We start from the raw sequence: 439,599 nt of genomic DNA, 5'->3' as shown, positions 1-439,599 counted from the left end.
GACCTCGCCCATGCTGACCCGTACGCTGCGCCGGTACAGGGGATCGGCGCAGGACGGCGACAGCAGCACCGCGTCGATGCCGAGCGCCGCGGCCCCCCTGAAGACCGCACCCAGATTGGTGTGGTTGTTGACGTCCTCCAGGACGACCACCCGCCGGGCGGCGGCGAGCACCTCGGCGGCGGTCGGCAGCGGCTTGCGCCGGAACGACGCCAGCACCCCCCGGTGCACGTGGAAGCCGGTGGCCCGTTGCAGCACGTCCGGGGTGGCCGCGTAGACGGGGGCGTCGCCGGTGTCCAGGTCGGCGAGCTGGTCGACCCGCTTGGCGTCCACCAGGTACGACCGCGCCGGGTAGCCGGCCCGCAGCGCCCGGCGCAGCACCAGCTCGCCCTCGGCGATGAACAGGCCGTGCGGCGGCTCCCAGCGGGTGCGCAGCTCGACGTCGGTCAGCGCGCGGTAGTCGGCGATCCGCTCGTCGTCGGGGTCGGTGATCTGGTGGATGGGCACCGCACGATTCTGCCGGACGCGCCGGCATCGTCCTCGGACCCGTCCCACCCGGACCAGTCGGCGGAGTTTTGTCCGGATAAGAAGGGGAATGGCGGCCGGAGCGACGGACCGACGGAAGGACCAGCAGGTGAACGCAGACCGCACCGGCGCACCGGCCGGGATCGCGCATCCGGACGGTTGGCGCGTCGACCTGGGCGCCCTGCCCCGCGACGCCACCGTCGCCGACCACATCGTGCACCGGCTGGCCGGCTGGGGCGTCCGCCGCTACTTCGGCTACCCCGGCGACGGCATCAACGGGCTGACCTCGGCCCTGCAACGCACCGGGGAGCGGGCGCAGTTCGTGCAGGTCCGCCACGAGGAGACCGCCGGCTTCGCGGCCTCGGCGCACGTCAAGTACGGCGGCGGGCCGCTGGGCTGCGCGGTGGTGACCAGCGGCCCCGGCGCGATCCACCTGCTCAACGGCCTCTACGACGCCAAGCTCGACCACCAGCCGGTGGTCGCGCTGATCGGCCACACCGCGCTGACGGCCGAGGGCGGCGGCTACTACCAGGAGGTCGACCTGCTCGCCCTCTACAAGGACGTCGCCGCCGCCTTCCTGGCCCAGCTCGACCACCCCAGCCAGGTACGCCACCTCGTCGACCGGGCCTGCCGCACGGCGCTGGCCCGCCGCACGGTCACCGCGCTGGTGCTGCCGTCGGACATCCAGGACGCGCCGGCCGTCCCCGAGCCGCCGCACGCCCACGGCTACTACCACACGAGCGACGTGCCGAGCACCGGCCCGACGGTGCCGCCCGAGGCCGACCTGCGCCGGGCCGCCGACGTGCTGCGCGGCGGCGAACGGGTGGCCATGCTGGTCGGGCAGGGCGCGCTCGACGCGGTCGAGGAGGTCCGCGCGGTCGCCGACCGGCTCGGCGCGGGGGTGGCGACCGCGCTGCTCGGCTTCGCCGCGGTGGACCACCGGGAACCCTGGGTGACGGGGGCGATCGGGCTGCTCGGCACCCGGCCGAGCTGGCGGCTGATGAACGACTGCGACCGGCTGCTGATCGTGGGCAGCAACATGCCGTACTCGGAGTTCTACCCGCCGCAGGGCCGGGCCCGGGCGGTGCAGATCGACCGGGACGGCACCCAGCTGGGGCTGCGGTACCCGACCGAGGTGAACCTGACCGGCGACGCCGGCCCCACCCTGCGGGCACTGCTGCGCGAGCTCGGTCCGGGGCCGGGGCCGACCCGGTGGCGGGCGACCATCGCCGAGGAGACCGCGGCGTGGCGGCGTACCCAGCGGGAGCTGGCGGGGCAGGCCGCCGACCCGGTCAACCCGCAGTTGCTCTTCGCCTCCCTCAGCGACCGGCTGCCCGACGACGTGATGCTCGCGGTCGACTGCGGCACCACCACCGCCTGGTACGCCCGCCACGTCCAGGTCCGCCCCGGCATGCTGGCCAGCCTCTCCGGCACCCTGCTGTCGATGGGCGGCGCGATGCCGTACGCCCTGGCGGCCAAGTTCGCCCACCCGGAGCGCCCGCTGGTGGCCCTGATCGGCGACGGCGCGATGCAGATGAACGGGGTCAACGAGCTGATCACGGTGGCGAAGTACTGGCGGAGCTGGGCCGACCCGCGGTTCGTGGTGCTGGTGCTCAACAACCGGGACCTGGCCTTCGTCAGCTGGGAGCAGCGCACCAGCGAGGGGACGCCGATGTTCCCGGACAGCCAGCAACTGCCCGACATCGGCTACCACCGGTGGGCGGAGGTGCTGGGGCTGCGCGGCGAGCTGGTCGACGCGCCGGACCAGGTGCCGGGCGTCTGGGAGCGGGCGCTGGCCGCCGACCGCCCGGTGGTGGTCAACGCGCTGGTCGACCCCGCCGAGCTGATGCTGCCGCCGCACTTCACCGCCGACCAGGCGCGCAGGACCGCCGCGGCGGTCCTGCGCGGCGACACCGACTGGGCCGGCATCCTCCGGCGGGGCCTGCCCGCCGCGGTCGCCACCCTCCGGCCGGGACACGGCCGGGGCTGACCGGGGCGATCCGCCCCCGCCGTCGTCAACCGGCCCGGTGGTACCGCAGCAGCACGGACCGGCCGTCGAAGGCCCGCGACTCCACCAGGCGCAGGTTCAGCCGCTCGGTCGCCGAGAAGACCGGCTTGCCGCCGCCGAGCACCACCGGGTGGACGAAGATCTGGTACTCGTCGATCAGGCCGAGGTCGGTCAGCGCGGCGGCGGCGTCGGCGCCGCCGTTGAGCAGCAGGTCGCCGCCCGGCTGCTCCTTGAGCGCGGTGACCTCCTTGGCGAGGTCGTCGCCGCCGACCACCTGGGCGCCGTGGTCGGCCTCGCTGAGCGTGCGCGAGACCACCACCTTCGGCGTCCGCCGCCAGATGGGCACGAAGGCGAGGTCGTGCGGGTGGTCGGAGATCGACTCCGCCTGCGGCCAGTAGGCGGCCATGAACTCCCACACCCTGCGGCCGTACATGAACGCGCCGGCCCGGTCGCACTGCTCCAGCGAGTACGCGGACAGCTCCGGGCCCATGTCCGGCCAGTCGAACTCGCCGTTCGGCCCCTCGATGAACCCGTCGAGCGACTGGTGCACCCCGTAGACGATCTTCCGCATCGCTGTTCCTCCTGGCGTCGGACGCCCGTGGTGGGCGTTCTCGCCAGGTGGTCGGAGCGGCGTCGCCCGATCCGACAGCCCCGGACGAATCTCTCCAGGATTTTTTTCGGCGGGCCGGAGCCGTCCGCCCGCCGGGCGGTGGTCCCATGGTTGGGGCAGCTCGACAGGACGTTCCGGGTCCCTACCGAGGCGGACGGCAGCCGACGTCCACGCCGGCGTGCGGCGCCGCCGTCAGCCGCGGCGCACGCGGCGGGCGGTCAGCCGCGGCCCTGGAGCCAGCGCCGCAGGTCGGAGAGGCGCTGCTCGTCCGAGGACCGCCGCTCGTCGGTGGGCTGCCGTTCCTCGGCCGGACGGCGCTCCACGGGGCGGCGCGGGTCGCCGACCAACTCCTGGCTGGGGGCCGCGAAGGCCTTCTCCGGCTGCCCGTCGACGGCGGTGGCGATGACCCGGGCGACCGCGTCGATCACCTCGGCCTGCACCGCGGCGCCCACCGAGTCGGTCGGGTCGTCGGGGTTGGCGGCGATGCCGGCGACCGCCACCTGCGGGGTGAAACCGACGAAGGTCTCCGTCGCGTTCCGCTCCGAGCTGCCGGTCTTGCCGGCGACCGGGCGACCGTCGAGGATCCGGTTCACCGAGGTGGCCGTGCCGCCGTTGCACTGACCGAACGCGGACTGCTGGCCCACCGGGCAGCGCGCCGCGTCGGTGGCGGCCCGGGCCACGTCGGCGTCGAGCACCCGGCGGCAGGACGGGTCGCCGACCGGCACCCGCTCGCCGTCGGGGGTGGTCACCGAGACCACCGGCAGCGGCGCGCAGTACGTCCCCTCGGCGGCCACGGTGGCGTACGCGTTGGCCAGGTCGAGCGGGGTGGTGGCGGCCACGCCCAGGGTGAACGAGCCCCAGTTGGCGGCGTCGTCCTCGGCGAAGGCGGCGTCGGCGTCGGCCCGGAAGGTGATGCCGAGGCGCTGCGCCATCTCCACCACCTTCTCCTGCCCGACCTGCTCGGCCAGCCAGACGAAGTACGTGTTCACGGAGCGGCCGAAGCCGTCCCACATCATCCGGTAGCCGTCCATCCACTCCGGGTTGGCGTTGGCCGGGCACCACCGGCCCTCGCAGCTCCCCTCGCCCTCGGCCGCGTACCGGGTGGGCAGCCGGCTCGGCGCGTCGAAGCCGGTCGAGAGGGGCTTGCCGGCCTCGAGCGCGGCGAGCATGGTGAACATCTTGAACGTCGAGCCGGCCTGGTAGCCGTCGACGCTGTCGCCGCCGGAGATCAGCGGGTTGACGGTGTTCGGGTGGTTGGCCTGCCCGTCCGGGTTCGCGTCGAGGCTGTAGTGCCGGTTGACGGCCATGGCGAGCACCCGGCCGGTGCCCGGCTCGACGGCGGCGATGGGCAGGGCGCGTTTGTTGTCGTACCCGTAGACGCTGGTGGCCTGCTTCTGCGCGGTGGCCTGGACCTGCGGGTCCAGCGAGGTCACCACGGTGTAGCCGCCCCGGCGCAGCGCCTGCTCGCGCTCCTCGACGGTCTCGCCGAGCGCGGGCTGCGTGAGCCACCACTGCCGCAGGTAGTCGCAGAAGAAGCCCCAGTCGTCGTGGCCCTGGGCGACGGCGGTGCAGCCGTTGGGCTGCGCGGTGGGCTTGAGGGCGAGCTTCTCGGCCTTGGCCTGCGCGGCCTGGTCGGCGGTGATCGCCCCGGTCTCGACCATCGCGTCCAGCACGTAGCCGCGGCGCTCCAGCGCGGCGTCCGCGTCGCCGTCGATCGGGCTGTACGCCTCCGGCGACTGCACCAGGCCGGCGAGCAGGGCCGCCTCGCCGAGGGTGAGGTCCGCCGGGGCCTTGGCGAAGTAGCGCTGGCTGGCCGCCGCGATGCCGTACGCCCCGGAGCCGAAGTACGCGATGTTCAGGTAGCGGTTGAGAATCTCGTCCTTGCTCAGGCGCTGTTCCAGCGCCGTGGCGTACCGGATCTCCTGGAGCTTGCGCCCGACGGTCTGCTCGGTGGCCGCGGCGCGCTCCTCGGCGGTGCGGCCCGGGTCGGTCTTGAGCACGTTGCGGACGTACTGCATGGTCAGCGTCGAGCCGCCCTGCGCGGCGCCGCTGGAGACGTTCGCCACCACCGCCCGGAGCAGGCCGCGCAGGTCGGCGCCGCCGTGGTCGTAGAACCGCCGGTCCTCGGCCGCCACGATCGCCTGCCGCATCACCGGGGCGATCTCGTCCAGCGGCACGTCGGTGCGGTTGACGTCGTAGAACGTGGTGATCAGCGTCTTGCCGTCGTTGGCGTAGAGGTAGGAGCGTTGTGGCGTGGCCGGCGTGCGCAGCGCCTCCGGCAGCGCGGCGTACGACCCCAGCGCCGCCTTGGCGCCGAACCCGAGCAGCAGGTTGCCCGGCAGCGCGGCGACCGCCAGGACGAGGCCGGCGAGCACGCCGGCGAGCAGCACGGTGAACAGCCGCGACAGCGGCGAGCGGGGTGGGGCCATGGTCCCCAGGATTGCCGTGAAAGCCGCCAACCGACCACCTCCGCGGTCCTCTTGTCAGCAACTTCACCGCCCGCTGCCAGCGACTTCCCATCCCAGTGGCCCCGGCGTCCCCCGCCGCCCCATCCGCCCCGCCGACCAGGGGCGGCGGGGCGGGAGCGTGCTCAGCCGGCGGCCAGCGGGCCGTTGGGGCCCGGGCCGGTCGGGGCGGCGGCGGTGGCGAGGCTGGCGCTGGCGGCGTCGCGGACGATGTCCCGGGGCACCAGGCGCCCGGAGCGGTAGCCGATGCCGATGCCGGCGATCAGCACGAAGATCGCGCCGAAGGTCTGCAGCGAGCCGATCAGCGCGCCGCCGAGGCCCAGCAGCGGGGCGGCGATCATCAGCATGGTGCCGTCGCCGATGCTGAACGCCCCGGACCGGGCCACCGACCAGCCGGTCAGCAGCCAGCCGAGGGTGTAGCAGGTGGCCCCGACGAGCACGAGCGCGCGGGCGGTGGTGCTGAAGACCGGGGTCTGCTCCGCCAGGCCCGCGAAGGGCAGCATGAGCACCGTGCCGGCGATGGAGACCAGCAGGCCGGCGACGGCGACCCGGCGGCTGCGCGTCGCGGCCAGCAGCCCGGTCAGCGCCAGCAGGGCGAGCAGCCCGAGCCAGATCGACGCCACCCAGCCCACCAGGTAGAGCGGGCGGCCGTCGGCCGGGTAAGGGTCGTTGCCCACCCCGCCGTCGCTGCCCATCGCGACGACGCCGTGGAGCACGGCGTACGCGGGGAGCAGCCACACCGCGGCCCGGGCGAACCGGCGCAGCGACCAGGCCCAGCTGGCGTTGGTGGCCGGCCCGGCCGGCGTCGGCTCCCCGACGAACGGCAGCACCCCGAACCCCCCGCCGGTACGCCGACTGCCGAGCGGCCCGGTGGGGTCGTGCGCGCCCGGGACCGGGGCCGAGGACCACACCCGCTTCGCCGGATCCTTCATGCGTCACCTCGCTCGTCCGCGAGCGGTGCGGGACGCGCCGGGGCGCCCCGATGCCTGGTCACCGCCCGTCCTAGGACCGATGGTGGCAGGCGCCGGAGCGCCCCATGAGCATTTCTCGCATTTCCGCGCGGGCTCGTGGGCCCGCGCCGCTCGGGCTCGTGGGCCCGCGGCGCTCGGGCTCGTCGGCCCGCGGCGCTCGGGCTCGTCGGCCCGCGGCGCTCAGCCCCGTTCGCGCTGGTCGGCCGGGTCGTTGAGCAGGCTCGCCGGCGAGACCGGCTCCGGCGCCGGCAACCCCTGCGGCTTGCCGCCGGTGGCCTGCGCCTCGGCGACGCGCACCTCGTCGTGGATCTGCTGGGCGGCGGCCGCCGCGGCCTGCGCGGCCTCGGCCGCCTCGCGCTCGACCTCGCTCGCGCCGTCGGCCGCCTCCGGCGCCGGCTCGTCGCCGACCATCCGGCTCAGCCCGCCGAGCGCGCCGCCCATCCCCTCGAGGGCCTTGGTCAGCTCGGCCGGCACGATCCAGACCTTGTTCGCGGTGCCGTTGGCGATCTGCGGCAGGGCCTGGAGGTACTGGTAGGCGAGCACCTTCTGGCTCGGGTTGGCCTGGTGGATCGCGTCGAACACCGTCCGGATCGCCTTCGCCTGGCCCTCGGCCTGGAGGATGCGGGCCTGCCGGTCACCGTCGGCGCGCAGCACCGCGGCCTGCTTCTCGCCCTCGGCGGTGAGGATCTGCGACTGCTTGTGCCCCTCGGCGTTCAGGATCGCCGCCCGGCGGTCCCGCTCGGCGCGCATCTGCTTCTCCATCGAGTCCCGGATGCTCGGCGGCGGCTCGATGGCCTTGATCTCCACCCGCGTGACCTTGATGCCCCACCGGCCGGTGGTCTCGTCCAGCACGCCGGAGAGGTGCCGGTTGATCTCCTCGCGGCTGGTCAGCGCCCGCTCCAGGTCCAGCGAGCCGATGACGTTGCGCAGCGTGGTCACGGTGAGCTGCTCGATGGCCTGGAGGAAGTTCGAGATCTCGTACGTGGCGCGGACCGAGTCGACGACCTTGAAGTAGAGCACCGTGTCGATCGAGACCACCAGGTTGTCGGAGGTGATCACCGGCTGCGGCGGGAAGCTGACCACCTGCTCGCGCATGTCGACCTTGGTGCGGACGGCGTCGATGAACGGGACCAGGAGGTTCAGCCCCGGGTTCAGCGTGCGCTTGTACCGGCCCAGCCGCTCGACCACGTCCTGACGCTGCTGCGGCACGATCCGCACCGCCTTGGCCAGGGTGATCACCCCGATCAGCGCCACGGCCATCAACAGGACCGGGATCACGAGTTCCATGTAGTCACCTTTTCGCTTCGGGTAGCTCGTCGAAGGGGGAAACGTCGTCCCGCCAGACCAGGGCCGTGGCGCCCCGGACCTGGATCACCTGCACCCGCTCACCGGGGGCGAAGACCTGGCTGGCGTCGTAGGAGCGGGCCTGCCACAACTCACCGTCGATCTTGACCATGCCCTGCCCGGCGTCGACCCGCTCCAGCACCAGCGCCGCGCTGCCCTCGATCGCCTCCACGCCGAAGGCCTGTTCGCCGCTCTCCAGCGCGGAGCGCCGGTGCCGGCGCAGCGTCGGCCGCAGGCCCAGCACCGTCAGCGCCGACACCACGGCGAAGACGATCGCCTGCACCCCCACCGGCGCGCCGAGCGCCGCGGCTCCGGCGGCGGCGAAGGCCCCGGCCGCGAACATGATCAGGAAGAGCGTCGTCGTGAAGATCTCGGCGACCGCCAGCACCACACCCAGCACGATCCACAGCACGGCGTCCACCCCACGATCGTGACACGCCAATGCACGCGCGGCCCACCCGCGAAGATCAGTAAGCTCGGCGGCACGCCAGCGGCCCGCACACCGGGCCCCGACGCCAGGAGAGCCCGTGTCCCTGCTGCCCGACACCGTCCGCCACGTCGACACGCTCGTCGCCGAGGCACAGTCCGCCGGCCGTACGCCGTCGCTGGTGATCGGCGTGGTGCGGGACGGCGCGCTGGCGCACCTCGCCACCGCCGGCGAGCACCCGCGCCCCGACGGCGACCTGCAGTACCGGCTCGGGTCGATCAGCAAGACCATGACCGCGACCCTGGTCATGCAGGAGCGCGACGCCGGCCGGCTGGCCCTGGACGACCCGCTGGAGAAGCACCTGCCCGGCACCGCCGTCGGCGCGCTCACGCTGCGGCAACTGCTCGGCCACGCCAGCGGCCTGCAGCGCGAGCCGGAGGGGCGGTGGTGGGAGCGCGCCGAGGGCGTCGACCTGGACACCCTGGTGGCCGGGGTGACCGCCGAGAAGATCGCCTACCCCGCGCACCGGTCCTACCACTACTCCAACCTGGCGTACGGGCTGCTCGGCGGGGTGCTGGAGCGGATCACCGGCACGCCGTGGGCCGAGCTGCTCCGCCAGCGCGTCCTGGCGCCGCTCGGCATGCGCCGCACGACGTACGCGGCGACCGAGCCGTTCGCCCGCGGCTACGTGGTGCACCCGTGGCACGACACGCTGCGGGAGGAGCCGCGTACCGACACCGGGGCGATGGCCCCGGCCGGGCAGCTCTGGTCGACCGCCGAGGACCTGGCCCGGTGGGCGGCCTTCCTGGCCGACCCGGCGCCGGAGGTGCTGGCGGCGGAGACGCTGACCGAGATGTGCGCCCCGGTGGTGATCAGCGACCTCGACTCGTGGACCGGCGGGCACGGCCTGGGGCTGGAGCTCTACCGGCAGGGCGAGCGGGTGTACGTGGGGCACGGCGGCTCGATGCCCGGCTACGTGGCCGCCCTGACCGTGCACCGCCCGTCCCGAACGGCCGTGATCGGCTTCGCCAACTCGTACGGCTTCCGCACCGGCGGGATCGGCGGGCTCGCGCAGCGGATCCTCACCGCCGTGCTGGACGCCGAGCCGGCGCTGCCGCGGCCCTGGCAGCCGAACGCCGCCGCCCCGCCGGCCGGGACCGCCGAGATCACCGGCCGCTGGTGGTGGATGGGGGTGCCCCTCGACCTGGCCTGGGACGCCGCCACGGGTGGCCTGGTCGCGCACGTGCGCGGGGAGCGGGCCAGCACGTTCGCCCCGGAGGGACCGGACCGCTGGCGGGGCCGCTCCGGCCCGGAGAACGGCGAGATCCTCTCCGTGCTGCGCGACGAGGCGGGGCGGGCGGTGGCGCTGGACATCGCCACCTTCCTCTTCACCCGCACCCCCGACCAGGAGCCCTGACCGGGCCGCCGCGTCACCCGGACCCGCCGACGAGACCGGTCAGGCGGGCTCGGTGACGAAGTCGATGAGGCGTTCCATCGCGTTGATCAGCGGGGTCTCCACGTCGGCGAAGCTGTCCACCCGGGACAGGATGTGCCGCCACATGTCGGCCGGCTCGGCGACGCCCAGCGCGGCGCAGACCCCCTCCTTCCACGGCTGCCCCGGCGGCACCACCGGCCACGCCCGGATGCCGAGCGCCGCCGGCTTGACCGCCTGCCACACGTCGACGTACGGGTGACCGGTGACCAGCACGTGCGGGGAGGTCACCTTCGCCACGATCCGGCTCTCCTTGGAGCCGGGGACCAGGTGGTCGACCAGCACGCCGAGGCGGCGGCCCGGGCCGGGGGCGAACGCGCGCACCTCGGCGTCGAGGGCGTCGATGCCGTCGAGCGGCTCCACCACCACGCCCTCGATACGCAGGTCGTCGCCCCAGATCCGCTCGACCAGGGCCGCGTCGTGGACGCCCTCCACCCAGATCCGGCTGGCCTTGGCCACCTGGGCGCGGACCCCGTCCACGGCGATCGAGCCGGAGGCGGTGCGCCGGCGGGCCGCCGGCACGGGGGCGCGGGTCGGCCGGCGCAGCGTCACCGGCTCCCCGTCGAGCAGGAACGCCGCCGGCAGCAGCGGGAAGTTGCGCCGCCGGCCGTGCCGGTCCTCCAGCACCACCGCGCCCGACTCGAAGCCGACCACCGCGCCGCAGAAGCCGGAGTCGGCGTCCTCGACCACGAGGTCCGGTTCGGCGTCCACCTCGGGGGTGACCTTCCGTCGCCGCCAGTCCCCCGCCAGCACGTCGTCCGCATACCGCCGCCCCATGGAGATCACGCTAATCGCCCGCACCCGCACCCGCACCCGACACGCCGCGACAGCCCGGCGCGCCGGGCCGTGCCGTCGCGGCGCCCCGCACGAGCCGCACCGCCCGACGTTCCGCCCACCACCAATGCATGATCGACATGGCGGGGGACGGGCGGAGCGGCAGTCGAGACAGGGGCGGCGATGACCACGTACCCTTTTCGGCATGTCCACCCCCGCAGCGGGCACGGCCACTCTCGCGCCGCGCCGGTCCAGCCGGTTCGTTGCCTGGGTACGCGCGTGGCGCGCCGGGCTGGTGCCCTTCGACGAGGTCGCCGACGCCATCGCCGGCGACGAGGAGCATCTGGTCGCGGACGCGCCCGGCACCTGGACCGACGTCCCGCTGCCGCAGGCCCTGCCCACCCTGGCGAAGCTCTCGCCGGACGAGATCCGCCTGGTGCTGCCCGCACCGGGCGATCCGCGCGGGCTGCCCGGCCCGGGCGACTTCGCCGGGGCGGCGCTGCTGGCCGGCGAGGCGGTGATCGCCGGCAGCCTCGGCCTGATCCCGCACGTGCGCACGCACACGTCCGGCTCCGGCGACACCTTCGAGACGGTGCTCTGGCGGGTCTACCCGCTGCCGGCCGACGCCCCGGCCGCGTCGCTCGCGCTGCCCGGGGCGGCCGAGGCCGAGGCGGAACTGGCGGCGGCGCTGCACCACACCACCGCCGCGCTGACCCGGCTGGACGTCGCCCAGTGGCGACCCGAGCTGGCCGGGGCGCTGGAGGAGCTGCGCCGACCCAACGGCGCCACCGACCTGCCGCCCGGGTTCGACCCGCGGGCCCGACGGCTCTTCGCCAGGGCCGCCGTGCTCGACCGGGTGCTCGCCCTGGCCGGGCACGCCGCGCCCGGTGGCGCGATCAACAACTACGAGGCCCAGCAGCGCGACGCCGCGCTGCGCCCGCTGACCACCGCCTGCCGGCAGGCCCTGGTCGCCGCCTGCAACGCCCCGCTGCGCCCCTGACGGCGCGCGGGCGTACCGCTGCGGGCGGGTGGCCGGCGTCGGGCGCACGGCGGTCGGGCCGCGCGCCCGCGCGTCAGAGCTCGTCGATCAGGTCGGCCACCGAGTTGACGATCCGCGACGGGCGGTACGGGTAGCGCTCCGCCTCGGCGCGGCTGCTGATCCCGGTCAGCACCAGGATCGTCTCCAGGCCGGCCTCCAGCCCGCAGAGGATGTCGGTGTCCATCCGGTCGCCGATCATGGCGGTCGTCTCGGAGTGTGCGTTGATCGTGTTCAGCGCCGAGCGCATCATCATCGGGTTGGGTTTGCCGACGAAGTACGGCTCCACCCCCGTCGCCTTCGAGATCATCGCGGCGACGGAACCGGCGGCCGGCAGCGCTCCCTCCACCGACGGCCCGGTCACGTCGGGGTTCGTGCAGATGAACCGGGCCCCGTCGTTGATCAGCCGGACGGCCTTGGTGATCGCCTCGAAGCTGTAGGTGCGGGTCTCCCCCAGCACCACGTAGTCCGGCGCGTAGTCGGTCAGCACGTAGCCCACCGCGTGCAGCGCCGTGGTCAGCCCGGCCTCCCCGATCACGTACGCGGTGCCGCCCGGCCGCTGGTCGGCCAGGAACTGGGCGGTGGCCAGCGCGGACGACCAGATGGCGTGCTCGGGCACGTCGAGGCCCATCCGGCTCAGCCGCGCCTGCAGGTCCCGCGGCGTGTAGATCGAGTTGTTCGTGAGCACCAGGAACGGCTTGCCCGAGGCGCGCAGCCGGGAGACGAACTCCGGCGCGCCGGGCACGGGCTGGCCCTCGTGCACCAGCACGCCGTCCATGTCGGTCAGCCAGCTCTCCACCGGCTTGCGATCCTGCATCGTCACTCGTTCCAGGGGTGTGGGAGGCGCCGGCGGGCCGGCGCGGCGGTCAGGGGTCGGGATCTCGGGGGTCGGATCGGCGGCGGTCACGAGCCGGGCCGCCCCGGGGTCGGGGCGACGGGGCGGCGCGCGGGCACGCAGCACACCGTGGGGCAGGTGTCCCACATCGGCAGCTCGCCGAGACGGCGGCGCAGCTTCACCCCGTCCGGCTCGGTCCGCTCCCGGACCAGCTCGCGGACCATCGCCACGAACCGCGGGTCCGTGCCCGGGGTGGCGGCCCGGGCGAAGTCCAGGCCGAGCCGCTTGGCCGTCTGGCGCGCCTCGGTGTCCAGGTCCCACACCACCTCCAGGTGGTCGGAGACGAACCCGATCGGGCTGACCACCACGCCGGTGGTGCCGGCCTCGGCCAGCGTGGCCAGGTGGTCGTTGACGTCGGGCTCCAGCCACGGCACCTGCGGCGGGCCGGAGCGGCTCTGCCAGACCAGGTCCCAGGGCAGGTCCGGGGCGGCCGCCGCGTGCACCAGCCGGGCCGCCTCGGCGAGCTGTGCCTCGTACCGGCCGCCGTGGGGGCCGGCGGTGGCGGCCATCGAGTTCGGGATGGAGTGGGCGGTGAACACCAGCCGGGTGCTGTCCCGCTTCGCCGGGTCGAGCTGCGCCAGCGCGGCCCGTACCGCGTCGACGTGCGGCTCGACGAACCCGGGGTGGTCCCAGAACTGGCGGATCTTGTCGATCAGCGGGGCGTCCGGGCCGACCGCCGCCCGGGCGGCCGCGATGTCGTCCTGGTACTGCCGGCAGGAGGAGTAGCCGCCGAGCGCGCTGGTCACGAACGCCAGCGCGTGCCGGACGCCGTCGTCGCGCATCCGCGCCACCGTGTCGGCGAGCATCGGGTCCCAGTTCCGGTTGCCCCAGTAGACGGGCAGGTCGACGCCGTGGGCGGCGAAGTCCTCCCGGATCGCCGCGAGCAGCTCACGGCACTGCTGGTTGATCGGGGACACGCCGCCGAAGTGCTGGTAGTGCTCGGCGACCTCCGCCAGCCGTTCCGGCGGCACGCCCCGCCCCCGGGTCACGTTCTGCAGGAACGGCATCACGTCCTCGGGCCGCTCCGGCCCGCCGAAGGACACCAGGACCACCGCGTCGTACGCCATGGGGCCATTCTTCCCGGTCGGCGCTTCCCGCCGGGCGAGGCCCCCTCGCCCCGGGTGTGAGGAAGGGCCCCCTGCTATAAGGGGGCCCTTCCTCACACCTCAGGCGCCGATGGCGTGGTAGCCGCCGTCGACGTGGACGATCTCGCCGGTGGTGGCCGGGAACCAGTCGGACAGCAGCGCCAGGCAGGCCCGGGCGGCCGGCTCCTGGTCGGTGAGGCTCCAGCCCAGCGGCGCGCGCTCGGTCCAGGCGTCCTCGAACTGCTCGAAGCCGGGGATCGACTTGGCGGCGATGGTGCGCAGCGGGCCGGCGGCCACCAGGTTGCTGCGGATGCCCTGCTTGCCCAGGTGCAGCGCCAGGTAGCGGGAGGCCGACTCCAGCCCCGCCTTGGCCACGCCCATCCAGTCGTAGACGGGCCACGCCTTCGTCGCGTCGAAGGTCAGGCCGACCACCGCGCCGCCGGCGGACATCAGCGGCAGCGCCGCCATGGCCAGCGACTTGTAGGAGTACGTGGAGACCTGCAGCGCGGTCGCCACGTCCTCCCACGGCGCGTCGAGGAAGCCGCCGCCGAGGCAGCTCTGCGGGGCGAAGCCGATCGAGTGCACCACCCCGTCCAGGCCGTCGACGTGCTCGCGCACCCGGTCGGCGAGCCCCGCGAGGTGCTCGGCGTTGGTCACGTCCAGCTCGATAACCGGCGCCGGCTCGGGCAGCCGCTTGGCGATCCGCTCGACCAGGGACAGCCGGCCGAAGCCGGTGAGCACGACCTGCGCCCCGTTCTCCTGGGCGAGCTTCGCCACCGAGAAGGCGATCGAGGCGTCGGTGATGACGCCGGTGACGAGCAGCCGCTTACCGGCGAGCAGTCCGGACATGCAGGGATTCCTCCGTAGTTTCTCAGTGACCGCTGTCAGTGGCCCATGCCGAGGCCGCCGTCGACGGGGATGACGGCGCCGGAGATGTAGCCCGCGGCGTCCCCGGCCAGCCAGGTGACCGCGCCGGCGACCTCGTCCGGCTGCGCGAAGCGGCCGGCGGGGATGACCCTGCGGTACTCGGTCTTGCGGTCCTCGGGCAGCGCCGCGGTCATGTCGGTCTCGACGTAGCCGGGCGCGACCACGTTGGCGGTGATGTTGCGGCTGCCCAGCTCGCGGGTGATGGAGCGGGCCACGCCCATCAGCCCGGCCTTGCTCGCCGCGTAGTTGACCTGGCCGGGGCCGCCGTAGAGGCCGACGACCGAGGAGATGAAGATCATGCGGCCCCACTTCGCGCGGAGCATCTTGGTCGAGGCGCGCTTGGCGCACCGGAACGCGCCGGTCAGGTTGGTGTCCAGCACGCGGGTGAACTGGTCCTCGGACATGCGCATCAGCAGCGTGTCGTCGGTGATGCCGGCGTTGGCGACCAGCACCTCGACCGGCCCCAGCTCGGCCTCGATGGCGGTGAAGGCCGCGTCGACCGAGTCGGAGTCGGTGACGTCGCAGCGGACCCCGAACAGCCCCTCGGGGGCGTCGCCGCTGCGGTGGGTCACCGCCACCCGGTCGCCCTGCTTGGCGAAGGCCTGCGCGATCGCCAGGCCGATCCCCCGGTTGCCGCCGGTCACCAGGACGGTACGGGCCACGGGTCCCCCTCTGCTCAGTGATCTCCCGGTCGGTCGGAGCCTAGGCGTTACCGGCAGGTAAGCGCTAACTGTGGGCACGTCAGGCCGGGTCACGACGCACGGATCGCGCCCGCGTCGCCCCGGACCGGCCGGGGGCGGCCCGCCCGGTGGGCCCCGTACGCGGACCACGGGCCGACGCTCGACGCTCCGCGCGAGGGGCGGCGGCGACGGCGGCCCGAGCCGGACGGGCGGTCGACCGCAGCCGATGGGCCGAGTACGGGAAGGGACGCCGTCGGGTGTACGATCATCGGCGTTTGCGGGCCGGTCGCGGCCCGCGTTCCGGGCCCCGCCGACCGCAGGAGGTGATCGCTGTGCGAGATAGCGATCCTCCCAGTCGTGGCCGGGCCGTCCGTCAGCCCCGCTGAGCCACGACTCAGCAGGTGAGCTGACCCAGCTCCGCTCCCCGCACCCGCCCGGTCCCCGGCCCCACGCCGGCCGATCGCGCCGTGCCGCCCGCCGGGAGCCGCCCGGTCACGACTTCTGTGTGCGCGTCCTGATCCACCCCTGCGGTCCCGCCCCGCCCGCGGACCGTCCAGTCGCCACCCGGAGCCGTCCATGAGCCGCTACGTCGCCCCGCTGGGCTTCACCCTCGCCGCCGTCTGGGTGGCCGTCATCTTCGTCCTCGCCGGCCACTGACACCCGCCGCCGGCAGTGGTCGTCCGCGCCGGCGGTCGGCACCGGACGCCCGTCCTCGTCCGCGCCGGCACGACCGCCCGGTGCCGCTACCCGTCGACCTCGGCGGCGCCGGCGAAGCCCTCGTCCGCGCCGGCGGCGGGCGTCGACCGCCCGCCGCCAGCGGTCCCGGGCGTCAGAGCATGCGGGAGGACCAGAGCAGGCTGAGCGCGCCGGCGCACAGCGCCAGCAGCAGGGCCACGCCCGCGTACCACTGGGTGACCTCGCGCGGCTCCGTCCGGAACCCGATCGAGCTGCCCATGTCCTGGTAGACCTGCTTCAACTCGGTCACCGAGGCCGCCTCGTAGAAGTAGCCCTCCGTGGCCTCGGCCAGGTCGGCCAGGGCCAGCCGGTCCACCGGCACCCGCTGCAACTGCCCGCCGATGTCCACCTGCCCCGAGTCGGTGCCGAAGGCGATCGTGGAGACCGGCACGTTGGCGGCCTGCGCCGCCGAGGCCGCCTCCTCCACCGACCGCCCCGAGGTGCGGTAACCGTCGGAGAGCAGCACGATGCGGGCCGGCGGGATCCCCGCCGCGCCGTCGGCCGGCACCGACCGGATCGCCTCCAGGCAGGTGAAGACCGCCTCCCCGGTCGCCGTCGCCTCGGCCAGCACCAGCCCGTCGATCGCGCTGGTCACCGCCTCCCGGTCCTTGGTCGGCGGCACCAGCACGTTCGCCGCCTTGGCGAACGAGACCAGCCCCAGGTTGTAGCTCTCCGGCAGCTCGCCGACGAACTGCTTGGCCGCCTCCTGCGCCGCCTCCAGCCGGTTCGGCGCCACGTCGTCGGCCTGCATGGACAGCGACACGTCGATGGCCAGCATCACGGTGGCCCGCTCCAGCGGCTCCCGCGTGTCGACCGCCGGCCGCGCCAGCGCGGTCGCCAGCACCAGCAGGCAGAGCAGGAACGCGGTCGCCGGCACGTGCCGCCGCCAGCCCAGCCCCTTCGGCGCCAGGGTGCGCAGCAGGTCCACGTTGGTGAACCGCATCGCGTACGCCCGGCGGTTGCGCTGCCGCCAGACGTAGAGCCCGGCGAGGGCCAGCACCGGCAGCACGGCCAGCAGCCACCACGGTTGCAGAAAACGGATCATCGTGTCGTCCCCCTGGTGCGGGCGTGCCGCTGCGCGGCCACGAAGCGCACCATGTCGAGCAGCCAGTCTCGGTCCGTACGCAGCCGCAGGTGGGCCGCGCCCGCGCCGCGCAGCGCGGCGGCGATGCCCGCCCGCTGGGCGGCCGCCGCCTCGGCGTAGCGGTGCCGCAGCAGCGGGTCGGCGGTCTGCACCTCGTGCAGCCCGCCGGTCTCCGGGTCGACCACCGGCAGCACCCCGACGTCGGGCAGCTCCAGCTCCCTGGGGTCGACCACCTCGATCGCCAGCACGTCGTGCCGCACGCGCAGTTTGCGCAGCGGCCGGGCCCAACGGTCGGTCGGGGCGAGGAAGTCGGAGATGACCACCGCCACCCCCCGCCGCCGGGGCGGCCGGTTGAGCATGTCGACCAGCGTGCCCAGGTCGCTGCGCCCCGGACGGATCTCGGTGCCGGCGATCGCCCGCAGCAACGCCTGGGCCTCCTTGCGGCCGGAGCGGGCGGGCACCCGGGTGAACACGTCCGGACCGGGGACCGGCGGCGCGCTCCGCCACCGGCGCGCCGGGGCGCTCGTGCCGCCACCGCTGCCGATCACGGCGCCGATCCGGTTGCCGCCGCGCACGGTCAGGTGGGTCAGCGCCGCCGCGGCCGCCACCACGACGTCGCGCTTGAGCCACCGGCCCGTGCCGAAGTCCAGGCTGGCCGAAAGATCCACCGCCAGCCACGTCTCCAGTTCCCGGTCGGCCACCGTACGCCGGACGTGCGGCATCGTGGTGCGGGCGGTGACGGGCCAGTCCATCCGGCGTACGTCGTCGCCGGGGCGGTACTCGCGGGACTCCCCCGCCTCGCTGCCCGGGCCCGGCAGCAGGCCGGCGTAGTCGCCCTGGAGCAGGCCGTCGAGTTTGCGGGTGACCAGCAGTTGCAGCCGGGACAGGATGGCTTCGCTGCGGTCCGAGGGGACGTCGGCGGGCCGACGGACGGGTGAGGTCACGGCCGCTGCCCGGGCCAACCCGCGCCCGGCGGTGCGGCGGTCGGCGTCGGTGTGGCCTGCTGACGGGGCGCGACCGAGGGCAGCGGGATCGTGGACATCACCCGGTGCACGACGTGGTCGGCGGGCACGTCGTCGGCGAGCGCGTCGTAGCTGAGCACCAGCCGGTGGCGCAGGATGTCCGGCGCGATGTCCTGCACGTCCTGCGGCAGGGCGTAGTCCCGGCCCCGCAGCAGCGCCAGCGCGCGGGTCGCCCGGACCAGGCCGAGCGAGGCGCGCGGGCTGGCGCCGTACTGGATGAGCTGGGCGACGTCCGGCATGCCGTGCTCCGCCGGGGCACGCGTGGCCAGCACCAGCCGGACCGCGTAGTCGACCAGGGCGTTGTGCACGAAGACCTGGTCCGCCTTGTGCTGGAGGGCGACCAGGTCGGCGGTGGTGAACACCGGCGCCGGCTCGGGCGGGGCGACCCCCATCCGGTAGACGATCTCCCGTTCCTCGGCGTCGGTCGGGTAGCCGACGAGGATCTTCATCAGGAAGCGGTCCCGCTGCGCCTCGGGCAGCGGATAGACCCCCTCCTGCTCGATCGGGTTCTGCGTCGCCATCACCAGGAACGGGTTGGGCACCCGGTGCGTCTCGCCGCCGATCGAGACCTGCCGCTCGCTCATCACCTCCAGCAGCGCCGACTGCACCTTGGCCGGCGCCCGGTTGATCTCGTCGGCGAGCAGGAAGTTGACGAAGACCGGGCCCAGCTCGACGTCGAACTTCTCGCTCGACTGCCGGTAGATGCGGGTGCCCATGATGTCGGCCGGCACCAGGTCCGGGGTGAACTGCACCCGGGCGAAGGAGCCGCCGACGACCCTGGCGAGCGTCTCCACGGCGAGCGTCTTGGCCACCCCGGGGACGCCCTCCAGCAGGCAGTGGCCCCGGGCGAGCAGCGCGACGAACATCCGCTCCACCATCCGGTCCTGCCCGACGATCACCCGCTTGATCTCGAACAGCGCCCGCTCCAGCAGGGTCGCGTCCTCGGCCGGCGTGGTCACCGGCGCGGGTGTCTGCGGGCCCGTCCCGTTGGGCGTCGGGGCGTCGGGCGTGGTCGGCTGGGCCACCGGTCCTCCACAGCGTGATCGGTTGTCGTGCGGCGTGGTGCGTATCAAGACTCGCATGCCCGGCTGAGTGCCGAGGTGGGGAGAACCCGATTATCGCCGCGCCGTCCCGGGACGCCGGATCGCCGGCCCCGCCACACCGTCCCACGTCGCGGAATCGCCGTTCACGGGTGGACAGGGACGGCCCCGGCGTGTGTACGATTCACCCCGTCGCCGGGCGGCTCCCCCCGTGGCCGCCCGGCGCTCAATCTTCGGCCCTCCCGCCGCCCTAGACTGGGCGGGATGAGCGATCCCCTCCCCGCCGACGAGCCGCTGATCTGTTCGTCCCGCGGCTGCCGTGTCCCCGCCCGGTGGGCGCTGCGGTGGAACAATCCCCGGCTGCACGACACCGACCGGCGCAAGACCTGGCTGGCCTGCGCCGACCACCGCTCCTCCCTCGGCGACTTTCTCGACGCCCGCGGGTTCCTGCGGGAGGTCGTACCGGTGGTCGGATCGCCTACGCTCGAAGGGTGAGCGCGCACAACGGATCTCCTCGGTGAACGGTGACGGATTCGCCGGCCCGCCGCCGGCACCGCCCCGCCCGCCGGCGGGCCCCCTGGAGCCGTGGCCGGACACCGTCCGCTGGCAGCCGATCTCGCCCGACCTGATCTGGGTGGAGCTGCTCCGGCTCGCGATGGTGCTGGTCGTCGTCCTGCTCGGGCTGGGCGTCGGCTGGGCGTTCAGCGGGGCCTGGCCGTTCGGCGCGGCGGGCGGTGTCGTGCTGCTGCTGGGCGCCCTGCGGGTCGTGGCCATCGTCCGGGCCGTACGGGCCTGGGGGTACGCCGAACGGGAGGACGACCTGCTGGTCCGGCACGGCCTGCTGGTGCGGCGGCTCTCCATCGTGCCGTACTCGCGGATGCAGTTCGTGGACGTCAGCGCCGGGCCGCTGGAGCGGGCGTTCAACCTGGCCACCGTCCAGCTGCACACGGCCGCGGCGGCCAGCGACGCCCGGGTGCCGGGGCTGCGCCCGGCGGAGGCGTCCCGGCTGCGCGACCGGCTCACCGCGCTCGGCGAGGACCGGGCGGAGGGCCTGTGAGCGACCCGGCCGGCCGCGCGACGGACCGGACCGAGCCGCCCGGGATGGAGCCCGGCCTCCGCCCGGCGACGATGCCGCCCGCCGCCCAGGGCCCTCCCGCGGCACCCGGACCGGCGCCGTACGGCCCGCACCCGCCCTCCGGCCCCGCGCCGGACATCCCGCACGAACTCGCGGGCCCCACGGGCAGGCCGGGCACGGCGCCCGACGCCCCGCCGCCCGGCCCGGCGGCACCTCCTCCGGTCGTCCCGGCCGTGCCGGGGGGTGCGGCGCCGGAGCACGCCGAGCCCCGGCAGCGGCTGCACCCGCTCAGCCCCGCGCTGCACGGGGCCAAGTCGCTGTTCGTGGTGATCGCCGGCCTGTCCTGGTCGACCCTCTCCCGGGTCGGCTTCGGCTGGTTCGCCCTCATGGCGGTCGTGCTGGCGCTGGGCGCCACCGTGCTGGCGGTCGTCAGCTGGTACTACACCGGCTACCACGTGGTCGGCCGCGAACTTCGGGTGCACGAGGGGCTCATCTGGCGGCGCACCCGGGCGATCCCGCTGGAGCGGCTCCAGGCCGTCGAGGTGGTCCGCCCGCTGCTCGCCCAGCTCACCGGCCTGGCCGAGCTGCGGCTGGAGGTGGTCGGCGGCGGCAAGACCGAGGCGCCGCTGGCATACCTGAGCGTCGCCGACGCGACCGCCCTGCGTCGGCGGCTGCTCACCCTGGCCAAGCGGGCGGCGGCCGGCGGGACCGCGCCGGCGCCGGCCGGTACGGCGGCGGCCCCGGCGGAGACGCCCGCGCCGCCCGGCCGGCCGCTGCACACCGTCGCGAACAGGGACCTGCTGGTCAGCCAACTACTGACCCCGCAGGCGTTCATGATCCCGTTCGGCGTGGCGTTCGTGGTCGCGCAGTTCCTCTCCGAGGAGTCGTGGTCGTTCATCGCGGTGGCGAGCACCCTGACCGCCATGGCCGGCGTGCTGCTGCAACCGGTGCGCCGGGTGCTCGACGAGTGGAACTTCCGGCTCGCCCGGGACGAGGGCACGCTGCGCATCCGCAACGGGCTGCTGGAGACCCGCGCCCAGACCGTCCCGCTGGACCGGGTGCAGACCGTCGGGGTGACCTGGCCGCTGCTGTGGCGGGTCAAGGGCTGGCTCCGGCTGCGCCTCGAGGTGGCCGGCTACTCCGCCGGCGAGAGCGACGACCGCAACCGGCCGGACCGCCTGCTCCCCGTTGGCGACCTGCCGACCGGCGAGGCGATCGTGGCCGAGGTGATGCCCGGGGTGCGCCTGAGCACGCTGCCGTTGACCCCGCCGCCGACGCGGGCCCGCTGGCTCAACCCGCTGAGCCGGCGCGTGCTCGGCGCCGGCCTCGACGCCCGGGTCTTCGCGGTGCGGTCCGGCCTGCTCACGCGGCAGGTGGCGCTCGTGCCGTACGCCCGGATCCAGAGCGTGCGGGTGGTGCAGGGGCCGGCGCAGCGGCGGCTGCGGCTGGCGACGGTGCACGCCGACACGGCCGGCGGCGCCGGCGCGGCCGCGCGGGACCGGGACCTGGCCGAGGCGTGGGCCCTGGCGGCGGAGCTGACGGCCCGGGCGCGCGCCGCCCGGCGGGCCGGCTGACCGCTTCCCGCATCGGCGCTCAGCCACCCGGCCGACCCGCTGACCGGGTCGCGGCCCGGCGGCCTACGCGGCCCGAGGTCACCCGCCCGGCCGACCGGCACGCACGGGTCGCGGCCCGGCGGCTGCGCGGCCCGTGGTCGCCCGGCCGACCGGCACGCGCAGATCGCGACCGCCGCGGGGCGGGCGCTCAGCGCGTCGCCGACACCGCCGGCGGCTCGGCGGAGGCTGGCGGCTCGGTCGGCTCGGTCGGCTCGGGGGCGGCCTCCGCCCCGGCCTGGCGGGCCCGGCGGGCCGCCCACCAGCGTTCCGCCAGGCCGACCACCAGGAAGGTCATCCCGACGTACGCCCAGCCGACCAGCACGTCGATGACGTAGTGCTCGCCGCTGTAGACCAGGGTGAAGGTCATCGCCAGCGGGTACGCCAGCAGCAGCGGCCACCAGCGGCGGCGGGTCTGCCGGAGGAAGAACAGCACCACGAACAGGGCGAACGCGGTGTGCAGCGACGGCATGGCGGCCACCGGGTTGGAGGCGATCTGCCCGGCGTTGAGCAGGTTGCCGGCGCCGTGCATGCCGAACGCCTTCCAGCCCCGCGTGGAGATCCGCGCGACCTCCTCCAGCAGCCCGTTCTGCGCCGCCCACCAGGGCGGGGCCGCCGGGTAGAGGAAGTAGGTGACCAGGCCGGTGGCGCACAGGAAGCCCCAGCGACGCATGAACGCCGCCCAGCGCCCCCGGTCGCGCAGCCAGAGCACCGCCGCGGCGGCCAGCGCCACCACGAAGTGCGAGAAGTAGACCCAGCTCACCAGGACGTCCCACCAGTGCACCTCGGGCCGGTAGAGGTGCTGCTGGAGCCAGACCGTCGGCACCTCGCCGCCGGTCGCCCAGCCGAACATGACCCGGTCGGCGACGATCAGCTCGTACGCGTGCGGCGTCGCGCCGTTGTCGGCGAAGCCCCGGGAGAGGTTGTAGACGGCGAGCAGCAGCACCACCGGCACCCAGTCGCGGGCGAAGCGCAGGTGGCTGCGCCACGGCCGGCTGCTGTTCCAGGCGACCGTCGCCGCCCAGATCCAGAGGAACGCGTACGCCGGGTCGGTCGGCAGGCCGATGCCGAGCCAGCCGGCGACGAAGGCGACCCCCCACACGGTCATCGCGACCACGCGACGGCGTCCGCCGTCGGGCGAGGCGGGCGGGCCGGTCCGGGCGGGGGGCTGGGGGTCGGTCGCGACAGACATCGCGGTCAAGGTTAACGGCGGGGGCGGCATCCACCGACGCCGACCACCCGCGGCGTCGTCAGGGGCGCGACGCCGGCCGACGGTGGTGCGCGGCGCGCGGACCTTCGACCGGCGCTCCCCTCGGACCCGGTGCGCCGTCGGGGCGGCACGGAGGCCCGCCGGCCGCGGCCCGCCTCGTCTAGGCTTTGGCCATGCAGGAGCAGCCGGAGCCGGCCCTGACGCCGGGCCTGACCGCCCGGGTGGAGCTGACGGTCACCGACACCGACACCGCCCAGGCGGTGGGCTCCGGGGACGTGCCGGTGCTGGGCACGCCCCGGGTGCTCGCCCTCGCCGAGGCGGCCACGGTGGCGGCCACCGCCGCCCGGATGCCCAGCGGCTCGACGACGGTCGGCACCCGCGTGGAGCTCGACCACCGCGCGGCCACGCCGGTGGGGCGGACGGTGGTGGCGCAGGCCCGGCTGGCCGCGGTCGAGGGGCGGCGGCTGCACTTCGAGGTGAGCGTGCGCGACGGCGACGAGACGGTCGCCGAGGGCCGGGTGGAGCGGGTGCTGGTCGACCGGCAGCGCTTCGTGGACCGCGCGGCCGGGTCGTCGTGACCGGCCGCTTCGTGCGGGTCGCCGACGGGGTGCACGTGCTGCGCGAGCCGCTGCTGCACGTCAACGTCACGCTGGTCGTCGGCGACGGCGCCGCGCTGCTGGTCGACACGCTCTCCACCGCGGGGCAGGCCGCCGAGCTGGCCGCCGCCGCCCGGGCGGTCACCCCCCACCCGTGGACGGTGGTGAACACCCACCACCACTTCGACCACTGCTTCGGCAACGCCACGCTCGCCGCCGACCCACCCCGCCCGGTGTACGCGCACGAGGTGGCCGCCGAGGCGATGCGCGAGGAGGCGGACCGGCTGCGCCGGGAGGCGTACGCGGAGATGCGCGACGAGCACCCCGCGCTGGCCGAGGAGCTGGCCGGCACCGCGCTGCTGGCGCCGACGCACACCGTCCACGGCGAGACCGTGCTCGACGTGGGTGGCCGGCGGGTGGTGCTGCGCCACCCCGGTCGCGGGCACACCGCCGGTGACCTGGTGGTGCACGTGCCGGACGCCGACGTGCTGGTCGCCGGTGACCTGGTGGAGCAGAGCGGGCCGCCCGCCTTCGAGGAGTCCTACCCGTTGCAGTGGCCGGACACGGTGGCCGAGTTGCTCCGGATGACCACCCCGACCACCGTCGTCGTGCCGGGGCACGGCGACCCGGTGGACGCCGCGTTCGTCCGCGCGCAGCACGAGCAGCTCGTCGAGCTGGCCTGGCTCATCCGCGCCGGGCACACCGGCAGCGCCCCGCCCGAGCGCGTCGCGGCCGAGGCGCCCTTCGGCGCCCGGCCCGCCCTGCACGCCGCCCGCCGCGGCTACGCCGAACTCGACGGCACCGCCTGACGCGACCTTCCCGGGCCAGATCCGGCCGGCGGGCCCGGTCAGCGGGCGGGCCAGGTCCGGCCGGCGGGCCGGTCAGCGGGCGAACCGGTCGAGGACCTCGGCGCGGGTGGGCATGGCGGTCGCGCCCCCGGGCGACTCGCAGACCAGGCCGGCGACCCGCAGCGCGAAGGCCACCCGCTCGTGCCAGTCCGCCGGGGCGGCGGGCTCGCCGCCGACCAGCAGGTCCGCGACGAGCGCGCCCATCACCGCGTCACCGGCGCCGGTGGCGTCCACCGCGTCGACCTTCGGGGCGGGCACGCGTACCGGATCGGCACCGGCCGCGGCGACCACCGCGCCGGCGGCGCCCAGGGTGACCACGGCGGTCCCGGCGCCCAGCTCCCGCAGGTACGCCGCCACCCCCTCCTCCGGCTCGCCGGGGTAGAGCAGCTTGGCGTCGGCGGCGCTCAGCTTGACCAGGTGGGCGCCGGCGGCGAACTCGGCCACCACCTCCCGCAGCCCGGCCAGCGCCGCCGGCCCGTCGAGCAGCCGGTGGCGCACGTTGGGGTCGAAGACCCGCAGCCCGGAGGCCAGCGCCCAGGCCCGGCGCGCCGCGGCCAGCACCGGCGGCTGGAGCAGCACGATCGAGCCGCAGTAGAGCACGTCGGCGCCCGCGAGCAGGTCGGCGTCCAGGTCGTCGGGGCCGAGCAGGCCGTAGGAGGGCGGCTGGCCGTAGAACCGGAAGTCGGGCTCCGGGCCGGCGAAGGTGGCCACCGCCAGCGCGGTCGGGACGGGGACGGTGACCGCGCCGGCCAGGCCCACGCCGACGCCGCTCAGGAAGTCGCGGATCCGCCCGGCCAGGACGTCGTCGCCGAGCGACCCGACGAACTGCACCGCGCCGCCGAGCCGGGCGACGGCGACGGCCACGTTGAGCGGCCCACCGCCGATGGCCTGCCGGTAGACCGGCGCCCCGTCGCACTCGGTGTCGAGCAGGTCGACCAGTGCCTCGCCGAGCACCACCGCGTATCCCATCTCCGGCCTCCGTCCGCACCCGCGCCGACCGCGTTTCGTCGCACCAGGCTGGCACAGTACGCGCCATTACGAGCGCGGAAGCCACCGTATTGGCCTACTGGACGGCGTGCGAGGCGAGGGGCTGGGACAGGTTCGGTGGCCTGCTCGCCGAGCGCGACTGACCTTCAACCCGGCCACCGCACCACCGGCAGCAACCCCTCCCCGGCACCGGGTCGGCCCCTCGGAAACGATCAAGAGGTTTGCGTCCTCCGGGAGCACTTCCGGGGACGCAAACCTCTTGATCGACGGGGCGACCCTGGGCCGGGTCGCCCGAGGCGGCCGGGGTCAGCGGACCATGGAGCCGACCACGGGCTTGGTGAGCAGGGCGGACTGGTTGCGCTGGATGCCCGGGTCGAGGGTCTTGGCGACGAAGATCGCGTGCCAGACGCAGAAGATCAGCACCGTCCACACCTTGCGGGAGTGGTCGGCCTCCTCCCGCTTGTGCTCCTCCAGCAGCCGCATCGCGTACGACAGGTCGATCAGCTCGCCCGCGCCGGAGTTGGACAGCACCCAGCGGGCCCACTCGTACATCTCGCCGCGCAGCCAGACCCGGGTGGGGGTCGGGAAGCCGAGCTTCTTGCGGTTGACGATGGCCGGCGGCACCACGCCCTGGAGGGCCTGGCGCATCGCGTACTTGGTGGCGTCGGAGCGCGGCGGCAGCTTGAGGTCGACCGGGATCCGCGACGCCACGTCGAAGACCTCCCGGTCCAGGAACGGCACCCGCACCTCCAGCGAGTGGGCCATCGAGATCCGGTCGGCCTTGACGAGGATGTCGCCGCGCAGCCAGGTGTAGAGGTCGACGTACTGCATCTTGGTCACGTCGTCGAGCTCGGTGCACTCGGCGTAGATGGGCGCGGTGACGTCGGTGTAGCGGACCGACGGGTCGTAGCGGCGCAGCAGGTGCTGCTTCTCCTCCTCGGTGAACATCCGGGCGTTGCCGTAGTAGCGCTGCTCGATCGGCGTGGTGCCGCGCTCCAGGAAGCTCTTGCCCTTGACGCCCTGCGGGATCGCCTTGGAGACGGCCCGCAGCCCCTTCTGCACCCCGCCGGGCAGCCCGTTGACCGAACTCAACGACAGCGGCTCGCGGTAGATGGTGTAGCCGCCGAAGAACTCGTCGGCGCCCTCGCCGGAGAGCACCACCGTGACGTGCTCGGCGGCCTTCTTGGCCACGAAGTAGAGAGGCACCAGCGCCGGGTCGGCCACCGGGTCGTCCAGGTGCCAGACGATCTTCGGCAGCGCCTCGATCATGTCCTGCGGCCCGATCTTCGTCGGGATGGTGGTCACGTCGAGGTGCCGGGCCGACTCCTGGGCGACGTCGATCTCCGAATAGCCCGGGACGTCGTAGCCGACGGTGAAGGTGAGGATGTTCGGGTTGAACTCGCGGGCCAGGGCCACCACGGCGGTCGAGTCGATGCCGCTGGAGAGGAACGAGCCGACCGGCACGTCGGAGCGCATGTGCATCCGGACGCTCTCCCGCAGCGTCTCCCGGATCTCGTGGTAGAGCCGCTGCTCGTCGTCGACCGGGGTGGGCCGGAACACCGGCCGGTACCATCGCCGCACGTCGATCCGCCCGCCCGGGGTCCAGGTGAGGTACTCGCCCGAGCCGATCCGGTTGATCCCCTTGTGCAGGGTGCCGGGCTCGGGCACGTACTGCAGCGTCAGGTAGTGGCTGAGGTTCGCCGTGTCGATGCCGGCGTCGCCCTGGTAGTTGGAGTGCGCGAAGGGCAGCAGCGCCTTCTTCTCGGAGGCGAGGTAGAGGCCGTCGGCGGTCTCCAGGTAGTGCATCGGCTTGATGCCGAAGTAGTCCCGGCCGCCGAACGCGCGCCGCTCCTGCCGGTCCCAGATGACGAAGGCGAACATGCCCCGCAGCCGGGTGAGCACCTGCTCGCCCCAGTAGTGGTAACCGGCGACGATCACCTCGCCGTCACCGGCGGTGGCGAACTGGGCGCCGAAGTTCCGGATCAGCTCCTCGCGCAGCTCGATGTAGTTGTAGATCTCGCCGTTGAACGTGAGCAGGTAGCGCCCGCCCGCGTAGGGCAACGGCTCGTGGCTGGAGGCCACGTCGATGATCGCCAGCCGCTTGTGCGCGAACACCCCGTCCGCGTACCGGCCGGAGGCGTCGCCGACCACCTCGACACCGGTCTCGTCCGGTCCGCGGTGGTGCAGGCATTCCAACGCCCCGGCGATGTTGTCGCGGTGGGCGGCGGCGTCGCCGCGCGCGCTGAAGAAGGCCAGGAGTCCGCACATGGTGGTCATCTTTCCACGCGTCCCGAGCGGGCGTCGCGGCACCGCAGGCTCTGTCGCGCTCCAGGCGGGCGGGTCGGCGGTGGTGGGGCAGGCCGGCGCACGGGCCGACCTGCGGCCTCGGCCGCCCGCGGGGCGTGGGGCGTACCGGGACGGCCGGGCCGGCACGGCGCGGGGTACCGTCAGGACCAGCAACGACGCGGAGGGAGCGGAGCATGACCGAGGAACGCACCGACAACAAGCCGGCGGACGGCACCGAGTCCCACGACCCGGAGTTCCCGGAGGCGTTCCTGACGTTCATGCGGCAGGGCTGGCGCGACACCACGCTGCCGATCGGCCCGCGGCCGGAGGTGCCGAACTACGCCAAGCGCCGCGCCGCGCTCTCGGCGGCCTTCCCCGGCGAGACCCTGGTCATCCCGACCGGCGGCGAGAAGGTACGCGCCAACGACACCGCCTACCCGTTCCGGCCGGGCAGCGACTTCGTCTACCTGACGGGCGACCACGATCCGGACAGCGTGCTCGTGCTGCGGCCGAACGGGTCCGGCCACGACGCGACGCTGTACATGCGCCCCCGGTCGTCCCGGCAGAACGACGAGTTCTTCCGCAGCCGGCACGGCGAGCTGTGGGTCGGCCGGCGGCACACGCTGACGGAGAAGTCGACCGAGCTGGGCCTGCCGACCGCCGACCTGACCGAGCTGGACGCGGCGCTGGCCGACCTGGCGCCGGGTCGTACCCGGGTGCTGCGCGGCTTCGACGCGCGGGTGGACGCGGCCGTGCGCCCGTACGACGGCCCCCGCGCGGAGGGTCAGCCGGCGCGCGACTGGGAGCTGGCGGTCACGATCGCGGAGCACAAGCTGGTCAAGGACGAGTGGGAGATCGCCCAGCTCCAGGACGCGATCGACGCCACTGTGCGGGGCTTCGAGGACGTGGCCCGGGTGCTGCCGGCGGACCGGGGCGTCTCCGAGCGCCTGTTGGAGGGGGTCTTCGCCCTGCGCGCCCGGCACGACGGCAACGACGTCGGCTACGGCTCGATCGTCGGCGCCGGGGAGCACGCGACGATCCTGCACTGGGTGCACAACAACGGCACCACCCGCCCGGGTGAGCTGCTGCTGATGGACATGGGCGTGGAGAACCGCAACCTCTACACGGCCGACGTGACGCGGGTGCTGCCGGTCAACGGCCGGTTCACCCCGCTGCAGCGCCAGGTCTACGACGTCGTGCACACCGCGCAGCAGGCCGGCATCGACGTGATCAAGCCGGGGGTGCGGTTCCGCGACGTGCACCTGACCTGCATGCGGGCCCTCACCGAGGGGCTGGCCGACCTGGGCCTGCTGCCGGTGAGCGTGGACGAGGCGATGGACGAGAAGTCGACGATCTACCGGCGCTGGACGCTGCACGGTTTCGGCCACATGCTCGGCATCGACGTGCACGACTGCTCCGACGCCCGCAAGGAGAAGTACCGGGACGGCGTCCTGGGCGAGGGCTACGTGCTCACCGTCGAGCCGGGGCTCTACTTCCAGCCGGAGGACGAACTGGTTCCCGAGGAGCTGCGCGGCATCGGCGTGCGGATCGAGGACGACATCCTGGTCACCGCCACCGGCGCGGTGAACCTCTCCGCCGGGCTGCCGCGCCGGGCCGACGAGGTGGAGACCTGGCTGGCCGAGCAGCGCGAGGCGGGGCCGCGCCTGCCGGGCTGATCCGAGCGTACGACCACACGACGGGCCCCGCCCGCCGGCACGCGACGTCCGACGTCGTGGTTCCGGAGGCGGGGCCCGTCGGTCTTTGCCCTGCTCAGAGCCCATGTCGCCCGGCCACCCGGTTGCCCCCGTTCCTGCCGGATCCACGGCGAATGTGGGCCTTTTTCGGATACGTCCCTGTCACGAGGATCCTTCTCATACGGTGGTCGTCGGAGGCTGCAGCCCCGTTTGCGGCTGGCCGCTCCGCCAGGGCAGCCCGGTCGTCCGGGACCGCTGTTTCGGCTGAACACCGGGAAGCACCACCACACAGAGAGGGCTCCTCCGCGCCGCCCGAGCGGTCCGGAGGAGCCCTCGGCATCCGCCCACGCCCTCCGTGACCGTTCCGCGCGGATCAAAGCGGTCTGCGTCGACTACGTACCGTAGCCAGGCGGTACACCTACCGGTGCCGCTGCGGCTGATCGACCCGCCCGGGCCGTCCGCACCGCGGACAAGGGACCCGTACCGAATGTGGGGTTCTTTCGGATATGCCTTCGAGGTGAGGAACATTCTCATACTGTCTGGTTCGGGAGCTACAACCGATTTGTAGCAGGGGACGCTCGCCTGTGGCGCCGCGACCCTGTCTGGTACGAGGAGAGGGCAGAGAGCTCCGATGTCCAACTACCTATCGAACAACGACTCCGAGCGGCCGGCGGCGCAGAAGCGTCGCCGCAAGCTCTGGCTCGCCAGCGGTGTGGCCGGGTTGACCGGCGTGGTCAGCATTGCCGCCGTGGGTGTGGCCACCGGCGCCGGCGCCGTCGGCGCGGACGCCCTGAACTGGTCCACCGCTCAGGTCTCCAAGGACGGCGACCAGGGCCGCGAGGGCGAGGAGCGCCGCGAGGGCAAGGAGGACCGGGACCGGCACGACAAGGACCGGGACCACAAGGACCGTGGGAAGGAGGTGCCCTGCGACTCCGACAAGCTGATCCAGGCGATCATTTCCGCCAACAACAACCACGGCGGCGAGTTCAATCTCGCCAAGAACTGCACCTACAAGCTGACCCGGTCGGACAAGCACGGCAACGGCCTGCCGGTGATCAAGGAGAAGATCACGCTCAAGGGTCACGACACCAAGATCGAACGGGACGCCACCGCCGAGCAGTTCCGGATCTTCAACGTCGGCAGCGGCGGCGACCTGACGCTCAAGGGCCTGACCATCAAGAACGGCCAGACCGTGGAGCGCAAGAAGGAGCCGGGGTTGACGCCGGAGGCGGTGTGGTCGCGCTACGCCAACTCCGTCGAGGCGACCGCCGCGGCCCAGGCCGGCAAGCCGTACCTCCAGCTGCTCCAGGCCGCGCCGAAGGGCGCAGCGGCGGCGAACGCCAACCCGGGGCCCGGCACCAACGCCGCCGCGGAGACGCACAAGAAGGATGGCACGCACGACGGGGCCGGCATCCTGGTGCGGCCCGGCGGCAAGGCCCACCTCGAGAAGACGCACGTCGTGGGCAACCAGTCGGGCGGCAACGGTGGCGGCATCGCCAACTACGGCAAGACCAGCCTGCGCCACACGACCGTCGAGGACAACACCGCCTTCTTCTTCGGCGGTGGCATCTTCAACGCCGGGCTGCTCAGGGTCGAAGAGTCCAAGGTGACGCACAACCAGGCCATCATCGGCGGCGGCGGCATCGCCAACGGCGCTCCGGGCCTGCTGCGGCGCCACGACATCGACGGCGGCACCGTCTGGGTCCACAAGAGCGAGATCAGCCGCAACGAGACGCTCGGCTTCGGCGGCGGCCTGCTCGACGTCGGGGGCGACACCAGCGTCAGCTACTCCAAGATCACCGACAACTTCGCCGGGGTCGCGGGGGGCGGTGTCGCGGCGGCTGAGAGCCGGGTCGACCTGGAGCACGTCCTGGTCGCCAAGAACACCACCGTCGGCGTGGGCGGGGGCCTCGCGTTCGCCTTCGGCACCCACGCCACGGTCGAGAAGAGCGAGATCAAGGAGAACGTCGCCGGGTTCTTCGGTGGCGGCCTGTTCAACCTGTTGAGCGAGGCCACGTTCCGCGACAGCGAGATCGTCGGGAACCGGGCCGTCGGGCCGATCGGCATCGGCGGTGGCATCTTCAACGTGCTCGGCAAGGTCAACCTGCACGACACCAAGGTGGCGAACAACTTCTCCACGCTGAAGCCGGGCGGGGTGTTCAACTTCCTCGGCAAGGTCAACGTGGACGACAAGTCCGCCATCACGGGCAACAAGCCGACGAACTGCAAGGGCAGCCCGTCGCCGGTGGAGAACTGCTTCGGCTGATCACCTTCCGGGTCACGTGCGGCCGGCGCCACCGGCACCGGCCGCACGGATCGGGCGAACAGGAACCGGCCCCCTCCCGCACCGCGGGAGGGGGCCGGTTCGCGTCGCGCGTCAGCTCTGCACGAACACCGCCACGCTGCGGGCCGGCACGGTGAACGTGCCGCTCGCCCGGTCGAACGAGGCCGTGCGGAGCGCCTCGTCCGCCGAGGTCCGCAGCACCGGGTGCAGCGCCACGTCCGCCCCACGCAGCCCGGTCAGCTGCTGCTTCGCCGTCTCGGGGGTGGCGTTGAAGACCACCGTGACCGACTTCCAGCGCCCGTCGAGGCCGCGGCCGTCCAGCGTCATCGTGAGCACACCGGGCGTCTCGGCCGTGCCGGAGAGCGGGAAGGCGACCCGCTTCTGCACCTGCTCCGCCGTGGTCAGGCCGAAGACCGGCGAGGAGGCGCGGATCTTCAGCAGCTCGGCGTACCGGGCGTCGGTCATGGTGATCGCCGCGCAGTCCGGGACCAGGGCCGGATCGGCCAGCAGCGGCTTGGCGTACGACCACTTGTCCTGGTTGTCCTGCGCGGGCGGCAGGCCGGCGCCGAACCCGTTGCCCTGGGCGCAGTCCCAGCGGATCTGGTTGAACCAGTCACCGGAGTTGTAGGAGTTGCGGTCCAGCGACTTCGAGCGCAGCCGCTCGGTGCCGGTGGTGACGAACCCGGTGCCCTGCCCCATCACCACGGTGCTCAGCGCCAGCACCTGCATCCGGGCCCGGTCCGCCGCCGGGGTGTCCTGCGGCAGCTTGTACGCCAGCGCGTCGTACAGGATCTCGTTGTCGTGCGCGTCGACGTAGGTGACCGCCTCCCCCGGCGCGGCGGTGTAACCGGCGGGCGAGCCGTTGTAGTTGACCTGGGCGCCGGTGACCTGCCGGCCGGCGGAGTCGGTGAACCGGTAGCCGCGCAGGTTGCCGGTGAGCCCCACCTTGATCAGGTCGTGCTGGTGCAGCAGGCGGGCCTTCTGCTCGGCCGCGGACCCGTTCACCGGATCACCGTTGGGGTCGGTGAACAGGCCGGAGGCGAAGCCCTGCACCCGCGGGTTGGCGTCGAACGGCCCGCCGCCGCGCACCGCGTCGCGGAGCCGGTCGTTGAAGGTGCCGATCCCGGTGCCGGCCATGTTGGCCTGGGTGGCCTGCTCGAACCGGGCGTCGCCGGCGACCTCGCCGAAGTCCCAGCCCTCGCCGTAGAGCAGGATCTTCTTCCCGTCCACGCCGTCGCGGGCCACGGTCAGCTCGTCGAGCGCCTCGCGCACGGCCAGGATGTTCGCCTTCGGGTGGTGGCCCATCAGGTCGAAGCGGAAGCCGTCCACCTTGTACGCCCTGGCCCAGGTGACCAGCGAGTCCACCACGAGCTTGCCCATCATGGCGTGCTCGGGCGCGGTGTTGGCGCAGCAGGTCGAGTTGGCGACGCTGCCGTCCTCCAGGAGCCGGTGGTAGTAGCCGGGCACGACCTGGTCCAGCACCGACTTCGGGTCGGCGCCCGCCGCCGAGGTGTGGTTGTAGACGACGTCCATCACCACGCGCAGCCCGGCGCCGTTGACCCCGGCCACCATCTGCCGGAACTCGGTGGTGCGCCTCGCCCCGGCCGGGTCGACGGCGTAGCCGCCCTCCGGCACGGTGTAGTGCAGCGGGTCGTACCCCCAGTTGTAGCCGTCGGTGTCGGCCACGGCCGCGACGCACTTCTGCTGTTCCTCGGAGTCCGGCGGCAGCGCGGCCAGGTCGCAGGCGGGCTGGCGCTGGTCGGCGCGGCGCTCGGGGATGGTCGCGAAGTCGAACGCGGGCAGCAGGTGCAGGTGCGTCACCCCGGCGTCGCCGAGCGCCTTGAGGTGCGTCATGCCGGCGGTACGCGGGTCGGTGAAGGCGAGGTAGGTGCCCCGCCGCTCGGCCGGCACGGTGGTGTCGGCGACGGAGAAGTCCCGTACGGACAGCTCGGAGATCTGCACCTTCGTCGACGGCACGGCCGCCGGCTTGCGCAGGGTCGCCCAGCCGGCCGGCGCGAGCGCCGGGTCGGCCAGGTCCACGATCTGGCTGTGCGTGGAGTTCGGCGCCAGCGCCAGCGAGTACGGGTCGGTCACCGCGGCGGTGGCCATCTGCTGCGTCGCGGGCTGCCACGCCTGCACCTGGTAGCGGTAGTACTTGCCATACCAGTCCCGGCCGCCGCGCACCGACCAGACGCCGGTGCGGTCGTCGCGGCGCATCGCCACCGCCTTCGGCTGCCCGGTCGGCGAGTCGAAGAGCTGGAGCGACACCTGCCGCGCCGTCGGCGCCCACACCGCGAGCGTCGGCACCCTGCCGGCGAAGGTCGGCCCGAGCTTCGCGTCGGTGGCCCTCGCGTAGACGTCGTCGAGCACGCCGGGGATCTGCACGCCGGTCGCGGCGAGCAGGGTGCCCTCCGCGTCCCGCTCGGTCACCAGGAGCTGCCCGCGCAGGGCCGCGGGGACCTTGGCCAGGTCCCGCCGGTCCAGGGTGAAGCTCCGGTACGCCCACAGGTGCGGGAAGGCCGCGCGCTGGGCCTCGGTGAGCCCGTTGCGCTGCGCCGCCAGCGGCAGCGTGGTGTACGTGCCGGCCAGCTCGCCGTCGGCGACGGTGACCCCGCCGGCCGGGGCGGTGACCAGGGCGTACGTCCTGCCGTCGGTGGGCCCGGTCTGCCAGGCGACGGTCGAGCGGTCGATCCAGTGCGCCTTCTGCTTGGTGATGTCGACGTCCCTGGCGGCGCCGGACGCGGTGGACGGCAGCAGCCGCCCGGGCGTGCCGGCGAGCAGCCACACCTCGCGGCCGGCGGTGGCGAAGTCGAGCCGCTGGTCCTCCGGCAGGTCCTTCTCGTCGCCCCTGTGAATGATGTAGCTCAGGCCGGTGGCCCCGGCTGCGAGGGGCACCCGGAACACCGCGCCGAAGGCGTCGACGCTGGTGGGTGCCATCGGCTTGGCCCAGTCGGTCGGGTTGGCGGCGCCGTCCCAGAGGTGCAGGCCCCAGCCGTCGTAGTTGCCGTCGGCGCGGCGGTAGTGGATGACGGCGGTGCCGTCCTCGACGGGCGGGTCGGGTTCGCCGGTGGCGGCCTGCCGGGTCGGGTAGATCGTCGGGTCGCCCTGCTTGAGCCAGATCTCGCCGGTCTGCGTCACGTCGATGGTGCGGTCCTGGCCGACGTCCTTGTCGCCGGACTTGTCGACCACCAGGAAGCCGACCGACTTCGCGCCCGGCTTCAGCTTCACCCAGGCGAACCGGCCGTAGGAGTCCTCGCCGGCGAACGGCTGTCCCTTGGGCCACTCCGTGGCGTACGCGGGGTCGATGTCGCCCCAGGCGTACAGGCCCCAGTCGTCGTAGCCGCCGGCCGGGCGCTGGTAGTGCACCACCGCCCAGTCCCGCGAGGCGGACTGGGCCGGGGTGCCGACGGTGGCCGTGGAGCGGGCCGCCGCGGTCCGCCCCTTGCCGTCGCGCACGACGGCCTTGTACTCGACGGCCGTGCCGCCGGCCAGCCCGGTCAGGTCGTGGTGGACGGTGTACGGGGCCCGGTCGGCGCTGCCGAGCAGGGTCCACTTCCCGCCGGCCACGCGGGCGGCGACGGTGACGGTGGCCAGCGGGTCGCCGGTGACCTGGGCGGTGACGGCGGCCTTCGCGGCGACGGGCTCGCCGGGCGCCGGGGCGGTGATCGTGATCTGCGGCGCGGCGTCGGGCAGCGCGATCGGCGCGCCGGCGCGGTGCACCACCGCCGACAGCGGCGGCACGGTCAGGGTGAGCTTGCCGTCGGCGGCGGCGACCGGGGCGGCCGAGGCGCCGTAGACGCCGGTGAAGGTGGCGCCGGCCGACCAGGTGTCCACGGTGACGGTCTGCGCGGTCGCGGCGTTGTTCACCGCGACGACGTACTCGGTGCGCTGCTTCGGGTCGATCCGGGAGAAGGCGAAGACGCCGGGGCCGTCGGCGGCGTACCGGGTCACCTGGACGCCGTCGCGCAGGGCCGGGTGCGCCTGGCGCAGCGCACCCAGCTCGGCGATGGCCCGGTAGAGCGGGTGCGTCGGGTCGAACTGGTCGACCGCGTGCGTCCGGTCGGTGCCGAGCAGGTCGTCGTCGAGGTAGTCCGGCGTGCGGGAGGCGAACATGTCCTGCCGGGCGTCCTTGTCGCCGCCGGGGCCGGTGAAGCCCTGTTCGTCGCCGGAGTAGACCACCGGCTGGCCGCGGGTGAGGAACATCAGCTCGTGGGCGAGCCGGTCGCGGCGCAGGTGGGTGGCCGGGTCGGTGCCGCCGCCCGCGATGAACGAGCCGATCCGGCCCATGTCGTGGTTGCCGAGGAAGGTGGTCAGCCGGCGCGCGTCGGTGTCGCGGGAGCGGTAGAGGTCGTCGCGGGCGTACACGTCGGCGAGCGCCTTGGCGGAGCCGTCGCCGGCGGTGTAGCCGCGCGCCGCGTCCTGGAAGGCGAAATCGAGGGTGGCCGGCAGGCCGCCGCGCCGCACGTACGTCGAGGTGATCTCCGGGTCGGCGCTGTAGACCTCGCCGAACATGAAGAAGTCCGGCTTGCCCGCGCGGTCCGCGGCGCGCTCGATGCCCTGGCTGAACTGCGGCCAGAAGTCGAGGTTGGCGTGCTTGACGGTGTCCAGCCGGAAGCCGTCGACGCCGGTGGACTCCACCCACTCGGAGTAGACCTTCGTGAGCCCGCGCACCACCTCGGGACGCTCGGTCCACAGGTCATCGAGACCGAAGAAGTCGCCGTACTCGCTGTTCTCCCCGGCGAAGGTGGAGTCGCCCCGGTTGTGGTACATCGTCGGGTCGTTCAGCCACGCCGGGACCTTGACCTTCGCGTCGGCCGGGGTGTCGAACGTCGGGGTGTACGGGAACGACGTGGTGTCGACCTTCGGGAAGTCCCGGCTGCCGTCGGCGTAGTTGCGATCCTCGAAGGCCCGCCCCTGCGCGTCGGTGTAGGGGGAGGTCGCCTTGTCCACGTAGGTGTACTTGTCCTCGGCGTACTTGATGACGTCGGCGGTGTGGTTGACGATGACGTCGAGGTAGACCTTGATCCCGCGCTGGTGGGCGAGCCTCACCAGCCGCTTCAGGTCGTCCTTCGTGCCGAAGTGCGGGTCGACCTGGGTGAAGTCGGTGATCCAGTAACCGTGGTAGCCGGCCGAGACGTCGGACCCGGTGCCCTGCACGGGACGGTTCTTGAAGATCGGGGCGAGCCAGATGGCCGTCGTGCCCAGCCCCTCGATGTAGTCGAGCCGGTCCATGACGCCCTTGAGGTCGCCGCCGTGGTAGAAGCCCTTGTCCTCGGGGTCCAGACCGGTGGAGAGCCGGTCCCCGGTCAGGCCGCCGGCGTCGTTGCGCCGGTCGCCGTTGGCGAACCGGTCCGGCAGGACGAAGTAGAACTGCTCGGCACGGGCCTGGTTGCCGCCGGCCTCCAGCAGCGCCTGGGCCGAGGGCTCGGCGCGCCACTGGGTGGCGCCGGCCGCGGCGAGGGGGCCGGTGCCGTCGGTGGCGTCCGCGGCGTCGGCGCCGAGCTGGTGTACGGCGACCGGGGTGCCCACGAGGGTGAGGGTGAGCAGGGAGACGAGGGCGAGCAGGGCCTTGCGCGGTATCGGCGGGGGTTTCATCGACGGCCTTCCTCTGGTCGCTGATTGGCCCGCACGCTAGCTCTTGCCGAAACATTCTGCAATACCTTGCAAACAGAGTCGCAACAAAGCAGTGGGCTTGCAAAAGCAGGGCCCGGCGCGAGCGCCGGGCCCTGCGAACGTGATGGCCTACAGCCCGCGGCAGGCGACGCCGTCGACGGTGCAGCTCTCCGGGCGGCTGTCCGCACGCTCGACGTAGAACCGCAGTGCCACCGACGCTCCCCCGGGCAGGTCCTGGCCGCTGCGGTAGGTGAAGCCGTCGTCGGTCCGGGTGGCCGTCCCCTGTGGCCCGTCCTCCAGCCACACGTTGGCCAGCCGCCCGCCCGGAAAGGCCAGCCGGGCCGTCCACGCCCGGCCTTCCGGGGAGGCGTTGCTGACCAGCACCTCCCCGACGAACCCGCCGCGGAACTCGTCCACCACCCGGTACCGCCCGCTCACCGGCGGTGCGGTCGGCGGCGGCAGCACCAGCACCGCGTCGTCGTCCCCGCCAGGGGTCGGGGACGGCGTGCGGCTGGACCGTGCCGGCGTGGGCCGGTCCGGAGTGGACCGGCTGGTGGCATGGGCGGACGGAGTGGGTGACGGCCGCCGCGACGGCGACGTGGCCGTGGCCGTTGCCGGGACGCTCGGCGAGGGTCGCGGATCGGGCAGGGCAAGGGTCGGCTCGGGCGGCTCGGGCTGCGCGTCGTACGCGGGGCCGCGCCCCCGGTAGGCGCCGAGCGCGACGACCAACAGCACCACCATCACCCCGACGCCGACGGACACGACGATCCAGGGCGAGGACGCGATGACGGCCGTGCCGTAGGACTTGCTCGATGCTCGGCGCATGCCGGACATGCCCTCCTCCAGCGGTGTCCGGGGAAGCGTAGCGGCCGGCGGCAAGAAGGTGGGGGCCGGAACGTGCCGGCGGACGGGACGGGTCAGGCGGTGCGCAGGACCGTGCAGATGACCGGACCGTCGTCGGTGGCGCGCAGCAGGTAGCGGTAGCGCTCGCCCGGGACCGCCCGGCCCTGGCTGTCCAGGAACTCCCACTCGACGGCCACCATCGTCAGCAGCGCCGACATCGGCTGCACGTCCTCGATGGCCGCGTGCGCGGCGACCAGCTCGCGTTCCTGGTAGTCGGGGGCGGCGCCCACGAAGGACAGTGCCACCGCCGCCGGGGAGGTGAACGAGAAGCTGTACGTGTCGGCGACCACCAGCCCCGGCAGGGCGTAACAGCCGGCGATGGCGGGCAGGTCGCCGCTGGTCAGCGCCACGCCGTACCGGTCGAAGAAGTCGGTCAGCGTGTCGAGATCGGTGGAAGCTCTCACGGGGACAGCAATTGCCTGTCGGCCACCGGGCCAAACCTCAGCGCGGCGGGATGCGTACCTCGATCTCGACGCCGAGCCGGGCGTCGCCGGCCAGGCCGAGGTCGTCGCCGCTCCAGAACCGGCCCGGGTCGTACCAGTTCGGACGCCGTCCGGCGGGGAGCAGCCCCATCGCCTCGTAGGTCACCGCGACGACCTCCGCGCAGTACGCCGTCTCCAGCGCGCGGTCGCGCACCGACGCCCCGGAGCGGTCCCGACCCCGCCCGGGCAGCGCCGGCATCCGCATCGTCGGCACCCGGCCACGCACCCAGCGCCAGGCGAGCTGGGCGGTGGACGGGAACGGCGTGCCGTCGAGCCGGGCGACGGTGCGCAGCACCGCGTTCTCCATCTCCGCGTCGGCCGGCGGGTCGAGCTGGCGCAGCCAGGCGCGCTGGCCGTACCGGTTGGCCCAGACGCAGACCGCGTCCCGCAGGTCGTGCAGCTGCACGCCGCGCTGGTGGGTGCCGGACCACATGTCGGGCAGCGACCTGCCCAGCTCCGCGTGCCACATCAGGGGCGGCATGTCGTCCAGCACCACCGCCATGCCGACGTGGTTGACCGGGCTGTTGGTGGTCAACTGGATGGCCCGGTCCGGCACGCTTCGGCCCCGGAACACCCACACGTCGCCGGTGCGGGTCAGCTCCACTGCCTCGTCCAGGCTGATGCTCATGGGGGTCTACCCTAGGCCGATGCGGCAACGGATGCGGTGGTGGAAGGTGCTCGGGCTCGCGGGTCTCGCCGGCGTCGCGGCGTCCGGCGTGGTGATCGCGCGGGCGGAACGGCGACGCCGGGCGTACACCCCGGAGGAGATCCGGGCCCGGCTGCGCGACCGGCACGCGGCGGCGACGGCGCCCACCGACGACGCGCGCTGACGCCAGCGCGGTCAGTCCTCGTCGTGGTGGTTGCGATCCCAGCGACCGCCGACCGGCCGGCCGTTGTTGCGGATGCGGTTGTTCACCACCATCGCGTCGGTCATCGGCCAGTCGATCCGACGGCTACGGGCGGAAACGCGTCACCGGTTCACCCGTTCGTCGGGCGAGGAGGGCCCGGCTCCGCGCCACCACCGGCCGTCACGCCGCTGCGGCGCACCGCCTCCGCCACCGCCTCCGGGGTACGACCCACGAGCGCGCTCCCGTCGTCGAGCAGCAGCAGGGGCCGCTGGATCAGCTCCGGGGCGGCGACCATCGCGTCGATCCAGCGCGACTCGGATGCCTCGTCCCGCGGCCAGTCGGCCATGCCCAGGGCGACCGCGGCGGGCTCCTGCGTCCGGCAGACGTCCCAGGGGCGCGCGCCGAGCCTGCGCAGCACCTCGGTCAGCTCCGCCGCGCTCGGCGGCCGGTCCAGGTACGGGCGCACCCCGTACCCCACACCGGCCTCGTCCAGCGCGGACCGGGCGGCGGCGCACTTCGAGCAGGACGGGTTGTTCCAGATCTCCATGCCGTCATGGTCGCAGCCGTCCCGTTTCCGGCCCGCGGCGGCCAGGTGGGGGGCGCGTCCGGCCGCCCGCGTGCGTATGTGCCACACCCCGTTCGACCTGCGCCTCGGCTCGGTCAATGAGCCACATCTGGTCCCCTGTCGAGCTGATGTCGTAAACGAATCACGGCAACATCGACCCTCGGGCCGGCCGGCGCGTCTCCGGAGTCCCGGCATCACCGCGGGTCTGGACAGTCGGACGATGTCGCGAACGACTCAGCTCGACAGCGGCAACGTGGATCGTCTCCCGGCCCGCACCCGCACCCCGGTCAGGCCCGGACGGCCGCACGATGTCGCAAACGATCCGGATGATGTCGCAAACGATTCAGCTCGACAGGGCGCCCGGATGATTCCCCGACCCCCGGCCGCTGGATACGTGGTGCTGGACAGCAGGTGAGGGCATCTATGGGGCGGGTGTCCGGTTCGTCGGGTGTGCATGCCCTGACCTGAGGTTCGTGTCCGATTTATGGTTAATTGCGGTGGCGGGGGTCACCGCCCGGCGGGCATGGGCCGGGGGCACGGGGCGTTGTATACGTCGTGAGCGCGTGACCCCCGGGCCGTCTCGACAGCTCGGGACGACGGTCGGAATGCCGGCCGGGCCCCGCGTCGTTACATCCCCCCGGGACGCGCCCCCAAGCGCGGGCGCACCCCTTCTGGTCTTCGACCTTTCCTTATCCGTGGCCACCCACCCCCCTTTTTCGGTGTGCCGCGTACCCCCGATCGAGAGGTGCATACGATCATGCGTACCGATCTGATCCGTAAGACCGCCCTGACCGCTGCCGGCCTCGCCTTCACCGGCGGCGCCATCGCCGGCCCCGTCACCGCCACGTACGCGGCCCCCGTCGACAGCAAGCCCGCCACCGTCACCCAGGACCGTGACCGTAAGGGCGGACAGAAGGAACTCGACGTCGCCTACGAGGCCCAGCCGAACTTCTACTACTGCGGCCCCGCCGCCACCCGCAACGCCCTGAGCGTGCAGGGCAAGGACATCAACGTCGACGCCATGGCCAAGCAGATGGGCACCACCGAGGCCGGCACCGACTCCATCAACGACATCACCCCCGTCCTGAACAAGGAAACCGGCAAGAACGCCTACCACAGCGTCGAGATCAGCCAGGCCAGGGCCGACGACAAGCAGACCACCAAGCTGCGCACCGACGTCGTCAAGGCCGTCGACGACGGCCGCGCCCCGGTGGCCAACATCGCCGGCACCGCCACCGACACCGACGGCGGCGTCCACTCCTTCGAGGGCGGGCACTACATCAGCGTCGTCGGCTACCGCGACAACGGCGAGACGGTGAAGATCGCCGACTCCGCCGACCCGGCCCAGGCCTCCTACTGGATCACCACCGAGGCCCTCGCCGACTGGATCGCCACCCGCGGCTACGCCGCCTGATCCAGGCAACACACAACCGAACACCAACGACAAGGGCCGGCCCCCAAACGGGGGCCGGCCCTGTCGTCATGCCCGCAGCCGCACGCGACGCAGCGTCCCAGGCGGCCGGCTCGCCGGGCAGGCCAGGCCCGCGCCGAGTTCAGTCGAGCGGGGCGAGGAACTCCAGGCGGTTGCCGTGCACGTCGTGGGAGTGGAACCGGCGCATCCCGGGCAGCTCGTCGTCGCCCCAGGTGATCGGGTAGCCGGCGGCGGCCAGCCGGTCGGCGAGCGCGTCGAGGTCGGGCCGGAGCAGGCCGGGATGGGCCTTGCGGGCGGGGCGGAAGTCGCCCTCGACACCCAGGTGCAGTTCGGCGCCGTGCCCGGTGAACCAGCAGCCACCACGGGCCGCCAGCGCCGGGGGCTTGGGCCGCTCCGTCATGCCGAGCACCCCCACGTAGAAGGCGCGGGACGCGTCCTCGGAGCCGCGTGGGCAGGCGAGCTGGACGTGATGGATCATGGTGGTACCTCCTCGTCCCGAACGATGGCACGAGGTTGCGGAGTTAGCAAGACGGACGTACGGTTTTGTTGACGACGAGAATCGGCGGTAAGTGTCCCCTAACCACGGCGGCACCCCGACCGGTGCGACAGACTGCTCAGGACTACTCACGGTCGCTGGTGTGAAGGAGTACGACGTGGCGAGCCTCGACACCTTCGGTGCGAAGACCCAGCTACGCGTCGGAGACGCGAGCTACGAGATTTTCAAGATCAGCAAGGTGGAGGGCCACGAGCGGCTCCCCTACAGCCTGAAGATCCTCCTGGAGAACCTGCTCCGGACCGAGGACGGCGCGAACATCACCGCCGACCACATCCGGCAGCTCGGCGGCTGGGACCCCACCGCCGACCCGAGCGTGGAGATCCAGTTCACCCCGGCGCGGGTGCTCATGCAGGACTTCACCGGCGTGCCCTGCGTGGTCGACCTGGCCACCATGCGCGAGGCCGTCCGCGACCTCGGCGGCGACGCCACCAAGGTCAACCCGCTCGCCCCGGCCGAGCTGGTCATCGACCACTCGGTCATCGCCGACCTGTTCGGCCGCGAGGACGCCTTCCAGCGCAACGTCGAGCTGGAGTACGAGCGCAACAAGGAGCGCTACCAGTTCCTGCGCTGGGGCCAGACCGCGTTCAACGAGTTCAAGGTCGTCCCGCCGGGCACCGGCATCGTGCACCAGGTCAACATCGAGTACCTGGCCCGTACGATCATGGAGCGCAACGGCCAGGCGTACCCGGACACCGTGGTCGGCACCGACTCGCACACCACGATGGTCAACGGCCTGGGCGTGCTCGGCTGGGGCGTCGGCGGCATCGAGGCCGAGGCCGCCATGCTCGGCCAGCCGGTCAGCATGCTGATCCCGCGCGTGGTGGGCTTCAAGCTCTCCGGCGAGATGCCGGCCGGCACCACCGCCACCGACCTGGTGCTCACCATCACCGAGATGCTGCGCAAGCACGGCGTGGTGGGCAAGTTCGTCGAGTTCTACGGCCCGGGCGTGAGCGCCGTGCCGCTGGCCAACCGGGCCACCATCGGCAACATGTCGCCGGAGTACGGCTCCACCGTGGCGATCTTCCCGATCGACGGCGAGACCGTCCGCTACCTGGAGCTGACCGGCCGCGACCCGCAGCAGGTCGCGCTGGTCGAGGCGTACGCCAAGGAGCAGGGCCTCTGGCACGACCCGGACGCCGAGCCGGAGTACTCGGAGCGCCTGGAGCTCGACCTGAGCACCATCGAGCCGTCCCTGGCCGGTCCGAAGCGCCCGCAGGACCGGGTGCCGCTGGGCAGCGCCAAGACGCTGTTCCGCTCGGCGCTGACCGACTACGTGGCCGCCGACGAGACCGGCGGCGACCGGAGCCGCGCCGCCGGCGTACCGCAGCAGGAGAAGCCGTTCGGGGTCGTGGGCCACGCCGACGAGGCGAGCGCCGAGTCCTTCCCGGCCAGCGACTCCCCCGCCAACGGGGTCAGCGACCCGGCCGACGCCCCGCGCGACCTGGAGACGGCCGCGGTCGGCGCGGGCGGGCGTGCCAGCAACCCGATCCGGGTCACGGGCGCCGACGGCACCGAGTTCGAGCTGGACCACGGCGCCGTGGTGATCGCCGCGATCACCTCCTGCACCAACACCTCCAACCCGCAGGTCATGATCGGTGCGGCGCTGCTGGCCCGCAACGCGGTGGAGAAGGGCCTGACCCGCAAGCCGTGGGTGAAGACCACCCTGGCCCCGGGCTCCAAGGTCGTCATGGACTACTACGAGCGGGCCGGCCTCACGCCCTACCTGGAGAAGCTCGGCTTCCACCTGGTCGGCTACGGCTGCACCACCTGCATCGGCAACTCCGGCCCGCTGCCGGAGGAGATCTCCGCCGCCGTCAACGAGGCCGACCTGGCCGTCGTCTCGGTGCTGTCCGGCAACCGGAACTTCGAGGGCCGGATCAACCCGGACGTGAAGATGAACTACCTGGCGTCCCCGCCGCTGGTGGTCGCGTACGCGCTGGCCGGCACGATGGACATCGACCTGGCCAACGAGCCGATCGGCGAGGACAGCCAGGGCAACCCGGTGTTCCTGCGCGACATCTGGCCGAACACCGCCGAGATCCAGGACGTCATCGCCTCGGCGATCGGCGCCACCGGCTTCAGCGCGGCGTACGCGGACGTGTTCGCCGGCGACGAGCGCTGGCAGTCGCTGCCCACCCCGACCGGCGACACCTTCGCCTGGGCGGGTGAGTCCACCTACGTCCGCAAGCCCCCGTACTTCGAGGGCATGGAGCGGGAGCCGAAGGCGGTCGTCGACATCACCGGCGCCCGGGTGCTGGCCAAGCTGGGCGACTCGGTGACCACCGACCACATCTCCCCGGCCGGTTCCATCAAGGCCGACTCCCCCGCCGGCAAGTACCTCGCCGAGCACGGCGTGCCGCGGCACGAGTTCAACTCGTACGGCTCCCGCCGGGGCAACCACGAGGTGATGATCCGGGGCACCTTCGCCAACATCCGGCTGCGCAACCAGCTGGTCCCCGGTGTCGAGGGCGGCTTCACGGTCAACCACCTGACCGGCGAGCAGACCTCGATCTACGACGCCTCGGTGGCCTACCAGGAGGCGGGCGTCCCGCTGGTCGTCCTGGCCGGCAAGGAGTACGGCTCCGGCTCGTCGCGGGACTGGGCGGCCAAGGGCACGATGCTGCTCGGCGTCAAGGCGGTCATCGCCGAGTCGTACGAGCGGATCCACCGCTCCAACCTCATCGGCATGGGCGTGCTCCCGCTGCAGTTCCCGGCCGGCGAGACCGCCGAGTCGCTGGGCCTGACCGGCACGGAGACGTTCACCATCACCGGGGTGACCGCGCTGAACGACGGGACGACCCCGCGCACGGTCAAGGTCGGCACCGACACCGGCGTCGAGTTCGACGCGGTGGTCCGGATCGACACCCCGGGTGAGGCGGACTACTACCGGCACGGCGGCATCCTGCAGTACGTGCTGCGCCGCATGATCGCCGGCTGACGCATCGAAAAGGGCCCCTCCCGCGCTCCGCGCGGGAGGGGCCCTTTCGCGTACCGGCTCGGCGCGGCCCCGGGCGAGGCGGCGCCGCGGCTCACCTGCCCGCGCGCCGACCCCGCGATGCGGTCACTCGGCCCGGCGGCGGGCGTCCCGGGTCTTCATGGCGTGCTCCAGCAGCGTGATGAGCACCTCCTTGCTCGACTCGCGCTTCCGGGCGTCGCAGAGCAGCACCGGCACCCCGGGGTCGAGGTTCAGCGCCGACTGCACCTCGTCCAGGCGGTACTGCCGGGCGCCCTCGAAGCAGTTCACCGCCACCACGAACGGCGTGCCGCGCCCCTCGAAGTAGTCGATGGAGGGGAAGCAGTCCGCCAGCCGCCGGGTGTCCGCGAGCACCACCGCGCCGATCGCGCCGAGCGCCAGCTCGTCCCAGACGAACCAGAAGCGGTCCTGTCCGGGGGTGCCGAAGAGGTAGAGCACCAGGTCGTCGCTGATGGTGATGCGACCGAAGTCCATCGCCACCGTGGTGGTCGTCTTGCTCTCCACCCCGGAGAGGTCGTCGATGCCGACCCCGGTCTCGGTCAGCACCTCCTCCGTGCGCAGCGGGCGCGTCTCGCTGACCGCGCCGACCATGGTGGTCTTGCCCACCCCGAAACCACCCGCGACAAGGATCTTGATCGCGGTGGGCAGTGGCGGCGCTCCCGCCGGCCGCTCAGAGTGCCCGTAGTCCATTGATTACCGCCTCGAAAACGCTGTTGTCGGGAAGGCCGGCCGTGGTGCGCGGCTCGCGCACCTGCACCAGGCTGCGGGCCACCAGGTCGCCGAGCAGGACCCGGATGGTGCCCACCGGCAGGTCCATGTGGGCGGCGATCTCGGCGACGGACTGGATCCGCTGGCAGAGCCCGACGATCGCCAGGTGCTCCGGACCCAGTCCGACCTCCGGGGTCACGTCCGCGCGGGTCGCCGTCACCAGCGAGATCAGGTCGAACGTGCCGGTGACCGGCCGGGCCCGGCCACGGGTCACCGCGTAGGGGCGCACCACCGGGCCGGCGTGGTCGTCGACCCACTGGTGCTCGGCGGACTCCCCCTGCACCGTCATCGCGGTTACTTCTCGTCGGCCGGTTGCTCGGTCCGCGACGGCGACGCGACGTACTTGCCGACACGGGTAACCAGCATCGCCATCTCGTAGGCGATCAGGCCGACGTCGGCGTCCTCGCTGGCGAGGACGGCCAGGCAGGCGTTGCGTCCGGCCGCCGTGACGAACAGGAACGACGACTGCATCTCGATGATGGTCTGCTGCACCTGCCCGCCGCCGAAGCGCTTGCCCGCGCCCCGGGCCAGGCTCTGGATGCCGGCCGCCATCGCGGCCAGGTGCTCTCCGTCGTCCCGGCTGAGCCCTCGCGAGGCGGCCATCAACAGGCCGTCCGTCGAGAGCGCGACCGCGTGGTCGGCCTGCTTCACCCGGCCGACCAGATCATCCAGCAACCACGTCAGGTCGGCACTCGAAGCCGTCTTCTGCGCCACTCGTCGTCCTCTTCTCCCCCGGCTGTTGTCGCCGTGCTCGTGTGGGCTGACCGCCACGCCGCGGGGTCACCCCGCAGTGCGGGCGGCGCCGGTCAGGTCGCCTGCTGATCGCCGACGTCGGGTCCCTCGCCGGCCCCGGCTTCCTCGCCTGTCTCGGGCCGGCCGCCGCCGGCCCCGCCGAGCAGCCGGGCGGCGTCCGTACGGCCGCGCCGGGTGCCGCTCTGGTAGGAACTCATCATCCGGCGCACCTGCTCCGGCGGGCGTACCGTGTCCTCGTCGTCGTCCCCGGCGGCGGGCTCGTCGCGCAGTTCCGGCGCGAGGCTGGCCTGCCGGACCCGGACCGGCAGCCCGGACTCGGTACGCACCTGCTCGGGGCAGGGCACCCGCGCGGGGCCGGCGGCCGCCGTGCTCCCGGCGCGCGCCTCCGCCGCTTCGGCCGTCGAGACGGTCTCGGCGGGGGTGGCGGCCTCCGCCGGCGCCGGCGTCTGCGGGGCGGCCACGGCCGGCCGGGCGGCGGTCACCGGCAGGCCGGTCGGGAAGGTCGGGCCGTCCAGGGCCGACAGCATCGACGCGCCCCGGGCCCGGGTGGGCAGCCGCTCCTCCGTCGGGGCGGTGGTCGACAGGCTCCGGCCACGCGCCCGGGTGGGCAGGGTGTCCCCGGCGGAGTGTCCGGCGGCGGCCCCGGCGTCGGGGGCCGGCCGCGGCCGCGGCGGGGCCGACGGCTCGGCAACCGCCGCCGGCACCGTGGCGGGCTGCTCGGTGGCGGGAGCGGACACGCCCGTCACCGGCGCGGCGGCCGGCGCCCCGGCCGGGAAGCCGCCGGAGGCGCTCGGGTCGGCGTCGTCGGCGGTGACCAGATCGGCCGGGATCAGCACGACCGCGGTGGTGCCGCCGTACGCCGACTCCTTGAGCTGCACGCGCACGCCGTGCCGCTCGGTCAGCCGGCTCACCACGTAGAGCCCCAGGCGGGAGGCGTTGGCCAGGTTCAGCTCGGACTGGTCGACGATCCGGTGGTTCGCGGCGGCCAGGTCCTCCTCGCTCATGCCCAGACCGCGGTCCTCGATCTCGATGGCGAAGCCGTTGGCCACCATCTGCCCGCGCACCTCGACCGTGGTGTGCGGCGGGGAGAACGACAGCCCGTTCTCGATCAGCTCGGCGAGCAGGTGGATGACGTCACCGACCGCCCGCCCGGTCAGCGAGACCGGGCCGAGGGGCAGCACGTTGACCCGGGTGTAGTCCTCGACCTCGGCGACCGCGCCCCGGACCACGTCGACCATCGGCACGTTGCGCCGCCACGCCCGGCCCGGGGTGGAGCCGGAGAGCAGGATCAGGTTCTCCGCGTTACGCCGCATCCGGGTGGCCAGGTGGTCGACCCGGAACAGGTCCTCCAGCTCCTCGGCGTCGTGCTCGCGACGCTCCATCGCGTCGAGCAGGGTGAGCTGGCGGTGCACCAGCGCCTGGGTGCGCCGGGCCAGGCTGAGGAAGACGTCCCGGACGTTGCGGCGCAGCTCGGCCTGCTCGACGGCGGTGCGGATGGCGGTCTCCTGCACGGCGTTGAACGCCTTGCCCACCTGGCCGATCTCGTCGTCGCCGAACTCCAGCGGGGGCGCCTCCTTGGCGACGTCGACCTCCTCGCCGTGGCCGAGCCGCTCGACCACGCCGGGCAGCCGCTCGTTGGCGAGCCCGAACGCCGCCTCACGCAGCCGCTCCAGCTGCCGCACCAGGGCCCGGGCGGTGGTGACCGACATGACGATGGAGGCGATGACGGCGAGCAGGCCCAGGCCGGCGGCCAGCACCAGCCGGAGGATGACGCCGGCGGCGATCGGCGTGGACCGGTCCACGAGCGCGTCACCGGCCTCGATGATGAACCGCTGCTGCTCCTCGGCCACGACGTCCGCCGCCGCGCGCCACTGGGCCGCCGTGACAGTCGGCGGACCCGACGTCCGTCCCGCGAGGACCACCCGGTCCTCCAGGGCGCGGAACGACGTGTACGCCTCGCCGCCGAGCAGCGCCTCGTACCGTGCCCGGTCGGCGTCGGCCAGGTCGGCCCGGGTCTGGCTGTCGAGGAAGCGCTGGGCGCCGACGGTGCGGGCGAAGGCGGCGGACTCCTCCGGAGTCATCCGGCCGGCGGCGAGCGCCCCGGTGACCAGCGCGTCCTCCTGGGACATGAGTTCCCGGACCCGGACGATCTGGATCAGCGCCCCGGTCTCCTTCGCGAACTGCTCGTCGTCCAGGTTGCCCAACGACCCGTACACCTGCAGCGTCGAGTCGATGAGCCTGGTGTACGCCTCGGCGGCGGCCGCCCGGTCCACCTGGCGGGTGCGGATCGACTCGCGCACGCTGCCCAACTGGTCCAACTCGGCGACGACCGCGTCGATCTGCCGCCTGGTGTCGTCGCTCGCCGCCAGGTCGACGCGCCAGCCGCGGACGGACTCCCGGAAGTCGTCAGCGACGGCCTGGGTCCGCTGCCACTGTGCCTCGAGCTGGGTCCGCTCGGCCTCGCCCGCCCCGCCGAGGAACGCCGAGGAGGCCCGGCGCTCCGCCTGCAACTCCAGCACGAGCGGCTCACTCGGCTGGGCGACCCGGCTGTCGAGCGTCTGCACCCAGATGAGGTTGACGCCCTCCCGCAGCGTCACCCAGGCGGCGAAAGCCCACAGCGCAACGAGCGAGGCCAACATAGCCACGACTTTCCGGCGCAGATTCGAGCTGCGGGATTCCATGTGAAACCATCCCTGGCGGGGAGCCTGATTCGTCCGATCGGCGGTAGCGCATGTCGCTTCGACCGACCCGGCGCACGGTAGCAGTGTCACGACGATCGCTCAAGCGTTGCTGATCATGACGCTGCGCAGTGTACCGTGGCCCACTGCGACGGTCAGCATCCTATATGGACGTCCGGCCGTGCCAGGTGTCGCGCCGCCAGCACGGCGGCCCGCACGATCAGCACCGGATGGTAGAGATCCTTGTCGTGCCACAGTGGAGCGGCGTGCCCGGTGACGTCGTCGTGGTCGTCGAGGAAGGCCAGCGCACGCCGCACGGCGGCGCCGACACCCGGCCGCGGCGGCCGGCCGGTGCCGAGCAGCACCTGCACCGCGTACGCGGTCTCTTCCGGGGTGCCGTCCCACAGCCCCCACGAGCCGTCGGCCCGCTGGGTGTCCCGCACCCAGTCGACCGCCCGGTCGAGCGCCGCGGCGGCGGCCCCGGGCGCGTACCCGGCCAGGGCGGCGGCGACCGCCGACGTGGCGTAGTACGGCGAGGCGTGCCAGCGGTCCGTCCACCGGCCGTCGGGGAGCTGGCTGTCGATCAGCCAGCCGGCCACCCGGCGCGCCACGTCGGCGTGCGGTCGCCCCGGTTGGTGGCGGGCGTGCCAGCCCAGCGCCTCCAGCACGTGCGCGTTCGTCGTGACCGACGCGCCGTCCTCGCCCCGCCAGGTGCAGAAGTGCGCCCCGGTGTCGTACGCCAACAGGCTGTCGGGGGCGACCGGGCGGCCGAGGCGGGCCAGCGCGAAGAGGGTGGCGGCGGTGGTGTCGGCGTCCGTCGGGAGCCCCGGCGAGGTCGCCGCTCCGCCCGGGCCGACCACGGCGGCCAGGTCTGCGACCATCGGGCCGGGGACGTCCAGGGCCGCGCCAACCCGGGCGAGGCTGCTGAGCACCCACGCCCGCTCGAACACGGCGATGGGCGTCGTGCACGGGACGGGGCCGCCCCCCGGCCCGACGGCGTTCGTCAGGTAGCCCAGCGCCGCCCGGTCCGCCCCGGGGCGGGAGGGGTCGCCCAGCCAGGCGGCGGTGGCGGCGGGCGAGGCGCCCACGGCGCCCAGGATCGGCCGGACGGGCAGGTTCACCCGCGTCCGCTCGTCCAGCACCTCGAAGGCGTGCAGGAGCTTCTCCGGCACAGGCCGGCCGGCGGCGAGCAGCCGGCCGACCGCCTCGGACCGGTGCCGCGTCATGCCGTGCGGCATCGGCAGCGGCGACGCGTGCGCCCACCGCGACGGCTCGGCGCCGCCGGTCGGGCGCAGCAGCGCGTCGATCCGGTCGAGCAGGGCGGGCACGATCAGGTCCACGCCCGGCATGTCCGGCACCGGCTCGTCGGCGGCCAGCAGCCGCCGCAGCGCCCCGACGCCGCGGTCCAGCACGGACGGCGGCAGGTGCTCCGCCTCGCCCCGCTCGGCGCGCCCCACGCCGGGCAGGGACCTCAGCAGCGCCTCCACCGCGCTCAGGGTCGGCACCAGGCCGTACGCGCCGGGCGCCCCCCACGCGCCGTCGGCCCGCTGGGCGGCCACCAGGTAGCGCAGGCGCCCGGCGTGCCCCGGCAGCCAGGGCGCGTCGCTGACCAGCCGCGCCGTCTCGTACACCGAGGGCGAGACCGTGCCGGCGGGGTTGGCGGCCATCGCCGCGACGAGCGCCTGGCCGGCGGCGGCGAGCCCCGGCCCGCCGACCCCCGCCACGGCGACCGGGGCCGCCGTCACGACATGCCCCAGAAGTCGGCCAGCCGGTAGAAGCCGCTGCTGAAGCCGACCTGCCGGGCCAGGTAGTCCGCCTGCCTGGGGCAGGTCGACCGGAGCGGGGCGAGCATCCGCCGGCAGTTGTCCACCAGGGCGGCGAGCCGCTGCTCCACCTCGGCGCGGTCGTCGACCAGCAGGAGGGCGTTGAGGTCGCCCCAGCGCAGGTCCCGCTCGTACGTGCCGAGGTCGTTGGCGAGGCGCAGGGCGCGCTGCACCTCGTCGCTGACCACGACCAGGTCTTCGAGCCGGGCGAGCGTGGCCTCGTCCCCGGTGTGGATCCAGTGCGCGACGTTGACGATCGTGCAGGCGAGGTTGTCGGCGTTGGCGAGGTACGCGTCGAGGCTCGGCAGGGCCGCCCGGTCGCCAGAGCGCCAGGCTGCCCTCCACTCCCACTCCCGGGCCATCGCCCCCACCGTCGAGCCCAGGCGGTCCCGCCACAGCGGACGGTGCGCGGCGAAGGCCGGTGTCGTCGCGAGTTCGTCCTGGAGCGCGGCCAGGTAGGCACCGAGGTGGTCGTCGGCGACGGGCGGCTCGCCGGCGGCCACCGAGACGCAGCGGCCGACGAGCCGGTCGACCTCGTCCCGGGACTGCGCCCGGTGGTCGATCAGCCAGTCGAGGGCGAAGCCCCACAGCACGGTCCGGTTGGCGACCCGCAGCTGCTGCGGCGTGCACCACGGGGCACCGAACGCGATGGCCAGCGAGATGTTGGCGAACAGCATGGCGTCGAACGGCTCGGCGGGGAACAGCTCGGGGTGCGCGGCAGCCAACGCCTGGAGGTCGCGTTGCCCGCGGACGGCCATGCCGCAGATCCGCCCCTGTTCCCGCGCGTCGCGCAGCTCGTCCCGCCCGCCGCCTGCCGGCTCCGGTCCGGTCCGGGTGCCGTCGTGCGCGGTCGTCAGCGCGGGGCTCATGCCGGCCTCTGCTCGCGAACCGGGGTCAGCGCCATGACCACCGGCCTGCCGGGACGCAGGGCCGCCGCCAGCTGCTTGGGCGGCATCCCGGGCTCGCGCAGCCGGAAGCGGTAGCGGCTGAGGATCGTGGCCACCACGAGCGGAGCCTCCAGGTTGAACAGGTGATTGCCGAGGCACTGGTGCGGGCCACCGCCGAACGGGAAGTACGCGTACCGGTGGCTGCGGCGCGGCTGGTCGGCGCGGAACCGGTCGGGGTCGAAGGTGTCCGGGCGGTCCCAGTACCGGGCCAGCCGCTGGGTGATGTAGGAGCTGACGACGACGATGCTGCCGGCGGGGATGCGGGTGCCGCCGACGACGTCGTCCGCCGACGCCGCGCGCGGCAGCAGCCAGCCCGCGGGATACATCCGCAGCAGCTCGTCCACGACCGACCGGGTGTACGTGAGGGCGGCCAGCTGCTCCCGGCTGATCACCCGGTCGGTGCCCACCACCTCGTCCAGCTCCGCGTAGAGCCGTTCGGCGATCGCGGGGTGGGCGTCCAGGATCGGCCACAGCCAGGTCAGCACGGCGTAGGTGGTCTCGGTCGCGGTGGCGAACGAGGCCACCACGTCGTCGCGGACCCGCCGTTCGTCGAGCGGGCGGCCGTCGGCGTCCCGCGCGCGGGTCAGGGCGGCGAGCAGGTCGTCGCTGTCCCGCGGGTGGGCGAGCTCGGCCCGCACCAGCGGCAGCATGATGTCGTCGACGACACCGGTCGCGCGGCGCAGGGCGCGGTCCCCCGGCACCGGCACGGCGTCGGGCACGAAGGGCAGGAGCAGCCGTGCCCCCAGCGCGGTCACGATGGTGTCCTGGGCGGCGACGATCCGCAGCTGGTCGGCGAGGCTGACCCGGTCGGCGAAGAAGACGCTGCTGATCGCCTGGCAGATGATCCGGCCCAGCTCCGCGCCGGCGTCCAGCCACCGGCCGGTGCGGGCCGGCTCCTCGAGCCCGTCCACCGCCTCGCTGACCGCGCGGCTCATGGTGTCCACGAGGGAGTCGATGCGCTTGGCCGTGAAGTGCGGCTGCATCCGCCCGCGACTGGCCTGCCACTCGGGGCCGTCGGACATGATGCCCTCGCCGGTGAACCGCCGCACCGGCCGCCAGAGCATGCTCCGCCCGCCGCGGGTGTAGTTGGCCGCGTTGTCCCGCAGGATGTGCTGCACGTGGGCCGGCTCGGTCACCAGGTACGGGCGGATGGTCCCGACGTTGAGCCGGATGACCTCGCCCTCCGCGGCGTCCGCCAGCGCGACGAGTTCGCCCAGCGGGTCGCGCAGCAGGCCCGGCAGCATCTTCCACAGTGGCACGGTCCGCGCCGCCCGCCCGTGCGGCCCGGCAGAATTCTGGTCAGCCATGACACCCCTGCACCCGCGACTCCTCCCGCTCACCGTCACGCTCCGTGGTGACAGACCGTCCGCCGGACGGCTGCCTTGCGTCACAATTCGGAGAGCATGCCATCACCCGTTCGGACCCGCCAGAGCCGTACGAGAATTTTGCTCATGGGAATGCTGATCCAGAAAGGAATTCGTGTCGGGTGTCACTCCTGGAGCGTGCGCAGGTAACGCCACTCGGCGGCCACCGGGCGGTAGCCGAACCACTCGTTCACGGCGCGCATGGCGTCGTTGCCGGCGTCGTTGACGGTGAACGCCCGCCGGTAGCCGGCCGACCGGGCCGACCGCATGGACACGTGCTTGACCAGCCGGGCCAGGCCCCGGCCCCGCCATTCGGCGCGGGTACCGGTCATGCCCGACAGGTAACGCTCGCCGCCGTCGGTCAGCGCGACGCTGAACGCCACCACCACCCCGTCCACCATGGCCACCCTGGTGAGATCCCGGTCCAGGTCCGGCCGGTCCCAGTACGCGGCCCGCCAGTCGGCGTAGCTGATCTCGTCCATCCCCACGTCGCCCGGCTCGTCGGCGGCGGCGGCCAGGTCCGCCTCGTAGAGCGGGCGCGGATCGGGCAGGTCGGCGGCCGTGGTCAGCCGCACCCCGGGCGGCGGCGCGGGCGGCGCCGGCAAGGTCGCCGCCAGGTCCAGGCAGAGGATCAGGTTGCGCCGACCGGGCCGGTAGCCACGCCGCTCGGCGAAGGAGACGGCCGCGGGCTCGTCGGCCACCCGCGCGTACGCCCGGCGCACGCCGAGCCCGGCGAGCCGCTCCTCGGCGGCGGCGAGCAGCGCCGACCCGACGCCCCGCCCCCGCCGCTCGGGGTGCACGACCAGGTTGACGAAGCCGAGCCCCGGTTCGGCGCTCTCGTGCAGCAGCCCCGTGCGGGCGACGCCGGCGATGCCGCCGTCCGCCTCGGCGACCAGCATCCCGAAGCGCTCCGCCGGCTTGCCGGTCGCCTGCCAGGCGAGCAGTTCGGGGGTGACGACGAGGTGGGGCCGGGCGGCGCGGAGCAGGCCGACCACCGGCGCCGCGTCGCGCGGCACTGCCGCTCGGACGGAGAGGATCATGGATGGGCAACCTACCGCACCGGCCGGCGCCGCGGGGGCGAGCGGCGGTGGAATCCGGGCGCGCCCGCACGGCCTGTGCCAGGCTCAGTGCATGGACGACGAGACCATCCTGAACCGGATCTCCGAGCTGGTCGACGAGGAGCACCGGCTGCGCGCCGACGCGCAGGCCAACGAGTCGGGCACCGACGACGACGCCCGCAACCGGCTGCGCGAGCTGGAGGAGTCCCTCGACCAGTGCTGGGACCTGCTGCGCCGGCGGCGGGCCGCCCGGCAGGCCCACGGCGACCCGGACGCCCAGGGGATGCGCCCCAAGCCCGAGGTCGAGCGCTACCTGCAGTGACCCGCGCCCCGGGCGGCCGGCGCCGGCCGCCCGGGGCATCCGGTCAGCGGATTCCCGCCTCCCCCAGCAGCAGCGCGGTCAGCGCCGCCGGGTCGGCATCCTCCGTCGGCAGCCCCCGGGCCGCGAACCAGGTCGCCACCACCCGGACGTCGCGGGCCAGGAACTCCGGCCCCTGCGGGTTGGCCACCACGTCGACCACCTGCGGCAGGTCGATCAGCACCAGCCGTCCCGCGTGCACCAGCAGGTTGTACGGCGACAGGTCGCCGTGCGCGAGGCCGGCGCGGGCGAGCACCACCAGGGCGTCGACCATCTGCTCCCACAGGTCGCGCAGCTCACCGGCCTCGGGCCGCAGCTGGGCCAGCCGGGGCGCGGCCGTCCCCTCGGCCGGGTCCCCGAGGAACTCCAGCATCAGCTCCGTGCCGCGCAGTTGCACCGGGTAGGGGACGGAGATCGTGCCGTACCGGGCGCCGATCTCCCAGAGCCGGGCCAGCGCGGCGAACTCGGCCGCCGCCCACTGCCCGGCGATCATCTGCCGGCCGAACGCGGTCCGCCCGGCCATCGCCCGGTTCTCCCGGGAACGGCGGACCCGGCGCCCCTCCAGATAGCCGGCGTCGCGGTGGAAGAGCCGGTGCTGGGCGTCCCGGTAGCGCTTGACGGCCAGCAGGCAGGACCGATCGGTGCCGGGCACGGCCCGGCGCACCAGGTGGACGTCCGCCTCCTTGCCGGTCTTGAGCACACCGAGCTCGGTGTCCTTCGCGGCCAGCTCGGTGACCAGCCAGTCCGGGTGGGGCTGCGGGCCGTGCACGGCGTCGTCCCAGGAGGACCAGCGCTCCCCCGTGTCGGGGTCCGGCTCGGCGTCGGGGTCGGCGGGGGCGGGCTCGGCGGCCCGGCCACGCTTCAGGAAGAGCGGTTCGTCGTCGTCGAAGCGGCGCTTGCCGCGGTTACGGCGCTCGCGCGCCGGAAAGTCGTGATCGCGCACTGCAGTGGTGATCCCTTACTCGAGGCTGATGGAGGCAGGTGGATGCGACCTGCGAAGACGGCCATGACCGACCCCCTCTCCTCGACCGGGCGCACGCCCGGGTGCACGATGCGCCGACCATGCTCACGGCCCGGCCTCGCCCGGTCAACCGAATTACCCGAGCCGCCCCGACCGCGCCGAGTCGCCCCCGATATCCGCGCCCAGGGAACGGCCGGGGACGGCACGGCCGGCCGCTCAGCCGCCGCGATGTCCCGGCCGGCCGCTCAGCCGCGATGTTTCGGCCGGCCGCTCAGCCGGCGAGGACCACCGCGACGGCGGCGATCAGGCCGTCCACGGTGCGGGTCGGCGCGAACCGGCTGTCGGCCCAGGTGCGTCCCCGGTGCAGCCAGACGCTGGGCAGGCCGACAGCGGCAGCGCCGCCGATGTCCGCCTCCGGGCCGTCGCCGACCACCCAGGCGCCGCGCAGGGGCAGCCGTACGCGCCGGGCGGCCAACGCGAAGAACCTGGGGTTGGGCTTGCTGACCCCCGCCTCCTCCGAGATCACCCAGTCGGCGACGAACCGGTCCAGCCCCGTACGCCGGATCTTGGCCTCCTCCTGCCGTACCGCGCCGTTGCTGACCACCACGGGCGTCCAGCCAGCGTCGTCGGCGATCCGCAGCGCGCAGGCGACCAGCGGATCGAGCCGGGTGTTGGCGACGACGCCGTCGTGCAACTCCTCGACCAGGTCGATGGACGGGGTCCGCAGCCCGTACCGGTCCCGGACCGCGTCGGCGACGTCCCACCGGTCGGTCAGCCCGTCGGCATCGATGGAGAGCAGCCAGTCGATGTCGGTGGGCGGTGCGCCGACACCGTCCAGGAAACGTTCCGCCCAGGCGCGGAAGGGGCCGGCCCGGTCGAGCAGCGTGTCGTCCAGGTCCAGCAGGAGCAGCGGCACTCGGGCACCCTACGGGACTCCCGCGCCCCGCCGACAGGCCCGAACGGCGGTGCGACCTCCGTCAGGCCGACAGCGACGAACGGTCGCGCCCCTGGTCGGGAAGGCGGTCGAGCAGCATGGAGTGGGCCGCGCGGGTGGCCGCGAGGGCCTCCGGTGCCAGCGCGACGACCAGCACGGCTTCGCCGGTGTCCGCACCCCGCGCCAGCGGCCGGCCCTCCGGGTCGTAGACCGCGGCCCCCCCGTTGAACCGCCACGGCTCCGCGCCGTCGACGGCGTTGGCGAACACCACGTACATCGTGTTGTCCAACGCGCGGGCGGCGTAGTAGAGGTCGCGACGGTGCTCGGAGCCGGCCAGGTAGCCGCTCGGGCACAGGTAGCCGTGCGCCCCGTCGGCCGCGGCGGCCCGGCCGTGCTCGGGGAAGCAGCCGTCGTAGCAGATGCCGATCCCGAACCGCCAGTCATCGACGAGCAGGGTGGCGCCCCGGTCGCCGGGGCTGAACAGCTCGCGTTCGCCGCTCCAGAGCTGCTGCTTGTCGTATCCGACGCGGACCACGCCGGCCCGGTCGACCACCAGGGCGGAGATGGTCCGCCGCCCGTCCGGTTGCCGGACCGCCGCGCCGACCACCACGGCGGCGCCGCCGTCGCGGGCGGCCTCGCGCAGCGGGTCCAGCCGAGGGTCGTCGACGCTCGCCGTGGCGTCGGCCGCGACGTCGGTGCCGGCCGGGTCGGCCGCGAGCGTCGGCAGGTGGTACGCGGGCAGGAAGAGCTCGGGCAGCACGGTCACCCGGGCGCCCCGCTCCGTCGCCCGGCGCACCAGCCGGGCGGCGCTCGCCGCGTTGCCGGCCACGTCGCCGGGGACGGGCTCGGCCTGCACGGCAGCGACGGTCAGCGGGGCGGCGGGGACCGCGACGGCGGCGGGGAGTGGCGTCACGCGCCGATCCTAACGGGCACGCAGGGGCCCGATGATCAATCACCCGACGCAACCAAGCCGTACGTACGGTTTGCGTGACGGGGGGTGACCTGACACGATCGACCCGTGCCCAGAGTAAGTCAGGACCAGCTCGACGCGCGCCGACAGGAGATCCTCGCCGCCGCGCGGGCGTGTTTCGCGCGGCACGGCTACGAGGGCGCCACCGTGCGTCGACTCGAGGAAGCCACCCGGCTGTCCCGAGGCGCGATCTTCCACCACTTCCGCGACAAGGACTCGCTCTTCCTCGCGGTCGCCGAGGACGACGCCGCCGCCATGGTGGAGACGGTGGCCCGCAACGGCCTGGTCCAGGTGATGCGCGACCTGCTGGCCGGCGCGGTCTCCCCCGACACCACCGGCTGGCTCGGCAGCCAGTTGGAGGTCTCCCGGCGGCTGCGGACCGACCCGGCGTTCGCCAAGCGGTGGGCGGAACGATCGGCGGCGGTCGCCGAGGCGACCCGCGAGCGGCTGGCTCGCCAGCGGGAGGCGGGCGTGCTCCGCGAGGACGTGCCGATCGACGTGCTGGCCCAGTTCCTCGAACTGGCCTACGACGGCCTGGTGCTGCACCTGGCGATGGGGCGCCCCGCCGGCGACCTGGGCCCGGTGCTGGACCTGGTCGAGGAGGCGGTCCGCCGCCGCTGACCGACGCCCCCGGGCACGGCGCTGGCGCGGGGCGCTTCCCGGGGCGTCCGACGCCCGCGCGTCGCCTCTTCGCGGCGTCCGGAGCCCCCGCCTGTTTCCGTATCGGTCCGGTAACTGGCCCCCCGCTGTCGGTCCGGCGTGGCGGGACTGCTCCACAATGAGGCCGCGATCCCCTCGCTCGACAGGAGCAGCACATGACTGTTCTCGCCGCACCGGGTGACACCTGGGGCATCTCCGGGCCCGTCTTCCTCCGCGTCTACCTCCTCGCCGCCGTCGTGGTCGTCGTCGGTGCCGTCGTCCACCGCGTCCGCGTCCTCGCCGGACCGGCGGCCGGCGACGTCGGGCAGCTCGGCCCACAACAGATCGCCTACCTCAACGGTGGGGAGCAACTGGCGATCTGGGCCGCCCTCGGCGGGCTGCGGGGCAGCGGAGAGATCGGCGTACGGCCGGACCGGCGGCTGACCACCAACGGCCCCCTGCCGGCCGGGACCACGCCGCTGGACCAGGCGATCCACCTCGCCGCCCGCCGGCACGCCACCACCCGCGAGCTGCGCCGCGACGATTGGGTACGCCGGGCGCTCGACCAGCTCCGGGCCGGCCTGGAGCAGCGCGGGCTCGCGCTCACGCAGGCGCGCCGGACGGCGCTGCGCCAGTGGGCGTTCCTGCTCATCCTCCTGCTGGCGGTCGGCATCTTCCGGATCTTCGCGGGCCTGTCGAACGACCGTCCGGTGGGTTGGCTCGTGCTGAGCCAGATCCCGCTGATCGTGGCGGCCGTCCTGCTGCACCGGGTGCCCTGGCGGACCCGCGCCGCCACCCGGGCGCTGCGCGGCCTGCGGCAGCAGCACACCTACCTCGCGCCCGCGTCCGCCCCCGCCTACGCCACGTACGGCGCGGCGGGCGCCGCGATGGGGGTCGCGCTGTTCGGCACCGCGTCGCTGTGGGCGATGGACCCCAGCTTCGCCGAGCAGGCCGAGATCCAGCGGCAGGCGGCCAGCGGCGGCGGGGGCGGGGGCAGCTCCTCCGGCTGCGGCGGCGGCAGCTCCTGCGGCGGCGGCGGGGGCGGGGGCGGGGGCGGCTGCGGCGGCGGGTGCGGGGGATGACCGGCCCGCGCGGGGTCGGCATCGGCTGGCGGCCGGAGATCGCCGGTTTCGTCGCCGACCTGCCCGGGCTGCGCTTCGTCGAGGTGGTCGCGGAGGGCGTCACCGCGACCGGGCCGCTGCCCGCCGGGCTCGCCGCGCTGCGCGAACGCGGCGTCACCGTCGTGCCGCACGGCGTGCGGCTCTCCCTCGGCGGCGCGGAGCCGGTCGACCCCGCCCGGGTCGCCCACCTGGCCGCGGTGGCGGAACTGGTCGAGGCGCCGCTGGTCAGCGAGCACATCGCGTTCGTCCGGGCCGGCGGCGTCGAGGCCGGCCACCTGCTGCCGCTGCCCCGCAGCCGGGAGGCGGTCGACGCGGTCTGCGCCAACGTCTCCCGCGCGCAGGCCGAGCTGCCGGTGCCGATCGCGCTGGAGCCCATCGCCGCCCTGTTCGACTGGCCCGACGACGAGCTGGACGAGGCCGACTTCCTGACCGAGATCCTGGACCGCACCGGCGCGTTGCTGCTGCTGGACGTCGCCAACGTGTACGCCAACGCCCGCAACCGGGGCGCGGACCCGGTCGCGCTGCTCGACCGGCTGCCGCTGGACCGGATCTCCTACCTGCACGTGGCGGGCGGCGCCGACCATGGCGGCTTCTACCACGACACCCACACCGACCCGGTCCCCCCGGCGGTGCTCGACCTGCTGCGCGAGCTGTGCGCCCGGCACCAGCCGCCGGCGCTGCTGCTGGAGCGCGACGGGCACTACCCGCCCGCGGCCACGCTCCGCGCCGAGCTGGACGCCCTCGCCGCCGCCTCCGGATTCCCGGCCGTGACGTGAGCGGCGACCTGGCCGCCCGGCAGGCGGAACTGGTGGCGGCGCTGGTGGCCGGCGGCCCGCCCCCGCCCGGCTTCGACCCGGCCGCGCTCGCCGCCGCCCGGGCCGCGCTGCTGCGCAAGCGGGCCGGGGACGTGGCCCGGCACTGGCCGCTGCTCGCCGCCGGCCTCGGCACGGACTGGCCAGCGACCTTCGCCCGGTGGGCGGCGGGGCGGCCGACCGCGGGTTCCCTGCGCGACGGCTGGGACCTGGCCCGCGACCTGCGCGACCGGGGCTCGCTGCCGCCGCTGGGCGCGGAGGAGCTGGCCGCCCGGGAGGCCACCGACCGCTACGACGGGCACAGGCCGCCGCGGCCCCGCCGCCTGCCGGGGTGGGGCCGCGCCGGTGGCGCCGTCGCGGTCCAGCTCGCCGGTCGGGTACGCCTGCTGCGCCCCGCGCGCCGCTGACCCGGCCACCGCCCCCGGCTGGCGCATCGGCTGGGGTACGGCAGGATCGACGGCATGGATCTCGGACTGACCGATCGGGTGTACGTACTGACCGGCGCCTCCCGCGGCCTGGGCTACGCGACCGCGGAGTGCCTCGTCGCCGACGGCGCCCGCGTGGTGCTCTCCGCCCGGGACGCCGACGCGGTGGCCGCCGCCGCGCAGCGCCTCGGCGGGCCGGAGCGGGCCGTCGGGCTGACCGCCGACCTGGCCGATCCGGAGACACCGGAGCGGCTGGTGGCGGCGGCCCGCGAGCACTTCGGCCGCCTCGACGGGGCGCTGGTCTCGGTGGGCGGGCCGCCGCCGGGCAGCGCCGCGTCGGTCACCGACGAGCAGTGGCGCCGCTCCTTCGAGACGGTCTTCCTGGGCACCGTCCGCACGGTGCGTACGGTCGCCACGGCCCTCGGCGAGGGCGACGGCGGCGCGATCGGACTGGTCCTGTCGACCTCGGCGCGTTCGCCGGTGCCCGGCCTGGGCATCTCCAACGGCCTGCGGCCCGGCCTGGTCGGGATGGCCAAGGACGTCGCCGACGAGTACGGGCCCCGGGGCGTACGGATGGTCGGGCTGCTGCCCGGGCGGATCATGACCGACCGTAACGTCCAGCTGTTCGCCGCCACGGGCGACCCCGAGCGGGCCCGCGCGGAGGCCGAGGCGGGCATCCCGCTGCGCCGCATCGGCGCGCCGGCGGAGTTCGGCCGGGTGGCCGCGTTCGTGCTCTCCCCCGCCGCGAGCTACCTCACCGGGGTCACCGTGCCGGTCGACGGTGGCGCGCTGCGGAGCCTGTAGTGGCCCCGCCCGCTGCCAGGCGTTACCCGCGGCCCACCCGGGAGGAACTCGCCGCCGCGGCGGACCGCACCGTCCCCGACCTCATCGCGCCCGGGCTGGACGTGCTCTTCGTCGGCATCAACCCGGGCCTGTGGTCGGCCGCGACCGGGTGGCACTTCGCACGGCCCGGCAACCGGTTCTGGCCGGCGCTGCACCGGGGCGGGTTCACGCCCCGGCCGCTGCACCCCAGCGAGCAGGACGAGCTGCCCGGCCTCGGGCTGGGCATCACCAACATGGTCGCGCGGGCCAGCGCCCGGGCCGACGAGCTGACCGCCGCCGAGCTGGTGGAGGGGGCGGAGATCCTCACCGGCAAGGTCGAGCGGTACCGCCCCCGGTGGGTCGCCGTGGTCGGGGTGACCGCGTACCGGATCGGGTTCGCCCGGCCGAAGGCGGCGTTCGGCCCGCAGCCGGAGCCGCTCGCCGGCGCCCGGCTCTGGGTGCTGCCCAACCCCAGCGGCCTGAACGCGCACTTCACCCCCGAGACCCTCGGCGCCGCGTTCGGCGAGCTGCGGGCGGCGGTCGTCGCCACCCGGTGAGGCGTCAGTTGGCCGCGGCCGGCGGCAACGCCTCGTCGGCGAGGTAGGACCGCAGCGGCAGGCTCACCGGCTCGGGGCCGGTCGCGTCCGCGTACGGGGTGGGCGAGTCGGCGACCGCGAACTGGGTGCGGTAGAGCTCGGCGTAGAGGCCACCCACGGCGACCAGCTCCTCGTGCCGGCCCCGCTCGACGATCCGACCGTCGTCGAGGACCAGGATCTGGTCGGCATCGCGGACGGTGGAGAGCCGGTGCGCGATCACCAGCGCCGTACGCCCGGTCAGCGCCACCGACAGCGCCCGCTGCACCGCCGCCTCGCTCTCCGAGTCGAGGTGCGCGGTCGCCTCGTCGAGGATCACGATCGACGGGGCCTTGAGCAGCAGCCGGGCGATGGCGATGCGCTGCTTCTCGCCGCCCGAGAACCGGTAGCCGCGCTCGCCGACGGTGGTGTCCAGCCCGTCCGGCAGGGACCGCACCAGGTCGGCGACCTGCGCGCCGGCCAGGGCCGCCCAGATCTCGTCGTCGGTGGCGTCCGGCTTGGCGTAGCGGAGGTTCTCGGCGATGGTCTCGTGGAACAGGTGCGAGTCCTGGGTGACCACGCCGATCTCGTCGCGCAGCGAGTCGAAGGTGGCGTCGCGGACGTCGACCCCGCCGACCAGCACCTGCCCGTCGGTGACGTCGTAGACCCGGGAGATCAGCATGGACAACGTCGACTTGCCGGCGCCGGAGGGCCCGACCAACGCCACCATCTGCCCCGGCTCGACGGCGAACGAGACGCCCTTGAGCACCGGCTCGTTGACCGTACGGTCCAGCGCGGCGACCTCCTCCAGCGAGGCCAGCGAGATCTCGGCGGCGCTGGGGTAGCGGAACCGCACGTCGCGGAACTCGACCCGGCCGCTGCCCCGGGGCACCGCGACCGCGTCGGGCCTCTCCTCGATGGCGGGCTTCAGGTCGAGCACCTCGAAGACGCGGTCGAAGGAGACCAGCGCGCTCATCACGTCCACCCGGACGTTGGACAGCGCGGTCAGCGGGCCGTAGAGGCGGGTGAGCAGCAGCGCGAGGGTGACCACGGTGCCGGCGCTGACGTTGCCGGTGACCGCCAGCCACCCGCCGAGGCCGTAGGTGAGCGCCTGGGCCAGCGAGGCGACCAGCAGCATCGCGACGAAGAACGTCCGCGAGTACATCGCGGACTGGATGCCGATGTCGCGGACCCGCTCGGCCCGCCCGGCGAACCGGCGCGCCTCCACCTCGGGCCGGCCGAAGAGCTTCACCAGCAGCGCCCCCGAGACGCCGAAGCGCTCGGTCATCGTCGCGTTCATCTTCGCGTCGAGGTTGTAGGACTCCCGGGTGATCTCGGCGAGTCGCCTGCCGACCCGGCGGGCCGGGATGATGAAGACCGGCAGCAGCACCAGCGACAGCGCCGTGATCTGCCAGGAGAGGGTGAACATCACGGCGGCGGTGAGCACCAGTTGGATGACGTTGCTGACCACGCCGGACAGCGTCGACGTGAACGCCCGCTGGGCGCCGAGCACGTCGTTGTTGAGCCGGCTGACCAGCGCGCCGGTCTGGGTGCGGGTGAAGAACTGCAGCGGCATCCGCTGGACGTGGTCGTAGACCCGGGTGCGCAGGTCGAGGATGATGCCCTCGCCGATGCGGGCCGAATACCACCGCTGGGCCAGGGAGAGCAGGGCGTCGGCCACGGCGAGCGCGGCGATGACCAGGGCCAGCCGGACCACCAGGCCGCCGGCCCCCGAGCCGCCCCGGTTGATCGCGTCGATCACGTCGCCGGCGAGCACCGGGGTGGCGACCCCGATGATCGCGGCCAGCACCACGGTCACCAGGAAGACGACGATGTCGCGGCGGTAGGGCCGTGCGAAGGCAACGATCCGGCGGGCCACGCCCCGCTTGAGCCGGTGCGTGGAGATCTCGTCGCGGCTGCGCATCGACCGGAGCATGCTCCAACCGGCCATGCCGCCACCGGACATCGGGTTGGACACGTTCACCTCCGGGTCGTCGGGTCGACCGCACCGTCAGGTCAATTCTCCCGACGACTCTGACAACCTCGGCCGTAACCCGGATCTTCCCGAACGGTCCTTACTATTCTCCCCGTCCGGCGAGATCGCGCAGCCGCCGTGTCTGCGCCTCGCGCTCGGCCCGCTGCTGCTCCGCGGCCGACCGGCCGGCGGCGCCCGCCAGCAGCGCCTTGATCTCCACCACCGCGTCCCGGTTGTTGGCCAGCAGGCCCGCGGTCAGGTCGCGCACCGCGTCGTCGAGGTCGGCGTTCGGCACGACCAGGGTGGCCAGGCCGACCCGGTCCGCCTCGGCGGCGTCCATGCGCCGGCCGGTGGCGCAGATCTCCAGCGCGCGGGAGTAGCCGACGAGGTCGACCAGGCGCTTGGTGCCGGCGAGATCCGGCACCAGGCCGAGCGTCACCTCGGCCATGGAGAATTTCGCGTCCTCGGCGAGCACCCGCAGGTCGCAGGCGAGCGCCAGTTGGAAGCCGGCGCCGATCGCGTGGCCCTGCACGGCGGCGACGGAGACGATGTCGGGCCGGTGCAGCCAGGTGAAGCCGCCCTGCAACTCCGCGATCCGGTCGGCGCACTCCTGCTCGGGCAGGGTGGCGAGCTCCGCGAACGAGCCCGGCCCGGAGGCGCCGGCCACCGTCAGGTCGAGGCCGGCGGAGAACGCCCGCCCCTCGCCGCGGACGACCACGACGCGTACGTCGCCGGGCAGGTCGCGCGCGAAGTCGCTCATCGCGCGCCACATCGCCGGCGTCTGGGCGTTGAGCACGTCGGGCCGACACAACGTGACCGTCGCGACCGGCCCGTCACATTCCAGCCGAACCCCGGTCGCCTCGGCGGTCACCGGGCGACCCGGGGCGCGGCGCTGGTGGACGACGCTAAGGGGCGGGTCACGCCTTCTTGCGGCGCCGGGCGCCGCCGCGCTGCCGCAGCTGCACCCCGGACTCGGTGAGCACCCGGTGGATGAACCCGTAGGAACGGCCGGTCGAGGCCGCGAGCGCGCGGATGCTCTCACCCGAGGTGTACCGCTTTACCAGGTCCTTGGCGAGCGTCTGACGCTCGGCTCCGACGATCCGGCGACCCTTCTCAGTGCTGGTGGCTGTGCCAGTGGCTGCCATGCTGTGTCCTCACGTCCCAGACTGTGCGGTTCGGATACGGTCCCACCTATTAGACCGCCTCGAACGATCATGCGCCAGATATCAACTCTTCGCCAACCGACACGCTATGCGTTGTCATCTTCCCGATACAGTGATACTCCCGGCCCGGCCGGGGTCGACGAGCCGCGCCCGCGCGGCAGCGACCGACGCTCCGTACCCTGCCTGACGTGACGGACCTCCTCGGCACGGCCGCCGGCGCGACGGCGGTGTTCGCCGCCACCGACATCGACGACATCGTCGTCCTGACGGTGTTCTTCGTCGCCGCCCGCAGCACCGGCCGGCCCCACACCTGGCAGATCGTCGCCGGGCAGTACCTGGGCATCGGCGCGCTGGCCCTGGCCAGCGTGGTGGTCGCGGCCGGGCTGCTGGTGGTGCCCGACCCGTGGACCGGGCTGCTCGGCCTGCTGCCGATCGCCCTCGGTGTGCGCGCGCTGGTCGACCGGGACGCCGACGAGGCACCGGCGGTGGTGGGCTCCGCCCTGGGGGTGGCCGGGGTGACGATCGCCAACGGCGCCGACAACATCGCCGTCTACGTGCCGGTGTTCCGCGCTCTCGGCCCGGCCGACAGCGCGGTCTACCTGCTGGTCTTCGTGGTGCTCGTCGCGCTGTGGTGCGCGGCGGGAGCCTGGCTGGGCGGCCATCCCCGGGTGGTGCGGGCGGTCGGCCGCGCCGGCCATTGGCTCGTCCCGGCCGTGTTCGTCGCCATCGGCGTGGTCATCCTGGCCACCTCGGGCGTGCCGGCCCACCTGCTCGACCTGATGCGCTGACCGGGCCGGACACGCCGACGGTCAGGCCAGCTCGACGAGTTCGAGCAGGTCGTCGCTCCAGGCGTCCTCGTCGCCGTCGGGCAGCAGGATGGCGCGGTCCGGCTTGAGCGCCATGACCGCGCCCGGGTCGTGGGTGACCAGCACGATCGCGCCCGGGTAGCGGGCGATGGCGTCGAGCACCTGCTCCCGGCTGACCGGGTCGAGGTTGTTCGTCGGCTCGTCGAGCAGCAGCACGTTCGCCCCGGAGCAGACCAGGGTGGCCAGGGCCAGCCGGGTCTTCTCGCCGCCGGAGAGCACCCCGGCCGGCTTGTCCACGTCCTCGCCGGAGAACAGGAACGCTCCGAGGATCTTGCGCAGCTCGGTGTCGGTCTGCTCGATGGCGGCGCTACGCATGTGCTCCAGCACCGTGCGGTCCACGTCGAGCGTCTCGTGCTCCTGCGCGTAGTAGCCCAGCCGCAGTCCGTGGCCGGCGTGCACCTCGCCCGTGTCCGGCTTCAGCAGGCCGCCGAGCATCCGCAGCAGGGTTGTCTTGCCGGCGCCGTTGAGCCCCAGGATGGCCACCCGGGAACCCCGGTCCACCGCCACGTTGACGTCGGTGAAGATCTCCAGCGAGCCGTACGACTTGGACAGGCCGGTCGCGGTGAGCGGGGTCTTGCCACACGGGGCCGGGCTCGGGAAGCGCACCTTCGCCACCTTGTCGGCGACGCGTACCTCCTCCAGGCCGGCGATCAGCTTCTCGGCCCGCCGGGCCATGTTCTGCGCGGCGACGGTCTTGGTGGCCTTGGCCCGCATCTTGTCAGCCTGCGCCATCAGCGCGCCGGCCTTCTTCTCGGCGTTGGCCCGCTCCCGGCGGCGGCGCCGCTCGTCGGTCTCGCGGGCCTCCAGGTACGCCTTCCAGCCGAGGTTGTAGACGTCGACCACCGAGCGGGTGGCGTCGAGGAACCAGACCTTGTTGACCACCGACTCCAGCAGCGAGCCGTCGTGGGAGATCACGATCAGGCCGCCCTTGTGGTTGGCGAGGAAGCCGCGCAGCCAGGTGATCGAGTCGGCGTCGAGGTGGTTGGTCGGCTCGTCGAGCAGCAGGATGCCGCCGCCGTTCTCGCCGGCGTCCCGGAACAGGATCCGGGCCAGCTCGATGCGGCGGCGCTGGCCGCCGGAGAGGGTGCCGATGGTCTGGGCGAGCGCCCGGTCCGGCAGCCCGAGGTTGGCGCAGATCCGGGCGGCCTCGGCCTCGGCGGCGTACCCGCCGAGGGAGGCGAACTGGTCCTCCAGCGCGCCGTAGCGGCGGACCAGCCGGTCGTCGGCGCCGTCGGCGAGCTTGGCCTCGATCTCCTTCATCTGGGCCATCAGCACGTCCAGCCCCCGCGCGGAGAGCACCCGGTCGCGGCCGGTGACCTCCAGGTCGCCGGTCCGCGGGTCCTGCGGGAGGTAGCCGATGTTGCTGCGCCGCTCGATCTGCCCGGCGTAGGGCTGCCCCTCGCCGGCGAGCACCTTGAGCGTGGTGGTCTTGCCGGCGCCGTTGCGGCCGACCAGGCCGATCCGGTCACCGGGCTGCACCCGCAGCGTGGTGTCGGACAGCAGGATCCGGGCGCCGGCGCGAAGCTCCAGGCCGGTGGCAGTGATCATGTCGGGGGACTCGCTCTCGGGGTCTGGAAGGGCTGACTCAGGGCACGCGAAAGCGCCGGCGAGCACGAGGCCCGTCGGCGCGGGGCGGTTCAGCCTTCGCAGAGCAGCACGTGGCAAGTGTACCGGGCGCCGTCCGACCGCCCCTGCGGATTACCGACCAAGATCATCGGGTACCGAAAATGCCGTCCGGACCCGGTCCGGTACCGCAACCACCAAGACGGATCAAAACGGTGATCGGGGTAGACATGGAGCTGAACGAGAACGCGCGGATCGACACCAGCCAGGTGGACGACCGCCGAGGGTCCGGCCGTGGCGGCGGGCTGGGCGGCATCCCCATCCCGATCGGCGGCGGCCGGGGCGGCATCGTCGGCCTCGTCATCGCCGTGCTGGTCGCCCTCGTCGGTGGCGGCTTCGGCCTGAACGCCGCCACGAACGGCGGCGGGGACCCGCAGGGCGACAACACGTCGCTGGAGCAGAAGTGCGCGGCCGACGACGCGCTCCAGCAGCTCGACTGCCGCAACGCGCTCTACGTCAACTCCATCCAGGCGTACTGGCAGAAGGCGCTGCCCGAGGCGTTCGGCGAGCAGTACCGCCCGTCCCGGACGGTGTTCTTCAGCCAGGGCGTCAACACCGCCTGCGGGCAGGCCGACTCCGGCGTCGGCCCGTTCTACTGCCCCGCCGACGACCTCGTCTACATCGACCTCACCTTCTACCAGGTGCTCGCCCGGCAGCTCGGCGCGGAGGGCGAGTTCGCCCAGCCGTACGTGCTCGCCCACGAGTACGGCCACCACGTGCAGGACCTGCTCGGCACCGAGGCGCAGATGCGCCGCCAGCAGCAGCGCGACCCGGACAACGCCAACGCGCTCTCGGTCAAGCTGGAACTCCAGGCCGACTGCTACGCCGGCGCCTGGGCCAAGAACGCCACCGGCACCGCCGACGAAAGCGGCCAGAAGATCTTCACCCGCATCACCGAGCAGGACATCCAGCAGGCGGTCGACACCGCCGAGAAGATCGGCGACGACGCCATCTCCGAGCGGGCGAACCGGCCGGTGAACCCCGACGAGTTCACCCACGGCTCGTCCGAGCAGCGCAGGCAGTGGTTCACCCGCGGCTACTCCACCGGCGACCCGAAGTCCTGCGACACCTTCAGCGGCGCGGTGTGACCTCAGCGGGCGGAACGGGGTCGCGGACCAGGATCCGGACCGCCCGGGCGGCTGCGATCGCGCCGACCAGCACGGCGTGTCGGGGCTCGGGCACGTCCAGCAGCCGCTCCGCGCGCAGCGCCGCCAGCGGAGCGAGCCGCCGGTCTGCCAGCACGGTGTCCACCGCCCGCCGGTCGCCGCCGCAGACCAGCGCGCTCAGCGACGACGCCTCCGGCAACAGCAGCCGTACGGCCAACTCGGTCGCGTCGCCCAGCGCCGCCTTCGCCTGGTTGTCACGCCGCCGGGCGAAGCGCTGCTGGGACCATCCCCCGGCGGCGGTGCGGCCCTGCACGTAGCGGGTGTCCACCTTCGACACCGTCAGCTCCTCCCCCGCCGCGACGCCGACCGCCACCGCGCCCTTGCGGGCGAGCAGCAGGCCGATCCGGCGGGGCGTGGTCGCGGCGGCGACGAACCCGGGCACGTCGGACGTGGCCGGCGCCCCGGGCGGGGTGTGCAGCTCGGCGGTCGCGCCGTCCGGGGCGTCGAGCAGCAGGCCGTACGCCTGGACGATCGTGCTGGGCGGGCCGTGCCGGTCGGCGAAGCCGGCGACCCACCGGGCGACCCGGCCCGGGTCCACCTCGACCCATCGACCGCCGCCTACCGCCGGCCTGCCGACCACGGCAACCTCCTGGATGATGTGTGCGGGAAAACGTGGACCTGGTCAGCCACGGAGCAGCCGCCACGTCGCCAGCGCCGTCTCCGCGGCGCCGGCCGGGGCCTGCCCCGCCGTCCAGTTGGCGATGACGCCCGTGAGCGCGCCAGCGAGATAGGCGGCGTGGACGTCCACCGGCACCTCCGCGCGGCCCCGGTTCCGCTCCTCCAGACTCCTTCGCAGCTCCGCTGCGAGCCGGTCCCGCAGGCCGGCCGCGAAGCGGGCGCTGCCGTGCGGGGACAGCATCCGGCGGTAGAGGACCGCGTTGGCGGCGACGGTGTCGAAGAGGTCGCGCAGCGGCTGCGGCGGCTCGTCGCGCGGAGCGTCCAGCGGACAGAGCGCCGCGGCACGCGCCACCTGGGTGACCGCCTCCTCCATCGCGTCCGCGACGAGCGCGTCCAGGTCGGGAAAGTGCAGGTAGGTCGTGGCGCGGTTGACCCCGGCCCGCTTGGCCACCTCGGCGATCGTGATGTCGCCCAACTCCCGCTCGGCGGCCAACTCCAGGACGGCGGCCCGCAGCCTGGCCCGGGTCCGCCGGACGCGGGGGTCGGAGGAGTTCACGCGGCCACTATACGACACCCGTGGTTTACACGACATGTGTCGTGTAACGTGCCGGGCATGCGGATCGAGGTGTGGGCGGACGTCGTCTGCGCGTGGGCGTACATCGGCAAGCGGCGGCTGGAGCGGGCGCTGGCGTCCTGGGAGGGCGCCACGGTCGAGGTCGTCTGGCGGCCGTACCGGATCGACCCCGCCGCCCCCGCGCCCGGCGAGCCCCTGGCGGACGTGCTGCGGGACCCGACGGTGGACGCCGCACTCCAGCGGTGCGCACCGGATCTGACGCCCGGCGAGAACCGGGAGCGGGTATCCCGCATCGCGGCGGCCGAGGGCCTCGGCCCGCCCTGGGGAGCCGGCTGGCGGGCCAGCAGCCACAACGCCCACCGGCTCATCGCCCTCGCCCACGAAGCCGGCGGTACGCGGCTTCAGGACGCGGTAGCCGAGGAGGTCATGCGGGCCTACTTCGTGGACGCCCTGGACATCAGCCTCCCGGCGGTGCTGCACAAGGTGGCCCGGCGGGCGGGCTTCCCCGAGGGGAGCGCGCTGCTGGCCGGTGGAGGCGGCGACGCGGTCGTCCGGGAACTCGTACTGCGGGGCAGGGCCGCGGGCGTGGCGACGTCACCGACGTTCGTCGCGAACGGCGCGGCGCTGCGCGGCGCGCAGTCTCCGGAGGTGCTCCACGCCTTCCTGTCCGAGGCCGCCCGGCGCAGCCCGCGACAGCTCCCCGAGGAGGTCGAACGCCTCCGGCACGCGGAGGCGCTGCTGGATCTCGGCGACCCCCTCGGCGCCCTCACCCTGCTCGGGCCCCTGCTCGACGCCCACGGCGACGACCGTGGCACCCGGCTGCTCGCCGCCCGCGCGTACTTCCACTCGGCCCAACTCGGCCGGGCCCTGGCGATCCTGGAGCCGCTCGCCGCGGCCGCGCCGGACGACTCGTACGTGCAGCTGCTGCTCGGGCGGACCCTGCAGCGGCAGGGCGACGCCCGGCGCGCCGCCGTCCACCTGCGCCTGGCGGCGGCGATGTCCCCCGGCTACGCCGCCTGACCGCGGGCGCCGACCGCGGCCCGCACCGCCCGACCCGGGGCGCTCAGGCAACCCTCATCGCGGCAGCACCATGGCGATCGCCAGGGCCGTGACGAGGGCGCTGGAGACCAACGCCGTGACGCGGCGACCGCGCGGCCCGGTCAGCGCCCGCCCGACGAGGGTGCCCCCGCCGGCGATCAGCAACTGCCAGCTGGCCGAGGCGAGGAAGGCCCCCGCCACGAAGAGCAGCGCCTCGGCCGCCCCCGGATCCGCGCCGCCCTGCCGGCCGAGGACGAGGGCGGCGAAGTAGACCACCGTCGCCGGGTTGAGCAGGGTCAGCGCGAGCACGCCGGCGAACGCCCGGGGCGGGGTGTCCAGGCCCCGGCGGGCGCCGGCCGCCCCGGTCGCGGCACGCGGCCGCAGGGCCCGCCAGGCGGTGTGGCCGGCGAGGGCGAGCAGCACCACCGCGGAGACCACCCGCAACGGCCCGGCGACCGGGGCGACCAGCCCTGCGACGGCGGCGCCGCCGAGGGCCGCAATCGCGGCGTAGCACCCGTCGGCGGTGGCCACGCCGAGCGCGGCGGCGGCGCCGACCCGGAACGACGTACGCGCGCTGAGCCCGAGAATGAGCACGGCGATCGCCCCGACCGGGATGGCGACGCCGTAGCCGGCGACCAGACCGGCCAGGAACGAGCCGGTCATGACGGTCGGCGGCGGATCGAGGCGAACCCGGGGCGCGCCCGCTGTCGCCGCGCGGCGGTGGCCGCGGCGACGGGGGCGGGCTTCGTCGGGTACGTCTCGATCACGCCCCCGATCCTGCTCGCCCGTTCCGTCCCGCGCCACCACATTCCCGCGCCCGTCGCCGCCGCCGCGATCCTGCGGTTGCCGCCCGAGACGCATCGTGTCGGGACGCAGCCGATCGTTCGGTGGGAAGGCCCCGGCGGCGATTCGGCTGGGCACGAACGACGCGGTGAGCGGTGCGCCCGTGCCGGGGCGACAGCTTTCGCATCCGGGCGTGCGTCAGGGCCGGTAACCCGTCTTGTCGGCGTCGGTGATCTCGCGCAGCACCCGGGCCGGCGATCCGACGGCGATGACGTTGGACGGGATCGAGCGGGTGACCACGCTCCCCGCACCGACGATCGTGTTGTCGCCGATGGACACGCCCTGGTTGATGGTGACGCCGCCGCCGATCCAGACGTGATCGCCGATCGTGACCGGCTTGGCGTAACACGCGCCGGCCGCGCGTTCGGCAGCGTCGACGGCGTGGTTCGAGGTGTAGATGCCGACGCGCGGACCGAAGAGGACGTGGTCACCGATGGTGATGCCACCCCCGTCCAGCATCACGCAGTCGAAGTTGGCGTAGAAGTGGTCGCCGACGCTGATGTTGAAGCCGAACTCGCAGCGGAACGTCGGCTCGAAGTGACAGTCCCGCCCGACGGCGCGCAGCAGTCGCCGCAGGATCGCCTCGCGCTGCTCCTGCGGCTGCCCGAAGCTGTCGTTGTACTCGGTGGTCAGCAGCACGGCCCGCTGCCGAGCCTGTACCAGCTCGTCGGTGAGGTCGTTGTACATCCGGCCCGAGAGGATGTGCTCCCGCTGCGCTTCAAGCGTCACCGCGTGATCCTTTCATGATCCGCAAGGGTCGCCGTGGAAACGCGTCGAGCGCGTCGCCCCGACAGGGGCGACGCGCTCGACGAAGGACCGGTGTCGTCCGGTCAGACGTTGAAGCCGAGGGAGCGGAGCTGGTCGCGCCCCTCGTCGGTGATCTTGTCGGGGCCCCACGGCGGGAGCCACACCCAGTTGATCCGGATGTCGTCGACCAGCCCGCCGCCCGGGCCGGTGGTCAGCGCCTGGCGGGCCTGGTCCTCGATCACGTCGGTCAGCGGGCAGGCCGCCGACGTCAGCGTCATGTCCAGGGTCGCGACGTTGTCGTCGTCGACGTGCACCCCGTACACCAGGCCGAGGTCGACCACGTTGATGCCCAGCTCGGGGTCGACGACGTCCTTCATCGCCTCCTCGATGTCGGCGACGGCGGCCTTGCCGCCGCCGCCAGCGGCCGGCGCGGTGTCCCCGGCCGGCGCGGCGGCGTCCGTGGCCGGCGTCGCCGAGCCCTCGGCCGCCGGCGTCGCCGCGGTGGCGGTGTCCTCGCTACTCATGCCTTAACCTCCGAAGGGCTCACGCCCACGCCGGCGCGTGCCGCGGCGTCCTTGAACGCCATCCACGGCAACAGCGCGCACTTCACCCGGGCGGGGTAGCGGGCGACGCCCGCGAACGCGACCCCGTCACCGAGCACGTCCTCGTCCGGCGTGACCTGGCCACGGCCGGACATCAACTCCACGAACGCCTCGTGCACCCGGAACGCCTCACCCGCGCCCCGCCCGACCAGCAGCTCGTGCAGCACACTCGCCGACGCCTGGCTGATCGAGCAGCCCATGCCGTCGTACGAAACGTCGTGCAGCACGTCGCCGTCGGTGGCCACCCGGACGGTGACCTCGTCGCCGCAGGTCGGGTTGACGTGGTGCGCCTCGGCGACCCGGGTGCCCGGGTCACCCGCGTCACGCAGGCCACGGCCGTGCGGGTGCTTGTAGTGGTCCAGGATGATCTCCTGGTAAAGAGATTCAAGCTGCATCAGGCTGAACTCCCGTCGATCCGCGGGCTCCTGCGTCGCCGCTCACTCGAACACCTTCCGCGCCTGCTCCAGGCCCGCCACCAGGGCGTCGATCTCCTCGGTGGTGGTGTAGAGGTAGAACGAGGCCCGCGTCATGGCCGGCACGCCGAACCGGGTGCACACCGGCCGGGCACAGTGGTGACCCACCCGCACCTGCACGCCGAGCGAGTCGAGCACCTGCCCGACGTCGTGCGGGTGGATGTCGCCGAGGGCGAACGAGATGGTGCCGCCCCGGCCCACCGGCACGGTCGGCCCGAAGATCCGCAGGCCGCGCACCGTGGCGAGGGCGTCCAGCGCGTACGCCGTCAGCTCCTTCTCGTGCCACTGGATGGCCCGCATCCCGATGCCGGTGAGGTAGTCGACGGCGGCGCCGAGCGCGACCGCCTCGGCGATCGGCGGGGTGCCCGCCTCGAACCGGGCCGGCGGCGCGGCGAACGTCGACCCCGCCATCGACACCGTCTCGATCATCGACCCGCCGCCGAGCACGGGCGGCATCGCCGCCAGCAGCTCGGCCCGGCCCCAGAGCACCCCGATGCCCGTCGGGCCGCACATCTTGTGCCCGGTGAAGACGATGAAGTCGGCGTCGTAGTCGACCACGTCCATCGGCATGTGCGGCACCGACTGGGAGCAGTCGAGCAGCAGCAGCGCCCCCACCTCGCGGACCCGCTCGGTGATCCGCGAGGTGGCGTTGACGGTGCCGAGGATGTTGGACATGTGCACCAGCGAGACGATCTTCGTCCGCTCGGTGACCAGGTCGTCCAGCCCCGACTCGTCCAGGCGCCCGTGCTCGGTGACCGGGAACCAGCGCAGCGTCGCGCCGGTCCGCTCGCAGAGCAGCTGCCACGGGACGATGTTCGAGTGGTGCTCCATCTCGGAGATCACCACCTCGTCGCCGGGGCCGAGCCGGAACCGCGGGTCGGCGTCCGGGCGCAGCGAGGCGTTCGAGAAGGCGTACGCGACGAGGTTGATCGCCTCGGTGGAGTTCTTGGTGAACACCACCTCGTCCGCGCTCGGCGCGTTGACGAACGCGGCGACCTTCGCCCGCGCGCCCTCGTACGCCTCGGTGGCCTCCGTGCCCAGCGTGTGCACCGAGCGGGACACGTTGGCGTTGCGCGTCGCGTAGTGCTCGGCGAGCGCGTCGAGCACCTGCCGCGGCTTGTGCGAGGTGTTGGCGCTGTCGAGATAGACCAGCGGGTGCCCGTTGACCTCCCGGCCGAGGATCGGGAAGTCGGCGCGCACCTTCGCCACGTCGTAACGCGGCACGTCGTCGTACTGCGGCATCCCCGGCGGGATCGCGATGGAAGTCATGTCGACGGCCCCACCCATTCTCCGAGGACTCAGGCCCGCGCCGAACCGGCCCCGGCGACGTACCGCTCGTAGCCCTCTTCCTCGAGCTTGTCGGCCAGCTCCGGGCCGCCCTGCTCGACGATCCGGCCGGCCACGAACACGTGCACGAAGTCCGGCTTGATGTAGCGCAGGATCCGCGTGTAGTGGGTGATCAGCAGCAGGCCGGTGTCGCCGGTGTCGCGGACCCGGTTGACCCCCTCGCTGACCACGCGCAGCGCGTCGACGTCGAGGCCGGAGTCGGTCTCGTCGAGGATGGCCATCTTCGGCTTGAGCAGCTCCAGCTGCACGATCTCGTGCCGCTTCTTCTCACCGCCGGAGAAGCCCTCGTTGACGTTGCGCTGGGCGAAGGCCGGGTCCATCTGGAGGCGCTCCATGGCCCCGCGCAGCTCGCCGCCCCAGGTGCGCAGCTTCGGCGCCTCGCCGTCGATGGCGGTCTTGGCGGTACGCAGGAAGTTCGCCACCGAGACGCCGGGCACCTCGACCGGGTACTGCATGGCCAGGAAGAGGCCGGCGCGGGCCCGCTCGTCGACGGACATGGCCAGCACGTCCTCGCCGTCGAGGGTCACCGAGCCGCCGGTGATCTCGTACTTGGGGTGGCCGGCGATCGAGTAGGCCAGGGTGGACTTGCCGGAGCCGTTCGGCCCCATGATCGCGTGGGTCTCGCCCGAGCGGACGGTCAGGTCGACACCGGCCAGGATCGGCTTGAGCTCACCCTCGGGCAGCTTGACCGACACCTTCAGGTCGCGGATCTCCAGGGTGCTCATTATCGGGTCACTCCATTGCTCGGCGTGAGGCTGACGTAGATGTCGCCGTCGCGGACTTCGACGGGATAGACGGGAACGGGTTCGGTGGCGGGCAGCCCGGTCGGCTCGCCGGTCCTCAGGTCGAAACGGGAACCGTGCAGCCAGCATTCCAGCGTGCAGCCGGAGACCTCACCCTCGGAGAGGGCGACCGCGGCGTGCGAGCACTCGTCGTAGACGGCGTAGAAGGCGTCGTCCTCGCCGTGCACGATCGCGATCTGCGTGCCGTCGACGTCCGCGGCGATCGCGGTGCCCTTCGGCACGTCCTCGGTCGAGCAGATCTTGATCATCAGGCGCCGGCCTTGCTCAGCCGGGCCTCGATGGCGTCGCCGAGCCGCTCGCGCAGCTCCTCGACCGGGATCTTGTTGATCAGCTCGGCGAAGAAGCCGCGGACCACCAGACGCCGCGCCTCGGCCTCCGGGATGCCCCGGGCCATCAGGTAGAACAGCTGCTCGTCGTCGAAGCGGCCGGTCGCGCTCGCGTGGCCGGCGCCGGCGATCTCGCCGGTCTCAATCTCCAGGTTGGGTACGGAGTCCGCCCGCGCGCCGTCGGTCAGCAGCAGGTTCCGGTTGATCTCGTACGTGTCGGTGCCGGTCGCCTCGGCGCGGATCAGCACGTCGCCCACCCAGACGGTGCGCGCGCTCTCGCCCTGCAGGGCGCCCCGGTAGCCGACGTAGCTGCGGCAGTCCGGCACGCTGTGGTCGACCAGCTGGCGGTGCTCCAGGTGCTGCCCGGAGTCGGCGAAGTAGAGGCCGTACAGCTCGGCCTCGCCGCCCCGGTCGGTGTACTCCACCGACGTGTACTGCCGGACCAGGTCGCCGCCGAGGGAGACCTGGACGTGCACCACCTTGGCGTCCCGACCCAGCTTCACCTTCAGGTGCTGGGCCTGCACGGCGTCGTCGGCCCAGTCGGCGATGGTGACCAGGGTCAGCTTCGCCCCGTCGGCCACCGCCACCTCGACGTTGTCGGCCAGCGTCGCCGAGCCGGCGTGCTCCAGCACCAGGGTCACCTCGGCGAACCGGCCGACCTCGACGAAGGTGTGCCCGAAGGCGACGCCGTCGGCGCCGTCGCCGACCACCCGCAGGGTCACCGGGTCGGCGACCACGGCGTCGCGGGCGACCTGGACCAGCAGCGCCTGCCCGGCCCCGCCGTAGGCCAGCGCGCTGACCCGGTCGACGGGGGTTAGCACGCTGCCCACCCGGGGGTCGTCGGAGCCGATCCGCTCGACGGTCACGCCCTCGGGCAGGTCGCCGTACTCGTGGCGGACCGTGCCGGTGGCGGCCTGCGCCCCGCCGACCAGCCCGCGCAGGCGCTTGAGCGGGGTGAAGCGCCACTCCTCCTCCAGGCCCGTCAGGGCCGGGAAGTCGGCGACGTCGTACGAGCGGAGCGCCTGCGACTTGGTGCTGGGCGGCGCGGAAGCCTGGGTAGTCATCTCTTCCTTGGTCTGTTCTGCGACGACGGTGTCATTGATCGGAGGGTCGGTCCGGGCCCGCGCGGCCCGGACCGACGGGTCCGGGTTCGCGCAGCCCGCTCCGACGGATCGGGCTCGCGGTCGGGGTCAGCCGACCGCGCCCTCCATCTGCAGCTCGATCAGGCGGTTGAGCTCCAGGGCGTACTCCATCGGCAGCTCCTTGGCGATCGGCTCGATGAAGCCGCGCACGATCATCGCCATCGCCTCGTCCTCGCTCAGGCCCCGGCTCATCAGGTAGAAGAGCTGGTCCTCGCTGACCTTGGAGACGGTGGCCTCGTGCCCCATCGACACGTCGTCCTCACGGATGTCGACGTACGGGTAGGTGTCGGAGCGGGAGATGGTGTCGACCAGCAGCGCGTCGCACTTGACCGTGCTGCGGCTGTTGGTCGAGCCCTCCAGCACCTGCACCAGGCCCCGGTACGAGGTGCGGCCGCCACCCCGGGCGATCGACTTGGAGACGATGGTCGAGGAGGTGTGCGGCGCGGCGTGCACCATCTTGGCGCCGGCGTCCTGGTGCTGGCCCTCGCCGGCCATGGCCACCGAGAGCACCTCGCCCTTGGCGTGCTCGCCGGTCATGTAGACCGCCGGGTACTTCATGGTGACCTTGGAGCCGATGTTGCCGTCGATCCACTCCATGGTCGCGCCCTCGTGGCACACCGCGCGCTTGGTGACCAGGTTGTAGACGTTGTTCGACCAGTTCTGGATGGTCGTGTAGCGGCACCGGGCGTTCTTCTTGACGATGATCTCCACCACGGCGCTGTGCAGCGAGTCCGAGGAGTAGATCGGCGCGGTGCAGCCCTCGACGTAGTGCACGTACGCGCCCTCGTCGACGATGATCAGCGTCCGCTCGAACTGGCCCATGTTCTCCGTGTTGATCCGGAAGTAGGCCTGCAGCGGGATCTCCACGTGCACGCCCTTCGGCACGTAGATGAACGAGCCGCCGGACCAGACGGAGGTGTTCAGCGCGGCGAACTTGTTGTCGCCGACCGGGATCACCGTGCCGAAGTACTCCTTGAACAGGTCCTCGTGCTCCTTGAGGGCGGTGTCGGTGTCGAGGAAGACGACACCCTGCTCCTCCAGGTCCTCACGGATCTTGTGGTAGACGACCTCGGACTCGTACTGCGCCGCGACGCCCGCGATCAGCCGCTGCTTCTCCGCCTCGGGGATGCCCAGCTTGTCGTAGGTGTTCTTGATGTCCTCGGGCAGGTCCTCCCAGCTGGTGGCCTGCTTCTCCGTGGAGCGGACGAAGTACTTGATGTTGTCGAAGTCGATCCCGGTGAGGTCGGCGCCCCAGGCCGGCATGGGCTTGCGGTCGAACAGCCGCAGGCCCTTCAGCCGCAGGTCGAGCATCCAGGCCGGCTCGTTCTTCTTGGCCGAGATGTCCCGCACCACCGCCTCGTTGAGGCCGCGCTGGGCGACCGCCCCGGCGACGTCGGGGTCGGCCCAGCCGTACTCGTAGCGACCCAGGGCGGCGAGCTGCTCTTCCTGGGTCAGGGGCTGGACGATCTGCTCGGTCATCTATCTGTCCTCACAGTGGTGACGGTCTTACCGGACTGGGCACGCCCCGGCTGGGCGGGAATGTGCGTGGTGCACACCCCGTCGCCGTGCGCGATGGTGGCCAGGCGCTGCACGTGGGTGCCGACCAGGCGGGAGATCACCGCGGTCTCGGCCTCGCACAGCTGGGGGAACTCGGCGGCCACGTGCGCCACCGGGCAGTGGTGCTGACAGAGCTGGCCGCCGGAGGCGATCGTGGACGCGTTGGCAGCGTAGCCCTCGGCGGTCAACGCCCCGGCGAGCGCCTCGGCCCGCGCGAGGGGGTCGTCGCCGGCGTCCTCCATGGCGGCCCGGCAGCGGGCCTCCAGGGCGGCGACCTGGTCGGCGGCGAACGCCTCGACCGCCTCGGCGCCGCCGTTGCGCGCGATCCAGCGCAGCGCGGCGGTGGCCATGTTGTCGTAGTGGTGGGTGCCGCAACGGCCCCGGGCCGCGTCGGTCAGCAGGAACACCTTCGCCGGGCGGCCCCGGCCCCGGTGACCGCGGACCGTCTGGTCGCGGGCGACCACGTCACCGTCGGCGAGCATCGCGTCGAGGTGCCGCCGGATCGCGGCCGGGCTGAGCCCGAGCGCCGAGCCGAGCTGCGCGGCGGTGGTCGCCCCCCGCTCCAGCAGCAGCCGGGTGACCCGGTCCCGGGTGGGAAGATCGCCGGCGGACACGGACTGACCGGCGGCCGGGGCGGCCGCCGGCTGGTGCCCGGAGAGCGCCGCCGCGTTTTTCACAACGCCCACGTTACGTAATTCGCCGGGGGGTCGCAAACCCGGGTCCCGGTGATCCGAGCCACCGCGCCGGCGGAGTCGCACGAACCTCGATCACTACGGTGCGTAGGATTTGCGCCGTGACTCCATCCGTCCGGTTCCCGGTCTCCACCGCCCTGCTGCGCCGTCTCGCGCTCGCCTCGATCATCGCGAACGTGGGCATCGTCGTCACCGGCGGGGCGGTCCGGCTCACCCAGTCCGGCCTCGGCTGCCCCACCTGGCCCCGGTGTACCGACGAGTCGTACGTGGCAACCGCCGAGATGGGCATCAACGGGGCGATCGAGTTCGGCAACCGACTGCTCACCTTCGCGGTCGGCGTCATCGCGCTGGCGGTGCTGGTGGCCGTGCTGCTGCACCGCCCCCGCCGCCGGGACCTGGTCCCCCTCGCGGTCGCCGTGCTCTTCGGCATCCCGGCCCAGGCGGTCGTCGGCGGCATCACCGTGCTCACCGACCTCAACCCGTGGGTGGTGGGCCTGCACTTCCTCGCCTCGATGCTCGTGATCGCGGCCGCGTACGCGCTCTGGCGGCGGGTCAAGGACCCGGTCGGCCCGGCGGTGGCCGTGGTGCCGGCGCCGCTGCGGACCCTGGCGGTGATCACCACCGTGGTCAGCGCGGCGGTGCTGGTGATCGGCACCTGGGTGACCGGCAGCGGCCCGCACGCGGGCGACCACGGGGCGGCCCGCAACGGCCTCGACCCGGAGTCGATCTCCCAGGTGCACGCCGACAGCGTCTTCCTGCTGATCGGCCTCTCCGTGGCGCTGGTCTTCGCGTTCCGCGCGGTCGGCGCGGCACGGGCCGCACGGGCCGCCCTGGTGCTGGTCGCGGTGGAGCTGGGTCAGGGCCTGATCGGCTTCGTGCAGTACTTCACCAACCTGCCGGCGCTGCTGGTGGGCGCGCACATGCTCGGCTCCTGCCTGGTGCTGCTGGCCACCCTCTCGGTCCAGTGGGCCACCCGCGAACGCCGCCCCGTCGCGCCGGCCCCGGACCCCGCCCCCGCCGAGGACGCCGTCCCGGTCGCCGCCTGACGGGCGCCCGGTCGGCGACCGACGGCGGCGACGGCCACCGGCCTGCGCGCCGGGCGGTCCGCACCGTCCGCACCGTGGCCGGCGGGGCCCGGCTCGGTCGCCGAGACCCGTCGACGGGGCCAGCCGACGCCGAGAGGGGCATGAACCGCCCGGCGCCCGGCGTCGGGTCAGCGTGGCGGGCGGCGCAGGTGGGTCAGGATCGCGCCGGCCAGGCGGTCGGCGGCGCCCTCGGCGTACCCGAGGAACAGCGACGGCTCGGTCAACTCCAGCTCGACCAGGATCGAGGCGCCGTCCGGGCCGGGGATCAGGTCGACCCGGGCGTAGAGCAGGCGCTCCGGCCCGCCGGGCACCGCCGCGAGGGCCCGCTCCGCCACCGCCAACTGCTCCGGGGTTGCCGTCCGCGGGGTGATCTCCTCGGGCTTGTAGAGCCCCTCCACGCCCAGGTCCGGCCCGGTGAGCATGGGGCCCTTGCGGATCGCGTGACTGTACGCCAGCCCGTCCGGGCCGGCCAGGAAGAGCAGCGCCGTCTCGCCGACGGTGTCGACGGCGGCCAGGTACGGCTGAACCATGGTCACGCGGCCGGCCGCCGCGAGGCGCCGCACGTGCGCGACGGCCAGTTCCCGGTGCTCCGGATCGGCCAGGTCGTACCGGCCCGTGTCCTGGCTGCCCGCGCTGATCGACGGCTTGAGCACGTACTCGCCGGAGTCGGCGGGCGGCTGCCAGCTCTGCCCCGGCTCCACCCAGGTGGTGGGCACGGTCGGCACGCCCGCGGCGGAGAGCTCGGCGAGATACCGCTTGTCGGTGTTCCAGCGGACCACGTCGGCCGGGTTGGCCAGGGCCGGGACGGCGGCCGCCCAGGCGACGAACTCGTCGCGGCGGGGCATGTAGTCCCACGGCGAGCGGAGCACGGCCAGGTCGTAGCCGGCCCAGTCGGCGGTCGGGTCGTCCCAGACCACCGGTTCGGCGGTCACGCCGTGGCGCGCGAGCGGGTCGAGCACCAGGCGGTCGTCGGCCTCGAGGTCGGGCAGGTCGGCACAGGTGACGAGAGCGACCCGGGGTTCCCCCCGGGTCGACTGGTGGTGGTCGGTCAATTTATGTCAACGGGCCATCGAGCGCCGGGCCATCGACCGCCAGAGGTCGTTGCTCGGACGCATCTGGTCCATCAGTTCACGCTCCCAGGCGTTCTCGACGGCGACTCCCGCCGTCGCGCATGCCTGCCGCGCGACGACCGTGTCCTCCGCGAACTGGTCACCCCACACCCCGTCCTCGCCCACGAGGACGATGCGTGCGCCGCGCTTGCCGACGTACTCGATGACCGCCTTCGCCCCGCCGTGTCCGGCGGCGAACGACTTGATGCCCGCGACCAGGCCCTGGGGGGCCTGTTCGGCCGTCAGCGTCGTATCGGAACCATCTGCCATGACGCGAAGCGTAAGCAGACTTCCACCCGGCCGGGCGAGAACCATGAAGCTTTTGTGATGCCGATTACCTGAAGGTTTAAGGAAGAGCACAGGTGAATCGCCCGGTTTTATCCGGACTTACCGCCCCAAAGCGCCGCCGCGAACCGGTGCGGCCCGGGGCACACCGAACCGTTCGGACCGATGCCCACGCTGCCGCGGATGTGACAAGAAACCCGGACAAGGCATACACGATGCGGATTTGCCGGGGCGCAAGCCGGGCCGACCACCGGCCGGCCAGCCGGGACAGCGTCGGCGCGGCGGCGGTGGCCGGCATGGGGTGCGCGGGGCCGCCCGGGATCAGATCAGCGCGTCGAGCGCGACGGCGGCGAAGAGGATCGTCAGGTAGGTCGTCGACCAGTGGAACAGCCGCATCGGCTTGACGGCCTGGCCCCGCGAGACCCGACGGGCCAGCTTGTGCGCCTCCACCAGGAAGATGCCGCCGACCACCAGGGTGGGCACGCCGTAGATGGCGCTCATCCCCAGCGGCCACACCGCCAGCGAGGAGGCCACGGTGAGCCACGCGAAGATGATGATCTCGGCGTTGACCCGACGGGCGGAGGCCACCACCGGCAGCATCGGGATGCCGGCCCGGGCGTAGTCGTCCTTGTACTTCATCGCCAGCGGGTAGAAGTGCGGCATCTGCCAGAAGAAGACCACCGCGAACAGCGCCCACGCGGCAGGCGCCAGCGACCCCGTCACCGCCGCCCAGCCGATCAGCACCGGCGCCGCCCCGCAGGCGCCGCCCCAGAACGTGTTCGCCGCCGTGGTGCGCTTGAGCCAGAGGGTGTAGACGAGGTCGTAGTAGGCGATCGCGGCCAGGGTGAGGCCGGCGGCGAGCAGGTTGGTGAACGCCGCCATCAGCGCGACCGACACCACCGCCAGCACCAGCCCGAAGACCAGCGCGTTGCGCGGCGACACGGTGTGCGCCGGCAGCGGGCGGCGCTTGGTGCGCCGCATCAGCTGGTCGATGTCCCGGTCGATGTAGCAGTTGATGACGCTGGCCGCGCCCGCCGCGAGCGAGCCGCCGACCAGCACCACGGCCATCAGCCAGAGCGACGGCATGCCGCCGTCCGCCAGCATCATCGCCGGCACGGTCGTGACCAGGAGCAGCTCCACGATCCGCGGCTTGGTCAGCGTCACGTATGCCGAGACCACTGCGCGGACGTCCCGTCGACCGACAGTCGGGGCCTCCGCCGCCGCGCGCACCGGCGACTGCCCGGCAGAGTTGCTGACGGGGCGCTCGGTGATCATGCTCACGGATTGCCACCTTCCGGCGTCGGCAGGGGAGGTCGGATCGGCCGGACCCGACTCGGGCCACACACCGCACCACAGACTACGCGCTGTCGTTTTGGCTGCCCGGGCGACCCGACAACGGTGCGGGGCGTCACACCGCCGATCGAACCACCGATCCTCCCGGACCCGCACACACCTGCATGCAGAGATCCCCGGGCGGACGTTTAGGACCGCTCGATAGGGTCATCAGTGAGGGTTCCGCCCATCTGCCGAGGAGCACAAACCATCGTGGCTGCCAACCGACCCGAGCACCCCGCACTGAACTGGTCCGACCTCGACCGCCGGGCCGTCGACACCGTCCGCGTGCTGGCCATGGACGCCGTGGAGAAATCCGGCAACGGCCACCCGGGCACCGCGATGAGCCTCGCGCCCGCGGCCTACCTGCTCTTCAACCGGGTCATGCGGCACAACCCGGCCGACCCGAACTGGCCCGGCCGGGACCGGTTCGTGCTCTCGGCGGGCCACTCCAGCCTCACCCTCTACATCCAGCTCTTCCTCTCCGGCTACCCGCTCAGCCTCGACGACCTCAAGTCGCTGCGGCAGTGGGGCTCGCTCACCCCGGGCCACCCGGAGCACGGGCACACCCCGGGCGTCGAGACCACCACCGGCCCCCTCGGGCAGGGCCTCGGCAACGCGGTCGGCATGGCGATGGCGGCCCGCCGCGAGCGTGGCCTGTTCGACCCGGAGGGCGAGCCGGGCTCGTCCGTCTTCGACCACGACATCTGGTGCATCGCCTCCGACGGCGACATCGAGGAGGGCATCAGCCACGAGGCCAGCGCCCTCGCCGGCCATCAGCAGCTCGGCAACCTCTGCGTGATCTACGACGACAACGAGATCTCGATCGAGGACGACACCCGGATCGCCATGAGCGAGGACGTGGCGGCCCGCTACGAGGCGTACGGCTGGCACGTGCAGACGGTCGACTGGCGCACCGGCGACGCCGACCAGGGCGACTACCACGAGGACGTGGAGGCCCTGCACCAGGCGCTGCTGGCGGCGAAGGCCGAGACCGGCCGCCCCTCCTTCATCGCGCTGCGCACCATCATCGGCTGGCCCGCGCCCAACAAGAAGAACACCGGCAAGATCCACGGCTCCGCGCTCGGCGGCGACGAGGTGGCCGCCACCAAGCAGATCCTCGGCTTCGACCCGGCGCAGTCCTTCGAGGTCGACGAGAAGGTGCTCGAGCACGCCCGCCTGGTGATGGAGCGCGGCGCCCGCGCCCAGCAGGAGTGGACCGCGGCGTTCGACGGCTGGTCGAAGGCCAACCCGGAGCGCCGGGCGCTCTACGACCGGATGGCCGGCCGGGCGCTGCCGGACGGCTGGACCGACGCCCTGCCCGAGTTCCCGGCCGACGCCAAGGGCATCGCCACCCGGGCCGCTTCCGGCAAGGTCCTGGAGGCGCTCGCCCCGGTGCTGCCCGAGCTGTGGGGCGGCTCGGCCGACCTCGCCGAGAGCAACAACACCACCATGAAGGGCGAGCCGTCCTTCATCCCGGCCGCCTGGGCCACCAAGGAGTTCCCGGGCCACGAGTACGGCCGCACGCTGCACTTCGGCATCCGCGAGCACGCCATGGGCGCGATCCTCAACGGCATCGCCCTGCACGGCGGCACCCGCCCGTACGGCGGCACCTTCCTGGTGTTCAGCGACTACATGCGCCCCTCCGTACGGCTCGCCGCGCTGATGAAGCTGCCGGTGGTCTACGTCTGGACGCACGACTCGATCGGCCTCGGCGAGGACGGCCCCACCCACCAGCCGGTGGAGCACCTGACCGCGCTGCGCGCCATCCCCGGCCTGGACGTGGTCCGCCCGGCCGACGCCAACGAGACCGCCTGGGCCTGGCGGTGCGCGCTGGAGCACACCGACCGGCCGACGGCGCTGGCGCTCAGCCGCCAGGCGCTGCCGACCTTCGACCGGTCGACGCTGGCCGGCGCCGAGGGCGTGGCGAAGGGCGGCTACGTGCTCGCCGAGGCGTCCACCGGCAAGCCGCAGGTGATCCTCGTCGGCACCGGCTCCGAGGTGCAGCTCTGCCTGACCGCGCGGGAGCGGCTGGAGGCCGACGGCACCCCCACCCGGGTCGTCTCGATGCCCTGCCAGGAGTGGTTCGCCGAGCAGGACGAGGCGTACCGGGAGTCGGTGCTGCCGCGCGGGGTAAAGGCACGGGTGAGCGTGGAGGCGGGCATCGCCATGTCCTGGCGGCACCTCGTCGGCGACTGCGGCGAGAGCGTCAGCCTGGAGCACTACGGCGCCAGCGCCCCGCACTCCATGCTCTTCGAGCAGTTCGGGTTCACCCCCGACCGGATCGTGGCCGCCGCGCACGCGGCGCTGACCCGGATGGGCGACATCACCGGTTTCACGACCGGCAACTGAGGGGAGCGTGGACGGCATGACGGACAGGCTTGGTGAGCTGAGCGCCGCGGGTGTGGCGATCTGGCTCGACGATCTTTCCAGGACGCGACTGAGCTCCGGCGGGCTGGACCAGCTCCGCCGGGAGAAGCACCTGGTCGGGGTGACCTCCAACCCGACCATCTTCGCCAAGGCGCTGAGCGACGCCGACGAGTACGACTGGCAGCTGAAGGACCTCGCCCTCCGTGGGGTGGAGGTCGAGGAGGCCGTCCGCATGCTCACCACGTACGACGTGCGGTGGGCGTGCGACGTGATGCGGCCGGCGTACGACGCGAGCGCCGGAGTCGACGGCCGGGTCTCCATCGAGGTGGACCCGCGGCTGGCCCACGAGACGGAGAAGAGCGTCGCCGAGGCCGGGGCGCTGTGGTGGTTGATCGACCGGCCCAACCTCTTCATCAAGATCCCGGCCACCGAGGCCGGCCTGCCGGCGATCACCGCCACCCTGGCCCAGGGGATCTCCGTCAACGTGACGCTGATCTTCGGGCTGGACCGCTACTCGCAGGTGATGGACGCCTTCCTGGCCGGCCTGGAGCAGGCGAAGGCGAACGGCCACGACCTGAGCAAGATCGGGTCCGTGGCGTCGTTCTTCGTCTCCCGCGTCGACACCGAGGTCGACAAGCGGCTGGAGAAGATCGGCTCCGACGAGGCCAAGGCGCTGCGCGGCAAGGCCGCCGTCGCCAACGCCAAGCTGGCGTACGAGCGCTACGGCGAGGTCTTCTCCTCCGACCGTTGGCAGGCCCTCGCCGACGCCGGCGCGCACCCGCAGCGGCCGCTGTGGGCGTCGACCTCCACCAAGAACCCGAACTACCGGGACGTCATCTACGTCGAGGAGCTGGTCGCGCCCGGCACCGTCAACACCATGCCGGAGCCGGTCATCCACGCGTACGCCGACCACGGCGAGACCCGCGGCGACACCATCACCGGCTCGTACGACGAGGCCCGCGAGGTCTTCGCTGGCCTGGAGTCGGTCGGGGTCGACATGGCCGACGTGATCGCCACCCTGGAGCGCGAGGGCGTGGAGAAGTTCGAGGCGAGCTGGCTGGAGCTGCTCGACGGCGTGCGCAAGTCGCTGGCCGCCGCGGGCAAGGGCACCGGCCACCCGGGCAAGGCCGCGAAGGGCAACGCGCAGGCCGCGCAGCAGGCGGGAGGCAACGCGTGAGCGAGCGGAGCGAGCGAACCATCAGGCACAGCAGCGTGGCGCCTCGCGCCGCCGCCGAGCGGAGCGAGGTGGCGGCGTGAGCGAGCGGAGCGAGCGAACCATCAGGCACAGCAGCGTGGCGCCTCGCGCCGCCGCCGAGCGGAGCGAGGTGGCGGCGTGAGCGACGTGCTCGCCGGGCCGGTCGAGGCGGCCGCCGGGCTCGCCGTGTACGGGGCCGACACGGTCGACAAGTCGGCTCCGGCCTCGACCCGGGACGCGCTGGTCAAGGCCGGCGTGCCGGGCAAGCTGGCCGAGAAGGACCCGACCCTGTGGGGCCCGGACGCCGAGGCCGAGGCGAAGATCCGCCTCGGCTGGGTGGACACCCACCGGCGCAGCCGGGAGCTGCTCCCCCAGCTAGCCGAGCTGAAGGCGGAGCTGGCCGACCTGGACCACGTGGTGCTCGCCGGCATGGGCGGCTCGTCGCTGGCCCCGGAGGTCATCGCGCGCACCCTCGGCAAGCAGCTGACCGTGCTCGACACCACCGACCCGGGGCAGGTCCGGGCGGCGCTGGCCGACCGGCTGGAGCGCACCGTGGTCGTGGTGGCCAGCAAGTCGGGCTCGACGGTGGAGACCGACAGCCACCGCCGGGCCTACTGGCAGGCGTTCCTGGACGCCGGGATGACCGAGGCGGAGGCCGGCCGGCACTTCGTCATCGTCACCGACCCCGGTTCGCCGCTGGAGGCCACCGCCGCCGAGATGGGCGCCTTCACCGTGCTGGCCGATCCGAACGTGGGCGGCCGCTACTCGGCGCTGACCGCGTTCGGGCTGGTCCCGTCGGCCCTGGCCGGCGTCGAGGTGGCCGAGCTGCTCGACGAGGCGGAGGCGCTGTCCCGGTCGCTGGGCGGCGACCGGGACAATCCGGGCCTGGCCCTGGGCGCCGCCCTCGGGGCGGCGGCCACCATGGGCCGGGACAAGGTCGCCCTGATCTCCGACGGCACCGGCATCGACGGCCTCGGCGACTGGGCGGAGCAGCTCATCGCCGAGTCCACCGGCAAGTCCGGCGTCGGCATCCTCCCGGTCGTCGTGGAGTCCCCGGAGAGCCCCGGCGCCGGCGGCGCCGACGTGCTCACCGTGACCTACGGCGGCGCGCTGGCGACCGACGCCGTCCCGGGCGGCGGCACCGGCCCGGACGTGGCCGTCAACGGCCCGCTCGGCGCGCAGTTCCTGGTCTGGGAGTACGCCACCGCGATCGCCGGCGCGGTGCTCGGCATCGACCCGTTCAACCAGCCCAACGTCACCGAGTCCAAGGAGAACACCAACAAGATCCTCGCCTCGGGTCCGCCGGCGGAGACGCCGTCGTTCACCGAGGGCGCGATCGAGGTGTACGCGCCGCAGGGCGCCCCGGGCGACCTGGCCGGCGTGCTGCGCTGGCTGGTCGACGGGCTGGCCGGCGACGGCTACCTCGCGGTGATGGCGTACCTCGACCGGTTCGCCGACGCCGACGCGGCCCGGCTGCGGCCGCTGCTGGCCGGGGCCTCCGGGCGGCCGGTCACCTTCGGCTGGGGGCCGCGGTTCCTGCACTCCACGGGCCAGTACCACAAGGGCGGCCCGCAGGTCGGCAGCTACCTCCAGCTCACCGGCGCGGTCACCGACGACCTGCCGGTGCCCGGCCGGCCGTACACCTTCGGGGAGCTGCAGGCGGCGCAGGCCGCCGGCGACCGGCAGGCCCTGGCCGGGCGGGAGCGCCCGGTGGTGCGGCTGCACCTGACCGACCGGTCCGCGGGCGTGGCCCAGCTACTCGATGCGGTCGGGGCGCTGCGGGCGTGACGATGAGAACCCTGGACGACGCGGAGCGAGGAGGCGGCATGAACCCGCTGCGCGACCCGCAGGACCGCCGGCTGCCGAGGATCCCGGAGCCGTGCGCCCTGGTGATCTTCGGCGTCACCGGCGACCTGGCCCGCAAGAAACTCCTTCCGGCGGTGTACGACCTGGCGAACCGGGGGCTGCTGCCCCCGGGCTTCGTCGTGCTGGGTTTCGCCCGCCGGGACTGGGGCGACGGCGACTTCGAGTCGCTGGCCCACGAGGCCGCCAAGAAGCACGCCCGCACCCCCTGGCGGGAGGAGGTGTGGTCGCGGCTGGCCGGCAACATCAAGTTCGTCGGCGGCTCGTTCGACGACGACGCCGCGTTCGACCACCTCTCCGCCACCCTCGACGAGCTGCGCCAGACCCACGGCATCCCGGGCAACGCCGCCTTCTACTTCTCCATCCCCCCGGCGGCGTTTCCCGTGGTGCTCAAGCAGTTGGCCCGCACCGGCATGGCCGACAACGCCAAGTCCGGCGGCTGGCGCCGGGTGGTGGTGGAGAAGCCGTTCGGGCACGACCTGCCCTCGGCGAAGGCGCTCAACGACCTGGTCGACGACGTCTTCACCCGCAAGGACGTCTTCCGCATCGACCACTACCTGGGCAAGGAGACCGTCCAGAACATCCTCGCCCTGCGGTTCGCCAACAACCTGTTCGAGCCGCTGTGGAACTCCAAGTACGTCGACTCGGTGCAAATCACCATGGCCGAGGACGTCGGGATCGGCACCCGCGCCGGGTTCTACGACTCCGCCGGCGCCGCCCGCGACGTGCTCCAGAACCACCTGCTCCAACTGCTGGCGCTGGTGGCGATGGAGGAGCCGACGAGCTTCGACGCGGACGAGATCCGCACCGAGAAGCTCAAAGTGCTGCGGGCGATCACCCTGCCGAAGGACGTGGCCGAGGGCACCGTCCGCGGCCAGTACCTGCCCGGCTGGGTGGGCGGCCAGCGCGCGGTCGGCTACCTGGAGGAGGAGGGCGTCCCGGAGGACTCGACCACCGAGACGTACGTGGCGGTCCGGCTCGGCATCCAGAACCGCCGCTGGGCGGAGGTGCCGTTCTACATCCGGGCCGGCAAGCGGCTGCCGCGCCGGGTCACCGAGGTCGCCATCATGTTCAAGAAGGCGCCGCACCTGCCGTTCAACGCCGCCGACATGGAGTCGCTGGGCAACAACCAGCTCGTCATCCGGGTGCAGCCCGACGAGGGCGTCGTGCTCAAGTTCGGCTCGAAGGTGCCCGGCACCACGATGGAGGTCCGCGACATCGCGATGGACTTCCAGTACGGCGAGGCGTTCACCGAGTCCAGCCCCGAGGCGTACGAGCGGCTGGTGCTGGACGTGCTCATCGGTGACCGCACCCTCTTCCCGGACGCCGCCGAGGTCGAGCAAAGCTGGCAGGTGGTGGACCCGCTGGAGCACGCGTGGGCGGGCACGAAGCCGGAGCCGTACCGGGCCGGCGAGTGGGGCCCCCGGGCCGCCGACGAGATGCTGGCCCGCGAGGGCCGGGCCTGGCGCAGAGCGTGACCAAGCCCAGCGAGTCAACCAGGAGGCTCCAGTGATCGGCCTGTGGGACACCACCGGCAACGAGGTGGTCAAGGCGCTCGCCGCCGAGCGGCGCAGTGCCGGCGGGGTGGCCAGCGGCATGGCGCTCACCCTGATCGTGGTGGTGGACGAGAAGCGGGTCCGCGAGGCGGAGGCGGCGGCCACGATAGCCGCCGCCGCCCACCCCTGCCGGCTGGTGGTGGTGGTCCGCTCCGACGTCGAGCGGGAGCGCAACCGCCTGGACGCGGAGATCGTCGTCGGCGGCCGGCTCGGCCCCTGCGAGGCGGTGGTCACCCGGATGTACGGGCGGCTGGCCCTGCACGCCGAGTCGGTGGTGATGCCGCTGCTGGTGCCGGACGTGCCGGTGGTGACGTGGTGGCACGGCGAGCCGCCGGCCGAGATCGCGACCGACTTCCTCGGTGTCGTGGCCGACCGGCGGATCACCGACGCCGCGCAGGCCGCCGACCCGATCGAGGCGCTGCGCCAGCGGGCCCGGGACTACGCGCCGGGCGACACCGACCTGGCGTGGACCCGGATCACCCCGTGGCGCACGCTCGTGGCCGGGGCGTTCGACACCACCCAGGCGCGGGTGACCGAGGCGACGGTGGTCGCCCCGGCCACCGACCCCACCGCCGGGCTGATGCGGGGCTGGCTGGCCGCCCGGCTCGGCATCGACCCGGTGTGGCAGCGCACCGACGAGTTCCCCCGGATGCGGGAGGTGCAGCTGCGCTGCGCCAACGGCGACGAGCTGACGCTGACCCGGGAGGACAGCGTGGCGACGTTCCGGCGTACCGGCCAGGAGGACCGGCACCTGCCGCTCGTCCGCCGGCCGCTCGGCGACGAGCTGGCCGAGGAGCTGCGCCGGCTCGACGCCGACCAGGTGTACGCGGAGGCGCTGGGCACCGCGGCCGGCCTGGCCGGCCTGGACCAGCGCCCGGCGCAGCGGGTGCACGTCTGGAAGGACCCGGCCACCGCGCAGCGGGCCGAGGCGGGGGTGACCGCGCACGCGGGAACGAGCGGCCAGCACTGAGCGCCCGACTGCCGGGCGCACGAGGAAACACCGACCGCGCGGCGGCCGGAGAAACGAAGGCACAGGGAATGAGTGAGGCGAGTGTCGCCGTCCACGCCGACGCCGACCTGCTGGCGCAGGCGGTGGCTGCCCGGTTGGTGGTGAAGCTGCTCGACGCGCAGGCCGAACGGGGCCAGGCCTCGGTGGTGCTGACCGGGGGGCGGATCGCCGCGGCGGTCCACCGGGCGGTGGCGGCGCTGCCGGCCCGGGACGCCGTGGACTGGTCCCGGGTGGACGTCTGGTGGGGCGACGAGCGGTTCCTGCCCGCCGGCGACCCGGAGCGCAACGAGACGCAGGCCCGGGCGGCCCTGCTGGACGTGGTGCCGCTGGACCCGGCCCGGGTCCACCCGATGCCCGCCTCCGACGGGCCCGCCGGGCCGGATCCGGAGGAGGCGGCCGCCCGCTACGCCGAGGAGCTGGCCCGGGCGGCGCGTCCCGGCCACGCCGCACTCCCCCACTTCGACGTGCTGATGCTGGGCGTCGGCGAGGACGGGCACGTGGCGTCGGTGTTCCCGGAGCACCCGGTGCACCACGACACCCGGCCGGTCAGCGCCGTCCGGGGCAGCCCGAAGCCACCGCCGGTGCGGACCACCCTGACCCTTCCGGCGATCAACACCGCCGAGGAGGTCTGGTTGGTGGCCAGCGGCGCCGACAAGTCCCGGGCGGTCGGCATGGCGCTGGCCGGGGCGGGGCCGGTGCAACTGCCGGCGGCCGGCGCGCAGGGCACGGGCCGCACCCTCTGGCTGCTGGACCGGGCGGCGGCGGCCGACGTGCCGGCCCGCCTGCGCAGCCTGCGCTGAGCGTGTAAGGAAGGGCCCCTTGTTAACGCTGTGCGTTAACAAGGGGCCCTTCCTTACAGCGGAGCGGGGCGGCCCCGGCGGCGGCGCAGGTCGGCGAGGGCCTCGGCCAGGATGGCCTCCCCCTCCTCGGCGCTGCGCCGCTCCTTCACGTACGCGAGGTGGGTCTTGTAGGGCTCGAGCCGGGCCCGGCCCGGCGGGTTCTGCGCGTCCTGCCCGGCGGGGAGGCCGCAGCGCGGGCAGTCCCACACCTCCGGGGCTTCGGCGTCGGCGGCGATGCGGATCTCGGTGTGGTGGTCGTTGCGGCACCAGTAGGTGACCGCCCGGCGCGGGGCCGGCTGGTAGCGCTCGGCGCGGCGCTCGGGGGCGGACCCGATACGGGTGCCCCGGATGACGTTGCCACTGGGCACGGCTGCTCGCTCCTGTCGTCGGGAGGGGTACCGCCGCGGAGGTGGGCGGCGGGCGACGCGGTGCAGCGGGTGAAACGGACTGCGCGCGGCCCGTCAGTGACGGACCGCGCGCAGATTGTACGACTCGACGGCGCTCAGATGGCGCCGCTGGCCGTCTGCAGGCGCAGCCAGAGCCCGAGCCCGACGATGCAGGCGAACCAGACGATGCCCACCAGGACGGTGTAGCGGTCGAGGTTCTTCTCCGCCACCGACGACCCGGCGAGGCTGGAGCTGACGCCGCCACCGAACATGCTCGACAACCCGCCGCCCTTGCCGCGGTGCAGCAGGATCAGCATGGTCAGCAGGATGCTCGTGATGACCAGCAACACGATCAACGTGTATGCGAACCAGATCGGCATGGCTGGGGTCAGTCCTCTCGTTACGATCCTCGCCCGGGCAGATCGGGCACGGTGGCACCGACCGACGGACGGGCGGAGTCAAGGATAGCGAGCGATCAGCGGGCGATGTGCTCCGGGAACCGGCAGATCTTCGCGAACTCCTCGGCGTCCAGGCTCGCGCCGCCCACCAGCGCCCCGTCGACGTCCGGCTTGGCCATGATCGCCGCGACGTTGGAGGACTTGACGGAGCCGCCGTAGAGGACCCGGACCTGGTCGGCGGTGTCCTGGCCGAACGAGTCGGCCAGGCGCTGGCGGACCGCCTCGCACACCTCCTGCGCGTCCTCCGGGGTGGCCGTCTTGCCCGTGCCGATCGCCCAGACCGGCTCGTACGCCACCACGACCTTCGCCACCTGCTCGGCGGTCAGCCCCTTCAGGGCGCCGTCGAGCTGGTCGCTGCAGTGCGCCACGTGGGTGCCCCGGTCCCGGACGTCGAGCCCCTCGCCCACGCAGAGGATCGGGGTGAGCCCGTGGGTCAGCGCCGCCTGCACCTTGACGTTGACGATCGCGTCGTCCTCGTTGTGGTACGCGCGCCGCTCCGAGTGCCCCACCACCACGTACGTGCAGCCGAGCTTGGCCAGCATCGGGCCGGAGATGTCGCCGGTGTAGGCCCCCGACGCGTGCGGCGAGAGGTCCTGCGCGCCGTAGCCGATCAGCAGCTTGTCGCCGTCGACGGCGGTCTGCACCGTACGCAGGTCGGTGAACGGCGGCAGGACCACCGTCTCGACGTCGGTGAGCTGCTTCTCGGTGAGGCTGGCCGCCAGCTTCTGCACCAGCAGGTTGGCCTCGAGGTGGTTGAGGTTCATCTTCCAGTTGCCGGCCATCAGGGGCCGGCGGGTGGCGTTCGCCATCAGTTCTCCAGGGCCGCGATGCCGGGGAGGGTCTTGCCCTCCAGGTATTCCAGGGAGGCGCCACCGCCGGTGGAGATGTGCCCGAAGGACGACTCGTCCAGCCCCAGGGCACGGACTGCCGCCGCCGAGTCACCGCCACCGACCACGGTGAACGCGTCAGCCTTCGCGATCGCCTCGGCGACCCCGCGGGTGCCGTGGGCGAACGCCGCCATCTCGAACACGCCCATCGGGCCGTTCCAGAAGATCGTCCGCGCGCCCTTGAGGGCGGCGGCGAACCCGGCGACCGTCTCCGGCCCGATGTCGAGCCCGACCCGCCTGCTGGGGATGCCGTCGGCCGGCACGGTGTCGTGCGCGGCGTCCGGGGCGAACGCGTCCGCGGCCACCACGTCGACCGGGAGCAGGATCTTGCCCTCGGAGCGCTCCATCAGGTTGCGGCAGGTCTCGACCATCTCCTCCTCCAGCAGCGAGGAGCCCACCTCGTGGCCCTGGGCCTTGAGGAAGGTGAAGCACATGCCGCCGCCGATGAGCAGCCGGTCGACCGTCGGCAGCAGCGCCTCGATCACGGCGAGCTTGTCGGAGACCTTCGAGCCGCCGAGCACCACCACGTACGGCCGCTCCGGCTCGCCGGTGAGCTTCGAGAGGACCTCCACCTCGCGCAGCACCAGCCGGCCGGCGACGTGCGGCAGCCGCGCCGGCACGTCGTAGACGCTGGCGTGCTTGCGGTGCACCGCGCCGAACGCGTCGTCGACGTACGCCTCGCCGAAGGCGGCGAGCTGGTCGGCGAAGGCGCCCCGCTCGGCGTCGTCCTTGCTGGTCTCACCCTTGTTGAAGCGCAGGTTCTCCAGCAGCGCCACCTCGCCGTCGGCCAGCGCCTCCACGGTGGAGCGGGCGGACTCGCCGACGGTGTCGGTGGCGAAGTGCACCGGCGCGCCGAGCAGCTCGCCGAGCCGCCCGGCGACCGGGCGGAGGCTGAACTGCGGGTCCGGGGCGCCCTTCGGGCGGCCCAGGTGCGAGCAGACGACCACCTTCGCGCCGGCCCCGGTGAGCGCGCTCAGCGTCGGCAGCACGGCGCGGATCCGGCCGTCGTCAGTGATGTCGCCGGTCTGCTTGTCGAGTGGGACGTTCAGGTCGGCGCGCACCAGCACGCGCCGACCCGACACCCCCTCGGCGAGCAGGTCGTCGAGGGTACGGATGCTCACTTACGCCAGCCCTCCGTTCGTGGCCGCCGCCGTCACAGGGACTGGCCGACGAGCTTGACCAGGTCGACCAGGCGGTTGGAGTAGCCCCACTCGTTGTCGTACCAGCCGACGACCTTGACCTGGTTGCCGACGACCTTGGTCAGCGGCGCGTCGTAGATGCACGACGCCGGGTCGGTGACGATGTCGGCGGAGACGATCGGGTCCTCGTTGTAGACCAGGATGCCCTTGAGCGGGCCCTCGGCGGCCGCCTTCATCGCGGCGTTGACCTCGTCGACCGTGGTCTCCCGGTTGAGGTTGACCGTGAGGTCGGTGGTCGAGCCGGTCGGGATCGGCACCCGCAGCGCGTAACCGTCCAGCTTGCCCTTCAGCTCCGGCAGCACCAGGCCGATCGCCTTCGCCGCGCCGGTCGAGGTCGGCACGATGTTCAGCGCGGCGGCGCGGGCGCGACGCAGGTCCTTGTGCGGCGCGTCCTGGAGGTTCTGGTCCTGGGTGTACGCGTGGATCGTCGTCATCAGACCGTGCTGGATGCCGAACGTGTCGTGCAGGACCTTCGCCATCGGGGCGAGGCAGTTGGTGGTGCAGGAGGCGTTGGAGATGATGGTGTGCTTGGCCGGGTCGTACTGCTCCTGGTTGACGCCCATCACCACCGTGACGTCCTCGTTCTTCGCCGGCGCGGAGATGATGACCTTCTTGGCCCCGCCGTCGATGTGCGCCTTGGCCTTGGTGGCGTCGGTGAAGAAGCCGGTGGACTCGATGACCACGTCCGCGCCGACCTCGCCCCACGGCAGCTTCGCCGGGTCCTTCTCGGCGTACGCCTTGATGGTCTTGCCGCCCACGGTGATCTCGTCGGCGGTCGCCTTGACCTCGTGCGGGAGGCGGCCCAGGATGCTGTCGTACTTGACAAGGTGGGCGAGCGTCGCGTTGTCGGTCAGGTCGTTGACCGCCACGACCTCGATGTCAGCGCCGGACGCCAGCACTGCCCGGAAGAAGTTGCGGCCGATCCGGCCGAAGCCGTTGATGCCAACCCGGATGGTCACAGGTCCCATCTCCTCGCGTTCTGGTCCGCCGGCGTCAGACCCGGGCCGGCGGAGGTGTGTGCGCCGACCGTTGGAGCCGGCCGTTGACGGTTCATCTCGGCCACCCCGCCGCGGTCTCGAAGGACCTGACCGCCCGAGGCGGTGAGTACGGCGAGGAGTGCCTGTGCCGGCCCCCTTGCCGTACGCAGCGACCTTATCCGAGCGTGCGACACCGTGCAGCGCCGGGTGGTGATCCCACTGGCGGCGCCGAGCCTCACCGTCCTATCAGACCACGAGCATGTCGGGCGTGACGGCCGCTTCCGTATCCGGGATGCCCAGGTCGCGGGCCCGCTTGTCGGCCAGCGCCAGCAGCCGGCGGATCCGGCCGGCGATGGCGTCCTTGGTCAGCGGCGGGTCGGCCAGCGCGCCCAACTCCTCCAGCGAGGCCTGCCGGTGCTCCAGGCGCAGCCGACCGGCCGAGGTGAGGTGGTTGGGCGCGTCGTCGGCGAGGATCTCCAGCGCCCGGGTGACCCGGGCGGCGGCGGCCACCGCGGCGCGCGCCGAGCGGCGCAGGTTGGCGTCGTCGAAGTTGGCCAGCCGGTTCGCCGTCGCCCGGACCTCGCGGCGGACCCGGCGCTCCTCCCAGGCCAGCACGCTGGAGTGGGCGCCGATGCGGGTGAGCAGCGCGGCGATCGCATCACCGTCCTTGACCACCACCCGGTCCACCCCGCGCACCTCGCGGTTCTTGGCGGTGATGCCGATCCGGCGGGCCGCGCCGACCAGGGCCAGCGCCGACTCGGGACCGGGGCAGGTGATCTCCAGCGCGCTGGAGCGGCCGGGCTCGGTCAGCGATCCGTGCGCCATGAACGCGCCCCGCCAGGCCGACACCGCGCAGCAGACGTTCGCGGCGACGACGTGCGGCGGCAGGCCCCGCACCGGGCGGCCCCGGACGTCGAGCAGCCCCGTCTGCCGCGCGAGGGCCTCGCCGTCCTTGACCACCCGCACGATGAAGTGGCTGCCCTTGCGCAGGCCGCCGGAGGCCAGCACGTGAATCTCGCTGGGGTAGCCGTAGACCTCGGCGATCTCCCGCCGCAGCCGCCGGGCCACCGCTCCGGTGTCGAGTTCGGCCTCCACGACCACCCGACCGGAGACGATGTGCAGCCCGCCGGCGAAGCGCAGCAGCGCCGCCATCTCCGCCCGCCGACAGCAGGGCTTGGGCACGTCGACCCGACTCAGCTCGTCCTTGACCGCAGCCGTCATCGCCATTGTGCGTCCCCTCACGGACCGGTTCCGGCGTGTCGCCGGAGATTACGTACGTGTCTAACGATCGGCGCCCAGGACAGGCACCAGTGCGGCGCCCAGGGCGGCCGGATCATGACGGGGAGTGCCGTCGGTGACCGCGACGGGAGCGAGGACCAGGCGGGCACCCAGCGATTCTGCCGCACGTCCGACCGGTTCGGGGTCACCCACCGCCTTGGAATCGGCGACCACATGGTCGACCTTCAGCTCCGGCAGGTACCAGCGCAGCGCGGCCAGATGGTCGGCGAGGGAGAGCCCGAGCGTCTCCTTCTCCGACGCGAGGTTCAGCGTCACCAACCGCCGCGCCGGGCTGGCGACCACGGCGGCGGCCAACTCCGGCACGAGCAGGTGCGGCAGCACGCTCGTGTACCAGCTTCCCGGCCCGAAGATCAGCCAGTCCGCAGCGCCGATCGCGGCGACCGCCTGTGGGCAGGCCCGCGGTGCGCCCGGGGTCAGCCGCAGCGACTCCACCCGGCCGGTGGTCACCGCGACCTGGTGCTGGCCGGTGACCGTACGCACCTCGTCCGGTCGGCTCGGGTCGGCGCCGCGCACCCGCGCCTCGATGTCCACCGGCTCGCAGGACATCGGCAGCACCCGGCCCACCGCGCCGAGCATCGCCCCGGCGTGCTCCAGGGCCGCCACCGGGTCGCCGAGCAGCTCCATCAGCCCGCAGAGCACGAGGTTGCCCACCGCGTGCCCGGCCAGCCCGTCGCCTTGCCCAGGGGGCGGGTCCTCGGCGGGCGGCGGCACCTCGGCGAAGCGGTGCTGGAACAGGCCGGCGCTGCGCCGGGTGGCGGGATGGTCCCCGGCGAGCGCCACCAACGCCTGCCGCAGGTCGCCGGGGGGCAGGCCGCCCCGCTCGGCGCGCAGCCGGCCGCTGGAGCCGCCGTCGTCGCCGACGGTGACCACCGCCGTGATGTCCAGGTCCAGCTCGGGGGCGCAGCGGCGCAGGGCGCGCAGCGAGGCGGACAGGCCGTGCCCGCCGCCGAAGGCGACCACCCGCGTCGCCGTCACTCGCGCCCCAGGTCGCGGTGCTGGGCGTTGGCGGCCAGGCCGGACTGGCGCAGCCGGGCCGACAGCTCTTCGGCGATGGCCACGCTGCGGTGCTTGCCGCCGGTGCAGCCGACCGCGACGGTCAGGTAGCGCTTGCCCTCCCGCTCGAAGCCGACGGTGGTGGCGTTGACCAGGTCGGCGTACGACGTGACGAACGCGTCGGCGCCCTCCTGCCCCAGCACGTACGAGCTGACCGCCTCCTCCCGGCCGGTGTGCTCGCGCAGCTCGGGCACCCAGTACGGGTTGGGCAGGAACCGGGCGTCGAGCACGAAGTCGGCGTCCGGCGGCAGGCCGTACTTGAAGCCGAAGGAGAGCACGGTGACCCGCAGCCGGCGGGCGTCCTCGCCGCCGAACAGCTCCTCGATGCGGCGGCGGAGCTGGTTGACGTTCAGGTGGCTGGTGTCGATGATCACGTCGGCCTGGTCGCGGGCCTCCTCCAGCAGGCCGCGCTCGACGGCGATGCCGTCGGCGAGCCGCCCGTCGCCCTGCAACGGGTGCGACCGGCGGACGCTCTCGAACCGCCGGATCAGCACCTCGTCGTCGGCGTCGACGAACACCACCCGGGGCGAGAAGCCACGCTCCTTCAGCTCCCGGATTGCGCCGGCCAGGTCCGTGGAGAAGGCGCGCGAGCGCACGTCCAGCACCATCGCGGTGCGCCGGGCCGCCCCGCCGGCCTTGAACGCCAGCTCCGCCATGTCGAGCATGAGCGCCTGGGGCAGGTTGTCCACCACGTAGAAGCCGACGTTCTCCAGCGCCCGGGCGACCGTGCTGCGACCGCCGCCGGAGAGGCCGGTGACCACCACCAGGGTGGTGTCCGGCTCCGTCGGGGCCAGCTGCCCCGGCACCGTCGTGCCCCGATCCTCGGCTGTACGCGCCTCGCTCACCCACTACCCCCCAGCCGTGGCGCCGCGGCCGGCTACCCGGCCGTGCGTGGTCAATCAGCGACTCTATCCCGCCGCGCCCGGCCCACCGTCGTACGCCCGTGGGCGGCGTGGCCCGGCCGGCCGCCGGGCTGCCGCACCGCCGTCGGCATCCGGCGCGGCCGCGGCCCGGCGGGCGGTCGGAAGCCACGGCCCGGCGGGTGGTCGGGCGGGAGCCGGCCCGTGTCCGGCCGCCGGGGCGCGGGGCGGCGCGCCGGGGCGGCGCGGGCCGGCCGGGTGTCGGGGAGGGTTCGTAGAATCCCCGGATGGCTTCCCCCACCGACCTGCGCACCTCCGACGCCGCCCTGGAGACCCTGCGCCGGGTGTTCGGTTACGACGCCTTCCGCGGCTTCCAGCAGGAGGTGATCGACCACGTCGTCGCCGGCGGCGACGCGCTGGTACTGATGCCGACCGGTGGCGGCAAGTCGCTGTGCTACCAGATCCCGGCGCTGGTGCGCGACGGCGTGGCGGTGGTGGTCTCGCCGCTGATCGCGCTGATGCAGGACCAGGTCGACGCGCTGACCGCGGTCGGCGTGCAGGCCGGCTTCCTCAACTCGACGCAGGACCTGGACGCCCGCCGCGCGGTGGAGCGGGCGTTCGTCGGCGGCGAGCTGGACCTGCTCTACCTCGCCCCCGAGGCGTTGGGCACCCGCCCGGTGCAGCAGTTGCTCGACCGGGGCCGCATCGCCCTGTTCGCCATCGACGAGGCGCACTGCGTGTCGCAGTGGGGGCACGACTTCCGCCCCGACTACCTCGCCCTGTCGATGCTGCACGAACGCTGGCCGGACGTGCCCCGGATCGCGCTCACCGCCACCGCGACCAGCGCCACCCGCGCCGAGATCGCCACCCGGCTGAAGCTCACCGACGCCCGGCACTTCGTGGCCAGCTTCGACCGGCCCAACATCCAGTACCGGATCGTGCCCAAGCGCGAGCCCCGCAAGCAGCTGCTGAGCCTGCTGCGCGACGAGCACCCCGGCGACGCCGGCATCGTCTACTGCCTGTCCCGCGCCTCCGTGGAGAAGACGGCGGAGTTCCTCACCGCCAACGGCATCGCCGCGCTGCCCTACCACGCCGGCCTGGACGCGGCGACCCGCGCCCGCAACCAGCAGCGCTTCCTGCGCGAGGACGGCCTGGTGATGGTGGCGACCATCGCCTTCGGCATGGGCATCGACAAGCCGGACGTCCGCTTCGTCGCCCACCTCGACCTGCCCAAGTCCGTCGAGGGCTACTACCAGGAGACCGGCCGCGCCGGGCGGGACGGGCTGCCGTCGACCGCCTGGCTGGCGTACGGGCTGCAGGACGTGGTGCAGCAGCGCAAGATGATCGAGACCTCGGACGGCGACCTCGCCCACCGGCGCAACCTCGCCGCCCACCTCGACGCGATGCTGGCGCTCTGCGAGACCGTCCGCTGCCGCCGCACCCAACTGCTCGACTACTTCGGCGAGCAGGCGACGGGCGCCTGCGGCAACTGCGACACCTGTCTCGACCCGCCGGAGTCGTGGGACGGCACCGTCGCGGCGCAGAAGCTGCTCTCCACGGTGTTCCGGCTCGACCGGGAGCGGAACCAGCGCTTCGGCGCGGGGCACTGCATCGACATCCTGCTCGGCCGCGCGACCGACAAGGTCACCCAGTACGGCCACGACTCGCTGACCGTGTTCGGCATCGGCGGCGAGCTGCGCGAGGCCGAGTGGCGCGGCGTGGTGCGCCAGCTGCTGGCCGAGGGGCTGCTGGCGGTCGAGGGCGACTACGGCACGCTGGCCCTGACCGAGGCCAGCGCGGAGGTGCTGGGCCGCCGCCGCACGGTGATGATGCGGCGCGAGCCGGAGCGGGCAGCCTCGCCCCGGGTGGCCAAGCCGCGTGGGGCGGCCACCGTCGTCGCCGACCTGTCCCCGGTGGCCGCCGGGGTCTTCGATCGGCTGCGCGCCTGGCGGGCGGCCACCGCCAAGGAGCAGGGCGTCCCGGCTTACGTGATCTTCCACGACGCGACGCTGCGGCAGATCGCCACCGACGCGCCCGCCTCCCTGGCGGAGCTGTCCGGGGTCAGCGGCGTCGGCGAGAACAAGCTCGCCAGGTACGGCGAGCAGATCCTGGCCGTCCTGGCCGAGTGACCGTCGGCCGGCCACGCCGTCCGGCCGACGCCGAGGTGCCCGGTCGGCCGGCGCGAGCCGACGCCGAGGTGCCCGGTCGGCCGGCGCGAGCCGACGCCAAGGTGCCCGGTCGGCCGGCGCGAGCCGACGCCAAGGTGCCCGGTCGGCCGGCGCGAGCCGACGCCGAGGTGCCCGGTCGGCGTGAGCCGGCACCGGAGCGGGCGGAGCGGCGCGCGTCAGCCGACGCGCGAGCCCGGTCGGGCCCGCCTCAGCCGGGCACGAGCGGCCGATCGGCGCGCGAGCCGAGGCGCCGCGCGACGGCGCGGTCAGTCCGCCGCCGGGGCCTTCGCCTCGCCACCGAGAGCGGCGAGGATCGCCTCGGCGGTGCGCCGGCCGACGCCGGGCACCTCGGTGATCTCCTCCACCGTGGCGGCGGAGAGCCGCTTGAGCGAGCCGAAGTGCCGCAGCAGCGCCTTACGCCGCACCTCCCCCAAGCCGGGCACCTTGTCGAGCGCCGACTCGGTCATCCGCTTGGAGCGCCGCTGCCGGTGGAAGGTGATGGCGAAGCGGTGGGCCTCGTCGCGCACGCGTTGCAGCAGGTAGAGCCCCTCGGACGTGCGGGGCAGGATGACCGGGAACTCGTCGTCGGGCAGCCAGACCTCCTCCAGCCGCTTGGCCAGGCCGCAGAGCGCCACGTCGTCGACGCCCAGCTCCGCGAGGGCCTGGGCCGCCGCCGCGACCTGCGGCGCGCCGCCGTCGACCACCACCAGCTGCGGCGGGTACGCGAACTTGCGCGGCCGGCCGGTGGTCGGGTCGATCAGGGTGCCGACCCGGGGCTCGTCGGGCCCGGCCTGCCCGGCCGGGGCGTCGGGGTCGTCGGCCGGCTCGACGCCCACCTCGCCGGTCTCGGCGCGGGCGTCGAGGTAGCGGGCGAAGCGGCGCCGCAGCACCTCCGACATGGCGGAGAGGTCGTCGGTGGCGCCACGGATGATGAACCGCCGGTATTCGCTCTTGCGGGGCAGCCCGTCCTCGAAGACGACCATGCTGGCCACCACGTCGGTGCCCTGCATCTGCGAGATGTCGAAGCACTCGATGCGCAGCGGCGAGGTGCGCATGTCGAGCGCCTCGCTGATCTCGTCGAGGGCCTTGCTCCGGGTGGTCAGGTCGCCGGCGCGGCGCAGCTTGTGCCGGGCGAGGGCGTCCTTGGCGTTGCGCTCGACCGTCTCCAGTAGGGACCGCTTGTCGCCGCGCTGCGGCACCCGCAGGGTCACCCTGCTGCCCCGGTGACTGGAGAGCCAGTCGGCCAGCGCGACGGCGTCGGCGGGCAGCTCCGGCACGAGCAGCTCGCGCGGCACGTCGGCCTCGCCCTGCTCCCCGCCGTAGACCTGGGTGCAGAAGTGGTGCACCAGGTCGCCGGTGGTGAGGTCCTCCGTCTTCTCCACCACCCAGCCGCGCTGGCCCCGGACCCGGCCATCGCGGACGTGGAACACCTGGACGGCCGCCTCCAGGGGGTCGTCGGCGAACGCGACCACGTCGGCGTCGGTGCCGTCGCCGAGCACGACCGTCTGCTTCTCCATCGCCCGGCGCAGCGCGGCGATGTCGTCGCGCAGCCGGGCGGCCCGCTCGAACTCCAACTGCTCGCTGGCCTCGGTCATCTCCCGTTCCAGCTTGCGGACCATCGTGTCGGTGCGGCCGGCCATGAACTCGCAGAAGCCGTCGACGATCTCGCGGTGCCGCTCCGGGGTGACGCTGCCCACGCACGGCGCCGAGCACTTGCCGATGTAGCCCAGCAGGCAGGGTCGGCCGACCTGGCCGGCACGCTTGAACACCCCGGCGGAGCAGGTGCGGGCCGGGAAGACCCGCAGCAGCAGGTCGAGGGTCTCGCGGATCGCCCAGGCGTGCGAGTAGGGCCCGAAGTAGCGCACCCCCTTGCGCTTGGCGCCCCGCATCACCTGCAGGCGCGGGAACTCCTCGTCGAGGGTGACGGCCAGGTAGGGGTAGGACTTGTCGTCGCGGTAGCGGACGTTGAAGCGCGGGTCGTACTGCTTGATCCAGGTGTATTCGAGCTGGAGCGCCTCGACCTCGGTGCCGACCGTGACCCAGTCGACCGACTCGGCGGTGGTGACCATCTGCTGGGTGCGCTGGTGCAGGCCCCACAGGTCGGCGAAGTAGGAGTTGAGGCGGCTGCGCAGGTTCTTCGCCTTGCCGACGTAGATCACCCGGCCGGTGCCGTCGCGGAACCGGTAGACCCCCGGTGACTCCGGGATGGTGCCGGGCGCGGGACGGTAGGTCGAGGGGTCAGCCACGGCAGCAAGCCTAGTCCGCGCCCCCGACAGCCCCGGGCAGAGCGCGGGCGCCGCCGCCCGGCCGGCCCGGTCGCCGACCCGTTAACCGGGTGCCGGCGGAAGCGTTCCCGGCTACCATCCGCCGGGCCGACGCGAGGGGGCGCAGGACATGGGCACGCATCCCGCCGGGCGCAGCCGAGGGGGCGGCGTCCTCGTGGCGGCGCTCACCGTCGACTCGGTCGGCAACGGGCTGTTCGTGCCGCTGTCGCTGGTCTACTTCCTGCGGCTGACCGACGTGCCCCTGGCGCTGCTCGGGGTGCTGCTCAGCGCGGCGACCGTGCTCACCCTCCCGGTGCCGCTGTGGGCGGGGACGCTGGCGGACCGGGGTGGGCGCCCTGCCCGTCGTCGTCGCCGCCCAACTGCTCCAGGCGGCCGGCTACCTGGCCTACGCCTGGGTGCGGGGGCCGGTCGGCGTCTTCGCCGCGGCGGCGCTCGTCGCGGTCGGCGTCCGGTTCTTCTGGTCGGCGGTCTTCACGGCGGTCGCCGACTACGCCGACGGTAGCCCCGGCGCCTGGACCCGCGACACCTGGTACGCCGTGAGCAACGGCGCCCGGACGGCCGGACTGGCGTTGGGCGGGCTGGCCACCGGGGTGGTGGTGGCGGACGGGCGGCCGGGCACCTACCGGGCGGTGGCGTACGCGGCGGCGACCTGCTTCGCCCTCGCCGGAGTGCTCATCGCCGCGTGCGTGCGCACCCCGACGGCTGCGGGCCGGCCGGCCGGTCCGCGGCGCGGCGGCTACGCGGCGCTGGCCCGGGACCGCCCGTTCCTCGCGCTGATCGGCCTGAACACCGTCTTCGCGCTCAGCAGCATGATGCTCGGCCTGGCGCTGCCCACGGTGCTGCTCACGGACGCGCGGGGTCCCGCGTGGCTGACCTCGGCGGTCCTCGCCGGCAACGCGTTCCTCGTCGCCCTGCTGTCCGCGCCCGTCGGCACCCGCCTGCCGCGCCACCGCCGCACCCGCGCGATCGTGCTGGCGGCGGTCCTGTGGACGGCCTGGGGTCTCGCCATGGCGACGGTCGGTCCCGGGCGGCTCGCCACGGTGGTCGTGCTGCTGTCCGGGGCCACGCTGCTGTTCACCGCCGCCGAGCTGGTGCACGCGCCGGCGTCCGCCGCGCTGGCCGCGGCCGCGGCGCCGGTCGCCGCCCGGGGCCGCTACCTGGCGGCGTTCCAGTACTCCTTCGCGTTCGCCTCGATGGTCGCGCCGGCCTTCTTCGGCACCCTGTACGAGATCGACACCGCCGCGCCCTGGCTGGCCCTGGCGCTGCTCAACGCCGGCGGCGCGGCCGGCGTCCTGGTGCTGGAGCGGTTCCTGCCGCCGGCCGCCCTCCGGGAGCCCCCGCCGGCCGGGAGTGCGGCGACGGTCGGCGCGGACGCCGCGACGGGATGACGACGGCCGGCGACCCGGTGGGGTCGCCGGCCGCGGCGCGTCCGGTCAGGCCAGCGAGATCTGGTCGCCCGTGACCTTGATGTTCTTCGGCGGCAGAGGCTTGGTGGCCGGGCCGCCCTTCACCGAGCCGTCCTCGATGGAGAACTTGCTGAAGTGGCAGGTGCAGTTGATGGTGCCGCCGTCGACGTTGGTCACGGGGCAGCCCTGGTGCGTGCAGACCGAGTCGAAGGCCTTGAAGTCGCCCGCGGTCGGCTGCGTGATCACCACGCCCTGGGCGGCGTAGACCGCGCCGCCGCCGACCGGGATGTCGGCGGTGCGCGCCAACGACTGCGCGCCCTCGCGGTCGCCGCCGCCGGCGTCACCGCTGCTGGGCACCGCCGGGCCGCCGCTGGTCGGGGTCGTGCCGCCGCTGCCGGAGTCGTCGCTGCCGCAGGCGGCCAGGACCACCGCCGCGCCGACCGCGCCGGCGCCCGTGAGAAGGGCGCGCCGCGTCTGCGTCGGCGGCCCGGTCAGCTCCTGCTCGTCACTCATGCCTTGCCTCTCTCTCGACTGCCGCCGCCAGTGATGATCCGCGGCCATGCTCGGGTACACGCAGCACCGTGCCCGACGGTTCACCCGATCGGCGAGGGCCGGACTGTCCGGACGGGCCCGGCGGGCTGACCGGTTGGCCGCCGGGCCTCAGCGGGCCCCGGCCGGGACCTTCCGCGCGCGGGACTTCGCGCCGTTGGCCTTGGCCGCCCGGGAGGTGGCCGCCGCGGCGCCCTTGGCCTCGCCGTCGAGCTTGAGCACCTGCCGCAGGAACTGCCCGGTGTGGCTCTCGGGCACCTCGGCGACCTCCTCCGGGGTGCCGGTGGCGAGCACCGTGCCGCCCCGGTGACCGCCCTCGGGTCCCATGTCGATCAGCCAGTCGGCCGACTTGATCACGTCGAGGTTGTGCTCGATGGTGATCACCGTGTTGCCCTTGTCGACCAGCCCTTCCAGCACCATCAGCAGCTTGCGGATGTCCTCGAAGTGCAGGCCGGTGGTCGGCTCGTCGAGGACGTAGACCGTCCGGCCGGTGGAGCGCTTCTGCAGCTCCGAGGCGAGCTTGACCCGCTGCGCCTCGCCGCCGGACAGCGTCGGCGCGGGCTGGCCGAGCCGGACGTAGCCCAGGCCGACGTCCACCAGCGTCTTGAGGTGCCGGTGGATGGCCGGGATGGCGGAGAAGAACTCCGCCGCCTCCTCGATCGGCATCTCCAGCACGTCCGAGACGGTCTTGCCCTTGTAGTGGACCTCCAGGGTCTCCCGGTTGTAGCGGGCACCCTTGCAGACCTCGCACGGGACGTACACGTCGGGCAGGAAGTTCATCTCGATCTTGATGGTGCCGTCGCCGGAGCACGCCTCGCAGCGGCCGCCCTTGACGTTGAACGAGAACCGGCCCGGACCGTACCCCCGGACCTTGGCCTCGGTGGTCTCCGCGAAGAGCTTGCGGACGTGGTCCCACACCCCGGTGTAGGTGGCCGGGTTGGACCGCGGGGTACGCCCGATCGGCGACTGGTCGACGCCGACCACCTTGTCGACGTGCTCCAGCCCGGAGACCCGGGTGTGCCGGCCGGGGACCAGCCGCGCGCCGTTGATCTGGTTGGCCAGCACCGCGTAGAGGATGTCGTTGACCAGCGTGGACTTGCCGGAGCCGCTGACCCCGGTGACCGCGATGAGCTGGCCCAGCGGGAACGACACGGTCAGGTTGCGCAGGTTGTGCTCGCGCGCGCCGTGCACCACCAGCTCCCGGCCCGGAGTCTGCGGGCGGCGCTGCGGCGGCGTCGGGATGGACCGGCGGCCGGACAGGTACGCCCCGGTCACCGACTCCGGGTTCTCCAGCAGCGCCGGCACCGAGCCGCTGTGCACGATCTTGCCGCCGTGCTCACCGGCGCCCGGGCCGATGTCGACGATCCAGTCGGCGGTGCGGATGGTGTCCTCGTCGTGCTCGACCACGATCAGCGTGTTGCCCAGGCCGCGCAGCCGCACCAGGGTCTCGATCAGCCGGTGGTTGTCCCGCTGGTGCAGCCCGATCGACGGCTCGTCGAGCACGTAGAGCACCCCGACCAGGCCGGAGCCGATCTGGGTGGCCAGCCGGATGCGCTGCGCCTCGCCGCCGGAGAGGGTGCCGGCCGGGCGGTCCAGGGAGAGGTAGTCCAGGCCGACGTCGAGCAGGAACTTCAGCCGGGCGTTGATCTCCTTGAGCACCCGCTCGGCGATCATCTTCTGCCGGTCGGTCAGCTCGATGCCGGCGAGCAGGTCGGCGGCCTCGCCGACCGACAGGTTGCAGACCTCGGCGATGCTCTTGCCGGCCAGGGTCACCGCGAGCACCTCGGGCTTGAGCCGGGCACCGCCGCAGGCCGCGCACGGCACGTCCCGCATGTAGCCCTCGTACTTCTCCCGCGACCACTCCGACTCGGTGTCGGTGTGCCGGCGCTCGATCCACTGCACCACGCCCTCGAAGCCCGTGTAGTAGGAGCGCTCGCGGCCGAACTTGTTGCGGTAGCGCACGTGCACCTGGTCGTCGGAGCCGTGCAGGATGGTCTTCTGCGCCCGGGACGGCAGCGCCCGCCACGGGGTGTCGACGTCGAAGTGCTCGGCCTCGCCGAGGGCCTCCAGCAGGCGGAGGAAGTATTCCAGGTTGTGCCCGGTCGACCAGGGCTGGATGGCGCCCTCGCGCAGGGTGCGCTCGGGGTCGGGGACGACCAGCTCCGGGTCGACCTCCTTCTTGGTGCCGAGGCCGGTGCACTCGGGGCACGCGCCGTAGGGCGCGTTGAAGGAGAAGACCCGGGGCTCCAGGTCCTCGATGGCCAGCGGGTGGTCGTTGGGGCAGGCCAGGTGCTCGGAGTAGCGCCGCTCGCGCTCCGGGTCGCCCTCGGGCAGGTCGACGAAGTCGAGCAGCACGAGGCCGTTGGAGAGGCCCAGGGCGGCCTCGACCGAGTCGGTCAGCCGCTGCTTGGCGCTCGGCTTGACGGTGAGCCGGTCGATCACCACCTCGATGGTGTGCTTCTCCTGCTTCTTCAGCTTCGGCGGCTCGGTCAGCGGGTGCACCACGCCGTCGACCCGGGCCCGGGCGTAGCCCTTGGCCTGGAGCTCGGCGAAGAGATCGACGTACTCGCCCTTGCGGCCGCGCACCACGGGCGCGAGCACCATGAACCGGGTGCCCTCGGCCATGGCGAGGACCCGGTCGACGATCTGCTGGGGGGTCTGCCGGGAGATCCGCTCGCCGCAGACCGGGCAGTGCGGCTCGCCGATGCGGGCGAAGAGCAGCCGGAGGTAGTCGTAGACCTCCGTGATGGTGCCCACCGTCGAGCGCGGGTTGCGCGAGGTGGACTTCTGGTCGATGGAGACGGCCGGGCTGAGGCCCTCGATGAAGTCGACGTCCGGCTTGTCCATCTGGCCGAGGAACTGCCGCGCGTACGACGACAGCGACTCCACGTAGCGGCGCTGCCCCTCGGCGAAGATCGTGTCGAAGGCCAGGCTCGACTTGCCCGACCCGGAGAGCCCGGTGAAGACGATCAGGGCATCCCGGGGCAGGTCGAGACTGACGTCACGCAGGTTGTGCTCGCGCGCGCCACGGATGATCAGTCGGTCGGCCACTGTCCGTGTACTCCCGGGTGAAGAAGATGAGGAGGAAATGTCCGCTCTGAGGCTGGTCTGAGCGGTTGTCTGCGCGCAGGAAAGGCGCCCCGGCAACTCTAGCCCCGAGGTACGACACTTTTCCCCGCCGGCACATTCCCCCAGCTCAGCCCGGTCGGGCGCGCCTCCGGGCCAAGCGCGGCAACGGGCGGAGCCGGTCGTCCGGCCCCGCCCACGCCCGCGTCAGGGGCGGGCGGCCCGCCGGCGGGCCGAGCGCCAGCCGCCGCGCCGCTCCGCGGCCAGCCGCGCCTCGCGCCGCCGGCTCTCGTACGCCACCTCCCGCTGCAACCGGCGCCAGCTCTCCCAGCGCCGCGCCGACAGCTCGCCGTTCTCCAGCGCCTCGCGCACCGCGCAGCCGGGCTCCCCGTCGTGCCCGCAGTCGGCGTACCGGCAGCCGGTGGCCAGCTCGGCGATGTCGGCGAACGCCCGGTCCAGCCCCGCCGAGCCGTCCAGCAGGCCCACCGCCCGTACCCCTGGGGTGTCCAGCACCGCGCCGCCGCCGGGCACCGGGACCAGCGCCCGCCACGTGGTGGTGTGCCGGCCCTTGCCGTCGACGCGCCGGATCGCCTGGGTGGGCATCACCGCCGCCCCGGCCAGCGCGTTGACCAGGCTCGACTTGCCGGCGCCGGACGGGCCGAGCAGGCCGAGCGTGCAGCCGGGCGCCACCTCGGCGCGCAGCGGCTCCAGCCCGGTGCCGCGCTCGGCGCTGACGGCCAGCACCGGCACCCCGGGCGCGACGGCGGCGAGCTGGCGCGCCACCGCCCGCGGGTCGGCCGCCAGGTCGGCCTTGGTGAGCACGACCAGCGGCCGGGCGCCCGACTCGTGCGCCAGGGACAGCAGCCGCTCGATCCGGCCGGTGTCCGGCTCCGGGTGCACCGGCTCCACCACCGCGGCGGCGTCCAGGTTGGCGGCCAGCACCTGGCCGCTGGCGTCCTTGCCGGCGGTGCGCCGGACCAGGGCGGTGCGCCGGGGCAGCACCGCCTCCACGGTCACGTTGCGGTCCGGCCAGGTGCCCAGCAGCACCCAGTCGCCGGCGCAGGGCAGACGGGTCAGGTCCCGGGCGGCGGCGGCCAGGACCGCCCCGCCCAGGGTGGCGCGGACGGGGCCGTCCGCGCAGAGCACGGTGCAGACGCCCCGGTCCACCCGGGCCACCCGGCCCGGGCGGTGGTCGTTGCGCCGTCGTAGGTGTGTCGCCCGGTCGGCGTCCCAGCCGAGGGCGGTGAGATCGATGGTCATGGCATCCTCATCGGTGTCGGATCGGGTGGTGCACGCGTGCTGCGACCGGCAACGTCACCACCTCCTCCCCGACTTCCGGTGCCGCGTCGACGCCGACGGTAGGGCGCGCGACGACGCGCCGAAAGCGATTTCCCCGGCGACGCGGGGCGGCCCGACGGTTAGGGTCGGTACGTGACCACTGATCCGCTCCTGCTGACCGGCGAGGTGGACGCGGCCACGGACCGCCTGCTGCGGACCGCGGCCACCTTCGACGGTGCGGACGTCGCCGCCGCCTCCCTGCTGCCCGGCTGGACCCGCGGGCACGTGCTGGCGCACCTGGCCCGCAACGCCGACGGGTTCGTCAACCTGCTCACCGCGGCCCGCACCGGCGAGCCCGTCCCGATGTACGCCTCCGCGACGGCCCGGGAGGCCGACATCGAGGCCGGCGCTCCCCGGCCCCCGGAGACCCACCTCGACGACCTGCGCCGCTCGGCCGACCGGTTCGCCGAGGCGGTCGCGGCGATGCCCGTCGAGGCGTGGGCGGGCACGGTCCAGACCCGGCGCGGCCCCTGGCCGGCGGCCATGCTGGTCTGGGGCCGGCTGCGCGAGATCGAGGTGCACCACGTGGACCTCGACGCCGGTTACCGGCCGGCCGACTGGCCCGAGTCGTTCGGCCACCGGCTGCTGCACGAGGTCGCCGGCGACCTCGCCGGCCGCGGCGACGTGCCGCCGATGGTGCTGCGCTTCGACGGCAGCCGGCACGAACTCGTCGTCGGCGACCGCGCGGCCGCGCCCACCGTCACCGGCGCCGCCCCCGAACTCGCCGCCTGGCTGATCGGCCGCAGCCCCGGCACCGTGCTGGCCGTCACCCCTGACGGCCCGCTGCCGCAACCACCGGAATGGATATAGCCAACCCATGACCTACAGCGGAGACGTCACGCCCGGCGGCGCGCCGGCCGTACGCGAGCTCGACGCGCTCACCATCACCAAGGTGTCGGTGGGCCCGATGGACAACAACGCCTACCTGCTGCGCTGCCGGGCCACCGACGAGCAGGTGCTGATCGACGCGGCGAACGAGGCGCCGCGGCTGCTCGACCTGGTCGGCGACGCGGGGCTGGGCGCCGTGGTCACCACCCACCAGCACATGGACCACTGGGTGGCGCTGGAGGAGGTGGTCGCCAAGACGGGCGCCCGCCCGCTGGTGCACGCCGACGACGCGGCGGGGCTGCCGATCGAGGCGGAGACGCTGGCCGACGGCGACACCGTGCCGGTGGGCGACTGCGCGTTGGAGGTCATCCACATCAAGGGGCACACCCCCGGCTCGATCGCGCTGCTCTACCGCGACCCGGCCGGGACGCCGCACCTGTTCACCGGCGACAGCCTCTTCCCCGGGGGTCCTGGAAGGACAACAACCCCAGAGGAGTTTGCGCAGGTCATGGACGACTTGGAGGGAAAGGTGTTCGGCCGCCTACCGGACGAGACGTGGTTCTACCCAGGGCACGGGAAAGACTCGACGCTCGGTGCGGAACGGCCGGCGCTCGCGCAGTGGCGAGCGCGCGGCTGGTAGCTGGCGACGTTTACGACGCGGCCCGGGGCTTGCTGGTCCCGGGCTGCTGCGTTTCCGCTTGGGCGTGCAGGAACCGCAGATACTGGAGTGCGCTCTCAATGACGTGGTCGGGCATGGCGGGGTCGCGGATGATCGCGATGGCTTCTTCTTCGGTGGGGCTCGCCGGCGGCAGCGGATCCGGCAGGTCCTCGACGTCCTCCGGGTCGATGCCGCCCAACGCGATCCACGCCGCGTCGGGCCGGAGTCCGACCACGCGACAGACAGCCTTGAGTTCGATGGGGACCGGGTTTCGGATGAGGCCGCGCTCCCACCGGTTGATGGTGCTCAGCGACACCCCGGAACGTTCGGCTACGTCTTCTTGGCGTAGCTCGCGGGCGACGCGGTGTTGCCGCAGCAGTGCGGCGAAGCGTCTGCCTGCGGTCGTCTGATTCTCTTCCAGCGGCACAGGATCACCATAAGTGCTGCTCAGGACATGTCTGTGCGCCACTCCTGGCATCCGCCATACATCACTCATGACGTTCCAACCCCGCCTTCGCTCCCCAGCCTGCGGCTTCTAAGGGTTATCCTGCCGCTACGCATCGACAAAGACAACTAAGCGACACTTCCCGACACCCTTGCACGTCATACGTCACGTATGACATGCTGCCCCCATGACGGACGCCATGCGTGATGCATCGAGCGAAGCGGGGCACGGCATACCCGCTGTGTCGGCCGTCGACCCCTGGACTCTCCTCAAGAAAGCCTTCGGGGTAGACACCCAAGAAGAGGTCGCTGCTCGCGCTGGCCTCTCCCTCCGCACGCTCCAGCGAATGATCGAACGCCCGGAGCGCAGCCTGTTGGGCAACGCCCTCCAGATCCGCGCCCGCACCGGCCTCAGCCTCGACCAGATCATCCCCGCCGCCAGCTCCGAACTGGGCGAGGCCGCCTGATGCGCTACCAGCTGGACGACCCCACCCTCCAGACCGCTCTGGACGACCTCGCCGCCCGCGACACCGCCGACTGGCCGGCACCCGACGAGCAACAGCGGGCCATCCTCGCCCGGATTCTGCCCGCCGCGCCCGCCACGAAGCCCGCCCCCCGGGTGCCCCGCACCTCCCAGCCGCGCCGGAACGCCGCGTGAGCGCCGTCCGGTTCAGCGAGGGCTGGCGGCAGCTCGCCCAAGCCTGGTGCGCGCTGCGCGACACCACCACTACTGCTTCCCGCACCACCAATCAGACCGCACAGGGGGCGCAGGGGGAGGTGGGGTCGGCGCGGGAAGCCGCCGGCCCCACCCGCGCGCACCCCTAACACGAATTGAGCGCCCACCGGGTGCCACCGGTGAGCGCTCGACGTGCCGCCCCTCCAACCCGAGCCTGCACGAGAGGACCGGATCAGATGAGCATCAGCACCATAACCGACATCCCCCGAACGGGTGGATCGGCCCCCCGGGTTTTGCCTTCCCCGTCAGACGGGGCGGCGTGGACGGCGGAGAAGGTCGCCGAGATCGCCGGCGTGGACCTGGGCGCCCACACGCTCGCGCACCCGCAGCCGGTACACGACTGCCCGTGGTGCCCGCCCGCTGACGGTGAAGCGCCCCGTCGGGACTCGGAAACCTACTGGCGCCAGGTGGCGGCGTGAAGGCCGCCGAGCTGTGCGCCGGGTACTCCGGCCTGTACATGGCGATGCGGCTGGCCGGCTGGCCCGTCGACCTGTCGTGGGTCGCTGAGGTCGACCCCGACCCGTCGAAGGTGCTCGGCGTCCGTCACCCCGGCGTGCCGAACATCGGCGACATCAGCACCGCCGACTTCACTGCACTGGAACCGGTCGACGTGCTGGCCGCCGGGTTCCCCTGCACCGACGTGTCAGCCGCCGGGAAGCGTGAGGGCCTGATCGGTGACCGGGTCGTGCCGGCCGGGGTGATGGCCTGCGGCTGCCTGTGGGGAGACCACCAGGTCGACTCGTGTGAAGCTGCGTCGCCCGGCGGGCTGGTCCCGTCGCACCTGTTCGATGCGGGGCTGCTGGAGGAAGCGGCAATCGCTATCGCCGACCTCAACCGGATCGACCGGGCGGGCGACGGCCCGCCGCCGGAGCGAATCGTCAAGGGCACCCGAACGGGCGTGTGGACGCACGTGGCCCGCGCCATCAAGGAACTCCGACCGAAGATCGTACTGCTGGAGAATGTGAGGGGGCTGCTCAGTGCCCGAGCCCATAGCGACCTGGAACCCTGCCCGTGGTGTGTGGGAGACGAACCGGACCAGCCTTCTCTGCGAGCACTCGGAGCTGTACTCGGCGACCTGGCCGATCTCGGGTATGACGCGGTCTGGAAGGGCGTTCCCGCTGCCGCTGTCGGCGCCCCGCACCTACGCTGGCGAGTCTTCATCGTTGCCTGGCCTGCTGCCGACTCCGAGGGCGTCGGACACCGGCACTCCGGGCCGGCGCGCATCGGAGGGGTTCCGGCCGCCACTGTCTCAGGTGGTACTCAAGCAGGTGAGCTGACGCTGCTGCCGACGCCAGCAGCCCGTGACTGGAAGTCGGGCGAGTCGAATCTGCTCGACCGTAACGCCCGCCCGCTAAACGAGGTGGTCGTCAACCTGCTGCCGACGCCTCGTACGGGCGACACCAACGGGGCGGGTGGTCACGGCACGGGCGGCCCGGACCTGCGAACCACTGTGTCGCTGCTGCCCACCCCGAACGCGGCTTTGGGGCGCGGCACCGGCACCCCGTCGGCGCAGACGGCGTCTGACCGGTTTGCGCAGGGGAAACGGTTCCTCGATGACGCGGTGGCGTTGCTGCCGACGCCCAGTGCGACGGACGGGTCGAAGGGCGGCCCGAATCAGCGCGGCAGCTCGGGGGATCTGATGCTGCCTAGCGCGGTGATGCTGCTGCCTACGCCGACGGCCACCCCGTACGGCAACAACCAGTCGCCGTCGGCGGGTGCGGCGGTGCGGCCGTCCCTGGACTATGTGGCGCGAGACCTGCTGCCCACGCCGACTGTGGCAGATTCCCGGAACAGTCGTAACGCCACGGCGAACCGGACCGACGTGAAGCCGACCACGTCGATCGGCTGGACGTTGTCGGATGTGGCGCACGCCGAGCGGTGGGGATCGTATGCCCCTGCCATTGCCCGGTGGGAGGCGGTCACCGGCCGTGCGGCGCCGGAGCCGACGGAGCCGGGCAGCAAGGGTCAGCCGCGCCTGAACCCTCGGTTCGTGGAGTGGCTGATGGGTCTGCCGGCCGGCTGGGTGACCGACGTGCTGCCCCGCAATCCGGCACTCAAGTGCCTCGGCAACGGCGTTGTGCCGCAGCAGGGCGCGCGGGCGCTGTACGAGCTGACCCCGCATGTGCCCGCTCTCCAGGTTGGGGAGGTGGCGGCGTGAGCGACTTCTCCCGGGATGAGCGGCGCCGCCGCCGAGACCGCTATGTGGACGGGCTGCTGGCGGCAGCTGGCGGCTGTGCCGTCGTCGTGATCGTCGTGGTGCTGCTCGCCTGGAACGGCGGCGTGGCGTGATGGGCATGGAGTTGCGGATCACTGCCGCCCGTGACGGTGGTGTGCGGGTGGTGCGGTCGGTGCCAATCGCCGACGAGGTGGAGGAGGCGGCGGCCCGGCAGTGGATGGCCGAGTCGGATCCGCGGTGGTCGACGCTGGACGGCGGGCTGCGCCGCGAGATCGTGCCGGCCGGCGGTGAGCGTTGATCCGGGCACGGCATGAGGGCGCCCCCCGCACCTGCCGGCACTGTGGTGAGCCGGTGGTGCGGTTGCAGGCCGACGGGTCGGCGACAGTGTCACGCTGGCTGCACACCCCGAACCGGCTGGTGTGTGTCGACCCGCTGACCGGTGAGCCGACCGGCTGGGAGGCGCAGCCGCGTGAGACGTCCGCCGGGGTGGCGGCGTGAGCGCCCGCGTCGGCTGGGCCGCCGCCGTGGCCCTGTTCGTGGCTGCTGCTGTTCTGCTCGCGGCCGGGCATGTGGTTGCGGCTGCGGTGCTGCTGATGGGTGTCACCTACCTGGCGGGCCGATGGGATCGCCACCGCGACCGCCAGGCTACCGCCGCCGAACTCGCGGCGAAGGACGCGCGGGTCGCCGCGCTGGAAGACGAACTCACCTACCGGTACGGCGTTGAAACCGACGGCCGGTGGGCCGATGACAGCCGGCTGATGCCGGACAACGGCGGCTACTACTCGCCGGCCGCCGTGCATGACCACAAAGCCGACACCGTCACCCCCAGCAGCGGTGTCGCGGCGCGCACCCGCGCCATCTCTAACCCCTGACCGTCCCTTTCTGAGGGGAGCACAGCATGCCATCCCTGAAATCCCGACTGGCCCGCATGTTGCAGAACGCAACTCGCCGTCCCGACGCCGCTGCCGCGTCGCCCCTGAACGCGGGTGTCGTCCCGCCGGCCCGCCCTATCGGCGTTGCCCGGGTGTCGTACGCGAACATGCCGTCGCCGCGGCAGGTCGACGGTCCGACGGCCACGCTGCCGCCGATGCAGCAGCGTTACGTCTCTCGGCAGCACCCGGACATGCGGGCCCGGAACCGGCAGGCCGGTCCGACGCCAGCGCGGCGCGGGTCGGTGCGGGCGGCGGTGGGGCTGTGAGTGACCTGCTGGCATTCGCGTCGTTCGGTGGGATCTGCGCGGTGATCGGCGCGTCGGTGACGGCGCTCGGGTTTCTGTACCGCGACGAGATGGCCGACCGTGCCCGGGACCGGGAGGTGACCGTCGAGTCGGAGCCGCTGCTGGCGCGGTGGCGGCCGGCGATCGTGGCGGCCCGGTTGGGGCGGCCGTCGTGGCTGCCGGCGGTGCAGCCAGGCGTGTGGTCGCGGCTGCGGCCGGCGGTGGCGCAGGTGTCCGCCCGGGTCCGACGGTCGGTCTCCCGACCGGCAGCGGCGCCTGTGGTGGTGCAGCCGCCGGTCGACCATGCGGGGCGGGACGTCAACGCGTTCACCTGGCCCACCAACCCGGCTGCCCCCGCCAAGCCGGCCGGTCGGGTGCCGATGGAACCCGACGTTGACCTGACCGGCGCCGACGACTTCACCGCCGCGGTGCACCGACGCAACGACTACCTGCACCGGTACGCGGTAGAACGCGTCACCGACCCCGCCGCGACCGGCCTGATTCCCGTGCAGCAGGGGGCACCGTCGTGAGGGCCTTGGTTGGAGCGGTGTTTCCGGTGCTGGCCGGACGCGTGGATGCGGCGCTGCGTATCCGCGGCCTAGAAGCGGCGAACGGGCGGCTGGTGCGGGAGAACGCGCGCTTGCGGTCGGCGGTGGGCCGGTATGAGCGGCACCGGCAGGCGGCCCGCGCCCGATTGTCCGCCGCGGCCCGGGGTGGTGTGCGGTGATCCGTGCTTGGCGGTGGCTGCGCGCCTTCCTGTCCAAACAGGCCACCCTCGCCCTGCTCGTGGTCGACCTGGAGGCCCGCACCGATCGGCTGGTGTCCGCGCTGCGTCAGGAGAAAGCCCGCCACGACGCCGAGCTCGCCGCCGCCCGCGCCAGCAACACCGCCCTGCGGCGTGAAGCGGAGGCGGTCGACGCCGCCAACCAGGCGGTCATCGCCCAGAACCGGCGGGAACGGCTGTTCGGCAACCAGCTCGCGCACCGCAACCGGCTCGGCCACGACTGGGCGCGGCAGCATCTTCCGCCCGAGCAAGCCGCCGAACTGTGCGCGCTGCTGTCCCCCACGCTTCCCAACCCGAAGGAGACCACCCATGCCTGAACCGATCGAGGTGTACTTCGTCACCGCCGAAGACGTGCTGGTCGCCTTCGTGGCGTGGGTGGTGGTCACCCTCGCGGCGGTGTGGTTCGCAGTGTGGGTGCTGCGGCCTCGGCCCGCCGACACCACGCCGGCGGAGTCGCGGGAATGCGCGGAGACAGTGGAGTTGCCGCGGCCCCGCAGTCACGGTCCGCGCACCGGCACCATCCACGCACCCCAATACCAGCGTGCGGCGGCGAACACCGCGGACGACGACACCGTGTTCATCGAGCAGGTGACCCGCTGATGGGCTGGCTGAATCCGGTCGACCCGGGCGCAGCCGGCTACATCATCGGTGGGCTGCTGATCGTCGGCGCCGTGAAGTGGCTGCGGTTCGCGGTGCGCCGCTTCCGCGCCGAGGTGGCCGCCGAGCACGGGCCAGCGGTCGGCCGGGTACGGGTGCCGCAGGGCTACTGGCATCCCTCGATGGGGCCGCGGCGGGAGCCGGTGACGGAGATGCTGCCCCGCTGCGCCGACCGGCCGGACGCCACCATGCTCATCCCCCGGCAGCGGGCGGTGCGCCGTGGCTGAGGCTGCCGTCATCGCCGCCGTATTCTGCGCCCTGTTCGCCGGCCACCACGTCGGTGACCATGCGGCGCAGACAGACTGGCAGGCCAAGAACAAGGCCGAGCCGGGCTGGCTGGGTGTACGGGCCATGGCGGGACACCTGGCCAGCTACCACGCCTGCATGGTGGTGGCGCTCGGCGGGCTGGCAGCCGCCGGTGTGCCGCTCACCTTCACCGGATGCGCGGTCGGGCTCGCCTTCTCGGCTGTGACGCACGGCTTCCTGGACCGGCGGTGGCCGGTCCGCTGGATCCTGGAGCACACCGGGTCGCGGGCATTCGCCGCCTCACAGACACCGCTGCACGGCGGGTATTTGGCCGACCAGTCCCTTCACATCGGGTGCCTGTTCGTGTCCGCGCTGCTGGTGGCGGCGATCTGATGGCACGCGCTTTCTATCGGGGCTACCAGTCGTCGCGGACCACCCGCTTGCACATCATGCGGGAGGACGGGAAGTTCCCCGGCCGGTCCGCGGAGTGCGGCGTGCACGGGTGGGGTGTCCGCAACTCGGAGCCGGTGATCCTGGATCCGATGCCAGCGGCACCACCGGCCGGGTTGTCGTGGTGCTCGGCGTGCGTGGGGAAGCTGGCGGAGCGGGCGGGTGTGCTGCCCCGGTGGGCTGCCGAGCTGGCGTCAGCTTTCCTCGTCATCAGGCTCGGGTCCGAGGTGGGCGCGCAGGATCTCCGCAGCCCGGTCGGCACCCCCGGCTCGACGGATCAGCCGTCCCAGCTCGATCGGGACGATGGCTGCCACGGCGGTCCGGCGATTCAGCAGGAAGACGGTCCAGCGCAGCAGGCGGACGTGGGAGAGCACGTCGGTGAGGTTCGCCCGTGCTTCGGAGACGACCAAGTCTTCCTTCATGTCCACGGAGCAAACTCTACCGCCCCGTCTACTTGTACAACTAGGCGTGATGTACATAGGATGGGAGCATACGGCAGAGCGGACTGGACGTCACCTCCCGAGCCCGCCAGCCGAACATCCACCTACCTCTGGAGTCGGTGACGTATGTCCAAGGCCACCAGCAAGCCGCGCCGAGACACCCGCTACCAGGCAGCCGTCCGGCGGCAGATCGCCATGGTCGACGCCTGGAACAACGCCGAACCGAAGCAGCGCATGTACATGCCGTGGCCCGCCCCGGTGGAGGACTTCCTGCGGCCCGGCGACACCGCCGACATGTTCCGCCCGGCCACCGAGGAGGACGAGGCGTGACGAGCCGCAAACCCTTCGCTGCCGCCCCGATCGATGACGAGAACGGCCGATGGCTGGGCTACGTCCGATACGACGGTGACCCCGACGTGTTCACCGCACTCGCATGGTCGCTCGGCATCCGTGAGGGATGGGAGCACTCCGTCCAGCCGCCGACCCCGCAACTGCTGCGCGTCAACCCCGACTGGACCGGCGAGTATGCGTGGCACCTGGTGCGCGCCGATCACCGCGGCCCGGGTGTGTTCGTCGGCGCGGTCATCGAAGCGGGATGCCACTACGAGCCGTCCTGGCTGGCCGAGCTGCGTGAGGTGCCGCTGTGATCGCCGACCCGCAGTGCACCTGCACGACCGACCCGGACGGGCAGACCAACACCGACGGCTGCGTCCTGCACGACCTGCCCCTGTCCGGCCTGCTCGTCGGCGAGGAGAACTGATGCCGCTCGCTGTCATCGCTGACCCGAAACCGGGCGTGCCGATCCCCCCGCCGTGGCCGGGCGGCCCCTGCAACCTGCCGCAACCCGTCACCTGCCCGCACTGCGGCGACCCGGTGGCGGGGCTGCTGACCGGCTGCGACAAACCGGCCTGCCGCACCGCCGACCTCGACTACGACATGGCCTTCGTGCGACGGGACGACGTCTGATGACCCTCACTATCGCGTCGGCGGCCCCGGTGTTCCACGGCACCGAAATGGTCGGCGACATGCGGTTCTACCTGATCGATGACCTGCGGCTGATTTCCGTGACCACCGCGACCGGGGTCATCGGCAGCGAAGCGCTGCTCCGCTGGGCTGCTCAGGTCGCCGCCGACGCCGCGTTCGCCGAGCTGCCCACCGTGGTCATAGCCTCCCGAATCAAGCCCTGCGGCAACACCTGGAGCAAGTGCGCCGGCGACGGCGGGCACAGCCGGGAGGAACGCTGCGACCGGTGCCCGTGCGTCGAGTGCCGCGAGTGCGTGGCCCACTGGTTAGCGGGCCGCCACCTCGCGGAGAGCGCCCGACGCGCCGACGAAGGCAAGGCCGTGCACGATGTCGTGGAGTGGTGGTCGTACCACGGGGAGATCAAGCCTTACGACGGGGAGATCACCCCGTACGTGAAGGCATTCGAGCAGTTCGTCGCCGACTACGGGCTGACCCCCGAGTCGTTCCTGGTCTCCGAAGCGCTGGTTGTCAACCGCGACGCCGGGTACGCCGGCACCACCGACGGGATCGTCGTCATCGACGCGTCGCGTACCGACCTGGCCGCGAAGCTGGTGTCCCGGCTGACCGGGGTGAACTGGAAGAAGGCCAAGCGGCTCGGGCTCACCGTCACCCTGATCATCGACTTCAAGACCCGCGAGGGTGAGAAGCCGAAGTTCTACCCGGAGCAGGCTCTCCAGGTCACCGGCTACCGGCACGCCCCGGTCATCCGCGTCAAGAACTCCGAGTACGAGGAGCCGATGCCCGCCACCGACGGCGGGATGCTCGTGCAGCTGCGCCCCGACGGCTACACCCCCCGGCTGGTCCTCACCACCGAGGAAACCTACCGGGACGGCTTTCTGCACGCGCTCGGCCTCGCCAAGTGGCTGATCGAGGTCGGTCCGGCCGCCGTCAGCTCCCGCACGTTCGTGCTTCCCGAAACCACCGCCGCCCGCAAGCGCAAGGCAGACCGCGAGGCCGCCGCCGCGCCGGCCGCTGCCTGACAGCGAGGAGACACCACATGCCTATCAAGGAGTTGCAGCGGCGCCTCACCCAGGTTGGGGTGATTCGCCTCGGCGAGCAGCGCGTGTCCGCCCGTGGCAAGAACTACCCGGCGAAGCTGGAGACGCTGCGGTTCACCTCCCCTTCGCAGACCCTCATCGAGGCGGTCGCCGGGGCATTCGGTGGCACGCTGCGGCCGTGGGATTCGCCGCAGGGCCCGCAGTTCGAGGTGATCACCCAGGCGCGTGAGATCCGCGTGCTGGTTCCGCCGCAGAACATCGACCCCAACTACGAGCTGTGGGGCAACGGGTTCCGCTCCCGCATGTGCGACGGCGAGGTCGAGCGGATCCGGCAGAAGCCGTGCCTTTGCGAGCCGGTGCGGGCCGCTGCGCAGGCTGCCGGCCGCGACTTGAAGCCGGGCGAGGTGTGCAAGCCGACCACCCGCATGTCGCTGATGCTGGCCGACATTCCGTCGCTGGGCACCTGGAAACTCGAAAGCCACGGCTGGAACGCCGCCGCTGAGCTGCCGATGCTCGCCGAGTCCATCGCCAACGCGCCGCAGCCCATCCCCGCCCGGCTGGAGGTGCAGCGGCGGGAGAAGAAGCTGTTCCACCCGAACAAGCCGCAGTCAGAGCAGGTCGAGTCGCTGGTGTTCATGGTGCCGGTGCTGCACTTCGACTTTGTCACGCCGGCGCAGGCGTTCGGCGGGCAGATCGGGCGGGCCGCCCGGCAGGCGCTGGTCGCCCAGGAGTTGGCCGCGATCGGCGCCGCCCCCGAACAGCCGGACACGGAGAAGCTGACCGAGGCCGAGGTGATCCGCCTCGCCGCCCTGGTCACGTCGGTACCGCAGTTGCAGACGCTGTGGAAGGACGCCGGCCACGACGGTGTGCTGACCGACGCGGCGAAGAAGGTGCTGGAGGATCGAGCCGCCGCGCTTGGTGCCGCGTCGAAGCAGACCAAGACGTCGCCCGCCCAGACGGCGCAGCCGCCCGCGCCGCAGGTGACCGCCACCGACGATGCCGGTGAGCCGGTAGAGGTGGAGATCGAGCCGGACAAGGACGCCCTGTGGGTGCAGATCCAGGCCGCCGCCGGCACCCGCAGGTGGAACTCGGAGGCGCTGGAGCAGCGCATCTACGCCCGGTTCAAGAAGACCTCCGACGAGATCAACGGCTTCGACATGGAGACGTTCCTCGCCGAGGTGAACGACGGGACGATCGCGTGAGCCTCAAGCGCCGCACCAGGATGCGGCCGATGGGCGACAAGCGGCGGGCCGAGCTCGCCGCCGCCGGCAACACCAGCCCCTACTCGACGTTCACCAACACCGGATCGGGCTTGTCCCGCACCGCCGCCGAGCGGGACCGGAAGCCGGCGCCGAAGCAGCCGCGCAACACGGGACCGTCGGCGGAGACAGTGACGCTGCTATTCCGCCGCGACCAAGGCCGCTGCGCCCGCTGCGGCGACCCGATCCGCGGTGAGCGGGGCCGGGACTGGAGTGTCCAGCACCGCCGCGCCAGGCAGGGCCGGGACCTGCGGCCGGACACCAACCAGCCGCCGAACCTTGTGCTGCTGGACGGGTCCGCGACGACGGGCTGCCACGGGCACGTCGAGTCGCGCCGCGCCGAGGCCCGCGTCAACGGGTGGGCGATCCGGCAGACCGACAACCCGGCTGAGGTGCCCGTCAACCACGCCGTACACGGCTGGGTGCTGCTCACCCCCGACGGCGACATCCAGACCTACTCCCCCAACCACACCAACCAGCAGGAGGTCACCGCATGACCGAGCACGTGTACTCCACCAGCGACCCGACCACCGTCGCCGCGTTCAAGGCCGCGGCCGACGCCTTCCGCGACGGCGGACGCCGCGCCCGCGAAGACGCCGAGAAGTTGGGCAAGAACAAGGGCGCACTGATGATCTCCGGCCCGATCGGCAAGCCCCGCCTCGTCGGCCTGGAGCCGGACGACCCGACCGACCCGCCGCAGGGCTGGCAGTACATCAAGAGCCGTGAGCGGCTGGAGCCCCGCCGCGGCAGGGCCGGTGATGCGGCCCGCCACTGGATGGACGCTCACCAGCCGCCGGACCTGCGCGGTGTCATGGGTGAGCACGGCCTGCCGGCCTACTACCGGCGCGAGAACATCATCGGCGCCCCGGAACTCTTCGAGCACGGCGGCACGCTGTGGGCGCTGTTCAAGGGCGAGCCGCAGGGTTCCTGCTCATGGGAGCCGCGGAAGCTGTCCGAGTTCTACGCCGCCCGTGAGGCGATGGAGTCTGCCGAGGCTGCGCTGACGACGGGGGTTCCGGCGTGACGACCAACACCACCACGTCGGTCGGCGAGATGACCGACGTTGAAATCCTGCGGCACGCCTCAAAGCTCATGCAGGCACATGCGGTGGCGGCCACCCAGGGTCCGTGGACGAGCAGCCTTGTCTGGTCGCCGGACTCGCACGCCACCAGCGGCATCTACTCCAATGCCCACCCCACCGGCACCCCGGCGAGCGAGGTTGTCGCCTCCGGTCGGCGCGGTGCCCGTGGGTTCGGTGGGATCCGTGACCCGCGCAACGCCCGTCACATCGTCTCCTGGCAGCCGCCTGTCGCCCTCGCGGTCGCCGCGTGGCTCGACCGGGAGGTCTTCAACGCGGAGCGCCGGGTGCCGGTGTATGTCGAACCCAGCGCGCTGGCCGTGGCCCGCGCCTACATCGAGGCGGCGGCCCGATGACCGCCTCCGCTGTCGCTGACCGCGACTTCACCGGCCTCACGATCACCGACGCGCGGGGCGGCAGTCTCGTCATCGAGCGCACCACCGACGGACGCACCGTCGCGTGGATCGCCCCGCCCGGCACGAACGACGGACCCGGTGTCACCATCGCCGACGACGACCGGCAGCAGCTCGCCGCGTTCCTCGGCGCGAACAAGCCGGGACACGAGCACACCTGCGCCGAGGTCGACCACCTCAAGGATGAGGTACGCGACCTCAAGCGGGCGCTCACCGTGTACGCCAACGAGCACATGCGGATGGCCGCCGTGCACATCGCCGCGTGCGCGCTGACCGCCGTGTTCAAGCTCGACGGCCGCGACCCGAACGTGGACGTCGACCTGGCGATGGAGCAGGGCTGCCGGCGTCTCGCCGAGGCGGTCGCCGACGCGGAAGGGCTGCGACTGCACCCGGACACGCTGGCCAAGCATCTGCGGGTGGCGATCGATGACCCGGGCATGGTGCTGGAGCGGTACCGGGGCCGGGCAGTTGACGAGCCGCCGTACGAGTCCATGACCGAATGGCAGACGCGGGCCGTCCTGCACGTCCTCACCCACCCCATCGCCGAGGCGGTGAGCTGATGCCGTCGACCACGCTGCGCACCGCCCGCGCCGACCGCCCGTGCGCGTTCGCCCGCCACTACGAGGACCACACCATCAACGCCGGTGACCTGTACGTCCGATCCGTGGCGTTCCCCGGCGACGAAGGCCACGAGGACGGCACCCGCCCGTGGGCGATGCACGTTTGCGTCAAGTGCGCCGACGCGCAGGTCGAGTGGGTCCGCCACCAGTACCAGGTGCCCGCCACGATCGGCTGCCGCGTCACCGCCGACGGGAAGCGGGGTCGGATCGCTGGCGGTGACGGATCCTCCCTGCTGATCGTCATCGACGGGAAGCGCCGCGCGACCCCGTGGCACCCGACGTGGCGGATGCAGTACCACCCCGAGGAGGCGAACGCCTGATGTCCACCGTGCAGATGCCCGAGCCGCCGCACCGCGCCCTGGTCGGCCTGTTCGACTCCGCCGACGACGTCATCCCCCTCGTGTTCGAGCGCGACGACACCCACGACACCGACGTGCGGTGCGACCACTGGTACGGGGTGGCCGACGAGACGCCGTACCGGTGGCAGGACGTGTTGGCTCTCGCCGCGGCGAAGGGCTGGCAGGTGGTGCGGCTGTTTCGGGCCGACGACCCCGCCATCACCGTTAACGAGGTGCTGGCCGGATGACCGCCGACGTTCGCGCCATCACCGTGCGGGAGCCGTGGGCTTCGTGCATCGCCTCCGGGGTGAAGCTGATCGAGAACCGGGGTGCTGGCACCAACTACCGCGGCAAGCTGCTCATTCACACCAGCCAGCAAACCGACAACACGGCGGTCCACGACGGGCGGGTCCGCGCCGCGCTGTGGCCCGGTGTCACCGACGTCGTCCAGCTCTACTCGGCGTTGAACGGGCTCGACGGTGGCGTGGTCATCGCCGTCGCCGAGTTGGTGGACGTCCACACCGCCGAGGACATCCCGACGCTGACCGGCCCGCCCGGCACCTGCTGCGAGCCGTGGGGCGAACGGGTCCACAACGGCCGCTACGCCAAGCATCTCGTGTTGGCCAACGTGCGCCGCCTCCGCCACCCGGTGCCGGCCCGCGGGGCGCTCGGCCTGTGGACGCCGCCCGCCGACATCGCCGGGCAGGTGCGGCAGGAACTCGCCGAGGCGGCGCCGTGGTGATCTACGTCGACAACGCCCGCATCCCCGCCCGGGTCGGCCGAACCGCTGGCCGCTGGTCGCACCTCACCGCCGACACCGAGCACGAGCTACACGAGTTCGCCGCGAAGCTCGGCCTCCAGCAGAAGTGGTTCCAGACGTGCAAGCGCCCCTGCCACAAGACGCTGCCGTGCGTGCACTGGCACTACGACGTCACCGACAGCATCCGCGACCTGGCAATCAAGCGGGGCGCCAAGCCGATCGACATTCGCGAGATGGGTGCGCTGACCAGCGCCCGCCGCGAGGCGCTGGCGGGTGATGACCAGTGATCGGCGTGATGAGCGAGGAAGACCTGCAACGGCAGATCATCAACCTCGCCCGCCTCTACAACATCAAGGTCGCGCACTTCCCCCCGTCCAAGTCCGTGGCGGGTAAGTGGATGACGGCTGTGGCCGCCGACGCCAAGGGTTACCCCGACCTCACCCTCGTCGGCACCCGCGTCCTGTTCCGGGAGAACAAGACCGACCGGGGGACGCTCAGCCCCGAGCAGAAGCAGTGGATCGCCGACCTGCGGGCGGCCGGCGCCGACGTGGACGTGTGGCGTCCCCGCGACTGGCACTCCGGGCGAATCCGCGCCGAGTTGGAAGCCATCCGGGTTCGTCCCGGCCAGCGGACGGAGAAGGCCAGTGCCTGACCTCGCCGACGTTGAAGCCGCCCGCACCCGGCTGCCGTTCATCACCTCCGCCGGCGACACCGTCTCCATCAGCGGCGGCGTCATCTACCTCAACGCCCGGCCGCTCCCCCTGCTCGACGTTCTCGACCTGTCCGCGGCGCTCGCCCGCGCATTCAACGAGACCGTCGCCAACCACACCACCACCAACCGGAAGGAGGCCGTCCGTGGCTGATACCAGCATCGAGTGGGCCGACAAGACCTGGAACCCGCTGCTCGGCTGCGAGCGGGTCACCGCCGGGTGTGACAGCTGCTACGCCATCACCACGGCCACCATCCGCGCCAACAACCCGCACCCGAAGGTCGCCGAGGCGTTCGCCGGCCTCACCACCCGCCGATTCGGTCGCCTCGACTGGACGGGACGCATCAACCTGCTGCCCGACCGGCTCACGCAGCCGCTCGGCTGGAAGAAGCCGCAGCGGATCTTCGTCAACTCGCAGAGCGACCTGTTCCACAAGGACGTACCCACCGAGTTCATCGCCCAGGTGTTCGCCGTCATGGCCGTCGCGGAGCGGCACACGTTCCAGCTGCTCACCAAGCGGCACGGCCGGATGCGGTCACTGCTCAACGACGAGGCGTTCAAGAACCAGGTGGCGCTCAAGATGATCGACCTGACGGTGTCCGCCGACGACCCAGGCAGCCGCCGACCGGTTGTCGCATGGCCGCTGCCAAACCTGCACGTCGGTGTGTCGGTGGAGGATCAGAAGACCGCCGACCTGCGGATCCCCGCCCTGCTCGACACGCCCGCCGCCGTGCGGTGGCTGTCCTGCGAACCGCTGCTCGGGCCGGTGAAGCTGCCGCTGCTCGCCGAGGCGGACGGCTGCACCTGCGGTGGGTACGGCCCGCCGTACTACGTGCACCAGCCGCGCTGCGGTTGGGAGCCCGGCCCGGCGTGGGGCCAGCTGCACTGGGTGGTCGTCGGCGGAGAGACCGGCGCAAAGGCGCGACCCATGCACCCGGACTGGGCGCGCAGCCTTCGCGACCAGTGCACCGATGCCGAGGTGCCGTTCTTCTTCAAGCAGTGGGGCGACCACCTGCCCGTCCGGGTCGAGAAGGACTCCAACTTCGCTGGTGGCCGCTACTTCAAGCACCCCAATGGTGGGCGCTACGCCGCGACGATCCGTGAGCGCTCCACCAAGGCGTTCCACCCCGGCGTCACCCGGGCGATGCGCGCCGGTGACGTAAACGGCCTCGGGCACATGCTCGATGACGACACGATCGCCGTCCGCGTCGGCAAGAAGCGCGCGGGGCGGCTGCTGGACGGCCGCGAGTGGAACGAGTTCCCGGCCGAGCGTACGGCGGTGACCGCGTGAGCCCGCAGCGGATCCAGCGCAAGCGCACCAAGGGCTGGAAGAAGCCCGCCAACACCGTCATCGTTGACCGCACCTCCCGGTGGGGTAACCCCTTCCGCGTCGCCGACTGCCTCGACGCCATGCTCGCCGAGACCGACGCCGACGCCCGCAAAGTGTGCGTTGAGGCGTACGACAGGTGGCTGGACGGCGAACCCGAGTACGCCAGCGTTGAGCCTGAGCGCCGGGCGTGGATCCTCGCCAACCTGGACCAGCTCACCGGGCGGAATGTCGCCTGCCCGTGCGCGCCGGATGAACTCTGCCACGGTGACACGCTGATCCGTCGCGCTTGCCGCCGGACCGTGAAGGCGGTGACCGCGTGAGCCACCGCGGATCGTTCTCCTTCACCAACATCCGGCTCGCCCCCGGTGACGACGATCACTGGCAGGCCCGTGGCGTCTGCAAGGACTACGACCCGGACCTGCACTTCCCGATCGGCACGTCCGGGCCGGCGCTGCTCCAAACCGAGCAGGCCAAAGCGAACTGCCGCCGCTGTCCCGTCGTGGACCAGTGCCTCCAGTGGGCGCTCGACTCCGGCGAGGCCGGGGTGTGGGGCAACACCACCGAAGACGAGCGGCGGGCCATCAACCGGCGCGGCTCGCACGTCCTGGCCGCATGACCACCAGCAGCACGGCCCGCCGTCACCCGGCGGCGGGCCCCAACCCCCGAGAGAACGGCACCGTGAACGACAACGACCTGCACCACCTGTTCGATCTCATCCGTGACGACAAGGTCCGCTTCGCCAACTGGCGGCACACGGACACCGGCGGCGTCGACATTGACGACCTCGTGTACGCGGCCGAAGCCAAAGGGCTGATCACCGTGTACCCCAACGGAGTCCTCAAGCCCACTGGGAAGGGCCGGGCGTGGCGGGATCGCAACCACAGGCCCGGACCGGTGAATGTCGTCTTCTCGCAGGCGGAGGTGGCCTGAATGCGCGCCCCCACCGACCTGCACCCCGACGACCTCGCCTACCGCATCGGGCTGCGGGACCTGCTCATCGCCCGCCGCGTCGAACTCGACTACAGCCAGACGCAGCTCGCCGACGTGATGGGTGTCCCCCAGTCCACGGTCGCCCGCTTCGAGGTCGGCCAGCCGTGGCGGGTTGAGCGCACCCAAGACATCGCGTACGCCCTCCGGCTGCGGGTGGTCATGTACCCCCACAACCTGCCCGGCGGCCCGTACGAGGTGGCCGACGTGGACCCGCGGATGCCCGCCCAGCAGCAGCACCTCGTGGACCGGCAGAACCTGGTCCGCGCTCTGGTCGACGCCCGCGAGGCATGCCACGTCACGCAGACCGCGCTGGCGGCCAGCCTCGGCATCCACGTCAACGTTCTCGGCCGGTTCGAGACCAACACCACCGGCCGGCTGATGCTCGCCAACTGCCAGCGCTACCTGCGTGCCCTCGGCGGCGAACTGTGGATCGGCGCCGACGCGCTCGACCCGGACGGCTCCGTCCTCTCACCTCTTCTCGCACTCACCGGGAGCACCGCCGCATGACCGAAATCGTTCAGCCCACCGCCCGCCTGGTCGCGTGGACGCACTTTGATGCTGCCGCCGCGAAGGACGCCACCGCCGACGGGGACTTCCCGGGCTGGCACACCGACGCGAAGGGCGGCCAAGCCCTGGCCGAGTTCGCGGGTCGCGCCTGCTTCCAGTCCTGGAAGAAGCCGAACCCGGCCACGTCCACCAACGCTGGCTACCTCGCGCACATCCTGGAGGTCGGGCACCTCAGCGTGTTGGAGCATGGCAGCGCGTCGTTCTACTTCACTGGCGTCTCGCGGTCGTTCACGCACGAGCTGATCCGGCACCGCCACTTCTCCTACTCGCAGCTCTCCCAGCGGTACGTGCCGGAGCGCGACGCCGCCATGGTCGAGCCGGACGTCATCGCCCAGGACCCGGAGCTGCACAAGAGGTTCGTGGAAGCCTCTGAGGCTAGCCTGCGCGCGTACAACGATCTGCTGGTCGGGCTGGAGGCCAAGTTCACCGACGAGCCCAACCCGACGCTGCGGCGCAAGCAGGCACGGCAGGCGGCCCGGTCCGTACTGCCCAACGCGACCGAGACCCGGATCGTGGTCACCGGCAACTACCGGGCCTGGCGGCACTTCATCGACATGCGCGCCACCGAGCACGCCGACGTGGAGATCCGCGAGCTGGCCGTCGACTGTCTGCGGCAGCTTCGCACGGTCGCCCGGAACGTGTTCGCCGACTACGAGATCACGCTGCTGCCCGACGGCACCGAGGTCGCGGCCAGCCCGCACGCCGAGGTGAGCTGACATGCTGCTCTGCGACACCGACCTTGCCCGCGCTATCGGCGACCGACGGCTCACCATCACCCCACAGCCGTCCCTGATCCAGCCGTCATCCATCGATGTCCGGTTGGACCGGCACCTGCTCGTGTGGCCTGCCGGGGGCGTAGTCGACCCGGCTGCGGAAAACCCGATGCTGCCTGCCGACATGAACGACATGGGCGGCACCTACCCTCTCGCCCCCGGCCAGATGGTGCTCGCCTCGACGGTCGAACACATCACCCTCGACGCGACCCTCGCGGCCCGGATAGAGGGCAAGTCGAGCCTCGGCCGCCTCGGGCTGGCCACCCACGTCACCGCGGGCTTCATCGATCCAGGCTTCTCCGGGCATGTGACGTTGGAGCTCGTCAACCTAGCGCCCCGGCCGCTGCTTCTGCACGCCGGCATGCGCATCGGACAACTGTGCGTGTTTCAGCTGTCCGGCCCCGCCCAGTGGCCGTACGGGGCAGACGGCCTCGGCTCCCACTACCAGGGGCAGCGCGGACCGACCGCGTCCCGCTCCCACATCAACTTCCGCACCTGGCCCACCACGGCCCAGCCGACCGAAGGAGCCCGCCCATGAAACTGACCGTCGAGCGTGACGCCCTCGCAGACGCCGTCAACAGCGCCGCGAAAGCCCTCCCGAACCGGCCGTCCGTGCCCGTCCTCGCCGGGGTAAAACTCGCCACCACCGAAGACGGAGTTACCGTCAGCTCGTTCGACTACGAAGTGTCGACCGAGATGCACGTCCGCGGCACCGTCGCCGACCCCGGCAGTGTCCTGGTGTCCGGCCGGCTGCTCGCCGAAATCACGAAGGCGGTACCGGCGAAACCCATCAGCCTCGCAACGGCCGGCACCCACCTGGAACTGGTGTGCGGCAGCGCCCGGTTCACGCTGCCCACCATGCCGGTAGAGGACTACCCGGCCCTGCCGGACATGCCGGCCCCCGCAGGCACCGTGGACGCCGCCGCGTTCGCTACGGCGGTAGCCCAGGTGGCTGTGGCCGCCGGCCGCGACGAAACCCTGCCAATGATGACCGGCGTTCGCATCGAACTGTCCGGCAACACCCTGGCGATGCTCGCCACCGACCGATACCGGCTCGCCGTGCGGGAAATGCAGTGGAACCCGGACAACCCGGAGGTGAACATCAACGCCCTCATGCCGGCCCGAACCCTCCACGACACCGCGAAAGCCCTCGGCCCGCTCGGCGGCCACGTCACCATCGCCCTGTCGCAGGGCGCCGCCGGCGAAGGGATGATCGGATTCGCGCGGGACACCCGCCGCACCACCTCCCGGCTGCTCGACGGCGCCAACTATCCGCCGGTGCGGTCCCTGTTCCCGGCAGACGCACCCATGTCCGCGGTCGCGCCCGTTGCCCAACTGTTGGAGGTCGTGAAGCGGGTCGCCCTGGTTGCCGAACGCACCACCCCCGTGCTGCTCACGTTCACCCCCGGCGACGACACCCTCACCGTCGAAGCCGGCGGCACCGAGGAGGCCCGCGCCTCCGAGGCGATGGAAGCCAACTTCACCGGCGACGCCCCACTGACCATCGGCTTCAACCCCCAGTACCTAATCGACGGCCTCGCCAACCTCGGCACCAGCCACGCCCACTTTGCGTTCGTGGACGCCTTCAAACCCGCGGTCATCACCCCCGCCGACGCAGAAGGGCAGCAAACCCCCGGCTACCGGTACCTGATCATGCCGATCCGGGTGTCCCGCTGATGTTCGGCCCGAACTGCACCGCGCCGCGGCACGGCACCCTCTGGGCGTACAGCCACGACGGGTGCCGCTGCCCCGACGCGCGGGAGGAGTGGCGCATCTACAGCAAGCGGCGCCGGGAGAAGAGGAACCATCCCCGCTGCATCGACGCCACAGGATCCATCCGTCGCCTCCGGGCGTTGGTGGTCAACGGCTGGGGCTGGAAGGAACTTGGACACCACAGCGGCGAGTCCCCCCACACCGTGCGCGCCATCGCCCTCGGCAAGCACAACGCGGTCCGCGTCGCAACCGCCGCTTGGGTTCGTGACCTGTTCGCGCTGCTGTGCGACACCCCGGGTGCGTCCGAGCAGGCGAGGGAGACAGCTAGGCGGCGAGGCTGGCACCCCGCCGGCGCGTGGGACGACATCGACAACCCGGACGAGCAGCCGAACGTAGGCAACGAACACGACGACACGGTGGACGAGGTGCTGGTCCGTCGCGCCATCCACAACCCCCGTCTAGCCGCTGGCATGAACGATGCCGAGAAGGTGGAACTCGCCCGCGTGTGGCGGCAGCACCGCCTCAACCGCGGCGAGCCGTACGGCTACAAGCCGCTCGCCGCACAGTTCGGCATCAAGGAAAGCCAAGCCCAGCATCTGATACGCGCCGTCACCAAGGCGGCGCACGAACCGACTGCGGCCGGAAGCCGCATCAACCGAAAGGCGGCCTGACATGGCTGGAGACACCACGATCACTGTGATCGGCAACCTGACCGATGACCCGGAGCTGCGTTTCACCCCGTCGGGTGCGGCTGTGGCGAAGTTCCGCGTCGCCTCGACCCCCCGCTACCTCGACAAGGCCAGCGGCGAGTGGAAGGACGGCGAGCCGCTGTTCCTCGCCTGCACGGTGTGGCGGCAGGCCGCCGAGCACGTCGCGGAGTCGTTGCAGCGCGGCGCCCGCGTCATCGTGACCGGCCGGCTGCGCCAGCGGTCGTACGAGACCCGTGAGGGTGAGAAGCGCACCGTCATCGAGCTGGAGGTGGACGAGGTCGGCCCGTCGTTGCGGTACGCCACGGCGAAGGTGCAGAAGATGTCGCGCTCGTCCGGCGGGAGTGACGGCGGGTTCGGGGGCGGGGATGACCCGTGGGCGTCCGCCGCGCCTGCTCCGGCTGGACGGCAGGGCGGCGGCAACTTCGATGAGGAGCCTCCGTTCTGAGGCTGACCTGCCGTTTCTGGCGCGGCCCGACCGGCGGGCCGCGCCACACCTCCCCCCATTCAACTCGACAAGGAGCCCACCGTGACCCGACCCATCGTCTTCCTGGACTGTGAAACCACGAGCCTGCGCCCGGACCGGCGGGCGTGGGAGATCGCCCTGATCCTGCGCCGGCCCGAACATTCCGACCACGAGCGATCGTGGCTGGTCACTGTCGAAGACCTCGACCTGGGCAACGCCGACCCGCAGTCCCTCCAGGTCGGCGGGTTCTACGACCGGCACCCCGAGATCAACCCGCAGTACCAGCCGGTTCCGTTCAGTGCCCTACGCGGGCCTAGCCTCCAGCCGGAGTTCGCGGTGCTGCGCACGGTGGAGAGCCTGACACGCGGCGCCATCGTCTACGGATCGAACCCGGCGTTCGACATGGACGTGCTCGATCGGCGGATGCGCGCCAACGGCATCCTGCCGTCGTGGCACTACCGGGGCGAGTGCATAGCCACCGCCGCGAAGTGGTGGTTGAAGGGCCGGGGCCTGCCGGTACCGGAGTCGGAGAAGTCGGAGGATCTATCCCGGGCGGTAGGCGTGGACCCGACCCAGTTCGACCGGCACACCGCACTCGGCGACTGCCAGTGGACCCGTGCCATCTTCGACGTGATCAGCGCTCCTGCGCCGGCGCTGACCGGCATCTGACCGCACTAACTGGCGCGGCCCGCACTTCCCCGGCGGGCCGCGCCCACCCTCTCCGTTGAATCGAGCACGGCACCCTTGCACCCTCCGACACATCACATGTAACGTGTTGATCGTATCCACACACGCCATGCATGAGCTATGGAGGAACCGTGCCCGTCAAGCAGCTCTACTACTCGAAGCGGAAGAAGCCGCTCGTGGAGGCCGCCGAGCGCGTCGCCAGCGCCCACGACATCAGCTTCTCCCGGCTCGTCACCGACGCCCTGGAGGCGTACGTGCCGAAGATCGCCGCCAGCCCGGCCCCCACCCCGCCGGAGCGGTGGGACGAGATCGGAACGGACTCGCCCAACGCCGCCTAGCGGCCCCCCGATCACCTGGAGACACGCGCAATGGTCGACCGCAGCAAGACCTGGGAAGTCCAGCAGGCCCACCCTCGCCGGGTGGTGTCGCTCTGATGGCGTGGGTCCGGTACGACGACAACTTCGACACCAACCCGAAGGTCACCGCCGTCGTGTTCGAGGACCCGGGCGCGCTGTCGCTGCATGTGCTGGCGAACACCTGGACGAACAAGCAGAAGAAGTGGAAGGGATACGTCCCCGCACACCAGCCGGCGACGCTGCTGTGTGACCGGGAGCTGGGCTCGCGGTGGGCGACGGCGCTGGTCCGCTGGGGCCTGTGGCACGAGCGAAGCGCCATGTGCGCCGAGTGTGCCGTGGAGTATGCGGACCTGCCGGAGGACGCGGCGGGGTACGTGTTCCACAACGCGAAGGAATACCGGGCTCCGGCCCGAGACCGGGCGACGCCTGGCACTCCGGCGGAGCTGTCTGAGAAGCGCCGGGCTGCGGGCCGTCGTGGCGGTCAGGTCAGCGCGGCGAAGCGACGTCAATCCAAGCAAGGTGAAGCAAACGGCGTGAGCATCGACAGCAACTTGTCGCCTGCTGGCGTGAGCCCCGTACCCGTACCCGTACCCGGCACAACAGAACCTCCTCCGGAGGTTCTGTTCGACGCTCCGCCTTTGGCTCCGACGTCCGCAACGACCAAGAAGCAGAAGGCCGAGACCGACCGCGGCACCCGCATCCCCGAGCAGTTCGGCATCTCCAGGGAGATGCGCGGCTGGGCCGCCGAGGAGATCCCCGGCTTCGACATCGACCGCGAGTTCTTGAGGTTCCGCGACTACTGGCGTTCCCAGACGGGACAAAAGGCCGTCAGGAAGGACTGGCCTGCCGTGTTCCGCAACTGGATGCGACGCGCCTACGACGACCGCGGCCCGTCGAGACCCGGCAACGAGGTTGCGATTCAGGGTCACCGCAGCGGCCCGCCGGCCGGCTACCCGGACCGCAACGGCGTGGCCGTCCGCGACACGCAGCCGCGCCAGTCGGCGGGTGAGCGCAAGTTCCTGCGCGCCCACGAGATTGCCGACGAACTCGACGCCGAACTCGCGAACGGAGGTGTCCGGTGAGCTTAGGAGATGTTGCCCGCTTGCTCGACATCTGCGCTCTGTACGACTACCGACAGGTCGGGGCGTCCGACGTGGATGCCTGGTTCAAGGTGGTCGGCCACCTGGACTACATCGACGCGGTGAAGGCAGTAACCCGTCATTACGCCGAGTCCACCGACCGGATCATGCCGGCGCATGTGGTAGGTGGTGTCCAGTGACGCCGGGAGATGTGGCCCGCCTGCTGGGCACCTGCGCCCTGTACGACTACCGGGAGACCAGCAAGCACGACGCCGTGGCTTGGTACGCGGTCATCGGCGACCTGGACTTCGAGGAAGCCAGCGAGGCGGTGCGCCGCCACTACCGAGACTCCACCGAGCGGATCATGCCCGCGCATGTCCGCGCGATCGTCAAGCAGATCCGAGAGGAGCAGCGCCGCCTGGAGCAGCGGACGGCAACGGCAGCGTTGCCGTCGAAGTTCGAGGAAGACATGAACCGTCAGGTGCGGCTGGCGCGCGGCGGCGCGCAGGCGCGGCAGATCCTGGAACCGCTGATCGCGACGATCGCGGCCCGGCAAGAGTCCCTGCCGTCGGCGTTTCAGCAGTTGCGGGAACTGACGGCTGGTGCCGCCGACGCTGAGCTGGACCCGGAGGGACAGTCGTGACGGCCGCCCCCGTGGCTGAGGTCGTGCCGATGCCGCGCCGATCCGACGAAGACGGCCAGTTCAACCGCCGGCCGCCGTGTGACATCCCGGCGGAGCAGGCGGTGCTCGGCGGCATGATGCTGTCAAAGGACGCGTGCGGTGACGTGGCGGAGATCCTGAAAACCGAAGACTTCTACCGGCCGGTGCACGGCCCGATCTTCGACACGATCGTGCGGCTGTACAACACGGGCGTCCCCGTCGACATCGTGGCCGTTCACACCTCACTCATGGACTCCGGTGACCTGGCCCGGGTTGGCGGCCTGCCGTACCTGCACACCCTGATCGAGATGGTGCCGACCGCAGCGAACGCCGCCTACTACGCCCGCAGTGTGGCGGAGAAGGCGACGCTGCGGCGGCTGATCGAGGCAGGCATGCGGATCGTGCAGCTGGGATACGGATCCGCTGACGCGCTGCCCGCAGGGCGGAACGTCACGGACATCGTCCAGTTGTCGCAGCAGGCGGTGCTGGAAGTGACCGAGCGGGCCGTCGGCGACGACGTCGCGGTGATGGCCGACATGCTCCAACCGACCTTGGACGAAATCGAGGCGATCGGTGACCGCAAGGGCGAGATGACCGGCGTGCCGACCGGGTTCACGGACTTGGATCGGCTGCTCAATGGGCTTAGCCCAGGGCAGTTGGTGATCGTGGCGGGACGGCCGGGACTTGGAAAATCAACGGCCAGCCTCGACTTCGTCCGCAACGCGACGATCCGGGCGAAAGACGCGTCTGTGGTGTTCTCGCTGGAGATGAGCAAGGTCGAGATAATGATGCGGGTTCTGTCCGCGGAAGCCCGAGTCCCGCTGCACGTGCTTCGCTCGGGCAACCTGTCCGACGACGACTGGACGCGGCTGGCCCGCTGCATGGGTGAAATCGCCGAGGCACCGCTGTTCGTGGACGACACGCCGTCGATGAACCTGATGCAGATCCGGTCGAAGGCGATGCGACTCAAGCGTCGCCACGACCTCAAGCTGATTGTGGTCGATTACCTCCAGCTGATGACGGTGCCGAAGGCGGAGTCGCGGCAGCAGGCGGTGTCGGACCTGTCGCGCGGGTTGAAGCTGCTCGCCAAAGAGGTTGAGTGCCCGGTCATCGCGGTGTGCCAGTTGAACCGCGGGCCGGAGCAGCGCACCGACAAGCGCCCCCAGCTCAGTGATCTTCGCGAGTCGGGATCGCTAGAGCAGGACGCCGACGTGGTCATCCTGCTGCACCGCGACGACTACTACGACAAGGAGTCCTCCCGCGCCGGCGAGGCGGACTTCATCGTCGCCAAACACAGGAACGGGCCCACCGACACGGTCACCGTGGCGGCCCAGCTGCACCTGTCCCGGTTCGTTGACATGGCCATCGTGTGAGGAGGACCCGTGGACTGTGACTACTGCGGGCAGGCCACCGGCGCCGTCGCCCAGTGGGAGGTGACCGCCGGCGTGTACCCGGGCGACGGGATGACCCGCTACGTGTGCGGCCAGCACCGTGAGTCGGCTGAGGAACACGTCGGGTATGCGGGGAAGGTGCTGGTGTTCCCCACCAACCGCAGCTACATCGAGCGGAGGTTCGCCGCGTGAGCGACATCGAGAACGACGGGCAGCGGCTGGTGGCCGCGATGGAGGCGTGCGGGTTCAAGGTTGCCGGCCGTGGACGGGGGCATGTGCGGATGGGCTGGCCGGACGATCGGCCGGGCCGGGGCGGGCTGATGGTGCCGGTGGACGACACGGCGCCGGAGTTCGCAGACGACCTGGCTGCGGTGAAGGCGGACCTGCGGGACGCGTGGCGCCGCGGTGAGGCGGCCCGGCACGCGCTCAACCTGCACGCGATGGAGGTGGCCGGGTGACAGCCGAGCCGACGTTCGCTGCACTGCGCGAGTACAACCGGGTGACGGCAGCGCTCATGGCCGACCCTGAGATCACAGGTAACCTGCTGCTGCTCGGGCTGTGGCTGGCCCGCGCCACGATCCTCAAGGACCCGCCGGAAGGCGAGAACGGCTGGAACGCTGCCGACGCTGCACGGTCACTGTTCCCGCTGAGCAGTCGCCCCGCGATGGGCGGGTTCGGAGTGCGGCACGAGCAGACGACCGGCCCGAACACCTGGCGGGTGTCCGGGTTACTCAAGGAGGACATTCGCCGCTACGACTTTCGTGCGGAGCCGGGCTACTCCGCCCAACGGACGCCGTGCGGGGCTCCGACACCACGGAAGCTGGCGTGCGGGAAGCCGGAGAGTATCGGGTCGCTGTTCACGGACCCGGAGACCGGACGCCGCCACGCGGTGGGTGCGTGCCGTCAGCACGCCAACTGGTACTGGGAGCAGCAGCGGGCGAACCAGGAGGCGTGTGCGGCGGTGGAGGTGCCGCAGCCTCCGGCGAACACGGGTGGCCGGCTGGCCCGGCACATCCGTCTGGACTGGCAGAAGCTGTGGTCGACGCTGGACCCGGACTGGACGCCGCCGCCGGAGGTAGAGGCGTGGGAGCGGCCGAACCTTCGTCTCTTTGTGTCGCCTGACGTGCCGCTCGCTGAGGTGCCGACCGCCGTCACGCCCCGGCCTCGGTTCGCTGTCATCAGTGGGGGTGCGTCGTGACGGCGCCGGTGTGGGAGACGGTGATGGTGACCGGCCACCGCCCCCAGCACATGCGGAAGGAAACACACGAGTGGGTGCGCGGCGAACTTGACCGGGTCGCCGTGAAGCTGCGTGACGAGCACGCCATGGGACGCGGCTACACGGGGATGGCGCTAGGCCCCGACCAGTGGTGGGCGCGGAGCCTGCACCGCATCGACGTGCCGTTCATCGCGCACATCCCTTACCCGCAGCAGCCCGACAGGTGGCCGCAAGCCGCCCAAGCCGAATGGGTGACTCTGGTGGGGATGGCCGCCGGCGAGGTCGTGTACGGCGACCTGAACGAGGCGGCGGACAGTGACCGTCGGCGGCTGGCGACGGTGCTGCTGCACAAGCGCAACGACGGGATGCTCGCTGGTGACCCCGCGAGAAACCTGCCGGCTGCTGACGCGTGCGTGGCGGTGTGGCAGCCGTCGAAGCGTGACGGCGGCACATTCTCCGCCGTGCAGAAGGCGCACCGCCGGCGGATGTCCATCATCCTCATCAACCCGGAAGCGCGGACCACGACCATGCCGAGCCGCGACCGGCTCGCGTACCTGCTCGGCAAGAAGACCAACCACTCAACCACACCCGAGGAGCCGCGCCGTGACCACCAACCCGTTTGACCCCGACACCTGCGAACGAATCTTCCGCGCCGCCCTCGCGGCCGGCGACTTCAAGGGCGTGGAAGCAGCCCTGACCGTGATGGCGCCGCAGGACCCGCACCGCGCACAGACACTCCACGACACGCTCCAACTCGGCCTTGCGATGGCCGGCGACCGCCCGACCGCCGAGGTGAAGCCGTGACCGAGCCGGCCGCCGCTGACACCGACCCGATCGACTGGAACCGTGTCAACGCTGTTGCCGCCGCCCGGCAAGCCATCATGTGGGCGGGCGTGCCGGTGCAGGAAGCCGAGAGGTACGCGTTCCTCGCTGTGGACGCCATCGCCCACGCCGGCCTCATGCTGCCGACTGGCACTGACACCGTCGAGCAGTGGGCTTCCCGGGTGCTCCGGGACAGCGTCGTCGTGCAGGAGCCCGATGTTCCCACCGGCCGCGAGCGGGCGCTGGCCCGGATTGCGTGGCACGAGCAGAAGCGCGCCGAGGATCCCGGCTGGCGCGGCTCCGCCGAGCTCGTACGCCGACACCAGCACACCACCCCGTGGGAGCGGGCGGGAGAGTCGACCGGCGCCGACGATGTGCGCGCCATCGACGCCGCCCTGGAAGCGCTCGGCTCGATCCGAGTCAAGTTCTGGGCGTGCCCGACGCCTGGACACAGCGACCGCAAGGGTGAGGACGGGCGGCCCGTCGTCACCGTCGAGTGGGACGGCGACGTGGCCCGCTGCACCGCCGCCGGCTGCACGAACACCAACCAGCGGGTGTGCGCGGTGTGCGGGAAACCAGCCACCACCGACGACGGGATCGTCGGGGCGCGGCTGTGCGACGACCAGCAGTGCCTCACCGCGGCGTACGACCGGGCGCGGAGCGAGGCAGGCCGGTGACCAGCGCCAGCGAAGCCGCCCGACGGCAGGTGCGGGACCTGATCGCTACGCGGGTGCATGACGCCGAATGTGGCTGCGGCACGGGCCCGCAGGAATGGGCATACCGCATCGCCGACCACGTGCTCGACCTGTTCCCCGACGTTCAGGTGATGCGGGAGCACCACGGCGCCGGGCTGATCGTGCCCGTTCCGTCTCACCTGCCGGGTGGCATGTCCGCGACGCATTACCGACTGTTCCTGTCCACCGCGCCCACCCCCATTGAGGAGGCCGACCGTGGCTGACCGATCCAGCGACATCCTGACCGCCCGGTGGACGGCCGTGCCCAACGACGAGATCGGCGGCTGGGCTGTCTCCCCCAACGGGCAAGGGCCGCTCAACGGGGGGCCGATGGCCGCCGACATGGTGTGGTCGCAGGAAATCGCGGAGCACATCGCCGACCTGCACAACCAGTGGCATGCCCAAAGGTTCGTGACCGTACGCCCGGCGACCGCAGTCGTGCGCGGTGAGCGGCACCAAGCGACCCCACTCACCGCGCCAGCCATACCCGCCACCGCCTGCCCGTCGCAGCAGCCGTGGATCTGCACCCCGCAGGACTGCCCTGGCTGCTTCAACCCGCACTGCTGGGTGATCGACGGACGCACCTGCCGCAACGGCTGCGATGTGAAACCGCGAACCAGCCCGCAGACCAATGCTGAGGAGACGTCGTGACTCAACCCGCCTACACCGACGCCGACGTGGAGATGGCCGCCCGCGCCCTGTTCGACGCTGAACAACGTCGTCTCGTAGCCAATCACGCACACCTGCGCACGCCACCGATGCACGCCCGCTGGCTGGACATGCTGCCCGAGACGCGTCGGGCATACGAGGTCCAGGCACGCGACGTACTGAACACCCTTGTCGAGCGCGGACAAGGACTCGCCCCGGTCATCGCCCACCAGTGGTCGGTGCGCTACCCAGACGGGTTCGTGGACGGCGGCAGCTTCACCGAAGCCGGTGCGCGGCAGCGTGCAGCGGAACTCGGCGGTGAGGTCGTCTACCGCGCCGTTGGCCCCTGGGCGACCGCACCGGTTTGACGGATGGACGCAATGACGGAGCCGCTGCTGCCGGGCGCACTCCCCCGCCAATGCTCCTGCTGCCACCGGCCGGTCCCGACAGGGCGGGTGTACGGGCCAGGGTTTGGGGAGAAGTGCGCGCGGCGGCGCGGACTCATCCCACCCCGGCAACCGCGCATCGCCCAGCCCGCCGCCGCGGCGCAGGACGGGCCGGACCTGTTCGACGCGGCAAACCAACCCGAACACCTCATAGATGAGGGATCATCAGGCATCATGTACGCGGTGTCACCACACGGAGGGCAGGCATGAGTCTTCTCGACCAGATCGACCGGGCGATCGACGGGCTATGCCCGTGCGGCGCCGAACCGCGGGAAGGGTCGGCGTACTGCGGGTCGGACTGCGAACCCACCCACATCTCAAACGACACCGACGAACGCGACACTGGTTGGCTGTCCACGCCGATGCGGTGGCGGCCCGACTTGGTGACGGCCTCTGATGACACCGACCTGATCCCGCTCGGGTCGGAAACGCACGGCTACACGGGCCGCTTCAACGCGCAGGTGTACGAGCGGGCGTCAGACCCGGCGGTGTGGCATCTGCGGCTGGACGACGGCCACCGCTTCGTCGGCGTCGACCTCCCGAACGTAGGCGGCCGGCAGGACCCGATCACGGACGAACTGGTCGGGCGTGTGCGTGAGGCGTGGCAGCGGCTGGAGCAGGAACTGACCGACCCAGCGAAGGGTTACGACCCGTGGGCGGGCTGGTCCGACGTGGGATACATCGATGAGACCGAAGACCCGTGGGCCGACGTGATGGCCGCTGCGCTCTCGCACGGCCAGGCCGTGGTGGTTGTTCGCCCGTCCAGCGACGAACTGATGGCCGAACTGGCAGGGTACCGTCCGGCCATCACCCGAGCGCGCCGCGCCTTCCACAACCAGCCGGTGCATGCTGTGGACGTGTCAGCGGGCAGCCTCGCCGCTGTCGTCCGGGCGTCGCGGGAAAGCCTCCGGCCTGTAGCCGAAGCGGCAGAGCAGTTCTTGCGGCAGTGGGGCGGGCAGTTGTCCGCCTGGCAGCGAGACATGGTCGAGCAGATAATGGCGATGCAGGTCAGCCAGCCGCGCCGGTTCGGCGTGTCGGCCGCCGTGCAAGCGCAGTTCGTGCGGCTCGGCTTCCGCCCGCTGGTGAACGGCCGCGAGGCCGCCATCCTGGCCGAGCACGGGCTGCGGGAGGGAGTCGACTTCGCTCGCTGCCCCGCCGCACCGGAACGGGATGAGCCGCTGGACGACCCGATGTTGCGGGCGATCGAAGCGAAGAAGCGGCGCAACACCGGCCCGCCGAAGGACCGGCTCGACGGCCGGCGCCGTCGGCGCAGATAGACGACGGCGGCGGTCGGACTGCCCATCCGACCGCCGCCTACCGTGCCCCCTCGCGACCCCCGCGAAGTTCCCCGTCAGCGTACCCACCGTGAACGGAGAACGACCACCATGCCGGCCTGCCCCACGAACTGCGGCTGCCACACCGGCGGCTTAGACGCTGCCTGCACCACACCCGGCGGATGCGGGTCGGCCGGCTGCGGCCGAACCCTCTGCGACCTCTGCGACGTTTTCCGACCCAACCTCGCTGCCCGGCAGCCGGAACACCCGCCGGTGTGTGAAGGCTGCCGACAGCGGTTCGACCTGATGATCCGCGACCTGTACGGGCTGCACGAGCGGCTACTGAACCCGGAACCCGTGGAAGCCGACCGACGCCGCTACCAGGTGCTCGACCAGCAGGGCAGACGCGAAACCCGCTGGGCTGACCCGCTCGCCCCCATCGGAGGCGTCGGCGCCATCCCCGGCCGCACCAACCAGCCACACGTGTCCGGCAGCCGACAACGATCCGTGCCGATCAACCTAGACACCGTCGACCTGACCGCACCCGCCCGCGTACCCAACCCCACCGACGTTGCCCGGCAGTGGCCCGGCGACCAGATCGGCCACCTGTCCGTCGCCTCCCGCCTCTACGAAATCGTCAGGGACTGGCGGGACACCCTGTGGCCCGACCAGCATCTGCCCGTCGCCACCGTCCCCGAACTGGTGGCGTGGATCCGCGCCGGCTCCACCGACGACACGCCCGGAACACGCATCCAAGACGCCTGCGACCGGCATCCCAGCATTGCGGCCACCGCAGCGGAACTGTGGGAGTTGCGGGGCTGGCTGCGCGGCGCCGTCGGCGACACCGACCCGGCACCGCGTCGGTGGATCGGTGTCGCCTGCGGCAAGTGCCGGGAGGTGTCGCGGCTGGCCCGTGAGGGCGGCGAGGAGTACGCCGAGTGCGGCAACTGTGGGCAGATGTACAGCGAGACGGAGGTGGCGGAACTCGTCGCCGGGCAGGCAGGCGAGCAGCGGGATGCCCGCAGCCCCGAGCAGGTCGCCGAACTGTTGCGGCGGTAGAACGAACGAAGACGCGCCGGCTGCCACCCCGTGGAAGGGATGGCAGCCGGCGCGTCGTGTGCGGTCGGTCAGAACGGGCCGAAGATGGCGTCCCAGTCGGCGTTGCGGCCCGCCTCGATGAGCGGGATCATGCGGAACGCGGCGTCGGAGAGCCCCCCGAACGTGTGCCGGTTACGCGACCCTGACGGGGCGTGGCCGTGCTGGTAGCCCGCCAAGTTCCACGTGTACATCGGCACCTGATCCGGCACCGACCGGGACACGTTGCCGCCCACGGTGGCCTGCTCGTCGGTCAGCACGACCACCCGGTCGTGACCGGCGAAGTGCTTGCTCAACGCCGCCGCAGTGTCGGTGCCCCCGCCGATGAACCAGCCGCCGGTCTTCCACCGCTCGATTGAGCGCAGCAGCGACTCACCGTCCTGCGTCGGGAACACCTTCGTCGCGACGCCCGTCGGGTCGCCCCACATCCGGCCGGAGAACGACACGACGTCCGCGGTGTCGCAGCGCTGGGCGAGCGCCACCCCGAAGATGACCGCAGCGTCCCACCGCATGAGGGTGCCATCCTTGGAGAAGCCGGCGTTCATGCTGCCCGACGTGTCCACCATGACCAGCGTCCGACCGGGCAGGGACGGAATGTTGCCCAGCGCGTAGCCCAGGGCCTGCTCCAGCGGGTACGACCAGCGAAGCGACGGCGCCGCCCGGTACGCCGACAGGAACCGCATCGGCATCTGCCGCGACCTCACGACCTGCTGCGGGTCGGCCAGCCGCGCCGCCACGGTCTGCGCCACCTCGTCGGACACGCCGGCTTGGTCGAAGTTACGCAGGTTGCGCAGCAGCGCCATGTAGCCCATCGACGGGATCAGTGCCTCCCACAACCTCGCCTTGTCGACCTTTGACCCGGCGAGGGACAGCACGTCCTCCCAGGTCATGCCGGCCCGTTGGAGCTTGCCCGCGTCGAGCAGGCGCGACGGGTCCTCAGCGGCGAACTCGCGGAGGGTCGCGTTGTACGCCAGCGTCGGAAGCAGATCCGCGTCGACCGCCCACCCGCGGTTGTGCCGTCGGTTCAACGCCTCCGCGAACAGGGCACCGCGCCACCGGGCGTCGGCGACCGGGTGCACGAGATCGATCACGTCACCGAACCGGAAGCCATGGCTGGCGGTGTCGTACTTGAGCAGCGAACGCTCCGTGTACAGGCGCAGCAGCGCGTCGGCGATGCCCCGCTTCACCGGCTTCGGGATCGCCCGGCCGTAGCGGCTGGTCCAGTAGGCCAGGGCCTCACCGGGCTCGTCGGCGCGCTGGAGCACGGACGCGACGACGGCGCGGGAGCCGGGGATGCTCGCAGTGAGCATCCCCTTCGCGGCCTCCAACGCGCCGACCAGCGACGCGGAGCGCAGGTTCGCGCCGTTGCGCAGCCAGGGCAGGAACCGGGCGGTCCAGGCCGGGTCAGCGACGGCGACCTGGCGGACCAGCCGCTCGAACCGCTCGTCACGCGCCTCGGCGGATTCGTAGAAGGTCTTCTCGCCGACCATGTTGGTGACAGCCAGCAGAAACAGTTCGGACTTGGCGTCACGGGCGTAGCCGGGGCCGCCCTCGTGGGTGGTGCCGGTCGGCCGCGTGTCGGCGACGATCGGCGAGACGCCTGACGGTCGGGTGGCGGTGGAGTTGAACTTGGACATGAAGAAACTCCCTTCCGTGAGGAGGGGAGTCGCGTTCAGGTGTGATGCCCGAGATCAAGTCGGATGCGGTAACAATGCGACTTAGGCCACTCGTCCACACCGACCGAGGTCGGCGACGGGATTTGAACCCGCGTCTCACCTTTTGCGAGAGGAAGTAACCGCGTCCTGCGCACCGGGCAACACCAGAAGTTGTACTCCCCGAGATCAAAGTCGGCTGCGGTGTTGGGCCATTGCTCTGCCATCTGAGCTACGCCAGCTGAGCTGGCGGCAGGACTTGAACCTGCGACACATGGGTTTAGAAGTAACCGCTGCCTGCGCACCGGGGAGGTGCTGTTTAGTTGTGGCCTCCGAGATCAGGGCCGGCGACGGGGGTGTCCTTTACGAGAGAAGTACCCGTCGCCTTCGCACCGGAGGCGCTTCGGACACTAGCACATCACACATGACGTGTGGCAGACGCGAAAAGTCCGCCCCACCCCCGGCGCGAGGCGCGGGAGGTGGGGCGGACGTGTGGCGTCGCCGCTGGGGAGCGAGAAACGACGCCAGCCTGCGGGGCGGCGTGTCAGGCGTGGCGTTCGACGGCGCTGCCGTCGAGCACCTTGTCCTTCACCAGGCTGCCCTGCGCGGCCGACGCGGCACCGGTCGGCTTGAACAGGCCGAAGTGCACCGCGACGGCGATGCCGAAGTTGATGGCCGTGGAGTACACCACCGGGATCCACTCGAACACCGCGGCGGTGTTCTCCGCCTGGAGCCACGCGGACAGCACGGCGTTGACGGCGGACAGCAGGAGCAGCAGCACGGCCTTCGCGGAGGCGCTGGTGGAGCGGCGGGTGACCAGACCGACGAGGATCGGCAGGAGCACGGTGATGGCCAGCGACAGCAGTCCCCCGAGGTTGGGGGCGAAACCGTACACGGGCAGGGCGGGAACGTCAGACATGACCCCTCCTTGGGATCTTGGGATGCAAGGAAACTGCCCGAAGCTTGAATTGCGGTCGGGCGAATGCAAGGAACCCTGAACGCGCTACGGTCAGCGCGTGGGCGACGACGGGGAGCGGATCGAGCCGTGGCTGCTGCACCATGTGCGGCGCATCCAACGCTGGCAGTACGGCCACACCACCCACTGGGCGAGCCGGCACGTCACCATCGGTCTGCTCGCCGACGGGCGGTGGATGGTTGAACACACGGACGTCACCGTCGGGTGCCGCGCCTACCGTGACGAGCAGCGCGCCCGCGACGTGGCCGCCGAACTTACCGCCGTCGGCGAGTGGGTGGAAGTGCCCGCCGCCTACGATGCGGCCGGTCAACCTGTCGGTGACGGGTGGGTGCGCCGGGGTGGCTCCTGGTGGCGTGACACCACGTCACAGGAGACAACCGACGATAGGTAGACACAGCAGCCCGTCGTCCATTGGCGGCGGAGGTGACGGGGGTCGAGTAGCCGGCGGTGGTCCCGGCGGTCCGGGAGGACCCGACGGGCCCTGTGGTCCCTGCGGCGGGTCACCCGGTTCGGCCGGTTCGGGTCCACCGCCGCCCGGCCTCGCCGGTGGTGCGGTGCCCGGCCTCGCCGACGGCCCCAACGCCGCCGGTCTCGGGTCGGCCGTGCAGCCGTACCGTTTCCGCGCTGCCAGAACCGCGGCATCCCGAGGCTGCGCCCGATCCAGCGCCACGCACAGGTCGCGCCGCAGTTGAGCCAACGCGGCTTCCTGCTCGGCGATCTCCGCGTCGCGCACCGCCCCACGCTGCTCCAACTCTTGGCTGAGCTGCCGTTCCAACGCCTCCACCCGGTGGCGTGTGTCCCGGTCAGCCTCCGCCCTGACCGCCTGCCCAATGACGTAGCTCGCCACGTTCGTCATCCCGAACGTGATGATCACCGCCAGGAGCACGATCCGCAGCCGCCGGGTCAGGCCCTCGACCACCAGCGGCTCGTCGGCGAGGACCGGGGAGAGAGGAGATCGGTTACGGCTGTGCTTCATCGAACGGCCTCCCGGTGTCCGGGTCAATGCCGGCCCGGATCAGCCAGCCTTGGTACCGCAGGCGCAGTGCGTGTTCCTTATCGAGCTTGTCGCGCAGCACCTCAACAGCGGCCAGCGCGTCATCGAGTTCCTTGTCGACGCGGGCGTCGAAACGGGCCCGGCGGGACTCGTCCGCGTCGACCCGCTTCGTTTTCAGTGCCGCCCACCCGGTGGCGAGCATTCCCACGAGCGTGACCGCCTGACCGACCCACAGCAGTTCGACCGGTGGTCCCCCACCGGCGGCGGCGTCGGCGGCGATCAGCAGAGCCCCAGCTGCTGGCGACCACACTCATGCACCCCCGATCTGTTTCGGTGTGGCCCGCGCAGCCACCAAGGCGAGTACGGCGACCACGAGCACCGATGCGGGGGCACCCCACGACAGGACGTGGCCGTGGTACAGCCATGCTGACGCCAGTCCGACCGTCCATCCCATGTACCAGACGGCGTAGCCGGCGAGGCACCATCGCAGCCAGCGTTCCTCGCCGGTGCGCGTGCTGTGGTAGGCGGACAGGATCGCCGCGACGGTGAGCGCGGTGAGAACGGCACCGTGCGTCCGCATCCCACCGGCAGGTGGGAAGGCGCGCAGCACGTCGTAGGACGGTCCGGCGTAGGCGATGTCGCCGGCGAGGAGCCCCACCGAGTCCCATGACGCTTTCGCGAGGACCAGCACCACGACGGTGCGCCACGGGATGCTCGGCGCGGACGGTAGGCGGGCGAAGGGAATGGTGACCATCAGAGGAGGAGTGCCGGTCAGCTGGCGGCGCCCGTCGTGCTGTCGGGGGCGATGCCGGTGGCGAACAGGTCCCGGACAGCCTGCTTGACCCGGTCGACGTCGTCGTCGGACAGGCCGGCGCGGTCACGGACCGCGTCGCCGATGACGGCCACGAGCTGGTCGGCGGCTCCGGCGGCGCCTTCGCGGGCGGCGGCCCGTACCCGCTCGATCTCGGCGGCGGGGATGCCGGTGCGGGAGGCGATGAGGTCGAGCATCAGCATGGTGTAGTCCAGCTTCACCACCAGGCTATTGTCGGCGGGGCGGGTGCCGGCTCCGTCGGGGTCGACGTTGCGGCCCATGCTGGAGCCGCCGAAGAACATGCCGGTGTACATGCTGTGGATCTGGCTTTCGGCCCGTGCGCTCATGTCGTCGTCCTCCAGGAGTCCGATGGTGGTCAGGTAGCGGCGGAACAGCGGCGTCTGGTCGCGGCCCGCCTTGATCGAGTCGCGGAAGAACGAGAAGTGGGTGTGCCACAGGTGGGAGCTGTCCCCGCTGCTGCGCTTACGGAGCCGGTCCCACCGCTTCACGGTCCTACCGTCGGGGCTGTAGATGATTTCCCTGATGTCGCGGGAGTCGGGTGTGTTCGCGACGCACTGCGCCACACACCAGGAGGAGAACGTGTGCAGGTTGTGGGTGCGACCGCCGGAACGCACCTCGAAGAGGCCGACGTCCAACGCCGACGCGTCCAGGGTCAGACCCGCCTTGTCACGCGGGGACTCCACCACCGAGTAGTCGCGGGTGAGCACCCGGTTGGAGCCGCAGTGGTAGCCGCCCCGGTGGGCGGAGTCGCCCACGATGCCGACCTCGGCGGGTTCCAGGTCGGCGGTGCGGGCACGCGTCTCATCGATGTTGAGGTGGTCGAGCAGCAGCCGTCGGACAGTCAGCAGGTTCTCGGGTGCGCGCGTCACCGGGTCACCCCCCGTTCGGGGTGGCGGTGTACCGCGACGGGTCCGCCGGGTCCTGAACCACCGTGTAGTGGTCGTTGGTGAAGGTTCCGTAGGCGGTCGTCTCCACCACCTGGGCCGCACCCGACACCTCCTGCGGCGGCTGACCGGGGAGGGTGACGGTGCCGGTGAACACCTCATCGCGGGTCACGGACGTGGGTTCTCCCTCCACGACGACATGGAAGTTGATCGGCTCGTCCGGGCCGTACGTGGCCTGGTCGAACTCAAGACGAACGGTCACGGGTGCTCCTTGCACGCCAATGGACAGAGGCAACGCGGCCCCTCTCAGAGGTGAATGCCCCACCGGGCGGCAGCCAAGTCGGCGGCGGCCTGCGCGGTGACGGTCATGGACACCCGGGTCTGCCCGTCGAGGGCGGTGATCCCGGAGTAGGTGACGGTGATGCTGGTGCCGGCGTCGTCAACGTCGAGCCACCCGAACGCCTTGAGGTTGGTTCCGGGGGTGCCCGCGTAGTAGCCGTGCGTCCACGTCTCGAAAGACTCGGTGCTGCCCTGGTCGAGCGGGGCGCCACCAACGTTCGGCCAGTAGGTGCCGCCGGCCCCGCCGCCGGTGCCGTTGTCGGCGTACAGAGCGTGCCGGTCACCGGAGATGACGAGCACGCCGCCGATCGCGGAGGTGTTCGCGGCCACCCAGTCGCGGATCTCCGCCCACTCGGTCTGGTAGGAGCCCCACCGGTCGCCGCTGACGCTGTCGCGCCGCCAGTAGATGCCCGACACCACAACCTTGAATGGTTCGGGCAGCAGAAGTTGGTTCTTGAACCACTGCTTCTGCTCCGCGCCGAGCAGCGTCTTCGCCGACGATTCGGCGTCCGTGCGCGGGGACCGCTGCGAACGGGTGTCCAGGATGACGAACCGGACCCGGCCGATCACGAACGACTGGTGGATCGCCGTGTTCCCGGCGGTCGCCAGGGGGTAGTGCGGCACCACCTGCCGGTACACGTCGGCCGTCACCGGTCCGGCCGGTGCCGCAGCATGAGAGTCCGGCCCACCCCAGTCGTGGTTGTCCCACACGTACGTGGTGGGAACGTTGGCGAGCAGCATGCGCATGTTGGGGGTGGCCAGCGACGACTTGAACTGGTTGGCGACGTCCGCCGCGGTCGTGCCCGCACCGAAATCGCGGTAATGCAGGTCACCCTCGTGCAACATCCGGCGGGCCTTGCCGTACGGGCCGACCCGCCCGGCGATGGCTTGGAACGTTTCCGCGTTCGAGTTGGTCTGCTGGCAGCTGCCGAAGGCGACACTGAACGACGCCCGCGACCCGGGTGCCGGGTCGGTGCGGAACGAGCCGCGGCCGTCGGCGAGCAGCGTCCCGTCCGCCTCCACGCCATAGAAGTAGGCAGTGTCAGGGTCGAGTCCGCCGCGGATGAGCTTGACGAACCCGTTGCTGTTCGGGGCGGCGGCCGGCGAGTACACCGGCGACGACAGGTCCGCGGAGGTGGACACGACCAGCCGCGCCGACGTCGTGTTGGTGGTGCCGTACGAGACCGTCGCCGAGTTGTGAGCGACCGCACCCACCCAGGCGTGCGTCACCGACGGAAGCGCCACCGCCGGCCCCAACCACGTGGTCGTGGACGCACCCACGTCATCGATGTCCAGTTGCGTGGCCACCGACGGGAACGCCGACAGGCCAACCCCGAACCTGACCCGGTCGATCGGGCCACCCATGGCCTGCCCTGTGAACGGGCCCAGCGTTTCCACGGGCGTCTGGGAATCCCCCAGGTAGATCCGCACCTCAATGGCGCCAGCGGAGACATGCGCAGCCGCCGCAGCCTCAACACGGTAGTGGGTGGCCGCAGCCAAGGTGGTAGCGGATGTGGCGATCGTCGTGGAACTCTGGCCGAACACGGCGATCTTCGCCGTGTTGGTCAGCGACACCCGCCACCGCTGGTTCGTTGCGAGCAGGCCACGCAGAAGGGCGAACTCCCCGAAGTTCGGTGGCACAGTGGGGTAGGAAAACCCGATGCGGGTGTAGATGGTGGAACCGCTCTGGACGGCGAGCAGCGACGTCGACCATTCGCAGTAGCAGAAGTTGGCGGCGGACGCGCCGATGGTGATCCGCGCGCCGAGAGCACCGTGAGCCGGGCTGGCCGTCGAGTACACCATCGTGTTGGGCGAGTCGATGGTCACCGTATCGAAAGGTGCGCCGGCCGAGCCGTTGCCCGAGTTCGCGGCGGTGACCGTGGTGCCGTTGGGAAGCCCCGTCTCGAAGCTGTTCGTCAGCGTCGTCACCCGGGTCAGCCCTTCGTGACGAGGATCTGCACCACCAGATTGGCCGCGCCGGTGCCGCCGCCGTCGGGGTCCACGTCCACCGTCAGGTAGTCGCCGGGTACGAGCGTGGTCACGTCGGCGGGCACGACCTTGCCGGTGGTGTTGCCGCCGGCGGGGATGGTGGGCCGTTCCGACTGGGCGGCGAAGATGGTGGTGCCGTTGCGGTTGACGTCCACGATCACGGAACCGCCGGTTGGGGCGGTGCCCACCGAGGCACGGACCCCGGCGATGAGCAGGGTGGCGGTGGTGTCGTTGTACAGGCGGTGCACTCCGACACCGGTGGTCACCGGCCCGGACACCGACAGCGGCGGCAGGATCGTGCCGATGTCGCCGGTCGCGTCCGCCGCGTCGGTGGTCACCATCAGAGCGCGAGGGCCGTCACCGGCCTGCGCCCACATGGTGGTTATCCCGTCGGGACCGCTGAACCGGGGGATCTGCCCCACCGCGCGGATACCCGTCCCGTCCTCCGACAGGACAGTCGAGACCGGCTGCGCCTCGGTGTCGAGCAGGTCGGTGTGCTGCGAGCCGCCTTCCTCGGCCGTCCAGAAGGTGACCGGCTGCCCGCCGACCGCCACCACCGGGTGACCGGTGAATCCGCCGACAGTGACGGTGTCGCCGAGAATCATGGTGTAGTCGGCGATACCGCCGCCGAACATGTAGCGCGCCACAGTGGGCAACTCCTCTTGTCTAGGCGACGGGGTGGTTGAGGGCGTCGAGGACGACCGCCCGGTTCGCTGGGATGTCCGCGCCGGGGTTGACGTTGATGTATCCGTCTTCGCGGACCGCGACAGTGACCGTGACCTGCGCCGACGGGCACTGCGCGTTGGTCTGGTAGGTGAAGGGCGGGCGGAACCCGTCGGGCAGCCGGGCGATCGTGTAGGCGGTGCCGCCGTTCATTCCGGCGGTCGGACGCCGGAAGGTCAGGTCAGCGAACGCCCACCCGTTACGCCGCTGCACGTGGTTCTCGTTGGCCGCGAAGTTGTTGAGCATGGCCAGCGCCGTCAGGCCGGAGTCCTCCACGCCGAGTAGCCAGCGCCCACCCGTCGACACGAGGTAGCCGTTGACGGTGTCCCACACCACCCGGCCTGCCTCGTGCGGCGGCCGGGTGTCGGGGGTGCAGCGGATCTGCCCGTCGGTGCCGACGTACCAGCAGGCCACCGCGACGGTGCCCGGGGCGAGGGCCGTGGCGTTGTGGGCGACGGTCACCTTCGCCAGCGGCAGGTCGTACACCCCGCTGGTGACCTGCCGGACCGGCGCCGGGGCGCCCTGCCCCGGGGTGCCCTGAATGTAGGTTTCCTGCACCCGCCACGTGGCACGGTCCAGCCGCGCCACGATCAGGTCGACGCGGGTGGTGCCGGACGTGTTCGCCGGCAGCTGGACGTTGACGTCTTCCGGGCCGCTGTCGTACATGAACCCGCGCACGCGGGCGCGCCGGTTCGCCCGCACCCGCACGGTGCGGGTGCCCACCCCGTCGGCGTACACCGGCGCCGTGTCCCCCGGGTGGCCGAGCACCCCGTCGGCTGCTTCGAGGGACGCCAGCCGCTCGTACATCAGCTCGGTGACGATCCCGGAGTTGTTGCCGGGGCGGGGGTAGGAGTCGGATGCCACGGTGGTCCTCTCAGCCGGTCGAGGGAACGGCGGTGCGTTCCAGGTAGGCGAGGCGGCGGTCGATGCCGCGCATCTGCCGCAGCCACGCAGGGTCGCTGGACGCGTCTTGGGTGCCGACCATCGCGGAGACGAGCTCGCCGGCGGTGTCCCACGCTTGGAGGTGCACGAGCCGCACCAGGTCGGACACTTCCTCGGCGGGGCCGACCTGCACGGACACGCGGTCACCGAGCCGGTAGTGGTCGGGGTACCGCTGGTCGGGGGTGTCCCACGCCGACGTCTGTAACCGGACCGTTTCGGCGCCGTCGGCGAGGGCATGGTCGGCGGCCTCATGCAGTTCGGCGACGGGGTCGGAGCCGGGCCGCGGCACGTACGTCTCGACCCGCCCCCACGACGATTCCGCTGACGTGTTGGTGCGGGACGTGAGCATCCGGTCGCCGCCGTCGCCTTGCCCGCCGACGATGACCGTGGAGGCGGTGGGTGCCTGCCGGGCCACGTTCAGGTACCGCAGGTTCTGCAACCCGAACCCGAACCGGACAGTGCCGGACAGGTCGCGGGGCTGAAACACCTCGAACAGGATCTTGTTCTGGTTTGGGTCCTGGCGGGTGCGGAACCCGAGCCCACCCGCGGACAAGGCGACACGGCGCAGTACCTCAGCGAGAGGTTCCAGCCGCGACGACACCGTCACCGACGACCCCACCAGCGGACTGTTGGGGTTGGCGAGGATCAGTTGCGGCACCCGCCGCTCAGTACGGGCGTTCGGGCCGGCGTTTACGTCGACCAAGGTGCGCAGCACCTGCTCACCGACTCCGGTGAACGTCCACGCGTCCACCATCTGCCCTTCCGGGGTTTGTGTCGGGTCGGGGTAGACGAGCCGGTCCGCGATGCGCGACAGGTCGTCGGAGAAGTTGACCGTCAACACGCCGACGCCGGAGTTCTCGCCGTCGTCGGACTGCTCCACCTGGGAGCCTTCGATCGGCCCGGACATGAAAATGTCGCCGGCGCGGACCACCACCACCCGGTTGCCGGCGTCAACCTGGCTACGGATCCACGGGTAGCCGGGTGCGGTGAACTGGCCGGATCCGACCTCGTTGTGTCGCAGCGTGCAGTCGACGGTTCTCCAGCAGCGGATCACGTCGCCGACGACGTTGAGGTTCCGGTCGGTGATGAGGAGGGCGATGTCGGTGTCGGTGAGGTGCCGGGCAATGCCGGCCGGTAGTTCGTTGGGGCTGGTCATCGGCTATGCGGCCTCGTATCGGGGGTGGTAGCGCATCTCGATGGTGGTGCCGGCGTCGGCGCCGTCGACCGAGAAGTTGACGTTGTTGACGCCCGGCGCCAACGCCCACAGGTCAGCGCCCGGCCAGTTCAAGGCACCCACCAGGTTCTGCCCGGCGGGGCCGCGCACGGTGGGCCGGTGGCTGGAGGTGTCGATGGTGACCTGCTCGCCGACGGCGAGAGTGAACGTGAGGGTGAACGCGGCACCGGTGGTGTTGTTGGTGGCGGTCACTGACGTCGCCGGACCGGTGATCGTCCACAGCGGCCAGCCGGGCACGTCACCCGGGTTGGTGATGGTGGTGTCACCGAGCACCTGCCCCGACGACACCCGCATGTAGGGGGCCAAGAACGGGCCGGTGTTCTCCTGGTACTGGCGGGTCACCACCCGCGGCTGGATGTCACGCCAATACCCGTCCGGGCACAGCAGCGTCAACACCGGGTTCGCGAACGTGTGGTTCTCGCCCGGCTGACCCGCCCAGCCTTCCTCACAGAACGCTTCGATGCTGCGGCCCGACCCGTCGGGCAAGTACACGGTGAGCACCCCGGGCCGCCCGGTCTGCGCGGTCAACATGAACGCCCGCATCAAACCCCGGTACCGGGTCATGAACTCCAGATAGGTGCTGCCGTACACGTTCAGCGGCCACGTGATGCGCCGCGGCTCGGTGCGGATGTGCCGCACCGACACCCCACCACGAGCCAGCGGGTCGACCACGAACGTGCGGGGTGTCGCCCCCCACCCGCCGATGCCCTGCGTGGTCAGCCAGCCGTGCAGCTCGTGCGGGCCGGTCAACTCCCACACACCACCGTCGGGGTCGGTCCACGTGGCCCGCATCGTCCCCACCTCGGGGACGGTGGGGACGATCGGACCCGGGTCGGTGGGGGTGGGTGTCGGGGTGGTGGGGGTGAGAACACCAACTGCGAGCGGCATGCCCCACCCCCATCAGCCCTTATTCGGTTTACGACCTGCGGCCCGCCCTGGCGAGCGCGTCACGGCGGTCGGCCCACGCCTGCAACCGGCCGTGATCCAACGCCGCCTCTTTGAAATGCCAGTGGTGTGTTTCGCCGCCGCGGGGCTCGGCGTGGTTGTTGCGAACCAACGCGCTGAGATCAGCCCACTGCCCGTCGGTGAACACCGGCTCCGGCTTGCCTGTGCCGTTGAACACCGTGGACACCCCGGGCGGCAGGTAGCCGCCCTCGTCGTACGCCCAGTGCACGTGGTTGTAGTGCGTGCGACGCACGAACGGGTCCTGGAAAACGTGGGGGCGGCCATTCCACACCTGCCGCCCACCCGCCGGCGTGTAGATGATCTCCCGGCTGTCCGGGTAGTTCCGGGTCAGCCAGTTGAACACGTCCATGCGCGGCGGCACGTCCACTGCCCGGCCCTTGTCGCCGTCCTTCGCGATGCGCCCGTGATAGGACAGCGACCCTGAGTTGGTGCGCGAGCCCGGCCGATAGCCGGACAGCAACGCCAAACCTGGGAACACCCGGCGGAGGATCTTCATCATGTCCGCCGAGCCGATCCCACCAGCGGTCCGCGCTGGCACCACGTCAGCTTTGGGGATGTACGTGTCAGCAACGTTGACGTTGAACGGCCAGTCCACCAAGCCGCCGCGCTTGAACCCCGGCAGCGCCTCCTTCGGGATGCGCCTACGGCGCAACGCCTCGAAAAACGGGACGCCGTAGTAGTCGACTGTGGCCGCTGGCTCCACGAACTCCCGGCGCGACAGCATCGCCGGGATGGAATCCGAGGTGGAGGTGCCCGGACCGTGCACCAGGCCACCGGAGGCCATCATGGCGAGGCGCTTGTCCTTCTCGTACAGCCGCTTCGACTCCGCGTACGAGATGTTCTTGTCCAACGCCTTCTGCTGGATCGCCATGTGGGCGAGCTGCTTGTCGACCTCCACGTTGCCGGTCAGCTTGAGCAGCGTCTCGATGTCCGTGGGGATCTTCCCGTACGTCGCGATCAGCTTCTCGGTTTCGACCGTGTTCGCGCCGACCTTCGCAGCTTCATCCCGCAGCGCCTTGACCCGCAACTCATGCAGCCGGGTCGCTTCCTCCACACTCTTACCGGCGGCGATGTCGGCGTTGTACATCTCCACCGACGACTCCAGCAGAGCCTGCACCGCGTCCCGGTTCGCACGCCCCGCCGCCGTGCCCTTGTTGAGGCTGTTGTTCTTCTTCGTCAACGCCCCGGCCACGTTGTCGACGGCCGCCTCATAGGCTTCCTCCGCCTCCACCTGCGACTTAGCCGCCCCCGACAAGGCGTCCTGCGCCATCTTCAACGCATTGGCCTTGTCCGCGGCCGTCGCCGTGCGGTCGGCGAGCACCTTCATGGCCTCGCCGACCTTCTCCTGCGCGATCTGCGCCGGTGTGGCAGCGGCCACCGAGGAACGCTGCGCCTGATCGAGCGCCTTCTGCGCGTTGGTGGCCATGTTGGTTCGACCGAACTGCTTCTCCAACGCGGCGATGAGGGTGTTGATGGCCGCCTCTTGCTGATCGAGCTCGTGCACCGCGAAAGACGCCTCAGCACCGTTCTCGATCTGCGCTGTGGTTGCCTGACGCAACGCCTCTTTCTTCGCCTCAAGCGCCGAAATCACTGCACTCTGCGCAGCCCGCTCCCCGGCAGCCGCGCGGGCGATGTCCTCCACCGCCAGCCCATACAACTTGGAGTCGTTGATCAGCTTCTGGAGTTCTTCGGACTGGGCGACCACATCCCGAACCGCCGACGACGACACGCTGCGGGTCTGCTTGTAGGCGTCTCCGAGCAGCTTCAACGCGTCCGCCAGGTCCGTGACCTTCTGCTTCTGCTCGGCGGACTTCTGCGCGAAGTAGCCAACAGCCAAGGCAGCGCCGCCGAGAGCGACACCCCACGGACCGGCGAGGAACGTGCCCACCGACGCGAGCCCGTCCCGCATGGTCAGCCCCGCGGACCTGGCCCGGGACATGCCGCGGCCGAACCGCTCCGACCTGTCCCGCGCCCGGTCCATGGCCCCGCCCACCGTGTCGATGACCCCGGACAGCCGTGACCACGTGCCGGTGGTGAGCGCGGCGATACGGGAAGCGGTGTTCACGGCGAGGATGCCCGCCGCGATCAACGCCAGGGACAGGACGATGCCTTGCAGCACCGGCATCGGGAACGAGTTGATGACCGAGAAAAGGTTCTCGAACATGCCCACCAGGAACGCACCGATCGGCGCGGCGGCCTGCACGAACCGGGCCACGAACACGACCATCTCGCCGAGCAGGTCCACGACCGCCGGGCCGTTCTCCCGGATGTAGCCGAGCATCTTCTGGAAGCCCTGGTTGTTCTCCAGGTCCGCCGACCACCGGGCGAAGTTCTCGGTCAGCCGTTCCAGCCCGCCACCGACGTCACCGTTGAAGCCGGTAAACGCCATGTACAGGCCGAGCAGCCCCGTCGCCGTGTTCCGGCCGATGCGGTACAGCCGCTCCAGCGTCGGCACGGTCTCCCCGTCAACGTGGCCGAAGAACTTCCGCCACGTCGGATCGACCCGCAGGAACCGGGAGGTCTCCTGGAACATGCCGCCGATCGCGAACGCGACCCGCCCCACGTAGTCGCGGAAGCCGGGCAGAAGCGGCAGAAGATCCTCGATGGAGGACTGCACCCCAGGCAGCAGGTTGTCCGCTGCGGTGGCCCGCAGCCCGTCGAACTCGTCCTTCAACCCGAAGATGAACCTGGCGAAGCGCCGACCCGTCGGGGTCAGATTCGCCATCGCCTCGTTCAGCTTCTCCAAGGCGGCGCCGCCGGCCACACCAGTCTTGTCGTACGCCTGCCGAAGCTGCCGCTGCGCCGCCACCACACCCTGCTGCGCCTGGGCGATCTGGAACGCCGACTGCCGCTGCTGGTCGGCCTGCGCCGCGTGCGCATCCGACACCCGCCGCTGCGCGTCGGCGACCCGGCGGGCGCCGTCGACCTGCGCCCGCACCACCGCCTGCTGCGCATCCGCCAGCCGGGACTGCGCGTCCGCGACCCGCTGGTCCGCGTCCGCGACACGCCGGCGCGCCGCCACTACCTGGTCGGAACCCTGCACACCCTTCTTGTTGGCGTCGGCCTGCTGCACGGCAAGGTTCTTGCCCTCACGCTTGAGGTCTTCGATCTGCTGGAGACGACGCTCGTAGGTGATCTGCGCCTGCTCACGTTCCTCGCGGGTCGCCCGCGGGTTCGTCAGCGTCCGGTTCAGTTCCTCCCGCGCCTCCTTGAGGTCGAGGGTGGCCTGCCGCTGGTCGAGGGCGTTGCGTTTCACCGACGAGTTGAGGTCGGCGAGAGCATCGACGGCGTCCCGGTAGGCGCGCGTCAACCCCTCCCGTGCCTCCCGGGCGTCCACGCTGGCGCGGGCAAGGTCCCGCTCGGCGTCCATCACCCGGCCGGCAGCGGACCGCACCGCCTCCGCGGCGGCACGTCGGGCGTCCGCGACGCCACGCTCGGCGTCGGCGACCTGCTGCGCCGCCCGCCGCGCGGCCGACGCCGCCGACGCGCGGGTGTTCGCCAGCGACATGTTCGCCGACGTCACCGCCTCCGTCGCCGAGGTGACACGGTCCTGCGCCGCGGCGACAGCGATGGCGGACTTCTGTGCGTCCTGCTGGTAGCCGTTGAGGGCCTTCACCGCCTCGCCGATGCCGGAGAAGCCGAGCGCGAGCACACCGATACCAGCCGCCGACGATACGGCGGCAGTACCGATGAACCCGATCGCGGAGGCGACCGCGCCGGCCGCCGGAATGAGGGTGGTGCCCAGCGACAGGCCGACGAACGTCAGCGACTCCAGCCGCGACAGGCTAAAGTTTGCGGCCCTGCCGATGCTGTCGACAGCGGATGCGTCCGCGTTGATCTCGATGTTGAGGTTGCGTCCGTCGAGCCGGTCAGCGATGCGTTCCACCGCCGCCAGGCGGGCAGCCGCCGCCGTGGTCTCCGCCCTCACCTCAACGTCGGGGCTGGTGTTCGCCAGCTTCACCAGCTGCGCCTGCAACTGGGCGATCTCCGCCAGCGCCCTGCCGGCGTCCACGTCGATACCGAGCCGCTGCCCCCGCAGCGTCTCCAGCCGGCCGCGGATCTCCTTGACCATCTGCTCGGCGGCATCCCGCGCAGGGCGGGTACCGATGTCCGGCAGCGCCTGCAACGCCCGGGTCAGGTCCGCCTGGATCTTCCCGGCGAACGTGCGGCCGAACTCCTGCTCGGCAAGGCGGGCAGCGTCCTGCACGGCCTTGCGCTGCCGCTGGTAGTCCTCGGCGATGGCCTGCTCGTGCAGCTTCGTGAGCTCCCGGCGGGCCTTGACTTCCCGCAGGCCGTTCTCCCGGATCGCCTGCTCGTGCAGCTTCCCGAACGCCTGCTGCGCCTGCCAGTCGCGGCGCAGATCCTCCTCCAGCGCCTGCTCGTGCAGCTTGCGGCGGGCCACACCCGCCTGCCAGTCGCGGCGCTGGTCTTCATCGATGGCCTGCTGGTGGATGCGGGCCTGCTCCTGCACGATCAGGTACGAGCGGCGCAGATCCTCGTCAAGGGCGTGGGCGTGCAGCCGGTTACGTTCCTCAACGGCCTTCCGCTCCCGCCGCAGGTTCTCATCCAACGCCGCCTGGTGAATGCGGTTCCACTCGTCGGCGGCCCGCTTCGCCTCCCGCGCCAACTCCTCGCCGCCCGCGCGGGCAACCGCCACCCACGCGTCGACCTCGTCGGCGGCCTGCGACAGATCCACCCGCAGACGGTCATCAGCCGGCGCCTGGGCACGCAAACCCCGCAGCCGATCCGACAAGCCCCGCGACTCATCGATGGCCTGCGCCGGGGTGATGTCGACGCCGATCTTCTTGCCGCGCAGCGTCTCGATGTCCTTGCGGACCTTCGCCACAGCCCTGTCGAACTCCGACGAATCCGCGTCGATGATCACCTCGGGCAGCGCCCGGAACGCGTTGCGCAGCCGCCGGTTCAGCGTGTCGGCGAAATGGCCGGCGAACTTCTCCCCAGCCTTCTCCCCCGCCACCTCACCGGCAGACTCGCCGACCTGCGCGGCGGCCCGCTCGGTGGCCTTCGCGCTGGCCTTCACACCGTCGGGCAGGGCGTCGGACAAGCCCTTGTTCAGCTCATCGACGGCCTTACGGAGACCCTTCTTAATCTCCGCATCGATGTCCTCGAATGAAGGAAGGACCTGCAACCACGCGGTGCCCGCCTCGTACCCGACCCGCTGCGCCACACCAACCCCCGATCATCAGTGCTGGCTGGTGTGGCGCGCGAACGCCTACGCAGGGTTGTGCTCGGCCCGATGCGGCAACACCCGCGCCACCACCGACCGGTGCTTCTCCCACCGCCGCGCCCGCCGGGCACGCTCCAACGCGGTCACCGGCCGCGGCGCCGGAAGCACCTTCCCCGGCTTTCCGCCCGCCGACGCGATCACCGCACGCGTGTTCTCCCGCACCGCGTCGTACAGGTTCGTGAGCATTTCCAGCTGCGGCGACCACTCCGACATGCGACGGGCCGGCTGGTTCTCCGGCGGCGGGTTGTCCAGCACCGACCGTGCCCACTGCTCGTCGGACGTGAGGGCTTCCACGAACGCGGAGTCGCGGGGCAGCCCGTCGATCAGGTTGAGTAGCTTCCGCCACCTGCGGGCACGCCACTCGGTGCCCAGGTCAAGGTGGTAGATGCGTTGCAGGTCACGCTCGATGGCCCGCCCGTACCTGGAGATCAGGTGGGCGAGCCGGCGAGTTCCCCCAGGTCGGGCAACCCGAAGTGCTTCCAGTACGCCTTCATTACCGCTTCCATCTTCCATCCGGGAAGCTCGGTGTTGAAGAACTTCTCCACGTCCTCGGCGGACATGGCGTGCCGCAGGAAGTAGACCGGGTCACCGAAGGCTCGCAGCTGTTTCTGCCAGTCCAGTTCCTTCGGGTCGGCGATCGTGTACGTGTGCCCCTTGAGCCGGAACGTGAACGGGTCCTGGGGATCCTCACGCTCCAGGCTGTCCAGGTCCAGCGACACGTCCTCGGTCGCCGGGTTGGTCGATGGCTTCTCCGCAGCACGGGAGGCGGCCTTGCTGCCACGGGCAGCACGTGTGGTGGTGCTCATGCGGGTGGGCTCCTTGTCTGGTGGCGTGGGTTACGAGTTGCTGGTGCTGCTGGACGAGCGGCTGCCGGACGAGCCGGTGCCACCCGAGCTGCCGCGGGTGGTCTTCTCGACCCAGCCGTCGGCACGCAGGTTGACGACCTCGTCAGGCGTGTACGCGACTCGCTCCTGCTTCCTGCCGGTGGTCGGGTGGTTACGGGTGAACGTGGCGATCGGCTCGCTGACGGCCATCGGTGTGCTCCTTCACGCGGGCGGTGCGGGTGAGCTGGGAAGGTTGAGCCGGGGCGGCGAGCCCACCCAAAGGCGCCGCCCCGGCCGTTCAAGAGACGCCAGCGGCGTCAGCTGGTGGCCTGCGTGATCTCCATGTCGGCCAGAAGGGCGAGCCAGCCCGGCCCACCGAAGATCCAGCGGTGGCTGTAGCCGAGGGCGCTGTCGCGGAAGGCCGTGAAGGTCAGCGGGTAGGAGATCGGGTCGTCGCCCTCACCGAAGGTCTGCTCGCCGAACTCGGTGATGCGGGCGCGGGGCATCACCTGCGCGATGTAGATTTCGCCGTCGCTGCTCTCATCGACAGCGAGGGCGAGCAGCCGGTAGTAGCGGGGGTTCGGCAAGTTCGGCTTCTCGATGCTGAGCTCGCCGGTGGTGAACGCCGCCTTGAGGTTGGTGGTGTCGACCCCGGTGTACAGGCCGATCGTCAGCAGCTTCGTCTCCTGCGCGGTGACGCTCAGGGTGACGGTGTCGTTGGTGACGTCCTCACGGGTCGGCTCCGTCGACCCGAACGAGCGGACCTGCGACGACTCGGTCTCCCGGGTGACGCCGACACCGTCGGTAGAGGTGAAGCCGATGTCGCCGTAGCCGGTCGGCAGAGTCGCCAGGTCGGCCGTCGCGCCCGTGGTCAGCGCCGTGATCGGGTCGGCAGACTCGGGCGCGATGAACACCGACAGGTCCCGGGCCTTGCGGATCAGCTGGTTCTTCTTGTCCCGCAGAACGGAGTACGGCATGGCAGGGTGCCCTTTCTGTGCCGAGGCATGAAAAAAGCCCCGACATGCGGGGCGGGTGAGGGTGGGTGGGCTTGGCTCAGGTGTCGGCCCGGTAGCGGCGAGCCACGGTCTGGTAGGTGGCGCCGACACGGCGGATGCCGGGCGCCCACGGCATCTCCCCCGGCCCGGACGTGCACACGATTGTGTCGATCACGGCGGGGCCGAGCCGGTGCTTCTGCGTGGTCAGGAACTGGCGGACCCGCTCGGCGAGCGGTTTCGCGCCCGACCGGTAGTTGCTGTGGAACACGTCGATGTTGACGGTGACGTATTCGGTGTGCTGGTCGCTGAACCCGCCGGGCGGGCGAACCACACGGATGAACGGCAGCCTTTTGTCGAGGTCGGCGGGTGTTTCGGTGCCGGTGTGCAGTTCACCGCCGGCCAGCGGTTCGAGGAGTACCGCCAGGGTTTCCTCCATGTCGGGGAACCGCCACCACGGGCCGGTCACTGGATGTCTCTCTGCTGTCGACGTCGTCGGCCGCTGAGCGCGTCCAGATGTTCGAGGGTTCTGCGCAGCACCCAGTTGGCGGGGGTGGCGACAATTTCACCGGACTGGGTGCGCCGCGCCGAGCCGACTTCGATGGCGGTGGCGCCGCTGTCGCGGTTGACCAGTGCCGCACCTGCGTGGGTCATCGGCCACCGCTTGGGTATGCCGTGGACCTTGATGTCCTCCACCTGGAACGATGCGGCGTAGGAGCCGGACTCTTCGGGTGAGGCGGCCATCGCGTACGGGCGGGCCCTGGTTTCTGCGATGTCCCGGCAGGCGGCTTGGAGCCTCGGGTCCACGGCGAGACCCTTGATGCCTGTTCTCGATTTGTTCAGCTTGAACTTGAGCAGCGTGACGCGTCGAGCCACAACCGTCACCTCCCCTTGTCGGGTCAGCCGGTGACCATCCGCAGCACGATCTCCACACCGGCGTTACCCCACACCCGCGGTTTGCCGATGACCTCGTACACGTCGCCGCGGACCCGGAACTGGCCGGCGGAGGTGATGTCCGCCGGGTTGATCGGGGCGTCGGGCGGGATGTAGAGGGTTCCGTCGGCTTCGGTCTGGTTGGCGCCGTTCAGGTTTTCGGCGGTGGGTCCGGGCGCGAACAGGCATCCGGGGATCGACAGCGGCTGCCCGGTGCCGGGGATCGGGTCACCCCACCGGTCCTTTTCGGGCGGGCGCAGCCACTCGACGGTTTCGGTGTCACCAGAAGCGAACATGGTTCTCCCCCACCCGCCGCTGGTACGGCGGTGCTGGGGCGAGCCCGGCCTGCACGCGGATCGTGCCCGCCGGCCGGCGAGCACGGATCTGCGGTGGGGTGAGCAGCGCCACCTCCGCGTCGGTGACGACGAGGTCCAGGTCGCCGTCCTCGTCCGGGTAGTAGTCGCGCCGGAACGGGCCGGTCGCTTCCGCCTTGAGGTTTCCGACGCCGGCGAGGGCACCGGGTTTGCGGATGACCCGCAGCACCATCGCCACGGCGGCGTCCGCCGCCAGATCGGGGTCGAGGGTGCCTGCGGCGATCCGCGCGTCGAGGTCGGGAAACCGGCCCCGCAGCATCCGCGACGCCGCAGCAAGCCGCGCCGCGACGATCGCTGCCTCCGCTGCGGTCAGCGGCCGGAACACCGCCGCGACCTGTTCGGGGGTCGCGAAAGGTTCGGCCATGGATCACCTCCCGGTTGGCGCCGGCCAGTGCCCACCGACCGGTTGTGGTCGGCGGGCACCGGCATGTGTGGACCTACTGCTTGTCGAGCAGCCCGGCGTCCTCGGCGGCGGCGATGATGTCCGCCTTCTTCGCGTCCGGCTCCACCTCCAGCTCGGGGTGGCTGGCGGCCCACGCCCGCCACTTGTCCTCACCGGATCCCGGCCCGGACCGCGGCGGCGCCGGCACCGCGTCACCGGGGGTGGGGTCACCGCCGATGCCAGCGGTCGTCCCGGTCGGGGTGGGGCCCGGAGACACGGCCGCCTGCGTGGCGTCGGTGTCCTCCTCGCCCCACGCCCGCGGGTTGGTGATCATCTTGGCGTGCTCGTCCGTGGGGGTGTCACCGGGCCGGTACACGACCTCCCCGATGATCACGGACCGCTTGAGTTCCCGTCCCACGATCAGGTCCCCTCTCAGAACAGTTCGGCGGTGAGCAGCTTGCGGGGGTCCTCGATGACGGGCATACCCACACCGGTGACCTTGGTCCAGGTCCTCACGGGATCCCCCTCGCGAGTCACCACACCGACCAGGCCGGGGGCCTCCTCGAAGGTGATCGCCGGGTTGTCCAGGCCAACCAGCTCCAGCGCCTCCGCGGTGATGCCCCACATGGTGCGGCCCAGGCTGCGCGGGTTGGCCGGCAGGAACACCATCTTGTCGTTGGGGATCGGCCGGGTGGAGGTGCCGTCCACGTCGATGAGGGTGTTGTACTCCACCAGCATCGGCAGGTCGAACGACTCCAGCAGCTGGTTGAGCTGCTGGCGTGAGATCATCGACGGGGTGACGCCGTTCGCGGCGGCCAGCCCGCGCACCTTGTTGTTGCGCAGCATGTGCCCGACGGCGGTGCGGGACGTCAGCGCGTACGCCGGCGGCTCACCCGAGTCGAGGGTGTACAGGTCCGCCCAGGTCCGCATGTCCTCCAGCGGGTCCGAGTCGACGTAGTCCGTCCACACCGTGGTGGCGACCGGGAAGTGCGACGGATCCACGCCATAGTCGGCCTGGATGCCGGCCAGACCGTCCTGAGTGAGGTCCATCTTGCCGGTGGTGAGCACCTGGCCGCGGGCCAGTTCCATGCGGGCGAGGACCGCGTTGGTGTTGGTCACCGCGTCGTTGTAGATCGCCCGGATCATGCCGTTGGAGTTGTCACCGCCGGCGCGAGCCATCTCCAGCCGCAGCCGGGCCTCCTCGCCGACGACGAGCTTCTGGCCGAGGGGCGGGAGCGAGACGCGCTTGCGCTCAAGCCGGTTTCGCTTGCCCACATCGGTTTCCGAGTCCCATGCGCGGAACCGGGCGGCCCGGTTGGTCTCGATGAGCGTGTCGAACTCGGCGTCGATGTCGCCGATGTTGTCGTCGTTCAAGAACTGGTTGAGGGTGTAGGTGGCGGGCCCCGGCAGGGTCCGCACGAACCCGGTCAGTTCGGCCGGGTCCACGAGGTCGAAGTTGAGTGCCATCGGTCAGCCGTCTCCTTACTTGTACTGGATCCGGCCGGCGACGTCCGTCTTGCCGGCGGCGTCGAGACCGTGGTTGGCGGGCAGGTTGGCCTCGCGGACCTTCCCGTGGTTGAGGAGGGCACCGGCGGCGCGCGTGGAACCGGTGTTCACGGCGACGTTGGTGTACAGGTGCCCGGCCAGAACTTCCTGGCCGTTGGTCAGCGCGTTGTTGTACGGGCCGTACATGCCCTGGTTCGCGCCGGCCGTGGTGACCTTCGCGACCGTCATGCCCGACGGGATGAACCCGTTCGGGTAGTGGGTGCCAGCGGTGAACAGGGACAGGTCGAGGACGATCTTGTCGGTCGCCTCGGTGCCGTGAGCGGAGCCGAGCCACGAGTGGTCCTCGGTCTGGTAGCCCACGGTGCGGACGGTGAGGTCCATGTGGTTACTCCTTTGAGATCAGCGATGCGCCCGGTGCCGAGGCGGCTTCTGCTACCTGGTGATGACGGGCTTGGAGCCCTGCTGCTTGGCGAGGTACGCCTTGGCGCGTTCCGCGCCGGCCGCGAGGCCACCGGAGGGTGTTGCGGTGCGGTTGCCCTGGCCCATGTCGGGCACCTGCCGGACGGCTCCCGTGGCGGGCTGCGCGGCGGCGGGCGGGATGGCCGCCGCAGCGGCCGGGGCGGGCGCCGGGGCAGCCGGCGCGGGCGCGGCGACGGTGTTCAGGTAGGTGGTCACCTTGTCGGTGTCCACGCTGAGCCCGTCGCCGCTGAGGAAGTAGTTGCAGTTCAGGGGGCCGACGATGCGGTCGATCTCTGCGTCGTCCATGCCCTTCGCCAGCTTGAGGCTGGTCCGCAGGGCCGTTTCGGCGATCTTCGCGCCGGCCTGGGTAAGGGCGTCGGTGCGGGCGCGCTGTTCGGCTTCGGCGACGGCCCGCTGCATCTCCGTCTGGTTCGCGGCCTGGAGCTTGTCGAACTCGGCGGCCTTGGCCTTGAGGTCGTCGTAGTCGGCGCGTGCCTTGACGGTGTTCTCGTGCTTGCGTGCCTGATGGCGCCAGTACGCCTCACGCTGGTCGGCGTTCATCTGCGCCAGCGGCGTGTTCTCCGGGTAGCCGTGCTCCCCGTTACCGAGGGCTGGCTGCGCCGGGGTGGCCAGCTGCGCGGCGGGCTGCTGGGGCGGGAACACCTGCGAGGGGCTGGGCACCGGCGGCGCGGCCGGCGGCTGGGCGGGCGGGGTGGTCTGGGCGGGCTGCGCCGGGACCGCCGGGGCAGTCGTCGGCTCGGTCGGTGCGGTCACTGCGGACTCCCATGTCGGGTAGGTGGCGCCCGTGTCGGGCATGAAAAAACCCGCCACAGTGGGCGGGCGTGTGGTGCGCGGTACCGGGCTACGCGCCGGTGATGATTCCCCGCGCCCGAAGCGCGGCGAGCAGGTTGTTGAAGTCAGCCACCAGGCCGGGCACATCGGTGGCGGTGCTGTTGTTGACCGCCGTCGCCGACCCGGTCAGCAGACCAGCGTGGGTGTGGTTGCCGGCCGCCGCAGTGGTGCCGGTCGCACCCAACACCAGGTTGGACGTGCCAGCACCGATCGCGGTTCGCGCCGCCGCAGCATCCGCCGCAGTCAGCACCGACCGGCCGATCACGGTCGAGTCGGAAATCTGGGCGGCCGTGTGCGTGTGCGCCGTCGGCGGGCGCGCGTCCGACAGGCGCACGTCGTTACCCGCCGCCGCCTGCGTGGCGCCAGTGCCGAGAGACCTCAGGCTCGCGATACCAGCGGCGGCGTCGGCGACCATCGGGTCGCTGCCGCCCGGCTGATGCGTCGCGGCGTGCGGTTCAATGCCCCCACCACCAGATGGCGGACCGTACACGGTGCGGGTCACGGCAGCCCCCTCACCGACACCTGCGGCGTCCCCGCCGAGATGAGCTTGACGACAGTGTTCCCGGTGGTTTTGGGCGGCACGATCAGACCACCGATCACGGCTGGGATCACGTGTGAGCCGACACCACCCACAGTCGGATTCAACCCGTCGGCGCGGAAGTAGACGGCGGCAGCACCATCCACGTTCAGCACCTCCACCTGCGCGAAGTCCTCATCGAACGTCAGCGTGGTGACGGTGCCGGCAGCCAAGGTCACATGCTGTGGAGATCCGGCCATGCCGCACCACCTTTCGAGTTACGTACCGAACCTGTCGGTCATGAACGTGCCGTCGCCGTTCTCTCCGGCCGCCAGTCGTTGCGGGTGCGCTGCTCGGTCATCCGCTCGGCGATGCGGACGGCGGCCTCAAACTGCCAGGTGCCGGCCGCAACCGACGCGTCGGTCACCGGCACCCCGGAGCCGTAAACGCGGCCCCGGTCGGTCGGCTTGGTCGGGATCCCGCTCGGGGCCTCCCAGTCCACCGACCACGACAGCTTCTTCCGGCCCCGCTTGCGGCCGAACGCGCAACGTTGCAACTGCAACTGCACCTGGTGGCTGTCGCCGTGCGGCATTCGCACTGTCTCGGTGACCTTCGACCCGTGGTTGGTGTACACGTACCGCTTCGGCCCGAGCAGCATCGTGCGGGGGTCGATCTGCACCGACCCGTGCATCCACCACGGATCGCTACGGGACCAGTGGTCCCGCCTAGCCCACAGCCGCCAGAACAGGTGTCCGTCGTGCGCCCGCAACTCAACAACCCGCGAGTCGTAGCCAACCGGGTTGAGCCGCCGCACCACACCTGCACCGAACCGCTCGGTGTGCAGGTACAGCGCCCCAATCCACGGCACGTGGAAGCTGGCGGCGAGAGTGTGCTCGGAGCCCTTGTTGCCGACCTTGAGCGTGACGCCAGTCGTGAGGTCGCGGGTGCCGAGCACGATCTGACCGCCGAGCTTGCCGGTCGGCTTTACCGGCCACGGTCCCGGAAGCATCTGCGGGGTCAGCACCGCATCGCGCTTCACCTTGCCGGACGGCGAGCTCTGCCACGGGCCGCCGTACCGGTCGCCAATGTTCCACCGGACCGGGTCAAGGCTGCTCTGCGGGTCGGGGCGCACACCGCAGCGGTCACACACCACCCACCGCGAACCGAGGTCCCCATCGCGGAACCCTGTGGTGCCATCCACCACGGGACGGTGGCCGAACATGCGGCACAGGATCAGCGGACGCGGGATGCCGTTCAGCCAGAAGCCACGCGACACCCGGCCGCCCGAACTGGCGGCACCATCACGCTTGCGGTAGTCGACCGAGAAGGCGTGCATCAGCCGTCGACCCTTGCTGCCGCGGCACGCCGCTCCATGTCCGCGCGGAACGCGTCCGACGCCTCCGTCGACTCCAAGTGCGCCCGCACGGCGGTGCTGACCGTGTCGAGCAGCGCAGCGTGGTCGAACTGGATCAGCATGTCGTCGCTGGGCTCCTCGTCCGCGATGTCGACACGCTCCGGGGTGACGAACGCGCCACGGGCACCGATCTGCTCGGCGAACCGCTGCCAGCGGTCCTGCTCCGATTCGCCCTCGGTGACATCGACCGGCGGCACGGCCACCAGACTGGACGATCGCACCTCGAACGGCTGCGCCTCGCTCGGATCCGAGCCAGTGAGTTGGCGGATCGGGAAGGCCATCTCGCACTGGTCCACGATCAGCGCGAACGGCTGCTCACCGTCAGGTCCGTACGGCGGCAACTGGAGGATCTGGATACGGGCCATCACGCACCCGCCTTCGCCGGCTTCGACCGGTGCATGACCTTCTTGTCGCCGGTCCGCTCGCTGAGCAGGTAGTAGGTTTTGCCGCCGTCGGTGGAGAACGCCTCCGAGTTGCGGCGGTTCTGCCACAGGCCGCCATCGGCGTCGGTCACGTGCATCCACTCGTCCGGGGCGTCCGTCAACGGCGCAAGGTTGCCGTATTGGAGCAGCGTGGTGAGCTGGTGAATGGCGATGCCAGCGGACCCGCCGGAGTGGCCGTACGAGGCGAACGCCGCCACCGCCGCGACAAGGGACTGCGCGTACGCCGGGTCTTCCGCGAACTGGCCGCACAACTCCAGTTCACGCTTGGCGTGCTCAACAAGTGACATGGGTGGGCTCCAACAACTGGGGATGCTTGGGGATGCTTGAAGGGGCCGACCAGGTGGCATCCCCGCTCACCTAACCGGCCCCCGTTCAGGGGCAGCTACAGCTGCACTGTGTTACGCAGCCGCTCAACGTCGATGCGCCGCTGCATGATCTGATCGGCGAAGTCCTCACCGGCCGCCTGGAGACGTTCCATCGCGGCGATCGATTCCTCCAACGCGGCGATACGCCTGCGCATGAACTCCGCCGGGTCGCTGCTGTCGATGACCGTGCGGACGCGGCGGGCGGCGGCCTGGTCGGAGCGGCGCCTGCGCGTCGACTCCGACTGCTCGGCCTTGCTCCGCGCAACCTCGGACGGGTCACGGAAGTGATGGTTCGAGCGGACCAGGATCGGACCCAGCTCGCCGTGCTCGGTGATTGACACCCGCACCCGGTTTTGGAGCTTCCGGCCCGACGTGGTGCCGCCCGCCGCCTCGTACAGGCGGGACAGGTCAGCGTCGTTGAGCGTCAAACCGGGGTCGACGCCGTTGACGATCGGCGCGACCTCACAGTTGCAGCCCGGATGCAGCGGCAACAGCTCACCCTTGGTGTAGATCCTGTCCGCGGCCACCACGCACAAGCCGCACGACAAACCCGACTGCGACAGCTCGGGGTGCAGAATCCGCCGGAACCCAGTCGCCGCCCGGTTCAGCACAACAGCCTTGCGGGACTGCTCCCGGATGGCGAGGGCGACGTCCATCTCGGCGATCTGCTGCGCCCGCAGCACCGCCCGCTGCACCGCGACGGCCGGCGCGACGTCCTGCTCGCTGACGAGATAGCGGTAGGTGTCCGCCGGCCGCCCGTACACGACCATCGGGTTCATCCACCCGCGGCCGTCCTCGGGCAGGCTGTAGTCCACGATCTCGGGGGTGTCGCGGGGGATGAAGTTGCCGGTGAACCACGACTGGTCGCGGCCCTCCCCCACATCGGCCAGGTCGATCGACCCGGCGGTCGGGTTTTCCCGGGCGTCGCCCGGCTCGGGCAGGGCCCGCCGCAGCCGGGTCACGTCGATCACCCCGACCGGCTCCACGCGCCGGCCGAGTGTGATGGACATCTGCCGGGCCAGGAACGCGTCGGTGACCTGCGCGGCCTGCCGTTGCAGCGGCTGCACGATCCGCAACACACTCGCCACAAGCTGACCGATCTCCGCCGACGAGAACCAGCCCGAGAACGTCGTCCACGGCAACGTCGCCGCCGCCACAGCCATCTGGGTGATCTGCTGCCGCAACGCGGCCTGCGCCTGCACCAGCGCATACATGGCGGCGGCCTCGGAGGCGGTGAGCTTCCCATCGTCGGTCGGCACGTCAGTTCACCGCCGTCGTCACCGGATCCGTGCTCGCGATCTGGTTGAGGTCAAGCCCGGCCAGCGGATCCTCAGCCGGCGGCACCTGCGGCTGCGCCGGCGTGGACGCGATAGCCCGAATCGGCGGCTGCCCACCCGCCTGGAGCTGATTCTGGGCGGCCTGCATCGCCGCGAGCTGCATGGCGAACACCTGCTCGTCCTGCCACTCCGACATCATCCGGTCAGCCTGATCCGGGGTGCAGCCCCAAATTTCGATCAGCCGGGACCGGCGCGGCATGTCGTTCTGCGCCTTCGCCGCCGCGTCGGCCTTCTCCGCCAGCGACAACTGCTCCACCGGCGCCCACTGCGTTCGCAAGGTCGCCACGTCCGCGCGCTTGGTGTCACCCAGTTCCTCGAACGCCAGCGACATCACCTCAGCCCACCGGCCGGTCGCCCGTTCCCGGCGGTCCCTCGCCCGGAACACCAACTGCTCCCGGTACAGGCCCGCGCCGGTCGCCGACTGGTTCTGCCCGTCCGGCACCATCATGTACATGGGGGTGCCGGTGGCCATGGAGACCTGACGGAAGTCGTCACGGGACGCTTCGATGATCGGTCGCAGGTCGGTGACCTGCGACTCCCACATCTCCGCTTCCGGCGGCAACTGCCACATGGCGCCCGGCATCATCACGAACGAGTCGGACCAGTCGATCTCGTTGCCGTCTGCGTCCTCGTCCGGCAGCCCCGACACGGCCATTTGCCGGAATGCCTGTCCGCTGGCGATCACGAGCCGCTGGAGGATGTTGTGGTTGATCCGGTCGATCAGGTCCAGGTGGTGCTCGTACTCGCCGGCACCGTCCTTGTTCAGGAACCGCACCACCGGCATCCGGTCGTGCGTGAGCTTCTGGCCGTCCTCGCCGCCCTTGCTCGCATCCCACGACCACGACGCCGACGAAAACCGGGGCCTCGCCTGCGCCACCTTCGACGGAGTGAACGCCACATACACCCGGCCCGGCAGATACAGGTACGCCCGGTGCACGCCGTCAATGTCGTCGTGCAGCACCTTCAACGCCGCCAGCAGCTTCTGCGGCTTCGCCGGGTCAGCCTCCGCCACCATGAACCGCGGATCCTCAGCCGTGATGACCGGCGCCCCCGTGTCGTCATCGACCGGACCCACAATCACGTACGCCTCACCGAGGTTCAGCATCATGTCGTGCACGTCCGCGGCGATGATGTTCAGGCCGGTCCGTTCCCACACGTCCGACGCCTGCTGGTCACCGGAAACGTCCTGGTCAACTGCCGTTTTGAAACCGACCGGACGAAGCCGATCCGACACCGACCCCACCACCACCGCGGGCACGTTCACGCACGCCTTGCGCTGGAACTGCGCGAACATCTCCCGCACGTTCTCCGCGCCCTGCGGCAACCGAGGCTTACCGTGCAGGTAGTTGTGCAGCAACTCCAGCCGGTCAACGCGCTGCCGGTCGTGCAGCTTCTTGAACAGCCGCGCCATCCACCAGCCGGGGCTGCGGGGCACCTCGATGTTGATCGCCACGGCCACCCCCTTCCTGGTAGCCGTCGGCGATTTGCCTATCGGAGCCGCTTCACCCGGTACGGTCGCCGCTGCTTCGTCTCCACACCGGCGGCCACGGCCGCCATCCGCGCCTGCCAGGCGAGCACGGCCGCAACCGCGGCATCGATCTTGTCGGCACTGTCTGGGTGGGATTTCGCTATCTGCATCCCCGAGCCCGCCTTGTACCGGCGGCGAGCATGAAGTACATGACGTGTCAGGGCGTACGAGCCGTCGTGGGTCAACTCCCGGGTGACCACAGCGTTGTGGAACTCCTCCAACGCCTGCACAATCTGCCGCGACCGGCCGCCCGTCATCCACCACTCGATCGGGTGGTCACGGGTGGCCTTCACCTTCAACCGGGCGCCGTACTTGGCCTCCCAGTCCGCGATCCACGTCTCCCACTTGGCCGGGTCGGCGAAGAACCCGACCACGTTGTATCGGCGGAAGCACTCGTGCACGGCGGCCACAACCTCGTGGACCGGCACCTGCCACACCGTCGGCTTGCCGTCGGGGCCGATCGGCATCTTCGCTGGCTGCTCCCACACGGACTTGTCCAGGGGCTCGAAAATGTGCCCGTCCTCTACCCGACACGCGATCAACGCGGTCGCGTCCGTGGTGCGCCCATTCGCGCGAGACCGGGAGCCGTCGAAGCCGAGGGTGATGGTCTCCTTGTCGGCGACCACCTTCGTGCCGTCGAAGCAGCCCTTCCACTCCGGCTGCGACAGCCACGAGTCGGAGGCGTGGGTGACCTGGTTGAGGAAGTCCGACCGGGACACCTGCTCATCCGAGGTGGGATCCCAAATCGTGGCAACCAGATGGTCCAGGTCCGTGTGACCCGGCGGGCACGGCGGATCGTGCAGCACACACCCGTCCGGGTGCGCCGACGAATCCCCATACGCCAGCCGCAGGCCAGCAATCAGCGACTCCCGATCAGTCAGGTCCGTGGTGGCCGGCGCCTCACGGTGGTCGTAGTACAGGCCGTCATCACGGGCCCGGCCCTCCTTGATGGCCGCCCAGAACGACGCCGACTGCTCGGCAACCGACCCCTCGCCGGGGATGAACGCGTTCGGCGACTCAATGAACGAACCGCCGGTCTTCGCCGTGTTGTTCTTGACCTTCTCGAACAGGTTAAGGCCGCCGTTAGACGGCACCCACTCCTCGGTCTGGTCCATCACCGCAAAATTGAACGGCTTGCCCTTGACGGAACGGGCCGACGAGGTGACCTTTTCGATCTTCCCTCGGGGCAGGTTCACCATCGTGTCGAGCGGTTCCAAGCCCGGGTACTCGGCCATGAGCGGGCCGTCGCACATCTCCAGCATCGGCGCCCACGTGTTGTCGGTCTGCGCCTCCGACACAGCGAGGATGCCCACCCGCGGCGTGCGGATGTCACTCCAAGGACGGCCGACCGGTTCTCCATCGGCTGTCCATCCGTCGGGCACCACCGGCCCCAACGCCTCGGCGAGCGCGATCGCCCCCAACAGCGGAGACTTGCCCCACCCACGCGGCCGGCTGATCACGCCCCGCCGACGCCGACGCTTTCCCGTTCTCGGGTTGATTTCATAGAAAGCCAGTAGAAATTCGGCTTGTTCCGAATACGGCACAAAGGGCTCATACTCAGCCCGATCTGGTGCCGCCAAATACTCGGAGATCCAGTCGAGGACGAGGTCAAAGCCAGCCGAGAGTGGGGACTTCCCCCGGGTAACTCGGCTTCCATGGCATGACCTCACCGTCCTCTCGTCAAACGGCCTCCAGCAACTTGTCGCTCTTTCGGAGGTTGCAGAGGAGGTGAGCTATCTGAGTGTTCTCGCGGGAGTGTGGCCCGCCCTTGGAGACGGGGATGCGGTGATCGAGGCTCTTGCTCCACGGGTGCGGGAACTCCAGCTTTGGATCAACGTGCTGGTGGCAGATGCCGCAGATCCAGCCGTCCCGCTCGTAGATTTCCAGGCTGGTGAAGTACTCCGTCGTCACACCCCGAACGCGGGCCTTGCGAAGCCGAACGTCGGAGAGATAGCGGTCCTTGTTCGCCAGGTAATGACCGCGCCTGCGGCACACCCGGCCGCAGTAAATCTGCTGGGACGTGTTCGGCCAGAACGGCGAGCCACATGGGCCGCACACCCTCGCGTCACGGGGGTGTCGGCGGCGGATCCTACGGCAGTCAACCGAGCAGTACCGCTGTTGTCCGTCCGCCGTCTCCACAGATGCGTGGCAGACAACGCATTGGATGGTGAAGCGTTCGGCGCGGCGTACGGCGTTCTTCTTCTGCCGTCGGCAGTCGTCGCTGCACAGCCGCTTCTTGCCCCGGATGCCCCGCTGATCGGGCAACTCCACCCTGCACCTACGGCAACGGATCGGCAGGAGCATCGGAAGCAGAACTCCAGGATTCCGCTGAACCGCCCTCGCGCAGGCAATCGAGCAGTGCTTCGTTCCCTGGTAACGCCCGGCGAGCGAGGCTCCGCATCCCGGGCAGTTGCCGGCTGCCCCAACGACCTCGCCCCTCCGGCGTCGACCTGCCGCCTGACGGCAGTTGACGGAGCAAAAGGTCGCCTTGCTCGTGCGGGTGGTGATGGGACCGGCGCAGTGTGCGCAGGTATGCTCGGCCATGTCGACTCCAACCAGTCGGCCACTCCCGGGGGTGTTACCAGCACCCGCCGGGGCTTACGTTTTTATTGTCTCATGTGGAGACGAAGCGAGCGTTCCCGCAGCTCGTTGCCGTGATTACTTGTCCGCCTGGGTGCGCCGCCGAGGTGCCGCCGCCTTCCTCGCCGGGGCCGACTTGATCGGCACTACCGTCGCGCCGCCGCCCTCGCCGCTGGCCACCGGCCGCAGGTTCCCGTACCGCTCCTTCGCGGTGCTGCCCGCCGGCCGCGCGCCGTCCCGCTCGTCCGCCTCGGCGAACTGAATCCGCAACCTCGCCCGGTCCTCCGGCGTCGCGCCGAACTTCGCCACCCGCAGCCGCAGCTCAGCCGCAGCGCCGATGTTTCCGGCCCACAGCTCGGCGTGCACCATCGCAGTGTCGAGCAGGAAGTCCCAGTCGGTTTGCATGAAATGCTCGGCCTGCGGAGACTCTGCCCACATCCGCCACCAGGCGCGGGTCTGCTCCGGCCACGGGTAGTCCGCCGGCAGTTCCGGCTGCTCACCCTTGGTGAAGTCGATGACGGTGGTGGGCACGGGGTCACTGTTGCGTCGTGCCCGCTTGCTCGGGTCCTTCGGCGCGGGGCCGCGTCCAGCCATGACGAGTCAACTCCCATGTCGGGAAGACGAGCAGCGCCCCATGCCGGGATGGCCGCCCGTGAGCGGGGATGCTCAGCGGTTCAGATACGGGGTGCCAGCGCCGTCGGGGACGGGCGGCAGGTCGTCGGATTCCACGACGACGACGAGGGCGTGCGGGTCGTCCTGCACGTACATGCGCAGTGCTCGCGCGCCGGCCGGAAGGCCGAACGTGTCGGATACTTCTTGGAGGGTGAGCTGGATCTTCCCGACTCGGTTGGGTGCCTGCGGTGGCAGAAGTGTCGCGCAGTCGGCGCACCCGTCGTGGGCGGCGGCTACAGCGGGCTGCCGGTCGAGGTTGCGGCGGGTGGTGATGGGGTCGTCGGCCATGTCGGCGTGAACGCTGTCGCGGTCGAGTGGGCTGTACCTCTTGCCGTCTTCGACTGCCACCGCTACTGCCCGCCTTCCGGCTGCTCGTGCAGGTAGTTGATGGCGGTGCTCGGGTCGACGTTCATCAGCCGCAGGCTCCGGTGCACCGTGCCCATGATCCGTTCGTACCGTTCGCCTTCGGCGGCGCGTGGGGTGATGTACACATCGGTCACCCTGAGTCCTTCAACGCTGCGGAGTGGGCTGTTGCCGTGGGTGAGGGCCGCCCGTCGGGTGCCGCCTGCGTGCCGCCAGTACTTGGCGTCGTCCTCGTTCAGCGCCACCAAGAGAGCGCAGCGATGGGGCTGCTCTCCGTCCGGCTTGGGTGCGCGGGTGAGTTCCCAGCCGGTGCCGCGGAGTCCTTGGAGCAGGAACCGTGCCTGCGCGAGGTCGTTGTCGCGATGCTGCGGGGTGAACTTTGCGGCGGCGCCGATAAGTGGAGTGCAGTTGAGGGTGTGCAACTGGTCGGCGAGGGCGTCCACCACATCCGGGTTGAGGTTGCAGCGCTGGTCGGCGGGGCTGGGTGTGCGGCTCACTGCGGCTTCTCCCCTCGCCCCGGATGCTCGTCCAGCCGGTTGATGGGCGGTCGCTGGTGGGGGCGCATGGCGGCGAGCTGCCGGTGCACGAGGTCCATGACGGGCCGGTAGTGGTCGCCGCGGCGGGCGTCGGGGGTGATGTGCACGGCTGTCGGCTGCAACCCGGTGTCCTGTGGGGCGGGGCGTTGGGTGAGGTACACGTGGTCGGGGTCGGTGACGAACTGCCACCAGGTGGCGTCGGCTTCGTTGAGCGCGACGAGGATGGTGCAGGGCCTGCGGCTGGGGGTGGGCGAGGTCAGCGTGGTCACCACCTGTCGCGGATGGCAACGGCCATGGCATGCGCTGTGGCATGCCGGATGGCTATCGGATAGCTCATGTCACGACCGTTGTCTCTACTGTCTGGTTGCTCGCGCGGCCGGTGCGGCGCCGTCCCATCCCGGGGTGGGTCGGGTCACCGCCGAGGGCACATCCTCGGTTTCCCGCAGCACACGAAGGTCACAGCCTCCGTATGGGCTCGGGTGTCGCAGCACGCCGGCCGCGCGAGGAACCAGACAGTCAGTCGGTGGGGCGGCGGGAGCAGGTGCGGTCCTGGTGGTCGGCGCGCACGCACACCGCCCGGTCATCCTCGAATCGGACCACGCATTCGTCGGGGTGCAGGCGCATGCGGATCGGCTGCGGCGGTGGAAGGCACCCGCCGTTGTTGTACGGCTGCTCGCTCACCGGTCACCCTCATCAGGTTCGTCAGGGCCCGCCAATCGCTCAACCTGCACGGGTCCGCCGGAGTAGCGGTCGCGGGTGATGCCGACCTGGGCGGCCCGCGTGACCGCGACGGCCGGTTCGGTGCCCTGGTCTAGGAGCACGTCGAGAGCGCCGATCGCGGGGCCTTCGCCGGAGCCGATCGCGGCCCGACCGTCCGGGTGCGCGCAGGCACACGACTGGCTTACCGTCCACAGACGGCCGCCCCAGCCGAGCAGCACACTTCCGTCGAGCGCGCCGTCTTCCATCAGGCCGGCGTCGTCGGCGATCTCGGTGATCGCGCAGGCGATGGCGTGCGCCCACGCGTGCACGTCTTCACCGGGCAGCGGCACCGCATCGATCTTCAAGTTGGCGGCGAGGCAGCCCGGGAGGCCGCCAGCACCGGCGACGCCCAGCAGCACCTGGTAGCCAGCGCCGGCCCGCAGACGCAGAAGCTTCCGTACCCCGCCGATGATCGGCCGTTCGTACACGTTGGTGGCCGAGTCGGCGGCCATCCACACGGTGCTGCCGTCGCCGCACGCCACGATCGTCGTCACCGCACTCACCTCACTGTCTGTGACGGGATGTCGGCGAAATCCCGGAGACGGGCTAACGGTTATCGATGCGCCGTCACGGTGAGTGCAATCAGTCGACTACTTTGCCCGCTCAGCGAGCAGCTTCTCGATCCGGTCCAGCCGCTCCAACACATCGCGGTCGTCGCTGGCCTCTGCGGCGGCGAGTTCGCTCGCGAAGTTGGCGTACAGGCTGACCAGGATCACGAACAGGATGCTCTGCGCCCACCACAGGGTGCCCGGGATGGCGAGGAGCACCCACATGCTGGCAAGCCCGCGGTGCAGCCACACCTTCCGCCGTCGAGGCTTTCGCGCCACGAGCACCACCCCCGGCAGCTACAGCAGTCCGGGGTGGGGTGGCTTCGGCCGACGGTTCGACACCAGCTTGGCCCGCGCCTCGTTGCCCTGCCTGGACGACTTCAAGTTGTGGTGCCGCTCGCACAGCAGCTGGAGATTGCTCAGGCGGTGATCGAGCGGGTCATCTTTGTGGTCGACCTGATTGCCCAGGTGCCCGCAGATGCCGCGGCCGTTCGGTCTCGGCCACCGGCATTTGCCCTTGTCCCGTTCGATGACGGCGGCGCGGATCTCGGTGTACCAGTTCGCCGGCAGCGTGGACTTTCTCGTGCTGCCAGCCCATCCCCCGGACATCAGGCCAGCACCAGCACCTGGGCTTCACGGCCCGGGTTTTTCGGATTCTGGGCCGTGTCGCGGGCAGCGTCGAGGACGTCACCGAGCTTGTAGCGCAGATGCCCGCGCGGGCCCGGCCGGGTCGTCAACTCCCGGTGCTCGCCGGCGGGGGTGGACCAGCCTCGGTTGCGCCAGCCCTCCAGCGTCCGCGGCTTCACGCCGGCGACAGTGGCGGCTTCCGCCCGAGACAGATAGACGTCGCGGTTCACCGATCACACCTCCTCGGATCCGCTCGCGGGTTCAGTTATCGATCAGGTGGTGCACCCGGCCCGACTTGAACGGGCAGCAGTCCAGCGGAGTCACCTGCCGTCCCGGCGGCAGGGAGTGCCCCGACGTGTGGCGGGCGCGATCTGGTGGTGATGCACGGTCCCGGATACGACGAAAGCCCCACACCGTGGCGGGTGTGAGGCTCGACGTTGCGTAGGGACACTGATCCCCTGCGCGAAGGATGACACATCGCTGATCAACACGCAACATGCGACGTGCTGCGGCGCGTCACACCCGGCGCGTGAGGTGCGATAGTGGGCGGGTGGACGAACTCATCCCCTGGCTCCACCACGTACTCAATACCCGCGAGCGGGTGGCACGCGCTGCTGCTGCCGAATGGCCCGGAGAATGGCAGGCACTCACCGACCAAGTCGCCAACCGCTCATCCGACCTAGACGCAGTCGCAGACCACATGCAGGCGCACAGCCCGGAGCTGACGCTTAGGGAGGTAGCGGCCGACCGGCGGATTCTCGCCGAATACGAACGGCTGCTGTTCCGCGACCCTCTACGCGTCGGCCCCGCCTGGGACGCGCGGCGTGACACGTGGGAGACGGCGGTACGCATGCGGGCGGAGGCGTACGCCGACCAGCCCGGATACCGGGAGGTGTGGCGGCCGTGCCCGACAACCTGACAACCTGGCTCCACGAGCAGATCACCGCCGCCGAGGCGAGCACCCGTACGCTGCTCTACTGGGCGCAGCAGACAGTCCTGACCTTGAAAGAACCGAGGCTGCTCGGCAAGGAGATCCCCGGCTGGCACGACTGGCCGAACGTGGAGAAGATGTGCCAGCAGCGCCTCGCCGAGCTGGACGCCAAGCGGCGCATCCTCGCCGCGCTCGACCTCACCCCGTGTCCCTGCGCCCGCTCCCAGCGATGCGTCATCCACGACTCCAGTGCGGGTCCGCCGGAGTTCGCCGTCGAACGGTACGTGGATCCGGTCACGGAGATGATCCTTAGCGCCATGGCCCTGCCGTACGACGATAAGCCCGGCTACCAGGAGAGGTGGCGGCGGCCGTGACCAGTCGCGTACGTGACGAGCTCGACCGCTACCTCCAGCGGATGCCCAACGCCCGTGAGGCGCGGCTGAACGACCCGCAGTACCACTGGCAGATGCAGTGGGCGCAGCGCATGCTCGAACTGCTCGACCTGGCGCTAGACAACGAAGGCATCCCCGAGGACACCCGCGTCCGGGTGATCCGCACCGTTCTGTACGGCACCGCCGACGAGTCCGAGGCCATGCGCCGCATCGACCAGACGCAGCGGCTGACCCAAGAAGCGATGGAACGCCGCCGCAGGCATGTAGACCTGATAGCTCAAACCCGGCGGACCGCGCCCCCGTCAACGCCCGGACCACAGCTATGAGCCGCCACGAAATCCGGCTCCGGCTGCGCCCCGGACGGTCCGCCCGCTCCTACCCCGCACTGCTGGAGTGGCCGCGCCTGCTCGTCCCCTACCGTTTCCGGGCCATGCACCGCTGGTGGGCACGCCAAGCCGGGTTCTTCTGGCTGCCATGCCCGCTGTGCGGGCAGCCATTCGGCGGGCACGAGTGGCGCGACATCAACGGGAAGCCGTCGAGCGTGCCGGACCCCATGCAGCCGCCGAACAGCCCAGACGGGTGGCGGGCATCCGTCGGAATCTGCCCCACATGCACGCGAGCCGGGCGTGGGGTGCCAGCGTGAATGGGCTGCGCTGCTGGTGGTGTGGCGCCGAACCGACCGACACGGTGGCGATTTGCGCGCTCGGCGGTACCCCCTTGCGGTACGTGCCGTCGGGCTGGCCACCCGCCGACCACGAGCACGCCGCCACCCCACCCACCCCCGAGGAACTGGTGGACCAGGGCCACCGGATCCTCCGCCGCATCCTGGAGGACGCATGACCGTAGAGCAGCCGGAGCACAGCGAGATCGAGCCCCGGTACGCATCCGGCGGGATCGTGCACGGGCCGGGCACAGCCGACGACGACCGGGTGCCGTTCCCGGTCAGCCGCTGCATGTTCGAGGACGTGGCACGGGTGGTCGTGCTGCCGCGCACCTGCGACATCGAAGGGCACCACGGATGCACGCCATACGACTGCCGGTGGGCACCGCCCGAACCAGCCGGAGAGGACCGAACCCAGTGACCCTGCGACAGCGGCTCGCCCGCAGGCTGCGGTTCCTCGCGGACAACATCGACCACGCCGGGGCACCGAAGGCCATGGGCTGGTCATTCACATTCGAGGACCGCGAAGGCATCCGCTTCCGCGAAGACGGCCGCGGCTGCCGGCTCTGGTACTACGGTGACGCCGACTACGAGAAGGCGCACACCGAGGCCGACACAGAGCACTTCCAGGTCAACTGGGCCAAGGCGACCGCACGGCGCGTCGGTGGACAACCGTCCGCATGCCAGATGTGGCTAATCCCCCTGCACGACGTTGAGGAGATGACCCGGTGAGTGACAACGCCTGGGTGGAAGGCATGGCGCAGCGGGCACGCCAACGGGCTGCCACCGAACAAGCCGATCAGACGGCCCGTGACCCGCACAGCTCACACCACACACACCTCCGAGGCACAGCCGTCGAGTGCAGCTGCGGGGAACTCTTCGGCGTCACGTGCGTCGCCGTCACCCCCGACAACAACCCCGACGAGCGGTCCTGCGACCTGTGCGGCGTGCAGGGCGTCGTCCGGCTGAACGGAGCGAACCAGTGACCGACCAGTCGACGTGGCCCGCGCACCTGCGCGACAACGCCCCCTCCCAACAGTGCGGGCGGTGCGGTCGCTTCACCTGGTCGCCCAGCAAGTTCGGCGCCGAATGCCGGATGCCCCAGCCCGACGGCTACCCGTGCGGCGGCCGGTTCGAGCCGCCCGGCATCCTCCTCGACATCTACGCCGCCCGGGTCGGCGCACCCGTCCCCACCGACACCGTCACGCCGCTGCCCGAGGAGTACGCGTGGGCCGGCAAGGGCAAGGTGCGGCTGACCGAGCCATCCTTCGACCCCACCGGGGACCTGCTCACCCGCTCAACGGTCCGCGTCCCGCAGCTGCTCATCGTGTGGGAGTTCCACCTGGAGGGCTGGTACGACAACGAGACCGTGCACACCATCGTCGGCCACGCCGTCGGCAGCGACGGGGTGCCGGTGCGGATGGTGGCCCCACGCGTCGGCCGCATCGAGCACGAGCTGCACCGCGGCCTGATCACCAGCACCATTGACCTTCACCGGGCACAGCCGGCCGGCGGGGGCCTCATCACCTGGTACTGGCCAGCGCAATGAGCCGCGTCGCCTGCTGCTGCGCGATCATCTGGGCGGTCGCGTTCCTCCTGCTGCTCACCTACTGGCAGACCAGCGAGGCCACCGAACCCGGCACCCAGTACGCCGACCCGTTCTGGCCGTGCGCGTGGATCGCCTCCTGGCCGGCATCGTGGTTCCTGGCCTGGTCGCTCCCCCGATACCGGTAGCACCTGACACCGAAGACGCCCCGCCGAAGCAGCAGCCGGCGGGGCGTCTTCATGCGCCCGCGCGTCCTCCCAACTTAGGAGGAACTGGCAGCAACTTAGGAAGACCGCGGCGAGCAGCAGGCGGCGATTGAGAAGTCCCAGACCCGTACACAGCGTTAAGCCCCGAACGTCCCGGGCGGCGTGCCGGCGGGGGGCGGGGGGTGCCCGCCCGTGGGTGTAGGGCGGGTGCGCCGAGCGGTGTGCGTGGCGCGCGTCGCGTGTGCGTGTGCGTGGGCAGGGTGCCGAGCTGCACGGCAGGGGCGAGCGGAGATGTCATGGGTGACGGGTTGTGGACGTCATGGGTGACGTGCTAGCGTCCAATCCTCGCCCGTCACCGACGGGCCACGATCTGGGGAGCGGGCATGGCGAACGGACAGTGTGAGCAGCGGTTCATCTGCGACGCGTGCGGCAGCAACGGGTGTGACCACTGCGGCGACATCGGCACGGTTGCCTGCCCGTGCGTTACGGGTGGCTACGTTCACAGCGTGGCTACGTCGGGCGAGACCTGCACGAACTGCGGCGAGCGGTTCGGCAACGGCATGGACATCCTGCGGTCCGCCCCGTCGCCCGTCATCGGGGGTGCGCCGATCAGCCTGCCGCACGGGTGGCACGTCGGTTGCTGCTGACCGAACCAACCAACCCAACCAGTCGACCGGAGGTAACCGACATGCGCACGTGGAGGATCGCCGAACACGCCGAGCGTCCCTACTACGCCGAGGACCCCAACCCGATCGGGGACGCCTTCACCGCCATGGCGGAGGTGGGTGCCGATATCCGGTGGGTGGAGGGAATGACTCACACGGTCACCGCTACCGGTATGTCTGCCGAGCGTGTGACCGATCTGCTCGCAGCGTGCGCGCAGCACGGCGCAACCGTGACCGAGATTCACTGACCAACCGAACGAACCGACCGGAGGTAACCGCCATGGTCACGATCGATCCCAACACGTACGACGTTGAAGGCGTCGCGCAGGCCGTTTACGCCGACATCCTGGCCAGCATAAAGAACGGGGAGGTGCCCGCCACCGTTCGCACGTTCACCGACCTGCATGACTACGTGGACGCGAACGAGTACGTGCAGGAGGTGCCGTGGGGGACCGACCTTCCGGAAGACCCGTCCGATCCCGCCGGATGGCGGCTGGTGAACGCTGTAACCGACCGGGTTAACGCACTACTCGCCGAGCGGCCCCACACCGTGTGACCCGTTCCGAGGTCACCCATGGTGCCCGACGGGGGTCGGGCATGCGTGGCAATCCTCGGAGCAACCAACCACACCAACCAACCGACCGCACCAACCGACCGGAGGTAGCAGGATCATGGCACCGCAGAGCATGGGCGACCACGTGACCGTACGGGGTGAAGAGTTCCGGGTGACCAGCGTGCGCAACGTGTCGCACCTCGGTAGCAAGTTCTACGGCAAGTTGTCATTCACCCTGATCAAGCTGTCCGATGGCACCGAATGGGGATACTGCGGGAAGCGGGTAACCGTGAACGCGAAACTTTCCGCCCGCAGCAAGCCTGCCGACGTTGTCCGCGCCGAGGCTGTCACCGCACTACGGGAAGAGATCGACTTTCACCGTGTCATGTGCGCCCGATGCGGCGTGAACATGTACGGGAAGGCCGAGATCACCGACGGTGCGGACGGTCAGCCCGTGGCGGTGTGCGTCACGTGCCCGACGGGGGTCAACTTCCGTACGGCGTACCCGGTCGGTACCGAGGTGCGAGTCACGTCCGGTTACGCCGAATACCTCACGGCGACGGTGGAGGCTGTGTGTGACGCGTACCCCGGTGGTGAGTACGCGCTCCGTAACTACCGGCTCACCCTGCCGGGTTACGGGTCCCGGTCGGTGTCGGAAGACATCTTGACCCCGGTCGACGGTGACGCTGACCGGTACGCCGTCCGGCGTGACGCCGAGCCGGTGGCCGAGGTGACCCCGGACGCCGAGCCGGAGACCGTGGCCGAGCCGGTCACGCCGATCGTGGACGTTGACCGTGCGTGCCGGTCGTTGACGCAGACCGCGCGCCGTGCGGGGAACCTGCGCGGGTCGGACCGGGTGCGGGTGCGGTACAGCCTGGAAACGGGCCGAGTGTCGGTCAAGGGTGCCCGCCCGGATGCCGCGCTTGTGTCGCGTGCGTTCGGTCGTCCGTACCGGTTCGATCGTGCGGAGTCTCCGGCGTTCGGTGGCTTTTACGCCTACTATCTGCCGATCATTGCCGAGCCGGAGGCTGTCACCGTCGATCCGGCCACGACCGACGCCGCGCCGGAGCCGGAAACGGTTGACCCGGCTGCCGAGATCATGGCGCGTGCGTTGGACGCGTACGCCGCTGGTGACATGGACGGCGCGCGGCAGGCCGTGGCGGACGGGCAGCGCGTCGCCCCCGGCTACCGGGAGACGGGCGCGTCGGGCGCGGTGTACGGGTGGTCGGACATGCTGGCCGCTCTGCCCATGGCCGAGCCCGAGCCGGTCGCGGGAGGGGACGGCCAGGCCGAGCCGTGCGACGTGTCGCCGGACGTGCTGGCGGGTGCCGAGCCGACCCCCGCCGAGCCGGTCGCCGCGCGGGTGCCTGTGCCGGACGCTATCCGGCCGGGCGTGTGGGTGCTGACCGGCGGCGGACACCTCGGCACCGTTCAACGGTCCGGCCGACACGCCGGGGCGGATGGGCATTGGATTTTCAACGGCGGCACGTACACCCGGTTTGCGCCTGACTACACGGTGCGGCTTGCCGTGATTGGCGACAACGTGTGCCGGTCGCCTCAGTTCGTGTGCTACTGCGGGAAGGCGCACGCCCCGTGGGACGTGTTCGACAAACTGCCCGCACTGCCGGAGCCGGAGGCCGGGCCCGTCGCCGAGGCGGTGCCGGACGTCGTCCAGCTGACCACCGACGGGGAGGCGGAGGCGTTCCCCGTGGACGCGCCGAGTGTCGCTGACCGTGCGCCCGTGTCGGTCGCCGAGCCGGAGCCGGAGGCGGTACAGGGTCAACTGTTCGCGTGCGCTGACACGCGCGCGGCGGCCCGCCGCAACTGGGGTGACCTCGGCATGATCGATGGTTTGGGCAACATCACTGCCGACGCGCTGACCGAGCCGACGGCCGCCGGGCCGGTCGCCCAGGTAGAGGCCGAGCCGACCCCGACCCAACCGGAGCCGGAGGCGGAGGCCGAGGCGGACCCGGATTACGGCGTGACCGTTGGCGGTGTGTTGGTGGCGGTCGCGCGTCGCGTGGACTTGACCGCCGAGCCGGAGCCGGAGGCCGACCCGACGCCGGAGGCCGGGGCGACGCTGCCCGTTGCCGTGGTCGACGCCAACACCGCCGAGCCGGTCGACCTGTGGGCCGGTCTGGACACGGTCGACAGTGACGCGCTGGCCGTGGCGCTGGCCGTCATGGCGGACGTTGACCCCGACGACGGGGACACCCTTTACGGGATCGCCGACGCGTGCGACCGTGCGCAGGACCGGGAAGCCGCCGAGGCTGCCGCTGCCGCCGAGGCTGCCGCCCGTACGCCGCGCCCGTCGCGGGCAGCCATCCTGCGACGCGACTACGCCGACATGGTGGGCGTGTGGTTCAAGCAGGCCGAGACTGACTGTCGGGGGCACATGCTCACGGCGGCCGGGGAGGCTGCCGGTATCGACCCCCGGTCGCTGTGGTCCGGCCCGGCGTCGCGGGTGGAGCTGTATGCGTCGGAGGAATTGCGGGAGTGGTTTGCCACCCACGGGCGGGTGAACGCCGGTCAGTGGCGGGCGCAGCACACGGAGGCGCGGCCTGTGCCGGACACGGCGGCGGAGGTGGTGGCCGGGTGGGCGGCGGATGACATGCCGGTGCCGGTGTCGCCCGCCCCGGCGCCGGGTCCGGTCGCCGAGCTGGCGTCGGTGGACGGTGTGCCGGTGCCGGTGTGGGTGTACCCGGCGGGCATGCCGCTGTGGTCGGTTCTCAAGGCGGTACGGCCGCAGGTGGCGCAGCTCATGCGTGACGCCGGCGTCAAGGTGGGGCAGGTGTCGATTGTGCCGGACCGTAAGGCTAAGCGGGTGACGGTCACGCCGGACCGTGTTGCCGCCTCCGATCTGCCGCAGGTGTGGGCGATTGTGGCCGATCAGTTGGCGGCGCGCGGTTTCACGCCTGCCGGGGTGGCTGCCGGCGTGTAGCCGGTGGGGCGGGTGCCGGTTCGTTGGGCCGGTGCCCGTCCGGCCTGGCCGGGTCGCCGAGCTCTCGGCCAGAAATTCCGGGGTGCGGGCCGCCGTTGGGGTGGCGGTTTACCCCTCGCACACGTAACATTGCCCGTGACACACCGGCAAGGATTCCAGCCACACACCACACCAACCAACGAACAGGAGGAACGACATGGACAACGCGAGCGAGTGCACCGGACACGGACCGTGCACCGGGTGGCAGTGGTGCGGGTGGTGCGGCGGGCAGCCCGGCGGGTGCGAGTTCTGTGAGGGTGCCGGCAAGCGGGGATGCCCGACCGTCGTCGATGACATTGACGGGAACCGGTGGGAGCACACCACCACCACCGCCCGGGACATGTGGTGCGTGCTGTGCGGTAACCGCATCGACCCGGGGCAGCCGGTCCTGCGGCGGGTCGGCTCCCCCGACGTAATCGCCGACTTCTGCGTGTCTCCCAAGTACGGGCCGCCGCCCGGCCGCTGATCCAACCCCAACCATGCGGCCGGCGCGCGCGGGGCCCGTGTGGCAACCGCCGGGCCAACCACACCACCACAACCAAACCGACCGAAACGGAGTGCACGCCATGACCACCGCGATCGCCACCCGCCCGACCGAGCAGACCGCCGTCATTCTGCCGACCCTCACCGCCGCCGACGTCACCGTGACCACCGACCACATGGGACGCGAGGTGATCGTCATCCCGGACGTGTTCGCCCGGCTGATGCGGGACATCACCCGCGACGGGTGGCGGGAGTTTCCCGGCGTCGCCGACGGCGAGTCGCGCAAGTTTCCTGCGGGCGGGTGGATGTTCCGCACCACCGCGACGATCGTTGCCGCGTACGCGGCCAGCCCGATTCCGGCCGGGGCGACCGGTCACGACGCCGACCGGTACCGGCAGTCACGGCAGTACGCCGAGCACGGCTGCGGCTACGCGTTCATTGTGGGTGCGGCCGGGTGGGACGCCGACGCGCGGTGGTGGCGTGACTACCCCCTCACCAAGGGTTTGCACGTGCACGCGTCGCCGCACCTGATCGACAAGGGGCGCGCGTACCGGTTCAGCGGCTGACCGGTTCCCGCACGGTGCCCGCCGAGCCGGTGACGGTCCGGCGGGTGGCCGCGGGGAACCGGGCAACCTCGCCCAACCACCCGACCGAATCACCCGCACCGGCCGGAGGCAGACACCATGACCGACAACGCAGGAGGGCGGAAATGGCGAAGACGGCCCAGCATCTACGCAGCGACATGCGCACGATGGTGACCTCTCGATCTACGGACCAACTGATCCGCGACTACAAACTTGGCAGCGGCCTTTCGCGCAGTGTGCACGGTGCCGATGGGGCGGCCTGGGTAGTCGTGCTAGTCGCCATCGAAACCGAACTTAACGAACGTGGTGTCGAGACGTGCGAAGTGTGCGGATGGCCCGCCGGCGAACACGACCCCGACCTGTGCCCCGCCGACGCCCGGTAGCCGGTGCCCGCCTGGCGCCGACCGGGCTACCCGGTCCGGTCGGCGGCCACGGGGCACCGGACCGTCGGAGCAACCGAACCAACCACACCACCAGACCGGACCAACCGAACGGAGACCAGCAGCCATGCGACGCGTACTCACCACCCCCACACCCGGCCACCCGTACGACAACGGCATCTATCAGGCCGCTACCCGGGACCTGCCCGCCGCGACCGTCACCGAAAGCGAACTGCCGGCGTACTGCTGCCGGATGCGCCTTCACGGTGAGACCGGGCCGGAGTGCCGCCGAACCAACCTCGTTTGGCAGCTGCGCAGCGAGTTCGAGCAGATCACCCGGGAGCGTGCCCGTGTCGCGCGTGTCCGGTCGGATTGGCGGGCGCGAAACCTGGTCGGGTGGGTGGAGTTCGCCGAGCGGCGGTTGCGGTTCTACCTGGGCGCGTGGACGCTGCCGCCGGAGTGCGCGGGGGCGCCGGAGCGGCGGTTCGCCGAGCCGGTGCGCGACTCGGAAACCGTACTGCCCGCCTGTACCTGCTGACGGCGCCGGACGCCGCCCGCCCGCACGGCAACCGCCCGGACAACCAACCACAACCACCAACCGCACCGACCGGACAGGAGACCGAAAGATGTACGCATCCATCAGGACCACCGACAGCCGCCCCGCCGAGCGGCTGCCCATCATGCCCGACGCCGCGCACGGTGTGCGGCTGGTCGGCACCTGCGGCAGCGTCGCCCACATCGCCCACGCCGCGCACGTCGGCGGCCGGGTGCAGGTGGTCGCGACCGTCACCGGGCCGGCGGTGCAGGCCGCCCGGCAGAACGCCGCGTACGGGTTCGCGTCGCTCGATTGGTTGGCGAGGGTGTGCGCGCCCGCCTGGCTGGACGCGTGCGGGCTGGCGGAGATGGCCCGCATTCTGCGGGAGCTGGCGCCGCTGGCCGACGGGAACGCCGCACGGGCGGCCGGTGAGACGCTGCGCGCCGCGCAGAACGCCGCGTATCAGGCTGCGGGCATCGTGGTGTGCACCGAGGTCGGCGCGGATGTGATCGGCGTGGTCGACCGCAGCGGGGCGGGTGTCGCGAACGGTGCCGCTTTCCACGCGGTGGGGCGGGAGCACGCGCACCCCGACGCGGAGGCGGTCGGCGCTGCCGCCTCCTACGCCTACACGGTGTGCCAGTACGCCGCGCACGCCACGGCCGAGCGGAAGCGTTACGCGGTGGTGCGGCGTGTTTCCGCGTCGGGGGTGCCGCTGCCGGAGCCGGCGACGTCCGCCGAGGTGGTGGAGGCGGTGCGGCGGGAGTTCGGCGCGCGGCGTGTCGAGCAGGTGGAGACGGTGGCGGGTGGGACGGCCGCGCAGGTGGTCGTGTGGTTCGACCCGGCCGATGTGGTGACGGTGGCACGTGCCGGGCGGCATGAGGTGACGTTGACGCCTGCCGACCTGGCCGCCGGCACCCGCCCGCGGGCGTGGGATGGGGTGCGGGTGTGGTGTGAGGACACGACCGGCGCGCGGACGGTGGCTCGGTTCGTGGCCGAGCAGGTCGACCGGCTCGGCTGCGGGTGCTGGCGGTTGCGGGGCGAGCGTCCCGGCCCGTACCTGCCGGGCGTGTGGGACGGCATGGAGGTGTTGACGGGGTGCGCCGTGCACCCGTGCGGCATCCTCGGCCCGGGGGCGACGGCGTGCACGCTGGCCAACCCGTTGGCCGAGGTGGCGCCCGCGCCCGCACCGGTTAGCCCGTTCGCCGACCTGGCCGCCGCCCGCATCGCGTAGGCGCCGGACGCCACCCCCGCGGCCGGTGCTGTACCGGGTACCGGCCGGCGGGGCAACCGCCCGGAACCAACCACAACCACCAACCAACCACCGAACCGACCAGACAGGAGGGCCGACCAATGGCCAGCACCGCCCACACCCACACCCCCGCCGACGCCGCCGACGATTGGGAGCCGACCTACTCGCCGTGGCGTCACGGCGGGTGGTACGTGACCAACGTCCGGTATCCGTCCGGCGCGTCCGGGTGCGTCAGCCGCAATTACCCCGACCGCAAATGGCGGATCGTGTGCGATTCGCGCCCGTTCGAGCAGGCGCCGACGTTCCCGAACCGGGACGCCGCCGCCCGCGCCGAGCGTGACCTGATCAGGGCCGCCGCCGAGCCGGAGCCGGTCGCCGAGCTGGCCGAGCCGGGCGGGTACGGATCCGCCGACGCGTACGCGGTTGGCGACCGGGTGGGTGTGCGGTGGGGGTGGCAGGGCACCGAGTCGGCCGGCGTTGTCGCCGAGGTGACCCACGCGCCCGACGGCGACGTGGTGTACACGGTGAACCGGGCCGCCCTCGGGCCCGCCTACGTGGGGCCGGAGAGCATGCGCCCCGACACCACCCCGGCACCGGAGGTCGGGCAGGTGTGGGTGTGCGACTCGCCCGCGGTGTCGGCGACCGTGCACGGGGTGCAGCCGGGCGGGCTGATCGCCGAGACGGACCGGGGGTCGGTGATCCTGTCCGCGCCGCACTGGCGGCTTGCCGAGCCCGGCGAGGTGGGCGAGCCGGCGACGGAGCCGGCGGCCGAGACGGCGGCGGGCGTGTTCGCCGACCTGCTGGCGGCGCGTCGGTAGTGGACGGTCGGCCAGCCCGGCGCGGTGTCGGGCTGGCCGGTTGTGCCAGGTCAACCCATCCCGTAACATTGCCCGTAGAGTACGGGCAGAGATTCTAGGGGGAATAGTGCTCACCATCACCCACACCCACGCCGACGGCACCACCCTCGCCGGATCTCGCAAGGGTGACGGCGTATGGGAAATCTGCAAGGCCAACGGTTGGGCTTTCAGCCGGCACGTCGGCATCTACCTCCGGCAGAGCCGCGACAAGGACGCCAACCGCGCCCGCATCAACCGCACCGCCGACGCACTGCGCGACGCCGGACACGACGTGACCGTGAACATCGACAACACCCCCCGCACCACTGCCGAGCGGGAAGCCGACCGCGCCGAGCGCGCCGACCGGCGGGCCGACCGGTACGCCGAGCGTGCCGGGAAGGCCGCCGCCGAGTCGTCGGCGCGGCGGGCCGCCGCCGACGCGATCAGCGACCACATGCCTTTCGGGGAGCCCATCAAGATCGGGCACCACTCCGAGCGGAAGCACCGGCGGGCGTTCGAGAAGATCCACGCCCACACCCAGAAGTCATGGGAGGCGGCCGACAAGGCGCGCGAGTTGTCCCACCGCGCCGAGGCGGTCGGACACAACCTGGCCCACCGGCAGGATCCCCGGGTGACCATGCGGCGTATCGAACGGTTGGAGGTGGAGCGGCGGAAGTTGGAGCGCGACTACGGGGAGCGCGCCGCCAGCAAGGTGGCACGGCTGACCGAGGAAATTGAGCACTGGCGGGCAGAGCTGGGGAAGTTGGCCGAGTCGGGCGAGTTCGTGCCGTGGGGGCCGGAGCACTTCCGCAAGGGTGACTTGGTGAACGTGCGCGGCGTCTGGTATCCGGTAGTCCGGGTCAACCGTAAGAGCGTCAGTGTGCCGCCGCTGATCGGGCTGGGGCAGCCGAACGGTGCCGACGGTCAGCCGTGGTCGTGGACGGATACCGTGCCGTGGGACGACCTCGGCGGCCGGCGGCGCGACGGCATGCAGCTCGACACACCGAACGGCGAGGCGTGGCCCGTCGACCTGGCGCGCAAGGTGGCCCGCTGGGAGGACTTGGCCCGGTGGATCGACCGTGACGGGCACGACGACGCGTCGCGGCGTGAGGCGCAGCACGTGCGGTGGGCGCAGCGCATCGCCCACGGGTTGGACCTGGGCGCCGCGCGGTCGGAGGTGGAGGCGTTCCAGCCGCACCCCGACGACACCGACACCCGCCGAGCGTTGGCCGCCGCCTATGTGGACATCTTCGACCGGCTGACCGCCGGGGAGTTGGTGCCGGACATCCGGGCCAGCCTGCCGGCCATGCCGGAGGTGGAACCCGCGTGGACGATGCCGGAGGGTGAGCCGGAGCGGCTGCACGTTCGGGACGTGCAGCCGGGCGACATCGTCGCCGGGTGGTGGGATCGGGGTTTCGCTGGCATGGGCGAACGGCTGCTGCGCGGGTTCTGCGGCCCGGTCGCCGAGGTGATCCCCCACGACGGGCCCGACTACTCCGGGGAGCGGTTCATCGGGTGGTGGGCGGTCATCCTGGCCGACGGCACGCGGCGGGAGTTCAAGCCGTGGCAGCCGCTGGCCGTGCACCGCGCCGAGTTGCCGGCCTCCCCCACCGAGCCGGAAAGCATGCCGGAGCCTGCCGCAGAGGCAGCCGAGCCGGTCAACGCACCCGGACCCGTCACCGAGCCGGAGACGGTCGTTGAGGTGCAGCCGGAGACGACGGCCGTCGAGCGGTGGGAAAGGCTCGTCGCCTCCTGCATCGCGGACACGAACAAGCGAAACCAGAAGGCACGCACACAGCGTATGAGCATCGCCAGGCGGCGGGTCTGCGGCGTCCCGGATGACTACGTGGGTGCCGACTTCACCGACCGGCACCCGGGCGCGTACGAGGAGAAAGCCGCCGCGTACCTGGCCGCGTATGCCGCGCTACTCGCCGCCGACGGCGCCGAGCGCACCCACCCGGCCGAGCCGGAGCCGACGCCCGATGTCGCCCCGCCGCCCGCCGTTGTCACCGAGCCGAAGGCGGCCCCGGTCGCGCCGCTGGACGTGTTCGCTGACCTGCTCGCCGCCCGCCGGCGTGCGGCCTAACCTGACCTCCGCCACAACCAGCCGACAGGAGCACCACCGATGCCACGCCGAGAGCCGATCACCTACCCGAGCACCCTGCCGGACCCGCGGCGCGGGTACCTGCTCGCCGCGCACGTCGCGGCCCTGTTCACCGCCGTTGACCGGGAGAACAACCCCGACGCGCCCGTCATCAGTCCCGCGACCGTGCTCGACGCTGTCCGCAAGTCCCGTCCGGGTGGCCGGTACGCGCACCGGCCGCTGCGCCCGCCGTCGGGCTACGTGGGGCTGCCGCCCGGCCAGGTGCCGGAGTTCCGCAGCGGGTCCGCGGTGCCGTACTGGGCGCCGTGGGCGGACGGGGAAACCCTGGCCGATGTGGAGGCCGAGCTGATCGCGTGGCGGCGCGGCATGACCGGTCGTGGTGTCGGCGGTGGGCGCCCCCGCAAGACCGGCACCGCGGGTGGTGCGCGGTGAGTGGGGCGCGGCTGTGGGTGGCGTTGGGGGTGTTCCTGGCGGTCGGGGCGTGTTCGGGCACCAACCTGATCGGGTGGGCGTTCGCCACGGCGATCGGGGTGGGTGTGTTGGCGTCGGGTAAGCCGGTCCGGCGCTACCGCCGCTGACCGTACCCGGCATGCCGGCCGTTCGGCCCCCACCGTTTCGCCTGGTGGGGGCCGATGTCGTACCGGTGGCCGACGGTCGACCGCACCGACGATCATGAATGATTGTCGGGAAGCAGCTTGCCGGGGGGACTTTCATGCGGGCAGACATCTGGTGGTCGGCGATCACCGCGGCGGTGAGCGCCGCGCGTCGGCGCACCCCGGCGCAGGAGGAAGCGTTGCAGGCGGAGCGGGCGCGCGGCGTGGACCGGCTCGCCCGTGAGGTGGTGCGCCGTGACCGGGCGGGCCAGCGGAGCGTCGGGCCGGACGGGGCCGGGCTGCCTAGTCCGTCACCTGCACCAGGTCGTCTAGGTCGGATTCTGGCACCTGCACGCGGCCGGGCACGCCGCTGATCTCTACCCCGTAGAAGCCTTTCCCTGCTGGCACGTCGGCGACTTTGAACGTGAACTGGCAGGACTGGGCGCGTTCGGCGTCGTCGGGGTTCATCATCACCGAGCCGGCGTCGAGGGCACCTATGCCGACGGTCGCGCCGGTGTTGTCGGTGACGATGACGCGGGTGCCTGCGGTGACGTCGGCGAGGGTTTCGCGTCCCCAGCATCCCTCGCCGGGGTTCCACGCGAAGTTCGGCAAGCCGATGGTGAGGGTGCCGCGTACCAGGTGGGGTTGGGGGGCGCGGCTGCTGGTGGGGGCGCTGGCGGGTGCGGGTGGGTTGCTGTTGTCGCTGCCGCAGGCGGTGAGGGTGGCGGCGGCGGTGAGGGTGAGGACTGCGGCGGCGTGGCGGGCGGCGACCATGTGGTGACGGTACCGGCAAACGTCAATGCCTACGGACACTGTCGCGGGGGTGTCGCGCTGTCTACACCAGAACGGCCCCGCCGACGTGGGCGGGGCCGTTCTGTCGGGTGGAGGAATGTCAGATGGTGCTGGCGGACGGACGGTCGAACTCGCCGGACTTCGCGCCCGCGATGAACGCGTCCCACTCACCCGGCCGCCACGTGTGCACGGCACCGCCGGGGTTCTTGCTGTCGCGGGTCTGCACCACACCGCCGTCGAGGAACTGCACCTCCACGCAGTTGTCGCAGTTCGGGCCGGACTTGCTCGACTTGAACCACTGGCCGAGCGGGCGCTGGTCGGTCGTCACGGGACTTCTCCTTCGGGCTGGCCGGCGGTCGGGTTGCCGCCGGTTGACGTGGCGGGGGTGAGCGGCGGGCCGAGGTGGTACACGTCGTGGGCGATCAGCTCGGCCAGCGCCGCCGCCCGTTCCCAGCATCGGCCGCGGGTGCCGCAGCGGGGGCAGCGGCCGTCGCGTTGCTGATGCTCGGCGAGGATGCGCCACCAGTCGTTCACCTGGGCGCGGGTGGGGGCGCTCATCGGGCACCTGCCAGGTTCGCGCGGATCGCGTGCACGGCGACACGCGCCTCGAAGCACCAGCCAGCGGCGCAGTCGGGTTCGGGGCCTCCACACACGTGCCCGCGCACCCACACCATGCCGGCGACGGCCTGTGTGAACACGGCGACGGTCCACACGAGTTCGTCGCGGCCGGTCGGGTTGGGGTGGATTTCGCCGCCGAGCAGGTGCAGGCGGGTGCCGGCCGGCACGTTCAGGTCGACGGTCACCGCTGCCCCCGCGGGTGGCGGCGGGACTGGTTGCGGCTGATCCGGTTCCTGGATGCGCCGGCGGCGAAGTCACGCCGGTTGTCCAGTCGGGACCTGTCGTTGCTGTTGTCGGCGGGGGGTGGGTCGGCGGTGACGCGCACCGTCCGGTTGTTGTGCTGCCTCCACCTGTCGTCCACACCGACCCCCTCAAGGTGGGATGGGGGTGTGGCGGCTGGGGGGCTGGGGTCCGCCAGCCGCCACACTCACGTCGGCGGCGGCGACCCGCGACTACTGTCCACGATCCGCCGCGCCTCTACCCTGACCCTAGGAGCATGTCGGTACAAGTTGCGTAACAGGCTGTTACACCTGGTGGTGGTCGGGGTCGAGGGGGTCGACACCCATGCGCACGGCGAGGTCACGCAGTTCGTCGGAGCCGCCGCGGCGGGCGTCGCGCACCAGCTGGGCGACGATTTCGCGCACTGTCGTGCGGGACCGCAGTTCCGGGCCGGACACTTCGTCGGCGGCCAGGAATCGGCGCACCGCCTGCTCGGGCTCCCCTGCCGCGTAGTGGCCGCGGCCAGCGTCGATGTGGAGGCGGGCGAGCCGGTTGGCGGTGCGCAGCTGGGTGCGGTCGACACGGCGCGCGTACTCGGGTGCCCGCTCCGGTTCGCCGTTCTCGACGGCCACACCAACCCGCCACACAGCCACGTTGGCGGGGCTCCACTCCATGCGCCACGGGTCGGAGGTGGTGCGTGTCGCCGTTGCCTCCGCTTCGGCGAGGTGGGTGGCTACGTCGGTGGTGCGGCCGAGGGACGCGGCGGACAGTGCGGCGTGCAGGTGCAGCATGCCGTACCAGCTGAGGTGGTCGTCGCCGCCGCTGTCGCCGAGTTGCGCGGCGGCGGTCGCGGCGGTGTGCAGGGAGCGGCGTTGCCCGCCGGAGGTCCCGGATGACAGGGCGGTTTGCGCGGCGGCGAAGCGGGCGGCGGCGAGCTCGACGGGCCGGTCGAGTAGGCGTGCGGCGAGTTCGGCGCGTTCGGACAGCCGGGCGGACAGGTCGACGTAGCCGAACGGTTTGATGGTTAGCGCGGCGCACACGGCGGCACGCACGAACAGGGCGAGGCCGGCGGGGTTGTCGCTGTCGGCGAGGCGGCGGGTGTCGGCGATGAGGCTGGGCAGGATTCGGGCGAGGGCCGGGTAGTCGCACATCATGCGGGCGCGCATCGCCTGGTCGACGCCAGCAGTGAGCTGGTCGACGTGTAGGGGGTGGAGGGTGTCGGGTTCGTCATCGAGGGCGCCGCGCAGGTTGGGTACGGCGGAGTAGACGGCGAGTTCGTCGCGGGATCGGGGCCGGTCGGGTTGGCCGGTGAGGTCGTTCACGCTCACTCCGAGGGCGGTGGCGAGTGCGATGAGGAGGGACCGTTTGGTGACGATCCGCGAACCGTTTTCGATCATTGAGATGTACTCGCGGGAGTATCCGACGCGGTCGGCTAGCTCCAACTGGGTGAGGCCGGCGATGTCACGCCAGCGGGCGACCCGTAGGCCGATGTAGTCGGTGCGTGCCATGGTGGTGCCCTCCTGCCCGAGGGGTGGATTGTGGTGCCGACCGTTCCTGCCCAAACGCCAGCCGGTCACATCGACCGTACTCGGCGTGTTCGTGCGCTGCTAGAATTGGGAGACGTTGCGACGTAGTGAAGGCCCGGCCTGCCCGCCGGGCCTTCACCGTGTCTGGGGAGCTCGTGTAGCGGATGCGTGTCTAGGTCACAGACCGCCAGCGTCGATCAGCCAGAGCTGCCCGCCGTTGGCGTGGACGTTGCCGTTCGGGTTGAAATCCGCCGCACCTTCCAGGATCGGGTACGGGCGCGGCACGCTGCCGTCGTCGGGCAGGTAGGGCATCGCCACCACCGTGCAGGCGATCGTGTCGCCGTACCCGTCGGGGACGGTCACCTCGTGAAGGGTCGCGCGGGGAGCATGGTCAACTCCCCGGGCGCGCAGCTCGGCTAGCGTACATACCTCCTGCCGGTTCGCCCCGTCGTCGCCCATCTTGTAGACGGTGCCGGTGTTGTGGTCGACGTACACGGTCCGCTGCGAACCTTGGCCGATGTGCTCGCATCTGTCGGGTAGCCAGTCGGCGAGCCCGTGGTGGTAGTGGGCGATCCGATCGGCGGTTCCCTGGTCGCCCACGCCGGTCATGACGGATCCCCCGCCGTGCTGGACGCGTAGACGATTGCGAGCCCCAACACCTCCTGGGCTACGCGTGCGATGACCGCGCGGTGCCACGACGCCGGCCAGTCAAGCTGCGGGTGCGCCGCCCGGTAGTCGGCGTCGCTGCGGTAGGTGACCACCGCCAGGTCTGTGTCGTTGCTGGCGAGCAGGTTCTCGACCACGGCCCCAACGAAAGCGGTGGTCTCAGCTTCCAGGCTTTCGATGGCGAGGCGCACCCCGTCGGGGATCGGGTACTTGCCCTGCTCCCAATGGCGAACGGTTCGGGCGGACACCCCGAGGTGCCCGGCGAGCCAGTCGCCGGTGAGGCCGAGGTATTCGCGGACGACCCGGAACTCGGCGTCGGTCATGCGTTCGTCCTCGGGCATGTTGGGCGGGTCGGTGTAGGTGGTCACGGTGCGACTCCAAGAGGTGCGGCGCGGACCCCGGGGTGGTCGGGGCCGCGCCGTCAGGGGGGAGGTGGAAACTAGGCGCGCTCGACCTCGGCGTAGTAGGCGTTCTGGCTGGGCTCCCAGTCGCCGCTGCGGTTCCATCCGTTATCGCGAAGAACGCGGTCGGCGTCGGCGAGGGCGGCCTTGATGTCGCCGTCGGTGCGGACGTTGGTGTCCACCGCATCCATTGCCAACTTGTCGGTCAGGCCGTACTCGGGGACGTCGTTGCCGTCGCGGCCCTCCCGGTAGCTGACGATTTCACTTTCGATGACGCTGACGTCGCAGTAGTCGCCGGAGACAACGTCGGAGGCGTTGGCGAGGGCAGCAACAAACTTGGTCATGGCCGGTTCCTTCCGGTGGGATCTGGGGCTGTTCCCCTGACCTGACACCCACACCATAGCTTCCTATTTTAGGAAGCACAAGGATGGTGGGTTGGCATCCGGGAACGACTCGTCCTCAACCCCGGCCGCGAGCCGGTCCAGAACGGCTGACCGCTGCGCCGCCTCGGCGAGGCTCATCTCGCCGCGCAGCGCCACACGGTACGGCCCGAGGTGACGTGTCACGATGACCGTCACCCCGGGCCGCAGCGGATGCTCAACCTCCACAAGCGGGAGGCTAACCGATACGCAGGTCCCCCACGATCACGTCAGCCTGCATGCCGACACGAGCGTTGCCCTCGCGGATGTTCTCCACCTGCACGTCGCCGGGCTCCGGCGGCACCTCGGCACGCTCACGGCGCTCACTGCTGCCGCCCACATAACCGACCTGCACGGCCGCCCGGTCCCCGTCGGATGCGATGTTCACGGTCATCCTGTCTCCTCTCGATGTGATGTCACGGGCGGCTGTTCGCCAGCCCTCGGCTTTCCTGGTCGGCGCGCAGCCAGTCGTCGGCGCACACCGACGCCTCCCCCAGCCCGTCCGCCCACGCACGTACCCGCCATCCGCGCAGCCGGCGGTAGGAGGGGGCGGCGCGGATCATGAGCCGGGCCATCCCGGTCTCGGCGGCCTGCTCGGCGGTGGTCGCGAACGGGTCCGACAGGGTGTCGGCGATCTGCACTGTGCCGTGCGGGTCGGTGGCTTCCCACCGCCACACGGTCACCGTCGTCTCCCCCGCCTGCGGCGCCGCGTGCCGGGCATCCGCAGCCCTGCGATCGTGCAGGCGGCGCAGGCCACGTACACGGCGCCGTCCCACCACGTCGCCTGCGGCAGCGACCCCACCCAGGCGACCGCCACCACGGCCAGCAGCAGCCACCACGCGGCCGGCTGACGGGCCAGCCACCAGCCGCGGCCCGCCCAGCCCACGCCGCCGGTCGCCTGAACGTCCACGCGCCCGCTGGCGGGCTGCCAGCCCGGCTCGCGAACCTGCCGGTGCTGCCTGGCCCGCCACACCTCGATCCGGTGCGGGTTGTCGAGGTTGTGCTCGTAGTTGTATACGGGCCGCTGAGCGGGCTGGCCGGGCACCAGCACCGCCCCGTGACGGATGTAGTGCCGCTCCCGCGCGTCCAACTCGGCCTGCGTCCACAGGCCCTCCTCGATCACCCACGAGCCGCCGCAGATCGTGTCCCCGAACGGCTGGTCGGCGCGGTGCTGGTCCTCGCGCTGCTTGACTGTTTGCACGGACTGGCCGATGTAGCCGACCACCGGCGGGGCGCCCGGGATAATGCGGCCGTCCCGGTCGACGGGCAGGGTGGGGATGCCGTACACGACACTCCACCGCCGCTCCCCCGCGGGCCGGCGGGGGCGCGGCACCCGCGGGCGGGTGGGCGCGCTCACCGGGCCGCTCCCGCGTCGAACAGGGTGGCCGCCAACCCAGGCACCTCGTACAGGCCGTTCTTGACCCGGCGCAGCTTCCCGTCCGCCACAAGATCGGTGAGGGCCTTGTCGCGGGTGCCGTCTTTCATCTGCTCCGCCATCCCGGCGAGCTGCGCGATGAGTTGGTCCTTCGTGACCAGGCCGCGGTCGTTCGCGGCCTTGGTCGCGGCCTCCAGCACCACCTCCCGGGACACGCGCGCGTTGCGCTGCGCCTCGGGCGACGGCGGCGCCGGCTCGCGTAGCGCCTGCGGGGTGACCTGCGTAACCGCGGCGGCCTCCAGCAGTTCGAGGGCCTTGCCGCCGGACAGCAGGTCCGCGTCGGAGCGACCCGCGGCGAGCAGCAGCGCGGCCCGTTCCTTCCGGTCGCCCCACAGCGGCCCCGACTCCTGCTGCGCCTCCGGCCCGAACACCCCCGGCGTCAGCGTCGACTGGCCTTCCCCGTCGACCAGCCACACCCCCATGTCCTCGCCGGTGAAGTCGGCGCGGCCATACACGTCACGGCCGTTGACGCCCTGCACGAACATCAGCCCGGCGGTGGTCTCACCAGCCGCGCACGTGTTCGCACCCCAGACCGACGGCAGCTCGGTCGGGTCGACCGGGCAGTCGCCGTCGACAGCGGACCGGCCGGCGATGTCAGTCATCGCCCGGAAGATCAGCGTCTGACCAGCCTTCAACTGCTCCTTGATGTAGGTGGAGCCGCCCAGGTTGTAGGCGGCGGGAATCTGGGTAATCAGCCGCATCTTGATGCCGCATTTGCGGCCCATCCCGACCAGCTTCTCCACCAGTTCCAGGATGATCGGGTCATCGATGTACGACTGGACTTCGTCCAGGGTGATGACCAGCAGCGGCATCGCCCGGGTGGGCTGCCACGTCTTGATGTTGTTCGCTGACAGTTCGTCGTTGCGGCGCAGCATTTCCTTCAACGCCGCCAGCAGCATCAGCTTGATCTCGGAGGTGTCGCGGGCGAACCAGTCGACGGCGTTTTTCAACTGCCCGTACGACTGCCCGCCCTGCGGGTCACCCACCCAGTCGAGCACGAGACCGTCGGAGTGCAGGGACGCGAGCAGCAGCTGCGCGACGAGCTCGGACTTGCCGGAGCCGGTGCACCCGGAGATCAGGTCGTGGGCGGCACCCTGCTTCGTCCACCACTGGTACCAGATGTCGCGGCCGTCATCGAACCGGCCGATGCGGGACCGGCCGCGCCGCCAGTCGTTCGCGGCCTTCGGTCCCGGCCAGATTTTCGTTTCGGCGAGCAGGTTGTCCGGCTGTACCCGCAGCCAGCCGATGGACAGGTCGGACTCGTCGGCGTTGAACGACACGTCGGCGTAGGTGCAGCCGTAGGCGGCGGCGATCCGGCCGAGCAGGTTGGGGCGGGACTCGCGCATGTTGATGGAGCCGGGGATCTTCGCGACGACCTTCGCCGTCCAGTTCGGCAGCCGGGTGCGGGAGTGCGCGCCCACCTCGCAGGCGGGCATCTGCTGGTAGTCGACCAGTTCGGTGCCGGCGAGCGGCCCGCCGGCGCAGCCTATGAGCATCGTCCACGTGGTGACGGCACGCAGCCGCACCGGGTCGGGGTTGTCGACCGGCTTGACGTCGTCGGCTGGGGTGACCTGCACAGGTGCGGGCGCGGGCGGCTGGGCGCGGCGTTCTTCGGCGGCGACCCACCAGCCGCGCATGCCGACGGCCCAGCGGACCATGCCGGCAGCGGCGACGATCCGGCCCGGCCAGGTGGCGAGGTCGGTGGCGGTGAGAGCGGTGGCCCACAGTCCGGTCTCGGCGGCGACGGCCGCGTCGCGTCGCGCCTGGCGGGCGATGGCGCGCACCCGCTTGCCGGTGCGCTGGCCCATCTCGATGCGGTTACGTGCCACCGCACGCTTGGTGAGGGTGCGCTTGCGCAGCAGGTAGGTGACGCCGGCGGCGGCGGGCGCGGCCAGCAGCGTCCCGGTCGGCGACACCAGGGCGAGGTGCGCGGCGGTGTCGGCGGCGGCGGCCAGGGCAGGCAGCGCCCACGGGGCGGCCGAGTCGCTGTGCAGCCGCTTCGCCTCCCCCACCACAGCGGCAAGGCGGGTGCGCTTCGACGGCGGCGGCGTCAGCTTCTCGCCGTGCCGCTGGCAGAACTGCTCCTCCCCAGGCAGCATCCACGCGAACTCGGTGCAGCGTTCTTTGCCGCCGCCGTTGAGGTTGCGCATCTTCGAGCACTGGTGCCGCACGTGCGCGGTCAGGTGGTCGTCGGCGTCGACCGGCACCGGGTACGGCATGCGCTTGCGCCGGTCGTCGGTCGGGTCGATGTACCAGGTCTGCATCTTCGCCGCCCCCACCGGCACCGGCGTGGGGGCGGGCTTGGCTGCGGGGCCGCTGGTGGGCAGCGGCGCCGGCCGGTGCGTCGTCACTGCCACGGCGTCCTCCTTCTTCTTCGATCTGTTAGTCGCGAACCGTGACGGTTTGGCCGCACTCGCCGCACATTGCCTCGGTCTTCTCCGAGTCGCTGACCATGCGCAGCCAATCGGTTTCATTGCCGCACGGGCATCGCAGCGTTTTGTCGCCACGGCGGACACCGCCGTCGCCAAACACCGCACCGAATGAGAACCCACTCATGTCGGGTTCGCTTCTCAGCTGTTGATGCGGTCGAAGGCGCGGGCGACGTTGCCGAGCAACGGTTCCACCTCGGCGGTGCACGCCTTGGCGTTCGCGGTCGCCGCGGCGGCGGCCTCCGCGGCGGCGGCGGTGTTCGCCACGACCTGCGACCGGCCGGACATCTGCACGGTGCCGAGAGTCTGCTCGCCGAGGGAGTAGATCCGGCTGCGCAGCCGGTTCAGCTTGGCGATGTACTCCTCGGTGGCCTGGTTCATTGCGGCCTGGATGGCGCGGGCCTCGGCGGCGCCGGACACGACGCCGGTGACGGCCTGCTGGGCGATGGCGTTGGACATGGTTCCTCCTGCGGTGATCGCCGCGGGTGCGGCGGTCGGCTGGTTGCGGGTGGGGCGGATCAGGTCGCCGACGGTGGCGTCTACCCGGATTGGGTCGCGGGGCGTGGCGTTGCTCGGTGCGGTGGGTGCGTCGCGCGTCCATCCGCTGTGCATGCCGTCGTGCGTGCCGCGGGCGCCGCCGGCAACGTAGAAGTCGTCGTCGTGGACAGTGCTGGACGTCCACCGTTCGCCGCTGTCCGGGCCGGCAGTGTGCGGCTCGGACGGCGGCGTGGTGCCTGTGTCTCCGCTTCCGCCGGTGTCGGGGGTGGTCCCGCCGGTGGTGGTGACAGGTGGGACGACGTCGGCGGGCGGGCGGGTGCGCCACTGCTCGGCGCGGCGGGTCACCTCGTCGTCCATGCGTGAGGCGAGGCGTTCCTGCCACGACAGCGCCTCGCCGGCGGCTTCCTTGTCGAGGCGGGCGGCGCGGCGGCGGGTGGCTTTGATGTCCTCGTCCAGCCAGAAGTCCCGCCACCGGTTGCCCACGTATTGGCGCAGCGGCCCTCCCGTCGCCGGGTCGACACCGGCGTCGATGAGGCGCTGCCGTCGGGCGGCGGCGGCCGGGGACTCCTCCCCACGCTTGGCGGCCCGCCACTCCTCGGCCAGCTCCCCCGCCCACTGCGGGGACCGCTGCAACATGCCGTAGATGGCGAGGATCGTCACGGCGATGGAGATGGGGTCCACCGGTCACATCCCCAGGAAGGCGCGCAGCCCGGTGATGACGCCGTCGAACGGGGTGAGCAGCGCGTCGTACATGACGCCGAGGTTCCCGCCGGTGACCCGCATCAGCGTCGGGGCGAGGCAGATGAGGATGAACGCCGGCCAGTCGGGACGCCGGTCGGCGATGTCCACGATGATGAACAGGATCGCGGCGAGGGAAGCGATGGCCGCTCCGCCGGAGCTGAGTCCGACGGCGTTGCCGAACTCGCTGGACATGCCCACCCCGCCGAGCAGCGCCCCACCCCAGGCGATCCAGGAGAAGACCTTCGACACCTTCTGGTTCTTGAGCCGCTTGGAGATCAGGTACTGGGCGGTGATGGCGATGATGACGAGGCCGAAGCCGATACCGACGTTGAACATGGCAGTCACCCCTTTCCGAGGGTGAAGGTGGCGGCGAACGCCGCGAGGACGAGGTAGAAGGCCCACCGACGGGTGGGGCGGGCGGCGAGCCACCGCAGCGGCCCAGTCAGGAACGTGGGGGCGACGGCGATGACCGCGAACATCAGCAGCCGGTCCGTCCAGTTGGACACCTGCCAGGCGGCACGCAGCGGCCCGGCGTTCGCGGGGATCCGCTTCGTGTCGACTGCGGAGGCCGCCCACAGGCCGGACAGGGAGGCGGGGCGGGCGGTCCACGCCCACCACGAGCAGCAGCCGGCCCGCACCGCCGACCACGCCTTGCTGAAACTCAGCGTGACCGGTACTCTCGCGCCCGCGCGCGCGGGCGCGGGCGGGCTGTCCAACTTGGGAACCCGCCCGTTGATGGGGGATCGAATTTCACGCTCGGTGACAGTCGTGGTCATCGGGCTGCCTCCTTCCTGGCCTCGGTCAGTTCCGTAATCCGGTCGCGGACCATGACGGTCGCGGCCTCCAGTTGGGTGGGTCCGGCGTGGAACGCCTCCGCCACCAGCCAGTGGCAGTACGCCCACAGCTTCTGCTTCGGTGTTTCCGCCTCCGCGACGCGAGTGGAATGCCAATCACGCCGGTTGACCTCGGGTTTCGTGGACCGGCCAGCCATCAGAAACCCCCCGTGGCGGGCATCGCCCACCGGAACAGCACCGGCCCGCGGCCCTTGCCGTCGGTGTCGATGTCGCGGAACTCCAGGTGGAACCGGTGTGCCTCGGAGCGGTGGGCGCCCGCCCGTAGCGCCGACCCGAGCAGGTGCCGGTTCAGCGTGTCGGCGGTGGCGTCGCCGTCGGCGAGGTCGACGCTGGTCAGGAACGGCTCCATCCCGCGCACCTCCCGCCCGTCTTTGAACACCCGAAGTTCGTAGATTTTCGATGACATCGCAGTCTCGAATCCTTTGCGTTTGTGCTGGTCAGGGGGTTGCGGCGGGGTCACCGTCGTAGGGTTCGTCGGTGTCGGCGTACACCCACTTGCGGCCCTCTCTGGTGACGGCCCAGCGGAGCAGCATCGCGGCGAGCACCAGGGCGACGGTGACGCCGATGAGGGTGTTGTTGAGCAGCGTGGAGTGGCTGTACGCGTGGGCGAACGCGGCGGCGGTGCCGATGACGCCGGCCCCAATGACGGACGCGTCGTAGGCGTCCTGCGTGCGGTCGCGGTGGACATCCGCCTCGTTGAGGACGACCGGGTTGGTGGCCTCATCGAAGTAGATGTGGATCTCGGGAAGGTCGGTGGCCGCCGCGGTGGTGGTGCGGGCAGGCAGGTGGTCAACGCTCATCGGTCTCCTCCTCGGGGTCGGACAGGATCGGCATGTTCTTCGGGAACGTCTGCCACACCTCGCGCAGGATCGCGGCGGTGTCGTCAGTGACGGCCCGGCGGACGTCACCCGGCAGATGCGTCAGGTCGTGGTGCAGGTCGGTACCTCCGGTGACGGTGACGCCGTCAGGGGTGACGGCGTCAGTGACAGGTGGCGGGGTGACGCTCGGGTGACGGTTCCGCTGGGCGGGGGCGACGGCGTCAGCCACGAACGTCACCCCTCGACGTCACCTCGGCGACGATGCGGTTGTGTTCGGCGAGCAGGATCTGCTCGGCGTCGGCGACCGCGAGTTCGGCGAGCCAGCGGGGCTTGTTGGTGCGGGCCAGGGACTGGGCGCTGCCGACAGCCTTTGCCATCCAGGTGCCAGCCGGGTCCACGCCGAGGGCCATGCACAGCAGCAGGAACACGCGCATGCCCTCCTTCTTTGTGCCGCCTCCGGCGACGATCTGGCGTGCCTTGTCGGCGGCGTAGTCGCAGCGCTGCTCGACGGTCCAGTCCCGCAGGCGGGGGTCGATGAGGTCGTCGGGCAGGGGTCGCACCGCCACGAGGTCGGTGCTGGGCTTCTTAGCGGTGACGGTCCGGGTCGGGGTGACGGTCGGGGTGTCACCGTCAGCGTCGTCGCTGGTGGTGTCGGTGACGGCCCGACCGGTGGTGTCGGTGACGGTGGGGGCCGGCTCGTCGGTGACGGCGTCAGTGGTGACGGCCGGGGTGACGGCGAACGGCGCGGTACGGGTGACGGTCGGGGCGTCAGCCGGGGTGACGGGTACCGGGGCGACGGTGGCGGGCATGCCGGTGACGGCGGGGGCGATGCCGATGACGTGACGGTCCGGGTCGGTGCCAACGGGCGTCATCGGCTGAGGCGTCAGCACGTCACCCGCTGCGGTCGGAAGCAGACCGAGGTCCGTCAGGCGGGGGGCGTCCTGCCACGGCGTCGCCTTGCTCGCGTAGTCCACGATCACACCGATCAGCCAGGCGGTGACGGCGGCGCCGATCGCGCCGACCGAATGGCTCAGTCCCTCACCGAGAGCGGTCAGCTTGTCGCTGTTGCCGGTCCAGCCGCCGAGCATGTTCAGGGCGATGGAGAACAGCAGCGCCCCCCACTTCGCGGCGTCGGCCCGCCAGTCGGTGAGGCCGCCGGACATCTTGAGGACCGACTTGACGACGATGATCGAGGTGGCGACGGCGATCAGAAGCGGCTCGACGGCCCACGCGGTCCACCAGCCCACCGAGCCGGTAGTCAGGTTCAGCAGATGCGCCATGCCAGCCTGCACGCCGGGGGTGCTGATGGCCGCGAAGCCAACCATGACGGGGAAGCCGACAAGCATCGTGTACTTGCGGACCTGCGCGACCCGCAGGGCACGCATCTCCGCCGACCGCTGAATGTCGGCGCGGATCCGGGCGCGCTCACCGGAGCGGGCGGCCCATCGGTGCAGCTGCGCCAACTCGGTGGCTTCGGCGGCATCGCGGGCGCGCTCACGGCGGGCACGCTCAACAGCAGTGGACCATTCGGTGGCGTTGGCAATGGCGACACGATGCTGGACGGTCTGGACGTGCCGGATCTGCTCGTGGCGGCGCTTGACGGCGGTGAACTCGCGGTCGACCGCGAGCTTGCTCCGAAGGTCGTCCACCGTGGCGGCTCGACGTCCTGCCTCCGAGGTCTTCGGGTCGACGGCGGTGTGGTCGGTGTTGTCGATGTTGGGGATTTCGGCCGGCGGGGTCAGGGAAATCCAGCCGTCGCCGACTGCGGCGGGCACATGCCACTGCACCGGCTCTCCCGGGTCGGGGATGAGTGCGACTGGGTTCATGGTCACCGGCTGACACCTCCTGCGATTGGGTGGCACCCCCCATTTGGGCACGCCATGGACAGTAGCACTGGTCGGGCCGATCGGGCTAGTAGGGATCGTCGGGTTTGGCTATGCTGAGCCGGTGTCAGATACCTCGGCGATCCGCCTGCCAGTGCCGATCGCCCCGGTTGCGCCGCTACGATCACGGCCAACGAGGGCGAGGAGGCAACGCGTGGGCGCAGACGACCGGGTGGACCCGCAAGAGCAGGCCGACATCGAGCGGCGGCTGACCGCGGGCGAATGGTTGAAGGTCGGTGAGCTGATGGTGTTGTTTGCCAACCCGAACGGGAAGCCCGCCGGCCGATCCAGCGTCGACCGGTGGCTAACCAACGGCGCCCGCTTCGGCAAGAGACGTCTGCCGATCCGCTACGTCATGGACCCGTCGGGGGAACGCATTGCCCACCCCGAGGATGTCGCCGCTGTGCTCACGGAGGCGCGGAAGATCCGCTCAGCAGACCACCCGGATGGCATCCCGGAACAGGCGTAGCCCAACCGGCAGGCGCAGAGAAGCCACCCACCTGGCAGGTGGATGGCTTCGTCCTTGCTGGCGTCGTAGTCGGTCAGCGGCGACGCCACCAGCGCCGTCGTGCCTCTCCCGGCGTGGATTCGTCGCTAGCCGCCCGCCCCGACGCCTCGCGTCGCTCCCGCCCACGGTCGGCTTCTCGCAGGATCGCCCGCGTCTGATTGTTGCCCGGGTCACCCCCGTTGGCGAGGTAGTGCGCTTCCAGGGACTCGCCCTCGCGGGGCATGCGACCGGCCATACTGGCGGCGTCGGCGATCTGCCGGGCTGTGTCGTTGACCTGCCGCGCAACGTCGTCCACCTCGCCCACGGCGGGCGCATACGCAGACGTGAGTGCCTGCATCTCCTCGCGGTCGAGAACCCGGCCGGATGGCAGGGTGACCTGGCCGCCGAAAAAGTTGGCGCCAGCGAGCATGCGCAGCACAGCCACGTCGCGCGGGTCGAGCTGGTCGTCCACGGGTCAGTCCCGCCACGCGATGGCGAGCACCTGGTCGGCGGCGGCGAGGAACTTCTCCCGCTGTTCGGATCCGTCCACCTTGGCCCCGCCGATGCCCCACGCCATGTCGGCGAGCTTGTCCCACAACTCCGGGTCCGCCCCATCAGCGACCCACAGGTGCTTGGCGACGTCCTCGCGGATCTGCTGCCGATCGGGCCCGTAGTCGAACGCGATGACGTTCTCGGTGCACACTCCGTCGCGGTTCCAGGCGCGGATGACGAGCTGGTCGTCGCGGGCCGGGCCGTCACCGGGCAGCCCGCCGATCATCTCCACCTCGGTCACATCACGGCGCCGCTCGTCCCACCGGTCGCTTACCGACTTGCCAGCGTGGAACTTCTTCCACTCGCCCTTCTCGGTGTCGTTCTCGCCGGTGTACGCGGCGAAGCCGAAGCCGGTCATCAGGCCGGGCTTGAGCAGCACCCGCAAGCCCTTGCCGCGGTCATTGGCCCACGGGTCGAGCCGGTCAACAGTGAGGCCGGCAGTCACCTTCGGTGGACGGTCGACGTAGGTGAACCGGTCGGTGACGGTGATGCGGCGGCCGTGGGACGACAGGTTGCGTACCCGTTCGGCGATGGCGTCGACAGTGTCGAGCGCGACCATGGCGTGCAGGTAGCGCTCGTGGAGTATCCGGTCGGTCGGGTTCATGGGTCACAGCTCCTTGGAGTCGAAGTGGTGAGGGCTGCCTTCGTCGCCGGTCAGCAGTGCGCGGGCAGCGGCTTGAACGGCGTCATCAACAGCACGACCCGTGACCCGCGTGTACGCCTCCGGGAAGGCCGCCTTGAGCTGGGCGACGACGGGCTGCCGGGCGTGGTTGAGGCTGGCGAGGGTGTCCATGCGGTCCAGCCCGTCGCGGGTACGTAGGTCCACGACGGCGCGGACAACCCGCTCGGCGATGTCACCGCGGACCTGGGCGTGCGGCAGGTGCGGCATGAGGGCGTTGTAGGCGGCCCGGAACGCGGCCGGGTCGACCCGGTCAGCCACGGCTGGCCTCCCGGTCCAGGTTGGCGCGCACGATCTTGGTCTTGGCACCGTAGAAGTTGAGTTCGGACCGAAGCCCGGCCGCAGCCAGTTCGTCGCCGTCTGCCTCCGCCTCGGCGAGTCGTTCGAGCAGGTCAGCAATGACTTGGGTGTGGTAGCCGCACACGATGTGGTCGGCGCATCCGCACATGTCAGTTCTCCTGTCCGGTGTTGCCGTCGAGAACCCGGGCGGCCTTCGCGCGGCATGCTGCCGCCTGCTCCTCCGCCGCCGTGGCCTGGGCGCCGACGTTCGCCGCCCGGTCGAGTAGGTGCTGCTGCTGGGAGCGGAGCTGCGCCGCCCACCTTTCGGCGTGTTCCGCCTCGCGGGTCAGGTGCCGTGCCTCGATCGAGTCCACGTCACTTCCCCTGTCCGTTGATGACGGCCAGCAGCGCGTCCGCGCGCCGCAGGTACGGCTCCTGGTTGACGTGGCTGGGCAGGTCCCACTGCCGGGGCGCCCACTCGTCGGTGTGCTCGCTGAGGTACAGGTGCCGGGCGAGACGCTGCCGGGCGTCGCGGTGGATGCCGGCGGCGTCGTCGTACGCGAGTTGCACCGCCTCCCCGCACAGGGCGGTCAACGCCCGCTCCATTTCCCCCACCGGGATGCAGTTCTCCTGCCGCGGGTGCGGGAACGCGGACTCCACGATGGCGCCGACCGCGCGGCCGAGCTTCGCGGGCGTGAGCGGCAGCGTAAGCTCGGTCTGGTCAGCCACGGCGCTGCCCCAGCCCGCGCAGCGCCACCTGGCGCACGTCCCCGACGAACGCCTGCACCCGGCCTGGGTCGCGCGGGGTGTCGAACTGGTCGACCATGCCCAGCAGGTCCCGCAGGGCCTGCTCGGCGAGCGCGAGCCGCGTGTCTTCGGTGGTGTCGTGGGCGGTGAGGGCGGCGCGCACGGCGCACAGCATTCCGGTGGTGTCGGCTGAGCCGGTCGTCCACACGTTCAGTGCGGCCCGCTCCGGCATGGTCAGTTCCTCGTAGCGCTGCACAGTCATGCCCGTTTCCCTTTCGGTGGTGTTGAGCTCGTCCAGGGCTACGGCGACCGTCTCGCTCAGCCGACGCCTCGCCGTGTATCCCGGGCTGACCTGTCCGGAAGGCAGGATCGGGGCGTCTAGCTCTGCGTCGGTGCGTGGTGCGGCCTCACCGGGAGTGGCGAGGCAGTCGCATGAGACGCATCCCTGGATCAGGTTGTGGGTGTACTGGTCGTGCCGGCAGAAACGGCACGCCCACTTGCCGGTCAGGTCGATGTCAGCCATGGTCGGGTTCCTCCACGATCTGGGCTCCCTCGTCCAGCAGGTGAGCCATGCGCTCGTCGCCGAACTCGCAGCCGGTCTCCGTGGTCCACGGAAACGGCTCCCGCCGGGACTCGTGGGTCTTGCGGTAGCGGTCGCCGTCGCACTCGATGACGGTGCCGACCGGCATCAAGGCGGTGCGGTGAGGTCTCGGCATCTCACACCTCCTCGGTCTCGTAAACCTGCTCAACGTCTGTGGCCCCGGCGATCAGCGGGCCGCGACCCAACGCTGCCTCCTGCCGCTCGATTTCCTCGATGGCGGCTACGCCGGTGGCGGCGCGGACGGTGCCGATGACCCGGTTGTGGGCGGGAAGCGCATAGGTGACGCGCCACAGCGGAGTGGGTGGCATGGTCACTTCTCCTTCGCATCGGCAAGCAGTGCGTCGACTAGGGCGGAGATGCGGGCGGCGTTGGCGGCGCGTTCCTGCCGCACGACCTCACACATGTCGGTGGTTTGCTGCCGGAACCGGTCGACCCCGCTCGGGTCGGTGACCAGCCAGCCGGGGCAGTGGATCGTCGCCAAGCGCCGCTCGTACGCCTGCCCGTCAGGTGCCCAGTGCGGGTACCAGCCGGTGTACGTGATCCGGGTGCCGCCGTCCTCGGTCAGGCCGTGCCCGACGTCAACGTGCTCGTAGGCGATGTTGCTGTTGCCGCTGTCGTCGTCGTACAGGCAGACGCCCTGTGGGAACGGGATCTGCCCCTTGGCGAGGACACGCATGGCGTATTCCTCCGCCGTCTCCAGCGGGTGCTCGTACCGGCCGTACGCCTCCATCAGCGCGGCGATGCGCTCCCGCACGAGCCGGTGCACGGTCGGCGCCCACTGCGACAGCGCGTAGGTCAGTTCGCGGTGCGCGTGAAGCGCTTTGGTGGTTGGCTGCGGCAGATCCATGGATTCTCCTCAATGCGGGGCTGGTGGGGCTGTGGCACCTCCGGCCGCATTCGATGCGGCGCCCCTCACGGCAGGATGCGGAGGCTGTCGGGTCAGGGCTTGAGGTCGTAGTCGATGCACTGCTGCGCGGCTGCCAGGTGGTCGTACACGTCTGCCGGTGACATGAGCGGAAACCTCTCGTGGAGGGTTGCGGCAGCCTTTCCGTCCCGCTGGTTGAGTAGGTCGATCGCGGCGAGAAGTCGTGTCCGGTTCAGGCGCTTGGTCTTCGTGGTGTGGATGAGATGGATGGCGTCGAAGTGCCGCTCGATGGTGGGAATCACGGCGGGTTCTCCCTGTCTGCTTTCAGCGGGCCGGCGTGGAGGGCGGTGAGAAGGCGTGGGGCGTCGCGGTCACTCGGCGGGGATGCCGAGGACGCGGCCGGCGTAGAGCGCGGCGGCCCCGTTGCTGTTCGGGTTGTCGTCGTAGCGGGAGGCGATCAGGTGCAGGATCGCGTCCTCCTGCGTGTGGTGGTACCAGCCGGCGGCCTTGTCGCCGATCACGAACGTCCATCTGACGGTGTCGCCCTGCTCGTCGCTGCCCCGCTTGGTGACCTCTACGAGGTGGTCGTTACCGAGCCGGATGACGTCGGTGACCCGCTCGTCGCTGCGGCGGCGCCGGTCGGACGGGATGACGAGCTCGGCGACCCGCCGGAACTCCTGCTGCTGCTCGGTGATCTGGGCGAGGGCGGCGTCGCGCTGCCGGTCGAGGAACGACGGGCGGGGGCTGTTGTCGGTGTCCGACATCTTGGCTCCTTGCTGGTTGGCGTGGTTGTCCGCACCGGAGACATTACCGTAGGGTCATGTCGGAAGCAATACCCTACGGTGATCCTGCGGAGCCTCTTCGCGCCAACTTCCGCCGACGGGACACCGCCTTGTTCACCGACGCCTCCGACACGCCCAGATCCTTCGCCACCTGGGCGTACGTCGCCGTCCGCGTCGCCTCCTCCACTGCCGCGTCAGCAGTTGCAGAAAGGATGCGCTTCGCGTCGTCCACCAGCCCGCGAGCAGCGCGAGCGCGAACCACAGGCGGCATCGCAGGCAACCCAGCGATGAGCTGCGCCAGCTCAGATGTGTCCATCGGTTTCTCCATGACCTTAGGGTAGGGCAAAATACCCTAGAGTGATACGGCGTTCGGCTGGCAGAACGGACACACGTCCTCCTGCCAGCCGTCGCACTCGGCTGCCTCCCACGCGTGCTCCGCATCGGCGAAATGCTCCCCATCCCCCACCGCCAGGCCACACACCCGGCACTGCACGATCAGGCACGGCTCGTCGTTCAGCCACGGCAGCGGCGTGTCCCGCTCCGGCCAGCGTGCCCACAACTCCGCCACGATCGGCAGGAACACGTCCACGGTCGGCCGGTGATGTTCCCGGTCCTCGTCGGCGCAAGCGGAGTGGACGAGCAGAATCCAGCAGCGCTCGGGTTGGCGGATCAGCGGCACAGCAACCAGTCTCCTACCGGCCGGCAGCCCGGCTGTCGACGTCGCGGGTGGGACAGTTTTGCGGGCACGGACCGAGCTCGGTGTCAGTGCCGCACACGCACACGGTCGGCCGTGGGGCGAGCTGCACCGCACGGCGTCGGGTGTGGCGGGGGTAGCCGTACGTGGCCACCCCCGCGATCTGCTGGCCTGCCGTCACCGGGGCCTCCGGCGGAACGCGCCCGCCAGCTGCGCGTCACGTGCCTTCACCGCGAGGTCGTAGGTGGCCTGCGGGTCGTTGAGGCGACGGGTCTCGTTGCGCACCGCGTCCATGTTCGGCATGTCGTACGGGGGCTTGTCCTGGCTGCTGTCTGTGGTTGTACGCTTTCCCATGGTCGGCCTCCTTCGGGTGGCTCGGTTGGTTCGGCTTGGGGGTGGTGCCCCTCGCCGGATGTGGTCTGTGGTTGGACCAGAGGTGGGGTGCGGTGCCTTCGGGAACCGCACCCCACCGTCATGTGCGGGGCCTGCGCCAGCCGATCCAGTCAAAAAACCGGTCGACCAGACTCGACGTGAACACCGCCGGCCCCAAGGTGGCGAGGAACGCCGGGTTGGCCATCTGTTGCGGCACCGGCCGGAACACCGTCACCAGCTCGCCCCGCCAGTACCGCAGGTCCCGGTCGGGCACCCGCACCGTTACCCGCGGCCCGTCCGGGGTGGCGCCCTGCACGGTCAGCCACACGCCGCCGAGCAGCAGCAGATCACCGGCGTTCACGGTTTCCACCGCCACCGGCGGCAGAACGTAGGTGCTGGGGTGCGGTGCCGGCCCGGTCATCGCGGAAGCCTCCGCCAGCGCTGCCACCACGGCAGCGTCCGACGCCACTCCCGCTGCTCGTGGCGGTGTATGCGGACCAGCGCGGCGTCGGCGTCGGCCTGCAACCGGCGCATCACCGCCTCGTTGTGGGCGTACCTGTCTGTCGCGGGGTCCATCAGCGTCCGCCTGTGGCGGGCGCACGGGACGCGTCATCACGCTTGTTGTCCCAGGCGATGCGGGCGTCCGCCGTCGCCTGCCCGATGTCGGTGATGAGGCTGCTGAGCAGCCCGTTCGCGATCCGGTACGGGTTCGCCTCCGTGCTGGCGGCGGCGGTGTACGTCTTGCTCTCGCCGTTGATGTCGACGGTCGTCGTGACGGTGATCGTGTTCATGGTTCCTCCAGCGGGTCGGTTGGGTTGGTTGGGTTGGTGGCCTGCGGCAACCCTGCGCGGGCCGGGACTGCTGGGTCCGGCCCGGCAGGCTCACATCGCAGGTCAGCGACCGAACAGGCTCGGCGCCAGCGCGTAGGTGGCCGGGCGGGTGTGCATCGGGTGGTCCGCGCAGTCCTCCAACCAGCACTGGTGGGTGTGGCAGGTGAGCCGGTCGTCCGGGTGCATGCCGGCGTCCTCCGCGGCGTCGTCGGCGGCCAGGGCGTCCGCGAGGTCGTCGCTCACCGCGAACCGCCGAACATCCGGGTGACCGCGGCGATCCGCGCGTCCTGCTCGGTGAACAGCCGCTCCAGCTCCTGCACCGTCGGCCCGCGGCTCCACTCGTAGGCGTCGGAGCTGTCCGGCGTCCAGCCGCCCAACTCGGCGCCGCACTCCTTCGCGAGCTGCCCGATGGCGGGGATTCCCTCCAGCACCCGCTCCGGCAGTCCCTCCGTCATGACGGCGATGCCGGAAGCCTCCCGGTCAAGCTGCCTCGCTGCGGCGAGCGTCTTCTCCCGCAGCTCAGCAAGGGTGAGCAGCTTCGCCTGCCAGAACCCGTCGGGGGTGCCGTGCAGGCTGTCGTACGTGTCGACGGCTGTCTTGCGTGCCGCCTGGTAGGCGTGCACGGCGGGCGCGATGTTCCGCAGCTTCGCGGTCACGTCGCGGGTAAAGCGGGCCACCCGCCACGAGGTGTTCGCCGCCCGCGCCTCCCGCTCGGCGGCCGACCACGCCGCCGAGATCGCGGAGGCGGCAGCCCGGTTTCTCTCGACGGGGTCGGCAGCGTGTTCGGCGAGCGCCCGGCCGTAGGCGACGCGGAAAGCCGCCGCCACGTCCTCCGGCAGGTCCAGCGCTGGCTCCGGCTCGTCGCCAGTGAACGGCTTGAACTGGTAGCGGGTGCCGAAGTAGTCGTCGGTGGCGGACACGAAGTGCGGGTGATGCCAGGTAGGGATTGTGGTGGTCACGGTTCCTCCGTGGATTGCGGGTTGGCTGGTCGGCTGTGGTGACCCTGCTCGGGCCGGGAGTGCGAGGTCCGGCCCGGCAGGCTCACGTGCAGACGTCAGCGGCGGAAACCCAGCGACGTGTTGATGGCCTCCCGGCGGGCGTTCGAGCGGCCCGGCCGCACCCGGATGGTGCGCTGCCCGTCGCCGGTGTCGACGGTGATCGGGCGGCGGATCTCACGGCTGGTGGAGCCGAAGGTGACGCTGGTGGCAGACGCGAACATGGTGATCTCCTCAGATCAAGGTGTGGTGTGGTTGGGCGAAGGGGCTGAGGGTGGTGCCGGCCGGCGCCCGCCCCTCCACGGGCGCCGGCCGCAGCGCCGGTTCAGCGCTTCTGGTTGGACTGCTTCTGGCCGCGGGACGTGAGACCGTCACGAATGCGGTCCGCTTCGATCAGCACCTGCTCGTCGCGGCCCCTGTCGGTGCGGGTCCGCTGCGCGTCCAGGCTGCGCACCTCCGCGGCCATCAGACGGCGGCGTGTCGGGCAGTGGTCGTGCGCGGCCGGTACGGGCCGTTGACGGGGGCGGCGCCGGCGTTGTCGGCGGCCGACGCGATCAGCTGGTGCGCCGACCGGGACGGCGTGTTCGGCAGGATGCGGTCGGGCCGCCGGTTCGTGTTCACCGGGCCACCGCCGCCGTACCCAGCTTGCCGTCACGCATGTCGAACGCCCGCGGCGACCGGTACGCGTTCGGGTTGCCCTTCCGGCGCAGGTGCTCCCCGATCGTGGACAACACCAGCACCCGCTGCCCGGGCGGCACCATCACCTGCGAGCGGGTGACGGCGGTGACCACCACCAGCCGGTACGCCTGGCCGTCGGCGACGTCCACCGTGTCGGGGATGCCGATGAACCCGTTCACATCCAAGGTCACCAGCCCGGCAGCCACATCCGTGAGCACCTGGTGCAAGGTGGGGGCGCCCATCACCGCACGCCCGTGAACTCGTCGGCGAACACCTCGGCCGCGGACAGCAGCGCGTTCAGGTTGTCCAGCTCGGGGCGGCCGAGCGGCAGGTGACCCTCCGACCACACGTACACGGCGGGCGTCCCGTAGTCGTGGGTGCCGTCGGCGCGGGTCGTGTCGGAGCGCTCCACCCACACCTCCACGCCGGCGGCCTGGCCGATCAGGTGGCGGTGGGTGGCGTCGGCGCCGGGAAACGCCCGGCAGTGGCTCGGCTGGCACCACACGGTGTGCGGGGTGGGCGTGGCCGGCGGTTCGGTGACGTCGCCGGGCACGTCGAGGACAGCGTTCCTCATCTCGGGCTACCTCCCGATCGGGGCGTCAGTGTTGCGAGCACTTCGCGACGCCGTATTCCCTTGTGCCTCGAACTTAAAGGGTGGCCCTACGGGTTGTCAAGGGTAGGGTTTCGCCAGTAGTCTTTGATCTCATGACGGAACCCGACTACGACGCCCTCCCCGTAAAGGAGGCCGATCGCCTGATCCAAGAGAAGATCGCCTACCACCGCGACCAGATGCAGTTCTGGGGGCTGCGCCGCGGACAACGGCTCCAGCGCGAGCTGGACGCCGGCCGGAAGCCGGCACAGGTCGCGGTCGACATCGACACGTCGGCGCAGGTCGTCTACGACCTCACCCGAAAGGCACGGAAGGCAGCCGCCCTCCAGGCCGAGGGACGAACCGACAACCCCTAGAGACAAGTGCGCCCCTGGAACCGCGCTCGCAACGACAGCCCCAGGGACGACTTGACGGAGAGGTAGCTCCGCCCACATGAAAAGTACCTTGCGAACTGGTGTGCGATCACGGGAGGTCAACCCGTGAAGGTGCGCCGCGCTATGCCCGAGGATGGGTGGACGCCGATCGCCAACGCCGCCCTCCGCGACTACCGCCTGAGCTGGCGGGCCAGAGGGCTACTGGCTGAGCTGCTGTCGTACCCCGACGGTTGGGACACCACTGTCGACAAGCTCGTCGCTGCCGCCCGTGAACGCGGCGACGCCACCGAGGGCCGGGCAGCCATGCGCGCCGCTGTCGCCGAACTCGCCACGATCGGCTACGTCCGGTACATCCGAGAGGCAGACGAGCGCGGCCACTGGACCACGGTCATGTCGGTGTGCGACGTGCCCCAGCCCGAACCGGACGCCCGACGTACCAGAAACCGGACTGTCGGAGGACCGGACCGTCGGCCTCCCGAGTCGTCGGGTGACCGGCACGTCGGAAATCCGGACCGTCGGGGCACCGAGACGTCGGCAGGCCGGTCCATTACTAAGAACACGGACACTAAGACGGATACAAACACGGAAGATCAAAGACTGTCCGACGAACATTCCGTGTCGCTCGCTTCGCTCGCTGCCGCCGAGGCGGCAGACGACAGCGACGCAGAGGAGCAGCAGATGCGGAAGGTCTATGCCGTCATCGACGCCATGGACCCGGATCTGCGACGCCGACACCTGCTAGCGGTCGAGCGGAAGCGGCCCAAGATTTACCGCGAGTGCCGCAACGAGGCCATCCGCCAGGTTGAACGCATGGACCCAGACGACCTCAAGGGCGAGCACGCGGCGCACATCATCGACGTGCTCAGCTACAAGTGGATGGCGCAGCACTACTCACCGAACTGGCCGCGGTGGTTCAAGGATCCCCTTGAATCCGCGTTTCAGGCGCAGACAAGGGGTACGGCATGACCAACCGGGATGGCTATCCGCTGCCATTCGCCCTGACGCCCCCCGAGTTGGACGCCCACCGGCCGGAAGGCAAGGAGTGGCGCCACAGCATGGAGGGGTGCGCGCTCACGGTGCTGCTGCATGGCGGCGCGGAGCTGATCGATGCGGCTTCCGAAGACCTGCGGCCATCGGACTTCGATGGCGACCACCGGGTGATCTGTCAAACCATGCTGGCGATGTGCAGTGCCGGCGATGAGGTCACCCCTGACAGCCTCGCCCAGCGGGTGTCCGACACCATCAGCCCGAAGGTGCTGGCCGACCTGATAGCCGCCCACGAACGCGGAATGCCGCGGCGGACGACTCATTCGGAACCCTTGTGGTTGCAGCGGGCCAGCCTCAACGACTTCCTCCGCGAGATCCGCCGCGACCTGACCGCCCTGTATTTCTGGTACGACACCGACGATGTGCTGCTCTACATCGGCATTACCGGCGACCTCGCCACGCGCCAGACTGCCCATGCGAAGCGCTCGACCTGGGCCGAGTTCGCAGACCACTCAACGGTGCAAAGGCTGCCGACCCGACTGCACGCGCTCGACGCCGAGCGGGAGGCGATCAAGGCGGAGCGTCCGCTGTTCAACGTTACGCACAACGACACCCCGGAGGCGCGCGCCCGTCTCGTGGCCTACCTGATTGAGCATGGCCGCGCGGACCTGCTCGTCCCTGCCGTCTCGCGCGGCTGACCGAAGCAACTCCATAGCAACCCGGTAGCAAGTTGCTTGGCACTTGCTACAGCACCTGCCATCAACAGGCAACGAAGTCCCGAACGAGGAGGAACCAGAGATGGGTCGGAAGACGGCGGAGATGCGGGTCTTCGCTTACAACATCTCCAACCACAACGACGAGCAGGACGAGATCGACCGCGCCGCGTGGCAGAAGTTCATGGGCGAGGTCCGCGAGTTGGCGAAGAAGCCCGAGTACGCCGAGATCGAGATTGAGGTCGGCGACTACGGCTCGTACTAGCTCCTCGCTGACCACCAACCGCAAACCGGAGGTAACCGATGACCAAGAAGCCCGTCCCCGACAACACCCCGGCCCCTGCCCGTGACCTGATCCTGCGGCCCGGTGACGTGGTCGCCGTCGGCCTGGCCAACAAGAAATGCCCGGTCGGGGTGGTCACCGCCGCCGACAGCAACGGGTTCCGGTTGGACCTGTACTCGTGGCCGATCGGCCAGTTCTCCGCCGGCGTGAAGGTGGTGTTGTGGTCGCAGGTGGTGGAGGTGGGGCCGCTGGCCCGGCAGCGTGCCGACGGCGTGTTCGAGATGGATCCGCTCGCTGGGTTCCAGACCGCGTGGACGAGGGTTGCGATGACCATGGAGTCGGACGCGGCCGTTGAACGCGCCGGGACTGGTTCGCCGACATGCACAGCGTGCGGTGACGCCCCGAAGCCCGACCACTACTGCGCCGACTGCGGACGGCAGGGCTGAACCTGCCGTCTTGCACGGCTGACCCCGGATCGGAGGCACCCTTGCCGAAGCTACGTCCCCGCGACATCGCCGCCCTCCCCAAAGACACCACCCCCGAGCAGATCGCCGTCCTACTCGGCAGCAGCTACGACAACTTCTGCTCCTGCGTGGTGGCTGAGGCGACCCGTAAGGGGACGCCGCCGGCGTTGCGTCAGGTGTTGCGTCTGCCGGAGTGGCGTGACGACTGGATTGACGCCTTGACGGGTGCTGAGGCGAATCTCCAGGTGGCGGTGTTGCGGGCCCGCTACGAGGATGGCCCGCACGCGGTGCGAGTCCGTAACAACACAGAGGCGCTTACTGCGGTCCGTACCCGCCTGCACAAGGTTCGGGCGCATGCGAAGCGGGAATCTCGTGGGCGCCCGCACACGTACGGCACCGACAACGATCCGATCGTGCGGGCGGCCACGAAAAAGCTGATCGGCGTCTATTTCGCCGAGTATCGGCAGATGTTCGTGGCGGCGGCGGACGCGGCGGGGGTGGATCCGGCGGCGCGGCGGGCCGACTCCGACACCACCGAGTTGATGACGTTGTGGGCTTTGCAGGTAGGTGCGCCAGCTCAACCGTTGACTGACCGGGTGCGGAAGCTGGCGGCGCTACCCGACTTCGACTTGGACCAGGTGGTGGCGCGGGATGTGCAGCAGGAACCGGAGGAACCCGACCTGACGCACACGCTGCTACTGGACCGGTGGGGTGAGTCGCTGGACCGGCTGGCGCAAAACACCGCCGACCTGCTGGGGCTGCCGCACCGGCCGATGGCGGCGCTCGCCGACGTTGACCTGACCGTTGCCGGTCTCGACCAGGACACCGCGTACAGGCGGATCAACCAGTTCCGGTTTCTGGCGCACGTGCAGCAGCGGTGGCTGGAGCAGAAAACCCTCACTCGCCGCTTCCGGCGGCAGATCGCCGACTGGCAGAACGTCACGCTGGGGCCGGTGTACGCTGCTGCCCGCGACGAGCTGCGGCGTGCCTACCCTGACGAGTTCCAGCAGGCTTTGGAGCAGGCACGAGAGGGTCAGGCTGGGCCGCCGTCCGTGGATGTTCCGGCGCCGCGCCCTGGGGCCCTGCACCCGAGCTCGCCGGTGCCGCAGGCCGCGCAGGTGCTCGCCGAGAAGTTGACGGCGGCCGGCTGGGACGCCCGAGTGGACCATCAGCCGGGCGGGGACGGGGACGGCGGGCAGGCGCGGGTCGACGCGGCCCGTGGTGATGCGCTGCTGCGGGCGGCGTACAAGCGCAGGAACAAGGGCCATGGCGGCGGTAAGGGCTGGAACCTGATGTTCGTGGGCGTGAGGGTCCGCGGCGAAGGTTTTGTGCGGCTGCCGAAGGTGTCCGACGCGCTGGACCTTGCCGTGCTACCGGAGATGGAGTTTGCGGAGCGCGTCGCGGAGTATCGAGCAAGCCAGGATTCCCCCGCCGTCTCGCGCGGCTGACCCGCAGCCGGAGATGAACCGATGACCAGCCACCACCTGAAAGGACCGATTATGACCATCGACCAGGACCACACCCCGCTGAAAGAGTGGGAACCCGAGCACAACGAACGCGTCGTCCGATGGCGCCAGCCCGACGTTGTCGGAACGGTGATCCGCTGCGATAGGTACGGCCACTTCGCCGACCCGTACTGGCGGGTGTCGGTGCGTTGGGACGGCGGCCGGGTGGAGGACGGCGTTGAGACGTCTTGGCTGACCCGTGAGGACGGAACGCAGGGGCGGCGATGACCGGCACCGAGCCGCCGCTGGCTGATGACCGGCTCAAGCAGGAGGTGCGCCGCTGGTCGCAGCGGGTGGGCAGGTTCGCCCGGGGCAAGCGGATCCAGGAGGACCCGACCGCCGGTGGTGCGCAGTGAGCGTTGACCGGCGTCGCCTGGGCTTCCTGTCCCGCCTGTTCGGCTCGGTCACGACGACGGTCACTGAGACGTACACCATCACCGACGCACCCCCCGTGCCCACCACCATGTTGGCGCGGTCGACGGAGTTCGAGCCGGACGTGCTGGCCGTCGAGTACCGCAACGGCCGGTTCCGGCATCTGCGGGTGTCCGGTCCGGCGGTGGGACATCCGTCGATCAGGGTGACCCGCCACTACGATCGGCTGGCCGAGGTGCCGGAGTGGGCGCGCGGCTACACGTCCACGGTGCGGGCGGAGGCCACCCGATGACCGGCCCGACTGTTGCCGACGCTGACGCGCTCGCCGAGCGGGCGCATCGCGGCCAGGTCGACAAGGCTGGGCGCCCGTACATTGAGCATCCGCGGGCGGTTGCGGCGGCCCTCGCAGAGCACGGCGACCTTGCGGTGATGGCCGGTCTGCTGCACGACGTGGTGGAGGACACCCCGGTCACGTTGGATGACCTGCGGGCAGCCGGCTACCCGGAGGCGGTGGTGTCGGCGGTGGACGCCGTGTCCCGGCGGGAAGGCGAGACGTACATGGACATGATCCGGCGTGCCGCCGCCGACCTGCTCGGCCGGCTGGTGAAGCTGGCGGATAACAGCCATAACAGTTCGCCGGATCGGCTGGCGGTGCTGGAGCCGGAGGTCGCCGAGTTTCTGCGGCGCCGGTACGCGAAAGCCCGTGCCGTTCTGCTTGCCGCCGCAGCGCGCGACTGACTTTCTGTGACTTGCTGGCTGTGGCCATAGCCTGCCCGTCGACACGCCACCTATGCTGTGCTTGAACCCCAACCACACACCACACCCGACCGATCGGAGGTCGTCATGACCCAGATCAGCACCGACTCGGCCGCGTACCAGGCCGCCCACCACGCCCTGTCCGGCCGGTTCAACGGCGACATCGCCGCCACGGCCGCGCTGATCGCGGCGGAGCTCGCGGAGACGCAGCGGCACTACGGGTTGACGTTCATGCGGCTGCTGACCCTGGACGCCGGCCACCGCGCCAGCACCGTCGAGCACATCACCACCCGCGTTGGCGAGGTCCGTGGCGGCGTGAACCACGCTCGCCAGATGGTCGACACGGCGGTGCTGGCCGCCGCCCGCGCCCTCTGGGCGAGCTGACCGGCATGGACACCAACCACCAGCGAGTCCCGGAGGTCGCCATGACCGACAGAACCACCGCGCAGATCATCACCGAGGCCGGACCGCTGCCCCACCCGTCGGGCATGCCCCGCCGCTACCCCCGCAGCGCGCGGTCCGCCGCCGAGGCCATGCCGACGAACCAGTACGGCGCCGCCACCGAGCAGTACATCGCCGACGTGCTCGCCGGTCACGTCCCGCTGCCCACCGACACCGAGTCGGTCGCCCGGATCCGCGCGAACGCCACCCCGATCGAGCAGTCACAGCTGCGGTTCCTGCTCGCCATGGTGATGCCGGCCGCCGACGCGGAGCGGCTGTTCACCGACGCCGGCCGGTCGATGCCGCTGTACCAGCCGTGACCAACCACAACCACCAACCACCAACCACCGGAGGTTGCCATGACCACCACGACCAGCTCCACCGCCGAGCACCGCACCGATGTCAGCCCTGACCCGACCACCGGCAGCTACAGGTGGTCGTGCTCTTGCGGTGACGGCAGCCGTCCGGTCCTACCGAGTCACGCCGCCCGAGACCTCGCCCGCAGCCACGAGCAGAGCGCCAACGCCTCGCAGATCCCCGACCAGCCGGACGGCATCTCCGAGCAGTCCCGGGACCTGCCCGACCTGGCGCGGGCCGCGGAGCGCGTGAACGAGTACATCGGGGTGTGCGGCGACGGCCTGTACGACGTGCGGGACCGGCAGCCGCTGTACGCCCGGGACCTGACCGCGCTCGTGCGGCTCGCCCTCTCGGCCGGCGCAGGAACAACGGGCGGGGACATCGGCACCTTCGCGGACATCGACCGGCAGGTCACCCTGCTGGAAAACCAGATCGCCGATCTTCGCACGGTGGGTGCGCGCGTCGCGGCCGACAGCGGCATGTCCGGCACGGAGATCATGGGGTGGTTGAAGCAGCACGGGGCGGCCGACGACACCGCGCGCACGCTATGCGTGGAGATCATCCACGAGCGGCGTGCCGCCAGCAAGGGCGAGGAGCGGCAGCCGTGACCGACCCGACGAACGCCGCCGTCCGGGCACTGAACCCCGGCGAGGGATACCGCTACGAGTACGTGGTCACCCACGAAGCCTGGTACTACGCCGGCACCGTCAAGGAGATCAGCCCACACCCGGAGATCATCGTGCATAAGGCGGCGCTGGCCGGCGGCTGCGCGTGGGAGTTCACGATCGCCGACTACAGCGCCAAGATCCGGCCGGGCACGATCCGGTTGAAGATGTACGGCGAGTCCTTCGACGCGCTCGCCGAGATCGCGCCGTTCTTCGCGGCGCTGGCCGAGGACAAGCCCGACACCCTCGACGGCGTGCGGGAGCTGCTGGACTCGCTCGGCTTCACCGACGCCACCGAGCGGATCCGCCCGGCCCGGCTCGGGACCACCCGTCTGGACATCACTGGGGAGCCCGTCCGATGAGCGACAACACCAGCCTCGGCGACCGGATGAAGGCGTACGAGGCCGCCACCCGCACGGTCCTGCCCCGACGCACCTACACGATCATCCGCGTGGACGGCCGCGCGTTCCACTCCTACCTGCACGGCGCCGAGAAGCCGTACGACCACCAGTTCATGGAGGACATGGACCAGGTCGCCGAGGATCTGTGCCAGGAGATCGCCGGGGCGGTGTTCGCCTACACCCAGTCCGACGAGATCAGCGTCCTCGCCTGCGACTTCGCCACTCCGCACACCCAGCCGTGGTTCGGCGGGGTGGTCGCGAAGATGGTGTCCGGGTCGGCGGCGCTCGCGTCGGCGAAGATGACCCGCCGCCGGCCCCAGCAGGTGGCGCTGGCGCTGTTCGACTCCCGGGTGTTCACCATCTCCGACCCGCGGGAGGTCGCGAACTACTTCATCTGGCGGCAGCGCGACTGTGTCCGCAACTCCATCACCATGGCCGCGCAGGCGCAGTTCTCCCACAAGCGGCTGCACGGCGTGAACACCGGGCAGATGCAGGAGCTGCTGTGGTCGGAGAAGGGCATCAACTGGAACGACTACCCGGACGGCTGCAAGCGCGGCCGGGTCGTGGTGAAGACGTCGGGGATGCGACAGGTGACGTTCACCCACAAGCGCACCCAGGAGGAGCAGACGGTGGACGCGTTCCGCTCGTGGTGGGAGGCCGGTCCGGCGCCGCACTTCACGGCCGAGCCGGACGGGTTTCTAGCCGAGGCGATCCCAGCGATGCCGTTTCTGCGGGAGCTGGTGTCAGCGTGACCGACACGATTCCCGCCGTGACTAGCGTGTGGACGCGGAACTGTGACGGCGCCACCCTGACGGTCACCGGCATCACCACGATCCACGGCAAGCCGAACGTGCAGTACGAGACCTCCTACCCGGACATCTCCGACCGGGGTGTTGGCATCTCCAGCCTCGACCACTTCCTGCACCACGCTACGGAGGACACCCGATGACCGGCACCGCGCCGACGATGAACGAACTGTACGGGGAGGGTCCGGGCTGGTATCGAGCCCACGTCCCGTACATCAGGGCGGTAGCGCGAGCCCTGGCTGCGGCCGGGTTCCCAGTCGCTGACTGGGACGCCGACCCGAACCAACCCCGCGACGGCAACATCGCCCTCGACCTCACCCGGCAGGGCACCATCGACGGGCAGCCGATCTGGTCGCACGACGAAGTGAACGTCGGCTGGAACGAGGACCGCGGCTGGTTCCTGAACACCGTGGACGACCCGCACAGCCGAGACTCCCGGTACGTGTACGACCTCGGGATCGAGCGGGTGGCGTCGCCAGCCTCGGTGGCGTTGGCGGTCGCGGAGAAGGCCGGGCTGACAGTGAATCTGGCGATGGAGGGCGACGGGCACCCGGACGTGGACTTCCCCGACCACCACTGCGAGGAAGACGACGTGCCGTTCGAGCTGGCGCTGCGCCGGTACGCGGAGTCGGGCCGGTGAGGCGCAGCAGCCCACCGATCGCGTTCGCGGCGATCGTCGGCCCCCTCGACGTGCGCATGTCGCCCAACGACGAGCACGTTCTCAACCTGATCGCAGCGTGGCCGCACATCCACGACTTGGACGAGTGCATTCGCGCCGGCGACATCACCCTCGACGGGCTGTGCAGGCGCACCCGCCTCGCAAAGCCGCACGTGTTCATGTCCGTGGCTCGGCTCGAAGAGTTCGGGCTGATTCCCGCCGGCGCCATCCGCTGACCTGACCCCGACCGGAGGCACCATGACCGACAAGGCCAACGCCGAGCGGTGCTGCGACGAGTGCACGGCCGCCGGCCGGGTGCGGTATCTCGACCAGGCCAGGTTCCACGCCGACGAGGGCGCGCGGTTTGCCGCGGAGGCGAAAGCGCACGCCGCCGACGCGGTCCGACTCGCCGACGAGGCCGATGCCGCAGGCAGGAAGGCCATCGTGGCGGCTGTTGTGGCCGCAGCGCTGGCCATTGCCAGCGTCACGATGTTGTTTCTGTGACCCAACCGCCAACCACCGGAGCACACCATGACTAACCAGACCACCGATCCTCTCGCAGGCTCCCTCCACCAGGCCGCCACCTCCGGCGGTGGGCTCGGCTTCAACACCGGACCCACCCTGTTCGCCGCTGACTGGCACGCGCGCCGCGCGGAAGACCTCGCCGACCGTGCACTGTCCGCGTCCATGTCCGGCTGGTGGAAGCGCGGCCGGCGGCGCGAGATGCTGGCCGCGGCGCAGGTCCACGCCACCCTTGGCGCCATCGCGATGCGGGCGGAGAGGGCACCCCGATGACCAACACCACCGCCACGATCATCAACGGGGACGTGACGGGCCGCATCGACCCGCGCGCCCCGTACCAGGCCGCCGGCGATGCCCTCATCGAGCGGCTACGCGTCATGGGGGAACTGCCGGCCGAGCTGGACGGCGCCACCGAGGACCGGATCCGGCAGGACGCCGCTGTCGTCGCCGACGCGGCCGTGCGGGTGGAGCGGGCACGGATCCGCCGCAACCTGTCGCTGCCGCTACTCCAGGCCATGCGGGTGATCCCGTCCGGGCGCATCCAGCAGGGATGCGTCATCTCCGACGGCACCATCGTGCGGGAGCGCATGCGGGACGCCTACTTCGGCATCACCGCCGACCCGACCCTCGGCGACCAGCAGATGCCGGCGACGGTGACCGACCGGGACAAGCCGCTGGACCTGGTGGAGGTGGGCCGCTGGCTGGAGCAGTGCGGGCACTGCGACGCCGGCCTGCCGCAGGCATGCACCTGCCCGCCCGGTGACATCCGGGCGGTGCTGTCGCGGGCCGTCGATGAGATCGTGGTGTTGCGCCGCGAACTCAACCAGGAGGCAACCGCATGAGCCGCGTCTACTTCCACAGCCCGAGCGGTGACGCTGAACTGCGTGGCAGCGAACGGGCATGGCTGAATCACGTTGCCCGCGGCCCCGCCGAAGCCGCCTGGAACTTTGACCACACCGACATCGTGGACCGGATCACGCACATCCTTGCGATGGTGCCGGAGGTTCCCGACGGCGAGTTCGGATCCAACTACCTGCACACTGGCCTGCGGGCCGCCCAGCAGGAGCAGCGAGCCAACAAGGCCGCCTACCAGGAGTGGCGGCCCGGCCAGCCGTTACGCGGACCGGTCAGCCACGAGCATCGGCGGCTGCTGGTGCGGTTCCTGCGGACCCGACTGAGCGTGGACGGTGTTGAGCTGCATGTGGCCGGGGTGAAGCTGCACTCCAGCAACGTCGAGCTGAACACCGCTCTCGTGGCCGGTTCGGACCCGGTCAGGTTGGCGGCGAAGATTCACGGCTGGTGTGAGTCCCACGCGTGGGTGGAAGGACCCGACAGGGCGTGGCTCGCAGGCATCATCGACCAGGGGTTGAAGGCGGGCATCTACCGGCGGGCCATCCGCCATAGCGACGAACCCGACGGGGAACTCTACGCGCAGGGCTGGGAGCAGGTGCAGGAGTTGCTGCGTGCCCGCGACGACAAGCCGATCGTCCTGTCCTACTCGGTGTGCGACCAGTTCCCGAACCCGACCACTGACCTCGCGTCCCCGCACCGGCAGGTGGACCGGTGGGAGGACTACACCGAAGCCGAGCAGCAGGCCGTCACCGACTGGCAGGAACGCTGGTATGAGGACGACAACTGGGCCGCCAAGTGGGACAAGGGCATGGCGTGGCTGCGGGAGCGGCGCCCGTGGGCGCGACTCGCCCCGGACACCCTCGCTGACGTGGCGTTCCACCTGCCGGTGACCGTGTACGACCTGTTCGCCCCCGACCGGGACGAGCGGGTACGCGCCGCCGCCGGCCTCTCCAGCGAACGCGTGGAGGCCGAATAGTGAACGTCGTCCGCCAGATCGTAGGGATCGTGACCGTCCTCACCGTGGTTGCCCTGTTCGCCTTCACCCTCGTCGCGTCGTTCACCGGAGGCGAGTTCACCGACCGGGAGCAGGACATCCTGGTGGAGGTGTTCTCTCCCGTCGCGGTGGTGTTGCTGATCGCCATTGCAGTCGTCACACCGTACGAGCCGAAGCGGAGGCGCCGCCGGTGACCGACCCGATTGACGTAGACAGCCTGCCGCCCACCCAATACCTGATGTTGGAGGTGCTCGCCGCCCGGCACCGTCTCGGTGAGGCGCTATGGACGTTCCCGTCCGGGCCGGCGTACCGGAAGGCCGCCGACTATCTCGCCCAGCTCGGCTTGGTGGGCTGGAAGTCGGGGGTAGCGCCGAAGACAATCCAGGTGTGGTTCACCGACGTCGGCCGGGCCGCCGCGCTCGACGGTGACTACCTCAGCCCACACGACAAGCAGATCCGCATGGCTCGCGCCGAGGTTGCTGAGGACATCGGGGATGCGATCCTCACCCACTTCGCCCCCGACAACCGGACGGCACGGCAGGCTGCGCGGATCGCCCGCCACCACGCCACCGCCTACAACAAGCCGGCGGAGGCCGCACGTGCCTAGCATCGTGGTCAAGCCACAGCAGGGTCGGGACCTGTACGTCATCTGGTCCACGATCACCGAGTGCCCCATCGCGTGGGGCGACCGTGCCGAGACGCTGGAATGGCTGCATGAGGACTGGCAGTGTCGCCAGCCCGGCGTCATCCCCGATCTGCTGTCCGACCCCGCTGGACGGCTCGACCGCGCCGACATTTACGGCACGTCCGCCGCCGGCGGGTACGCGTTCTTCGGCCGCTGGGACTACGACGGGTTCATGTACGAGCAGCGCGGCATCCTGCCCCGGCACCTGCTGGCGCGGGCATGTGAGCTTCTGGAAGCCGACCGGGAGCCCGAGGTGTGGGACCTGCTCGAACCGATCGAGGAAGGCATGGAAGTGCGCCGTGGCTGAGTCACCCATCCGCCGGCTGATCAACGCGTCGTCGCTGGGCACCCCCGACGCGCGGCTGCTACGCGGACTCACCGACGACGAGACGGCCCGCCGCATCGTGGAACGCTCCGAGCAGATCGGGGAAGCGATCGACGCCGCCACACCATGCGACCGGTGGTTCTGTCCCACCTCGGGTGAGGTGGAGTGCGGCGTGCATGGCGGGTTCGACGTGTGCTGCAACCGCATCGACCTGCACCAGCCCATCACCGTCCAACCCCATCACCGTTGACCGTCGCCTGCGCGGCATACCGGCCGCCCCACCCGACACGCTGACACGCCCGGCGACGGTGGCGACCGCCACCCCACCGCGGGTAGGCTCCCCGAGCACCGGGATCCCCGGCCGTCGCCACCCAGCCCAAAACCGGCTTTCCCCGCGCCGTGAACACCACCAGCGCGGTCGGGCCGGTCACCCCCCACCCTGCCCCCGCACCAGCAGCCTGTCTCGCAGCCCGCCAGGAGGCCCCGTGACCGAGCAGCTCTCCGCCCCACCGATGACCCCCCAGCCGTACCCGCTGTGGTGCACCGCCGTGTCCGCCGAAGAAACAGAAGTGTCGTGCGGACGCATCGTCGGTTGGCTACCCGCCGGCCCCACCGACGAAGGCCGCGAACAAGTTCCCGTCGTCGCTGACGAAGACGAGTACGGCCAAGCCGAAACCATCGTCACCGCCCTCAACGACGACGTCCTGTTCATCACCGACACCCGCGACGAAGGGCTACGCCGCGCCCAACGGTGGATCAACCGGGAACGACGGTTCCAGTTCGAGACGACCAGCACCGCATGGGACACCAACCGCGACACGGTGCTCGCCGAAGCACACGCGCAGGCCGACAAGCATGGGCTCGCCCTGCCCGGCCAACCCGAGGTGACCGCATACCGCACGGCGAACGGCACGGCCGTCCAACTGGCGTGGCCGAAGGCGCACCCCAACCGGCGGTGGCGGGTCACCGCCTCCGCGCAGGTGGTGGAGGACGACGCCGCAGCAGACACCGGACACCACCCGCAGTAGCCACCCACCCGCAAGGAGCACCCCCTGTGACCGGATCGTCCACCACCCCCGACTGCTGCCAGCACGACGGCCTGTTCTACCCCGACGGCGGGAAACGCTGCTTCCGGCACTCATCGCCCGAAGACCGGGCGCTCGTCGCCGACCTGGACGCCCGGGCAGCCGCCGGAAGAACCCTCGGCGAGCGCGGCTGGCCGTACGGACCGAACATCGACGTGCAGTCCCGCATGGAGATGCTGTCGTGGGCTGAACAGTACGGGCTGCGTCGCGCCGAAACCCGCTGCCAAAACCTGCACTGGCTACGGAAAGGGCGCTGCGGGGTGCAGCGGTGCGACCCGCTCGGCCGGTGGGCCGACCACGTGACCCGCTGGTCCCGAAACGGGCGCCCCGCGGTGCTGGTAGCGCAGCCGTACGGCCTGTCCAACGACCAGTTCGCCCAGGTGGCCGCACTCAACGACGAGGAGTTGCAGGTGGCGGTGGACGGCACCGGCTGGTACGGGCACGGCACCACGTTCGTGCAGGTGTGGCGGGTCGACGCCTGGAACGCGATCCTCGCCGACGCCTAGGCTGATCGCTGAAACACCTGACCGCCCATCTGCCTGTGAACCGAAGCCCGACACCGGCAAGCGTGTCGGGCTTCGGCGTGTTCCGCCCCCGCAGGCGTATCCTGACCTCATGGACGAGCAGCCCACCCGCAGCCCGGCTGAGGAGTTCCGCGCCGAGATGGCCCGCCGCGGCATGGTGTCCACCCCCGAAACGCGGGAGTGGGCGCGTAAGGCACTCGCCGACGCCCGCGCCGCCTGGCCGCCAGAGCGGTTCGACGCCGTACGGGCCCGCACGCGGCGGGCCGTCGCCGAAATGTTCGGCCACGAGCCAAGCGACACCACCGCCGCGTGAGCGAGCCCGACGACGTACCGGTCAGCTTGGTTTTGGACCGGACGGCCCTGCTCGCCTTCGCGGCGGGTTCCATGCACGCCGCCGAACCAGTCGGCCAGGTCAACGAGAACGGAAGCCGCTACGGGGTGCCAGTACCCGCGCTGGTTGAGGCCCGCGCCGTGGTTCCCGGCGCCGAACGTGTCGCCCTCGACTGGCTGATCACCCAGCCGGGCTGCGTGGTGCTGACCACGTGGGGTGAGGATTGGGAGGAACTGTCGTACTGGCAGGGGCTGACTGGCCGGTATGACGCCGCCGCCGCGCTGGTCGCCGCGTTCGAGCACCGCTGCTACATCCTCGCCAGCGACATGAAGGCGTTCCCGCCGCGCGAGGGCCTGCCCGTCATCTACTTCCCCGCCTGACCTGAGGTGTTGCCTGTGCGCGTGCACGACTTTGAGGGCTGGCTGGCGGCATCGCTGGCCGCGCAGCCATGGGTTGGCGATGTCGCCCGCTGGTCGACCGACGGCGGCCCGAAACCAGTCGGTGTCACCCTCAACGGCAAGATCCAGATGCAGATGGTGAAAGCCGAATCGGGCGCGGTGTACACCGGTGAGTGGGAGCAGCCGGCACCGGCCCCCGCGGTGGAAGGCTCCCCGACCGACCCGGTGTCGTGGGCGGCAGCAGTCGCCGACGTGATCCGCGCCGCGCAGCATCCCGGCGTGAAGGATGTGCAGACGTACGCCGAGTGGGGCGGCTCCACCAAGCCTGCCGGGGTGCGTGTCGTGCTGGTCGACGGGTCGCAGATATACGGCTCGATCATCGCCATCCGCTGACCGGCGGCATCAGGCCGTCCGCCTACCCGAGTCGGATCAGCCGCTCCCGAAGTGCGTTGAGAAGCGCCACGAGCAGCACCTGGCGATCACGGGCCTCCCGGTCACGGGCCCGACGGTTACGTTTCCAAGCCTGCCGCCGTGCCCGCGCCTTGTCGGGGTGTCGCTTCAAGTACCGAGACACCTTTCGGGTGCTCCGTTTGGTGTCGTCCCTCAGATGCCAGTGCTCGCCGTGGCTGCCGCCGCGACACATGTACGGGACGAGGCGCACCGAGTGCTTCCCTGACTGGTGCATGGCGGCGTGTTCGGCTTTGCTGGCGGAGTTGAAGGTGAGCTTCCCGCCGCAGTGCCACTGCGTTCCACCTTCTGCCACGGGCGGACTCTATCCGGCGCCCGGGGTCGAAGCCCGTTACGACACGATCATCCTCGGTGGCATCGCTCAAGGCGGATGGAGCCCGCGACCCGCGAGGTCGGGGGCTCCATCCGTCCACGGTCATGCAGTCTGCTCGGCGGCCTTCTTCTCCAGGAACTCCCGCACCCAGCTCGGCCACTCGAAGGTGGCGCCCCGCTGCGACGACACCCACGCGGCACCGGCCGTCGGCTGCCCGGTCGCCGCGGCGCGGGTCACCACCTCCGCCGGCAGCGGCGACGTGGCGCGGTGTTGCAGGAACAGGTTGCGGTCGTCATCGGACAGGCCATCCCACCAAACATTCACATCGGTCATGCCCCGACCGTATCCGGGACATAAAGCAGGGCGACGGCACCCCCGATGCGGCTTAGCGCGCCGCCGGCTGGCGACGACCGGACCGCCGCGGTGGCCGGAACCCTTCCACGTTTCGCAGCGTCTCGGCCGGGTTGTCGGCGACCAGCGCCAGGACCGCCTGCACGAAGTCGTTGAGTGTCCAGCCGTTGGCGCGCAGCACCCGCAGGGCGGCGAGCTTCACGTCCGTTGATGGGCGGACGGTCGTGCGCTTTCCGAGGTGCCGGTCTTTCTTGTCACCATTCATGCGTCGAGTATGACATGTGGACAGCCCGCCAACACGTCACACATGATATGTTGGGGCGGTGAGTGGACAGCCCACCGGCCAAGGAGGTGCCTGATGGCCGACACCGGCAACGGTGACCAGCGCCGCTGGTGGCGGGTCGCGGCCAGCAACGTCGGCCGCAGCCACCTGTACGAAGCGCCGAACCAGCGCGCCGCCATCGCAGCATTCCGGCGCGACCTCAGCGAGGCTGAGCGCACCAACGGCCGAAGCCGACGCGAAACGGACCTTTGGCTCCGCGCCAACGACTTCACCGCGCAGGGGCCCCTGACCACCGCACAGGCATTCGCCATCGACTTTCGGTGGGAACTGGCCGCCGCGATCGACCGTTGGTCTCCCCTCCAGCACGACCCCGACTCGGGAGTCACCGAGGAACACGCCCAGCGCTACGGCCTCAGCGACGAGCGCATCGAGCGCATCCGCCAACAGGTTGCCACCAAGTACACCCAGGCATCCGCAGTGGAGGCAAAGCCATGACCGTCCACCGGGTTACCGAACTCCGCTGCAACGGCGCCGGTTGTGACAGCGCGCTGATCTGGAACGGAAACGCCGGACAGGTTCGCTGGCACGCCCACCGAAACTGCGGATGGATCGTCAGCGAGCCCGGCGGCCGGGACTTCTGCTCCCCCACCTGCCTCGCCCGGCCTGGGAGCGCCGACCAGTGACCGTCACCGTCGAACTCACCGACTACCAGCGCATGCGCGCCTACTACCTGGCTGACCAAGCGGTGAAGTGCCCGAAGTGCGGCAGCGGGTTCGGCGCGGAGTGCCAGTCCACGGGCGGCGGCAACTACGCCACGGTGTTCACCCACAAGGCACGCCGCGACCGCACCGCCCACTGGACCGACCAGCAGCGCCAGCAGTACGGCGAGCTCGTGTGGCGGCAGCGCTGCCTGCCGTGGGAGGCACCCGCCGACCATGTGGCCGAGGCGGAGGCTACGGCGAAGCCGATCCCTGCCAAGGCGCAGAAGCCGGTCACGCCGAAGGGTGTGCGCCTGTCCGAGCAGCAGGCCGAACGCATCGAGATCGCCGCCGCGCACGGCGGCAAGACCCTCGGGCCGCTCGGCCACTTCTCCGGGGACGCCGCCTGGCGACAAACCGTGCTGTCCCTCGTAGCGAAAGGCATCCTCGCCGAGGGCGAGGTGGTCGACCACGGATACAGCCGCGAATACACGCTGACCGACTTCGGCTGGCAGGTGTACGCCAACCACCGACTCATCATCCGCAACGACGCCGCCGACCACTGGGCGGCTCTCAACCTCCAGGAGCGCCGATGACGCGGACCAGCCAGCCTGCCGAGCAGGAGATCACATGGGACGACGTGTGGGCGGCGATCGGCCGCGAGGTATGGAAGATCGCCCCCCAAGACCACCAAGACTCCGGGCACCGCGACATCTGCTTCACCACCTGCTGGCAGAACATCATGTACGCCGTCGAGCAGGGCATCCTCGCCGTCGCTGCCCTTCCCGATGAGGACCAGCCGTGACCACTCTGCCGCCGGTGTGGCTGCTCGACGTGGATGGCGTTATCAACGCCTCCCGCCCAGGCTGGGGTGGCCCGCCCCGCAAACGTGGATGCTGGTCCGCCTCCGATGCCTACGAGTACACGATGCGGTGGGCGCCCCCACTGATCGACCGCATCCGCAACCTGCACAAGACCGGCACCATTGAGGTCCGCTGGTGCACCACCTGGTGCGCCGACGCCGACGCTCTGGAACGGCTATGGGCGCTACCCGTGTTCGAGCGGGCATTCACCACCCCCGTCAAGACGGAGGCACCTGCGGCGAAGCTGGCCGCCGCACGGCAGGTACTCGCCGAAGGGCGCCGACTCATCTGGACCGACGACACCGAGGTCCCCCTGTACGGCGAGATCCACGACGAGCTGATCGCCGACGGGCGAGCACTGCTCATCCGGCCGAAGGGCTCCACCGGGTTGCAGCCCGACCACCTGGACCAGATCGAGGCATTCGCCGCCACCAACCGCTGAGGAGCACCGATGACCGACCTCACCCTGCCCGCCGGCCAGGCCGCCGCCATCTACGACGTACTGGTGCAGCACGCCGGTGCCAGCCCCGACGGCCGCGACGAGTTCGTCCTGTACCAGACGACTTGGCAGTGCGACGACTACCCGTTCCGGGGCTCGCTCGGGCCCGGCGGCAACTTTCTGATCACCCAGACCACGTGGCACGTGTCCGCCTGGCACGACGACGTGCAGCGCAACCCGAATCTTCGGGACGTCATCGCCGTCACCAACGCCGTCCTCGCCACCCTCCGCGCCGGATACGCCGCCCGCGGCGCCCTCACCTGAACGGAGGCATCCGACATGCACACGATCCGCGTCATCAACTACTGCGGCGATCACGACGACCTCAACGACATCAACATCATCGGCCCCTACCCGACCGCCGGCGACCGGGACACCGACATGCACCGCCTCGCCGAACTGACCGATGTGCACGGATCCCTGGAGTTCCAGCCGTCCACCCTGCCGCCGGCCGCCGCCGTGCGTTTATGCCAGCCGGGGGCGGTAGCTGGCGCCTCCGACCTGGACGGGGTACTGGCCGGGCTGCGGCTGATCCTGCCGCCCGCCGACACGACCGCAGCCGAACCGACCCTGCCGGGGCTGTGACCGTGAGCAACGCTGCCGAACTTGCCGCCGCCATGCAGGACGTCATCCGAGCGCACACCACCGCCCTGCACCCCGGACGCGGCTGCTTCGAGAACGAACGCGGCGAGTGCGCCGACCGGTTCGGCGACCCCAACCCGTGCCCGTCCCGGTATGCCGCTCCCACCGGCGCGGTGCTCGCCTGCCGGGTACGCGGCCCGCACGGCATGCACACGAACCTGCCGGACGTGCTGCGGTTCGACCCGGACCGGGTGACGTGGCTGGCCGGCGACGACAACGAGCTGGTCCAACCCGCAAACCCGTCGAACGATCAAGGAGACTGAGATGACGGCCACGACCACCCGCCCGGCGACTGCCGGTGATGTGACCGTGCAGCGCCTCACCATCACCCTGTGCGGCAGCCTCGGCCGCGCCGCCCACGACCTCGCCCGCGTCCACTGGCATCTGCACGCCGCCGGTCACGAGGTGTACGCCCCGGTACCCGCACCACCCGAAGCCGACCCCAGCCCCACCCAGATCGAGAACATCGTCGCCAAGCACATGCAGCGCATCGACCGGTCCGACCTCGTTATCGCGGTGATTCCCGACGGTGTGATCGGCCACCGCACCGGCGACGAAATGCGCCGCGCCGAGCGGCAGGGCATCAGCACCCGATACGACACCGACGTGGACGCCCTGATCGCCGACATTACCGCCGGTCGGCTACTCGACGGTACTGACACCTGTCCCCGTGATGCCGTCACCGCTGTCCCGGTGGCGCGATGACCTGGACCGTCTACACGTCGTGGCGAGCCGACGGCCCCGTACCGGCCGCCGAGACCAGCGAGACCCACCTCGACTGGCCGCCCGCCCGCCGCCAGGGAAGGAGCCTCGCCCGCTGCGCCGGTGCCCGCTACGTGACCGTCTGCGGCCCCGGAAACATCGTGGTCGCCGACTGGGACCGCTACACCAACTTGTGGCGCGAGTACGCCCTTCACATCGGCGCCTGCGACGGCGAGAGCGAGCCGGACGGCGATCCGTGCGGCGGTCAGCTGTACGCCCGCCCGAGCGACGTACAGGTCCGCTGCCCGCGCTGTCAGGGCTGGATTGGCTATCGGGCGCGCGGCATGCGGCAGCCCTTCGAGCCCGCCAGCGCCGTCATCGGTGCGGTCGAGAGGAGAACGTCGTGAGCCACTACGTGATCAAGCTCTACGGCCTCGTCTGCGACGTCTGCGACTACTCGGAGGAACACGTCCCGCAGGTAGACGAGCGCCGGAAGCTCGCCGACACCCGAGCCGAGTTCGCCAAGCGCGGGTGGGCTCGCGTCGCCGGCAAAGACGTGTGCAGCCGACGGGACGCCAACCACGAGGAGGCGAGGCAGCCGTGATGTCCGCCGTCTTCGATGCGGTCGCGGGGGCCGCACCCAGTCCGACCGAGGAGACAGCCGATGCCTGACGGCCGCCGCTACGAAAGTCCCCGCCTGTGGCTCTACCACAGAGACGCGTGGGACCCGGCCTGGCACCAGAAGCTGGGCTTCCCGTACCTCGGCGGCGACGAGTGGGGACGCCGGACCGTCGTCATCGGCCTGCGGTTCGTCGGCTACCTGGTGTGGGCGTGGCGGACGTGCTGGTGCCAGGAGTGCCACGACGTGCGCGAGCAGACCTACCGCCTACTGGCCACAGACGAGGCCGACAGCTGATGTGCCACTTCCAACGAACCGGCACCCCGCGTTGGAGGTGACCGCCCGTGATCCAAGAGCCGTTGGTTGTGGCGCAGCTTCCGGCACACCCACTGACCAAGGAGAGACCGAGATGGCCAAGGAGTACGTGCTCGTTCGAGGGGTTGTGTACTTCCGCCCTCGCGCTGGAGAGGGCAAGTGGTTCCGCGTTTCGATGCCGCCGGATGCCGCTCCCGGTAGTCGCTCGACGTGGCCTCCGACGTACACGGCCCGTCAGCTTCCGAGGCACGAGCCGATCGGCGAGGAGAGGGCGGGCGACGTGGTGACCGCGAGCTTCGGGTTGCTCGACCGGATCAAGGCCACTGCCCAGCCCACCCGATAGCTCCCAATCACGGGTGCCTGATCCGCGATAACTGACATTCCCAAGGACCAGAAAGAGAGATCGACATGAGCTTCGAGACGAAGACCTGCGTCGTGATCACCTGCGACGGCGGCTGTGGCGGGCCGTGGGAGGACGGCATCCCGCACTTCGACAGCGAGGATCAGGCGGTCGCGTACGCCCGGTCTCAGGAGTGGGTGGTGACCGGCACCAGGGCGCTGTGCCCGAGGTGCGCTCACGAGGCCGACTGCAAGCAGACCGGGCACCAGTGGTCCGACTGGCGCGACGAGGAACTGCACGGCGTCCCGTTCCAGAGGCGGTGGTGCGACCACTGCGGCGACGCCGACTACAACCCGCCGTACAAGGTGCTGCGCCTGAAGTTCCAGGCGCTGCGGGACGCGGAGCGGATCGTGTTCGACGCCGAGCGGGCCCAGCCGTGACTGACCTGACGCCCGTCGACCGGGCACCCGCCACCCGCGAAAGCCGCTAACCACCCCGAACCAGACACCCAAACCGCCGGACCTATCTCTATAGCTACGGCACCGCAGGTCAGACCACATGAGAGGACGAAAGATGCCCCGGATCCATCGCCCCGAGATCCCCGACAGCGTGTTCCAGGAGGTGGCCGAGCAGATCGTCGCCACCGAGCAGCAGCCGACCCGTCCCGAGATCCCTGGATTCGCGTGGGCGTACACGATCACTTTCGACGGCGACACGCAGTGGCTGGAGTGCGACTACTGCGCGATGCAGGTGATGCCGGTTGAGGCTGGCGACTCGCTCGAAGAGATCGTGACCCGGGCACGCGACCACGATTGCGCCTGCTGCGCGACGGGGCGTACCAGGCTGTGATCACCCTGCCGCCGCTGGTCGCGTACCTCCGCGTCAGCACCGACCGCCGCCAGCCACAGATGCCGGCGGCCAGCTTGTACCGACATGCCCGGCCGCTGCCCTCGCGGCCGGTTGTCACACAATCACGCGGTGATCAGGCGGAGGCCACCGGAAGTTAGCTCAACCGAGCTTGCCCGGCTGCTCCGCGACCAGATCCTCACCGGACAGATGCCGCCCGGCGCCCGCTTCCACTCCGACCGGTGGCTCCAAGAAACGTACGGGGTGTCCCGCAATCTCGTGCGACACGCCATAGCAATCCTGCGCGGTGAAGGTCTGGTTGTCACACGGCAGGGCCAGGCTTCCACCGTGCGGCGCGTCTACGACAAGCAGCCGATCGACCCGGCCGGGGTGACCCGGGTGGAGGTTCGCATGCCCACCGCACCCGAGCGGGAAAGCATGGACGTGCGCATCGAAGAGGGCGTGCCCGTGTGGGTGGTGTGGCGCGACCGCGCACAGGAGCCGGTGCTGTTGCCCGGTGACCGCTGGTACTGGCCGGGCCCTGCCGCACGTTAACGAACGTCGCTCGCCTTCGATACGGGTTCGCTCAAAGTTTTCATGATGTGCCTGTCGGTATAGGTGAAAGTTGCGTGCGGCGCAATGTCCGGCAGTATCGGCTACTCAAGCGAGCAACATCAACTACTCTGCGGCATCCTCCGAACGGACAGAAGCTGTTCAAACAGCAGATACCGAACGGACGGACACAACCCGCCACAAGACGAGATCCACAACCAAAACCCGGATACGACCGACGTCAACAATCCACCAAGGTCAACCAACACCACACGCCGCAGGTTTCCTGGGGAGGAACCATGCACCAGCAGCAGGCCACCACACGGACACTCACACACCGCCTCCTGCTGCTCGCCGCCACCACCGTAGGCATCGGCCTCGCCCTCCTCCTCGGCGACAACACCGACGCCCACGCCGCCGACACCCACCCCCTCAGACTTCCCACCGCCACAACCACACAGCCGCCCCCGCCCAACGTCGACACCGCCGCGACCCGCACCACTGCGACCACCCCCACCAAGCCGCAGCCAATCCGGGACCTCACCGACGCCACCCGCCGCACCCTCGACACCGCCACCACAGCCGCCACCAGCACCATCAAAACCGTCACCGACCGCGTCGACACCACCGTCGAACCCCTGCCAATCATCGGCCGCACCGTCGACACAGTCACCGACGTCACCGACACGGTCCTCGACACCGCCAGCACCCTCACCAGCCCCGCCACCCCCACCCCCACCCCCGCCGTGCCGGCAGCCCCCACCGTGGACGTGACCACACCGCCCACCCAACCGCCTGCCCGCACCCCACAGACCGCGCCCGAGCTGGCGAAGACCGGTGCCCCCACGCCAGTCAACGCCAGCTCGGGCGCACCCACCCGCCATCACCAGTGGCAGCACCCCACCGCCAGGCACACACAGCCAGCCGCCCACCCAGACGCACGCGACGCAGCCACCCCCAACCACCCCACCGCAACCAACCAACCAACCCCCCAACAACCCGACCACGGCGCCACCAACACCACCGACATCCAACCCGCCACACCCACCGTCAAACCCATCGACGGCACCCTCACCACCCGATGGGCCACCAACACCAAACACCAGCAACCCCGCACCACCCACACCCAGCAAGCCACCAGCAGAACCCCACCACCCACACCCCCCGCCGGCTGACCCCGCGCGCCTTCCCCCAGCACCCACCACACGTGGGTGCAACCGCCGCACATCCCGCGGCGGGGAGACGCGCACCGCGAAGCGCCGTCTCCGATCCCCCACAGCACAACGGAATCGGAGCCCACCATGAGCGCACCCAAAATTGACGACGACAGCCACGGCATCAACCGCATCCCCGGCGACCACGCCATCCTCACCCTGCTGGAGAAGCGGCAGCACTACGGCCACACCGTGTACGGCACCATCGCTGGGCTACTCGCCGGCACCGCCGTCTTCATATGGGGATTCATCCTCCGCGACGCCTACGACTCCCCGCCCCAAGCACCCACCCGCGGCTACCTCGCCTGGCTCGCCTTCGCCGTCGTCATCGGCATCGGCGGCCTCATCTCCACCTTCACCTGGATGACCGTCCGCGTCATCCAACGCCTCGCCGCCGAACGAGACCGCATCAGCAGGTACGACGAGAAGCAGTTCGTCAAGAAGGTCGTCACCGGCGTCCACGAAGCCCTCAAGGAAGACCGCCGCGCCGAGAAGGTCCGCCGCTGGCAGGAAGCGTTCGCCGCCGAAGGCACCACCGGCAACCCGCCGGCGCCGCCGCCCAGCACCGTCTGCGGGGCCGACCGCACCCAGGTCATTCCCATTACCGGACGGCAGCGCCGCGACACCCGCGGCAGCAGCTAACTAGCACCCGTCTTACGGTCCCGGGGTTTGACCTCCACCGACTCAGGGTCAAACCCCGGGCCGCGGCGTGTCGGCAGGATCCGCACCCGCACCCCGAACGCCTCCATGATGGCCCGCTTCTGCGTGATCGAACACGCATCCCACCGTTCCGCCGCCTTCTCACCCACCGTCTGCACCACCAACGACAGGTGCGGCGACGGCCGCTGCGATCTCACCGCAGCCTCCGCCGCCTGCAACTGCGGACGCAGCTTCCCCGTGATCACCCTCAACTGATCGTCGGTGATCAGGTCATCTGCGTTCTGCGCCGCCGCCCTCGCCAACTTCGCCTTCAACACCTCCACCCGCTTCAACGCGTCCACCTGGCCAGCCGCTGAACCATCCAGCAGGCCCATCACATCCGGGCGGCCCAGCAACGCCACCATCACCGAACGGACCCGCCGATCCACCGCCTCCTCGTTCCGGCCGACGCAGCCCTTCGCCTCGCACACGTACAGCCGCTGCTTCGTCCCGTGCTTGGCGTTGCCCTTCAACGACACCCGCAGGTGCGCCCCGCACGGACCGCACTCTCCGATCCCCCACGTCAGCAGATGCTGACGTGCGCCCGGCTTCTCCTGCACGCGCGACGGGTCCGTCAGCAACGCCACCACCAAGTCGTGCTTGTCCGCGTCGACAATCTTCGGCCACGCCGCCGGCAGCAATGCCTCGTCCGGCCGTCCCCGGTGGAAGATCCGAAGCCCAACGTTCGCTGGCCGCAACGCCAGCTTCTTCACCGACGTCTTGCCCCAGCGCTGCCCGTCCGGCGTCTGCCCCTTAGCCCGGTGCTTACGGCGGTCACCAGCCCGCGGCGCTGGAACACCTCGATCGTTCAGGTCGGCGGTGATCGCCTTGAGGGTTTCCCCGGCCAGCAGCCGGTCCACGATCTCCCGCACGATGTCGGCCTGCTCAAGGTGCTCCTCGTCGCGGAAACCCACGACCTTCCCCTGGCTGTTGTACTCGTAGATCCGCTGCCAGCCGTACGACACCTGCCCGTTCGCGCGGCCCTCCTCAGCGCGTTCCCGCGCCACGTCAGCGACCCGCTCCGCCTTGACCTCCGACTCGCCGGTGTCGGTCTCGCCAACGATCCCGGCGAACATGCGTCCTTGCGCGGTACGCAGGTCGAACTCCTGCCCGTTGACCTGCTTGACGATGATCTTGTTCGCCTTGCCGAACTCGATGCCGGCGGCCCGCTCAGACCGATTACGCCAGATGCGGGAGGTGTGCACGCACACGATGCGCCGCTGCGCCCCGAGCGGGTTGGGTGCGGCGAGCGCCACCAGCAGTCGCTCGTACCCCGGCCGGGGGGCACCTTCCAGCGCGCTGATGTCGTTGTCGAAGAACTCGTCCACGACTCGGCCGCCGGACTTCTCCGACACGTCGCGGCTGTCGCGCAACTGCCGGGTGACGCCCTTCTCGGTGCCGATCTCGTCTTCGCTGATGCGGGCGTACAGGTAGTCCTCGAACATGGACGTCATGCTATGGGCTTCTGAGTGCCACCGCTATTCCCCGGCGGGGTCGGCAACACCGACAAGGACCCGGAGCGGTTCGCCGCGCTGATCGACGACGTGGAGCACAAGCTGTTCGACCGGCTGCCCGACGAGACCTGGTTCTACCCGGGCCACGGCAAGGACAGCACGCTCGGCGCGGAGCGCCCGGCGCTGCCCCAGTGGCGGGCCCGGGGCTGGTGAGCACCAGCGGGGCCGGGCGCGCCACACGCCCGGCCCCGCTCCCCCCGTGCGCGGCGGTCAACCCCCGGTGACCGCCCGCAGCCGACGCCGCGTGCCCATCAGCACCACCCCCGCCAGCAGCAGCCCGACCGCCATGGTGACCAGCATCGGGCTGGACTCCCCGGGCAGCAGCCCGGCCAGGGACCGCGAGGCGGTGCCCAGCGCCAGGTAGAGCCCCGCCCAGGCCGTCGCGCCAACCGTGGCGCAGGCCAGGAAGCGCCGGTACGACATCCGCAGCCCGCCCGCCGCGAGCGGCAGCAGCGCGTTGAACACCGGCAGGAAGGGCGCGACCAGCACCATCCGGCCGCCCCCGCGCCGCAGGATCCCCTCCGCCGCCGCCCAGCGCTCCTCGCCGATCCATCCGCCGATCCGGCTGCGGCGCAGCCGGTCCCCGTACCGGCGGCCGGCGAGGAAGCTCAGCGACCACCCGGAGAGGCAGCCGGCCACCACGACGGCGAAGGTGGCGACGCCCGTGACCGGGCCGCCGACCCCCATGGCGGCCAGGATCGCCACGTCCCCCGGGACCAGCACGCCGAGCAGCGGTACGGCGTCGAAGAGCATCACCACCCCGAGCACCCCCATGAGCAGGGTGGTGGGAAGTTCTCCGACCTGGGCCAGCCAATCCGCCATGCCCCGTACGCTATGACCGCCCGGCCACCCCGGGCATCGGGTCCGATCCCCCACCGCCCCCTGGTATCCGGCTCGGGGTCGACCCTGAGGGGCCCGAGGTCACCGGGGCCGCAGCACCTGCACCCGCCGGACGGGTGAGTCGACGGCGGGCTCGGTGGTCGGCAGGAGGTAGCTCGTCACGGCCGCCAGCACGTCCGGCGGCAGGTGTCCCCGCCCGGGGTCGCCGACCAGCACGTCCGCGCCGGTGGCGGCGGCCCGGCGCAGGAAGGGCAGCACCCGCGCCGCCATCGCCTCGTCGTAGAGCACGTCCCCGGCCACCAGCAGGTCCACCTCGGACGGGTCGGAATCGAGCAGGTCGCCGCCGGTGGCCGCGACCGTCACCCGGTTGGCGCGGGCGTTGACGGTCACCGCCGCGACCGCGTACGGGTCGATGTCGTTGGCGACCACGCGGTCGGCGCCGGCGAGCGCGGCGGCGATCGCCACCAGGCCGGACCCGGCGGCCAGGTCGAGCACCCGCCGCCCGGCGGCGAGGCCGGGGTGGTCGAGCAGGTGGCGGGCGAGGGCCTGCCCGCCGGCCCAGACCGAGGCCCAGTACGGCGGCGGCAGGGCGCGTCCGGCGTGCGCCTCCATCCGGGCCCACCACACGATGGCGTCCTCGGCCAGGTGCAGCCGCACCTCGGGCACGAACGGCGCCCGCACCAGCCGGAGCCGGTCCAGGCCGCCGCCCGGAGCGTCGATCTCGCGCTCCAGCTCGGTCAGCGCGGCGGCTGCGGCACCTCTCACCGGCGCAAGCATGCCCCAACGGGCCGGTCGCCGCGCGGCTTTCCGACAGCGGACCCGGAGAGTTCACCACGCCGCCTGCGGCACTTCGGCCAGCAGATCGGCGTTCGGCCGGTTACTGTCGGGGAGGTACCGGGCGATCATCGGTCGAGCACCGAGAGTCACCCGCTTGGGAACAGGGAGAGATGCATGGCAACCGGCACGGTTAAGTGGTTCAACTCGGAAAAGGGCTTCGGCTTCATCGAGCAGGACGGCGGGGGGCCGGACGTCTTCGTCCACTACTCGGCCATCGCGACGAGCGGTTACCGGGAGCTGAACGAGGGCCAGAAGGTCGAGTTCGAGGTGACCCAGGGGCAGAAGGGTCCGCAGGCGGACAACGTCCGCCCGATGTAGCTCCGTGCCGGTGGCGGCGGCCGGCTCCCGGCCGCCGCCGCAGCGCGTTCAGGGCCCGTCCGGCGCGGCGGGCAGGTCCCGGCGCCGCCGCAGCGGCCCGACCAGCAGGATCGCCGGGGTGAGCGCCAGCCAGCCGGTCGTCACCGCGATCGCGGTGCCGGTCCCGTACGCCGCGCCGACCGCCCCGGCCAGCAGCGCGGCCAGCGGGATCGTGCCGTAGTTCAGCAGCTGCATGCTCACCGTGACGCGGCCCAGCAGGTGGTGCGGGGTGTAGGTCTGCCGGAAGCTGCCCTTGACCACGTTGCCCACCGCCACCCCGAGGCTGACCAGCATGCCGCCGACCGCCGGCAGCACCAGCGCGCCCGCGGGGCCGGCGAGCGGGATCAGCAGCGCCGGTGGGCCGGTGAGCAGCCCCGCCAGCAGCAGGACGCGGGCGGTGCCGAGCCGCCGGCCGAGCGTGGTGGCCAGCAACGCGCCGACGATGCCGCCGAGACTCATCACGGCGACCAGCGCGCCGACCGACGCGGGCCCGAGGCGCACCTCCCGGACGAGGTAGACCACCAGGACGGCCTGGTAGCCGACCAGCCCGACGTTGCTGGCCGCGCCGAAGACGGTGAGCACCCGCAGGTACGGGTCCCGGGCGACGAACCGGATCCCCTCCCCGATCTCCCGGCGCAGCGACCGGGACCGCCGCCCGCGCCCGGGTTGCTTCTCGACGGTGCGGATGCGCAGCAGGCACACCGCGGAGAACAGGAAACTCAGCGTGTCGAGCAGCAGGGCGGCGACCGCGCCGGCGGCCTGCGCGACCCCGCCGGCGAGCCCCGGGCCGAGCACGTAGCTCGCGGTCTGGGTGGCCTGGAGCTTGGCGTTTCCCTCCGGCACCTGCTCGGGGCGCAGCAGCACGGGCAGGTAGACCTGGTCGGCGGTCTCGAAGAACACCCGGGCCAGGCCGGCGCCGAGTGCGACCACCAGCAGCTGCCCGACGGTCAGCACGCCGAGCAGGGCGGCGACCGGGACGCTGAGGAACAGCCCCGCGCAGACCAGGTCGCAGGCGACCATCAGGGGCCGGCGAGGCAGCCGGTCCACCCAGGCGCCGGCCGGCAGGCCGACGAGCAGCCAGGGCAGCCAGGCGGCGGCGGTGAGCACCGCGACACCGAAGGCGCCGGTGTCGAGCACGGTCACCGCGACCAGGGGCAGCGCCACGGTGGTGACGTTGCTGCCGACGGCGCTGGCCGTCTGCCCCGCCCAGAGCAGCCGGAAGTCCCGGTGCCGCAGCAGGCTGTCCCGCCGTACCTCCGGGTCGCCGGCCGGGCGCGGCGCGGGTCCCGGCAGGGTGCCGCCGGCGGCAGGGGTACGCGACGGCGCGGAGCCGGCGGCCCGCGTCACGGCGTGGCCGGGACGCCGTAGGCGAACAGGAACACCGGCTCGCGTTTCCGCCCGTCGTCGGGCATCTCCCGGTCGGCCCACCGGGCAAGCAGGCCGTTCACCTCGCGCCCCAGCTCGGCGAGTTCCTCGTCGGTCAGGTGCAGCCAGCGGTCGGTGGAGAACGGCCCCGAGGGCCAGGCGGCCTGGCTGGCCTCGTCGGTGGCGTGCCAGGCGCGGGCGAGGGCGACGTGCCGGTCCAGGTTGAGCGAGGTGGCGGCGTCGGCGACGGCCCGGGCGGCGGGGTCGGCGTCGAAGTCCGACTGGGACCAGCGCACGCCCCGGCTGACCAGGCGCCACCACCGTTCCCGGCGGTCGCGGGCCAGCTCGGGCGCTTCCTCGATCAGCTCGGCACCGGCCAGCACCTTGAGATGGTGGCTGACGTTCGCCGGCGCCTGGTCGGTCCGCTCGGCGAGCTGGCCGACGGTCGACGGGCCGTGCACCTTGAGCACGTCCATCAACCGGCGCCGCAGCGGGTGGGACAGCGCGGCGAGGACCCGCGAGTCGGTGACCTGGCGCACCTCAGGGTTCGTCATGCCGCCAGTCTGACATCGGCAACGACAGTTACGCAATAACCATTGCGCAACTGTCGTTGCCGATTCCGTCTCGGCCAGTCGCGGCGGGCGACCGGTCAGGCGGCCAGCCTGCGCCCCAGCTCGTCGGCGACCTGCGCGGCCATGGCGGCGGGGATCGCCGCGGCGATCTTCTCGGGGGTGAGCGTGGCGAGCACGCCCGCCACGATCGCCTGCTCGTCGGTGAAGTCCTTGCCGGACAGCGCGGTGAGCTGCGCGACGAGCGTGTCGAGCCGCTGCATCGTGTAGTCCAGCTTCGCCACGATGCTGTTGCTGGCTTTCCCGGGACCGCCCGCGTCGGGGTCCACGCTGCGCCCCATGCTCGACCCGCCGAAGAACAGGCCGGTGTACATGCTGTGGATCTGGCTCTCGGCCTGTGCGCTCATGTCGTCCTCCAGAAGTCCGATGGTGGTCAGGTAGCGGCGGAACAGCGGGGTCTGGTCGCGTTTCGCCTTGATCGAGTCGCGGAAGAAACTGAAGTGGGTGTGCCACAGGTGCGAGTCGTCCCCGCTCGTTCGCTTGCGCAGGCGGTCCCACCGTCGGACGACCTTGCCGTCCGGGGAGTAGATGATCTCCCTGATGTCCCGGCTGTCCGGGGTGTTGGCGACGCACTGCGCCACGCACCAGTTGGAGAAGGTGTACAGGTCGTGCGTACGGCCGCCGGACTGGACCTCGAAGAGGCCGACGTCGAGCGCCGCCGCGTCGAGGGTCAGGCCGGCGGAGTCGCGGGGCGACTCGACGACGGAGTAGTCCCTGGTCACCACCCGGTCGGAGCCGCAGTGGTAGCCGCCCCGGTGGGCGGAGTCGCCGACGATGCCGACCTCGGCGGGTTCGAGGTCCTTGCTGCGACTGGTGTCGGTGTCGATGTTGAGGTGGTCGAGCAGCAGACGGCGGACGGTCAACAGGTTCTCTGGTGCCCGCGTCATGGGATTCCCCCTTGCGGATGGTCGGGGGCCGGGCATGACGGTGACACCGCGTAGGCGGGTGTGGGGACTCACGCGCGGGGCCCGGCCGAGTGGTGCACAGCGCCGGGCGTTGGCCCAACCATAGCGTCGCCGATGAATGAATGCCCAGCTCAGGAGGGGTTTTTTCGGCCTGGCGAAAGCTGTGCGGCGGTCGGCATGATCGGTAGGACCACTGCGGACGGTCGCTGCGGGTCGTGCAGGATCTCCCGCCATCCGGCACGCAGGGTGACGGCAGCACCGAGGGGTTCGCCGGTGCCGGGGTTGCGCGCGTAGCGGGGATGGGCGCCGCCGGAGACCTGGACCCGCAGCCGGTGCCCGGGCGCGAACCGGTGCGCCGTGGGCCACAGCTCCACCGGCACGCGCACCACGCCGGCGGGGTCGGTGGGGTACCGGCCGGGCGCGACGCGGGCCAGCCCGTCGCAGACGTTCCAGGATCGGCCACGCCGGTCCACGTCGCACAGTCGCACGAAGACGTCCAGGTGGGACAGTTCGCTGCGGAGGTGGATCTCGGCGCGTACCGGACCGATCACCTCGACGGGCTCGTCGAGCGGGGCGCTGGTGAAGGTCAGCACGTCGGGCCGGGCCTCGACCGGGCGGTTGTCCACCGGCCCGGCGCGCTGGGCGACGAGCAGGGGCCCGCCGAGCGAGGGCGTCGGGTCGGCCGGGTCGTAGCGGAAGCGGTCCGGCGCCGACGGGGCCGGCGCCGAGGTGTCCAGGCGGCCGCCCGCATGCAGGTGCCACCGGATCGGCGCCGCCGGCGGGGGCCAGTCCGGCAGGTCACGCCAGCCGCCACCGGCCCCGCCGACGTGCACCCGGGCCGGTGCCGCCCGGCCGGCGGCGGTGCCCCGCCGCGCCGCGCGCCGCGGCGGGCGTCCGGCGAGGTGCTCGTCGAGCCAGTCCAGCCCCTCGCGCAGGGCGGCGACGAACAGCCCGGGGCTGCCGTGGGTCCACGGCCCGACGGTCAGCCGGGGGTGGGCCCCGGCCGCGCGCAGCGCCGCGAAGTCGCGCAACTGCGCCGGCAGGAAGATGTCGTGCCAGCCGGTCACCATCGCCACCGGGGCCGAGACCTCGGCGATCCGGCCGCCGAAGACGCGCTCGCGCCAGTAGCCGGCGTCCGGGGTGTGGTGGCGCAGCCACTCCTGGAAGAACGGCACCGTCACGCCGGTGGCCACCCGGTCCGCCTCCACCAGCGGCAGGTGCGCCAGCGCCGCGGTGAGCCGGGGCTGGCCGCGCTTGAGCTCCCACTGCCGGGCCAGCCAGGGCACGGTCTGCGCCTGGAGCAGCTCGGCCCAGGTGAGGACCGTGTCCAGGGCGAAGGACTCGCCGGCGTACGTCGAGTCGCGGGTGCCCGAGGCGGTCACCACCGCGACCATCGCCCGCAGCTCCCGCCCCGCGTCGGCGGCCAGGGCCCACTGCACGAAGCCCTGGTAGCTCGCGCCGAACATGCCGAACGCGCCGGACCACCACGGCTGGCGGCGCAGCCAGTCGAGGGTGTCCAGCCCGTCGTCGCGCTCGTGCACCAGCGGGTCGAACGTGCCGCCCGAACCGAACGTGCCGCGGCAGGACTGGACCACCACGTGGAAGCCGCGTTCGGCGGCCAGCCGGCCGAGCAGCCGCATCGGCCCGCCCCGCCCGTACGGGGTGCGGATCAACACGGTGGGCGCGCCCGGCAGGTCCGGTGCGTAGTGGTCGGTGCGCAGCGGCACACCGTCGCGGACCCGCACCGGGATGCCCCGGGTGACGGTGACCCGCCGGGTGCGCGCGGGCGGCAGCCGCAGCGCGGCGGCGGCGAGCCGGGCGGCGAACCGGTCGAGCACGACGTCAGCCGTTCGCGCGCCGGGGCGGCTCGTCGCGGGCGGCCCGGACGGTGTCGCGGTGCTCCCGCATCGAGGCGGTCATCGCGGCCATGAACCGGTGCACGACCTCCAGCTCGTCGTCGCTGAAGCCGGCCATCACCTCGTCGGTGCGCCGGCCCAGCGGGCGGAAGAAGTCCGTCGCCAGCGCCGCGCCCCGCTCGGCGTAGTGCAGGAAGACCTTGCGCCGGTCGGTGGTGTCGCGGTCGCGGCGGATGTGCCCGGCGCGCTCCAGCCGGTCGACCAGCGCGGTCACCGAGCCGGAGGAGAGGTTGAGCTGCTCGCCGAGGCGCCCGGGGGTGATCGGCTGGCCGACCAGCTCGGCGTCCATCACCGCGATCAGCGCCTGCAGGTCGGTGGCCCCCAGCCCGTGCAGGTGGGCGAAGGCGTGCCCGATGTGCTGCGCGTCGGCGGAGTAGCGGCGCAGCTCGGCCGCGATCTCGGCGACCAGCATCTCGCGGCGCGTGTCGCGCCGCCGGTACATGCCGTGGCCTGTCACGTCGCCGCATCCTCCCGCCGCCGTTCCGGTTGCAGCATAACTCAGCAGGCGATAATCTCGATTATCGAGATACTCGGCGGTCGGCATATTTGGGTCGCGGCGAGGTCTCCCGTCGCAGCAGTCCCGCCGAGAGACCGTGAGGGCATCCGATGTCTGTGTTCACCCGCGTGGCCCGCGGACGACTGGCCGCGTGGCTCACCGTGGTCGCCGCGATCGTCGTCGGCACGGCCGTCTTCGGGCTGCCCAGGCCCGACAACCCGGCTCCCGTCTCCACCACCGGGCTGTCCGTCGAATGGCAGTCGACCCAGGTGGAGCGCCTCCAGGACCAGTTGCCCTCCCGCGACGTCCAACCGGCGATCGTCGTGGTCAGCCGCGCCGACGGCGGCCCGCTCACCGAGGCCGACCGCGCGACGCTCACCGAACGGTCCGGCGACCTCGGCCGGTTCGCCGCCGGCGGCCGCGTCAGCCCACCGCAGCTCTCCCCCGACGGCACCGTCGCGCTCGTCGCCGTGCCGCTGTCCACCGCCGGCGGGCAGGAGGAGATCGCCGGCCGGGTCGACGACCTCCGCGCCGCCCTGGCCGACGTGCCCGGGGCGCTCACCGTCGAGGTGACCGGCGGGCCCGCGTTCACCACCGACCTGACCAAGGTCTTCGACGGCGCCGACACCACGCTGCTCGTCGTCACCGCCGCCGTCGTCGCGCTGCTGCTGCTGATCACCTACCGCAGCCCGTTCCTGTGGATCGTGCCGCTCGTCGTCGTCGCGGCGACCGAGCAGCTCACACTGCGCGCCCTCGACACGATCGTCCCGGCGGTCGGCATCAACCTGCCCGGCGGCGCCGTCACCGGCATCGCCAGCGTCCTCGTCTTCGGCGCCGCCACCGACTACGCGCTGCTGCTCATCGCCCGCTACCGGGAGGAGCTGCGCCGCGAGGAGGACCGGTTCGTGGCGATGCGCGCCGCGCTGCGCCGCACCGCCGAGCCCATCCTCGCCAGCGGCTTCACCGTCGTGCTCGGCGTACTCACCCTGCTGCTGTCCGAGCGGGAACTGAACCGCGCCCTCGCCGTGGCCTGCGCGACGGGCGTCGTCCTCGCCATGCTCTCCGCGCTGCTCGTCCTGCCCGCCGCACTGGTGATCTTCGGCCGCGGCCTGTTCTGGCCGTTCGTGCCCCGGGTCGGCGGCGCGGTCCGCGAGGGCCGGCTGTGGGGCCGGCTCGGCACCGCCGTCGAACGCCGTCCGGTGCCGGTCGCCGTGCTCGCGACGCTGCTGCTCGCGGGGCTCGCCCTCGGCGGGCTCGGCATCCGCACCGGCCTGTCCGAGACCGAGCAGTTCCGGGTCGAGCCCGAGGCCGTCGCCGGCGCGGAAACCCTGGCCCGCGCCTTCCCCGCCGGGACGACCCAGCCGGTCGCGGTCCTCACCACCCCCTCGGCGGCACGGGCCGTCACGGACGCCGCCGCGGCCGTGCCCGGCGTCGCCTCGGCGCGGCCCGGCGAGGCGGGCGCGCACGTCGTCCAGGTCGACGTGGTGCTCGACGCCGAGCCCGGCACCGCCGCCTCCGACCGCACCGTCGAGGCGCTGCGCGCGGCGGTCGCGGCCGTGCCGGACTCCGCCCCACCGGCGGTCGAGGGCGCCGACGCGTTCGACGGGGCCGTCGTGGGCGGCCCGGTCGCCGCGACCTACGACTCGAACGAGGCCGACGGCAAGGACCTGCGGCTCATCCTGCCGGTCATCCTCCTGCTCGTCGGCGCCGTGCTCGTGCTGCTCCTGCGCGGCCTGATCGCGCCGGTGCTGCTCGTGCTCACCGTGATCGCGTCGTTCTTCGCCAGTATCGGCGCGTCGTGGCTGATCTTCGACCACGTGCTCGGGTTCCCCGCGCTGGACAGCGGCGTGCTCCTGCTCGCCTTCGTGTTCCTGGTGGCGCTGGGCGTCGACTACAACATCTTCCTCGTCACCCGGGCCCGCGAGGACGCGCGGCGCACCGGCACCCGGGACGGCATGCTGTCGGCCCTGCGGGTCACCGGCGGCGTCATCACGAGCGCCGGCATCCTGCTCGCGGCGGTCTTCGCCGTGCTGGGGGTCCTGCCGCTGATCCTGCTGACCCAGATCGGGATCATCGTCTGCCTCGGCGTCCTGCTGGACACCCTGCTCGTCCGGACGGTCCTGGTACCGGCGCTGGCGTTCACGCTCGGCGACCGCTTCTGGTGGCCGGGCCGGATCGCCCCCGAGCCCGCCACGGAGGACGCCCCGGCCCACCCGGAGCCGGTGGCGGCGCAGGACTGACCGACCCGGTCCGGGGCCGTTGCCGGCGCGGGACCGGCCGACCCTGCCGGGGCCGTGGCGGCGCGGGCACGGCCCCGGCGGGAGTCGCCGGGTCAGGCGTCGGCGCGGACCGCCGCCGGTTCCGGTTCCGCCGGGACGTCGCCCACCGCGCGGTCCCGGGTGGCCCAGGCGACCACGAACAACACCGTCCACGCCACCCCCAGCAGCACCGCCGTGGCGCTGCCGCTGGCGGTGCTCCACCCCAGGTAGAGACGGGCGCCGACGATGCCGACGATCCCGGCCGCCGCGCCGGTCCAGGCGGCCACCGCCACCGGCCAGCGCGCCCCGCGCGACAGCAGCCAGGCAAGGGTGCAGAGGCTGGCCGCCACCACGGCGTTCTGCGTCGGGAACAGGGCGGGGTCCCCGCCGGCCGGGCCGCCGGTGACCGGCCCCGTCAGGTCGACCACCACGGCGAGCACCACCAGCGGCACGAACGCCCCCACCGTGCCGACCACGCTGAGCAGGTCGGCCCGCCAGGGCCGGTTGCGCCAGGCCAGCACCGCGGCCACGACGGCCACCAGCACGATCAGCGTCGACCCGCGCAGCGCCGAGACGACCGCCAGCGTGACATCGACCGCCCCGGGCGTACGCCGGTCGGCGAACCAGTCGGCGATGGCTCCGTCGATCACCGCCAGCCCGCTGTGCCGGACCACCGCCCCCAGCACCCAGGCGATGGCGAACCCCGCCACGAAGAGCAGCAGCAGCCCGCCGACCAGGTTGATCAGCAGCGTCCAGGCCGGCCCCACGTGCATGGCGAGCAGGAAGAACAGCACGCCGTAGCGGCCTCTGAGCCACCGCACCGGCCGCAGCCCGGCGGCCCGGGACACGAGCGCCCGCGCCGGGTCCGGGTTGCGACCCAGCCACCGCCCCGCCAACACCACCGCGACCAGCGCGGCCACCAGCACCAGCACGGCCCCGGTGGCCCGCCCCAGCAGCCGGGAGACCGTCTCGTACGACTCGCCGGCCAGGTAGCCGGCCAGCACCGAACCGCCCACCCAGGTCACCACGCCGGCGAGGTTCCACGGCGCGAACCGCCGGTACGGCATCCCCGCCGCGCCGGCCAGCCGGGGCACCAGGGTGCGGGCGAAGGCCACCCAGCGGGCGGTCAGCACCCCGCGCCCGCCCAGCCGGCCCAGCATCGCGTCCGCCCGACCCCACCGCTCGTGGCCCACCCGGGCGCCGAACCGGCCCGCCCGCAGCCGGGGCCCGTACCGGCGGCCGGCCCGGAACGCCAGTGTGTCCCCGATCACGGCTGCAAGGATCATCACCAACAGGGCGGGCGCGAGCCGCAGCGTCCCCGCGTACGCTAGGAAACCGACCAGCAGCAGGGTCGCCTCGCCCGGCACCAGCAGACCGAAGATCACGGCGGTCTCCCCCGCGACGATCATCGCGGCGATCACATAGATCAGCAGGGGCGGCAGGCCCTGCAGCCAGGTCAGCAGGTCGTGCATCGGGCCCCCATTCCCACGGGGGTCAGCATGCCAGGCGCTGAAACGGTCGGAACATCAGTTTCGGCAGAGATCCGGGCCATCTGGGGGGAGACCCCGACGCGTGCCCCGGCAACCGCAGACAGGAGTATGGAGGGTATGCAGCTTTGCACCGACCTCCGCAACGTCGCCATCATCGCCCACGTCGACCACGGCAAGACGACCCTGGTCGACGCCATGTTGCGGCAGGCCGGCGCCTACGGCGCCCGCGGCGAGGTAACCGAGCGGGTCATGGACTCGATGGACCTCGAACGGGAAAAGGGCATCACCATCCTGGCCAAGAACACCGGCGTGCGGTACATGCCGGCGGACGGTTCCGACCCGGTGACGATCAACATCATCGACACCCCCGGCCACGCCGACTTCGGTGGCGAGGTGGAGCGCGGCCTGACCATGGTCGACGGCGTGGTGCTGCTGGTCGACGCCAGCGAAGGCCCCCTGCCGCAGACCCGGTTCGTGCTCCGCAAGGCGCTCAAGGCCCGCATGCCGATCATCCTGGTGATCAACAAGGTGGACCGTCCCGACGCCCGCATCAAGGAGGTCGTGGACGACACCTACGAGCTCTTCCTCGACCTGGACGCCGACGAGGAGCAGATCGACTTCCCGATCGTCTACGCCTGCGCCCGCGACGGCATCGCCTCGCTGACCCAGCCCGCCGACGGCGCGGTCCCGCAGGACAGCCACAACCTCGAGCCGCTGTTCCGCACCCTGCTCGACACCATCCCGCCGCCCGCGTACGAGGAGGACGCGCCGCTGCAGGCGCACGTCACCAACCTCGACGCGTCCCCGTTCCTCGGCCGGCTGGCGCTGTGCCGGGTGCGGCAGGGCACCATCAGCAAGGGCCAGACCGTGGCCTGGTGCCGCACCGACGGCAGCACCCAGCGGGTCCGCATCTCCGAGCTGCTGATGACCGAGGGCCTGGAGCGCAAGCCCGCCGACTCGGCCGGCCCGGGCGACATCATCGCGGTCGCCGGCATCCCCGAGATCATGATCGGTGAGACCCTGGCCGACGCGGAGAACCCGCAGCCGCTGCCGTTGATCACGGTCGACGAGCCGGCCATCTCGATGACCATCGGCACCAACACCTCGCCGCTGGTCGGCCGGGTCAAGGGCGCCAAGGTCACCGCCCGCATGGTCAAGGACCGGCTCGACAAGGAGCTGATCGGCAACGTGTCGCTGCGGGTGCTGCCCACCGAGCGCCCGGACGCCTGGGAGGTGCAGGGCCGCGGCGAGCTGGCCCTGGCCATCCTGGTCGAGCAGATGCGCCGCGAGTCCTACGAGCTGACCGTGGGCAAGCCGCAGGTCGTCACCAAGGAGATCGACGGCAAGACCTGCGAGCCGGTCGAGCGGCTCACCATCGACGCCCCCGAGGAGTACCTCGGCGCGATCACCCAGCTCCTCGCGACCCGCAAGGGCCGGATGGAGCAGCTGGTCAACCACGGCACCGGCTGGATCCGGATGGAGTGGCTGGTCCCGGCCCGCGGCCTGATCGGCTTCCGCACCGAGTTCCTCACCGAGACCCGGGGCACCGGCATCCTGCACCACGTGTTCGAGTCGTACGAGCCGTGGTTCGGCGAGCTGCGCACCCGCAACAACGGCTCGCTGGTCGCCGACCGGGCCGGCTCGGTCACCGCGTTCGCGATGACCAACCTCCAGGAGCGCGGCCAGCTCTTCGTGGAGCCGGGCACCGAGGTGTACGAGGGCATGATCGTCGGGGAGAACTCCCGCTCCGACGACATGGACGTCAACATCACCAAGGAGAAGAAGCTCACCAACATGCGCTCGTCGACGGCCGACGAGACCGAGAAGCTGATCCCGCCGCGCAAGCTGTCGCTGGAGCAGGCCCTCGAGTTCTGCCGCGAGGACGAGTGCGTCGAGGTCACCCCGGCCGCCGTCCGGATCCGCAAGGTGGTGCTCGACCAGACCGCCCGCGGCCGGGCCGCCGCCCGCCGCAAGCACGCCGGCTGACGTACGACGACAGCCCTCCCGGAGCCCGGACCGCCCCGCGCGGTCCGGGCTCCGCCCGTTGCGACCTCCGGATCAGGCGGGGCGGGTGGCGAGGAAGGCGAAGAGGTCGGGCACCGGGCCGGGGCCGGACTCGGCCGTGCGGACCAGGGTCAGGCCGGCGTCGGTGACCGCGTTGAGCAGGTCGGCCAGCGGAACGTGCCAGGCGCCCACCCGCACCCGCACGCCGTGCGGCGTCCAGGCCCGGAAGCTGCGCTCCCGGTCGGCGTAGCCACCGTCCACCACGATCCGCCGCGGGTCGGAACGGTCGGCGAACGCGCCCACGAAGCACGGGTGCACTCCGACATGGACGAACCGCCCACCGGGCGCGAGCACCCGGGCCGCCTCGGCGAGTACCGCCGCGTAGTCGGGCACGTCGGTGTGGGCGAGCACGCACGCCACGGCCGACACCGACCCGTCGGCGACCGGCAGCGCCGCCGCGTCGGCGCGGGCCACCGGCAGGCGCGGCCGGGCGTGCCGCAACTGCCCGCCGGACAGGTCCACCCCCACCGGGTGCCACCCCAGCCGGCGCAGCTCCGCCGCCTGCAGCCCGGTGCCGCAGCACAGGTCGAGGCAGCGGCCAGCGCCGGTGCCGAGCAGGTCGCGCAGCCGGCCGCGGACCCGGGTCATGTAGTCGCTGGACGGGTCGGTGGCGAACGCCTCGTACCAGTCGGCGTGCGCGTCGTAGGCGGCAAGCGTCATGTCCGCACGGTACGACCGATCGCCCCGGTCCGTCGCCCCGCCGGTGATCCGCTACGGTCACGCGCATGACCTGGGACGAACTCGACACCCGCCTGAGCGGCGTGCCCGGCACCGTGTCCACGTACGTGGGACGGCCCGGCGCCGCCCCCGCGTGGACCCGGCACGCCGACGCCACCCACTACGCGGCCAGCACCATGAAGACGGGGGTGCTCGTCGCGCTGCACCGCGCCGCCGAGGCCGGCAAGCTCGACCTGGACGCCCCGGTGCCGGTGCACAACGAGTTCGAGTCGGCCCTGCCCGGCGCGCCCCGGTTCTCCTGCGCCCGCCACTACGACAACGACGAGGCCGTCTGGGAGCGGCTCGATCAGAGCGCGCCGCTGCGCTGGCTGGCCCACCGGATGATCGTCCGCTCCAGCAACCTCGCCACCAACATCGTCATCGGCCACGTCGGCCTGCCGGCGGTGGCGGAGGTCTGGGCGCTCGTAGGGGCCCGGCACAGCGTCACCGGTCGGGGCATCGAGGACTTCGCCGCCCGCGAGGCGGGCATCACCAACCTGGTCACCGCCGCCGACCTGGCCGCCCTGCTCGGCGCGCTGGCCACCGGGGCGGACACCCCCGGGCCGCTCGCCTCGCCGGCCGGCTGCGCCGCCATGCTCGACGTGCTGTTCGCCCAGGAACTCCGCGAGGACCTCGCCGCCGGGCTGCCCGAGGGCACCCGCATCGCCCACAAGAGCGGCTGGGTGCACGGCGTGCGGCACGGCGCGGGCATGGTCTTCCCCGACGACGCGCCGCCGTACGCGGTGGTCGCCTGCACCACCACCGACCTCGCCGACGGCGGTGCCGACGGCGAGGGGACGGAGGACGACGCCTGCCGGCTGATCGCCGGGATCTCCGCCGCCGCCTGGGCCGCCCGGCACGACCTGTGACGGCCCGAGCCGTCACTCCAGCAGGTGCGCCCGCAGCGCCGCCACGACATCGTCGGTGATCCCGAGCCCGTCCCGCAGGTACGCCCCGAACGAGCCGTGCACCCGGCGCACCTCCCCGTACGCGGCGTCGAGGTATTCCTCGCGCACCTCCAGCACCGGGCGTACGGCCGCGACGTCCAGCCCCGGCTGCTGCCGGCGCATCGCCTCCAGGATGACCTCCCGCAGGCTCTCGGTCAGCGCGTTGTTCGCCAGGTAGTCCGCCCGGATCGCGGCCTCGTCCACACCGAGCGCGCTGAGCAGCAGCACGGTCAACCAGCCGGTGCGGTCCTTGCCCGCCGAGCAGTGGTAGACCAGCGGCAGGTTCCGCGCCTCCGCGGCCAGCCGCACCGCCGCGCCGAAGCTCTCCCGCGCCGACGCACCCGTCACGAACCAGCGGTAGATCGCCGCCATCGCCGCCGGAGTCCCCTCCTCGGCCAGGGCCGCGTACGCGCCCAGATCGTGCCCGAGCAGCACCGCCGAGACGTAGGTGAAGACGGGGTGCTCGGCGTCGTGCACCGGCAGGTGCACCACGGTCGGCTCACCCGGCAGCCGATCCGGCGGGGCGACCGCGATCTCCGAGTGGTCCCGCAGGTCGACCACGCAGACCGGGCCGAGCCTGGCCAGCACCGGCAGGTCCTCGTCGGCCAACCGGCCCAGCGCCGGGGTGCGGATCAGCACGCCCGGCCGCACCCGCCGGCCGTCCACGCCGACCAACCCGCCGAGGTCCCGGGCGTTCGGCGCGCCCACCAGTTCCCAGCCCCGCTCGCTCATGCCTGCACTCCGCTGCGCTCCGTGCCGCCATGAGGCACCACCACCCTGAGCCAACCGATTCGCTCACTTCGCTCGCTCATGCCGGCCTCCCCTTCGCCCGTGCGCGTCCGTATAGGGTCCCGCACATGACGATCGCCGCAGTCCGCACCCACCGGCTCTCCGCTCCTCTGCACACCCCGTTCGTCACCGCGCTGCGCCGTACCACCACCGTGGAGACCCTGGTCGTGGAGATCGTCGACGCCGACGGCCGCTCCGGCTACGGCGAGGCGCCCCAGGTCTGGCAGGTGACCGGGGCGTCGGTGGCCGGCTCCGAGGCGTGCGTCCGCGACCTGCTCGGCCCGGCGCTGACCGGGCGGGACGCCGACGACCTGGTGGCCCGCTGCACCGAGGTGCAACGGACGGTCGCCGGCAACGAGGCGGCGAAGGCGGCCGTCGACGTCGCCCTGCACGACCTGGCGGCGCGGCGGCTCGGCGTACCGCTGGTGCGGTTGCTCGGCGGCACGGGCCTGCGGGTCCCCACGGACGTCACGCTCGCCGCGGGCGACGCGGTGGACCTGGCGGCGGCGGCCCGGCAGCGGCAGGCGGAGGGCTTCGGCGTGCTCAAGATGAAGGTGGGCACGGACGCCGCCGGCGACCTGGAGCGGGTACGCGCCGTGCGGGCGGCCGTCGGCCGGGACGTGCGGATCCGGCTCGACGCCAACCAGGGCTGGACCCCGCGCGAGGCGGTCCGGGTGATCCGCGGCGTCGAGGACGCGGGGCTCGACGTGGAACTGGTCGAGCAGCCCGTCCCCCGCTGGGACCTGGACGGGCTGGCCTGGGTCAGCGACCGGGTGGACGTGCCGATCCTCGCCGACGAGTCCGTCTTCGGCGTCCGGGACCTGGTCGAGGTCATCCGCCGCCGGGCCGCCGACATGGTCAACGTCAAGCTCGCCAAGTGCGGCGGCCTGCACCCCGCCCGGACCCTGCTCGACCTGGCCGCCGCGCACGGCCTCGGCACCGTCGTCGGATCGATGATGGAGAGCCAGGTGGGCATCGGCGCCGCCGCCAGCCTGGTCGCCGCCTACGGCACCACGGCCGTCGCCGACCTGGACGCCGCCTGGTGGCTGGCCTGGTCGCCGGTGCGGGACGGCCTCCGGTACGACGGCGCCACCGTCGTGCTGCCGGACGCGCCGGGCCTCGGCGTCACCTCCGTGAATGAAGTGAAGATGCAGACTCGTCATTGATGACTGGCGGAAACTTTCATAGGGTCGCGGGAACGATCGAGCTGGGGGTCCACGTGGAGCTGCAACCAGGCCGGGAGGCCGTGGTCCGGGTCGCCGTCGCGACCCTCTGGACCTCCCCCGAGGCGGTACGAACGATCGACGGTCCCGCCCTGGCCGCGCGCACCGACATCGCGGCCTGGATCTCCGGGATGGACACCGACCAGCAGGTCGGCGACTGCGTGCTGAGCCAACTGCTGCTCGGCGAGCGGGTGCTCGTCACCGACGTGCGCCCGGACGGCTGGGCGCACGTGGTGGCAGTCGAACAGCCGGCCCCCAGGCTGCACCCGCGCGGCTACCCCGGCTGGCTCCCCGCCGAACAGCTCGCCCCGGTCACCGACGACGGACACCTCACGCCGGGCCCCGCCGACGCCGAGCCGCTCGTGGTCGACGCCACCGTCACCGCCCTGCGCGCCGCCCCGGGCGGGGCCGAGGTCGTGCCCGGGGTGGTCCTCGGCACCCGGCTGGCCCCGGCGGGCCCGGCGGTCGACGGCTGGCGGCCCGTGCACGCGCCCGGCCACGCCGACCCGCTCTGGCTGCCCGCCGCCCACGCCGTGCCGGTGCCCACCACGCCACCGTCGGCCGGGGAGGTGCTGGCCATCGCCCAGCGGCTGGTCGACGTCGTCTACATCTGGGGTGGCGTGTCCGCGTACGGCATCGACTGCTCGGGTCTGGTCCACCTGGCCTGGCGGCGGCTCGGCGTGCTGCTGCCCCGCGACGCCGACGACCAGGCCGCGGCGACCACGCCGGTGCCGCTGGGCACGGAACGCCCCGGCGACCTCTACTTCTTCGCCCGGCCCGGCCGGAAGATCCACCACATCGGCATCGTCACCGCCGACCCGCGCCCCGGCGACGACCGGCGGATGCTGCACGCCTGCTACCGGCAGCGCCGGGTGCTGGAGGAGCAGCTGCCGGCCGACCGCACCGCCACCCTGGTCGGCGCGCACCGGGTCTGACCCGCGTACGGCACGAGGGGGCGCTCCCGGCCCGGGAGCGCCCCCTCGTCGCGTGCGTACGCCTCAGTGGCGGGCGTCGGACAGCATGCGTCGCCGGTCGCGGGAGGACTTGACCAGGCTGGCCACGGTGGCCACGGCGAGGGTGCCGAGGATGACCGTCAGCGAGAGCCAGATCGGGATGTGCGGGGCCCAGGAGACGTGCTCCCCGCCGTTGACGAACGGCAGGTTGTTCTCGGCGAGCGCCTCCAGCATGAGCTTCACGCCGATGAAGCCGAGCACCACGGCCAGGCCGTAGCTGAGGTAGATCAGCCGGTCCAGCAGGCCGCCGAGCAGGAAGTAGAGCTGCCGCAGACCCATCAGCGCGAAGACGTTGGCGGTGAAGACCAGGTACGGCTCCTGGGTGATGCCGAAGATCGCCGGGATCGAGTCGAGCGCGAAGATCAGGTCGGTGGTGCCGATGGCGATCATGACGATCAGCATCGGGGTGAACATCCGCTTGCCCTTCGGCGAGTGGGTGGTCAGCTTGGCGCCGTCGTAGTCCCTGGAGATCGGCAGCGCCTTGCGGCTCCACCGGATCAGCACGTTCTCGGTGAACTCGTCCTCGTCCGGCTCGCCCTGCCGGGCGAGGTTGATCGCGGTGTAGATGAGGAACGCGCCGAAGATGTAGAACACCCAGGAGAACTGGGAGATCAGCGCCGCGCCGGCGGCGATGAACCCGCCCCGCATGACCAGCGCCAGCACGATGCCGATGAGCAGCACCTTCTGCTGGTACTGCCGGGGCACCCCGAACCGGGCCATGATGATCACGAAGACGAACAGGTTGTCGACCGAGAGGCTGTACTCGGTCAGCCAGCCGGTGTAGAACTGCCCGGCGGCGCTCGCCCCGGAGGCCAGCCAGACGCCGGCGCCGAAGATCAGGGCCAGGGCCACGTAGAAGCCGACCCACAGGCTCGACTCACGCACGCTCGGCTCGTGGGGGCGCCGACCGATGATCAGCAGATCCACGAGCAGGATCGCGGTCAGGACGACGAGGGTCGCCGCCCAGACCAGTCCGGACACGTCCAAGGTTCATTCCTCCGGCAGACACGCAACGACGGGCACACCGTACGCCCTCGGTGGGCGCGGTGTGCCGGCGACGCTGACTCTGGTGACTGTCGGAGGTCTCTTCCGTCACCGTCCCGTCGGGGCGGTGACCGACGGGGCCGGGTCGCGCACCGGAAACCGGCGCTCGACCGTGCTGACGACTCCGCCACGGGGGAATACTCCCCTCCTCGTCCGCCATTCTTGCCCACCACGCCCAGTCACCGCACCTCGGGTGGCCCGTGTGTTAGCCCACGGACAACCGCGGACCCTCCCGGTGGGCGGGGCGCACCACCCCTAGGGCGTCCTAGGAGGCTAGGTGCTCCCGGGCGACGGTGTCGCGCGGTTCCGCCGGCGTCCCGACGGGCACCAGCGGGTCGGCCAGCGACCAGCCGGCCGCGAGCAGCGCGTCGCAGGCGGCCACCGCGCGGGCCAGCCGCTCCGGATGCGGGCCCGTCAGCTCGACCACCGGCACCCCGCACCCGGCCAGCTCCGCCCGGAACCGCCCCGTCATCCACGCCCGCAGATGCTCCCCGTCGCGCAGACCGTCGTCGTCGAAGGGCACCCGACGTGGTCGGTCAGCAGGTACAGCGCGGGCCGCCGGGCCGCCGCGCGCACCTCCGCCGACGCCGACCCGAGGTAGCGCTCCTCCCAGACGGCGGTGGCCCGGGCGTCGGTGTCGCAGAACAGCAGCGGGCCGCACGACCGGGCCGCCGCGTCCTCCGCCGCCTGCTGCTCCCGGACCACCTCGGCGAAGTCGGCGCGGTCCCAGGCCACGTCGAAGATCGTGGCCGCCGGGTCCCGCTCGCGCAGCCGGGCCAGCTTCCGTTCGGTCAACTCCCGGCCGTACTCGGGGACCCAGCGGGTGCCGTAGTGCGTCGCGAGGGCGGCGGCCATCGTGGTGGTGCCGGTCGACTCCGCGCCGACCACCACCACCCGCCGCACGAACCACGCCCGCACCGGCGCGCTGAGCCGGCCCCAGTGGCCCGCCGGGTCCGCGCGCACCGCCGTCCCGGAGACCGGCACGCTCCGCCGCCCCGGGTCCACGCACACGCCGACGGCGTCGAAGCGCCGGGCCAGCTCGTCGCCGTACGACTCGGAGGAGAAGACGGCGTCCACCCGCCGCCCGCCCAGCGCCTCGCGGAACACCGCGCAGTGCAGGTCCCACACGGCCGGGTCGGCGTAGTCCACCGGATGGTCGTCGTACCGGCCGACGAAGCGGACCCACGGGGTGCCCGCGTGCACCTCGCGCAGCCAGTCCAGCCGCGGCGCGAGCGGGATCGACTCCCGGCGCGACGGGGCCACCACCACGGTGACGGCCGCGCAGCGGGCGGCGGCGGCCTCGATCAGCGCGTGGTGGCCGGCGTGCGGCGGATAGAACTTGCCCACCACCAGCCCGTGCCGGAACTCCGGCGCCACCGGCCCGGCCGCGCCGCCGCCACCCTCCACCGGGCGTTCGTCGGCCGCCGCCGGGCGTTCGCCGGCCGACGCCGCGGCCGTCACGCCGCCACCGGGGCCGGACCGGGCGGCACCGGGGTCGCGCCGGTGCCGCGCCGCAGGTCCGACCGCCACTCGCGCAGCCCGAGCACGCAGAGCGCGAGGAAGATCAGGTAGAGCGCCGCCGTGAGATACAGGCCCTTGTAGGCGTACAGCGGGATGTAGATCAGGTCGGCGGCGATCCACAGCCACCAGCTCTCCACCCGCTTGCGGGTCTGGCCGTACGTGGCCAGCAGCGACAACGCGGTGGTCAGCGCGTCCGGCAGCGGCACCGTCGAGTCGGTGGCGCGGTCCAGCAGCGCCCACAGCGCGCCGGTCAGCGCCGCCCCGGCCAGCCCCAGCGCCCACCACTCCCCGCGGCTGGTCCGGCGGACCGTCAGCCGGGTGCGCCGCTCGCCGCCGTAGAGCCACGCCCACCACCCGTACAGGCCCAGGACGACGTAGACGACCTGGAGGCCGGCGTCGGCGTACAGGCCCGCGGTCCAGAACAGCAGCATCAGCAGCAGCACGTTGGCGATGCCGACGGGCCAGTTGGCGATCCGCTGCCGGGCCACCAGCCAGACGTTGAGCACCCCGGTGGCGAAGCCCAACAGCTCCGCGCGGGTGGTGCCGGTGCCGGCCACGGTGAACGCCGTGCCGGTGAGCCAGTCGATCACGTCTCTCCCCTTTCCGCGCGCCCACCCTAGAGCCGCCCGACCACCGGGAACAGGCCCCCGCGGCGGCCGGTCGCCGGGGCGACGTGAAAGGCTGCGGGCATGGTGCTTGAGGTCGCGCTCATCGACGTACTGCCGGGACACGAGGACGAGTTCGCCGCGGCGTACGCCAAGGGGCACCCGGTGCTCGCCGAAACGCCGGGCTGCCGGTCGGTGCGGATGACCCGGGGTGTGGAGTCCCCGTCCCGGTTCGTGCTGCTGGTCGAGTGGGACTCGATCGAGGCGCACAACGACAACTTCCGGGCCACCGAGCGCTTCGCGCAGTGGCGGGCGCTGATCAGCCCGTACTTCGCCAACCCGCCGCTGGTCGAGCACTTCGTGGACGTGCCGGCCTGAGGCTGTCGTACCCCTGCCCTACCCTGCGCCGTGCACGCGCCGGCCGCCGGTCCCGACGGGCTCGGGGGCGCCGGGCCCGGTGGCCGCGCGGCGTCTGGTGCGCTCCTCTGCTCGCCCGGCAGGGATCACCCTGCGGCACGCCGGCTCAGCGCCGCGCTCGTCTCCTCCGGGCTGAGCGCCGCGTCCAGCAGCCAGCCGGTGAGCTGGTCGTAGCGGTCGACGTCGGCCACCGTCGCCAGGCGAACGTCGGTGGTCAACGCCTCCAGCATCACCGTGCGGGGGTCGGCCGGGTCGGGGAACGAGTAGCAGGAGTACGGCGTGAGCGGCTGCGCCCCGCCCCGCGCGGCGACGCCCCGGGGCAGCAGCCGGATCGTCACGTGCGGCAGGCCGGCCAGGTCGACCAGGTGCCGCAGTTGCTCCCGCCACACCTGCGGCGGGGTGTCGCCGGCGTCGCAGGCCGCCTCGGCGAGCAGCGCCGTGTAGTGGGGCGGGTCGGCCCGCCGCAGCACCTCGTGCCGCATCGCGCGGGCGCGCACGTCGGCGTCCACGTCCACCGTCGAGTCGAGCAGCCGCCCGGCGGCGATCCGCAGCCGCGCGTACGCCGGGGTCTGGAGCAGCCCGGGCACGACGGCGGGCTGCCAGTCCACGATGGTCGCCGCCCCCGCCTCCAGCTCGGCGTAGGTGCGCTGCCGCTCCCCCATCTCCCCCAGCGTCTTCCACCAGCCACGACTGGTGGCGGCGTCGCGGGCGATGACGATGAGCGCCTCCCGCTGCGACGGCGGCACCTCGTAGACGTCGAGCAGGTCGAGCACGTCGGCGAGATCCGGCCGGCTCTGCCCCAGCTCGATGCGGGACAGCTTGGAGGTGGAGGCCCAGCCGAGCCGGTCGCAGACCTGCTCCAGCGTCAACCCCTCCCGCCGGCGCAACTGGCGCAGCTCGGCGCCCAACCGCGCGCGTCGAATGACCGGACTCGTTGGCAACGGCATCCCCGCCTCCCCACCGAGGGAGAGTACGCAGGACGATCACCCAGCGCAATAGTTCGCTCGCGTACCGCAATCGAGGCTAGTAACCCCGTTGCCGACCGGGCCCCGCCGGCCGCCCGTCAGGGGCCGGTACGCGCCGAACGAGCAGACGGTCCCGGCCAGGCCCGAGGGTGGTCCTCGGCGACGGGCCGGCCTCGTGGCGGAACCGCCGGCGGGGTGCCGGCGGCTCCGCCGGGCCGTCACTTCACGCCGGCGGCGTCCATGCCGCGCAGCTCCTTCTTCAGGTCGGCGACCTCGTCGCGGATCCGGGCGGCCAGCTCGAACTGCAGCTCCCGGGCCGCGGCCAGCATCTGGTCGTTGAGCTCCTGGATGAGCTGGGCCAACTCGGCCCGGGCCATCCCCTCCCGCGCGGGCCCGGCGCCGCCGGCCCGGCCACGACTGCGGGTCTCCTTCACCGGCGCCTTGCCCCGGGACAACTGCCGCACCGCCCCGCCGACGCGGCTGTTCTCCGTGTCCTCCGCCTCGCGGTAGATGTCGTCGAGGATGTCGTGGATCTTCTTGCGCAGCGGCTCCGGGCTGATGCCGTGCGCCTCGTTGTGCGCGATCTGCTTGGCCCGCCGCCGGTTGGTCTCCTCGATCGCGTCCGCCATCGACGGAGTGATCTTGTCCGCGTACATGTGGACCTGGCCGGAGACGTTCCGGGCCGCCCGGCCGATGGTCTGGATCAGCGACCGGCCGCTGCGCAGGAAGCCCTCCTTGTCGGCGTCGAGGATGGCGACCAGCGACACCTCGGGCAGGTCGAGGCCCTCCCGCAGCAGGTTGATGCCGACCAGCACGTCGTAGTCGCCCTTGCGCAGCTCGCGCAGCAGCTCCACCCGGCGCAGCGTGTCGACCTCGGAGTGCAGGTAACGCACCCGGATGCCGTTCTCCAGGAGGTAGTCGGACAGGTCCTCGGCCATCTTCTTCGTCAGCGTGGTGACCAGCACCCGCTCGTCCCGCTCGGTGCGCAGCTTGATCTCGTGCATCAGGTCGTCGATCTGGCCCTTGGTGGGCTTCACGATCACCTCGGGGTCGATCAGGCCGGTCGGCCGGATCACCTGCTCGACGAACTCGCCCTGGGCCTGCTCCAGCTCCCAGGGGCCGGGCGTGGCGGACAGGAAGACCATCTGACCGACCCGCTCCAGGAACTCGTCGAACCGCAGCGGGCGGTTGTCGGCCGCGCTGGGCAGCCGGAAGCCGTGGTCGATCAGCATCCGCTTGCGCGACGCGTCGCCCTCGTACATGCCGCCGATCTGCGGGATGGTCACGTGCGACTCGTCGACGACCGTCAGGAAGTCGTCGGGGAAGTAGTCGAGCAGGCAGTGCGGCGGGCTGCCGGGCAGCCGGCCGTCGATGTGCATCGAGTAGTTCTCGATGCCGGAGCAGAAACCGACCTGCCGCATCATCTCGATGTCGTAGGTCGTGCGCATCCGCAGCCGCTGGGCCTCCAGCAGCTTGCCCTGCCGCTCCAGCTCGGCCAGCCGCTCGCCCAGCTCGGCCTCGATGTCGCGGATCGCCCGCTCCATCCGCTCCGGGCCGGCCGCGTAGTGGGTGGCCGGGAAGATCAGCAGGTGGTCGACCTCGCGGACCACGTCGCCGGTGAGCGGGTTGAGGTAGTAGAGCTTCTCCACCTCGTCGCCGAAGAGCTCGATCCGGACGGCCAGCTCCTCGTAGGCCGGGATGATCTCCAGCGTGTCGCCCCGGACGCGGAAGGTGCCCCGGTTGAAGGCCATGTCGTTGCGCGAGTACTGGATGTCGACCAGGCGGCGCAGCAACTGGTCGCGGTCGAGCTCCTGCCCGACGGCGACCCGCACGGCCCGGTCGAGGTATTCCTCCGGGGTGCCCAGGCCGTAGATCGCCGAGACGGTGGCCACCACCACCACGTCGCGCCGGGTGAGCAGCGACATCGTCGCGGAGTGCCGCAGCCGCTCGACCTCCTCGTTGATCGAGGAGTCCTTCTCGATGTAGGTGTCGGTCTGCGGGATGTAGGCCTCGGGCTGGTAGTAGTCGTAGTAGGAGACGAAATACTCCACCGCGTTGTGCGGCAGCAGCTCGCTGAACTCCTTGGCCAGCTGCGCGCAGAGCGTCTTGTTGGGCGCGAGCACCAGCGTCGGCCGCTGCAACCGCTCGACGAGCCACGCCGTGGTGGCGCTCTTGCCGGTGCCGGTCGCGCCGAGCAGCACCGTGTTGCGGTCGCCGCGTCGGACCCGCCGCTCCAGGTCGTCGATGGCCGCCGGCTGGTCGCCGGCCGGCTGGAAGTCGCTGACGACCTGGAAGCGGCCGTCGAGCCGGGGAATGTCGAGCGCCATGACCTCCACGGTACGCCGGGGGTCCGACACCCCGCGCCGACTACGGTCGGTCCGTGATCGGCTTCGATATTGCCATTGTGTGGCCGATTTCACGGGACTACGCTCTCGGTGTAGGCCGCTCGCGGCGGCCGACCGGGCAGGCGGCCAGGCCCTCAGCGGCCGGCCCGCCCCCGGCACAGGGGTCGCAGCACCCGGCACGCCCGGCGTGCGCACCCGACGTGGTCGCGCCCGAGGCGCTGACCGGCCGCCGCGAGCGCCCCTGCTCGTCACCCCGCGGCGGTGAATCCCGTTCAACCTTCCGTGGACACCTCCGCCGCCCGGGCCGACCCGACCTCCCCGCCGCAGGACCGCCCGCCGCACGACGACGCCCACACCGGGGCCATCCCGCGGGTGCTGACCGGCCGCCGGCGCACCACCCTGCTGGTGCTCGCGGTCGTGGCCGTGCTCTCCGCGGCGGCGCTGGTCGCCGGGCTGCTGAGCTGGCCGCCCGACCGGCCGGAGCAGCCCCGGGCGCTGACCGGCGACGAGCGCGAGCGGCTGGCCGCGATGCGGGTCACCAACTACCGCGACCTGCGGGCCGGGGTGCGGGTGACCACGGGCACCGGGTCGGCCCGCACCGAACTGGTCGGCTGGGTCGACTGGTCCCGGCCACTGGTCTACCTGGACGTCGGCGGGCCCGGCGCGGGCGACGAACGCGGCCTGCTACAGGCCACGCCGACCGTGGCCGTGCTGCGGCCCGACCCGTCGGCGGTGCCCACCGCCGCGCCGCCTCCGCTGGTGCCACCGGCGGACCGCTGGCGGCTGCACGACCCGTCCGGCGGGCGCGGGCTCGCCGCTGTGCTCGACCTGCTCTTCGGGCTCGGCGCGAACCGTCCCGAGCCGCCCTCGGATGCCACCCGATGGGTGGGCCGCGCCACCGTCGGGACGGAGCCCGTCGACATCCTCCAGGCGCCGGCCGCCCCGGGCACGTCACCGTCACCCACCTCCGCGACGGGCGACCGCCCGCGGTACTGGCTGGACCGCGACGCCCGCCTGCACCGGCTGGAGACCGGACTGCCCGGCGTGGGGCCGGTCACCGTGCAACTCACCCGCACCGACCGGCCGACGCTGCGGCCGGTCGACGCCCTCGGCGGCCGTCCCGGGCAGCCCCGCGCCCTGACCGCCGCGGAGCGGGCCCGGCTGGACCGGCTACCCGCTCGGCTCCGCGCCGCCGGCGGCGCCACCGTCACCCTGACCGGGCCCCTCACCGAGGGCGCCAACGTGCGCGGTGCCGGCTGGGTGGGCTGGACCGGCCGGGCGGCGTACGTGGCAGTCGCCGACCTCGCCGCACCGGAGCGCCGGGCGCTGCTGCGCGTCGACGGGACCGGCGTGACCCGGGCGGACGTCCCCGCCACGACGGTTCCCGGCACGGTGGAGGCGCCCGGCCGGCCCCCGCTGCCTCCGCCGGCCCGGGGCTGGCGGGCCGACCCGACGCGCGCCGGCGACCTGGGCCTGCTGCTCGACGCGGCGCTGCGGGCCGCCCGGCCGCCCGCGCCGCGGGGAGCCGCCCTGCGGGTGCGCGGGGACAGCCTGCGCGGGAAGACCGTGGACGTGGTCGAGCTGCGCGTGTCGGGGGCGCTGCTGCGCTACTGGATCGACCGGTCCGGTGTGCTGCGCCGGCTGGAGTTGCGCACCCGGTCGGGCGCCTGGGCCCAGCTCGACCTGGCCCCCGGGTCGGTGCCCCGGCTGCCCGCTGCCCGGCCGGCGCCGGAGCGCCCGGAAGCGTCCGCCGCCGGGCGGTGACCGGTCAGGGGCGCCAGCCGGTCTGTGCCGCCCACTCCTCGGCGCGCAGATGCTCCTCGTCGAACCACGGGTCCTTGGCGGTGGTGTAGGTGGCGCTGTCGGGGGCCGAGGCGGCCAGTTCCCGCTTCAGCAGCAGGTAGGCCGCCCGCTGGTCCGGGTCGGCCCGCAGGTGGTCGCGCATCAGCAGCGCGTACCGCCAGCCCGGCGAGTCCACGGCGCGGACGTGCAGGTAGACGGGGCGGCCCGGATCGGCGCTGCCGTGCAGCCGCTTCTCCCACCGGCCGCTGCCGGGCAGTCGGGGGTTGTCCCACCAGTCGCCGGTCAGGCGCGGGAAGCCCGCGGCGGCGAGCCGCTCGGCCAGCGGGCCGTCCGCGTCGGCGAGGGTCGGCACGGCGAGCTGGATGTCGATCACGTCCTTGGCGGCGAGGCCGGGAACCGCGGTCGAGCCGATGTGGTCGATCCGCAGGTCGGTGGGGGCGATCGCGTGCCGGATCCGGGCGGCGAGCCGCGCGTACTGCTGCGGCCAGGTCGGGTCGGCCTCGGTCAGCACGACGCGGTGCGGCCGCACCGGTCGCCGCTCGCGCAGGTTCGCCTCGTAGGGCAGCAGCCGCTCCTGCCACAGCGCGTCGACCGCCGCGTGCAGGTCGGCGAGGCTGCCGTCGTTGGTCAGCACCACGTCCGCCGCGGCCCGGCGTCGGGCGTCGTCGGCCTGCGCGGCGATCCGCCGCTCGGCCTCCGCCCGGTCCATGCCGCGGTCGCGGGCCAGCCGCGCCAACCGGGTGGCCACCGCCGTCTGCACCACGACCACCAGGTGGTACGTGGGCGCGAGCCCCACCTCCACCAGCAGCGGCACGTCGTTGACCACGATCGCGTCGGGCGCCGCCGCAGCGGCCAGTTCGGCCGTGCGGGCCCGTACGCGGGGATGGATGATCCCCTCCAGCCGGCGCCGGGCCGCCTCGTCGGCGAAGACCACCGCGCCCAGCGCCGCCCGGTCGAGGGCCCCGCCGGCGTCGAGGACCCGGTCGGAGAAGGCGGCGACGATCTCGGCCAGCCCCTCGGTGCCCGGCGCGACCACCTCCCGGGCCACCCGGTCGGCGTCGACGACCACCGCGCCACGCTCGGCCAGCCGGGCCGCCACCGCGCTCTTGCCGGATCCGATCCCCCCGGTCAGTCCCACCTTCAGCACGGCACCAGTCAACCGGATCACCGCCGCGCCGCCGGCACCGGGGCACCTCGCCCGGGCACTGGCCCCAACTCCTGAAGGTACGTCCCGGAGATCATTCCCCGAGCCTATTCTAGTAATAGAATAGGGCCGTGGAGCTGACTCCCGCCGAGCTGACCGTGCTGGGCTTGGTCATCGAACGCGCCCGGCACGGCTACGACCTGGAGCAGGTGATCGCGCAACGCGGCATCCGGCAGTGGTCCGACGTCGGGTTCTCCTCGATCTACTACCTGCTCGCCAAGCTGGAGAAGCGCGGTCTGGTCCACGTTCCCGAGGCTCCCGCCGCCCCGAAGTCCCGCCGGGTGTTCCACGCCACCGCAGCGGGCCGGGAGGTCGCGGCGCGCACCGCGCTGGCGCTCATCGAGGAGCCACGGCCGGTCCCGCACCCGCTTCTCGTCGGTGTCGCCAACCTGCCCCTGCTCTCCGATCGGGAGTACGCGCAGGCGCTGCGCACCCGGTTGGCGCGGGTCGAAGCCCGCATCGAGTCGGTCCAGGTGGCGCAGCAGGCGCAGGCCCCCCTCCCGCGGCCGGCGCGGGAGGTGTTCTCGTACTCACTGAGCCTCCTGGAGGCAGAAAGGCAGTGGCTCGCCGCCCGAGCCCAGGTGCCTGATGACGGACATCAAGACTGACTTCAAGAGGACCATCGACGCCTATCAGGCCAAACGAGGCCAGTTCCGGATCGTGGACGTGCCCGACATGCAGTACCTCATGATCGACGGCCACGGCGACCCGAACACCTCACCGGCGTTCACCGACGCCGTCGAAGCCCTCTACCCGGTGGCCTACAAGCTGAAGTTCGCCAGCAAGCGAGACCTCGGACGCGACTACGTCGTCCCACCCCTGGAGGGCCTGTGGTGGGCCGAGGACATGGACTCCTTCGCCGCGAAGCGCGACAAGTCGCGGTGGAACTGGACGCTGATGATCATGACCCCGGACTGGATCGACCAGGACATGTTCACCGCCGCCGTGGAGCAGGCCGGGGCCAGGAATCGTCCGTCGCGGCTCGACGACACCCGTCTGGGGACGCTGTCCGAGGGGCCGTGCGTGCAGACGCTGCACGTCGGTTCCTTCGACGACGAAGCCGAGGTGCTGGCGCGCCTGCACCGTGAGTTCGTGCCGGGCAACGGGTTGCGGATGGTCGGCAGACACCACGAGATCTACCTCAGCGACTTCCGCAAGGTCGCTCCCGAGAAGCAACGCACCATCCTGAGGCAACCGGTCACCACCGCCGCCACGCCGAGTGCGTAGGCAGAACGGCGAGGGCCCCGCCCCCGACGATCTCGCGATCGCGGAGACGGGGCCCTGTCCGTCGTTCAGCGGGTCACTTGCCGCCGGCGAGCTTCTCCCGCAGAGCGGCGAGCGCCTCGTCGGTGGCCAGGGTGCCGGCCGGCTCCTCGGCCTGCCGGCTCGGGGCCGCGCTGGTCGTGGTGGTGGTGCCACCGGTGACGGCCGGAGCCGGGTTGGCAGCGGCCTCGGCGTCGGCGGCGCGGGAGGTCTGCACCTGCTTGGTGTGGGCCTCCCAGCGCTGACGGGCCTCGGCGTACTGGTTCTCCCAGGTCTCGCGCTGCTTGTCGTACCCCTCGAGCCACTCGCCCGTCTCCGGGTCGAAGCCCTCCGGGTAGATGTAGTTGCCCTCGGCGTCGTAGGTCGCGGCCATGCCGTAGAGGGTCGGGTCGAAGTTCTCCTCGCCCTCGACGAAGCCCTCGTTGGCCTGCTTGAGCGACAGCGAGATCCGGCGGCGCTCCAGGTCGATGTCGATGACCTTGACCATGACCTCGGAGCCGACCTGGACGACCTGCTCCGGGATCTCCACGTGGCGCTCGGCCAGCTCGGAGATGTGGACCAGGCCCTCGATGCCGTCGTCCACCCGGACGAAGGCGCCGAACGGCACCAGCTTGGTGACCTTACCCGGCACGATCTGCTGGATCGCGTGGGTGCGGGCGAACTGCCGCCACGGGTCCTCCTGGGTCGCCTTCAGCGACAGCGAGACCCGCTCGCGGTCCAGGTCGACGTCCAGGACCTCGACCTCGACCTCCTGGCCCACCTCGACGACCTCGGACGGGTGGTCGATGTGCTTCCAGGACAGCTCGGAGACGTGCACCAGGCCGTCCACGCCGCCCAGGTCGACGAACGCGCCGAAGTTGACGATCGAGGACACGACGCCCTTGCGGACCTGGCCCTTCTGCAGCTTGTTGAGGAACTCGGTGCGCACCTCGGACTGCGTCTGCTCCAGCCAGGCCCGGCGGGACAGGACCACGTTGTTGCGGTTCTTGTCCAGCTCGATGATCTTGGCCTCGAGCTCGCGGCCGACGTACGGCTGCAGGTCCCGCACGCGGCGCATCTCGACCAGGGAGGCGGGCAGGAAGCCCCGCAGCCCGATGTCGAGGATGAGGCCGCCCTTGACCACCTCGATGACCGAGCCGCGGACGACGCCGTCCTCGTCCTTGATCTTCTCGATGGTGCCCCAGGCCCGCTCGTACTGCGCCCGCTTCTTGGAGAGGATCAGACGACCCTCCTTGTCCTCCTTCTGGAGGACCAGGGCCTCGATGTGATCACCAACCGAAACGACCTCGGCCGGGTCCACGTCGTGCTTGATCGACAACTCCCGAGAGGGGATGACGCCCTCGGTCTTGTAGCCGATGTCGAGCAGGACCTCGTCCCGATCGACCTTGACGACGGTGCCTTCGACAATGTCGCCGTCGTTGAAGTACTTGATGGTCTCGTCGATCGCGGCGAGGAAAGCCTCCTCGGAACCGAGATCGTCGTGGGTGACCCGGGTGGCGCTCGAGGGGGCCTCGATGCTGCTCGTCATGTGGGCGGTTGCTCCGGTCGGATGGTGTGTCACAGCAGGCTGGTGTCGCGGTGACCTGTTCGCGCCAGCAGATCCGTCGCCGGGCACACCGAAAGATCGAGTGAGATCATGGAGGTAACTCCGCCAGTGGTCCCGGAGACCGCGCACCTGCTCCCTGCCGAGGCACACGATCCGCGAGCGCATCGTCTAGCCTACCCGCTGCATTACCACAGCGTGCAAGGCCTCCCGTCCTCTCGCCGCCTCGCCACCTGCGAAAGCGGAGATTTCGGTAGGAAGGCGCCTCACCTGTCGCGCCCGTCACAGCGGCACCACCGGAACCGTAGCGCCACCCGCCCTCCGCCGCGCCCGGGGCCCCGCCGCCCGCCGACACACTGGCACTAGCGTGGGCGCGTGGACGACGACAGCAGCCGGGTGACCCGGCGCGGGGTGGGCGACGCCGAGGCCCGGCGCGCCAGCCGCCGCTGGTGGGACACCGACGCCGACGACTACCAGGCCGAGCACGGCGGGTTCCTCGGCGACCTCGACTTCGTCTGGTGCCCCGAGGGGATGCGCGAGGCGGACGTACGGCTGCTGGGCGACCTGGCCGGGCGGCGGGTGCTGGAGGTCGGCTGCGGCGCCGCGGCCGCCGCGCGGTGGCTCGCCACCCAGGGTGCCCGGCCGGTCGCCATGGACCTGTCCGCCGGCATGCTGCGGCACGCCGCGCTCGCCGCCGCGCGCACCGGCGTACGCGTGCCGCTGGCGCAGGCCGACGCGCTGGCGCTGCCGTTCGCCGACGCGGCGTTCGACACCGCCTGCACGGCGTTCGGGGCGATCCCGTTCGTGGCCGACTCGGCGGCGGTGATGCGCGAGGTGTTCCGGGTGCTGCGCCCCGGCGGTCGCTGGGTGTTCTCGGTGACCCACCCGATGCGGTGGATCTTCCTCGACGACCCGGGCGAGGGCGGGCTGACCGCGACGCACTCGTACTTCGACCGCTCCCCCTACGTCGAGCAGGACGAGACCGGCGAGGCCACCTACGTCGAGCAGCACCGCACGCTCGGCGACCGGGTCCGGGAGATCGTGGGCGCCGGGTTCCGCCTGGTCGACCTGGTCGAGCCGGAGTGGCCCGAGGGGCACGAGGGGATCTGGGGGCAGTGGAGCCCGCTGCGCGGCCGCCTCTTCCCCGGCACCGCCATCTTCGTCGCCGAGAAGCCCGCCTGAGATTGCCGGACAGTCGGTGCGACGTCCGGGGCCGCCCGCAGGGTTACGCTGAGCCGGTGAGCGCCGAGCCGATCGCGACACCACCTGGCCCCTGGTGTCCTGACCCGATCCGGCAGCAACGTGCGGACTACACGCTGGAGGACCTGCTCAACCTGCCGGACGACGCCCCCCGCGTCGAACTCGTCGACGGAGTCATCCAGGTGACACCCTCCCCCACCCTGGGCCACCAGGACATCTCCAGCCTGCTCTGGCTGTGGCTGCGGACCCACGCCCCCGCCCACCTCCGCGCCGCACAGGCCGTCGGCGTGGCCCTCAACGCGAACACCAGCCGGCAGCCGGACGTGCTGCTGCGCCGGGCCGAGGTGACCCCCGACCGGTCACTGCTCGTGCCTGACGACGTCATCCTCGCCGTGGAGGTGGTGTCGCCGGGCACGCGGCGCACCGACAGGTTCGCCAAGCCGGGTGAGTACGCCGCCGCCGGCATCCCGTACTACTGGCGTATCGAGCAGGACCCCGTCCACCTCTACGCCTACCGTCGGGGCGACCGGCTCGGGCCGGGCGGAGAACGGCAGTACGAACTGATCACCGACAGCGCCGATCTGGTCGAACTCAGCGAGCCGTTCGAGATCAAGCTGCCGATCGCCGAGATCACCCCGTAGCCGGCCCCGTCGTTTCGGGGCATCGACGCCGGGTACCCGCCAGGCATGGCCGAGCAGAACGAGTTCCGCAAGGGCGACCACGTCTCCTGGGCCAGTCACAGCGGCCGGGCGTACGGCGTGGTCAAGGAGAAGCTGATCGACCGGACGCATGTACGCGGGCACGCCGTGAACGCGTCCCCGGAGCACCCGCAGTACCGGATCCGCAACGACGACTCGGGCCGGGACGTCGCCCACCGACCGGAGGTGCTGCGCCATGAGTCGGGATGACGAGGGTCGGGACATCTACCGGGAGTTCACCGAGGCGGTGAACATGAAGCCGGGCGAGTTGTCGACGTGGCTGGAGACCGACGAGTCGAAGCATGTCGGCTGGCGGAAGGGCACCAAGGGCGGCGAGTCGGTGGGCCACGAGTCCGGCCGCAGGATCATCAGCCTGCTGCGCCGCAAGCGCGACCAACTCTCCGAGGCCGACTACCGGCACATGCGCAAGGTCGTCGGGTACGTCCGGCGGCACATGGCGCAGCGACCCAGCGGCGACGTGCGCCAGACCCGGTGGCGGTACTCCCTGATGAACTGGGGTCACGATCCCGTGAAGGCCCCGCTTCCGCCGCCCGGTGGGCCGTCCCGGAAGGCCCTGGATCGGCACGGCGCCCCGCCGAAGGCCCGCCGGGGACCGGGACGCTGAACCGGACCCGGCCACGCCGCCCGGCAGGGCTGCTACGCCGGACCGGGCCGACACGACGCCGACCGCGACGGGCCCGGGGCGGGCCGACCCGCGCAGGGATCAAGCCTGACCGGAGCGGGTCGGCCCGCCCCGGAACCCCACCACGACGACACTCAGTGGTCGGCGCTGTTCCAGTCGCGCCCCTCACCGACGGAGACCTCCAGCGGCACCGACAGCGGGTACGCCCCGCCCATCTCCCGCCGCACCAGCGCCTCGAGGGCCTCCCGCTCGCCCGGAGCGACCTCGAACACCAACTCGTCGTGCACCTGGAGCAGCATCCGCGAGCCCAGGCCCGCCTCGCGCAGCGCGGTGTCGACGTGCAGCATGGCCACCTTGATGATGTCGGCGGCCGAGCCCTGGATCGGGGCGTTGAGCGCCATCCGCTCGGCCATCTCCCGGCGCTGCCGGTTGTCGCTGACCAGGTCGGGAAGGTAGCGCCGGCGACCCAGGATCGTCGAGGTGTAGCCGTCGTGGCGGGCCCGGGCGACGACCTCCTGGAGGTAGTCGCGCACCCCGCCGAAGCCGGCGAAGTAGTCCTCCATCAGCCCGCGCGCCTCCTCGGCGGTGATGCCGAGCTGCTGGGAGAGGCCGAACGCGCTCAGCCCGTACGCCAGGCCGTAGTTCATCGCCTTGATCTTGCGCCGCTGGTCCGCGGTGACCTCGTCGAGGGGCACCCCGAAGACCGACGAGGCGGTGGCGGCGTGGAAGTCGGCGCCCGAGTTGAACGCCTCGATGAGCGCGTCGTCCGACGACAGGTGCGCCATGATGCGCATCTCGATCTGGCTGTAGTCGGCGGTGAGCAGGCACTCGTAGCCCTCCCCGACGACGAAGGCGCGGCGGATCCGCCGCCCCTCCTCGGTGCGGATCGGGATGTTCTGCAGGTTGGGCTCGGTCGAGGAGAGCCGGCCGGTGGCCGCCACCGTCTGGTTGAACGTCGTGTGGATGCGCCCGTCGTCGGAGACCGACTTGAGCAGGCCGTCGACGGTGGTCTTGAGCTTGGCCACGTCCCGGTGGCGCAGCAGGTGGGCCAGCACCGGGTGCGGGTTCTGCGCGTAGAGCCACTGGAGGGCGTCGGCGTCGGTGGTGTAACCGGTCTTGATCTTCTTGGTCTTGGGCAGCCCCAGCTCGCCGAAGAGGATCTCCTGCAACTGCTTCGGCGAGCCGAGGTTGAACTCCCGCCCCACCGCCGCGTACGCCCCCTGGGCGGCGGCCTTCACCTCGGCGGCGAAGTGCGCCTCCAACTCGGAGAGGTAGTGCGTGTCGGCGGCGATGCCGGTGCGCTCCATGCCGGCGAGCACCCGCATCAGCGGCAGCTCCACCCCGGCCATCAGCCGGGCGGACTGCTCACCGTCGCGGGAGAGCTCGGCGTCGATGGCGTCGGCGAGGTCGAGGGTGGCCCGGGCCTGGAGCATCAGGTTCTGCTCCGCCTCGCCGTCGTTGCCGAGGCCGTCGAGGGTGAGCTGGCCGGTCTCCGGCGCGTCGACCCGCAGCTCGCGGTGCAGGTAGCGCAGCGCCAGGTCGGTCAGGTCGTAGGAGCGCTGGTCGGGGCGGGCCAGGTAGGCGGCGATCTGCGTGTCGCGGAGGATGCCCTCCAGGCGCCAGCCGTGCGCGGCGAACGCGAGCACGGCCGGCTTGCTGTCGTGCAGCACCTTGGGCCGCGCCTCGTCGGCCAGCCAGGCCGCCAGGGCCGCCTCGTCGGCCGGCTCCAGGGTGGCGGGGTCGAGCCAGGCCGCCGCGCCGCCGGCGGTCGCCAGGGCCATGCCGATCACGGAGGCGGTGTGCCGGCGGTTGGGCCCGGTGTCGAGCTTCACCGCGACGCCCACGGGGGTGCCGGCCGGGGCGTGCGTCTCCAGCCACCCGGCCACCGCCCCGGGCGCGGTGAGCACCTCGCCGGACAGCTCGAAGCCGGCCTCGGCCTCCGGCTCCACCGCCTCCAGGTACTGGTAGAGCCGGTCGCGCAGGATGCGGAACTCGAGGGTGTCGAAGACCTGGTGGACCGCCTCGCGGTCCCACCCCTGCCAGCGGGCGTCCTCGGGGCGCAGCGGCAGCTCCAGGTCGGAGACGAGGCAGTTGATCTCGTAGTTGCGGATCACGTCGGCGAGCCGCTCGCGCAGGCTGTCGCCGGCCTTGCCCTTGATCTCGTCGGCCCGCGCGACGACCCCGTCGACGCCGCCGTACGCGTTGATCCACTTCGCGGCGGTCTTCGGACCGACGCCGGGGATGCCGGGCAGGTTGTCGCTGGTCTCGCCGACCAGGGCGGCCAGGTCGCGGTAGCGGTCCGGGGCGACGCCGTACTTCGCCTCCACCGCCGCCGGGTCCATCCGGGCCAGGTCCGAGACGCCCTTGCGCGGGTAGAGCACGGTGATCTGGTCGCCGACGAGCTGGAACGCGTCCCGGTCGCCGGTGGTGATCAGCACCGACATGCCCTGGTCGCGGGCCTGGCAGGCGAGGGTGGCGATGACGTCGTCGGCCTCGTAGCCCTCCTTCTCCACCACCGGGATGCGCAGCGCCGCGAGGACCTCCTTGACCAGGCTCACCTGGCCCTTGAAGTCGGTCGGGGTCTCGCTGCGGCCGGCCTTGTACTCCGCGTACTTATCCGTGCGGAAGGAGCGGCGGGAGACGTCGAAGGCGACGACGATGTGCGTCGGCTGCTCGTCGCGCAGCACGTTGATCAGCATGGACGTGAAGCCGTAGACCGCGTTGGTCGGCTGCCCCGTCGTGGTGGAGAAGTTTTCCACCGGCAGGGCGAAGAACGCCCGGTATGCCAGGGAGTGTCCGTCGACGAGGAGCAGGCGCGGCGTCGTAGCTGTCACGCGAGCGACTCTAGCCGCCCGCCCCGACAGTCCGGGACACCGGCACGGCCGCCACCGCCACGCCACGTCACCGAATCGGCACGAGCCCCACCAGCGGACCACACCACGGAACGGCACGGGCGCCATCGGCACGGCACGTCGCCGACCCGGCGCGGACGCCGGCACGGCCCGTGCGGGCCGCGCCGGCGTCCCCCGTCAGAGCACCTTGGCCAGGAACGCCTTCGTCCGGTCGTGCCGGGGGTTGGCGATCACCTCGCGCGGGTTGCCCGACTCGACCACGACGCCGCCGTCCATGAACACCAGCGAGTCACCGACCTCGCGGGCGAAGCCGATCTCGTGGGTCACCACGATCATCGTCATGCCGTCGCGGGCGAGGTCCTTCATCACGTCGAGCACCTCGCCGACCAGCTCCGGGTCGAGCGCGCTGGTGGGCTCGTCGAAGAGCATCAGTTTCGGCTGCATGGCCAGCGCCCGGGCGATCGCCACCCGCTGCTGCTGGCCGCCGGAGAGCTGACCGGGATAGTTGCCGAGCTTGTCGCCCAGCCCCACCCGCTCCAGCAGGGCGGCGGCCCGCTCCCGGGCCTCCGCCTTCCGGCCCAGGCCCAGCAGCACCGGCGCCTCGGCGACGTTCTGCAGAGCGGTCATGTGCGGGAAGAGGTTGAACCGCTGGAACACCATGCCGATCGAGCGGCGCTGGGCGGCCACCTCCTTCTCCCGCATCTCGTGCAGCTTGCCGCCGCGCTCGCGGTAGCCGATCAGCTCGCCGTCCACCCGGATCCGGCCGGCGTTGATCTTCTCCAGGTGGTTGATGCAGCGCAGGAACGTCGACTTGCCGGAGCCGGAGGGCCCCAGCAGGCAGCACACCTCGCCGCTGCGGACCTCCAGGTCGATGCCCTTGAGCACCTCGACCGACCCGAACGACTTGTGCACCTGCTCGGCCCGGACCATCGGCCCGGACTCCACCGTCGGCGCGCCGGCCTCCGGCACCGTCACCTTGGTCATGCGCCGTCCACCTTCCCGGTCGTGCCGCCCGCCTCCGCGGCGATGCCGCGCAGCTTGGTCCTCGCCCGCCCGCTGCGCCCGACGCCCTTGGAGAAGTGCCGCTCCAGGTAGTACTGCCCGACCAGCAGCACGCTGGTCAGCAGCAGATACCAGATGGTCGCCGCGACCAACATCGGGAAGACCTGGAAGGTCCGACTACCGACGGCCCTGAGCTGGAAGAACAGCTCGGTGGACACCGGCACGAAGGCCACCAGCGAGGTGTCCTTGAGCATGGCGATGGTCTCGTTGCCGGTCGGCGGGACGATCACCCGCATGGCCTGCGGCAGCACGATGCGGCGCAGGATCTGGCCACGGGTCATGCCCAGCGCCTGGGCGGCCTCCGTCTGGCCCTCGTCGACCGACTGGATGCCGGCCCGGACGATCTCCGCCATGTAGGCGGCCTCGGACAGGCCCAGCGCCAGCATGCCGGCGACGAAGCCGGTCAGGATCTCCACGGCGGAGAAGCCGAACAACCGCGCCTCGAAGTCGTTGACCCCGAACAGTGCGCCGATCTGCCGGTCGAAGGGCAGCCCGAACTCGATCCGCGCCCACAGGATCCCCAGGTTGCCGAAGAGGATCGCCAGCACCAGCCGGGGCACCGCCCGGAAGAACCAGGTGTACGCCCAGGCGACGCCGCGCAGGATCGGGTTCTCCGACAGCCGCATGATGGCGATGACGACGCCCAGCCCGATACCGATCAGCATGGCGGTCACGAGCAGCGCGAGGCTTCCGCGCACCCCCTCCATGATCGGCGGGCGGAACATCTCGTCGACCATGAACGACCAGTTGAACGCCTTGTTCGTCACCAGCAGGTGGACGAACATGGCCACCAGCACCCCGATCACGCCGACGGCGACCCACCGCCCGGGATGCCGCACGGGCACGGCCCGGATGGGTTCCGGCCGTGCCCGCTCGGGTGTGTCAGTTTTTTCGACCGACATGCTCAGCTGGTCGGGTTCAGCGCCGGGGTCGTGATGGCGCCGCCCTCGACGCCCCACTTCTTCAGCGCGGTCTCGTAGGTGCCGTCGGCGATGACCGCCTGCACGGCCTCCTTCAGCACCTCGGCGAACGCGGCCTGGTCCTTCTTCACCGCGTAGCCGTACGGGGCCGACTCGTAGATGTCGCCGAGCAGCTCCAGCTGGCCGTTGCTCTGCTTCACCGCGTACGCGCCGACCGGCGAGTCGGCCAGCATGGCGTCGTCCTTGCCGCTGACCACAGCGGCGGTGGCGTCGCTCTGCGCCTGGTACTGGTCGATGGTGATCGCCGGCTTGCCGGCGTCGGTGCACTTCTTCGACCGGGCGGTGATGTCGTCGAGCTGCACGGTGCCGACCTGCACGGCGATCTTCTTGCCGCAGGCGTCGTTCGGGTCGATCTTGGCCGGGTTGCCCGACTTGGTCGCCCACTGGGTGCCCGCGGAGAAGTAGCTGACCATGTTCACGGTCTTCATCCGCTCGGCGTTGATCGTGAACGAGGAGACGCCGATCTCGTACTTGCCGGAGTCCACGCCGGGCAGGATCGAGTCGAACGGCGCCGACTCGTACTCGGCCTTGAGGCCAAGCTTCTGCGCGACGGCGTTGAACAGCTCGACGTCGAAGCCGACGACCGTCTTGCCGTCGGCGTCGAGGAACTCCGCCGGGGCGTACGTCGAGTCGGTGCCGACCTTGATCACGCCGTCGGCCTTGATGGCGTCGGGCACCTTCGCGGCCAGCGCCGAGTCGGCGGCGGCGGTGACGCTGGGGCCGGCGCCGGGCTGCTCGGTGCTCTCCTTCTCGCCGCAGCCGGCGAGCGAGAGGGCAAGCAGCGCGGCACCCGTGGCGCCGAGCACGGCTCGGCGGCCACCAGAGATGTGGAACATGTCGTTCTCCTTGCGGTGAGGGGTGGCAGCCGGTCAGGCCACGCCGAGGTATGCCTCTTTGACCGCCGGGTCGTGCAGCAGGTCCGCGCCGGTCCCGCTCTTGACGATCCGACCAGTCTCCAGCACGTACGCCCGGTGCGCCCGGGCCAGGGCCTGCTGGGCGTTCTGCTCGACCAGCAGGATGGTGGTGCCCTGCTCGTTGATCTCCGTGATGATGTCGAAGATCTGCTGGATCAGCATCGGCGCCAGACCCATCGAGGGCTCGTCGAGCAGCAGCAGCTTCGGCCGGCTCATCAACGCCCGGCCGACCGCCAGCATCTGCTGCTCGCCGCCGGAAAGAGTACCCCCGGCCTGCTTGCGCCGCTCCGCCAGGCGCGGGAAGAGAGTCAGCACCCGGTCGAGGTCCTGGGCGATGCCGGCCCGGTCCCGCCGGGTGTAGGCGCCCATGTCCAGGTTCTCCAGCACCGTCATGCCCGGGAAGATGCCCCGGCCCTCCGGCGCCTGGCACAGCCCCCGCCTGACCCGCAGGTCGGCCCGGAGCTTGGTGATGTCCTCACCGTTGAACCGGATGCTCCCGCTGGCGACCGGCCGGATCCCGGAGATGGCCCGCATCGTGGTCGACTTGCCGGCGCCGTTGGCGCCGATCAGGGCGACGATCTCGCCCTCGTCCACCGTCAGGCTGATGCCGTGCAGCGCCTGGATCCGCCCGTACAGCAGGCTCACATCGTCGATCTCAAGCAGCATCGTCCGGCACCCCCAGGTACGCCGCGATCACCTTCGGGTTCTCCCGCACCTCGGCGGGCAGCCCCTCGGCGATCTTCTTTCCGAACTCCAGCACCACGATCCGGTCGGTGACCCCCATGACCAGGCGCATGTCGTGCTCGATGAGCAGCACGGTCACGCCGGTGTCCCGGATCTGCCGGATGAGCTGGAGCAGTTCCTCCTTCTCCGCCGGGTTGAAGCCGGCGGCCGGCTCGTCGAGGCAGAGCAGCACCGGGTCGGTGGCCAGCGCGCGGGCGATCTCCAGCCGCCGCTGCTCGCCGTAGGAGAGGTTGCGGGCGAACTCGTGCATCCGCTTGCGGATGCCGACGAACTCCAGCAGGCGCTCGGCCTTCTCCCGGCCCTCGCGCTCCTCCTTCCAATACCGCGGCAGGCGGAACAGCGCGGAGATGACGCTGGTCTTGTGGTGCGCGTCCGCGCCGACCAGGACGTTCTCCAGTGCGGTCATCTCGGGGAAGAGGCGGATGTTCTGGAACGTCCGCGCCATGCCCATCTTGGTGATCTGGTGCCGCTTCTTGCCGCTGATCTTCTGGCCGCGGAACCGGATCTGCCCCTCCGTGGGCTGGTAGATGCCGGTCATCGCGTTGAAGCAGGTGGTCTTGCCGGCGCCGTTCGGGCCGATCAGTCCGAGGATCTCCCCCTTGTACAGGGTGAAGTCCACCTCGTTCAGCGCGACCACGCCGCCGAAGCGCAGCGTGACGTTGTCGACCTCCAGCAGCGGCTCCCGGGTGGGCACCGCCTCCACGGCCGGCGCGCCGGCCTGCGCCGGGACGGCCGGCGTCTGCTCGGTGTCACTCACCGACGGTCACCTCCTTGCGGCGGTCCTTGAACTCCGCCGCGCGTCGTCGGTTCGGGATCAGACCCTCCGGCCGGACGATCATCATGACCACCAGCACCAGGCCGAAGAACAGGAACCGGAACTCGTACAGCTCGATGCCGAACAGCTCGATGCCGCGGAACCGCTCGATCATGTACGCCACCAGGCCGCCGCCGACGATCGCGCCGACGATGTTGCCGGAGCCGCCGAAGATGACCGCGGCCAGGATGATGATCGAGTTCAGCAGCTCGAAGTTCTGCGAGTTGACGAAGTTCTGCTTGCCCGCGAAGAGCGCGCCGGCCAGGCCGGCGATCGCCGCGCCCGCCGCGAACGCCCACAGCTTGAACTTGAACGTCGGCACGCCCATCAGCTGCGCCGCGTCCTCGTCCTCGCGGATCGAGACCCAGGCCCGCCCGACGCGGCTGTGGGTCAGGTTCCGCACCCCGATCACCACCAGGATGATCAGCGTGAGCACCAGCCAGTAGTACGGCCGGGCGTCGAGCACGCCGAAGACCGGCTTGCCGTCGGCGTACTGGCCGGGCGGGTGCGGGATCTGGTTGAAGCCCCGCTGCCCCTTCAGGAACTCCGAGCTGACCGCCGCGATCCGGATCATCTCGGCGAAGCCGAGCGTCACCAGCGCCAGGTAGTCGCCGCGCAGCCGCAGGGTCGGCGTACCGAGCATCACGCCGGAGACCATGGTCAGCGCGATCGCCACCGGCACCGCCAGCAGCCACGGCCACAGCGTCTTGATGTCGCTGCTCGGCGAGGTCAGCACCGCCACCGTGTACGCGCCGACGGCGAAGAAGCCGAAGTAGCCGAGGTCGAGCAGGCCGGCGAAGCCGACGACGATGTTCAGGCCGACGGCCAGCAGCACGTAGATCGAGACGGTGAACATCACCTGGGTGAAGTTCGCACCGGGGGTCGGGATCGGCCCCAGGTACTGGTAGAACTCCTTGTTCGGCAGCGCGTAGAAGAACACGATCACCGCGGCCAGCAGCGCCCAGCGCACCCAGCGCGGCGCCCCGCGCCACCGTTCCCCGGCCGCCTCGCGGCCGGAGCGCACCTTCTCCAGGACGGTCGTCATGCCCGTGCCCTCCCCAGCGACTCACCCAGCAGACCGGTCGGCCGGAACATCAGCAGCACCACCAGCACCGCGAACGCGGCGAAGTCCTTCCACTGGGAACCGAACAGGCCGGACGCGTAGTTCTCGATCACGCCGAGCAGCAGGCCGCCCAACAGCGCGCCGCGCAGGTTGCCGATGCCGCCCAGCACCGCGGCGGTGAACGCCTTGAGGCCCAGCAGGAAGCCGACGCTGTAGGTGAGGGTCTGGATCCGCACGTCGTAGAGCAGGCCCGCGACGCCGGCCATCGCGCCACCGGCGACGAAGACCATCAGGATGATCCGGTCCTTGTTCACGCCCATCAGCGCGGCGGTGTTGGCGTCCTGGGCCACCGCCCGGATGCCGCGGCCGACCCGGCTGCGGTTGATGAACATGTCCAGCGCGATCATCATCACCAGCGCGGACCCGATGGTCAGCAGCTGGATGGCGTCGATCGGCACCCCGGCGATGTGGAACAGCGGCTTGGAGCTGACCAGGGCCGGCGCGCCCTGCGGCAACCGGCGGGTGTAGACGCCGAACGCCTCCGCGATGGCGATGGAGGCGCCGATCGCGGTGATCAGGAAGGCCAGCGGCGGCGCGTTGCGCTTACGCAGCGGCCGGTACGCCACCCGCTCGATGAGCGTCGCGGTGCCGGCCGAGGCGACCGCCGCCACGAGCGCCGCGACCAAGAGGTAGAAGATGACCATGCCGACGCCGTTGACCTGCGAGTCCTGGTCCAGGCCGAACCAGTTCCAGCTCCACAGCGCGAAGAACGCGCCGGCGATGAAGACCTCGGAGTGGGCGAAGTTGATGAGTCTCAGCACGCCGTAGACCAGCGTGTATCCCAGCGCGACCAGGGCGTAGATCGCACCCTGCGTCAGGCCGGTCGTGGTGAGTTCTCCGAAGTTGGAGAACAGTCCGTCGAAGTTCAAGGGAGGGACGCTCCATCAGGGTCTGGAGAGAAAAAGGGGGTGCGGCCGGGAGCGAGCTCCCGGCCGCACCCGCGATCACAACTCAATCGCTGTAGCAGCGACCGGCGTCAGGACTTGGGGATCTCCTGGTCCGGGACGACCTTGCCGCCCTGGACCTTGAAGGCCCAGACCTTGACCTGCGCGGGGTCGAGCTCGCCGCCCTCGACGAACTTGTAGCTCGCCGCGACGCCCTCGCCGCTGTAGCCCTTCACGAACTCCAGCAGGCCCTCACGGGTGGTCTTGCCCGCCTTGATGCCGGCGAGCAGGATGTTCGCCGCGTCGTAGGCCGTGTCGCTGTAGGTGCCCGGGTCGGCGCCGTTGAGGGCCTTGTACTCCTGGGCGAAGGTGCCGCGCGCCTCGGTGGCCGGCTGGCACGGGCAGGTGAGGATGGTGCCCTCGGCCGCCGCCGCACCCGCGGAGGTGATGTACGCGGCGTCGTTCACGCCGTCGCCGGCGATCAGGGGAGCGGTGACCCCGGCAGCGGTGAGCTGCTTGCGGATCAGGCCGGCCTCCTGGTAGTAGCCACCGTAGAAGATCGCCTTGACGTTCGCGGCCTTGACCTTGGTGACCACGGCGGAGAACTCGGTCTGCTTGCCCTCGCCCTGGACCTTGTCGGAGCCGACGACCGCCGGGCCGAGCAGCTTCTTGACCTCGTCGGCCAGGCCGGCGCCGTACGCGGACTGGTCGTCGATGACGTAGACCTTGTCGGCCTTGAGCACGTTCTTGATGTAGTTGCCGGCCGCCGGGCCCTGGCTGAAGTCGTTGCCGACCGCGCGGAAGAACGTCTTCCAGCCCTGCTCCGCAAGGCTCGGACGGGTCGCGGAGGGGGTGATGGTGACCAGACCGGCCTCGTTGAACAGCGGGCCGGCGGCCTCCGACTCACCCGAGTAGGCCGGGCCGACGATGCCGAGGATCTTCGTGTCGTCGATGGCCTTCTGGGCCAGACCCGGGGCCTGGTCCGGGCTGCCCTGCGAGTCCAGGGAGACCAGCTCGACCTTGCAGTCGGCGTTCTCCTTGTTGTACTTGTCGACGGCCAGCTTGACGCCGTTGTTCTCGTTGATGCCGAGCGCCGCCGAGCTGCCGGTCAGCGCACCGAAGAACGCGATCTTGTTGCCACAGGCTTCGCCACCGGACGCCGTGTCGTCGCCACCGCTGCCGCATGCGGTGACGCCAGCGACGAGCGCCAGCATGGCGGCCCCACCGATAACGCGCGCGAGCTTCTGCCTCAAGGCCCGAACCCTCCTCCGTCCCATGGTCCGAACCACCCGCTGCCTATTGGCCCTTGCGGGGGCGGACGAACCAGACCGTCGTCGCCGGTCTGGGGCCGGACGCTATCCCACCTTTCAGCTGTGACGAAAGCCCCAACGGAGCGGGTTGACCGAACCGTTACACGCCGTGGCGGATCGGAAACGATCGCTGTAAGAACCGTCGGCCGTGAATGCCCTTCGCCTTCGTTTCGTCGGTAACGGGCAGGTCAGCGCCCACCCCCTACCGATCGACGGCCGACAACCCCGCCCACCAGGCACGGGACGCCTGGCCGTCATCGGCGACCAACACCAGTCGATCTCCCTGCGCCGCCGCTGCCACCGCCGTGTTGCCACCGTCGGGCACCACGGCAGGCATCGCCATCGTCCGCCACGAATCCCCCGAATCAACCGAGAGCCACAGTCCGTGACCGCCGCCGTCCCCGGTCACCGCCACCAGAGCACGCCCGGCCGGCACCAGACCGTCGACCGACGACACCCCCGGCCCCGGCGCGCCGAATCCACCGACCCGCCGCCACTCGCCCCCGGCCAGCCGCCAGGCCGCGAACCCCCCGACCACCGGACCGACCGCCACCAGCCCGCCGTCGCCCACCGACGCCACCCGCTGCGCCTGCCCACGCCCGTCCCCCGCCGGCAACGCCACCCGCCGCCAGGCAACACCGTCCGCCGAGGTCCACGCCAGGGGTGCCAGCGCGGTCGCGCCCGGCGGCAGCACCGCGCCCACGACCCACCAACCCGACGGCACCGCCACCGCGTCGTACGCCACCGTCCGGCCGCGCCCGTCGCCGGCGAGCTCCGGCACGCCCTCCCGGATGGTGAACCGCTCGCCGTCCGGCGACGTCCAGACCGCCGCCCCGTCGACCCGCGCCCCCGCGATCAGCCAACCCGCCGGCCCCGCGGCCAGCCGGGCCACGCTGACCGCCCGCGGCCCCGCATACAGCTCGAACGGGGCCGGCACCTCCCGCAGCGCGCCGTCCGGGGCCTGTGCCCAGGTGCCCGTGCGGGGATTGCCGTGCACACCGCCGTTCTTCGCCCCGAGCGCCGCCACCCGCCCGTCCCGGCAGGCGGCCGCGTACAGCACGTGCTGGCGGCCGTAAAAGCTCGACGCCGCCACCGGCAGCGCCGACCACGACGCGCCGTCGGCGCTGCTCCAGGCCGCCGGCCGGGTCTCCCCCGCCGCGTCGGCCAGCCCGCCCACCACGTACCACCGGCCGGCGCAGGCCACGGCGTCGCGCAGCAGCGGCCGGCCGGCCGCGCCCGGCGGCACGGGCAGGGTCAGCGGCTGCCACTCCGGGCGCAGCGGCTCGGCGGCGGGCTCCGCCGGGGCCCGGTCACAACCGGCCAGCAGCGCGGCGAGGACACCGAGCACCGCCACCAGCCGCCGCGAGGTCCACATGCGATCAGATGTTATCGATCGACCGGCCCGCCGCGCGGCCCCGTCGCGCGCGTCTCCGGCGCGTCGCGCCGTCCCGGCGCGTGGCCACCCGGGGCCGACGGCGGGGCGGGCCCGTCAGGCGGTGGGCTGGGCGACCTCGCCGCCGGCGGTCTCGGCGAGGATCCGCTCGGCGACCTCCTTCATGGTCATCCGGTGGTCCATCGCCGTGCGCTGGATCCACTTGAACGCCTGCGGCTCGGTCATCCCGTAGGTCGTCATCAGCGCGCCCTTGGCGCGCTCCACGGTCTTGCGGATCTCCAGCCGGTCGGTCAGCCCGGCGACCTCCGACTCCAGGGCGGCGATCTCCGAGTAGCGGGACAGCGCGATCTCCACCGCCGGCACCAGGTCGCTCTTCTGGAAGGGCTTCACGAGGTACGCCATCGCGCCGGCCGCCCGGGCCCGCTCCACCAGGTCGCGCTGGCTGAACGCGGTCAGGATGATCACCGGGGCGATCCGCGCGCCCGCGATCCGCTCGGCGGCGGCCAGCCCGTCCATGATCGGCATCTTGATGTCGAGGATGACCAGATCGGGCTTGAGCTCCTCGGCGAGTCGGACGGCGGTCTCGCCGTCACCGGCCTCGCCGACCACCTCGTAACCCTCCTCGACCAGCATCTCGGCGAGGTCCAGCCGGATGAGCGCCTCGTCCTCGGCGATCAGTACGCGCCTGCGCTCGGCGTCCGTCTGCGTCTCGGCCACGAGCCACTCCCACCATCGTTCCCGGCACGGCTACCACCCATGCTCCCGTATGAGAGTAGTCGGGTACAGTGGGCCACACCCCGCGCAGGGGTGAGCCGGGATGGAGGAATCGGCAGACTCGGATGCCTCAAAAGCATCTGCCCGAAAGGGCGTGCGGGTTCAAGTCCCGCTCCCGGCACTTTTGTCATACATCTGTTCGATGATTCCTGGGTGCACCCGCCCGAGATGCGCGCACGCGCCCGCGCCCTCCGCGCCCGTGGCAACAACATCCCGTCTGTTGCTCGTGCCCTCTCCTTGCCCTACTCCACCGTCCGGCACTGGTGCGTCGACTCGCCCGAGCCGGCTGTGGTCGGCACTGCCGCCCGCTGCTTCCGATGCTCGCCCGATGTCGGCAATCCGACCGATCCTGCCGCCTACGCCTACCTGCTGGGCCGCTACCTCGGGGACGGACATCTGGTCACCACCGACCGGGTGCCGGTTCTCCGCATCTACTGCGCCGACACACGGCCTGATCTCATCGACGCCTCAGCGGCCGCGATGAAGGCGCTGCTCGCCAACAAGGTCCAACGGATCCAACAGCGGGGCTGCGTGGCGGTCCAGAGCGCCGGCACGCACTGGCCGTGCCTGTTCCCCCAGCACGGGCCGGGCAAGAAACACGAGCGGCCGATCGTCCTCGCGGAGTGGCAGAGGGAGATCGTTGCCGGTAACGCCGGCGACTTCCTGCGCGGCCTGTTCCACTCCGACGGTGCGCGGTTCGCCAACCGGGTGAGGGTGCGCGGCAAGGAGTACGTCTACCCCCGCTACATGTTCACCAACGAGTCCACCGACATCATGGGCCTCTGCCAGTGGGCGCTCGACCTGCTCGGCGTCGCCTGGCGGATGAGCCGCCACAACTCCCTCTCGGTCGCGCGCCGCGAGGCGGTCGCCGCCCTCGACCGACACGTGGGCCCGAAGTCCCGACCCGGCGCCCGGAAATTCACGGCAGGCAGCCCGGCCGACCTGGCGGACGGCGTTCGCTCGGCGGGTGGAACGCCACGGGTGTGACACCGTGCCTGTGACACCCATGGCGTTCCACCCGTGCCCGCGCGCCAGCTCCGGCACTGCGATCCGGCGCGGGTGCGGGGGCGCCGAGTACGGGGGCGTGCCGGCCTTGTCAGCCGAGTTCGGCGAGGGCCGTCGCGAGGTCCACGCGCAGGTCCTCCGGGTCCTCGAGACCGACGGAGACGCGCAGCAGGCCCCCGCACGGCTTGGCCTCCCCCTCGACCGGGCGGTGGGTCAGCGAGGCCGGGTGCTGGATGAGGGTGTCGACCCCGCCCAGCGACACGGCGTGGGTGATCAGCCGGCAGCCGTTGGCGACGGCGGCCGCGGCGGGCGCGCCGCCGCGTACCTCGAAGGCGAGGAGGCTGCCGGGGCCGGTCATCTGCCGGCCGACGAGCCCGGCCGGGTCGTGCAGCGACGGGTGGTGCACCCGCGTGACGGCGGGGTGGGCGGCGAGCCAGGCGGCGAGTTTCTCCGCGCCGGCCTGCTGGGCGCGGACCCGCACCGGCAGGGTCTGCAGGCCACGGTGCAGCAGGTACGCGCCGAGGGGATGCAGGATCGCTCCGGTGAGCGCGCGGACCTGGCGCAGCCGGGCGGCCCAGTCGGCGTCGCAGGCGACGACGCCGGCGAGCACGTCGCCGTGGCCGCCGATGCTCTTGGTGGCGCTGTGCAGCACGAGGGCGGCGCCGTGCCGGGCGGGCTGCTGGAGCACCGGGGTGGCGACGGTGTTGTCGATGAGCAGCGGGACGTCGCCGGCGGCCCGGGCGAGGGCGGCGATGTCGACCAGGTCGAGGGTGGGGTTGGCCGGGGTCTCGGCGATCACCAGGGCGGTGTCGGGGCGGACGGCGGCGGCGACCTCGCCCGCGCGGGCCCAGGTCACGGTGGTGCCGAGCAGGCCGGTGGCGAGCACGTGGTCGGTGCCGCCGTAGAGCGGGCGGACGGCGACGACGTGCCGCTTCCCGTCGCGGGTGGCGGCGAGCAGCGTGGCGGTGAGGGCGGCCATGCCGCTGGCGAAGGCGACGGCGTCGCCCGTGCCTTCGAGGTCGGCGAGGGCGGTCTCGAAGCGGGCGACGGTGGGGTTCCACAGGCGCTGGTAGACGGCGCTGCCGCCGGCGGGGAGCGTGCCGCCGGTGGCGAGGGTCTCGTACGCGTCGCCGCCCGCGTCGACGGACGGCAGGGGGTTGGTGGTGGAGAGGTCGATGGGTGGCACGTGGACGCCGAGGGCGGCGAGATCGTCGCGGCCGGCGTGCACGGCTCGGGTGTCCACGGTCGTCATGCGGGAAGGATCGAACATAGCGCCGGCGGGAGGCAATAGGTCCGAAGATGATTCGGGCGAAGCCCCTTTGATTGACGCGACGATTCGATGGAGGATGTCTGCATGCCCCTTGCGACGAACGATGTGCGGCGGTTCGCGACCCTGGACGACACCGACCGGGCGATCCTGTCGGAGCTGGCCGCCGACGGCCGGCTGCCGAACAACGCCCTCGCCGAGCGGGTCGGGGTGGCCCCCTCGACGTGCCTGACCCGCACCCGCGCGCTGCGCGAGTGCGGGGCGATCCGCGGGTTCCACGCGGAGGTGGATCCGGCGGCGGTGGGGCTGCCGTTGCAGGCGCTGGTGTCGGTGCGGTTGACCGCGCACGAGCGGGCGGTGGTGGACGCGTTCCGGGCCCGGTCGGTGCGGTTGCCGGGGGTGGTGTCGGTGTTCCACGTGGCGGGCGCGGAGGACTACGTGCTGCACGTGCGGGCCGCCTCGGCGGACGCGCTGCGCGACTTCGTGCTCGACCACCTGGCGGTGGACCCGGCGGTGCTGCACACCCAGACGAGCCTGATCTTCGAACAGGCCCGCGGCCTGGGCTGAGCACCCCGGCGCGCGTGAGCTTGGTTGCCCCGGGGAACAATTCGGGAGCGGGATGGGTTGGTCAGGCGTGTGATCAACGTACCGCTGTCTGTTCTTGACCTTGCCCCGGTCGCGGCCGGCGCCACGGCCGGCGAGGCCCTGCGGCACACCACCGAGCTGGCCCGCCGCACCGAGGAGCTGGGATACCACCGGTTCTGGGTGGCCGAGCACCACAACATGCCGGGGATCGCGAGTTCCGCCCCGGCGGTGCTGCTCGCGCACCTGGCGGCGCACACGTCGACGATCCGGCTGGGCTCGGGCGGCGTGATGCTGCCCAACCACGCGCCGCTGGTGGTGGCCGAGCAGTTCGGCACCCTCGACGCGCTGCACCCGGGCCGGATCGACCTGGGCATCGGCCGCGCCCCGGGCACCGACCAGGTGACCGCGCTGGCGCTGCGCCGGACGATGGAGGGGCTGTCGGCGGAAGGCTTTCCCCGGGAGCTGGCGGACCTGATGAACTACTTCACCGGCGAGCGGCCGGGGCCGATCACGGCCACCCCGGGTCGCGGCCAGCAGCCGGCGATCTGGCTGCTCGGCTCCAGCGGGTTCAGCGCCCAGCTGGCGGGGATGCTGGGGCTGCCGTTCTCGTTCGCGCACCACTTCAGCTCCCAGCACACGCTGCCCGCCCTGGCGCTGTACCGGCAGAGCTTCCGGCCGTCGAAGTGGCTGGCCGAGCCGTACGCGATGGTGGCGGTCAACGCGGTCTGTGCCGACACGGACGAGCGGGCGGAGTGGCTGGCGGGGCCGAGCGCGCTGTCGCTGCTGCGGTTGCGCTCGGGTCGCCCGGGGCCCCTGGCGACGCCGGACGAGGCCGCGGCGTACCAGTACACCGAGGTCGAGCGGGAGTTCGTGCGGCAGCGCCGGGAGGGCCAGGCGATGGGCTCGCCGGAGACCGTGCGGCGACAGCTCGGCGAGCTGTTGGCGCGCACCGGCGCGGACGAGCTGATGTTGACCACGCTGGTGTACGACGTGGCCGACCGGGTGCGCTCGTACGAGCTGATCGCGGCGAAGGTGGCCGGTGGCCTGCGCCGGGCCGGCTGAAACACGATCTTCACGTCGCTGTCACCGGGGAGACGTCCGGGCCGCCTAGGTTTGTCCCTGGTGGTGGTACGGCATCCCCGGTCGGGACGGGTCGGGGATGCCGCGGTGTGGGGCACCGGGCCGCGGCTGTGCGGATTCCGCGGCTGCGGCCCGGTGCCTGCCCCGCTCCCCCGGGCCCGCCGTTCCCTTGCCGGCGACGCGGATTATTGATCAACTCAGGGCGTGGCTGAGCACATGACCCCGGACGAGTTCCGACGCGCCGGGCACGCGGTGGTGGACTGGATCGCCGACTACTGGGCGACCGTGGGGCAGCGCCCCGTGACGTCGCAGGACCCGCCCGGCGCGGTGGCCGCCGCGCTGCCGGCCGGCCCGCCCGAGCACGGCGAGCCCGTGGAAGCGGTCCTCGCCGACCTGGACACGCTCGTCGCCCCGCGGCTGACCCACTGGCAGCACCCCGGGTTCTTCGGCTATTTCCCGGCCAACACCTCCGGCCCCAGCGTGCTGGGCGACCTGGTCAGCTCGGGGCTGGGCGTGCAGGGCATGCTCTGGGCCACCGGTCCCGCGTGCACCGAACTGGAGACGGTCATGCTGGACTGGCTCGCCGACCTGCTGGACCTGCCGAAGCGGTTCCGCTCCGGCTCCGGCGGCGGGGTGATCCAGGATTCCGCGTCCTCGGCGACGCTGGTGGCGACCCTGGTCGCCCTGCACCGGGCGGGCGGCGGCCGGTGGCGCGAGGTCGGCGTCGACCGCCGCTACCGCGCCTACACGTCCACCCAGGGGCACTCCTCGATCGAGAAGGCCGCGCGGATCGTCGGGCTGGGCGCCGACGGCGTACGACCGATCGAGGTGGACCCGGAGACGCAGGCGATGTCGCCGGCGGCGCTGCGTGCGGTGATCGAGGCGGACCGGGCGGCAGGTGTGGTGCCCGCCATCGTGGTGGCCACCGTCGGGACCACGTCCACGACCGCGATCGACCCGCTGCCGGAGATCGGCGCGATCTGTGCCGAGTACGGCGTCTTCCTGCACGTCGACGCCGCGTACGCGGGGGCGGCGGCGGTCTGCCCGGAGCTGCGGTTCGGACACGTCGGCCTGGAGTACGTCGACTCGTACTGCTTCGACCCGCACAAGTGGCTGCTCACCGGCTTCGACTGCGACGCGTTCTGGGTCGCCGACAGGGCGGAGCTGGTCGAGGCGCTGACGGTGCTGCCGGAGTACCTGCGCAACGCCGCCACCGAGTCCGGCGCGGTGATCGACTACCGGGACTGGCAGGTGCCGCTGGGCCGCCGGTTCCGGGCGTTGAAGCTCTGGTTCGTCCTGCGCTGGTACGGCGTCGAGGGGCTGCGGGCGCACATCCGGTCCGGGGTGGCGCTCGCCGCCCGGTTCGCCGAGCGGGTCCGCGCCGACGACCGCTTCGCGCTGGTGGGGGCGCACCCCTACTCGCTGGTCTGCTTCCGGCTGCACGCCGACGACGAGGTCAACGCGGACCTGCTGGCCCGGGTCAACGCCACAAATCGGGTGCACCTGACGCACACCCGGGTGAACGGCCGGTACACGCTGCGCCTGGCCGTCGGCTCGCCGCAGACCACGGAGGCCCACGTCGACGAGGCGTGGTCCCTGCTCCGCGACGCCGCGACCGCCCTCCTCCCCCGCTGACGAGCGGGTCGGCCGTACCGGGGACGCGCCGGCATCCGGGTGCCCGGGTCGGCGGCCTACGCCGGGACGCGGGTGTTCGGGTCGGCGGCTTGCGCCGGCACGCGGGTGTTCGGGTCGGCGGCTTGCGCCGGGACCCGGGTGCTCGGGTCGGCCGTCGGGGCGGGGACCGGGGTGGCGGCGGGGGCCGCCTCGGCGACGGCCCGCTCCCGGCGGGTCCGCAGCAGCGCCCGGACGGCCAGCGCCAGGGCGGCGATCCAGGCGGCGGCGAGCAGCGCGTAGACCGCCGGTCGGGCGGAACCGCCGAGGTCGGCCGAGCGCATCAGCGTGCGGGCGTTGGTCAACACGATCACGCCGCCGATCGCCGCGCCGAGCAGTTGGGCGGGGACGATCCGGACCAGCCAGGCGGCGACCGGCGCGGCGATCAGGCCGCCGACGAGCAGGGCCGCCACCATGGGCAGCAGGAAGCCCTCGGAGCCGAGGCCGACGAGGAAGCCGATGCTGGCGGCGCCGGCGACCACGAACTCGGCCGTGTCCACCGAGCCGATCACCCGGCGGGGCTCCATCCGGCCGCTGACCAGCAGGGCCGGCGTGGCGACCGGCCCCCACCCGCCGCCGCCCGTGGCGTCGACGAAGCCGGCGACCAGGCCGAGCGGGCCGAGGAAACGCCCGCGCAGCCGGCCGGCGCGCCGGTCGGTGCGCAGCGGTCGGGAGAAGCGCACCAGCAGGTACGCGCCCAGCGTGAACAGGATGCCGGCCATCCACGGGGCCGCCGACTCGGTGGAGATCGTGCTGAGGAAGGTCGCGCCGGCGAACGCGCCCACCGCGCCGGGGACGGCGATCCGGGCGACCACCCGCCAGTCGACGTTGCCGAACCGCCAGTGCGCCACCCCGGCGGCGAGCGTGGTGCCGATCTCGGCGAGGTGCACCGACGCCGACGCGGCGGCAGGGGCGACGCCCACGAGCAGCAGCAGCGTGGAGGAGGTCAGCCCGTACGCCATGCCGAGCGCGCCGTCGACGAGTTGCGCGGCGAGCCCGACCAGCGCGAGGACCAGCAGCTTGCGCACGAACGCCCCCAGACTTTTCGGCATCTCCTATCGACTTGGTCGACAATGCGGCACGCGGGTGCCGGGGTCAAGACTCCGACCGGTCAGTGAGACGACAGTGCCGAGGGGCCGGCGACAGGGACGACAGTGACGCCTGCCCGGACGGCGACGCGGCGGGGCGACGCGGCGGGCGGCGGCGCGCGACCCGTGCGCCGGAGTGTGCCGCTCGGGTCAGGTCCAGGCGCGGGGGTCGGCGGCCAGCTCGGTGACCCGCTCGGGCAGGGTGCCGGCGGCCACGTCGGCGACGGTGACCAACTCCAGGATCTGGCGTTCGCTGGCCCGCAGGGCGATCCAGACCTCCTGGAGGGACCGGGCGGCACCGTGGTAGCCGAGTTCCTCGGGCCGCTGCCCGCGTACGTGCGCGAGTGGGCCGTCGATCACCCGGATCACCTCGGCCAGCGAGATCTCCCCGCCCGGCCGCGCCAGCCAGTAGCCGCCCTCGGGGCCGCGCTGGGCGTGCACGATGCCGCCGCGGCGCAGTTGCAGCAGGATGCTCTCCAGGAACTTCGGCGGGATCTCCTGGGCGCGGGCGATCTGCTCGGCGGTCACCGGCCGACCCCGCCCGGCCCCGGCGGCGCCGGTCACCGAGGCGAGCTCCGCGACCGCGCGGAGGGCGTAGTCGACCCGGGCGGAGAGGCGCATGCCGGCAAGGTTAACCCGCTGGTCACCCCGCCCGACCGAACACCCCTCGGCCGATCGGCCGACGACGATGTGCAGCCCGGCGCGGCGTCACTCCCCGACGCGGCGCAGCAGCCCTTCCTGCACGGCGCTGGCGATGTGCCGGCCGTCCGTGGTGAACAGGCGACCCGTGGCGAGCCCCCGCGCACCGGAGGCCGACGGGCTCCAGCAGTCGTAGAGGAACCACTCGTCGGCGCGGAACGGCCGGTGGAACCACAGCGCGTGGTCGAGGCTGGCCCCCACCACCCCGCCGGGGCCCCAGACCTCGCCGTGCACCGACAGCACCGAGTCGAGCAGCGTCAGGTCGGAGGCGTACGTCAGCGCGCAGGCGTGCAGCAGCGGGTCGTCGGGCAGCTTGCCGTCGATGCGCATCCAGACCCGCTGGTGCGGGTCGGCCGGCCGGTCGCCGGGGCGTACCCAGCCGGGTTCGCCGACGTAGCGCACGTCGATCGGGCGCGGGATCTGCGCCCAGATGCCGAGCCGCTCCGGGTAGCGGGAGAGCCGGTCGGTCATCGTCGGGACCTCGTCCGGCCCCGGCACGTCGGGCGGGGTGGGCGCGTGGTGGTCCAGACCCTCCTCGGGGCGGTGGAACGACGCCGACATGAAGAAGATCGGCTTGCCGTGCTGGAGCGCCACGGAGCGGCGTACCGAGAAGGAGCGGCCGTCGCGGATGTTCTCCACCTCGTACACGATCGGCTCGCTCGGGTCGCCGGCGCGCACGAAGTAGCCGTGCAGGGAGTGCACGAAGCGCGCCGGGTCGACCGTCCGGCCGGCGGCCACCAGGGCCTGGCCGGCGACCTGGCCGCCGTACACCCGCTGGGGGCCGACCGGCGGGCTCATCCCCCGGAAGGTCATCTCGCCGGTGTGCTCCAGGTCGAGCACCTCGAGGAGTTGGTCGACCGCGGCCTGGCCGACCGCGACCTCCGCGGCACTCACTGCAACGCCCGCGCCGACGCGGCGTCGACCAGCGACCCGAGCTGGTGTACGCGCAGCGTGTTGGTCGAGCCGGGGGTGCCGGGCGGGCTGCCGGCGACGATCACCACGTGGTCGCCGGGGTTGGCCCGGTTGAGCCCGAGCAGCGCCTGGTCGACCTGGCGGAACATGTCGTCGGTGTGCTCCACGAACGGCATGAGGAAGGTCTCCACGCCCCAGGAGAGGGCGAGCTGGTTGCGCACCTCGGGCACCGGGGTGAAGGCGAGCAGCGGCAGGTCGCAGTGCAGCCGGGACAGCCGCCGCACGGTGTCGCCGGTCTGCGAGAAGGCGACCATGGCCTTCGCGCCGATGGCCCGGGCGATCGAGGAGGCGGCGACGGTGAGCGCGCCGCCGTGCGTACGCGGGTCGTGCTGCAGGCGCGGCACCCCGATCGAGCCGGACTCGGTGGTGGTGACGATCTTCGCCATGGTGCTGACGGTGAGCACCGGGTACTTGCCGACGCTGGTCTCGCCGGAGAGCATCACGGCGTCCGCCCCGTCGAGCACGGCGTTGGCCACGTCGGAGGCCTCGGCGCGGGTCGGGCGCGAATTCTCGATCATCGAGTCGAGCATCTGGGTGGCCACGATGACCGGCTTGGCGTTCTCCCGGCAGAGCTGCACGGCGCGCTTCTGCACCAGCGGGACCTGGTCGAGCGGCAGCTCCACGCCGAGGTCGCCGCGGGCGACCATGACCCCGTCGAAGGCCAGCACGATCTGCTCCAGGCAGTCGACCGCCTCGGGCTTCTCCACCTTGGCGAGCACCGGCCGGTGCACCCCGACCTCGGCCATGATGCCGTGCACCAGCTTGATGTCGTCGGCGGAACGGACGAAGGAGAGCGCGACCAGGTCGACGCCGAGGCCGAGGGCGAAGCGCAGGTCCTCGGCGTCCTTCTCCGACATCGCGGGGACGCTGACCGCCACGTTCGGCAGCGAGACGCCCTTGTTGTTGGAGACCGGGCCACCCTCGGTGACCAGGCAGCGGATGTCGTTGCCGGTGACGTCGGTGACCTCGACGGCGACCCGGCCGTCGTCGATCAGCAGCCGGTCGCCGGGCTTGACCTCCTGCGGAAGCTTCCGGTAGGTGCAGGAGACCCGGTCCTTGGTGCCGAGGACGTCGTCGCCGGTGATCACGACGGAGTCGCCGGTGCGCCACTCGTGCGGGCCGTCGGCGAACCGGCCGAGCCGGATCTTCGGACCCTGCAGGTCGGCGAGCACGGCCACCGGGCGTCCGGCCGCCTCCGCGGCCTCGCGGACCAGCCGGTACACCGCCTCGTGGTCCTCGTGGCTGCCGTGGCTGAAGTTGAGTCTGGCCACGTTCATGCCAGCCTCGACGAGCCCCCTGATCCGCTCCGGGGACGAGGTGGCGGGACCAAGAGTGCAGACGATCTTCGCGCGGCGTGTCACGCCCATCAGGCTAGTCTCTCCTCCGGGTCGGACTGCGGGCCGACCCCTTGCGGGCTGCGAAACATTGTCCAACGACGCGCGTCACGCGCGCAGCCGGCGGGCGGAACCCACGCCGGAACGTTGAGGCGGCGGGCAACGGCGACCGCGCGCCGGAATCGTACGCCCTCGGCGCCATCGGACACCCAGGTGCTCCCCGTCGCCTCAGCCCGGCCCCGGCGACGGCGGCAGCGTCGGCACGGCCGAGAAGACACCGCCCGGGTCATCGCCGATGGCGTCGCGCAGGAGGGCGGCGGCGAGCCGGACGTCGGGGGCGGCGGCGGAGGTCATGGCGGCTCCTCGACCGGGGCCGGCCGCCGGCGCCCGGTGCGCCGGGGCGGCGGTCCTCGCTGCGCGGACCGTAGCACCGGCTGCCGGCGGCCGCCGTCGCCCTGCCGACAGACGCCTCAGGTCTGCGTCTTGACCAGCGGGAACTCCAACGAGCCCGCCGGGCAGAGGAAGGTCATCACGTCCACCCGGTAGAGCCCGGCCTGCACCGCCGGGTCGGCCTCCATCACGCCGCGCACGTCGTCCACGGACCCCGTCCGGGCCAGCCCGAAGCCGATCGGCGGATCCGGTTCGCGGGCCTGGCCGTCCACCGCGCCGGCGACCAGGATGATCCCCCGCCGCTGCAGGGCCTGCATGTGCGCGAGGTGCTCGGCCTGCAACCGCTGCACCGTCTCCGCCGGCAGCGCCCGCCCGGCAGCGCCGGGATACAGCACGACGCACTCGTACGTGTCGAGCGCGAAGTCGACCTGCGGCACTCCCGTCATGGGCGCTCCCTCCCGCGTCGCGCCGCGCGGCGACCCGTGGTCGACGCCGACCGGCACGGGCCCAGCGTCGCACGTGCGGGCGGCCCGCACGGGCGCTCCGGTCAACTCCGTCCGCGCCCCGGCCCGGTTGCCGCCTGCGCCGTTTCGCCCGCGCGGACGCCGGTCCACCACGTCCACGGCACGGCTCCGGGTGCGCCGGGGCCACGCCCGCGCAGCTCGCCCTCGCGTGGCTGCTGCGCCGGTCGCCGGTCATGCTCCCGATCCCGGGCACGTCGTCGGTCGCCCACCTGGAGGAGAACGTCGCCGCGGCCGAGGTGGGGGCTCACCGACGACGAGTACGAGGCCCTCGCCACGGCGGCCTGACGCGGGCGGGGGCGGGCGGCACGCGTCGCCCGCCCCCGGCTGGTCCGCTACAGGGCGAGGCAGTCCGGGCGGATCGCGGTGTCGCGCAGCGCCTGCCGGACCACGGTGTACGTGGTGCCGTCGAGCACGAGTCCGAGGTGCCCGACGACACGCAGCGGGCACGCCGCCTGGATCAGCACGTTGGCCGCCCCGTCGGCGAGCGAGGCGTTGTCGACCGGCCGGACCAGTTCGTCCTGCCACGTCCGGACGGTGGTCCAGCGGACCGCGCCGGGGGTGTCGTCGCCGCCGTTGAGGTCGGCGAGGAAGTCGGAGCCGATCGACATCTGCTGGCAGGCGACGACACCGGCGCAGCTGCCGAGGCCGACGACCCGCAGGATGTTCGCGACGTACGTGCCCTGCTGGGGGCTGCCGAGGCTGACGTAGCGGCCGACGACCGACGCGCCGCCGAGGAACTTCACGTACCAGCGGGAGACCAGTCCGCCCTCGGAGTGGCCGACGACGTCCACCTGGGACGCCCCGGTGACGGACCGGACCTGCTCGACGTACGTGGCGAAGGCGCGGGCGGAGTCGCGGATGTCGCCGAAGCCGAGGCCGGGCAACTGGTAGACGAAGACCCGGAAGCCGTCGGCGCGCAGCCGGGCGGCGATCGGCTCGTACGCGATGGAGAGGCCGATCAGGCCGCCGACGACGATGACGGGGTTGGCGGCGGTGGCCACCGGGGTGGTGGTGGCTGCGGGGGTGGCGTGGCGTTCGGGGGCGGCCGGCGCGGCGGTGGCCGGGACGAGGAGCGCGGCGACCGCGGTGGCGGTGACGAGGATCTTTCGGAGCAGCATGGCTGCACCTCCGGCGGGAGGTACCCGGGAAGCCGGGACGGCGGGTGGGGGATCCGATCGATCGTGGGACGATGATGAAGGCCGCAATTCACAGACGTCAATACGAAGTTACGGGCGGGTAACTGCTTGTCGCGCCGTACGCACGAACCGGCAATTCGCGCGGCGCCCCTGTCGCTATGATCATCTTCGTGACGACGGCCCTCGTGCTCATCGACCTGATGCCCCGGATCATCGCGCTGGAGCTGGCCCCGCACCGCGGCGAGGACGTCCTCGACCGCTGCCGCCGCCTCGCCGCCGTGTTCCGCGCCCAGGGCCGGCCGGTGGTCCAGGTCCGGGTCGAACGACCCGGGGTGGCCGCGCAGCCGCCGGGCAGCGACTTCGCCGAGGGGCTGGTCGAGCCGGGTGACGTCGTGGTCGTCAAGCGCACCGTCGGCGCGTTTCACGGCACCGACCTGCACGAGCAGTTGCGCCGGCGCGGGGTGGACACCGTGGTGCTGGCGGGCCTGGTCACCACGATGGGCGTCGAGTCGACCGCCCGCGCGGCCAGCGACCACGGCTACGAGCTGGAGTTCGTGGCCGACGCGATGTCCGGCTTCGCCGCCGACGAGCACGAGTTCACCGTGGAGCGGATCTTCCCCCGCTTCGGTGCCGTCCGACGGGCCGACGACTACCACTGACCGCGGCTACGCTGCTCCGATGGCGGAGACCATCGAGGACAGTCCGGTCGGCTGGGTGGCCAGCCACGTGGAGCGTTACCTGGCCACCGACGGCGCCGACGGCGCGACGTACCACGGCTACGACGCCCTGCTGATCGTCACCCGCGGGCGCCGGTCGGGCAAGCTGCGGCGGACCGCGCTCATCTACGGCCGCGACGGCGACCGCTACCTGCTGGTGGCGTCGAACGGCGGTGCGGCGCGGCACCCGGCCTGGTACCTCAACCTGTGCGACGACCCGCAGGTGGAGGTGCAGGTCGGGGCCGAACGGTTCCGCGCCACCGCGCGGACCGCCACCACCGAGGAGCGGCCCCGGCTCTGGCAGGTGATGACCGGCGTCTTCCCGACCTACGCCCGCTACCAGCAGGGGACCGACCGGGAGATCCCCGTCGTCGTGGTCGAGCCGCTGGGGCGGGCCGACGCCGCGCGGTGACGCCCGGCGGCGACCACCGGTGGAACGGCACGGGCGTCTCCGGGCCCGGGTGACACCCGTGGCATTCCACCCGTCCGATGTGGTTGGTGGGACGCGGATCGGCGTGGCCGCCGCGGAAGCCAACGGGTGCGGGCAGCCGGCCCGGCGAGGGCGCGGTCGCCGACGGCTCAGCGGAGGAAGCGGAACAGCAGCAGGTAGGCGAGGTAGGCGACCGGCACGGCGACGAAGCAGATCAGAAAGCCCAGGTGCACGTAGCGGGGCGGGGTGCCGGCGACCATGGCCGGCCGCCCCCAGCGCCCGAGCACCAGGTAGCCGGCGAAGAACGACAGCGCGGGCAGGCCGGCGCAGATCCACGCGCCGAGGGTGAATCCGTCGACCAGGCCGACGCCGGAGGCGAGCACCATGACCACCATCAGCACCGCCCCCACGGCCGCGCAGCCGGCATAGACGGCGAGCGCCCGGGCCACCGGCGACCAGGTCGGCAGCAGCGCCGGCTGTTGCGCGAGCAGCTCGGCCTGCTGCCCGTGCCGGTCGGACTCGTCGGCGTAGCGCCGGGCCAGCTCCAGCTCGGTGGTCGGGTCGGCCTCCGCCGGGCGCGGGCCCGGCACCCCGCCCGCCGCCGGGGCCGCCCCCGTCGGCAGCGCGAGCGCCGTCTCCCCCACCCCGACCTGGGGATACGCCCCGACCCCAGGCCGCCCCGGGGCGCCGGCTGCGCCGGCGGGCTCCCCCGCCCCCGGTCCGGCGGCGCCGGCCGGTGCGCCGCCCGGAACGCCGTCGCCGACCGACCCGGCGCCGGGCACGGCGGCCGGCCCGGTGACGGGGCCCGCGGGTGCGGTGGCCGGCGCGGGGCCGGCCGGCACGCCGGAGGCCGGGATGCCGATGGCCTGGCCGAGCTGGTCGAGGCGCTGCCCCTGGGCGGTCAGCCGGTGCTCGAGGTAGTCCGCGGCGGCGTGCAGGTTGCGCCGGCGCTCGGCCTCGGCGGCGGCGCCGCGCTCACCGGCCCGACGCCGCTCGGCGAGCTGGCGGGCCAGCGCCGCGTACTCGGAGAAGTCGGACACCGCCTCAGTCCTCCCCGTCCGGGCCGTGCCCGTCGCGGGCGAACGGCACGATGAGCCGGGTGCGCTGGTCGTGCCGGTCGACCAGCAGCGCCCGGTCGGGCCGGGGCGCGTACGCGAGGTCGTGCACCCCGAGGTGCAACCCCAGCTCGGTGCCGGGCACGTTCAGCGCCACCAGGCAGGCGACGTCGTCGCGGTTGTGCGCGCCGCCGAGGTCGTCGGCGAGCCGCCGCAGCCCGCGCCACCAGCCGAGCAGGTGCACGCCCCGCGCGGGGCCCTGGCGCAGCAGCACCCCCAGGTCGTCGTGGCCGGAACGGAACGTCTCGGGGTCGGTGGCGGCGAGCGCCGCGCTGGCGGCGTCCATCCCGAACGCGACGAGGTAGGTGCGCGCGGCGTCCGACGCGGCACTGCCCTCCGGCCGGGCCGGGGCGGCCGGGCCGGACGGCGTGGTGGGGGCCGAAAGCCCGGCGGCGAGGGTGGCGACGTGCCGGCGCAGGCCGGCGGCGTCGAGGCGGTCGACGGCATGGCCGGCGGCGGCCAGCGTGGCGGCGGTGTCGTCGGCGGCGGGCTCGGCGGCGGCGACCAGGGCGGCGAGGAGGAACCGGGCGTCGCCCGGGGCGTGCTGGCGGGCGAGGCTCAGGGTGGCCGCCCGCAGCACCTCCGCGCCGGTGGCCGAGGTGCCCACCACGGCCAGGTGCCGGCCGGGGGTGGCGTCCATCATGAACAGCGCGGAGGTGCCGTCCACGTCGACCGTCCGCCCGACCAGGGCGAGCGGGCGTCGCCCGCCCGGGCGCAGCCCGGCGAACGTGGGGTCGTCCTCGACGCGCGCGGTCTCGTAGCCCCGGAACACCGACGGGGGGCGCGCGCCCGCCGGCCGCGCCTGCCACAGCTCGTGCCGCAGCGCGGCCAGCTCCGCCGCGGCGGCGTGCGCGTCGGGGAACCGGACGACGATGTCGGCGCCGACCGCCCCGGCGGCGGTGTTGAGCACGGCCGAACCGACGGGCAGGGTGTGGGCGGCCTCGTTCAGCGGGTCGAGCACCCCGCCGCCGCCGGGCAGCGCCACCCGGAGCGCGAACTGACCGAAGATCGCCTCGGCCCGCCCGTAGAGCGCCTCGACGCCGGTCATGCTCTGGCTCGCCAGGACCAGGTGCACGCCGTACGAGCGGCCCTTGCGGGCCAACTCCTCCAGCAGGTCGACCGACTCGCGGGCCAGCGCGTCGTTGCCGGCGAGCAGCACGTGGAACTCGTCGATGACCGCCACGATCCGGGGCACCGGGGCGTCGCGGGGCAGGTCGGCGAGCTTGGTGACGCCGTGCCGCTTGAGCGCGGCGGCGCGCCGCGACAGCTCGCGGCGCAGCTCCCGCAGGACGGCGACGCCGTACTCCCGGTCGGACTCGATGCCGACGGCCCGGGCGTGCGGCAGCCAGGACGGGTCGCGGGGGGTGGGGACGAACTCGGTGAAGCTCACCCCCTCCTTGAAGTCGAGCAGGTAGAGCTGCAGCTCGGCGGGCGAGTAGCGGGCGGCGAGCCCGTAGAGGACGTCGAGCAGGAAGACCGTCTTGCCAGCGCCGGTGCGCCCGCCGACGAGCCAGTGCGGGGTGGCGTCGTCGAAGGCGACGGTGACCCGGTCCCGGCCGGCGCGGCCGACCACCGTGCGCAGCCCGTTGCCCGCCGACTCGGCCCACCGCCGCTCGGGCAGCAGCTCGGCGAAACCCACCGCGTCGTCCCGTCGGGCGGCGGCGCCGAGATGGGCGGCGAGGGCCGCCACCGACGCGGCCGGCGGGTCGCCGTCGAGCAGCACGGGGGCCGCCAGGCCGGTGCCGTCGGCGCTGAACGGGGCGCCGGGCGGGTCGCCGACGTGGGCGTACCGCTCGGTCAGCCGGACCGTGGTGGTGGCGCCGAGCTGCGGCGGCGGGTCGGCGGACGCGGCGGACGGCTGGCCGGCGACCAGGACGCAGACGGCGGCGGCCGGCCCGGCGTGGGTGAGCGCGGCGAGCCGGGCCGCCTCGCGGGGCGGCGGCGCCGACGCGGCGACGACCAGCAGCAGTTCCTGGTCGGGGCGGCCGGCGTGCCGGGCGGCGCGGGCGTGCCGTTCGGCGGCGTCGAGCAGGGCCGCCACCTCGGCCTCGCCGGTGGCCGGCGGGTCGAGCACGCCGGCGTCGACGAGCGGGCGCAGCGGCCCGAAGGTGGCGCCCAGGGCGACGGTGTCGATCCCGGCGACCCGGACCCCGCCGGGCGGCGCCGTGGCGAGCAGCCGCAGCACGAGCGCCCGCAGCAGGCCGGCCACCCGGGGGTCGCGGGCGTCCGCGTCGACCGCGAGGTGGTGGCCGCCGCCCAGCGGCACGAGGACGGGGAAGGCGCCGTCGGGGGTGGACGCCTCGCCGACGCGCACCGGGACGGGCGCGACGGCGACCGGGGTGGCTCCGGGGGTCGGGGTGGCGAGCGCGCCGCCGAGTTCCGCGAGCCGGGCGACGAGCGCGCCCGCGCCGGCCCGGACGGCCGGGGCGGGCCCGGCGAGCGCCCGACGGGCGGTGTCGAGGTGGGACCGGGCCGCCCGGTGCGCCGCGACCGCCTGCCCGTACGCCGACGCGAGCCTGCCCACCCTCTTGCTCCCGTCGCCGTCGCCCCGCCTGGTCCTCAAGGACCCTAACGGACACCGGCGACCCCCGGACAGTGGCGAGGCGGGCGCGTCGGCCCTTCCGCACGCCGTGGACGGGCGGGGCGGTGGGGTCAGCCGGAGCGGGAGCAGCCGGCCGGGGGTGCCGCGCCGGTCAGGCGGGAGCGGCGGCGGGCACGGTGCGGCGCGCAGGCGGCGCATTCGTGCGCCTCCCGGCCCGTCCGGGCCCGACCGGTGGCCGGCCGGGGCGGCACGGGGCGGACGGCCGGGACGTCGCCTTCCGCCGTCCGGACCAGCCGAGCGACGGCCCCGACTGCCCGGACGGGCCGGACGGACCGCACGACGCTCGACGCCGGTCGGACGACGCGGACCGCCGTCGAGGCGGCCCGGCGCACCGGACGCCGCACCGCCGGCGCGGCCAGCGCCAGGGCGACCCGGCGGCGCAGTGGGCGCCCGCGCAGCCGGTCGAGCGCGGCCCCCGCCGCCACGGTGGCGATCGCCGTCACCGTCCCGGCCAGCACGAGGGTCTGCCGGGGGCCCGCGTGCTCGGAGAGCCAGCCGAGCAGCGGCGCGCCGACCGCGGCGGAGACGGAGCCGGTGACCGCCAGCGCGGCCAGCACCCGGCCCCGCATCGCGTAGTCGGTGTCGAGCTGGGCCCGGGCGCCGACGGTGGTGTCGATGACCACGGCCGCGGCGGCGACGGGCAGGATCACCGCCGCGAAGCCCAGGGTGCCCGGGGCCAGGCCGGCGACGATCTGCAACACGCTGGCCAGCAGGCCGGCGGCGAGCAGCATCCCGTAGCCCAGCTCACGCCGCCGGGCCGCGACGAGGGCGCCGAGCACCGTGCCGATCGCGAAGACCGTGGAGAGGAAGCCGTAGCCGGAGGCGCCGCCGCCCAACGGCCCGTCACTCATGGCCGCCATGGTCACCTGGTAGTTGCGGCCGAGGCTGCCGAGCACGAACGACAGGGCGAGCGCGACGAGCACCACGGGCTGGCGCAGCAGGTAACGGAAGCCGGCGACGATGCCGCGGTCCGCCGGCTCCGCGTCGGCCGGCGCCGGCTCCCCCGCGTGCAGCTCCCGCTCGCGTACGGCGAACAGGGCGGCCACCACCGCGACGAAGCTGGCGGCGTTGACCCCGAAGAGCAGCGCGGGGCCGACAGCGGCGACCAGGACGGCGCCGGCGCTCATGCCGAGGATGCGGCCGGCGGAGTTGGTCAGTGAGCCGAGCGCCAGGGCGTTGCCGAGGCTCTCCCGGTCCACCAGGGTCGAGCACCAGCGGCCCATCACCGGGCCCTCGATGGCCGAGACCGCGCCGGTCACCAGCGAGATGGCGTAGATCGCCGGGAGGCCGCCCACGCCGGTGACGGCGACCAGCGCCAGCCCGGCCGCCAGGGCCGCGTGCAGCGCCTGGGCGACGATCAGCAGCGGCTTCGCGCGCAGCCGGTCGGCGAGCGCCCCGCCCCAGACGCTGAGCAGCAGCGTGGGGAGGGCCTGGAGCAGGACGGTGAGGCCCATCGACGTCGCCGACCCGGTCTCGGCGAGGACGTACCAGTTCACGCCCAGCACCTGCATCCAGGTCCCGACGACGGACACGAACCCGGCGGCGGCCCAGATCCGGTAGTTCCGGTGGCGCAGCGCGGCGAACACGACTGATTCCCCCGTGGGACGGCGACATGACGGTGCCGAACCCCGGCGCGGTGCGCGGCAGCCGCCAAGTCTGGCGGCAATTAAACCTATTTGCCGCTATTCGTGAGGCGGCTCACGCGACGTGGCCCCGGCCTGCCGTGTGCAGGCCGGGGCCGCGTCGGGCCGTACGGGTGGTCAGCGGGCCGCGAGCGGCTGCCGGGCCGGGTCCACCGGGGCCGGCAGCGTGCCGGTTCCGCCCAGGTGGGCGTGGATGGCCGCGGCGGCGGCCCGGCCCTCGGCGATCGCCCAGACGATCAGCGAGGCGCCCCGGTGCATGTCGCCGGCGACGAAGACGCCGTCGGCGCCGGTCTGCCAGTCCGGCCGGGCGTCGACCGCGCCGCGCGCGTTGCGGCGCACCCCGAACTGGTCGAGCAGCGGCTGCTCCTCGGTGCCCTCGAAGCCGATGGCCAGCAGCACCAGGTCGGCGGGGAGCTCCCGCTCGGTGCCGGGCACCGGGGTGACGATCCGCCGGCCGTCCCGCTTCTCGACGGTGACCTCGGCGATGCGTACCGCGCGCACCTGGCCCGTGCCGTCGTCGACGAACTCCTGCACCGCGACGGCGAAGACCCGCTCGCCGCCCTCCTCGTGCGCCGGGTAGCTGCGCAGGAGCCACGGCCAGGTCGGCCACGGGTCCCGGGCCTCGTCGCGGGCCTGCGGCGGCTGCGGGTAGAGGTCGAGCTGGTGTACGCCGGCCGCGCCCTGCCGGTGCGCCACGCCGAGGCAGTCCGCCGCCGTGTCGCCGCCACCGATGATCACCACGTGCTTCCCGGCCGCGTCGATCGGCGTGCCGTCGGGCAGCACGGCGGTGTCGGGCCGACCGCCGCCCGCCGCGGCGACCACCCGGTTGGCCGCGACGAGATGGTCCATCGCCTGGTGCACGCCGCGCAGGTGCCGGCCCGGGGTCTCCGGGGTGTCCCGGCCCTGCAACGCGCCGCAGGCGAGCAGCACCGCGTCGTGCTCGGCGCGTACCTGCTCGGCGGTGACGTCGACGCCGACGTTCACCCCGGTGCGGAAGCGCACCCCCTCGGCGGCGAGCTGGGCCAACCGCCGGTCGATGTGGACCTTCTCCAGCTTGAAGTCGGGGATGCCGTAGCGGAGCAGGCCGCCGATCGCGTCGTCGCGCTCGTACACCGTGACGGCGTGACCGGCGCGGGCGAGCTGCTGCGCGGCGGCGAGACCGGCGGGACCGGAGCCGATCACGGCGACCGACCGGCCGGTCGGCGCGGGCACCGGACGCGGCAGCAGGCCGCCCCGCGCGACGGCCGCGTCGGCGATCTCCACCTCGACCTGCTTGATGGTGACCGGCTGGCCGCCGCCGATGCCGAGCACGCAGGCCGCCTCGCAGGGCGCCGGGCAGAGCCGGCCGGTGAACTCCGGGAAGTTGTTGGTGGCGTGCAGCGACTCCACCGCCGCGTCCCAGCCGCCCGTGCGGACCAGGTCGTTCCAGTCGGGGATGCGGTTGCCCAGCGGGCAGCCGTCGTGGCAGAACGGGATGCCGCAGTCCATGCAGCGGGTGGCCTGCTCGCGGATCAGCTCCTCGCCGGCCGGCGGGTAGACCTCCCGCCAGTCGCTGATCCGCACCGGCACGGGGCGGCGCGCCGGCTGCCGCCGGTCGTAACGCAGGAAACCGTTCGGGTCAGGCACGAGCCACCTCCTGGACCGTCGCCCGCGGGGCGGGCGTGGTCGGCACGGACTTCGCGGCGGGCGCGGAGAGCGCGCTCATGACCGCGTCGTCGACGTCGCGGCCGGCGGCTTCGGCGGCCCGCATGATCTCCAGCACCCGGCGGTAGTCCCGGGGCACCACCGCGGTGAACTCCGCCACCGCCTCCGGCCAGCGCTTGAGCAGTTCCTCCGCGACCGCCGAGTCGGTCTCGGCGAAGTGCCGCTGCACCAGCTCGTGCAGCACGGCCTGCTCCTCCTCGGACAGCGGGGCCAGGTCGACCAGTTCCGCGTTGACCCGGCGGCGGTCCAGCCGGTACACGAACGCGGTGCCGCCGGACATGCCGGCGGCGAAGTTGCGCCCGGTCGGTCCCAGCACCACCACGGTCCCGCCGGTCATGTACTCGCAGCCGTGGTCGCCGACGCCCTCGACGACGGCCACCGCGCCGGAGTTGCGCACCGCGAACCGCTCCCCCACCCGCCCGCGCAGGAACAGCTCGCCCGCGGTGGCGCCGTAGAGGATGGTGTTGCCGGCGATGATCTGGTCCTCGGCCCGCTCCCCCGGCGCGGCGTCGCCGTCGACGAAGGGGGCGGCGGTGTCCGGCCGCACGATGAGCCGGCCGCCGGAGAGGCCCTTGCCCACGTAGTCGTTGGCGTCGCCGTGCAGCCGCAGGGTGACCCCGCGCGGCAGGAACGCGCCGAACGACTGCCCGGCGGTGCCGCGCAGCGTGAACTCGATCGTGTCGGCGGGCAGGCCGGCCCCGCCGAATCGGCGGGTCACCTCGCCGCCCAGCATCGCGCCGACGCTGCGGTGCTCGTTGCGCACCGCCACCTCGACCCGCACGGGCGTGCCGTCGCGCAGCGCCGGCGCGGCGAGGGCGATCAGCTCGTTGTCCAGCGCCAGCTCCAGGCCGTGGTCCTGGGCGCGGACGCCCCGGCGGGCGGCGCCGGCCGGCAGCTCCGGCAGGTGCAGCACGGGGGTCAGGTCGAGCCCGCCGGCCTTCCAGTGCGCGATCGCCGGGGCGACGTCGAGCAGCTCGGCGTGCCCGATGGCCTCCTCGATCGAGCGGAAGCCCAGCTCGGCCAGGTAGCCGCGGACCTCCTCGGCGAGGAAGAGGAAGAAGTTCTCCACGAACTCCGGCCGGCCGGTGAAGCGTTCCCGCAGCACCGGGTTCTGGGTGGCGATGCCGACCGGGCAGGTGTCCAGGTGGCACACCCGCATCATCACGCAGCCCTCGACGATCAGCGGGGCGGTGGCGAAGCCGAACTCCTCGGCGCCGAGCAGCGCCGCGACCAGCACGTCCCGGCCGGTCTTGAGCTGCCCGTCGACCTGCACGGTGACCCGGTCGCGCAGCTTGTTGAGCAGCAGCGTCTGCTGTGCCTCGGCCAGCCCCAGCTCCCACGGGGTGCCGGCGTGCTTGAGCGAGTTCAGCGGGGACGCGCCGGTGCCGCCGTCGTGACCGGAGATCAGGATGACGTCGGCCTTGAGCTTGGCCACGCCCGCCGCCACGGTGCCGACGCCGACCTCGCTGACGAGCTTGACGTGCACCCGCGCGGACGGGTTGACGCACTTCAGGTCGTGGACGAGCTGGGCGAGGTCCTCGATGGAGTAGATGTCGTGGTGCGGCGGCGGGGAGATCAGGCCGACGCCCGGCGTGGCGTGCCGGGTGCGGGCGATCCACGGCCAGACCTTGTTGCCGGGCAGCTGCCCGCCCTCGCCGGGCTTGGCGCCCTGGGCCATCTTGATCTGGAGGTCGTCGGCGTTGACCAGGTATTCGCTGGTCACCCCGAACCGGCCGCTGGCGATCTGCTTCACGGCGGAGCGGCGGGCCGGGTCGTGCAGCCGCTCGACGTCCTCGCCGCCCTCGCCGGTGTTGGACTTGCCGCCGAGGCGGTTCATGGCGATGGCGAGGGTCTCGTGCGCCTCCGCCGAGATCGACCCGTACGACATGGCGCCGGTGGCGAACCGCTTGACGATCTCGGTGGCCGGCTCGACCTCCTCGATCGGCACCGCCGGCCGCACGCCCGTCCGCAGGGTGAACAGCCCGCGCAGCGAGCCGGCCTTCGCGGCCAGCTCGTCGACCTTCGCCGTGTACCGGCGGAAGACGTCGTACTGGCGGCTGCGGGTGGCGTGCTGGAGCAGGAAGACCGTCTCCGGGTTGAACAGGTGCAGCTCGCCCTCGCGGCGCCACTGGTACTCGCCGCCCACCTCCAGCCGGTCGGTGGACTGGGCGCCCGGCGCCGGCCAGGCGACGGCGTGCCGGGCGGCGACCTCGGCGTGGATGCCGTCGAGCCCGATCCCGCCGATCTTGCTCGGGGTGCCGCGGAAGTAGCGCTCGACCAGCCGGGAGTCCAGCCCGACGGCCTCGAAGACCTGCGCCCCGCAGTACGACGACACCGTCGAGATGCCCATCTTGGACATGATCTTCAGGACGCCCTTGCCGAGGCCCTTGACGTAGTTGCGGACCGCCCTGACCGGCTCGACGCCGACGAGCGCGCCGGTGGAGATCATGTCCTCCACCGACTCGAAGGCCAGGTACGGGTTGACCGCCGCCGCGCCGTAGCCGATCAGCACGGCCGCGTGGTGGACCTCGCGGCAGTCGCCCGACTCGACGATCAGCGCCACCTGGGTGCGGGTCTGCTCGCGGACCAGGTGCTGGTGCACCGCGGCGGTGAGCAGCAGCGACGGGATCGGGGCGAGGTCGGCGTTGGAGTCCCGGTCGGACAGCACCAGGATGCGGACGCCGTCCTCGATCGCCTCGGAGACGTGCCGGCAGATCTCGGTCAGCCGGGCCTTGATCCCGGCGCCGCCCTCCCGGACGCGGTAGAGGCCGGAGACCCGGACGGCCTTGAAGCCCGGCAGGTCGCCGTCCTCGTCGATGGAGAGGATCTTGGCCAGCTCGTCGTTGTCGATCACCGGGTACGGCAGCACGATCTGCCGGCAGCTCGCCGGGCCCGGGTCGAGCAGGTTGCCCTCCGGCCCGATCGTCGACGCCAGGCTGGTCACCAACTCCTCGCGGATGGCGTCCAGCGGCGGGTTGGTGACCTGCGCGAAGAGCTGGTGGAAGTAGTCGTAGAGCAGCCGCGGCCGGGTGGACAGCGGGGCGATCGGGGTGTCGGTGCCCATCGAGCCGAGCGGCTCGACGCCGGTCCGCGCCATCGGCGCGAGCAGGATCTTCAGCTCCTCCTCGGTGTAGCCGAAGGTCTGCTGCCGACGGCGTACCGAGTCGTGGGTGTAGACGATGTGCTCGCGCGGGGGCAGGTCGGTCAGCTCGATCAGGCCGGCGTGCAGCCACTCGGCGTACGGCTGCGCCGCGGCCAGCTCCGCCTTGATCTCGTCGTCGTGGACGATCCGCCCGGCGACGGTGTCGACCAGGAACATCTTCCCCGGCTGGAGGCGGCCCTTGGCGACCACCCGCGCGGGGTCGAGGTCGAGCACCCCCGCCTCGCTGCCCAGCACCACGAGCCCGTCGTCCGTCCGCCACCAGCGGCCCGGGCGCAGCCCGTTGCGGTCGAGCACGGCGCCGACGATCTCGCCGTCGGTGAAGGCGACCGACGCCGGCCCGTCCCACGGCTCCATCAGGCTCGCGTGGAAGCGGTAGAAGGCCCGCTTGTCGGGGGCCATGTCCGGGTCGTTCTCCCACGCCTCGGGGATCATCATCAGCACCGCGTGCGGCAGGCTCCGCCCGGCCAGGTGCAGCAGTTCGAGGACCTCGTCGAAGTTCGCCGAGTCGGAGGCGGCGGGGGTGCAGACCGGGAAGACCCGGCGGATGTTGCCCGGGATGTCCGGGGTGCGCAGCAGCGCCTCGCGGGCCTGCATCCAGTTCCGGTTGCCCCGGATGGTGTTGATCTCGCCGTTGTGCGCGATGAGCCGGTACGGGTGCGCCAGCGGCCAGGACGGGAACGTGTTGGTGGAGAACCGGGAGTGCACCAGCGCGATCGCGCTGTCCACCCGCTCGTCGGTCAGCTCCGGGTAGAACGCCGGGAGCTGGTCGGGGGTGAGCATGCCCTTCCAGACCATGGTCCGCCCGGACAGCGACGGGAAGTACGCCGGCACGCCCCGCTCGGCGCTCTCCCGCTCGGCCTGCTTGCGGACGCAGAACGCCACCCGCTCCAGCTCGATGCCGCGCAGCGGCGACCCGGCCGGCCCGGCGGGCGAGTCGGTGAGCCGGTGCGCGGCGAGGAACAGCTGCCGGACCCGGGGCATCGCCGCGAGGGCGGTCTCGCCGAGGCCGCTCGGGTCGACCGGCACGTCCCGCCAGCCGAGCAGGTCCGCCCCCTCGACCAGCGCGTACTTCTCCACCACGCGGCGGGCGCGGGCCTCGGCGTCGTCGTCGTCGGGGAGGAACACCAGGCCGGTGGCGTACTCGCCGGCCGGCGGCAGCGGGAAGTCGACCACCGCGCGCAGGAACGCGTCCGGCACCTGGATCATGATCCCCGCGCCGTCGCCGGTGTTCGGTTCCGCGCCACGGGCTCCCCGGTGGTCCAGCCGGCAGAGCGCGTCGAGGCCGTTGACCACGACCGCGTGCGAGCGCCGTCCGTGCAGGTCCGCCACGAAGGCCACGCCGCAGGCGTCGTGCTCCTGGGCGGGGTCGTAGAGCCCGGCAGCGGGCGCTCCCGGGCCGAGGTGCGGGGCCTGCTGGGGGCTGCGGTGAGGGTACGGAAAGGCCACCGGGCCTCCTGTCGTCACTCAGGGTGGATCTGGATCGGGACGACGTCGGCCCTCAGGGGTCTATTGAGTCTACGTTAGGGTCCACCGCGCAAGGCCAGTGCAGATTGATCACACCTTCCAGACTCTGGGACAGGTAGTCTCGCCCGGTGGATCGCCTGCCTAAGGACCTGTTCGACCGGTTGGAACGCTTCTACGACGCCGTGCCCCGCGACGGGGCGCGGACGGAGGAGCACGGCGCCCTCGTGCTGTTCGTCCGGGACGGGGCCGGCTGGCCGCTCTACGCGCGGCCCCGGCTCGCCGCCGCCGAGTCGCCGTCACTGGCCGACGTGGCGGCGGTACGCGAGCGGCAGCGCGAACTCGGCCTGCCCGAGGCCCTCGAATGGGTGCACGAGACGACCCCGGACCTGCTCGCGGTGGCCCGCTCGGCGGGCCTGTCCGTGCTGGAGGCGCCGCTGATGGTGCTCGATCCGGCCGCCCTGCCCGACCCGGCCACCCTCACGGACGTACCGGTGCGGCTGCTCGACCCGGCGGGACCGGGCTTCGCGGCGGACGTGGCCGCGCAGCGGGCGGTCGCCGCCGTCGGGTTCTCCGCGCCCGGCACCGACCGCGGCGAGGCCGGCCCGGCGCAGCGGGACGCCGCCGTGGCCGGGTTGGACGAGGCGGCGCTGGACGAGGAGCGGGCCCGGATCGCCGACGGTCGGCGGCTGTCGGCGCTGGCCGGGACGCCCGCCGACGGCGCGCTGGCCAGCGGGATCGCGATGCGGGTCGGCGACGTGGCCGAGATCGCCGGGATCGCCACCCTGCCGGCCGCCCGCCGCCGCGGCCTGGGCGCGACGGTCACGGCCGCGCTGGCCCGCGAACTGCTGGCCGCCGGCACCGACCTGGTCTTCCTCTCCGCCGGCAGCGAGGACATCGCCCGGGTCTACCTCCGCGTCGGCTTCCGCCGCGTCGGCACCGCCTGCATCGCCGAGCCCGCCCCCGTCACCCCCTGACGCCCGCCCTGGCGGGCAGGGGTGGGGGCAGGTCGCGGGGCGCGCGGGGTGGGACGGGCGGATCAGGTCGGGGGACGCCACTGGGCGGCCGTGGTGGCGGCCGTGGAGAGCAGGCGGGGCGTGATCGTGCCGAGGGCCGCGTCGCGGGCGCGCAGCGCCAGCGGGCCCCGGGCCTTCAGCACCGCCGACATCCGGCGGGTCTGCCGCACCACCGTCGCCGCGCGGGGACGGCGCACCCGGTCGTACGCGACCACGGCGTCGGGCAGCCGGGACTCGCGCAGCAGCGAGGCGAGGGTCGCCGCGTCCTCGAAGGCGAGGCAGGCGCCCTGGCCGAGGTGCGGCGGCATGGCGTGCGCGGCGTCGCCGAGCAGCACCACCCCGCCCGGGCCGACCGGGAAGCCGAACGACATGGGCAGCGGCCGCAGCTCGCGGATCTCCTGCTGCACCAGGTCCGCCGGGTCGGTGGCGTCGAGCAGCTCCGCGATCGGCGCGGGCCAGCCCGCGTACCAGCGGCGCAGCAGGGCCAGCTGGGTCTCCGGCGGCTCCGGGCGCGGCGCCCCGGCGGCGGTGGCCACCCAGTAGATGCCGCCCCGGCTGGAGGCGCCGGAGGATCCGCGCTCGCCCAGCGAGGCGGAGACGAACCGGTAGCCGGCGCCGAGCACCTCGCCGCCGACGGGCCGGTCGGCGGGCAGCTTCGGGGCGCGGTACCAGGGGATCACCGCCCGCCAGGCGGCGCAGCCGGAGCTGACCACCCCGGACTCCGGGGCGAGCTGCCGGCGGATCTCGCTGTCGGTGCCGTCCGCGGCGACCACCAGGTCCGCCTCGACGGTGTGCCGGCCGTCGCCGACCGACGGGCGTTGACCGGACTCGGCGCGGACCGTCCGCACCGTCACCCCGGTGCGCAGCTCGACCTCGTCGCCCAGCCCGGCGATCAGCGCGTCGTGCAGGTCCTCCCGGTGCACCACCACCGGCATCCGGTCGGCGGGGGTCGGCCGGGGCTGCACCAGCCAGTGCCCGTCCGGGCGGCGCACCCCGCCGTCGGGCAGCGGCGTGGCGATCGCCTCCAGGCCGGCGCCGAGGCCGAGGGCGCGCAGCGCGCGTACGCCGTTGGGCCAGAGCGCCACGGCGGTCGGGTCGGGGCGGACCCGGTCGGCGCGCTCCAGCAGGGTGACCCGCCACCCGGAGCGGGCCAGCGCGCCGGCGACCGCGAGGCCGCCGATGCCGGCGCCCACCACCACCGCGCTACGCATGTGGTGCTCCCCCCTCAGCTGTCGCGGTCGGCGGGCCGGGAGCCGGCGGCCCCCGCCCGGTCCTCCGCGCCCTCCTCGGCGCCGTCCGGCCCGCCGGCGCCGTCGTCGGCGCTCGCGGCGTCCTTGCCGGCCGCCGTCTCCTCAGCCGGCTCGGCGGGCAACTCGCCGGTCTCCCGCCAGCGCCGGTACTGCTCCTCGCCGACCACCCGGTAGCCCTCCGGCGCGGCCGGCTTCACCCCCGCCTCGGCGGCGGAGAGGTCGACCTGCGAGACGTCCGAGTCGGCGGGCGCGGGCGGCGTCGCGCCGGCGCCGACCGGGACGAGGTACTCCCGGGGCCCGCGCACCCGCAGGAAGTAGACCAGGGCGCCGAGGAAGACCAGGCCGGCGGTCCAGACGTTCAGGCGTACGCCGAGGATGGTGTTCGCCTCGTCGGTGCGCATCAGCTCGATCCAGAACCGCCCGGCGGTGTAGCCCATCACGTAGAGGGCGAACGCCCGCCCCCGGCCGAGGCGCAGCTTGCGGTCGAGAAGGAAGACCAGCGCGGCGACGCCGAGGTTCCACAGCAGCTCGTAGGCGAACGTCGGGTGGTAGAGCCCCGGTTCGAGGATCGGCTGGCCGGCGTCGTCGCGCAGCGCGTGGCCCGGGTTGTCCGGGTCCATCCGGTGGATCTCCAGGCCCCACGGCAGGGTGGTCCGGCCGCCGTACAGCTCGTTGTTGAACCAGTTGCCGAGCCGGCCGATCGCCTGGGCCAGCGGCAGGCCGGGGGCCAGCGCGTCGGCGACCACCGCGAACGGGATGCCGAGCTGCCGGGCGGCGATCCAGGCGCCGACCGCGCCGCCGGCCACCGCGCCCCAGATGCCGAGACCGCCCTCGTGGATGTAGAACACCTTGATCCAGTCCCCGCCGGTGCCGAAGTACTTCTCCGGCGAGGTGATCACGTGGTAGATCCGGGCGCCGATGATGCCGGCCGGCACCGCCCAGACCGCGATGTCGAGGACCGCGCCGGGGGCGACGCCGCGCTGGCGCAGCCGCCGTTCGGTGACCCAGCAGGCCACCACGATGCCGGCGATGATGCACAGCGCGTATGCCCGGAGCGGCAGCGGTCCGAACTGCCACACGGCGGTGCTGGGGCTGGGCAGGGCCGCCTGGGGGGACAGCGAGGCGAGAGTCACGGATGCACACGCTACCGCCGTGCGCCCCTGCGGCGGCACCCCGGTCCACCGTCGCCCGATCCCGGTGACTTCTGGTTTGCGCCCCCGTAGGCTCTTTGTCCATGGGCGCGCTCACCTGGGCGGTCGCGGCGGTCGTCACCGACGACGCCGGCCGGGTGCTGCTCTGCCGCCAGGGCCGGGGCGAGCGACGCTACGGGCTCCCGGGCGGCCGGCTGCGCCCGGCGGAGAGCCCGGCACACGCCGCGGTGCGCGACATCCGGGCCGAGACCGGCTGGGAGGTCGAGGTCGTGGACCTGGTCGGCCTCTACCACCTCGCCGGCGCGTGCGCCCCGGCGCCGACCAGTCCCGCCCCGGCGTCGGAGTCGGGTCGGGCCACGTCGTCGGCGGGCCGCGCCGGGCCGCTGCCCGACGTCCTGGTGCACGTCTTCCGGGCGCGCGTACGCGGGCCGAGGCCGACCGGCGACGCGATGGGCGGCTGCCGGGCGTCCTGGCACGATCCCACGGCGCTGCCGGAGGCGCTCACCCCGACCACCCGGGCCGCGCTCGCCGACGCGCTGGCAGGCCGCTCCGGCGTCCTGCGCACCGCCACGCCGGCCACCGCCGTGACTCCCGCCCCGGCGCCGCCCGGTCCCGCGCCGCCCGATCCCGTGCCGCCCGCCCCTGCGCCGGACGGCCTCGCGCCGGACGCCGCGGCCGAGGGGGACACCGTGCCGGGCGCGATCGCCGCCACGCCCGGACACCCGCCGGGCCAGCGCACGAATCCACCCACGGCAACCCGCCACTGATCCCCCGCGCCCCACCCGGCCCTCCGCGCTCCGCCCCACCCTCGCGGATCTTGCACTTTCCGCCCCGACGAAGGGGAATTCCGCGCGTTACGTGGGTGCCAAGTGCAAGATCGCGGGCGGCGTGGGGCCGGGCGAGGGAGGGAGCGAGGGGGGTGGTCAGGGGGTGGGGGTGCGGACGCCCTCGGCGAGTTCGGCGCTGAGCGCGCGCAGGGCGGCCAGCCCGGACGCCTCGTCCGGGGCGTCGAGCAGGCAGCGGATCAGGGCGCTGCCGACGATGACGCCGTCGGCGTACCCGGCGACCGTGGCGGCCTGCGCGCCCGTGCCGACGCCCAGCCCGACGCCGACCGGCAGGTCGGTGACCTCCCGCACCCGGGAGACCAGGACCGGCGCCGCGTCGGAGGTCTGCGCCCGGGCGCCGGTGACGCCCATGATCGCGGTGGCGTAGACGAAGCCCCGGCAGTGCGCCGTGGTCATCGCCAGCCGCGCGTCGGTGGAGGACGGCGACACCAGGAAGGTGCGGTCCAGCCCGTACGCGTCCGAGGCGGCGAGCCACTCGCCGGCCTCCTCGGGGATCAGGTCCGGAGTGATCAGGCCGGTGCCCCCGGCGGAGGCGAGGTCCCGGGCGAAGGCGTCCACGCCGTAGCGCTCGACCGGGTTCCAGTAGGTCATGGTGACCACGGGCGCCCCGGTGGCCGCGACCGCCTCGACGATGCGCAGCGTGTCGGCGGTGCGTACGCCGCCGGCGAGGGCGATGTCGCTGGCCTTCTGGATCACCGGGCCGTCCATCACCGGGTCGGAGTACGGGATCTCCACCTCGATCACGTCGACGCCGGCCTCGACCATCGCGGTCATCGCGGCGATGCTGCCCTCGACGGTCGGGAACCCGGCCGGCATGCAGCCGACCAGCACTGCCCGCCCGTCGGCGCGCGCCTTGTCGAACGCCACCCCGATCCGGCTCACGTTCTCACTGCTCCTTGTCGAGGATGCCGAAGTAGTTGCCGGCGGTGTGGACGTCCTTGTCGCCCCGGCCGGAGAGGTTGACCACGACGGTGGGCTCCCGGCCCAGGTCGGCGGCGAGCTTCGGAGCGATCTTGAGGGTGCCGGCGAGCGCGTGCGCGCTCTCGATCGCCGGGATGATCCCCTCCGTCCGGCAGAGCAGCTCGAACGCGGCCATCGCCTCGTCGTCGGTGACGGGCACGTAGCTGGCCCGGCCGGTGTCGTGCAGCCAGGCGTGCTCCGGCCCGACGCCCGGGTAGTCCAGCCCGGCGGAGATCGAGTGGGACTCGCACGTCTGGCCGTCGGCGTCCTGGAGGACGTACGTGCGGGTGCCGTGCAGCACGCCGGCGGAGCCGCCGGTGATGCTGGCCGCGTGCCGCCCGGTCTCCACCCCGTCGCCGCCGGCCTCGAAGCCGTACAGCCGCACGTCGGGGTCGCCGACGAAGGCGTGGAAGATGCCCAGCGCGTTGGAGCCGCCGCCGACGCAGGCGGTGACCGCGTCCGGCAGGGCGCCGGTCAGGTCGAGGCACTGCTGGCGCGCCTCGTCGCCGATGCCCCGGACGAAATCGCGGACCATCGCCGGGAACGGGTGCGGCCCGGCGGCGGTGCCGATCAGGTAGTGGGTGTCGTCGACGTTGGCGACCCAGTCCCGCATCGCCTCGTTCATCGCGTCCTTGAGGGTGCGCGAGCCGTTGGTGACCGGGACGACGGTGGCGCCGAGCATGCGCATCCGCGCCACGTTGAGCGCCTGCCGCTCGGTGTCGACCTCGCCCATGTAGACCACGCAGTCGAGGTCGAACAGGGCGGCGGCGGTGGCGGTGGCCACGCCGTGCTGTCCGGCGCCGGTCTCCGCGATCACCCGGGTCTTGCCCATCCGCTTCGTCAGCAGCGCTTGGCCGAGCACGTTGCGCACCTTGTGCGCCCCGGTGTGGTTGAGGTCCTCCCGCTTGAGCAGCACGCGCGCGCCGACCTTGGCGGAGAACCGTCGGGCCTCGTAGAGCAGCGAGGGCGTGCCGGCGTAGTCGCGCAGCAGGGCGGCGAACTCCGCCCGGAACGACTCGTCGGCCATCGCCGTGCGGTGCGCGGCGTCCAGCTCGTCGAGCGCCGCGACCAGCGCCTCCGGTACGAACCGGCCGCCGAACCGGCCGAAGTGACCGGCGGAGTCGGGCTGCGGACCGGCCGGGGCCAGCGCGTCGGCGCTCATGCCGGCACTCCGCTTCGCTCGCTCATGGGATCGTCCTCTCGGTGCTGACGAACCGGCGCGGGATCAGCGCACCGGGCGGGGCGTGGCCGGGTGGTTGCCGGCGTTGACCAACTCGGCCACCGCCTCGCGGGGGCTCTTCTGGGTGACCAGGCCCTCGCCGACCAGGACCGCGTCGGCGCCCGCAGAGGCGTACCGGATGAGGTCGTGCGGACCGCGCACCCCCGACTCGGCGATCTTGACGACGCTGCTGGGCAGGCCGGGCGCGATCCGCTCGAACACCGAGCGGTCGACCTCAAGGGTACGCAGGTTGCGGGCGTTGACCCCGATCACCTGGGCGCCGGCCTCCAGGGCCCGGTCGGCCTCCTCCTCGTCGTGCACCTCGACCAGCGCGGTCATGCCCAGCGACTCGATCCGCTCCAGCAGGCCGACGAGGGCGTTCTGCTCCAGGGCGGCGACGATCAGCAGCACCAGGTCGGCGCCGTGCGCCCGGGCCTCGTGCACCTGGTAGCTGGAGACCACGAAGTCCTTACGCAGCACCGGGATGTTGACGGCGGCGCGGACGGCGGCCAGGTCGTCGAGCGAGCCACCGAACCAGCGCCCCTCGGTGAGCACGCTGATCGCCCGCGCGCCGCCGGCGGCGTAGTCACCGGCCAGGTCGGCCGGGTCGGCGATCTCCGCCAGCCGCCCCTTGGACGGCGACGAGCGCTTCACCTCGGCGATCACCGCGACGCCCGGCTTGCGCAGGGCCGCGTACGCGTCCAGCGGCGGCGGCGCGGCGGCGGCCAGTTCGCGGATCCGCTCCAGCGGAACCTGCTCCTGCCGCCGCGCGACGTCCTCACGCACGCCGGCCAGGATCTCGTCGAGCACGCCTAGGGACGCCGCCGGACCGGCCTCGTCCCCCTCCGCGTGCGCATGCTCAGCAGTCACCAACGGACTCCCCTCTCCGGGTGTCATGGGCCGATGCTAGGGGGCGCCACCTGGCGACAGGTGCCGGGGGTATGGCGTGCCTCACGAGATGGGCTGCGGCATAATGGCCGACTTCCGGTGAACGGGACGTCACGCAGGGCGACCGCCGCCCCCATCGACGGCCGCCACCCCATCTCGTCACCCCCACCGTGCGAGACATCGACCCGATCCTATCCACTCCGGCACCTGGCCGCCCGGCACGGCCACGGCGGGACGCCGGCGTCCCTGTGACCTACCTCAAGGGCGAACGGCCCTTTCCCAGGTGGCGGGCCGGACGCAGAGTTGACGTGTCGGTCACCACGGCGAAACGTGAGCCAGCCAGCATCTTTCTCGGGCAGACTCGATGTCGCGCCTGCCCCACCGTCACCAACGATCTCCGTGCGGGGTGATCATGAGCACCGTCTCGCCCAACCAGACCATCGGACTGACGACCATCTCGCGTACCGTCGCGTCGCTCGCCGTCGGCGTGGTCCACACCCTGGAGCGCGCGGTGGTCGGCGAGGCCCGGATGCGGACCGCGCGCGGCAACGCCTGGGAGGCCGTCTGCGCCGACCGGGCCCGCGCCGACCAGCGGGCCGAACTGGACCGCCTGGTGGCGGAGCTGACGGCCGCCAGGGCCGCCGCCCGCGACCGTCAGCCCATCAGCTGACCGTCGGGTCCTCGCCGCGGTCCAGCGCGTCCCACGCCTCCGTCGCGCGCCGGCCGGTGACCCGGCCGTTCTCGTCCCGGACGGCCGGCGCGCCGCCGCCGGAGGCCCGCCGCTCGTAGCGGGCGCCCATCGCCGGCCACCGCCGGCCCCGCAGCGCCGTCAGCAGCCCGCCCGCCGCGGCGAGCACCCCGCCGACGAGGCAGAGCGCCGGCCAGTGCCGGCTGACCTCGCCGTCGAACCCGGCGACCAGGCCGTAGCCGCCGCCCGCTGCCACCGCCCCGCCGAGCCCGCACAGCAGCGCGCCCAGCAGCCGCCGCGGCCGGCCCCGGGTGGCGAGCACCGCGCCGCCCCCGGCCAGCCCCACCAGGGCCAGCGCCGGCAGCCACGGCAGCAGGCCCGCGCCGGTGCGCGCGTCGCGTACCGGCGGCAGCGGGGTGGGCCGGGCGGTCAGTTCGACCGCCCAGGTGCGGGTCGACGCCCAGAACGCCAGGCCCGCGCCGGCCACGCAGAGCAGCACCGCGTACGTCAGCTCGCGCCGGCCCGCGACGGCCCCCGCGCGCTCCCCGGTCTCGGCCGCCGCGGCCGTCCCCGGCTCGTGGCCGTGCGGCTGCGCGGCCGTCATCGGGCGGGCCGGAGGGTCTCGGCGGCGGCGATCGCGGCGAGCACGGCCGCGGCCTTGTTCCGGGTCTCCTGGTCCTCCGCGGCCGGGTCCGAGTCGGCCACCACCCCCGCCCCGGCCTGCACGTACGCCCGGCCGTCGCGCATCAGCGCGGTGCGGATGGCGATCGCCATGTCCAGGTCCCCGCCGAAGCCGAAGTAGCCGACGGTGCCGCCGTAGAGGCCGCGGCGGACGGGCTCCAGCTCCTCGATGATCTCCATCGCCCGCACCTTCGGCGCGCCGGAGAGCGTGCCGGCCGGGAAGGTCGCGGCGAGGGCGTCGAAGGCCGTCCGGTCCTCCCGCAGCGTGCCCACCACCGTCGAGACGATGTGCATGACGTGGCTGTAGCGCTCGATGGTGGCGAACTCCGGCACCTCCACCGTGCCCGGGCGGCACACCCGGCCCAGGTCGTTGCGGCCCAGGTCGACCAGCATCACGTGCTCGGCCCGCTCCTTGGGGTCGGTGAGCAGCTCCGCGGCGAGCCGGGCGTCGGCCTCCGGGGTGGCGCCGCGCGGCCGGGTGCCGGCGATCGGGTGCAGCAGCGCCCGCCGCTGCCCCTCCGCGTCGGTGGTCACCTTCAGGTGCGCCTCCGGGGAGGAGCCGACGATGTCGAAGCCGTCGAAGCGCAGCAGGTACATGTACGGGCTGGGATTGGTCGTGCGCAGCACCCGGTAGACGTCCAACGGGTCGGCGTGGGTCTGCCGCTCGAACCGCTGGGCCAGCACGATCTGGAAGCACTCGCCGGCCCGGATCGCCTCCTTCGCCGCCTCCACCGCCTTCGGGTAGCCGCCCTCGGGCGTGCGGCTGCGCACCTCCCCGGCGGGCGGCCGGTCGACGGTGGACACCATCGGCGGGATGGGCCGGGACAGGGCGGTGGTCATCGCGTCGAGCCGGCCGACCGCGTGGTGGTACGCGGCCGCCACCCGGGCCGCGCGGTCCGGCTCGTCCAGCGGCGGCAGGATCGCGTTGGCGACCAGGATCGCCGAGCCGTCGTAGTGGTCCAGCACCACCAGGTCGGCGGCGAGCATCATGCCCAGCTCGGGCAGGCCCAGGTCGTCCTCGGTCAGCTCGGGCAGCCGCTCGAACCGGCGGATCAGCTCGTAGCCGAGGTAGCCGACCATGCCCCCGGTCAGCGGGGGCATGCCGCTGGCCGCGTCCCAGGCCGGGCCGGCGAGCGCGTCGACGGTCTCGCGCAGCACCCGGACCGGGTCGCCGGAGGTGGGCAGGCCGGCCGGGGGCTGCCCCGTCCACACGGCGACCCCGTCCCGCTCGGTCAGCGTGGCGCTGCTGCGCACGCCGATGAACGAGTACCGCGACCAGGCCATCCCGGCCGATCCGACGCCCTGCTCGGCGGACTCCAGCAGGAAGGTTCCCGGGCCGCCGGCCAGCTTGCGGTAGACGCCGACCGGCGTCTCCGCGTCGGCGAGCAGCCGCCGGGTGACCGGGACGACGCGCCAGCGGGCGGCCAGCTCGGTGAAGGTCGCCACGTCCGGGCTGACCGCGCCGTCGGTCCGGGACCCGCCGCCGGGCGTCGCACGCTGCCCGGTCACCGGGCCCCCGCCTCTTCGCCGCTGACCGGCAGCTCGGTGAAGAAGCAGGTGCGGTGCCCCGTGTGGCAGGCCGCGCCGACCTGCTCGACGTCGACCAGCAGCGCGTCGCCGTCGCAGTCCAGGGCGACCGAGCGGACGTACTGGTGATGCCCGGAGGTGGCGCCCTTGACCCAGTACTCCTGGCGGCTGCGCGACCAGTAGGTGGCCCGCCCGGTGGTCAGGGTGCGGTGCAGCGCCTCGTCGTCCATCCAGGCGACCATCAGCACCTCGCCGGAGTCGTGCTGGCGGACCACCGCGGCCACCAGGCCGTCGGGGGTGCGGCGCAGCCGGGCGGCGATGGCCGGGTCGAGCCGGGACGCACGGGCCGGGCCGCCGGCCGCGGGCTCCTGCGGGCTGGGGTGGGCGCCGGTCACCGGCGCGTCAGGTACGGGCACAGTGACCCATTGTCCCGCACGCGGCGCGGGCACCGGCGACGGCTCCCGCCGGGGGCGCGGCGACCGGCCGGTGGGCCGGGTCAACTGGTCGACGTAGCGGTCCAGCCGGCCGTCGACCAGGGCGTCGGCCAGGTCCGCGCCGGCGACCTGGGCGATCTCGGCGGCGTACGGGCGGATCAGCGGCAGGGCGCCGGCGACCAGGCGGGCCGCGGCGGCGCAGACCTGCCCGACCGAGCCGGGGCGCAGCCCGAGGCAGAGCAGCATGTCCGCCCGGTAGTTCGGCGGCGCCACCGGCAGGTCGAGGGCGGCGGCGAAGGCCGCCCGGCGGCACGCCACCCGGACCGTCGGGTTGGCCGGCCGCAGCACGGACGGGCAGAGCCGGGCCAGGTCGGCCGCGGCCAGCCGGACGCCGAGGTGGTCGTCGGCGTCCCGCGCGCCGGCCACCTTGCCGAGCGTGGCGATCAACTCCTCCAACTGCGGCTCGCCGGCCGGCTGGCAGAGCACCGGCAGGTCGATCCGGACCCGCCAGTACGGATCCGCCCAGAGCAGCCGGGCCGGCGCCGTCACCGGCAGCCCGAACGCCCAGTCGGCCGGCTCGCCGAGCCGGCTCAGCCAGGAGCGCACGTCGCGGGCGGCCACGGAGACGTGGGTCAGCCGCCCGGCGTGCTCCGTCAGGTACGCCCGGCGGGCCGCGTACGGGGCGCCGCCGAGCAGCACGTCGACGTCGACGTCGCTGTGCGCGGTGGCGGCCCGCCGGGCGTGGCTGCCGCGCAGCATGATGCCGACCACGGGCTGCTCGGCGCCGGCCCGCAACCGGGCGGTCCATTCGCGGAGGAACCCCTCGTCCGGTGACGGAGCGTGACCCACGGCGCCATCGTGCCGTACGCCCGATCAGTACGCAATGCCCGATGCCGGACCCGGTGTCCGGTCCGAAGGCTAATGCCCGACGAACCTCATCGACGCCTCGGGGTACCGTTCGCCGGCCACCGCGCCCGGCGGCACCGCCTCGCCCAGCCGGGACCGCTGCGCCGGGGTGAGCCGGATGTCGGCCGCCGCCGCGTTCTCCTCCAGCCGGTGCGCCCGCCGCGTGCCCGGGATCGGGAAGACGTCCTCGCCCTGGGCGAGCAGCCACGCCAGGGCGGCCTGGGCGGGGGTGCAGCCGATCTCGTCGGCCACCGCGCGCACCTCGGCGACCAGCTTCAGGTTGGCGTCGAGGTTGCCTTCGGCGAAGCGCGGCGCCATCGCCCGCCAGTCGCCGGCGGCGAGCTGCTCCCGGCTGGTGATCGCCCCGGTCAGCAGCCCCCGACCCACCGGCGAGTACGCGACCAGCGCCACCCCCAGCTCCCGGCAGGTGGCCAGCATCTCGCCCTCGACGTCCCGGCTGAACAGCGAGTACTCCATCTGCACGGCGGCCACCGGGTGCACCGCGTGCGCCGCGCGCAGCGTCGCCGGGCTGACCTCGGACAGGCCGATGAGCCGCACCTTGCCGGCGGCGACCTGCTCGGCCATCGCGCCGACCGTGTCCTCGATCGGGGTGGCCGGGTCGCGCCGGTGCAGGTACCACAGGTCGATGGCGTCCACGCCGAGCCGGCGCAGGGAGGCGTCGCACGCCGCGCGCGCCCAGGCCGGGCTGCTGTCCACGTACGCACCGGGGCCGGCGGTGCCGCCCGTGCCGTCGCCGCGCGTCCGGTTGCCGAACTTGGTGGCCAGGAAGACCTCGTCGCGGCGCGCCCGCACCACCGGCGAGAGCAGCTCCTCGTTGCGGCCCCAGCCGTACATGTCGGCGGTGTCCAGGTGGTTGACGCCCAGGTCGAGCGCCCGGTGCAGGGTCCGGGTCGACTCGGCGTCGTCGGCCCCGCCGTAGGCGAAGCTCATCCCCATGCAGCCCAGCCCGATCGCGGAGACCTCCGGCCCGGCCGCGCCCAGTCGACGGCGGATCATCGGCACCGCTCCGCCCGGCGGTAGTTGTCGATCTTGTAGTTGAGCACCTTCAGGTCCTCCTCCAGCTCGGCCATCCTGCTCAGCACGCGGGCGCGGTGCGCCTCGAACAGCGCCCGCCGGGCGGCCAGGGTGGCGTCGCCCTGCCGGGCCAGCTCGGCGTAGCGGCGCATGTCCCGCACCGGCATGCCCGTGCGGCGCAGCCGGGTGAGCAGGAACAGCCAGTCCACGTCCCGTTCGGTGTAGCGGCGACGCCCGGCCGAGTCCCGCCCGACCGGGGCGACCAGCCCCTCCTGCTCGTACCACCGCAGCGTGTAGGTGGTCAGGCCGACCCGCTCGGCCGCCTCGCCGACGGTGAGGGTCGTCTCCCGCGTGCTGATGTCCACGCCTTCAAGGCTTCCAGTTCGAGTGCACGCGAAGTCAACCGTTGCGTGCCGGAAGACATCTCAACTAGCGTTGAGTTCAACAGCCGTTGAGTTCCGCGGAGGTGGGCGATGGACGAGGCGATCGCCGTCCGCGACCTGGTCGTCGACCGGGGCGGGCGGCGGGTGCTGCACGGCATCAGCGCGTCCGTGCCGCGCGGCCGGGTCACCGGGCTGCTCGGGCCGAGCGGCAGCGGAAAGACGACGCTGATGCGCGCGGTCGTCGGGGTGCAGGTGGTCGGCGCCGGCTCCGTCACCGTGCTCGGGCGGCCCGCCGGGGCGCCCGAGCTGCGCCGCCGGGTCGGCTACCTCACCCAGGCGCCCAGCGTCTACGCCGACCTCACCGTCCGGGAGAACGCGCGGTACTTCGCCGCCCTGCACGGCCGGGGCCGGGCCGACGCCGACCGGGCGGTCGCCGACGTCGGGCTCGCCGGGGCGGCCGGCCAACTCGTCGGCGCCCTCTCCGGCGGGCAACGCAGCCGCGCGTCGCTGGCCTGCGCGCTGGTCGGGGAGCCGGAGCTGGTCGTCCTCGACGAGCCGACGGTCGGCCAGGACCCGGTCCTGCGGGCCGACCTCTGGGCCCGGTTCCACGACATGGCCGCCGCCGGCACCACCCTGCTGGTCTCCAGCCACGTGATGGACGAGGCGGCCCGCTGCGACCGGCTGCTGCTGATCCGCGAGGGGCGGCTGATCGCCGACGACACCCCCGACGCCGTCCGCGCCGCCGCCGGCGTCGACGACCTGGACGAGGCGTTCCTGCGGCTGATCAGGGCGAGCGAGGCGGGCCCGTCCGGCACCGCCGGACGGGAGGCGTCGTGAACCCCCGGATCCTGGCCGCCACCACCGGCCGCATCCTGCGCCAACTGCGGCACGACCGGCGCACCGTGGCGCTGCTCGTGGTGGTGCCGTCGGCGCTGCTCGCCCTGGTCTACTTCATGTACGTCGACCAGCCCGCCCCGCCGGGGCAGCCGTCGACGTTCGACCGGGTCGCCCTGGTGATGCTCGGCTTCTTCCCCTTCGTGATCATGTTCCTGGTGACCAGCATCGCGATGCTGCGCGAGCGCACCACCGGCACCCTGGAGCGGCTGCTCACCACCCCGCTGGGCAAGCTCGACCTGCTCTTCGGCTACGGCATCGCGTTCGGGCTGGCCGCGGTCGTCCAGGCCGTCATCGCGTCCGCCGTGGCGTACGGGGTCTTCGACCTGGACACCGCCGGCAGCAGCGGTCTGGTGATCATGATCGCCGCGCTGAACGCGGTGCTCGCGGTCGCGCTCGGGCTCTTCTGCAGCGCCTTCGCCCGCACCGAGTTCCAGGCCGTACAGTTCATGCCGGTCGTGGTGGTGCCCCAGTTGCTGCTCTGCGGGCTGTTCGTCCCCCGGGGCGAGATGGCCGGCTGGTTGCAGGCGGTCAGCGACGCGTTGCCGCTGTCGTACGCCGTCGAGGCGCTGCAGGAGGTGGGCGCGAACGCCGAGCCGACCGGCACCATGTGGCGGGACGTGGCGGTCGTCGTCGGCGCGGCGGTGCTGGCGCTGGTGCTCGCCGCGGCCACCCTCCGGCGGCGCAGCGGCTGACGCCTCCGGCAGCCGCGCCGGTGGGACCGGCGGCGGACGACGACGAGCGAAGGGCGGCGATGGCGCGGCGGACCGGACGGCGACCCGGCAACCCGGACACGCGGGAGGCGATCCTCGGGGCCGCCCGCGACGCCTTCGCCGAGCGGGGGTTCGACGGGGCCTCGATCCGGGCCATCGCCGCCGCCGCGCGGGTGGACCCGGCGCTGGTGCACCACTACTTCGGCAGCAAGGACCAGCTCTTCCTGGCCGCGATGCACGCGCCGGTCGACCCCGGCGAGTTGCTGCCGAAGGTGCTCGCCGGGGACCGGGAGGGCCTCGGGGAGCGGCTGGTCCGCACGTTCCTCGGCGTCTGGGACTCCCCGGCCGGCACGGCCGGCGTGGCCCTGCTGCGCTCGGCGGTGAGCAACGAGTGGACCGCCCGGCTGCTGCGGGAGTTCCTGGTCAGCCAGGTGCTCCGCAAGGTCCTCGACCAACTCGACGCCGACCCGGCCGAGCTGCCGCTGCGGGGCTCGCTGGTGGCCAGCCAGATGATCGGGCTGGCCATGATGCGGCACGTCGTCCGGCTGGAGCCGGTCGCCTCGGCCGCCCCGGAGACGCTCGTCGCGGCGGTCGGCCCGACGGTGCAGCGCTACCTGACCGGCGACCTCGCCGAGGTCTTCGCCGGCTGACCGGCGCCGCCCCGGGACACTGCGGAACCCGTGGGCCCGCCGCGGGCCCGGCTCAGGCGTGGTCGGCGTGCCGGGCGGCGGCGTGGCGGCAGAGCATCGGGTGCAGCAGGCGGGCCAACTCCTCCTCGCCGTCGAGCGGGCGCGGGAACGCCAGGCGGGCCCGCCGGCGGGCGCCGGGCCGGCCGTGGGCCACCAGCAGGCCGTACCGGTCGATCCGGACCACCCGGGGCGCGGCGTCCGGGCCGCCGTCGACCAGGCCGAGCCGCCGCCGTAGGTAGCCGGCCACCTCGACCGCGTGGTGCTCGGCCAGGTCGGCCAGCAACCCGGCCTCGACCGCGTGCAGGGGATCCGGCTCGGCCTCGGCGTACGACGTGGGGTCGATCCGGCACACGGCGTCGGCGCGTTCCCAGCGGGCCTCGACCACCTCGAAGCGGTGCAGCCGGAACCGGGTGCCGACGTCGAGCAGGTCGCCGGTCGGCTCGACCGCCGCGAAGTCCAGCGCGGCCCGGCGTTCCTCCGCGCCCTCCAGGCGGGTCGCCCAGCCGGAGACCCAGGCCCGGCCGAGGCTCGGCGCGCCCGCGGCGGGCGGCAGGTCGAGCACGTCCAGCACCAGCGCGACGTCGGACTCGCCGTCGGCGGGCCGCAGCGCGGCGGCGAGGTCGCTGACCACCGGCACCAGCAGCAGCACCCGCCCGTCCCGGTCGGTCACGTGCCGGACCTGGTGCGGGCCGGGCCGGTGCGCGACGTGGGCGATGCCGGGCAACCGGCCCGCCACGAGGGTACGGACGATCTCCGCCGGGCTGGGCCGCATGGCACGACCTCCTTAATAGGTTAGGCTTACCTAACTCGGAGACTAGAGCACCGGATCGGAGACGTCCAGCGTGAACCACCCCAGGCCCAAGGCCAGGCTCTCCCGCGCCCTCGGCATCCCGCTGACCCGCAAGTGCGTGCGGTACCTCGAACGGCGCCCCTTCCCGCCCGGCGTGCACGGCCGGCAGCGCCGCAAGACCTCGGACTACCAGGTGCGGCTGCTGGAGAAGCAGCGCCTGCGCCACCAGTACAACGTCAGCGAGACCCAGCTGCGGCGCACGTTCGACGAGGCCGCCCGGGGCGCGGGCAAGACCGGCGAGAGCCTGGTCGCGCTCCTCGAGCGACGGCTCGACGCGGTGGTGCACCGGGCCGGGCTGACCCGCAGCATCTACCAGGCGCGGCAACTGGTCGCGCACGGCCACTTCACCGTCGACGGGCGCAAGGTCGACCGGCCGTCGTACCGGCTGCGGCCGGGCCAGGTGGTGGCCGTCCGCGAGCGCAGCCGCGCCTCGGTGCCGTTCCAGCTCGCCGCCGCCGGCGCCCACGCGCCCGACGGGCCGGCCCGGCCGTACCTGTCGGTGGAACTGGCCGAGCTGCGCGCCACGCTGCTGCGCGAGCCCGCCCGGCACGAGGTCCCGGTGCTCTGCGACGAGCAGCTCGTGGTCGAGTTCTACTCCCGCTGACCGGCCGCCGCGGCCCGGCGCACCGGCCGGGGCCGCAGCGGGTGGACGCGTGCCGGCGGACGCGGCGGTCGGCCGGGCCGACGCCGCCCACCCGCCGCGCGCCGGCCCGGCCGGGGGACAGGTCGGCCGGGCCAGCCGGGGGAGCCTCGGCCGGGGGCGGCTCAGCCGGAGGCGGGTCAGCGGGGGCGGGTCAGCGGGTCTGCTCCAGCCAGGAGGCGTAGAGCATGCCGTAGACCGACTCCGGGTCGCGGACCAGCTCGTCGTGCGGGCCGCGCTGCACGATCCGGCCCCGGTCCACCACGATCACCTCGTCCGCGGACTGCGCCGTGGAGAGCCGGTGCGCGATGGCGAGCGTCGTCCGCCCCCGCGTCACCGCGTCCAGGGTGCGTTGCAGCCGCACCTCGGTGGCCGGGTCCACCGCGCTGGTCGCCTCGTCCAGCACCAGCAGGTCCGGGTCGGCCACGTACGCGCGGGCCAGCGCGACCAGCTGCCGCTCCCCCACGCTCAGCGCCTCGCCCCGCTCCCCCACCGGGGTGCGCAGGCCCGCCGGCAGCCCCTCCAGCCAGTCGGTGAGCCCCAACTCCGTGAAGGCCGCGACGAGTTGCTCGTCCGTCAGCTCGGGGCGGGCGAAGCGGACGTTCTCCGCCACCGTGGCGTCGAAGAGGAAGCCGTCCTGCGGCACCATCACCACCCGCGACCGCAGCGAGGCGAAGCGCACCTGCTCCAGCGGCACGCCGGAGAGCAGCACCCGGCCGGCGGTCGGGTCCATCAGCCGGGTCAGCAGCTTGGCGAAGGTCGTCTTGCCGCTGCCGGTCTCGCCGACCACCGCCACCCGGCTCTTCGCCGGGATCTCCACGTCGATCCCGTGCAGCACGGGCGGGCCGCCCGGGTAGGCGAAGCCCACCCCCGCGAAACGGATGTCCAGCGGGCCGGACGGCAGCTCGCGCCCCTGCTCGCCGGGGTCGGCGACGTCCGGCGCGACGTCCAGCACGTCCAGCACCCGGCGCCAGCCGGCGATGGCGTTCTGCGCCTCGTTGAGCACCTCCGTGGCGATCTGCACCGGCTGGATGAAGAGCGTGACCAGGAAGAGGAAGGCGGTCACCTCGCCGACGCTCAAGGTGCGGTCGGCGCCGAGGGTGACCCCAAGCGCCACCACGCCCGCGAGGGCCAGCCCGGCGGCCAGCTCGCCGACGGAGCTGCCCAGGATGCTGATCCTGATCGCCCGCTGCTGCGCCCGCCGCTGGCCGTCGATCGCCTCGTCGAGCCGGCGCGCGGTCCGCCCGGCGATCCCGTACGCCCGGATAACCGGCGCGCCGACCACGCTCTCCCCGATCGCGCCGAGCAGCGCCCCCGTGCGCTGCCGGACCACCCCGTACGCACCGGCGAGGCGGCGCTGGAGCACCCGGATCACGAGCACGGCGGGCAGGAAGGCGGCGTAGACGACCAGGGTCAGCTGCCAGGAGTACGCCAGCATCACCAGCGTGGTGACCACCAACTGGCCGAGGTTGATCACCAGGATCACGCCGCCCCACTGGAGGAACTGGGTGATCTGGTCGACGTCGCTGGTCACCCGCGACACCAGCGAACCGCGCCGCTCGGACTGCTGGTGCAGCATGGACAGGTCGTGCACGTGCCGGAACGCCCGCACCCGCACGTTGGCCAGCGCGGTCTCGCTGACCGTGAACAGCCGGCGCATCATCAGGTAGCCGCAGACCGTGGTCACCACCAGCACGGCGGCGGTGGCGGCGACCACCGTCCAGACCACGGTCAGGTCGAGGCCGCCGACGATGCCGTTGTCGATGCCCTGCTGCACGGCCACCGGCACGGCCGCCCGGCCCACCATGTAGACCAGGGCCAGGCCGAGCGTGCCGGCGAGGCCGACCCGCAGCTCCGGGGAGAGCGCCAGGCCCCGCCGCAGCGTCCGCCAGGTCGTCTCGGTCACCTCGACCCCGTCGGCCTCGGCCGTCCCCTCCGCCTTACCACTCACCGGGCCAGCCTTTCGTTCGCGACTGCGGGGCTCCGCTCCGCTGCACTCCTCGCGCTCACCGGGCCAGCCTTTCGTTCGCGACTGCGGGGCTCCGCTCCGCTGCACTCCTCGCGCTCACCGGTCCACCTCGATTTCCAGGCCCGAGCTCAGCGGGGCGACCTCGTCGTACGTCTCGTCCTTGGCGTGGTCGACCTCGGCCTGCTCGTAGGCGGTGACCAGGTCGGCGTAGCCGGGCACGGTGGCGAGCAGCTCGGTGTGCGTGCCGCGGGCGACCACCCGCCCCTGCTCCAGATAGACCACCTCGTCGGCCAGCGCGATGGTGGCCCGCCGGTAGGCGACCACCAGGATCGACGCGGCCGGCACGCCGGGCTCCCCGGCGGAGGAGCGCAGCCCGGCCAGGATGGCCGCCTCCACCCGCGGGTCGACGGCGCTGGTCGCGTCGTCGAGGACGAGCAGGCGGGGCCGGCCGGCGAGCGCGCGGGCCAGGGTCAGCCGCTGCCGTTGACCGCCGGAGAGCGACGCGCCCCGCTCGCCGACCTTCGTGTCGAGGCCGTCGGGCAGGGCGGCGACGAAGCCGTCCGCCTCGGCCAGCCGCAACGCGGCCCAGACCTCGTCGTCGCCGATGCCCGGCCGGTCCAGGGTGATGTTGGCCCGCACCGTGTCGTCGAAGACGAACGGCACCTGGGCGACGAGCGCGACGGTGCCGGCCAGCGAGGCGGCGGTGAGCTGGCGCACGTCCACGCCGTCCAGTGCCACCGTGCCAGCCCGCGGGTCGACCAGCCGCACGGCCAGCGAAGCGATCGTGGACTTGCCGGCGCCGGTCGGCCCGACCAGGGCGACGGTCTTCCCGGCGGGCACGGTGAAGGAGACCTCGCCGAGCACCTCCGTGCCGGGCAGGTGAGCCTCGGCGGGCTCGTAGCCGAACCGGACGCCGGCGAAGGTGAGGGCGGCCGGGCGGGGGTCGGCCGGGTCGAGCGTCGTGTCGCCGTACGGCATCTCGCCCGTGGCGTCGAGGACCCGGCGGACCCGGTCCCAGCCGGCGACGCTGCGCGGCAGCTCGGCCAGCACCCAGCCGATGGCCCGGACGGGGAACGCCAGCACGGTGAAGAGGAAGGCGACGCTGACCAGCTCGGCGACGCTGATCGCCCCCTGCCGCAGCCGGAACGTGCCGACCACCAGCACCGCGAGGGTGCCGAGGCTGGGCAGGGTCTCCAGCACGGGGTCGAAGACGCCGCGCAGCCGCCCGACCGACACCAGCGCGTCGCGCAACTCGCCCGCGCGGGCGGCGAACCGCTCCGTCTCCTGGGCCTCCCGACCCATCGTCTTGACCACCAGGGCGCCGTCGAAGCTCTCGTGGGCGATGCCGCTGACCTCGGCGCGCAGCCGCTGCGCCCGCGCCTGCCGGGGGGCCATCCGGCGGGAGTAGGCGACGTTGAGCGCGAAGAGCGCCGGGAAGACCGCCAGGCCGACCAGGGCCAACGCCCAGTCGGTGGCGAAGAGCGAGGCCACCGCGCCGACCAGCATCACCAGGGTGCCGACCGCGAACGGCAGCGGGGCGATCGGGTGCCAGGCGGCTTCGACGTCGGAGTTGGCGTTGGACAGCAGGGTGCCGGTGGCGTTGCGGTGGTGCCAGGACAGCGGCAGCTCAAGGTAGCGCCGGGTGACCCGGCGCCGGTAGGCGGCCTGGAGGCGGTACTGCATGTAACCCGCGCCGAGTCGGCGGCCGAAGATGCCGGCCACCCGCAGCACGCTGATGCCGAACAGCGCGACGGCCGCCAGGGCGAGCGCCCCGACACCGACCGAGCCACGCTCGATCGCCGGGACCACCACGTCGCCGACCACCGCGCCCACCACGTACGCGCTGGCCACCGTCATGGCACCGAAGAGCACGCTGCCGGTCACCGCGACCGCGAAGATCCGCGGCTGCTCCCGGATGGCCACCCCGAGGACGGCCAACCCCCGACCGAGCACGTCCCGACTTGTCCTGCTCGCCACGCTCTCCCCCGCCGTAAGCCGCAATTATCTCCCTCATCCTTACCGGTCGGGGCCCGCTCCGCCGCCCCGGGCGGGTATGTCCGCCGTCACGGCCGACCGCCGCGCCGGCGCGCCTACCCGGGCAACCACGCCTACGATCGATGCATGCCGCGGTATGCCCGATCGGAGCGCGAGGCGCTCGCCGACCTGATGCTCACGCTGGGACCGGACGCCCCGACGGTCAACGAGGGATGGACGACCCGCGACCTCGCCGCCCACCTCGTGCTGCGCGAGCGCCGCCCGGATGCCGCCGGCGGCATCCTGCTACGGCCCCTGCGCGGCTACGCCGAGCGGGTACGCCGGCGCATCGCGGCGCGCCCCTGGCCCCGTCTGGTCGAGCAGGTGCGCCGGCCACCGGTGTGGAGCCCGGTCAGCAACCCGGTGACCGACGAGCTGGCCAACACGATGGAGTTCTTCATCCACCACGAGGACGTGCGCCGCGCCCGCCCGGGCTGGCTCCCACGCGACCTGACGTCCCGGCTCCAGGCGGCACTGTGGACGCGCGCCGCCGGGTTGGCCCGGCTGGCACTGCGCCGGTTCCCGGCCGACGTCTTCGTGCAGGCGCCGGGCTACGGCGCGCTCTCCGTCGGCCGGGGCGGCGAGCCCGTCCGGGTGGTCGGGGCGCCCGGCGAGTTGGTCCTGTTCCTCTCCGGCCGGCAGCGGGTGGCCCGGGTGCAGATCGACGGGCCGACGGCGCTGGCCGACCGGCTGCGCAACGCCCACCTGGGCATGTAACGGACTGCACGGAAGCGGTCACCACCCCACCGGAAGGCCGCCTCTCCCCAGCGACCGCCGCCGATCCCCGCTCCCGTACGCTGTCCCGCGCCGTCCCGTCCGGGGCGACGCGACAGGGGGGCGCCATGCGGACCTTCGCACTCTCGGCGCTGCGGGAACCCCCTTTTCCCGCGCGCCGACACGACGCCACCGATCAGGTGGCAGAGGAGAGCACCGAGTGGGTGCTCAGCCACGGCCTGATCGCTAACGGGCACCGACTGCACCGGCTGCGCCGGGCCGACGCCGCCGGCCTCGCCGGTCGGGCCTGCCCGGAGGGACCGGTCGACCGCCTGCGCCTGCTCGCCGACCTCGTCTCCTGGCTGTTCGTGATGGACGACGCCTGCGACGAGGACGGCCTCGGCGACGGCCCCACCCGGCTGGCGCCGACCGTCGCCGCCCTGCTGGACGTGCTGGACGGGCACGGCGACCCGGCGGCGGCCGGCGGCGCCGGCCCGCTGGGCGCCGCGCTGGCCGACCTGTGCCGACGCGTACGCGCCGCCGGGACGCCGGCGGTGCTGCTGCGCTTCGCCAGCCAGGTGCGGGAGTACCTGCTGGCGCTGCTCTGGGAGGCCGCGAACCGCGAGCACGGCCGGGTGCCGGAGCTGGCGGAGTACGTCCAGATGCGCCGGCACACCGGCGCGGTCCACCCCAGCTTCACCCTCACCGAACTGGCCGCCGGGGGGTGGCCGGGGGCGACCGCCCGCACCGAGCCCGCGCTGGTCGCGCTCGACCTGCTCGCCGCCGACCTGGTCTGCTGGTGCAACGACGTCTTCTCGTACGGCAAGGAGAGCCTCGCCCAGCCGGACGGCCACAACCTGGTGGCCGTCATCGCCGCCGGGCGAACCGGTGGCGACGAGCCGTCGGCCCTGCGGGCGGCTGCCGACCGGTTCAACGAGGCACTGGCGGCGTACCTGGCGACGGAGTCGGCGCTGCTGGCCGCCGGCGACGACAGCCTGCGACCGGCGGTGACCGCCCGGCGCAACTGGATCCGGGCCACCTACGACTGGTCGCTGCGGGCCGCCCGGTACGCCTGAGGGCGTGCCAGGTCCCGGGGCGTGGCCCAGCCGTGATCGACCGGGGCTGGCCGACGCCCGGGCGCAGGCAATACCCTTCGGTAACGAACACTGACGTGACGACCGTCACGCCTCCACCCTCGAAGGCGGCTACAGCGATGGCTCTCGATGTACCGTACCGCTCCATCCCGGACATGTTCCTCAAGCGCGTGGCGGCGTCCCCCGACCGCGATGCCTTCGCCCACCCGGCCTCCGACGGCTCGGGGCCGGTCTGGTTGACCTGGGCGCAGGTGGCCCGCCGCGCCAAGGCGATCGCCGCCGGGCTGCACGGGCTCGGCGTCGGCCAGGAGGATCGGGTGGCGATCCTGGCCAACACCCGGCTCGAATGGGTGCTCGCCGACCTCGGCATCATGTGTGCCGGCGGCGCGACCACCACCGTCTACCCCACCACCGAGCCGGAGGACGCGACCTACATCATCGCCGACTCGGGCTCCCGCGTGCTGTTCGCCGAGAACCCGGCCCAGGCCGCCAAGATCGCCGGGGCCGACCTGCCGGCCCTGACCCACGTGGTGCTCTTCGACGGCGCCGCCGACCCGTCCGCCGCCGTCCCGCAGCTCACCCTCGCCGAGCTGGAGGAGCGGGGCACCGAGGCGCTGGCCGCCGAGCCCGACCTGATCGAGATGCTGGTCGCCGGGATCGGCCCCGACCACCTGGCCACCCTGATCTACACCTCCGGCACCACCGGGCGGCCGAAGGGCGTCGAGCTGCTGCACGGCGGCTGGTGCTGGGAGGGCGTGGCGCAGGCCGAGCTCGGGCTGCTCCGCGAGGACGACCTGCAGTACCTCTGGCTCCCGCTGTCCCACTCGTTCGGCAAGACGCTGCTCTGCGGGGTGATCCACGTGGGCCTGCCGACGTACGTCGACGGCCGGGTGGACAAGCTGGTCGAGCTGCTCGCGGTGGTGAAGCCGACGCTGATGTGCGGCGCGCCGCGGGTCTTCGAGAAGGTCTACAACAAGGCGGTCACCACGGCCCAGGACGCCGGCGGCGCGAAGGCGAAGATCTTCGCCTGGGCCGTGCGGGTCGGCAAGGAGAAGGTCGCCCTGGAGCAGTCCGGCAGGCCCGTCCCGACGGGGCTGAAGCTGAAGTACGCGGTGGCCGAAAAGCTGGTGTTCAGCAAGCTCCAGGCCCGCCTCGGCGGCCGGATCCGGGTGCTCGTCTCGGGCGCCGCCCCGCTCAGCGCGGAGATCGCCACCTTCTTCGCCGCCGCCAACCTGCCGATCTCCGAGGGCTACGGCCTCACCGAGACCAGCGCCGGCAACTTCGTCAACCCGCCGGACGGGCTGCGGATCGGCACCGTCGGCAAGGCGCTGGGCGACCTGGAGTGCCGGATCGACACCGACGGCGAGATCCTGGTGCGCGGCCGGCCGGTCATGCGCGGCTACCACAACCTGCCCGAGGAGACCGCGGCCGCGTTCACCGAGGACGGCTTCTTCCGCACCGGCGACATCGGCACGCTGGACGCCGAGGGCTACCTGAAGATCACCGACCGGAAGAAGGACCTGGTCAAGACCTCGGGCGGCAAGTACATCGCGCCGTCGCACATCGAGGGGATGTTCAAGGCGACCTGCCCGTACACCTCCCAGGCGGTGGTGATCGGCCAGGCCCGCAACTACTGCACGATGCTGGTCACGCTGGACCCGGACGCGATCAGGGGCTGGGCCGCCGGCACCCCGCTGGAGGGCCGCGACTATGCCGAGATCGTCGCCTCGCCCGAGGTGCGGGCCATGGTCGAGGGATACGTCGCGGAGCTCAACGCCAAGCTCAACCGCTGGGAGACGATCAAGAAGGTCGCCATCCTGCCGCGCGACCTGACCATCGAGGACGGCGAGATCACCCCGTCGCTCAAGATCAAGCGCCGTGGGGTGGAGAGCAACTTCGCCGCCGAGATCGAGAAGATGTACGCCGGCACGCTCGCCGAACTCTGACCCGCCCGTACCCACCGGCGGCCGTGCCCATCATCCCGGGCACGGCCGCGGGCCGGTCCGGCGTCGGGTGCGGCCATCAGAGGTGGCGCCGACGCCACTCGCTCTGCTCGGCCTCGGCGGCGAGCTGCTCCTCCAGGGCCACCTGACGGACCCGCCGCCGGTGCGGGGCTTCCGTAACGACCTGCGCCGCCGCCATCAGCACGCAGACCAGAGCCAGCAGCGCCAGCGCGACCAACGCTGGCAGCCGCCCAGCGACCGGCATCAGCACGATGATCAGCACCGCCGCGGCCAGTGGCACCCCGCGGACCTGCCGCAGTGCCCGCAGCGCCAGGGCGCCGAGCGCCAGCAGATAGATCGCCACCCCGCCGTAGATGGTGAGCAGGTCGAACCGGGTCAGCGGGTTCCCCCAACGCGGGGTGGACGGGTCCGCCACATCGGTCAGCAGGCCCTTGAGGCCGAGGGCGAAGAAGATGATCCCCGCGATCATCGGCAGGTGCAGGTAGGTGTAGGCGTCCCGGGTCAGGGCGATCCGCGCGTCGCTGTCCCGGGTCCGGTGCAGGGCCTGCTCGACGGCGAGGGCCAGGCTGTCGAAGTACGCCCACCAGAGCACCGAGACCACCGCGACTCCGCCGACCGCGGCGAGCACCACGGCCCAGGTCAGCGGCAGGTCGGTGATGAACTTCGGCCCCAGGCCCAGCGCGATGACGGTTTCGCCGAGCGCGACGAGGATGATCTGGGCGTGCCGTTCGGCCCAGTGGCCGACCGACACCAGCGGCGAGACGACGCCGCGCAGCACCAGCCCGACCCGGTACTCGACGGCGACCGCGGCCAGCCACAGGCCGAGGCGCAGGCCGGCCTCGGCGGAGTCATCGGCGAGTCGCTGCGGGACCAGTCCGGCGACGACCAGCAGGGCCGTGGCGACCACCACCGGCAGCCCGGACAGCAACCACTGGCGTCGCAGCCGCGGATCGGCACGGGCGACCCAGCCCAGCACCCCCACCTGGCAGGCGCGGACGAGGAAGTAGCAGCCGGCGAAGACCAGCGGACCGGGCAGCCCGCCTGGCCGGTCGGTGAACGCCTCCGGCATGGTCAACGCGAGCAGGAAGGCGGCCGCGATGGTGGCGAAGCCGACCAGCGGGACGAACCCCTGATCCGTGCGGACCGTGTTGCCGAGCAGGGCGAAGCCGCTCCAGCACCACCACAGCAGGGCCAGCACCAGCAGGCAGCGGACCACCGACTGGACGCTCGCGTAGGTCGCGGCCAGCGTGGTGACGTTGAGGAACGCGAAGACGAAGACCACGTCGTAGTAGAGCTCCAGCCGAGTCGCCCGCGAGCCCGGCGCGCCCGGCCGGACGCCGGGTGACCACCGGGCGCCCCCGTTCCGGCTCTCCACCTGTGCAGTCTGCCCGCCGTCGGCGTCGCCCAGGCGCGATCCGCCGAACTGCCGGCCGGCCCCAATCCCGGACCGATCCCACGCAGCGCCGGGCGTGCCACCGGCCTCAGGCGATGACGGCGGGCTCCCGCCACTGCGGCCGGCCGCCGCGGTCCAGGTCGTACCGGACGGCGGCGATCCGCCCGACCGCCTCGACGAGGTCGGCGACGGGCAGGGTGAACGGCAGCCGCAGGAAACGCTCCAGCGTGCCGTCCAGGCCGAACCGGGGGCCGGGCGCCAGCCGTACGCCGACCTCCTCGCTGGCCCGGGCGAGCGCGCTGGAGATCGGGCCGTCGAGTTCGGCCCACAGGGTCACGCCGCCGTGCGGCACGGTGACCCGCCACTCGGGCAGCCGCTGGGCGAGCGCCACCAGCAGCGCGTCGCGCTGGGCGGTGAGCTGCGCCCGGCGCGCGGCGACGATCGCCGGGGCGTCGGCGAGCAGGTGGACCGCGACCAGTTGGTCCAGCACCGGGCTGGCCATGTCGACGCCGACCCGGGCGGCGGCCAGCCGCTGCACCTGCGGGGCCGAGGCGCGGACCCAGCCGATCCGCAGGCCGCCCCAGAACGGCTTGCTCATCCCGCCGATGGTGACCACCCGGGAGTGCCGGTCGAAGCTGGCGGTCGGCGGGGGCAGCACCGTCCCGTCCAGGGGCAGGTCCACGAACGACTCGTCGACGACCAGGTCGGTGCCGACGGCGTGCGCGGTGCCCACCACCCGCTCGCGCAGCGACGCCGGCATCAGGTGGCCGGTCGGGTTCTGGAAGTCCGGGATCAGGTACGCCAGCTTGGGCCGGGCCTGGCGGAGGCTGCCGAGCAGCAGGTCGGCGTCCCAGCCGGGCTCGTCGACGGCGAGGCCGTGGGTGGTGATCCGGGCCCGCCGGGCGGCCAGCGCGGCCAGCGCGTTGGGGTAGCTGGGCGCCTCCACCAGCACGTTGCCGCCCGGCGCGAGCGACAGGCGCAGCACCAGGTCCAGCGCGTGCTGGGTGCCGTTGGTGACCATGATCTGGTCGGGCGAGGTGGGCAGGCCACGCGCGGTGTACGCACGGGCCACCGCCTCGCGCAGCTCGATGATCCCGGTCGGGTGGTAGCCGGCGCCGCCCAGGTAGCGCGGCAGGTCCTCGGCGGCGGCCCGGGCGGCCGGCAGCAGCTCCGGCGGGGCGGCGAGCGCGGCCACCCCGAGGTCGATCATGTCCCGGTCGTCCAGCGGGGTCCACAGGCCCGTGCTCGCCACCCGGTGGGTGCCCGGGAGCATGGTCCAGCTGCCGGCGCCGCGCCGGCTGGCCAGGTGGCCGCTCTCCCGCAACTCCCGGTACGCGGCGGTGACCGTGGTCCGGCTGATCTTCAGCGCCTCGGCGAGTTCCCGCTCGGCCGGCAGGCGCACGCCCAGCGGCAGCCGGCCGTCGGCGAGCAGGCCGCGCACGGCGCCGGCCAGGGCGGCGTAGTCGGGGCTGCGGCGGCGGCCCGGAAGCGCATGCCACTGCCCGAGGAGCCGAGCCAATTGGGCACCCCGCACCTGACTCGTCATGGCCACACCTCCGATATTGGCTCTTCCATCCCGCCAATTGGCCCCTAGGGTGGCATGCGTGGCAGCAATTGGCAATCTCCGGCATCGTCCCGCGCGGCGGCTGACCCAGCTCTACGCGGGGCTCGTCCTCTACGGCGTGAGCATGGCGCTCATGATCAACTCCGGGCTGGGCCTCGACCCGTGGGACGTGTTCCACCAGGGCCTGGCCGAGCTGACCGGCCTCTCCTTCGGCACGGTCACCATCGTGGTGGGCGCGCTGGTGCTGCTGCTCTGGATCCCGCTGCGTCAGCGCCCCGGCCTCGGCACGGTGAGCAACGTCCTCGTGATCGGGCTGGTGGTGGACGCGACGCTGGCCCTGCTGCCGGCCGGTGGGCCGCTCGGCGTACGGATCGGGCTGCTGGTGGCCGGCATCGTGGCCAACGGCGCGGCCACCGGCCTCTACATCGGCGCCCGCCTCGGCCCCGGCCCCCGCGACGGCCTGATGACCGGCTACGTCGCCCGGCGGCCCGGCCGGTCGATCCGGCTGGTCCGCACCGTCATCGAGGTCACCGTGCTGGCGCTGGGCTGGCTGCTCGGCGGGACGGTCGGCGTCGGCACGGTCGCCTACGCGCTCACCATCGGCCCGCTGACCCAGGTCTTCCTGCCGCTGTTCACCGTCGCCGAGCCGGCGGAGGCCGCCCCGGGCCGGGTCGACCCGCTCCCCGCGACCTGACCGGTCCCGCCGCCGCCCGGCCTCGGTGTTCCCTTCGGCCGCCGCGCCCGGCAGAATCCTGGCATGGGGGAGAACGGTTGGCGCTGGACCGATGCCTGGATCTTCGTCTCGCTGGTGATCGCCAGCGGTGCCGGCCGGCACCGCCGGGCGGCGTCCAGCCGCCGGCCGGAGGGCGTGCGCCTCGCCGACGTGCTCTCCACCGCCGACCACCTCAACCAGGCGATCCCCGAGCGGCACGAGGTGGAGACGGCGGTCCGCCGCCTCGTCGGGGCCGGGCTGGTCAGCGTCACCGACGGCTGGTTCCGGATCACCGCCGACGGTGAGCGGCTCTGGCGCACCCGACCGAGCGCCGGGCTGGCCACGACCGTGGACACGGTGCAGGGCGTGCTCAGCCGGCGGCACACCCCGGGCAGCGCGGAGTGGCACCTCGACGAGGAGGAGCACGCCGCGGCCGTCCAGGAATACGTCGTGCGGTCGATCCCGGCGCCCCGGCGCTCCCCGGAGAACGGGTCCCGCCCGGACTGACCTGCCGACGACGACCCGGCCCGGGCGGTCAGCGGACGGGGTGGCCGGCTCCGCGCAGCGCGTCCTTGACCTCGGCGACGGTCAGTTCGCCGAAGTGGAAGACGCTGGCGGCGAGCACCGCGTCCGCGCCGGCGCCGATCGCCGGCGCGAAGTGGGCCACCTCGCCCGCGCCGCCGCTGGCCACCACCGGCACGTCGACCACCCGGCGCACCGCGCCGATGAGTTCGAGGTCGAAGCCGGCCTTGGTGCCGTCGGCGTCCATCGAGTTGAGCAGGATCTCCCCCGCGCCCAGCTCGGCGCCCCGCCGGGCCCACTCGACCGCGTCCAGCCCGGTGCCGCGCCGGCCGCCGTGGGTGGTCACCTCGAAGCCGCTGGGCGTGCTGCCGGCCGGCGCGCGCCGCACGTCGAGCGAGAGCACCAGCACCTGCCGGCCGAACCGGTCGGCGATCTCCGCGATCAGCTCGGGGCGGGCGATCGCGGCGGTGTTCACCCCGACCTTGTCCGCGCCGGCCCGCAGCAGGGTGTCGACGTCGGCGACCTGCCGGATGCCGCCGCCGACGGTCAGCGGGATAAAGACCGACTCCGCGGTGCGGCGGACCACGTCGAGCATGGTGCCGCGGTCGCTGGCGGAGGCGGTGACGTCGAGGAAGGTCAGCTCGTCCGCGCCGGCCCGGTCGTACGCCGCGGCCAGCTCCACCGGATCGCCGGCGTCGCGCAGGTCGAGGAAGTTGACCCCCTTGACCACCCGCCCGGCGTCCACGTCCAGACACGGGATCACGCGTACCGCCACCGTCATGCCGCGAGCCTATCCTTCCCGGCGACGGCGGTGACCGGCCCTGTGAGGCCGGCCACCCGCCGTCGACCAGGGGTCCTGCTCCGCCGCAGGCGTGCGGAAGGTGCCCCTCCGCACGCCCGGGACGGGCATCAGGCCCACCCGCTCAGAGCCGTTCCGCCACGATGCGGGCCACCCGCTCCAGCGGCGCCCGGTTCTCTGCCGGATCGTTCAGCCGCACCAGACGTACCGACGCCCAGACCCCCGACCGGTGCACGAAGACGGCCTCGTGGCTCGCGTACGCCTCGTCGCCGACCCCGGCCAGCGGCCGCAGCTCGTGGCCGAGGTCGCGCTCGATGTCCAGGAACTTCCTCGCGCCCTCGCCCACGAAGATCTCGACCTGGGCCGTCGGCCCGCTGGTCGGCCCGGTGTAGGTACAGGTCTCCCGCACCGGCTGACCCTCCTCCAGCGCGGTGCCGGCGAGCTGTTCGGCCTCCCGCCGGGACACGAGCGCGCACGGGTCCGGGGCCGGCGCCGCCGGCGTCGGGGACGGCTCGGCGGCCGTGGTCCCGCTGACCACCGCCTCCGGGGTCGCCTCGACACCGGCGGTGGGCGAGGTCTCCCCCGTATCCCCGCAGCCGGCCACCGGCCCGGCCGTGGCGAGCAGCCCGGCCAGCAGCAGCACGGACCGCCGGTGACGACGGATCTGCTTCACCTCGACGTACCTCCTCGATCGATGATGGCCGGAGCCGGTCACGGTCGGCCTCCTCCGCGCCGCGGCGCCGGTGCGTCCGGCGCGGTGATCCACTCGGCCGGGGCCAGCCGGTCGACGCGCCAGCCGGCGGCGGCCACCGCGGCCACCGTCTCCGCGTCGGGCCCCTCGACCAGCGCCAGCGCCACGTCGTCGGCCGGGATCCGCAGCGCGCCCCGCAGCCGGGTGAGACCCGTGCTCAGCGCGCCGGCCGGCACGTCGGCGCACTGCCCCGGAACGGGGTCGTAGCGTTCGAGGACGAAGAGTCGAGCGGCCATGCGTCGACGCTAGGCCGGCCCGGCGCCGGGGTAATCGGGTGATTCCCTACTCTTCGCCGTCGGCCGCGCGGGCCATCGCGGCACCGAGTTCGGCGCGGCTGGCGACCCCGAGCTTGCGGTAGATCCGCGCGAGGTTCGCCTCGACCGTCTTCGGGCTGATGAACAGCGTGTCGGCGATGACGCGGCTGGTGCGGCCGGCGGCGGCGAGCCGAGCCACCTCCCGTTCCGTGCCGGTGAGCTGGCGGGGCGCGGGCGGGCGGCCGCCGGTGCGACCCGCCTCCGCGCGGGCCCGGGCCGCCAGGGCGGCCGCGCCGAGCGCCTCGAACTCGGTGGCCGCCGCGACCAACGCCTCCCGCGCCTCGCGGCGGCGCCGCACCCGCCGGTACGCGACCCCGGCCACCAGCAGGCAGCGGGCCCGGTCCAGGGGCAGCACGTCGGCCGGCACCGCGGCCCGGGCGGCGGCCAGCTCCGCCAGGGCGTCCGACGGGTCCCGGCCCCGCGCGCCGGCGAGTAGGGCCCGGCTGCGGGCCAGGCCCAGCGTCGTCCACGGCCGTGGCAGTCGCCGGTGCCGGGCGGCCAGCCGGTCCAGCACCACCTCGGCGGTGGCCAGGTCGCCCGCGCCGACGCACGCCTCCAGCCAGTCCGGCTCGAAGCGCTGGGCGATCGGCTCGACCAGGCCCAGCTCGTCGACGGTCGCGGCCAGCTCGCCGTAGTGCCGGGCCGCCGCCGGCAGCCGGCCACCGGTCAGCGCGGCGAAGCCGGCCAGCTGGGCGTAGATCCGCCGCCGCCAGCGGTCGTCCAGCTCGGCGGCCCGGCGCAGCCCGTCCTCGGCGACGCGGGCGGCCTCGGCCAGCTCGCCCCGGTACGCGCGGAGCAGCCCGTCCAGCCAGTGCTCGCCGGCCGAGTCGCCGCCGTACTGCTCGCCCAGTTCGCGGGCGGCGGCGATGTGCGCCGCGGCGGCCGGGTACCGTCCGGCGAGCAGCTCGGTCTCCCCGAGGTGGCAGAGCAGCTCGTGCTGGGAGGGCTCGTCGCCGCGGGCGGTCGCCCGCGCCAGCATCCGGTGCAGCCGGTCGCGGGCCCGCCCGTGCTCATCGACCGCCTTCCACCAGGCCGCCGGCACGATGCCCGCCAGCCAGGACGGCTCCTCCCCCTCCAGCGCCAGCCCCCGGTCCAGCAGGTCGACGCGGGCCGGCAGGCCGGCGCGTACCTCGTTGAAGAAGAGCAGCAGCAGCGCCGCGGCGTGCACCGGGCGGTCGTCGGGGCTGTCGGCCAGCAGGGCGACCGCCGCCTCCGCGTGCCGCCGGGCCGGGTCCGGCGCGTCCCGGAACAGGCTGAGATGCGCGTGGATCCGCCCCGCCAGCGACGAGCCGGCCGGGGCGGCGTCGAGAGCCCGCTCGGCCGCCGCCCGGGCCGCCTCCGGCGGCTCGTCGGAACTCCACGCGACGACCGCCCGCAGCAGCAGCGCCTCCGCGCGCGCCGGCCCGGTCAGCTCCTCGGCCGCGCGGTCGGCGGCTGCCTTCGCGGCCGGGTAGTCGCCGCTGTCGAACCGGCACTCCGCGGCGGCCAGTCGCCACCGCGCGTGCTGGCCGGGCGCGCCCGGCGGGGCGAGCCCGGCCGCGCTGTCGTACAGGCCGGCCGCCGTCTCCGGCGCTCCCCGGCTGCGCTGGCGCGCGGCGGCCGCCGCGATCTCGGCCGCCGCCGCCGGGTCGGGGCCGGCGACGCACCGGGCCAGCTGCCGGGCCCGCTCGTCCGGGTCGGTCGCGGTGTCGGCCAGCAGCCGGTGCGACCGGCGGCGCACGCCGGGCGGCACGCCGGCGCGGACGGCGGCCGCGTAGACGGGGTGGGTGAACACGACCTCCTCCCCGCGCACCGCGACCAGGCCGGCCTCCTCGGCCGCGTCGAGGGCGGCCGCCGGGACCCCGGCCCGGGCCAGCCCCGCCACGGTGGGCAGGCCGGAGAGGGCGGCCAGCCGGATCGCGTGCCGGGTGTCCGGCGGCAGGGCGGCCACCCGCTCGGCGACGAGCTGCCGCAGCGACGGCGCTGCCGGCAGGTCGGCACCCGGCGCCGGCAGCTGCGGCATCCGCAGGACCGCCCGGGCCAACTCGATGGCGAGCAGCGGGTTGCCCCCGGCCTCCTCGGCGATCCGCACCAACAGGGGCCGGGGCAGCGCGGCCCCGGTCTCGGTGCGCAGCACGTGGTGCAGCGCCCCCACGCCGAGCGGGCCGAGGGCCACCCGGTCGAGCCGGGCGCCGCCCGCGCCGCGGTCGAGCCCGAGCGGGGCCGGGTCCGTCCCGGCGGGTTCGGCGCGGGCGGTGACCAGGACGGCGACCCGGGGCACCAACCGGCGCACCGCGAACCGCAGCGCGCGCTCGCTCGGCGGGTCGAGCCACGGGGCGTCGTCGACGGCCAGCAGCACCCGCGGCGCGGCCGGGTCGGCGGCGGCGTCCAGCAGCGACCGGGTGGCCGCGCCCACCGTCCGCTCGTCGACCGGTTGCGCCACCTCGTCGCCGACGAGCAGCACCCCGCCCAGCGCCACGCGCTGCGGCGCGGGCAGCTCGGGCACCCGGGCGGCGAGCGGGGCCAGCAGGTCGGCGAGCGCCGCGAACGGCAGCGCCGCCTCCGTCTCCGTCGGCGCGCAGGCCAGCACCAGCCAGCCGGCCCGGCCGGCCGCGGCCAGCAGGGCCCGGTGCACGACCGTCTTGCCGATCCCGGCGGGACCCTCCACCAGCACCGACCGGCCCTCGTCCAGGGCCCGCCAGGCGTGGTCGACCACCGTGTCCCGACCGACGGCCGTCCCGCTCACCGGGTCAGTCTGGCACCGGCGGGCCGAATCGGTCGAGGACCGGGCGGCGGGTCGCGGCCGGCCGTCCGGTGCGGCTGCCGCGGCCGCGGCCGCGCTCAGCGGTCGCCGAGATACGCCTCCACCTCGACCTCGACGAGGTGGTCGGGGTCGAGCAGGCCGGCGACCACGACCATCGTGGCGGCCGGGCGGACCGCGCCGAAGACGGCGTTGTGGGCCCGGCCCACCTCGTCGGCGTACGCGCGGTCGGTGACGTACATCCGGGTGCGGACCACGTCGCCGGGCGCCGCGCCGACCTCGGCGAGCGCGTCCAGGGCGATCCGCAGGGCCTGCGCGGTCTGCGCCGCCGCGTCCCCGACGTGGGTGACGACGCCGTCCACGGTGGAGGTGCAGCCGGCGGTCCAGGCCAGGTCGCCGGCCCGGACCACCCGCGAGTAGCCGTACAGGGACTCCCAGGGGCCGCCGGAGCCGAGCCGGGTGGCGGTCACGCCGCCGCCAGGGTGTCCAGCGCCTCCGCGACGGTGAAGGCGCCCGCGTAGAGCGCCTTGCCGGCGATCACGCCCTCCACGCCGATCGGCTCCAGGGTGGCCAGCGCCCGCAGGTCGTCCAGGGTGGAGACGCCACCGGAGGCGATCACCGGGGCGTCGGTGCGCCCGCAGACCTCGCGCAGCAGGTCCAGGTTCGGCCCGCGCATGGTGCCGTCCTTGGTGATGTCGGTGACCACGTAACGCGCCGCGCCGGCCTTGTCCAGCCGCTCCAGCACCTCGTAGAGGTCGCCGCCGTCGCGGGTCCAGCCCCGGGCGGAGAGGGTACGGCCCCGCACGTCCAGCCCGATCGCCACCCGGTCGCCGTACTCGCCGCAGATCCGGTCGCACCAGACCGGGTCCTCCAGGGCGGCGGTGCCGATGTTCACCCGGGCCGCGCCGGTGCCGAGCGCGGCGCGCAACGACTCGTCGTCCCGGATGCCGCCGGAGAGCTCCACCTTCACGTCCAGCTGGCGCACCACCTCGGCCAGCAGGTGCGCGTTGGAGCCCCGCCCGAACGCGGCGTCGAGGTCGACCAGGTGGATCCACTCGGCGCCGTCCCGCTGCCAGGCCAGCGCGGCCTCCAGCGGGTCGCCGTACGTCGTCTCGCTGCCGGCGGCGCCCTGCACGAGCCGGACGGCCTGGCCGTCGGCGACGTCCACGGCGGGCAACAGGGTGAGGCTCACGATGTCTTCTCCTCGGGTCAGGTGCGACGGTCCAGGGCGATCACCACGATCGCCGGCAGTACGAGCAGCAACAGCACGACCAGCGCGATCCGCAGCGCCAGATCGTCCACGAGCGACCAGATCAGGACCATCGCCGCCAGGGTCAGCAGCACGATCGCGGCCCGCTCGCCGCGGCTGTGGCGGGGCAGCCGGCCGGTACGCCGCCGGCGCAGCGTGGGCGTGATCCGGCGGGCCAGCGCCCGCCGTCGCTCCCGCCGGGCCGTCCGCCGCTCCCGGACGGCCCGTTCCCGGGCCGCCTCGGCCTCCCGGGCCGCCCGGCGACGGGCCCGCTCCTTGCTCACGGCGTGCCCCGCCGGCCGGCCGGGGCGCGGTCACCGGCGGCGGGCCGGCACGGGCCCACCGCACGGGCGGGGCGCTCAGTCACCGGTGGAGAGCGTGGCGAGCCAGTTGCGCAGCAGCGCGGCACCGGTGTCGGCGGACTTCTCCGGGTGGAACTGCGCCGCGCGGAGCGCGCCCCGCTCCACGGCCGCCACGAAGTCGCTCTCGTGGTGGGCGGTGGTGACCGTGGCCCCGGCGGCGGCCAGCGCCCCCGGATCCCCGACCGCGTACGAGTGCACGAAGTAGAAGCGGCTGTCGGCGGGCAGGCCGGCGAAGAGCACCGACCCGGCCGGCGCCGACACCGTGTTCCAGCCCATGTGCGGCAGGCGGTCGGCGGCCAGCCTCGTCACCCCGCCGGGGAGCAGCCCGAGGCCCTTGGTCACCACGCCGTGCTCGTCGCCGTGCTCGAAGAGCACCTGCATGCCGACGCAGATGCCCAGCACCGGACGCCCGGCGGCGACGCGCTCCGCGATCACCGGCCCGGCGCCGAGCGCCTCGATCCCGGCCATGCAGGCGGCGAACGCGCCCACGCCCGGCACCACGAGGCCGTCCGCCTCGGCGGCGGCGGTCAGGTCGTCGGTCACCGTCACGTCCGCGCCGGCGCGGGCCAGGGCCCGCTCCGCCGAGCGCAGGTTGCCCGACCCGTAGTCGAGCACCACCACGTTGCTCATGCTCACGAGCCCTCCCCTGGCAGCATCCAGAGCACGCCGCCGGCCGTGGCCAGCACGGCGAGCAGCGCGGTGACCACCACCGCGCCGCGCGGCGCGCCCTGCTTGTGCAGCGACCAGGTGCCGCCGACCAGCACACCGGCCAGGATCAGCAGCAACGTCGGCAGCACCCCGCCCATCACAGAGCACCCTTCGTGCTGGGGATCGCACCCGCGGCGCGCGGGTCGATCGCGGTGGCCTCGCGCAGCGCGCGCGAGACGGCCTTGAACTGCGCCTCCACCACGTGGTGGGCGTCCGGGTGCCCGCCGGGGCGGGCCGCCCGCAGCACGTCCACGTGCAGGGTGATCCGGGCCGCCTGGCCGAAGGACTCCCAGATGTGCCGGGTCATGCTCGTCGGGTAGACCGGCCCGATGTACGGCGCGAGCGCCGGCTCGTCGTGCACCACGTACGGGCGGCCGGAGAGGTCGACCGCGGCCCGGACGAGGACCTCGTCCATCGGGACGGTGGCGGAGCCGTACCGCCGGATGCCGGCCTTGTCGCCCAGCGCCTGGTCGAAGGCGGCGCCCAGGGCGAGCGCGGTGTCCTCCATCGTGTGGTGGGCGTCGATCTCCAGGTCGCCGACCGTACGCACCGTCAGGTCGAAGCCGCCGTGCCGGGCGATCTGGTGCAGCATGTGGTCGTAGAAGCCCACGCCGGTGCCGATCTCGGCACGGCCGGTGCCGTCGAGGTCGATCTCGACGAGGACCTTGGTCTCCTTGGTGATCCGCTCCACCCGGGCGGTTCGACTCATTGCTTGCCTTTCGGTCGCGACTGCGGGGCTCGCAAGCTCACTCCTCGCGCTCCCACTAGATCTTCTCCATGGCGGCGAGGAAGGCGTCGGTCTCGGCGGGGGTGCCGGCGGTGACCCGCAGCCAGCCGGGCAGGCCGACGTCGCGGACCAGCACGCCGGCGTCGAGCAGCGTGCGCCAGGCGGCGGCCTGGTCGCCCCCGACCTCGAACAACACGAAGTTGGCGTCGCTGTCCGCGACCCGCAGCCCCCGGCCGCGCAGCTCCGCCACGATCCGGTCGCGCTGCTGCATGATCGCGGCCACCGTGCCGAGCAGGGCGTCGCGGTGCGCCAGCGCCGCCCGGGCCGCGGCCTGGGTCAGCGCCGAGAGGTGGTACGGCAGCCGGACCAGCTGCACCGCCGCCACCACCGCCGGGTCGGCGGCCAGGTAGCCCAGCCGGCCGCCGGCGAAGCCGAACGCCTTGCTCATCGTCCGGGTCACCACCAGCCGCGGGTGCCCGGGCAGCACCGCCAGCGCGCTGACCGTGCCGGGGCGGGCGAACTCGGCGTACGCCTCGTCGACGACCACCATGCCGGGCGCGACGTCCAGCACGGCGGCGACGACGGCCGGGTCGAGCGCCGTGCCGGTCGGGTTGTTCGGCGAGCAGAGGAAGACCACGTCCGGGGCGTGCTCGCGGACCTGGGCGACGGCCTCGTCGGCGGTCAGCCCGAAGTCGACGCCGCGCCGGGCCGGCACCCACCGCGTGCCGGTGCCGAGTGCCAGCAGCGGGTGCATCGAGTACGCCGGGGTGAAGCCGAGCGCGGTGCGCCCCGGCCCGCCGAACGCCTGGAGGAGCTGCTGCTGGATCTCGTTGGAGCCGTTGGCCGCCCACACCTGCTCGACGGTGAGCCCGTGGCCCAGGTAGCCGGCGAGGTCGGCGCGCAGCGCCACGGCGTCGCGGTCCGGGTAGCGGTTGAGGTCGCGCAGCTCCGCCGCGAGGGCCTTGCCGATGGCGTCCGCCACCGGCTCGGGCACCGGGTAGGAGTTCTCGTTGGTGTTCAGCCGCACCGCGACGTCGAGCTGCGGCGCCCCGTACGGCGTGAGCCCGCGCAGGTCGTCCCGGATCGGCAGGTCGTCGAGCCCGCTCACGACGCCGCCCCCGGGAAGCGCACGCTGACCGCCTGCCCGTGCGCGGGCAGGTCCTCCACGGTGGCGAGGGTCACCACGTGCGGGGCCACCTCGCGAAGCGCCTCCTGCGAGTACTCCACCAGGTGGATGCCGCGCAGGAAGGACTGCACGGACAGCCCCGAGGAGTGCCGGGCGCAGCCGCCGGTGGGCAGCACGTGGTTGGAGCCGGCGCAGTAGTCGCCCAGCGACACCGGCGACCAGGCGCCCACGAAGATCGCCCCGGCGTTGCGCACACGCAGCGCCCACTCGCGGGCGTCCCGGGTCTGGATCTCCAGGTGCTCGGCCGCGTACGCGTCGACCACCCGCAGCCCGGCGTCGAGGTCGTCGACCAGGACGACGCCGCTCTGCTCGCCGGTCAGCGCGGTGGTGACCCGCTCGGCGTGCTTGGTGGCCGGGACCTGCCGGGCCAGCTCCCGCTCCACCGCGTCGACCAGCGCGACCGACGGGGTGACCAGCACGCTGGCGGCGAGGGGGTCGTGCTCGGCCTGGCTGATCAGGTCGGCCGCGACGTGCGCCGGGTCGGCGGTGTCGTCGGCCAGGATGGCGATCTCGGTCGGGCCGGCCTCGGCGTCGATGCCGACGACGCCGCGCAGCAGCCGCTTGGCGGCGGTCACCCAGATGTTGCCCGGGCCGGTGATCATGTCGACGGGGTCGCAGTGCGCGCTGCCCCCGGCGTCGACGGCCGCCCCGTACGCGAGCATCGCGACGGCCTGGGCGCCGCCGACGGCGTAGACCTCGTCGACGCCGAGCAGGGCGCACGCGGCGAGCACCCGGGGATCGGGCAGGCCGCCGTTGTCCTTCTGCGGCGGGCTGACCACGACCAGGGAGCGGACCCCGGCCGCCTGGGCCGGCACCACGTTCATCACCACGGTCGACGGGTACATCGCCAGGCCGCCGGGGACGTACAGGCCGACCCGGTCGACCGGCACCCAGCGCTCGGTCACCGTGCCGCCCGGCACCACCTGCGTGGTGTGGTCGGTACGCCGCTGGTCGGCGTGCACCTTGCGGGCCCGCGTGATCGACTCCAGCAGCGCGGCGCGCACCTCGGGGTCGAGGGTCCCCTCCGCCTCGGCGATCGCCTCGGCGGGCACCCGCAGCACCTCGGGCGAGACCCCGTCGAACCGCTCGCTGGCCTCCCGGATCGCCGGGTAACCATGCTCCCGGACCGCCTCGACGAGCGGGCGGATCCTCTCGACGGCCACGGAGACGTCGAGCTGGGCACGGGGCAGCAGGCGGCGCGGGTCGCGGACGCCGCCGCGCAGGTCGATCCGGTTCAACACCCTTGCGAGTCTAGGCGGCCGGCCCGGACGCCGACCGCTGCCGCCCGTACGCCGGGACGGTGAGCCGGGACACGCCACCGCGCCGGGATCGGGCTACGCTCGACGCGTGACTGCGCGGCTGCCGGTTTTTCCGCTCGGGACGGTCCTCTTTCCCGGTCTGGTGCTGCCACTGCACATATTCGAGGAGCGCTACCGCGCCCTGGTCCGGCACCTGGTCGGGCTTCCCGAGGGCGCCCCGCGCGAGTTCGGCGTGGTGGCAATCCAGGCCGGCTGGGAGGTCGCCCCCACCGCCCCGGACGGCCGGCCGGTGCCCGGCGGCGGCGACGTGACCCTGCACGAGGTGGGTTGCACGGCCGAGCTGCGGCAGGTCACCGAGCGCCCCGACGGGGGCTTCGACATCGTCACCGTGGGTCGGCGCAGGTTCCGGATCGCCGACGTCGACCGCGAGGCCGCGCCCTACCTCACGGCCGACGTGGAGTGGCTGCCCGAGCCGGACGGGCCGGACGAGGTCGCCGACCTGCTCGCCGCCCGGGTGATCTCGGTCTTCCGGCAGTACCTGGGGCTGATCCGGGCCGACCCGGAGGAGCTGTCCGAGCAGTTGCCGGAGGACCCGACGGTGCTCTCCCACCTGGTCGCCGCGACGGCGGCGCTGACGGTGGCCGACCGGCAGCGGCTGCTCGCCATCGACGACACCGCCGCCCGGCTCCGCGCCGAGCTGCGGCTGCTCAACCGTGAGGCGGCGCTGCTGCGCCAGGTGCGGGCGGTTCCGGTGCCGCTGGCGGAGCTGGCCTCCCCGCCGACTCCCAACTGACCCCGGGCGCACCGGGCTCGGGCTCCGGGCGCAGCGACGGCCAGCGGGACCAGCCCGCCAGCAGGGTGTACGTCACGGCCGCACCGAAGGCGGGCAGCAGCAGGTTGCCGTGCGGCACCGGCAGCACACCGAAGACCAGGTCGATGCCGCCGGCCCGCAGGTCCGCCGGTTTGCTGAAGGCCCGGCCGTCCGGGGCGGTCTCCAGCAGCCGCTGGTAGCCGGCCAGCCCGATCCGCCGGCCCACCTGCCAGGCGACCAGCGCCGCGCCGAACGCGCCGAGCACGGTGGCGAGCAGGCCGACCGGGCCCCGCACGCGGCGCAGCAGGAACCAGAGCGCGAGCGCGGCGAGCACCCCGAAGCCCAGCCCGAGCAGGCTGAACCAGCCGTCGGCGGCGACGGGCTGCTCCGGCTGCGGCTCGGCGTAGATCGCGCCGTCGGGGACCTTGAGCACCGGGGTGTCCGGGGCGAGTGCGGCCCAGAGCAGCCCCAGCGGCACCCCCAGGACGGTCAGCGCCAGCCCCGCGCCCGCCGCGAGCCGCACCGCCCGGCGGCGCGGCAGCTCCGGCTCGGCGGGCGGGACCGGGTGGCCGACCCCGTAGGCCGTGCCCGGGTGGCCGTAGGGGGCGGCGCCGGGGCCGTCGTACGGGCTCGTCGCGCCGGTCGGCGGCGCGACGGACGGGCCGGCCTCCCACGCGGCGCCCGCGTCGGCCTCCGGCGCGACCTGCTGCCCGGCCTCCCGCACGGCGTACGGGCCGGCGGGGGCACCCTCGGCCGGGGCTGCCGGTGCCGGGGCGCCCGGCTCGTCGGGTCGGCGGCCGGGCCGGTCGGGTTCGGGGGTGTCCGCGCTCACCCCGTGATCCTCTCAGGCCGGGCTGTGGCGCGGGTGGCCGGTGGCGGCACACCCGCTCACCGGGCGAACGGCTCCAGCATCACCGCGGCCGCCTTCAGCCACGCCTGCCGGGTCTCCTGCTGGAGCTGGTGGTACTCGATCGAGGAGCCCGTCTCCAGCGCCGGGTCGTACGGCACCACGGCGACGGCGCGGGTACGGGTGGCGAAGTGGCGCTCCAGGTCGTCCTGGAGGGTGGAGCGGCCCGGCGTGGGGCAGGAGATCAGGGTGACCGCGTTGTCGGCCAGCTCGCCCATGCCCACCTCGTGCAGCAGGTCCAGCATCCAGTCGGCGCTGAACGCGGCGTCCTCGCGCGGCACCGTGGTCACCACGAGCTGGTCGGCCGCCTGCATGACCGTGCGCCAGTTGGCGCTCTCCACGTTGTTGCCGGTGTCCACGCAGACCACGTCGTGGGTGCGCCGCAGCAGCTCCAGCACCCGCCGGACGGTGAACTGGTCGAGCCGCTGGGCGAACCGGGGGCTCTCCTCGCCGGCCAGCACGTCGTACGAGCCGTCGGAGGCGTGCCGCAGGTAGTCGTCGAGGTGCTCCAGCAGCTCCGCGCCCTCCTTGATCTCGATGTGCGCGAGGTCGCTGACCAGGTGCCGGATGGTGCGGGCGTGCCGGGCGCTGCCGGCGCGCAGCCCGAGGGTGCCGCGCAGCTCGTTGTCGTCCCAGGCCAGCACGCCCCGCCCGCGCACGCTGCCGACGGTCGCCGCGGCCAGCACGGTGGCGGTGGTCTTGTGCACGCCGCCCTTGGGGTTGGCGAACGCGAGCACCCGGGGGGTGCCCAGGTCGCGGCGGAGCACCCCGGTGGCGCGTTCCACCTCGCTCTCCGCCGCGCGCGGGCGCCACTCGACGCGGGCCGGGTAGCCCCGCTCGGCCACCGGGGGCGGGGCGGGCGGCGCCGCCGGGGGCGGCTGCTGGTAGGTGGTCTCGGGGCGGTAGCCGCTGTCCAGCAGAGGGGCGTACCGGGACTCGACCGGGGGCGGTTCGTGCCGGTAGCCGTTGTCCAGCAGCGCGTAGCGCGACTCGACCGGCTCGTGCCCGCGCCGCTGCGTCGGCACGACGTGGGAGGGCTCGCTCCGGTGGACCGGCGGCTCGCGGTGATCCGGCTCGGCCGGGTAGCCGGGGTCCACCCGGTAGGCCGGCTCCGCGGGATCCACCCGGTAGGCCGGCTCCACCCGGTAGGTGGCCTCGGCCCGGTACCCGGCGTCGGCCGGGCGGCCGTAACCCGCGTCGGCGGAGGGGCCGTAACCCGCGTCGGACGACCGGCCGTAGCCGGCGTCGGCGGAGCGGCCGTAACCCGCGTCAGACGACCGGCCGTAACCCGCGTCGGCCGAGCGGCCGTACTCCGTGCCGTACCCCGGCGGGCCGGTCTCCGGGAGGTGGCCCGGGTGGCCGGGCTCCGCGCCGTACGGCGGCTCGGGGGCCCGCCCGATGGCCGGCACCCGCGCGTAGCCGGTGCCCGACGACCGGCGCGGCAGCGGCTCGGGCGGGGCCGGCGGCGGCGCCTCGCGCCGGTCGGTCTCGGCCTGCTCGGCCGGTCGACCGCCGTGCCGGGCCCGGTCGAGCAGCGCCCGCCACCGCGGTGCTGGTTCGGCCGGCCGTGCCCAGCCGGTCTCGCTGCCCTCCACGGCTCGCCCTCCCAGCACCATCGACGTCCGCCTGACAGGCTACGAACGAAACCCTATTCGGACCACACCCGTCCGCGCACCTTCGGTCCTGCCCCCCGTCACCCGGCCGGCACCCGGGTGCCGCCGGCGGCGGCGTCTGCCGAGGTGGGCGGGGTCGGCGACGGGATTCCGCCGGATGCCGGGCCGGTCGGAACCGGTGACGAATTCGTCACCTCGCGTGCGGGTTCCGACGTTTCGCCCACCGGCGGTGTCGCGGGCGAGCCCCGGTCGCGCGCGGCCGCGCCCCGGGCGAGGCCGGCGTCGGCCGGCGGGTGCGCGACCTCCCGCTGCTCGGGCAGCGGCGGCGTGAAGACGGTCCGGTCGAGGCGGGTGACCTCGGGTGCCGGGTCGACCGCCCGCACCCCGGGCCGGGCGGCCACGCGGCGCAGGGCCACCGGATCGGCGCGGACCACCGCCGCGTAGAGGCAGGCGCAGCCGGAGCGGTACGCAGCCGCCTCCGCCGCCGCCACCTCGGCGCCGCTGTCGTACACCTGCCGCAGCTCGCGCTCGGCCTGCCCGCCGCCGGTCAGCGCGGCGGCCCGGGCGCGGTAGTCGGTGGCCTCCCGGTCCTTGCGGGCGGCGAGGTCGGCCATGCCGGCGACCACGTCGTCGGGCACCCGCTGCGCGGGGATGCGGACGAGCTCGGTCTGCCGGTCGGCGAGCGGCACCCGCCCGAAGACGACGGCGACCGGCACGTCGCCGACGACCGCCGCCGCCCGCTGCGGGGTCAGGTAGGACGAGAGGGAGACCAGGGCGTACGTCCCGTCGCCGGCCGCCGGGGCGGCGGGCTGCAGCGCGGCCAGGTCGGCGGCGGCGGCGCGGACGTAGCCGGGGATCGAGTCGCCGTGAGCCACCCCGACCCGGGTCACCTCGCCGCCGGTGCGGTCACCGGTCGGGCGGTCGTCGCCGGCCCACACGGCGGTGAGCAGCACGGCGGCGCAGGAGAGCAGCGCGACCGTGGTGAGCACCCGCGGCCGGGCGGGACCGCCGCCGGGCCGGGGCACGGCGCCGGCCAGCCGGGACAGCGGTCGCTGGTCCCTCCGCCGCAGCGGGTCGCCGGCGCGCACGGGGTCCCCCCTCGTCGGATCGTCTGGCGGTGGGCGACGCTCAGTCGCGGAGGATCTCGAGCGCCCGGCCCAGGTCGTCAGGGTAGTCGCTGACGAAGCGCACCTCGTCGCCCGTACGGGGGTGCAGGAAGCTCAACGAGCGGGCGTGCAGCCACTGTCTGGTCAGGCCCAGCCGGGCCGAGAGGGTGGGGTCCGCCCCGTAGGTGAGGTCGCCCACGCACGGGTGCCGCAGGGTGGAGAAGTGCACCCGGATCTGGTGGGTGCGGCCGGTCTCCAGCCGGACGTCGACCAGGCTCGCCGCCGGGAACGCCTCCACCGTGTCGTAGTGGGTGATGCTCGGCTTGCCGCCGGAGACCACCGCCCAGCGGTAGTCGTGGGTGGGGTGCCGGTCGATCGGGGCGTCGATGGTGCCCCGCAGCGGGTCGAGGTGCCCCTGCACCACGGCGTGGTAGCGCTTCTCGACCTCGCGGTACTTGAACGCCCGCTTCAGCGCGGTGTACGCCTGCTCGCTCTTGGCCACCACCATGATCCCGGTGGTGCCCACGTCGAGCCGGTGCACCACGCCCTGCCGCTCGGCAGCGCCGCTGGTGGAGATGCGGTGCCCGATCGCGGCCAGCGCGCCGATCACCGTGGGGCCGGTCCAGCCGGGGCTCGGGTGCGCGGCGACGCCGACCGGCTTGTCCACCACCACGATGTCGTCGTCGGCGTGCACCACCCGCAGCCCGGGGACCGCCTGCGGCACCACGGTGGGCGGGGCGGCCGGGGCGGGCAGGGTCACCTCCAGCCAGGAGCCGGCCCTGACCTTGTACGAGTTGGCCCGCACCACCCCGTCGACCAGCGCGTCCCCGGCGTCGACCAGGGCCGCGGCGGCGGTGCGGGAGAGCCCGAAGAGCCGCGACACCGCCTGGTCGAGCCGGGTGCCGTCGAGGCCGTCGGGCAGGGGCAGGGAGCGGTGGTCGCCGCCGGCGGCGAAGGCGGAGGTCATGCGCGCTCCCGCTGCCCCGCGTCGGCCGGCGCCGTCGCCTCGGTGGCCCCGTCCTTGCCGATCCGGCTGCCGTCGCGCTGGCGGCCGGTCAGCTCCAGCGCGACGGCGAGCACCACGCCGCAGACCAGGGCGCTGTCGGCCAGGTTGAACACCGGCCAGACCCGGCCGTACGGGTCGAAGAGGCTGACCATGTCCACCACGTGCCCGACGAACCAGCCCGGGGCGCGGAAGATCCGGTCGGTGAGGTTGCCCAGCGCCCCGCCGAGCACCAGGCCGAGCGAGATCGCCCAGGGCAGCGAGCGCAGCCGCAGGGCCATCCAGAGGATCCAGCCGACCACGCCCATGGTGATCAGCGGGAAGACCCAGGTGTGGTCGGCGCCGATGCTCCAGGCCGCGCCGCTGTTGCGGGTCAGGGTGAGGTAGACCGCGCCGCCGAGCAGCTTGACCGGCTCCCGGTCGGACAGGGCGAGCAGGGCGAGGTGCTTGGTGACCAGGTCGGCCGCGAGGGCGGTCAGCGCGACGCCGAGCAGGATGGTGACGGCCCGGCGGCGGGGCGTGCCGCCACCCGGCTCAGCGCTGCCGGACCCGGCGGGCGGTGCTTCGGACATCTGCTCCCCATCGACGCTCGCGGCGGCGCTCGTGCGCCGCCTCCCATGGCCGCCGGGGAGCAGGCCTCAGCGCCGCTCCTCCAGCTGCTTGCACGTCACGCAGAGGGTGGCCGACGGGAACGCGGCGAGCCGCTCCACCGGGATCGGGTTGCCGCACCGCTCGCACCAGCCGTAGCCACCCTCGTCGAGCCGCTCCAACGCCCGCTCGACCTGCGTGATCCGTTCCAGGATGCTGTTGGCGAGTGAGATCTCCTGCTCGCGTTCGAACGTCTTCGTCCCGGTGTCGGCCTGGTCGTCCCCGGCCGAGTCGGTCAGCCGGTCGCGCTGCAGCTCGGTGATCTCGCTCAGCGTCTGATCGTACTCGGCGCGCAACTCGTCACGCCGCGCCGCCAGGGCCGCCCGGATCTTCTCGGTCTCCGCCGCGCTGCGGGTGGCCTTCGCCACCGGCTTGCGGCCGGCGGTCCTGGTCTCGGCTGGCTTCGCCATCGTCGCTCCCTCGGCCGCGGAGCCGCGGCGGACCGCGGCGCCTGGACAGGGGCCGCCGACATCGGCGCCCCCAGGTACAAAAGGGGCGCGCGGCGACGTGGCCGCGCACTCCGGAGATTCGCAAGAATACGGAACGTACAGGCGTCCGACAACGTGCCGCTCCGACGCACCGCCGCTCGGCCCCGAGCCATCCCTTTTCGGGGCAAAAGGAACGCTAGCAGATCAACCGGTACGGTCCTCGCCGTACTCGCCAAACCAGCGGGCCAACCGGCCCCGCCGGCTGACCGCCCGCAGCCGGCGCTCCGCCTCGTCGCGCACCCCGGCGGTCGCCACGATCAGCAGGCTGTCGCCGGTCTTCAGCCGGAAGTCCGGGCCGGGCACCACGCCCACCCCGTCCCGCAACACCAGCGTCACCGAGGCGCCCAGCGGCAGCCGCAGCTCGTCGACGTGCACCCCGGCCAGCCGGGAACCGGGCGGCACCTCCACCTGAAGCAGGTCGGCACGCATCCGCTCCAGCGGGGCGGTCTCCACCCGGATCTCCGCCGCCTCCGCCGGCGCGGTCACCCGCAGCCAGCGGGCCACCGGAGCGAGGGTCCCGGTCTGCAGCAGCGTGAAGATCACCACCAGCACGAAGACCGAGTCGAAGAGCCGGTCGGCACCCGGCACCCGCTCCGACAACGGGATGGTGGCGAGCACGATCGGCACCGCGCCGCGCAGCCCCGCCCAGGACAGGAACGCCTGCTCGCGCAGGCCGAACCGGAACGGCAGCGCGGACGCCGCCACCGACAGCGGACGGGCGAGCAGCACCAGCGCCAGCCCGGCGACCACCGCCGGCAGCACCGCCGAGCCCAGCCGGCTCGGCGTGACGAGCAACCCGAGCAGCACGAACAGCCCGATCTGCGCCAGCCAGGCCAGCCCGTCGGCGAAGCCGAGGATGGCCTGCCGGTGCGGCAGCCGGGCGTTGCCGAGGATCACCCCCGCCACGTAGACGGCGAGGAAACCCGAGGCGTGCAGCACCGCGCCGGCGGCGTAGGCGAACACGGTCAGCCCGACCGCCGCGATCGGATAGAGCCCCGCCGACGGCAGGGCGGCGTGCCGCAGCGCCCACCGCCCGCCGACGCCGGCCACGAAACCGACGGCCGCGCCGACGCCCAGCTCGTAGCTCACCAGGGCGGTCTCGTACCACCAGGGATGGGTGACCCCCTCCCGGGACAGCAGCACCACCAGCAGCACGACCGGGGCGTCGTTCATCCCCGACTCGGCCTCGAGGGTGGCCACCAGGCGGGGCGGCAGGCGCAGTCGGCGCAGCGTGGCGAAGACCGCGGCCGCGTCGGTGGAGGAGAGCACCGCCCCGTAGAGCAGTGCCAACCGCCAGTCCAGCCCGAGCAACAGGTGCACGGCGAGGCCGACGACCAGGATGCTGACCAGCACGCCGACCGTGGAGAGCAGGGCGGCCAGCCCGAGCACCGGGCGCAGTGTGCTCCACCGCGCGGTCAGCCCGCCCTCGGCGATGATCACGATGAGCGCGCAGAAGCCGAGGGTCCGGGTCAGCTCCGCGTCGTCGAAGCGGATGCCCAGCCCGGCCTCGCCGATGGCGACGCCGAGGGCCAGGTAGACCAGGAGGCTCGGCACCCCGAGCCGGGTGGACAGCCGCACCGCCCCGACCGCCACCAACAGGACCGCCGCGCCGAGCAGGAGCGCGAGATCCAGCCCCGGCGTCACGGGTGCCCGACCTGGGCGTACGTCACCCGGCGGCCCCGTCGCGCAGCCGGCGCAGCGCCTCGGTCAGCTCCGGGGCGGAACCCTCGACCAGGAAGAGCTTGTCGCGGCTGGCCGCACCCGCCCGCAGGGACACCGCGGCCGGTCGGACGCCCAGTGCCCCGGCCAGCGCCCGGCGGGCCGCCTCGGTGGCCCGGCCGTCCACGGCCGGCGCGTTCACGGCGACCACCAGCGCGGGCCCGTGCGGGCCGTCGAAGCGCCCGCCGACGCGGGCGCGGGCGGAGCCGGGCTTCACCCGAACCGCCACGGTGAGCGTGTCGTCCATCGAAACCGGGGCCACTCAGCGCCGGCCGGTGTCGGTGAGCAGGGCGGTGTCCGGCGCGCAGTGGGCGCACGGGGTGAAGCCGAGCTCGACGGCCTCGGCGACCGGCAGCGGCTCGTGCTCGCGGCCCAGGAGGTGGGCGCAGTCGGCGAGGTGATAGCGGGGACGCCCGTCGACCACCCGCACCTCGGCGTCGAGGCGGGCCACCCGGGCCGCGTCGGCCGGCGTGACGTCCTGCTCCGCCGGCTCGTCGTCGTACGCCCCGGCCACGCCGGGCGCGGCGCCACGGGAGCCGGCGTCGGCCACCGGTGGCTCGGGCGGTTGCCGCCACCCGGTGCCGCCGGCGTCGACCGTCGGAGGGACGTGCTGGACGGGGATCTCCGGTTCCACGGGCGGCCCGTACGCGAAGGCCGGATCGGCCGGTCGGGGCGCCGTACGCGACGGCCGCGCCGGCCGCTCCGCCGCCACCCGGTCGGCGGCCGCCTGGCGGGCGCCCACGACCAGCGCGACGGCGGCCAGCAGGCTGGCCGCGATGGAGACGACGAGAAGGATGCTGGAGCCGCCGGCCAGGCCGGCCACCAGCAGCACCACCGCGACGAGGATGAGCAGGAGACTCGCGACTATCACGGCTCACCCCCGCCGGGTCGTGCCGATGAGGCGAGGTCGGCGACCGTCGCGGTGACGACGGCCGCCGACCGGTGGTTCAGCGGCCGGCTTCGAGGGCGCCGGAACGACCGCCGCCGTAGGAGCCGGCGAGACCGGCTGCGGCAAGCCCGTTGCCGCCGGCGGCCCGGGTGCCCTCGTTACGGGTCATCTCGACCTCCAGGCCCTGGCCACGGCCGTCGAGGTCGCGCAGCTGGCTCTCCAGGTAGGCCTTGAGGCGGGTGCGGTACTCGCGCTCGAACTGCTTGAGCTCCTCGATGTGCTTCTGCAGCGCGGTGCGCTTGGCGTCCAGGCCGCCCATGGCCTCCTGGTGCCGCTGGCGGGCGTCGCGCTCGAGGGCGTCGGCCTTGGCGCGGGCCTCGCGGGTGACCTCCTCGGCCTTGGAACGGGCCTCGGAGAGCAGCTGGTCGGCCTCGCGGCGGGCGTCGGAGACGTGGTCGTCGGCCGTCCGCTGGGCCATCATCAGCACCCGCAGGGCCTGCTGCTCGCCGTCACCGGTCGCCGCCGGCCCACCGGCCGAACGGACCTGCTCCAGCTCCGCCTGCATCGCCCGGGCGGCCTGCTCGGCCGCCGCCTTGTCGCGCTGCACCCGGTCGAGCTGGGCCTTGACGTCGTTGAGCTCCGCCGCGAGACGGGCGTCGCCGCCGGGGCCGGCGGGGGCGCCGCCACGGCCGCCACGCTCCACCTGGGCACGCAGCTCGTTGTTCTCCTCGATGAGACGGGCAAGCTCGCGCTCGACCTCGTCCAGGAAAGCGTCGACCTCCTCCTCGTCATACCCCCGCTTGCCGATCGGCGGCTTTTTGAAGGCGACGTTGTGGACATCGGCCGGGGTCAGCGGCATCGAAACTCCTCGGGTCAGTTGCGGCCGCGAAAGCGCGTCGGTCATCAGACAAGGCTCATGATCGACCGCTCCAACACGAACTCCATCAGCACGAACAGGATAACCAGGAGCACAAGTGAGGCCAGGTCGATGCTCACGGTACCAATTCGCAACGGAGGGATCACACGCCTCAACGCGTTGAGGGGCGGATCAGTGACGGTCCACACGATTTCCAGACCCGCCGACGCCCCGCGGCCCGGCTGCCAGCGCCGGCCGTACTGCAGGACGGCGCTCAGGACGAACCGGGCGAGCAGGGTGATGAGGAAGATGTAGAGCACCAGATACAGCACTTGCAGCACGATCGACAACACGGCAGGTGACGTCCCTCGGGTCGGGCGGGGCTAGCTCAGGCTGAAGAAGCCGCCCTCGGCGATCTTGGCCTTGTCCTCCGCGGTGACCTGAACGTTGGCCGGTGAGAGCAGGAACACCCGATTGGTCACGCGCTCGATCGTACCGCGCAGGCCGAACGCGAGCCCGGCGGCGAAGTCGACAAGTCGGCGTGCGTCCGCCTCGTCCATCTCGGTGAGGTTGATGATCACCGGGACGCCGTCGCGGAAGTGCTCGCCGATGGTCCGCGCCTCGCGGTACGTGGTCGGGTGCAGCGTGGTGATCTGGTAGCGCTGCTCCTCCTCGGCGACGACCGCCCGCTCCCGCTGCTGCGCCTGCGGCGCCAGGGCCAGGTTGTCGCGGGTGTGGTAGGTCAGCGCCCCGGACGTCTCGCCGGCGGTCGACCGGGTGATGGAGCGGACGCTGGAGCGCTCGGCCCGCTCCGGGCGGTCGCCGTCGGCCCGCTCGGCCTCCGCCGCCCGGGAGGCGACCCGCTCGGAGAGCCGGCCGCGGTCGCCGAGGCGGGGCCGGGGCGCCGGCGGCTCCTCGGCGTCGTCCTCCTCGTCGTCGGCGAACTCCTCCGAGTACCGGCTCTGCCGGTAGCGCGAATCGCGGTAGCCGCCCTTGTCGTAGCCACCGTCGTCATAGGCCCGCTCGTCGTCCTCTTCGACCAGACCGAGCCAGACCCCCGCCTTGCGCAGTGCACCCATCCCGCGCCCTTCCCGTCCGCCGTGCGGCACGCGCCCCCGTGCCGTGTCGCCTTGTCGCGAGTGGACCACTATCTGCCCACTGGACCGGACCGGCAATCCCCTGGCGCGCGATTCGCGTCGCGCGCCACGACCCCCGACAAAGGGATGCCGCTCCTTCAAACAACACGCATGTAATTTGCTTCTCTCGCGGTCAGGCTACCGCAGCGTGGGACGCATTCCGAGCAACGCGCTGCCCACGCGGACATGTGTCGCGCCGTACCGGATCGCGATCTCCAGGTCCCCGCTCATGCCGGCGGAGAGGGCGTCGGCTGCCGGATGGAGCGTCCGGAACCCGGCGGCCACCTCGGCCAGCCGGGCGAACGCCCGCTCCGGCTCCCAGCCCAGCGGCGCCACCGCCATCAGGCCGGTCAGCCGCAGGCCGTCCGCGCCGGCCACCGCTTCCGCCACCGGACCGAGCCCGGCGTCCGGGTCGGCCGAGTCGGGCAGCGCCCCACCCCGGCCGGTAGCCCCGTCGATGCTGACCTGGACCAGCACGTCCAGCGGCCGGTCCCGGCCCGTCGCCGAGGCCGCGTCCAGCGCCCGCGCCAGCCGGACGCTGTCGACGGAGTGCACCACGTCGGCGTACCGGACCACCGACCGGGCCTTGTTGCGCTGCAACTGCCCGATGAAGTGCCACCGGGGCGTCACCCCGGCCGCGGCCACCTCGGCCGCCTTGGCGGACGCCTCCTGGTCCCGGTTCTCCCCCACGTCGGTGACGCCGAGCCCGGCCAGGGCCACCACGTCCCCGGCGGGGTAGGTCTTGGTCACCGCGATCATCGTGATCTCGGAGCTGTCCCGTCCCGCGTCGGCGCACGCCTGCGCGATCCGGGATCGTACGTCGGCCAGGCCGGCCGCGAGTTCGGCGCGCCGGTCCGGGCGCACCGTGGCTGGGCTGTCGGTCATCGGCGGGGCTCAGGAACCGTTCTTGAGGAAGTCGGGCACGTCCACGTCGTCGAAGAGCACCCGGCGCGGCGACTGGGTCGGCGCCGGCATGGTCGGCGGGGGCGTCACCGGCGTGCTGGGCTGGGTGGGCTGGTTCTGGTTGGGCTTGCGGCCCGACTCGGCGGCCTTGTACGCCGGCGCGCCGCCGTCGAAGCCCGCCGCGATGACGGTGACCCGCACCTCGTCGCCGAGGGCGTCGTCGATCACCGCGCCGAAGATGATGTTGGCGTCCGGGTGGGCCGCGTCGGTGACGAGCTGGGCCGCGTCGTTGATCTCGAACAGGCCCAGGTCCGACCCGCCGGCGATGGAGAGCAGCACGCCGCGGGCGCCGTCCATGCTCTGCTCCAGCAGCGGGCTGGAGATGGCCGCCTCGGCCGCCTCGACGGCGCGGTTCTCGCCGCGGGCGCTGCCGATGCCCATCAGCGCGCTGCCCGCGCCGCTCATCACGCTCTTGACGTCGGCGAAGTCCAGGTTGATCAGGCCCGGCGTGGTGATCAGGTCGGTGATGCCCTGGACACCGGAGAGGAGCACCTGGTCGGCGGTGCGGAACGCGTCCATCATGCTGATGTTGCGGTCGCCGAGCGCCAGCAGCCGGTCGTTGGGGATGACGATCAGCGTGTCGCACTGGTTGCGCAGCTCGTCTATTCCGGACTCGGCCTGCACCTGACGGCGCTTGCCCTCGAAGGAGAACGGCCGGGTCACCACGCCGATGGTCAGCGCGCCGAGCTTGCGCGCGATGTTCGCCACCACGGGCGCCCCGCCGGTGCCGGTGCCGCCGCCCTCGCCGCACGTCACGAAGACCATGTCGGCGCCCTTGAGCACCTCCTCGATCTCGTCGCGGTGGTCCTCTGCGGCGTTCTTGCCGACGTCGGGGTTGGCGCCCGCGCCGAGGCCACGGGTCAGCTCGCGGCCGACGTCGAGCTTGACGTCGGCGTCGCTCATCAGCAGCGCCTGCGCGTCGGTGTTGATCGCGATGAACTCGACGCCCTTGAGCCCAACCTCGATCATCCGGTTGACGGCGTTGACGCCGCCGCCACCGATGCCGACGACCTTGATGACCGCCAGGTAGTTGTGCGGAGGTGTCATCTCCGGTCCTTTCCCTTCGAGATTGGCATGGGCCGACCGGGTACGGCTTGGCCAGACCAGCGGTCGACGACAGCTGTCACCAGCGAGGATCAGGATTAAACCCTCACCCTCTACTAGAGGCTTACAGTTATGTCAACCACTGATCCCCTTCGGGGCAACGTAAGCGCACCCACGCCGTGAGCCAAGGACCCGCCCGGCGTGTCGCCGCGGGAGCGGGACGGGTCACGTCGCCCGGTGGGACCGAGCCGCCGGTCACCGCAGGGTCACCACGTCCGGGGCGCTCACGTCGATGGTCTCGGCCTTGCGGTCGAGCAGGGCGGTGGCGACCCGCGCCTTGTCCGCGCCCCGGGTCGCGTCCCCCCAGACCACCACCCGCTCGCCGCGCAGCCGGAGCTTGATCCGGGCCAGCCCCTCGACGGTCACGTCCACCAGCTCGGCCCGCAGCTCCGGGGTGAGCACGGCGAGCACCTCCAGGGCGGCCCGGGTCGCCCCGTCGTCCGGCCCGGGCTCGGCGAGCCGGACCACCGGCAGGCCGTCCGGCTGCCGGGGCAGGGTCCGGAACACCACACCCACCCCGTCGATCACCACGAACTGCTCGCCGCGCGGCACCGCCGCCACGCCCGTGCGCTCGGTCACCCGGACCACCAGCGCGTCCGGCCAGTCCCGGGTGACGACCGCCCGCTCCACCGCCGGCAGCCCCCCGACCCGCCGCGCGATGGCGGCCAGGTCCGCCCCGGCCAGCGGGGCCCCGTCGGGCACCGCCGCCGCGTCGCGCACCTGCACCGCGCTGACCAGCTCCGCGCCCTCCACCCGGACCTCGCGCACCCCGAACAACCCGGTGCCGAGCAGGGCCCAGGCAACCAGCCCGGCCAGGCCGAGCACGCCGGCCGCGATCGCCCACGGCAGCGCGGCCCGCATCCGGCGCTGCCGGGCCCGGGCCATGAACCGCCGGGTGGAGGCGGGGACCGCGTCGCTGCCGGCCCGGACCAGCTGCCACCGGCGCACCGGTCCGCGCCGGCCACCGCCGTCCGCGCCGGTGGTCCGCCCGCGCGCCGGACCGGGGCTCATCCGGCCGCGGGCGCCGCGCCGTCCGGGACCGCGCCGCCGGCGCCGCCGACGCCGGGAACCGTGCCGCCGATGGTCGTCGCCCCGCCGGCCTCGCCGCCGGGCGTCGTGCCCGCCGGCGCCGCCGGATCGGCGGTACGCGTCGACAGCGCGTCCAGCAGCTGGTCCCCCATCAGCGAGATCGGCGGGGCCCCCATGGTCACCACGACGTCACCGGGGCGGGCCCGCCGGGAGACCTCGGCCGGCGCCGCCTCCCAGGAGTCCACGAAGACCTTCCGCTCCGCCGGCAGCGGCACCGCCTCGACCAGCGCCGCCGAGCCCTCCCCCGGCTGGCGCAGCTCGCCCGGGCCGAAGACCTCCAGCAGCACCAGCTCGTCGGCGATGGCCAGCGCCTCGGCGATCTCCGTCTGGAGGTCGCGCGTCCGGTAGAGCCGGTAGGGCTGGAACACCACGATCAGCCGGCCGTCCCCGGCCACCTCGCGCAGCGTCTGCAGCGCCAGCGTCATCGAGGTCGGGTGGTAGGCGTACTCGTCGTAGACCAGCACGTCGTCCGCGACGCCCTTGCGCTCGAAGCGCCGCCGCACGCCGGGGAACGCCGCGAGCGCGGCCTCGGCCGCCTCCAGCGGCAGCCCCAGCAGGTACGCGGCCAGCACCGCCGAGGCGCTGTTGAGCCCCATGTGCCGCCCCGGCACCGGCAGCCGGAACTCGCCCAGCGACCGGCCGTCGATCTCCGCCAGGTAGCGGACCCCCCGGGCCGAGGAGGCGATGCCGGTCAGCCGCAGGTCGGCGTCGGCCGCCTCGCCGTACGTGTGCACCCGCCGGCCCTCCGCGCGCAGCGTCTCGGCCAGCCGCCGCCCGCCCGGGTCGTCGGCGCAGGTGATGATGAAGCCGTCCGGGTCGGTGAGCCGGGCGAACTCGGCGAAGGCCGCCTCCAGGTTGGCCAGGTCGCCGTAGGTGTTCAGGTGGTCGGCCTCGACGTTCGTGATGATCGACACGTACGGGCGGTAGATCAGGAAGGAGCGGTCGCTCTCGTCCGCCTCGACCACGAAGTACTCGCCCGTGCCGTGGTGGGCGCCCGAGCCGACCTCGGAGATCTCCCCGCCGATCACGAAGGACGGGTCCTGCCCGGCCTGCTGGAGCACCATCGTGACCATCGAGGTGGTGGTCGTCTTGCCGTGGGTGCCGGCGACCGCCACCGTCCGGCGGCCGGTCATTGCCGCGGCCAGGGCCTCGGAGCGGTGCAGCACGCGCAGGCCGCGGCGGCGCGCCTCCACCATCTCCAGGTGGTCCTGCGGGATCGCCGAGGAGTAGACGACCGTGTCGACGCCGTCGAGGTTGGACGTCTCGTGGCTCATGTGGATGGTGCCGCCGAGCGCCCGCAGGCCGGCCAGGGACGGCCACTCCCGCAGCTCGCTGCCGGAGACGGGGATGCCCCGGGTGAGGAAGAGCCGGGCCAGGCCGCTCATGCCGACCCCGCCCACCCCGATCAGGTGGATCGTGCCCAGGTCCTCGGCGGTGAGCGTGCCTGCCGGGGTGAACTGTGCGGTGTTCATGACGGGAACCTTCCGGTCGCGGTGGCGCGGGCCTCGGGGCGGACGGGCCGCGCCCTCATCGGGCCGCCACCGCCTCGTAGACGAAGTTGAGCAGCGCCTCGTCGCCGTCGCGGCGCCCGTACGCGGCCGCGGCGGCGCCCATGGCGGCGAGCCGGTGCGGGTCGCGGATCAGCGGGATGACGGTCCGCTCGACCCAGTCGGGGGTCAGCTCGGCGTCGTCGACGAGCAGCCCGCCGCCGGCCTCCACCACGGGCAGCGCGTTGCGCTTCTGCTCCTGGTTGCTGTGCGGGTAGGGCACGTAGATGGTGGGCAGCCCGATCGCGGCCACCTCGGCACAGGTCATCGCCCCGCCCCGGCCCAGCATCAGGTCGGCGGCGGCGTAGCCGGCCTCCATCTCGGACAGGTACGGCAGCGTCACGTACGGGACGGGCAGGTCGGTGGGGACCGGCACCGGCTCGTTGCGGGCACCGATCACGTGCAGCACCTGCACCCCGTTGCGGGCGAGTTCCTTGGCCGCCCCGGCCACCGCGAGGTTGATCGAGCGGGCGCCCTGCGAGCCGCCGGCGACGAAGAGCACCGGCAGGTCGGGACGGAGCCCGAAGTGGGCCCGCGCCGCGTTGCGCATGGCGACCCGGTCCAGGCCGGCGATGCCCCGGCGCAGCGGCACGCCGACGACCCGGGCGTCGCGCAGCGCCTCGGCCTGGGCGGGCTGGTGCGGGAAGCCGACGGCGACGTGCTTGGTGAACTTCATGCCGAGCCGGTTGGCCACGCCCGGCGGCACGTTCACCTCGTGGATCACGATCGGCAGCTCGCGCCGCCAGGCCGCGAGGTAGGCCGGCACGGAGACGTACCCGCCGAAGCCCACCACCACGTCGGCGCGCACCTCGTCGATCACCTTGCCCGCGGCGCGGGCCGCGGTCCACATCCGGGTCGGGGTCTTGACCAGGTTCATGTTGACCGACCGGGGAAGCTGGTAGGCCGGGATCTGCCGCAGGTCGTAGCCCTGCGGCGGGATCAGCTCGTTCTCCAGGCCCTTCGGTGTGCCCAGGCAGGTGATCCGGACGCCGGGGTCGTGTCGGCGCAGGCAGTCGGCGAAGGCGAGCAACGGGTAGATGTGTCCCCCGGTGCCACCTCCCGCGAGCACCACCGAACGCAGCGGACCCATCAACGTCTCCTCTCGTCCGCCGACCCGCGCCGGGTCCGGGCGAGCCGGACGCCGCGCGGTGCGGCCTGGTCGTCGGGCCGCCGCTCCCGCGACCGGGGCACGGACCCTCGGGCAGCCGGGGGCGACGCCGGGCGGCGACGCCGCCCGGGTAGCGGCGGCAACGGGGCCCAGAGTAGTCGGACCCATCGGGCCGGCGGACGGGCATGCAGCGCTCGGGCGGCGTCGGGTTCCGCGCGGGCGAAGGACGCGAGCATGCCGATCGCGGCGAGCGTGATGACCAGGGCGCTTCCGCCGTCGGAGATGAACGGCAGCGGCAGGCCGGTGATGGGCAGCAGCCCGACCACCCCGCCGATGTTGATCACGGCCTGGCTGACCAGCCAGGTGGTCGCCGCGGCGGCGGCCAGCCGGCGGAACGGATCATCGACCCGGCGGGCGATCCGCAGGCCCGTGTAGGCCAGCACGGCGAACAGGCTGAGCACCACCACGCAGCCGATCACGCCCAACTCCTCGGCGATGATCGCGAAGATGAAGTCGTTGTGCGCCTCGGGCAGCCAGCCGAACTTGAGGCTGCTCTTGCCGAGCCCGACGCCGAACCAGCCACCGTGCTCGATAGCCAGCCGCCCCTGGTAGATCTGGTAGCAGCCCTCGAGCTTGCAGTCCTGCGGGTCGGGCGGGTTGAAGAACGCCGTCAGACGGGCGAAGCGGTAGTTCTCCTCGCCGCGCTCACCCGAGCCCGCGCCCAGCGAGGCCACGGCGATCAGCAGACTGACGCCGACCAGCCCGAGCACCGAGAGGGTGCCGAAGACGCGCATCCGCACCCCGGCCGCCCAGAGCAGCCCCACGACCACGGCGAGCAGGCAGAGCATCGTGCCGAGGTCGTTGTAGCCGACCAGGACGAAGAGCAGGCCGACGACCGGGAAGAGGGGGGTGGCCAGCTCCCGCCACCAGCCCAGCGCGGCGCCCTTGCGGGCGATCACGTGCGCGCCCCACAGCACCAGGGCGAACTTCGCCAACTCGGAGGGCTGCACCTGGATGCCGCCGATGAAGAGCCAGAGCAGCCGGGCCTCGACCGGGCCGATCCGGGCGGAGTCCTGGCCGGTCAGCCGGGCGTACGCGAGCAGCAGGTTGAGCAGCAGCAGCAGGCCGACGGCGGTGAACAGCAGCGGCCGGCCGAGCACCCGGTAGGTCTTCGCCGGCAGCCGCTGGCAGGCCCAGAAGGCGACGATGCCGATCACCGCGAAGATCGCCTGCTTGACCAGCGAGGTGGTGGCGTTCCCGTCCTCGGCGTAGTCCTTCACGCTGGTCGCGGAGAAGACCATCGTCAGGCCGATCACCAGCAGCAGGCCGGCGCTGGAGATCAGCAGGTAGTAGGACGCCAGGGGACGGTCCAGCAGGCCGCGCAGCGCGGCCAGGCCGCCCGCGGCGTCCACCCCGCGCAGGGCCCGGCCGCCGGCCTCGTCCGGCCCGCGCGTCGCGGCGGGCGCGTCGCGCGTACGGGTGGCTCCGGGTGACCGCCGGGGCGTCGTCTCTGTCGTGCCCTCGATGCCTCTGCCCTCCCCCACGCAGACCATCATCGCGGTTTCCCGGGGTCGCCACCGGCGCAACCGGCCGGTCGGCGTGTCGGGCCTGCGCGCGGCGGCGTGCGCTTCCCCGGGCCGGACGTGACACGGGGCCCGGGCGCGCGGCGCCCGGGCCCCGCGGCGGGACCGACCGGTCGGCTCAGGTCATGTTGGCGAGGAACTCGCTGTAGAAGAGGCCGAGCGCGATGGCCACGCCGATGCCGGCGATGATCCAGAACCGGACCACGATGTTGACCTCGCTCCAGCCGGCGAGTTCGAAGTGGTGCTGCAGCGGCGACATCCGGAACACCCGCTTGCCGGTGGTACGGAACGAGATGATCTGGATCACCACGGACATCGTGATGATCACGAAGAGGCCGCCGATGATCGGCAGCAGCAGGATCGTCCGGGTGGACATCGCCATGCCGGCGATCAGGCCGCCGAGGCCCAGGGCCCCGGTGTCGCCCATGAAGATCCGTGCCGGCGAGGTGTTCCACCACAGGAAGCCGACGCAGGCGCCGGCCGCCGCGCCGGCGATCAGCGCGATCTCCAGCGGGTCCCGGACGGTGTAGCAGTAGTCCTGGGTGTAGTCGGGGTCGGCGCACCAGTGCCGGTACTGCCAGAACGCGATCAGCGCGTACGCCGCGAGGACCATCACCGAGGCGCCGGTGGCGAGGCCGTCCAGGCCGTCCGTGAGGTTGACGCCGTTGGTCGCGGCCATCACCACGAAGATGAAGATGACCACCGCGCCGATCTTGGTGACGTCCAGCGCCGGGATGTCCCGGATGAAGCTCAGCGTCGTGCTGCCCACGGTCTCGGTGTTGGTCACCGCGCCCGAGGCGTCGGTCATGGTGCTCGGGAAGTAGAGCGCCACCACCCCGAAGACCGCCCCGACCAGGATCTGGCCGAGCAGCTTGCCGCGCTTGTTGAGCCCGCCGCTGTGCCGCTTGCGCACCTTGAGGAAGTCGTCGATGAAGCCGACGGCGCCGGAGAAGACCATCAGCCCCAGCAGCACCAGGGCGGTGATCGTCGGCTCGACCTGGGCGATCTGCGCGTCCGGCAGGGTGGTCAGGGCCAGGTGGCCGGCCACGTACGCGATGACCGTGGCGAGGATGAACACCACGCCGCCCATCGTCGGCGTGCCCTTCTTGCCCTGGTGCATCGCCGGGCCCTCGGCCCGGATCGGCTGGCCGGCCTTGAGGCGCGTGAAGACCTTGATCGCGATCGGGGTGCAGAAGAGCGAGATCAGGAAGGCCACCCCGACGGCGACGATGACCGCCCTCATGAGGCGGTCTCCTCACCGGCGTCGGCGCGCAGCGCGTCGGCCACCTCCCACGTGCGGTACCGGGAGCCCTTCACCAGGACGACGTCGCCCGGTCGTAGTTCGCCCCGCAGCATCTCGACGGCCGCCGCCTGATCGGTGAGCAGCACCGACTCTCCTCCCCAGTCACCTACCGATGTCGCGCCTTCGTGGATCGGCGCGGCCGGCTCGCCCACCACGAGCAGCCGGTCGACGCCCAGCTCGGCCGCGAGCCGGCCGACCTCGGCGTGCCCGTCGCGTTCGAACGGGCCGAGCTCGGCCATGTAGCCGAGCACCGCGACGGTGCGCCGCTCCCGTCCGATGCCGGCCAGCGCGCGCAGCGCGACCGCCATCGAGGCGGGGTTGGCGTTGTACGAGTCGTCGATCACGGTCACCCCGTCGGCGCGTTCGAAGACGTCCATCCGACGGGTGGAGACCAACCCCAGCGCGCCCAGCGCGATCGCCGTCTCGGCCAGCGGCATGCCCAGCTCGCGGGCCACCGCCGCGGCGGCGAGGGTGTTGGAGACCTGGTGCCGGCCGGTCAGCCCGAGCCGCACCGGCGCGGTCCCCTCCGGGGTGACCAGGGTGTACGCGGCGCGGCCCCGGTCGTCCAGCGTCACGTCCTCGGCCCGCACGTCGGCGTGCGCCGCCTCGCCGTAGCGGATCACCCGGGCGACGGTCCGCGTGGCCATCGCGTCGACCAGCGGGTCGTCGGCGTTCAGCACGGCCAGGCCGTCGGCGGGCAGCGCCTCGACCAGCTCCCCCTTGGCCAGCGCGATCGTCTCCACCGAGCCGAACTCGCCGATGTGCGCCACCCCGACGTTGAGCACCACGGAGATCCGCGGCGGCACCACGTCGCACAGGTAGCGCACGTGCCCCACCCCGCGGGCGCCCTTCTCCATCACCAGGTAGCGGGTCTCCGGCCCGGCCTGCAACGCCGTGTACGGGTGCCCCAGCTCGTTGTTGAACGAGCCGGGCGGGGCGACCGTCGGGCCGAGCCGCGCGGCGAGCTGGGCGATCAGGTCCTTGGTGGTGGTCTTGCCGGAGGATCCGGTCAGCCCGATCACGGTGAGCCCGGGCAGCCGGTCGACCACCGCGCGGGCCAGCCGGCCCATCGCCGCCAGCGCGTCGTCGACCAGCACCATCGGCACGCCCGGCACCTCGCGGGTGCCGAGCACCGCGACCGCGCCGGCCCGCACCGCGGCGGCGGCGTAGTCGTGCCCGTCCACCTTCTCGCCGGGGAAGGCCACGAAGAGCGCGCCCTCGCGCACCTTGCGGGAGTCGAACTCGACCGGGCCGGTGACCGTGACGTCCGGGTCGGCGGCGGCGAGCCGCCCGTCGACCACCGAGGCGACCTCGGCCAGGCTGAGCGCGATCACCGCTGACCCGCCGGGTCGGCGAACCGGGCGCGCAGCGCGTCGGCCAGCTCGGTGCGGTCGTCGAACGGGTGCACCTCGCCGCCGATCTCCTGCCCACGTTCGTGGCCCTTGCCGAGCACCGCGACGACGTCGCCCGGCTCGGCCAGCCGGACCGCCGCGTCGATGGCCGCCCGACGGTCGGGCACCTCCTCGACCCGGGCGGCCGTGCCGGCCCGGCGGGCTCCGGCGAGCACCTCGGCCCGGATCGCCGCCGGGTCCTCCGTACGCGGGTTGTCGTCGGTCACCAGCACCACGTCCGCTCCCTCCGCCGCGGCGGCGCCCATCACCGGCCGCTTGCCCCGGTCGCGGTCGCCGCCGGCGCCGATGACGCAGATCAGCCGGCCGGCGCCGAACTCCCGCAGCGCGGCCAGCGCGGCGACGATCGCGTCCGCCTTGTGCGCGTAGTCGACCACGCCGCGCACCGGCCCCGGGGCGGCCACCAGCTCCAGCCGGCCGGGCACCCCGCCGCAGGCGGCCACGCCGGCGGCGGCGGTCTTCGGGTCCACCCCGGCGGCGACCAGGACGGCGACGGCCAGCAGGGCGTTGGCCACGTTGTGTCGCCCGGGCAGCGCCACCCCGGCCGGCAGGGTCAGCCCGTCCGGGCCGTGCACCGTGAAGCGCTGCGCGTACCCCTCGCCGCCGACCTCGTCGGCCCACCAGGTGGCGGTCGGGTCGCCGGCCGCCGAGTAGGTCACCGTCGCCGGCTTGTACAGCGGCTTCAGCGCCGGGTCGTCGTGGTTGAGCACCTCCACCGCGCAGCGCCCGTCGAAGAGCTGCGCCTTCGCGGCGAAGTAGTCCGCCGAGTCGGCGTGGAAGTCCAGGTGGTCGGAGCCGAAGTTGGTGTAGCCGCCGACGGTGAACCGGACGCCGCCGACCCGGCCCATCGCCAGGGCGTGGCTGGAGACCTCCATGACCACGGCGGTGACGCCGCGCTCGCGGGCGGCGGCCAGCATCGCGTGCAGGTCGGTCGCCTCGGGCGTGGTGCGCACGCTGTCGACCACCAGGTCGCCGAGGCGGGTCTCCACGGTGCCGATCAGGCCGGTGGTGTGGCCGGCGGCGCGCAGGCCCGACTCGACCAGGTAGGCGGTGGAGGTCTTGCCGGCCGTGCCGGTCACCCCGATCACCGTCAGTTCCTCGGTCGGGTCGCCGTAGACGGCCGAGGCGAGGGTGCCCAGCACCGCGCGCGGGTCGGCGACCACGAGCGCCGGCAGGCCCGCCTCGGCCACGGCCGGGGCGCCCGCCGGGTCGGTCAGCACGGCCACCGCGCCGGCCGCCGCGGCGCCGGCGGCGAACTCCGCGCCGTGCCGGCGCGCGCCCGGCAGGGCCGCGTACAGGTCGCCGGGGCGGACCTCCTGGCTGGCGTGGGTCACCCCGGTCACCACCAGCTCAGCGGCCCCCTCCGGGGGGTCTACGGCGAGCCGGGCGGCGAGGTCGCCGAGCCGGGTGCCGATCACGGTACGGGGACGAGGATTGCCGGGCACGGCGTCAGACCCTACCCGGTCGTCCGGTTCCGGCCGCACAGCCGCCCCGGTGGTTCGTCCGCACTCACCGATGATGTCCCGGCATGCCCGCTCAGCGCGGATAGACCGTGAACTTCGGGGCCTTCTCCCCACTCGGCGGCACGCCGTAGTGACGCAGCGTGAACTGCATCATCTCCCGGAACGCCGGCGCGGCGATGTCCCCGCCGCCGCCGGCGGGTGTGTGCGCGAAGACCGCGATCACGTAGCGGGGGTTCTCGGCCGGAGCCATGCCGATGAACGAGGCCACCTCGCCGGGCCGCTTGCGCCCGTCGACCAGCCGCCAGCCGGTGCCGGTCTTGCCGGCGACCCGCCACTCGGGGATCGCGGCGGCCCCGCCGGTGCCGTCCTCGACGGTGGTCACCGCCTCCAGGATGGTGCGCAGGGCGGCGGCGTTCTCCGGGCTGAGCACCGATCGGGTGACCGGGGGCTCGGTCGGGGTGCGCTTCCCGTCCGGCCCGATCACCTCCTTGACCAGGCGCGGCTGGATGTACGTGCCGTTGTTGGCGATCGTCGCGTAGACGGCGGCCATCTGCAGCGGCGTGGCGTCGACGCTGTGCCCGATCGGCACGGACCCGTCCGACGACCCGCTCCACTCGTCGGCCGGCAGCAGCCGGCCGCTGGCCTCGCCGGGCATGCCGACCCCGGTCGGCTCGCCGAGACCGAACCGCTTCTGGTAGTCGATCAGGCGTTCCCGGCCGAGCTTGTCGGCGATCTCGATGGTGCCCACGTTCGAGGAGTACGCCATCATGCCGGGCAGGCTCATCCGCCGGCCGCCGGCCGGGTGGGTGTCGGCGAACCAGGTGTCGCCCCTGCGGATCGCGTTGGCGATCGGCAGCGTCGTGTCCGGCGTGATGACCCGCTCCTGCAGGGCGGCGCCGAAGGTGATCGCCTTGTGCACCGACCCGGGCTCGACCACGAAGCTGGTGGCCGCGTCCTCCCGGTCGGTCGGGTCGCTCTCCTCGGGCTTCGCCGCGTTGTAGGTGGGGTAGCTGGCCTGGGCCAGCACCTCGCCGGTGCCGACCTCGATGACCACGGCCGCGCCGGTGCTGCCCTTGCTCTGCGCCATGTGCCGGGCCAGCATCCGCTGCACCATGAACTGGAGGTCGCGGTCGACGGTGAGCGTCAGGGAGCTGCCCGGTTTGGCCTTCGTCGTCACGCTGTAGCCGCCGGGGATCGGGGCGGCCAGCTCGCCGAGGCCGACCTCGTAGACCCGCTTGCCGTCCTCGCCGCGCAGCACGTCGTCGTAGCGGGCCTCCAGCCCCTCCAGCCCGACCATGTCCTGGCTGGTGAAGCCGAGCAGGTTGGCGGCCAGGTCGCCGCCGGGCACCTCGCGCCGCTCGTCGCGGTGGGTGCCGATGCCGGGCAGCTCCAGCGCGGTGATCTGCCGGGCCCGGTCGATGTCCACCCCCCGGGCCAGGTACTCGAACTCGGAGTCGTCGCCGTTGAGCCGCTTGCGCGGCTGCATCCGCTCGGCCAGCTCGGAGGCCGGGATGCCGAGCAGCGGGGAGAGCGCCTTCGCGGTGCCCTGGATGTCCTTGACCCGGGTCGGGTCGGCGTAGACGTACCGCGCCTCGACGCTGTGCGCCAGCGGGGCGCCGTCCCGGTCGTAGATCGCCCCCCGCGCCGCCGGCAGGGTGACGGTGCGCAGCCGGTCGGCCACGCCGCCGCCCGCGTACGCCGGGGTGTCCACGGCCTGGAGGACGACCAGCCGGATGCCGATGACGGCGAACAGCGCCAGGGTCAGCACGGTGCCCAGCCGCAGCCGGCGGCCGGGCTCGGCCAGCCGCGGCGGTTTCGGCGGCTTGCGTGACGGTCGCCGGGCGGCCGGGCGGTCGGGCCGGCGCGGCGCGCGGCGGGGTGCCGGCGGCTCGTCGTCGTGGCGCGGGCCGCGCGGGGTGACGGTGCGGACGACGCCGGAGCGGCCCGCCGCCTCCCGGCGGCCGGTCCGGCCGGCGCCCGCGCGCCCGCCGTCGAGCACCTGGAGGGCGGGGCGGAACGGGTCGCCGGAGCGGGTGCTGCGCGGGGTCCGGCGCTGCTCGGCGCGGCCGGCGTCGTCGTCGCGCTCGCCCCGGGCGCCGGCGCGCTGCTCGCGGACGGTGCGGCCCCGCGGGGTGTACGCCCGGGCGTCGGAGATGCCACCGGCCCCCGGCTCGCCGGAACGCCGCTCGGCGCCCCGGCCACCCACGTCGCGGGACGAACCGCGCCGGGAGCCTGTGGCGTCCCGGCGCGGTTCCTCCGATCTCGGTGGCACGGTCGTCAGCCTCCCGCGCCCTGCTGGCTGGTGATCGACGGCTGGCCGTCGGCCGGCTGCGGCACACCGATGACCTTGCCGTCGGGCAGCCGGATGTAGGCCGGCTCGCCCGCCTCCACCAGGCCGAGGCGGCGGGCCTCGGCCTCCAGGTTGCCCGGGGCCTCCGCGTCGGCGATCTGCTTGTTGAGCTGCTGCTGCTCCAGGTCGAGCTTGGCCTGCTGCTCCTGGAGCTTCTCCAGTCGGAACGCGTTCTCGTTGATCTTCGTGTTGACCAGCAGGATGCCCAGCACCCCGCCGACCACCATCACCACCACCAGCGCCGCGAACGGCGCCCGCGGCACCTTCACCGGCGGCGGCGGCGCCACCCGCAGCCGGGGCGGACGCGCCGCGGTGGCGCCGCCCCGCTCGGCCGGCCGCAGCGCGGCACTGCCCTGCGTCGGGAACTCGCGCGCCCCCCGGGCGCGAGTCTCCCCCAGCCGGCTCGTCCGGTCCGCCCGCGGCGCGCCGGTCCCGGTGCGCGTGGCCCGCTCCGCCGCGATCCGGCCCCCCGACCGCGGTGCGCGCTGCCCGCCGCCGGTCACGTCCCGGCGGTCGCGCTTGTCATTCGTCATGTCCCTCCCCCTCTTCGTCCGTCCCTGTCCCGTCCCCCGGGGTCTGTCGGACCCGTCTCGGATCCGGTGGACCCCGCCCCCGGTTGGTGCATCGCCTTGACCCGCCGGCGGTACCGTTCGCGGTCGGTACGCCCCTGCTGCGCCGCGTCCGGATCGAGCCGCTCCGCGGCCCGCAGGCGCACCGAGGCGGCCCGCGGGTTCGCGGCGACCTCCCGCTCCCCGGGCAGTTCGGCGCCCCGGCTCAGCAGCCGGAACGTCGGACCCGACCCGGGCAGTTCGACCGGGAGGTCGACCGGGCCCTTGCTGCGGACCCGGTCGGCGAGCGCCGCCTTGGTCAGCCGGTCCTCCAGCGAGTGGTAGGACAGGACCACCATGCGGCCACCCACGTTGAGCTTGTCGAGCGCGGCCGGCAGCGCCGTCTCCAGCGCTGCCAGTTCCCTGTTTACCTCGATCCGTAAAGCCTGAAACGTTCTCTTTGCCGGGTGTCCCCCGGTTCGTCTGGCTGGTGCCGGAATCGACTCCCGGACCAGCTCCGCCAGCCGCGCCGACGAGGTGATCCGGGCCCGCTCGCGCTCCCGGATGATCGCCGAGGCGATCCGGCCGGCGAACTTCTCCTCGCCGTAGACCCGCAGCACCCGGGCCAGGTCCGGGTGGGAGTAGGTGTTGACCACCTCCTCGGCGGTCACCCCCCGGGTCTGGTCCATCCGCATGTCCAGCGGGGCGTCCTGCGCGTACGCGAACCCGCGGTCGGGCGCGTCGAGTTGCAGCGACGAGACCCCCAGGTCGAACAGGATCCCGTCGATCCCCGGGTAGCCGAGCCGGTCGAGCACCTCGGGCAGCTCGTCGTAGACGGCGTGCTCCAGGTGGACGCGGTCGGCGAAGCGGGCCAGGCGGACGCGCGCGTGGGCGAGCGCCTCGGTGTCCCGGTCCAGCCCGATGAGCACCGTCTCCGGATGCGCCTCCAGCACCGCCTCGGCGTGCCCGGCCAGGCCCAGCGTCGCGTCGACATGGACCGTCCGCCCGCCCCGGCCCAGCGCGGGGGCCAGCAACTCGAGACACCGCTCGAGCAGCACCGGCACGTGCGTGCCGCGTAGCTCCCCCATGTCGACCCCCACTGGTTGAAACCTCGTCCCTCATGTGCCTGTCGTCGGACGACGCCGTGCCGTCATACCGCCAGATCCCCATCCGCTCCCGCCCGCCGGAGGCCGCGGCCCTCCCATCGGATCGTGCGCCTGGCACCGGGGAAGGGGCGCCAGGAACTCGAAAGCGGGTGGAGATCTCGCAGTACGTCGGGCGTCGTCACGCCCTACAGACCGCCGGGCAGCACCCCCTCCTCGATGTCGGCGAAGTCGTCTTCGCTCTCCGCGAGGTAGTTCTCCCAGGCGGCCTTGTCCCAGATCTCCACCCGGGTGCTCGCGCCGATCACGACCAGGTCCCGGTCGAGGGCGGCGTACGACCTCAGGTGGGCCGGGATCGTCACCCGGCCCTGCTTGTCGGGCACCTCGTCGTGCGCGCTGGCGAAGAAGACCCGGCTGTAGGCCCGGGCCGCCTTGTGCGTCATCGGCTGCGCGCGCAACTGCTCCGCGATCCGCTGGAACTCGGACATCGGGAACACGTACAGGCAACGCTCCTGCCCTTTGGTGATCACGACACCCCCCGCCAGCTCGTCCCGGAACTTCGCCGGAAGGATCAACCGGCCTTTGTCGTCCAGGCGCGGGGTGTGGGTGCCGAGGAACACGGCCCAACCCCCTCGCCCTTGAGCGGCGTTCGCGGCGCCGCTGACCCCCCGGGCCGGTGGGCCCTCCCGGCCTCACCATCGCGCCCCACTCTACTCCACTTCCCTCCACCCGCAACCAGAATCACCCGCGTGGCGCGCCCTTTTGCCGGGCGAAACCGCACGTCAGAGGGGGTGGAGCGGAGTGGGGGCCGCGGGGGTCGCCGGAGCCGGTCCGCTTTCCGACATAGATCGACTCCGTCCGGCTGAGCGTGATCCGGCCACCCCGCCGGGCCGCCCCGGCCGAACGGTTCGCCGTCCGCGGCGATCTGGTGGGCCCGCCGGTCCGGTAACCTCGCTCGGGTGACGGACGCGAAGATGCCCCTGCGGGCGAAGGTGGCCAGCTCGGTGTCGCGGACCGCCGCGGCGCTGTCGCGGGCCGCGGGCCGCGGCGACGGCTCGGTGATCGGCGGCTGGATCGGCCTGAAGATCGATCCCGACCTGCTGGCCCACCTGTCGGCCGGGCGCGCCATCGCCCTGGTCTCCGGCACCAACGGCAAGACGACCACCACCCGGCTCACCGCCGCGGCGGTCGGGGTGCTCGGCCGGGTCGCCACCAACTCCTTCGGCGCCAACATGCCGACCGGGCACACCTCCGCGCTGGCCAAGGCCGGGAGCACCCCCTACGCGGTGCTGGAGGTCGACGAGCACTACCTCGCCCAGGTGCTGGAGGCCACCGATCCGCACGTGGTGGCACTGCTCAACCTCTCCCGCGACCAGCTCGACCGGGCCAAGGAGGTCGCCATGATGGCGCAGCTCTGGCGCGCCGCGCTGGTCCGGCACACCGACGTCCGCATCGTCGCCAACGCCGACGACCCGATGGTGGTGTGGGCCGCGACGCCGCCGCCCAACCACGACCACCGCATCGCCCCGCCGCAGGTCACCTGGTTCAGCGCCGGGCAGCGCTGGCACGACGACTCGTGGGTCTGCCCCGAGTGCGGCTCGACCATCCAGCGCTCCGGCGACCAGTGGTGGTGCAGCGGCTGCCCGCTGCGCCGCCCCCAGCCGCAGTGGACGGTGGAGGACGACGGCGTGGTCGACCCGACCGGCGCCTGGCACAAGGTCAAGCTCCAGCTCCCCGGCAAGGTCAACCTCGGCAACGCCGCGACCGCGCTGGCCGTCGCCGCCGAGTTCGGCGTCCGGCCGGTGGACGCGGTGCTCCAGCTCGGCACCGTCACCTCCGTCGCCGGCCGCTACGCCCAGGTCGACCGGGACGGGCGCAACATCCGGCTGCTGCTGGCGAAGAACCCGGCCAGTTGGCTGGAGGCGTTCGACATGGCCGACGAGGCGCCGACCCTGCTCTCCATCAACGCCCGCGACCCCGACGGGCTCGACACCTCCTGGCTGTTCGACGTCGACTTCGCCCCGCTGCGCGGCCGGCAGGTGCTGATCACCGGCGACCGCGCGTACGACCTGGCGGTGCGGCTGGAGGTCAACGACGTGCCGTTCCAGCACGTGCGGACGTTCTCCGACGCCGTCCGGGCGGTGCCTCCGGGCCGCCTGGAGGTCATCGCGAACTACACCGCGTTCCAGGACATCCGAGCGGAGTTGGACCGTGTCAACTGAGAGCCTGCGTATCGTCTGGATCTACCCCGACCTGCTCTCCACCTACGGCGACCGGGGCAACGCCCTGATCCTCGCCCGCCGGGCGCGGCTGCGCGGGTTCCCGGTCGAGGTGCTTGAGGTCCGCTCCGACCAGCGCCTCCCCGCCACCGCCGACATCTACCTCATCGGCGGCGGCGAGGACGGCCCGCAGGCGCTCGGCGCGCAGCGGCTGCTCGCCGACGGCGGTCTGCACCGGGCCGTCGCCCAGGGCTCGGTCGTGTTCGGTGTCTGCGCCGGCTACCAACTCCTCGGCACCTCCTTCTTCGCCAAGGGCACCCGGTGCGCCGGGCTGGAACTGCTCGACCTCTCCTCCGACCGCGGGCCGACCCGTGCCGTCGGGGAGCTGGCCGGCGACGTCGACCCGCGGCTCGGCGTGCCGGCGCTGACCGGGTTCGAGAACCACGGCGGCCGCACCCACCTCGGCCCCGGCGTCTCCCCGCTGGCCCGGGTGACCGCCGGCGTCGGCAACGACGGCGCCACCGAGGGGGCGTGGCGGGGCAAGCTGCTCGGCACGTATTCGCACGGCCCGGCCCTGGCCCGCAACCCGGCCCTGGCCGACCTGCTGCTGCGCTGGGCCACCGGCGTGCACCAGCTCCCGCCGCTGGACGACACCTGGCCGGACCGGCTCCGCGCCGAGCGCCGCGCCGCGGTGGCCGCCGCCGCCCGGGCATGAGCCCCGCCGCCCGGCGGCTGTCGTGGAAGCGGTGGTCGGGGGATCCCGGCACGGGCGAGGCGGAGGTCGGGCGGCGCGGTGTCCCGGCCGCCGTCACGCCGTCGGCTCTCCGGTTCGGGCTGCTGCTGCTCATGCTCGCCACGTTCGGGGCGGCGCTGCTCGTCGTCGACCTGCCCGAGGCCGGGGAACTGCCCCGGCTGGCCGACCGGCTGGGCGACCTCGCCCCCGTGGCGGCGGTCGCCGGCGGGGCGCTGCTGCTCGTCGCGCTCGTCCCCCGGACCTTCGTCACGCTCGCCTCGGGAGCGATCTTCGGTGCGCTGGAGGGCGCCGCGTACGCGCTCGGCGCCGCGCTGCTGGCGGCGGCGCTGGGCTTCACGGTCGGCCGCGTCCTCGGGCGGGAGTTCGTCGCCGAACGGGTGCGGGGCCGGCTGGCCCGGCTGGACGGCTGGTTCGCCAGACAGAGCGTCCTCGGCGTGGTCACCGTGCGGCTGCTGCCGATCGCGGGCTTCGGCCTGGTCAGCTACGGCTACGGCACCACCGGCGCCCGGGTGCTGCCGTTCCTGGCGGGCAGCGTGCTCGCCTCCGCGCCCACCGCCTTCGGGTACGCGGCGGTGGGCGCGGCGGCCACCTCCCCGGGCGACGTGAACTGGTTCGCCGCCGCCCCGGCCGCGCTCGGCCTGGTCGCCAGCGTGGTGCTGGTCCGACGCTGGTGGCGCGCCGAGCGGGCGCGTCGCCTCGACCCGGCCCCGGGGCGGTGAGCGGGCAACCCGGGCCGGGCGGGGACGCCGCGCCGGCACACGGCACGCGGCGACCGGCCGGTTCCGCCCCCGCCGCCGACTTCGCCCTCAGCGAGGAGCGGCTGCCCGGCGGCTTCGTCACCGAGGTCGTCCGGGTCGGCGACACCGTCCGGCGCGCCCTCGCGGAGAACGCCGCCTTCGTCGTCGCGCTGCTGGCCCACCTGGAGCGGACGGACGCGGGCCTGGCTCCCCGGTATCTCGGCGTCGACGAGCAGGGCCGGCAGGTGCTCAGCCACGTCGACGGCCGGGTGCCCTGGCGTGACCGGGAGGATCCGGCATACTTCGCCGACCCGGCGCTGACCAGGCTGGCGGAGCTGATCCGGCGACTGCACGACGCGTGCGCCGGCAGCACGCTGGCCGGGGACGCCGAGACGGTCTGCCACCGCGACCTGTCCCCGAAGAACACGGTGTACCGCGACGGCCCGGCCGGTCTGCTGCCGGTGGCGTTCCTCGACTGGGACCTGGCCGGGCCGGGGCGGCGGATCGAGGACGTCGCCTTCGCCGCCTGGCACTGGGCGGAGCTGGGGCCGGGCGCCGACCCGGCGGAGCTGGGCCGGCGTGCCCGGCTGCTCTGCGACGCCTACGAGGCGGCCGGCGCCGGGCCGCTCGCGCTGCCCCGCGCCGAGCTGGTCGACGTCATGCTCGGCCAGCTCGACGGCACCTGGCGGGGCATCGAGGCCGGCGCGGACCGGGGTGAGGAGAGCATGCGCCGGCTGCGCGACGCCGCAGTGCCGCCGATGATCCGCGGCTGGCACGCCTGGCTCACCGACCACCGGGCCACGGTGGCGGCGGTCGTGCTGCGCTGACCGTGCCGGACCTCGGTGACGGTCGTGCCGCGCTGACCGTCCCGGACCTCGGTGACGGTCGTGCCGCTCCTGAACGCCCCCGGGGCCACGGCCGGCCACGGCCCCGTCCCGCCCGGCCGGCGCGTCACGCCGTCGGGGACACCAGGCCGGCCTCGTAGGCGGCGATCACGAGATGCACCCGGTCCCGGGCGCCGAGCTTGGTGAACAGGCGGGCCACGTGTGCCTTGGCGGTGGACACGCTGATCACGAGCTGGGCGGCGATCTCGCCGTTGGACAGGCCCCGGCCGACCAGAGTGAGCACCTCGCGCTCCCGTTCGGTGATGCCGTCGAGGGACCGCGACGGGACGGCCGGCGCGGGACGGCGGGCGAACTCGGCGATGAGCCGGCGGGTGACCCCGGGGGCGATCAGCGCGTCCCCGGCGGCCACCACCCGGACGGCGGCGAGGATGTCGTCGAGCGCCATGTCCTTGACGAGGAAGCCGCTCGCGCCGGCGCGCAGGGCGGCGTGCACGTGCGCGTCGTCGTCGAAGGTCGTGAGCACGAGGACGCGGGTCGGCCCGCCGTGCGCGGTGATCGCGCGGGTGGCCTGGATGCCGTCCGTGCCGGGCATCCGCAGGTCCATCAGGACCACGTCGGGCGCGAGGTCTCTGGCCAGCCGGACGGCCTCGGCGCCGGTGCCGGCCTCGCCGACGACGTCGATGTCGGGGGCGTCGGTGATGAGCACCCGCAGGCCGGCGCGGACCAGCGGCTGGTCGTCGGCGAGCACCACCCGGACGGTCACCGGCCCGCCTCCGGCGCCGACAGCCGGGCCGCCACCGGCACCGCTGACCGATCCGCCTCCGACACCCGCGACGGGCCCGCATCCGGCACCGGCAGCCGGGCCGCCACCCGGAAGCCGCCCTCGGGGCGCGGTCCGGCGCGGAACCGGCCGCCCAGCAGGGCGACCCGTTCCCGCATGCCGACGATCCCGTGGCCCTCGCCCGGGACCCGACCGCCCCGGCCGTCGTCGACGATCTCCACCGTCACCTCACCGGGACCGTGCGTGACGGTGACCCGGCACCGGTCGGTGCCCGCGTGGCGGACCACGTTGGTGAGCGCCTCCTGGACGATCCGGAACGCCGCGAGGTCGAGGTCGGCCGGCACCGGTCGCCGTTCCCCGCCGCGTCGCAGCTCCACCCGTACGCCGGCGTCGGCGGCGGCCGTGACCAGCCGGTCGAGGTCGTCCAGCCCGGGCGTCGGGTCCAGCGGCGCCGTCTCCGACTGCGGCCGGCGCAGGGCGCCGAGCGTACGCCGCAGGCCGGCCAGGGTCTCCCGGCTGGTCTGCTCGATGGTGGCGAGCGCGGCGCGCGCCTGCGCCGGTTGTGTCTCGATGACCCGGGCGCCGACGCCGGCCTGGATGGCGATGACCCCGATGCTGTGGGCGACCATGTCGTGCAGTTCGCGGGCGATGCGCAGCCGCTCGGCGGTGACCGCCTCGGCGGCGGCGTGCGACCGTAACGCCTCGGCGTGCCGGCGGCGCGCCCGTACCGAGTCGCCGACCGTCCACGCGGTGACGACCGCTGCCACGGTGAGGACGGCCCGGCTCAGCGGTCCCGGGGAGAGGCTCACGAAGCTGGCGGTGACCTGCGCCGCGAGCACCACGGCGGCGGCCGGCACCGAGACGCGCCGGGGCCGGCGCGCCGCGACCAGCCCCAGCACCGCGTCGACGGCGAGGAACTGCACGTGCCAGATGTCGCGGAGATAGCCGGGCTCCGGGACGCTGACGACCACGGTGACCAGGCACGCCCCGGCGAGCATCAGCCCCAGGGCGAGCGGCGGGCGGCGCCGCAGCAGCCCGGCTGGCGCGGCCACGACCAGTAGCGGCACCAGGTAGCGCTCGGGGAGCCACCAGTCGCCGAACCCGATGCCGGCCCGGCTCGACGCCATACGCGGGGCGAGCAGCACGACGACCGGCAGCGCGGCGACGCCGGCCCAGGTCAGCGCCGTGCGCACCAGCGCCGGGGCGCGGCGCGGCAGCGGCAGGGTGACGTCCATCCGCACACGGTAGCCAGCCGGCCGCCGCCCGGACATCGGCCCACGGGCGTACGCCCCGGGGCGGGTCACGGGCCGTCGGATGTGGCCCGCGGCCGGACGATCAGCGGCCCGCCGCCCGGCAGCGTGGACCGGGTGATCGAACTGAACGCCCTGACGAAACGGTACGGACCCACGACGGCCGTCGACACCCTGAGCCTGACAGTGCGCCCCGGCCACGTCACCGGGTTCCTCGGCCCGAACGGCGCCGGCAAGTCCACCACCCTGCGGATGATCCTCGGCCTCACCACCCCGACCAGTGGGACGGTGACGGTGGACGGCGTCCGGTTCGCCGATCGGCCGCGCGGCCTGCACCACGCCGGGGCGCTGCTGGACGCGGCGGACGTGCACGGCGGGCGCAGCGCGCTGGCCCACCTGTCCGCGCTGGCCCGCAGCAACGGCATCGGCCGTGGCCGGGTGCACGAGGTGCTGCGGGAGGTCGGCCTGGCCGGCGCGGCCGGGCGGCGGATCGGCGGCTTCTCCCTCGGCATGCGGCAGCGGCTCGGCATCGCCGCCGCGCTGCTCGGCGACCCGCCGGTGCTGCTGTTCGACGAGCCGTTCAACGGCCTGGACCCGGAGGGGGTGCGCTGGGTGCGGGACCTGTTCCGGCGGCTGGCCGCCGAGGGCCGGACGGTCTTCGTGTCCAGCCACCTGATGAGCGAGATGGAGCACTGCGCCGACCGGCTCGTGGTGATCGGCCGGGGCGTGCTGATCGCGGAGCAGAGCCTCGCCGAGTTCGCCGCCCGCAGCACCCGCGCCAGCGTGACCGTACGTACGCCCGACCCGGCCGCGCTAACCGCCGTGCTGGCGGCCGAGGGTGCGCAGGTCGTACCGGCCGACGCCGGGGCGCTCGTCGTGGCCGGTCTGACGGCCGCCCGGATCGGCGACCTCGCGCTGGCCCACGGCATCGGGCTGCACGAACTGACCACCCGCACCGCCTCGCTGGAGGAGGCGTTCATGGAACTCACCGCCGCCAGCGTCGAGTACCACGCCGGCGAGGAGACCCGATGACCACCATGATCGAACCGACCCACCGGTCGACCGTGACCGCGGCGCCGGCCCGGTTCCGCGACCTGCTCGCCGCCGAGTGGATCAAGCTGTGGTCGCTGCGCTCGACCCGGTGGACGCTGCCGCTGGTGTTCCTCTTCGTCGTCGGGGTGAGCGTGCACGCCAGCCTCGCCGACTACCGGAACTGGCCGAGGTACCCGGACGGGACGCGGGAGATGTTCCACCTGTACGGGCCGGCGCGGGACGCCTTCCCCGAGGCCGGTTACCTGCTGCTGATGCTCGCCGCCACCAGCGTCGGCGCGCTGACCGTCGTCGGCGAGTACCAGAGCGGGCTGATCCGGGCCACGTTCGCCGCCGTTCCCGCCCGCTGGTCGGTGGTGGTCGCGAAGGCGGCCGTGCTGACCGCGGTGATGCTCGTGCTGGGCCTGGTCACCGCGGCGACCGCGTTCTGGGCGTCCCAGGCGATCCTGTCCGGGCGGGACGCCGGCTGGTCGATCGGCGATCCGGGGGTGGCGCGGGCGGTCCTGGGCAGTGCCCTGCTGGTGCCGGTCTGCGCGCTGATCGGGATGGGGCTGGGCGCGGTGATCCGGCACGCCGCCGGGGCCGTCGTGGCGGCCACCGTGCTGCTCGTGCTGCTGCCGCTGGTGGTGGACAGCGACAAGCACCGGTGGATCGCCGAACTCCGGCACGTGCTGCCCGTCCCGGCCTGGCAACGGCTGATCGAGGTGCACCCCGACGTCCTGTACCCGGACCGGTTCCCGGCCACCGTCACCGGCTCCTGGCTCGCGTTCGCCGGCTGGTCCCTGGCCGCGACGCTGGTCGCCGTGGCCGTCGTCCACCGTCGCGACCCGTAGCCGCCCCGCCGCCGCCGAGGTGTAAGGAAGGGCCCTTTCCTATCCAAAAACGATAGGAAGGGGCCCTTCCTTACACCGAAGTCAGGCGACGACGGAGACCATGCGGCCCTTGACGACGATGACCTTGCGGGGCTCCTTGCCGGCCAGGGACGCCGCGACCGCCTCCAGGGCCGCCGCGCGGACGGTCTCCTCGGAGGCGTCGGCGGGGACCTCGACCCGGCCCCGCACCTTGCCGTTGATCTGCACCGGGTAGGTCACCGTCTCGGCCACCAGCAGCGCCGGGTCGGCGGTCGGGAAGTCCGCGTACGTCAGGGAGGTGTCGTGCCCCAGCCGGCGCCACAGCTCCTCGGCCACGTGCGGGGCGAACGGCGCCAGCATCAGCACCAGCGGCTCGGCCACCTCGCGCGGAGTCTCCGACAGCCGGGTCAGCCCGTTGGTCAGCTCGATCAGCTTGGCGATCGCGGTGTTGAACCGGATCGCCTCCATGTCGCCGCGGACCCCGTCGACCACCTTGTGCAGCAGCCGCCGGGTCGCGGAGTCGGCGGGCGCGTCGGTGACCCGCAGCTCGCCGGTCTGCTCGTCGACGACCGCCCGCCAGACCCGCTGCAGGAAGCGGTACGAGCCGACCACCGCCCGGGTCTCCCACGGGCGGGACACCTCCAGGGGACCCATCGACATCTCGTAGACCCGGAAGGTGTCCGCGCCGTACGCGGCGCACATCTCGTCCGGGGTGACCACGTTCTTCAGGGACTTGCCCATCTTGCCGTACTCGCGCTTGACGGCCGTGTCGCCCAGGTAGAAGCCGCCGTCGCGCTCGGTCACGTCCTCGGCGGGCACGTACGCGCCCCGGGCGTCGGTGTACGCGTACGCCTGGATGTAGCCCTGGTTGAACAGCTTGCGGAACGGCTCGAACGACGAGACGTGGCCCAGGTCGTACAGCACCTTGTGCCAGAACCGGGCGTACAGCAGGTGCAGCACGGCGTGCTCGGCGCCGCCGACGTACAGGTCGGTGCCCCCGCAGTCGCCCTCGCCGCGCGGCCCCATCCAGTACCGCTCGTTCTCCGCGTCGACGAACCGCTCCGAGTTGGTCGGGTCCAGGTAGCGCAGCTCGTACCAGCAGGAGCCGGCCCACTGCGGCATCACGTTGGTCTCGCGGGTGTAGCGTTTCGGGCCGTCGCCCAGGTCCAGCTCCACCTCGACCCAGTCGCGCCGGCGCGACAGCGGGGTCTCCGGGTTGCTGGCGGCGTCCTCCGGGTCGAAGGTGCGTGGCGAGAAGTCGTCCACCTCGGGCAGCTCGACCGGCAGCATCTCCTCCGGCAGGGCGATCGCGGCGCCGGTCTCGTCGTACACGATCGGGAACGGCTCGCCCCAGTAGCGCTGCCGGGAGAACAGCCAGTCGCGCAGCCGGTAGGTCACCGCGCCGGCGCCGTGCCCGTTGGCCTCCAGCCACTCGATGATCCGGGCCTTGGCGTCGGCGACCCCCAGGCCGTTCAGGTCCAGGCCGCGGTCGGGCGCGGCGCTGTTGATCGCCGGGCCGTCCCCGGTGTACGCCTTGCCGTCGAAGCCCTCCGACGGCTGCACGGTGCGCACGATCGGCAGGTCGAAGACCTCGGCGAACGCCCAGTCCCGCTCGTCCTGGGCGGGCACCGCCATGATCGCGCCGGTGCCGTAGCCGGCCAGCACGTAGTCCGCGATGAAGATCGGGATCTGCGCGCCGTTCACCGGGTTGGTGGCGTACGCCCCGACGAAGACGCCGGTCTTCTCCTTCGTCTCGGCCTGCCGCTCCACGTCGGTCTTGGCCGCCGCCGCCTTGCGGTACGCCTCCACGGCCGCCCGGGGGTTGGCGTGCCCGCCGGTCCACGCGTCCTTCGTGCCCTCCGGCCAGGCCGCCGGCACCAGCGCGTCGACCAGCTCGTGCTCCGGCGCCAGCACCATGTAGGTCGCGCCGAAGACGGTGTCCGGACGGGTGGTGAACACCCGGATCGGCTCGGCCGTGGTCGGGAAGTCGATGTGCGCGCCGGTGGAGCGGCCGATCCAGTTGCGCTGCATCAGCTTGATCGGCTCGGGCCAGTCCAGCGTGTCCAGGTCGTCCAGCAGCCGGTCACCGTACGCGGTGATCCGCATCATCCACTGCTTCAGGTTGCGCTTGAAGACCGGGAAGTTGCCCCGCTCGGAGCGGCCGTCGGCGGTGACCTCCTCGTTGGCCAGCACGGTGCCCAGCCCGGGGCACCAGTTGACCGGGGCCTGCGACACGTACGCCAGCCGGTGGTCGTCGACGACGGCCCGCCGCTCGGCGACGGACAGCTCCGCCCACGGCCGGCCGTCGGGCGTGGGCCGGTTGCCGCCCTCGAACTCGGCGATCAGCTCGGCGATCGGACGGGCCCGCTTCGCCTCGGTGTCGTACCAGGAGTTGAAGACCTGCAGGAAGATCCACTGGGTCCAGCGGTAGAAGTCGGTGTCGATGGTGGCGACCGAGCGGCGCTCGTCGTGGGCCAGGCCCAGCCGGCGCAGCTGCGCCTTGTAGCGCTCGATGTTGGCCACGGTCGTGGTCCGCGGGTGCGTGCCGGTCTGCACCGCGTACTGCTCGGCGGGCAGGCCGAACGCGTCGAAGCCCATCGCGTGCAGCACGTTGCGCCCCGCCATCCGCTGGTAGCGGGCGAAGCAGTCGGTGCCGATGTAGCCCAGCGGGTGCCCGACGTGCAGACCGGCGCCCGACGGGTACGGGAACATGTCCAGCACGTACAGCTTCTCGGCCCCGGCCCGGGGGTGGCCGGGATCGGCCAGCGGGCCGGTCGGGTTGGGAGCGTGGAAGGTGCCCTCCCGCGCCCAGATGTCCTGCCAGCGTTGCTCGATCTCCTCGGCCAGGGCCGCGGTGTACCGGAACGGGGGAATGTCGCCCGCCGCTGCTGCCTCACTCATGGCGTCTCCTCGCTTCGCTCGTCGCCGCCGGCCACGCCACGGCCGGGCTGGATGCTGACCTCGCTCGGCGCGGTCATGTCGGTATGGATCGGGTCTGCTCCCCCGGCACCGTGCCGTCGGGGCCGGCGCCGGGCCGACCGCCGGGGTGCCCGGCGGAGGGCACAAAAAAGCCCCTCGCGCAGGAGGGGCCGCCGTGCTGTCGCGCGTCAGCGCATCAGCACGGCCCGGTAAGAAGCAGGAAGACTCCGGCCATGACCGGGAGTGTACCCGCCGTCCCATCCCGCACGCCGCCCGCTACCACGAGTCGGGACGGAGCTCGATCCGGGACGCCCTGCGTGATCATGGTCGGCACGCTGAGCGACGGGCGGGGTCCCCCGACCCGGCGAATATTCGGGGCGTAACCGACGGTCCACCTGCGGGGGTCGGCGACAGCGAGAAACATGGTTAGCCTGAGATACCAGTGAGATTCCTGCGGCAGACGAGGCTCGGCGCCGCGAACCCAACGGCGGGTCCAGCTGCTCTATACAGAGCTGCCGTCCGGCGACGAGGAGGAGGCCCGTGACACAACAGACCTGGGACGAGGTGGGCGGCCTGTTGCCGCACGACGAGTTCCGCGCCGCCAGCGAAGCCATCGTCTCGAACATCGAGCAGGTCATCGAGGGCAAGACCGCCACCGTGCGGCTCGCCCTGGCGGTGCTGCTCGCCGAGGGGCACCTGCTCATCGAGGACGTGCCGGGCGTCGGCAAGACGAAGCTCGCCAAGGCCATGGCCCGCTCGATCGACTGCTCGGTGCGCCGCATCCAGTTCACCCCGGACCTGTTGCCCAGCGACGTCACCGGGGTCAGCGTCTACAACCAGGAGACGCACGACTTCGAGTTCCGGCCCGGCGCGGTCTTCGCCAACCTGGTCGTCGGCGACGAGATCAACCGCGCCTCGCCGAAGACCCAGTCGGCGCTGCTGGAGTGCATGGAGGAGCGGCAGGTCACCGTCGACGGCGTCACCTACCAGCTCCAGACGCCGTTCATGGTCGTCGCCACCCAGAACCCGATCGAGATGGAGGGCACCTACCCCCTCCCCGAGGCGCAGCGAGACCGGTTCACCGCCCGCATCGCCATGGGCTACCCGGACCCGAACGCGGAGCTGGCCATGCTCGACGGGCACGGCGCCACCGACCCGCTGGACGAGCTGCGACCGGTCTGCGACGCCAACACGGTGCGGCAGCTCATCGGGCACGTCCGGCAGGTGCACGTCGCCGACGCCGTCAAGCAGTACGCGATCGACCTGGTCACCGCGACCCGCGAGGCGCCCGACCTGCGCCTCGGGGCCTCGCCGCGGGCCACCCTCCAGTTGCTGCGCACCGCCCGCGCGGTCGCCGCCCTCGAGGGGCGGGACTACGTCCTCCCCGACGACCTGCAGGCGCTGGCCGTGCCGGTGCTCGCGCACCGGATCATCCCGACCGCCGACGCCCAACTGGCCCGGCGCACCACCGACGCCATCGTCTCCGAGCTGGTGCACCGGCTGCCGCTGCCGCACGACCGCAAGCGCTCCCCGTACGACACCCGACCCACGGGCGAGGGCAACGGCCGAGCCTCCTACGAGCCGCGGGGGCGGTGACGTGCGAGACGGGCTGCGAGGGCTGACGACCCGCGGCCGATCGTTCCTGGCGGCCGCGGTCGCGGCCGCGATCTCGGCCGGCATCCTCGGCGAGAAGGATCTGCTCCGGGTGGCCGTCCTGCTGGCCGTCCTGCCGCTGCTCGCCGCCGCCTACGTGGGGCGCAGCCGCTACAAGCTGGCCTGCAACCGGTCGCTGGACCCGCACCGGGCGCCCGTGGGGGCGAGTTCCCGGGTGGTGCTGCGGCTGCAGAACCTGTCCCGGCTGCCCACGGGCACCCTGCTGCTGGAGGACCGGCTGCCCTACGCGCTGGGCAGCCGGCCGCGGGTGGTGCTGGAGCGGCTCGGCGCCCACCAGGCCAGCTCGGTGGCGTACACGGTGCGGGCCGACGTGCGCGGCCGCTACGAGGTGGGCCCGCTGGTGGTCCGGATGACCGACCCGTTCGGGCTGTGCGAGCTCAGCCGCGCCTTTCCGAGCACCGACCACCTGACCGTCATCCCGCAGGTCACCCCGCTGCCCTCGGTGCGCCTGCCCGGCGAGTACGCCGGCAGCGGCGACAGCCGGGCCCGCTCGGTCGCCGTGCACGGCGAGGACGACGCCGCCACCCGCGAGTACCGGATGGGCGACGACCTGCGCCGGGTGCACTGGAAGTCGACCGCGCGCACCGGCGAGCTGATGGTGCGCCGGGAGGAGCAGCCGTGGGAGAGCCGGGCGACCGTCGTGCTGGACACCCGCGCGTACGGCCACCGGGGCGACGGGCCGACGGCGTCCTTCGAGTGGGCGGTCTCCGCCGCCGCGAGCATCGCGGTGCACCTGCGGCAGGCCGGCTACAAGCTGCGCCTGGTCACCGGCTCCGGTGCCGACGTCGACGCCTCCGAGGCGGCCGGCGACGGGCTGCTCCTCGACCAGCTCGCCGAGGTCGGCCTCGACAAGAACGTCGAGCTCACCACGTTGGTGCAGCGGGTCCGGCAGCGGGCGGACGGCGGCCTGATCATCGGCCTGTTCGGCTCGCTGAGCACGGCCGAGGCCGAGCTGCTGGCCGGGCTGCGGGGCAACGGCGCGACCTGCGTCGGCTTCCTGTTGGACAGCTCCACCTGGCTCAACCTGCCCGCGAAGGCGCGGGCCGAGGCCGACCACGCGCACGGTGCCGCCGCGCTCGCCCTGCTGCAGAGCGGCTGGCGGGTGATCGGGGTCGACCACGGCGCCCGGTTGCCGGCGTTGTGGCCGCAGGCGGCCCGCGGTTCGCAGGGCTTCGCCCTGCGGGCGGCGATGGCCGAGACGGTGGCCGGCGGCGTGCGATGAACGGAAGGGTCCCCTCATGATCGCCCACCGGAACCTGGGCTTCGTGGCCGCCGCGGCGACGCTGCTCGCCGCGGCGCCGCTGTCGGCCATCTTCGAGCGCTGGACGTGGCTGATCCAGGCCACCATCGCGGTGGCCGTGGTCGCGGCCGTGGCCGCGCTCGCCCGACTGGCACGGGTGCCGCTCTGGGGGCAGGTGCTCGGCATGCTGGCCGGCCTGACGCTGGCCCTGACCTGGCTCTTTCCCGGCGGCACCGAGCTGCTCGCCTTCCTGCCCACGCCGGCGACCTTCGCGCACTTCGGCGACCTGTTCAGCGGGTCGATGGAGGACATGCGCTCCTACGGCGTCGAGGTGCCCGACACCGACCCGCTGCTGTTCATCACCGTGCTGGGGATCGGCGGCGTGGCGGTGGTGGTCGACGTGCTCGCCGTCGGGCTGCGCCGGCCGGCGCTGGCCGGCCTGCCGATGCTGGCCATCTACTCCGTGCCGGTCGCGGTCTACGTCGACAGCGTCCCGCCGGTGCCGTTCGTCGTCGGCGCCGCCGGCTACCTCTGGCTGCTGGTGACCGACAACGTCGACCGGGTCCGCCGGTTCGGCCGGCGGTTCACCGGCGACGGCCGGGACGTCGACGTGTGGGAGTCCTCGCCGCTGGCCGCCGCCGGCCGGCGGCTCGCGGTGCTCGGCGTGGCGCTGGCCGTGGTGCTGCCGCTGGCCGTGCCGGGGATGACCGGCGGGCTGCTCGACACCCTGACCTCCGGCTCCGGCTCCGGAAACGGCAACGGGCGTCCCGGGCAGGGCGGCGCCCCGGGCCAGATCGACCTGTTCGCGGCGCTGAGCGGGCAGCTCAACCAGTCCGAGGTGGCCGATCTGGTCAAGGTCACCACCAACGAGCCCAGCCCGTTCTACCTGCGCTTCGGCGTCGCCGACGAGCTCACGTCGAGCGGCTTCGACGTGGGCAACCCCCGGGGCCGCTCCGTCGACAACCTGCCGGCCCCCTCCGCGCCCTCCGGCGAGGGCGTCGAGCGGCGGACGTACCGGGCCACGGTCGAGGTCACGAAGAACCTCGACATGCCGCTGCTGCCGGTCTACACCGAGCCGGTGCGCACCGAGGACCTGAACGGCAACTGGTTGTACGACCCGAACCTGCAGGTCGTCTTCTCCAACCGCGACAACGCCCGCGGCAAGCGCTACGCGTTCGACTACGTGCGCTCGACGTACACGCCCGAGGCGCTGCGTCGGGCGCGACCGCTGCCGTCGGACCACTCGGTGCGGCGCGCGCACCCGGCGCCGCCGCCGATCCCGGAGGTGGAGGAGCTGGTCCGCACGCTGGTGGCGAACAAGAACACCGAGTACGACAAGGTCCGCGGGATCTACGACTACTTCTCCGCCGACAACGGCTTCACCTACTCGCTGAGCACCAAGGGCGGCACCAGCGGTCAGGAGATCGTCGACTTCCTCAACAACAAGGTCGGCTTCTGCCAGCAGTACGCCGCCGCGATGGCGTGGCTGGTCCGGGCCGCCGGGATCCCGGCCCGGGTGGCGTTCGGGTTCACCAACGGCAGCAACTCCAGCAACGGCACGTACACGCTGAACAACCGGAACCTGCACGCCTGGACGGAGGTCTACTTCAACGGCATCGGCTGGGTGCCGTTCGACGCGACCCCCACGTACGGCGTGCAGGGCTCGATCCGGCCGGACTGGGCCCCCGACATCGACGCCCCCGAGGACGACACGCCGACCCCGGGCCCGTCGACGCCGGCCGGCGAGGTCGACCCGTCGGCCGGCCCGGCGGGCCCCGAGGGCCCCGAGGAGGACCCCGACCCCGGCCTGGCCGTCGGCGCGGCGGGCCCGGCCGAGCAGGCCCCCGTCTGGCCCTGGTACGCGGCCGGCGCGGTGCTCCTCCTGCTGGCCCTGCTCGCCCTGCCGGCGCTGCGCCGGCTGGCCCTGCGGAGGCGGCGCAGCGGCCCGGCGACGCCGTCCGCGACGGCCGTACACGCCGGGGAGGCCGGCGACGCGCCCGCCGACGGGCGGCGCATGGTGGTCATGGTGGACGCCGAGCGGGCCCGGGCGGACGCGCACGCCGCCTGGGACGAACTGCTCGACACGCTGGTGGACTACCGGGTGCGGGTGGACCGGACGGAGACGCCGCGGGCCACGGCCGACCGGCTGTCCCGGGAGGCACTCGCCGCCGACGCCGACGCCACCACGGCGGTACGGCTGCTCGGCCGCGCCGAGGAACGTGCCCGCTACGCGCGCGACCCGCTCACCGGCGAGCCCCTCCCGCCGGCCCTGCGCGCCATCCGCGGCGCGCTCGCCGCGCAAGCCGACCGGCGTACCCGCCTGGCGGCGGCGGTGCTGCCGCCCTCGGTGCTGCTGCGCTGGCGACTGGCCACGGCCGACGCGTCGTCCCGGCTGCTGGCGGCGGGCGGACGCAGCCGCTCCCGGCTGCTGCGTTGGAGTCCGCGCCGCCTGCTGGCCGACCGCATGGCCCGCTGACACGCGCGGCCCACTCGGACGGGCCGGGAGAGGCGACCTCGCCGCTCCCGGCCCTTTCCGTCGCGGCCGTCCCGGCGCAGGCTGCCGCCGTGAAGGGGCTGGTAGGCGGGCCGAAGCAGCGCGGGCGGGCGGGCCCGAGCAGCGCGGGCGGGCGGGCCCGAGCAGCGCGGGCGGGCGGGCCCGAGCAGCGCGGGCGGGCGGGCCCGAGCAGCGCGGGCGGGCGGGCCACGGGGCTTGAAGGCGATCGAAGTGTCCGAGGTCGGCCCGGGCGAGCCGGCCGGCCGCGAAAGGTCATAAATCGCCGAGGCGGGCCGGGCACGCGACACGTCGGAGGCCGTCGGGGCGAGCACGGGCGCGGAACATCGGAGGCCGCCGGGGCGGGCGGGGAACGTCGGAGGTCGCCCAGGCGGGCCCAGCCAGGGGCGTGCGGAAACGCCACAGCTCGCCGGACGTGCCGGCGACGCGGTTCGTCGTCGCAGTGGTGCGACCCGCTCAGTCGCGGTGGTGCGACCCGCTCAGCGGCGGGCCGGGCTCAGCGGTGCCCCTCCGGGCGCTGCCGCCACCGGTCCTCCATCCGGTCAAGGATCGAGGGCCGCCGACCCGTACGACCGCGGGGGCGGCGACGACTCGTCGTGCCTCCCACGACGTGCAGGTCAGGTGACTGCGCCCGACGATGCGACTGCACCGCGAACGCGGCCGAGGCCAGCATGACGACAAAACCCGCCACTGCCAGCGGCGGAGTCTTGATCACCGCGCCATAGACCAACAAGGCCAGCCCAGCGATGATCACGCCGGCAGCGACGAGCAGGCGACGCCGCGCGTGGAAACGCGGATCGCTGGCGCGCACGGCCGAGGCGAATTTGGGGTCCTCGGCAAGCGACCGCTCGATCTGCTCGAACAGCCGCTGCTCGTGCTCCGAGAGCGGCACGGCACTCCTCCCCGGTCACGTGGGTCGGCCCGGTCGGACCGACAGACCGTGGCAGCCAACCGGCTGCTTACCCGCAAGTCTACGAGGGCCCTCGCGCGTCGGAAAGCGGGACGACCTACGGCCGGGGTGGATTTTCATTTCGTCGCCCGTCCCGGGCCCCGAGCAGACTGGCCGGACCTATGACGGACCGCCCGAAACGGGCAGCCGCGGCGTCGGCGGCAGCCTCCGCTTCGCGCCAGCCCCGCTCGGGGGCGCCGAGGGTGAGCTGCCGCGGGGTCTCCTGCGCCGGGGCGAGGCCCTCGACGCGTACGCCGACCAGACGGATGCGCTCTCCCGGGTCGAGCGCGGTGTAGAGCGCCCAGACCGTGTCGAAGATCTCCCGGGCGACGTCGGTCGGCACGCCCGAGGTGCGCGACCGGTTGACGGTGCGGAAGTCGGCCAGCCGGACCTTCAGCGACACCGTCCGCCCCACCTGCCCGGCCCCGCGGAGCCGGGCCCCCACCTTCTCGGCGAGGGCGAGCAGCGCCCGGCGGATCTCCAGGGGATCGGCCACGTCGACGTCGAAGGTCACCTCCGCACCGATCGACTTCTCGACCTGCTCGGGGCTGACCCGGCGTGGGTCCCGCCCCCAGGCCAGCTCGTGCAGGTGGGCCGCGGACGCCTCGCCGAGCGCCTTGCGCAGCATGCCGACCGGCGCCTCGGCGAGGTCGCCGATGGTGGCCAGGCCGAGCCGGCGCAGCGTCTCGGCGGACCGCTCCCCCACCCCCCACAGCGCCGACACCGGCAGCGGGTGCAGGAAATCGAGCACCCGGGCGGCCGGGACGACGAGCAGCCCGTCGGGCTTGGCGCGGGTCGAGCCGAGCTTCGCCACGAACTTGCTCGGCGCGACCCCGACCGAACAGGTCAGCCCCTGCTCCCCGGCGACGCGCTCGCGGATCCGCCGGGCGATGGCGGCCGGGGAGCCGAAGAGCCGCCGGGCCCCGGCCACGTCGAGGAACGCCTCGTCGAGCGAGAGCGGCTCCACCAGCGGGGTCACGTCCCGGAAGATCTGCATGACCGCCCGGGATGCCGCCGAGTACTGCGCGAAGTCCGGCGGGAGGTAGACCGCGTGCGGGCAGAGCGCGCGGGCCCGCGCGGTGGGCATGGCGCTGCGGACGCCGTAGCGCCGCGCCTCGTAGCTGGCGGAGCTGACCACCCCGCGCGGGCCGACCCCGCCGACCACGACGGCCCGGCCGCGCAGTTCCGGCCGGCGGCGGACCTCGACCGAGGCGAAGAACGCGTCCATGTCGACGTGCAGGACGGGGCAGCCGGAGTCGTCGGCGTCCGGCCCGAACCGGGGATCGCCGCCCCGGGGCAACGACTGGCTGCGGCCCATCCCCGCAGGTTAGCGGGCGCCTCCGACATGCCGCCCGGACGGCCGGCGGCGCGGTGCGTCGCCGGGTCCGCCCGGGCGGCCCGTGCCGTCAGCCCCGGTCGGCGGACGGCGTTCCCGGCGGTACGCGCCGCAGGGCGACGGCGCTGCCGAGCGCCCCGACGAGCAGGATCGCCGCGCCGATGACCGCGGTCACCGTGAAGCCGTCGGTGAAGGCGACGAAGGCCCGGTCGCGCAGCACCCCGGCCACCTCGGCCGGGACCTGGCCGGCCACGGCGAGGGCGCCGCCGACGGTGTCGGTCGCGGTGTGGGCGAGGTCGTCGCCGAGCCCGGCCGGCAGCTCGGTGTCCATCCGGGCGCGGTAGATGCCGGCGGAGATGCTGCCCAGCACGGCGATGCCGAGCGCGCCGCCGAACTCGGTGCTCGTCTCGGAGAGCGCCGAGGCGGCCCCCGCCCGCTCGGGCGGCGCCGTGGTGAGAACGAGCGAGGTCGCCAGGGTGCTGGTCATCCCGACGCCGAGGGTGAGCAGCCCGTAGCTCGCGATCAGCCACCAGACCGGCGCGTCGACCCGCATGGTGCTGACGAGCAGGAAGCCGCCGGCGGCGACGACGAGCCCCGCGGCGACGAGGATCGCGGGCCGGGTCTTCGGGGCGAGCGCGGACGCGAGGGCGACGCCGATGACGCTGCCCACGATGGTCGGGAGCATCCAGAGCGCGGCGTCGATCGGGCTGAGGCCGAGCACCGTCTGCAGGAACGTGACCGCGAGCAGGCCCATGCCCGCGCTGGCGAAGGTGATCGCCGTGTTCGCGCCGATGGCGGCGGAGAAGGAGCTGGCGGCGAAGAGCCGCACGTCGATCATCGGGTGCGCGCTGCGGCGCTGCCGGCGGACGAAGAGGGCGCCCACGGCGAGGCCGACGAGGAGGGCCACCAGCGACGACGGGTTGGGGCCCTCCTCGGCGAAGTGCTTGACGGCGTAGATGACCGGCAGCACGGCCCCCAGGGAGAGCAGGGAGCTGAGCGGGTCGAACCGGCCCGGGTGCGGGTCCTTCGACTCGCGCAGCAGGAACGGCCCGACGGCGAGCAGCAGGAGCATGACGGGGACGTTGATGACGAACACCGAGCCCCACCAGAACCGCTCCAGCAGGAAACCGCCGACGATCGGGCCGATCGCGATGCCGCCGGTGAAGCCGGCCGTCCAGATCCCGACCGCGGTACGGCGCTGGTCTTCGTCGGCGAACATGCCGCGGATGAGGGAGAGCGTCGACGGCGCGAGGGTGGCGCCGCCCAGGCCGAGCAGGGCCCGGGCGGCGATGAGCAGCTCCGGGGTGGTGGCGAACGCGGCCAGCAGGGATGCCGCGCCGAACGCGGCGGCGCCGACGAGCAGGAGCCGGCGCCGTCCGACGCGGTCGCCGAGGCTGCCCATCGTCACCAGCAGACCGGCCATCACGAAGCCGTAGATGTCCATGATCCACAGGTACTGGCCGGTGCTCGGTTCGAGTTCGGCGCTGATCCACGGTGCGGCCATGAACAGCACGGAGAGGTCCATGGAGGCGAGGAGGGCGGGGATCACGAGGGCGACGAGGCCGAGCCACTCGCGACCGCGGGCACGGGGAGGAACAGAGGTGGTCACACGGCGAACCGTACAGCTGTACAAGACATTTGTACAAGACGCTTGTACAAGACGTACGTCCAAGAGGGCGCTACACTGCCGGCATGGGACAGCGAGAGGACCTGCTGGCGGGGGCGAAGCGGTGCCTGGCCGAGAAGGGCTACGCCCACACCACGGCCCGCGACATCGTGGCGGCGGCCGGCGCCCACCTCGGCTCCATCGGCTACCACTTCGGCAGCAAGGACGCGCTGCTGAACGCCGCCGTGCTGGAGACGTTCGACGCCTGGGGGGACGCGATCGCCGCGGCCGTCGTGGCCGAGCCCGGCGGCACACCGCTGGACCGCCTCCGCCGGTTCCTCGACGGGGTGCTCAAGATGGCGCACGAGCAGCGGGCGGTCCTGGTGGCGAGCGTGCAGGCGTACGCCCAGGCGGAATTCGCGCCCGAGGTGCGCGACCAGCTCGCCGCCGTCTACGCCGGCAGCCGGCGGGACCTCGCCGCGCTGACCCTCGACGTGGCGCCGGCGGAGGTCTCGCCGGAACAGGCGCGCCGCTACGGTTCGCTCACCCTGGCGCTCATCAACGGCGCCATGCTCCAGTGGCTGCTCGATCCCGGCTCGGCGCCCAGCGCCGACGACCTCGTGCGAGCCATCGAGGGGTTCGCCGGGCAGGGGCGGTGACGGCGGCAGCCCCCGCCCGCGCCTGACCGCCCGGCCGGCCGGGCGGTCCGCTCCGCGAGACGCCGCCCACCGGCGGGACGGCCACCCGTCCGTCAGCCGCGTACGACCAGCAACGGGATGGTCATCTCGGCGGCGGTGTCCGCCCCGTGGTACGCGACCAGCCGCGACACCATCGGCGGCTCCGACCGGGAGGCCGTCACCGCGTACGTGGCGTTGCAGACGACCACCACGTCGCCGATGCGGAGCAGGTGCTCCTCCGGCACCGGTCCGAACCAGCCGGAGGCCACCACCTCCTCGCGCGTGCGGACCCGGGCCGCGGGGCCGAGCACCGCCGACCAGGCGGCCACGACGTCGTCCACGGCGCCGGGCGTGACGTGCAGGTAGCGGACCCGGGGCTCGCCGGCGACCACCGCCACCCCGGCGCGCAGCCGGGGGTCGGTGTCCAGGTCGACGCGGTGCCCGGCCGGCACGTCGAGCTGGCCGTGGTCGGCGGTGACGAGCAGCGCGGCGTCGGGCGGCAACCCGTCGACGAGCCGGGTGAGCAGCCGGTCCACCTCCGCCGCGGCGATCCGCCACGGCGCCGAGTCGACGCCGGTGAGGTGGCCGTGCCGGTCCAGGTCCGGGTGGTAGCCGGAGACCAGGGTGGGCCCGGGCCCGGCGGCCAGGGCGGTGAGCATCCGCGCGGCGAGCGCGTCGACGCCGGCCGCGCCGCGGTAGTCGCCGCCCCGGTTGGCGGCCACCGTCAGCCCGCTGCCGCCGAACTCCGGCCGGCTCACCACCGTCACCGCGACGCCGGCCGCCCGGGCCCGTTCGAGCTGGGTGCGGACGGGCTGCCAGCGCCGCGGCTCCGGGTCGGCCGCCCACTCGATGTGGTTGAGCACGCGGTCGGTGCCCGGCACCCGCAGGGTGAAGCCGAGCACACCGTGCGCGCCCGGCGCGGCGCCAGTGCCCAGCGTCACCAGGCTGGTCGGCGTGGTGGACGGGAAACCGGAGGTCAGCGGCCGGCCCACGGTCGCGGCGAGCCCGGCCAGGGCCGGCGCGTACGGCGCGGCGGTCGGGATCTGGTGCCAACCGAGGCCGTCCACCAGCAGCACCGCCACCCGGCGCACCCCGGTCAGCGCGGCGCCCAGCCCGAGCGGGTCGGCGGCACCGGGCACGCCGAGCACGGCGAGCGCGCTGGGCAGCACGTCGGCGAGGCTGCCGCCGCCGTAGCGCGGCCCGACGATCTCCAGCGGGTCGGTCACGGGCGACGGGCGAACAGGTGCAACTGGGCGGCGAGGTCCCGCCAGGGGGCCCGCGCGGCGAGCGCCCGCTCCAACTCCACCAGGGCGGCCGGCTGACCGTCCGCGACGGCCGCCGGGAGGAGGTCGGCGAGCACGCGTACGCCGTGGATCTCCTCGACCACGAGCCCGGCGGCGCCGAGCAGCGCGGCGGCGGTCTCGGCGTCGTAGCGCCGGCGCAGCGTGTCCCGGGCGCCCGCGGTGCCGGCCGGGTCGGCGGCCAACGCGGCGGCGACGTCCAGGTGCCCGTTCATCGCCCGACCGAGCACCGCGGCGGCCCGGCCGGCGACCAGCACACTCGCGGCGCCGCCCGGGCGCAGCGCGGCGGCCAGCGCGGCCACTACCGGCCCCGGGTCGTCGACCACCTCCAGCACGGCGTGGCAGAGCACCAGGTCGGCGCTGCCGGGCTCGACCAGCCCGGCGAGCGCGTCGCCGTCGCCCTGCACGGCGCGGACCCGCTCGGCGACGCCGGCCTCGGCGGCCCGGCGGGTCAGCGCGGCGAGCGCGTCGGGACTGGCGTCGACCACGGTGACCCGGTGCCCGGCCTGGGCGAGCGGTACGGCGAAGCCGCCGGTGCCGCCGCCGACGTCGAGCACGGTCAGCGCGGTGTCGCCGCGTCGCTCCAGCTCGGTGCGCAGCACCGACCAGATCACGGCGGTACGGGGGGTCAGCGGCGGCCCGGCGAGCCGGCCTGGGGTCTGCTCCACCCGGTCGAGCCTAGTCACCCGGTCCAACCCCGGCGGGGGCCGCCCGGGGAGGCGGTCAGGACTCGCCGGTGGCGCCGTTCTCCTCGGCCCGCGACCGCAGGGCGTTGGCCACCGGCCCCTCGGTGATCTCGTACTCGCGCGGTTCGGTGTGGTGCGCCGGGGTCCAGCCGGCGTTGAGCCGGGTCCGCCGGGAGTTGGCCACTCCGCCGCTGTATCCGTGATTCCCCGTCATCGGTTCATTCCCCTCGTGCCACGCGGGCCGCTCTGCCCGCGCGAGCAGGAGTCTCCCGCCATCGGCTCCGAAAAACCGTAATGTGGATCACTGTCGTCAACGGAAATCGCGCGATGCCGGGCTGACCGGCGGCTCGATGGCGTCCAGCCGGTCGGCGGTGAGGTTGGTGACTCCCTCGTGCCGCTGCAACCGGCCGCGCACCACCAGGGCCGCGCTGGTGCGGGCGATTCGACGGTAGCGCTGCCAGAGCCCAGGGGAGCAAGTGACATTGAGCATCCCCGTCTCGTCCTCCAGGTTGAGGAACGTGACGCCGCCGGCGGTCGCGGGGCGCTGCCGGTGGGTGACGATCCCGCCGACCCGGATCCGCCGACCCGGCTCCACCCGGCCGAGCCGGGCGATCGGCACCGCGCCGAGGGCGTCGAGCTGCGGGCGGATGAAGCGGGCCGGGTGGCTCTCCGGCGACAGCCCGGTCGCCCACACGTCGGCGACCAGCCGGTCCACCGCCTCCATGCCGGGCAGGGTGGGCGCGGCCGCGCCGGTCACCGTGCCGGGCAGCCGGCCCGGCCGGTCCTGGGCCGCCGCGCCGGCCGCCCAGAGGGCCTGCCGCCGGGACAGCCCGAAACAGGCGAAGGCGTCCGCGGTGGCCAGCGCCTCCAGCTGCGCGGCGGTGAGACCCACGCGCCGGGCCAGGTCCGGCATGTCGCGGTACGGCCCGTGCGCCGTCCGCTCCGCCTCGATCCGCTCGGCCACCTCGTCGCCGAGGGTACGCACGGCGGAGAGCCCGAGCCGGACGGCCGGCCCGCCCAGCCCCCAGGCGTGCGGCGGCTCCCCCGGCGCGCTGCCCCAGCGGGTCCCCGGGGTGGACTCCAGCACCGCCTTCGCGCCGCTGGCGTTGACGTCCGGCCGGCGGACCTCGACGCCGTGCCGGCGGGCGTCGTCGACCAGGGTCTGCGGCGAGTAGAAGCCCATCGGCTGGGCGTTGAGCAGCGCGGCCAGGAACGGGCCGGGGTGGTAGCGCTTGAGCCAGGAGCTGGCGTAGACCAGGTAGGCGAAGCTCATCGCGTGGCTCTCCGGGAAGCCGTAGCTGGCGAACGCGGAGAGCTTGCGGTAGACGTCGTCGGCCAGCTCGCCGGTGATGCCCCGCTCGGCCATGCCCGCGTAGAGGCGGTCGGCGATGCGGGCCATCCGCTCGGCGGAGCGCTTGGCGCCCATCGCCCGGCGCAGCTGGTCGGCCTCCGCGGCGTCGAAGCCGGCCAGGTCGATGGCGAGCTGCATGAGCTGCTCCTGGAACAGCGGCACGCCGAGGGTCTTCTCCAGCGCGTTGCGCATCAGCGGGTGGGCGTATTCCACCGGCTCCTCGCCGTTCTTGCGCCGGATGTAGGGGTGCACCGAGCCGCCCTGGATCGGGCCGGGCCGGATCAGCGCCACCTCGACCACCAGGTCGTAGAACTCGCGGGGCTTCAACCGGGGCAGGGTGGCCATCTGGGCGCGGCTCTCCACCTGGAACACCCCGACCGAGTCGGCCCGGCAGAGCATGTCGTAGACCTCGGGGTCGTCCAGCGACATGCCGCCGAGGTCCAGGCTCATCCCGATCATGTCGTAGCCGTAGTGCAGCGCGGAGAGCATGCCGAGCCCGAGCAGGTCGAACTTGACCAGGCCGACGGCGGCGCAGTCGTCCTTGTCCCACTGGAGCACGCTGCGCCCCGGCATCCGCCCCCACTCCACCGGGCAGACCTCGATCACCGGCCGGTCGCAGATCACCATGCCGCCGGAGTGGATGCCCAGGTGCCGGGGAAAGGTCTGCAGCTCGTTCGCGTACGCGACCACCTGCTCGGGAATGTCCTCGACGTCGACCGCCGCGACCGCGCCCCACCGGTCGATCTGTTTGCTCCAGGCGTCCTGCTGACCGGGTGAGAAGCCGAACGCCTTGGCCACGTCCCGCACCGCCGAGCGGGGCCGGTAGGAGATGACGTTGGCGACCTGGGCGGTGTGCTCCCGGCCGTACCGGGCGTAGACGTGCTGGATGACCTCCTCCCGGCGGTCGGACTCGATGTCCACGTCGATGTCGGGCGGGCCGTCGCGCTCCGGGGCGAGGAACCGCTCGAAGAGCAGCCGGTGCCGGACCGCGTCCACGTTGGTGATCCGCAGCGCGTAGCAGACCGCCGAGTTGGCCGCCGAACCCCGGCCCTGGCAGTAGATGTCCTGCTCGCGGCAGAACGCCACGATGTCGTAGACCACCAGGAAGTAGCCGGGGAAGCCCAGCTCCTCGATCATGTTCAGCTCGTGGTCGAGCTGCGCGTACGCCCTCGGGTGTGCCTCCCGGGGGCCGTAGCGCTCCCGCGCGCCCTGCTCCGTCAGGTGGCGCAGCCAGCTCATCTCGGTGTGCCCTGGCGGCACCGGGTACGCCGGCAGCCGCGGCGCGACGAGCTGGAGGTCGAAGGCGAGTTCGGCCCCGAACTCGGCGGCCCGCGCCACCGACCCCGGGTACGCGGCGAACCGGGCCGCCATCTCGGCACCGCTGCGCAGGTGGGCGGTGCCGGCCGCGGGCAGCCAGCCGTCGATCTCGTCCAGGCTGCGCCGGGCCCGTACGGCGGCGACGGTGGTGGCCAGCCGGCGCCGGCCCGGGGTGGCGTAGTGCACGTTGTTGGTGGCCACCGTGGGCAGGCCGGCCGCCGCCGCCAGCTCGGCGAGCGCGTCGTTGCGGTCGGCGTCGACCGGGTGCCCGTGGTCGGTCAGCTCCACCGCCACCGTCTCCGCGCCGAACAGGGCGGTCAACCGGTCCAGCTCGCGGGCCGCCGCGTCCACCCCCTCGGTGAGCAGCGCCGCCGGCACGTGCCCCTTGCGGCAGCCGGTGAGCACCAGCACGTGGTCGCGCAGCTCCGCGGCGACCTCCTCCAGCTCGCCGTAGACCGGGCGGCCCTTCTCGCCGCCGCGCAGTTGGGCGCGGGCGATGGTCGAGGCGAGCCGGGCGTACCCCTCGTGGCCGTGGGCCAGGAGCAACAGGTGCCGCCCGAGCGGGTCGGGCTCGCCGTTCTGCGGGCCGGGCAGGCCCAGGGAGAGCTCGGCGCCGAAGATCGTCGGCAGGTGCAGCGCGCGGGCCGCCTCGGCGAAGCGCACCACCCCGTAGAAGCCGTCGTGGTCGGTGACGGCGAGGGCGGTGAGCCCCAGCCGGGCGGCCTCCTCGGCCAGTTCCTCGGGGTGGCTGGCGCCGTCGAGGAAGCTGAAGTTGGTGTGGGCGTGCAGCTCGGCGTACGGCACCACGCCGTCGGGGCGGGTCAGCTCCGGCGGCTGGTAGTGCTCCCGCTTGCGGCTCCAGGCGGGAGAGTCGCCGCCGTCGGCGTCCACGGCCAGCGGGTCGACCACGTGCAGGTGCCGCTCGTCACGCGGCCGGCCGCCCGGCCCGCCGGCCCGCCCGGCGCGGGGTTTCCGGCCGGAGAGCACGCGTTCCAGCTCCGACCAGGGCAGCTTCGGGTTGTGGAAGCTCATCGGGGCCCCGCCGGGCTGACGTCGTGCCGCTGCCGCTCGGCGGCGACGCCCGCGGTCGGCCGGGCGCCCTCAGTCATAGATCGCCTCCACCAGCCACTGCCCGGCCTCGACCGCGAGCAGCAGGGCCGTGCCGTCGGCCAGGCAGACCTGGAACCGGGCCCGACGGCGGGCCTCGGCGGGCGCCCACCAGCGTTCGTCGACCGGCCACGGACCGGTCCAGCCGACGATCTCGGCCGGCCGCGCGGTGCCCACGGTCAGCCGGGCCGGCGCGGCGCTGACCTGGAGCCGCGCGCTGACCACCACCGGTTCGCCGGCGGCGTCGTGCACGGCCGCGGCGAGCGGGTCGGGCAGCACCACGGCCGGCGCGGGTGGTGGCAGCCGGCCCGGCCACGGCGGCTCGCCCGACCGCGCCGACGGCCGGCCCGGCACCGGCGACCGGCCGGGCAGGGGCGGTGGGCCGGGGCGGGCCGGCAGGCGTTCGTCCCCCCACGGCACCAGGCGCACCTGGTCGGCGAACGAACGGCCGCCGCCGAGCACCGCGGTGACCACGGCCTCGGGGCCGAGGATGCCCTGCACCCGGCTCAACGCCCGGTGCGCCCGCTCCCGCTCCTCGCCGGCCTCTCCCCACAGGCCGGGTTGCAGGCCGGCCTGGGCGATCACCCCGTCGGGGACCAGCCGCAGCCGGATGATGCCCGCCGTCGGCCGGGCCGGGCGGGCGCCGCCCCGGCCGGTGCCGCCGGACAGCCAGCCGTCGAGCTGCCAGCGCACCCGGTCGGCGATGGCGGCCGAGCTGAGCAGCCCGTCATGCCGCCAGACCCGGTGCAGCTCCTGGCCGTGCGCGGTGACCGCCTCGATGCCGAGGCGGGTGCAGGCCAGCCCGTGCGCCGAGAGCCGGTCGTGCAGCCGCTCTGCCAGCGCCCGGGCGGCGAAGGCCGCCGCGTCGACCCGGTCGAGCGGCTCGTCGTGGTCGGCGGTGACCGCGAGGTCGGCCGGGGGCTGCCGGACGGCGAGCGGACGGTGGTCCCGCCCGGCGGCCAGCCGGTGGGCGAGCGCGCCGTCGAAGCCGAACCGGGCCAGCACGTCGCCGGCGGGCAGCGCGGCGAAGTCACCCAGGGTGCGTACGCCGAGCCGGCGCAGCAGGTCGGTCAGGGCCGGCCGGCCGAGCGCCTCGACCGGCAGGTCGGCGAGGAACCGCGGTGTCGCGCCGGGCGGGACGACCTGCCCGGCGCGGGCGGCCAGCCCGGCGGCGAAGACCCCGTCGGCGATGCCGACCTGGCTCTCCACCGCGCACGCCTGGGCGACGTGCTCGACGATCCGCTCGGCGGCCGCCTCCTCTCCCCCCAGGTAGCGGCTCGGCCCCCGGGCCGCCACCGCGCACGCGCCGGGACGCACCACCTCGACGCCCGCGACCAGCTCCTCGACCGCGGCGACCACCGGCTCGAACGCCCGGGCGTCCCGCCCCGGGTCGTACTCGACGACGGTGAGCTGCGGGCAGCGCCCCTGTGCCTCCCGTTTGCGCAGCCCCCGGCGCACCCCCTCGGCGCGCGCCCGCTCCGAGCAGGCGACCACCCGGTTGGCGTGCAGCACGGCGACCGGGCCGGTGGCGGGCACCCCGTCGACGATCTCGGCGGCGAGCACCGGCCAGTCCGGGCACCAGAGCAGCAGGGTCCGCACCGGCGCACCGGTCATGCCGGACCGACCAGGGTGAGCGGGCCGCGCCGGGAGGTGTCGGTCGCGGCAGCGGGCCCGGCGGACGCGGTGGACGCCGCGATGGGCCCGACGGACGCGGCAGGAGCGGCGACCGGGCGGAGTCGGCCGGCGGCGGACCGGCCGGTGACGGACCCGGCGGCAGGGCCGGGGGCGGAATGGGGGATGACCCGGGTGAGCCCGTCCCCGGGCAGCCACATCTTGATCTCCTTGGGGCGGGCGGCGGCCCCGCGCCCGCGCGCCGAGACGGTGACCTCGCGGCGGCGCAGCCGGCCCCGGCCCGGCCCGAGCCCCTCCCAGGCTCCCCGGACCACCTGGAGGGTCACGTCCGCCCCGTCCCACCGCCCGTACGGGACGAGGACGCTGCCCCGCTGCCGGGCCCGGGCGGCCAGCCGGTTGGCGACCGAGGCGGAGACCGTCGCCGGCACGGCGGTGACCACGACGTCCACCCCGTCGATCAGCGCGGCGATGACGGTGGCCCACTCCGGGCCCGGGTGGGGCACCAGGGCGAGCCGGTCCAGGGCGATGCCGAGCTCGGCGGCCGCGCCCGCCCCGAACGTCGGCACCCCCACCACGGCGCACCACGAACCGGCCCGGGACGCCTCGGCGAGCAGCGCCAGGACCAGCGAGGTGCCGCCGCTGCGCCGGGGCTGACCGGCGGCGACCGCGATCGTGCTGCCGCGCCGCAGCCCCCGGTTGGGCAGCAGCCCGGTCAGCTCCGGGGCCACCGGCAGCACCCGGTGACCACCCGCCGGGTCCGGCGCGCTCGCCGGACGCACCAGAGCGGCCAGTGCGGCGGAACCGACCACCATCCGGCCCGCCATCGGACCTACCCCCCTCGTGCTGTCGATCGGATGTGCGCGTGACGCCGGGCCGCCCGGCTCCCCCCGCCGGGCGGCCCGGGCGCCACGGGTCAGGCGGCGAGGCCGTCGAGCGCCGGTTGGTGGGCCACGCCGAGCGCGGTCTCCACCACCGCGACGAACTGTTCGGCGGCGCGCAGCAGGTCGTCGGCCTCCCGGGCGGTCACGACCCGCGGGATGCCGGCCTCGGCGGCGGCGCGCTTGCCGGCGCCCAGGGCGAAGAACCGGGCCCACTCGTCGAGCTCGGGGGCGACACCGGAGAGCAGGACCCAGACGCTGGTGATCCGGTTGCGCCGGGCCGGGGCGGGACGCGCCCGGGCGGCGAGCAGGGCCGCCGCCGCGCGCAGCGCTGCCAGGTGGGCGGCCGCGTAGCGGAGGCCGTCGGGGCGGGTCTGGGCGGCCTCGGCCAGCCCGTGGCGGGCCACCGCGAGAAGCTGGGCGGGGGTGCGGTGCGGCAGCACGTGCGCCGGCACCGTCGGTGCCTGAGCCGGGTTGGTCGGCATGGGACTGTCTCCTCCACGTGGCCGAGCCGCCCCTGAGGGCGGAGCTGGTCCGCCGGCGGACGCCGGGTCGAGTGGTGCGGAGGAAGACGCACCGGACGGGGGCCGGCCGGGTGTGGGCGCTTCCCCACACCACACCCGGCCGGCACAACCGGCGGGTTCGTCGCCCGCCGCCCGGGGGTCGTGGGCGGCGGGCGACGCTCCTGCCTGACGGGCCGGGCTCGCGACTGCCCGGGACCCAGGTGCGGCCCGCGGAGCCGCACCGCCCGGGACCGGCGCCGCGAAACACCGCCCCGGGCTGTTTGGAACGGGCGTTCGAGGCAATCGAACACTCGTTCTAACTACCGCTGACAGTACACCCTCCCTCCGACGAAAATGCAACGTGTGGCGCGCGGGGCGTCGGCCGACGTCCCGCGCGCCACGCCCTGCCGGCGTCGACTCCCGGCGCCCGCCGCCGCGGCCACGCGGCGTACGCCCGGAAGGTCCGGGCGGGGCGGCCGAGGATCCGGGTGGGGCGGCCGGGGATCCGGGTGGGGCGGCCGGGGATCCGGGGCACGCCGGCACGAGCGGCGTACCGGCGGGCGGTGCGACCGGAGTAACGACTGGCGGGCCTTACGGCCCTGACCGGGCGGCGGTAGCCTCCGCTCGTGACAACCCCCCGCCCCGCCCTCGGGGTCGCCATGGTGCTCGGCTCGGGAGCACTGTTCGCCGTCAACGGCACGGTCTCCAAACTGGTGCTCCGCGCCGGCCTGGACGCCCCGCAGCTCACCCTGCTGCGCGCCGTCGGCGCCGTCACCGGGCTGCTGGCCCTGAGCCTGCTGCTGCGCCCCGGGGCACGCCGGCTCCGGGTCACCCCCCGCCAACTGCCGCTGCTGATCGGGTACGGGCTGACCGGCTTCTTCGCCGTGCCGATGCTCTACTTCGTCGCCATCTCCCGGCTGCCGGTCGGGATCGGGCTGCTGTTCGAGTACACCGCCCCGCTGCTGGTCGCCCTCTGGGCCCGGTTCGGCCAGCGCCACCGCGTACGCCCGCGACTCTGGGCCGGGCTGGCGCTGAGCCTGCTCGGCCTCGGCTGCGTGGCCGAGGTGTGGGGCGAGCTGAAGCTGGACGGCCTCGGCGTGCTCGCCGGTCTCGGCGCCGCGGTGTTCCTCGCCGGCTACTACGTGCTCGGCTCGCACGGCGTGGCACGACGGGACACGCTGTCGCTGTGCACCTGGGCCTTCGGCGCCTCCGCCGTGGCGGGCCTGCTCACCCGCGCCGTCACCGTGGGCGCCGGCGGCTGGGAGCCGCTGGCCGCCGACACCGACCGGGGCGTGCCGGTGGCGCTGCTCTGCGGGTACGTGGTGGTGCTCGGCTCGATCGTGCCGTACCTGCTGGTCGCCGGGGCGATGCGGCACCTCCCGGCGACCAGCGTCGGGATCATCGGCATGGTCGAGCCGGTGCTCGCCTCGGCGGTCGCCTGGATCGTCCTCGGCACCGGCGAGGCGCTCAACACCGCCCAACTCACCGGCGGGCTCCTGGTGCTGGTCGGCGTCGCGCTGGCCGAGACGGCCCGGGTCGCCGCACCCCGGGCCGCCGCGCCGCCCGCGCCGGACGCCGTCGCCGTCCCCCGCTGAGCCGGCCGGAGCGGCCGGCCCGCGATGCCGACCGAACGCCGACCGGAGCGGCCGACCCCGCGATGCCGTGCCGACCACGCCCGCCCGAAAGCCGGCGTGGCCGGGTGAGCCGGCGGCGGGCGTACCGGGAAGAATGGCGGCATGCAGCCACACCCGAACGTACGGGCGGTGCAGGACGTACTCGACGCGGCGGACGCGCGGAACGGGTCCGGCGCGCCGAGCGCCGTCCGCCTGCTGCCCGACGCGGTCCACACCGCCGCGGCCGCCGCCGAGTCGCTCGGCGTCGGGGTCGGCCAGATCGCCAACTCGCTCGTCTTCGAGGCGGACGGCGCGCCGCTGCTGGTGCTCACCTCCGGCGCGCACCGGGTGGACACCGCCGGCCTGGCCGCGTCCATCGGGGTCACCCGGCTGCGCCGGGCCACCCCGGACTTCGTCCGCGCGCACACCGGGCAGGTCATCGGCGGGGTCGCCCCCGTCGGCCACCCGCGCCCGCTGCGCACCCTGGTCGACACCGCCCTCGAGCGGTACGACGAGGTCTGGGCGGCCGGCGGCGTGCCGCAGGCGGTCTTCCCCACCACGTACCGGGAACTGCTGCGGGTCACCGGCGGCACGCCGGCCGAGGTGGCGTGAGCGAGCGGAGCGAGCGAACCATCGGGCTCAGCAGCGTGGCGCCTCGCGCCGCCGTCGAGCGGAGCGAGGCGGTGGCGTGAGCGAGCGGAGCGAGCGAACCATCGGGCCCAGCAGCGGTACGGACGGCGCGGACGGCGTCCCGGGGCTGGTCACCCTGCACGTGTGGCGCACCTGCCCCGCCGCGCTGCCCCGGGCGCTGATCCGGATGGCGGTCGGGCCCCGCCGGCTGCGCGCGCTGCCCGGCGTACGGTTCGGCAAGCTGCTCGGCACCGGGACCGGCACCGGCTTCGGGCCGGGCGACGCCGACCTGACCCGGTGGGCGGCGCTCACCGTGTGGGACTCCCCCGCCGCGGCCGCCGGCTTCGACGACTCCCCGGTGGGGCGCGCCTGGGCACGGATCGCCCGCGCGGCCGTCCGGGTCGACCTGCGCCCGCTGAGCAGCCGGGGCGAGTGGTCGGGCCGCCGGCCGTTCGGCGAGCCGCCCGGCGGCCGGGCCACCGGCCCGGTGCTGGCCCTGACCCGGGCCCGGCTGCGCCCCCGGCGGGCGGTCACCTTCTGGCGGGCGGTCCCCCCGGTGGCCGCCGCGTTGCACACCGCGCCCGGCCTGCTGGCCCGGTTCGGCATCGGCGAGGCCCCGCTGGGCTGGCAGGGCACGGTGAGCGTGTGGCGTGACCCGGCGGACCTCGTGGCGTTCGCGTACCGTCACCCGGAGCACCGCGCCGCGATCATGCGAACCCCCACCGAGGGGTGGTACGCGGAGGAACTCTTCGCGCGATTCGAGGTGCGCGACGTGGTCGGTGACCGGGCGGTGCTGGGGTGGGTCGCGGACGGCGGCCCGGGAGCGGCGGAGGGTGCACGGTCATGAGGTTGGTGCGGTGGACGCCGGACGATCTCGTCCGACGGCTGGACGACGTGGTGACCGTCTACGGCGAGGCGATGGGGTACCGCACCGATCTGCTGGAGGCGCGGCGCGGCTACATCGCCACCCACGTACGCCGTCCCGGCTTCCGCGCCGTCGCCAGCCTGACCAGCGAGGGTCACCTGGCCGGCTTCGGCTACGGCTACCTCGGCGCGCCGGGGCAGTGGTGGCACGACCAGGTGTGGCGGGCGCTGGACGCCCCGGCCCGGCAGCGCTGGCTGACCGACTGCTTCGAGGTGGTGGAGTTGCACGTCCGGCCGCCCGCGCAGGGGCACGGCCTGGGCGCGGGGCAGCTGCGGGCCCTGCTCACCCTGGCGGAGGGGACGACCACCCTGCTCTCCACGCCGGAGGCCGACGAGCAGCGGTCCCGGGCCTGGCGGCTGTACCGCCGGTTCGGCTTCGTCGACGTCCTGCGCCACTTCCACTTCCCCGGCGACGAGCGCCCGTTCGGCGTGCTCGGCCGGGACCTGCCGCTGGCGCCGCCGGCGCCCGGCGGGGCCGGTCGGGCCGCGCCGTGACCCGGCGGCTGTCCTGGACGCTGCTGGCCGTGCTGGTGCTGGCGCAGATCTGCTACCCGCTGACCACCGGGGAGACCCGGGCCCGGCTGACCGTCGCCACGGTCGTGCTCGGCTACCTGCTCTCGGTCGGCCACGCGCTGCTCAGCCGGGGCCCGCGTACGGCGGCGGCGCTGGTCGCGGTGGCCACCGCCGGCGGGTTCGCCATCGAGGCGCTCGGCGTGGCCACCGGCTTCCCGTTCGGCAGCTACGACTACTCCGGCGAGCTGGGGCCGAAGCTGGCCGGGGTGCCGCTGGTCATCCCGCTGGCCTGGACGTGGATGGCCTGGCCGGCCTGGCTGGCCGCCACCCGGCTGACCGGTGGCGACGCCGGTGGCGGGCGGTTCCCCGGCCGGCGGGTCGCACTGGCCGCCGTCGGGCTGGCCGCCTGGGACCTCTTCCTCGACCCCCAGATGGTCGCCGAGGGCTACTGGGTCTGGCGGGACGCCACCCCCGCCCTGCCGGGGCTGCCCGGCATCCCGGTGAGCAACTACCTGGGCTGGCTGCTCTTCGCGGTGCTGATGATGGGCGCGCTGCGCCCGCTGGCCGGGCCCGCCGTCGGCGGCACCGACGAGCGGGACGGCCCGATGTTCGCGCTCTGGCTGTGGACGTACTTCTCCAGCGTGCTGGCCCACACGGTCTTCCTCGACCTGCCCGCCTCGGCACTGTGGGGCGCGGCCGGCATGGCGGTGGCCGCCGTGCCGCTGGCGGTGACGTTGGTGCGTTCCCGCCGCCCCGACGACCGGCCCGCGCCCCACCGGCCGCAGCGACCCGGCGTCGACGCGACGGCATGACCGCCGTCCTCGCGCTGCTGGCCGGCGTGGCCGCGCTGACCGCGCACACGCTGGTCAACGCCGGCCGCTGGCTGCGCCGCCCGACCGACCGGCCGGCGCCGGTCGCCGAGACCGTGGCGGTGCTGCTGCCGCTGCGCGACGAGGCCGGGCGGGTCGCCCCCTGCCTGCGCGCGCTGCTCGCCCAGCGGGGCGTGCCGGCGCTGCGCGTCGTGGTGCTCGACGACGGGTCGACCGACGGCACGGCGGAGGTGGTCCGCGCGGTGGCCGGCGACGATCCCCGGGTCACCCTCCTCGACGGGGTCGCCCCGCCGCCGGGCTGGCTGGGCAAGCCGCACGCCTGCTGGCAGTTGGCCACCCGCGCCGATCCCTCGGCGACCGTGCTGGTCTTCGTCGACGCCGACGTGGTGCTCGCCCCGGACGCGGTCGCGGCGGCGGTCACCGAGCTGCGCGCCGCGCGGGTGACGCTGCTGTCGCCGTACCCCCGGATCGTGGTGGCGACGGCGGCCGACCGGCTGGTCCAGCCGCTGTTGCAGTGGCTGTGGCTGACCTTCCTGCCGCTGCGGGCGATGGAGCGCTCGCCGCGGCCGTCGCTGGCCGCCGCCGGCGGGCAGTTCCTGGTGGTGGACCGGGCCGGCTACGACGCCGCCGGCGGGCACGCCGCGGTGGCCGAGAAGGTCCTGGAGGACATCGAGCTGGCCCGCGCGGTCAAGCGGGCCGGCGGCCGGATCGCCCTCGCCGACGGCTCGCGGCTGGCCGCCTGCCGGATGTACGAGGACTGGCCGCAGCTGCGCGACGGCTACTCGAAGTCGCTCTGGGCGACCTTCGGCCACCCGGGAGCCGCGGCCGCGGTGGTGACCCTGTTGCTCGTGCTCTACACCGCTCCCCCGCTGCTGGCGGTCGTCGCCCTGGCCGCCGGCGCGCCGACGGTGACCGCCGCGGCTCTCGCCGCCTACCTGCTCGGCGTCGCCGGACGGGTGGTCAGCGCCCGGGCGACCGGCGGCCGGTGGTGGCCCGACGCGCTGGCACACCCCGTGTCGGTCGTGGTCCTCGGTTGGCTGACCCTCCGGTCGTACCATCTGCGGAAGCGGCGTCGCCTGTCCTGGCGCGGCCGCCCCGTCACCTAGGGAGGCGCGGCATGGCGCGGATCGTGGTCGTCGGCGCCGGGGTGGGCGGACTGGCCACCGCCGCCCGGCTGGCCGCCACCGGGCACCAGGTCACCGTGCTCGAACGCGCGGACACGGTGGGCGGCAAGCTCGGCCGGTACGTCCACGACACCCCGGCCGGCCCGTTCCACTTCGACACCGGGCCGAGCCTGCTCACCCTGCCCGACGTCTTCCACGACCTGTTCGAGGCGACCGGCGCGAAGCTCGACGAGTACCTGGACCTGGTGCCGGTTGACCCCATCGTGCGGCACGTCTTCCCCGGCGGCGGCCCGGCCCTCGACTCGTGCGCCGACCCGACCGAGTTCGCCGCCCGGATCGGCACGGCCTTCGGCGACCGGGCCGCGGCGGACTGGCAGCGGCTGTGGCGCCGGGCCGCGCGGGTCTGGCAGGCGTCGCACCGGGACGTCCTGCGCCGCCCGATCGGCTCCCCGCTCGACCTGGCCGCGCTGTCCTGGCGGCTGGGTGACCTGGCCGCGATCGCCCCCGGCCGGACGCTGCGCGGGCTGGGCCGGCGGCACCTGTCCGACCCCCGGCTGCGGATGCTGCTCGACCGGTACGCCACCTACACCGGCGCCGACCCACGCCGGGCACCGGCCGCGCTGGTCGCCGTGCCGTACGCGGAACTGGCCTTCGGCGGCTGGTACCTGCGCGGCGGGCTGGGCACGCTCGCCGACGCGCTGCTGACCCGCTGCCTGGACCTCGGCGTGGTCGTGCAGACCGGCGCCACGGTCACCCGGATCGACGCCGCGGGCGGCCGGGTGCACGGCGTACGCCTGCGTGGCGTCACCGCGCCGGTCCCCGCCGACGTGGTGGTGGCCAACGTCGACGCGCTCACCCTCTACCGGGACCTGCTGCCCAGCCCGCGCCGGCTGGCCGGGCTGACCGACCGCAGCCTGGCCGGCTTCGTGCTGCTGCTCGGCGTCGCCGGGAGGTCGGGGCTGGCCCACCACACCGTGCTCTTCCCCCGCGACCACGACGCCGAGTTCGACGCGGTCTTCGGCCAGCCGGGGCGCGGCGTACGGGCCCGGCCGGCGGTGGACCCCACCGTCTTCGTCACCGTGGCCGACGACCCGATGGTCCGTCCGGCCGGCCACGAGGCGTGGTTCGTGCTGGTCAACGCGCCCCGGCACGGCACCGCCGCCGGCGCGGTCGACTGGCGCCGACCCGGCCTCGCCGAGGCGTACGCCGACCGGGTCCTCGACGTGCTGGCCGAGCGCGGCGTCGACGTGCGGGACCGGCTGGTGTTCCGGGAGGTCCGTACCCCGGCCGACCTGGACGACGCGACGGGCGCCCCGGGCGGGTCGATCTACGGCACCGCCGGCGGCCTGCTCCGCCCGGCCAACCGGGGCCCGGCGCACGGGCTCTGGCTGGTCGGCGGCTCCAGCCACCCCGGCGGCGGCCTGCCGATGGTGACGCTCTCCGCCCAGATCGTCGCCGACGAGATCGGCCCCGCCTGGTAGGACCGGCTGATGTGAGGAAGGGCACCTTCTTGACGCCTGAGGTAGAGGAAGGGCCCCTTCCTCACACCTCGGCAGCCGGTCAGAGATCGTCCGGACGGGCCGGGCGCACGGGGCGGCTGGGTGGACGCCCTGCTCTCCCGCGTCGCGACGGTCAGCCGGCGTCGATCAGGGCGCGGCGGACGGCGGAGAGGAGTTGGCCCAGCCCGAAGCCGGCCAGCAGCACCCAGACGGCGGTCGCCATGGTGATGGTGCCGGCCGCCAGGTCCGGCTCGATCAGCCCGGTCAGCCCGGCCAGCAGCAGCCCGACCAGGGCGACCGAGACCCGGGTGGGGCGCTCCCCCACGGTCACCGCGCCGATCTCCCGCATGCCGGCGGAGACCGCGCGGGCGCGCACGTACTCGTGCAGCCAGGAGAGCGCACCGGCGGTCGCGACGAGCGCCCCGGGCGCCCCGATCAGCCAGAACGCGGCCAGCCAGGCGACCTCTCCGAGCCGGTCGGCCAGCGAGTCGTAGACGTAGCCGAGCCGGGTCGTGCGGTTCGTGGCCACCGCCACCGCGCCGTCGACGCTGTCCGCCACCGCGGCGAGCAGCACGAACAGGGCCCCGAGGAAAGGGCCGTCCTGCGGCCGTACGGCGAACAGCGGCACGCAGGCGCAGAGCAGCACGCCGACCACGGTGACCGGCGTCGGGCCGACCCGCAGCCGGCCCAGCACGAACCCGACGTGGTAGGCGAACCGCAGCCAGGCGCGGACGACCGGGGCCGCCGCCCGGGGGTCGAAGCCCCCGTGCAGCCGGGCCCAGGCCGTGGCGTACTCGTCCCAGTTCAGTTGTGTGCCCACCACGGATCAACCGTCGCGACGGCGCTCAGGTGTCGCGGCATGTGCGGTCACACCCGCGCGCCGACCTGGAGGTTCTGCCAGACCTCGCGGGTGGCGGTGGAGCGGTTGAGGGTGATGAAGTGGATTCCCGGCACGCCCTCGTCGAGCAGCCGCCGGCACATCTCGCTGGCCTGCTCGATGCCGAGCCGGCGCACCGCCTCCGGGTCGTCGGCGACCGTCGAGAACCGCTCGGCCAGGGCCGGTGGGAAGGGCGCCCCGGAGAGCTGCACCGAACGCTCGATCGTGCCGATCTGGGTCACCGGCATCACGCCGGCCAGGATCGGGGTGTCGCAGCCGGCCGCGGCGACCCGGTCGCGCAGCCGCAGGTAGTCGTCGGCGTCGAAGAACATCTGGGTGATCGCGAACTCGGCGCCGGCCCGACACTTGCGGACGAAGTGCTCCGTGTCGCTGGCCACGTCGGGCGAGCGCGGGTGCTTGTACGGGAACGCCGCCACCCCCACGCTGAAGTCGCCGGCGTCGCGCACCAGGCGGACCAGCTCCTCGGCGTAGAGCACGCCCTCGGGGTGGCGGACCCACTCGCCGCCCGGGTTGCCCGGCGGGTCGCCCCGCACGGCGAGCACGTTGCGCACCCCGACCCCGGCGAGCCGGCCGATGACGTGGCGCAGCTCGGCGACGGAGTGGTCGACCGCGGTCAGGTGGGCCATCGGCAGCAGGGTCGTCTCGGTGGCGATCCGCTCGGTGACCGCGACCGTGGTGTCGCGGGTCGACCCGCCCGCGCCGTAGGTGATCGAGACGAACGAGGGACGCAACGACTCCAGCTCGCGGATCGCCTGCCACAGCAGCCGCTCGCCCTGCTCGGTCTTCGGCGGGAAGAACTCGAACGAGAAGGTCGGCTGGCGGTCACGGATCAGCTCCCCGATCGCCGGCTGCGGGTTGGGGAGGACCGAGGGAAGACCGAGCGCCACCCCACGACTCTAGCGGGCGGGGCACGCCGCGCCGGAGACCTTCCCACGACCGGGGACGCCGGCCCACGCGGGCCGACGCCCACCTCACCGCGCGGCCGGGGCCGGGGCCGGGGCCGGGGCCGGGGCCGGGGCCGGGGCCGGAAAGCGTCGTACCCCCGGAGTAGTCATGGTGCAGCGCGGGGCGGGCCGGCCGGAGGTCGACCTGTCGGGGGCACGCGCGGGGGTCAGCCGTCCACCCGGTGACACGGGTCCCGTCCGGGCCTGCGTCGCCGCCCGCGCCGACGCCCCGGAGGACCGATGACGCCACCCCCACCCGGCCCGCAGCTGCTCGGGCCGCTGCTCGCCCAGCTCCGGCTGGCCCGGGGCTGGAGCCAGTCGCGGCTCGCGGTCGAGCTCTGCGCCGCCTCCGGGGTGCCGACGCTCAGCCGGCACGAGGTCTCCCGGTGGGAACGGCACCTGCGCGTCCCCGGCGAGTTCTGGCTCGGCTGGCTCGCCGTCGTCCTCGCGGTGTCACTCGATCTGCTGGCCGACGCAGCGGCCCGCACCCGGCGCCTCGGTCCGCCGCCGTCCTTCGGCGGGTCCCGGTCCCGGGCGGCGCTGCTCGCCCTGGCCGAGCGCTGGCTGGTCGACCCGCGCGCCGCGCTGCTGCCCGGCCCGCCCGCCCGGCCGACCGACGACCGGGGCGACCCCGAAACCAGCCCCGCCCGGCCACCCGCCCAGCCGGTACCGCTGGCGGAGCTGCGCCGGCTCGACGACCTGGCCGGTGGGGCCGACCTGGCCGGGCTCGGGGCGTACCGGCTGGGGCGGGCGGTGCGGGCGCTGGCCGGGTGCGGGCCGGCCGCCCGCCACCGGCTGCTGCCCGAGCTGGCCGAGTCGGCCCAGCTCGCCGGCTGGCTCGCCGCCGATGCCGGGGACGTGGCCGGCGCGCTGGACGCCTACCGGTTGGCGCTGCGCGCCGCCGCGACCGCCGGTGACCCGGCGTTAGCCGGGCACGTGCTCGGCTCGGCCAGCCACCTGCTCGCCGGCGCGGGCGACCCGGAGGGCGCGCTGGTGCTGGCCCGCACGGCGTACGCCGGGGCGCGGCCGTGGGCCACCCCCGGCCTGCGCGCCCTGCTGCTGCACCGGGTGGCGCTGGCCGCGGCGGTCGGGGGTCGGGCCGGGGCGGCGCGGCAGGCGCTCGGGGCGGCCCGCCGCGTGACCGGCGCGCCGGAGCCGGGCCGGGAGCCGCCGTGGCTCTACTGGCTCGACGGCCCGGAGCTGGCGGCGATGACCGGGCGCACACTGGTCGCGTTGGGCCGGCCGCGCCCGGCCGAGGCGCCGCTGCACGCCGTCCGGCAGCCCGGTCGCCCGCGCACCTCGGCGATCTACGGCGGCTGGCTCGCCCGCGGCTATCTCCAGCTCGGCGAGGTGGAGCGGGCCTGCGCCGTGGCCGGCGAGGCGCTGCTCGACGCGGTCCGCGCCGGGTCGCCCCGGGCGCTGGGCAACCTGGCCGAGGTGCGCCGGTGGCTGGCCAGGCACGGCGACGAGCCGGCCGTCCGGCGCCACCGGGCGCTGGTGGCGACGGCCGGCCCGTTCCTGCCCCGTCCTGGGGCGCCGCCCGGTCCGGGCGGCCGGCGGGGTGGTCCGGCGACGCGCGCGGCGCGTCGGGCCCCGGCGGTGCGACGGGGCCGATCCCGACCGGATAGCGTCGTGGGGTGACCTACGCTGCTCCCGTTTCCCCGGTCGACCGTGCCGGGCTGCGTCAACGGATCGACAAGGCTCTGGCCGAGTTCCTGGCTGGCCAGCGCACCTGGATGACCGGCGTCGACGACGCCCTGGCGCCGGTCGCCGAGGCGATCGAGGCGTTCGTGCTGGGCGGTGGCAAGCGGCTGCGGCCGGCGTTCGCCTACTGGGGCTACCGGGGTGCCGGCGGCGTGGACTCCGACCAGGTGGTCAGCGCTCTCGCGGCGCTGGAGTTCGTGCAGGCCAGCGCGTTGATCCACGACGACCTGATGGACCGCTCCGACACCCGGCGCGGGGAGCCGGCGGTGCACCGCCGGTTCGCGGCCCGGCACCAGGCGGCCGGCTGGGGCGGCGACGCGAACGGCTTCGGCGACGCCGCGGCCATCCTGCTGGGCGATCTCTGCCTGGTCTGGTCGGACGGGCTGCTGCACTCCTCCGGGCTGGATCCGCACACGGTCGCCCGTGCCCGGCCCGTATTCGACGAGATGCGCACGGAGGTCACCGTCGGCCAGTACCTCGACGTGCTGACCCAGGCCACGGGCGACACCTCGCTGGAGCGGGCCGGCAAGGTCGCCCGCTACAAGTCGGCGAAGTACACGGTCGAGCGGCCCGTGCTGCTCGGCGCCGCGCTGGCCGACGCGCCGGCCGGGGTCCTGGCGGCGTACTCCGGGTACGGGCTGCCGTTGGGCGAGGCGTTCCAGCTCCGCGACGACGTGCTGGGGGTGTTCGGCGACCCGGTCCAGACCGGCAAACCCGCCGGCGACGACCTGCGCGAGGGCAAGCGGACCTATCTGGTGGCGGCGGCCTTGGAGGCGACGGACGAGGCGGGCCGCGAGCTGCTGCTCGGCGCGCTCGGCGATCCGGGGCTGGACGAGACCGGGGTCGCCCGGCTGCGAGAGTTGATCAGCGACAGCGGCGCGCTGGCGCGTACCGAGCAGCGGATCACCGCGCTGACCGACACCGCGCTGGCCGCGCTGGCCACGGTCGACCTGGACACCGAGGCCCGGCAGGCCCTGGTCGACCTGGCCATCGCCGCCACCCGCCGCACGGACTGACCACGCCCCCCGGCGCCACCCCCACCCCACGCCGCCCTCCCCTCCCCGCGACGCGATCTTGCACTTTCGGCCCGCGCCTTGTCCCCGATGCCCCGATTCGTCGGGGCATAACGTGCAAGATCGCGGGGATTTAGGGGCGGGAGGGGCCGGCGGGAAGGGGGAGGGCGGGGAGGGTCAGAAGCCGAGGGCCTGGGCGCGTCGCTTGACCTCGCGGGCCTGGTCGCCGCCGAGCGCCTTCGCCGGGGTGGCGCCGGGAAGGGTCTCGTCCGGCTCGTAGAGCCAGCGCAGCGCGGCCTCGTCGTCGTAGCCGGCGTCGGCCAGCAGGTTGAGCACGCCGGGCAGGTGCTTGAGCACGGTCTTGTTGGCCACCAGGTCGGTCGGGATCCGGCGGACGCCGTCGCGGCGCACCGCGATCAACTCGCGGTCCCGGATCATCTGGTGCACCTTGCTGATCGACACGTCGAGGCGCTCGGCCACGTCCGGCAGGGTCAGCCAGTCGGTGGGGCCGGCGGTCTCGGGGGCGGGCACGGCCCGGTCGGCGGGTACGGAGTCGGTCACCCGACCACCCTGCCATGCCCCTGCCGGCCGGAGCCAACGGCACCCCGATGAGGCCGCCGAGCAGGGCCGATAGGCGACGCGAGTGCGGCGGGAAGCCTGCTGTCGCAGCCCGGCTGTAGCATCCTGTTCAACCTTGACCCTCCGGGCACATAGACTCCCTGCCGATGGACACACAGGTCGCCGACACGTTGCTGGGCTCGCTGATCGACGGGCGCTACCGCATCCGCGGTCGCGTGGCTCGTGGCGGCATGGCGACCGTGTACACCGCCACCGACGAGCGCCTCGAGCGCACCGTGGCGGTCAAGATCATTCATCCGTCCCAGGCGCCCGAGGCCCAGGCCCGGGCGGCGGGCTTCGTGGAGCGGTTCACCGACGAGGCGAAGACGATCGCCCGGCTGACCCACCCGAACGTGGTCGCGGTCTACGACCAGGGCACCCACGCCGGCCTGCCCTACCTGGTGATGGAGTACGTCCGCGGCCGTACCCTGCGCGACGTGCTCACCGAGCGGCGTCGGCTCGACCCCGACGAGGCGCTGGCCATCGCCGAGCAGATGCTCGCCGCGATCGCCGCCGCGCACCGGGCCGGGCTGGTGCACCGCGACGTGAAGCCGGAGAACGTGCTGGTCGCCGAGGCACCCACCGGCGGCCCGGCCAACCTCGTCGACAGCGTGGTCAAGGTCGCCGACTTCGGGCTGGCCCGGGCGGTCGAGGCGAGCGCCGACGACGAGAACGGCAACCAGCTGATGGCCACGGTCGCGTACGTCGCCCCGGAGCTGGTCACCGAGGGGCATGCCGACCCCCGCACCGACGTCTACTCCGCCGGCATCGTGCTGTTCGAGATGCTCACCGGCCGGGTGCCCTACGACGGGGACCGGCCGGTCGACGTCGCCTGGCAGCACGTCGACCGGGACGTCCCGGCACCGTCGACGCTGGTGCCCGGCCTGCCCAAGGCGCTGGACGACCTGGTCGCCCGGGCCACCCGGCGTGATCCGGGCGCCCGGCCGACCGACGCGGGCGCGCTGCTGGCCGAGGTGCAGGTGGCCCGGGACGACCTGGGCAACGCGAACACGCGTACCGCCGTGTTGCGCCGGGTGACCGACGAGCCGGCGGTGGCCCAGCCGACGATGGTGGTGGCGGCGGTCCAGCCGGCCGAGCGGCCGGCCTGGGCCCGGCTGCCCGACGGCGGCGCTCCGCGGGCGGGCCGCCGCCGGGCCGCCGCGGCCGAGGAGGGCGAGAGCCTGTGGTCGCGGCTGTCCGCGCTGCGCGCCAAGGTGATGGGCAACCCGCGGGGCCGGATGGCGGTCATCGCCGCCGTGGTGGTGCTGTGCCTGGTGGCCGCGGGGGGCGGCTGGTGGTTCGGGGTCGGCCGCTACACGGTGGCACCGCAGCTGGTGACCCTGAGCAAGGCCGACGCGGAGGCGCAGGCCGCCCGCGCCGGCTTCACCCTCGCCTACGCCGAGCCGCGCTACGACGAGAAGGTCCCGAAGGACGGCGTCCTGGCGCAGAATCCGGTCTCCGCCGCCCGGATCCTCAAGGGCGGCACGATCACCCTGACCCTCTCGCTGGGGCCGGAGCGTTTCCCGGTACCCGACGTCGTCGGCAAGGAGTTCGAGCTGGCCGAGGCGGACCTGCTCGACGCGAAGCTGGTGGTGGCGAAGGGCACCGCCCGCTACGACGACAACCTGCCCGCGAACGTGGTGGTGGACACCAACCCGAAGGTGGGCACCGAGGTCAAGCCCGGCGACAAGGTCACCGTGATCCTGAGCAAGGGCAAGGCCCCGATCTCGGTGCCGAACCTGGCCGGCAAGAGCCTCGCCGAGGCCCGGACGATCCTCGCCCAGCTGGGCCTGGTGCTGGTGGAGCCGCCCACCTACAAGGACTCCGACAAGCCCAGGGACGAGGTCCTCGGGCAGAGCCCGGCGGACGGCACCGGGGTGGAGCGGGGCGCCAAGGTCACGCTGGAGGTCAGCAAGGGCCCGCCGCTGGTCCCCGTGCCCCGGGTCATGGACCTGCCGTGCCAGCAGGCCAAGCAGGTGCTGGAGAGCCAGGGCTTCCCGGTGGTGATCCAGTTCAACCCAAACGGCATCACCCGCTTCCAGAACCCGCCGGAGAACACGCAGGTGCCGCCGGGCACCCAGGTCACCATCGGGTGCCTGTGAGGATGCCGGAGCACCACAGATGACGGCACAGGACGAGATGACGGCACAGGACGGGACGACGGCACCGGACGGGACGACGGCACCGGACGGGACGACGGCGCGGCACCGGCCGGTCGGCTCGCACACCCCCACCTCGGGCGGCCTGGCGAAGGCGGCCCTGCCGTACGCCGACGCGGCCGGCTCGCAGGTCGTGCAGGTCTACGTCTCCAACTCCCGGGGCTGGGCGCTGCCGGCCGGCGACCCGGCCCAGGACGCGCTGTTCCGCGACGGCTGCGGCGAGCGGGGCCTGCCGGTCTTCATCCACGCGTCGCTGCTGGTCAACCTCGGCTCCCCCACGGCGAACACGGTCGAGCGCTCGGCGGAGACGCTGGCCCACGCGCTGCGCCGGGGCCGCGCGATCGGCGCCGAGGGCGTGGTCTTCCACGCCGGCAGCGCGGTCGGCGAGGGTCACGCCGAGGTGGCGATGCGGCAGGTCCGCGAAACGCTGCTGCCGCTGCTCGACGAGGCGGCGGCGTCGGGCGGCCCGCGGCTGCTGGTCGAGCCGAGCGCGGGCGGCGGGCGGTCGCTGGCCTCCCGGGTGGAACAGCTCGGGCCGTACCTCGAAGCCGTGGAGGGGCACCCCTGGCTCGGGGTCTGCTTCGACACCTGCCACGCGTGGGCCGCGGGGCACGACCTGGCCGCCGAGGGCGGCATGACCGCGACGCTGGACACTCTGGTGGCGACGGTCGGGGCCGGGCGGCTGCGGCTGGTGCACGCGAACGACTCGAAGGACCTGTGCGGCTCCACCCGGGACCGGCACGAGAACATCGGCAAGGGCACCATCGGCGAGCCGGCGTTCGCCGAGCTGATGGCGCACCCGGCCACAGCCGGCGTCCCGGTCGTCGTGGAGACCCCGACGGAGAAGCACGTCGGCCACGCCGCCGACATCGCCACCCTCAAACGCCTGCACCCCTGACCCGCCAAGCCCAATCGGGGCTCCCCGCCCCGATCGGGGTTGATCAAGAAGTTTCGGCGAGAATCCGTAGCCGGGAAGACGCAAACTTCTTGATCAACCGCCTCCCGCACGCCGCCGACCCCACCGTGGACAGCGAGGGGCGGCGCAACCGGCAGCGCTCGGGGCGTCAGCCCCGGAGGATGCGGGTGACGACCTCGATGGCGCGGTCGATGCCGGCGTCGTCGACGTCCATGTGAGTGACGAGGCGGGCGACGCGGGGGCCGAGCACCGACACCAGGACGCCCTCGGCGCGGGCGGCGGCGGCCAGGGCGTGCGCGTCCAGCGGCGCCTTCGTCAGGTCCAGCGGCACCAGGTTGGTCCGGACCGTGCCGGCCAGCACCCCGAACGGGGCGATCGCCTCGGCGAGCCGGGCCGCCTTGGCGTGGTCGGCGGCGAGCCGGTCGACGTGGTGGGCCAGCGCGTACCGGCCGGCGGCGGCCAGGATGCCGGCCTGCCGCATCCCACCACCCATCCGCTTGCGGACGAACCGGGCCCGCTCGATCCGCTCGGCGCTGCCGACGACCAGCGAGCCGACCGGCGCGCCGAGCCCCTTGGAGAGGCAGACCGACAGGGTGTCGAAGAGGGCGCCGTACTCGGCCAGCGGCACGCCGTCGGCGACGTGCGCGTGCCAGATCCGGGCGCCGTCGCAGTGCAGCGCCACCTGCGCGTCGTCGGCGACCCGGCGCAGCTCGCGCAGGGTGGCCAGCGGGATGACCCCGCCGCCGCCCCGGTTGTGGGTCTGCTCCACGGCGATCGCCCGGGTGGGCACCGCCCAGTAGCCGTCCGGTCGGATCATGGCCGCTACCGCGTCCGGGTCGATGTCCGCGCCGACCGCCGGCCAGGTCCGCGAGGAGATGCCGCCGTACGCGGCGGCGGCCCCGATCTCGTACGTGACCACGTGCGCGTCGGCGTCGCAGAGCAGCTCGTTGCCGGGCGGCACCAGCAGTTGCAGGGCGATCTGGTTGGCCATCGACCCGGTCGGGGCGAACAGCGCCGCCTCGTGCCCGAAGAGCGCGGCGACCTCGGCCTCCAGCGCGTTGACCGTCGGGTCCTCGCCGTAGACGTCGTCGCCGACCTCGGCGGCGGCCATCGCCTCCCGCATCCCGGGAGTCGGCCGGGTGACGGTGTCCGAACGCAGGTCGATCATGTCTTCGCTCGCGACTGCGGGGCTCGCAAGCTCACTCCTCGCGCTCGCAGGCATCTCTTCGCTCGCGACTGCGGGGCTCGCAAGCTCACTCCTCGCGCTCGCAGGGAGCTCAGCCACGCAGCATCTCCGCCACCAGGAAGGCCAGCTCCAGCGACTGCTGAGTGTTCAGTCGCGGGTCGCAGGCGGTCTCGTACCGGTCGGGCAGGTCCAGGTCCTCGATGCCCTGCGCGCCGCCGAGGCACTCGGTGACGTCCTCACCGGTCAGCTCGACGTGCAGGCCGCCGGGGTGGGTCTCCAAGCCCCGGTGCACCTCGAAGTAGCCGAGCACCTCGTCGACGATGCGGTCGAAGTGCCGGGTCTTGTAGCCGTTGGACGACTCGTGCGTGTTGCCGTGCATCGGGTCGCACTGCCAGACCACCTTGGCGCCGGCGGCGGTCACCTTGGCGACGATCGGCGGCAGGGCGTCTCGGACCTTGTGGTTGCCCATCCGGCTGATCAGGGTGAGCCGGCCGGGGATGTTGTCCGGGTTGAGCTTCTCGCAGAGCTCGATCGCCTCGTCCGGCGTCGTGGTGGGGCCGAGCTTGACCCCGATCGGGTTGGCGATGCGGGAGATGAAGTCGATGTGCGCGCCGTCGATCTGCCGGGTGCGCTCGCCGATCCACAGGAAATGCCCGGACAGCCCGTACGCCCGGCGGTCGGAGACGCGGGTGAGCGCCCGGTCGTACTCCAGGGCGAGGGCCTCGTGGGAGCAGTAGAGGGTGACCGTGCGCAGGGCCTCGTCGTCGGTCATCCCGCAGGCGCGGATGAACGCCAGCGCCCGGTCGATCTCCCGGGCGATCGCCTCGTAGCGCTCGCCGGCCGGCGAGTTCTTGACGAAGCCCTTGTTCCAGTCGTGCACCGCGTGCAGGTCGGCCAGCCCGCCGGCCAGGTACGCGCGGAGCATGTTCATCGCGGCGGCCGAGTTCGCGTACGCCCGGATCATGCGCTGCGGGTCGGCGGCCCGCGCCTCCGGCGTGGCCTCCAGCGAGTTGATCATGTCACCGCGGTAGGCCGGCAGCCCGCGCGCGTCGGTCGGCAGCGACCGCGGCTTGGTGTACTGCCCGGCGACCCGGGCGACCTTGACCACCGGCAGCGAGGCGCCGTAGGTGAGCACGATCGCCATCTGGAGCAGGGTGCGGGCGTTGGCCAGCAGGTGGCTCTCGGTGTTGTCGGCGAAGGTCTCCGCGCAGTCACCGCCCTGGAGCAGGAACGCCTTGCCCTCGCAGACCAGCGCGAGCCGCTGGCGGAGCTGGTCGACCTCGTAGGGCGCCACCACCGAGGGCACGGTGTCGAGCACCTTGCAGACCTCGGCGACTTCGGCCGGGTCCGGCCACGGCGGGGTCTGCGCGCGGGGCAGCTCCCGCCAGCGGTCGAGGCCGAGGGCCGCGTCCTCGGCGGAGTCGATGGTCGGGCGGCTGGTCTGCAGCCCCGGGCTGCCCACCGCGGGATGGCTCAGCTGATGCCACTCATGGCGCATGACAGAAAGCGTACGGCGAACGGACGGGCGGCCGACCGGCGGAGGGCAGGGTTCCGGCAGGTGAGAGATGACTCACCGGAGCGCAGGTCAGGGCGTCGCGGCCGGCGCCGGGGTGTGGCCGCCCGGCGCCTCGGCGGCGATGCACCAGTCGGCGCCGTCGCGGGTGACCGTGAACAGCAGCGGCCGGGTGATCGTGCGGGAGCCGGCGGTGACCGAGACCGTGGTGCTGACCTCCTGGCCCTGCGGGCCCGGACGGATGTCGGTGATCTCGGCCTGGGGGACGGTGAAGTGGTCGGCGAAGTCGCCGTTCGGTCCGGTCGCGGCGGCGTCGAAGCCCTCCTGGAGGACGGCGCAGAGCTGGCTGCGGCCGGCCGCGACGTCCTTGGCGGCCATCGCGTCGAGGTACGCCTGCACCCGCTCCCGCGACTTGGCGGCGGCCTCCTCGGCCGGGGCCCGCCCGGGCTTGGTCGCCGGGTCCTCCTCCGTGCCGATGCCGCAGCCGAGCAGGGCGAGGGGCAGGGTTCCGAGCAGCACGGCGCCCGCCGCGAGCCTCCCGTGCGTCGCGCGCATCGCCACCTCCGTCGCCGTGTACATCGAGCCCGTTGAGCGGCGAGTCTGTCACATCGACCGACGTGCCTGGCGGTCCGCCGCGCCGAACCGGTCCTTGACTGCCGCTCCCGTCCGGCGGCGCGGGATCGGGCACCCGGGGGCACGGCCGGGCGGGAAGGGACCGGTGCGTCCCTCCCCGCCGTATGGGGTGTGGTGCGTCGGCCCACGGTCTAGCCGAGACCGCCCTTGATGGCGCCAATCAGCTCGCCGTTGCCGGTGTCACCGGAGAGCTCCCAGAAGAACGCGCCACCGAGGCCCTGGTTCCTCGCGTACGTCATCTTGCCGTTGATGGTCGACGGGGTGTCGTAGCTCCACCAGTTGCTGCCGCACTTGGCGTACGCGGTGCCGCCGACGGTGCCCGTCGCCGGGCAGCTGTTCTTGAGCACCTTGTAGTCCTCGATGCCCTGCTCGTAGGTGCCCGGGGCGGGCCCGGTGGCAGTGCCGCCCGGAGCCGTCTGGGTCACCCCGGTCCAGCCCCGGCCGTAGAAGCCGATGCCGAGCAGCAACTTGTTGGACGGGATGCCCTTGCCCTTGAGCTTCTGGATCGCCGCGTCGGACCAGAAGCCCTGCTGCGGGATGCCCGGGTAGGAGTGGAGCGGCGAGTGCGGGGCGGTGGGGCCCTGCGCGTTGAAGGCGCCGAAGTAGTCGTACGTCATCGGCATGATCCAGTTGAGGTACGTCGCGGCGCCCGCGTAGTCGGTGGCGTCGATCTTGCCGCCGTTGCTGCCGTCCGCCGTGATCGCGGCGGTGACCAGCGCCGACGGGCCGAACTTCGTGCGCAGCGCGCCCACCACGTTCCGGAAGGCGTTCGGGCCGCTGGAGTCGCAGGTGAGGCCGCAGGCGTTCGGGTACTCCCAGTCGACGTCGATGCCGTCGAAGACGTCCGCCCAGCGCGGGTCTTCGACCAGGCTGTGGCAGGACTCCGCGAAGGCGGCCGGGTTCTGCGCGGCCTGGGTGAAGCCGCCGGACCAGGTCCAGCCGCCGAAGGACCAGATCACCTTCAGGTGCGGGTACATCTTCTTGAGCTTGCGCAGCTGGTTGAAGCTGCCGCGCAGCGGCTGGTCCCAGGTGTCGGCGACGCCGTCGACGCTGTCCGCCGCGGTGTACGCCTTCTCGTAGTCGGCGTAGCTGTCGCCGATCGTGCAGCGGCCGCCGGTGGTGTTGCCGAAGGCGTACAGGATGTGGGTCAGCTTGGCGGCCGAGCCGCTGGTGTGGATGTTCTTGACGTGGTAGTTGCGGGCGTAGACGCCCCACTGCGCGAAGTAGCCGACGACCTTCTTGCCGCCCGGGTCCGGCGGCGGCGTGGTGGGCGGCGGGGTGGTCGGCGGCGCGGTGGTGGTGGGCGGCGGGGTGCTGCCGCCGCCGCACGGCGCGCCGTTGACGGTGCAGTTCAGCGGCGCCCGGTACGCGCCGGTGCCGTTGTAGCCCCAACTGAAGGTGGCGCCGGGCGCGAGCGGGCCGGCCCAGCTCTTCTTGACCGCGACGTAGTGGTCGCCGGTGCGCGTGACGTCGGCGTCCCACGCGCTGCTGATGCTGGTGCCCGACGGCAGGTCGAACTCGATGCGCCAGGTGCTCACCGAGGCGCTCGACCCGTTGGTGATGGTCACCCGCGTCTCGTGACCGGTCCCCCAGTCCTGCACCTTGGCGAAGGCGGCGGTCACGCTGCCGGCGCCGAACGCGCTGGCCAGCGGGACCGTGGCGGCGGTCACCGCCATGACGGCGCCGACCCAGAGGGCCCGGCGGAGCGATCTCTTCATGTGGCGCCTCCCAAACAGTTAGGAAACTTTCCAATATGTTGCTGGAACGCTACTCACGCCGTCATCACTTCGTCAAGATGTGCATGTATCGATTCCCGCCGGGAGCGTCGTCCGCTTCCGCCGGGCCCCCGCGCGCGCCCGGCGGCGACGCGTAACCTCGGCCCATGACCGTCTTCGACACCCGCATCGACGCCCTCACCGGCGGCCCGGCCGACCTCGCGCAGTACCGCGGACGCGCGCTGCTGGTGGTCAACGTCGCCTCCCGCTGCGGCCTCACCCCGCAGTACGCCGACCTCCAGGCGCTGCACGACGAGTACGCCGACCGGGGCCTGGTGGTGCTCGGCGTGCCCTGCAACCAGTTCGCCGGCCAGGAGCCGGGCACGCCCGAGGAGATCAGCGACTTCTGCCAGGTCAACTACGGGGTGACCTTCCCGCTGACCGAGAAGGTGGACGTCAACGGCCCCGACCGCCACCCCCTCTACGCCGCGCTGGTGGACACCGCCGACGCCGAGGGGCACAGCGGTGACGTCCGGTGGAACTTCGAGAAGTTCCTGGTCGCGCCGGACGGCACGGTCGCGGCCCGGTTCGCGCCGACCGTCCGGCCCGACGCGGCCGAGCTGCGCGCCGCGATCGAGAAGGTGCTGCCCCCGACGGCCTGACCACCGCCCGGCACCCGCCCGGCTCCTCCGTGGACGGACCCCCGCCGCCGGGGCCGTCCGGCAGGCGTTGCGTCGAAACCCGTCCCCCGCGCGGGGTCGGCAGTACGTTGGGCGGACGGGCCGCCGATCGCCGCCGCCGGCCGCGGTCCCTGCCGCCGACGCGGCGACGGCGGGAATTGTCGACCGCGCTGATAGGGAATACGGCCGCGGCGAACGGAGTTGGGGACCGACATGACAACTGTGGGACTGATCGGCAGTGGACACATCGGCGGGACGGTGGCGCGGCTGGCGGTGGCCGCCGGCTACGACGTGGTACTGAGCAACTCGCGCGGCCCGGAGACCCTCAAGGACCTCGTCGAGGAGCTGGGTCCGCGCGCGCGGGCGGCCACCCCGGCGGAGGCGGCGGAGGCCGGCGACCTGGTGGTCGTCACCATCCCGCTCAAGGCGTACCGGGACGTGCCGGTCGAGCCGCTGGCCGGCAAGGTCGTGCTGGACACCAACAACTACTACCCGGAGCGGGACGGCGCCTTCCCCGAGCTCGACGCCGGCTCCGTCACCAGCAGCGAGCTGCTGCAACGGCACCTTCCGCGGTCACGGGTGGTCAAGGTCTTCAACAACATCTTCTTCAAGCACCTGCACGCGCTGGCCCGGCCCGCCGGCGCCGCCGACCGCAGCGCGTTGCCGCTCGGCGGCGACGACGCGGGCGCGAAGGCCGAGGCCACGGCCTTCCTCGACCGGATCGGCTACGACGCGGTCGACGCCGGGACGCTCGCCGAGAGCTGGCGCTACCAGCCGGACACGCCGGCGTACGGGATCATCTACTCGGCCGACCCGGCGAACTGGGAGCGCGAGGCGCCGGCCGACGCCGCCACGGTACGCGCCGCCCTGGCCGCCGCCACCCGCTGAGCGCGCCGCGGCGGCGGTGCGCCGCGGCGGCGGTAGACGGACGCTGACCGGCACCGACCAGCGGGGCGGTGCCGGTCAGCGCGACGGCGCTGGTCAGCGGGGCGGCGCCGGGACATCGCCAGCCCCGTCGCCATGTAGCTAACCTTCCTTGACGAGGCATCAATGTGTAGCTAAGTTTCGACGCAACCGACGGGAGGTCGACATGGAGCGCAGGAAGTTCCTGGCCGGTGCGGGTGCGGTGACCGCGGGCGCGGTCGCGGCGGCGGCCCCCGGCGCGCCCGGCCACGCGGTGCCCGGCATCCGCCGCGTGGAGACCGGCCTCGACGTCCTCGTCGGGTCCGACTTCGCGGACCTCGCCGGCCAGCGGGTCGGCGTGATCTCCAACCCCACCGGGGTGGACGCGTCCTACCGCCACCTGGTCGACCTGATGCACGCCTCGGACGCGGTGCGACTGGCCGCGGCGTTCGGCCCCGAGCACGGCTTCCGCGGCTCGGCGCAGGCCGGCGGCAGCGAGGGCACCGGCGTCGACGCCCGCACCGGGATCACCGTCTACGACGCGTACGGGGCCTCCCAGGCCAGGTGGGAGACCATGTTCACCGAGGCCGGTGTCGACACCGTCGTCTTCGACATCCAGGACGTGGGCGCCCGCTTCTACACGTACATCTGGACGATGTACACCTCGATGGTGGCCGCCGCCCGGGTCGGCAAGCGGTACGTCGTGCTGGACCGGCCGAACCCGGTCGGCGGCCGGGCCTACGGGCCGATGATGACGCCTGCCTACACCTCGGGCGTGGGCCTGAAGGAGATCGTCCAGCAGCACGGGATGACCGTGGGCGAGCTGGCCGGGTTCTTCAACGCGGAGTTCCTGCCCGCCGCGGCGGGGCGGCCCGTCGACCTGCACGTGGTCCGGTGCCGGCACTGGAAGCGCGACAAGCTGGCCGTCGACACCGACCTGCCCTGGGTGATGCCCAGCCCGAACATGCCCACCCCGGACACCGCGCTGGTCTATCCCGGCACCGGCCTGTTCGAGGGCGTCGCCTCGCTCACCGAGGGCCGGGGCACCTGCAAGCCGTTCGAGCTGATCGGCGGCCTGGCCGACGACTTCGACTACCACTGGTCCGACCGACTCAACGCGCGCGACCTGCCTGGCGTCGAGTTCCGCGAGGCGTACTTCACGCCGACGGCGGCGGGGCAGAAGCCGGCACTGCTCAACAAGCTCTGCGCCGGCGTGGAGGTGAAGGTCGTCGACCGGACGACGTACGACCCGATCCGGACGGCGGTCGCGATGCTGGTGGAGGCGCGCAAGTACCCGGCGTTCGCGTGGCGGAGCGACTCGTGGGACGCCGCGCGACCGTACTGGGTGGACAAGCTGACCGGATCGCCGCGGCTGCGCACGATGATCGACGCGGGCGCCGACGTGGCCGACGTGGTCGGCGCATGGGCCGACGAGCTGGCCGAGTTCGACCGGCGGCGGGCGTCCCACCTGCTCTACTAGGGACGTCCGGCTGACCCGGCGCTCAGCTACTCGGCGGCCCGCCGCCACCGGTCCGGCCGGTTCACCGGAAACGGGCTCACGTCGGCGACCGGCTCGATACTCTCGGCTCTCGGGATCCCCCACGGACATCCGGAGCCACTCGATCGGCGAGATCGCCGGTGACGCAGGCGATCGACGTCCCGCCGCACGGCCGGCGGCATCTCGCCACGACTGGCGCGCGGGACACGTCACGCCGATAGGAGCGTCATGCCCGGGAAGTCACGATCGCCTGTCCTGCACCTCGTGGTCTGCGGCGCCGAGCCCGCCGCCGGACTTGCCCCGTTCGTCGCGGCCTGTCGGAACCTGAGCTGGGAGGTCCACGTCATCGCCGCCCCGGACGCGACGAGCGCGATCGACCGGGCCTCGCTCGCCGAGCTAACCCACCATCCGGTCCACGAGGAGGAGCAGCCGGAGACGCTGTACCCGCTGCCGCCGGCCGACGCCTACGCGGTCGCGCCGGCCAGCTTCGACCTGGTCAACAGGTGGGCGTACGGCCTCAACGACAACCGGGCCCTGCGGCTGCTGAACGAGGCGACCGCCGTCGGCCTGCCGGTCGTCGTCGTGCCCGCCCCGGAGCCGGCGCTCGCCCGGCACCCCGCCTTCCTGGAGAGCCTGGCGCGGTTGCGGCACTGGGGCGTGACGGTCACCGGGTCCGCCGAGACGGACGACGTCGCCGATCCGTTCCCGTGGCACGCCGCCGAGCAGGTGGTCTCCGCCTGGACGCGGTTCGCCCGGGTCCCCGCGCAGGCCGGCGCGGGCCGGCCGCACCGCGCCGACGACCTGGCGCTGCAGTCCGGCTGACCGCCCCGGACCCGTGCGGTCGGCGCCGACGCCCCTCCGCCGGCCGGACTGCCGTCGAGCCCGGCGTCAGCCGCTCCCGGCCATCGCCGCGAGGCGGCGGGCGAGCAGGGCGACGGCCTCCCGCAGCTCCGGGGGCTCCAGCACCTCCGCCTCGAAGCCCAGCCGGGCCACGTGCACGGCGAGCCAGTCCAGGTTCTCCCCGCCGACGACGAGCACGCACCACCCGTCGGCATCGTCCTCGACGCGCCCCACCTGGGGCGGCACCAGCTCCCGCACCTGCTCGGCCCGGGCGTGCACCCGCACCCGGGCGAGATACCGGTACGGCGCCTCGGCCACGGACCGCTGCACGTAGGCGACCGGGTCCGGATGCTCCCCCGCCCGGAAGCGCCAGGTCGTCGCCGCCACCTCGCGCATCCGGTCCAGCCGGAAGGTGCGCCAGTCGTCGCGGTCGACGTCCCGGGCCATCAGGTACCAGCGGCGGCCGGTGGCGACCATCCGCACCGGCTCGACCGTGCGCTCGCGCTCCCCGCCGTCGCGGCCGGCGTACCGGAACCGCACCCGCACGGCGTCGCGGCAGGCCCGCGCGAGCGTCACCAGCAGCTCCGGGTCGATCTCGACCCCGGGGCCGACCAGGGTCTCGGTGGCACCGTGCACCGCCCGCACCTCGGCGCGCAGCCGGGGCGGCATCACCTGGTCGAGCTTCGCGAGCGCCCGCAGCGCCGCCTCACCCGCTCCGGCGACCGTGCCCCCCGACGCCAGCCGCAGGGACACCGCCGTCGCGATCGCCTCCTCGTCGTCGAGGAGCAGCGGCGGCAGCCGGGTGCCGGCGCCGAGCTGGTAGCCGCCGCCGACGCCCGCCGTCGCGTGCACGGGGTAGCCGATCGCCCGCAGCCGCTCCACGTCCCGGCGCACCGAGCGGTCGGTGACCCCCAGCTCGGCGGCCAGCTCGGTGGCGGTCCAGGACGGCCGCCGCTGCAGCAGCGCCAGCAACCGCAGCACCCGCTCGGTCGTCGCCTCGACGGTCACGCGCTCATCGTTCCACAGATCACGGAACGATCCTGTCCGCTATCTGCGGGAGGCTGGGACCATGACCGACCAGACCTGGAATCCCCTGCTCCGGGACCAGCTCGCCTGGCACTGGACCCGCCAGCTACGCGATCGCCTCGACGGGCTCACCGACGACGAGTACTTCTGGGAGCCGGTGCCCGGCTGCTGGAGCGTGCGCCCGCGCGGCACCGGCGCCGCGCCGGTGCGGGCCGGGACCGGCGCGATGACCATCGACGTCGCGATGCCGGAGCCCGCCCCGCCACCGTTCACGACGATCGCCTGGCGGCTCGGGCACGTGATCGTCGGCGTGCTCGCCATGCGCAGCGCCGCGCACTTCGGTCGCGCGCCCACCGACTACCAGACGTTCGGGTACGCCGCGACCGCGACCGCGGCGCTGGCCCAGCTCGACACGGAGTACGCCACGTGGCTCGCCGGGGTCGAGTCCCTCGGCGAAGCCGGCCTCGCCCGCCCGTGCGGGGCGGCGGAGGGACCGTACGCCGAGCGTCCGCTGGCGGCGCTGGTGCTGCACGTCAACCGCGAGCTGATCCACCATCTGGCCGAAGTGTGCCTGCTGCGCGACCTGCACCTGCACACTCGTCAGCAGATCCGACAGGAGGCGAGCTGAGATGGCGCGTGACGTCCAGATCACTTTCGACTGCGCCGACCCGGCCGGGTTGGCGGCGTTCTGGGCCGAGGCCCTCGGTTACCGGTTGCAGGCCCCACCCGGGGGCTTCGAGTCGTGGGAGCAGGCACTGGAGGCGATGGGCGTGCCGCCCGAGAACCGCAACGACGCCTCGGGGTTGGTCGACCCCGAGGGCTCCCGGCCGCGGCTGTTCTTCCAGCGGGTGCCGGAGGGGAAGCAGGCCAAGAACCGCGTGCACCTCGACGTGCGCGCCGCCCCCGGGCTCGAGAGCGACGCGCGGATGGCGGCCCTGGAGGCAGAGGCCGAGCGGCTCGTGTCCCGCGGCGCCACCCGGCTCAGGCGCCACGAGCCCGATCCCCCGCTCGGCAGCGGTCACATCGTGATGGCCGACCCCGAGGGCAACGAGTTCTGCCTCGACTGACCAGCCGCGCGGCGGGGCCGGCGACATCGGCGCGGTCCGGACCGCGTCGGCCCCTCCGTGTCGCTCCCACCGGCCGACAGCCGGGTCGCTCCCACCGGCCGACAGCCCGGGTCGGAGCCCCGGCCTGCGTCGAGGTCGGACCAGGTCAGTCGGCCTGGGCGGCCAGCTCGCGGGCCCGGTCCCGGGCGGCCTCGAGCGCGGCGAGCAGCGCCGCGCGTACGCCGTGCTTCTCCAGCTCGCGCACGGCGGAGATGGTGGTGCCGGCCGGCGAGGTGACCGCCTCGCGCAGCTTCACCGGGTGCTCGCCGGAGTCGCGCAGCATCACCGCGGAGCCGATCGCGGTCTGCACGATCAACTCGTGCGCGACCTGCCGGGGCAGGCCGAGCAGGATGCCCGCGTCGATCATCGCCTCGACCAGGAGGTAGAAGTACGCCGGCCCGGAGCCGGACAGCGCGGTCACCGCGTCCTGCTGCGACTCGGGCACCCGGATGGTCGAGCCGAGCGGTTTGAACATCTCCTCGGCCAGCGCGAGGTGCGCCCCGGTGGCGTGCGCGCCGGCGGAGATCGCGGTCATCGCCTGGTCGACCAGGGCGGGGGTGTTGGTCATCACCCGCACCACCGGGGTGCCGTCGGGCAGCCGCCGGTTGAAGAAGCTGGTCGGCAGGCCGGCGCAGAGCGAGATCACGAGCTTGTCGGCGGGCACCTTCGGCCCGATCTCCTCCAGCAGCGCGGCCGCGTCCTGCGGCTTGACCGAGACGGCGAGCACCTCGGCCTCGTCCACCGCGGCCAGGTTGTCCACCACCCGTACGCCGTAGCGGGCGGTCAACTCCTCGGCGCGGGCGGGCCGGCGGGCGGTGGCCAGCAGCCGGTCCACCGGCCATCCCGAGCGCAGCAGCCCGGAGAGCATCAGCTCACCGATCTTGCCCGCCCCGATCACCGCGACCGTGTGCACCCCGGACGACATCGCCGACTTACCCCCTCCTGCGTGGGCGACGGCGCGGCGGCCCTGCGGCCCGCCACGCCGTCGACACCTCGATCAGCTGCCGAAGAAGACCTCGGCCTCGGCGTACCGCTCCAGCGGCACGGTCTTCAGCTCGCGGGTGGCCTCGGCGAGCGGAACGCGGACGATGTCCGTGCTCTGCATGGCGACCATCTTGCCCCAGTCGCCCTCGTGCGCGGCGTCGATGGCGTGCAGGCCGAGCCGGGTGGCGAGCACCCGGTCGAACGCGGTCGGGGTGCCGCCGCGCTGGATGTGCCCGAGCACGACCGTGCGGGCCTCCTTGCCGGTCTTGGCCTCCAGCTGCTCGGCGAGCCACTGGCCGATGCCGCCGAGGCGGACGTGGCCGAACGCGTCGAGCTCCTGGTTGTGCAGCACCATCTGGCCGTCGAGCGGCTGGGCGCCCTCGGCGACCACCACGATCGGGGCGTACTGGTGCTGGAAGCGCTTCTCGACGTAGCCGGCGACCTGGTCGACGTCGAACTGCCGCTCCGGCAGCAGGATCACGTTGGCGCCGCCGGCCAGGCCGGCGTGCAGGGCGATCCAGCCGGCGTGCCGGCCCATCACCTCGACCACGAGGGTGCGGTGGTGGCTCTCGGCGGTGGTGTGCAGCCGGTCGATGGCCTCCATCGCGATGTTGACCGCGGTGTCGAAGCCGAAGGTGTAGTCGGTGGCGCCGAGGTCGTTGTCGATCGTCTTCGGCACGCCGATCACGTGGACGCCGAGCTCGTGCAGCTTGGTGGCCACGCCGAGGGTGTCCTCGCCGCCGATCGCGATGAGCGCGTCGACGCCCTGCGCGGCGAGGTTGTCCTTGATCCGCTCGACGCCGTTCTCGATCTTGAAGGGGTTGGTCCGAGAGGAACCGAGGATGGTGCCGCCGCGCGGCAGGATGCCGCGGACCTCCGCGATGCCCAGCGGGCGGGACAGGCCCTCCAGGGGGCCCTTCCAGCCGTCCCGGAAACCCACGAACTCGTGGCCGTAGCTGGCGACGCCCTTGCGGACCACCGCCCGGATGACCGCGTTGAGACCTGGGCAGTCGCCGCCGCCGGTGAGCACGCCGATACGCATGATCTGCTCATCCTCCTGGAGCATCAGGTAAGCCCGATTTGCCCCAGGATATGTGTCAGATCAGACCATCGGCGCCGTTGCCGGCCCGGGGCGGGCCGTCAGTGCGCACTGTAGTCGCCGAAGGTGTACGCCGGCATCGCGCCCCGGCCGGTCCCACCGCCCGGTCGACCTACCGCTCAGTAGGTGATCTCGCGGTTCTCCCCCGCCTTCGGCGGCTTACCGGTCACCGCCGCCTTGGCGTAGCCGAACAGGTTGACCACGGTGCTCGACGGCGAGTCCCAGTACTCGGCGGAGCCGGCGTGCACCTTGATCAGCGTGATCCCGGGGGTGTCCAGCCCGTCCGGGAACCAGGCCCTGAGCAGCGGATTCCACAGCTCCTCGGCCTTCGCGCGGTCGTAGCCCTCCCGGGCGGTGCCGGAGATCGAGACCCAGGCGTTGCGCTTCGAGTCGGAGAAGGCGACACTGACCTCGGGGTTGACCCGGATCTGCCGCACCTTGGCGGAGTCGGCGTACGCGAAGAACCAGAGGTCCCCGTCGAACTCCGCCTCCTGCAGGCCCATCGGCCGACTCACCATGCGGCCGTCCACGGCGATCGTCGTCAGCATGCAGATCCGGGCCTCCCGGACCAGCTCCGTGACCCGGCGCCGGGCGTCGGCGGCGCTGCTCGGTTCGTTGCTCATGGGACCACTCCCTCGCATCGGCTCGCTTGCGCACCGTGCCCGGGACAGAACCGACCAAACCTACTAACCGGTCATCGCGCGCCAGCGCGCCAGGTTGTGCCGGGCGTCGACCAGCGCGTCGTGCCGGGCCGACGCGGCGTCCGGCAGCGGTGGCCGGCCCCGGTCGTCCCAGAGCTGGCGCAGCTCCTTGGTGAACCGGGGGATCTCCCGGGGCAGCGCCGGCATCGCCCCCCACAGCTGCGCGAGGACCACGTGGTCGTACGCGGCGTACCAGGCCCAGAGCTCCAACTGCTCGCCCGGCCGGTCCCTGACCGGCTCGACGAGGAAGTCGTACAGCTCGTCGCGGATGCGCTGCCGGGACCGCCACGCGCGGTCCGCCGGGGACGGCAGCTTGTCGAGCACGTTGCGGCGCACCCAGGGCACGGCCCGCGAGTCGTCGAACTCGGTCGAGACGGCGTAGAACTCGCGGCCGTACTCGTCGACGACGCCGATCGACACCAGGTCGACGATGCGGCCGTCCTCGATGAACTCGCAGTCGTAGAAGTAGCGGTAGACCATCAACCGCCATCCTCGCCCACGCCGGCCCCGTGCCGGCGACCGGGGTTGCCGCGCCCGGCCGCCGGCGGCACCGGGGCCCGCCGGGCGGGCGCGAGGGTGGTCCCGCCCCCCGCGTCCGCCGACCGTGGCACCGGTGCGACCGGATCCGCCCCCGCCCCCCGGCGGCCTCGCCCGGGAACCGGATCCGACTCCCACGATGCCGGTCGTCGCAGCTCGGGAGTGTCACGGAAGTGATTTGAGGGGTGTACAGCAAGCGACAGGAGCGTCATGATCTGATGTGTACCGCTACCGGACGCCGAACCGGTGTCAGTTCACCTCGTCGAGGGCCTTCAGGTTCACCCGGTGAGCGAGTTGTGGTCCTGGACCGGGGAGGGGTTGGGCCGTGGAGATGCGCCTGCCGGAGCCGGGTGACGCGCTCACGGGTGTGGAGATGTTCGCCGGGCTCGAGCCGGAGGTCCGGCAACGGGTGATCGCGGCGGCCGTCCCCCGCACGTACCGCAAGGGTCAGTTGCTGTTCGTCGAGAACGACCCCGGCGAGTCGCTGATCGTGCTGCGCCGGGGCGCGGTGGCCGTCTTCCGCACCGCGCCGACCGGCGAGCGCGCCGTGCTGTCGGTCATCCGCCCGCCCGACGTGCTGGGCGAGGTCTCCCTGCTCGACGCGTCCACCCGCTCGGCCTCCGCCGAGGCGATCGAGGACTGCGCGGCGCTCGCGCTGTCCCGGGGGGGCGTTCATGGAGCTGGTGCACTCCAACCCGCGCATCCTCGACGCGGTGATGCGCTCGCTGGGCGGGCTGATCCGCCGGCTCACCGAGCAGAACGCCGACCACGTCTTCCTGGACCTGCCCGGCCGGGTCGCCAAGACGCTGGTGCGGCTGGCCGGCGAGAGCCAGGCCCCGATGATCACGATCGAGCTCAACCAGAGCCAGCTCGCCGAGATGGCCGGCGGCTCGCGGCAGAGCGTCAACCAGGCGATCGGGTCGTTCGCCAACCGCGGCTGGCTGCGCACCGAGGGCCGCCGGATCGTGGTCACCGACGTCGCGGCGCTGCGCCGCCGCGCCGGCATGAGCGACCGCTGAGACGTACGCGCCCCGGGCCCGCCTCGCGCGGCCCCGCCGACGGCGCGAAAAGGGGCCGGAGCGGCTGCTCCGGCCCCTTTTCAAGCTCTGGGGTGTCAGGGCGTGGCGCTGCCCGGCCCGGCCCAGTTGGTCGTGCTGCCCGGCCCGGCCCACTCGGTGCCGTCCTTGCTGCCGCCGGACTGCTCGCTGACGATCCCCTGCGCCTGGAGCGTCGCCAGCGTGGCGGCGTCCACGTCGACCGAGTCGCCCGCGAAGTGGCTCACCCCGTTGCTGTCGGTCCAGTCGCTCTGCAGCATCACGTACACCATCGGGTGTCCCCCCTGTGGTCGTTGTTCGACAAATCAGCCGCCTGACTGTAGCCGCAGGACCGGCCGGTGGACTGTCCACAAGCCAACAGCCCGGTACCCGACAGCTGGTGCCGGCGGTGATACTGGCACCGGAACGGCGCCGACCCCGGCGCCGGCGGGACCGCGAGGGGAGGGTGTCATCGCCACGCAGTGTGACCGCTGTGGACGCACGGCCGCCGCCGGCGACCGCTTCTGCGGCGGCTGCGGCAACGAGCTCGGCGCGGTGTGTCCGCACTGCCTCCGCCCGCTCGCCCGGGACGTGGCGTTCTGCACCTCCTGCGGCGCGCCCCGCCCGGGCGCCGACCGGCGGGCGGCACCTCCCCAGGAGGACCGCCGGCGGGTCAGCGTGCTCTTCGTCGACCTGATCGACTTCACCCCGTACGTCGAGCGGGCCGACCCGGAGCTGGTCCGCGGCATGCAGACGGGATTCTTCTCGGCCGCCCGCCGGGTCGTCGGGCAGTACGGCGGCGTGGTGGAGAAGTACATCGGCGACGCGGTGATGGCCCTGTTCGGCGCGCCGGTGGCGACCGAGACCGACGCGCTGCGCTGCGTCCGGGCCGGCCTGGAGCTGCAACGGGTGCTGACCCGGTTCACGCCCACCGGCGCGGACGCGCTGCGCTTCCGCGTCGGCGTGGCCACCGGCGAGGCGCTGGTGGACGTGGCCGCCGCCCGCGACGGCGGGCAGGCGATCGTCGCCGGCGACGTGGTCAACACGGCCTCCCGGATGCAGTCCGTCGCGCCGCCCGGCGGGGTGCTGGTCTGCGGCACCACCTACGCGCTCACCCGGGACACCATCCGCTACTCGGAGCAGCCGCCGGTCATGCTGCGCGGGCGGTCGACGACGACCGAGGTGTGGCTGGCCCTCTCCCCCGTGCGCCGGCAGCCCACCGACCGGCAGCCGGACACCACGCCGCTCATCGACCGGGAACACGAGCTGGGGATGCTGGTCAACGCCCTGCACCGGTCGCTGCGCGACCGCCGGCCCCAGGTGGTGACCGTCTTCGGCCGGGCCGGGCTCGGCAAGAGCCGGCTGGTGCGCGAGCTGTACCGGCACGTGGACCGGCTGGTCGACGAGCCGCTGACCTGGCGTACCGGGCGGTGCCCGCCGTTCGGCGAGAACGTGACGTTCGCGGCGCTGGCCGACATCGTCAAGGCCGAGGCCGGCATCCTGGACACCGACCCCGCGTCCACGGCCGCCCAGCGGCTCGCCTCGGCCGTCGGCGAGCTGGTCGGCCCGGGTGAGCGGGAACGCCTCGTGGACGCGCTGCGGCCGCTGGTCGGCCTGCCGGGAACCCCGCTGCCGGCCGAGGAGACCGAGTCGGCGTGGCGGCGCTTCCTGCTGGCGCTGGCCGCGCGCCGGCCGACCGTGCTGGTCTTCGAGGACCTGCACTGGGCCGACGACGCGATGCTGCGCTTCGTGGAGCTACTCGGCGCCGCCGCCCGCGACGTGCCGCTGCTGCTGCTCTGCACCGCCCGGCCGGAACTGGTCGACCGGGACCCGAGCTGGGCGGGGACGATCACGGGCTCGGTGACCATCACCCTGCCGCCGCTGCGGGACACCGGCATCGCCTCGCTGTACGCCCACATGTTCGGCCAGGCGGCGTTCTCCGCCGACATGCTGACGCCGCTGGTCGAGGTGGCCGGCGGCAACCCGCTCTACGCCCACGAGTACGTGCGGATGCTCATCGAGCAGGGCGCGCTGCGCCAGTCCGGGCGGGGCTGGTCGCTGGAGAAGCACCTCGACCTGCCCATGCCGGAGAGCGTGCA

500 protein-coding genes, 1 tRNA gene and 5 pseudogenes (2 of these 506 cut by a window edge) are annotated in these 439,599 nt (G+C 72.9%); 225 read left to right on the top strand and 281 right to left on the bottom strand.

Going from position 1 to position 439,599, the window contains the following annotated elements; all coding sequences use genetic code 11:
• Positions 1-561, bottom strand: the 5' portion of a protein-coding gene (locus tag ACFY23_RS10375; RefSeq protein WP_387037531.1) for a TrmH family RNA methyltransferase. Its footprint begins 318 nt before the window's first position; only the first 561 of its 879 coding nucleotides appear in the window; it begins with the start codon at positions 559-561; its stop codon lies off the left edge, out of view.
• A gap of 103 nt (positions 562-664) precedes the next feature.
• On the opposite strand from ACFY23_RS10375, the gene ACFY23_RS10370 reads away from it, so the two are divergent.
• Entirely contained in the window at positions 665-2,512 is a 1,848-nt protein-coding gene (locus ACFY23_RS10370; protein WP_350684032.1) for a thiamine pyrophosphate-requiring protein, read from the top strand.
• 25 nt (positions 2,513-2,537) lie between these two features.
• On the opposite strand, the gene ACFY23_RS10365 is transcribed toward ACFY23_RS10370, so the two are convergent.
• The 5 genes from ACFY23_RS10365 to ACFY23_RS10345 form a co-directional block, all read right to left on the bottom strand.
• On the bottom strand, positions 2,538-3,101 hold the full coding sequence (locus ACFY23_RS10365) for a dihydrofolate reductase family protein (RefSeq protein ID WP_350684027.1): 564 nt from the start codon (positions 3,099-3,101) through the stop codon (positions 2,538-2,540).
• A 257-nt stretch (positions 3,102-3,358) separates the two neighbouring features.
• On the bottom strand, positions 3,359-5,569 hold the full coding sequence (locus tag ACFY23_RS10360; protein WP_350684026.1) for a transglycosylase domain-containing protein: 2,211 nt from the start codon (positions 5,567-5,569) through the stop codon (positions 3,359-3,361).
• Positions 5,570-5,730: 161 nt separating this feature from the next.
• Positions 5,731-6,537, bottom strand: coding sequence for a hypothetical protein (locus ACFY23_RS10355; protein WP_350684025.1), 807 nt, complete (start codon positions 6,535-6,537; stop codon positions 5,731-5,733).
• A gap of 219 nt (positions 6,538-6,756) precedes the next feature.
• Complete coding sequence (locus ACFY23_RS10350) at positions 6,757-7,863, bottom strand: SPFH domain-containing protein (RefSeq protein WP_350684024.1); 1,107 nt, start codon at positions 7,861-7,863, stop codon at positions 6,757-6,759.
• Between the two features lie 4 nt (positions 7,864-7,867).
• The gene (locus ACFY23_RS10345; protein ID WP_350684023.1) at positions 7,868-8,341 is read right to left on the bottom strand and encodes an NfeD family protein; all 474 of its coding nucleotides are present in this window, start codon (positions 8,339-8,341) and stop codon (positions 7,868-7,870) included.
• A 106-nt stretch (positions 8,342-8,447) separates the two neighbouring features.
• Here ACFY23_RS10345 and ACFY23_RS10340 point away from each other — a divergent pair, with 106 nt between their 5' ends.
• Positions 8,448-9,764: a serine hydrolase domain-containing protein gene (locus ACFY23_RS10340; protein WP_350684022.1), complete on the top strand. Its 1,317-nt coding sequence runs from the start codon at positions 8,448-8,450 to the stop codon at positions 9,762-9,764.
• A 39-nt stretch (positions 9,765-9,803) separates the two neighbouring features.
• On the opposite strand, the gene ACFY23_RS10335 is transcribed toward ACFY23_RS10340, so the two are convergent.
• A complete protein-coding gene (locus ACFY23_RS10335) occupies positions 9,804-10,616 on the bottom strand; it encodes a DUF3097 domain-containing protein (protein WP_350684021.1) in 813 nt (270 codons plus the stop codon).
• Positions 10,617-10,818: 202 nt separating this feature from the next.
• On the opposite strand from ACFY23_RS10335, the gene ACFY23_RS10330 reads away from it, so the two are divergent.
• The gene (locus ACFY23_RS10330) at positions 10,819-11,613 is read left to right on the top strand and encodes a hypothetical protein (RefSeq protein ID WP_350684020.1); all 795 of its coding nucleotides are present in this window, start codon (positions 10,819-10,821) and stop codon (positions 11,611-11,613) included.
• A gap of 73 nt (positions 11,614-11,686) precedes the next feature.
• Here the strand turns inward: ACFY23_RS10330 and ACFY23_RS10325 are convergent, their stop codons facing one another.
• The 7 genes from ACFY23_RS10325 to ACFY23_RS10295 all read right to left on the bottom strand — a co-directional run bounded on the left by ACFY23_RS10325 (position 11,687) and on the right by ACFY23_RS10295 (position 19,102).
• Entirely contained in the window at positions 11,687-12,631 is a 945-nt protein-coding gene (locus ACFY23_RS10325; protein WP_387037495.1) for an HAD-IIA family hydrolase, read from the bottom strand.
• Positions 12,553-13,611 carry a ferrochelatase gene (locus ACFY23_RS10320; protein ID WP_350684018.1) on the bottom strand — a complete coding sequence of 353 codons (1,059 nt, stop codon included), beginning with the start codon at positions 13,609-13,611 and terminating at the stop codon, positions 12,553-12,555. The genes ACFY23_RS10325 and ACFY23_RS10320 overlap by 79 nt, the downstream gene beginning before the upstream one ends.
• 99 nt (positions 13,612-13,710) lie before the next feature.
• Positions 13,711-14,478 carry an enoyl-ACP reductase FabI gene (gene fabI / locus ACFY23_RS10315; protein ID WP_350684017.1) on the bottom strand — a complete coding sequence of 256 codons (768 nt, stop codon included), beginning with the start codon at positions 14,476-14,478 and terminating at the stop codon, positions 13,711-13,713.
• A 35-nt stretch (positions 14,479-14,513) separates the two neighbouring features.
• Entirely contained in the window at positions 14,514-15,218 is a 705-nt protein-coding gene (locus tag ACFY23_RS10310) for a beta-ketoacyl-ACP reductase (protein ID WP_350684016.1), read from the bottom strand.
• 847 nt (positions 15,219-16,065) lie between these two features.
• Positions 16,066-17,016, bottom strand: a complete 951-nt coding sequence (locus ACFY23_RS10305) for a VWA domain-containing protein (RefSeq protein WP_350819588.1) — start codon at positions 17,014-17,016, stop codon at positions 16,066-16,068.
• On the bottom strand, positions 17,013-18,017 hold the full coding sequence (locus ACFY23_RS10300; protein WP_350684014.1) for a DUF58 domain-containing protein: 1,005 nt from the start codon (positions 18,015-18,017) through the stop codon (positions 17,013-17,015). The genes ACFY23_RS10305 and ACFY23_RS10300 overlap by 4 nt, the downstream gene beginning before the upstream one ends.
• Positions 17,996-19,102 carry a MoxR family ATPase gene (locus tag ACFY23_RS10295; protein ID WP_350684013.1) on the bottom strand — a complete coding sequence of 369 codons (1,107 nt, stop codon included), beginning with the start codon at positions 19,100-19,102 and terminating at the stop codon, positions 17,996-17,998. The genes ACFY23_RS10300 and ACFY23_RS10295 overlap by 22 nt, the downstream gene beginning before the upstream one ends.
• A gap of 279 nt (positions 19,103-19,381) precedes the next feature.
• Here ACFY23_RS10295 and ACFY23_RS10290 point away from each other — a divergent pair, with 279 nt between their 5' ends.
• From ACFY23_RS10290 to ACFY23_RS10280, 3 genes are all read left to right on the top strand, one after another.
• Positions 19,382-19,612 carry a hypothetical protein gene (locus ACFY23_RS10290; RefSeq protein ID WP_350684012.1) on the top strand — a complete coding sequence of 77 codons (231 nt, stop codon included), beginning with the start codon at positions 19,382-19,384 and terminating at the stop codon, positions 19,610-19,612.
• Positions 19,613-19,634: 22 nt separating this feature from the next.
• The gene (locus tag ACFY23_RS10285; protein WP_350684011.1) at positions 19,635-20,174 is read left to right on the top strand and encodes a PH domain-containing protein; all 540 of its coding nucleotides are present in this window, start codon (positions 19,635-19,637) and stop codon (positions 20,172-20,174) included.
• 71 nt (positions 20,175-20,245) lie between these two features.
• Positions 20,246-21,766, top strand: a complete 1,521-nt coding sequence (locus ACFY23_RS10280; RefSeq protein WP_387037528.1) for a PH domain-containing protein — start codon at positions 20,246-20,248, stop codon at positions 21,764-21,766.
• 187 nt (positions 21,767-21,953) lie between these two features.
• Here the strand turns inward: ACFY23_RS10280 and ACFY23_RS10275 are convergent, their stop codons facing one another.
• The gene (locus ACFY23_RS10275) at positions 21,954-22,994 is read right to left on the bottom strand and encodes a phosphatase PAP2 family protein (RefSeq protein ID WP_350686088.1); all 1,041 of its coding nucleotides are present in this window, start codon (positions 22,992-22,994) and stop codon (positions 21,954-21,956) included.
• Positions 22,995-23,185: 191 nt separating this feature from the next.
• On the opposite strand from ACFY23_RS10275, the gene ACFY23_RS10270 reads away from it, so the two are divergent.
• Together ACFY23_RS10270 and ACFY23_RS10265 are read left to right on the top strand one after the other, a co-directional pair.
• Positions 23,186-23,590, top strand: coding sequence for a hotdog domain-containing protein (locus ACFY23_RS10270; protein WP_350686087.1), 405 nt, complete (start codon positions 23,186-23,188; stop codon positions 23,588-23,590).
• Positions 23,587-24,417, top strand: coding sequence for an MBL fold metallo-hydrolase (locus tag ACFY23_RS10265; RefSeq protein ID WP_350686086.1), 831 nt, complete (start codon positions 23,587-23,589; stop codon positions 24,415-24,417). Before ACFY23_RS10270 ends, ACFY23_RS10265 begins: the two co-directional genes overlap by 4 nt.
• A 72-nt stretch (positions 24,418-24,489) precedes the next feature.
• Here the strand turns inward: ACFY23_RS10265 and ACFY23_RS10260 are convergent, their stop codons facing one another.
• Together ACFY23_RS10260 and asnB are read right to left on the bottom strand one after the other, a co-directional pair.
• Positions 24,490-25,425, bottom strand: a complete 936-nt coding sequence (locus ACFY23_RS10260; protein WP_350686084.1) for a PfkB family carbohydrate kinase — start codon at positions 25,423-25,425, stop codon at positions 24,490-24,492.
• 324 nt (positions 25,426-25,749) lie between these two features.
• On the bottom strand, positions 25,750-27,711 hold the full coding sequence (gene asnB / locus ACFY23_RS10255) for an asparagine synthase (glutamine-hydrolyzing) (RefSeq protein ID WP_350686083.1): 1,962 nt from the start codon (positions 27,709-27,711) through the stop codon (positions 25,750-25,752).
• Between the two features lie 212 nt (positions 27,712-27,923).
• Here asnB and ACFY23_RS10250 point away from each other — a divergent pair, with 212 nt between their 5' ends.
• The gene (locus ACFY23_RS10250; protein WP_350686081.1) at positions 27,924-29,405 is read left to right on the top strand and encodes an aminopeptidase P family protein; all 1,482 of its coding nucleotides are present in this window, start codon (positions 27,924-27,926) and stop codon (positions 29,403-29,405) included.
• A 649-nt stretch (positions 29,406-30,054) separates the two neighbouring features.
• On the top strand, positions 30,055-31,689 hold the full coding sequence (locus ACFY23_RS10245; RefSeq protein ID WP_350686079.1) for a hypothetical protein: 1,635 nt from the start codon (positions 30,055-30,057) through the stop codon (positions 31,687-31,689).
• A 111-nt stretch (positions 31,690-31,800) separates the two neighbouring features.
• On the opposite strand, the gene pulA is transcribed toward ACFY23_RS10245, so the two are convergent.
• The 4 genes from pulA to ACFY23_RS10225 all read right to left on the bottom strand — a co-directional run bounded on the left by pulA (position 31,801) and on the right by ACFY23_RS10225 (position 39,333).
• On the bottom strand, positions 31,801-37,302 hold the full coding sequence (gene pulA / locus ACFY23_RS10240) for a pullulanase-type alpha-1,6-glucosidase (protein ID WP_350686282.1): 5,502 nt from the start codon (positions 37,300-37,302) through the stop codon (positions 31,801-31,803).
• Between the two features lie 147 nt (positions 37,303-37,449).
• Entirely contained in the window at positions 37,450-38,145 is a 696-nt protein-coding gene (locus ACFY23_RS10235; protein ID WP_350819591.1) for a cellulose-binding protein, read from the bottom strand.
• 92 nt (positions 38,146-38,237) lie between these two features.
• Positions 38,238-38,627 (bottom strand): hypothetical protein, encoded by a 390-nt coding sequence (locus ACFY23_RS10230; RefSeq protein ID WP_350686285.1) that lies wholly within the window; start codon positions 38,625-38,627, stop codon positions 38,238-38,240.
• A 37-nt stretch (positions 38,628-38,664) separates the two neighbouring features.
• Positions 38,665-39,333, bottom strand: a complete 669-nt coding sequence (locus ACFY23_RS10225) for a hypothetical protein (protein ID WP_350686286.1) — start codon at positions 39,331-39,333, stop codon at positions 38,665-38,667.
• A 19-nt stretch (positions 39,334-39,352) separates the two neighbouring features.
• Between ACFY23_RS10225 and ACFY23_RS10220 the strand changes: the two genes are divergently transcribed.
• Entirely contained in the window at positions 39,353-39,535 is a 183-nt protein-coding gene (locus ACFY23_RS10220) for a hypothetical protein (protein WP_350686289.1), read from the top strand.
• Positions 39,536-39,683: 148 nt separating this feature from the next.
• Here ACFY23_RS10220 and ACFY23_RS10215 read toward each other — a convergent pair whose 3' ends face one another.
• Entirely contained in the window at positions 39,684-40,100 is a 417-nt protein-coding gene (locus tag ACFY23_RS10215; RefSeq protein ID WP_350686287.1) for an ArsC/Spx/MgsR family protein, read from the bottom strand.
• A 775-nt stretch (positions 40,101-40,875) separates the two neighbouring features.
• Between ACFY23_RS10215 and ACFY23_RS10210 the strand changes: the two genes are divergently transcribed.
• On the top strand, positions 40,876-41,532 hold the full coding sequence (locus ACFY23_RS10210; RefSeq protein WP_387037481.1) for a C39 family peptidase: 657 nt from the start codon (positions 40,876-40,878) through the stop codon (positions 41,530-41,532).
• 139 nt (positions 41,533-41,671) lie between these two features.
• On the opposite strand, the gene ACFY23_RS10205 is transcribed toward ACFY23_RS10210, so the two are convergent.
• On the bottom strand, positions 41,672-42,028 hold the full coding sequence (locus tag ACFY23_RS10205; RefSeq protein ID WP_350686952.1) for a VOC family protein: 357 nt from the start codon (positions 42,026-42,028) through the stop codon (positions 41,672-41,674).
• Positions 42,029-42,188: 160 nt separating this feature from the next.
• Between ACFY23_RS10205 and ACFY23_RS10200 the strand changes: the two genes are divergently transcribed.
• Positions 42,189-45,044 carry an aconitate hydratase gene (locus ACFY23_RS10200; RefSeq protein ID WP_350686951.1) on the top strand — a complete coding sequence of 952 codons (2,856 nt, stop codon included), beginning with the start codon at positions 42,189-42,191 and terminating at the stop codon, positions 45,042-45,044.
• Between the two features lie 123 nt (positions 45,045-45,167).
• Here the strand turns inward: ACFY23_RS10200 and ACFY23_RS10195 are convergent, their stop codons facing one another.
• The 8 genes from ACFY23_RS10195 to ACFY23_RS10160 all read right to left on the bottom strand — a co-directional run bounded on the left by ACFY23_RS10195 (position 45,168) and on the right by ACFY23_RS10160 (position 54,453).
• Entirely contained in the window at positions 45,168-45,770 is a 603-nt protein-coding gene (locus tag ACFY23_RS10195) for an ATP/GTP-binding protein (RefSeq protein WP_350686949.1), read from the bottom strand.
• Positions 45,751-46,137 carry a DUF742 domain-containing protein gene (locus tag ACFY23_RS10190; protein WP_350686947.1) on the bottom strand — a complete coding sequence of 129 codons (387 nt, stop codon included), beginning with the start codon at positions 46,135-46,137 and terminating at the stop codon, positions 45,751-45,753. The genes ACFY23_RS10195 and ACFY23_RS10190 overlap by 20 nt, the downstream gene beginning before the upstream one ends.
• Before the next feature lie 5 nt (positions 46,138-46,142).
• Positions 46,143-46,562 carry a roadblock/LC7 domain-containing protein gene (locus ACFY23_RS10185; protein WP_350686945.1) on the bottom strand — a complete coding sequence of 140 codons (420 nt, stop codon included), beginning with the start codon at positions 46,560-46,562 and terminating at the stop codon, positions 46,143-46,145.
• Positions 46,563-46,654: 92 nt separating this feature from the next.
• Entirely contained in the window at positions 46,655-49,240 is a 2,586-nt protein-coding gene (locus tag ACFY23_RS10180; RefSeq protein ID WP_350819015.1) for a nitrate- and nitrite sensing domain-containing protein, read from the bottom strand.
• A 194-nt stretch (positions 49,241-49,434) separates the two neighbouring features.
• Complete coding sequence (locus ACFY23_RS10175; RefSeq protein WP_350686678.1) at positions 49,435-51,024, bottom strand: prenyltransferase/squalene oxidase repeat-containing protein; 1,590 nt, start codon at positions 51,022-51,024, stop codon at positions 49,435-49,437.
• A complete protein-coding gene (locus tag ACFY23_RS10170; protein ID WP_350686683.1) occupies positions 51,021-51,860 on the bottom strand; it encodes a terpene synthase family protein in 840 nt (279 codons plus the stop codon). The genes ACFY23_RS10175 and ACFY23_RS10170 overlap by 4 nt, the downstream gene beginning before the upstream one ends.
• Before the next feature lie 107 nt (positions 51,861-51,967).
• On the bottom strand, positions 51,968-53,308 hold the full coding sequence (locus ACFY23_RS10165; RefSeq protein ID WP_350686681.1) for a cytochrome P450: 1,341 nt from the start codon (positions 53,306-53,308) through the stop codon (positions 51,968-51,970).
• Positions 53,309-53,538: 230 nt separating this feature from the next.
• Positions 53,539-54,453, bottom strand: a complete 915-nt coding sequence (locus ACFY23_RS10160; protein WP_350819016.1) for a GNAT family N-acetyltransferase — start codon at positions 54,451-54,453, stop codon at positions 53,539-53,541.
• A 91-nt stretch (positions 54,454-54,544) separates the two neighbouring features.
• Here ACFY23_RS10160 and ACFY23_RS10155 point away from each other — a divergent pair, with 91 nt between their 5' ends.
• Positions 54,545-54,793 carry a DUF2630 family protein gene (locus tag ACFY23_RS10155; RefSeq protein ID WP_350687300.1) on the top strand — a complete coding sequence of 83 codons (249 nt, stop codon included), beginning with the start codon at positions 54,545-54,547 and terminating at the stop codon, positions 54,791-54,793.
• A gap of 43 nt (positions 54,794-54,836) precedes the next feature.
• Here the strand turns inward: ACFY23_RS10155 and ACFY23_RS10150 are convergent, their stop codons facing one another.
• The 3 genes from ACFY23_RS10150 to ACFY23_RS10140 form a co-directional block, all read right to left on the bottom strand.
• Positions 54,837-55,772 carry an RIO1 family regulatory kinase/ATPase gene (locus ACFY23_RS10150; RefSeq protein ID WP_350687298.1) on the bottom strand — a complete coding sequence of 312 codons (936 nt, stop codon included), beginning with the start codon at positions 55,770-55,772 and terminating at the stop codon, positions 54,837-54,839.
• Positions 55,773-56,061: 289 nt separating this feature from the next.
• Positions 56,062-56,706 (bottom strand): HAD family hydrolase, encoded by a 645-nt coding sequence (locus ACFY23_RS10145; RefSeq protein WP_350687296.1) that lies wholly within the window; start codon positions 56,704-56,706, stop codon positions 56,062-56,064.
• A 61-nt stretch (positions 56,707-56,767) separates the two neighbouring features.
• Complete coding sequence (locus tag ACFY23_RS10140) at positions 56,768-57,637, bottom strand: carbon-nitrogen hydrolase family protein (protein WP_350819018.1); 870 nt, start codon at positions 57,635-57,637, stop codon at positions 56,768-56,770.
• Between the two features lie 105 nt (positions 57,638-57,742).
• Here ACFY23_RS10140 and ACFY23_RS10135 point away from each other — a divergent pair, with 105 nt between their 5' ends.
• The 6 genes from ACFY23_RS10135 (at position 57,743) to mug (ending at position 62,070) form a co-directional block, all read left to right on the top strand.
• Complete coding sequence (locus tag ACFY23_RS10135; protein ID WP_350685345.1) at positions 57,743-58,315, top strand: helix-turn-helix domain-containing protein; 573 nt, start codon at positions 57,743-57,745, stop codon at positions 58,313-58,315.
• Positions 58,316-58,509: 194 nt separating this feature from the next.
• Complete coding sequence (locus ACFY23_RS10130; RefSeq protein ID WP_350685347.1) at positions 58,510-59,415, top strand: TIGR04222 domain-containing membrane protein; 906 nt, start codon at positions 58,510-58,512, stop codon at positions 59,413-59,415.
• Positions 59,412-60,230, top strand: a complete 819-nt coding sequence (locus ACFY23_RS10125; RefSeq protein ID WP_350685348.1) for a DUF692 domain-containing protein — start codon at positions 59,412-59,414, stop codon at positions 60,228-60,230. Before ACFY23_RS10130 ends, ACFY23_RS10125 begins: the two co-directional genes overlap by 4 nt.
• Positions 60,227-60,673, top strand: coding sequence for a hypothetical protein (locus ACFY23_RS10120; RefSeq protein WP_350685349.1), 447 nt, complete (start codon positions 60,227-60,229; stop codon positions 60,671-60,673). The genes ACFY23_RS10125 and ACFY23_RS10120 overlap by 4 nt, the downstream gene beginning before the upstream one ends.
• A 54-nt stretch (positions 60,674-60,727) precedes the next feature.
• The gene (locus ACFY23_RS10115) at positions 60,728-61,495 is read left to right on the top strand and encodes an SDR family oxidoreductase (protein WP_350685351.1); all 768 of its coding nucleotides are present in this window, start codon (positions 60,728-60,730) and stop codon (positions 61,493-61,495) included.
• Positions 61,495-62,070: a G/U mismatch-specific DNA glycosylase gene (gene mug / locus ACFY23_RS10110; protein ID WP_350685352.1), complete on the top strand. Its 576-nt coding sequence runs from the start codon at positions 61,495-61,497 to the stop codon at positions 62,068-62,070. The genes ACFY23_RS10115 and mug overlap by 1 nt, the downstream gene beginning before the upstream one ends.
• A gap of 4 nt (positions 62,071-62,074) precedes the next feature.
• On the opposite strand, the gene ACFY23_RS10105 is transcribed toward mug, so the two are convergent.
• The 3 genes from ACFY23_RS10105 to ACFY23_RS10095 all read right to left on the bottom strand — a co-directional run bounded on the left by ACFY23_RS10105 (position 62,075) and on the right by ACFY23_RS10095 (position 65,205).
• Positions 62,075-64,051 carry an ABC transporter ATP-binding protein gene (locus tag ACFY23_RS10105; protein WP_350685363.1) on the bottom strand — a complete coding sequence of 659 codons (1,977 nt, stop codon included), beginning with the start codon at positions 64,049-64,051 and terminating at the stop codon, positions 62,075-62,077.
• A gap of 112 nt (positions 64,052-64,163) precedes the next feature.
• Positions 64,164-64,931: an enoyl-CoA hydratase/isomerase family protein gene (locus ACFY23_RS10100; RefSeq protein WP_350685353.1), complete on the bottom strand. Its 768-nt coding sequence runs from the start codon at positions 64,929-64,931 to the stop codon at positions 64,164-64,166.
• Positions 64,932-64,977: 46 nt separating this feature from the next.
• Positions 64,978-65,205 (bottom strand): helix-turn-helix domain-containing protein, encoded by a 228-nt coding sequence (locus tag ACFY23_RS10095; protein WP_007462679.1) that lies wholly within the window; start codon positions 65,203-65,205, stop codon positions 64,978-64,980.
• 206 nt (positions 65,206-65,411) lie between these two features.
• Between ACFY23_RS10095 and ACFY23_RS10090 the strand changes: the two genes are divergently transcribed.
• The gene (locus tag ACFY23_RS10090) at positions 65,412-66,011 is read left to right on the top strand and encodes a cadmium resistance transporter (RefSeq protein ID WP_350685355.1); all 600 of its coding nucleotides are present in this window, start codon (positions 65,412-65,414) and stop codon (positions 66,009-66,011) included.
• Positions 66,012-66,032: 21 nt separating this feature from the next.
• Here the strand turns inward: ACFY23_RS10090 and ACFY23_RS10085 are convergent, their stop codons facing one another.
• The gene (locus tag ACFY23_RS10085; protein ID WP_350685356.1) at positions 66,033-67,637 is read right to left on the bottom strand and encodes an ABC-F family ATP-binding cassette domain-containing protein; all 1,605 of its coding nucleotides are present in this window, start codon (positions 67,635-67,637) and stop codon (positions 66,033-66,035) included.
• Positions 67,638-67,882: 245 nt separating this feature from the next.
• On the opposite strand from ACFY23_RS10085, the gene ACFY23_RS10080 reads away from it, so the two are divergent.
• The gene (locus ACFY23_RS10080; protein ID WP_350685365.1) at positions 67,883-68,800 is read left to right on the top strand and encodes a neutral zinc metallopeptidase; all 918 of its coding nucleotides are present in this window, start codon (positions 67,883-67,885) and stop codon (positions 68,798-68,800) included.
• Here the strand turns inward: ACFY23_RS10080 and ACFY23_RS10075 are convergent.
• A complete protein-coding gene (locus ACFY23_RS10075) occupies positions 68,784-69,458 on the bottom strand; it encodes an acVLRF1 family peptidyl-tRNA hydrolase (RefSeq protein ID WP_350819019.1) in 675 nt (224 codons plus the stop codon). The genes ACFY23_RS10080 and ACFY23_RS10075 overlap by 17 nt on opposite strands.
• A 42-nt stretch (positions 69,459-69,500) precedes the next feature.
• Positions 69,501-70,052 carry a TetR/AcrR family transcriptional regulator gene (locus ACFY23_RS10070; RefSeq protein WP_350685358.1) on the bottom strand — a complete coding sequence of 184 codons (552 nt, stop codon included), beginning with the start codon at positions 70,050-70,052 and terminating at the stop codon, positions 69,501-69,503.
• 57 nt (positions 70,053-70,109) lie between these two features.
• Between ACFY23_RS10070 and ACFY23_RS10065 the strand changes: the two genes are divergently transcribed.
• Positions 70,110-71,090, top strand: a complete 981-nt coding sequence (locus ACFY23_RS10065) for a DsbA family protein (protein ID WP_350685360.1) — start codon at positions 70,110-70,112, stop codon at positions 71,088-71,090.
• A 54-nt stretch (positions 71,091-71,144) separates the two neighbouring features.
• Here the strand turns inward: ACFY23_RS10065 and ACFY23_RS10060 are convergent, their stop codons facing one another.
• The 10 genes from ACFY23_RS10060 to ACFY23_RS10015 form a co-directional block, all read right to left on the bottom strand.
• Positions 71,145-71,771 (bottom strand): LysE family transporter, encoded by a 627-nt coding sequence (locus ACFY23_RS10060; protein ID WP_350819020.1) that lies wholly within the window; start codon positions 71,769-71,771, stop codon positions 71,145-71,147.
• 318 nt (positions 71,772-72,089) lie between these two features.
• On the bottom strand, positions 72,090-72,680 hold the full coding sequence (locus ACFY23_RS10055; RefSeq protein WP_350686395.1) for a sugar O-acetyltransferase: 591 nt from the start codon (positions 72,678-72,680) through the stop codon (positions 72,090-72,092).
• A gap of 101 nt (positions 72,681-72,781) precedes the next feature.
• The gene (locus ACFY23_RS10050; protein WP_350686397.1) at positions 72,782-73,222 is read right to left on the bottom strand and encodes a metal-sulfur cluster assembly factor; all 441 of its coding nucleotides are present in this window, start codon (positions 73,220-73,222) and stop codon (positions 72,782-72,784) included.
• The gene (gene sufU, locus ACFY23_RS10045; RefSeq protein WP_350686398.1) at positions 73,219-73,695 is read right to left on the bottom strand and encodes a Fe-S cluster assembly sulfur transfer protein SufU; all 477 of its coding nucleotides are present in this window, start codon (positions 73,693-73,695) and stop codon (positions 73,219-73,221) included. The genes ACFY23_RS10050 and sufU overlap by 4 nt, the downstream gene beginning before the upstream one ends.
• 42 nt (positions 73,696-73,737) lie before the next feature.
• Positions 73,738-75,042, bottom strand: a complete 1,305-nt coding sequence (locus ACFY23_RS10040; RefSeq protein ID WP_350686400.1) for a cysteine desulfurase — start codon at positions 75,040-75,042, stop codon at positions 73,738-73,740.
• 29 nt (positions 75,043-75,071) lie between these two features.
• A complete protein-coding gene (gene sufC, locus ACFY23_RS10035) occupies positions 75,072-75,845 on the bottom strand; it encodes a Fe-S cluster assembly ATPase SufC (RefSeq protein ID WP_350686401.1) in 774 nt (257 codons plus the stop codon).
• A complete protein-coding gene (locus ACFY23_RS10030) occupies positions 75,845-76,171 on the bottom strand; it encodes a non-heme iron oxygenase ferredoxin subunit (protein ID WP_350686402.1) in 327 nt (108 codons plus the stop codon). Before ACFY23_RS10030 ends, sufC begins: the two co-directional genes overlap by 1 nt.
• Positions 76,171-77,313, bottom strand: a complete 1,143-nt coding sequence (gene sufD / locus ACFY23_RS10025; protein WP_350686404.1) for a Fe-S cluster assembly protein SufD — start codon at positions 77,311-77,313, stop codon at positions 76,171-76,173. The genes ACFY23_RS10030 and sufD overlap by 1 nt, the downstream gene beginning before the upstream one ends.
• Positions 77,314-77,439: 126 nt before the next feature.
• The gene (gene sufB, locus ACFY23_RS10020; RefSeq protein WP_091105216.1) at positions 77,440-78,870 is read right to left on the bottom strand and encodes a Fe-S cluster assembly protein SufB; all 1,431 of its coding nucleotides are present in this window, start codon (positions 78,868-78,870) and stop codon (positions 77,440-77,442) included.
• Positions 78,867-79,625, bottom strand: a complete 759-nt coding sequence (locus ACFY23_RS10015) for an ArsR family transcriptional regulator (protein ID WP_350686407.1) — start codon at positions 79,623-79,625, stop codon at positions 78,867-78,869. Before ACFY23_RS10015 ends, sufB begins: the two co-directional genes overlap by 4 nt.
• A gap of 98 nt (positions 79,626-79,723) precedes the next feature.
• Between ACFY23_RS10015 and ACFY23_RS10010 the strand changes: the two genes are divergently transcribed.
• A complete protein-coding gene (locus ACFY23_RS10010; protein ID WP_350686408.1) occupies positions 79,724-80,686 on the top strand; it encodes a COX15/CtaA family protein in 963 nt (320 codons plus the stop codon).
• Between the two features lie 167 nt (positions 80,687-80,853).
• On the opposite strand, the gene ACFY23_RS10005 is transcribed toward ACFY23_RS10010, so the two are convergent.
• The 3 genes from ACFY23_RS10005 to ACFY23_RS09995 all read right to left on the bottom strand — a co-directional run bounded on the left by ACFY23_RS10005 (position 80,854) and on the right by ACFY23_RS09995 (position 83,400).
• Positions 80,854-81,777 (bottom strand): hypothetical protein, encoded by a 924-nt coding sequence (locus ACFY23_RS10005; protein ID WP_350675946.1) that lies wholly within the window; start codon positions 81,775-81,777, stop codon positions 80,854-80,856.
• Between the two features lie 6 nt (positions 81,778-81,783).
• Positions 81,784-82,104, bottom strand: coding sequence for a hypothetical protein (locus ACFY23_RS10000; RefSeq protein ID WP_350675948.1), 321 nt, complete (start codon positions 82,102-82,104; stop codon positions 81,784-81,786).
• 336 nt (positions 82,105-82,440) lie between these two features.
• Positions 82,441-83,400, bottom strand: coding sequence for a heme o synthase (locus ACFY23_RS09995; RefSeq protein ID WP_350675951.1), 960 nt, complete (start codon positions 83,398-83,400; stop codon positions 82,441-82,443).
• A gap of 264 nt (positions 83,401-83,664) precedes the next feature.
• Here ACFY23_RS09995 and tkt point away from each other — a divergent pair, with 264 nt between their 5' ends.
• From tkt to pgl, 6 genes are all read left to right on the top strand, one after another.
• Positions 83,665-85,803, top strand: a complete 2,139-nt coding sequence (gene tkt / locus ACFY23_RS09990) for a transketolase (protein ID WP_350675953.1) — start codon at positions 83,665-83,667, stop codon at positions 85,801-85,803.
• 16 nt (positions 85,804-85,819) lie between these two features.
• A complete protein-coding gene (gene tal / locus ACFY23_RS09985; protein ID WP_350675955.1) occupies positions 85,820-86,998 on the top strand; it encodes a transaldolase in 1,179 nt (392 codons plus the stop codon).
• Positions 86,999-87,154: 156 nt separating this feature from the next.
• Positions 87,155-88,804, top strand: coding sequence for a glucose-6-phosphate isomerase (locus tag ACFY23_RS09980; RefSeq protein WP_350675957.1), 1,650 nt, complete (start codon positions 87,155-87,157; stop codon positions 88,802-88,804).
• Between the two features lie 38 nt (positions 88,805-88,842).
• A complete protein-coding gene (zwf, locus tag ACFY23_RS09975) occupies positions 88,843-90,357 on the top strand; it encodes a glucose-6-phosphate dehydrogenase (RefSeq protein WP_350675960.1) in 1,515 nt (504 codons plus the stop codon).
• Positions 90,358-90,388: 31 nt separating this feature from the next.
• Positions 90,389-91,405, top strand: a complete 1,017-nt coding sequence (locus ACFY23_RS09970; protein ID WP_350675962.1) for a glucose-6-phosphate dehydrogenase assembly protein OpcA — start codon at positions 90,389-90,391, stop codon at positions 91,403-91,405.
• Between the two features lie 68 nt (positions 91,406-91,473).
• Complete coding sequence (gene pgl / locus ACFY23_RS09965) at positions 91,474-92,244, top strand: 6-phosphogluconolactonase (RefSeq protein ID WP_350675965.1); 771 nt, start codon at positions 91,474-91,476, stop codon at positions 92,242-92,244.
• A 53-nt stretch (positions 92,245-92,297) separates the two neighbouring features.
• Here pgl and ACFY23_RS09960 read toward each other — a convergent pair whose 3' ends face one another.
• The 8 genes from ACFY23_RS09960 to rapZ form a co-directional block, all read right to left on the bottom strand.
• On the bottom strand, positions 92,298-92,651 hold the full coding sequence (locus ACFY23_RS09960; protein ID WP_350675967.1) for an RNA polymerase-binding protein RbpA: 354 nt from the start codon (positions 92,649-92,651) through the stop codon (positions 92,298-92,300).
• 134 nt (positions 92,652-92,785) lie between these two features.
• Positions 92,786-93,049, bottom strand: coding sequence for a preprotein translocase subunit SecG (gene secG, locus ACFY23_RS09955; protein ID WP_350675969.1), 264 nt, complete (start codon positions 93,047-93,049; stop codon positions 92,786-92,788).
• 95 nt (positions 93,050-93,144) lie between these two features.
• Complete coding sequence (gene tpiA / locus ACFY23_RS09950; RefSeq protein WP_350675972.1) at positions 93,145-93,936, bottom strand: triose-phosphate isomerase; 792 nt, start codon at positions 93,934-93,936, stop codon at positions 93,145-93,147.
• Positions 93,936-95,135 carry a phosphoglycerate kinase gene (locus ACFY23_RS09945; protein WP_350675974.1) on the bottom strand — a complete coding sequence of 400 codons (1,200 nt, stop codon included), beginning with the start codon at positions 95,133-95,135 and terminating at the stop codon, positions 93,936-93,938. Before ACFY23_RS09945 ends, tpiA begins: the two co-directional genes overlap by 1 nt.
• Positions 95,136-95,167: 32 nt before the next feature.
• The gene (gene gap, locus ACFY23_RS09940; protein ID WP_350675976.1) at positions 95,168-96,172 is read right to left on the bottom strand and encodes a type I glyceraldehyde-3-phosphate dehydrogenase; all 1,005 of its coding nucleotides are present in this window, start codon (positions 96,170-96,172) and stop codon (positions 95,168-95,170) included.
• Between the two features lie 264 nt (positions 96,173-96,436).
• Positions 96,437-97,417 (bottom strand): DNA-binding protein WhiA, encoded by a 981-nt coding sequence (whiA, locus tag ACFY23_RS09935; protein ID WP_076467662.1) that lies wholly within the window; start codon positions 97,415-97,417, stop codon positions 96,437-96,439.
• 54 nt (positions 97,418-97,471) lie between these two features.
• Positions 97,472-98,464, bottom strand: a complete 993-nt coding sequence (gene yvcK, locus ACFY23_RS09930; protein WP_350675979.1) for a uridine diphosphate-N-acetylglucosamine-binding protein YvcK — start codon at positions 98,462-98,464, stop codon at positions 97,472-97,474.
• A complete protein-coding gene (rapZ, locus tag ACFY23_RS09925; protein WP_350676511.1) occupies positions 98,461-99,348 on the bottom strand; it encodes an RNase adapter RapZ in 888 nt (295 codons plus the stop codon). Before rapZ ends, yvcK begins: the two co-directional genes overlap by 4 nt.
• A gap of 341 nt (positions 99,349-99,689) precedes the next feature.
• Here rapZ and recQ point away from each other — a divergent pair, with 341 nt between their 5' ends.
• Positions 99,690-101,531 (top strand): DNA helicase RecQ, encoded by a 1,842-nt coding sequence (recQ, locus tag ACFY23_RS09920; RefSeq protein ID WP_350675981.1) that lies wholly within the window; start codon positions 99,690-99,692, stop codon positions 101,529-101,531.
• Between the two features lie 305 nt (positions 101,532-101,836).
• On the opposite strand, the gene uvrC is transcribed toward recQ, so the two are convergent.
• The gene (uvrC, locus tag ACFY23_RS09915; protein WP_350675983.1) at positions 101,837-103,816 is read right to left on the bottom strand and encodes an excinuclease ABC subunit UvrC; all 1,980 of its coding nucleotides are present in this window, start codon (positions 103,814-103,816) and stop codon (positions 101,837-101,839) included.
• A gap of 365 nt (positions 103,817-104,181) precedes the next feature.
• Here uvrC and ACFY23_RS09910 point away from each other — a divergent pair, with 365 nt between their 5' ends.
• Positions 104,182-105,243 (top strand): hypothetical protein, encoded by a 1,062-nt coding sequence (locus ACFY23_RS09910; protein ID WP_350675985.1) that lies wholly within the window; start codon positions 104,182-104,184, stop codon positions 105,241-105,243.
• Between the two features lie 45 nt (positions 105,244-105,288).
• Here the strand turns inward: ACFY23_RS09910 and ACFY23_RS09905 are convergent, their stop codons facing one another.
• The 3 genes from ACFY23_RS09905 to rsgA all read right to left on the bottom strand — a co-directional run bounded on the left by ACFY23_RS09905 (position 105,289) and on the right by rsgA (position 110,136).
• Complete coding sequence (locus ACFY23_RS09905) at positions 105,289-105,774, bottom strand: Rieske (2Fe-2S) protein (RefSeq protein WP_350675987.1); 486 nt, start codon at positions 105,772-105,774, stop codon at positions 105,289-105,291.
• 147 nt (positions 105,775-105,921) lie between these two features.
• A complete protein-coding gene (uvrA, locus tag ACFY23_RS09900; RefSeq protein ID WP_350675989.1) occupies positions 105,922-108,861 on the bottom strand; it encodes an excinuclease ABC subunit UvrA in 2,940 nt (979 codons plus the stop codon).
• A gap of 222 nt (positions 108,862-109,083) precedes the next feature.
• Complete coding sequence (gene rsgA / locus ACFY23_RS09895; protein WP_350675991.1) at positions 109,084-110,136, bottom strand: ribosome small subunit-dependent GTPase A; 1,053 nt, start codon at positions 110,134-110,136, stop codon at positions 109,084-109,086.
• 171 nt (positions 110,137-110,307) lie between these two features.
• On the opposite strand from rsgA, the gene ACFY23_RS09890 reads away from it, so the two are divergent.
• Positions 110,308-111,024: a maleylpyruvate isomerase family mycothiol-dependent enzyme gene (locus ACFY23_RS09890; RefSeq protein ID WP_350675994.1), complete on the top strand. Its 717-nt coding sequence runs from the start codon at positions 110,308-110,310 to the stop codon at positions 111,022-111,024.
• A 7-nt stretch (positions 111,025-111,031) separates the two neighbouring features.
• Positions 111,032-111,682: an MBL fold metallo-hydrolase gene (locus ACFY23_RS09885; RefSeq protein ID WP_350675996.1), complete on the top strand. Its 651-nt coding sequence runs from the start codon at positions 111,032-111,034 to the stop codon at positions 111,680-111,682.
• Positions 111,683-111,692: 10 nt separating this feature from the next.
• Here the strand turns inward: ACFY23_RS09885 and ACFY23_RS09880 are convergent, their stop codons facing one another.
• Positions 111,693-112,127, bottom strand: coding sequence for a helix-turn-helix domain-containing protein (locus ACFY23_RS09880; protein ID WP_350675998.1), 435 nt, complete (start codon positions 112,125-112,127; stop codon positions 111,693-111,695).
• Positions 112,128-112,610: 483 nt separating this feature from the next.
• Here ACFY23_RS09880 and ACFY23_RS09875 point away from each other — a divergent pair, with 483 nt between their 5' ends.
• The 12 genes from ACFY23_RS09875 to ACFY23_RS09820 all read left to right on the top strand — a co-directional run bounded on the left by ACFY23_RS09875 (position 112,611) and on the right by ACFY23_RS09820 (position 118,352).
• Positions 112,611-112,802 carry a hypothetical protein gene (locus ACFY23_RS09875; protein ID WP_350676004.1) on the top strand — a complete coding sequence of 64 codons (192 nt, stop codon included), beginning with the start codon at positions 112,611-112,613 and terminating at the stop codon, positions 112,800-112,802.
• A 493-nt stretch (positions 112,803-113,295) separates the two neighbouring features.
• Positions 113,296-115,038 (top strand): DNA cytosine methyltransferase, encoded by a 1,743-nt coding sequence (locus tag ACFY23_RS09870; protein WP_350676009.1) that lies wholly within the window; start codon positions 113,296-113,298, stop codon positions 115,036-115,038.
• Complete coding sequence (locus ACFY23_RS09865) at positions 115,035-115,169, top strand: hypothetical protein (RefSeq protein WP_350676011.1); 135 nt, start codon at positions 115,035-115,037, stop codon at positions 115,167-115,169. Before ACFY23_RS09870 ends, ACFY23_RS09865 begins: the two co-directional genes overlap by 4 nt.
• A gap of 5 nt (positions 115,170-115,174) precedes the next feature.
• Complete coding sequence (locus tag ACFY23_RS09860; RefSeq protein WP_350676014.1) at positions 115,175-115,354, top strand: hypothetical protein; 180 nt, start codon at positions 115,175-115,177, stop codon at positions 115,352-115,354.
• 53 nt (positions 115,355-115,407) lie between these two features.
• A complete protein-coding gene (locus ACFY23_RS09855) occupies positions 115,408-115,554 on the top strand; it encodes a hypothetical protein (protein WP_350676016.1) in 147 nt (48 codons plus the stop codon).
• A complete protein-coding gene (locus ACFY23_RS09850) occupies positions 115,551-115,928 on the top strand; it encodes a hypothetical protein (protein ID WP_350676018.1) in 378 nt (125 codons plus the stop codon). Before ACFY23_RS09855 ends, ACFY23_RS09850 begins: the two co-directional genes overlap by 4 nt.
• Positions 115,929-115,954: 26 nt before the next feature.
• On the top strand, positions 115,955-116,254 hold the full coding sequence (locus tag ACFY23_RS09845) for a hypothetical protein (RefSeq protein WP_350676021.1): 300 nt from the start codon (positions 115,955-115,957) through the stop codon (positions 116,252-116,254).
• Positions 116,251-116,802 carry a hypothetical protein gene (locus ACFY23_RS09840; RefSeq protein WP_350676022.1) on the top strand — a complete coding sequence of 184 codons (552 nt, stop codon included), beginning with the start codon at positions 116,251-116,253 and terminating at the stop codon, positions 116,800-116,802. Before ACFY23_RS09845 ends, ACFY23_RS09840 begins: the two co-directional genes overlap by 4 nt.
• Before the next feature lie 193 nt (positions 116,803-116,995).
• Entirely contained in the window at positions 116,996-117,373 is a 378-nt protein-coding gene (locus ACFY23_RS09835; protein ID WP_350676024.1) for a hypothetical protein, read from the top strand.
• The gene (locus ACFY23_RS09830) at positions 117,366-117,656 is read left to right on the top strand and encodes a hypothetical protein (RefSeq protein ID WP_350676027.1); all 291 of its coding nucleotides are present in this window, start codon (positions 117,366-117,368) and stop codon (positions 117,654-117,656) included. Before ACFY23_RS09835 ends, ACFY23_RS09830 begins: the two co-directional genes overlap by 8 nt.
• Positions 117,656-117,940, top strand: coding sequence for a hypothetical protein (locus ACFY23_RS09825; protein WP_350676029.1), 285 nt, complete (start codon positions 117,656-117,658; stop codon positions 117,938-117,940). The genes ACFY23_RS09830 and ACFY23_RS09825 overlap by 1 nt, the downstream gene beginning before the upstream one ends.
• Positions 117,933-118,352 (top strand): DUF3307 domain-containing protein, encoded by a 420-nt coding sequence (locus ACFY23_RS09820; RefSeq protein ID WP_350676031.1) that lies wholly within the window; start codon positions 117,933-117,935, stop codon positions 118,350-118,352. The genes ACFY23_RS09825 and ACFY23_RS09820 overlap by 8 nt, the downstream gene beginning before the upstream one ends.
• A 22-nt stretch (positions 118,353-118,374) precedes the next feature.
• Here ACFY23_RS09820 and ACFY23_RS09815 read toward each other — a convergent pair whose 3' ends face one another.
• Positions 118,375-118,620 (bottom strand): hypothetical protein, encoded by a 246-nt coding sequence (locus ACFY23_RS09815; protein WP_350676034.1) that lies wholly within the window; start codon positions 118,618-118,620, stop codon positions 118,375-118,377.
• Positions 118,604-118,837 carry a hypothetical protein gene (locus tag ACFY23_RS09810; protein WP_350676036.1) on the bottom strand — a complete coding sequence of 78 codons (234 nt, stop codon included), beginning with the start codon at positions 118,835-118,837 and terminating at the stop codon, positions 118,604-118,606. Before ACFY23_RS09810 ends, ACFY23_RS09815 begins: the two co-directional genes overlap by 17 nt.
• A 138-nt stretch (positions 118,838-118,975) precedes the next feature.
• On the opposite strand from ACFY23_RS09810, the gene ACFY23_RS09805 reads away from it, so the two are divergent.
• The 42 genes from ACFY23_RS09805 to ACFY23_RS09600 all read left to right on the top strand — a co-directional run bounded on the left by ACFY23_RS09805 (position 118,976) and on the right by ACFY23_RS09600 (position 142,967).
• Positions 118,976-119,179: a hypothetical protein gene (locus tag ACFY23_RS09805; RefSeq protein ID WP_350676038.1), complete on the top strand. Its 204-nt coding sequence runs from the start codon at positions 118,976-118,978 to the stop codon at positions 119,177-119,179.
• Complete coding sequence (locus tag ACFY23_RS09800; RefSeq protein ID WP_350676041.1) at positions 119,176-119,496, top strand: hypothetical protein; 321 nt, start codon at positions 119,176-119,178, stop codon at positions 119,494-119,496. The genes ACFY23_RS09805 and ACFY23_RS09800 overlap by 4 nt, the downstream gene beginning before the upstream one ends.
• A gap of 112 nt (positions 119,497-119,608) precedes the next feature.
• Complete coding sequence (locus tag ACFY23_RS09795; protein WP_350676043.1) at positions 119,609-119,815, top strand: hypothetical protein; 207 nt, start codon at positions 119,609-119,611, stop codon at positions 119,813-119,815.
• On the top strand, positions 119,815-120,852 hold the full coding sequence (locus ACFY23_RS09790; protein WP_350676046.1) for a hypothetical protein: 1,038 nt from the start codon (positions 119,815-119,817) through the stop codon (positions 120,850-120,852). The genes ACFY23_RS09795 and ACFY23_RS09790 overlap by 1 nt, the downstream gene beginning before the upstream one ends.
• Before the next feature lie 17 nt (positions 120,853-120,869).
• Positions 120,870-122,072, top strand: coding sequence for a hypothetical protein (locus ACFY23_RS09785; RefSeq protein WP_350676048.1), 1,203 nt, complete (start codon positions 120,870-120,872; stop codon positions 122,070-122,072).
• Positions 122,073-122,101: 29 nt separating this feature from the next.
• A complete protein-coding gene (locus ACFY23_RS09780; protein WP_350676051.1) occupies positions 122,102-122,626 on the top strand; it encodes a hypothetical protein in 525 nt (174 codons plus the stop codon).
• A complete protein-coding gene (locus ACFY23_RS09775; protein WP_350676053.1) occupies positions 122,623-123,153 on the top strand; it encodes a hypothetical protein in 531 nt (176 codons plus the stop codon). The genes ACFY23_RS09780 and ACFY23_RS09775 overlap by 4 nt, the downstream gene beginning before the upstream one ends.
• Positions 123,150-123,563: a hypothetical protein gene (locus tag ACFY23_RS09770; protein ID WP_350676056.1), complete on the top strand. Its 414-nt coding sequence runs from the start codon at positions 123,150-123,152 to the stop codon at positions 123,561-123,563. The genes ACFY23_RS09775 and ACFY23_RS09770 overlap by 4 nt, the downstream gene beginning before the upstream one ends.
• The gene (locus ACFY23_RS09765; protein ID WP_350676058.1) at positions 123,560-124,180 is read left to right on the top strand and encodes a hypothetical protein; all 621 of its coding nucleotides are present in this window, start codon (positions 123,560-123,562) and stop codon (positions 124,178-124,180) included. Before ACFY23_RS09770 ends, ACFY23_RS09765 begins: the two co-directional genes overlap by 4 nt.
• Positions 124,180-124,560, top strand: a complete 381-nt coding sequence (locus tag ACFY23_RS09760) for a hypothetical protein (protein WP_350676060.1) — start codon at positions 124,180-124,182, stop codon at positions 124,558-124,560. Before ACFY23_RS09765 ends, ACFY23_RS09760 begins: the two co-directional genes overlap by 1 nt.
• A complete protein-coding gene (locus ACFY23_RS09755; RefSeq protein WP_350676062.1) occupies positions 124,560-124,826 on the top strand; it encodes a hypothetical protein in 267 nt (88 codons plus the stop codon). Before ACFY23_RS09760 ends, ACFY23_RS09755 begins: the two co-directional genes overlap by 1 nt.
• A complete protein-coding gene (locus ACFY23_RS09750) occupies positions 124,823-125,320 on the top strand; it encodes a hypothetical protein (protein ID WP_350676065.1) in 498 nt (165 codons plus the stop codon). The genes ACFY23_RS09755 and ACFY23_RS09750 overlap by 4 nt, the downstream gene beginning before the upstream one ends.
• A complete protein-coding gene (locus ACFY23_RS09745) occupies positions 125,314-125,625 on the top strand; it encodes a DUF4031 domain-containing protein (RefSeq protein ID WP_350676067.1) in 312 nt (103 codons plus the stop codon). The genes ACFY23_RS09750 and ACFY23_RS09745 overlap by 7 nt, the downstream gene beginning before the upstream one ends.
• An 8-nt stretch (positions 125,626-125,633) precedes the next feature.
• Positions 125,634-125,990, top strand: coding sequence for a VRR-NUC domain-containing protein (locus ACFY23_RS09740; protein WP_350676069.1), 357 nt, complete (start codon positions 125,634-125,636; stop codon positions 125,988-125,990).
• Positions 125,983-126,201: a hypothetical protein gene (locus tag ACFY23_RS09735; RefSeq protein ID WP_350676072.1), complete on the top strand. Its 219-nt coding sequence runs from the start codon at positions 125,983-125,985 to the stop codon at positions 126,199-126,201. The genes ACFY23_RS09740 and ACFY23_RS09735 overlap by 8 nt, the downstream gene beginning before the upstream one ends.
• Entirely contained in the window at positions 126,194-127,339 is a 1,146-nt protein-coding gene (locus ACFY23_RS09730) for a phage Gp37/Gp68 family protein (protein ID WP_350676074.1), read from the top strand. Before ACFY23_RS09735 ends, ACFY23_RS09730 begins: the two co-directional genes overlap by 8 nt.
• Positions 127,336-127,698: a DUF4326 domain-containing protein gene (locus tag ACFY23_RS09725; protein WP_350676077.1), complete on the top strand. Its 363-nt coding sequence runs from the start codon at positions 127,336-127,338 to the stop codon at positions 127,696-127,698. The genes ACFY23_RS09730 and ACFY23_RS09725 overlap by 4 nt, the downstream gene beginning before the upstream one ends.
• Positions 127,699-127,727: 29 nt before the next feature.
• A complete protein-coding gene (locus ACFY23_RS09720) occupies positions 127,728-127,994 on the top strand; it encodes a WhiB family transcriptional regulator (protein WP_350676512.1) in 267 nt (88 codons plus the stop codon).
• Positions 127,991-128,308 carry a hypothetical protein gene (locus tag ACFY23_RS09715; RefSeq protein ID WP_350676079.1) on the top strand — a complete coding sequence of 106 codons (318 nt, stop codon included), beginning with the start codon at positions 127,991-127,993 and terminating at the stop codon, positions 128,306-128,308. The genes ACFY23_RS09720 and ACFY23_RS09715 overlap by 4 nt, the downstream gene beginning before the upstream one ends.
• On the top strand, positions 128,309-128,875 hold the full coding sequence (locus ACFY23_RS09710) for a helix-turn-helix transcriptional regulator (RefSeq protein ID WP_350676082.1): 567 nt from the start codon (positions 128,309-128,311) through the stop codon (positions 128,873-128,875).
• Positions 128,872-129,651 carry an FAD-dependent thymidylate synthase gene (gene thyX / locus ACFY23_RS09705; RefSeq protein ID WP_350676084.1) on the top strand — a complete coding sequence of 260 codons (780 nt, stop codon included), beginning with the start codon at positions 128,872-128,874 and terminating at the stop codon, positions 129,649-129,651. Before ACFY23_RS09710 ends, thyX begins: the two co-directional genes overlap by 4 nt.
• A gap of 1 nt (position 129,652) precedes the next feature.
• The gene (dcd, locus tag ACFY23_RS09700) at positions 129,653-130,246 is read left to right on the top strand and encodes a dCTP deaminase (protein ID WP_350676087.1); all 594 of its coding nucleotides are present in this window, start codon (positions 129,653-129,655) and stop codon (positions 130,244-130,246) included.
• Positions 130,243-131,385, top strand: a complete 1,143-nt coding sequence (dnaN, locus tag ACFY23_RS09695; protein ID WP_350676089.1) for a DNA polymerase III subunit beta — start codon at positions 130,243-130,245, stop codon at positions 131,383-131,385. Before dcd ends, dnaN begins: the two co-directional genes overlap by 4 nt.
• Positions 131,385-132,092 carry a hypothetical protein gene (locus ACFY23_RS09690; protein ID WP_350676091.1) on the top strand — a complete coding sequence of 236 codons (708 nt, stop codon included), beginning with the start codon at positions 131,385-131,387 and terminating at the stop codon, positions 132,090-132,092. Before dnaN ends, ACFY23_RS09690 begins: the two co-directional genes overlap by 1 nt.
• A 1-nt stretch (position 132,093) precedes the next feature.
• Positions 132,094-132,576 (top strand): single-stranded DNA-binding protein, encoded by a 483-nt coding sequence (locus tag ACFY23_RS09685; protein ID WP_350676093.1) that lies wholly within the window; start codon positions 132,094-132,096, stop codon positions 132,574-132,576.
• An 81-nt stretch (positions 132,577-132,657) separates the two neighbouring features.
• On the top strand, positions 132,658-133,263 hold the full coding sequence (locus ACFY23_RS09680) for a hypothetical protein (RefSeq protein WP_350676095.1): 606 nt from the start codon (positions 132,658-132,660) through the stop codon (positions 133,261-133,263).
• Between the two features lie 149 nt (positions 133,264-133,412).
• A complete protein-coding gene (locus ACFY23_RS09675) occupies positions 133,413-133,619 on the top strand; it encodes a hypothetical protein (RefSeq protein ID WP_350819023.1) in 207 nt (68 codons plus the stop codon).
• Positions 133,620-133,714: 95 nt separating this feature from the next.
• A complete protein-coding gene (locus ACFY23_RS09670; protein WP_350676100.1) occupies positions 133,715-134,719 on the top strand; it encodes a hypothetical protein in 1,005 nt (334 codons plus the stop codon).
• Between the two features lie 20 nt (positions 134,720-134,739).
• Positions 134,740-134,916 carry a hypothetical protein gene (locus ACFY23_RS09665; protein ID WP_350676102.1) on the top strand — a complete coding sequence of 59 codons (177 nt, stop codon included), beginning with the start codon at positions 134,740-134,742 and terminating at the stop codon, positions 134,914-134,916.
• Positions 134,913-135,359, top strand: coding sequence for a hypothetical protein (locus tag ACFY23_RS09660; RefSeq protein ID WP_350676105.1), 447 nt, complete (start codon positions 134,913-134,915; stop codon positions 135,357-135,359). Before ACFY23_RS09665 ends, ACFY23_RS09660 begins: the two co-directional genes overlap by 4 nt.
• Before the next feature lie 29 nt (positions 135,360-135,388).
• Positions 135,389-136,750 (top strand): replicative DNA helicase, encoded by a 1,362-nt coding sequence (gene dnaB / locus ACFY23_RS09655; RefSeq protein ID WP_350676514.1) that lies wholly within the window; start codon positions 135,389-135,391, stop codon positions 136,748-136,750.
• A 9-nt stretch (positions 136,751-136,759) separates the two neighbouring features.
• Positions 136,760-136,960, top strand: coding sequence for a hypothetical protein (locus ACFY23_RS09650; RefSeq protein ID WP_350676107.1), 201 nt, complete (start codon positions 136,760-136,762; stop codon positions 136,958-136,960).
• The gene (locus tag ACFY23_RS09645) at positions 136,957-137,226 is read left to right on the top strand and encodes a hypothetical protein (protein WP_350676109.1); all 270 of its coding nucleotides are present in this window, start codon (positions 136,957-136,959) and stop codon (positions 137,224-137,226) included. The genes ACFY23_RS09650 and ACFY23_RS09645 overlap by 4 nt, the downstream gene beginning before the upstream one ends.
• A complete protein-coding gene (locus ACFY23_RS09640) occupies positions 137,223-137,966 on the top strand; it encodes a hypothetical protein (protein ID WP_350676111.1) in 744 nt (247 codons plus the stop codon). The genes ACFY23_RS09645 and ACFY23_RS09640 overlap by 4 nt, the downstream gene beginning before the upstream one ends.
• Positions 137,963-138,607 carry a hypothetical protein gene (locus tag ACFY23_RS09635; protein ID WP_350819025.1) on the top strand — a complete coding sequence of 215 codons (645 nt, stop codon included), beginning with the start codon at positions 137,963-137,965 and terminating at the stop codon, positions 138,605-138,607. Before ACFY23_RS09640 ends, ACFY23_RS09635 begins: the two co-directional genes overlap by 4 nt.
• A complete protein-coding gene (locus ACFY23_RS09630) occupies positions 138,588-138,788 on the top strand; it encodes a hypothetical protein (RefSeq protein WP_350676115.1) in 201 nt (66 codons plus the stop codon). Before ACFY23_RS09635 ends, ACFY23_RS09630 begins: the two co-directional genes overlap by 20 nt.
• Positions 138,785-139,483 (top strand): hypothetical protein, encoded by a 699-nt coding sequence (locus ACFY23_RS09625; RefSeq protein ID WP_350676117.1) that lies wholly within the window; start codon positions 138,785-138,787, stop codon positions 139,481-139,483. The genes ACFY23_RS09630 and ACFY23_RS09625 overlap by 4 nt, the downstream gene beginning before the upstream one ends.
• Complete coding sequence (locus ACFY23_RS09620) at positions 139,480-139,764, top strand: hypothetical protein (RefSeq protein ID WP_350676119.1); 285 nt, start codon at positions 139,480-139,482, stop codon at positions 139,762-139,764. The genes ACFY23_RS09625 and ACFY23_RS09620 overlap by 4 nt, the downstream gene beginning before the upstream one ends.
• A complete protein-coding gene (locus ACFY23_RS09615; RefSeq protein WP_350676122.1) occupies positions 139,757-140,191 on the top strand; it encodes a hypothetical protein in 435 nt (144 codons plus the stop codon). The genes ACFY23_RS09620 and ACFY23_RS09615 overlap by 8 nt, the downstream gene beginning before the upstream one ends.
• Positions 140,188-140,556: a hypothetical protein gene (locus ACFY23_RS09610; RefSeq protein ID WP_350676124.1), complete on the top strand. Its 369-nt coding sequence runs from the start codon at positions 140,188-140,190 to the stop codon at positions 140,554-140,556. Before ACFY23_RS09615 ends, ACFY23_RS09610 begins: the two co-directional genes overlap by 4 nt.
• Positions 140,557-140,840: 284 nt before the next feature.
• A complete protein-coding gene (locus tag ACFY23_RS09605) occupies positions 140,841-141,911 on the top strand; it encodes a hypothetical protein (protein WP_350676126.1) in 1,071 nt (356 codons plus the stop codon).
• Positions 141,912-142,214: 303 nt separating this feature from the next.
• Positions 142,215-142,967: a hypothetical protein gene (locus ACFY23_RS09600; RefSeq protein ID WP_350676129.1), complete on the top strand. Its 753-nt coding sequence runs from the start codon at positions 142,215-142,217 to the stop codon at positions 142,965-142,967.
• A 68-nt stretch (positions 142,968-143,035) separates the two neighbouring features.
• Here ACFY23_RS09600 and ACFY23_RS09595 read toward each other — a convergent pair whose 3' ends face one another.
• Positions 143,036-144,640, bottom strand: a complete 1,605-nt coding sequence (locus ACFY23_RS09595; protein WP_350676131.1) for a TROVE domain-containing protein — start codon at positions 144,638-144,640, stop codon at positions 143,036-143,038.
• A 559-nt stretch (positions 144,641-145,199) separates the two neighbouring features.
• Positions 145,200-145,574, bottom strand: a complete 375-nt coding sequence (locus ACFY23_RS09590; RefSeq protein ID WP_350676133.1) for a hypothetical protein — start codon at positions 145,572-145,574, stop codon at positions 145,200-145,202.
• A 97-nt stretch (positions 145,575-145,671) separates the two neighbouring features.
• Between ACFY23_RS09590 and ACFY23_RS09585 the strand changes: the two genes are divergently transcribed.
• Entirely contained in the window at positions 145,672-146,022 is a 351-nt protein-coding gene (locus ACFY23_RS09585) for a hypothetical protein (protein ID WP_350676135.1), read from the top strand.
• Positions 146,023-146,590: 568 nt separating this feature from the next.
• Here the strand turns inward: ACFY23_RS09585 and ACFY23_RS09580 are convergent.
• From ACFY23_RS09580 to ACFY23_RS09385, 40 genes are all read right to left on the bottom strand, one after another.
• Positions 146,591-146,935: a hypothetical protein gene (locus ACFY23_RS09580; protein WP_350676138.1), complete on the bottom strand. Its 345-nt coding sequence runs from the start codon at positions 146,933-146,935 to the stop codon at positions 146,591-146,593.
• Positions 146,936-147,379, bottom strand: a complete 444-nt coding sequence (locus tag ACFY23_RS09575) for a hypothetical protein (RefSeq protein ID WP_350676140.1) — start codon at positions 147,377-147,379, stop codon at positions 146,936-146,938.
• A gap of 17 nt (positions 147,380-147,396) precedes the next feature.
• Positions 147,397-148,326 carry a hypothetical protein gene (locus ACFY23_RS09570; RefSeq protein ID WP_350676142.1) on the bottom strand — a complete coding sequence of 310 codons (930 nt, stop codon included), beginning with the start codon at positions 148,324-148,326 and terminating at the stop codon, positions 147,397-147,399.
• Positions 148,327-148,330: 4 nt separating this feature from the next.
• Entirely contained in the window at positions 148,331-148,603 is a 273-nt protein-coding gene (locus ACFY23_RS09565) for a hypothetical protein (protein ID WP_350676145.1), read from the bottom strand.
• A gap of 44 nt (positions 148,604-148,647) precedes the next feature.
• Positions 148,648-150,609 carry an alkaline phosphatase D family protein gene (locus tag ACFY23_RS09560; RefSeq protein WP_350676147.1) on the bottom strand — a complete coding sequence of 654 codons (1,962 nt, stop codon included), beginning with the start codon at positions 150,607-150,609 and terminating at the stop codon, positions 148,648-148,650.
• Between the two features lie 5 nt (positions 150,610-150,614).
• Positions 150,615-151,316 carry a hypothetical protein gene (locus ACFY23_RS09555; RefSeq protein WP_350676149.1) on the bottom strand — a complete coding sequence of 234 codons (702 nt, stop codon included), beginning with the start codon at positions 151,314-151,316 and terminating at the stop codon, positions 150,615-150,617.
• Positions 151,317-151,335: 19 nt separating this feature from the next.
• Positions 151,336-152,256, bottom strand: coding sequence for a hypothetical protein (locus tag ACFY23_RS09550; RefSeq protein WP_350676152.1), 921 nt, complete (start codon positions 152,254-152,256; stop codon positions 151,336-151,338).
• A 10-nt stretch (positions 152,257-152,266) separates the two neighbouring features.
• Positions 152,267-153,490 (bottom strand): siphovirus ReqiPepy6 Gp37-like family protein, encoded by a 1,224-nt coding sequence (locus ACFY23_RS09545; protein ID WP_350676154.1) that lies wholly within the window; start codon positions 153,488-153,490, stop codon positions 152,267-152,269.
• 3 nt (positions 153,491-153,493) lie between these two features.
• Complete coding sequence (locus ACFY23_RS09540; protein WP_350676157.1) at positions 153,494-154,456, bottom strand: phage distal tail protein; 963 nt, start codon at positions 154,454-154,456, stop codon at positions 153,494-153,496.
• A gap of 28 nt (positions 154,457-154,484) precedes the next feature.
• Positions 154,485-159,722 (bottom strand): hypothetical protein, encoded by a 5,238-nt coding sequence (locus ACFY23_RS09535; RefSeq protein WP_350676159.1) that lies wholly within the window; start codon positions 159,720-159,722, stop codon positions 154,485-154,487.
• A 45-nt stretch (positions 159,723-159,767) separates the two neighbouring features.
• On the bottom strand, positions 159,768-160,295 hold the full coding sequence (locus ACFY23_RS09530) for a hypothetical protein (RefSeq protein ID WP_350676162.1): 528 nt from the start codon (positions 160,293-160,295) through the stop codon (positions 159,768-159,770).
• Positions 160,211-160,588, bottom strand: a complete 378-nt coding sequence (locus ACFY23_RS09525; RefSeq protein ID WP_350676164.1) for a hypothetical protein — start codon at positions 160,586-160,588, stop codon at positions 160,211-160,213. The genes ACFY23_RS09530 and ACFY23_RS09525 overlap by 85 nt, the downstream gene beginning before the upstream one ends.
• A 30-nt stretch (positions 160,589-160,618) precedes the next feature.
• Positions 160,619-160,816, bottom strand: coding sequence for a hypothetical protein (locus ACFY23_RS09520; RefSeq protein ID WP_350676167.1), 198 nt, complete (start codon positions 160,814-160,816; stop codon positions 160,619-160,621).
• Between the two features lie 107 nt (positions 160,817-160,923).
• Positions 160,924-161,583: a hypothetical protein gene (locus ACFY23_RS09515; protein ID WP_350676169.1), complete on the bottom strand. Its 660-nt coding sequence runs from the start codon at positions 161,581-161,583 to the stop codon at positions 160,924-160,926.
• A 76-nt stretch (positions 161,584-161,659) separates the two neighbouring features.
• Positions 161,660-162,037 carry a hypothetical protein gene (locus ACFY23_RS09510; protein WP_350676171.1) on the bottom strand — a complete coding sequence of 126 codons (378 nt, stop codon included), beginning with the start codon at positions 162,035-162,037 and terminating at the stop codon, positions 161,660-161,662.
• 26 nt (positions 162,038-162,063) lie between these two features.
• Positions 162,064-162,474, bottom strand: a complete 411-nt coding sequence (locus ACFY23_RS09505) for a hypothetical protein (protein ID WP_350676174.1) — start codon at positions 162,472-162,474, stop codon at positions 162,064-162,066.
• Positions 162,475-162,497: 23 nt separating this feature from the next.
• Positions 162,498-162,827: a hypothetical protein gene (locus tag ACFY23_RS09500; RefSeq protein WP_350676175.1), complete on the bottom strand. Its 330-nt coding sequence runs from the start codon at positions 162,825-162,827 to the stop codon at positions 162,498-162,500.
• Positions 162,811-163,269, bottom strand: coding sequence for a hypothetical protein (locus ACFY23_RS09495; protein WP_350676177.1), 459 nt, complete (start codon positions 163,267-163,269; stop codon positions 162,811-162,813). The genes ACFY23_RS09500 and ACFY23_RS09495 overlap by 17 nt, the downstream gene beginning before the upstream one ends.
• A gap of 73 nt (positions 163,270-163,342) precedes the next feature.
• Positions 163,343-163,705, bottom strand: a complete 363-nt coding sequence (locus ACFY23_RS09490) for a hypothetical protein (RefSeq protein ID WP_350676179.1) — start codon at positions 163,703-163,705, stop codon at positions 163,343-163,345.
• Between the two features lie 14 nt (positions 163,706-163,719).
• Complete coding sequence (locus tag ACFY23_RS09485) at positions 163,720-164,754, bottom strand: major capsid protein (protein WP_350676181.1); 1,035 nt, start codon at positions 164,752-164,754, stop codon at positions 163,720-163,722.
• Between the two features lie 15 nt (positions 164,755-164,769).
• Entirely contained in the window at positions 164,770-165,174 is a 405-nt protein-coding gene (locus ACFY23_RS09480; RefSeq protein ID WP_350676184.1) for a hypothetical protein, read from the bottom strand.
• A 51-nt stretch (positions 165,175-165,225) separates the two neighbouring features.
• Complete coding sequence (locus ACFY23_RS09475) at positions 165,226-166,026, bottom strand: hypothetical protein (protein ID WP_350676186.1); 801 nt, start codon at positions 166,024-166,026, stop codon at positions 165,226-165,228.
• Between the two features lie 88 nt (positions 166,027-166,114).
• A complete protein-coding gene (locus tag ACFY23_RS09470) occupies positions 166,115-166,606 on the bottom strand; it encodes a head fiber protein (RefSeq protein WP_350676189.1) in 492 nt (163 codons plus the stop codon).
• Positions 166,603-166,881, bottom strand: coding sequence for a hypothetical protein (locus ACFY23_RS09465; protein WP_350676191.1), 279 nt, complete (start codon positions 166,879-166,881; stop codon positions 166,603-166,605). The genes ACFY23_RS09470 and ACFY23_RS09465 overlap by 4 nt, the downstream gene beginning before the upstream one ends.
• Before the next feature lie 38 nt (positions 166,882-166,919).
• Positions 166,920-167,957 carry a hypothetical protein gene (locus ACFY23_RS09460; protein ID WP_350676194.1) on the bottom strand — a complete coding sequence of 346 codons (1,038 nt, stop codon included), beginning with the start codon at positions 167,955-167,957 and terminating at the stop codon, positions 166,920-166,922.
• The gene (locus tag ACFY23_RS09455) at positions 167,957-168,403 is read right to left on the bottom strand and encodes a hypothetical protein (protein WP_350676196.1); all 447 of its coding nucleotides are present in this window, start codon (positions 168,401-168,403) and stop codon (positions 167,957-167,959) included. Before ACFY23_RS09455 ends, ACFY23_RS09460 begins: the two co-directional genes overlap by 1 nt.
• A complete protein-coding gene (locus ACFY23_RS09450; protein WP_350676198.1) occupies positions 168,400-168,765 on the bottom strand; it encodes a hypothetical protein in 366 nt (121 codons plus the stop codon). Before ACFY23_RS09450 ends, ACFY23_RS09455 begins: the two co-directional genes overlap by 4 nt.
• Positions 168,766-168,860: 95 nt before the next feature.
• Positions 168,861-170,102, bottom strand: a complete 1,242-nt coding sequence (locus ACFY23_RS09445) for a hypothetical protein (protein WP_350676200.1) — start codon at positions 170,100-170,102, stop codon at positions 168,861-168,863.
• A gap of 1 nt (position 170,103) precedes the next feature.
• Positions 170,104-171,591 (bottom strand): phage portal protein, encoded by a 1,488-nt coding sequence (locus ACFY23_RS09440; RefSeq protein WP_350819026.1) that lies wholly within the window; start codon positions 171,589-171,591, stop codon positions 170,104-170,106.
• A gap of 77 nt (positions 171,592-171,668) precedes the next feature.
• Positions 171,669-173,252, bottom strand: a complete 1,584-nt coding sequence (locus tag ACFY23_RS09435) for a hypothetical protein (RefSeq protein WP_350676204.1) — start codon at positions 173,250-173,252, stop codon at positions 171,669-171,671.
• A 136-nt stretch (positions 173,253-173,388) separates the two neighbouring features.
• Positions 173,389-173,979, bottom strand: coding sequence for an HNH endonuclease (locus tag ACFY23_RS09430; RefSeq protein ID WP_350676206.1), 591 nt, complete (start codon positions 173,977-173,979; stop codon positions 173,389-173,391).
• 387 nt (positions 173,980-174,366) lie between these two features.
• Positions 174,367-174,819 (bottom strand): hypothetical protein, encoded by a 453-nt coding sequence (locus tag ACFY23_RS09425; RefSeq protein WP_350676208.1) that lies wholly within the window; start codon positions 174,817-174,819, stop codon positions 174,367-174,369.
• 135 nt (positions 174,820-174,954) lie between these two features.
• On the bottom strand, positions 174,955-175,308 hold the full coding sequence (locus ACFY23_RS09420; RefSeq protein ID WP_350676210.1) for a hypothetical protein: 354 nt from the start codon (positions 175,306-175,308) through the stop codon (positions 174,955-174,957).
• Positions 175,309-175,310: 2 nt separating this feature from the next.
• Positions 175,311-175,820, bottom strand: coding sequence for a hypothetical protein (locus ACFY23_RS09415; protein WP_350676212.1), 510 nt, complete (start codon positions 175,818-175,820; stop codon positions 175,311-175,313).
• Positions 175,817-176,131 carry a hypothetical protein gene (locus tag ACFY23_RS09410; protein WP_350676214.1) on the bottom strand — a complete coding sequence of 105 codons (315 nt, stop codon included), beginning with the start codon at positions 176,129-176,131 and terminating at the stop codon, positions 175,817-175,819. The genes ACFY23_RS09415 and ACFY23_RS09410 overlap by 4 nt, the downstream gene beginning before the upstream one ends.
• 244 nt (positions 176,132-176,375) lie before the next feature.
• Positions 176,376-176,540, bottom strand: a complete 165-nt coding sequence (locus ACFY23_RS09405) for a hypothetical protein (RefSeq protein ID WP_350676216.1) — start codon at positions 176,538-176,540, stop codon at positions 176,376-176,378.
• Positions 176,537-177,112: a hypothetical protein gene (locus tag ACFY23_RS09400; RefSeq protein ID WP_350676218.1), complete on the bottom strand. Its 576-nt coding sequence runs from the start codon at positions 177,110-177,112 to the stop codon at positions 176,537-176,539. Before ACFY23_RS09400 ends, ACFY23_RS09405 begins: the two co-directional genes overlap by 4 nt.
• Positions 177,113-177,208: 96 nt before the next feature.
• Positions 177,209-177,445 carry a hypothetical protein gene (locus ACFY23_RS09395; RefSeq protein ID WP_350676220.1) on the bottom strand — a complete coding sequence of 79 codons (237 nt, stop codon included), beginning with the start codon at positions 177,443-177,445 and terminating at the stop codon, positions 177,209-177,211.
• An 18-nt stretch (positions 177,446-177,463) separates the two neighbouring features.
• Positions 177,464-177,775 carry an HNH endonuclease signature motif containing protein gene (locus ACFY23_RS09390; protein WP_350676222.1) on the bottom strand — a complete coding sequence of 104 codons (312 nt, stop codon included), beginning with the start codon at positions 177,773-177,775 and terminating at the stop codon, positions 177,464-177,466.
• Positions 177,775-178,023 carry a hypothetical protein gene (locus tag ACFY23_RS09385; RefSeq protein WP_350676224.1) on the bottom strand — a complete coding sequence of 83 codons (249 nt, stop codon included), beginning with the start codon at positions 178,021-178,023 and terminating at the stop codon, positions 177,775-177,777. The genes ACFY23_RS09390 and ACFY23_RS09385 overlap by 1 nt, the downstream gene beginning before the upstream one ends.
• A gap of 320 nt (positions 178,024-178,343) precedes the next feature.
• On the opposite strand from ACFY23_RS09385, the gene ACFY23_RS09380 reads away from it, so the two are divergent.
• From ACFY23_RS09380 to ACFY23_RS09275, 22 genes are all read left to right on the top strand, one after another.
• Positions 178,344-178,712, top strand: a complete 369-nt coding sequence (locus tag ACFY23_RS09380) for a DUF6221 family protein (RefSeq protein WP_350676226.1) — start codon at positions 178,344-178,346, stop codon at positions 178,710-178,712.
• Positions 178,697-179,098, top strand: a complete 402-nt coding sequence (locus tag ACFY23_RS09375; protein WP_350676228.1) for a DUF6221 family protein — start codon at positions 178,697-178,699, stop codon at positions 179,096-179,098. Before ACFY23_RS09380 ends, ACFY23_RS09375 begins: the two co-directional genes overlap by 16 nt.
• On the top strand, positions 179,095-179,442 hold the full coding sequence (locus ACFY23_RS09370) for a hypothetical protein (RefSeq protein WP_350676230.1): 348 nt from the start codon (positions 179,095-179,097) through the stop codon (positions 179,440-179,442). The genes ACFY23_RS09375 and ACFY23_RS09370 overlap by 4 nt, the downstream gene beginning before the upstream one ends.
• Before the next feature lie 391 nt (positions 179,443-179,833).
• Positions 179,834-179,956: a hypothetical protein gene (locus ACFY23_RS09365; protein ID WP_350676232.1), complete on the top strand. Its 123-nt coding sequence runs from the start codon at positions 179,834-179,836 to the stop codon at positions 179,954-179,956.
• Positions 179,953-180,198: a hypothetical protein gene (locus tag ACFY23_RS09360; protein WP_350676234.1), complete on the top strand. Its 246-nt coding sequence runs from the start codon at positions 179,953-179,955 to the stop codon at positions 180,196-180,198. Before ACFY23_RS09365 ends, ACFY23_RS09360 begins: the two co-directional genes overlap by 4 nt.
• The gene (locus tag ACFY23_RS09355) at positions 180,195-180,509 is read left to right on the top strand and encodes a hypothetical protein (RefSeq protein ID WP_350676236.1); all 315 of its coding nucleotides are present in this window, start codon (positions 180,195-180,197) and stop codon (positions 180,507-180,509) included. The genes ACFY23_RS09360 and ACFY23_RS09355 overlap by 4 nt, the downstream gene beginning before the upstream one ends.
• Positions 180,506-180,763, top strand: coding sequence for a hypothetical protein (locus ACFY23_RS09350; protein WP_350676238.1), 258 nt, complete (start codon positions 180,506-180,508; stop codon positions 180,761-180,763). Before ACFY23_RS09355 ends, ACFY23_RS09350 begins: the two co-directional genes overlap by 4 nt.
• Positions 180,760-181,326 (top strand): hypothetical protein, encoded by a 567-nt coding sequence (locus tag ACFY23_RS09345; RefSeq protein WP_350676240.1) that lies wholly within the window; start codon positions 180,760-180,762, stop codon positions 181,324-181,326. Before ACFY23_RS09350 ends, ACFY23_RS09345 begins: the two co-directional genes overlap by 4 nt.
• On the top strand, positions 181,323-181,511 hold the full coding sequence (locus ACFY23_RS09340; protein ID WP_350676242.1) for a hypothetical protein: 189 nt from the start codon (positions 181,323-181,325) through the stop codon (positions 181,509-181,511). The genes ACFY23_RS09345 and ACFY23_RS09340 overlap by 4 nt, the downstream gene beginning before the upstream one ends.
• A gap of 524 nt (positions 181,512-182,035) precedes the next feature.
• Positions 182,036-182,176 (top strand): hypothetical protein, encoded by a 141-nt coding sequence (locus tag ACFY23_RS09335; protein ID WP_350676244.1) that lies wholly within the window; start codon positions 182,036-182,038, stop codon positions 182,174-182,176.
• Between the two features lie 41 nt (positions 182,177-182,217).
• Positions 182,218-182,442 (top strand): hypothetical protein, encoded by a 225-nt coding sequence (locus ACFY23_RS09330; protein ID WP_350819028.1) that lies wholly within the window; start codon positions 182,218-182,220, stop codon positions 182,440-182,442.
• Positions 182,443-182,474: 32 nt separating this feature from the next.
• Complete coding sequence (locus ACFY23_RS09325) at positions 182,475-182,750, top strand: hypothetical protein (RefSeq protein WP_350676248.1); 276 nt, start codon at positions 182,475-182,477, stop codon at positions 182,748-182,750.
• A 115-nt stretch (positions 182,751-182,865) separates the two neighbouring features.
• Positions 182,866-185,688, top strand: coding sequence for a hypothetical protein (locus tag ACFY23_RS09320; protein ID WP_350676250.1), 2,823 nt, complete (start codon positions 182,866-182,868; stop codon positions 185,686-185,688).
• Between the two features lie 196 nt (positions 185,689-185,884).
• On the top strand, positions 185,885-186,193 hold the full coding sequence (locus ACFY23_RS09315; protein ID WP_350676252.1) for a hypothetical protein: 309 nt from the start codon (positions 185,885-185,887) through the stop codon (positions 186,191-186,193).
• Between the two features lie 100 nt (positions 186,194-186,293).
• Positions 186,294-186,776: a hypothetical protein gene (locus tag ACFY23_RS09310; protein WP_350676254.1), complete on the top strand. Its 483-nt coding sequence runs from the start codon at positions 186,294-186,296 to the stop codon at positions 186,774-186,776.
• Positions 186,777-186,919: 143 nt separating this feature from the next.
• Positions 186,920-187,177: a hypothetical protein gene (locus ACFY23_RS09305; RefSeq protein WP_350676257.1), complete on the top strand. Its 258-nt coding sequence runs from the start codon at positions 186,920-186,922 to the stop codon at positions 187,175-187,177.
• Between the two features lie 124 nt (positions 187,178-187,301).
• Positions 187,302-187,712 carry a hypothetical protein gene (locus tag ACFY23_RS09300; RefSeq protein ID WP_350676259.1) on the top strand — a complete coding sequence of 137 codons (411 nt, stop codon included), beginning with the start codon at positions 187,302-187,304 and terminating at the stop codon, positions 187,710-187,712.
• An 88-nt stretch (positions 187,713-187,800) separates the two neighbouring features.
• Positions 187,801-188,940 carry a hypothetical protein gene (locus tag ACFY23_RS09295; protein ID WP_350676261.1) on the top strand — a complete coding sequence of 380 codons (1,140 nt, stop codon included), beginning with the start codon at positions 187,801-187,803 and terminating at the stop codon, positions 188,938-188,940.
• 119 nt (positions 188,941-189,059) lie between these two features.
• Positions 189,060-189,776: a hypothetical protein gene (locus ACFY23_RS09290; RefSeq protein WP_350676264.1), complete on the top strand. Its 717-nt coding sequence runs from the start codon at positions 189,060-189,062 to the stop codon at positions 189,774-189,776.
• Positions 189,777-189,882: 106 nt separating this feature from the next.
• Complete coding sequence (locus tag ACFY23_RS09285; protein WP_350676266.1) at positions 189,883-191,880, top strand: DUF3560 domain-containing protein; 1,998 nt, start codon at positions 189,883-189,885, stop codon at positions 191,878-191,880.
• A gap of 39 nt (positions 191,881-191,919) precedes the next feature.
• On the top strand, positions 191,920-192,330 hold the full coding sequence (locus ACFY23_RS09280; RefSeq protein ID WP_350676269.1) for a hypothetical protein: 411 nt from the start codon (positions 191,920-191,922) through the stop codon (positions 192,328-192,330).
• Positions 192,327-192,476 carry a hypothetical protein gene (locus ACFY23_RS09275; RefSeq protein WP_350676272.1) on the top strand — a complete coding sequence of 50 codons (150 nt, stop codon included), beginning with the start codon at positions 192,327-192,329 and terminating at the stop codon, positions 192,474-192,476. The genes ACFY23_RS09280 and ACFY23_RS09275 overlap by 4 nt, the downstream gene beginning before the upstream one ends.
• 318 nt (positions 192,477-192,794) lie before the next feature.
• Here ACFY23_RS09275 and ACFY23_RS09270 read toward each other — a convergent pair whose 3' ends face one another.
• The 22 genes from ACFY23_RS09270 to ACFY23_RS09165 all read right to left on the bottom strand — a co-directional run bounded on the left by ACFY23_RS09270 (position 192,795) and on the right by ACFY23_RS09165 (position 205,733).
• Positions 192,795-193,265, bottom strand: a complete 471-nt coding sequence (locus tag ACFY23_RS09270) for a hypothetical protein (protein WP_350676274.1) — start codon at positions 193,263-193,265, stop codon at positions 192,795-192,797.
• Positions 193,266-193,383: 118 nt separating this feature from the next.
• Complete coding sequence (locus ACFY23_RS09265; RefSeq protein WP_350676277.1) at positions 193,384-193,611, bottom strand: DUF397 domain-containing protein; 228 nt, start codon at positions 193,609-193,611, stop codon at positions 193,384-193,386.
• Positions 193,608-193,841 (bottom strand): hypothetical protein, encoded by a 234-nt coding sequence (locus ACFY23_RS09260; protein ID WP_350676279.1) that lies wholly within the window; start codon positions 193,839-193,841, stop codon positions 193,608-193,610. The genes ACFY23_RS09265 and ACFY23_RS09260 overlap by 4 nt, the downstream gene beginning before the upstream one ends.
• Entirely contained in the window at positions 193,838-194,086 is a 249-nt protein-coding gene (locus ACFY23_RS09255) for a hypothetical protein (RefSeq protein WP_350676282.1), read from the bottom strand. The genes ACFY23_RS09260 and ACFY23_RS09255 overlap by 4 nt, the downstream gene beginning before the upstream one ends.
• Entirely contained in the window at positions 194,083-194,262 is a 180-nt protein-coding gene (locus ACFY23_RS09250) for a hypothetical protein (RefSeq protein ID WP_350676284.1), read from the bottom strand. The genes ACFY23_RS09255 and ACFY23_RS09250 overlap by 4 nt, the downstream gene beginning before the upstream one ends.
• 163 nt (positions 194,263-194,425) lie before the next feature.
• Positions 194,426-195,628 (bottom strand): helix-turn-helix transcriptional regulator, encoded by a 1,203-nt coding sequence (locus tag ACFY23_RS09245; protein WP_350676287.1) that lies wholly within the window; start codon positions 195,626-195,628, stop codon positions 194,426-194,428.
• Between the two features lie 195 nt (positions 195,629-195,823).
• A complete protein-coding gene (locus ACFY23_RS09240) occupies positions 195,824-196,255 on the bottom strand; it encodes a hypothetical protein (protein WP_350676289.1) in 432 nt (143 codons plus the stop codon).
• Positions 196,252-196,680, bottom strand: coding sequence for a DUF1870 family protein (locus ACFY23_RS09235; RefSeq protein WP_350676291.1), 429 nt, complete (start codon positions 196,678-196,680; stop codon positions 196,252-196,254). The genes ACFY23_RS09240 and ACFY23_RS09235 overlap by 4 nt, the downstream gene beginning before the upstream one ends.
• 71 nt (positions 196,681-196,751) lie before the next feature.
• Entirely contained in the window at positions 196,752-197,057 is a 306-nt protein-coding gene (locus ACFY23_RS09230) for a hypothetical protein (protein WP_350676294.1), read from the bottom strand.
• A gap of 63 nt (positions 197,058-197,120) precedes the next feature.
• Positions 197,121-197,321 (bottom strand): hypothetical protein, encoded by a 201-nt coding sequence (locus ACFY23_RS09225; protein WP_350676297.1) that lies wholly within the window; start codon positions 197,319-197,321, stop codon positions 197,121-197,123.
• 10 nt (positions 197,322-197,331) lie between these two features.
• Positions 197,332-197,526 carry a hypothetical protein gene (locus ACFY23_RS09220; RefSeq protein WP_350676299.1) on the bottom strand — a complete coding sequence of 65 codons (195 nt, stop codon included), beginning with the start codon at positions 197,524-197,526 and terminating at the stop codon, positions 197,332-197,334.
• 22 nt (positions 197,527-197,548) lie between these two features.
• Entirely contained in the window at positions 197,549-197,815 is a 267-nt protein-coding gene (locus ACFY23_RS09215; RefSeq protein ID WP_350676302.1) for a hypothetical protein, read from the bottom strand.
• Complete coding sequence (locus ACFY23_RS09210; RefSeq protein ID WP_350676305.1) at positions 197,812-198,489, bottom strand: hypothetical protein; 678 nt, start codon at positions 198,487-198,489, stop codon at positions 197,812-197,814. The genes ACFY23_RS09215 and ACFY23_RS09210 overlap by 4 nt, the downstream gene beginning before the upstream one ends.
• Positions 198,486-200,924 (bottom strand): hypothetical protein, encoded by a 2,439-nt coding sequence (locus tag ACFY23_RS09205; RefSeq protein WP_350676307.1) that lies wholly within the window; start codon positions 200,922-200,924, stop codon positions 198,486-198,488. The genes ACFY23_RS09210 and ACFY23_RS09205 overlap by 4 nt, the downstream gene beginning before the upstream one ends.
• A 213-nt stretch (positions 200,925-201,137) precedes the next feature.
• Positions 201,138-202,175 (bottom strand): hypothetical protein, encoded by a 1,038-nt coding sequence (locus ACFY23_RS09200; RefSeq protein ID WP_350676309.1) that lies wholly within the window; start codon positions 202,173-202,175, stop codon positions 201,138-201,140.
• 3 nt (positions 202,176-202,178) lie between these two features.
• Positions 202,179-202,571 carry a hypothetical protein gene (locus tag ACFY23_RS09195; RefSeq protein ID WP_350676311.1) on the bottom strand — a complete coding sequence of 131 codons (393 nt, stop codon included), beginning with the start codon at positions 202,569-202,571 and terminating at the stop codon, positions 202,179-202,181.
• Between the two features lie 5 nt (positions 202,572-202,576).
• Positions 202,577-203,011: a hypothetical protein gene (locus ACFY23_RS09190; protein ID WP_350676313.1), complete on the bottom strand. Its 435-nt coding sequence runs from the start codon at positions 203,009-203,011 to the stop codon at positions 202,577-202,579.
• Complete coding sequence (locus ACFY23_RS09185; protein ID WP_350676315.1) at positions 203,008-203,226, bottom strand: hypothetical protein; 219 nt, start codon at positions 203,224-203,226, stop codon at positions 203,008-203,010. The genes ACFY23_RS09190 and ACFY23_RS09185 overlap by 4 nt, the downstream gene beginning before the upstream one ends.
• Complete coding sequence (locus ACFY23_RS09180; protein WP_350676318.1) at positions 203,226-203,495, bottom strand: hypothetical protein; 270 nt, start codon at positions 203,493-203,495, stop codon at positions 203,226-203,228. Before ACFY23_RS09180 ends, ACFY23_RS09185 begins: the two co-directional genes overlap by 1 nt.
• A 31-nt stretch (positions 203,496-203,526) precedes the next feature.
• Positions 203,527-203,889 (bottom strand): hypothetical protein, encoded by a 363-nt coding sequence (locus tag ACFY23_RS09175; protein ID WP_350676320.1) that lies wholly within the window; start codon positions 203,887-203,889, stop codon positions 203,527-203,529.
• Complete coding sequence (locus ACFY23_RS09170; RefSeq protein ID WP_350676322.1) at positions 203,879-204,136, bottom strand: hypothetical protein; 258 nt, start codon at positions 204,134-204,136, stop codon at positions 203,879-203,881. Before ACFY23_RS09170 ends, ACFY23_RS09175 begins: the two co-directional genes overlap by 11 nt.
• The gene (locus ACFY23_RS09165) at positions 204,129-205,733 is read right to left on the bottom strand and encodes a hypothetical protein (protein WP_350676517.1); all 1,605 of its coding nucleotides are present in this window, start codon (positions 205,731-205,733) and stop codon (positions 204,129-204,131) included. The genes ACFY23_RS09170 and ACFY23_RS09165 overlap by 8 nt, the downstream gene beginning before the upstream one ends.
• A gap of 211 nt (positions 205,734-205,944) precedes the next feature.
• On the opposite strand from ACFY23_RS09165, the gene ACFY23_RS09160 reads away from it, so the two are divergent.
• Entirely contained in the window at positions 205,945-206,259 is a 315-nt protein-coding gene (locus ACFY23_RS09160; protein ID WP_350676325.1) for a hypothetical protein, read from the top strand.
• 73 nt (positions 206,260-206,332) lie between these two features.
• Here the strand turns inward: ACFY23_RS09160 and ACFY23_RS09155 are convergent, their stop codons facing one another.
• From ACFY23_RS09155 to ACFY23_RS09035, 25 genes are all read right to left on the bottom strand, one after another.
• Complete coding sequence (locus tag ACFY23_RS09155) at positions 206,333-206,749, bottom strand: hypothetical protein (protein ID WP_350676327.1); 417 nt, start codon at positions 206,747-206,749, stop codon at positions 206,333-206,335.
• Positions 206,750-206,752: 3 nt separating this feature from the next.
• Positions 206,753-207,433 (bottom strand): hypothetical protein, encoded by a 681-nt coding sequence (locus tag ACFY23_RS09150; protein ID WP_350676329.1) that lies wholly within the window; start codon positions 207,431-207,433, stop codon positions 206,753-206,755.
• A gap of 3 nt (positions 207,434-207,436) precedes the next feature.
• A complete protein-coding gene (locus tag ACFY23_RS09145) occupies positions 207,437-207,769 on the bottom strand; it encodes a hypothetical protein (protein ID WP_350676332.1) in 333 nt (110 codons plus the stop codon).
• The gene (locus ACFY23_RS09140; protein WP_350676334.1) at positions 207,762-207,956 is read right to left on the bottom strand and encodes a hypothetical protein; all 195 of its coding nucleotides are present in this window, start codon (positions 207,954-207,956) and stop codon (positions 207,762-207,764) included. Before ACFY23_RS09140 ends, ACFY23_RS09145 begins: the two co-directional genes overlap by 8 nt.
• A 1-nt stretch (position 207,957) precedes the next feature.
• Positions 207,958-208,161 carry a hypothetical protein gene (locus ACFY23_RS09135; RefSeq protein ID WP_350676336.1) on the bottom strand — a complete coding sequence of 68 codons (204 nt, stop codon included), beginning with the start codon at positions 208,159-208,161 and terminating at the stop codon, positions 207,958-207,960.
• Position 208,162: 1 nt separating this feature from the next.
• A complete protein-coding gene (locus tag ACFY23_RS09130) occupies positions 208,163-208,516 on the bottom strand; it encodes a hypothetical protein (protein ID WP_350676339.1) in 354 nt (117 codons plus the stop codon).
• Positions 208,509-209,057: a hypothetical protein gene (locus ACFY23_RS09125; RefSeq protein ID WP_350676341.1), complete on the bottom strand. Its 549-nt coding sequence runs from the start codon at positions 209,055-209,057 to the stop codon at positions 208,509-208,511. Before ACFY23_RS09125 ends, ACFY23_RS09130 begins: the two co-directional genes overlap by 8 nt.
• Positions 209,050-209,250, bottom strand: coding sequence for a hypothetical protein (locus ACFY23_RS09120; protein WP_350676344.1), 201 nt, complete (start codon positions 209,248-209,250; stop codon positions 209,050-209,052). Before ACFY23_RS09120 ends, ACFY23_RS09125 begins: the two co-directional genes overlap by 8 nt.
• A gap of 1 nt (position 209,251) precedes the next feature.
• The gene (locus tag ACFY23_RS09115; protein ID WP_350819030.1) at positions 209,252-209,449 is read right to left on the bottom strand and encodes a hypothetical protein; all 198 of its coding nucleotides are present in this window, start codon (positions 209,447-209,449) and stop codon (positions 209,252-209,254) included.
• Complete coding sequence (locus ACFY23_RS09110) at positions 209,446-209,982, bottom strand: hypothetical protein (RefSeq protein ID WP_350676349.1); 537 nt, start codon at positions 209,980-209,982, stop codon at positions 209,446-209,448. The genes ACFY23_RS09115 and ACFY23_RS09110 overlap by 4 nt, the downstream gene beginning before the upstream one ends.
• 92 nt (positions 209,983-210,074) lie before the next feature.
• Entirely contained in the window at positions 210,075-210,302 is a 228-nt protein-coding gene (locus ACFY23_RS09105) for a hypothetical protein (protein ID WP_350676351.1), read from the bottom strand.
• 69 nt (positions 210,303-210,371) lie between these two features.
• A complete protein-coding gene (locus tag ACFY23_RS09100) occupies positions 210,372-210,764 on the bottom strand; it encodes a hypothetical protein (protein WP_350676353.1) in 393 nt (130 codons plus the stop codon).
• Positions 210,765-210,837: 73 nt separating this feature from the next.
• A complete protein-coding gene (locus tag ACFY23_RS09095) occupies positions 210,838-211,110 on the bottom strand; it encodes a hypothetical protein (protein ID WP_350676356.1) in 273 nt (90 codons plus the stop codon).
• A 24-nt stretch (positions 211,111-211,134) separates the two neighbouring features.
• On the bottom strand, positions 211,135-211,461 hold the full coding sequence (locus ACFY23_RS09090) for a hypothetical protein (protein ID WP_350676358.1): 327 nt from the start codon (positions 211,459-211,461) through the stop codon (positions 211,135-211,137).
• A 192-nt stretch (positions 211,462-211,653) separates the two neighbouring features.
• On the bottom strand, positions 211,654-211,830 hold the full coding sequence (locus ACFY23_RS09085) for a hypothetical protein (RefSeq protein ID WP_350676361.1): 177 nt from the start codon (positions 211,828-211,830) through the stop codon (positions 211,654-211,656).
• Between the two features lie 118 nt (positions 211,831-211,948).
• Positions 211,949-212,269 carry a hypothetical protein gene (locus tag ACFY23_RS09080; RefSeq protein ID WP_350676364.1) on the bottom strand — a complete coding sequence of 107 codons (321 nt, stop codon included), beginning with the start codon at positions 212,267-212,269 and terminating at the stop codon, positions 211,949-211,951.
• Positions 212,266-212,424: a hypothetical protein gene (locus tag ACFY23_RS09075; protein WP_350676366.1), complete on the bottom strand. Its 159-nt coding sequence runs from the start codon at positions 212,422-212,424 to the stop codon at positions 212,266-212,268. The genes ACFY23_RS09080 and ACFY23_RS09075 overlap by 4 nt, the downstream gene beginning before the upstream one ends.
• Entirely contained in the window at positions 212,424-212,639 is a 216-nt protein-coding gene (locus ACFY23_RS09070; protein WP_350676369.1) for a hypothetical protein, read from the bottom strand. The genes ACFY23_RS09075 and ACFY23_RS09070 overlap by 1 nt, the downstream gene beginning before the upstream one ends.
• 102 nt (positions 212,640-212,741) lie before the next feature.
• The gene (locus tag ACFY23_RS09065; RefSeq protein WP_350676371.1) at positions 212,742-212,921 is read right to left on the bottom strand and encodes a hypothetical protein; all 180 of its coding nucleotides are present in this window, start codon (positions 212,919-212,921) and stop codon (positions 212,742-212,744) included.
• Positions 212,918-213,637, bottom strand: coding sequence for a hypothetical protein (locus tag ACFY23_RS09060; protein ID WP_350676373.1), 720 nt, complete (start codon positions 213,635-213,637; stop codon positions 212,918-212,920). The genes ACFY23_RS09065 and ACFY23_RS09060 overlap by 4 nt, the downstream gene beginning before the upstream one ends.
• Before the next feature lie 95 nt (positions 213,638-213,732).
• Positions 213,733-213,897 (bottom strand): hypothetical protein, encoded by a 165-nt coding sequence (locus ACFY23_RS09055; RefSeq protein ID WP_350676375.1) that lies wholly within the window; start codon positions 213,895-213,897, stop codon positions 213,733-213,735.
• 101 nt (positions 213,898-213,998) lie between these two features.
• Positions 213,999-214,139, bottom strand: coding sequence for a hypothetical protein (locus tag ACFY23_RS09050; protein WP_350676378.1), 141 nt, complete (start codon positions 214,137-214,139; stop codon positions 213,999-214,001).
• Positions 214,139-214,294, bottom strand: a complete 156-nt coding sequence (locus ACFY23_RS09045) for a hypothetical protein (RefSeq protein ID WP_350676380.1) — start codon at positions 214,292-214,294, stop codon at positions 214,139-214,141. Before ACFY23_RS09045 ends, ACFY23_RS09050 begins: the two co-directional genes overlap by 1 nt.
• Positions 214,291-214,569: a hypothetical protein gene (locus ACFY23_RS09040; protein WP_350676383.1), complete on the bottom strand. Its 279-nt coding sequence runs from the start codon at positions 214,567-214,569 to the stop codon at positions 214,291-214,293. The genes ACFY23_RS09045 and ACFY23_RS09040 overlap by 4 nt, the downstream gene beginning before the upstream one ends.
• A gap of 23 nt (positions 214,570-214,592) precedes the next feature.
• Entirely contained in the window at positions 214,593-214,925 is a 333-nt protein-coding gene (locus tag ACFY23_RS09035) for a hypothetical protein (protein WP_350676386.1), read from the bottom strand.
• Between the two features lie 131 nt (positions 214,926-215,056).
• Here ACFY23_RS09035 and ACFY23_RS09030 point away from each other — a divergent pair, with 131 nt between their 5' ends.
• The 31 genes from ACFY23_RS09030 to ACFY23_RS08880 all read left to right on the top strand — a co-directional run bounded on the left by ACFY23_RS09030 (position 215,057) and on the right by ACFY23_RS08880 (position 229,852).
• Positions 215,057-215,317, top strand: coding sequence for a hypothetical protein (locus ACFY23_RS09030; protein ID WP_350676388.1), 261 nt, complete (start codon positions 215,057-215,059; stop codon positions 215,315-215,317).
• Positions 215,318-215,458: 141 nt separating this feature from the next.
• The gene (locus tag ACFY23_RS09025; RefSeq protein WP_350676391.1) at positions 215,459-216,301 is read left to right on the top strand and encodes a hypothetical protein; all 843 of its coding nucleotides are present in this window, start codon (positions 215,459-215,461) and stop codon (positions 216,299-216,301) included.
• On the top strand, positions 216,298-217,020 hold the full coding sequence (locus ACFY23_RS09020) for a GIY-YIG nuclease family protein (RefSeq protein ID WP_350676393.1): 723 nt from the start codon (positions 216,298-216,300) through the stop codon (positions 217,018-217,020). Before ACFY23_RS09025 ends, ACFY23_RS09020 begins: the two co-directional genes overlap by 4 nt.
• Positions 217,021-217,120: 100 nt before the next feature.
• Entirely contained in the window at positions 217,121-217,300 is a 180-nt protein-coding gene (locus ACFY23_RS09015) for a hypothetical protein (RefSeq protein ID WP_350676396.1), read from the top strand.
• A gap of 38 nt (positions 217,301-217,338) precedes the next feature.
• Positions 217,339-217,764, top strand: a complete 426-nt coding sequence (locus ACFY23_RS09010; RefSeq protein WP_350676398.1) for a hypothetical protein — start codon at positions 217,339-217,341, stop codon at positions 217,762-217,764.
• A gap of 41 nt (positions 217,765-217,805) precedes the next feature.
• Positions 217,806-219,230, top strand: a complete 1,425-nt coding sequence (locus tag ACFY23_RS09005) for a hypothetical protein (protein ID WP_350676399.1) — start codon at positions 217,806-217,808, stop codon at positions 219,228-219,230.
• 51 nt (positions 219,231-219,281) lie between these two features.
• Entirely contained in the window at positions 219,282-219,515 is a 234-nt protein-coding gene (locus ACFY23_RS09000) for a hypothetical protein (protein WP_350676402.1), read from the top strand.
• Complete coding sequence (locus ACFY23_RS08995; protein ID WP_350676404.1) at positions 219,512-219,643, top strand: hypothetical protein; 132 nt, start codon at positions 219,512-219,514, stop codon at positions 219,641-219,643. The genes ACFY23_RS09000 and ACFY23_RS08995 overlap by 4 nt, the downstream gene beginning before the upstream one ends.
• On the top strand, positions 219,640-219,951 hold the full coding sequence (locus ACFY23_RS08990; protein WP_350676406.1) for a hypothetical protein: 312 nt from the start codon (positions 219,640-219,642) through the stop codon (positions 219,949-219,951). The genes ACFY23_RS08995 and ACFY23_RS08990 overlap by 4 nt, the downstream gene beginning before the upstream one ends.
• Positions 219,948-220,397, top strand: coding sequence for an HD domain-containing protein (locus ACFY23_RS08985; RefSeq protein WP_350676408.1), 450 nt, complete (start codon positions 219,948-219,950; stop codon positions 220,395-220,397). The genes ACFY23_RS08990 and ACFY23_RS08985 overlap by 4 nt, the downstream gene beginning before the upstream one ends.
• Before the next feature lie 105 nt (positions 220,398-220,502).
• Positions 220,503-220,799: a hypothetical protein gene (locus tag ACFY23_RS08980; RefSeq protein ID WP_350676411.1), complete on the top strand. Its 297-nt coding sequence runs from the start codon at positions 220,503-220,505 to the stop codon at positions 220,797-220,799.
• Positions 220,800-220,840: 41 nt separating this feature from the next.
• Entirely contained in the window at positions 220,841-221,176 is a 336-nt protein-coding gene (locus ACFY23_RS08975) for a hypothetical protein (RefSeq protein WP_350676413.1), read from the top strand.
• Between the two features lie 39 nt (positions 221,177-221,215).
• The gene (locus ACFY23_RS08970; RefSeq protein ID WP_350676416.1) at positions 221,216-221,821 is read left to right on the top strand and encodes a hypothetical protein; all 606 of its coding nucleotides are present in this window, start codon (positions 221,216-221,218) and stop codon (positions 221,819-221,821) included.
• Positions 221,818-222,240 (top strand): hypothetical protein, encoded by a 423-nt coding sequence (locus ACFY23_RS08965; RefSeq protein ID WP_350676418.1) that lies wholly within the window; start codon positions 221,818-221,820, stop codon positions 222,238-222,240. Before ACFY23_RS08970 ends, ACFY23_RS08965 begins: the two co-directional genes overlap by 4 nt.
• Positions 222,237-223,031, top strand: a complete 795-nt coding sequence (locus tag ACFY23_RS08960; RefSeq protein WP_350676420.1) for a tRNA(His) guanylyltransferase Thg1 family protein — start codon at positions 222,237-222,239, stop codon at positions 223,029-223,031. The genes ACFY23_RS08965 and ACFY23_RS08960 overlap by 4 nt, the downstream gene beginning before the upstream one ends.
• Positions 223,032-223,048: 17 nt before the next feature.
• Positions 223,049-223,228 carry a hypothetical protein gene (locus ACFY23_RS08955; RefSeq protein WP_350676423.1) on the top strand — a complete coding sequence of 60 codons (180 nt, stop codon included), beginning with the start codon at positions 223,049-223,051 and terminating at the stop codon, positions 223,226-223,228.
• On the top strand, positions 223,225-223,725 hold the full coding sequence (locus tag ACFY23_RS08950; RefSeq protein WP_350676425.1) for a DUF6292 family protein: 501 nt from the start codon (positions 223,225-223,227) through the stop codon (positions 223,723-223,725). Before ACFY23_RS08955 ends, ACFY23_RS08950 begins: the two co-directional genes overlap by 4 nt.
• A complete protein-coding gene (locus ACFY23_RS08945; RefSeq protein ID WP_350676428.1) occupies positions 223,722-223,979 on the top strand; it encodes a hypothetical protein in 258 nt (85 codons plus the stop codon). Before ACFY23_RS08950 ends, ACFY23_RS08945 begins: the two co-directional genes overlap by 4 nt.
• 22 nt (positions 223,980-224,001) lie before the next feature.
• Positions 224,002-224,247: a hypothetical protein gene (locus tag ACFY23_RS08940; RefSeq protein ID WP_350676430.1), complete on the top strand. Its 246-nt coding sequence runs from the start codon at positions 224,002-224,004 to the stop codon at positions 224,245-224,247.
• A 27-nt stretch (positions 224,248-224,274) separates the two neighbouring features.
• The gene (locus tag ACFY23_RS08935) at positions 224,275-224,538 is read left to right on the top strand and encodes a hypothetical protein (protein ID WP_350676432.1); all 264 of its coding nucleotides are present in this window, start codon (positions 224,275-224,277) and stop codon (positions 224,536-224,538) included.
• On the top strand, positions 224,535-225,107 hold the full coding sequence (locus tag ACFY23_RS08930) for a hypothetical protein (protein ID WP_350676435.1): 573 nt from the start codon (positions 224,535-224,537) through the stop codon (positions 225,105-225,107). The genes ACFY23_RS08935 and ACFY23_RS08930 overlap by 4 nt, the downstream gene beginning before the upstream one ends.
• Positions 225,104-226,093: a hypothetical protein gene (locus ACFY23_RS08925; RefSeq protein WP_350676437.1), complete on the top strand. Its 990-nt coding sequence runs from the start codon at positions 225,104-225,106 to the stop codon at positions 226,091-226,093. Before ACFY23_RS08930 ends, ACFY23_RS08925 begins: the two co-directional genes overlap by 4 nt.
• Complete coding sequence (locus ACFY23_RS08920; protein WP_350676440.1) at positions 226,093-226,305, top strand: hypothetical protein; 213 nt, start codon at positions 226,093-226,095, stop codon at positions 226,303-226,305. Before ACFY23_RS08925 ends, ACFY23_RS08920 begins: the two co-directional genes overlap by 1 nt.
• Complete coding sequence (locus tag ACFY23_RS08915; protein ID WP_350676443.1) at positions 226,302-226,718, top strand: hypothetical protein; 417 nt, start codon at positions 226,302-226,304, stop codon at positions 226,716-226,718. The genes ACFY23_RS08920 and ACFY23_RS08915 overlap by 4 nt, the downstream gene beginning before the upstream one ends.
• The gene (locus tag ACFY23_RS08910; RefSeq protein ID WP_350676445.1) at positions 226,711-227,103 is read left to right on the top strand and encodes a hypothetical protein; all 393 of its coding nucleotides are present in this window, start codon (positions 226,711-226,713) and stop codon (positions 227,101-227,103) included. The genes ACFY23_RS08915 and ACFY23_RS08910 overlap by 8 nt, the downstream gene beginning before the upstream one ends.
• Entirely contained in the window at positions 227,096-227,371 is a 276-nt protein-coding gene (locus ACFY23_RS08905; RefSeq protein WP_350676447.1) for a hypothetical protein, read from the top strand. Before ACFY23_RS08910 ends, ACFY23_RS08905 begins: the two co-directional genes overlap by 8 nt.
• 235 nt (positions 227,372-227,606) lie before the next feature.
• Entirely contained in the window at positions 227,607-228,149 is a 543-nt protein-coding gene (locus ACFY23_RS08900) for a hypothetical protein (protein WP_350676450.1), read from the top strand.
• A 26-nt stretch (positions 228,150-228,175) separates the two neighbouring features.
• Entirely contained in the window at positions 228,176-228,712 is a 537-nt protein-coding gene (locus ACFY23_RS08895) for a hypothetical protein (RefSeq protein ID WP_350676452.1), read from the top strand.
• Positions 228,713-228,821: 109 nt separating this feature from the next.
• Complete coding sequence (locus ACFY23_RS08890) at positions 228,822-229,043, top strand: hypothetical protein (RefSeq protein WP_350676455.1); 222 nt, start codon at positions 228,822-228,824, stop codon at positions 229,041-229,043.
• Positions 229,040-229,441 (top strand): hypothetical protein, encoded by a 402-nt coding sequence (locus ACFY23_RS08885; protein ID WP_350676457.1) that lies wholly within the window; start codon positions 229,040-229,042, stop codon positions 229,439-229,441. Before ACFY23_RS08890 ends, ACFY23_RS08885 begins: the two co-directional genes overlap by 4 nt.
• 15 nt (positions 229,442-229,456) lie before the next feature.
• Positions 229,457-229,852, top strand: a complete 396-nt coding sequence (locus ACFY23_RS08880) for a hypothetical protein (protein ID WP_350676460.1) — start codon at positions 229,457-229,459, stop codon at positions 229,850-229,852.
• Between the two features lie 490 nt (positions 229,853-230,342).
• On the opposite strand, the gene ACFY23_RS08875 is transcribed toward ACFY23_RS08880, so the two are convergent.
• Both ACFY23_RS08875 and ACFY23_RS08870 read right to left on the bottom strand, forming a co-directional pair.
• Positions 230,343-230,573, bottom strand: a complete 231-nt coding sequence (locus tag ACFY23_RS08875) for a hypothetical protein (RefSeq protein ID WP_350676462.1) — start codon at positions 230,571-230,573, stop codon at positions 230,343-230,345.
• Between the two features lie 52 nt (positions 230,574-230,625).
• Complete coding sequence (locus ACFY23_RS08870; RefSeq protein ID WP_350676465.1) at positions 230,626-230,856, bottom strand: hypothetical protein; 231 nt, start codon at positions 230,854-230,856, stop codon at positions 230,626-230,628.
• Positions 230,857-230,949: 93 nt separating this feature from the next.
• On the opposite strand from ACFY23_RS08870, the gene ACFY23_RS08865 reads away from it, so the two are divergent.
• From ACFY23_RS08865 to ACFY23_RS08785, 17 genes are all read left to right on the top strand, one after another.
• On the top strand, positions 230,950-231,369 hold the full coding sequence (locus ACFY23_RS08865) for a hypothetical protein (protein ID WP_350676467.1): 420 nt from the start codon (positions 230,950-230,952) through the stop codon (positions 231,367-231,369).
• A gap of 184 nt (positions 231,370-231,553) precedes the next feature.
• Complete coding sequence (locus tag ACFY23_RS08860) at positions 231,554-232,168, top strand: hypothetical protein (RefSeq protein WP_350676470.1); 615 nt, start codon at positions 231,554-231,556, stop codon at positions 232,166-232,168.
• Positions 232,165-232,377, top strand: a complete 213-nt coding sequence (locus ACFY23_RS08855; protein ID WP_350676472.1) for a hypothetical protein — start codon at positions 232,165-232,167, stop codon at positions 232,375-232,377. The genes ACFY23_RS08860 and ACFY23_RS08855 overlap by 4 nt, the downstream gene beginning before the upstream one ends.
• Positions 232,374-232,877 carry a hypothetical protein gene (locus tag ACFY23_RS08850; protein WP_350676475.1) on the top strand — a complete coding sequence of 168 codons (504 nt, stop codon included), beginning with the start codon at positions 232,374-232,376 and terminating at the stop codon, positions 232,875-232,877. The genes ACFY23_RS08855 and ACFY23_RS08850 overlap by 4 nt, the downstream gene beginning before the upstream one ends.
• A 9-nt stretch (positions 232,878-232,886) precedes the next feature.
• Positions 232,887-233,198, top strand: a complete 312-nt coding sequence (locus ACFY23_RS08845; RefSeq protein ID WP_350676478.1) for a hypothetical protein — start codon at positions 232,887-232,889, stop codon at positions 233,196-233,198.
• Between the two features lie 15 nt (positions 233,199-233,213).
• A complete protein-coding gene (locus ACFY23_RS08840; protein ID WP_350676480.1) occupies positions 233,214-233,519 on the top strand; it encodes a hypothetical protein in 306 nt (101 codons plus the stop codon).
• Between the two features lie 2 nt (positions 233,520-233,521).
• A complete protein-coding gene (locus ACFY23_RS08835) occupies positions 233,522-233,839 on the top strand; it encodes a hypothetical protein (protein WP_350676482.1) in 318 nt (105 codons plus the stop codon).
• Between the two features lies 1 nt (position 233,840).
• Positions 233,841-234,281, top strand: a complete 441-nt coding sequence (locus ACFY23_RS08830; RefSeq protein ID WP_350676485.1) for a hypothetical protein — start codon at positions 233,841-233,843, stop codon at positions 234,279-234,281.
• Complete coding sequence (locus ACFY23_RS08825; protein WP_350676487.1) at positions 234,278-234,685, top strand: hypothetical protein; 408 nt, start codon at positions 234,278-234,280, stop codon at positions 234,683-234,685. Before ACFY23_RS08830 ends, ACFY23_RS08825 begins: the two co-directional genes overlap by 4 nt.
• A complete protein-coding gene (locus ACFY23_RS08820) occupies positions 234,682-234,882 on the top strand; it encodes a hypothetical protein (protein WP_350676489.1) in 201 nt (66 codons plus the stop codon). The genes ACFY23_RS08825 and ACFY23_RS08820 overlap by 4 nt, the downstream gene beginning before the upstream one ends.
• A 60-nt stretch (positions 234,883-234,942) precedes the next feature.
• The gene (locus ACFY23_RS08815; protein WP_350676492.1) at positions 234,943-235,194 is read left to right on the top strand and encodes a hypothetical protein; all 252 of its coding nucleotides are present in this window, start codon (positions 234,943-234,945) and stop codon (positions 235,192-235,194) included.
• 112 nt (positions 235,195-235,306) lie between these two features.
• Positions 235,307-235,555 carry a hypothetical protein gene (locus ACFY23_RS08810; protein ID WP_350676493.1) on the top strand — a complete coding sequence of 83 codons (249 nt, stop codon included), beginning with the start codon at positions 235,307-235,309 and terminating at the stop codon, positions 235,553-235,555.
• 65 nt (positions 235,556-235,620) lie between these two features.
• Positions 235,621-235,992, top strand: a complete 372-nt coding sequence (locus tag ACFY23_RS08805; RefSeq protein WP_350676496.1) for a hypothetical protein — start codon at positions 235,621-235,623, stop codon at positions 235,990-235,992.
• Positions 235,993-236,125: 133 nt separating this feature from the next.
• Positions 236,126-236,401, top strand: a complete 276-nt coding sequence (locus tag ACFY23_RS08800) for a hypothetical protein (protein ID WP_350676498.1) — start codon at positions 236,126-236,128, stop codon at positions 236,399-236,401.
• A 129-nt stretch (positions 236,402-236,530) separates the two neighbouring features.
• The gene (locus ACFY23_RS08795) at positions 236,531-236,953 is read left to right on the top strand and encodes a winged helix-turn-helix domain-containing protein (RefSeq protein WP_350676500.1); all 423 of its coding nucleotides are present in this window, start codon (positions 236,531-236,533) and stop codon (positions 236,951-236,953) included.
• Between the two features lie 74 nt (positions 236,954-237,027).
• Positions 237,028-238,125, top strand: coding sequence for a hypothetical protein (locus ACFY23_RS08790; RefSeq protein ID WP_350819032.1), 1,098 nt, complete (start codon positions 237,028-237,030; stop codon positions 238,123-238,125).
• 126 nt (positions 238,126-238,251) lie between these two features.
• Positions 238,252-238,806, top strand: a complete 555-nt coding sequence (locus tag ACFY23_RS08785; RefSeq protein ID WP_350676505.1) for a hypothetical protein — start codon at positions 238,252-238,254, stop codon at positions 238,804-238,806.
• On the opposite strand, the gene ACFY23_RS08780 is transcribed toward ACFY23_RS08785, so the two are convergent.
• Positions 238,803-240,308 carry a recombinase family protein gene (locus tag ACFY23_RS08780; protein WP_350676508.1) on the bottom strand — a complete coding sequence of 502 codons (1,506 nt, stop codon included), beginning with the start codon at positions 240,306-240,308 and terminating at the stop codon, positions 238,803-238,805. The genes ACFY23_RS08785 and ACFY23_RS08780 overlap by 4 nt on opposite strands.
• A gap of 33 nt (positions 240,309-240,341) precedes the next feature.
• Between ACFY23_RS08780 and ACFY23_RS08775 the strand changes: the two are divergent.
• A pseudogene (locus tag ACFY23_RS08775) lies at positions 240,342-240,530 on the top strand (MBL fold metallo-hydrolase); the annotation flags it as partial.
• A gap of 57 nt (positions 240,531-240,587) precedes the next feature.
• Here the strand turns inward: ACFY23_RS08775 and ACFY23_RS08770 are convergent.
• The gene (locus ACFY23_RS08770; RefSeq protein ID WP_350682201.1) at positions 240,588-241,199 is read right to left on the bottom strand and encodes a VTT domain-containing protein; all 612 of its coding nucleotides are present in this window, start codon (positions 241,197-241,199) and stop codon (positions 240,588-240,590) included.
• A 99-nt stretch (positions 241,200-241,298) separates the two neighbouring features.
• Positions 241,299-241,994, bottom strand: coding sequence for a 50S ribosomal protein L11 methyltransferase (locus tag ACFY23_RS08765; protein WP_350682199.1), 696 nt, complete (start codon positions 241,992-241,994; stop codon positions 241,299-241,301).
• A 174-nt stretch (positions 241,995-242,168) separates the two neighbouring features.
• On the opposite strand from ACFY23_RS08765, the gene ACFY23_RS08760 reads away from it, so the two are divergent.
• A complete protein-coding gene (locus ACFY23_RS08760) occupies positions 242,169-242,372 on the top strand; it encodes a cold-shock protein (RefSeq protein ID WP_007072071.1) in 204 nt (67 codons plus the stop codon).
• A 48-nt stretch (positions 242,373-242,420) separates the two neighbouring features.
• Here the strand turns inward: ACFY23_RS08760 and ACFY23_RS08755 are convergent, their stop codons facing one another.
• From ACFY23_RS08755 to ACFY23_RS08735, 5 genes are all read right to left on the bottom strand, one after another.
• The gene (locus ACFY23_RS08755; protein WP_350682197.1) at positions 242,421-243,758 is read right to left on the bottom strand and encodes an MFS transporter; all 1,338 of its coding nucleotides are present in this window, start codon (positions 243,756-243,758) and stop codon (positions 242,421-242,423) included.
• Positions 243,755-244,330 (bottom strand): metalloregulator ArsR/SmtB family transcription factor, encoded by a 576-nt coding sequence (locus tag ACFY23_RS08750; protein WP_350682195.1) that lies wholly within the window; start codon positions 244,328-244,330, stop codon positions 243,755-243,757. Before ACFY23_RS08750 ends, ACFY23_RS08755 begins: the two co-directional genes overlap by 4 nt.
• A 95-nt stretch (positions 244,331-244,425) precedes the next feature.
• A complete protein-coding gene (locus ACFY23_RS08745) occupies positions 244,426-245,292 on the bottom strand; it encodes a hypothetical protein (protein WP_350682193.1) in 867 nt (288 codons plus the stop codon).
• Positions 245,293-245,441: 149 nt separating this feature from the next.
• A complete protein-coding gene (locus ACFY23_RS08740; protein ID WP_350682191.1) occupies positions 245,442-247,148 on the bottom strand; it encodes a CocE/NonD family hydrolase in 1,707 nt (568 codons plus the stop codon).
• 4 nt (positions 247,149-247,152) lie between these two features.
• Positions 247,153-247,668: a MarR family transcriptional regulator gene (locus ACFY23_RS08735; protein WP_350682203.1), complete on the bottom strand. Its 516-nt coding sequence runs from the start codon at positions 247,666-247,668 to the stop codon at positions 247,153-247,155.
• Between the two features lie 164 nt (positions 247,669-247,832).
• Here ACFY23_RS08735 and ACFY23_RS08730 point away from each other — a divergent pair, with 164 nt between their 5' ends.
• Positions 247,833-249,962 (top strand): MMPL family transporter, encoded by a 2,130-nt coding sequence (locus tag ACFY23_RS08730; protein WP_350682189.1) that lies wholly within the window; start codon positions 247,833-247,835, stop codon positions 249,960-249,962.
• A gap of 92 nt (positions 249,963-250,054) precedes the next feature.
• Here the strand turns inward: ACFY23_RS08730 and ACFY23_RS08725 are convergent, their stop codons facing one another.
• A complete protein-coding gene (locus tag ACFY23_RS08725; RefSeq protein WP_350682187.1) occupies positions 250,055-251,452 on the bottom strand; it encodes a DedA family protein in 1,398 nt (465 codons plus the stop codon).
• A 135-nt stretch (positions 251,453-251,587) separates the two neighbouring features.
• On the opposite strand from ACFY23_RS08725, the gene typA reads away from it, so the two are divergent.
• Positions 251,588-253,456: a translational GTPase TypA gene (typA, locus tag ACFY23_RS08720; protein WP_350819034.1), complete on the top strand. Its 1,869-nt coding sequence runs from the start codon at positions 251,588-251,590 to the stop codon at positions 253,454-253,456.
• A 72-nt stretch (positions 253,457-253,528) separates the two neighbouring features.
• Here the strand turns inward: typA and ACFY23_RS08715 are convergent, their stop codons facing one another.
• Positions 253,529-254,194, bottom strand: a complete 666-nt coding sequence (locus ACFY23_RS08715) for a methyltransferase domain-containing protein (protein WP_350682183.1) — start codon at positions 254,192-254,194, stop codon at positions 253,529-253,531.
• A gap of 65 nt (positions 254,195-254,259) precedes the next feature.
• Here ACFY23_RS08715 and ACFY23_RS08710 point away from each other — a divergent pair, with 65 nt between their 5' ends.
• Positions 254,260-255,120: a serine hydrolase gene (locus ACFY23_RS08710; RefSeq protein ID WP_350682181.1), complete on the top strand. Its 861-nt coding sequence runs from the start codon at positions 254,260-254,262 to the stop codon at positions 255,118-255,120.
• A 12-nt stretch (positions 255,121-255,132) separates the two neighbouring features.
• Here ACFY23_RS08710 and ACFY23_RS08705 read toward each other — a convergent pair whose 3' ends face one another.
• The gene (locus ACFY23_RS08705; RefSeq protein ID WP_350682179.1) at positions 255,133-255,930 is read right to left on the bottom strand and encodes a tyrosine-protein phosphatase; all 798 of its coding nucleotides are present in this window, start codon (positions 255,928-255,930) and stop codon (positions 255,133-255,135) included.
• 125 nt (positions 255,931-256,055) lie between these two features.
• Here ACFY23_RS08705 and ACFY23_RS08700 point away from each other — a divergent pair, with 125 nt between their 5' ends.
• Both ACFY23_RS08700 and ACFY23_RS08695 read left to right on the top strand, forming a co-directional pair.
• Positions 256,056-257,153, top strand: a complete 1,098-nt coding sequence (locus ACFY23_RS08700; RefSeq protein ID WP_350682177.1) for a dipeptide epimerase — start codon at positions 256,056-256,058, stop codon at positions 257,151-257,153.
• Positions 257,153-258,145: an NlpC/P60 family protein gene (locus ACFY23_RS08695; RefSeq protein ID WP_350682175.1), complete on the top strand. Its 993-nt coding sequence runs from the start codon at positions 257,153-257,155 to the stop codon at positions 258,143-258,145. Before ACFY23_RS08700 ends, ACFY23_RS08695 begins: the two co-directional genes overlap by 1 nt.
• 63 nt (positions 258,146-258,208) lie before the next feature.
• Here the strand turns inward: ACFY23_RS08695 and ACFY23_RS08690 are convergent, their stop codons facing one another.
• From ACFY23_RS08690 to pnuC, 4 genes are all read right to left on the bottom strand, one after another.
• Positions 258,209-259,210: a TerC family protein gene (locus ACFY23_RS08690; protein WP_350682173.1), complete on the bottom strand. Its 1,002-nt coding sequence runs from the start codon at positions 259,208-259,210 to the stop codon at positions 258,209-258,211.
• Positions 259,211-259,532: 322 nt separating this feature from the next.
• Positions 259,533-259,739 (bottom strand): hypothetical protein, encoded by a 207-nt coding sequence (locus ACFY23_RS08685; protein WP_350682171.1) that lies wholly within the window; start codon positions 259,737-259,739, stop codon positions 259,533-259,535.
• Positions 259,736-260,728 (bottom strand): AAA family ATPase, encoded by a 993-nt coding sequence (locus ACFY23_RS08680; RefSeq protein ID WP_350682169.1) that lies wholly within the window; start codon positions 260,726-260,728, stop codon positions 259,736-259,738. The genes ACFY23_RS08685 and ACFY23_RS08680 overlap by 4 nt, the downstream gene beginning before the upstream one ends.
• Positions 260,725-261,378 (bottom strand): nicotinamide riboside transporter PnuC, encoded by a 654-nt coding sequence (gene pnuC / locus ACFY23_RS08675; RefSeq protein WP_350682167.1) that lies wholly within the window; start codon positions 261,376-261,378, stop codon positions 260,725-260,727. The genes ACFY23_RS08680 and pnuC overlap by 4 nt, the downstream gene beginning before the upstream one ends.
• 99 nt (positions 261,379-261,477) lie before the next feature.
• Between pnuC and ACFY23_RS08670 the strand changes: the two genes are divergently transcribed.
• Complete coding sequence (locus ACFY23_RS08670) at positions 261,478-261,771, top strand: antibiotic biosynthesis monooxygenase (protein ID WP_350682165.1); 294 nt, start codon at positions 261,478-261,480, stop codon at positions 261,769-261,771.
• Between the two features lie 125 nt (positions 261,772-261,896).
• Here the strand turns inward: ACFY23_RS08670 and ACFY23_RS08665 are convergent, their stop codons facing one another.
• On the bottom strand, positions 261,897-262,757 hold the full coding sequence (locus ACFY23_RS08665; RefSeq protein ID WP_350682163.1) for a helix-turn-helix transcriptional regulator: 861 nt from the start codon (positions 262,755-262,757) through the stop codon (positions 261,897-261,899).
• Positions 262,758-262,993: 236 nt separating this feature from the next.
• Positions 262,994-265,102: an excinuclease ABC subunit UvrB gene (gene uvrB, locus ACFY23_RS08660; protein ID WP_350682161.1), complete on the bottom strand. Its 2,109-nt coding sequence runs from the start codon at positions 265,100-265,102 to the stop codon at positions 262,994-262,996.
• A 300-nt stretch (positions 265,103-265,402) separates the two neighbouring features.
• Here uvrB and ACFY23_RS08655 point away from each other — a divergent pair, with 300 nt between their 5' ends.
• On the top strand, positions 265,403-266,884 hold the full coding sequence (locus ACFY23_RS08655) for a hypothetical protein (protein ID WP_350682159.1): 1,482 nt from the start codon (positions 265,403-265,405) through the stop codon (positions 266,882-266,884).
• 4 nt (positions 266,885-266,888) lie between these two features.
• Here the strand turns inward: ACFY23_RS08655 and coaE are convergent, their stop codons facing one another.
• Positions 266,889-268,070: a dephospho-CoA kinase gene (gene coaE / locus ACFY23_RS08650; protein WP_350682157.1), complete on the bottom strand. Its 1,182-nt coding sequence runs from the start codon at positions 268,068-268,070 to the stop codon at positions 266,889-266,891.
• A 128-nt stretch (positions 268,071-268,198) separates the two neighbouring features.
• Between coaE and ACFY23_RS08645 the strand changes: the two genes are divergently transcribed.
• Entirely contained in the window at positions 268,199-268,735 is a 537-nt protein-coding gene (locus ACFY23_RS08645; RefSeq protein ID WP_350682155.1) for a PadR family transcriptional regulator, read from the top strand.
• The gene (locus tag ACFY23_RS08640) at positions 268,716-269,354 is read left to right on the top strand and encodes a GyrI-like domain-containing protein (protein WP_350682153.1); all 639 of its coding nucleotides are present in this window, start codon (positions 268,716-268,718) and stop codon (positions 269,352-269,354) included. Before ACFY23_RS08645 ends, ACFY23_RS08640 begins: the two co-directional genes overlap by 20 nt.
• Before the next feature lie 73 nt (positions 269,355-269,427).
• On the opposite strand, the gene rpsA is transcribed toward ACFY23_RS08640, so the two are convergent.
• On the bottom strand, positions 269,428-270,918 hold the full coding sequence (gene rpsA / locus ACFY23_RS08635) for a 30S ribosomal protein S1 (RefSeq protein ID WP_350682151.1): 1,491 nt from the start codon (positions 270,916-270,918) through the stop codon (positions 269,428-269,430).
• Positions 270,919-271,308: 390 nt separating this feature from the next.
• On the opposite strand from rpsA, the gene ACFY23_RS08630 reads away from it, so the two are divergent.
• The 4 genes from ACFY23_RS08630 to ACFY23_RS08615 are packed head-to-tail and all read left to right on the top strand — an operon-like array spanning position 271,309 to position 273,456.
• Positions 271,309-272,115 carry a class I SAM-dependent methyltransferase gene (locus tag ACFY23_RS08630; RefSeq protein WP_350682149.1) on the top strand — a complete coding sequence of 269 codons (807 nt, stop codon included), beginning with the start codon at positions 271,309-271,311 and terminating at the stop codon, positions 272,113-272,115.
• 56 nt (positions 272,116-272,171) lie between these two features.
• Positions 272,172-272,774: a Uma2 family endonuclease gene (locus ACFY23_RS08625; RefSeq protein ID WP_350682147.1), complete on the top strand. Its 603-nt coding sequence runs from the start codon at positions 272,172-272,174 to the stop codon at positions 272,772-272,774.
• Between the two features lie 45 nt (positions 272,775-272,819).
• Positions 272,820-273,041, top strand: a complete 222-nt coding sequence (locus tag ACFY23_RS08620; protein WP_350682145.1) for a DUF2945 domain-containing protein — start codon at positions 272,820-272,822, stop codon at positions 273,039-273,041.
• Positions 273,028-273,456, top strand: coding sequence for a DUF3140 domain-containing protein (locus ACFY23_RS08615; RefSeq protein WP_350819036.1), 429 nt, complete (start codon positions 273,028-273,030; stop codon positions 273,454-273,456). Before ACFY23_RS08620 ends, ACFY23_RS08615 begins: the two co-directional genes overlap by 14 nt.
• Positions 273,457-273,608: 152 nt before the next feature.
• On the opposite strand, the gene polA is transcribed toward ACFY23_RS08615, so the two are convergent.
• From polA to ACFY23_RS08560, 11 genes are all read right to left on the bottom strand, one after another.
• On the bottom strand, positions 273,609-276,308 hold the full coding sequence (gene polA / locus ACFY23_RS08610) for a DNA polymerase I (protein WP_350682484.1): 2,700 nt from the start codon (positions 276,306-276,308) through the stop codon (positions 273,609-273,611).
• A gap of 195 nt (positions 276,309-276,503) precedes the next feature.
• A complete protein-coding gene (locus ACFY23_RS08605) occupies positions 276,504-277,310 on the bottom strand; it encodes an amino acid ABC transporter ATP-binding protein (protein ID WP_350682482.1) in 807 nt (268 codons plus the stop codon).
• On the bottom strand, positions 277,307-278,290 hold the full coding sequence (locus tag ACFY23_RS08600) for an amino acid ABC transporter permease (RefSeq protein WP_350682480.1): 984 nt from the start codon (positions 278,288-278,290) through the stop codon (positions 277,307-277,309). Before ACFY23_RS08600 ends, ACFY23_RS08605 begins: the two co-directional genes overlap by 4 nt.
• Positions 278,291-278,292: 2 nt before the next feature.
• Positions 278,293-279,204 carry an ABC transporter substrate-binding protein gene (locus ACFY23_RS08595; protein ID WP_350682478.1) on the bottom strand — a complete coding sequence of 304 codons (912 nt, stop codon included), beginning with the start codon at positions 279,202-279,204 and terminating at the stop codon, positions 278,293-278,295.
• Positions 279,205-279,237: 33 nt separating this feature from the next.
• A complete protein-coding gene (locus ACFY23_RS08590) occupies positions 279,238-279,948 on the bottom strand; it encodes an ABC transporter ATP-binding protein (RefSeq protein ID WP_350682476.1) in 711 nt (236 codons plus the stop codon).
• A complete protein-coding gene (locus ACFY23_RS08585; RefSeq protein WP_387037309.1) occupies positions 279,938-280,783 on the bottom strand; it encodes an ABC transporter ATP-binding protein in 846 nt (281 codons plus the stop codon). Before ACFY23_RS08585 ends, ACFY23_RS08590 begins: the two co-directional genes overlap by 11 nt.
• A complete protein-coding gene (locus ACFY23_RS08580) occupies positions 280,776-281,885 on the bottom strand; it encodes a branched-chain amino acid ABC transporter permease (protein WP_350682474.1) in 1,110 nt (369 codons plus the stop codon). Before ACFY23_RS08580 ends, ACFY23_RS08585 begins: the two co-directional genes overlap by 8 nt.
• Positions 281,882-282,832 (bottom strand): branched-chain amino acid ABC transporter permease, encoded by a 951-nt coding sequence (locus tag ACFY23_RS08575; RefSeq protein ID WP_350682472.1) that lies wholly within the window; start codon positions 282,830-282,832, stop codon positions 281,882-281,884. Before ACFY23_RS08575 ends, ACFY23_RS08580 begins: the two co-directional genes overlap by 4 nt.
• Positions 282,833-282,939: 107 nt before the next feature.
• Positions 282,940-284,100, bottom strand: coding sequence for a branched-chain amino acid ABC transporter substrate-binding protein (locus ACFY23_RS08570; RefSeq protein ID WP_350682470.1), 1,161 nt, complete (start codon positions 284,098-284,100; stop codon positions 282,940-282,942).
• A 259-nt stretch (positions 284,101-284,359) separates the two neighbouring features.
• Positions 284,360-285,532, bottom strand: a complete 1,173-nt coding sequence (locus tag ACFY23_RS08565; protein ID WP_350682468.1) for a hypothetical protein — start codon at positions 285,530-285,532, stop codon at positions 284,360-284,362.
• A 114-nt stretch (positions 285,533-285,646) separates the two neighbouring features.
• The gene (locus tag ACFY23_RS08560) at positions 285,647-286,267 is read right to left on the bottom strand and encodes an ANTAR domain-containing response regulator (RefSeq protein WP_154943735.1); all 621 of its coding nucleotides are present in this window, start codon (positions 286,265-286,267) and stop codon (positions 285,647-285,649) included.
• Positions 286,268-286,361: 94 nt separating this feature from the next.
• Between ACFY23_RS08560 and ACFY23_RS08555 the strand changes: the two genes are divergently transcribed.
• Both ACFY23_RS08555 and ACFY23_RS08550 read left to right on the top strand, forming a co-directional pair.
• Positions 286,362-286,445 (top strand) — tRNA-Leu (locus tag ACFY23_RS08555).
• Between the two features lie 47 nt (positions 286,446-286,492).
• Positions 286,493-287,311 carry a transcriptional regulator gene (locus tag ACFY23_RS08550; RefSeq protein ID WP_350682466.1) on the top strand — a complete coding sequence of 273 codons (819 nt, stop codon included), beginning with the start codon at positions 286,493-286,495 and terminating at the stop codon, positions 287,309-287,311.
• Between the two features lie 109 nt (positions 287,312-287,420).
• On the opposite strand, the gene ACFY23_RS08545 is transcribed toward ACFY23_RS08550, so the two are convergent.
• Positions 287,421-288,599: a PLP-dependent transferase gene (locus ACFY23_RS08545; protein WP_350682464.1), complete on the bottom strand. Its 1,179-nt coding sequence runs from the start codon at positions 288,597-288,599 to the stop codon at positions 287,421-287,423.
• A gap of 84 nt (positions 288,600-288,683) precedes the next feature.
• Between ACFY23_RS08545 and ACFY23_RS08540 the strand changes: the two genes are divergently transcribed.
• The 3 genes from ACFY23_RS08540 to ACFY23_RS08530 all read left to right on the top strand — a co-directional run bounded on the left by ACFY23_RS08540 (position 288,684) and on the right by ACFY23_RS08530 (position 291,896).
• A complete protein-coding gene (locus ACFY23_RS08540) occupies positions 288,684-289,163 on the top strand; it encodes an Lrp/AsnC family transcriptional regulator (protein ID WP_350682462.1) in 480 nt (159 codons plus the stop codon).
• Between the two features lie 69 nt (positions 289,164-289,232).
• Positions 289,233-290,243: an LLM class flavin-dependent oxidoreductase gene (locus ACFY23_RS08535; RefSeq protein ID WP_350682460.1), complete on the top strand. Its 1,011-nt coding sequence runs from the start codon at positions 289,233-289,235 to the stop codon at positions 290,241-290,243.
• Positions 290,244-290,465: 222 nt separating this feature from the next.
• Positions 290,466-291,896 (top strand): pyridoxal-dependent decarboxylase, encoded by a 1,431-nt coding sequence (locus tag ACFY23_RS08530; RefSeq protein ID WP_350682458.1) that lies wholly within the window; start codon positions 290,466-290,468, stop codon positions 291,894-291,896.
• A 56-nt stretch (positions 291,897-291,952) separates the two neighbouring features.
• Here the strand turns inward: ACFY23_RS08530 and ACFY23_RS08525 are convergent, their stop codons facing one another.
• The 6 genes from ACFY23_RS08525 to ACFY23_RS08500 all read right to left on the bottom strand — a co-directional run bounded on the left by ACFY23_RS08525 (position 291,953) and on the right by ACFY23_RS08500 (position 296,861).
• Positions 291,953-292,960, bottom strand: a complete 1,008-nt coding sequence (locus ACFY23_RS08525) for a sulfite exporter TauE/SafE family protein (RefSeq protein ID WP_350682486.1) — start codon at positions 292,958-292,960, stop codon at positions 291,953-291,955.
• 210 nt (positions 292,961-293,170) lie between these two features.
• Positions 293,171-293,641, bottom strand: a complete 471-nt coding sequence (locus ACFY23_RS08520) for an Rrf2 family transcriptional regulator (RefSeq protein ID WP_350682456.1) — start codon at positions 293,639-293,641, stop codon at positions 293,171-293,173.
• A gap of 87 nt (positions 293,642-293,728) precedes the next feature.
• Positions 293,729-294,613, bottom strand: a complete 885-nt coding sequence (locus ACFY23_RS08515) for an acyl-CoA thioesterase II (RefSeq protein WP_350682454.1) — start codon at positions 294,611-294,613, stop codon at positions 293,729-293,731.
• The gene (gene pyk / locus ACFY23_RS08510) at positions 294,610-296,058 is read right to left on the bottom strand and encodes a pyruvate kinase (protein ID WP_350682452.1); all 1,449 of its coding nucleotides are present in this window, start codon (positions 296,056-296,058) and stop codon (positions 294,610-294,612) included. Before pyk ends, ACFY23_RS08515 begins: the two co-directional genes overlap by 4 nt.
• Positions 296,059-296,253: 195 nt before the next feature.
• A complete protein-coding gene (locus tag ACFY23_RS08505; protein ID WP_350682451.1) occupies positions 296,254-296,379 on the bottom strand; it encodes a hypothetical protein in 126 nt (41 codons plus the stop codon).
• 116 nt (positions 296,380-296,495) lie between these two features.
• Positions 296,496-296,861: a YciI family protein gene (locus ACFY23_RS08500; protein WP_350682449.1), complete on the bottom strand. Its 366-nt coding sequence runs from the start codon at positions 296,859-296,861 to the stop codon at positions 296,496-296,498.
• A 197-nt stretch (positions 296,862-297,058) separates the two neighbouring features.
• On the opposite strand from ACFY23_RS08500, the pseudogene ACFY23_RS08495 reads away from it, so the two are divergent.
• Positions 297,059-297,224: pseudogene (locus tag ACFY23_RS08495) on the top strand (aldo/keto reductase); the annotation flags it as partial.
• A 47-nt stretch (positions 297,225-297,271) separates the two neighbouring features.
• Here ACFY23_RS08495 and ACFY23_RS08490 read toward each other — a convergent pair.
• Positions 297,272-298,057 (bottom strand): alpha/beta fold hydrolase, encoded by a 786-nt coding sequence (locus tag ACFY23_RS08490; RefSeq protein ID WP_350682447.1) that lies wholly within the window; start codon positions 298,055-298,057, stop codon positions 297,272-297,274.
• 188 nt (positions 298,058-298,245) lie between these two features.
• Here ACFY23_RS08490 and ACFY23_RS08485 point away from each other — a divergent pair, with 188 nt between their 5' ends.
• Positions 298,246-298,734 (top strand): isochorismatase family protein, encoded by a 489-nt coding sequence (locus tag ACFY23_RS08485; protein WP_350682445.1) that lies wholly within the window; start codon positions 298,246-298,248, stop codon positions 298,732-298,734.
• 19 nt (positions 298,735-298,753) lie between these two features.
• A complete protein-coding gene (locus ACFY23_RS08480; protein ID WP_350682443.1) occupies positions 298,754-299,203 on the top strand; it encodes a nitroreductase family deazaflavin-dependent oxidoreductase in 450 nt (149 codons plus the stop codon).
• A 167-nt stretch (positions 299,204-299,370) separates the two neighbouring features.
• Here the strand turns inward: ACFY23_RS08480 and ACFY23_RS08475 are convergent, their stop codons facing one another.
• From ACFY23_RS08475 to gltB, 5 genes are all read right to left on the bottom strand, one after another.
• Complete coding sequence (locus ACFY23_RS08475; RefSeq protein ID WP_350682441.1) at positions 299,371-300,261, bottom strand: hypothetical protein; 891 nt, start codon at positions 300,259-300,261, stop codon at positions 299,371-299,373.
• Positions 300,262-300,265: 4 nt separating this feature from the next.
• Positions 300,266-302,860 (bottom strand): FtsK/SpoIIIE domain-containing protein, encoded by a 2,595-nt coding sequence (locus ACFY23_RS08470; protein WP_350682439.1) that lies wholly within the window; start codon positions 302,858-302,860, stop codon positions 300,266-300,268.
• 128 nt (positions 302,861-302,988) lie between these two features.
• On the bottom strand, positions 302,989-304,524 hold the full coding sequence (locus ACFY23_RS08465; RefSeq protein WP_350682437.1) for an MFS transporter: 1,536 nt from the start codon (positions 304,522-304,524) through the stop codon (positions 302,989-302,991).
• Positions 304,525-304,698: 174 nt separating this feature from the next.
• Positions 304,699-306,207, bottom strand: coding sequence for a glutamate synthase subunit beta (locus tag ACFY23_RS08460; protein ID WP_350819038.1), 1,509 nt, complete (start codon positions 306,205-306,207; stop codon positions 304,699-304,701).
• Positions 306,200-310,894, bottom strand: a complete 4,695-nt coding sequence (gltB, locus tag ACFY23_RS08455) for a glutamate synthase large subunit (protein WP_350681549.1) — start codon at positions 310,892-310,894, stop codon at positions 306,200-306,202. Before gltB ends, ACFY23_RS08460 begins: the two co-directional genes overlap by 8 nt.
• Positions 310,895-311,049: 155 nt before the next feature.
• Between gltB and ACFY23_RS08450 the strand changes: the two genes are divergently transcribed.
• A complete protein-coding gene (locus tag ACFY23_RS08450) occupies positions 311,050-311,886 on the top strand; it encodes a GNAT family N-acetyltransferase (protein ID WP_350681600.1) in 837 nt (278 codons plus the stop codon).
• 62 nt (positions 311,887-311,948) lie between these two features.
• On the opposite strand, the gene ACFY23_RS08445 is transcribed toward ACFY23_RS08450, so the two are convergent.
• Positions 311,949-313,136: an NAD(P)/FAD-dependent oxidoreductase gene (locus ACFY23_RS08445; RefSeq protein WP_350681551.1), complete on the bottom strand. Its 1,188-nt coding sequence runs from the start codon at positions 313,134-313,136 to the stop codon at positions 311,949-311,951.
• Between the two features lie 14 nt (positions 313,137-313,150).
• Complete coding sequence (gene lgt, locus ACFY23_RS08440) at positions 313,151-314,308, bottom strand: prolipoprotein diacylglyceryl transferase (protein ID WP_350681553.1); 1,158 nt, start codon at positions 314,306-314,308, stop codon at positions 313,151-313,153.
• A 101-nt stretch (positions 314,309-314,409) separates the two neighbouring features.
• On the opposite strand from lgt, the gene ACFY23_RS08435 reads away from it, so the two are divergent.
• On the top strand, positions 314,410-315,093 hold the full coding sequence (locus tag ACFY23_RS08435) for an NUDIX domain-containing protein (protein ID WP_350681555.1): 684 nt from the start codon (positions 314,410-314,412) through the stop codon (positions 315,091-315,093).
• 156 nt (positions 315,094-315,249) lie between these two features.
• On the opposite strand, the gene trpA is transcribed toward ACFY23_RS08435, so the two are convergent.
• The 3 genes from trpA to trpC form a co-directional block, all read right to left on the bottom strand.
• Entirely contained in the window at positions 315,250-316,053 is an 804-nt protein-coding gene (trpA, locus tag ACFY23_RS08430) for a tryptophan synthase subunit alpha (protein WP_350681557.1), read from the bottom strand.
• A gap of 4 nt (positions 316,054-316,057) precedes the next feature.
• Positions 316,058-317,293: a tryptophan synthase subunit beta gene (gene trpB / locus ACFY23_RS08425; protein ID WP_350681559.1), complete on the bottom strand. Its 1,236-nt coding sequence runs from the start codon at positions 317,291-317,293 to the stop codon at positions 316,058-316,060.
• Positions 317,294-317,356: 63 nt separating this feature from the next.
• A complete protein-coding gene (trpC, locus tag ACFY23_RS08420) occupies positions 317,357-318,160 on the bottom strand; it encodes an indole-3-glycerol phosphate synthase TrpC (RefSeq protein WP_350681602.1) in 804 nt (267 codons plus the stop codon).
• A 490-nt stretch (positions 318,161-318,650) separates the two neighbouring features.
• Between trpC and ACFY23_RS08415 the strand changes: the two genes are divergently transcribed.
• The gene (locus ACFY23_RS08415) at positions 318,651-318,908 is read left to right on the top strand and encodes a hypothetical protein (RefSeq protein WP_350681560.1); all 258 of its coding nucleotides are present in this window, start codon (positions 318,651-318,653) and stop codon (positions 318,906-318,908) included.
• Here the strand turns inward: ACFY23_RS08415 and ACFY23_RS08410 are convergent.
• The 6 genes and pseudogenes from ACFY23_RS08410 to ACFY23_RS08385 form a co-directional block, all read right to left on the bottom strand.
• Positions 318,901-319,530 (bottom strand): Trp biosynthesis-associated membrane protein, encoded by a 630-nt coding sequence (locus ACFY23_RS08410; RefSeq protein WP_350681562.1) that lies wholly within the window; start codon positions 319,528-319,530, stop codon positions 318,901-318,903. The two genes, ACFY23_RS08415 and ACFY23_RS08410, sit on opposite strands and share 8 nt — an antisense overlap.
• Positions 319,527-321,116, bottom strand: coding sequence for an anthranilate synthase component I (locus ACFY23_RS08405; RefSeq protein WP_350681564.1), 1,590 nt, complete (start codon positions 321,114-321,116; stop codon positions 319,527-319,529). The genes ACFY23_RS08410 and ACFY23_RS08405 overlap by 4 nt, the downstream gene beginning before the upstream one ends.
• On the bottom strand, positions 321,113-321,550 hold the full coding sequence (gene hisI / locus ACFY23_RS08400; RefSeq protein ID WP_350681604.1) for a phosphoribosyl-AMP cyclohydrolase: 438 nt from the start codon (positions 321,548-321,550) through the stop codon (positions 321,113-321,115). The genes ACFY23_RS08405 and hisI overlap by 4 nt, the downstream gene beginning before the upstream one ends.
• Before the next feature lie 180 nt (positions 321,551-321,730).
• A pseudogene (locus ACFY23_RS08395) lies at positions 321,731-322,327 on the bottom strand (phosphoribosyl-AMP cyclohydrolase); the annotation flags it as partial.
• 159 nt (positions 322,328-322,486) lie between these two features.
• Positions 322,487-323,491, bottom strand: coding sequence for an aldo/keto reductase (locus tag ACFY23_RS08390; protein WP_350681566.1), 1,005 nt, complete (start codon positions 323,489-323,491; stop codon positions 322,487-322,489).
• Positions 323,488-323,874: a MerR family transcriptional regulator gene (locus tag ACFY23_RS08385; protein WP_350681568.1), complete on the bottom strand. Its 387-nt coding sequence runs from the start codon at positions 323,872-323,874 to the stop codon at positions 323,488-323,490. Before ACFY23_RS08385 ends, ACFY23_RS08390 begins: the two co-directional genes overlap by 4 nt.
• A gap of 108 nt (positions 323,875-323,982) precedes the next feature.
• Between ACFY23_RS08385 and ACFY23_RS08380 the strand changes: the two genes are divergently transcribed.
• From ACFY23_RS08380 to ACFY23_RS08370, 3 genes are read left to right on the top strand one after another with little or no spacing between them, the layout of a single operon-like run.
• Positions 323,983-324,729, top strand: coding sequence for an ABC transporter ATP-binding protein (locus tag ACFY23_RS08380; protein ID WP_350681570.1), 747 nt, complete (start codon positions 323,983-323,985; stop codon positions 324,727-324,729).
• Positions 324,726-325,481, top strand: a complete 756-nt coding sequence (locus ACFY23_RS08375) for an ABC transporter permease (protein ID WP_350681572.1) — start codon at positions 324,726-324,728, stop codon at positions 325,479-325,481. The genes ACFY23_RS08380 and ACFY23_RS08375 overlap by 4 nt, the downstream gene beginning before the upstream one ends.
• 59 nt (positions 325,482-325,540) lie before the next feature.
• Positions 325,541-326,149, top strand: a complete 609-nt coding sequence (locus ACFY23_RS08370) for a TetR family transcriptional regulator (protein ID WP_350681574.1) — start codon at positions 325,541-325,543, stop codon at positions 326,147-326,149.
• Between the two features lie 52 nt (positions 326,150-326,201).
• On the opposite strand, the gene ACFY23_RS08365 is transcribed toward ACFY23_RS08370, so the two are convergent.
• A complete protein-coding gene (locus ACFY23_RS08365; protein WP_350819040.1) occupies positions 326,202-326,960 on the bottom strand; it encodes a DUF2470 domain-containing protein in 759 nt (252 codons plus the stop codon).
• Between the two features lie 70 nt (positions 326,961-327,030).
• Here ACFY23_RS08365 and rpsD point away from each other — a divergent pair, with 70 nt between their 5' ends.
• Positions 327,031-327,642 carry a 30S ribosomal protein S4 gene (rpsD, locus tag ACFY23_RS08360; RefSeq protein WP_350681577.1) on the top strand — a complete coding sequence of 204 codons (612 nt, stop codon included), beginning with the start codon at positions 327,031-327,033 and terminating at the stop codon, positions 327,640-327,642.
• Positions 327,643-327,832: 190 nt separating this feature from the next.
• Here rpsD and ACFY23_RS08355 read toward each other — a convergent pair whose 3' ends face one another.
• The gene (locus ACFY23_RS08355; RefSeq protein ID WP_350681606.1) at positions 327,833-329,584 is read right to left on the bottom strand and encodes an ABC transporter ATP-binding protein; all 1,752 of its coding nucleotides are present in this window, start codon (positions 329,582-329,584) and stop codon (positions 327,833-327,835) included.
• Positions 329,585-329,743: 159 nt separating this feature from the next.
• The gene (locus ACFY23_RS08350; RefSeq protein ID WP_350681578.1) at positions 329,744-331,624 is read right to left on the bottom strand and encodes an ABC transporter ATP-binding protein; all 1,881 of its coding nucleotides are present in this window, start codon (positions 331,622-331,624) and stop codon (positions 329,744-329,746) included.
• A 144-nt stretch (positions 331,625-331,768) separates the two neighbouring features.
• Here ACFY23_RS08350 and ACFY23_RS08345 point away from each other — a divergent pair, with 144 nt between their 5' ends.
• From ACFY23_RS08345 to ACFY23_RS08335, 3 genes are all read left to right on the top strand, one after another.
• Complete coding sequence (locus ACFY23_RS08345) at positions 331,769-332,398, top strand: TIGR03085 family metal-binding protein (protein WP_350681580.1); 630 nt, start codon at positions 331,769-331,771, stop codon at positions 332,396-332,398.
• Between the two features lie 125 nt (positions 332,399-332,523).
• A complete protein-coding gene (locus tag ACFY23_RS08340) occupies positions 332,524-333,471 on the top strand; it encodes a terpene synthase (RefSeq protein ID WP_350681582.1) in 948 nt (315 codons plus the stop codon).
• 137 nt (positions 333,472-333,608) lie between these two features.
• Positions 333,609-335,435: a long-chain fatty acid--CoA ligase gene (locus ACFY23_RS08335; RefSeq protein ID WP_350681584.1), complete on the top strand. Its 1,827-nt coding sequence runs from the start codon at positions 333,609-333,611 to the stop codon at positions 335,433-335,435.
• A gap of 76 nt (positions 335,436-335,511) precedes the next feature.
• Here ACFY23_RS08335 and ACFY23_RS08330 read toward each other — a convergent pair whose 3' ends face one another.
• Together ACFY23_RS08330 and ACFY23_RS08325 are read right to left on the bottom strand one after the other, a co-directional pair.
• Positions 335,512-336,861, bottom strand: coding sequence for a low temperature requirement protein A (locus ACFY23_RS08330; RefSeq protein ID WP_350681608.1), 1,350 nt, complete (start codon positions 336,859-336,861; stop codon positions 335,512-335,514).
• Between the two features lie 73 nt (positions 336,862-336,934).
• Positions 336,935-338,392: a PLP-dependent aminotransferase family protein gene (locus ACFY23_RS08325; protein WP_350681586.1), complete on the bottom strand. Its 1,458-nt coding sequence runs from the start codon at positions 338,390-338,392 to the stop codon at positions 336,935-336,937.
• 58 nt (positions 338,393-338,450) lie between these two features.
• On the opposite strand from ACFY23_RS08325, the gene ACFY23_RS08320 reads away from it, so the two are divergent.
• Both ACFY23_RS08320 and ACFY23_RS08315 read left to right on the top strand, forming a co-directional pair.
• Complete coding sequence (locus ACFY23_RS08320; RefSeq protein WP_350681588.1) at positions 338,451-339,104, top strand: hypothetical protein; 654 nt, start codon at positions 338,451-338,453, stop codon at positions 339,102-339,104.
• Positions 339,105-339,167: 63 nt separating this feature from the next.
• Positions 339,168-339,629, top strand: a complete 462-nt coding sequence (locus ACFY23_RS08315; protein WP_350681590.1) for a hypothetical protein — start codon at positions 339,168-339,170, stop codon at positions 339,627-339,629.
• Positions 339,630-339,657: 28 nt separating this feature from the next.
• Here ACFY23_RS08315 and hisF read toward each other — a convergent pair whose 3' ends face one another.
• The 12 genes from hisF to hisD form a co-directional block, all read right to left on the bottom strand.
• On the bottom strand, positions 339,658-340,425 hold the full coding sequence (gene hisF, locus ACFY23_RS08310) for an imidazole glycerol phosphate synthase subunit HisF (RefSeq protein WP_350681592.1): 768 nt from the start codon (positions 340,423-340,425) through the stop codon (positions 339,658-339,660).
• 142 nt (positions 340,426-340,567) lie between these two features.
• A complete protein-coding gene (locus tag ACFY23_RS08305) occupies positions 340,568-341,116 on the bottom strand; it encodes a hypothetical protein (protein WP_350681594.1) in 549 nt (182 codons plus the stop codon).
• A 38-nt stretch (positions 341,117-341,154) separates the two neighbouring features.
• On the bottom strand, positions 341,155-341,430 hold the full coding sequence (locus ACFY23_RS08300) for a hypothetical protein (protein ID WP_350681596.1): 276 nt from the start codon (positions 341,428-341,430) through the stop codon (positions 341,155-341,157).
• 46 nt (positions 341,431-341,476) lie between these two features.
• On the bottom strand, positions 341,477-344,233 hold the full coding sequence (locus tag ACFY23_RS08295) for an AAA family ATPase (protein WP_350819041.1): 2,757 nt from the start codon (positions 344,231-344,233) through the stop codon (positions 341,477-341,479).
• A gap of 95 nt (positions 344,234-344,328) precedes the next feature.
• Positions 344,329-344,718 carry a RidA family protein gene (locus tag ACFY23_RS08290; RefSeq protein WP_350686092.1) on the bottom strand — a complete coding sequence of 130 codons (390 nt, stop codon included), beginning with the start codon at positions 344,716-344,718 and terminating at the stop codon, positions 344,329-344,331.
• On the bottom strand, positions 344,715-345,440 hold the full coding sequence (gene priA, locus ACFY23_RS08285) for a bifunctional 1-(5-phosphoribosyl)-5-((5-phosphoribosylamino)methylideneamino)imidazole-4-carboxamide isomerase/phosphoribosylanthranilate isomerase PriA (protein ID WP_350686093.1): 726 nt from the start codon (positions 345,438-345,440) through the stop codon (positions 344,715-344,717). Before priA ends, ACFY23_RS08290 begins: the two co-directional genes overlap by 4 nt.
• 17 nt (positions 345,441-345,457) lie before the next feature.
• On the bottom strand, positions 345,458-345,781 hold the full coding sequence (locus ACFY23_RS08280) for a hypothetical protein (RefSeq protein WP_350686095.1): 324 nt from the start codon (positions 345,779-345,781) through the stop codon (positions 345,458-345,460).
• Between the two features lie 75 nt (positions 345,782-345,856).
• Complete coding sequence (gene hisH / locus ACFY23_RS08275) at positions 345,857-346,489, bottom strand: imidazole glycerol phosphate synthase subunit HisH (RefSeq protein ID WP_350686105.1); 633 nt, start codon at positions 346,487-346,489, stop codon at positions 345,857-345,859.
• A gap of 2 nt (positions 346,490-346,491) precedes the next feature.
• The gene (locus tag ACFY23_RS08270) at positions 346,492-346,665 is read right to left on the bottom strand and encodes a hypothetical protein (protein WP_350686096.1); all 174 of its coding nucleotides are present in this window, start codon (positions 346,663-346,665) and stop codon (positions 346,492-346,494) included.
• Positions 346,665-347,276 carry an imidazoleglycerol-phosphate dehydratase HisB gene (gene hisB, locus ACFY23_RS08265; protein WP_088999256.1) on the bottom strand — a complete coding sequence of 204 codons (612 nt, stop codon included), beginning with the start codon at positions 347,274-347,276 and terminating at the stop codon, positions 346,665-346,667. The genes ACFY23_RS08270 and hisB overlap by 1 nt, the downstream gene beginning before the upstream one ends.
• 55 nt (positions 347,277-347,331) lie before the next feature.
• On the bottom strand, positions 347,332-348,402 hold the full coding sequence (locus ACFY23_RS08260; protein ID WP_350686098.1) for a histidinol-phosphate transaminase: 1,071 nt from the start codon (positions 348,400-348,402) through the stop codon (positions 347,332-347,334).
• The gene (gene hisD / locus ACFY23_RS08255; protein ID WP_350686100.1) at positions 348,399-349,721 is read right to left on the bottom strand and encodes a histidinol dehydrogenase; all 1,323 of its coding nucleotides are present in this window, start codon (positions 349,719-349,721) and stop codon (positions 348,399-348,401) included. The genes ACFY23_RS08260 and hisD overlap by 4 nt, the downstream gene beginning before the upstream one ends.
• A 106-nt stretch (positions 349,722-349,827) precedes the next feature.
• Here hisD and ACFY23_RS08250 point away from each other — a divergent pair, with 106 nt between their 5' ends.
• On the top strand, positions 349,828-350,532 hold the full coding sequence (locus ACFY23_RS08250) for an LON peptidase substrate-binding domain-containing protein (protein WP_350686102.1): 705 nt from the start codon (positions 349,828-349,830) through the stop codon (positions 350,530-350,532).
• Here ACFY23_RS08250 and ACFY23_RS08245 read toward each other — a convergent pair.
• The 25 genes and pseudogenes from ACFY23_RS08245 to mraZ all read right to left on the bottom strand — a co-directional run bounded on the left by ACFY23_RS08245 (position 350,447) and on the right by mraZ (position 377,105).
• Positions 350,447-351,382: a DUF2567 domain-containing protein gene (locus tag ACFY23_RS08245; protein ID WP_350686103.1), complete on the bottom strand. Its 936-nt coding sequence runs from the start codon at positions 351,380-351,382 to the stop codon at positions 350,447-350,449. The genes ACFY23_RS08250 and ACFY23_RS08245 overlap by 86 nt on opposite strands.
• Positions 351,383-351,438: 56 nt before the next feature.
• Positions 351,439-353,073, bottom strand: a complete 1,635-nt coding sequence (locus ACFY23_RS08240; RefSeq protein ID WP_350686104.1) for an AAA family ATPase — start codon at positions 353,071-353,073, stop codon at positions 351,439-351,441.
• A 77-nt stretch (positions 353,074-353,150) separates the two neighbouring features.
• Entirely contained in the window at positions 353,151-354,158 is a 1,008-nt protein-coding gene (locus ACFY23_RS08235; protein ID WP_350819042.1) for a hypothetical protein, read from the bottom strand.
• Between the two features lie 40 nt (positions 354,159-354,198).
• Positions 354,199-355,143, bottom strand: a complete 945-nt coding sequence (locus ACFY23_RS08230; protein WP_350686255.1) for an RluA family pseudouridine synthase — start codon at positions 355,141-355,143, stop codon at positions 354,199-354,201.
• Positions 355,140-355,751 (bottom strand): signal peptidase II, encoded by a 612-nt coding sequence (gene lspA, locus ACFY23_RS08225; RefSeq protein WP_350686254.1) that lies wholly within the window; start codon positions 355,749-355,751, stop codon positions 355,140-355,142. Before lspA ends, ACFY23_RS08230 begins: the two co-directional genes overlap by 4 nt.
• A gap of 66 nt (positions 355,752-355,817) precedes the next feature.
• Complete coding sequence (locus ACFY23_RS08220; protein WP_088992775.1) at positions 355,818-356,237, bottom strand: TraR/DksA C4-type zinc finger protein; 420 nt, start codon at positions 356,235-356,237, stop codon at positions 355,818-355,820.
• 222 nt (positions 356,238-356,459) lie between these two features.
• Positions 356,460-357,959 carry a potassium/proton antiporter gene (locus ACFY23_RS08215; protein ID WP_350686252.1) on the bottom strand — a complete coding sequence of 500 codons (1,500 nt, stop codon included), beginning with the start codon at positions 357,957-357,959 and terminating at the stop codon, positions 356,460-356,462.
• Between the two features lie 22 nt (positions 357,960-357,981).
• The gene (locus tag ACFY23_RS08210) at positions 357,982-358,281 is read right to left on the bottom strand and encodes a DUF167 domain-containing protein (protein WP_350686251.1); all 300 of its coding nucleotides are present in this window, start codon (positions 358,279-358,281) and stop codon (positions 357,982-357,984) included.
• Between the two features lie 15 nt (positions 358,282-358,296).
• A complete protein-coding gene (locus tag ACFY23_RS08205; RefSeq protein ID WP_350686249.1) occupies positions 358,297-358,905 on the bottom strand; it encodes a hypothetical protein in 609 nt (202 codons plus the stop codon).
• A gap of 76 nt (positions 358,906-358,981) precedes the next feature.
• Positions 358,982-359,782: a DivIVA domain-containing protein gene (locus tag ACFY23_RS08200; RefSeq protein WP_350686248.1), complete on the bottom strand. Its 801-nt coding sequence runs from the start codon at positions 359,780-359,782 to the stop codon at positions 358,982-358,984.
• Positions 359,783-359,826: 44 nt separating this feature from the next.
• Positions 359,827-360,132: a YggT family protein gene (locus ACFY23_RS08195; RefSeq protein WP_350686246.1), complete on the bottom strand. Its 306-nt coding sequence runs from the start codon at positions 360,130-360,132 to the stop codon at positions 359,827-359,829.
• Between the two features lie 30 nt (positions 360,133-360,162).
• Entirely contained in the window at positions 360,163-360,858 is a 696-nt protein-coding gene (locus tag ACFY23_RS08190) for a cell division protein SepF (RefSeq protein WP_350686245.1), read from the bottom strand.
• Between the two features lie 195 nt (positions 360,859-361,053).
• Entirely contained in the window at positions 361,054-361,800 is a 747-nt protein-coding gene (locus tag ACFY23_RS08185) for a YggS family pyridoxal phosphate-dependent enzyme (RefSeq protein ID WP_350686243.1), read from the bottom strand.
• A gap of 9 nt (positions 361,801-361,809) precedes the next feature.
• Complete coding sequence (gene ftsZ, locus ACFY23_RS08180; protein ID WP_350686241.1) at positions 361,810-362,925, bottom strand: cell division protein FtsZ; 1,116 nt, start codon at positions 362,923-362,925, stop codon at positions 361,810-361,812.
• Between the two features lie 252 nt (positions 362,926-363,177).
• Positions 363,178-363,993, bottom strand: a complete 816-nt coding sequence (locus ACFY23_RS08175) for an FtsQ-type POTRA domain-containing protein (protein ID WP_350819044.1) — start codon at positions 363,991-363,993, stop codon at positions 363,178-363,180.
• Entirely contained in the window at positions 363,990-365,543 is a 1,554-nt protein-coding gene (gene murC / locus ACFY23_RS08170) for a UDP-N-acetylmuramate--L-alanine ligase (protein ID WP_350685960.1), read from the bottom strand. Before murC ends, ACFY23_RS08175 begins: the two co-directional genes overlap by 4 nt.
• A 55-nt stretch (positions 365,544-365,598) precedes the next feature.
• Positions 365,599-366,708, bottom strand: a complete 1,110-nt coding sequence (murG, locus tag ACFY23_RS08165) for an undecaprenyldiphospho-muramoylpentapeptide beta-N-acetylglucosaminyltransferase (protein ID WP_350685958.1) — start codon at positions 366,706-366,708, stop codon at positions 365,599-365,601.
• On the bottom strand, positions 366,708-368,120 hold the full coding sequence (locus ACFY23_RS08160; protein WP_350685962.1) for a putative peptidoglycan glycosyltransferase FtsW: 1,413 nt from the start codon (positions 368,118-368,120) through the stop codon (positions 366,708-366,710). Before ACFY23_RS08160 ends, murG begins: the two co-directional genes overlap by 1 nt.
• A 307-nt stretch (positions 368,121-368,427) precedes the next feature.
• Complete coding sequence (gene mraY / locus ACFY23_RS08155) at positions 368,428-369,552, bottom strand: phospho-N-acetylmuramoyl-pentapeptide-transferase (protein WP_350819045.1); 1,125 nt, start codon at positions 369,550-369,552, stop codon at positions 368,428-368,430.
• A complete protein-coding gene (murF, locus tag ACFY23_RS08150) occupies positions 369,549-370,946 on the bottom strand; it encodes a UDP-N-acetylmuramoyl-tripeptide--D-alanyl-D-alanine ligase (RefSeq protein ID WP_350685956.1) in 1,398 nt (465 codons plus the stop codon). Before murF ends, mraY begins: the two co-directional genes overlap by 4 nt.
• Positions 370,943-372,505 (bottom strand): UDP-N-acetylmuramoyl-L-alanyl-D-glutamate--2,6-diaminopimelate ligase, encoded by a 1,563-nt coding sequence (locus ACFY23_RS08145; protein WP_350685954.1) that lies wholly within the window; start codon positions 372,503-372,505, stop codon positions 370,943-370,945. Before ACFY23_RS08145 ends, murF begins: the two co-directional genes overlap by 4 nt.
• A 52-nt stretch (positions 372,506-372,557) precedes the next feature.
• Positions 372,558-374,756, bottom strand: coding sequence for a penicillin-binding protein 2 (locus ACFY23_RS08140; RefSeq protein ID WP_350819047.1), 2,199 nt, complete (start codon positions 374,754-374,756; stop codon positions 372,558-372,560).
• A 5-nt stretch (positions 374,757-374,761) separates the two neighbouring features.
• Positions 374,762-375,367 carry a hypothetical protein gene (locus ACFY23_RS08135; RefSeq protein ID WP_350684758.1) on the bottom strand — a complete coding sequence of 202 codons (606 nt, stop codon included), beginning with the start codon at positions 375,365-375,367 and terminating at the stop codon, positions 374,762-374,764.
• Positions 375,357-376,470: pseudogene (gene rsmH / locus ACFY23_RS08130) on the bottom strand (16S rRNA (cytosine(1402)-N(4))-methyltransferase RsmH). Before rsmH ends, ACFY23_RS08135 begins: the two are co-directional and overlap by 11 nt.
• A gap of 203 nt (positions 376,471-376,673) precedes the next feature.
• Complete coding sequence (mraZ, locus tag ACFY23_RS08125; protein ID WP_350684759.1) at positions 376,674-377,105, bottom strand: division/cell wall cluster transcriptional repressor MraZ; 432 nt, start codon at positions 377,103-377,105, stop codon at positions 376,674-376,676.
• 354 nt (positions 377,106-377,459) lie between these two features.
• Between mraZ and ACFY23_RS08120 the strand changes: the two genes are divergently transcribed.
• The 4 genes from ACFY23_RS08120 to ACFY23_RS08105 are packed head-to-tail and all read left to right on the top strand — an operon-like array spanning position 377,460 to position 381,022.
• Entirely contained in the window at positions 377,460-378,707 is a 1,248-nt protein-coding gene (locus ACFY23_RS08120) for a MurT ligase domain-containing protein (protein WP_350684771.1), read from the top strand.
• Positions 378,697-379,419: a glutamine amidotransferase gene (locus ACFY23_RS08115; protein WP_350684760.1), complete on the top strand. Its 723-nt coding sequence runs from the start codon at positions 378,697-378,699 to the stop codon at positions 379,417-379,419. The genes ACFY23_RS08120 and ACFY23_RS08115 overlap by 11 nt, the downstream gene beginning before the upstream one ends.
• Positions 379,416-380,177, top strand: coding sequence for a VTT domain-containing protein (locus ACFY23_RS08110; RefSeq protein WP_350684761.1), 762 nt, complete (start codon positions 379,416-379,418; stop codon positions 380,175-380,177). The genes ACFY23_RS08115 and ACFY23_RS08110 overlap by 4 nt, the downstream gene beginning before the upstream one ends.
• Positions 380,174-381,022: a phosphotransferase gene (locus tag ACFY23_RS08105; protein ID WP_350684762.1), complete on the top strand. Its 849-nt coding sequence runs from the start codon at positions 380,174-380,176 to the stop codon at positions 381,020-381,022. The genes ACFY23_RS08110 and ACFY23_RS08105 overlap by 4 nt, the downstream gene beginning before the upstream one ends.
• A 124-nt stretch (positions 381,023-381,146) precedes the next feature.
• On the opposite strand, the gene ACFY23_RS08100 is transcribed toward ACFY23_RS08105, so the two are convergent.
• Positions 381,147-381,803 (bottom strand): response regulator transcription factor, encoded by a 657-nt coding sequence (locus ACFY23_RS08100; protein WP_350684763.1) that lies wholly within the window; start codon positions 381,801-381,803, stop codon positions 381,147-381,149.
• Positions 381,800-383,056, bottom strand: coding sequence for a sensor histidine kinase (locus tag ACFY23_RS08095; RefSeq protein WP_350684764.1), 1,257 nt, complete (start codon positions 383,054-383,056; stop codon positions 381,800-381,802). The genes ACFY23_RS08100 and ACFY23_RS08095 overlap by 4 nt, the downstream gene beginning before the upstream one ends.
• A 132-nt stretch (positions 383,057-383,188) precedes the next feature.
• On the opposite strand from ACFY23_RS08095, the gene ACFY23_RS08090 reads away from it, so the two are divergent.
• Positions 383,189-384,103, top strand: a complete 915-nt coding sequence (locus tag ACFY23_RS08090) for an ABC transporter ATP-binding protein (RefSeq protein ID WP_387036563.1) — start codon at positions 383,189-383,191, stop codon at positions 384,101-384,103.
• Entirely contained in the window at positions 384,100-384,954 is an 855-nt protein-coding gene (locus ACFY23_RS08085; RefSeq protein WP_350684766.1) for an ABC transporter permease subunit, read from the top strand. The genes ACFY23_RS08090 and ACFY23_RS08085 overlap by 4 nt, the downstream gene beginning before the upstream one ends.
• A gap of 81 nt (positions 384,955-385,035) precedes the next feature.
• Here ACFY23_RS08085 and leuS read toward each other — a convergent pair whose 3' ends face one another.
• Positions 385,036-387,873, bottom strand: a complete 2,838-nt coding sequence (gene leuS / locus ACFY23_RS08080; protein ID WP_350684767.1) for a leucine--tRNA ligase — start codon at positions 387,871-387,873, stop codon at positions 385,036-385,038.
• A gap of 558 nt (positions 387,874-388,431) precedes the next feature.
• Here leuS and ACFY23_RS08075 point away from each other — a divergent pair.
• From ACFY23_RS08075 to ACFY23_RS08065, 3 genes are read left to right on the top strand one after another with little or no spacing between them, the layout of a single operon-like run.
• Positions 388,432-389,487 (top strand): MoxR family ATPase, encoded by a 1,056-nt coding sequence (locus tag ACFY23_RS08075; protein ID WP_350684768.1) that lies wholly within the window; start codon positions 388,432-388,434, stop codon positions 389,485-389,487.
• A 1-nt stretch (position 389,488) separates the two neighbouring features.
• Positions 389,489-390,787 (top strand): DUF58 domain-containing protein, encoded by a 1,299-nt coding sequence (locus tag ACFY23_RS08070; protein WP_350684769.1) that lies wholly within the window; start codon positions 389,489-389,491, stop codon positions 390,785-390,787.
• 16 nt (positions 390,788-390,803) lie between these two features.
• Entirely contained in the window at positions 390,804-393,281 is a 2,478-nt protein-coding gene (locus ACFY23_RS08065) for a transglutaminaseTgpA domain-containing protein (RefSeq protein WP_350819048.1), read from the top strand.
• Positions 393,282-393,813: 532 nt separating this feature from the next.
• Here the strand turns inward: ACFY23_RS08065 and ACFY23_RS08060 are convergent.
• The 3 genes from ACFY23_RS08060 to ACFY23_RS08050 all read right to left on the bottom strand — a co-directional run bounded on the left by ACFY23_RS08060 (position 393,814) and on the right by ACFY23_RS08050 (position 397,211).
• On the bottom strand, positions 393,814-394,209 hold the full coding sequence (locus ACFY23_RS08060) for a DUF3040 domain-containing protein (RefSeq protein ID WP_350685819.1): 396 nt from the start codon (positions 394,207-394,209) through the stop codon (positions 393,814-393,816).
• A gap of 115 nt (positions 394,210-394,324) precedes the next feature.
• Entirely contained in the window at positions 394,325-395,584 is a 1,260-nt protein-coding gene (locus tag ACFY23_RS08055; RefSeq protein ID WP_350685817.1) for a DNA polymerase IV, read from the bottom strand.
• Between the two features lie 88 nt (positions 395,585-395,672).
• Complete coding sequence (locus ACFY23_RS08050; protein WP_350685815.1) at positions 395,673-397,211, bottom strand: MFS transporter; 1,539 nt, start codon at positions 397,209-397,211, stop codon at positions 395,673-395,675.
• 83 nt (positions 397,212-397,294) lie between these two features.
• On the opposite strand from ACFY23_RS08050, the gene ACFY23_RS08045 reads away from it, so the two are divergent.
• On the top strand, positions 397,295-397,867 hold the full coding sequence (locus ACFY23_RS08045) for a TetR/AcrR family transcriptional regulator (protein WP_350685813.1): 573 nt from the start codon (positions 397,295-397,297) through the stop codon (positions 397,865-397,867).
• A gap of 92 nt (positions 397,868-397,959) precedes the next feature.
• On the opposite strand, the gene ACFY23_RS08040 is transcribed toward ACFY23_RS08045, so the two are convergent.
• The 7 genes from ACFY23_RS08040 to ACFY23_RS08010 form a co-directional block, all read right to left on the bottom strand.
• Positions 397,960-399,156 carry an alkaline phosphatase family protein gene (locus ACFY23_RS08040; protein ID WP_387036789.1) on the bottom strand — a complete coding sequence of 399 codons (1,197 nt, stop codon included), beginning with the start codon at positions 399,154-399,156 and terminating at the stop codon, positions 397,960-397,962.
• Positions 399,108-399,872, bottom strand: coding sequence for a methyltransferase domain-containing protein (locus ACFY23_RS08035; RefSeq protein WP_350685810.1), 765 nt, complete (start codon positions 399,870-399,872; stop codon positions 399,108-399,110). Before ACFY23_RS08035 ends, ACFY23_RS08040 begins: the two co-directional genes overlap by 49 nt.
• A 37-nt stretch (positions 399,873-399,909) precedes the next feature.
• On the bottom strand, positions 399,910-400,086 hold the full coding sequence (locus ACFY23_RS08030) for a hypothetical protein (protein WP_350685809.1): 177 nt from the start codon (positions 400,084-400,086) through the stop codon (positions 399,910-399,912).
• A 96-nt stretch (positions 400,087-400,182) separates the two neighbouring features.
• Positions 400,183-403,572, bottom strand: coding sequence for an error-prone DNA polymerase (locus tag ACFY23_RS08025; protein WP_350685808.1), 3,390 nt, complete (start codon positions 403,570-403,572; stop codon positions 400,183-400,185).
• A 69-nt stretch (positions 403,573-403,641) separates the two neighbouring features.
• Positions 403,642-405,261 carry a DNA polymerase Y family protein gene (locus ACFY23_RS08020; protein ID WP_350819050.1) on the bottom strand — a complete coding sequence of 540 codons (1,620 nt, stop codon included), beginning with the start codon at positions 405,259-405,261 and terminating at the stop codon, positions 403,642-403,644.
• Positions 405,258-406,103, bottom strand: coding sequence for a hypothetical protein (locus tag ACFY23_RS08015; RefSeq protein ID WP_350685683.1), 846 nt, complete (start codon positions 406,101-406,103; stop codon positions 405,258-405,260). The genes ACFY23_RS08020 and ACFY23_RS08015 overlap by 4 nt, the downstream gene beginning before the upstream one ends.
• A gap of 89 nt (positions 406,104-406,192) precedes the next feature.
• Positions 406,193-406,642, bottom strand: a complete 450-nt coding sequence (locus ACFY23_RS08010) for an SAV_6107 family HEPN domain-containing protein (RefSeq protein ID WP_350685685.1) — start codon at positions 406,640-406,642, stop codon at positions 406,193-406,195.
• A gap of 644 nt (positions 406,643-407,286) precedes the next feature.
• Here ACFY23_RS08010 and ACFY23_RS08005 point away from each other — a divergent pair.
• The 7 genes from ACFY23_RS08005 (at position 407,287) to ACFY23_RS07975 (ending at position 413,775) form a co-directional block, all read left to right on the top strand.
• Positions 407,287-408,255: an EamA family transporter gene (locus tag ACFY23_RS08005; protein WP_350685687.1), complete on the top strand. Its 969-nt coding sequence runs from the start codon at positions 407,287-407,289 to the stop codon at positions 408,253-408,255.
• 141 nt (positions 408,256-408,396) lie between these two features.
• A complete protein-coding gene (locus ACFY23_RS08000) occupies positions 408,397-408,885 on the top strand; it encodes a YbaK/EbsC family protein (RefSeq protein WP_350685688.1) in 489 nt (162 codons plus the stop codon).
• Positions 408,886-408,985: 100 nt separating this feature from the next.
• Entirely contained in the window at positions 408,986-409,750 is a 765-nt protein-coding gene (locus ACFY23_RS07995) for a monooxygenase (RefSeq protein ID WP_350685698.1), read from the top strand.
• Positions 409,747-410,322 carry a GNAT family N-acetyltransferase gene (locus ACFY23_RS07990; RefSeq protein ID WP_350685689.1) on the top strand — a complete coding sequence of 192 codons (576 nt, stop codon included), beginning with the start codon at positions 409,747-409,749 and terminating at the stop codon, positions 410,320-410,322. The genes ACFY23_RS07995 and ACFY23_RS07990 overlap by 4 nt, the downstream gene beginning before the upstream one ends.
• The gene (locus ACFY23_RS07985) at positions 410,319-411,152 is read left to right on the top strand and encodes a carotenoid biosynthesis protein (protein WP_350685691.1); all 834 of its coding nucleotides are present in this window, start codon (positions 410,319-410,321) and stop codon (positions 411,150-411,152) included. The genes ACFY23_RS07990 and ACFY23_RS07985 overlap by 4 nt, the downstream gene beginning before the upstream one ends.
• On the top strand, positions 411,149-412,276 hold the full coding sequence (locus ACFY23_RS07980) for a glycosyltransferase family 2 protein (protein ID WP_350685693.1): 1,128 nt from the start codon (positions 411,149-411,151) through the stop codon (positions 412,274-412,276). Before ACFY23_RS07985 ends, ACFY23_RS07980 begins: the two co-directional genes overlap by 4 nt.
• 11 nt (positions 412,277-412,287) lie before the next feature.
• Complete coding sequence (locus ACFY23_RS07975; protein WP_350819052.1) at positions 412,288-413,775, top strand: phytoene desaturase family protein; 1,488 nt, start codon at positions 412,288-412,290, stop codon at positions 413,773-413,775.
• A 151-nt stretch (positions 413,776-413,926) separates the two neighbouring features.
• Here the strand turns inward: ACFY23_RS07975 and ACFY23_RS07970 are convergent, their stop codons facing one another.
• Complete coding sequence (locus ACFY23_RS07970) at positions 413,927-414,616, bottom strand: CDP-alcohol phosphatidyltransferase family protein (protein WP_350685695.1); 690 nt, start codon at positions 414,614-414,616, stop codon at positions 413,927-413,929.
• Positions 414,617-414,660: 44 nt separating this feature from the next.
• Positions 414,661-415,578 (bottom strand): methylenetetrahydrofolate reductase [NAD(P)H], encoded by a 918-nt coding sequence (metF, locus tag ACFY23_RS07965; RefSeq protein ID WP_350685696.1) that lies wholly within the window; start codon positions 415,576-415,578, stop codon positions 414,661-414,663.
• 297 nt (positions 415,579-415,875) lie between these two features.
• Here metF and ACFY23_RS07960 point away from each other — a divergent pair, with 297 nt between their 5' ends.
• Entirely contained in the window at positions 415,876-417,276 is a 1,401-nt protein-coding gene (locus ACFY23_RS07960; protein WP_350819053.1) for a transcriptional regulator, read from the top strand.
• Positions 417,273-418,355 carry a polyprenyl synthetase family protein gene (locus tag ACFY23_RS07955; RefSeq protein ID WP_350687142.1) on the top strand — a complete coding sequence of 361 codons (1,083 nt, stop codon included), beginning with the start codon at positions 417,273-417,275 and terminating at the stop codon, positions 418,353-418,355. The genes ACFY23_RS07960 and ACFY23_RS07955 overlap by 4 nt, the downstream gene beginning before the upstream one ends.
• Before the next feature lie 174 nt (positions 418,356-418,529).
• Here the strand turns inward: ACFY23_RS07955 and ACFY23_RS07950 are convergent, their stop codons facing one another.
• Positions 418,530-418,913, bottom strand: coding sequence for an Rv2175c family DNA-binding protein (locus ACFY23_RS07950; protein ID WP_350687141.1), 384 nt, complete (start codon positions 418,911-418,913; stop codon positions 418,530-418,532).
• A gap of 164 nt (positions 418,914-419,077) precedes the next feature.
• On the opposite strand from ACFY23_RS07950, the gene pknB reads away from it, so the two are divergent.
• Positions 419,078-421,072 carry a Stk1 family PASTA domain-containing Ser/Thr kinase gene (gene pknB, locus ACFY23_RS07945; RefSeq protein ID WP_350819055.1) on the top strand — a complete coding sequence of 665 codons (1,995 nt, stop codon included), beginning with the start codon at positions 419,078-419,080 and terminating at the stop codon, positions 421,070-421,072.
• A 37-nt stretch (positions 421,073-421,109) separates the two neighbouring features.
• Complete coding sequence (locus ACFY23_RS07940; RefSeq protein WP_350683723.1) at positions 421,110-422,027, top strand: deoxyribonuclease IV; 918 nt, start codon at positions 421,110-421,112, stop codon at positions 422,025-422,027.
• A gap of 166 nt (positions 422,028-422,193) precedes the next feature.
• On the opposite strand, the gene ACFY23_RS07935 is transcribed toward ACFY23_RS07940, so the two are convergent.
• From ACFY23_RS07935 to ACFY23_RS07920, 4 genes are all read right to left on the bottom strand, one after another.
• The gene (locus ACFY23_RS07935; protein ID WP_350683721.1) at positions 422,194-423,213 is read right to left on the bottom strand and encodes a GntG family PLP-dependent aldolase; all 1,020 of its coding nucleotides are present in this window, start codon (positions 423,211-423,213) and stop codon (positions 422,194-422,196) included.
• Between the two features lie 109 nt (positions 423,214-423,322).
• Positions 423,323-424,729, bottom strand: a complete 1,407-nt coding sequence (locus tag ACFY23_RS07930; RefSeq protein ID WP_350683712.1) for a class II 3-deoxy-7-phosphoheptulonate synthase — start codon at positions 424,727-424,729, stop codon at positions 423,323-423,325.
• 87 nt (positions 424,730-424,816) lie between these two features.
• A complete protein-coding gene (locus ACFY23_RS07925) occupies positions 424,817-425,299 on the bottom strand; it encodes a hypothetical protein (protein ID WP_350683710.1) in 483 nt (160 codons plus the stop codon).
• A 209-nt stretch (positions 425,300-425,508) separates the two neighbouring features.
• Entirely contained in the window at positions 425,509-427,095 is a 1,587-nt protein-coding gene (locus tag ACFY23_RS07920) for a glycosyl hydrolase family 18 protein (protein ID WP_350683708.1), read from the bottom strand.
• Between the two features lie 164 nt (positions 427,096-427,259).
• On the opposite strand from ACFY23_RS07920, the gene ACFY23_RS07915 reads away from it, so the two are divergent.
• The 4 genes from ACFY23_RS07915 (at position 427,260) to ACFY23_RS07900 (ending at position 430,995) form a co-directional block, all read left to right on the top strand.
• The gene (locus ACFY23_RS07915) at positions 427,260-427,754 is read left to right on the top strand and encodes a glutathione peroxidase (protein ID WP_350683706.1); all 495 of its coding nucleotides are present in this window, start codon (positions 427,260-427,262) and stop codon (positions 427,752-427,754) included.
• 231 nt (positions 427,755-427,985) lie between these two features.
• A complete protein-coding gene (locus ACFY23_RS07910) occupies positions 427,986-428,660 on the top strand; it encodes an NAD(P)-binding domain-containing protein (RefSeq protein WP_350683704.1) in 675 nt (224 codons plus the stop codon).
• Positions 428,661-428,862: 202 nt separating this feature from the next.
• Positions 428,863-430,155, top strand: a complete 1,293-nt coding sequence (locus tag ACFY23_RS07905) for a DUF1343 domain-containing protein (RefSeq protein WP_350683702.1) — start codon at positions 428,863-428,865, stop codon at positions 430,153-430,155.
• Positions 430,156-430,401: 246 nt separating this feature from the next.
• Positions 430,402-430,995, top strand: a complete 594-nt coding sequence (locus ACFY23_RS07900; RefSeq protein WP_350683700.1) for a flavoprotein — start codon at positions 430,402-430,404, stop codon at positions 430,993-430,995.
• Positions 430,996-431,061: 66 nt separating this feature from the next.
• Here the strand turns inward: ACFY23_RS07900 and ACFY23_RS07895 are convergent, their stop codons facing one another.
• Positions 431,062-432,021, bottom strand: coding sequence for a YafY family protein (locus ACFY23_RS07895; RefSeq protein ID WP_350683698.1), 960 nt, complete (start codon positions 432,019-432,021; stop codon positions 431,062-431,064).
• Between the two features lie 61 nt (positions 432,022-432,082).
• Between ACFY23_RS07895 and ACFY23_RS07890 the strand changes: the two genes are divergently transcribed.
• Positions 432,083-432,667 carry a DinB family protein gene (locus ACFY23_RS07890; RefSeq protein ID WP_350683696.1) on the top strand — a complete coding sequence of 195 codons (585 nt, stop codon included), beginning with the start codon at positions 432,083-432,085 and terminating at the stop codon, positions 432,665-432,667.
• A gap of 1 nt (position 432,668) precedes the next feature.
• Positions 432,669-433,106, top strand: coding sequence for a VOC family protein (locus ACFY23_RS07885; protein WP_350683694.1), 438 nt, complete (start codon positions 432,669-432,671; stop codon positions 433,104-433,106).
• Between the two features lie 145 nt (positions 433,107-433,251).
• Here ACFY23_RS07885 and proC read toward each other — a convergent pair whose 3' ends face one another.
• From proC to ACFY23_RS07865, 4 genes are all read right to left on the bottom strand, one after another.
• On the bottom strand, positions 433,252-434,070 hold the full coding sequence (proC, locus tag ACFY23_RS07880; RefSeq protein WP_350683692.1) for a pyrroline-5-carboxylate reductase: 819 nt from the start codon (positions 434,068-434,070) through the stop codon (positions 433,252-433,254).
• Positions 434,071-434,142: 72 nt separating this feature from the next.
• Positions 434,143-435,171 (bottom strand): 6-phosphofructokinase, encoded by a 1,029-nt coding sequence (locus tag ACFY23_RS07875; RefSeq protein WP_350683719.1) that lies wholly within the window; start codon positions 435,169-435,171, stop codon positions 434,143-434,145.
• Positions 435,172-435,347: 176 nt separating this feature from the next.
• Positions 435,348-435,851, bottom strand: coding sequence for a pyridoxamine 5'-phosphate oxidase family protein (locus ACFY23_RS07870; RefSeq protein ID WP_350683690.1), 504 nt, complete (start codon positions 435,849-435,851; stop codon positions 435,348-435,350).
• A 63-nt stretch (positions 435,852-435,914) separates the two neighbouring features.
• The gene (locus ACFY23_RS07865) at positions 435,915-436,409 is read right to left on the bottom strand and encodes a polyadenylate-specific 3'-exoribonuclease AS (RefSeq protein ID WP_350683717.1); all 495 of its coding nucleotides are present in this window, start codon (positions 436,407-436,409) and stop codon (positions 435,915-435,917) included.
• 382 nt (positions 436,410-436,791) lie between these two features.
• On the opposite strand from ACFY23_RS07865, the pseudogene ACFY23_RS07860 reads away from it, so the two are divergent.
• Positions 436,792-437,485, top strand: a pseudogene (locus ACFY23_RS07860) (Crp/Fnr family transcriptional regulator).
• A 95-nt stretch (positions 437,486-437,580) separates the two neighbouring features.
• Here the strand turns inward: ACFY23_RS07860 and ACFY23_RS07855 are convergent.
• Positions 437,581-437,781, bottom strand: a complete 201-nt coding sequence (locus ACFY23_RS07855; RefSeq protein ID WP_350683688.1) for a hypothetical protein — start codon at positions 437,779-437,781, stop codon at positions 437,581-437,583.
• 190 nt (positions 437,782-437,971) lie between these two features.
• On the opposite strand from ACFY23_RS07855, the gene ACFY23_RS07850 reads away from it, so the two are divergent.
• A protein-coding gene (locus ACFY23_RS07850) for an adenylate/guanylate cyclase domain-containing protein (RefSeq protein ID WP_350683715.1) crosses the window boundary here: on the top strand, positions 437,972-439,599 show its start. Its footprint extends 1,912 nt past the window's final position; only the first 1,628 of its 3,540 coding nucleotides appear in the window; its start codon is at positions 437,972-437,974; its stop codon lies beyond the right edge, outside the window.

The sequence above is a fragment of the Micromonospora sp. NPDC000121 genome (genome assembly GCF_042899165.1).
In the GTDB taxonomy this organism is placed as follows: Bacteria; Actinomycetota; Actinomycetes; order Mycobacteriales; family Micromonosporaceae; genus Micromonospora.
The sequence above is the reverse complement of the archived record's forward strand: the minus strand, read 5'-3'. Positions and strand labels throughout refer to the sequence as shown.

Excerpts from the sequence above, each read along its gene's own strand:
- ACFY23_RS10365 (WP_350684027.1), bottom strand. The coding sequence starts at position 3,101 with ATGCGGAAGATCGTCTACGGGGTGCACCAGTCGCTCGACGGGTTCATC.
- ACFY23_RS10360 (WP_350684026.1), bottom strand. The coding sequence starts at position 5,569 with ATGGCCCCACCCCGCTCGCCGCTGTCGCGGCTGTTCACCGTGCTGCTC.
- ACFY23_RS10355 (WP_350684025.1), bottom strand. The coding sequence starts at position 6,537 with ATGAAGGATCCGGCGAAGCGGGTGTGGTCCTCGGCCCCGGTCCCGGGC.
- ACFY23_RS10350 (WP_350684024.1), bottom strand. The coding sequence starts at position 7,863 with ATGGAACTCGTGATCCCGGTCCTGTTGATGGCCGTGGCGCTGATCGGG.
- ACFY23_RS10335 (WP_350684021.1), bottom strand. The coding sequence starts at position 10,616 with ATGGGGCGGCGGTATGCGGACGACGTGCTGGCGGGGGACTGGCGGCGA.
- ACFY23_RS10330 (WP_350684020.1), top strand. The coding sequence starts at position 10,819 with ATGTCCACCCCCGCAGCGGGCACGGCCACTCTCGCGCCGCGCCGGTCC.
- ACFY23_RS10320 (WP_350684018.1), bottom strand. The coding sequence starts at position 13,611 with ATGGCGTACGACGCGGTGGTCCTGGTGTCCTTCGGCGGGCCGGAGCGG.
- fabI (WP_350684017.1), bottom strand. The coding sequence starts at position 14,478 with ATGTCCGGACTGCTCGCCGGTAAGCGGCTGCTCGTCACCGGCGTCATC.
- ACFY23_RS10305 (WP_350819588.1), bottom strand. The coding sequence starts at position 17,016 with ATGATCCGTTTTCTGCAACCGTGGTGGCTGCTGGCCGTGCTGCCGGTG.
- ACFY23_RS10290 (WP_350684012.1), top strand. The coding sequence starts at position 19,382 with ATGAGCGATCCCCTCCCCGCCGACGAGCCGCTGATCTGTTCGTCCCGC.
- ACFY23_RS10280 (WP_387037528.1), top strand. The coding sequence starts at position 20,246 with ATGCCGCCCGCCGCCCAGGGCCCTCCCGCGGCACCCGGACCGGCGCCG.
- ACFY23_RS10275 (WP_350686088.1), bottom strand. The coding sequence starts at position 22,994 with ATGTCTGTCGCGACCGACCCCCAGCCCCCCGCCCGGACCGGCCCGCCC.
- ACFY23_RS10270 (WP_350686087.1), top strand. The coding sequence starts at position 23,186 with ATGCAGGAGCAGCCGGAGCCGGCCCTGACGCCGGGCCTGACCGCCCGG.
- ACFY23_RS10260 (WP_350686084.1), bottom strand. The coding sequence starts at position 25,425 with ATGGGATACGCGGTGGTGCTCGGCGAGGCACTGGTCGACCTGCTCGAC.
- asnB (WP_350686083.1), bottom strand. The coding sequence starts at position 27,711 with ATGTGCGGACTCCTGGCCTTCTTCAGCGCGCGCGGCGACGCCGCCGCC.
- ACFY23_RS10250 (WP_350686081.1), top strand. The coding sequence starts at position 27,924 with ATGACCGAGGAACGCACCGACAACAAGCCGGCGGACGGCACCGAGTCC.
- ACFY23_RS10245 (WP_350686079.1), top strand. The coding sequence starts at position 30,055 with ATGTCCAACTACCTATCGAACAACGACTCCGAGCGGCCGGCGGCGCAG.
- pulA (WP_350686282.1), bottom strand. The coding sequence starts at position 37,302 with ATGAAACCCCCGCCGATACCGCGCAAGGCCCTGCTCGCCCTCGTCTCC.
- ACFY23_RS10235 (WP_350819591.1), bottom strand. The coding sequence starts at position 38,145 with ATGCGCCGAGCATCGAGCAAGTCCTACGGCACGGCCGTCATCGCGTCC.
- ACFY23_RS10225 (WP_350686286.1), bottom strand. The coding sequence starts at position 39,333 with ATGAGCATCAGCCTGGACGAGGCAGTGGAGCTGACCCGCACCGGCGAC.
- ACFY23_RS10220 (WP_350686289.1), top strand. The coding sequence starts at position 39,353 with ATGCGGCAACGGATGCGGTGGTGGAAGGTGCTCGGGCTCGCGGGTCTC.
- ACFY23_RS10215 (WP_350686287.1), bottom strand. The coding sequence starts at position 40,100 with ATGGAGATCTGGAACAACCCGTCCTGCTCGAAGTGCGCCGCCGCCCGG.
- ACFY23_RS10210 (WP_387037481.1), top strand. The coding sequence starts at position 40,876 with ATGCGTACCGATCTGATCCGTAAGACCGCCCTGACCGCTGCCGGCCTC.
- ACFY23_RS10205 (WP_350686952.1), bottom strand. The coding sequence starts at position 42,028 with ATGATCCATCACGTCCAGCTCGCCTGCCCACGCGGCTCCGAGGACGCG.
- ACFY23_RS10195 (WP_350686949.1), bottom strand. The coding sequence starts at position 45,770 with ATGGACTACGGGCACTCTGAGCGGCCGGCGGGAGCGCCGCCACTGCCC.
- ACFY23_RS10190 (WP_350686947.1), bottom strand. The coding sequence starts at position 46,137 with ATGACGGTGCAGGGGGAGTCCGCCGAGCACCAGTGGGTCGACGACCAC.
- ACFY23_RS10180 (WP_350819015.1), bottom strand. The coding sequence starts at position 49,240 with ATGTTGGCCTCGCTCGTTGCGCTGTGGGCTTTCGCCGCCTGGGTGACG.
- ACFY23_RS10170 (WP_350686683.1), bottom strand. The coding sequence starts at position 51,860 with ATGGCCGTCCGCGGGCAACGCGACCTCCAGGCGTTGGCTGCCGCGCAC.
- ACFY23_RS10160 (WP_350819016.1), bottom strand. The coding sequence starts at position 54,453 with ATGATCCTCTCCGTCCGAGCGGCAGTGCCGCGCGACGCGGCGCCGGTG.
- ACFY23_RS10155 (WP_350687300.1), top strand. The coding sequence starts at position 54,545 with ATGGACGACGAGACCATCCTGAACCGGATCTCCGAGCTGGTCGACGAG.
- ACFY23_RS10130 (WP_350685347.1), top strand. The coding sequence starts at position 58,510 with ATGACTGTTCTCGCCGCACCGGGTGACACCTGGGGCATCTCCGGGCCC.
- ACFY23_RS10125 (WP_350685348.1), top strand. The coding sequence starts at position 59,412 with ATGACCGGCCCGCGCGGGGTCGGCATCGGCTGGCGGCCGGAGATCGCC.
- ACFY23_RS10115 (WP_350685351.1), top strand. The coding sequence starts at position 60,728 with ATGGATCTCGGACTGACCGATCGGGTGTACGTACTGACCGGCGCCTCC.
- ACFY23_RS10105 (WP_350685363.1), bottom strand. The coding sequence starts at position 64,051 with ATGTCCGGTGGCGGCATGGCCGGTTGGAGCATGCTCCGGTCGATGCGC.
- ACFY23_RS10095 (WP_007462679.1), bottom strand. The coding sequence starts at position 65,205 with ATGGCAGCCACTGGCACAGCCACCAGCACTGAGAAGGGTCGCCGGATC.
- ACFY23_RS10085 (WP_350685356.1), bottom strand. The coding sequence starts at position 67,637 with ATGATCACTGCCACCGGCCTGGAGCTTCGCGCCGGCGCCCGGATCCTG.
- ACFY23_RS10080 (WP_350685365.1), top strand. The coding sequence starts at position 67,883 with ATGGAGCTGAACGAGAACGCGCGGATCGACACCAGCCAGGTGGACGAC.
- ACFY23_RS10065 (WP_350685360.1), top strand. The coding sequence starts at position 70,110 with ATGCGGATCGAGGTGTGGGCGGACGTCGTCTGCGCGTGGGCGTACATC.
- ACFY23_RS10060 (WP_350819020.1), bottom strand. The coding sequence starts at position 71,771 with ATGACCGGCTCGTTCCTGGCCGGTCTGGTCGCCGGCTACGGCGTCGCC.
- ACFY23_RS10050 (WP_350686397.1), bottom strand. The coding sequence starts at position 73,222 with ATGAGTAGCGAGGACACCGCCACCGCGGCGACGCCGGCGGCCGAGGGC.
- sufU (WP_350686398.1), bottom strand. The coding sequence starts at position 73,695 with ATGCAGCTTGAATCTCTTTACCAGGAGATCATCCTGGACCACTACAAG.
- ACFY23_RS10040 (WP_350686400.1), bottom strand. The coding sequence starts at position 75,042 with ATGACTTCCATCGCGATCCCGCCGGGGATGCCGCAGTACGACGACGTG.
- sufC (WP_350686401.1), bottom strand. The coding sequence starts at position 75,845 with ATGAGCACCCTGGAGATCCGCGACCTGAAGGTGTCGGTCAAGCTGCCC.
- ACFY23_RS10030 (WP_350686402.1), bottom strand. The coding sequence starts at position 76,171 with ATGATCAAGATCTGCTCGACCGAGGACGTGCCGAAGGGCACCGCGATC.
- sufD (WP_350686404.1), bottom strand. The coding sequence starts at position 77,313 with ATGACTACCCAGGCTTCCGCGCCGCCCAGCACCAAGTCGCAGGCGCTC.
- sufB (WP_091105216.1), bottom strand. The coding sequence starts at position 78,870 with ATGACCGAGCAGATCGTCCAGCCCCTGACCCAGGAAGAGCAGCTCGCC.
- ACFY23_RS10000 (WP_350675948.1), bottom strand. The coding sequence starts at position 82,104 with ATGGCAGATGGTTCCGATACGACGCTGACGGCCGAACAGGCCCCCCAG.
- tal (WP_350675955.1), top strand. The coding sequence starts at position 85,820 with ATGACGGACAGGCTTGGTGAGCTGAGCGCCGCGGGTGTGGCGATCTGG.
- zwf (WP_350675960.1), top strand. The coding sequence starts at position 88,843 with ATGAACCCGCTGCGCGACCCGCAGGACCGCCGGCTGCCGAGGATCCCG.
- pgl (WP_350675965.1), top strand. The coding sequence starts at position 91,474 with ATGAGTGAGGCGAGTGTCGCCGTCCACGCCGACGCCGACCTGCTGGCG.
- secG (WP_350675969.1), bottom strand. The coding sequence starts at position 93,049 with ATGCCGATCTGGTTCGCATACACGTTGATCGTGTTGCTGGTCATCACG.
- tpiA (WP_350675972.1), bottom strand. The coding sequence starts at position 93,936 with ATGGCGAACGCCACCCGCCGGCCCCTGATGGCCGGCAACTGGAAGATG.
- whiA (WP_076467662.1), bottom strand. The coding sequence starts at position 97,417 with ATGGCGATGACGGCTGCGGTCAAGGACGAGCTGAGTCGGGTCGACGTG.
- recQ (WP_350675981.1), top strand. The coding sequence starts at position 99,690 with ATGGCTTCCCCCACCGACCTGCGCACCTCCGACGCCGCCCTGGAGACC.
- ACFY23_RS09905 (WP_350675987.1), bottom strand. The coding sequence starts at position 105,774 with ATGAGTGACGAGCAGGAGCTGACCGGGCCGCCGACGCAGACGCGGCGC.
- rsgA (WP_350675991.1), bottom strand. The coding sequence starts at position 110,136 with ATGACCATCGATCTCACCGCCCTCGGCTGGGACGCCGACCGGGCGACA.
- ACFY23_RS09885 (WP_350675996.1), top strand. The coding sequence starts at position 111,032 with ATGACCTACAGCGGAGACGTCACGCCCGGCGGCGCGCCGGCCGTACGC.
- ACFY23_RS09875 (WP_350676004.1), top strand. The coding sequence starts at position 112,611 with ATGCGCTACCAGCTGGACGACCCCACCCTCCAGACCGCTCTGGACGAC.
- ACFY23_RS09860 (WP_350676014.1), top strand. The coding sequence starts at position 115,175 with ATGGAGTTGCGGATCACTGCCGCCCGTGACGGTGGTGTGCGGGTGGTG.
- ACFY23_RS09845 (WP_350676021.1), top strand. The coding sequence starts at position 115,955 with ATGCCATCCCTGAAATCCCGACTGGCCCGCATGTTGCAGAACGCAACT.
- ACFY23_RS09830 (WP_350676027.1), top strand. The coding sequence starts at position 117,366 with ATGCCTGAACCGATCGAGGTGTACTTCGTCACCGCCGAAGACGTGCTG.
- ACFY23_RS09825 (WP_350676029.1), top strand. The coding sequence starts at position 117,656 with ATGGGCTGGCTGAATCCGGTCGACCCGGGCGCAGCCGGCTACATCATC.
- ACFY23_RS09815 (WP_350676034.1), bottom strand. The coding sequence starts at position 118,620 with ATGACGAGGAAAGCTGACGCCAGCTCGGCAGCCCACCGGGGCAGCACA.
- ACFY23_RS09805 (WP_350676038.1), top strand. The coding sequence starts at position 118,976 with ATGTCCAAGGCCACCAGCAAGCCGCGCCGAGACACCCGCTACCAGGCA.
- ACFY23_RS09795 (WP_350676043.1), top strand. The coding sequence starts at position 119,609 with ATGCCGCTCGCTGTCATCGCTGACCCGAAACCGGGCGTGCCGATCCCC.
- ACFY23_RS09790 (WP_350676046.1), top strand. The coding sequence starts at position 119,815 with ATGACCCTCACTATCGCGTCGGCGGCCCCGGTGTTCCACGGCACCGAA.
- ACFY23_RS09785 (WP_350676048.1), top strand. The coding sequence starts at position 120,870 with ATGCCTATCAAGGAGTTGCAGCGGCGCCTCACCCAGGTTGGGGTGATT.
- ACFY23_RS09780 (WP_350676051.1), top strand. The coding sequence starts at position 122,102 with ATGGGCGACAAGCGGCGGGCCGAGCTCGCCGCCGCCGGCAACACCAGC.
- ACFY23_RS09775 (WP_350676053.1), top strand. The coding sequence starts at position 122,623 with ATGACCGAGCACGTGTACTCCACCAGCGACCCGACCACCGTCGCCGCG.
- ACFY23_RS09765 (WP_350676058.1), top strand. The coding sequence starts at position 123,560 with ATGACCGCCTCCGCTGTCGCTGACCGCGACTTCACCGGCCTCACGATC.
- ACFY23_RS09760 (WP_350676060.1), top strand. The coding sequence starts at position 124,180 with ATGCCGTCGACCACGCTGCGCACCGCCCGCGCCGACCGCCCGTGCGCG.
- ACFY23_RS09755 (WP_350676062.1), top strand. The coding sequence starts at position 124,560 with ATGTCCACCGTGCAGATGCCCGAGCCGCCGCACCGCGCCCTGGTCGGC.
- ACFY23_RS09750 (WP_350676065.1), top strand. The coding sequence starts at position 124,823 with ATGACCGCCGACGTTCGCGCCATCACCGTGCGGGAGCCGTGGGCTTCG.
- ACFY23_RS09740 (WP_350676069.1), top strand. The coding sequence starts at position 125,634 with ATGAGCGAGGAAGACCTGCAACGGCAGATCATCAACCTCGCCCGCCTC.
- ACFY23_RS09715 (WP_350676079.1), top strand. The coding sequence starts at position 127,991 with ATGACCACCAGCAGCACGGCCCGCCGTCACCCGGCGGCGGGCCCCAAC.
- ACFY23_RS09710 (WP_350676082.1), top strand. The coding sequence starts at position 128,309 with ATGCGCGCCCCCACCGACCTGCACCCCGACGACCTCGCCTACCGCATC.
- thyX (WP_350676084.1), top strand. The coding sequence starts at position 128,872 with ATGACCGAAATCGTTCAGCCCACCGCCCGCCTGGTCGCGTGGACGCAC.
- dcd (WP_350676087.1), top strand. The coding sequence starts at position 129,653 with ATGCTGCTCTGCGACACCGACCTTGCCCGCGCTATCGGCGACCGACGG.
- dnaN (WP_350676089.1), top strand. The coding sequence starts at position 130,243 with ATGAAACTGACCGTCGAGCGTGACGCCCTCGCAGACGCCGTCAACAGC.
- ACFY23_RS09690 (WP_350676091.1), top strand. The coding sequence starts at position 131,385 with ATGTTCGGCCCGAACTGCACCGCGCCGCGGCACGGCACCCTCTGGGCG.
- ACFY23_RS09685 (WP_350676093.1), top strand. The coding sequence starts at position 132,094 with ATGGCTGGAGACACCACGATCACTGTGATCGGCAACCTGACCGATGAC.
- ACFY23_RS09670 (WP_350676100.1), top strand. The coding sequence starts at position 133,715 with ATGGCGTGGGTCCGGTACGACGACAACTTCGACACCAACCCGAAGGTC.
- dnaB (WP_350676514.1), top strand. The coding sequence starts at position 135,389 with ATGCCGCGCCGATCCGACGAAGACGGCCAGTTCAACCGCCGGCCGCCG.
- ACFY23_RS09605 (WP_350676126.1), top strand. The coding sequence starts at position 140,841 with ATGAGTCTTCTCGACCAGATCGACCGGGCGATCGACGGGCTATGCCCG.
- ACFY23_RS09600 (WP_350676129.1), top strand. The coding sequence starts at position 142,215 with ATGATCCGCGACCTGTACGGGCTGCACGAGCGGCTACTGAACCCGGAA.
- ACFY23_RS09595 (WP_350676131.1), bottom strand. The coding sequence starts at position 144,640 with ATGTCCAAGTTCAACTCCACCGCCACCCGACCGTCAGGCGTCTCGCCG.
- ACFY23_RS09590 (WP_350676133.1), bottom strand. The coding sequence starts at position 145,574 with ATGTCTGACGTTCCCGCCCTGCCCGTGTACGGTTTCGCCCCCAACCTC.
- ACFY23_RS09575 (WP_350676140.1), bottom strand. The coding sequence starts at position 147,379 with ATGGTCACCATTCCCTTCGCCCGCCTACCGTCCGCGCCGAGCATCCCG.
- ACFY23_RS09545 (WP_350676154.1), bottom strand. The coding sequence starts at position 153,490 with ATGACCAGCCCCAACGAACTACCGGCCGGCATTGCCCGGCACCTCACC.
- ACFY23_RS09540 (WP_350676157.1), bottom strand. The coding sequence starts at position 154,456 with ATGCCGCTCGCAGTTGGTGTTCTCACCCCCACCACCCCGACACCCACC.
- ACFY23_RS09530 (WP_350676162.1), bottom strand. The coding sequence starts at position 160,295 with ATGGAAGATGGAAGCGGTAATGAAGGCGTACTGGAAGCACTTCGGGTT.
- ACFY23_RS09525 (WP_350676164.1), bottom strand. The coding sequence starts at position 160,588 with ATGAGCACCACCACACGTGCTGCCCGTGGCAGCAAGGCCGCCTCCCGT.
- ACFY23_RS09520 (WP_350676167.1), bottom strand. The coding sequence starts at position 160,816 with ATGGCCGTCAGCGAGCCGATCGCCACGTTCACCCGTAACCACCCGACC.
- ACFY23_RS09515 (WP_350676169.1), bottom strand. The coding sequence starts at position 161,583 with ATGCCGTACTCCGTTCTGCGGGACAAGAAGAACCAGCTGATCCGCAAG.
- ACFY23_RS09510 (WP_350676171.1), bottom strand. The coding sequence starts at position 162,037 with ATGGAGGAAACCCTGGCGGTACTCCTCGAACCGCTGGCCGGCGGTGAA.
- ACFY23_RS09500 (WP_350676175.1), bottom strand. The coding sequence starts at position 162,827 with ATGTTCGCTTCTGGTGACACCGAAACCGTCGAGTGGCTGCGCCCGCCC.
- ACFY23_RS09495 (WP_350676177.1), bottom strand. The coding sequence starts at position 163,269 with ATGGCCGAACCTTTCGCGACCCCCGAACAGGTCGCGGCGGTGTTCCGG.
- ACFY23_RS09485 (WP_350676181.1), bottom strand. The coding sequence starts at position 164,754 with ATGGCACTCAACTTCGACCTCGTGGACCCGGCCGAACTGACCGGGTTC.
- ACFY23_RS09480 (WP_350676184.1), bottom strand. The coding sequence starts at position 165,174 with ATGGACCTCACCGTCCGCACCGTGGGCTACCAGACCGAGGACCACTCG.
- ACFY23_RS09465 (WP_350676191.1), bottom strand. The coding sequence starts at position 166,881 with ATGGCCGGATCTCCACAGCATGTGACCTTGGCTGCCGGCACCGTCACC.
- ACFY23_RS09460 (WP_350676194.1), bottom strand. The coding sequence starts at position 167,957 with ATGCACGCCTTCTCGGTCGACTACCGCAAGCGTGATGGTGCCGCCAGT.
- ACFY23_RS09450 (WP_350676198.1), bottom strand. The coding sequence starts at position 168,765 with ATGTCACTTGTTGAGCACGCCAAGCGTGAACTGGAGTTGTGCGGCCAG.
- ACFY23_RS09440 (WP_350819026.1), bottom strand. The coding sequence starts at position 171,591 with ATGGCGCGGCTGTTCAAGAAGCTGCACGACCGGCAGCGCGTTGACCGG.
- ACFY23_RS09390 (WP_350676222.1), bottom strand. The coding sequence starts at position 177,775 with ATGTCCGGGGGATGGGCTGGCAGCACGAGAAAGTCCACGCTGCCGGCG.
- ACFY23_RS09360 (WP_350676234.1), top strand. The coding sequence starts at position 179,953 with ATGACCGTAGAGCAGCCGGAGCACAGCGAGATCGAGCCCCGGTACGCA.
- ACFY23_RS09340 (WP_350676242.1), top strand. The coding sequence starts at position 181,323 with ATGAGCCGCGTCGCCTGCTGCTGCGCGATCATCTGGGCGGTCGCGTTC.
- ACFY23_RS09330 (WP_350819028.1), top strand. The coding sequence starts at position 182,218 with ATGCGCACGTGGAGGATCGCCGAACACGCCGAGCGTCCCTACTACGCC.
- ACFY23_RS09325 (WP_350676248.1), top strand. The coding sequence starts at position 182,475 with ATGGTCACGATCGATCCCAACACGTACGACGTTGAAGGCGTCGCGCAG.
- ACFY23_RS09320 (WP_350676250.1), top strand. The coding sequence starts at position 182,866 with ATGGCACCGCAGAGCATGGGCGACCACGTGACCGTACGGGGTGAAGAG.
- ACFY23_RS09315 (WP_350676252.1), top strand. The coding sequence starts at position 185,885 with ATGGACAACGCGAGCGAGTGCACCGGACACGGACCGTGCACCGGGTGG.
- ACFY23_RS09310 (WP_350676254.1), top strand. The coding sequence starts at position 186,294 with ATGACCACCGCGATCGCCACCCGCCCGACCGAGCAGACCGCCGTCATT.
- ACFY23_RS09305 (WP_350676257.1), top strand. The coding sequence starts at position 186,920 with ATGGCGAAGACGGCCCAGCATCTACGCAGCGACATGCGCACGATGGTG.
- ACFY23_RS09300 (WP_350676259.1), top strand. The coding sequence starts at position 187,302 with ATGCGACGCGTACTCACCACCCCCACACCCGGCCACCCGTACGACAAC.
- ACFY23_RS09295 (WP_350676261.1), top strand. The coding sequence starts at position 187,801 with ATGTACGCATCCATCAGGACCACCGACAGCCGCCCCGCCGAGCGGCTG.
- ACFY23_RS09290 (WP_350676264.1), top strand. The coding sequence starts at position 189,060 with ATGGCCAGCACCGCCCACACCCACACCCCCGCCGACGCCGCCGACGAT.
- ACFY23_RS09280 (WP_350676269.1), top strand. The coding sequence starts at position 191,920 with ATGCCACGCCGAGAGCCGATCACCTACCCGAGCACCCTGCCGGACCCG.
- ACFY23_RS09270 (WP_350676274.1), bottom strand. The coding sequence starts at position 193,265 with ATGGTCGCCGCCCGCCACGCCGCCGCAGTCCTCACCCTCACCGCCGCC.
- ACFY23_RS09260 (WP_350676279.1), bottom strand. The coding sequence starts at position 193,841 with ATGAGCGCCCCCACCCGCGCCCAGGTGAACGACTGGTGGCGCATCCTC.
- ACFY23_RS09245 (WP_350676287.1), bottom strand. The coding sequence starts at position 195,628 with ATGGCACGCACCGACTACATCGGCCTACGGGTCGCCCGCTGGCGTGAC.
- ACFY23_RS09240 (WP_350676289.1), bottom strand. The coding sequence starts at position 196,255 with ATGACCGGCGTGGGCGACCAGGGAACCGCCGATCGGATCGCCCACTAC.
- ACFY23_RS09230 (WP_350676294.1), bottom strand. The coding sequence starts at position 197,057 with ATGACCAAGTTTGTTGCTGCCCTCGCCAACGCCTCCGACGTTGTCTCC.
- ACFY23_RS09220 (WP_350676299.1), bottom strand. The coding sequence starts at position 197,526 with ATGACCGTGAACATCGCATCCGACGGGGACCGGGCGGCCGTGCAGGTC.
- ACFY23_RS09195 (WP_350676311.1), bottom strand. The coding sequence starts at position 202,571 with ATGTTCAACGTCGGTATCGGCTTCGGCCTCGTCATCATCGCCATCACC.
- ACFY23_RS09190 (WP_350676313.1), bottom strand. The coding sequence starts at position 203,011 with ATGACCACGACTGTCACCGAGCGTGAAATTCGATCCCCCATCAACGGG.
- ACFY23_RS09185 (WP_350676315.1), bottom strand. The coding sequence starts at position 203,226 with ATGGCTGGCCGGTCCACGAAACCCGAGGTCAACCGGCGTGATTGGCAT.
- ACFY23_RS09180 (WP_350676318.1), bottom strand. The coding sequence starts at position 203,495 with ATGTCATCGAAAATCTACGAACTTCGGGTGTTCAAAGACGGGCGGGAG.
- ACFY23_RS09175 (WP_350676320.1), bottom strand. The coding sequence starts at position 203,889 with ATGAGCGTTGACCACCTGCCTGCCCGCACCACCACCGCGGCGGCCACC.
- ACFY23_RS09165 (WP_350676517.1), bottom strand. The coding sequence starts at position 205,733 with ATGAACCCAGTCGCACTCATCCCCGACCCGGGAGAGCCGGTGCAGTGG.
- ACFY23_RS09150 (WP_350676329.1), bottom strand. The coding sequence starts at position 207,433 with ATGAACCCGACCGACCGGATACTCCACGAGCGCTACCTGCACGCCATG.
- ACFY23_RS09140 (WP_350676334.1), bottom strand. The coding sequence starts at position 207,956 with ATGTGCGGATGCGCCGACCACATCGTGTGCGGCTACCACACCCAAGTC.
- ACFY23_RS09125 (WP_350676341.1), bottom strand. The coding sequence starts at position 209,057 with ATGGCTGACATCGACCTGACCGGCAAGTGGGCGTGCCGTTTCTGCCGG.
- ACFY23_RS09120 (WP_350676344.1), bottom strand. The coding sequence starts at position 209,250 with ATGCCGAGACCTCACCGCACCGCCTTGATGCCGGTCGGCACCGTCATC.
- ACFY23_RS09110 (WP_350676349.1), bottom strand. The coding sequence starts at position 209,982 with ATGGATCTGCCGCAGCCAACCACCAAAGCGCTTCACGCGCACCGCGAA.
- ACFY23_RS09100 (WP_350676353.1), bottom strand. The coding sequence starts at position 210,764 with ATGTCGGACACCGACAACAGCCCCCGCCCGTCGTTCCTCGACCGGCAG.
- ACFY23_RS09095 (WP_350676356.1), bottom strand. The coding sequence starts at position 211,110 with ATGGAGAAACCGATGGACACATCTGAGCTGGCGCAGCTCATCGCTGGG.
- ACFY23_RS09085 (WP_350676361.1), bottom strand. The coding sequence starts at position 211,830 with ATGGGAAAGCGTACAACCACAGACAGCAGCCAGGACAAGCCCCCGTAC.
- ACFY23_RS09080 (WP_350676364.1), bottom strand. The coding sequence starts at position 212,269 with ATGACCGGGCCGGCACCGCACCCCAGCACCTACGTTCTGCCGCCGGTG.
- ACFY23_RS09075 (WP_350676366.1), bottom strand. The coding sequence starts at position 212,424 with ATGGACCCCGCGACAGACAGGTACGCCCACAACGAGGCGGTGATGCGC.
- ACFY23_RS09070 (WP_350676369.1), bottom strand. The coding sequence starts at position 212,639 with ATGAACACGATCACCGTCACGACGACCGTCGACATCAACGGCGAGAGC.
- ACFY23_RS09055 (WP_350676375.1), bottom strand. The coding sequence starts at position 213,897 with ATGTTCGCGTCTGCCACCAGCGTCACCTTCGGCTCCACCAGCCGTGAG.
- ACFY23_RS09050 (WP_350676378.1), bottom strand. The coding sequence starts at position 214,139 with ATGGCCGCGGAGGTGCGCAGCCTGGACGCGCAGCGGACCCGCACCGAC.
- ACFY23_RS09035 (WP_350676386.1), bottom strand. The coding sequence starts at position 214,925 with ATGAGGAACGCTGTCCTCGACGTGCCCGGCGACGTCACCGAACCGCCG.
- ACFY23_RS09030 (WP_350676388.1), top strand. The coding sequence starts at position 215,057 with ATGACGGAACCCGACTACGACGCCCTCCCCGTAAAGGAGGCCGATCGC.
- ACFY23_RS09025 (WP_350676391.1), top strand. The coding sequence starts at position 215,459 with ATGCCCGAGGATGGGTGGACGCCGATCGCCAACGCCGCCCTCCGCGAC.
- ACFY23_RS09020 (WP_350676393.1), top strand. The coding sequence starts at position 216,298 with ATGACCAACCGGGATGGCTATCCGCTGCCATTCGCCCTGACGCCCCCC.
- ACFY23_RS09015 (WP_350676396.1), top strand. The coding sequence starts at position 217,121 with ATGGGTCGGAAGACGGCGGAGATGCGGGTCTTCGCTTACAACATCTCC.
- ACFY23_RS09010 (WP_350676398.1), top strand. The coding sequence starts at position 217,339 with ATGACCAAGAAGCCCGTCCCCGACAACACCCCGGCCCCTGCCCGTGAC.
- ACFY23_RS09000 (WP_350676402.1), top strand. The coding sequence starts at position 219,282 with ATGACCATCGACCAGGACCACACCCCGCTGAAAGAGTGGGAACCCGAG.
- ACFY23_RS08995 (WP_350676404.1), top strand. The coding sequence starts at position 219,512 with ATGACCGGCACCGAGCCGCCGCTGGCTGATGACCGGCTCAAGCAGGAG.
- ACFY23_RS08985 (WP_350676408.1), top strand. The coding sequence starts at position 219,948 with ATGACCGGCCCGACTGTTGCCGACGCTGACGCGCTCGCCGAGCGGGCG.
- ACFY23_RS08980 (WP_350676411.1), top strand. The coding sequence starts at position 220,503 with ATGACCCAGATCAGCACCGACTCGGCCGCGTACCAGGCCGCCCACCAC.
- ACFY23_RS08975 (WP_350676413.1), top strand. The coding sequence starts at position 220,841 with ATGACCGACAGAACCACCGCGCAGATCATCACCGAGGCCGGACCGCTG.
- ACFY23_RS08970 (WP_350676416.1), top strand. The coding sequence starts at position 221,216 with ATGACCACCACGACCAGCTCCACCGCCGAGCACCGCACCGATGTCAGC.
- ACFY23_RS08960 (WP_350676420.1), top strand. The coding sequence starts at position 222,237 with ATGAGCGACAACACCAGCCTCGGCGACCGGATGAAGGCGTACGAGGCC.
- ACFY23_RS08950 (WP_350676425.1), top strand. The coding sequence starts at position 223,225 with ATGACCGGCACCGCGCCGACGATGAACGAACTGTACGGGGAGGGTCCG.
- ACFY23_RS08940 (WP_350676430.1), top strand. The coding sequence starts at position 224,002 with ATGACCGACAAGGCCAACGCCGAGCGGTGCTGCGACGAGTGCACGGCC.
- ACFY23_RS08935 (WP_350676432.1), top strand. The coding sequence starts at position 224,275 with ATGACTAACCAGACCACCGATCCTCTCGCAGGCTCCCTCCACCAGGCC.
- ACFY23_RS08930 (WP_350676435.1), top strand. The coding sequence starts at position 224,535 with ATGACCAACACCACCGCCACGATCATCAACGGGGACGTGACGGGCCGC.
- ACFY23_RS08925 (WP_350676437.1), top strand. The coding sequence starts at position 225,104 with ATGAGCCGCGTCTACTTCCACAGCCCGAGCGGTGACGCTGAACTGCGT.
- ACFY23_RS08890 (WP_350676455.1), top strand. The coding sequence starts at position 228,822 with ATGGACGAGCAGCCCACCCGCAGCCCGGCTGAGGAGTTCCGCGCCGAG.
- ACFY23_RS08875 (WP_350676462.1), bottom strand. The coding sequence starts at position 230,573 with ATGACCGATGTGAATGTTTGGTGGGATGGCCTGTCCGATGACGACCGC.
- ACFY23_RS08870 (WP_350676465.1), bottom strand. The coding sequence starts at position 230,856 with ATGAATGGTGACAAGAAAGACCGGCACCTCGGAAAGCGCACGACCGTC.
- ACFY23_RS08865 (WP_350676467.1), top strand. The coding sequence starts at position 230,950 with ATGGCCGACACCGGCAACGGTGACCAGCGCCGCTGGTGGCGGGTCGCG.
- ACFY23_RS08855 (WP_350676472.1), top strand. The coding sequence starts at position 232,165 with ATGACGCGGACCAGCCAGCCTGCCGAGCAGGAGATCACATGGGACGAC.
- ACFY23_RS08845 (WP_350676478.1), top strand. The coding sequence starts at position 232,887 with ATGACCGACCTCACCCTGCCCGCCGGCCAGGCCGCCGCCATCTACGAC.
- ACFY23_RS08840 (WP_350676480.1), top strand. The coding sequence starts at position 233,214 with ATGCACACGATCCGCGTCATCAACTACTGCGGCGATCACGACGACCTC.
- ACFY23_RS08830 (WP_350676485.1), top strand. The coding sequence starts at position 233,841 with ATGACGGCCACGACCACCCGCCCGGCGACTGCCGGTGATGTGACCGTG.
- ACFY23_RS08825 (WP_350676487.1), top strand. The coding sequence starts at position 234,278 with ATGACCTGGACCGTCTACACGTCGTGGCGAGCCGACGGCCCCGTACCG.
- ACFY23_RS08815 (WP_350676492.1), top strand. The coding sequence starts at position 234,943 with ATGCCTGACGGCCGCCGCTACGAAAGTCCCCGCCTGTGGCTCTACCAC.
- ACFY23_RS08810 (WP_350676493.1), top strand. The coding sequence starts at position 235,307 with ATGGCCAAGGAGTACGTGCTCGTTCGAGGGGTTGTGTACTTCCGCCCT.
- ACFY23_RS08805 (WP_350676496.1), top strand. The coding sequence starts at position 235,621 with ATGAGCTTCGAGACGAAGACCTGCGTCGTGATCACCTGCGACGGCGGC.
- ACFY23_RS08800 (WP_350676498.1), top strand. The coding sequence starts at position 236,126 with ATGCCCCGGATCCATCGCCCCGAGATCCCCGACAGCGTGTTCCAGGAG.
- ACFY23_RS08785 (WP_350676505.1), top strand. The coding sequence starts at position 238,252 with ATGAGCGCACCCAAAATTGACGACGACAGCCACGGCATCAACCGCATC.
- ACFY23_RS08780 (WP_350676508.1), bottom strand. The coding sequence starts at position 240,308 with ATGTTCGAGGACTACCTGTACGCCCGCATCAGCGAAGACGAGATCGGC.
- ACFY23_RS08770 (WP_350682201.1), bottom strand. The coding sequence starts at position 241,199 with ATGGCGGATTGGCTGGCCCAGGTCGGAGAACTTCCCACCACCCTGCTC.
- ACFY23_RS08765 (WP_350682199.1), bottom strand. The coding sequence starts at position 241,994 with ATGCTTGCGCCGGTGAGAGGTGCCGCAGCCGCCGCGCTGACCGAGCTG.
- ACFY23_RS08760 (WP_007072071.1), top strand. The coding sequence starts at position 242,169 with ATGGCAACCGGCACGGTTAAGTGGTTCAACTCGGAAAAGGGCTTCGGC.
- ACFY23_RS08750 (WP_350682195.1), bottom strand. The coding sequence starts at position 244,330 with ATGACGAACCCTGAGGTGCGCCAGGTCACCGACTCGCGGGTCCTCGCC.
- ACFY23_RS08745 (WP_350682193.1), bottom strand. The coding sequence starts at position 245,292 with ATGACGCGGGCACCAGAGAACCTGTTGACCGTCCGCCGTCTGCTGCTC.
- ACFY23_RS08735 (WP_350682203.1), bottom strand. The coding sequence starts at position 247,668 with ATGTACCGGCGGCGCGACACGCGCCGCGAGATGCTGGTCGCCGAGATC.
- ACFY23_RS08730 (WP_350682189.1), top strand. The coding sequence starts at position 247,833 with ATGTCTGTGTTCACCCGCGTGGCCCGCGGACGACTGGCCGCGTGGCTC.
- ACFY23_RS08725 (WP_350682187.1), bottom strand. The coding sequence starts at position 251,452 with ATGCACGACCTGCTGACCTGGCTGCAGGGCCTGCCGCCCCTGCTGATC.
- typA (WP_350819034.1), top strand. The coding sequence starts at position 251,588 with ATGCAGCTTTGCACCGACCTCCGCAACGTCGCCATCATCGCCCACGTC.
- ACFY23_RS08715 (WP_350682183.1), bottom strand. The coding sequence starts at position 254,194 with ATGACGCTTGCCGCCTACGACGCGCACGCCGACTGGTACGAGGCGTTC.
- ACFY23_RS08710 (WP_350682181.1), top strand. The coding sequence starts at position 254,260 with ATGACCTGGGACGAACTCGACACCCGCCTGAGCGGCGTGCCCGGCACC.
- ACFY23_RS08705 (WP_350682179.1), bottom strand. The coding sequence starts at position 255,930 with ATGAGCGAGCGGGGCTGGGAACTGGTGGGCGCGCCGAACGCCCGGGAC.
- ACFY23_RS08700 (WP_350682177.1), top strand. The coding sequence starts at position 256,056 with ATGACGATCGCCGCAGTCCGCACCCACCGGCTCTCCGCTCCTCTGCAC.
- ACFY23_RS08695 (WP_350682175.1), top strand. The coding sequence starts at position 257,153 with ATGACTGGCGGAAACTTTCATAGGGTCGCGGGAACGATCGAGCTGGGG.
- ACFY23_RS08685 (WP_350682171.1), bottom strand. The coding sequence starts at position 259,739 with ATGACGGGGCGGTTCCGGGCGGAGCTGGCCGGGTGCGGGGTGCCGGTG.
- ACFY23_RS08670 (WP_350682165.1), top strand. The coding sequence starts at position 261,478 with ATGGTGCTTGAGGTCGCGCTCATCGACGTACTGCCGGGACACGAGGAC.
- ACFY23_RS08665 (WP_350682163.1), bottom strand. The coding sequence starts at position 262,757 with ATGCCGTTGCCAACGAGTCCGGTCATTCGACGCGCGCGGTTGGGCGCC.
- uvrB (WP_350682161.1), bottom strand. The coding sequence starts at position 265,102 with ATGGCGCTCGACATTCCCCGGCTCGACGGCCGCTTCCAGGTCGTCAGC.
- ACFY23_RS08640 (WP_350682153.1), top strand. The coding sequence starts at position 268,716 with ATGACGGACATCAAGACTGACTTCAAGAGGACCATCGACGCCTATCAG.
- rpsA (WP_350682151.1), bottom strand. The coding sequence starts at position 270,918 with ATGACGAGCAGCATCGAGGCCCCCTCGAGCGCCACCCGGGTCACCCAC.
- ACFY23_RS08620 (WP_350682145.1), top strand. The coding sequence starts at position 272,820 with ATGGCCGAGCAGAACGAGTTCCGCAAGGGCGACCACGTCTCCTGGGCC.
- ACFY23_RS08615 (WP_350819036.1), top strand. The coding sequence starts at position 273,028 with ATGAGTCGGGATGACGAGGGTCGGGACATCTACCGGGAGTTCACCGAG.
- ACFY23_RS08605 (WP_350682482.1), bottom strand. The coding sequence starts at position 277,310 with ATGACCAAGGTGACGGTGCCGGAGGCCGGCGCGCCGACGGTGGAGTCC.
- ACFY23_RS08600 (WP_350682480.1), bottom strand. The coding sequence starts at position 278,290 with ATGTCGGTCGAAAAAACTGACACACCCGAGCGGGCACGGCCGGAACCC.
- ACFY23_RS08595 (WP_350682478.1), bottom strand. The coding sequence starts at position 279,204 with ATGTTCCACATCTCTGGTGGCCGCCGAGCCGTGCTCGGCGCCACGGGT.
- ACFY23_RS08590 (WP_350682476.1), bottom strand. The coding sequence starts at position 279,948 with ATGCTGCTTGAGATCGACGATGTGAGCCTGCTGTACGGGCGGATCCAG.
- ACFY23_RS08580 (WP_350682474.1), bottom strand. The coding sequence starts at position 281,885 with ATGACGACCGTCCTGGAGAAGGTGCGCTCCGGCCGCGAGGCGGCCGGG.
- ACFY23_RS08565 (WP_350682468.1), bottom strand. The coding sequence starts at position 285,532 with ATGTGGACCTCGCGGCGGCTGGTGGCGGTGCTCGGTGTCCTCGCCGCG.
- ACFY23_RS08550 (WP_350682466.1), top strand. The coding sequence starts at position 286,493 with ATGCGCGCACGCGCCCGCGCCCTCCGCGCCCGTGGCAACAACATCCCG.
- ACFY23_RS08545 (WP_350682464.1), bottom strand. The coding sequence starts at position 288,599 with ATGTTCGATCCTTCCCGCATGACGACCGTGGACACCCGAGCCGTGCAC.
- ACFY23_RS08540 (WP_350682462.1), top strand. The coding sequence starts at position 288,684 with ATGCCCCTTGCGACGAACGATGTGCGGCGGTTCGCGACCCTGGACGAC.
- ACFY23_RS08520 (WP_350682456.1), bottom strand. The coding sequence starts at position 293,641 with ATGCGCCTCTCCGCCCGGGTCGACTACGCCCTCCGCGCGGTCGCGGAG.
- pyk (WP_350682452.1), bottom strand. The coding sequence starts at position 296,058 with ATGGGCGTGACACGCCGCGCGAAGATCGTCTGCACTCTTGGTCCCGCC.
- ACFY23_RS08505 (WP_350682451.1), bottom strand. The coding sequence starts at position 296,379 with ATGACCTCCGCCGCCGCCCCCGACGTCCGGCTCGCCGCCGCCCTCCTG.
- ACFY23_RS08500 (WP_350682449.1), bottom strand. The coding sequence starts at position 296,861 with ATGACGGGAGTGCCGCAGGTCGACTTCGCGCTCGACACGTACGAGTGC.
- ACFY23_RS08490 (WP_350682447.1), bottom strand. The coding sequence starts at position 298,057 with ATGCTGCTCCGAAAGATCCTCGTCACCGCCACCGCGGTCGCCGCGCTC.
- ACFY23_RS08480 (WP_350682443.1), top strand. The coding sequence starts at position 298,754 with ATGGCGGAGACCATCGAGGACAGTCCGGTCGGCTGGGTGGCCAGCCAC.
- ACFY23_RS08445 (WP_350681551.1), bottom strand. The coding sequence starts at position 313,136 with ATGCGTAGCGCGGTGGTGGTGGGCGCCGGCATCGGCGGCCTCGCGGTC.
- ACFY23_RS08435 (WP_350681555.1), top strand. The coding sequence starts at position 314,410 with ATGGGCGCGCTCACCTGGGCGGTCGCGGCGGTCGTCACCGACGACGCC.
- trpB (WP_350681559.1), bottom strand. The coding sequence starts at position 317,293 with ATGAGCGCCGACGCGCTGGCCCCGGCCGGTCCGCAGCCCGACTCCGCC.
- ACFY23_RS08415 (WP_350681560.1), top strand. The coding sequence starts at position 318,651 with ATGAGCACCGTCTCGCCCAACCAGACCATCGGACTGACGACCATCTCG.
- ACFY23_RS08410 (WP_350681562.1), bottom strand. The coding sequence starts at position 319,530 with ATGACGGCCGCGCAGCCGCACGGCCACGAGCCGGGGACGGCCGCGGCG.
- ACFY23_RS08390 (WP_350681566.1), bottom strand. The coding sequence starts at position 323,491 with ATGATCCGCCGTCGACTGGGCGCGGCCGGGCCGGAGGTCTCCGCGATC.
- ACFY23_RS08380 (WP_350681570.1), top strand. The coding sequence starts at position 323,983 with ATGGACGAGGCGATCGCCGTCCGCGACCTGGTCGTCGACCGGGGCGGG.
- ACFY23_RS08370 (WP_350681574.1), top strand. The coding sequence starts at position 325,541 with ATGGCGCGGCGGACCGGACGGCGACCCGGCAACCCGGACACGCGGGAG.
- ACFY23_RS08365 (WP_350819040.1), bottom strand. The coding sequence starts at position 326,960 with ATGCGGCCCAGCCCGGCGGAGATCGTCCGTACCCTCGTGGCGGGCCGG.
- ACFY23_RS08345 (WP_350681580.1), top strand. The coding sequence starts at position 331,769 with ATGCCGCGGTATGCCCGATCGGAGCGCGAGGCGCTCGCCGACCTGATG.
- ACFY23_RS08340 (WP_350681582.1), top strand. The coding sequence starts at position 332,524 with ATGCGGACCTTCGCACTCTCGGCGCTGCGGGAACCCCCTTTTCCCGCG.
- ACFY23_RS08335 (WP_350681584.1), top strand. The coding sequence starts at position 333,609 with ATGGCTCTCGATGTACCGTACCGCTCCATCCCGGACATGTTCCTCAAG.
- ACFY23_RS08325 (WP_350681586.1), bottom strand. The coding sequence starts at position 338,392 with ATGACGAGTCAGGTGCGGGGTGCCCAATTGGCTCGGCTCCTCGGGCAG.
- ACFY23_RS08315 (WP_350681590.1), top strand. The coding sequence starts at position 339,168 with ATGGGGGAGAACGGTTGGCGCTGGACCGATGCCTGGATCTTCGTCTCG.
- hisF (WP_350681592.1), bottom strand. The coding sequence starts at position 340,425 with ATGACGGTGGCGGTACGCGTGATCCCGTGTCTGGACGTGGACGCCGGG.
- ACFY23_RS08300 (WP_350681596.1), bottom strand. The coding sequence starts at position 341,430 with ATGGCCGCTCGACTCTTCGTCCTCGAACGCTACGACCCCGTTCCGGGG.
- hisH (WP_350686105.1), bottom strand. The coding sequence starts at position 346,489 with ATGAGCAACGTGGTGGTGCTCGACTACGGGTCGGGCAACCTGCGCTCG.
- ACFY23_RS08270 (WP_350686096.1), bottom strand. The coding sequence starts at position 346,665 with ATGGGCGGGGTGCTGCCGACGTTGCTGCTGATCCTGGCCGGTGTGCTG.
- hisB (WP_088999256.1), bottom strand. The coding sequence starts at position 347,276 with ATGAGTCGAACCGCCCGGGTGGAGCGGATCACCAAGGAGACCAAGGTC.
- ACFY23_RS08240 (WP_350686104.1), bottom strand. The coding sequence starts at position 353,073 with ATGGTGCTGGGAGGGCGAGCCGTGGAGGGCAGCGAGACCGGCTGGGCA.
- ACFY23_RS08230 (WP_350686255.1), bottom strand. The coding sequence starts at position 355,143 with ATGACCTCCGCCTTCGCCGCCGGCGGCGACCACCGCTCCCTGCCCCTG.
- lspA (WP_350686254.1), bottom strand. The coding sequence starts at position 355,751 with ATGTCCGAAGCACCGCCCGCCGGGTCCGGCAGCGCTGAGCCGGGTGGC.
- ACFY23_RS08220 (WP_088992775.1), bottom strand. The coding sequence starts at position 356,237 with ATGGCGAAGCCAGCCGAGACCAGGACCGCCGGCCGCAAGCCGGTGGCG.
- ACFY23_RS08210 (WP_350686251.1), bottom strand. The coding sequence starts at position 358,281 with ATGGACGACACGCTCACCGTGGCGGTTCGGGTGAAGCCCGGCTCCGCC.
- ACFY23_RS08200 (WP_350686248.1), bottom strand. The coding sequence starts at position 359,782 with ATGCCGCTGACCCCGGCCGATGTCCACAACGTCGCCTTCAAAAAGCCG.
- ACFY23_RS08190 (WP_350686245.1), bottom strand. The coding sequence starts at position 360,858 with ATGGGTGCACTGCGCAAGGCGGGGGTCTGGCTCGGTCTGGTCGAAGAG.
- ACFY23_RS08185 (WP_350686243.1), bottom strand. The coding sequence starts at position 361,800 with ATGACCGACAGCCCAGCCACGGTGCGCCCGGACCGGCGCGCCGAACTC.
- ftsZ (WP_350686241.1), bottom strand. The coding sequence starts at position 362,925 with ATGACACCTCCGCACAACTACCTGGCGGTCATCAAGGTCGTCGGCATC.
- ACFY23_RS08175 (WP_350819044.1), bottom strand. The coding sequence starts at position 363,993 with ATGAGCCCCGGTCCGGCGCGCGGGCGGACCACCGGCGCGGACGGCGGT.
- murC (WP_350685960.1), bottom strand. The coding sequence starts at position 365,543 with ATGAACACCGCACAGTTCACCCCGGCAGGCACGCTCACCGCCGAGGAC.
- murG (WP_350685958.1), bottom strand. The coding sequence starts at position 366,708 with ATGGGTCCGCTGCGTTCGGTGGTGCTCGCGGGAGGTGGCACCGGGGGA.
- mraY (WP_350819045.1), bottom strand. The coding sequence starts at position 369,552 with ATGAGGGCGGTCATCGTCGCCGTCGGGGTGGCCTTCCTGATCTCGCTC.
- ACFY23_RS08135 (WP_350684758.1), bottom strand. The coding sequence starts at position 375,367 with ATGACGAATGACAAGCGCGACCGCCGGGACGTGACCGGCGGCGGGCAG.
- ACFY23_RS08120 (WP_350684771.1), top strand. The coding sequence starts at position 377,460 with ATGCCCCTGCGGGCGAAGGTGGCCAGCTCGGTGTCGCGGACCGCCGCG.
- ACFY23_RS08110 (WP_350684761.1), top strand. The coding sequence starts at position 379,416 with ATGAGCCCCGCCGCCCGGCGGCTGTCGTGGAAGCGGTGGTCGGGGGAT.
- ACFY23_RS08095 (WP_350684764.1), bottom strand. The coding sequence starts at position 383,056 with ATGGACGTCACCCTGCCGCTGCCGCGCCGCGCCCCGGCGCTGGTGCGC.
- ACFY23_RS08085 (WP_350684766.1), top strand. The coding sequence starts at position 384,100 with ATGACCACCATGATCGAACCGACCCACCGGTCGACCGTGACCGCGGCG.
- leuS (WP_350684767.1), bottom strand. The coding sequence starts at position 387,873 with ATGAGTGAGGCAGCAGCGGCGGGCGACATTCCCCCGTTCCGGTACACC.
- ACFY23_RS08065 (WP_350819048.1), top strand. The coding sequence starts at position 390,804 with ATGATCGCCCACCGGAACCTGGGCTTCGTGGCCGCCGCGGCGACGCTG.
- ACFY23_RS08055 (WP_350685817.1), bottom strand. The coding sequence starts at position 395,584 with ATGGGCCGCAGCCAGTCGTTGCCCCGGGGCGGCGATCCCCGGTTCGGG.
- ACFY23_RS08045 (WP_350685813.1), top strand. The coding sequence starts at position 397,295 with ATGGGACAGCGAGAGGACCTGCTGGCGGGGGCGAAGCGGTGCCTGGCC.
- ACFY23_RS08030 (WP_350685809.1), bottom strand. The coding sequence starts at position 400,086 with ATGACGGGGAATCACGGATACAGCGGCGGAGTGGCCAACTCCCGGCGG.
- ACFY23_RS08025 (WP_350685808.1), bottom strand. The coding sequence starts at position 403,572 with ATGAGCTTCCACAACCCGAAGCTGCCCTGGTCGGAGCTGGAACGCGTG.
- ACFY23_RS08020 (WP_350819050.1), bottom strand. The coding sequence starts at position 405,261 with ATGACCGGTGCGCCGGTGCGGACCCTGCTGCTCTGGTGCCCGGACTGG.
- ACFY23_RS08015 (WP_350685683.1), bottom strand. The coding sequence starts at position 406,103 with ATGGCGGGCCGGATGGTGGTCGGTTCCGCCGCACTGGCCGCTCTGGTG.
- ACFY23_RS08010 (WP_350685685.1), bottom strand. The coding sequence starts at position 406,642 with ATGCCGACCAACCCGGCTCAGGCACCGACGGTGCCGGCGCACGTGCTG.
- ACFY23_RS08000 (WP_350685688.1), top strand. The coding sequence starts at position 408,397 with ATGCAGCCACACCCGAACGTACGGGCGGTGCAGGACGTACTCGACGCG.
- ACFY23_RS07990 (WP_350685689.1), top strand. The coding sequence starts at position 409,747 with ATGAGGTTGGTGCGGTGGACGCCGGACGATCTCGTCCGACGGCTGGAC.
- ACFY23_RS07980 (WP_350685693.1), top strand. The coding sequence starts at position 411,149 with ATGACCGCCGTCCTCGCGCTGCTGGCCGGCGTGGCCGCGCTGACCGCG.
- ACFY23_RS07975 (WP_350819052.1), top strand. The coding sequence starts at position 412,288 with ATGGCGCGGATCGTGGTCGTCGGCGCCGGGGTGGGCGGACTGGCCACC.
- ACFY23_RS07960 (WP_350819053.1), top strand. The coding sequence starts at position 415,876 with ATGACGCCACCCCCACCCGGCCCGCAGCTGCTCGGGCCGCTGCTCGCC.
- pknB (WP_350819055.1), top strand. The coding sequence starts at position 419,078 with ATGGACACACAGGTCGCCGACACGTTGCTGGGCTCGCTGATCGACGGG.
- ACFY23_RS07940 (WP_350683723.1), top strand. The coding sequence starts at position 421,110 with ATGACGGCACAGGACGGGACGACGGCACCGGACGGGACGACGGCACCG.
- ACFY23_RS07935 (WP_350683721.1), bottom strand. The coding sequence starts at position 423,213 with ATGATCGACCTGCGTTCGGACACCGTCACCCGGCCGACTCCCGGGATG.
- ACFY23_RS07930 (WP_350683712.1), bottom strand. The coding sequence starts at position 424,729 with ATGCGCCATGAGTGGCATCAGCTGAGCCATCCCGCGGTGGGCAGCCCG.
- ACFY23_RS07925 (WP_350683710.1), bottom strand. The coding sequence starts at position 425,299 with ATGCGCGCGACGCACGGGAGGCTCGCGGCGGGCGCCGTGCTGCTCGGA.
- ACFY23_RS07920 (WP_350683708.1), bottom strand. The coding sequence starts at position 427,095 with ATGAAGAGATCGCTCCGCCGGGCCCTCTGGGTCGGCGCCGTCATGGCG.
- ACFY23_RS07915 (WP_350683706.1), top strand. The coding sequence starts at position 427,260 with ATGACCGTCTTCGACACCCGCATCGACGCCCTCACCGGCGGCCCGGCC.
- ACFY23_RS07910 (WP_350683704.1), top strand. The coding sequence starts at position 427,986 with ATGACAACTGTGGGACTGATCGGCAGTGGACACATCGGCGGGACGGTG.
- ACFY23_RS07905 (WP_350683702.1), top strand. The coding sequence starts at position 428,863 with ATGGAGCGCAGGAAGTTCCTGGCCGGTGCGGGTGCGGTGACCGCGGGC.
- ACFY23_RS07900 (WP_350683700.1), top strand. The coding sequence starts at position 430,402 with ATGCCCGGGAAGTCACGATCGCCTGTCCTGCACCTCGTGGTCTGCGGC.
- ACFY23_RS07890 (WP_350683696.1), top strand. The coding sequence starts at position 432,083 with ATGACCGACCAGACCTGGAATCCCCTGCTCCGGGACCAGCTCGCCTGG.
- ACFY23_RS07885 (WP_350683694.1), top strand. The coding sequence starts at position 432,669 with ATGGCGCGTGACGTCCAGATCACTTTCGACTGCGCCGACCCGGCCGGG.
- proC (WP_350683692.1), bottom strand. The coding sequence starts at position 434,070 with ATGTCGTCCGGGGTGCACACGGTCGCGGTGATCGGGGCGGGCAAGATC.
- ACFY23_RS07875 (WP_350683719.1), bottom strand. The coding sequence starts at position 435,171 with ATGCGTATCGGCGTGCTCACCGGCGGCGGCGACTGCCCAGGTCTCAAC.
- ACFY23_RS07870 (WP_350683690.1), bottom strand. The coding sequence starts at position 435,851 with ATGAGCAACGAACCGAGCAGCGCCGCCGACGCCCGGCGCCGGGTCACG.
- ACFY23_RS07865 (WP_350683717.1), bottom strand. The coding sequence starts at position 436,409 with ATGGTCTACCGCTACTTCTACGACTGCGAGTTCATCGAGGACGGCCGC.
- ACFY23_RS07855 (WP_350683688.1), bottom strand. The coding sequence starts at position 437,781 with ATGCTGCAGAGCGACTGGACCGACAGCAACGGGGTGAGCCACTTCGCG.